The organism is Halomicrobium sp. HM KBTZ05, from assembly GCF_041530035.1.
Classification (GTDB): Archaea; Halobacteriota; Halobacteria; order Halobacteriales; family Haloarculaceae; genus Halomicrobium.
Genome location: NZ_CP168057.1, coordinates 1,491,237 through 1,939,504, shown reverse-complemented (window position 1 = coordinate 1,939,504; position 448,268 = coordinate 1,491,237). Strand labels below are relative to the sequence as shown.

Sequence of the window (448,268 nt, the reverse complement as noted above, 5' to 3'; positions counted from 1 at the left end):
TGACCGAGATGATCGCGACCGAGGCGACGACCATCCCGAACACGAGGGCGAACCCGAGCACCTCACTGACAGCGCGATCAGTCATTGCGCACCCCCAGAGCGTTGCCGTCGTAGCCGACGACGACCGTTCCGCCGTCGGCCGACGAGTTGCTGAGTGCCGTCCTGTTCTGGACGCCTACCGTGACACGAACCTCGGGACTGCTCGACCGCAGGCGGATCGTCGGCGACGGCGTCGCCACGAGTTCGAGCCGGTAGGTCGTGCCCGTGATTCGGGCGGGGAACTGCTGCTCGATCCGCACCGTCGCATCGGCCGGATCGTCACTGGCTCTGACGAGCCTGTCCGCGCGTGCGATGTCTGCCGACACCTGCTGGCCGATCACCTGCAGCTCGGACCTGACGACCTGTCGCTGGCGGTCCTCGACGAAGCTGCCGGACGCGACGAGCAGCCCGGTCACCAGCATGGTCGCGATCGCGAGACTGAGCACGTAGCTGAACGTCGAGGAGACGGCGCGATCGTTCACGTCGGCTCACCCGGTGCGACCCGGATCGTCGTCTCGTAGCGCAACTTCGCCCCGTCGTAGCGGTACGTGACGTTCGCGGCGTAGATGGCGGGCGTCGCGTACGGATCGTCGCCGGTCGACGACGACGGCAGGTTCCCGTTGCTGGTGGCGTCCTCGCCGACGATCAGCGAGTAGTTGCCCGTCACCTCGTCGCCCTCCTCGTAGGCGATCTCGTAGGGCTCCGACACGCCCTCGCCGAACGACAGTGCCGGACACGGTGTCCCGTCGACGAGCCCCGCCGTCAGATCGACGTGGAAGTAGTCGACCCCGTCGTCGACCGCGCAGACCCCCTGTCGCCCGGCACCGTCCTCGACGCCGATCTTGTACGTCCCGTCGGCGCTGTCGTGGGTGACGTTCATGGTCCAGGTCGCGCCCGCGCTGTCCGCGATCCGCACACGGAACTGGTCGGCCGGGCCGCCGAAGTTGCCCGTTCGGTTGACGCCGCTCACGTTCATCCTGTAGGCGCGTGTCTCCGCGACCCCGTGGGCGACGCGCCAGTCGACACTCGTCGCGCCACCCTCGCTCGCGTTTTCGAACGAGGAGCCGCCGGGTGCATCGTCCCTGATTCTGGTTCCGTTCTCGATGTCGGTCGGTCCCGCGACGCTGACCACCTTCCCGCCCGAGGCGTGGTGTTCTCCCGACAGCGCCGAGAGCGTCGAGACGCTCTCGTCGAGGCTCGTCGCCAGCGTCGTCGTGTCGCTGGCGTTGTGCGTGTTCGCGTACTCGATCGCGTGGCCGGTCGACTGCTCGACCGACTGGCGCACCAGCAACGCGTCGTCGCTGCCCGCCGTTTCGCCGCGACTGGCGAGGTTCTCCGTGAAGATCGCCGAGTTGACGACCAGCGCCAGCATGACGAACGTGACCGCCATCACGAAGGCCGCCACCAGAATGACCTGTGCGCGGTCGTCGCCCAGCGAGCGACAGCGGCGACCGAGGTGGCTCAGATCCGCCACGCGACCACCTCCACGCGGACCACGTTGTACACCGACGTGCCGACCTGCTGGACGGGATAGCGACTCGCCGAACCGACGGTCACCGACTCGTTGGCGGTCTCGTCCGGTCCCATCAGCGGATCGTCCGGCCTGAGCGTCACGGTCCGTGCGGCCGACACCGCGTTGTCGCTCGGCCGACCGCGGTAGATCATCCGCCGGGTGGCGATCCCGCCGCTCTGCCTGCGGTACCGGAGGTAGACGTTGTACGAGATGCTGCGCTCGTCGAGCGTCCGCTCCAAGATCCGCCCGAAGGTCGTGTCCGGCGGCTCGTTCGTGTAGAACCCGATGTCGGGCGCGCCGTGGAACCGGCCGTCAGTGTCGTTCCAGTAGCGGACGCTCGTCGAGAGCGCGCCCTGGTCGGCCGCCGTCGCGAGCACGCCCTGCGTGACCGAACGCTGCTGGTTCTCGATGTGCTGGCTCGACGTACTGGCCGACAGCGGCGTCACCGCCGTCATCTGCATCGCGAAGACGACGCTGCTCAACAGCAGTAGCCCCGCGATCACCGCTTCGAGCGTGTGGGCCTGCCCGCGTTCCGGACTCACCACAGTACGACCTCCAGCGTGACGACCTCGCGATGCAGCGACACCACTCGACGCGCGGTCACCGACTCGTCCACGTCGGCCGTCGTCGGCTCGCCCGCCTGGAGAGACACGTCGCCACTCTCGCAGTCGCTCTGGTCCCGCAGCGCCGCGGCGTCTGCGTCCCAGCACAGCGGACTCGCCCCCTCGCGGGCCGTCGTCCCGTTTCGCGTCACCGTGACGTTGACCCGCTGGCGGTCGTCTAGCCCCAGCCGCTCGTTCGTCGTCTCGCCCGCGAAGTGACAGCCACTCTCCGAGCGATTGTCGAAAAACGCCGCCGTACACGTGGCGTTCAGGACCTTCGGACGCTTTGCGCTGCCCAGCGTCGCCCGCGAGAGATCGTCGGCCACTCTGTCGACGGCGACGGTCTCCTCCTGTGCCCCTGCGGTGAACGGCTCGACTACGCCGGGCACGAACAGGAAGACGAACAACACGACGGCGAGGAAGAGACTCATGCCGAACGCGAAATCCAACGTCGTCTGTCCGCGTGTGTGACCCCGCATACTGTGACCCGAAACCGCGCTGACTCTGGTGGAGGGAGGCTGTTGCTCGCCTTATCTATTGTGGCCGAACAGTCAAAATAGAGACACGATGTGCTCGACGACGGCGGACGACACCGTGACCCACGGTCCGATCCCTTCGATGGGTTTAAGAAAACCCACCCGGTACGAAACGATGCGAGGGCTCGTAGATCAGTGGTAGATCATCCCCCTGGCACGGGGAAGGCCCCGGGTTCAAATCCCGGCGAGTCCATGATTCTTGCGCTGCGAGCAAACTCGCGAGCAGCGCGAATCGTCGCCGATGCCCGGATTTGAACCCCTGGAAGTCGCAGCGCCGAGCGCAGCGATACGACCGTCTTCCTCTGGTTCAAATCCCGGCGAGTCCACTCCCTTTCTCTCTGTTCGCCTAGCCGCTGATTCGCCGCACATTGCGAAGCTAGGGGCATCGATCTGCATCGCAATTGTATTTCCGATGTGGCATCTGGCCTACGCCACTGACTGGTTGAGCGTACGGCTCTAGCTACTACACACGAGCTACCCCTGCGACAAGTTTGACGTGGGTAACTTCTAATTGAGCGACAATCGAAGCTAAATTCGCACACTCACTATCCGGTGGGTTTTTGGTCTCTATAGTATAATAAGGGGTTAGCGATTACTGGGTAAACATGTGGGGTCAACATAATCTGGACGAACGTGGTGTCTCGAATCTCGTTGGCGTTATCCTGCTGGTGGCTATCTCGATAACTGGGGCAGTATTGCTCCTCTCTGCAGGGCAAACGACGATTCAGGACACCCAAAACCAGCAGAACGCCGAAGTGGTATCGGATATGTTTAAGCAGGTTGATTCGATGTTTCAGTCGATACCACGTAACGAGAGCAACGCGGGGTCGCGGTCAGTCGAAGTTCCACAGAGTGTCCGTGGATCCGTTGAAACGAACAACGACACGACCTATCGGATACGGCTGAATGGGAGTCCTGCCTGTGATTCAGGCGTGCGAGCACTGGGATCGATGCAATATGAAGATGATGACGGGACGTTAGTCGGTTACGAAGGTGGTGGCGTTTGGGAGTCTACAGAGGGTGGTACTGTGATGGAGTCTCCACCGGCACTCACGTATAGAGACGGGAGTCTCAATGTCCGTTTCCAGCGGGTCGCTGGCAACATTAGTGACTCCAACGAAATCACTGCACAGGTCAACAGTACTGAGGAACGCATGATCAACGACGAACTGTCGTTGTTGTTGTATACGAACCTCACGCCATCAAATGTCAGTAGCGACTCATCGTATAGCCTAACCTGTGCTCCTGCACAAGTAGAGAACGCTACCGTATTCATCAACGACAGCAAGTTCGCTGGCGGATGGGTACGCTACGCTGAGGATACGTTCAACGACAAGCGTGTCAGTGTAGAGCCCAGCGGTTCAGTGAGTCCAGGGGAGAATGTCTCTATCACGTTTGAACTCGGCGACGTGTCGCTACCCGAATTTTCTACCCGCAACGTGACTGCAAAACGATACAGCAATACCGGTCCGCTTCTCGTTAACGGAACTGTCGAAAATGAAGGCGGACTGGACGGCGAGCAGGAAGTAACGTTCACCTTCGAAGACGCCGGAGGGTCTGAGATCATACGGACCACAAAGACTGTCTCTCTCAATGGTGGTGAATCAGATCGGGTGAAGTTCAAGGTCCCTAACAGTAAGATGAGTTCGAGTGTTCCGTCCGGGACATACGACGCAACAATCGCGACAGAAAACGACTCTGATTCGAAGACACTCCAATTCACTGGGGGGAGTCAGGTACCCGACTTCCACATTGATTCTGTCTCAGCGCCGTCGGAGGGACAGATCGGTGACGATCTAACAGTTGATGTCACAGTCGAGAACCAAGGCGGTATGACCGGGACGCGAACTATCAGTTACGAGTTCGGAGGCTCGACTAAAAACACAAGCAAATTGACACTCCATCCCGGCCAAACGAAGACGTTGACGTACTCCCTCTCTACGACTGCAGACGGAAGCTACAGCTGGGTTGTCCGGACTGACGGATCTGTCGAGCAGGGAACTATCTTTGTGGGGACTGGTCCAACGTTCACGATCCACGACACCGAAGCGCCGAAGAATGCGCCCTCTGGGAATAAATTCTGGCTCAACGCTACGATCAACAACACCGGCCAGTTGGACGGCACACGGGATATCAATCTAACTATTAGAAACGACACTAACGGCAACGTCGTCACAGATGTTGACCAGCAAGTCAGTGTTCGGGGGACGATCGCAGACAGTGGTGATACGGCGACAGTCAATGCATCGGGGAGAATTACCACAGCGGGGACATACGAGTACAAAATCGACACGGGAGATACGGTCCAAACCGGCGGATTCACCGTTGGGCCGTCACGGTATCCGAATTTCATCGTTACATCTGTACGATTCTCGGATGACCCGGTAGTGAAGGGCGAACAGGTGTCTATCGAAGCTGACGTGAAGAACACTGGGAAAGTAGACGACACACAACCGATCGAAATATCTACCGAGCGTGATATCTTGGCGGCGCCGAATCGACACATCGATCCTGGAACTGCAACGACAGTTAGCACTACTATCGATGTACAGTCGCCGACATTCGTTCTCGGCGAGGCTAACAAAATTACTGTCCAAACAGACAACAACACCGTCTCTCAGAATCTGGATGTCTTGGCTGAAGAACCGATCAGCGAAAGCGAGGACGGAAAAATAATTGCTAACGAGCGGCTCGATGTCAGCGTCAGGTTGCTCGGGGCAGAACTGGAAGGGAAACAGCGAGACTGGTGTGACCCGAGCTATCGTTCGTGTCTCGGCAGTTTCAGAGTCAACGGAGGACATCAGCGTTTCGGTATCATAAACGATCCCGTCGAAATGTCTCTCTTAATCAACAGTGTGACTGAGACCGAACTCTGGCGCTCACTCCCGGGCAATGGTGACATCAATCATCCTGAGGCAGAGCAGGAACTACTTGACGGGATGAATCCGTACAACCAGACGACCACTCTGGAGGAAGACGACCGGGCAATTGTGACTGCAACGTCGTACTACTGTGACTATTACCAGTACACAGATGTGAGATTCCCGGATCTCATTGATTTTGGTAATAGTAATCAGGACGCTGTTGGTAAAGAGTGTGCTAGACGTGGTGGCTCACGTCTCACGATCGACGGTGATAGCGAAGACGAGAGGGTAGTTCTCAGAAAGGATGGTGAGAGCATTCGTGGGGGCGAAGATTTCCAGCCACAGGCTGATGACTACCAGCGCAACGTCAAACAAATGCTGCAAGGTCGGCTAAACGAAACTGGTCATCTTGATCTTGCACCCGGTGAGCGGGTCCTGATCTACGAACTGTCTGACAGGGACGCGACAATCGACCAGGCCAGCCAGCCCGGAGATCCAGACTACAACGACGCCATCGTCCTGTTCAAAGTGCTATCGAAGAACCGGACAATCTCACCGCCACCGTCCTACGAGATCACTGATCTCGACGCACCCGCCAGCGTTCGACGCGGTGAGCACGAGACGATCACTGCAACCATCAACAACACTGGTGGACAAGAAGGAGAGACAGGCATCGACTTTACGTTTGACGGGACGACCGTCGAGACGAAATCGACCGGGTCACTCGAACCCGGAGAGGAGACAACTGTGACTTTCGATCTCCCGACAGGATCGACCGGCACGTTCGGCTATACCGTAGCTGTCGAAAACGAACCTGACGAGAACCGCGCGGGGCAACTGACTGTCGGTTCGCCGCCGTCGCCCTACTTCCAGGTCTCTGAATTTGCGCCTGACACGACGGCTGTCGAACGTGGTGAACCAGTCACTGTTGATGCGACGATCGACAATGTTGGTGCCGTGAGTGATAGCCAGACTGTCGAACTCCGCAACGTGACTGGCAGTAACGACACGGTTGTCGACAGTGCTGGCAGCGTGTCTCTATCGGGCAACAGCGACACCACGCTCTCCTTCGATCTATCGACTCATACCAACGGCACACTCGCGTACACGATCTCGACCGAAGACGACCGTGCTATTCCACAGCAAGTCTACGTAAACGAATCACATGTGAAAATCAACCAGACTGAGGTTGGACTGACGGCCTATAACGAGAGTGAACTCATCGAGCGCAAGTCTGTGCCACGGTTGAGCGTCAAACTCAACAACCACGGTGGACTGGGCAGCGAACGTGATGTCACTCTCCAGATCACGAATCGATCTGACGGAACTACGACCTCTGCGAGTGAGACCGTGACAATTGGTGAAGGAGAAATCAAACCACCATATCCCGGCTACGCTACCTTTGATACCTCTTCTCTGGGAGTCTCCGAAGGATATTACCGGTACCATGTGACAGTCGAGGACGATGGTAACACCGTCGATTCGTGGACGGGTGAGTTGTTCGTCCACGAGGACGGAACTGTCGACCAGTCTTCTGACTCTGACTCGCCAGTCAACGTCGACTCGGGCCAGATCGAGATCGGTAACTGAAACCTTCACCTCTCGCCACATATACGAAGTCTGGCGGGTATATTTCACCTCTTCGGTGCGGTGTTCAGAGATGCGAGACCTGTTCTGGTTGCTGACACCGAAAGAACGAGTGTAGCGTGGCGACGGCGTCGCCGACTGATAGCCGGTCGGCCATTTCAGGAACTCCGAGGATGTCTAGACACAGCACAAGCGCCGTTCGAACGGAAGGGGAACGGAGCCCCCTCCGCGGCAAGCACGCGGAGCGCGCGCGTGTTTCGAGACTATCGTCATCATGAAAGCCCGACGGCTCCTTCGGCCGACAGCGGTCCGCGGGACCTCAACGGTCGTGTTTAGTTAAGCGTGAAAAGTGAGGCGGGAGAACTTCTTGGTGCTCTATGCCAGAAATCACCCGCCTCAGTGGGAGTAGAGAGTGGATTGATTTGGATTTTATGGAGCGTGAGCGGACACCCGAACCGGCGATGGCGCTGGGTATTCAGTCCCATCTTGCGGGACTCTCGCTGTCGAATACCGTCGATTTGCTCGAAGCACTGGGTGTCCAACGCAGTCGGAAGGCGATCCACGATTGGGTTCAGAAAGCCGATCTACAGCCAGACTCTGGCCGATCTCCGAATCAAGTTGCGGTGGATGAAACAGTGATTCGGATCAACGACGAGCAATTTTGGCTGTACGCCGCCGCAGATCCCGCCACAAACGATCTGCTTCACGTTCGTCTCTTTTCGACTACCACGACTTCCCTCACCGAAATCTTCCTGCGCGAACTTCGGCAGAAACATGATGTCGAAACTGCCGAATTTCTCGTTGATGGCGCTCAACACCTCCAAACTGCGCTACAACGAGCAGGACTGCGATTTCAAATATCTCGCCACGGAAATCGGAATGCTGTCGAACGGATTTTCCGAGAACTGAAGCGCCGAACCTCGTCGTTTTCGAACTGCTTCAGTCACGTCGAACCGGAGACAGCCGAAAATTGGCTCCAAGCCTTCGCCAGCTGGCACAATGCTCCAAACTAAACACGACCACCTCAACTGTACGAGGACTTTTGATTGCGCAATCACTCTTAACTCCGCTTCTTCTCTGAACACGATCTTCTTCGGATAGTTCCGCAAATTGTCTCTCACTCAGATTAGTTCCGACAAAGCAGTGTCTCCGTTCACGGAATCGTCTGAACCAATGCCGATTCCGAGAGATCTATCCGAAGTTGACTGCTTCCGCCTCAGTTTACCGTCGTCTCGACGATTGTATTATGGACGACCACTCGTTCGATTCCATCACACGTGTAGCGACCGTCTGTGCCGCTCCACTTTGTAAGCTCTGACTCGAACAGTCGGTTCCAAGCGTCGGGGTACTCCGTGCTACGGACATTGATGGTCACGTTCTTGGTGTTCTTGTTGGGACGAAGCGGCGTGATTGACTCGCGGTTCTGTGTGACCGTTCGAACCATTACGGGACCATCGCTGCTCTGACTCACTTGTCCGCGGACTTCGATGAGCGATGCATGAGCTGTGTCGCTTCCACAGCGGAACGCCGGCGTTCCCGTGATTATCGTGCCCCTCGATTCTTTTCGGAACGTCGCACCAGTAGTGTAGATCAATTGTGTGTCACTGTCAGTCCGACGAACGAAACTTCCGACCGGAACAGTTTCATTAGTGTAGCTATCGTCGTCGTATCCGATTTCGACGCGTATCTTCGAGTCGGTGGTCTGAAGTCGATCACCGCCCAGCTCTAATCGTTGGACATGCCGGGGGGAACCGTCGTTTTGAATTTCTCTAACACCCATCGCGAAGTCGCTCATCGACCGTTCTGCCGTATTTGCCTGTGCACTGTCACGGATGTTTTCAACGGCGTCGATACCGTAAAGGCCAGTAAACCCGACTGACGTAATGATAATGGTAAATACCAGTGTAAACGCCAGTGTGTCGGACACAGCTCGATCAGTCCCACTCATGACTATGGATCCCTCAATTCGATGCACGATTCTGAGACGTCGAAAGCGATGGTGATCTCGCCGCCGTCGACGGTACTCTCACATATACTGGTCTGGTTCTCAAAGCGGTAGAGTACAGTCAACTCGGACTCTCCGGTCGCGTTGAGGTACAGAGTTGACTTTGGTGAGCTCGGTTCTAGAATCACGTCGTAGGTCCGTCCCCCAATCCTTGTTGGATGGCCCGTCGTATATGCCACGTCCGCGTCGAGGCTATCAGTGTTGAACTGATCCATTTTGACGAGTTCGCTCGTGACAGCTCCGCCGATGTTTTCTAGCCCATTCTCTACCACGTACGAACGCTGATCGTCCAGTAACCCTCCGGCACCTACGAGTAGGCCAGTGATCAGGATAGCTGAGATACTGATTGTCAATGCATGCGTGACTGCTGGGGTCACTGCACGATTGTCCATCATGATCCCATATCCCTTGCGGCAAAGGTTCGGTTGTATGCTATCGAGGGACTGCGGTACTGGTAGTCGATACCGGGATAGAGGATTCGTTCGTCGGGGGTGCCTACAAAGTTACCTGCCTTTACAGAGCCGCCGACGACACCAATCTCGTATCCTCCATCGTCTACTCTGTTTCCTTTGTTGAATTTGATCGTGTACGGTCCGTCGAACACATCAGTAAACGAGGTGAACGAACAGCTACCAGTTCCAGTGACTAAATTCAGATCGATGTCGCTACTATCTGACTTCGTGCAAACTGAATTCGTTGACGACGGTGTTTCGACGACGATATCGATATCGTCAGGCCCTGGTCCTGCAACTGGCACTCCGTTGAGTCGGAGTTTCCACTCGTCACCAGCAGCATTGCTAACAACAACTTCGAACGACTCTCCACCAGTCTTGACTGACGATTCGTTGAGCCAGAAACGTGAGACTCTATCCGCGTCGGTAACGAGGTCCCAATCGGGCCGTCTGGGATTTGTTTGTTTCCGATACTCTCCGCTTGACTGCGTCACCACGGTCTCGTTGATCGACGCCGCTCCGTTGACGGTGACGTTCGTGTATGTCGCGCCTCCTGTGGCAGTCATATTGTACGAGTAATTCTGGTAGGTCGAAACGTTCTTTCGAAATGCCTCCAAGAACTCCGAGTCATCAGTTCCGGCACGCACTCTGGTCGCTAGCCCCCCGAGAGCTGCCCGCGTCTCCGCTTCTGTCTGTGCGGCTCGGTCGATTGCATCGGTTTGGGAGTCCGATGCCGTCGAGTCGGCGTACTGGAGATCGTTCAGTTGGATGACGACACCGACGACGACGACCGAAAAGAGGATTGCTCCAATGAGTAGGAGTTGGCCACGATTGGCTACCATACGACTATTCGCACCTCCACAATGTTGTACAGCGGGGACTCCGTGTCGACATCTGGGATCTTGAACGCTCCTTCTCCGATCTCATATCCTGGTGTCGTACAGCCATCACCGAACTGAATCTGCTGATCGTCGTAGAGGGTAATTCGCTGGGTCGCGACGGCAGTACTCCGTCCCGGTGCAGCGAGTGCCTGATTCTCGCTGGTAGAGATGACACGCTCTGTGCGATCGTCGACGGACCTGTTCCAGTAAGTTAAGTAAATGTTGTAATTCCGGTTTTGTCTGTCGAAGGTATGATTAAGCATCCGCTCGAACCGTGCGTTCTCGTCACTGTTGACCGCACCGTCGACGACACTCTTGTCTGCTCCCCAACAGCGGATAACCTGGGACAGCGCACCCGTTTCGGCTCCAACGGTGAGTACGTCCTCGCTCTGGGTGGCGAGTTGTTCAGAGACCCTATCTTCTGAGCTTTGTAACTGTCCAGTATCCACTGCTTGGAGTCCGATCAAAACAGCAGTCACAACGACGATGGCCCCGATCGTCCCCTCCAGCGTATATGCCTGTCCTCTGTCCATGATTACCAGACCCTGACGACCAGTAGACAGTTGCTCGAACAGATCGTGTTCTCGTCTTCGAGGGTGACTGCTCTGGCCGTACTAGCTGCCTCCTCCTGATTCTGGTACGCTTCTCCCCACGTCAGATCGTCTGACACTCCGGTGGCTGGGCTCTGGGTACCGTCTGCAAGCGAGTCGCTGCCGACGATCGTAACGTTGACCGAGAAGTTGACGCGCCGCTCTGTGGCTACGTCGAGACCGGCAGCCGCACGTAACCCGTCCAGTGTGTCGGTATCTGCATTCAACGATTGTTCTATGCCGTCAGATGAGTCGAATCGTAAGACGTTGTCTCTGTGTTCGACGCTGTAGTTCTCGACTACGTAGGACGCGACTCGATCTGCAGACTCCTGTGTGTCTCCGCTGACCGGTCGGTCGTAGGTCGTCACGACGCTGCTCTGGACGAAGCCGAATGTCGCAATAATTGTCACTAACAGCACAGCCACTCCGACTGCGAAGTCTTGGGGTGTCTGTCCGCGGTCGTTCGCCGGCTTATAGTTTCGTATTGACAATCTTACTTCCCCCGAGTATACCTGCACTCTCTCGTATTGTCACGAAATCGTCTAATTCACAACTGCCACTCGTCGTAGCCGTCCCACCCGACGAATACCATCCAAGATGGTCCGTGATCCCCGGGCAGTGGTGTTCTACAGTGTTTGACATTTTCTATCCTCGATATACGAAAGTGATCGGTGTCACGCGCGCCCCAGACGATGCGACTGGATTAGTTCAGAATTTACCTCGGGGGCCATTAGTGTTTTGCTACTGTAGGGATGTAAAACAGTACGACATACTCAATCACCAGCTGTAGGTGCAGGTCGCTATCCCACCGCGATCCAGGTGATCAGTGCGATCGTCGGCAGGATCACCGCGAACTTCACTCCCGAGATGATGTTCACGTCCCGGATGTACCCCGCGATGAACGACGAGAGGAGCGCCTGCAGCGTGACGGCGTGGAAGAACAGCAGCGAGAGCAGGTCCGTGTCGACGTTGCCCCCGAAGCTCTGCCCGGTCGCACCACTGCCGCCCGCACTGGCCGCGCTCTCGGACAGTCCCGCCATCACGTCGAGGAACTGCGTCTTCAGCAGTGCCATCACGCCCAGCAGCGTCAGGTACGTCATGAGGATGATGACGACCTGCATCCGGGTCCGGGCGATCCGCTCGCGGTCGATGTCGTCCTGATTCTCCGAGGCCTGTGCGGCCGTCGAGAGCACGTTCTGGATCTGGCTGGACGCTTCCTGTGCCTCGCTGATGAGCTTGACCGTCCGGGCGAGTCGCGGGACGTGGTACTTGTTGTTGAACTCTCTGAGGGCGTCTTTGAGGCTGGTACCGTAGTTGACCTTCGCGTGCATGATCTCGAACTCCTCCGAGAGCTTGCCTCCCGATGTCGTCGAGACTACCTGCACGGACTCCAGCAGCGTCATCCCCGTGTCGTTCGCGCTGGCGAGTTTCCGGAGGTTCTCCGAGAGACTGCCGATGATCGTCTTGCGCGAGCGGACGTTCCACTCGTAGAAGATCGCCAGCGGGAGCAGATTGATGTACAGTGGCACGTACACCCAGAAGAACGTCCCGAGCACTGGTCGTGCGATCATCCCGTCGAGACTCATCGGCGCGAGATCGAACACGACGACGAGGAGCAACGCGACGATCGTCACGGGGACCGTCACGCCCAGCACGAACAGCGGGTGATCACGGAAGAACAGATCCGGGCGCTTGAGCACCTGCATGAACTCGTAGGTCCCTTCGCGGCTCTTGATGCGGTCGAAGATCGTGTACTGGCCGGTGTAGTTCTCGACCAGTCCGAGGTTCAGAAAGCCCAGTCCGTCGTCGACGACGAAGTCGTCGTCCTTGCCGTCGGGCCGCAAGTAGCCGTCGCCGACCTCGTCTCGGGTCACCGTCGAGACGAGCACGAGGAAGCCGGCACCGGTCAGCGGGATCAGCCCGTAGACCGTGCCATAGAGGAGCCGATTCTGCGCGTCGCCCATCATCGACATGATGACGAGGATGATGATGAGCAAGAGCGGAAACAGCGACAGGGTCATGTACATCTCCCCGAACAGCTCGAGGGTGTCCAGCATCTTCTGCTGTTCCTGCTTCGCGGTCCGCATGTGCTTGTCCTTCTGGTCTTCGAGGAAGGAGGTCATGTCCCCGCCGGAGTTGATGATCGAGAGCATGTCGGTCAGGAACTGCGAGAGCTCGTCCGAGGGCGTCTCGAGTGCCTGATTGCGGATCGCGGTCCGGTAGTCAGTGTCGAAGTACTCCGTCTCCAGTACGATCGACTGGAACTCCTTTGCACACTCTCCGTAGGTGTCGTCGGCCTTCGCCATCGCCTGGAGGATCTCCAGTTGGTTGAGCCCCCCGACAGACAGCGCGTACATGAACGAGATCGAGTCCGACAGCAGGACGTTGACCTCTCGCTCGCGTGCGTTGGCCCGGAAGTACGGGATCGAGACCAGCGATCCGAAGCCGATACCGAAACCGATGACACCGAACACCAGCCCGGTGATCAGGATCAGCGCCGGGATCTTGATCACGTCGAGCACGGCCGAGACTCCCTCTGGCACTGGAATTCCGATGAACGTCGGTGCCTCGGCTCCCGTCCCGCCCAGCAGGAAGGTGACGCCGAGGTAGCCGATCAGCGTGCCCACGAGCCACAGCGCCAGTCCCGAGATGACGCCGATCGCCAGCGCGCGTGCGAGGAACATCTCGACGTTGTCGGCCATTCGGGCCTGTGCGAGTTTCTTCTCGACGTTCCTGACGAAGTCGCCGTCCTCGTTGAACAGCCACTGGAAGAGGGGGTAGAACGTGTCCCCGAGCGCCCCACCCGAGAGCTGTTGCTGGCCGCGCGTGTCGAGGCTCATTCGCCTTCGGCCTCCGCGCCGGCTTTGGGTACGAACTGTCCGAAGTCCACCTCCTCGTCGTCCGTCTGTTCGCTGTCCTCGTCGCCGCTCATCAGCGCCGAGACGATGTCCGGCGTCTCACGCTCCTGGAACTTCTCGAACAGCGGACCGGCGTTGTCGAGGATGTCGGCGGTCTCGTCGAGCATCTCCGGTGGTGCCTCGGGTCTGGGGACCATCTCCTCTTTGGCTTCGTCGATGTCGATCTTGACCGACTCCATCTCTCGGAGGTCCTCCAGCGAACTCTCCAGGTCGTCGTTGGCGATCAGCGTGAGGATCGTTCCGGGATCGTTGATGAACGCCTGGATCGTCGCCGCCACCTGCGTGTACGTGTTGAGCCCGTTCTCGATGAGGTGGGCCAGCACGACCTTGCGCTTGAACAGCTCCTCGTCGAGTTTCTCCTGGGTCCACCCGCGGTCGAACTTGATCTCTTCGAGGGTGTTGGAGTTGCCCATCTGGATGTACTCGTCGGTCTCGGCGCGCCACTCGTAGACGTCTCGAACGTTGATCTCGTCGTTCTCGGCGGAGTACTCGTTGATCTCGGTCAGCGTCTTGTTTCGGCGGACCTTGTTGCCGTCGACGCGGGTCTGGGTCTGGATCGAAACGAGGTCCAGCGCGGTAAACAGCGTCTTCGAGACGTTGATCGGATCGGTAGTGAACCGCTTGATGACCTCGCCGACGGAGTCGGCGTGGAAGGTGGTGTAGGTTGTGTGGCCCGTCGACATGACCTGAAAGAGGACACGCCCTTCCTCGCCGCGGATCTCGCCCATGACGATGTAGTCCGGGCGCTGGCGGAGCGCGGCCTCCAGCAGATCGAACTCGTCGACGTCGCCCTTGTCGTCGTCGCCGAAAGAGGGTCGGGTGACGCTGGCGACCCAGTTGCGCTGGGGCAGTTCGACCTCGCGGGTGTCCTCGATGGAGACGATCTTCGAGTTCGACGGGATAAAGAGTGAGACGGCGTTCAGGCTGGTCGTCTTCCCCGACGCGGTCCCGCCAGCGAAGATGAGGCTCTTGTTGTTCTCGATACAGAGCCAGAGAAACGCCATCTCGTCGAGCGAGAAGGTGTTCCAGTTGATGAGGTCGATCGGCGTGAAGGGAACGTCCTTGAACTGCCGGATGGTGTAGTTCGTCCCGTGATCTGAGACTTCTCGCCCGAGCGTCAGCTGCGCGCGCGAACCGTCCGGCAGGGTCGCGTCGACCTGGGGCTGGCGCTTCGAGATGCCCTTGCCCGAGCGCTGGGCGAGCTTGACGACGAAGTCGTCGAGGCTCTCGCGACCGTGCTCGACGTTCGAGATGATCTGTTCGTAGTCGGTGTGGTAGACGAACACGCGCGAGTCGTAGCCGTCACAGGAGATGTCCTCGACGTTGATGTCGTGTTTCACCGGGTCGATCTTCTGGTAGCCGATGAAGTCCCGCTTGAGGACGTACAGCAGCTTCTCGACCTGGTACTCGGAGAGCTGCTCGGGATCGTCTTCGAGGACGGCCGGCTCGGGTCGGGCACTGATGCCGTCGAGCTGGCCGGTCCCGACCGCCTGGTCCTCGACCTCCATGCCCAGGAACTCTTTGAACTGATCGAGCACGCCGAGTTCGGCGCTGCCCACGGGGCCGCTGTACAGATCGTAGCGATTCAGCAGCTGCTCGGCCTCTCGCTGGATCACGTCGGCCCGGTCGGCCTCCGATCCCTGGACGATCACGTCGTCCTCTGAGTACTTGATTGCGGTCTTCAGCTTGTTCGAGAGGAACCCCTTGAGGTCGTCCTCGATCTCGTTGTGGTAGGGCTCGATGACGTAGTACTTCTTCTCGTTTTCCTTCCGAGAGTGGAAGATGATCACGCAGGCGTAGGGCTTGTTGACCCAGTAGCGCTCGATCTCGCTGAAGTGCGTCTTCTTCTTCATCGGGACCGCCTTCTCCAGATCGTAGCGGTTGACGACGGTCGTGTGCCCCTCCTGTGTCGAGAAGAAGGCGTCTTCGTCCAGTTCCGGATTGACGTCGACGGTCCGCTGTTCGACGAGGTTGTCCAGCAAGTCGGCGGCCCCGCTGGCTTCGGACAGCCGGTGCTCGACTTCCTCGGGCTCGAAGCCGAGATGCTCGGCGGGGTCGAACGGGATCTTCTCGCCGTCGCCGTCCGTGGGCGGCGTACTGTCTTCCTCGTAGTAGTACTCTTGCTTGAAGTGTTCCCACGTGTAGACCCCCTTCGTGACCGGCGTCGCCTCCGGGTCGACGTAGGCGTCGAAGGGCTGTTTCAGCGTCTTGGCGTTGCTCGCGGCATCTGTCAGTACCGATTCGATGTCGTTCGGGTCGAATCCCAAGTACTGACTTCGATCGAACCGACCACCGCTGTGGTGGTCTCGCCGAAGATCTTCCCAGGTGTACTCACCGACCACGGCCGGCGGATCCTCGGTCACCTCCCCCCGAGTGACTTCGGATCCGCTCCCCCCCGTGTCATCAATTGCCATTGTGTTTCCTCTGCCCCTACCGGTGAAAAAGCTTTACGGCATCGATGGTGGTCGCTGATACTCGGCCCGCCGTCGCCACCGCGATGCCAGCGGCCCGATCGCGGGAGCGCTACTGGTCGGCGAGGAACGACTCGATTCGGTCCATCGCCGTCTTCAGGTCCGACATCCCGGTCGCGTACGACACGCGGAGGTGACCGTCCCCGCCCACGCCGAAGGCAGAGCCCGGCACGACGGCGACCTGTTCGGCTTCGAGCAACGCCTCGGCGAACGCGTCGGCGTCGTCCCAGGGACACTCCGGGAACGCGTAGAACGCGCCCTTGGCCGTAAAGCAGTCCAGTCCCATCTCGTCGAACCGCGAGAGGACGAACTGTCGGCGGCGGTCGTACTGCTCGCGCATCTCCCGGAGTTCGTTCTCGCAGTTGTCCAGCGCCTCGATCGCCGCGTACTGTGGCGTCGTCGGGGCCGACAGCATCGTGTACTGGTGGACCCGGTTCATCGCCGCGATCGCCTCGGGCGGGGCCAGCGCGTATCCGAGGCGCAGGCCGGTCATCGCGTACGCCTTCGAGAAGCCGTTGAACACGACCGTCCGCTCGCGCATCCCCGGGAGGGTGGCGATCGACGTGTGGTCGTGCTCGTAGGACAGCTCCGAGTAGATCTCGTCGGCGAACACGAGCAGGTCGTGTTCCCGAGCGAACTCGGCGACCGGGCGCAGTTCCTCTGCCGTCATCGTCGCTCCGGTAGGGTTGTTCGGATAGCAGAAGATCAGCGCATCGGCCTCGGCCGCGCCGCTGTCTTCCAGGACCTCGCGGGTGAGCTTGAAGTCGTCCTCGACGCGCGTGGGCACGTCGATCACGTCGGCACCGGCGAAGGTGACCCCTGGTTTGTAGGAGACGTAGCAGGGCTGGGCCACGGCGACCTGATCGCCGGGGTTCAGCAGTGCGCGAAAGGCCAGGTCGACGCCCTCGCTGGCCCCGGTCGTCACGAGGATCTCCTCGTCGGGGTCGTAGTCGAGGTCGTACCGCTCGGCCACGTCGTCGGCGATTCGCTCGCGCAGCTCTCGCTTGCCGCGGTTGGCGGTGTAGGAGGTCTTGCCCTGTTCGAGCGAGGCGATCGCGGCCTCGCGGGCGCTCCACGGCGTCGAGAAGTCCGGCTCGCCGACGCCGAGCGAGATGATGTCGTCCATCTCTTCGGCCAGCTCGAAGAACCGCCGGATTCCGGAGGGCGGCACTTGATCGACGCGGTCGGCTGGCTCGAACGTCATGGCGAGATCGAGAGCCGATCGTCGTCGTTGCCGTCGCCGAACTCGATGCCCTGTTCCTTGTACGACTCCATGATGTAGTGTGTCACGGTCTGGGTGATCTCGGGGATCGGCGCGATCTTGTCGCTGACGAAGTGTGACACCTCGCTCATCGAGTCGCCTTCCACCTCCATGTCGAAGTCGTAGTCCCCGCTGATCAGCCGTAGCGACTTCACCTGCGGGAACTTGGCGATCCGCTCGGCGATGTCGATGTAGCTGGTCTCGCGGTCCAGTGTGACGTTCAGTTCGACGGTGGCACGCACGGGCTCGTCGCCCTCCTCGACGGCCTCCCAGTCGACGACCGCCGTGTACCCCTTGACGACGCCCTCGGATTCGAGTTCGTCGACGATACGCTCGACCTCCGGCTCGGTCAGGCCGGTCTGGCGGGCGATGTCCGCGTTCGACTGGCGGGCGTTCTCGCGCAGGACCGCCAGCACGTCCTTCCGATTGCTCATACGTATACCCGCGCTGGGGTCGACTAAAGCGTTGCTACACCGTGGTGGGTCGACACACACGCTCGGACACGTTTATCTTATTCCAGACCGACGACCGGATATGGACGGCCCCGACAGCGACGACACCGCGTGGCACGTCGTCGCGGAGCACGACGACGCTGCGGCACTGATAGACACGCTCCTCGAACTCGACCCCGATGCGTCGTTCACGAAGACAGAATTGAGCGATCGGGCGGACGTACCGCTCAAGTCGCTGTACCTCAACGGAACGCTGGACGCGATCACGGAACTCGGCCTGCTGGAGAAACGCGAGCGCGACGGCGAAGAGCCGCTGTACTCGGTCGCCGCCGACAGCGACGCCTTCGCGGCGGCCCGGTCGTTCGGCAACGTCACTCGGGCGGCGGCGTCGACGGAACCGTAGCGACTGGCGCATCGGGACGCTGGCGAGGTTTCTTACGCGGTCCCGACAAACCCTCGGTGAGATGGTCGCACTCGATTCGGAGGACGACGTTCTCCAGCGTGGCGACGAGGCACCGGCCTTCGAACTGCCAGGGACGGACGGCGAGACCTACACCCTCGACGCGTTCGCCGACCGCGAGGCGCTGCTCGTCGTGTTCACCTGCAACCACTGTCCGTACGCACAGGCGAAGTTCGACGAGCTGAACCGCCTCGCGGCGGAGTACGACGAGGTCGCCGTCGTCGGGATCAGCGCCAACGATCCCGAGGAGTACCCCGACGACTCCTTCGAGAAGATGCAGGAACTCGTCGACGACGGGACCGTCGACTACGACGCATACCTCTTCGACGAGTCCCAGGAGACGGCGGCGGCCTACGGCGCTCGCTGTACGCCCGATCCGTACCTCTTTGCCGACGACGGGGGGACCTTCCGGCTGGCCTACCACGGTCGTCTCGACGACGCGACGAACCCCGACGACGAGCCCACCCAGCGCGAGATGCAGGCTCACATCGAGACGCTGCTGGCCGGCGAGGAGATCACGGCCGAAGCGAAGCCGTCGCGTGGCTGTTCGATCAAGTGGAAGCCGGGCAACGAACCCGACTACTGGGACGCGTAGCTCGGATCGTCCAGCGCCCTTTTCTCCCGCCCAGTCGAACGACGGGCATGACCGAAACTGCACTCGGAGCGATCCGACCGCTCGTCGGGATGGTCCACCTGCCGGCACTGCCCGGCGCGCCCGGCTTCGAGGACCGCGAGACGGTCCGGGAACACGCGCTGGCAGACGCTCGTACGCTCGCCGACGTGGGCGTCGACGCGCTGATCGTCGAGAACTTCGGCGACGCGCCGTTCTACCCCGACGACGTACCGCCCCACGTCGTCGCCGAGATGACGGCGGTGACGCGTGCGATCACCGACGCCGTCGACTGCCCCGTCGGCGTCAACGTCCTGCGAAACGACGCCACGGCAGCGGTCTCGGTCGCCGCGGCGGCCAGTGCCGACTTCGTCCGCGTGAACGTCCACACCGGCGCACGCCTGACCGACCAGGGTATCGTCGAGGGGCGCGCCCACGAGACGGTCCGCCTGCGCGAGCGCATCCACGCAGACGTCTCCATCCTCGCCGACGTGGCGGTCAAACACTCGGCCCCGCTGGCAGCACGTGGCGTCGCCGAGATCGTCGCCGACACGATCGAGCGCGGTCACGCCGACGGGGTCGTCGTCTCGGGGACTGCGACCGGGAGCGAGGCCGACGCGCCGGACGTGGAGGCCGTCGCCACGGCTCGGGACGCCGTCGACCCGACCGTGCCGGTGTTCGTCGGCAGCGGCGTGACGAGCGAGACGGCCGCTTCGCTGCTCGACACCGCCGACGGGTTGATCGTCGGGACAGCGCTCAAAGCCGGTGGCACAGTCGAGAACCCGGTCGATCCCGACCGTGTGGCGGAACTCGTGGCGGCGGTCCGCTGAGCGGTCCCACGGGTCACTCGAATCGGTCTGTTCCGTGGTCAGCCGGAACCGGTAGCGGACCTTTTTACCGTCGCTGTCGAACGTCGACACATGTCCGAGGACCCGCTGCCCGATGTGACCGAGGAGTTTGCGCGAACGCTGGCACCCGGCCGCGACGACGTGATCCGTACGATGGACGAGCGCGCCGACCGCGAGGGCTTTCCCACCGTCGGCCCGGCCGTCGGCGGGTGGCTCCGGCTACTCGCTCGCGCCGTCGACGCGGAGCGCGTCTTCGAGTTCGGCTCTGGCTACGGCTACTCGGCGTACTGGGTCGCGTCGGCGATCCCGGCGGACGGCGAGATCGTCCTGACAGAGATCGACGCCGACGAACTGGACGACGCGCGTGAGAACCTCGCGGCCGGCGGGTTCGAGGACCGAGCACGCTTCGAACACGGCGACGCAATCGAGACCGTCGACGCGTACGACGGCCCCTTCGACCTCGTGTTGATCGACAACGAGAAGGACCGCTACGCCGAGGCCTTCGAGGCCGTTCGCGAGAAGATCCCGGTCGGTGGCATCGTCGCCGCCGACAACGCGATCGAGGCCGGCCCGCTCGACTTCGAGGACGTGCGCGCACTCCTGGCGGGCGACGCCGTCGACGCGACCGCGTCGAGCCACGGGATCGCCGACTACCTGGCGACGGTCCGAGACGACCCCAACTTCGAGACCAGTCTGCTCCCGCTGGGCGAAGGAGTGGCCGTCTCGATCCGGGTCTGATCGGACGGCGGTCGTCCGCGCTTCGGTTCGTCCCCGTCCGGTCACGGATTCGTTCCCCAATTCTCGTCTCCGAAAATGAGGGTGCATAGCTTATGTGTGAGGGCAGGTAACCCCTGTCCAACGATCGACCACTCATGAGCCTGATGATCGATATCCGGAAGCTGGGGCTGTTCAACAAGATGGCGAAGGAGGGCGGTAACACCGTCGCGAACCACCTGAGCCAGATGACCGGGATGGAGACGGAGATGGAGATCACCAAGATCAACTTCATCGACATCCCCGACATCAAGACCCACATCGGCGACGAGCGCCAGATCGGGATCTCGATCCGGATGCTCGAACCCCCACACGGCTACATTCTCTTCCTGTTCAACGCGGAGAACGCGAAGAAGCTGGCCAGCGGGATGATCGGCGACATGGGCGAGACCAGCGACGCCACCGACGGCTTCACCGACATGGAACGGTCTGCGATCCAGGAGATCGGCAACATCATGACCAGTGGCTTCATCGACGGCTGGGCGAACGTCCTGGAGACGACCATCGACATCTCGACGCCGAACTTCACCTTCGGCCCCGGTAGCGGGATGGTCGACGAACTCGTCGGCGACCGCGAGACCGACATGGCGCTGATGTTCGACTCCCGCGTTCACGCCCTGGAGTCAGACATCAACGTCAAGGTGTACACCTTCCCGGAACTCGAAGAGCTGGTCGAACTGATGCAGGAGATCGAAGTCTAGGGCGTAAACCTCACTATCGTTTGCCGGTGTTCCACGAGCTATTTGGGAACGCGGCCCGTGATACTGTACATGGATCTCCTAGAAGAGACAGTCGTTCCCGAAGCAGCTCGGGACATCAAGCAGGAAGCCCGCGAGTTCGCAGCCGAACACATCGAACCGAACGCCGCAGAGTACTACGAGCGCGGCGAGTACCCGGTCGACATCCTGGAGCAGGGGATGGAGGCCGGGCTGGTCGCACAGGACATCGGCGAGGAGTACGGCGGGCGCGGGCTCTCCCTCCAGCAGGTCCTCGCGATGGCCGAGGAGTTCTACAAGGCCGACGCCGGCATCGCCCTGACCCTGCAGCTCGCGAGCTTCGGCGCGGAGATGCTCGAAGACCACGGCAACGAGGAACAGAAAGAGGAGTACCTCCGTCCGGTCGCGGAGAACGAACAGCTCACCGGCCTGGCCGTCTCGGAGCCCGAGACCGGGAGCGACATGGCCGGGATGCAGACGACGGCGGAGAAAGACGGCGACGAGTACGTCCTCAACGGCGAGAAGTACTGGATCGGCAACGGCGTCGAAGCCGACTGGGTCACCGTCTACGCGAAGACCGGCGACGACCCCAACAACCGCTACGGCAACTACTCGCTGTTTATCGTCCCGACCGACACCGACGGCTACGACGCCGAGCACATCCCGGAGAAGATGGGCTTCCGTGCGTCCAAACAGGCCCACATCGTCTTCGACGACTGCCGAGTTCCCGAGGAGAACGTCATCGGCCACGAGGGCGCTGGCTTCTACATGCTCGCGGAGTTCTTCAACCACGGGCGCGTGATCGTCGCCGGCCACGGCCTCGGGCTGGCCGCGGCCGCCATCGAGGAGGGGTGGGACTTTGTCCACGACCGCGAGGCCTTCGGCAAGTCCGTCGACGAGTTCCAGGCGGTTCAGCACAAGCTCGCAGACATGCGCATGGAGTTCGAGTCCGCCCGAGCGCTCACGTGGCGCGCGGCCGACAAGGTGGCTAACCAGGAGAACGCGGGATTCTGGGCGGCCATGGCCAAGACGAAGGCGACCGAAGTGTCGACCCAGTGTGCCGAGAAGGGGATGCAGCTCCACGGCGGCCGTTCGGTCCTGACCGAGAACCGGATCTCTCGTGTCTACCGCGACGTGCGCATCCCGGTCATCTACGAGGGCGCGAACGACATCCAGCGCAACCTCATCTACAGCCAGACGCCCCAGTAGCGCGTCGCGTTTTCGAGCCCCAGTTTTCGTTTTTCGGCCGTCCGCTCACTGCTCGACGTAACCGTACGTCGAGCGCAGGTGTTCGAGGATCCAGTCGACGGTGTCCGCGTCGTACGTCCAGAAGCCGTAGAACTCTCGCGGAGCCCGTTCCTCTGCCAGCAGCGCGCACTTCTGGCCGTCGTCGCCACCGCCGTCGAAGACGACGAACCACGATTCTTCGATCTCGGTCGCACGCTCGATGTGGAGCGTGAAGTTGTCGGTCTCGGGGGGCTCCTCGTCGGGTGCGGCGTAGGCGTGTACGTCTACCGCGCCGTCGCCCAGTTGCTCGTACCTGTCGAGTTCCCCGGCCAGCGTCGATACCGTCTGGAAGCCAGCGTGTAGCGAGCCACGACCGACGCGGAACGCACGGTCTTCGATCTCTCTGGTCGCGGCCATCATCTGTCCGATGCTCCAGGACGTGAACATCGTCTCGTCGAGTTCGTCGAGGATCGGACGGTACGGGCTCTGCTCGACGCCGATGGGCCGGTCGTTTCGGGCGAGTCGATCGGTGAACTGTTCGAGGCTGGCCGCCGCGATCACCCCGTCCTCGTCACTGAGAGTGACGAACTCTCCCGGCCGTCCACTGACCGTCTCCTCGGCCGTGACGGCGACGTTTCGGTCGGAAAACTGCTTTCGAAGATCGGCGGCCGCGTCATCTCCGGCGTTGAACACGATGAGTCGTTTCTCGTGGTCTTCGACCCCGGCGATGAGTTCCGAAAGCGACATTGAGTCTATGGTTGTAACGGTCCGGGTCGGCTTAGGGGTTGTGCCTCGTCTCCGTCTGCCCGTTGTTCATGGTATTCCGTGTGCTAGCCGACCACTTGACATGTCGAAAACGGCCATTTGAGTGGTATCTGCGTGACGTTCATGATTAATGGGGTGCGACGTAGTGGAAAATCTTTAGTCACGGCCCTCCAACGGTGGATATACGGCTTCCCAACTGGGGCCGATGATTTCAAATGACAGATAACGAACTAATCTGGCGAATCGCTGGCGGTTCCGGTGACGGGATCGACTCGACGAGCCAAAACTTCGCAAAGGCCCTGATGCGCTCGGGACTTGACGTTTTTACGCATCGTCACTATCCCTCGCGCATCCGGGGCGGCCACACGTTCGTAGAGGTACGCGCGAGCGACGAAGACGTACGCTCGCGTGGTGACGGCTACAACTTCCTCCTCGCCCTCGGTGACTCCTTCGCACGGAACCCACAGGACGAAGCCTACTACGGCGACGAGGAAGTCAAGCCGCTCTCGGAGAATCTCCACGATCTCCGAGAGGGCGGCGTCATCGTCTACGACGAGGGACTCCTCGACGAGGACGCCATCGCCGAGTTGAACCTCGAAGCGCGTGCCGAGGAGAACGACTGGCACGTCTACCCGATGAACCTCCGCGAGATGGCCCGCGAACACGGTCGCGAGGTCATGCGCAACACCGCTGGCGTCGCCGTCACGGCGGCGCTGCTGGGTACGGACCCGGCCTTCTTCGAGGAGCTCATGCGAGAGAACATGTCGGGCGACATCCTCGAAGACAACCTCTCGGTGCTCGAAGACGCCTACGAGCGAGCCGAGGAACTCGAACACACCCACGACCTCACCATGCCGGAAGCGGCGGACCACGACGACGAGCAGGTCCTCCTCTCTGGGTCGAACGCCATCGCCTACGGTGCGCTCGACGAGGGCTGTCGCTTCATCGCGGGCTACCCCATGACGCCGTGGACCGACGTGTTCACGATCATGTCCCAGCACCTGCCGAAGTTCGGCGGGATCTCCGAGCAGGTCGAAGACGAGATCGCCGCGGCGGCGCTGGCACTCGGTGCCAGCCACGCTGGCGTCAAGTCGATGTCCGGCTCTTCCGGTGGTGGGTTCGCCCTCATGAGCGAGCCGCTGGGCCTCGCCGAGATGACCGAGACGCCGGTCGTGCTCGTCGAAGCGATGCGCGCCGGCCCCTCGACCGGGATGCCGACCAAGCCCGAGCAGGCCGACCTCGAACACGTCCTGTACACGAGTCAGGGCGACTCGGCTCGCGTCGTCTTCGCACCCGCAAACATCCGGGAGTGCTACGACCAGACGCGAGCGGCCTTCCGGATCGCCTACGAGTACCAGATCCCGTCGATCGTGATCTACGACCAGAAGCTCCAGGGCGAGCTTCGCAACGTCGACGAGAGCTTCTTCGACCGCGAGCCAAACGCCGACCCCGGTTCCGTGCTCACCGAAGAGGAGATCGCCGACGCGGCCCACCACGCTTCGGGCAAGTTCCAGCGCTTCCAGCACGAACCGGAGGACGGCTCCAACGTGAGCCCGCGCTCGGTTCCCGGCCAGAAAGACGGCCGCTACCTCGCGACCGGCAACGAACACAATCCGTCGGGCCACATCAGCGAGGACCCCGACAACCGGATCGCACAGATGAACCGTCGGCTGGACAAGCTCGACGACATCCGTGCTGACCTGGACGAGAACACGTCCCACCAGACCTACCACGGTCCGGAGGACGCCGACTACGGCATCCTCGTGTGGGGCAGCCACCAGGACACCGTCTTCGAGGCCGTCGACCGTCTCAACGACGACGGCCACTCGGTGAAGGCACTCGGCGTCTCCGATATGGCTCCCTACCCCGTCGAAGAGGTCTCGGCGTGGCTCGAATCCGTCGACGAGGCACTCGTCGTCGAGATGAACGCCAGCGCACAGTTCCGCGGCCTCACGCAGAAAGAGATCGGCCGCTTCGGTCCGAAGCTCTCCAGTCTGCTGAAGTACAACGGGAACCCGTTCGAACCGGCAGAGATCGTCGAGGGCTTCGAGACCAGCATCAACGGCGAGGATCTCGCCGCGAGCAACATGAAGTACCTCCCAGCGGCAGGTGACTAAGCTATGAGTGCATTCTCAGCAATCGGCGACGAACGCGAGGTTGACCGCGACGAGTTTACGCCCGGCATCGAACCACAGGCGACGTGGTGTCCCGGCTGTGGCGACTTCGGCGTCCTGAAGGCGCTCAAGCAGGCCATGCCGGAAGTCGGCCGCAACCCCGACGAGGTCGCGCTGTTTACCGGTATCGGCTGTTCGGGCAAGCTCAACAGCTACTTCAACAGCTACGGCTTCCACACCATCCACGGGCGCTCGCTGCCCGTCGCACGTGCGGCGAAGCTCGCGAACCCCGACGTCGAGGTCATCGCGGCCGGCGGTGACGGCGACGGCTACGGGATCGGCGGGAACCACTTCATGCACACCGCCCGCGAGAACCACGATATGACGTATATCGTGTTCAACAACGAGATCTTCGGCCTCACCAAGGGCCAGACATCGCCGACCTCCCCGAAGGGCCACAAGTCAAAGACCCAGCCCTCGGGCTCGGCGAAGTCCCCGATCCGCCCGCTCAGCCTCGCGCTGACCTCCGGTGCAACCTATGTCGCCCGGACCGCGGCGGTCAACCCCAACCAGGCAAAGGAGATCATCGCGGAAGCGATCGAACACGACGGCTTCGCACACATCGACTTCCTCACCCAGTGTCCGACCTGGAACAAGGACGCGAAGCACTACGTCCCGTACACGGACATCCAGCAGTCCGACGACTACGACTTCGACACCTCGAACCGCGAGGAAGCCCAGAAGATGATGTTCGAGACGGAGAACAAACTCTACGAGGGCGAAGTCCTGACCGGACGCTACTACGTCGACGACGAGAGTCCGTCCTACCAGGAGGAGAAGCAGGCCACCGGTGAGATGCCCGAAGAACCGCTCGCAGAGCGGTACTTCGACGAGGACTACGAGTGGGAGCGCACTGCCGACTCCCTGCTCGACCACCACAAGTAACGCCGCTCGGCGGGACTGCATCCTCGTTTGTGGATTCGGAAGGTATTTTTTCGTCCGTAGCAAAGAAACGTCTATGAGCGTCGATTCTACGGAGCGCCGCATTCTCTCTGTCCTGGAGGACGATGCACAGGCATCGTACGCGGAGATCGCCGAACGGGCGGACGTTTCGAAACCGACCGTTCGCAAGTACATCAACAAACTCGAAGACGAGGGCGTCATCGTCGGCTACTCCGCCGACGTGAACCCCAAGAAGCTGTCGAGCCAGTCGATCGCACTGGTCGGGATGGACGTCGCGAGCGACTGCTACGTCGAGGTGACTCGCGCACTCTCTGCGATCGACGCCGTCGAGTCGCTGTACACCTCCAGTGGCGACCACATGCTCATGGCGGAAGTGCGGGCCGCCGACGGTGGCGAAGTCGGCGAGATCATCGAAGACGAGATCCTCTCGACGGAGGGTGTCACGGCGGCACACCCCTCCTTTCTCCAGGAGCGGCTCAAGTAAGTGGTTTTTAGACGCTCCATCGCTCACTCTCGCGTATGACTTCTCGCCTGGTGTTGGGGGCGGGGCCGCTCGTCCGGTCACTGCTCGACGAACTCGCAGCTGGCCGTGGCGAGGTGACGGTCCTCACCGAGGACGAACACCGGGTCGACACGCTCCGTACGGACGCGGTCTCGGTGCAGTTGGCGGATCCGGCCGACCGCTCGGTGCTGTCGTCGCTGGGCTGGACGCCGGAGACGGTGTTCGTCGCCGTCGGCGACGCCAAACGCAACGCGGCCGTCGCGCAGGCGGTGCGATCCGTCTTCCCGTCGGCGATGCTCGTCGCCTACAGCGGGCTGGAGACCGATCCGGCGGTCGACGAGGCCCTCGAACGCGCCGCCGACCGGGTCGTCGATCCCGGTGCGGCGATCACCGACCACCTCATGGAACGCGTCGGCGAGGCCGGTCTGCGGACCCGACAGCTCCAGCGCGTGTTGCGCGACGTGGACGGCACGCTGGCGGTCGTCATGCACGACAACCCGGACCCCGACGCCATCGCGAGCGGGGTCGCGCTGTCGCGGCTGGCACAGGCCGTCGGCTGTGAGACGGAACTGTGTTACTACGGCGAGATCACCCACCAGGAGAACAGGGCGTTCGTGAATCTGCTGGAGTTCGATCTCCAGACCCTCGACGCCGACGCGGATCTCGACGCGTACGACGGCTTCGCGCTGGTCGATCACTCCCGTCCCGGGGTCAACGACCAGCTCCCGCCCGAGACGCCCATCGACATCGTCGTCGATCACCACCCGCCGCGTGCGCCCGTCGAGGCGCGATTCGTCGACCTCCGGAGCGACGTGGGTGCCACCAGTACGCTGCTCGCCGACTATCTCCGCCGATTCGACTCGCTCGTCGAAGAGGCGGTCGCGACGGGACTCCTCTTTGGCATCAGCGTCGACACGCGCGAGTTTCGACGCGAGGTGTCGGTCGACGACTTCGAGGCCGCGGCCTACCTGCTGCCACACGCCGACCTCGACATCCTTCAGCGTATCGAGGACCCGAGCATGAGCGCCGACACGCTCGATACGATCGGACACGCGATCGCGAACCGCCAGCGGGAGGGATCGGTGCTGCTGAGCTGCGTTGGCGAGCTCCCGGATCGGGACGCACTCGCACAGGCCGCCGACCGACTGCTCGATCTTCAGGGGATCAACTCGACGCTGGTCTACGGCGTCAAGGACGGTACGATATACGCGTCGGCGCGCGCTCGCGGCACCGAGATCGACCTCGGCGAAGTGCTCCGCGAGGCGTTCGGCCAGATCGGTAGTGCGGGGGGCCACGCTGACATGGCCGGTGCACAGATCACGCTGGGCGTCCTCGAATCCATCGAGGACCGGGACGAGTCGCTCCACGAGGTCGTCCGTGCCGTCGTCGACGACCGGTTCCTCGACGCGGTCCAGGCCCGTCCCAACCACCTCCTGAGCCCGGTGTACACCGCGTCGCGCTACGGGGCCACCGACGAGTATCTCGACAGCGAGGACGGCGAGGAGTGACGGACCGTCGGGGCCTTTTTCTCCCGTGGTCTCGTCCCCGAACTCATGGAAGCGGACGGCGAACCACGCGTCCGGGAGTACATGACCAGCGACGTGGCCACGGTCTCGCCCGACGACACGGTCGAAGCGGTCGCCCGTCGAATCGCCGAGAGCGACGAGTACAGCGGTTTTCCGGTGTGTGAAGGGCGTCGTGTCGAGGGCTTCGTCAGCGCCCGAGACCTGTTGCTGGCCGAGGACCACGAGCCGATGTTTCGCGTGATGAGCGACGACATCCTCGTCGCCCACCCGGAGATGGGCGTTCAGGACGCGGGACGGGTCATCCTCCGGTCTGGCATCCAGAAGCTCCCGGTCGTCGACGACGCGGGCCACCTCGTCGGCATCATCTCGAACGCTGACGTGATTCGTTCGCACATCGAGCGCGCGACGCCGAACAAGGTCGACAAGCTCACCCGGACCCTGGAGTCGATCCACGACGTGTCCGCGCGGGACGAACGGCGCGAGGTCGTCATCGACGAGCTGGTACCGACACAGGGGACCGTCTACGCGGACGAACTGGAGGGACGGACCTACGAACTCAAACGCGGACTCGCCGAGCCGCTCGTGGTCATCGACAACGGGGGGCTTCAGCCGCCCGATCAGGCGACCGTCACCGAGTTCGCCGACGGCGAGGGCTCGGAGCAGACCCGTGAGCTGTTGCTTGCCGACGGCCACCACCGCGTGAAAGCGGCCGAACAGCTGGGAATCGAAGAGATGGACGCCTACGTGATCGTGCTGGACGACCCGGTCGACCTCGGGATGGCACGCACCGCCGACGACGCGGACCTCACTTCGATCAGCGACATCGAGGTGGTCGACTACGCGCGCCACCCCCTCGTCGAGACGACCGAACGCCTCCAGGGCGAAGACGAGTAGGACCCCCCTCGGCGCGTACAAAACTTATTGTCACACGAAGTCAACGAATACAGTATGTACGACGAGGCCGACCTGGCAGCCATCCGGGAGGCGAAAGCCGACTGGGAGGCCGAGACGCTCGATCCGGTACTGGACGCCTACGGCGAGCGAGCCGAGCGGTTCGCCACCGTCTCGAATCGCGCGGTCGACAGGCTGTACACGCCGGCCGACGTTGCCGACCTCGACTACGAGCGTGATCTCGGGTTCCCCGGCGAAGAGCCCTACACCCGCGGCGTCTATCCGACGATGTACCGTGGCCGCCAGTGGACGATGCGCCAGTTCGCCGGCTTCGGCACGGCTCGGGAGACCAACGAGCGATTTCAGTACCTGATCGACGAGGGCCAGACGGGACTCTCGACGGCCTTCGACATGCCCACGCTGATGGGGATCGACTCGGACGACCGCATGGCCGAGGGCGAGGTCGGCAAGGAGGGCGTCGCCGTCGACACGCTCCGGGACGTGGAGATCCTCTTCGACGGGATCGACCTCGCCGAGATCTCGACGAGTTTCACCATCAACCCCAGCGCGCCCGTCATCTACGCGATGTACGTCGCGCTCGCGGACCGCCGCGGCGTCGACCGCACGGAGCTTCGGGGCACTCTCCAGAACGACATGTTCAAGGAGTTCATCGCACAGAAAGAGTGGGTCGTTCCCCCGGAGCCGTCGCTGCGGCTCGTGACCGACGTGATCGAGTTCGCCACCGAGGAGACGCCGTCGTTCAAGCCGGTCTCGGTCTCGGGCTATCACATCCGCGAGGCCGGATCGACCGCCACGCAGGAACTGGCCTTCACGCTCGCCGACGGCTTCGCCTACGTCGAGGACTGTCTCGATCGAGGCCTGGACGTGGACACGTTCGCCCCGCAACTGTCCTTCTTCTTCAACGCGCACAACTCGATCTTCGAGGAGGTCGCGAAGTTCCGGGCCGCACGGCGGATCTACGCGCGGGTCATGGACGAGTGGTACGACGCGAGCGAGCCGGCCGCCAAGCAACTGAAGTTCCACACCCAGACCGCCGGCCAGTCACTGACCGCCCAGCAGCCGCTGAACAACGTCGTCAGAGTGACCATCCAGGCGCTGGCCGGCGTCCTCGGCGGGACCCAGAGCCTGCACACGAACAGCTTCGACGAGGCACTCGCTCTGCCCAGCGAGAAGGCGGTTCGGGTGGCCCTGCGAACCCAGCAGATCATCGCAGAGGAGTCCGGTGCGGCCGATATCGTGGACCCGCTGGGTGGGAGCTTCGCCGTCGAGACGCTGACAGACGAGATCGAGGCCGACGCGATGGCGTACATCGAACACGTCAGGGACGAACTGGGCGACGGCTCCATGCGAGCGGGCGTCCTCGCGGGGATCGAAGACGGCTACTTCCAGCGGGAGATACAGGACGCCGCCTACGAGTACCAGGAACGCGTCGAGGACGGCGAGGAGACCGTCGTCGGCGTCAACGCCTACGCGGTCGAGGAAGAGACCGAGCCCGACCTCCTGCAGGTCGAAGACCGCGTGCAAGAACAGCAACGCGAGCGCCTCGCAGACGTACGGGCCGAACGCGACGACGAGGCCGTGACGGCGGCACTCGCCGGTGTCAGAGAGGCGGCCGTCGGCGGCGAGAACGTGATGCCCGCGATCGTCGAGGCCGTCAAAGTCGAGGCGACGATGGGCGAGATCATGGGCGTCTTCGAGGACGAGTACGGGAGCTACCGGGAGACGATCGGGGCTGCGTGACGCGGTCGACTGCCACCCGGAAAACTCATTCGTTGCCGATAGGTCGTCGGTGACATGAAGTCCGCTGGCGCACTCGCGACCGGTATCGACACCCTCCGCCGACAGCCCCAGATCGTCGCGATCCTCTTCGCGTTCTCGCTGCTGAGCACCGGCCTCTCTGCTGCCCAGTTCGTCAACCCACTGCTCGCGTATCCCGCGACCGGCGTCGTCTATCTCCTACTGCCCTTCCTCGTCGGCGGGCTCGTCGCCTACGTGGCGGCGTCGATGACGGAGACCCCGTCGTTCGGTCAGTTCTTCGCGGCTGGCCGGGACCACTACGTCGGCCTCCTCCTGGGCGGACTCCTCCTCGGTGTCGTCACGCTCGTTCTCTACGTTCTCGTCGCGATCGTCTTCTTCGTGGCAGTGGTTCTGGTGTTCGGGTTCGCGCTCAACACCGGGCTGGGGACCGCGACGCTTCTGGTGGTCGCGCTCCTCTCGCTGGTCGGTTTCCTCGTCGTCCTGGTCCCGTGGTTCCTCTCGCAGTTTTTCCCCGCCGCGATGGTGCTCGACGGCGACGGAGTGGCCGACTCGTTCCGCCGGAGCCTCTCGCTCGTTCGCTCGAACGTCGTCTCGGTGCTCGGTTTCGACCTGCTGGCGTTCGTGATCGGTCTGTTCGCACAGCTCCCGACGGCGTTCCTGTTCTACACCAGCTTCGACTCGATGGCGATGGACGCCGGGTCCAACACCGGGATGGTCTCGATCTTCGACTACATGTCGACCACCGAGGCCGGGCTCTTTCTCGGTTCGAGTCTCGTGATCAGCACGACCGTCGGCTCGGTCATGTACACGTACTACGTCGCCTACTACCGTGAGATCGGCGACGCGTCGGCGGCGGCGACCGCCACGACCAAGCTGTAACGGCACTCGACACTCTCGTCTTTGCTCTCCAGTGACCGTTCGCCTCCACTGGACCGACACCGGCTTTTGACCGAAGATACCGTCGGTTGTGCCGCAGGTGTTTCAGAGTGGTAAGGTGAATGGCTTCGCGGTCCCTGCCTGCCATTCGTTTGTCTCTGGGAAACGAGATGCCAGTATCTATACAGATCATGTCGCTTGGAATAACTTAATACGGTTCCACTGTGAGCACCAGCATGAGGTATATTTAATCATGCCAGATGAGGGACCCGAACTCGAGGCACGCCTGACGGAGCAAGAGTACTTCCGTCCGCCGACCGACTTCGTCGGCCAGGCCAACGTCACCGATCCGGAGATCCACGAACGGTTCGACGAGAACTACCCGGAGGCGTTCGAGGAGTACGCCGAACTCCTCGACTGGGACGAACACTGGGACGAGGTGCTCGACGACTCCAATCCGCCGTTCTACGAGTGGTTCACCGGTGGGAAGCTCAACGCGTCACACAACTGTATCGACCGCCATCTCGACGAGCGCAAGAACCAGGCGGCGATCATCTGGGAGGGGACCGACGCCGACGAGAGCGAGACGATCACCTATCAGGACCTGTACAACCGGGTCAACGCGATGGCCGCCTCGCTGCAGGACGTGGGCGTCCGCGAGGACGACGTGGTCACCTGTCATCTCCCGATGCTCCCCGCGCTGCCGGTGACGATGCTCGCCTGTGCCCGCATCGGCGCACCACACTCGGAGGTGTTCGCCGGCTTCTCGGCCCAGGCGCTGGCCGACCGGATCGACTCCGCCGACAGCGACGTGGTCGTCACCTGTGACGGCTACTACCGACGCGGCGAGTTCCTCAACCACAAGGAAAAGTGCGACGAGGCGCTGGACGCCGCCGAGTCCGACGTGGACACCGTCCTGCTGTGGACGCGCGAAGACGAACTCCACCCCGACGTCGAGATCGGCGAGGACGACCCGTACGTGCTTGTCGACGACCTGCTTGCCGACAACGAGCGAGCGCGCGTCGACCCGGTCTCGCGTGACGCCGAAGATCCGCTCTTCCTGATGTACACCTCCGGGACGACGGGCCAGCCGAAGGGCTGTCAGCACCGCACCGGCGGCTATCTCTCCTACGTGACGGCCACCTCGAAGAACGTCCTCGACATCAAACCCGAGGACACCTACTGGTGTGCCGCCGACATCGGCTGGATCACGGGCCACAGCTACATCGTCTACGGACCCCTCTCGCTGGGGACCACCAGCGTGATGTACGAGGACACGCCCGACCATCCCCATAAGGGCCGCATCTGGGAGATTGCCGAGCGCTACGACGTGGACATCTTCCACACCTCGCCGACCGCCGTCCGGATGTTCATGAAGTGGGGCGAAGAGTACGTCCAGGACTACGACTTCGACTTCCGGCACATGACGACGGTCGGCGAACCGATCCAGCCGGAAGCGTGGCTGTGGTACTACAAGTACATCGGCGGCGAGGACGCGGCCATCGTCGACACCTGGTGGCAGACCGAGACCGGCGGCCACCTGATCACGAACCTGCCCGCGCTCGACGACATGAAGCCCGGCTCCGCCGGCAAGGCGGTCCCCGGGATCCAGCCGGCCATCTACGACGACAACGGCGATCCCATCGAACCCGCGTCGGGGCGTGCCGGCAACCTCGTCATCGAGAAACCGTGGCCCGGTATGCTCCAGACGGTGTACGGCAACGACGAGCGCTTCATCGAGGAGTACTGGCAGGACTTCTCTGACACCGACTCCGACGATCCCGAGGACTGGGTGTACAAAGCCGGCGACGGCGCGGTCCACGGACAGGACGGCTACTATCGGGTCCTCGGCCGCCTCGACGACGTGATGAACGTCGCGGGCCACCGTCTCGGAACGATGGAGCTGGAGTCGGCCGTCGCCGAGGTCGAGGACGTGGCCGAGGCTGCCGTCGCCTCCCGCGAGGACGCCGAGAAGGGAGAGGTACCGGACGTGTACGTCGTCCTCCGAGACGGCGTCGAACCGAGCGAAGCGGTCCGTGACCGGATCGTCTCGGCCGTCGAAGACGAGATCGGGAAGTTCGCCCGCCCGGCCAACGTCATCTTCTGTGGCGACTTGCCAAAGACTCGCTCCGGGAAGATCATGCGCCGGATCCTCGAAAACATCTCCAACGGCGAGGAACTCGGTAACACGACGACGCTGCGTGACCCGAGTGTCCCCGAGGAGATTCGCGACCAGGTCCAGGGCGACTGATCGCCCGACCGCCTACTCGTTTCTGGCGTCGTCGTCGAAGTTGTTCGCGACGTACACCACCAGCGCCAGCAATACGCCCAGCCCGGTCCCGATCGTCACCATCCCGAAGACGGCGACGCCGACCGGCGTCGGCGGCAGCGCGACGACGCCGAACAGCTCCGGTTCGAGCGTCTCGTCGGTCGCCCAGGCGAGTACGTACCCCATCACGCCGGTCAGCGCCACGATGATCAGGTAGAGTCTGACGACGAGTCGATCGCCACGCAGCGTGCCACTCACGCTTGCCTCTCGGGAGCGAGTCGATTAGCCTTTTTCGCTCCAGTGCCAAGGGCCGCTATGGCCGAAAAAGACCTCCTCTTTCTCGTGCTCGCCGGGATCGCGTCGCTGATGTTCGTCACCGGGATCATTCTCATCTCGGGCGGCGTGTAGACGACCGGCGAATCGAAAAGACGACCGCTCGAACTACCGTTCGTCCGACTGCTCGCTGGGCTGTCCGCCGTCGGCCATCACGGCCTCGTCTTCCTCGCCGCCGTCGGCGAGAGCGGTCTCACGCTGTTCTTTGAACCAGCTGAACTCGTTGCCCAGCATATCGTTCTCTTCGAGGTTCCACGGGTCGTGGCTCTGGACGCGGCGACCTTCGAGCCAGGAGGTCACGACGTTCCAGACGAACAGCAGCTGTCCGACCAGCAGGATGAACGCGCCCACGGTCGCCAGCTGGTGGAACGTCGTCACCTGTGCGAGCGGCGCGAAGGCACCGTCGAAGTTGTAGGTCGCGTAGCGCCGTGGCATGCCGAGGTAGCCAAGCGCCAGCATCGCGAAGAAGGTGACGTTCGTGCCGATCATCGAGAGCCAGAAGTGTGCTTTCCCGAGGGTGCGCTGGTACATCCGCCCGGAGACGATCGGGAACCAGTAGTAGATGCCGGCGAAGACGGCGAAGCCGATCGCACCCATCACGATGTAGTGGAAGTGACCGACCACGTAGTAGGTGTCGTGGAGCACGAGGTCGACGGGGATCGACGCCAGGAAGACGCCGGTGACACCGCCGATGATGAAGTTCGAGACGAAGCCGATACAGAACAGCATCGGCGTCGTCAGGCGAAGCTGGCCGTTCCACATCGTCGTGATCCAGTTGAACGTCTTGACGGCGCTGGGGATCGCGATGGCCAACGAGACCGCCATGAACGAGGCACGCAGCCGCGGGTCCATCCCGGTCGAGAACATGTGGTGGGCCCAGACACCGAAAGAGAGCACGCCGATCGCCAGCGTCGAGTAGACGACGAACTTGAAGCCGAACAGCTTCCGGCCCGAGAACTTCGGGAGGATGTAGCTGACCAGTCCCATCGGCGGGAGCACGAGGATGTACACCTCGGGGTGGCCGAAGAACCAGAACAGGTGTTGCCACAGCATCGTCCCGCCGTTGCCGGTGGCGAAGAACGTCGTCGCGAGATTCCGGTCCAGCAGGAGCATGATCATCGCGCTGCCAAGCAGCGGGAAGGCAAAGAGGATCAGCCCCGACTGGGTGAGGACCGTCCAGCTGAAGATGTCGAGGTTGGCCCAGTTCACGCCGTCACCGCGCTCGGTGAAGATGGTCGCGATGAAGTTGATCGCACCCATCGTCGCCGCGACCCCAGAGAGGTGTAGGCCCAGCAACATCAGGTCGACGCCGGGGTTGGCCTGTTCGGCCGACAGCGGCGTGTACATCGTCCAGGCCGTCTGTGCGGGCTCGATCTCGTTGCCCGTCAACGGCGCGGTGAAGAACCCGGCCCAGATCAGGAGTGCGGCCGGCGGGAGCAACCAGAACGCGATCGCGTTGATCCGGGGAAACGCCATGTCGTCGGCCCCGATCAACAGCGGGACGAAGTAGTTCGCGAACGCCGCCAGGATCGGCGTCCCGAACAGGAACAGCATCGTGATCCCGTGGCTCGTCAGGATCGAGTTGTAGTAGCTGTTCCCGACGATGACGCCGCCGGGCAGCGTCAGCTGCACCCGGATCAGCACCGCCATGATGCCACCGACGGCGAAGGCGATCACGGCGTAGACGCCGTAGAGGATCCCGATGTCTTTGTGGTCGACCGTCGTGAGCCACCGCACGAGCCCACCCGGTTTCTCTGCGTGTCCGTGTCCCGTCGCCTCGCCGTACCCCCCGCCGCTCGCGAGGGGTGTGTACGACCGCCAGTCCTCGGCTCGCGCGAGGGCCCCGACGATCACGACGAGGAGAACGGCCATGAGTCCGGTCAGTACTAACTGCTCTCCTGCCATGGGTGTGCCTCAGGTTTGGGGCATAATGAAAGGGTCGGTTCAACTTGAAAGGGCGACCGAACGCATTCGGAGTCGTCCGACGAGTCCGCCGGGGTCGGCACTCGTATCGGCGGCTGTCACCGCCCCAGACAATGCGCCGTTCCGGGCGGCGTCGGTCGTCACAGACGGACCGCTACGGTAGCTATCGAACGTCACTGCACATCCAATCACACGACGACAGTGCGATAAGTATCTCGATCGTCTCGATCGCTACTGTCGGAGTGACGCTACTGACGGGACGAGAACGGAGACGGCGCTATTCTGCGGACTCTTCGGTCTGCTGTTCGGCCCCTTCGATCGCTTTGCCCGTGTAGTACGAGAGAATCGCCAGCCCGACGAACATCGAGCCGACCAGCGCGAACTGCATCGTACTGAACACCGGATCGACGCCGAACGCCGGGACGACGGCGAAGGCCGCGATGAAAAAGAGGAGGATCCCCAGTGGGATCGCGTTGACGGTCAGATCCAGGAGCGTCTCTTTCTCGAAACCGAGCAGTGACATACCTGGTCGTTAGCGAACGGCGACTAATAGCTCTTTGATTTTCTGTCGGTCAGACCGTCGTCTGCTCGGCGACCGAGGCGACGCTCCCGGCCGCCGCGAGGATCACGCCGGCAGCCACGATAGCGACGCTGCGCGAGAGGAGCCCGTCCCGTCCGAAGTTCTCCAGCGTGACCGTCGCCAGTGGGACCTGCCAGACGACGAGTCCGAGTCCGATGACGGCGAGAACGCCACCGAAGCCGAGCAGCGTCGGCCACGGGCGGGACGTGTACCCCGACTCCGTCAGGATGCCGGCGATACTGCCACCGAACAACACCAGTCCGAACACTGCGACGGTAAACAGGCCCAGAAAGACCCCGACCTCCGAGACGACCAGTCCCAGAGCGACGAACAGCGGCCACGGGCTCGCTCGACCGTACTGATCGCTCAATCCCTGCTCCTCGTTCATACGCGCGCTTGCGGGCGAGGAAACATAGTCCCGTCGGAGTCGTCGTGCCAGACCGGGCGCAAAGTATTTGTCCCGCATGCGGCTTGTGGGTTATAATGAGTACACGCACGGTCGAGCAGATCGACTCGTGGGACACCGTGCCCTTCTCGGGTGGGTACGAGGGGCTCCACGAGCTGGCCGACTCGGAGTTTTCCGGCGTCGTCGTCGCCGGTCCGTCTCGGCTGTTCATGCTCAACGGCAACGTCGTCGGAATCCTCGACGGAGCGATCGAGGACTTCGAGGACGCCAGTGGGACCGCACGGAAGGCACCGCATCCCGGACTGCCGTTGCTGGCGGTCATGCAAGAGCGCTCCGACGAGGTCAGAGCGAAGTACTACACGGAGGACACGCCCATCGCCGAGGTCGACCAGACCCTCTCCAGTGGCGGCTTCACCGGCTTCGTCGAACTCTCGGAGAACGTCCTCTCGGGCGACTACTACCAGATCTACCACCAGGGGCGCTCGATGAGCGTCGCCTGGGTCGGCAACAGCGACCAGCTCGTGACCGAAGACGAGGCCTTCGAGCAGGCCAACGACGAAGTCGGGATCTACGAGGTCCGGCCGGTCGACATCGAGATCGTCGACGTGCCCGAACCGACGACACCCGAGCCGGCGTCGAGCGAGGAGACGGCCGGTGTCTCCGGCGAAGCGCCGGCCGACGAGCCGCCAGCGGACGAACCTACCTCCGAGCCGACTGCGTCTCCCGATCTTGACACCGCCGACGAGCCGGCAGCGCCGGGCGACGCCGCGCCAGCGGACGCCACTACAGGCGACGCCGGTGGGGAGCCGGCGGGACACGGTGGGAACGCCCGATCGGATCCCGTTGCGAAGACGGGGACGGAGACGACGCGGCGGCGCGAAGCGGACGCCGACGCTCGCGAGCAGACCGAATCGCGTACTTCAGAGCCGTCCTCGCCGACCGACGAACGGACGGACGCGGCTCCGGACTCGGCCGCGCCGTCCTCCGAGTCCCGAACGCCCGAGCAGTCGTCGCCGGACCGAACGCCCGAGCAGTCGTCGCCGGACCGAACGCCCGAGCAGTCGTCGCCGGACCGAACGCCGACCTCGGAGTCGCCCGACGGCCAACAACGTCCCCGTGACCGACGCCAGAGCGACCAGACGCCGGCCGGCGACAGATCCGAGGAGCCGACGCGACGCGAACAGGAGCCCCGGAACCAGCCCGCGACCGACCGGCCCGCGGGTGAGAACGCGACACGCACGTCCAGCGAACCCGTCGATCCCCAGCCGACCGACGGCGTCTCGGCGGACCCCGAGGCGGGCAGGCAGTCCGAACCGGCGGACCAGTCCGCGAGCGGTGCTGGCGTCGCTCCCGCGCCCAACGATCCGTCGGCCGCGGGTGCCGGCGACCTCGAAACCCGCTCGATCCCGTCGCTCGATCCGTCTCACTCTGGCACCGCGAGCGCAGCGACGGCAGCCGACGAGCCATCGAATCCGGCCCCGTCGGCCGGAGCGAACGGCGGTGTCGAGAGCGATCCGGAGCCCGAGCGCCGCCAGTCACGGCATCCCGGCGCACCGGCCGACCAGCAGTCGGCGACGGCTGAGTCGGAGCCGGACCGAAAGCGCGAACCCGAGCGCTCCGCCGAGGCGACCGAGCGCCGCCAGTCCCAGCCCAGAGACGAGCCCGAACGCCAGTCGAGGGGACGGGCCGACCAGCAGTCGACAGACGCTCCCGATCGCCAGCCCGCCCAGCCGACGAGCGAACCAGAACCCGAGCCGACGGACACGACGGAGCCCCACGCGGAGCGCGTCGCGGAGCTCGAAGCGGCTCTCGAAGAGACCGAGGCCGAGCGCGACCAGCTCCAATCCGAACTCGACACGCTCGCGAGCGAGCGGGACCGTCTCCAGTCCGAACTCGAAGAGGCTCGCACGGAGATCGAACGGCTCGAACAGCGGGTCGAAGAGCTGTCGGTCGAAGACGACGACGTGCCGGCCGCGGAGACGCGGCTGAGCCAGCGAGAGGCCATCGACCAGACGAACCTCTTCGTTCGCTACAACTCGAAGGGCGACGCGACGCTCGCGGCCGTCCACTCCGGGAACGCCGACCGATCTGCGGTCGACGACAACCTCCGACTGGAGTTTCACACGCAGTTCGACGCGGGGACGGCGGCGGTCGGCGACACGGAGTTCGAGACGTTCCTGCCCGAGAGCATCCAGTACCGCTTCGTCGACTGGCTCGTCAGGAACCTCCTCTACGAGATCCGCGACACCGGCAACCCCGAAGCGATGTCGGAGCTGTTCGACGCGCTGCCACAGATCGACAGGGCGGAACTCAACGGACAGATCGCCGTCGAGTACACGGAAGACGGCGAGCAACACCGGTCCCAGGAGCAGTTCGACGTGGTCGTGCGCGATCGGATGGGGAATCCGCTGATCGTCGCCAACATCAACGACTCCCGCGATCCGGCGACCGACGACATGATGACCGACCTGATCACGCGGGCCGAACGGGTCGGATCCTCGAACGAGTCACTGGCCGGTGCCTTCCTCGTCACCGAGAGCTTCTTCGAACCGCCTGCGCTCGAAACGGCCGAAGAGGCGACTTCCAGCGGACTGTTGAGCCGCGACAAGCGAAAGAGCTTCGTCAATCTCTCGCGCAAGGACGGCTATCACCTCTGTCTGGTCGAGGCGCGCAACCAGGAGTTCCACCTCGCGGTCCCGGAACTGTAACTGACGGATCGAACGGCGATTCGATCCGGAGAACTGAACGCGGCGGTCCGATCCCCACCCGACTGGAGCGTCAGCCTTCGATCTCGGCGGCGTCTTCGATCTTCATGCCTTCGAGCTTGTCGATGATCTCGTCGACTTTCTCGTCGAGGTCGTCGACGAACTCGGCGGTCTGTTCGGTCGTGATGGCACCCTGGCTCGACGGCTCGATGAGGTTCTCCTCTTCGAGGACGCGCAGCGAGTACCGAACCTTGTGGTGCGGGTAGCCCGTCTCGTTGGACATCTTCACGATACCGATCGGTTCGTTCTCGATGACCATCCGCAGAACCTGCAGATGACGCTCCAGCATATCTACTTCCTTCTCAAGCCTGTCTATCATGGCAATTGTTAACTTGTGTTTGCAGGATTTAAAAGTTGCTGTCGTGGGGGGCTGTTTGCCGGTATATTTCGCCGATCTCCCCCTGCTGGCAGCGAGCTATCTTAGCGTACAGCGAATGTGTGCATAAAGCTGTCGTGGTGCGTGCGCACAGTCTCGTCGCGCGCGGTACCGTAATCTGTATACCCCGGTGGCTGAAAGTCGAGATTGATGACCGTAACCATCGTCGGCTCGCAGCTCGGCGACGAAGGGAAGGGCGGGATCGTCGACGTCTACGGCGACGCGGCGGACGTCGTCGTCCGCTATCAGGGCGGCGACAACGCCGGCCACACCGTCGTCGACGGCGGCGAGGAGTACAAGCTCTCTCTCGTTCCGAGCGGAGCCATTCGCGGGAAGATCGGCGTTCTCGGGAACGGGTGTGTCGTCAACCCCGAGACGCTGTTCGACGAACTCGACGCGCTGCGCGAGCGCGGGATCGAACCCGACGTTCGCGTCGCCGCTCGTGCTCACGTTATTTTCCCCTACCACCGCGTTCTCGACGGAATCGAAGAAGACGCAAAGAGCGAGGAAGGCGATCTCGAAGCGGCGACGACCGGCCGCGGTATCGGTCCGACCTACGAGGACAAGGCGGGTCGGCGGGGCGTTCGCGTCGGCGACCTGCTCGATCCCGAGACGCTTCGGGCCCGACTGGAGTACGTCGTCCCCCAGAAGCGTGCCCTCGCAGCGGACGTGTTCGGCATCGAGACCGACGAGGCCTTCGAGGTCGAGCCGCTGTTCGAGCAGTACCGCGAGTACGGCCGCCGACTCGAAGCGGAAGGCATGGTCGTCAACGTCGGCTCGTTCCTCGACGACGCCATCGACGGCGGCCAGAACGTCATGCTCGAAGGCGCACAGGGCACCTCGATCGACATCGACCACGGGATCTATCCCTACGTCACCTCCTCGAACCCGACGGCCGGCGGGGCCTGTACCGGGACCGGCCTGGGTCCGACCACGGTCGGCCAGGGCGAAGTCATCGGGATCGTGAAAGCCTACCTCTCACGCGTCGGCACCGGCCCGCTCCCGACGGAGCTGGCCGGCGTCGAGGGCCACACCCCCGGCTACGAGGCCAGCGAGTCGCCGGATCTCTCGGCGGACATCGACCAGCCCCAGAGCGAAGAGGAACTGGCACACTACATCCGCGAGGTGGGTGGCGAGTACGGCACCGTCACCGGCCGCGCGCGCCGCGTCGGCTGGCTCGACATGCCCATGCTCCGTCACGCCGCGCGGGCCTCCGGGTTCACCGGGATCGTCGTCAACCACGTCGACACGCTCGCGGGACTGGACGAGATCCGGGTCGGCCACTCCTACACGCTCGACGGCGACGAACTGCTCTCGATGCCCCCGACGACCGAACGGTGGGGCGAGTGTGCGGTCAACTACCGGACCTTCGAGGGGTGGGACGAGCAGGACTGGGCCGCGGTCGCCGACGAGGGCTACGACGCGCTCCCGGAGACGGCCCGGACCTACCTGGAGTACGTCAGCGACGAACTCGACGTTCCGATCTACGCGGTCGGCGTCGGTCCCGGCCGCGAGGAGACGATCGTCTGCGAACGACCGTTCTAGACCGTCGACACCCGGCACGTTTTTCACAGCGCCGACCGGAGACGGGTGTATGAAGGAGGATCTGATGGACATCATCTGCTGTCCGCTCGACAAGCACGAGCTCGACCTCGAAGTCGACGAGCGCGACGACGAGGAAGTGCTCGCCGGCTCGCTGGTCTGTACGGAGTGTGGCGAGAGCTACCCGATCGAAGACGGGATCCCGAATCTCCTCCCGCCGGACATGCGCGAGGACGCGCCGGCCTGATGGCTGTCACTACATGAACCTTTTTCTGCCGGCGTCGCCCACTCTCTGGCGTGCCTGATACGTTACCCGTGCACGTCAACAGGGCGTCGTTGCACTCGCTCGAAGTCGCCGACCGCTTCGAGACCGACGACTCCTTCGAGATCCTGTTGGTCAACCACGGCGAGCCGACCCACGTTCACCTGCACCTGGACGACGCCCTCTCGGAACTGGCCTCGATCGAAGCGCCGAACCACCACGTCGAGCGCGAGTCCGAGCGGCAGGTTCGGGTCACAGTCCACAGCCACGGCTCGACGTTCGGCAAGCTCAAGATCGCTACCAGCTACGGGGCCGAGACTCGCTACGTCGATGTCGACATCGACGAGCCAATCGAGACCGAGGAGCCGGTCCAGGTCGACGAGTCGCTGTCCAAGCCCCAGCCCCGGTCGGACGGACGCGACGACACGACCGGCGTGAGAGCCGTTCCGTGGCCGCTGCTGGCTCTCGGGCTCGTCGCCGTCGCGCTGGCGCTGGCGGTCGCAGCCTGGGTCGGTGGGACGGCCGCCTGGCTCGGGGCGTTCGTCGTCCTCGCGGCCGTCGCCGTCGCGACCGCGCTCGCAGTCGGCGAGTGACGATCACTCCGCATCGGTTTCGACGCCACAGAGGTTCCCCTCGTCGTCGAACAGCTTCGCCCGCAGGAATCGTGTCCGGTAGCGATTGGCTCCGTCGTACACGTCGGCCTCTCTGATCGCTTCGGTCTCGCCGTCGGCCACCGCCTCGACGATCCGCTCGACCTGTTCTTTCTCGCTCGGGGTGAGCTCGAACTCGTAGGTCTGGGACTGTTCGCCTTCTAGCTTCGTCCAGCGGCGCGCGGCCGAAATCACCAGCGAGCACGGTTCGCGACACGGGAACTCGCCGTCACCGCCGTCGACGTCGAGTTCGGTCTCGTCGTCGTACTCCCACTCCCGACGCTTCAGACACTGCGAGTCGTCACAGCAGGCCTCGGCGACCCAGTTGACGTGTTCGTACCCTTCGCCGCGGTCCCAGGTCTGGACCACGCCGTAGATCCCGCTCTGGCGCTCCATCGTCTCGCGCCAGTGGTTGACGTCGAGGTCGCCGGTCCGCTCGCGGTGCCAGTTGGCCACCGTCGCGGGGTAGACGAACTCGACGGTCTGGACGAGATCGGCAGGACCGAGATCGACGAACTGCCAGCCGGTCTGCAGTGTCGGAGCCGTCTTCAGCGGACGGTACTTGCCGTCGTCGTCGTGCTTGACGAGCGTTCGAGCGTCGAGCGGGTCGTCGTGGCGTTCGAGCGTCGCGTCCGTGGCCGTGTCGTCGACGTGACGGATGTCGTAGCGCCGACTGCCGTCGTCGACGCGGGCCGTGATCTGTAGCTGTCCCCAGCTCTCGGTCACTCCGTCTGCGAGCGCGTCGTAGCGTTCGGGCACCGTGCGTTCTTCGGCCCCCTCGATCCACCGGAGGAACGCCCAGCGGTCTTCTTTCTGAGGAGCGCTCGTGTGCCAGAAATACCAGTTCGAGACGTACGCAGGGTACTCTGTCGCGACGCGGCGGAGGTCCTCGTCGGTCTCGACCGTGTGGCTGTCGCCGTCGACCGCGACGACGTAACCGCCGTCGTCCGGTTCCACGACGAGTCCGTCGAACGCGATGCCGTCGGCTGCCGTCGTCACCAGTGCGTCCAAGTGGGCACCCTGCATGGTCGACCGGAAGGATTCTGTCGAGAAAAGTGGGGCGGTTCAGTGGGGCGTCTCGCCCTCATACTGCCGGCTGTAACTTCGTGAAGATCTTCGCCACCCCAGGGTGGCGAAATCGTTCACAGATGTACAGCCGGTAGTATCAGTACTCGGGGATCAGTCGCCGCTGGCCTCTGCCCCGCCGGTCTCGGATTTCACCCGCTGGATCGCGTCGCCCACGTCCGCGCCCGCGTCGGCGGCCCGTTCGAGCAACACGTCGGCCATCAGGGGCTCTGTCCCGACGGCACCGGAGTACCAGATGTCGTGGCCGTCGACCGTCGTGGGCACGTCGTAGCCGGTCCGGTAGTCGTCGGTCAACCCCATGTCCTCGGGGATGTCCTCCTCGGTGTGGTAGCCGTCGGCGACGAACAGCGGGACGACGACGATGTCGTCGCTCTCGAAGTACTCCGTCACGTCGTCGATCTCGGGGTCCTCGTCCATGAACAGCGCCTGCACCTCGTCGAAGCGGTCGCGCTCCCCGATGCGGTCGGCGTGGTACTCGATGGCCTTCGCGGAGTTCTCGTTGCGCTCCGTGCCGTGACCGACGACCGCGAGCCCGAAGCCGTCGCCGACATCCGGGTCGCCGGTGACCGACTGGGCTCGCTGGACGATCACGTCGCTCATCGCGTCGTGGGTCCCGGCGGGACCACAGTAGTGGATCGTCTGCCCGGTGTCTTCGGCCGTCAGCGTCGCCGTGTCGGCGCTGGTACCGTCCGAGTCCCACAGCGCCGGGTCCCACTCGTCGAGGCGGAACTCGCGGGGGATCACCTGCTCGGTGAAGTACCCCTCACTGATGAAGAGCGGCACGAGATAGACCTCGTCGGCGTCGACGGTCCGCAGCACTTCCCTGAAGTGTGGCTCCTCCTTCCAGAAGCTTTCGCGGACCTCGTCGAAGGCGCTCACCGCGCGGATCGTGTCCGCGTGGTCGAACGTCGGCGTCGATGACCCGGCGCTGAGGTGCGATCCGTGGGCCGCGATGACGAGCGCTTGCATGACCAGTTGTTGGGGAGAGACGTTCTTAGGGGCTTCGTTGCCGGAACCAGTGACGCTTTTCCGGGGCCGACGGAACGGTCCGCCATGGCATCACTCGCAGCGCGAACGCGAGAGGCCGTCCGTGCGAGACCGTTCCTCTACGACGCGCTCCGGGCCGGCGTGGTCAACTACACCGCCGCCGCCCGCTGGCTGCCCGTCGAGGGCGAGACCGACGCCGTCGCGACGGCACTGCGTCGCTACGCCGAGGAACTGGACGGCGACGTCGGCCCCGAAGCCGACGCGCGCGTCGAGATGCGCAGCGGTCTCGGCCGGGCCGACGACGGGGACGCTCTGATCACGGTCGCCGACGCGGCGTACGCCCCCGACAGTGGCTCGCTGACTGGACTCGTCGTCGCCGGCCTCACCGGCGTCGACACGTTCGAGCGGGTGCTCGGCGCGCTCAGAGCCGAGGGGATCGGCGTCGACGCCGCGGGATTCGCCGAGGAGACGGCACTGGTAGTGGTCGGTCGCCGTGACGGCCCCGACGCGGTGCGGGCCGTCGAGGCGACGCTGGACGCGTGAGCCTGGCCGCACATCCGACGCTTTGAAATCGCCGCCTCGTCTGGTACTCGACGATGACGCTTCGCGTGACCAACACGCTCACCGGCGAGCGAGAGGCGTTCGAGCCACAGGACCCCGACTCCGTCTTGCTCTACTACTGTGGCCTGACGACCTCCGATCCCGCTCATCTGGGACACGCCCGCGGGTGGGTCCACGTCGACGTGATGCATCGCTGGCTGGCGCACCTGGGCTACGACGTGCGTCACGTCGAGAACTTCACCGACATCAACGAGAAGATCGTCGCCCGCGTGGGCGAGGACGGCGAGAGCGAGGCCGACGTGGCCCGCCACTACGTCCAGTCGGTGATCGACGACATGCGCGCGCTCAACCTCCGACGCGCGGAGGTGTACCCGCGCGTCTCCGAACACGTCCCCGAGATCGTCGCAATGGTCGAGACGCTAATCGAGAAGGGTTACGCCTACGAGGCAAACGGCTCGGTGTACTTCGACGTGACGACCTTCGAGGAGTACGGGAAGCTCTCGAACCAGCAACTCGACGAGATCGAGGCCCAGGGCGACCCGGACGAGCAAACCGAGAAGCGAAACCCCGCGGACTTCGCGCTGTGGAAGGCCGGCGGCGTCGATCCGGCGGCGATCGAAGAACACCAGAACGAGGGGGCGTCGCCCCCCGAAGCGGCCTGCGAGACCGCCCAGACCTGGGACGCCCCGTGGAGCGAGGGCCGACCCGGCTGGCACATCGAGTGCTCGGCGATGAGTACGACCCACCTCGGAGAGACCATCGACATCCACGTCGGCGGTCAGGACCTCGTCTTCCCGCACCACGAAAACGAGATCGCACAGAGCGAGGCCGCGACCGGCCAGCAGTTCGCGCGCCACTGGCTTCACGTCCGCCTCTTGGAGACGAAAGGCGAGAAGATGTCCTCGTCGCTGGGCAACTTCTTCACGGTCGAGGCGGCCGTCGACGAGTACGGGACGGACGTGGTCCGGACGTTCCTGCTGTCGACGGCCTACCACAACAGCGCCGTCTACAGCGAGGCGACGATCGACGAGGCAATCGAGCGCTGGGAGACGCTCGAACGAGGCTACGAACGGGCCGTACAGGCGTGTGACGACGCAGACGCGTACGCGACGGTCGAAGACGACACGCTCCGGACGGCCGTCACCACCGCCCGCGAGCACTTCGAGACGGCGATGAACGACGACTTCAACACCCGCGAGGCGCTCGCGGCGCTGACGGAACTTGTCGGTGCCGTCAACGTCCACGTCGACGAGCGGTCGTCGTTCGACTACCGGGCGCTGCGTGCGGCCGTCGAAACGATCGAGGAACTGGGCGGTGGCGTCCTCGGGCTCTCGTTCGGTGGCTCCGAGGGCGGCGACGTGTCGATCGCCGAGGATCTCGTCGAACTCCTGCTGGACGTACGCGAGGCCGAGCGAGCCGCCGGCAACTACGAGCGGGCGGACGAACTCCGAGACGAGATCGAGTCCCTCGGTGTCGAAGTACAGGACACCGACGACGGCCCGACCTACCGACTCGGATAGCTAGCCACCTGCGAGCGTGTCCGTCCGCTCACCACCGCCAGCGCCTCGGTGACCAGCGAGAACGCTTTTGTCGATCGCTGCTGTGGACCGTCGTATGAGATCGTCAGCGGGGACCCGCTCGCACGCCACCTCTGCCCGGTCCGAGGGAATCTTCGTCGACAAGAACCCTCGCTCGTCCGACTCTCGGGGAGGGTCCGTGCCGTGATCGACGCGTTCGTCTTCGGCGACGACGGGATCAGCCGGTACGACGAACTCGCGGCGGCACGCGACGCCGAGGGCACGACCTGGGTCCACGCACCCGAGGTCACCGACGCGGAGCTGGACGCCATCGCCGAGACGTTCGCCATCCACCCGCTCACCGTCGAGGACCTCCGGAACGGCGTTCGCGCCAAGACGGAGACGTTCCCGGAGTACACCTTCGTCTTGCTGAAGACGATCACGCTGGCCGGCGGTGCGACGACGTTCGCCGAAGAGCTCTCGACGACGCCGATCGGACTGTTCGTCGGCCACGACTGGGTGGTCTCGGTCTCGCCGGGTGCTGCGTCGCCCGTCGACCGGGTCCGACACGCGGTCGAACGTGAGGACGAGCGACTGCTCCAGCACGGAGCCGACTTCACCGCCTACCGCGTCATCGAAGTCGTCGTCGACGACTACTTCGAGGTGCTGGACCGCGTCGAGGACCTCATCGAGGCGATCGAAGACGAAGTGATCGATTCGCCCGACCGGGAGACGCTCGAACGGATCAACGCGGTTCGGCGCGACCTGCTCTCCTTCCGGAAACAGGTCTGGCCGGCCCGAGAGGCCGTCGGCGTCCTCGCGCGCGGCGATCCCGCACAGGTCCAGCCACAGACCGAGAAGTACTTTCGGGACGTGTACGACCACCTCGTCCAACTCGCGGACCTCACCGAGACGTATCGGGACCTCGTCTCGGGCGCACGAGACATCTACCTCAACGCGCTCTCGCAGTCGACCAACGAGGTGATGAAGACGCTGACCGTCGTCGCGACGATCTTCATCCCGCTGACGTTCGTCGCTGGCGTCTACGGGATGAACTTCGATCCGGCCGCGAGCCCCTACAACATGCCCGAACTGGGGTGGGCCTACGGCTACCCGGCGGTCCTCGTCGTGATGGCGCTGATCGGCGTCGTGATGCTGGCGTACTTTCGCCGACAGGGCTACTTATAACGCCAGGGGGACGAGCAGGACGCCCATCAGATTCGCCCGCCGTGCGCCACAGCGGGCCGGGACGAGCCCGATCACGGTGCCGGCAGCCAGCGACGCTACGCCGATCGGACCGGCGAACAACCATCCGAGGCCGACGAGCGAGACCAACACGGCGACGGCGAGTCGCGTCGTATCCAGCGTCCCCACGACGGCGAGGTAGCGATCGCCCACCAGCGGGACCAGCACGAACCCGGCGGTCGCGGCGACGGTCACGCTGACGAGCAGGAGGCCGAGGGCCAGAGGCGCGTCGGTCTGCTCGAAGGCGACGAGCACACCCGTCCGTGGCGTTTCGAGGGCGACGAGTGCGAACAGCGCGAAGACCGCGGTCGCCGTGTTGACGCCGCTGGTCGCGACCACGAACTCTCTGGGTCCCGACCCCGACAGCGCGGCGAGGGCACCGGTCGCAGCGATCGCCGCCGTCACGCCGGGGACGTAGCCGACGATCGCTCCGGCGACGGTCCCAGTCAGTGCGACGACGCCGATCGACCGCCGGGAGAGTGCCACGGTCGCGTCGTCCTGTGGGGGCACGCCGTCGCCGCCGATGCTCTCGATCAGCACCGGCGCGCCGAACAGCCCCGCGAACAGCGGCATCAACATGCTCCCGACCGCGACCGGACCGTCCGGTTCGATCGGCAGTATGACGACACCGAGGACACCGCTGCCGACCAGCGCGACGCCGGCACCGATCCGCGGCCAGCGTCCGCGCTCGGTGACCACCAGGGCCACCCCGACGAGGGCGAGCAGCGGGCCGAGATGTGTGCGGACTGTCGGGTACAGGCGCGTCATCGCCAGCGTGATCGGGACCGCCAGCGGGACGGCCAGCGCCACCGCGAGCCCGCTGCCAAGCGCCGACAGCCGGAGCGCTTCCCGTCCCCGACCGGCGATCACGAGGCGGTGGCTCGGGAGCGCGCTCGCGGCCATCGCCGGATCGGGCACGCCAAGCGCCATCGCCGGCACCACGTCGAGGAAGGTGTGGGTCGTCCCGGCGGCCAGCATCGCCGCACCGACGAGCCGTGGCGGTCCCGGGACCGCAGGCGCGACGGTCGCCAGCCCAAGCGCGAACGTGTTGGCGTGGATGCCCGGCACGAGCCCGCTGATCGTTCCCAGCGCGATCCCACCGGCGATCGCCGCCAGTGTCGCCACTGTCAGCTCTGGGTCGACGACGAACTGTACCGGTCCGGTCACTGCGACGGGCTGGTCCCGCCCTCGCAGATAAACCTGTGGCGTCGCTACCCGACCAATCACGGACGCAGCGCTGCCGCTCTCGGATCTGTGTCGAAAGAATCGAAGTGTTGGTGCTGTGGCCGAATTAGCCGAACAGCTCGCCGAGGCCTTCGCCGCCGTCGCCCTCGTCTTCGTCGTCGTCGCCGGCTTCTTCCTCTGTGGCCTCTTCTTCTGCGGCCTCTTCCTCGGCACCAGCGTCTTCCTCGGCACCGCCCTCGGCGGCCGGCGCGGCAGCGCCGCCGGCTGCGACGGGTGCGGCGGCGGCCTCGTCGACGGCCTCGTCGATGTCGACGTCCTCGAGTGCGGCGACGAGCGCCTTCACGCGGGACTCTTCGACGTCGACGCCAGCGGCGTCGAGCACGTCAGTGAGGTTGTCTTCGTTGATCTCTGCGCCCGATTCGTTCAGGATGAGTGCAGCGTAAACGTATTCCATTGTTGTAATTAGAACATTGCTCCGAGTGCGTCACCAGCGTCCTCGTCGTCGTCATCGTCGTCGTCCTCGGCCGCTTCGGCCTCGGCGTCGTCGCTGGTGTCCTCGGTTTCAGTGTCAGCTTCGTCTTCGTCGGTCGATGCTTCTGTGGCTGCCGGCTGGGCGTCGACGCCCTGGAGTCCCTCCGGCAGCGCTTCTTCGTCGTCGATCTGGGCAGCGATCGCACGGACCTGTGCGTCGGCCTTGCTGACCAGCTCCGGCACGACCTCGGGGTCCTCGATCGACGCGAACACCGCGAGGCTCTTGGCGTCGCCGCGTGCGTTCTGTAGCAGCGTCGACGCGTTCTGCGTGGTCGGGTACTCGGCGTTGACCGAGAGGTTCCACCCGGCCGACGCGGCGGCCTTGATGTCTGCCTCGTACTGCTCGACGTCGAGTTCGAGCTCCTCGGGTTCGAACAGCACGCCGTCGGCGAAGACGGCACGCAGGTCGAGCCCGACTTCCTTGGGCTCGATCCCGAGTTCGCCGAGGACGTTCTCGAGGTCCGTCGAGACTTCCTCGCCCGCTTCCAGCACGGTCGAGTCTTCGACGACCTTGATCGAACCGCCGTCGATGCGCGCGTTGGCACCGACGTTCTGGAGTTCGCCGACGAACGGCCCCGGATCCACGCCCGTGTCTCCCTCGGGGATGACGATGTCGTTGGGCGCGACCTCGCCCGCGCTGATCGGCGCGGGCGTCTTCGAGGCTTCCAGTTCCTTGTACAGCCCGAAGGGGTTGTCGTTCGTCCCGATCAGACCGACCTGACCGGAGACGTAGTCGCCGAGCTGTTCGAGGCCGGCGTCGACCTCGTCGAGTGCACGCTCCAGCAGCGTGTTGCGCGAGACGCGCAGTTCTGCGGTCCCGTGCAGACCACGGCGCATGTCCTGGAGCTGGCGCGAGGGGATGCCGGTGATCGCGACGACCCCGATGCTGTCGTAGGACTCGATCATCTCGACGATCGAGTCGACTTCTTCGCGCTTCCACTCGGGGATCGTCTCGGTCTTTCGTTCTGCTTCGGCGCTCATGTTAGGCCACCTCCACCGCGGGGCCCATCGTGGTCTTGACGTAGACCGAGTCGATGTTCATCGGCCCCTTCTCCAGGTCGGCGTGCAGGCGGCGCAGGATGACGTCGATGTTGTCGCCGATCTCCTCGGCGGACATGTCCTCTGCACCCACGCGGGTGTGGAAGGTTCGGCGGTCACCACTGCGGATCTGCACGGACTTGCGCATTCGGTCGACCATCTCGACGACGTCGTCGTCGGGACTGATCGGGTCCGGCATCTTCCCGCGTGGACCGAGGACGGTCCCGAGGTAGCGACCGATGTCTTGCATCAGCGCTTCCTCTGCGAGGAAGAAGTCGGTATCGTCGGCGAGATCTTTCGCTGCATCGTCGTCGTCGCCCAGCTCGGCCAGCTCGTCGCTGGACATGACCTGGTCGGCAACGTCTTCGGCTCGCAGAGCGGTCTCCCCCTCGGCGAACACGACGATGCTCGTCTCCTGGCCGGTACCGGCAGGAAGGACGATGCTCTCGTCGATACGGTTCGACGGATCGTTCAAATCAAGGTCGCGCAGGTTGACGGCGAGGTCGACTGTCTCGGTAAAGTTCCGAGGGTCGGCCTCTTCGAGTGCGCGAGAGACTGCGTTCTCTATATCCTGGTCTGCCATTGTTCACCTCCGTAGTACGCCCAACGGGCTTCTACGGGTCAGTGAAACAGGGCGTACTGTCGTAGACAGTACAGTCGCCTGTCTCACCCGGTACGAAGCCGATGCGACACTTAAAGCCGTCGAACCACGGTAGCGACGGCACTGTCGTCGGTCTCCGTGTCACCCAGCTGTCGCTCATACTGCCGGCTGTACATCTGTGAACGATTTCGCCACCCGGGGTGGCGAAGCTCTTCACGAAGTCACAGCCGACGGTATGAGGATCGGCAAAAGCGCCGAAAACCGGCGTCGGTGGCCCAGTCAGGCCTCGGCGGCGTCCAGCAGGACGTCGTCGTACTCGCCGGCGTCGACCTTCTCCTTGAAGTCGCGGGGGTTCTCGCCCTCGATGGTGACACCCAGCGTGACGCAGGTGCCGACGACTTCCTTCGCGGCGTTTTTCGTGTCGTACGCGAGCAGGTCGGTCTGCTTTTGCTCGGCGATTTGCTTGATCTGGTCGACCGAGAGATCGGCGACGAACTCCTCGTGGGGTTCGCCAGATCCGGTGTCGAAGCCAGCTTCGTCCTTGATGAGCTCGGCCGTCGGCGGGACGCCGACCTCGATCTCGAAGGAGCCGTCGTCGTCGTAGTCGACGGTGACGGGCACTTCGGTGCCGTCGAAGGCCGCGGTCTGGTCGTTGATCTCCTGGACGACTGCCTGCACGTCGACGGGGGTCGGCCCCAGCTCCGGACCGAGGGGCGGGCCAGGGTTGGCCTCGCCGCCCGGAACGAGCACTTCGATAGTTCCAGCCATGTTAGGTTGGACCTGCCCAGCAGTTTTAAGGATTGCTTTTCGACGACGCCGCGTGGGAGTGAACCACACCGCTCTTGTCGGTGTCGGAGAATCGCGCCGGTCACGACGGTCGAGACGGTGTGTCCCGGCGTCGCAGATATCAAACAGCGACGGTCGACGGCGTCAGGCGAGGTTGATGCCGTTCATCGCCAGGAAGTCCGAGGCCGCCTTGATCTCCACTGGCGAACCGATGATGCGGACCTGTGTTCCCTCCTCGCGTACCGTCAGAGTAAACTCGCGTTCGAGGTCTTCGCGGATGCCGTCCAGGGCAGCGGCTGGCAGGAGGATCTGCGTGCTGTCGCGAAACCGGTCGGCACTTGCCATTATCGGATGTGGTGTCGGACGAGGTATTAGTGTATCGAAGTACTCGCATCGCCGAGAATTCGATGTTCGTCCGTTCTCTCGTCTAATACTCCCGGATATTTCTGATCGGCAGCTGTCGGCGCTGTGACACCGTTCTGGACGCCGTTCACTGCTGGTAAACGGTGCTGGGCGGCGGGGGGTTACTCGACCATTCGACTGCCGCCCGGCGGGAGGAACTCCTGGATCAGGTCCGGACTGGCAACCTTGCGGACGAACGATTCGTCTTCGAACCGCTCTTTGAACTCTCGGTACAGTCGCTTCGCGATGTCGTTCTGTGCGTACTGGCCGGGTTCGATCTCGATACTGGTCGCTACGCGGTCTTCGATGGCCGATCGCGGGCCGCCGAGAACGCCGGTCCAGTCCTCACAGGAGATTCCGACGGCCACGTCGACTTCGAGGTCCCGGAAGTACGTCCGGTCGCCTCGAATCGCGAAACCGCCTTTCTCCAGGTACTCGCCGCTCTCCGGGGTCTTCGACACCTGGTCGGGATCGACCATGTACGCGTCACCGGCGTACTTGCCGCCCTTCCACACCGACGAGTACGCCACTGCGAACGTCGCTGCTTCGCGCTTGTCCTGGTCCGGGATGTCCACGTCGCGGCTGGACTCGCTGGGACCGGTCGCCTTCAGGACGGTCACGGGACCGCCGTGGGCCTGCGCGTGGAAGAACTTGTCTCCGCGGTCGAGGTACTTCTTGACCAGTTCCTCGTTCTGGTCGGCGTTGCGGCCGCCGATCACGAGGAAGTCGTTCGAGGTGCGGAACCACCGGAAGCGATCGTACCACGGCTCCTGTCTCCGGACGGGAATCGACGCTCGCGAGAGCCAGTCGACGTCGTCTGACTCCTCCGTCTGTTCCTGGGTCTCCGTCGTGTCCTCGGCTTCCCAGTTCTCGCGGCGTCGCTCGACGGCTTCGAGATCCTCTCGCGTGTCTTCGATCGCGGCCTGTGCGCCCTCTTTCTTCTCCTCGATGCGCTTTGCCGCCTGGTAGAGCTGGTCGGCGTTCTTCTCGACGCCCATCGTCGCGTCGATCGTCACGCGCACGTCGTCGATCGACAGGGCCACCGTTCCCTCACTGCCGTCGAGACCCTCGACGGCCTCGGCCGCGTCGATGCCCTGCTCTTTGCCCTCCTCGAAGGTCGCCTCGATCTCGTCCCACGGCGTGTCCTGGGCTCGCGCGCCCTGAATCGTCGAGAGGATCTCGTCGACGAGGTCGTAGCGGGCGTACAGCAACTCTGCCTTCTCGCGCTCGGCCTCGGCGTCGGCCTCGAAGTCCTCGATCGCGCTCTGCTGTTGCTGGATGATGCGCTCGTACTTCTCGATCTCGCTCTCGAAGTCCGGCCGGTCGACGCCCGCGTCGGCGATCTCCTCGGCCGTGTCCTCACGTTCGACCTCGTAGAAGTACTCGTCCAGCGCCTCGGTGAAGGTCTCGAAGGCACGGCTCTCTACGTCGTCGTACTCTTCGAGGGGGATCGGCGTCACGTCCACGCGACGCTCGATCTCCTCGCCCTCGATCTCTTCGTACTCGTAGTAGACGCGCGGATCGAGGTCGCCGCTCCGGAGGCGCTCTTTCAGCTCGGCGATCACCTCGTAGAGCCGCTCGAACTCCGCTTCGTCGGTGTCTTCGATGGCCTGGTTGTACGGAATCCCGGCCCGGGTACACAGCTCCTCGCCGTAGAGCCCCCCGAAGTTCAGCTGGGTCGCGAGCGTCCGCACCACGTCGGCGTCGGACTGGCGCATCCGCTCCAGAAACGTCTCGTAGTCGACGGTCAGCGGATTGAACCGCGCCGACGGGAACTCGTACTGGCTGCCCGGCGCGACGGTGCGTGACTTGAGCCGGACCGTCTCCAGGCAGTCGACGACCTCGCCGTGTTCGTCGAGCACCGCGACGTTGCCGTCGCCAAACAGCTCCGCGACGACCGTGGTGGAGGCGTCGGGACGGTCGAACTCGAACTCCATGATCCGGTCGAACTCGAACTGGCGCACGTCGGCCAGCTCGCCGCCCGCGATCCGATTGCGAAGCATCATCGCGAAGTTGGGCGGTCGGCCCGGCGCGTCGGGGACGTGGTCGGCGTCGACGACGTGGGCGCGCTTGTTCTCGCCGACCTCGATCAGCAGCTCCACCCGGCCGCGGTCGAAGTCCCGCATCTTGAGCCGCAGGAGGTCGTCCTCGTAGAGGTACGCCTTGTCGAGCTTGGCCCCCTCGTAGCCGCCCAACTCCCGTTCGAGGGCGGCGAGGTCGACGCTCGTCAGCTCCCGCTTGTGGTCCATGTCGGGTGGTGCAGGCCGGGACGCAAAACCGCTTCGCTACAGGTGCTCGCCGATTCGCTCGCCGGTTCTCAGGCCGTTCCGGACGGTAGCGTGGAGCCGCGCCTCGCCCGCGACCCAGTCCCCGGCCACAAAGAGGTCGTGCGCTGGTGCCGTCTCCAGGGTGTCCGCCGCAACGCCGTCGTCCGGCAGCGCGTACCGCCAGTGCTGGTGGTCGGTCCAGTCGGGCTCGGCCAGTCGGTCGTCGTCCAGTAGCGTCGCCGTCGCGTCTGCGATCGCGTCGGTCAGCGTGGCGGCGTCGTCACGGTAGTGGGTGACCGACCAGTCCGGTGCCATCTGGACCAACAGGAGCGTCTCGCCGTCTGGGACGTGCCCCGCCTTGCACTCTTCGCGGCCGACCCAGCCCACGTCGTGGTCCTCGGTTTCGCTGACCAGTCCGTAGTACGGGCGGTCAAGTTCGAAATCGTAGTGCAACAGACCGGCGACGACGGTGCGATAGGGGACGGAGGCGGCGGCCTGCCTGAGCCGCCGTCGGTCGGCGTGTCGCCACTCCGACTGACCCAGCAGGTCCGCGGTCTGTGGACCCGGTGGCGTCAGGAGCGTGGCGTCGAACGGGCCGTAGGTTCCGCCGTCGGCGTCGGTGACACGCCAGCCCGCCTCACTTCGCGCCAGTGACTCGACGCGCGTGTGCCGGTGGACCGTCGCGTCGCCGGCCGCGAACAGCCGCTTCGCGAGCTGGGTGATCCCTTGCTCGTAGGTCCACCGCGTCGTCTGTTCGTCGCGATCCTCGCTCACCTGTTCCGCGGATCGCGTCGGCGCATCGCGTATCGCCCCGTCAGAATCGAACCCCCACACGGGCTCGTCGATCTCGGTGAGTCCGTCGGTCGGGAGTTCCTCGGTGACCAGTTCGGCCACGCGGTCGTCGTCGGCAGTCAGGTAGTTGGCACCGTACTCGTAGACACAACCGTCGCGCCGCCGGGTCGCGGCACGGCCGCAGACGCCGCCGCTCTTCTCGAAGACGGTCACGTCCACGGGGTGTTCCCGGAGCGCGTACGCCGCCGCCGCACCGGCCGCCCCCGCACCGACGACCGCGACTGATCGTTGCATAGACAGATCTCCACACGGACAGTACAAAAACCCGCTCGTTCGATCGGTCAGAGCGTCGCGGCGAGTGCGCCCAGTACGTCGTCACCGTCGCGGACGAACGGCGTCCCGTGGGCCATCGCCGCCACCTCGAAGGCGGGTGCCCGCGCGGCGAACTCCCTGACGGACGCCCGGACCCGATCCATGTCGTAGGAGTCGAACCAGATCGGCGTCGTCATCGCACCGCCCTCCTCCCAGACGAGGTCGCCGAGCAGCGCCACGCCGCAGTCGTGGACGTACACCGTGTGTCCCGGGTTGTGTCCCGGTGTTGCGTAGCTGGCGAACTGACCGACGGCTTCGCCGTCGTCGACCGGCCGCAGGTCGATCCCGTCGGGGAGCGGACAGAGCGTCCGGGCGGCGCGGTGGAACAGCCCCTTGTGGTTGTTCGACGGCGGCGGTGCGCCGTTCTCGACCAGCTCGTAGTCGGCTCGCCCGAGGAAGACCGGGCCGGTAAACTCCGGTTGCAGCCGTTCGAGCCCGCCGACGTGGTCCAGATCGTAGTGGGTCAACAGGACGCGGTCGAGATCGCCGGGCTCGCAACCGACGGCTGCGAGTTCGTCTCTGATCGAGGGCTCGTTCCAGAACAGGCCGGTGTCACACAGCGTCACCGCCTCGCCGTCGGTGCCGTCCATCTCCCGCTCGTCGAGGAGAAACGCGTTCGACGCCAGCGGCGGCAGTAGTCCCAGATCGAGCTCCCAGACCCCGTCGATCAACCTCCGTGCCATTGCCGACCGTACGCCGGCCCCACGCTAATGAGTGTCGCCCGATTTCACAGTCGCTTGCTGACGTACGGGCCACTCCCATCTTTTTCCACGTCGGGTTTCCTCACTCGCTGGGCTCGTTGCGGGAACCCTCGTGCAAAAACATGGGTGAAAAAGCCGGACTCACTCCGTTCGTCCGGTCACAGTCGCTTGCTGACGTACGGGCCGTCTTGCTTGTAGTCGAGCTTCTCGCGGTAGTACTGCCGGACGCCGATACCGGAGATGACCGCGAGCTTGTCGTAGCCGGCGTCGGCCGCCAGTTCCTCTGCCGTCGCGAGCAGTCGGCGACCGTATCCCTCGTGCTGGTGTTGGTCGTCCTCGCTGGCGCTCCCGAGGCCGACCTGGCTGCCGTAGACGTGGAGTTCACGCACGAGCGCGGCGTTTTGCAGTTCGCGCCGAACCGGATCGTTCGGGAACCGGAGGCGACAGAAGCCCACGAGCAGGTCCTTGTCGGGATCCTCGAAGCTGATGAAGTGTTCGGTCCCGCCGGCAGCCTCGTAGGTCATGACGTCCTTCTCGATCCGTTCGGGGTCCTCGTCGTTCATCCCGACCTCGCGACAGCGGATGCAGTCGCAGGTCCAGCCGTGCTCGTCCATGCGCTGTCGGGCGAGCTGTCTGAGATTCGACTTCCAGACGCCGCCCTCGATGAAGTCCGCGGGGATGTCACGCTGGACGCGCTGGAGGCGGGTGTACTTCGGGATCATCGACTTGATCTCGGCGACGAGTTCCGCGGCCTCGTCGTTGTCCAGGGGATCGAACTCGTCTTTGCGCCACCAGTCGTAGGTGACGGTTCCCTCCACGACCAGCGTCGGGTAGATCTTGAGGTAGTCCGGTCGCCACTTGCTGTCCTCGAAGATGCGCCGGAAGTCCTCCAGACACATCTCCTTGGACATGCCGGGCTGGCCGGGCATCATGTGGAAGCCGACCTTGAACGCCGAGTCTCGCAGCCGGCGGTTCGCGTCGACGCTGGCCTGGACGCCGTGGCCGCGGTGCATCTCCCGGTTGATCCGCTCGTAGGTGGTCTGGACGCCGACCTCCACCTTCGTCCCGCCCAGCCGGAGCATCCGGTCGATCTGCTCGGGATCGCACCAGTCGGGCTTCGTCTCGAACGTCGTGGCGACGTTTCGCACGTCGGCGGTCTCGTTCTCCGCGATCACGTCCTCAAGGTAGCGAAAGTCGTACTCGTCAGGGTCCTGCGCGAAGCTCTCGCCCTCTGCGGGCGCTGGCTGGGCCTCGGTGTCGAAGTCGTTCATCGCTTCGATGGCGCGCTTGACGAACCACTCCTGGTAGTCGTGGCTCCGTGCGGTCATCGTCCCGCCCATCAGGATCAGTTCGGCCTTGTCGACGGGGTGGCCGATCTCGCGCAACTGGTTCAGCCGCAGGGTGACCTGTCCGTAGGGGTCGTAGTCGTTCTGGACGCCGCGGGCGGCCGCGGGCTCGTGGCCGGTGTAAGACTGCGAAGACGAGAACTCAGAATCGGGACCACCGGGACAGTAGAGACACTTCCCGTGTGGGCACCGGTGGGGCGAGGTCATCACCGCGATCGGCGAGACCCCCGAGGCGGTCCGCACCGGCTTGCGCTGGAGCACTTCCTCCAGCTCTTCGCGTCGTTCCAGCGGCGCGTAGTCGAGGATCTCCGAGTTCTTCGGGACCTTCGGTGCGGAGTACTTCGAACAGACCTCCATCTTGGCGCTCTCCACGTCCTCGCGCTCCAGTTCGCCCGCGAGGATGCGGTCGACCAGCTCTGCACAGACCTGCTCGAACGCCTCGGACTCGGTGGGATCGCCCGTCTCGGTGCTCATTGCCGTTGTCACAGTTCGTTCGCTCGCGCGAATAAGCGTGTCGCTACTCCTCCCGCCGGCCGTCGCCGTCCTCGTCGTCCCAGTACGGCACCTCGGCGTCGAGATCGAGGTACTTCGAGAGTCGGCGCTCGCTCTTCTGGCCGCCGGGTGGCGAGCCCGCGAACACGCCGACCGCGTCGTTGTCCGGGTAGACCGTGATGTCGGGCTCGTTCATCGTCGACATCGCGAGATACCGGAGCCCGTCCGGCCCGGCTTCGAGTTCGTGCTGGCCGGCTTCGCTCCGGGGAAAGACCGCGAAGTCGCCCGCTTCGAGGTCGCGTTCCTCGCGGTCGCTCCCGAGCCACAGTGTCCCGTCGCCGTCGAGGACGAAGATCGCCTCCTCGTTTCCCTCGTGGTAGTGGGCGGGCCAGCCGCGCTTGCCCGGCTCGATCTCGTAGAGGCTACAGCCCAGTTCGCTGGCGGCGCTGGCTCGCGTGAAGCGCTTGCCCCTGAACGAGCGAGTCCCGTGATCGTACTCCTCCCAGTCGAGGGCGTCCGTATCGAGGACCTGATCGTCCATACGTGGCGTTCGCCGATCGACTGCAAGAGCGTTCTGGTGGTCCGTCGACGACTACCGGGGCGGTAAGAGATTGACAGTCGCGTCTGGGTCGGCCCTGTAGAGTCGCCAGCTGTAGATGGCCAGTGCCATGCTCAGGAGGGATGCTCCGACGACGACGGCACTCACGAGTGTCTGATCGAATCTGGCCGGCAGCGACCCCGGTTCGCTCGCTGTGTTCGTCAGACTCGCGACTACTGCAAGCCAGACACCGGCGACGAGCGGGAGCTTCCAGCGCCGGATCGCCCCTCGCCAGCGAACGACGGCGAGCACGAGCGCGGGGAGCAACAGTGTCGCCGACACGAGCACAGCTTCTGGTGCGGGGAGGGCCATAGCTGGGGGATTTCGTCGACGGCACAAAGAGGCTGTGTCTGCTCGACCGCCGCTGTCGTGATGGTCGAGCCGTCAGAACCGCTCGCCGACGACGGCCAGCGTCGCGTCGATCACGGCGTCGCGCTCGCCCGAGAGGAATCGGATCGACTGCTCGCGGGCGCTGCGTGTCCGGACGGCGGCTTCCGGTGCGGCCTCGTCGATCGCGTCGGCCAGATCGTGTACGTCGACCGTCTCGTCGGCCCGCACGAACAGGGTGTCGTCGGCGACGCCGACGAGTGCGTCCGTCTCGCTGTCGGCCTGCCGGAACAGCTCGTCGAGCAGGATCGTCGACGGCGGGAAGTCGTAGCGGTGCGTGAAGGCGTCGGTGTCGAGGACGGCGACGGTCGTCCCGCCGATCTCCTCGTGTTCGATGTTGGCCGTCGCGGTGTCGACCTCCGTCGCGAGCTTCTCGCGGAACTGCTCGGCGACGTTGCCGGCGAGCCCGGTCACGTCGTCCTCGTCGTCACCGAACAGCAGGTCCTTGATCAGCTCGCGCTTGTCCTCGTAGGACTGGTAGTACGCTTCCAGCGCGACCGCGTCGCGAAGCTCCGTCACCGAGGCTTCGTCGTAGCCCGCCTCGGCCGCGGCGTCGAGGTAGGACGCTGGCGTCTCGTCCCAGAAGCTGACTGCCGGCAGGTGGACGAGATCGTCCTGTACGTGCTCGTTGACGTGGGCGGCGACGTTGGCCGCCAGCGCCGTCGCCGTCGTCGGCGACGCACCGGCCAGCGACGGGCTGACGAGCGTGTCGACCGAGTCGGCGATCGCTTCGTCGGCGACGGCGTCGTCGATCACGACGCGGGGTGCGCCGTACACGTCGAGCAGATCGAAGCCGTCGAGGCTCTCGCGGGTCCCACCGGCGGCGACGAAGACGAAAAGCGGGAGCTTCTCGTCGTGGCGCTCCCGGTTTTCGAGCATGTTCGTCACGTCCTTGGTGGCGTCTTGCATGTCGTAGACGCCGCCTTCCAGCGGTCGGCGATCGAAGTAGTGGTACTGCGCGTCGGCTCGGCGGTGCTCGTCGGCGACCAGCGGGAGCGTCGCCCGTTCGAGGGCTACGCCAGCGACGTAGCCGTCGGCAGTCGCGGAGTGGCGGACGATCACCGGGCGGTCGGTGATGACCGCGCGTCGGATCGCCGTCGCGGCGTCGACGAGATCGTCGGCCAGTGCCTCGATCGTCGGGTCCTCGGCGAGCGCGTCGACGGCGGCGGGCCGGGCGCGGTCGTCGAGCGCGTCGGCCATCCGGTCTACGACGGTCTGGCGTTCGTCGCCGTCGAGCGCGACGAGTGTCTCGGTCTCGACCTGAATCTCGCCGCGGCGACGGCGCACGTCGCCGTCCAGTCGGACGATGTCCTCTTCGACGATGTCGGGGTAGGCGCGGACGCCCGCCTCGACGAAGGCCGCACAGTCGACGGTCCCGGTCTCGTCTCGGAGCTCGAACACCGTCGGCCCGCTGGTCTGGCGAACGTCGACGATCTCGCCTTCGAGGCGAACGTCGTCGCCTTCGTGGTCGTCCAGGCTGTCGACCGTCACGACGGGGTGGTCTCGCTGCTGGTCGACTGCATCGTCACTCTCGGCGTCGGCCGACGTGTCGTCGCTCTCGGCCGTCGCCGTACTGCCCTGTCCGACGACGCTGGCGCTTCGTTCGACGCGCTCGCTGTCGTCGGCCTGGCTGATCTTCGCCGCGTCGGCGTCGGTCGTCGTTTCGGCGGTGTCGGCCGACGGTTCGGCGTCACTCGTCGCTTCGACGGTCTGGTCGTCGGGCGAGGAGTCTGTGTCGGTCGTCGCTTCGACGGCTTGCTCGTCGGGCGACGGTTTGGAGTCGGCGTCCGCCGCCGGCTCCTCACGCCCGTTTCCCGACTCGTCCTCCGCGACGTTTTCGGCGAGTCGCGCCGTGTCGAACTCGGGATCGTCGATCAGCGTGCCGCGGAACTCTCGCTCGGCCTGTCGGATCGACCAGCCGAGGTCGATGTTGCCGTTGTCTCGGACGTTTTTCACCTTCACGAAGACGGTGTCGCCCGGCTCCCAGTCCAGCGAGTCGAGTCGCTGATCCAGCTCGCTGCGGTGGAGCAGCCCGGTCACGCGATCGCCGATGTCGACGAAGACGCCGAACTCGGCGAAGCCGTCGACGGAGCCGCGGTAGTATCGATTGGTCGTCAGTTGATTCGGATGGTCGCCTCGGAATTCGAACAGGACGTCCTCCTCGTGGAGGTCACAGATGTGACCGTCGACGGAGGTGCCACAGATGATACACGAACCCATTGACCGGTGAAAGCATTTCGGCACTAAAACGGTTGTCGAAATCCTCGTCGCTCGCCGACCGGCCGGGCGGGGCCTGCCGTCGGTCGGTTCCGTCCCGCTACTCGTAGATCTGGCTCTCCGATTCGAGCATCTCGACGCCACGAGCGACCTCGCTTGCCTGCTCGGGCGCGAGGGCGATCTCGAACTGGCTGCCGTCGTCGTCCTCGAAGGCGAGCTTGACGCGCTCGTCGCCGAACTCCCGTACGTCGATGCCTTCGACATCGTACAGCTTCGCGGTCGCGGTCCGGTTCGAGGGGCCGACGTGTTTGAGTGCGCCGTCTTTGAGTTCGAACATGAAGTCGTCGAGGTCGAGCGTGAGCATATTCGAGGAGCCGGCCGGCAGCCACCTAAACTGTTCGACGTGGCCGGGCGCTACAGCAACGCATTGGCCGCTGCGAACGTGCGAAAGCCGTAGCCAAAGAGGACGGCCGCGGGAACGGCGCTGACGACGAGGGCACGCGGGAGCGAGAGGTTGTGGATCGTCCCCATTCCGTAGACGTACAGCCCGGTACCCCAGAGACCACAGGCGATCCGCACCTCCGGGATCGGGAGCCCGGCGAACACACACGGAGCGGTCGCGTAGGCGATCACCTGCACGGTCTCGCTGATGCCGCCCCGATCCGGTGCCAGCGGTGCCAACAGGAGCGTCTGGGCGGCCGCCGTGAGGTGGAGCACCGCGGGCGCGACGAAGACGACGATGGCGACCAGCGCCAGCAGCGCCATCAGTGGTTCCAGATCACCGATCACCGGGTAGTCGTACGGCCCGAGCGACAGCTGTCCGCGCTGGGCGAGTTCGACGACCGCGAACCGCGACGCCTCCTCGACGAGGACGACGACGGCGATGAAGACGAGTGCCGGTGCCTGATCGCCGGGTGCGATCCCCGCCTGGAAGAACCGCTGCGGTCGCAAGAGTATCTCGACCCACGCGCGCAGGAGTGCGATCGGGCCGCGGTCGCGCCCGCCCGTCGGGTTCTCGACCCACTGTGTCACGTGTCGTCGTAGGTCCAGCGAGCGTTAGTCAGTTTCCTTTCCCGACGGTCACAGTCGCTCCCACGCTGCCCGGAGTGCGTCTCGCGGACTCTCTCGGAAGCGCCCAAGCGCGGGGAGGAGGTCGTGCTTGAGGCCGTGGAGCGCGACGCCAGCCAGCCCGATGCCCAGCGTGGCACCAGCGAACAGAAAGGAGAGCAGTACCACGGGACCGTCGACCGGCGCGGGCACGGTCCCCGGAGGGACCGCCGCGAACAGGGCTCCGGGGATCCCGACGGCGATACCCAGCTTCAGCGACTGCGTGGAGCGCCGACGTAGCCGGTCTCGATCGCCCGCTCTGGCGGTGGCGTCGCCGCCCCCGACTGCCTCGTCGACGTCGAGCGCCGCCAGTGTCCGTTCGTTCGTCTCGATGTCCGCGACGCGGCCCCGCGAACGACCGACCACTGTCTCCCGTTCGATGTCGTGGAGGAGTCGGAGGCGCTCGGTCACGAGTGACAACTCCCCGAGCATCTGTTCGACGGTCTCGTCGTCGTACTGGTCGAACGCGAGTTCGAACTGCTCGTCCGGATAGTCGACCAGGTACCCGAAATCGTCGAGCCCGGCGGCGACGCGTTCGCGAATCTGTCGCTGATCGCGGCGGCGCTTGGCGTCCGACAGTCCGCGAAAGTCACTTGCGATGCGCTCTCGCTGTGTCTTCGTGAGCAGGGCGGCCGGTTTCTCTGGCAAGACGGGCGAATTTATTGCTGACGCGCTCTTAATCGTGTCGACATTCGAGGGACGGGCCCGAACAGATCGCCTGCTGTGGACCGCTTCGAGGTCGGTGTACGACCGTATACGCGGTCGACGAACGCCAGTGTACACTCGTCCACCTCCCGATTCGGAAATAAACGGAGCTCCCCGTTCTTGTGCCCCCTCGTGGTACGAGGTGGTGATGGCTGACGACGGCCCACGACCTCCGCGCCCGGAGGACGGCACTCTAGCGCATCGCACCCGAACACACGAGCGACGTCGCCTCGCCGTTGGTGAGCTGGGGGGAGACGCGTGAGCGTCTTCCCCGAGCGGTTGCCGTCGTCGGCCATCGGCGACACGCCGCTGGCGGTCGCTTCGGCCCTCCTCCTCGCTGTTTGCGGCTGGATCGCTGGCTTCGGCGGCGTCGCGGCGTTTCAGCTCTCGGGTTCGTTGTTCGGCGTCGCGGAGACGGACGCCTTCACGGTTCTGGGCTCCGGTGTCCAGATCGGTTTCGCCGTCGTCGCCGTCGCGTACCTGTGGCGTGTCGAGGACCGGCACCGGTACGTTCGGTTCCGGATTCCGACGATCCGAGACCTCGGCTGGATCGCCGCCTTGCCGCTCGGTCTCTGGGCGACCTCGGCGCTCCTGGGTGTCGTCTTGCCGGCGCTCGGTCTCTCGGTCCCGACTCACGAGACCAGCAGGACCGTCGCGCTGCTCTTCGACCGCCCGGCGCTCTGGATCGTCGCGCTCCTCGGACTGTACGCTGTCGCGGCCCCCGCAGAGGAACTCCTCTTCAGAGGCGTCGTGCAGGGGCGCGTGCGCCCACACCTCGGGACGGCCGGTGTCGTCCTCGTCAGTGCCACGGCGTTCGCCCTCATGCACGGCGTCTTCGCCGTCTTCTCGACCGGCAGCGTGGTGTACTCGGTCGTCTCGACGGGTGCCGGCGGTCTGCTCTGGGGGTACGCCTACGAGCGGACGGAAAACCTCGCCGTGACGGCCCTGAACCACGCGATGATGTGGACGATTCCGTTCGAATCAGTGTTCTCGATCTTCTGACACACGGCTGTCAGTGCATGGATCGACTCGCCGCCCGAGGCGGCGAACACCGGGAGTGACGAACGGCGGTATCAGTCGTCCGCGCCGACGTTCTCGCAGCTCTCGATACTCTGGGGATCGGGCTCGATGCCGGCGTACTGGACGGCCTCGCGGCCGAGGGTCTCGATGCGCTCGCGCACCTGTTCGTCGACGAGTCGCCCGTCCTCGAAGGCACTGGCCGCGCGGGGCACCGCTGCCTGGTGCGGGATCACCCAGCAGTCCAGCGACCGCCCGACCGACCGGAGGTGCTCCAGGGCCGTCACGGGGAAACTCCCCCCGGCGACACACAGGAGGCCGACGGTCTTGTTCTCGAACTCGTCGAAGCCACAGTAGTCCAGCGCGTTCTTCAGCGGCGTCGAGAACGAACCGTGGTAGACCGGCGTTCCCAGCAGGATCGAGTCCGCCGCCCGGATCTGCTCGCGGAACGCCGCTGCGTCGCCAGCGTCCTCGGCGTCGGGGTCGAACACGGGGAGGTCCCACTCGCGGAGGTCGAGCAACTCGGTGTCACCACCGGCCGCCGCTGCGGCTGCCAGTGCGACTCGGAGGCTCTGTCGGGTGTAACTGCCCTCGCGGAGACTGCCACAGATGCCGACGACCGTCGTTCGCGTCATATCGGCCCAAACGACTGGGGGTCATTTATGTGTACGCTTCGTCCGACCGCTCTGGTGCAGTAGGGCCGTCAGCGACCGCTCTAGATGAGGTCCTCAGGGTCGTGAACGTCGGCCATCCGCCGGGCTTCTGTCGCGTATCGCTCTCGCAGATCCGCGTCGTCGACGGTCCCGAGATTCCCCGGCTCGGCGTCGACGGCCGCGGTCGTATCTCGGATGTCTCCGAACGAGGTCAGCGCCCGCTCCTTGCGGAAGTACCGCTCGCCGTCGGGCGTCGCGTACGTGAGGATGATGAGGTTCTGCTCGTCGTCGGAGTAGGTCCGTTCGACCAGCCAGACGCGGACAGTGTCTGCTTGGACAGTCATACGTGAACGTTGGCCACGGACGTGCAAGTACCACCGGGTGCGTTCTCACTCGCTGAGACCGACCACCAGCGACTCGTCGCCGTCCTCGACGCTGACGAGGCCGTCGTCCGCGAGGTCCTCGACGAGCCCACGGAGCCACTCGCGGCCGTACTCACCGTCCGGGGAGTAGTCGACACGGACGCGCGGCCCGAGTTCGTCGAGCGCGAGCTCGTCGTACTCGCCGAGGACGTTGACGACGCGGCCGCGCATCTGTCGGCGGCTCCCCTCGAAACCGGGCTGGGTCGGCACGTCCGGAGCGGTGAAGTCGCCGGTGTCGTAGGCCACACACCACTTGCGCCACGGGCAGCCGGCAGCGTCGCAGGCCGGGGTCTTCTCGCAGGCGACGCCGCCGAGTTCCATGATCGCGTTGTTCCAGACCCGCGACCGTCCGTCGGGCATGAGCGCCCCCGCGACTTCCTCGAACGCCGCGTCGTCATCGGGCACGTCGAACGCGCGGTGGAGGACGCGCTTGACGTTCGTGTCGACGACGGCGTCGCCCGCGTTGAACGCGAACGAGGCGACCGCGTTGGCGGTGTAGGGGCCGACGCCGTGGAGTTCCTGCAGTTCGTCGGGGGTCTCGGGGAAAGAGCCGTCCCAGTCGTCGAGGACCTGATTGGCCGCGGTGTGGAGGTACTTCGCCCGGTTGTTGTACCCCAGCGAGTGGGCCGTCCAGAACGCGACCACGTCGGACTGGTCGGCGGCCGCCAGCGCCTCGGCGTCGGGCCACCGATCGAGGAACTCGCGCCAGGCGTCGACGACGCGGCCCAGCTGTGTCTGCTGGCTCATCACTTCCGAGACGAGGATCTCGTAGGCGTCGTCGGTCTCGCGCCAGGGAAAAGACCGGTGGTCGGCCTCGTACCACTCGACCAGGGCCCGCTGGACGGCGTCGCGGTTCTCGGGGACTGCGCCCGGCAGCTCCGTCATTACCGCGGCGTTACGAGCGACGGCGCTTGTGCGTGACGGTCCACACCCGGCCGCCGGAGGCCGAAAGAGGTTTTCCCGCGCTGGACCACCGCCCCAACATGACGCTGGACGATCTCTCCGACGACGTACAGGCCCAGTACTCCGAGCTTGGCGCGGAACTCGCCGTCTCGCTGGACCGCGAGACGCGCAACGAACTGGCGATGCTGACCAGCGCACTGGACCCCGACGATCCCGACGAACTCGTCCGCCGCGCGGTCCACATGCTCTTTCAGAACGCCGTCGAGACCGGCAACCTCGACTTTCACCTCCGCTCTGGCTACGACTGTACCTACGACGAGTACCTCTCCGGGATGACCTTCGACGAGATGACTGGCGCGGACCAGTTCCCACAGGCCCAGGAGAAAGACGACCGGCGCTACCAGTTCTAGGGGCGGCCGCGAAACGGGACGTTCACTCGACGAGCGGCGCTGCACCGGCCCACAGCCGCTGGAAGTGGCGCTCGAACTCCTCGACGATCTCCGAGTCCGTGATGCCGAGGACGCCGATTCGATCGTCGGCGGCGACCGGGTGCGGGATGTCGATTGTCGTCCCGATCCCGTCGACGACGTCGAAGGACAGTCCCACGTCGGGCAGCGTCCTGACGGCCACGTCGCCGGACTGGTCGGCGATCAGCCGGTCGAACGTCTCGGGCAGCGTCAGCGCCACCTTCTCGCTGACGAGGAGCTGCACCGTCAGATCCGCGCTCGCGCCCTCGAAGAAGGCCTCCCACTCTCTCTGGAGCGTCTCCCACGTCGCGTTCTCGTAGGGGGTCCCGACGATGCCGTGGACGAACTCCTCGGCGGTGCGCGTGTGTTCTTGCAGCGCCGTCTGCATCTCCTCGCTGCCCAGCGAGCCCAGCCAGAAGCTGCTCTCTGTCGGTGGCGTCGGGAGCACGTTCGTGCGGACCGCCGCCGCTCGCTCCCGGTAGTGTCGCCACTCCTCTCGCAGCTCGTGTGCCCGCTCGGCCAGCAGCCTGTCGACGACGGCCTCCGGCTCGACGGCGACGTACTGCTTCGGATCACTCGACTGGAGGCGGACCACCTTCCGGGCTTCGAGGCCGTTGAGCACGTCGTAGATGCGACCTTTCGGAACGCCGCTGGCCTCGGAGAGCTCGGTCGCCGTCGCCGCACCCGTCAGTAACAGTGTCCGATACACCTTCTCCTCGTAGCTCGACAGGCCGAGCGCACCCAGCTCCGTCATGCACCCTCGTTGCGAGCCGGTCCGTAAATATGTACCCCGTCTGGTGGTTCTCGGGAGGCTGTGTCACGGCCACCCATCGCTGCTCGGGATCGACGCCGGTCCGTCGTGGGTGCCGTCGCACCGCCCACGGGATGGCTGATTACGGCGACGCTGGTGGTGGAGCATCTGGGCCGTCGGTGTGCGAACTAAGCACTGAGGATTGCACGATAGAGGGCGCTTCCAGATCAGTATGTCCGCAGAGTTGGAATAATCCCAATCACACCAACGAAAAACCCTGCGAGGAGTAAGAAGAATGAACCGTCCCCTGCGAAGACGCCAATTATAGTCAATTGGAGGGCAAAGAGTACGAGTGCGATCCCTCTAAGAGCAGTGAGGATGTCGAGCCAGACCGAATTATTTTCATCCACAGTGGGCTGTACCTTTTACGTATAAATTAATCTTGGTATCAAACCTAAATCGCAATCGAAATTCTGTTTTGGCTCGTTCGTTTTTTACTCTGTCCCGACCACTCGCGGATAGCTGATACGAGATCGGGACGACGGTACGACACGCTGGTCCGTCCGGAAGGTCCTGACGGGACCGAGAGCGACGGCCGCGAGACACGACGGGAAACGCGTCGCAAGTCCCGACCAGTTCCAACAGTTGCATGTCGGTGGGTTCCCCAGCCGGCGGTATGCATCCGTACGTCCTGCTCGGTGGTGCGATCGTCTCCGAACTCGTCGGCACGACTGCCCTGAAGCTCTCAGACGGCTTTTCGCGGCCGTTGCCCAGCCTCGGGGTCGTCGTCGGCTACGGCGTCGCCTTCTACCTCGTCTCGCTGACGCTCGAAGAGTTGCCCATCGGCGTCGTCTACGGGACGTGGGCGGCGCTGGGGATCGTCGGTGTCGCAGCGATCGGCGTCGTCGTCTTCGACGAGCCCATCGACGCCGTGGGAATCGTCGGGATTCTCCTCATCGTCGGCGGCGTCTACTGTGTCAACGTCCTGTCCCAGATGGCTGCCCACTGATGGCGCGAGCCGGCGGCGGGACAACGAACTGGAAGTGGGAGCGTGTTTCGACATCTTTTCTACGTCGTTGGCGTATCCACGGACAGATTCGTGAGTTCGCTATGGCGCTTCACTACTGTCTGTCCGCCGACGTATCGCCGACGCACCGTCCCCGTCGACACGGTCGCCTGACCCAGAGCCATGAGTGACAACTACGACGTGGTCGTCGCCGGTGCAGGCCCAGCGGGGGCACAGTGTGCGCGAGACCTCGCCGACCGCGGGTACGACGTGGTCGTACTGGAGACCGAGACTGCGGCGGAGTTCCCCGCCCGGAGCGACAAATCCACGGGCGGGACGTTCGCGTCGATGATGACGGCCTTCGGGATCCCGGACGACGTGGTGATGCACGCGACCGACGCCGTCGTACTGGAGTCCCCGAGCGACCACTTCGTCCAGGACCAGCCGGGTTTCGTGCTGGACTTCCCGGCGTTCAAGCAGTTCCTCGTTGACGACGGCCGGGCGAAGGGTGCCGAGTATCGGTTCGACGCTCGCGTCCGGGACCCGATCGTCGAAGAGGGGTCGGTCGTCGGCGTCCGGTACAACGGCGACGAGACGGTTTACGGTGACATCGTCGTCGACGCGACGGGGCCGGCGGCACCGCTGGCCAAGGAGCTGGGCGTCGTCGATCTCGAACGCCGGAACCACGCCATCGGCATCGAGTACCAGTTCGAGGGCGTCGAACTGGACCACCCCGACTACGCCGATCTGACCGACGCGATGATGCTCCGGCTGGACCACGACTTCGCTCCCGGCGGCTACTCGTGGATCTTCCACACCGGCGGCGACACGGCCAAGGTCGGCGTCTGCTACATCCAGAACGAGCGATACCGGGAACACGCCAGCGACGAACGGACCGTCGACGGCTACCTCGAACACTGGCTCGACAGCGACCCGCGCTTTGCCGAGGCCAGCCGAGTCGAGTCGACCCAGGTCCGTGGCTCTGCACACGTCCAGCCGCCGGGATCGATGAGTACCGACTCGTTCGTGGCGATCGGCGACACGGTCCCCTCCGTCGATCCCGTGTGGGGCGAGGGGATCGACAAGGGGATGCGCTCGGCACGCGCGGCGGCGATGACCGCCGACCGCTGTCTCACCGGTGGCGTAGATACGTCCCGCGAAGCGATGGCGGTCTACGACGATCTCTGGCACGAACGCGTGGCTCCCAGACAGGAGCGTCGCCTGTTCATGACGCGACTGCTGTATCTCGTGCCCAACGAGCGATACGACCGGCTCATGCGGGACCTGAACGCCCTGGACCGCGAGACGCTCTCGAAGGTCAACGAGGGCAGCAGACGGCACATCCTCGGACTCCTCTCGCCGAGCGATCTCTCCTACCTCTGGCGGTACGTCCGCGAGTTCACGCTGCCCGTCTAGACCACATGGCGCGTTCGACGCGTGTCGAATCAGGCGACCGCGTCGACTGCATCCGCGAGCAGCCCGGAGCCAAGCTCGATCTCTCGGCGCGTCGAGTCCAGCGGCGGGAGCAGGCGCAGCGTCTTCCGACCGCAGCCAAGCGTCAACAGCCCGCGCTGCATGGCGGCCTCGATGACCGCTTGCCGCCGTTCCTTGCTGTCGAACTCGACAGCGAGCAAGAGCCCCTCGCCGCGCACGTCTTCCACGGCCGCCGACTGGGCCGTCGCGTCGCGGAACCGCTCGACGAACGCCCGCCCTCGCTCGACAGCGTTGTCGAGCAGATCGTACTCCTCGATGGCGTCGATGGTGAGCGCGCCCTGGGCGCACGCGAGCACGTCCCCGGCTCCCCACGTCGAAGAGAGGCGACCCTTCTCGTCGGGGAACACGTCCGCACTGGCGATGGTCGCGCCGACACGGAGCGCCTTCGCGCTGGCGATCACGTCCGGATCGAACGGGTAGTGGTCCGAGCCCCACCACTCGCCCGTGCGCCCCAGACCGGTCTGGACCTCGTCGACGACGATCGGTACGCCGTGTCGCTCGGCGATGTCGGCGACTTCCGTCGCGAAGGCGTCGCTGGGGAACCGGTACCCTCCCTCGCCCTGGATCGGTTCGAAGATGATATACGACACGTCGTCGGGATCGACGTGGCCGGTCTCGGGGTCGAGCATCCGCCCCAGCACCGAGCCGTCGCCCGTGAAGAAGCCACAGTCACAGCTCTCGGGCGTGCAGTGGCGGTCGTCACAGAAGGGAGCGTCGTGGACCGTCGCGATCTCGGGGAACTGCCTGCGGTACACCGCCTTCGAGCGGTTGAGCGAGAGCGCTCCCAGCGTTCGACCGTGGAAGGCACCTTCGAAGGTGATCGCGTACTTGCCCCGGCGGTGGTCGTAGCTGATCTTGATGGCGTTCTCGACCGCCTCGGCACCGCTGTTCGAGAGGAAGACGGTGTCCATCCCGTAGTGACTGGAGATGTTCGTCAGGCGATCCATCAGCCCGGCCGCGCCGGGGAGATCGGAGCCGGTGCCGGTCGCGTAGAAGTCCTGTCCCGCGATCTTCGTGGGTTCGACGAGGTCGAACGCCGACAGCGGATCGAGCACTTTGGGGTTGTTGTACCCCAGTGGCATCGCGCCGACGTGGCCGGTCCAGTCCATCAGGACGTTGCCGTCCACGTCGGTACAGAAGGGGCCGATCGCCGGTGCGTCGCGGTCCCAGACGAACTCGTAGACGTAGGTGCTGGGGGCTGCGTGCTCGTGGTGGTACTCGACCCACTCGCTGGCGCGTTCGCCGGGGAGATCCTCGACCGTCGGCTCGACGCTGTCACGATCCATGCTACCGAACTACACGCCCACTCGTGATAAAAGACACCGCCGGATGGGTGGCACCCGACGGACGACCGTCTCAGACGATCACCGCGATCGTCACCGCGGTCGCGCCGGCCAGCAGCGCGAGGCTCCAGAGCGCCACTCTGACGGCGAAGCGACGGTCCGGGCTCGCGATCGTCAGGCCGGCTTTCACGGCGATGCTGGCGGCCGTCGCCAGCAAGATGGCGATCGTCGCAGTGTTCGAGTCGACGGCACCACCCCGGTAGAGCAACACCGCCGAGGTGGTGCCTGCGCCGCTGGAGACCAGCCCCGACAGCAACGCGGTCAGGTACAGGCCGCCGGTACCGAACTGGGCTCTCGCGACCGTGCTGGCCACCAGCACGACGAGGAAGATGCCGCCGAACACGAGCGCGTTACGGAGCGAGAACGGACTGTCGAGTTCCATCTCGACCGACTCCGTCCAGTCGGCGGTGTAGGCCGCGACGGCGACGCTCCCGACCGCGACGGCACCGAGCGGGACGATCGACTGATAGAGGATTCCTCGCTCGAACGTGAACGCGATCGCGATGACGAGATTCCGCAGCGCCATGGCGGCGTCGGCCAGCAGGATCGCCGCCAGGGCGTAGCTCGCGGCGGCCGGCCGCTGGCGGACGTGGTCGAGCATGGTCCCGACGACGGCCGTCGAGGAGGCCAGCCCGCCGAAGAAGCCGGTCACTGCGATGCCACGTCCGCCGTAGGTCTGGACGATCGCGTAGTTCGCGATGCCGATGCCCGCGACGGTGACGACGAGCAGCCACGCGACGCGCAACTCCAGTTCCAGCGAGAGCTCCGCGACCGAGACCGGGATCGGAGCGGCGGGCAACAGCGGGTAGACCACGAACGCCAGGATTGCGAACTCCGTCGCAGACCGCAACTCGGCGCGGCTGAGCCCCCCGGCGAAGCTGTGGAGTTCGCGTTTGAGCACCAGCAAGAGCGACGAGAGGATCGCGACGGTCACGCCTTCGAGGATGTACGACTGCATCACGAGCGCGCCGACGCCGTAGGCGACCAGCATCGAGACGGAGGTCGTCAGGGACAGTCCCGCCGCTTCGTCTCTGAACCCCTCCGCCGCCAGCAACACGCCCTGGACGATGACGAGCAGGCCGCCGACGACGAGCAGGCTGTCGACCTCGACGAGCGTGAAGACGGCACCGAGCAGGCTGACGAGGGCGAACGTGCGGATCCCGGCGGACTTCTGGGACCACTCTCGTTCGATGCCCAGGAACATCCCGAGGGCCGCCGCGAGGACGATGCGTCCCACCTCGTCGCCGACCGGACTCAGTCCGACTGTCGTCAGCGCGGTCACAGTTACTGTTTCACACGCCTGGCATAAATCTCCGCCGTCGGTCCGTGTTTCGGATCCACCCCCGACCTTTTTTTCGGGGTCCATCGAACACGGTGCCATGGTCGAGTTCGAGTTCGACGTCGACTGGCCACGAACCGCGTGGGTCGCCCTGGGGTTCGTGCTCGCCGCCGCCCTCGTCTTCGTCGCCTATCGCTTCGTCGGGACCTTCGTCTTCGGACTGTTCGTCTACTACGCGACCCGGCGGCTCTACCGTCGAGTCCGGCGACGGATCGACCAGTCGTCGGTCGCCGCGGGCGTCTCGCTGGTCGGGATGGTGCTTCCGGTGCTCCTGTTGCTTGCCTACACGCTCGTGATCGCTCTCCAGCAACTGAACCGCTTCGCCGACGAGATCGACGGTACCGAGTCCGGGAGCCAGATCGACGACCTGCTGGAGATGGCCGAGCCGTACCTGAATCTGACTGTGTTGAGCGATCCGACCGCGCTGCTGGACAACGTCGGCGGCGTCGGGACGATCACGACGACGCTCGAATCGGCGCTTGGCTACCTCGGGGTCGTCGGCACGGGACTCTTACACCTGTTCGTGATGCTCGCGCTCGCGTTCTACCTGCTCCGGGACGACCGCCGGTTCGCGGGCTGGGCCGGCCACTTGACGGCAGAGCGCACCGTCTTCGAGGAGTTCGTCGCTGCCGTCGACGAGAGCTTCGACAAGGTGTTCTACGGCAACATCCTGAACGCGATGATCACGGGACTGGTCGGTGGCATCGTGTACACGCTGCTCAACCAGATCGCGCCCCCGTCGGTCGCTATTCCGTACGCGGCACTGGTGGGCGTGCTCGCCGGTGGAGCGAGTCTGATCCCCATCGTCGGCATGAAGCTAGTCTACGTCCCGATGGCGGCGTATCTCGCCGTCCTGGCGGGGACCAGCGGTGAGGGGTGGTGGTTCGTCGTCGCCTTCGCCGCGGTCAGTTTCGTCGTCGTCGACGTGATCCCGGACCTCCTCGTGCGGCCCTACGTCTCGGGCGGAGAACTCCACACCGGTGCGCTGATGTTCGCCTACATCCTCGGCCCGCTCATCTGGGGGTGGTACGGTATCTTCCTCGGTCCGATCGTGCTGGTGTTGGTCACGCACTTCGCACGGATCGTCCTGCCGGAACTGGTGACTGACGAACCGATTCGCGCCAGAGAAGTCGATCCGGCCGTGTTGACCGACGATACCGACGGCGCGGACGCCGTCGACGGTGAGAGAGACGCCGACGGGGGGACACCAAGCGGGGCCTGACGCTGTTACGGACTCGCCGGTGACGAATGCCGCCACCCGACGGTAGCCAGTCGAGTGATACTGTCAGCTGTCACTTCGTGAAGAGCTTCGCCACCTCGGGGTGGCGAAATCATTCACAGATGTACAGCCGGTCGTATGAGACAGTGACAGACAGCGGTCAGCGTCGTTACGTTACGTCCACGTACTCGTCTTCCCAGTCTCGCCGTGCCTCGATCTCTCGTCGGCCGCGTCGCGTGAGACTGTAGTAGTTCGTCCTCCGGTCGCGCTGCCCTTTCTCCACGAGTCCCTTGTCGACGAGCGTATCGAGATTCGGATACAGCCTGCCGTGGTGAATCTCTTTCTCGTAGTAATCTTCGAGTTCCTCCTTGATCGCCAGCCCGTGTGGCTCCTCTTTCCCGGCGATGACGTACAGGAGGTCTCGCTGGAATCCTGTCAGGTCGTACATCGGTAAAGTCTATCACGTATTTATTGTCGGAATCTAATAAGTATATCGGATCCGACTCGACGTTTTCGCTTCGCTTCGAAATCACGCGCTCGTGGCGACCTCTCGCCAGATCCGCCGGTGTCAGATGAGTGCGAAGGAATAGTTGTTGCACTGACGATATCGCGATCTGTCGACGTATCTCAGATACATCATACCCCACCGTTGAACGGCGGCGTTCACGGTGCTGTCGCTCGACCGTCTCGCGTCCGTTCGCCGAGCGATAGCGTCGCGACTACCGAGTTTCGAAACGAAAGTGGAAAGCGAATCAGGCGGAAGGCCCGATTCGCTTGCCGCCCTGAATTGGTCCCCGCTGACGCTTCGGCCCTCCAAAGCGAAGCGTCACTTGGTCGTGGGTCGTTGAGTAACTTAAACCTGTCGCCAGCCGCCAGATCAGGTCGCTGTACTGACCACTACCACGAGCTACATGTGTTCTTCTTCGAGGACCCAGCCGAGTGCGCGCCGATAGTGCGTCAGCATCATCCGCACGCGATCGTGGTTCATCTCCTCGCTGTCCAGCTGTTCACAGAGGAACTCGTACTGCTCTCTGATCGCTGCTTGCTCGCGCATACCGATCGTTCGACCCGGCGACGGAAGGAACTTGAGGCTGCCACGCCGACAGTGAGCCATGAAGGTTCGAGGCCACCGCGAGTGCAAGGCGTGTGGCAGCCGCTGGTCGTACTACGAGACGGCCAGCGTGGAGTGTCCGGACTGCGGGAGTCTCCGGAGCGTCGGCGTCGACGACCGCACGCGCCACACGAATGCCCCCGTCGAGTACGATCTGACGCCGGTGCGCGGGTCGATCGACGAGCAACCGCTCGAAGAGATCGCCACGGACGCCGCCGAGCGGTCGTCGGAGTACGTCCGTCGGCGCGGCTTCGTCGACGGCGGATCGCTGCTCGTCCTCGACGAGACCTTCGTGGCCGCGACCGAACTCCGCCACGTCGCCAGCGAGATCGCACGCACGCTCCAGCCGACCGACGCCCAGGAGCTGTACTTCTTCACGCTACTCAGGGGTGCCGACGAGGGCGAGCGGCCGGATCCCCGAGAGGTGCCGTCGGAACTGCGTCCGTCCTACGGCCTGGCGATGATGGCCGCCGTCGAGGCCTACCAGCGTGATCTGCGCGCGTACCTCGACGACGAGCCCGACCCACAGGCCCGGTCGCTGTCCGGTCGCATCCGAGACCACCGCAAACGGATCGAGGCCCTCGACGGCGACGTGGACCCGAAAGACGCCGACCGGCTCGTCCACGCCGCGCGGGACCTCGGACAGTACCTCGCGGCCGGCGACGAGAGCGCGCTCGTGACGGCCGACAACTGGCTCAACGGCGTCGAACAGTAGCTTACCGCAGTTCGTCGATCACGTCGCGGTCGACGGTCGCGGCGGGCACCTCGTCGTGCCACGCGGCGGCGGTGACAGACGCCCGCGCCGGCTCCGGCTCGCCGGCCGCTATCTCGCCGTCGTAGATCTCGAATGCGAGCGAGGCCTCGCGGTCCCCGTCGGTCAGGGTCACGTCGTTGACGGCCACCAGCCGTCCGACGGTCAGCTCCAGCCCGGTCGTCGCCGCGACGGCGTCGCGGAGGGCGGCCTCCCGTGACTGGTCACCGCCGACTTCGCCACCCGGGAGGCTCCAGCGCCCGTCTTCACAGACCAGGAGGACGCGTCCGTCGGCGTCCGTCAGGAGGGCCGCGACGGCACACTCGTAGCCGCCGTCGAGCCGTGACTTGGCGTGGTTGAACGCGTCGGGGTCCAGACGCTGGGTCGACTCGAACCGCGCCACGTCCTCGCCCACGTCGTCCGCGTGTCCCTCGGCCATCTCAGGGGAGGTCCACGTCGACGCCGTGTTGCTGGGCCGTCGCCTTCACGGTGTTGTACAGCAACATCGCACGCGTCATGGGGCCGACGCCGCCGGGGACCGGCGTGATCGCGCTCGCCTTCGCTTTGGCGCTCTCGAAGTCCACGTCGCCGACCAGCTCGTACCCCTTCTCGTTGTCGACGTCCACGCGGTTGACGCCCACGTCGATCACGGTCGTCCCCTCGGTGAGCATCTCGCCGTCGATCAGTTCCGGCACGCCCGCCGCGGCGATCACGATGTCCGCCTCGCGGGTCTTGGCCGCCATGTCGTCGGTCCGGGAGTGACACACCGTCACCGTGGCGTTGCCGCCCTCGTCTTTCTGGAGCAGGAGGTTCGCCATCGGCTTGCCGACGATCTCCGAGCGGCCGACGACGACGGCGTCTTTGCCCTCGGTATCGACGCCGGCAGCATCGAGGAGCTTCTGGATGCCGTGGGGCGTACACGGCTTGAAGCGTGCGTTCCCGGCCACGAGGCGACCGACGTTCTCCGGGTGGAAGCCGTCCACGTCCTTGGCGGGGTCGATGTTCCGCAGGACCGTTCGATCGTCCACGTGGTCCGGGACCGGCATCTGGACGAGAACGCCGTTGACGGCCTCGTCGTCGTTGAGTTCGTCGATCGTGTCGTACAGCTCCTGGGCGTCGGCGTCGGGCGAGATCTCGATGTCCAGGGCCTCGATGCCGACCTCCTCGCAGTCGTCTTGCTTCATCGAGACGTAGGTCTCGCTGGCGGGGTCGTCGCTCATCAGCACCGTCGCCAGCGCGGGCGTGACGCCCGCGTCCTCCAGCGTCGCGATCGCGTCGCCGAGGCCGTCCCGGATCTCCTGGGCGACCTCGTTGCCGTCGATAATTTCGGTCATCACCTGATGGGGGTGGCCCGCGAAACAAAAGCCCTCCCATGACAGTGTCGACACATTCGGTTCGTCGTCGCTGTCCCTCGGTCACCGCCGATCGGCTTCGGCAATCTACGGACGGGTTTCGAAACCCGGACCGGTAGCCGGTCTGCTCACGCGACCGGGATCTCGACGAGCGATAGCCCGCCGTCGATCGCATCGCGGAGCGCGTCACGGATCTCCGTCGCCGACTCCGGCCGGTACCCCTCGATCCCGAAGCTCTCGGCGAGCGTCTGGAACTCCGGGTTCGTCAGTTCCGTCCCGAACGACTCGCCGGTGTGTGCCTGCTGTTGCTGGGAGATGAGGCCGTAGTCGTCGTCGACGAACAGCAAGATCGTGTACTCACAGCCGAACCGCGTCGCGGTCTCGATCTCGGCGGCGTTCATCATGAATCCGCCGTCTCCACAGGCCGCGACGACGTTCGAGTCCACGGCGAGATCCGCTGCGAGGCCCCCGGGGACCGCGATACCCATCGAGGCGAAGCCGTTCGAGACGATGCAGGTGTTTGGCTCGTAGGTCGGGAAGTTCTGTGCGATGGCCATCTTGTGGCTCCCCACGTCCGAGACGAGTACGTCCTCGGACGCCATCTCGGAGCGCAACACCGGCAGCACGGAACGGACGGTGAAAGGAGGCTCGCCGACGGGCTCGTCGTCCACGTCGGCGACGATCTGCTCGCGGAGGTCGTCGTACCAGTCACGCTCGAACGACGGGTGTCCTGCCCGACACCAGTCGGTGAGGTGACCGAGTGTCTCTCCCACGTCGGCGACGATCTCCACGTCGGGACCGTAGGCCTCGTACACCTCTGCGGGTTCGCTGTCGACGTGGACGAGCGGCGTCGTCCCCGGATACCAGTCGCCGGGATCGTGCTCCGCGATGTCGTAGCCCAGCGTGAGCACGAGGTCCGCGGCTTCGATCGCTCGTGCCGGCTCCCCGTTCGACCCCGAATCGAGCGTCATCAGCGAGCGGTCGTCGTCGTCCGACACCGCCCCCTTGCCCATGTACGTCGAGACCACGGGGGCGTCCGTGGCGTCGACGAACTCGCGCAACTGCTCGCTGGCGTCCGTCCGTACGACGCCGTTCCCGACCAGGAGAATCGGCCGCTCGGACTCGGCGAGCAACGTCTCCGCCCGGTCGAGGCTGTCGGGGGCGGGTGCCCCGATCGGGATCCGCTCGCCCGCGGCCATCGGTTCCGTCTCCGTCTGTCCGCCAGCGACGTCCTCGGGCAACTCCATGTGGGTCGCGCCGGGCTTCTCGTGCTCTGCGACCTTGAAGGCCTTCCGTACCGACTCGTGGACGATCTCCGAACTGTCGAGTTGGGTGTTCCACTTCGTCACCGACGCGAACGTCTGGAGCACGTCGATCGCCTGATGGCTCTCCTGGTGGAGCCGCTCCAGGCCGCCCTGGCCGGTGATCGCGACGAGCGGACTCTTGTCGAGGTGGGCGTCCGCGACGCCTGTCAGGAGATTCGTCGCGCCCGGACCGAGCGTCGAGAGGCAGACGCCCGCGTCGCCGGTGAGTCGACCGTGTACGTCGGCCATGAACGCCGCGCCCTGCTCGTGGCGCACCGGGACGAACGTGACCGTCGACTCCCGGAGCGAGAAGAGCAGGTCCTCCAGTTCCTCGCCCGGGAGTCCGAACACGTGTTCGACGCCCTCCCGTTCGAGACTCGCGACCAGCAGATCAGAGACCTGCATCACGCCACCCACACCGTCTTTCGGTTGACGAACTCGTGGATACCGGCCGCCGCGAGTTCCCGGCCGTACCCCGAGTCCTTGATGCCGCCGAAGGGCACCCGCGGGTCGGACGTGACGAGCTCGTTGACGTACACACAGCCCGCGTCGATCCGTCGGGCAACCCGTTCGCCGCGTCCGCGGTCCTCGGTCCAGACACTCGCTCCCAGCCCGAAGTCGGTGTCGTTGGCCAGCTCGACGGCCGCCGTCTCGTCGGCGACCTCGTACACCGCTGCGACGGGGCCGAACGTCTCCTCGCTGTCGACCGGACTCCCCTCCGGTACGTCGGTCAGAATCGTCGGCGGGTAGTACGTCCCCTGGTCGGCCTCGTCGTCCAGTGGTTCGCCGCCAGTCACGACGGTCGCACCCGCCTCGACACTCGCCTCGACCTGTTCGTGGAGGTCGTCGAGGAGGCCCGAGCGCGCTTGCGGTCCGACATCCGTCTGTTCGTCCATCGGATCACCGACGACGAGGGACTCGATCTCCTCGGTAAAAGCGTCGAGGAACTCGTCGTACACGTCCGCGTGGATCACGAAGCGCTTGGCGGCGATACAGGACTGCCCGCCGTTCTGGTTGCGTGCCCAGGCACCGACCTCCGCCGCCGACTCCACGTCCGCGTCGTCGAGGACGACGAAGGGATCGCTCCCACCCAGTTCGAGGACGCTCTTCTTCAGGTTCTCGCCGGCCGTCGCCGCGACGGCCCGCCCGGCTGGCCCGCTGCCGGTCAGCGTCACAGCGCGAACGCGGTCGTCCGCGACGACGCCCTCGACTCGCTCGGACGGGAGCAACAGCGACTGGAAGACCCCCTCCGGATAGCCGGCCTCGCGGAACACCTCCTCGATGGCACGAGCACACCCCGGGACGTTCGAAGCGTGCTTGAGCAGGCCGACGTTACCGACCGTCAGAGACGGCGCGGCGAAGCGAAACACCTGCCAGAAGGGGAAGTTCCAGGGCATGACCGCCAGTACCGGCCCGAGTGGTTCGTACACGGTCTTGGCGGACGTTCCGGCCGGACTCGGGTGGTGTTCGGACTGGAGGTACGCGCTGGCGTGTTCGGCGTAGTGGTCACAGCCCCGCGCGCACTTCTCGACCTCGCTGACGGCCTGCTCGATGGGTTTGCCCATCTCTTCGGTGATCGTCTCCGCGTACTGGCGCGTGTTCGCTCGCAGCACGTCGGCCGCGGCTTCGAGGAGACGCTCGCGGCGCTGGATCGAGCGCTCGCGCCACTCGTCGAAGGCGTCTGCTGCCCGCTCCAGCGCCGCGTCCGTGTCCTGTTCTGTGTGCTGGTCGTAGCTGTCGACGACCTCGCCGGTCGCGGGGTTGCTCGCGTCCATGGTACTGGCGGTGTCTCTCGGAGACGGATAGTTAGCGGTCGAATACCCAGTCTTCGACCGCTGGCACCGTCGCCCACACGACGTGCCATACGGTGCGATCCGAACAAAGGAACACTTACCGGCTCCGTTCTGGCTCTTGAGAGCGTGTCCGTCGGGTCGTCAGCGTGGCCTCCGCGGTCCCGTCGCTCACGTCGAATCGATTTCGTCGCCGGCTTCCCCCTCGGAGTCTGACTGTGGCTCGGTCTCGCCGGACAGCTCGTCGACGTCGGCACCTGTCTCCTCAGCGATCGCGGGCTCCGGGGCGATCGGCTCGCCGTGGAGCAGTTCGGGGAGCACGATCCGGACCGTCTCCAGTAGCAGGACGAACACGATCGGCAGGAGGAAGAAACCGTACCAACCGAGGAGGATCGGGCCGAGGACGTACGCGAACAGGAGGAGCATCGAGTTCAGCTTTCGTCCCGAGATGTACGGCTGGACGAACGATTGCGGGAGGATATCCAGCACGAGGAAGTAGACGGCGAGCACGCCACCGACGAAGACGAAGCTGACGGTGTCCTGCTGTGCCGCCCTGACCGCGAGGTACGCGACGACCGGGAGGTAGACGATCTTGCCGACGACGATCGGGACGAGGCTGGTGACACCCGTCAGGACGCCGAGCGTGAACACCATCGGGACCTGCAATCCGGCGGGGGCAACGAGGTTCGTCGCCGCGTACGTCGCGGTCGCGACGACGGACATCACGAGGACGAACAGGAAGTTGCCGAAGAAGACCGACTCCATGTCGGTGTCGACGGCGAGTGCGTAGGCGTACACCGTCGTCTCTCGCCCGCCGCCGACCGTCGCGAGGGTCTCTGCGAGCGACTCGTCGTACACCAGCAGCGCGTACGAGAGTGTGATGGCGAGCGCGACGAGCACGACCGTCCCGAAGACCGCGTCGACCGCCTGCAACCCCTGCTGGATGGCCGACCCGGACAGGAGTGCGGTGAGTTGCTCCACCGAGGGCGGGTCGCCGAGTATCGATAGCGGATCGAGCTCACTCGAACCGCGCGCGCCCAGTCCGAGTCGCTCGGCGATCATCGAGGCGACGCTCTCGTCGAGGAGCCGGCGGCTCTGCTGGACCAGGCGCAGCGTCGCGTAGAGCACGAGTACCAGAATCGGAACCAGGACGGTCAGCACCGTCAGTGCAGCCGCCAGCTGTTCGGACTCGGTCACCGCCTCGAAGCGGTGACAGATCGGCCGCGTCGCGTAGTAGCCAAAGAGGCCGAGGACGAGTATGCCGACGAACGAGTGGGCGATAAACAGCGCAGCCCCTGCGAGGACGACCACGTAGAGCCACCAGAACAGTTCGCTGCGGCTGGGCGCGGTCATCGGTATCCCTCGATCATATCGGGACGAGTCGATCCCGTCGGTCGACCGGCGTGAGCAGGTACGCGAGGACGACGTGTCCGAGCACCATCACGGCGAAGAACCCGGAGTTGATCCACGCCGCGTTGTACCAGACGAGGTCGACGGTCCACGGTAGCTCGAAGAACGGCCAGAACGGCTCGATCGGCGTCGAGATGTCCGGTGCCGAGAGCACGTCCGCGAACACGTGGCTGAGCCCACCGGTCAGGAATGCGACGAACGAGAACCGGAACACGCGAGACGCGTCGAAACGTCTGTGGCCGATCCACTCGTCGATGCGGCGGCGAAACAGTCCGGTGACGATCGCGGCACCGACGAGGCTCGCGACCGTGACGAAGACGACCGTATGTGTCACTCCGTGGTGGTGTACCTCGGCGGGAAACAGCCGCACGAGCCACAGGTCGATGTCCGGAAGGAGCGCCGCGACTGCTGCCAGGGCGATAAAGGCGACACTGGCCCTGTCGGTCCAGCGGAACCACGCCGGAACTGCGAACAGGAGTCCGAACGCGAGGTGCCCCGTGATATCTACCATCGTCTCACCTCGTACCGGCGACCGACACATAGCGAAACGGCCTGCGCTCGCAAGCCGCTGGTCGTCGTCCCGGAGACCGGTGGATTCGCGACGCCGGTCACTGTGCTGGGTTCGCTCGAACCACAACGACGGCCTCGCCGCCGATGATCGTTTCACCCCCTCCGCGACGGTCGTTCGCAGGCGATACTGATCGTCAGTCACTGCTACGCTGGACACGCCGTCGCCGAAACTGGCCTCACCTGTGTCCCGTGTTGCACTGCTCGCGCACGCTTCGCTCCGCGCTCGCAAAAACGAGACCCTTCGCTACGCTCAGGCTCTCGCTCGCATTACAGAGGGCCGCTCCCTTCGGTCGCGCCCCTCGCCTTACTCGTAAACCAGCCCTTCGCTCTCCTCGCCGTAGAGGTCGAACTCGTCGGTGAGTTCGTCGACGCGCTCACTGACCTCGGCGATCACGTCCTCGTCGTCGGGTGCGTCGACGACCTCGTAGATGAGGTCCGCCACTTCCTCGCAGGCTTCTTCGTCGAAGCCACGCGTCGTGAGGCCAGGGGTGCCGGCGCGAATGCCCGAGGGGTTGAACGCCGAGCGCGTCTCGCCGGGGACGGTGTTAGCGTTGAGGACGATGCCGGCTTCTTCGAGGGCCTCCTCGACCTCTTTGCCGGTCGTGTCCGGATGGGACGGTCGGAGGTCGATCAGGACGAGGTGGTTGTCCGTGCCGTCGGAGACCAGATCGAGGCCGTGCTCTTGCAGACGGTCGCCCAGTGCCTTCGCGTTGTCGACGGTCGCCTGTGCGTACTCCTCGAACTCCGGTTCGAGCGCTTCGCCGAAGCCGACCGCTTTGCCGGCGACGTTGTGCATCAGGGGGCCGCCCTGCATGCCGGGGAACACCGCCGAATCGATGTCGTCGGCGTACGCTTCGTCGCACATGATGATGCCGCCACGCCCGGCGCGGATCGTCTTGTGCGTCGATCCGGTGACGAAGTCGGCGACGCCGACCGGCGAGGGGTGAACCCCGGCGGCGACGAGGCCGGTGATGTGTGCGATGTCCGCGAGGTGGTAGGCGTCGGCGGCGTCGGCAGCTTCCTGGATGCGCTCCCACTCGACGGTACGGGGGTACGCGGAGTAGCCCGAGACGATGATGTCGGGATCGTACTCCTCGGCCTGTGCCTTGAGTTCGTCGTAGTCGAGGCGACCGGTCTCGGCGTCGACCTCGTACTGCTCGACCTCGTAGACCTGGCCGGCGAAGTTCGCGGGGTGGCCGTGCGAGAGGTGGCCGCCGTGGGTCAGGTCCAGCGAGAGGATCTTGTCGCCGGGATCGAGCACCGCGAGGTAGACGCCCATGTTGGCCTGGGAACCGGAGTGTGGCTGGACGTTGACGTGGTCGGCACCGTACAGCTCCTGGGCCCGTTCGATCGCGAGTTCCTCGATCTCGTCGGCGGGTTCACAGCCGCCGTAGTAGCGTTCGCCAGGGTATCCCTCGGCGTACTTGTTCGTCAGCGCCGAGCCCTGCGCTTCGAGGACGGCCTCGCTGACGTGGTTCTCCGAGGCGATCATGGCGAGCGTGTCGTTCTGCCGGTCGACCTCGTCCGTCAGCGCGGCGGCGACGTCGGGATCGGCCGACTCCAGATGGTCGAAGTGCATACTCGAACCGTACGGTCCGGCCGTCAATAATCTACCTTTCCGGGGCGCACCTGTGGGCCGTTCACACACTGGTAGCGTATGCGACACTCTGGCACGCGACCAGCAACCATTATGTAGGCGAGGCACACATACCATGCTGTATGTCTACCTGGGGGGTGACATACGCCGGAGACCGGTCGGCCGAGTCGGACGCTTCGGGGGGATTCGAAGGGACCGATCCGGCCGGACTTCCAGCGTTGTGTGCCCAGCTGAATCGACTGAGCGAGGCGTCGTCGTCTGCGATTCCGAGAGATATCGACGAGTGCTTCGAGGGCGAGGCCGATCGGCTCTCGATCCCGTGTTCCGACGTGACGGTGACGGCACTCGATCTCGACGCCCAGTACCGCGTGACGACCCCGACGGAACTCCCCGACGGCGAGTACCTCCTCAGGTGCCGCAGTCGATCGGGGGCGTCGGCCCACGGGCCGACGAGCTACCTCCGGTTTCCGGGACCTGCGTCGGTCAAGCCGGCCGGCGACGAGTTCGTCGTCTCGTTCTGGGAGCCCACGACGGTGACCGTCGGCGGCTCGTCTGGCAACCGGGCCGGACCGGGTCGAATCACGATCGAACCGACGCCGTCCGGGCTCGCCACTGGACTGACCCACCTGGCGGCCGCCCACCACACGACCGCTCCCGTCAGGTCCCACCCGAGCTTCAGGGCACACCCGCCCTTGCTGGAGCTGGGATCGGAGACGAGCGTTCCGTCGGCCGTCGCCGCCGAGACGCCGGACACCGGAATCGAGTTCCTGGTCCCGCCCGAACTGGATCGACTGTTCGTCGCCGCGCCGCTCGCGTACTACCTCGGGGCGACCGTCGAGGTAACCGACTGCGACGCGCCCGTGTTACGGGCCGACGAACCCTCGATTCGGTACGAGTTCGACGATCTCCCCGGCTTCCAACATCAGTGTGCGCAGCTCCTTCGGCGGGCCTTCTTCCTCGACTGTCAGGCTCGTCGGGTCGCGCCCGATCGGGCGTCAAGCGACGGGCTCGAACAGCTCCCGATCGATCTGGACTCGCTGTGCCAGCTCGGCCCCGCGGCCCGTCTCGAACAGTGTCTCTCGCTGTCCGAGCGAAATCTGGACGCGCTGTTGCCCGACTGGCACCTGTCGACGTACGCCAAACCGACGCCGGGCCGGATCACGTGTCTCCCCTTCCTGCTGGACAGACTCAGCCTCGTCTATCTCCCGCGCGCGACCGAGCTCGACCGGGACGAACTGCTCGAACAGACCCTCTCGGACGCCTACACCGCACGCGGCGAGACCGCCACGTCGGGCGTGCTCAAACCGGAGCTACAGGCCGGGCAGCTCCACGCGTGGCTCGCGCCGGGAACGCCGATCCACGCGTTCAAGCCGGTTCCGAAAGCGTACCACAACCGCGGCAAGTACCGGCATCGCAGCAACGACCAGCTCCAGGTCGGCGTCGTCCTCAACGACGACGCGATGTGCGAGGAACACCAGATCGTCTCCGACATCTACGAGGAGCGTGCCGCCGATCTCCCGATCGACGTGACGATCCAGTCACGGCTCGACCGCGCCGAACTGGCGGCCACGTTCGAGGCGAAAAACGACTTCGTCCACTACATCGGGCACTGTGAGGACGGCGGCCTGCGGTGTACGGACGGCACGCTCGACGTAGCCGAGATCGAGGAGTCGAACACGCAGACGTTCTTCCTCAACGCCTGTGGCTCCTACGACCAGGGGCTCTCGCTGGTCGAGCGCGGCTCGATCGCGGGCGGTGTCACCTTCAAGAAAGTGCTCGACCAGCAGGCCGCGAAGGTCGGGACCGCGTTCGCGCGGCTGCTCGTCCACGGCTTCAGCATCGAGCGAGCGCTCCAGCTCGCCCGTCGGCGGATCATGATGGGGAAAGACTACGCCGTCGTCGGCGACGGGACGTACGCGCTCTTGCCGAGCCCCAAACAGCCCGCGGTCGTCAAGATCGCCGACGCGGGAGAGCGCTACACCGTCAGCTGCGAGATGTTGACGGCTCAGTCCAACGGGGACCGGTACGACCTCCCCTTCGACGGCAGAGAGATTCTCAACGGCGACACGCTGGAGAAGACCGTGACCGGGGCGGAGCTGCGCGAGGTCCTCGCCGCCAAGTCCCTGCCCGTGATCTACGACGGCGACTTCCACTGGTCGGAGGAACTGGTCGACGAACTCTGATCGCCCACGGGGAGGCTCCGCGCTCGGGCGTTCGTCGCTCGCCCGCCGACGTGCCCGCTCCGTCTGTCATTGTCCCCCAACCGGTACCGGCAACAATTATGTCTTGACGGCGCGGCAGTATTATCTCTGCAGACGAATTCAAGCGAAGTCGGCCAGTAAAATTAAATATGACAAAATCGTAGTAGTCTAACAGAAGCATGCGTTCGAACCTACTCGAAGACGACGTAAGAACTGTTCTGTCCGAAGCACTGGACAGTGAAGACAGTTCGCTCACAGTTGTTAATCCCTCTAGAGAAACGCTTTCGGAACTCGTCTCGGTGCTGGACGAACACGAGGATCCGCCCGCCGTCCGCCTGCTCGCGGAGAACCGCGCCCTGAAAGACGAGATGGGCGACTTCATCGTCGCGAGCACGGCCGCGGACCTGATCGAGGCCGACGTGCTGGAGCTGAAGATCCTCGACGACGTTCCGAACCACTCGCTGCTGATCGGCTCCGAGAGCGTCGTGTCGCTCATCGACGCCGGTGACGCGGTCGCCGGACTCACGTCCGACGAGGACGCGTTCCTCGACGACATCTCGTCGTTCTACGACGACGAGTGGGACCGTGCCGACAGCTACTCGCTGCGGACGCCAGCGATGTCCCGCGTCATGGACACGCTGGAGTCCGACATCGGTCCCGAGACGGCCGCAGACTTCGAGGGCGTGCTCGCCTCGCTCCAGACCGCACGCGGCGACGGCGACGGGCTCGACGAGGTGACGATCAGTCTGCTGGTCGCCGCCAAGAACGGCGAGTTGCTCTACGACATCAGCAAGTGGGGCGAGGACATCGGCCTGGCGAGCAAGGCGACGTTCTCCCGCACCAAGACGACCCTCGAAGACATGGGCCTGATCGACACGGAGAAGGTGCCCATCGACGTGGGCCGGCCGCGGCTCCGGCTGATGCTTGGCGACGAGCGACTCCAGTCGGTCGACAGTGACGAGCTCGCGAGCGTCGCGCAGGGCATTATCGCCTCCTAGGCTTTTTTACCCCGACTACTGTTACTCGTCGGCATGGGTACGGTAGTGGACGTTGTGGGGAGTGGACCGGCGACGGAGAGCCTCCTCGCGACACTCGAGGACCTCGACGTGGGTATCGACCACCGGGAAGCGCCTGCCGTCGACAGCGCCGACTTCGCGGTCGTCGTCGGCGAGACCGGAGCGGCGACGTTCGAGACCGCCAGCGAGCAGGCCCTCGACGGCGGGACGCCGTGGATCGCGGTCGAGATCGGCGGTATCGGCGGCCAGCCGACGGTCCCGGCGTCGATCGCCGGCTTCGATCCCGATCGGGAGTGCTACGACTGCCTCCGTGGTCGCGTCGAAGCCAACACGACGGCGGCCGCCGACGGCGTCGACGAACCCGGCCCGGCGACGCGCCGTGTCGCCGGTGCCGTCGCCGGAGCGGCCGTCGCCGACTACCTCGCAGACGAACCCGGAGCGGCCGGGTCGTCGGTGCTGGGGCACGTCGTCGAGCTACCTCGTCAGAAACGTCGCTTCTTCCCGCTGCCGGGCTGTTCGTGTGGCGGCGAGCGCGACACGACGATCGACCGCACTCACGCCACGGTCGACACCGAACAGGCGCTCGAACGCGCCGAACGAGCGCTGGACGACCGCGTGGGGATCGTCCAGCAGGTCGGCGAGGCGGAGTCGTTCCCGGCACCGTACTATCTCGCACAGCTCACCGACACGTCCGGGTTCAGCGATGTCACGGCCCCGCGACAGGCCGCCGGCGTCGCGGCCGACTGGGACGGGGCGTTCATGAAGGCGCTGGGCGAGTCCTACGAGCGCTACGCTGCCGGCGTGTACACGGCCGCGGAGACGACGACCGCCACGGCGGCGTCGCTGGACGACGCGGTCGCGCCCGAGGCTTTCGTCGCGCCCGAGGACACCGACGCGGACGCGACGACCGAACTCGACTGGATCAGTGCCCAGAACCTCGCGACCGACGAGTCGGCGCTGGTGCCCGCAGAACTCGTCTTTCACCCGCCTACCGAGTCCCGCGTCCGTCCGCCCCTGACGACCGGGCTGGGTCTGGGATCGTCGGGCTGTGAGGCACTGTTGGCCGGGCTCTACGAGGTGATCGAACGGGACGCGGCGATGCTGTCGTGGTACTCGACGTTCGAGCCGCTGGGGCTGACCGTCGACGACGACGTGTTCGGGACGCTGTACGAGCGCGCCGCCTCGGAGGGACTGACGGTGACGCCGCTGTTGCTGACACAGGACGTGGACGTGCCGGTCGTCGCCGTCGCCGTCCACCGGGACGAGTGGCCCAGCTTCGCCATCGGATCGGCGGCGGATCTCGACCCCGAGCAGGCCGCTCTCGGCGCGCTCGAAGAGGCGCTCCAGAACTGGATGGAGCTTCGGAGCATGGGCCCCGAACAGGCCGCGGAGGCGAGTGGCGCGATCGGTGAGTACGCCGACAAGCCAGAGCGAGCCGTCGACCTGCTGGCGTACGACCAGACCATCCCGGCCGAGGCGGTCGGGCCAGACGCCGTCGACGACGGCGAGGCCGAACTGGACGCCCTCGTCGCAGCGCTCTCGGAGGTCGGGCTGACGCCGTACGCGACGCGGACGACGACGCGGGATCTGGACGAACTCGGCTTCGAGGGCGTCCGCGTGCTGGTGCCAGAGGCCCAGCCGCTGTTCCTCGGCGACGCCTTCTTCGGCGAGCGCGCGGCGACGGTCCCGACCGAACTCGGCTTCGAGCCGCGACTCGATCGCCCACACCACCCGTTCCCCTAGACACGCACCGACGGGTGTCGATCGCGTGGCCCGGTCGTCGTCGGTCTGTCGAATCTCCGTTTGACCGTCCCGTACTTTATTGACCCCCTCGTCCGGATGTCAGAATATGCCCTCCCGCAGATTCGCCGCCGTCGTCGGCCTCGTCCTCCTCGCGTCGACCACACTCGCAGTCGCTCCCGCGGTCGGTGCGCCGCCGCCTCGTCCGCTCTGTGACGCCTGTGGCGAGACGTTCGCCGAGACCGCGGGCGCACACGGTGTCGAGGCGACCGTCGTCGAGAGTACCGCGACCGTGCGGGTCGCCGAGAACGGGACGGCGACCTGGACCGTGCGAAACACGCTCCGAGAGCCCGCGGCCGAGCGGCTCCGGGCCAACGAGAGCCTGCGGACGGCGATCGCCGATCGGGCGATGTGGGACGTGACGCTTCTGGGCTCGAACGTCTCGTCGGACGGCGTTCTGACGCTTCGCTACCGTGACCCGGAGTTCTCCGAGCCCGCTGTCGGCGGGACGCTCCGCTCGGGTGCGTTCACCGAACGCTACGGCTACCGCTCTCTGGACGGGCTCGGTGCCGACCGTCTCACCGTCGTCGCGCCCGACGGGATGACGGTCGAACGGACCGTCCCAGGCGCGACCGTCTCGCCCGACCGCACGCGCATGACCCTGACCGACCTCGACCGCTACGGAATCGTCACGTTCTCCCAGCAGGGTGACGCTCTCGGGGCCGTGTGGAGCTCGCTCGCGATCCTGACGATGCTCGGCCCGGTGGTCGCGTTGAACGTCGCGGTCCTCGTCGGACTCCCGACGGCGCTTTTCGGCTGTCTCGTGGCCGCACTCTGTGGTGCCGTCTCGTGGCTCGATTTCGACTTCGGAGCGTCGACCGAGCAGGTGGCCACGGCTCTCGGTGGACTCGGCGTCGTCGGCGTGCTGGCGACGGTAGCCACAGCGCCGGTCTCGTTGCTCGGGACGGCGGACGTTCCGATCGTCGGCGCTGGGGTCGGCCTCGCCGCCGTCGGTGCCGCGCTGTCGGTCCCCGCCGTCCGCGATCGGCTGTCCTATCGGACCGTCCTCGCTCTCGCGGGCGCGGGACTCGTGACTGCCGTCGGTACGGCCGTCGTCGTGCTGCCGGTGTTCCAGCAGTCCGGTCTCCTTCGGGCCCAGCGCGTCTTCCTGGGTCTGTTCGCCGCGCTGTTCGCGTTCCTGCCGGCGGGGTACGCGCTGGGCCGTCGACGCCGTCGGCTCGCCGTCGCGACGGCCTGTGTAGCCTTCGGTCTCGTGCTCTTCCAGCAGGGCATCCCGCTCGGACCGCTGGGGCTCGGCATGCTGGTCGCGGTGTTGAACGGGATCTACGGGATCGCCGTGGTCGTCTGCGGGATTCCGCTGTTGCTCGCGGGTCGGGCGATCGGCCGGGCCGACGGCCGGGCCTAGATCCCGAAGGTGACGCGCAGCATGTCCCGCGTTCCCGGACCCAGACCGACGGCCGTCACGGCGACCAGCAAGAGGAGCGCGTAGCGCTGGCTCTCTTCGACGAACTCCTCGGTAAAGAGCCACAGCACGAGCGACGCGACGAGCATCTTGACGACGAGGAAGGGCCACGACGTGCCGATCGTCGCCGACAGCGACGCCGGCTGGACCGCCTCGGTCACGTCGACGATGATCCGGTTTGCCGGGTGCTTGGCGAAGTACTCACCGGGAATCCCGAGCGCGTCGAGCCAGTCGCCCGTGATCACGTTCGCGATCCCGTCGATCGCGTGGCCCCAGAGCACGAAGAAGCCGATGTACGCCGTCGCGTCGGTCAGCTCCGGCCAGGCGACTTCGATCGCCTTCCAGTTGACGTACGCGAGCGCGATCGCACCGACGACGACGATGGTCACCATCTGGGGGTACAGCGTGACGTACTCTCTGGTGACCGACAGCCAGAGGAGATAGAGGAGGTTCGCCGCGAGCAGGCCCCAGCCGACGACGCCCAGAGCGCGGTTGCCGTGGTCGATCCGTCCATCCCGTTCCAGTCGGCGCACGGCGACGAGCGATCCGAGCGTCAGCACGAACAGCGTGAAGTAGATGACCGGACTGACCAGCAGGGAGTTCAGCGGGTACGAGATCGCCGGGTCGACGCCGGCCCTGACGGCGGCGTCGGTCGCGTCCTCGACCACCCGGAGCGAGCCCCCCAGCAGCATGAACGGAACCAGCGGGTAGTACAGGTCGATGTCGGTGACGAGCTCGTAGCGCTGCAAGAAGAGGTAGACGCCGACCAGCATGTACACCAGCACGAGCATGTAGCCGACCTCCGAGACGATCGTGTACCCCGGCTCGGCGTAGACCGCCCTCCCGGTGGCCTGGGCCTGCGCACAGGCGTCGGCGCTGAACACTAACTCCACGGTACTGCCCTCCCGCAACGCACAGCGGGCCGCCTGCGCGTCGGCCGCGACTGGCCCCCAGAAGTACTGCCAGACGAATCGGTCCCAGACCGTCTGCGTGGCCACCAGCGCGGCCCCGGAGAAGAGTCCGACCAGCCCAACCAACGAGGCGACCCAGAGCCGGAGCGGGTCGCGGCCGTCGAGTCTCGATTCCAGTCGAGCCACTGCGTCCATGCATGTCTCGCCGTGAGGTGGGCGTTTTAGCGTTCCGGTCCTGTGTCTGCTTCTCACCCACGCGTCGCGTTCCAGCGACGGTCTCATACTGCCGGCTGTCACTTCGTGAGGATCTTCGCCACCCCGGGGTGGCGAAATCGATCACAGATTTCCAGCCGGTCGTATCAGTCGGCGCTTTTCCCGCGGACCTGTGCGACGGCGTCGAGCACGGCTCCGTGATCGGTACCGTTCGACGCCACCAGCCCCTCGCTGTCTGGGGTCCAGCGGTCGCCGTCGACGTCCGTGACGGTCCCGCCGGCCGCACGGACCATGTGGACACCGGCCACGGTGTCCCAGGCGTTCGCAGACTGCGTACAGACCGCAGCGTCGAACCCGCCGTCGGCCAGCAGCGACAGGGTCGCCTGGAACGAGCCCAGCCGTCGCACGTCGCCCAGTTCCTCGTCGGCGATTCGACACAGGTCGCCGAACGCGGTCGCGTCCTCCCAGCGGTTGACGACGGCGACCAGGAACGCGTCGGTGTCGGTCTCCTCGCTGACCCGCATCGACTTGCCGTCCCGCGTCACGCTCTCGGGCCCCGCCGCGTAGAGGTCGCCCATCGCCGGGAGGTAGTTCGCCGAGCCGACCGGTTCGCCGTCGACAAGCGCCGTGACGCTGGTCGCCCACGTCCGATTCCCGCGGACGAAGTTCGTCGTGCCGTCGATCGGGTCGACGATCCAGGCCGGGCCGGACTCGGGCACGCTCTCGACCAGCGTCGCTTCGGCCGCGTCGCTCTCGGGTCCGGCGAGCTGGGGGCTGTCCTCCTCACAGACGAACTGGTCGCCGGAGAACTCCTCTCGGATCGTCGCGACGACCTGCTGTTGGGCCTCTCTGTCGGCTATCGTCACCAGATCGGTCTTGTCGGCCTTGGTCTCGACTTCGAAGGACCCGCGGAACCGCTCGCGAGCGACGACGCCGCCGGCACGCGCTGCGCGCTCGGCGATCGCCGCTCGGTGGTGGGCGTCTGTCATGTCGTGGGATCGGTCGTCCCGACAAATAGCGTCACCGCTTCCGACCGCCCCGTCGACGCTACTCCTCTGGGGCTTCGTCGGCGGCTGCGAGGATCGACTCCGCGATGTCACGGGCCTCTTCGGGCGTGTACAGGACCTGATTCCCGAGGGACTGTTCGATGCGGACGTACCCGTCGTCTGTCTCGATGGAGAAGAACGCCGTGTTCTCCAGCGGTGTCACGTCCAGACCGGTTGGCTCGCGCTGATCCGTGGCCATGTGACAGTATACCACTCCGGCGGGCTTAAACCTACGCCATGGTGAAACGAACGCTTGACACAGTGGGTTTCTTCGCCGCCGTTGCCTGTGGCGATATCCCCGTCTCGCGCGTCTTCCAAGCAGTCGTTCACTTCGTTCACGACGACGCTGGGAGCGGCTCTTGCGTCCGCCGCCGTTTCCAGGCGTGGCTACTCGAAGCGTCTCGGTAGAAGTTTGCGAGGGAAGATCGCTCCGTTCGCGGGTCGCGCGTTGCGCTCCCCGCTCACAACGAGGGCGTCCGTGGGGACGCCCTCGCAGATCTTCCTGCACCGGTCGGTCGTTGCCGGCTCGACGCGCTCCCATCGGGACACCGATGGGAGACGCGCGAACGTGACAACGACCGCTCGCTGTTTGCGAGGGGCCGCGTGGGCCCGTGTCCGACCGTTCTCACGTGTCGGGCGACCGTCGTCGCCCGACGGCGATATCGGTCGACCAGTGCGAGGGAAGGGATTTGAACCACGGGAAGACCGTCGGCCTCACTGCGTTCGGCCGCTGGGACTTCCCTGATTCAAACCCTTCCGGGTGCATTCCGCGCCGACACGTGTCGTGTCGCCGCGTCATGCGAGGGAAGGGATTTGAACCCTTGGACCCCTACGGGAGCGGATCTTGAGTCCGCCGCCGTTTCCAGGCTTGGCTACCCTCGCACGCTTGCGTTCGGGTTCAGTGTGGGGAAGTATATATGCAGTACGGAACGATGCTGTCGCGTCCAAACTGTTTTGTCCGGTCGACTGGAGACGCCGGATATGCCCTCCGAGATCGAGTACTGTCCGTTCTGCGGGGTGCGGCTGGCGAACGAGGAGTCACTCGACGACCACTGTGGGGACGCCGAGGAGTGTGCGAACGCCCGCGACCGCTGGCAGTCGAGCGGGTCGCTCCTCGCGAGCCAGCGACAGCGTGCCCTGGGCTGGGTCGTCGCAGGCGCGATCGTGCTCTACGCAGTCGTTCAGGCATCGATCCTGCTCGGGATCGTCGCGAGCGTCGTCGTCCTCGTCGTCGCCCACGTCGACTGGACGGCGCTCGCGTAGCGTCCGCCGTCGAGCGGAGGGATTACCTCCCTGCCACTCCAGGACTCGGTATGGACGATCACACCCGTGATCACGATGTCGCCCCGCCGATTTCCGGGAACCCGACGGGCTGGGACCAGGATCGTCGCGCGTCGAACGGGTGGGAACACGGCACTCTCCGCGGGGCCGTGGTCCACGGCGTTCGGCTCTACAACGCCGGGGAGTTTCACGAGGCCCACGACTGTTTCGAAGCGGAGTGGTACAACTACGGACAGGGGACCACGGAGAGCGCGTTCCTCCACGGAATGGTGCAGGTCGCCGCAGGTGCGTACAAGCACTTCGACTTCGAGAACGACGACGGGATGCGGAGCCTCTTTCGGACCGCCTTGCAGTATCTCCAGGGGACGCCCCCGGACTACTACGGCGTCGACGTCCTCGACGTGCGGACGGTGTTGACCGACGCCCTGGACGATCCGACGGCCCTGCACGGCTGGCAGATCGGGCTGGACGACGAGTGTCCGACCGCGCGCGAGCGGGACTTCGAGTACGCCGCGTCCCTGGAGTAGGGGCCGGCGAGCGTGTAATATTTCTCCGTGGAGCCGCTGCATGCTGCTGTGTACGTCGAACAACTGGGCGACGGCGATCCCGAGGTCGCCGTCGTGGGTGGGATCCACGGTGACGAACCCTGCGGTGTCCACGCGGTCGAGACACTCCTCGAAGCGTCGCCGACCGTCGAGCGACCGGTCGCGTTCGTGATCGCCAACGAGGCGGCGATCGAGCGCGGCCAGCGCTACGTCGACACCGACCTGAACCGATCGTTCCCCGGCTCGCCGGACGGCTCCCGCGAGGAGCGACTGGCGGCCAGGCTGGTCGAGGAGATCGGGGACTGTACGACGCTGGCGCTGCACTCGACGCGGTCCTACGGCGGGATGTTCGCGCTCGTAGATACGATCGACGACCTCGCCCGGAGCGTCTGCCCGCGCCTCCCGATCGACGCCGTGATCGAGACGGACGGCTCGAACGAGGGGCGGATCTTCGACGGGATTCCGGCGACGATCGAGGTCGAGTGTGGCTATCAGGGCTCCGAGCAGGCGGCCGACAACGCCGTCGTGCTGACGCGGGCCTTCCTCCAGGCGGTCGGTGTGCTGCCAGCGGCGTCACGCACCGAACCCAGAGACGTACCGGTGTACGAACTCGGCGACCCGATCCCGAAGGCGATGGGCGAGGTCTACGAGGTGTACGCGGACAACTTCGAGGAGGTCGGTGCCGGCGAGGCGTTCGCCGCCACCGACGGCGACCCCCTCGTCGCCGACGAGCCGTTCCACCCGGTGTTGCTCTCGCCGGACGGCTACGAGGACGTGTTCGGCTACACGGCAGAGCGGACCGGCAGTCTCCGGAGTGACGACTGATACGACCGGCTGGAAATCTGTGATCGATTTCGCCACCCCGGGGTGGCGAAGATCGTCACGAAGTGACAGCCGGCAGTGTGAGACGGCGTCGTGTCGCCGTTTGCCCGGTCGACAGAACGACGGCAGATCCGCGTCGACGGGCGTGACTGTCAGCGGCCGCTGCGCTCTTCGGGCGGTGCCAGCTCGACGAGCGTGAGGTCGCGATCCAGTCCGCAGTAGTCGTGGGGGGGATCGCCGACGATTTCGTCGATGCGGTACTCTTCGTCGAAGGACGCTCCCGCCGGCTCGCAGTACTCGTGGCTCGGACAGCCGGTGTAGGGACACGGCCCCTCCAGCGTGGCGCTACTCCCGGCGTAGGCTCCTTTCGCGCTGACGTTGGCTTTGATCGGTGCGGGTTCGACCTCGACGGCCTTGACGCCGCTGTCGTGGACGGCACAGTCGAGGACCTGTCCCGACTCGCGAACGTCCGTGATCCGGTAGCGCACGCCTTCGGTGAGGTTGAGGCACTGGTCGCGATAGGGACAGCCGTCACAGCCGCTTGCCTCGCCGCGATAGACGAACTCCTCGCCGGCCGTCGCGAGGCGGGAGCCGATCAGCGTCACGGTAGTCATGGTCGTTCGTTCTCGGGGCAGACCACTATAGGTGTCGACTGGGTCGCGGGCCACATATTTACGTACCGAACGGCCCTACGTCGGGTAGTGACCTATCTGCGGCGATACCTCGACGGCGAGCCGACCGTCCTCGTCGTCGGGTTCGACGACCCGCCACAGGTGGCCCAAGTGGTCCCGGAATACGAACTGGCGTTCGTGGCCGACCGCGAGGCGGCGCTCGCGGCGCTCGACGAGGGCGTCGTCTGCCTGCTCGCGCGCGACTCGCTCCCCGACGGGACCGGCGACGATCTCGCGACCGACGTGTTCGAGGTCACCGACGACGTTTCCGTCCTGATCGCCCCCACGGCCGGCGGGGCCGACCGCGCCGGTGCGGTCGGTCTCACTGGTGCCCGCTACGTCCCGCCGTCGGCTTCTCGGGGCCAGTTCGCGACGGCACTGGCCAGTGGTGCCGAGTCGGGCGAGCGCAGGCGAAGCGAGTCGCTGCTGGCGGACGCGTTCGAGCAACTGCTCTCGACACGGAGTGAGACGATCTACGTCAAGGACGCGGACGGACGTTACCTCGCCGTCTCGAACGCCGACGAGCGCGATCGCTCGCTGTTGGGCAACACCGACGCACAGCTGGCACGCGAAGGCGACGCCGACGCGCCACTGCTCGAACGCCGTCATCGGAACGCGCTCACGGTCGCCGAGAGCGGCGAACCGATCCTCGGAGCCGTCGAGCGGTTCGGTCAGGGCGAGGGAGCCGCCTGGCTCGAACGGACGATCTACCCCTGGCGGGTGGACGGTTCGATCGTCGGTGTCGTCGGCATCGAACGGTCCGTCACGGAGCGCCACGAGACCCGAGCCGCGCTGCAGACCCGGATCGACCGGCTGGAACGGTTCACCAGCTACGTCAGTCAGGAACTGCGGTCGCCGCTACAGGTCGTCGACGCCTATCTCGACCTCGCCTGGGCCGGCGACGAGGTGGCCTTCGACCGTCTGGCGGAGGCAACAGACCGGATGGCCGAACTCGTCGACGCCCTCGAACGACTCGTCGACGGTCAGCAGGTCGACATCGAGCGCACGCAGACGGCCCGGATCGCGGCGATCGCTCGGGACGTGTGGACGGTCGTGGGCGATCGTCGAGGCTCGCTGTCGGTGGCGCTCTCGGACGACGCTGTCGTCAATGCACCCGAATCGACGATCAGGCCGCTCCTCGAAGCGTTCTTCGAGACGGCCGTCGCCGCGAACGACCGCTCCGACGGCGGCCGGGAGAGCCGATCCGTCGAGGTGTCTCTCGGTGCGCTCGACGACGGTTTCTACGTCGAGCACACCCACGCCGACGCCGCTGGCGACGACCCCGAGCCGGTGTCGCCGAGCGTCCGGTCGACGGTCGAAGCACAGGGGTGGACGCTCGGCGTCTCCCGCACAGACGGCGTCGCGCGCTACGAGGTTCGCAACTGTATGCTGGTCACCCAGCGCCCCCAGGTCCCCGAACTGCGGGGGGACCGCACGCTCGACGGCTCGGCCACCGTCGGGAGCGACCAGTTCGAGGGCCGTGTCGCCGTCGACAGCGACCGCTGGACCCTCTCCAGCGGGCGCAGTTCCCACGAGGGGCAGCGAAGCGAGTTCGCGTACGCGGCCGTCGACGGTCCGGTCGAGATGACGGCTCGGCTCCGTCGGCTGGACGAGGGCGGTCCGGACGGCACCGCCGGCCTCACGATCCGGTCGTCGCTGTCGACGGACGCTGTCTCTGGTTCCGTCGGGCGGACGGCCGGAGGCGGAACCGAGGTCCGCTGGCAGACGGCGGCGACCACGGCCGAAACGAGCCAGCGATTGGACGCGGTCGTCGGGCAGCACGACTGGTTTCGCCTCACCTTCGACGGCGACCGGGTCACGGTCTCGGTGTCGGTCGACGGCCGGTCCTGGCAGCCGGTCGACCAGCGCACGCTCGAACTGTCCGGGCGAGCCTACGTCGGACTGATCGTCTCGGACACTGCATCCCAGCGTCGCTGTACTGCGGTGTTCGACGACGTCTCGGTGCGAGTAACCGACGACGGGCGCTGATTCTTTCGGTCCGTACGTTTATTTTACTCAGCGTGTAACTCCAGCTATGACGCTCTCCCGTCGGTCGTTCGGACAGACACCGACGATCCTCGCCGTCGAACCCGCCGACTCCGACGCCCTGGACCCGCTGAGCGATCTCGACCGGTTCGCCGTTCGATCGGTCACAGAGCCGCTCACGGCCGACCAGATCGACGCCGGTGTCGTCTGTGTGGTCGCCGCCGAATCCGGGCGTTCGAGCGTCGACCCCAGAGCGGTCTCGACCGCCGACGGCGTCCCCTGGATCACCGTCTCCGAGACCTACGACGCCGACGAGGCGGCCGCGACCGCTGCCGCAGGCGGTATCTACCTCCACCGCTCGACGATATCGCGTGCGTCGTTCGTCGAGACGGTCCGGGACGTGGCTCGTCGGGGCGAAGCCAACTCCGCGACCCGCCTCCAGACTGACGCCTTCGAGCAGTTGCTCGACGCTCACGACGGATCGCCCTTCGTCAAGAACCGCGCCGGACAGTACGTCGCGGCCGCTGGCGACGGCGAGCTGGACCCGGAACTGCTGTACGGCCGCACCGACGCGGACCTCGCGAGCGAGCGCGACGGCGCGTCCCACGTGTCCGAACGCGCCCACGACCGAACGCAGTCGGTCCTCGACACCGGGGAACCGATCGTCGGAGCCGTCGAACAACACGACACCGGCGAATCTGCTCGCTGGATCGAGCGCACGATCCTCCCCTGGACGGACGGGGCAGGCGAACTGCGCGGCGTCGTGGGCTGGGCGCGCGACGTGTCCGAGTGGGAGCGCGAGCGCCGGGAGATGCAGCGCCGGATCGACCAGCTCGAACGCTTCACCGGCTTCGTAACCCACGACCTGCGGTCGCCCCTCCAGGTCGCCGACGGCTATCTCGAACTGGCCCGAGCGGGCGACCAGGCGGCCCTCGACCGCGTGGAGAACGCCAACCGCCGGATGCAGGAACTCATCAGCGACTTCGAGACCCTGGTCGGCGGCGCACACGACGGCGACCCACACTACACGCGACTGGCCGACATGGCCCGTGACGTGTGGGCGGTCGTCGCACGGGAGTCGTCGACGCTGCGGATCGATCTCCTCGACGAGACGATCGTCAACGCCGAACGGTCCGCGCTGCGTCCGATCCTGGAGAACCTCTTCACCAACGCGATCGATCACGGGGGATCGGACGTGACCGTCTGGCTGGGTGCGCTGGCGGACGGCTTCTACGTCGCAGACGACGGTCCCGGTATCCCGGAGGCAGAGCGCGCCAAGGTGTTCGAAGCCGGCTTCACGACAGCCGAGGACGGCACGGGCACGGGGCTGGCGATCGTCGCCGACGCCGCCGACCGACTGAACTGGGAGGTCGGCGTCGAGGCCAGCCGAGCCGGCGGCGCGAAGATCGCACTCCGGAACTGCATGATGGCGACCGATCCGTCACGCCACGCGCCGGCCGACGCGACCTACGACCTCACGGACGCTCGCGACGTCGGCAGCGTGGCCCTCGCGGGGAGCGTGAGCGAGGACGGCGACGAGTGGGTCGTGACCGGTGGCGGTGGCGACGGCGAGCGCGGCGGGTTCTACTACGTCTACACGAGCGTCGCCGGGCCGATCAGCGTCCGTGCCCGCCTCGCCGACTTCGAAGCGGCCGGACACGACAGCGAGGCCGGACTGACCGTCAGGGACGACGCCGGTGACGGCGCGCCGTACGGCTCCGTCGGCCGAACGCCGGACGACGAAGTGGAGACCTGCTGGCGACAGACGCGGAGTGCGACGCCGATCAGCCAGCGTCTCGGTTCGGGCGTGGCAGACGCTCGCTGGCTCCGTCTGGATCGCATCGACGACAGCCTCACCTGTTACGTCTCCCGCGACGGCCGGGGCTGGCGGACGATCGACCAGCGCCCGCTCTCGTTGTCCGACCCGATCACGCTGGGGCTGGCGGTCCACAGCGGGGTCGCTCGGGATCGGGCGACGGCAGCGTTCGACAACGTCTCGATCCGCCGGATCGCTCCCGACGAGTGGTGACGCCGCCGTCTCCCCGTTTCGTCCGGACGGGGCGTCGTCGAACTGTTCGACGCTGCCCCGACGGACGGCTGCGGTCGCTTCGCCGGTTACCGCGCGGCGATGATCACTCGTCTGTCGGGCCGACCACTTCGTCGAGCGCCCGAAAGTACTCGTCGCGGGGCACCTGATACTCGTCTCTGTAGTCGATCCGGCCGGCGTCGAAGTCGTCTGCGAGCGACACTGCGGCGTCGATCGCCGCCGCCCGATCGTCGTACCGATCGGTGCCACAGTCGACGTCGGGTTCGAGGTACAGCGTGACGAACCAGTCGTGGCCGACGCGTTCGCCACCGGGGCGACGGCCCCGTTTGCCACGCGTCACGTAGATCGTCGGCAGACACGCCGCCGGCAACGACCCTCCGTCGAACACGTCCGGCCGGTACGCGAGCACGATCCGCCCTCGCTCCTCGTTCCAGCGTTCCCAGGCCGGGTTCAGCGCGTCGAGTCCCATGCTCGGTCGACGGCCGCCCCGGAGAAAGGTCCGACGATCGCTCGTCGGGTGACGAGCGTGGCGGTGATTCCCGAGCGTCCCAGACGACCCACGAGGGTCGACCTACTTACGTAATCGTACTTTCTCGATGACAAATATTGGAATTAATGGCGACTCTGGTGGCGATCGAGACAAGGATTATATGTCTGTATCACCCATACGTTAAATAGTATCGGAAACGGTTCGATCAGCGATATGGTACCAATGCCCAGAACGGCGGTGTTCGTTTCGGTCATTGGTACGCATACACATGGCACGAAAAAACAACAGACGCCCGGACCGCCGGTCCGAGCGTTCCAGTACTGTTGACCCGAACGGTTCCCGAGACACCGGTTCCGGCACGGCTGACGGCGTCGTCAGCGTTCGACCACACGCTGTGATAGTATGACAGGCACCAAAGAATCACTCGAGGAGCTGAGCAGAGAGTACCAGGATTCCATTCCGGCGGATCTCCGGACGACTCACTCGTTCGACTGGTACCTCGACGAGCTGTACGACCACCCCACGATCGCTCGCAACGCCCACCAGCGCGTCGCCGACATGTTCGACTACTACGGCACCGAGTACGACGAAGATGCCGGCGTCGTCGAGTACAAGCTCGCCTCCGAAGACCCGATCAACGACGGCGAGAACACCTTCTACGGACGTGTCGTCCACGAGGCGATGCACGAGTTCGTCAACAAGGTCAAGTCGGGGGCACGCGGGCTGGGGCCAGAGAAGCGCATCAAGCTGTTGCTGGGACCGGTCGGCTCCGGAAAGTCCGACTTCGACCGGCAGATCCGACGGTACTTCGAGGACTACACGCTCCGGGACGACGGCCGGATGTACACGTTCCGGTGGACGAACCTCTGTGACGTGATCGACGATCAGGACCCGGCCGACGACGTGGTCCGATCGCCGATGAACCAGGACCCGATCGTCCTGCTGCCACAGAAACAGCGCGACCGCGTCATCGAGGACATCAACGAGGAGCTGGACGCTCCCTACACGATCCGCAACGAGCAGTCGCTCGATCCGGCCAGCGAGTTCTACATGGATCGGTTGCTCGCCCACTACGACGACGACCTCGAATCGGTCCTGGACAACCACGTCGAGATCGTCCGCTTCATCGCCGACGAGAACCAGCGCCAGGGGATCGAGACGTTCGAACCCAAGGACAAGAAAAACCAGGACGAGACCGAGCTGACCGGCGACGTGAACTACTCGAAGATCGCGATCTACGGCGAGAGCGACCCGCGGGCCTTCGACTACTCCGGGGCGTTCTGCAACGCCAACCGCGGTATCTTCTCCGGCGAGGAGCTGTTGAAGCTCCAGCGAGAGTTCCTCTATGACTTCCTGCACGCGACCCAGGAACAGACGATCAAGCCAAAGAACAACCCTCGCATCGACATCGACCAGGTGATCGTCGGCCGGACGAACATGCCCGAGTACCGGGACAAGAAGGGCGACGAGAAGATGGAGGCGTTCAACGACCGGACCAAGCGCATCGACTTCCCGTACGTGCTGGGCTACGAGGACGAGGCAAGGATCTACCGGAAGATGCTGCGCAACGCCGACCTTCCGGACATCCAGGTCGAACCCCACACTCTGGAGATGGCCGGTCTGTTCGGTGTCCTCACCCGGATCGAGGAACCGGACTCAGAGACCGTCGACATGCTCCAGAAGGCCAAAGCCTACAACGGCGAGATCGGCGAGGCCGAGGACGTGGACGTGAAGAAACTGCGCGAGGAGGCCGCCGAGACGGCCGACATCGGCGAGGGGATGGACGGCGTCTCGCCGCGGTTCATCGGCGACGAGATCGCCGAGGCGATCATGGATTCGATGCACCGCAGCCGGCAGTTCCTCTCGCCGCTGACGACGTTCAATCACCTCGAAGGAAATCTGGAGAACCACGGATCGATCCCCGAAGAGGAGTTCTCGACGTACTACCGCTACCTCGAACTCGTCCGCGAGGAGTACAAGCAGCGAGCGATCGAGGACGTGCGCCACGCGCTGGCCTACGACATCGACGAGATCCAGCGCCAGGGCGAGAAGTACATGGACCACGTCATGGCCTACATCGACGACGACACCGTCGAGGACGATCTCACCGGCCGCGAGCAAGAGCCAGACGAGCAGTTCCTGCGCGGCGTCGAGGAGAAACTCGACCTGCCAGAAGACCGCAAGGACGACTTCCGCCAGGAAGTGAGCAACTGGGTCTCGCGGCGCGCACGCGAAGGGGATACGTTCAACCCACAGGACAATGACCGCCTGCGTCGCGCCCTGGAGCGCAAGCTCTGGGAGGACAAGAAACACAACATCAACTTCTCCGCGCTGGTCTCCAGCGGCGAGATGGACGACGACGAGCGCAACGAGTGGATCGACGCGCTGATCGAGCAGGGCTACTCCGAGGAAGGGGCCAAGGAGGTGCTGGAGTTCGCCGGTGCGGAGGTCGCCAAAAGCGAGATGGAAGAGTGATGAGCGGCGAGGACTACATCGGTCGGGCCAACGAGGCACTCGACAGCACCTACGAGGAGCCCGTGAGCCTCGCGGCCTTCCTCGATCGACTGTTCGAACGGCCTGCACTGGCCTCCCACGCCTCGAAGTACCTGCTCGACGCCATCGAGGACGCCGGCACCCGAACCGTCATCGAAGAGGGCGAGCGAAAGGATCGCTATCGGTTCTTCGACGATCCCCACAACGACGGCGAGCACGCCATCCTGGGCAACACCGAGGTGTTGAACAAGCTCGTCGACGACCTGCGATCGATCGCGGCGGGCCGGGGCAAAGACGAGAAGATCATCTGGCTCGAAGGCCCGACGGCCACCGGGAAATCGGAGCTCAAACGCTGTCTCATCAACGGGCTCCGCGAGTACTCCCGAACCGACGAGGGGCGGCGCTACACCGTCGAGTGGAACGTCGCCGGAGCCGGCGGGAGCGACCGGACGCTCACCTACGGCGACGACCCCGTGGCCGACGAGGACGACTGGTACGAGAGCCCGGTCCAGGTCAATCCGCTCACGGTGTTCCCACAGGACGTGCGTCGCGATCTCCTCGCGGCGCTCAACGAGCGCCTCGACGACCACGTCACGCTGCGCTTGGAGGGCGACCTCGATCCGTTCTCGCGAGAGGCCTACGAGTTCCTCGAAGAGCAGTACCGCCGCGAGGGGGTCGAGGACCTCTTCTCTGCGGTCACGAGCCCGGAACATCTCCGGGTGAAGAACTTCGTCGTCGACGTGGGCGACGGCATCGGCGTCCTCCACTCCGAAGACGAGGGCTCGCCCAAGGAGCGACTCGTCGGCTCGTGGATGCACGGAATGCTGCGAGAACTGGACTCTCGCGGGCGCAAGAACCCGCAGGCGTTCTCCTACGACGGCGTGCTCTCGCAGGGCAACGGCCTGCTGACTATCGTCGAGGACGCGGCCCAGCACGCGGACCTGCTCCAGAAACTGCTGAACGTCCCCGACGAGGGCCACGTCAAACTGGACAAGGGCATCGGGATGGACATCGACACGCAGCTGATCATCATCTCGAACCCCGACCTCGAAGCCCAGCTCAATCAGCACGCCGACCGCGAGGGACAGGACCCGCTGAAGGCACTCAAGCGCCGCCTCGACAAACACGAGTTCACGTACCTGACGAACCTCTCGCTGGAGGCAGAGCTCCTCCGTCGCGAACTCACCAACGAGACGACGGTGTGGCAGGCCGACTCCTGGGAGGAACTGGAGACGTGGATCCAGGAACCACTCACGGTCGCCGTCCGGGACAGTGCGAACGACGTGACCGACGTGGAGCTGGCTCCCCACACCCTCGAAGCGGCGGCGATGTACGCGATCGTCTCCAGACTCGACGCGACGGACCTGCCGGGCGGACTCGACCTCGTCGACAAGGCGTTGCTGTTCGACCGTGGCTACCTCCGGGAGGGCGACGACCGGATCGCGGCCGAGGAGTTCGACTTCTCCGACGCCGCCGCCGACGGTGAGGGCGGGATCCCCGTGACGTTCACGCGGGACGTGATCGCGGACCTACTGCACGAACCACAGGACCGCCACCACGCCGAGTTACCGGTCGAACGGGTTCTCATGCCGCGAGACGTGCTCAACCGGATGGCCGAACAGCTCGACAGCGCCCCGGTGTTCTCGCCGACCGAGGCCAGCGAGTTCGAGGAGCGCGTGGTGCCGGTCAAGAACCACGTCTTCGCCGAACAGGAACGGGACGTGCTCGATGCGATCATGCGAGACAAGCGCGTCGACGAGTCGACCGTCGAGGAGTACGTCGAACACGTCTACGCCTGGGAGTCCGACGAGCAAATCGAGAACGAACGCGGCGAGTACGAGGAGCCGGACCCGCTGAAGATGAAGGTGTTCGAGATCGAGCACCTCGGCCGCTTCGCGGAGGACAACTACGACGGCAACGAGCCCGACGACGCCGTCAGGTCGTTCCGGACCGAGAAGATCATCACGGCGCTGAACCGCCACGCCTGGCAGTCCCGCGACGAGACGTTCCGCGTCGGCGACGTGAACCCCAAGGAGATCCCCGTCATCCAGACGGTGCTCGGGAGCCACGACTGGGCCGACGTACGGCGGGCCTACGAGGACTTCGACCCGCGCCAGTGGGACAACCCACCGAGCGGGACCGAGACGGCCGATCTGAAGGAGACGACGATCGAGAACATGCGCGACCTCTTCGACTACAGCGCGGCGTCGGCGGAGCTGACGAGTCGCCACGTCATGAGCCAGGTGAGTTACAAATGGGACTGAGAGACGACCTCGAACGGTACCGCGAAGTCGGCGAGCAACGCCGGCAGGACCTCGCCGAGTTCATCCAGTACGGCGACCTCGGCCAGAGCCGCCAGGACTCGGTGAAGATCCCGATCAAGATCGTCGATCTCCCCGAGTTCGAGTACGACCAGCGAGACATGGGCGGCGTCGGTCAGGGCCAGGACGGCCAGCCCCAGCCCGGTGATCCGGTAGGCCAGCCCCAGCCAGACGACGACGGCGACGAGGACGGCGAGCCCGGCGAGGACGGCGGCGACCACGAGTACTACGAGATGGATCCCGAGGAGTTCGCCCAGGAACTGGACGAGCAACTCGGACTCGATCTCGAACCGAAGGGCAAGCAGGTGATCGAGGAGGTCGAGGGCGACTTCACCGACATCACCAGGTCTGGCCCCTCCTCGACGCTGGACTTCGAGCGGCTGTTCAAACAGGGGCTCAAGCGAAAGCTCGCGATGGACTTCGACGAGGCGTTCGTCCGCGAGGCGCTGAAAGTCGACGGCTGGGGGCCAGCGACCGTCTTCGAGTGGGCCCGCGAGCAACACATCCCCGTCTCGAAGGCCTGGATCGAGGAGGCCTACGCCGAGTTGCCGGCCGACGAGAAGACGGTCTGGGACAGCATCGACGAGATGACCGACGCGGTCGACCGGGAGAGTACCGCCAACCGGATCCGACGGGAGGGCGTCGACCAGATCCCGTTCCGGCGGGAAGACGAGCGATACCGCTACCCGGAGATCGAGGAGGAGCGCGAGAAGAACGTCGTCGTCGTCAACATCCGGGACGTGTCCGGGTCGATGCGCCAGAAGAAACGAGAACTGGTCGAGCGGACCTTCACGCCGCTGGACTGGTACCTCCAGGGCAAGTACGACCACGCCGAGTTCGTCTACATCGCCCACGACGCCGACGCCTGGGAGGTCGATCGCGACGAGTTCTTCGGCATCCGCTCTGGCGGCGGCACTCGCATCTCCAGCGCCTACGAAGTGGCGCTCGACCGTCTCGAAGAAGCCTATCCCTGGAGCGACTGGAACCGCTACGTGTTCGCAGCCGGCGACTCGGAGAACTCCTCGAACGACACCGAGGAACACGTCATCCCACTGATGGAGGAGATCCCGGCGAACCTCCACGCCTACGTCGAGACCCAGCCGTCGGGCAACGCGATCAACGCGACCCACGCCGAGGAAGTGGAGCGTCACTTCCGCGGGACCGACGACGTGGCCGTGGCCTACGTCTCCAGCCCGGAGGACGTGACCGACGCGATCTACGAGATCCTGAGTACGGAGGACGAATCATGAGTACCGACGACCACATCCGCAAACAGCGCGTCGCCGCCGAACTCGAAACGTCAGTCGACGAGGCGGCGAATCTGGCGAAGAAACTCGGTTTGACCCCCTACCCCGTCAACTACTGGATCGTCGACTACGACGAGATGAACGAGCTGATCGCCTACGGGGGGTTCCAGCAGCGGTACCCACACTGGCGGTGGGGAATGGCCTACGACCGCCAGCAAAAGCAGGGACAGTTCCTCGGCGGGAAGGCCTTCGAGATCGTCAACAACGACAACCCTGCCCACGCCTTCCTCCAGGAGTCCAACGAGCTGGCCGACCAGAAGGCCGTCATCACCCACGTCGAGGCGCACGCCGACTTCTTCGCGAACAACGACTGGTTCGGACTGTTCGCAGACGATCCCGAGGCCGCGGCGATGCTGGGACGCCACGCCGAGACGATCGAGGAATACATGCAAGACCCCGAGATCGACCGCGCCGAGGTCGAGAAGTGGATCGACCACGTCCTCTGTCTGGAAGACAACATCGACCAGCACCAGCCCTACGCGCCCGTCGACGGCGAGGATCGGCCCGACGAGGAGGATCTGGCGGAAGTAGCCGACCAGCTCGGCGATCTCGAACTCTCCGAGGAAGTCCGCCGCCAGGTGTTCACCGAGGAGTGGCTCGACGCCCAGCGCGAGGACGACGAGCCGATCACGTTCCCCGAAGAGCCACAGAAAGACGTCCTCGCGTTCCTCCAGACCCACGGGATGCAGTACGACGCCGACGGCGAGAAGGCCGTCGAGATGGCGGACTGGCAGTCGGACGTACTGGAGATGCTCCGCCGGGAGGCCTACTACTTCGCTCCCCAGAAGATGACGAAGGTGATGAACGAGGGATGGGCGAGCTATTGGGAGTCTGTCATGATGGCGGGAGAGCAGTTCGCCAGCGCCGACGAGTTCGTCCTCTACGCCGACCACATGTCGAAAGTCCTCGGGTCGGGCGGGCTCAACCCCTACAAGCTCGGCCTCGAACTGTGGACGTACCTCGAAAACAGCGAGAACCGTCGGGAAGTCGTCGAGCGACTGCTCCGCGTCGAGGACGTGACCTGGCGGAACTTCCACGACGTGATCGACTTCGAGCGGGTCCAGGACCTGATCGCGCCCGATCCAGCGGTGACCGACGTGCCCGCCAGCCTCGACGACCTCGACCCCGACGATCCGCGGGTCGACGCCGACGCGCTCGCTCGCGCCCGCGACGGCGAGATCGACGTCGAGACCTACCCGTGGAAGGTCCTGACCGAAGCGGGGATGGCCGAACGCCACTACTCGCTGGTCAAGCCACAGTACCGCGGGTTCGTCTCGCGCATCAGCCAGTCAGAGCTGGAGCGCATCTCGCGGTACATGTTCGACGACGCCCGGTACGAGAGCGTGGCCGACGCCCTCGCGGACGTCGACTACGCTCGGGGCTGGGAGCGGATGCGCGAGGTTCGCGAGAGCCACAACGACGTGACCTTCCTCGACGAGTTCCTCACCCAGGAGTTCGTCGACGAACACGACTACTTCACCTACGAGTACACCCACTCCTCGGGTGACTTCCGTGCGACCTCGACGGCCGCCGAAGACGTGAAAAAGAAGCTGATGTTGCAGTTCACCAACTTCGGCAAGCCGACGATCACCGTCGCCGACGGCAACTACCGCAACCGCAACGAACTCCTCTTGACCCACCAGTACAACGGCGTCCTACTGGACCTCGAACAGGCCACGGAGACGCTAAAACGCGTCTTCGAACTCTGGGGACGGCCGGTCAATCTCCTGACCATCGACAAGGAGTTCGACGAACACGACGTGGAGGTCGCGCGGCGACGCGACCAGGAACCCGAGCCCGAGGAGATCGGCAAGCGCCTGCGATACGACGGCGAGGAGGTCACGATGCAGGAGGTCGACTGGTCCGAGGTCGAACACCTAGACGCCGACGACATCGACTACGACACCAAGCCCGACGAGTGGCTGTCGTAGCGGTCCGGGTCACGACGAGTCTCCGCGAGATCGTCCTTCTTCGTGCAGTTTTCCACCAGTTCGGCCGACCGGACACCTACGCTGTTATCCATTGGTACCAGGCCGCTAGCGGCCGTTGGCTGTGGTATGAGTACCGTTCTCGTCTGGTTCCGCCGTGATCTGCGCTGTCACGACAACGCGACGCTGCGACGTGCCGTCGCCGAGGCCGACACCGTCGTGCCGCTGTACTGTCTCCCGGACCGACTGACCGGCGAGGGGATGTTCGGGCTCGAAAAGGTCGGCCCCCATCGGGCGCAGTTCCTGATCGAGAGCCTCGCGGACCTGCGCGAGTCGTTGCGGGACCGGGACGGCGAACTGTACGTTCGCAGCGGCGACCCCGGAACGGTCGTCCCCGAGGCCGCCGCGGAGTTCGACGCCGACGCGGTCTACTGGCAGGCGCTTCCGGGTCCCGAAGAGCGAGCCGAAGCGGGCAGCGTTCGGGCGGGGCTGGCCGACGCCGGGATCGGCTTCGAGACGTTCTGGACGCACACGCTGTACCACCGCGAGGATCTCCCCAGGCCGCCAGACGAGATCGAGGACACCTTCACGCCGTGGAAGGACCGAACCGAAGCGAAGGCGACCGTCCGACCGCCCAAACCGGCCCCGGAGTGGGTACACGCCCCCGACGGCGGCCGTCGCGCCACCAGCGGTGCCGACGATCTCCCCACGCTCGCGGAGTTCGGCTTCGACGAGGACGAGGCGGCAGTCGACGACCGCGGCGTTCTCGACTGGACCGGCGGCGAGACGGCGGGGCTGGATCGAGTCGCGACGTACGTCTGGGAGCGCGACTGCCTGCGGGAGTACCGCGAGACGCGCAACGGGCTCGTGGGTGCCGACTACTCCTCGAAGTTCTCGCCGTGGCTCTCCCTTGGCTGTCTCTCGCCACGCCGGATCCACCGCGAGGTCGAGCAGTACGAGACCGACCGGGTGGCCAACGACTCGACGTACTGGCTCGTCTTCGAACTGACCTGGCGGGACTTCTTCCAGTACCAGCTCGCGAAGTACGGTGCGAAGTGGTTCCTGCCCGGCGGCATCCGTGAGCGGGACGACATTCGCTGGCGGCGCGACCGCGAGCAGTTCGAGCGCTGGACGCGTGGCGAGACGGGGATTCCGTTCGTCGACGCCAACGTGCGCGAGCTGAACGCGACGGGCTACATGAGCAATCGCGGTCGCCAGAACGTCGCCTCGTTTCTCTCGAACAACCTCCGGATCGACTGGCGGCTCGGGGCGGCCTACTTCGAGTCGCGGCTGGTCGACTACGACGTGGCCTCGAACTGGTGTAACTGGGCGTATCAGTCACAGGTCGGCAACGACTCGCGAGACAACTACTTCGAGATCGTCGGGCAGGCGACACACTACGACCCCGAGGGGGCGTACGTCACTCGCTGGTGTCCAGAACTGTCGGCACTCCCACCAGAGTACGTCCACGAGCCCTGGACGATGAGCGAGCGCGAGCAGGCCCACCACGGCGTCGAACTGGGAATCGACTACCCCGCGCCGATGATCGACCTCGAAGCGTCGTACGAGAAGCTCCGGTGACGGCCGCCGTCGAGCCAACTCGAACTGACAGTGTTTGATGGATCGTCGTCGCTCCTGACCGGATCAACTGCCCCAATCGTGCGACCGACCGGGCAAGCGGCGACACTCCTCGGTCTCATACTGCCGGCTGTACCTTCGTGACGAGCTTCGCCACCCCGGGGTGGCGAAATCGGTCACAGATGTACAGCCGGTCGTCTCAGTCGTCCATCGTGACGGGCTCTTCGTAGATCTCCGAGAGGCGGTCCTCGAAGGCCTTCCTGATGTTGCGGCGCTTCTTCTTCATCGACGGCGTCAGGAGGTCGTTCTCTGCAGTCCACTCTCTGGGTACCAGCACGAACTTCTTGATCGTCTCGACTTTCTCTAAGTCCTCGTTGACCTCGTCGACGGCCTCCTGGATCCACTCGTGGACGCGGTCGTCGTCACACATCTCGGCCTCGCTGTCGGGCAGGTCGATCCCCTCGCGGTCGGCCCACCGACGCAACTGCTCGAAGTTCGGGACGAACATCGCCGCGACGAACTTCTGGTCGTCGCCGACGACCATCGCCTGTGCGACGCGGTCGCTGGTCGAGAAGGCGTCCTCGATCGGCTGGGGAGCGACGTTCTTGCCCGTCGAGAGGACAATCACCTCCTTGAGCCGGTCGTGGTAGATCAGGAAGTCGTCCTCGGTCTGCTCGACGATGTCGCCGGTGTGGAACCAGCCGTCGGGCTCGAAAGACTGGGCGGTCTCTTTCTCTCGGTTCCAGTAGCCGTCGGCGACGTTCGGTCCCCGGACCAGCAACTCGCCCACGTCCCGGCTGGTCTCGAAGTCGTCCTGATCGACGACGTGGGTGTCGAGCTTGACTTCCTCGTCGACGACGGGAACGCCCATCGTCCCTGGTCGCACGTCTTCGGGCGGGTTGACGCTGACGACCGGGGCGGTCTCGGTGAGACCGTACCCCTCGACGATCGTGAGGTCCATCCCGAGGAACGTCTCGCACAGCTCCTTCGAGAGGCTGCCGCCGCCACTGACCATGAACTCGATGTTGCCCCCGAGGTTCTCCTTGAGCTGGCTGTAGACAAGTCGGTCGCTGATGCCGTGTTTCAGGCGCAAGAGCGGCCCGGGATCGTCGGTCCGGGCCCACTCTCTGGCCACGTCGGTCGACCACTCGAAGATGCGCTCTTTGATCGGCGACTCGCTGGCCTGATCGCGCATCCGGTCGAAGATCCGCTCGTAGACGCGGGGGACGCTCGCACCGGTGTCGGGCCTGATCAGCTTGATGTCGTCGGCGAGCGTGTCGGGGTCCTCGACGTAGCCGACCGTCGCACCCGCGGCGAACATCACGAAGTGGCCGGCGAGCCGTTCGAAGACGTGTGCGAGCGGCAGGAAGGAGATCGAAGTGGTGCCCGGTGAGAGCGTCGGATGGTCCGGGTCCTTGTCGGGGCGGGGGGCGAGTCGCTTGTACACCTGGTTGACGTTCGAGCGGAAGTTTCTGTGGGTGAGCTTGACGCCCTTCGGCTGGCCGGTCGTCCCGGACGTGTAGATGAGGCTCGCGAGGTCCGACGGAGAGCGCTCTTCGAGCCAGGACTGGTAGCGGGCGTCGTCGTAGGCCTCGGCACCGATCTCGTGGAGCTCGCCCAGCGTGTACACGTCGTCGCGGTCGGTGTCGTACTCGTCGATGGTGACGATAAAGGAGAGGTCGAGTCGGTCTTCGACTTCGAGGAGCCGATCGAGCAGCGCCTCGTTCTCGACGACGACGGCGTCTGCGCCGGGATCGCTCAGGAGGTACTTGACCTGACGTGGGGAGGACTCGGTGTAGACCGTCGTGACGATGCCGCCGGCCGCCAGTGCCGCGAAGTCGGACAGCGCCCACTCCATACGCGTACTGGAAAAGAGGCCCACGCGCGTGTCGTGGTCGACGCCGAGTTCGCGAAAGCCCGCCGCGAGGTTGTGGACCATCGACTGCATCTCGTCGTAGGTGATCGAGGCGTACTCTCCGTCCGGAGCAGCCGGCATCACTGTGGGTGTCAGCGAGCGGTCGTAGGTGCCGCCCTTGTACAACTGGGCGGCCCTGTCCGAGTTTCGCTGTGCGGTGGCCTCGAACAGCTCCGGGATCGTCGTGTCGGCGACGACCTCGTCCGAGTACTCTCGCTCCGCTTCACGCCACGACGGCACCGTTCTTGACCCAGCCATGAGACACAAATACACGGTCGACCGTGATATAAATAGGGGCGTATAACTGCCTCAGCGTTCCCGCTCGTTCCCGTTGCTCGGCGTTTACTGTCGCCTCTCCGAAAGGCCCAGCTGCTCGCCCGCGACCGACGGGACCGACCGCGCCTTTTAACGCGGCGGCCCTGCAAACACGCTTCATGACTGACGGGTGGTTCGCCGGGCTCGATCCCGACGACGACGAGGCAGCGGTCGCCGCGATCCGCGAGGACAGCGCCGACGAACCGGCCGAGTGGCCGCGGCTGGCCGTCGACGCTGGATTCGCCGAGGACACCGACGAGTACTACGACCGCCTGCGCGCCGCGACGACGGCGGCCGCGGAGCAGGCCGTCCAGGAGCGAGAGGGTGCCGACGACCGCCAGCTCGTCCACGCCGTGCGGTCGATGGCCGACTGCGAACGGACGGCAAACGAGCTGGCAGAGCGGGTCGCCGAGTGGGGCGAGAGCCGCTCGGCCGACGCTGGCAGTGGCGTCGAGTACGCCCGCGAGTTGGCCCGGGGAGACCCCGAAGATCCAGCCGGTGAGAGGGTGCAGTCGCTCGCCCAGCGGGTGGTCGATCTCGACGAGGAAGCCGACCGTCTCAGAGCGTACATCGACCGGACGGCTCCCGAGGTCGCGCCGAACCTGGCGGCACTGGCCGGGCCCGTCCTGGCCGCTCGGCTCGTCTCGCTGGCCGGCGGGCTCGAATCGCTCGCGAAAAAGCCCAGTGGGACGGTGCAGGTCCTGGGTGCCGAAGACGCACTGTTCGCGCACCTCCGTGGGTCGGCCCCCTCGCCGAAACACGGGATCATCTTCACTCACGAGGCGGTTCGGGGGACCCACCCGGACCACCGCGGGTCGGCCGCCCGCGCGCTCGCGGGCAAGCTCACCATCGCCGCACGGATCGACCACTACAGCGGCGACCTGCGCCCGTCCCTCCAGGCGGAACTCGACGAGCGCATCGAGACGATCCAGTCCCGAACGGGAGGTGACGGGGCGTGACGCTCCCGGACGGCGTTGAGCGCCACGACTTCGACGGCGAGACGGGACTGGCGACGCGGGGCGAGCCGGTGTACGGCGAGGCGACCGACGGTGCGTGGCGACGGTGGGACCCCGACCGCTCGAAGCTCGGGGCGATGCTCGCACTCGGGATGGAGACCGGTCTGACCGGCGGCGAGACGGTGCTCTACCTCGGTGCCGCTGCCGGGACGACCGTCAGCCACGTCGCGGACTTCGCCGGGCCGACCTACGCCGTCGAGTTCGCGCCACGGCCGGTCAGGGATCTGCTCGACGCGGCGGCACCGCGACCGAACCTCTTCCCGCTGCTGAAAGACGCTCGCGAGCCGGATTCCTACGCCCACGTCGTCGAACCGGTCGACGTGCTCGTCCAGGACGTGGCGACGCGCGGCCAGGCACTCGTCGCCAACCGCAACGCACGCTTCCTCCGTCCGGACGGACGGCTCTTGCTGTCGATCAAAGCTCGCAGCGAGGACGTGACCGCCGATCCAGCGGCCGTCTTCGAGGACGTACTGGGGACGCTCGAAGAGTGCTACGAGATCGAGGCCAGCGAGTCGCTGACACCGCACCACGACGATCACCTCGGCGTCGTCGCCCGCCCTCGGCGTGACGGAACGTTTTAACGCCCGGCAACCGACACTGTGACCGATGGAGGAGACGGGTTCCGCCGCCGCGTTCGACCGGATGGGCACGCTCGGGATCGAAGAGGAGTTCTACGTCGTCGACGAGTACGGCCGGCCGACCGCAGGGTCGGACGAGCTGGTCTACGAGAGCGACCCGCCGACGATCCTCGACGGACGGCTCGATCACGAACTGTTCAAGACCGTCGTCGAGACCCAGACGCCGACACTCGACGGGCTCGGTGACGCACGATCGGCTCTGGAAGACGTTCGCAACGCATTGATCGATCACGCCGAGGCCAACGGCTTCCAGATCGCGGCGGCCGGACTCCACCCGCTCGCGAAGTGGCGCGAACTCGAACACGCTCAGAAACCCCGCTACCGCTCCCAGCTGGATCGCATCCAGTACCCACAACACCGCAACACGACGGCGGGGCTGCACGTCCACGTCGGCGTCGACGACGCGGACAAGGCCGTCTGGATCGCCAACGAACTCCGCTGGCACCTCCCGCTCGTGCTCGCGCTGTCCGCGAACTCGCCGTACTGGAACGGCTACGACACCGGGCTCGCGTCCGCTCGTGCGAAGGTCTTCGAGGGGCTCCCGAACACGGGCATGCCGACCGCGTTCGAGTCGTACGCGGCCTACGAGCAGTTCGAGCGCCGGATGGTCGAGACCGACAGTATCCGCGACCGGGGAGAACTGTGGTTCGACGTGCGACCACACTCCGGGCACGGCACCGTCGAAGTCCGGACGCCGGACGGCCAGCGGAACCCCGAGTACGTGCTCGCCTTCGTCGAGTACGTCCACGCGCTGGTCGCGTCCCTGGCCGACCAGTTCGAAGACGGTGCCTCGGGAACCGACACCCGGCGAGAGTATCTGGACGAGAACAAGTGGCGAGCGATGCGCCACGGCCACGACGCCTCGCTGCTCACCCGAACGGGGTCGACGGCTCCGCTGGGAGAACTGGTCGACCGGGAGTGTGACCGACTCGGCATCGACGGTCTCCGGACGCTCTACGACCGCGAGAGCGGCGCGAACCGCCAGCGCCGCCTCCGAAAGCAAAGCGTCGCCACTCTCGCAGACGATCTCGTTTTGCAAAAGAACGCGTAATTGGGTACTACCCCCACTCCACGTCACTTCGAACCCGTTGCGGGCATCCCGGTGCCGGCCGGGTCACCACGCCGGCCGAACGTCCACCTGCGGTGTACCATCCCATGCCACACCGCTACCGCTACATTGTGGGGTATATGCTAAATAGTTTCCGAGACATCTCGTCCGCGATAATGGCGGGGGGTATCAGCCATTCTTTAAGTGATATCCGTACAAAAGATATTTTGACCTTCCAGAAAGGACCCAAGCTTTTAGTGCGCTGGCGACTTCCGTCCTTCTAGAAACGACATGACGACAGACGACACATCCGACGATCACGAGGACACGGACGACGACTTCGGCGAGGACCCGTTCGACGACGATCCCTTCGACGAGGAACTGGACGACGACGTGGACGTGCGCGAACGGCTGGAAGAGGAGGCCGACCGCGCCGTCGAGTCCTTCGACGAGGGGATCGTCGACCTGCTGTCGTGGGTGCTGGACACGGAGACTCGGGCACGGATCTACGTCCACCTCCGGCAGCGCCCCGACAGCACGAGCGACGAGATCGCAGAGGGGACCGGACTGTACCCGAGCACCGTCCGAGAAGCGCTCGCGGAACTCCACGAGGAGGGGAAGGTCACCCGCCAGAAACGCGAGAGCGACGGCGCGGGGAACAACCCCTACGAGTACGCCGCGATGGCACCCAGCGACCTCGTGACGGACGTGGTCGACGAGGTCCAGTCGGAGCTCAACACCGTGTTCAACCTCGACGACTACCTGGGCGGGCGCGACGACGACACCGAGGACGCCGAGACCGACCCGGTCACCATCAGCGTCAGCGACGAGGCCGACGACGAGACCCCTGACGACGAGACGGCCGACAGCGACGACGAAACGGCCGCTGACGACGACGAGTAGCCACCTCGTCTCGTACTGCCGGAGTCGAAGCCCCTAAATCGAGAGCCCTTCTGCCACGTTGTATGAAGGTCGCGCTGGGTGGGACGTTCGATCCGATTCACGATGGTCACCGCGCGCTGTTCGAGCGTGCGTTCGAACTGGGCGACGTGACGGTCGGGCTGACCAGCGATGATCTCGCGCCCGAGCTTCGGGACGAAGACCGCTACGTCCGTTCTTTCGAGGAGCGCCGCCAGGACCTCGAGGAGGAACTCGCCGACTTCGCCGCGGAGTACGACCGCGAGTACGACGTTCGGGAGCTGACGGAACCGACCGGCATCGCCACCGAACCCCAGTTCGACGTACTGATCGTCTCTCCCGAGACCGAGACCGGTGGCAAGCGGATCAACGAGATCCGGAGCGAGCGTGGCCACGACACGCTCGACATCGAAGTCGTCCCACACGTCTACGCCGACGACGACGAGGTGATTTCGAGCACGCGGATCGTCCGCGGCGAGATCGACCAGCACGGCAACGTCACGCCCGACCGGGACGGTCGCCCGGAACGGGCCTGATGCTGCCGGCGTGCGATTCTGTGTCCGACCGAATCTTCACAGACGAGATTCCGAGGGCACGATCACCAGTCCGGGGCGTCCAGCCCGGCGTCTTCGAGCAGTCCTTTCCACCGCTGTTGAATCGTCAGCCGAGACACGTCCGCCGCGTCGGCGACGACACGCTGTGACCGCTCCTGTCCGCTGACCAGCGCACCGACGTAGAGGCTCGCCGCCATCACCGCACGCTTGGAGCGCTCCTCTTCGACCGGCATCGACGAGAGAAACAGATCGACCGCTCGGGACCGTGCCGTCCCCTCCAGGTCGAGTCGATCTGCCGTCGCTTCGAGATTCTCCAGCCACTCCTCGTGTTCCCGCCGGTCGCTCGCGCGGTACATACACCGGCGTTGGCCCCGATCGAACTTAAACGCTCGTCGGTGCCTCGGTTCAATTGTTACTATACTATATCCGTCACCCGACCGACGATCCACTATGTCGACGGTCAGCCAGCTCTGGACCGCACCCGACGCGGGCGAACCGATGGAATCGCACGACACGCTCGATGCAGTCGCCGACAGCGGTCTCCGCGGCGACCGGTACTTCACCGGCACCGGCCACTACGCGCCCTACGACGTGTGTCAGGTGACCCTGGTCTCCCGCGAGGCACTGACACACATTCGCGAGGCGTTCGACATCGACTTGCTCGACGGCCGTCACCGACGCAACGTCGTCGTCGACGGCGTCGACGTGGGCGAACTCCTCGACACGCAGTTCCGGATCGGCGACGCCGTCTTCGAAGGGACCCGACGCCGGCCGCCCTGTGCCCACGTCGAAAAGGTAGCCGACGAGGCAGGCGTCGCGCGTGCTCTGGGCGACGAACGCGGCGGTATCTGTGCGGACGTTGTCGAGTCCGGAGCCATCGCCGTCGGCGACGATCTCACCGTCGTCGAACGGCTCGACGACCCGGACTCGCTGGCCGACGCCATCCGGGACCGCGCCGGAGAGCGTTAAGTACTTGAAGCGGTCGGGAATAGCCACTCTTGAGCGCGGGTAGCCAAGCACGGAAAAGGCGTAGCGCTTAGGACGCTATCCCGTAGGGGTCCGCCGGTTCAAATCCGGTCCCGCGCATGAGCGAACGCAGTGAGCGAAGAGCAGGACTGATCTGAACCCTGGAAGCAACGGGCAGCGAACGGCTGTGAGCGAGCATTTCTTCCGCCGGTTCAAATCCGGTCCCGCGCATGAGCGAACGCAGTGAGCGAAGAGCAGGACTGATCTGAACCCTGGAAGCAACGGGCAGCGAACGGCTGTGAGCGAGCATTTCTTCCGCCGGTTCAAATCCGGTCCCGCGCATGAGCGAACGCAGTGAGCGAAGAGCAGGACTGATCTGAACCCTGGAAGCAACGCGCAGCGAGCGGCTGTGAGCGAGCATTTCTTCCGCCGGTTCAAATCCGGTCCCGCGCACTGACCGAATTTTTCGAGCGAGCAAACGAAGGAGAGAGCGGGCCGGATTCGAACTCCAGAAGACGAACGGAGAGGTGACTCGCCTCGTTCTCGGTTCGAAGCTACGGCCGCGGTTCCGGAACCGGGAACCGGAACTCGAAGACAGTGCCCTCTTCGCCGGTCTTCGAGAGGGCGACGGAGCCGTCGTAGCTGTCCGTGATCTCGCTGACCAGATAGAGCCCCAGTCCGTGGTCGCTCACCTGTGGTCGGTCGAACAGCGTCGCCAGTTTGTGTTCTGGAATCCCGTCGCCGTTGTCTTCGATCGTGACGACGACGGAGTCGTCGACGCTCTCGATGTCGACCACGATCTGCAACGATGGGGTCTCGTTGTGCTCGACCGCGTTTCTGAAGATGTTGGCGAAGATACGCCCCGCCAACTCGTCGGCCCGGACGTAGTAGTCTTCCTGGCATCGCAGCTCGACGTCGATGTCTGGACGTTGATCGCGCACCTTCTGGATCTCGTTTCGGACGACGTTCGTGAGGTTCGTCTCCGTCAGTTCTCGGCTGTCTTCGATCGTACTGAGTAGCGCACGTACTTCCTGGATGACGGTCGTTATCTCTTCGCCTTGCCTGTGGACGCGTTCGATCCTCTCGTCGTCGGGATCGATGGGTTCCGCGGCGTCCATCAACACCGACGTGTTCCCGGTGATCACCTGCGCAGAGTTGAGTACCTCGTGGCGCAAAATACCGTTCATCTGGTCGATCAGGTCTCGCTGTTTTTTCATGTGTTCCGCGCGAAGCGACTCGCGTTCTGCAGTCAGTGTGCTGACGACCACCCGAACCTGTGCGATCCCGACAACGAGGCCGATGCCGAAACCGACCGCGAGCGACCAGCGGATCCAACTCACGAGTATCCAGGTACTCTCTGTCGAGATCGAGGCCATGAGGACGACGTTGAACACGAGAAAACAGATCCCACCGGTCAGCCAGTACAGCTTGATCGTCGAGCACTGCTCGGTCGAAAATTCGCGCCGCCGTGACCACCGCGATCCGTAGATCATTCCGAGACAGGACGGGACGACTGTGAGGATGCCGACAATATACTTCGGCGTGAGCAGTACCGGCGAATCCAGTGCGTAGAGGGACACTGGCTCGACTGTCGTCCACACCAACAGCAGAAGTGCTGTGAGGCTAATCACATCGACGGCGTTAGAACGCGGCTTCGTCCCCAGATACCTCTCTATCACGTCCATCTATCTATCAGTGAGTCACAAAAGAGTCGTAGATGTTATCGATCGAAATAACAGCCCGGTCGACGACTCACGCCAAGGCCAGCCACCGGTTGGATGAACTATCGAAACGAGATAATACCTCTCGATTCGGACAGTGTATTTGCGCGCCACCGCACACAGCTATCGCACGGGGAGACTGGCCTCCTGCTCTCTGCGAGTTCAGGGTTTGTGTGTGAAGATGACGACGTTGCCGTCGTCGATGGTCGTACAGAGGTCGAGATCCATGTCCAGATTGAGCGACGTGAACTCGTTCTTGCAGACGACCATGTCGTCGAACGGCTCTTCGCAGGCCGGGCACGCGACGGCGGTCGTGTTCTGGTACGATGAGATCGCGTCGTTGTCTTCACGGGGGGTCAGCGACGCGACGAGTTCCTCGAAGTCCTCCATACTGATGCGGGCGGTGGCCGCGACAATAAATTGTGGGGCGAACCGACTCGGCCGTAACCGACGCGTTCAAGTCCGACTGCGCCGGGAACTGTTGCAATGAGTACAGACGGTGGCACGCGACTGGTCCTCGTCGCTGGTTCGACACGGACGGCCGAGATCGACGGTATCTCTGCGGCCGGGGCCGACGAATCGCTGCTGGCACACACACCCGCTGCCGACGCCGAGATCGTGCGCTACGGCGATGTCGTGCGAGCGCCAGCGGTCCCTCAGAGCCCGACCGGCTGTCTCACGCCCGCCGTCGTCACGCGTGCGGTCGTCGAGTTACTGGACCTGGACGTGACCGTCGTCGACGGCGGGCTCGCCGAGCCGAGCGGTGCGCCGACGGTGACGGTCGGCGCGAGGCCGGGCCGAGACGTTCGCGAGCAGGACCCGGTGCCGTCGGCACCGGGCGCGTTCGAGGCGGCCCGGCAGTTCGGCCGCTCGCTGCCCGCCGACGAGGTCGTGATCGGCGAGACGATTCCGGGGGGGACGACGACGGCACTCGGCGTCCTGCGGGCGCTTGGCGAGCGCGGCGTGGTCTCTTCGTCGCTTCCAGAGAACCCGATCGATCAGAAGGAGTCCGTCGTCGAGGAGGGACTGACCGCGAGTGCGCTGGAGCCCGGCGCGGCGGCCGACCAGCCAAAGCGGGCTGTCCGCCGGATGGGCGATCCGGTACTGGCCGTCGCCGCGGGGGTCGCGATCGGGGCGATCGAGACCGGGCGAGCGGTGACGCTGGCCGGCGGGACCCAGCTGGCGACCGTGGGCGCGCTCTTGCGCCACGCCGGCATCGAGGGGCCGCTGTCGCTCGCGACCACGTCTTTCGTCGACGGCGATCCCTCGGCCGACGTTCGCGGACTGGCAGCGGATCTCGACCTCGACCTGACGGTGACCGATCCGGCGTTCGATCGGGCAGACCACGTCGCGATGGAGCGGTTCGTCGCGGGCGAGGCCAAGGAGGGCGTCGGGATGGGCGGTGCGCTGGCGCTGGCCGATCGGGCCGAACTCGATCCGTCGGTGGTTCGAGATCGGGTCGCTGCGATCGCCGACGACCTCGCGTTCGAGCCCTGACGGCGGACAGCCATCTGACGTGCGTCTGACGGCCAGCAAACCTTTTTGACGCACCCCAGTAAAAGAGAAACGATGAGCGCGTTGCGCGAGTTCCTCGACGACATCGTCGCCGACACCGACGCGGTGTTTCTGTTCTCTCCGAGCGCGTCGCTGTACCAGTCGTTCGAGGACGACGACACCGAAGTCGTGGTGATCGCTCCGGAAAACACGGTCGACGCGGAGACGTTCGTCGAGTTGCCCCTGGAGTTCACCGACATGGCCGACCGGATTCGCTTCGGTGTCGAAGGTGCGCTCGAACAGGAGTACGTCGAGGAGGACGCCGACGTGGTCTGTATCGGAGACGTGTTCGCCGACACGCCGGACTCGATCGTTCGCGTCCAGGTCGCCGAGTTTTCGCCCTCCGGGGTCTACGGGCTGTTCGTCAACTCCCGGGCGGAGCCGTCGGTCATCAACGACGTACTGGACGTGGCCGTCGAACTCGGGAAGAAAGGACAGAAGGGCAAGCCGGTGGGCGCGCTGTTCGTCGTCGGCGACGCCGGGAAGGTGATGAACAAGTCCCGCCCGCTGTCGTACAATCCCTTCGAGAAGTCCCACGTCCACGTCGGCGATCCGATCGTCAACGTGATGCTCAAGGAGTTCTCCCGGCTCGACGGGGCCTTCGTCATCTCTGATGGTGGCAAGATCGTCTCGGCCTACCGGTACCTCGAACCGTCCGCCGAGGGCGTCGACATTCCGAAAGGACTGGGCGCTCGCCACATGGCAGCCGGTGCGGTCACCCGAGACACCAACGCCATCGCGATCGTCCTCTCGGAGAGTGACGGACTCGTCCGGGCGTTCAAGAGCGGTGAGTTGATACTCGAGGTCGATCCGGAGGAGTACTGATGCAGCTCGACTGGCCGGCGATCGTCCGCAGTCTGTTCTCGCGTGAGGCCGTGACGGCGGTCGCGATCAGTATCCTCGTTCTCGGGGTGTTGCTGGCATATCTCGCGTGGCGGTACATGCACTACTTCCTCAGCGACGCCGGCATCGACGAGGCCGTCGAGGGGACGGCGTTCGAGCGGACGGCCCAGCGGTTCGGAACGTCGACCGTCGGGCTGATCGCCACCCTCGTCGGCATCTCGCTCTACATCGCCGCGATGATGCTCGCAGGGGCCGTCTCACAGCGGTTCCGGGACGTGTCGCTGTGGTCTCCGTTCGTCGCCTACCTGCCGAACCTCTTCGTGGCGCTGTTTGCCCTCATGATCGGGCTCATCGCCGGAGACAAGGCGAAGCTCTCGGTCAGCGAGAAGTTCCGGAGCATCAAGCTGCCGGAGGCGGAACTGCTCCCCGAACTGGTCAAGTACAGCATCATCTTTCTGGCCGGACTCGTCGCGCTCGGCCAGCTCGGGGTCGCGACGGAGGCACTGTTAATCGTGCTCGCCGCCTACGCGTTCGGTCTCGTGTTCCTCGGCGGACTGGCGTTCAAACAGCTGCTGTCGGCCGGGGCTGCGGGCGTGTATCTCGTTCTCAGCCAGCCGTACAGCATCGGCGACGAGGTCCGCATCCAGGGCCAGCGTGGCATCGTCCAGGAGGTCGACATCTTCGTCACTCACATCGAGAGCGAGGGCGAAGAGTACGTCGTCCCCAACGATCAGGTGTTCGCTGGCGGGATCGTCCGGATCCGCGACTAGTCGTTCTCCGACCGGCCCAGCAGGTCTCGCAGTTGTTCTCTGTCGACCGTCCCCGACTGTGTCCTGGGCAGTGCATCGACCAGCGTGACGGTCTTCGGGACGGCGAAGTCCGCGAGATCGTCCGCGACTGCCTCGATCACCGCAGGGGCCGTGAGTTCGTCCGTCGCGGGGACCACCGCTGCGGCCACGCGCTGGCCCCACTCCTCGTCCGGAACGCCGACGACCGCCGCGGTTTCGACGGCCGACAGTCGCTCGATGGTGCGTGCGACGCGTGCCGGCCGGACGTTCTCGCCGCCGGTCACGATCATGTCGTCGACGCGGCCGACGACGAAACAGCGGCCGTCGTCGTCGCGGTAGCCCAGATCTCCCGTCCGGAACCCCCACTCGTCGAAGGCGTCTGCCGTCTGGCTCTCGTCGAGGTAGCCCGGCGTCACCGTCGGTCCCGAGACGACCAGTTCGCCCACTTCGCCGGGCTGGCACGGATCGCCGTCGTTCAGGACGGCGACAGACGTGCCGTCGAGGGGGCGTCCGACGGTCTCGGGCTGTTCGAAGGCCGCTGCCGGCGTCGCGGTCGTGATCTGTGACGCCGTCTCCGTCGTTCCGTAGGTGGGGTACACCGGCACCTCGGCGTCCCTGCAACGCTCGATCAGCGCCGGCCGTGCGGGAGCCCCGCCGAGCAGGACGAACCGGAGCCCGTCGGCCGGCCGCCACCCCTCGTCGAGGAGCCGCGTGAGCATCGTCGGGACCAGCGAGACGCCGGTGATCGACGCCGCCGAGAGGACGCGTGCGGTCTCGCTCGGGTCGAACGACCGCTGTAGCACTGTCGTGGTGCCGTACAGCGTCGAGCGGACGAGTGGGGCCAGCCCGCCCATGTGGTACATCGGCAGACAGACGAGCCAGCGGTCGCTCGCCGAGACGCCGAGTCGGTGGGCCGAGCCGACGGCGCTGGCGACGAGGTTCCCCCGCGTCAGCCGGACCCCCTTCGGTGCGCCGGTCGTCCCGGAGGTAAAGAGGACGAGCCGATCGGTACTGGCGTCGGCTTCGGCGGGCGGCCCGGCGGGCTCGGTCGGTTCGAGGCGTGCCACGTCCTCGGACGACGGTTCCGCGATCGAACAGACGGTGGCATCCGAGGGAGCGACCGCACGGGCCGTCGACTCGGTGGCGGGCGAACAGAGCACCGCGTCGACACCTGCCGTGGTGGCCTGGCGCGCGACGGTCTCGGTCGCCTCGCGGACGTTCAGCGCCACTGCGACACCGTTCTGGCGGGCGATCGCGAACAGCGTCGTCGCGAACGCCGGTCCCGTCGGGAGCACGAGCCCGATCCGGGGCGCTGGCTCGTCGACGAGCGCCGCCAGCCCGCCACGCCACGCCTCGACTCGGCTGTCGAACTCCGCGTAGGTCCATGTGTCCCCGCCGTCCGTGTCGATCAGCGCCGTCGCGTCGGGGGTCGCCCTGGCACGCTCGCGCAACAGGTCGTTCGACTGTCTGGGGAGCGGGTTCTCGACTGGCCACTCCTCGGGACCGGGTAGTCTCACCATCCGACCTCCTCGGGATCGATGCCGAGACCGTCGCCCTCGGGAACGGCGATGCGGCCGTCGCTCACCGGGGCCGGATCGTCCGTCAGGTCGTCCGCGAGCGCGTCGGCGGTCGCGAGCCCGCAGGGTTCGACGGCCGGAATCGCGGCCGCGACGTGGACCGCGGCCGCCCGTGCGACGGCGGCGTCGATCGTCGTCGTCACTATCGGCTCGATACCCGACTCTCGGGCCCGCATCGCGATCGTGTGGGCGTTGCCGGGGCCGCCAAGTACCATCGGCTTGAGGATCACGGCGTCGACGTCGGTGGCCAACACCGCTGCGGCCGTGTGCTCGCAAAAGCCCTCGTCGATGGCAACGCCGACGGTCTCGTTCCCGAGGGCTGCGTGGCCGTCGAGATCGGTGGCCGGCAGCGGTTGCTCGACGTAGGCGACGCCCAGCGGGGCGAACGCCTCGAACGCCCGGCGGGCGCTGTCTCGGTCCCACGCGCCGTTGGCGTCGACTCTGATCGTCACGTCGTCTCCGACGGCAGCACGGACCGCCCGCACGCGCTCGACGTCGTCCGCGACCGAGCGCACGCCGGCTTTCAGCTTCAGGCAGTCGAACCCGTCGTCGACCGCCGCTCTGGCCGCCCGCGTCGTCTCCTCGACGCTCCCGTCGCCGACCGTCGCGTTCACCGGCACCGAACCGGTCCCGGCGTCCGGATCGAACCAGCGGGCGAGGGACACGCCGTCGGCGCGGGCGTCGGCGTCGAGCAACGCCGTCGCGATGCCGTGGCGCGCCGCCGGCACCGTCGCCGCGTCCAGTTCCAGCAGCGCCGCGCTGTGGCCACGCTCCGCGTAGGTCTCTAGGGCCGTCGTCAGCGCCGCCTCGCAGTCGTCGAGCGACTCCGTCCAGCCGGGCAACGGCGTCGCCTCGCCGACGCCGACCGTCCCGCGGTGCTCGAATCCGACGACGAATCCCTCCCGGGACTCGATCCGGCCGTGAGCAGTCGACAGCGGCGTCGTCAGCGGGAGTGTGAATCGGTTCAGTGTCATGCTGTCAGTGCGAGGCCGAGGGCGAACAGTACCGAGTGGACGAACACCGTCTGGCCGACCCGTTCGAGGGCCGGGTTGAGCGCCTCACCGTCGGTGCGACGCAGGACCGTCTTCGACACGGAGACCGCGAGCGGCAGCGAGAGCAGCGGGGCCAGCACCGGGAGGCCGAACGCGTCGTCGAGAGCGAAGCCGATCGGGACGACGTAGGCCATCCCTACGAGCGCCAGGAACTCCAGTCGGCTGAAGCGGTAGCCGAACATGACTGCGAGCGTTCGCTTGCCGGCCTCGGCGTCGGTCTCGCGGTCGCGGACGTTGTTCACGACGAGGATCGCCGTCGAGAGGCCCGCGGCGGGGAGGCTGGCCACCACCGCCGTCGCGAGGCCGACCTCGGGGGGGAGCCACGTCGGGAACAGACCGACATCGCTGGTGGCCACCGCCTGGACGTAGTAGGTGCCGGTGACGGCCACGACGCCGAAGTAGACGAACACGAACAGATCGCCCAGTCCCCGATAGCCGTAGGGGTAGGGGCCGCCGGTGTAGAGGATCCCGGCGGCGATGCTCGTCAGGCCGACGACGAGGATCGGCACGCCACCGACCGCGACGAGGTAGACGCCGACGACCACCGCGAGTCCGTACGTGGCGGCCATCGCGTACTTGACCTGCCGGGCGGGGATGAGACCGCCCGCGGTCACGCGCGTAAATCCCTCTCGATCGTCCGTATCTGCGCCGTTGACCGCGTCGTAGTAGTCGTTCGCGAAGTTCGTCCCGATCTGGAGGAGCAGCGCCCCCGCCAGCGCTGCCAGCCACGGAAGCGACGCGAACACGCCGTCGTGGAGTGCCAGTCCGGCCCCGACGATCACGGGTGCCGAACCGGCCGGCAACGTCTGCGGGCGGGCGGCCATCACCCAGGCTCTCCGTTTGGACACGTCCGCCGTCGCCGTACTCATTGCTCCGTACTCGGGCTGGGAGGCCCAAAGCGACTGCGGTTCGATCGGGTCGGGAGCGCCACGGCTGGGGGGTGGCTTCGCGGCGCGACACGCCCTCGTGACACGGATGTCACCCGGTAACTGCAATGTCGCCAAATCGATATATACGGCACCGCCGTAGCTGGTAACGTGATGAAAGTAGCTAACTTCACGAAACGTCGAGACAGGGTGGTCGCATGATCCCGCTTCAGTCGGAACTCTTCGCCAGCGCCGGCAGTGGCGAGCTGTTCTTGCTCGCACGCCTCCTCTTTGGCGGCGTCCTCGCGTTCATGGGCGTGAACCACTTCACGAACACGGCAGACATGGTCGGTTACGCCCAGTTCAAGGGCCTGCCGGCCCCGAAGCTCTCGGTCGTCGGTTCGGGCGGCCTGCTTCTGTTCGCGGGGGCGGGGATCGCCGTCGGGGCGTTCCCGGTGGTCTCGGGCTTCGCGCTCGGGCTGTTCTTGCTGCTGTCGGGCGTCACGATGCACGACTTCTGGTCGATGGACGACCCCGAAGAACGGCAAAACGAGATGACGAGCTTCCTGAAGAACCTGTTCGGTGCCGGCGGCGCGTTCGCGTTCGCGGCCCTCGGTGCGGTCGCCTGGCCCTACAGCGTCGGGCTGGCGCTGTTCTAGATCGCCGACCCGCGTCGGGCGGCGAAATTTCACAGATTTCAGCCGACAGTATCAGTAGTGCCAGGGGTAGTCGTCGAAGTCCGGGTCCCGCCCCTCGTTGAACGCGTCCCGTCCCTCCTGGGCTTCGTCGGTCATGTACGCCAGCCGCGTCGCCTCACCGGCGAACACCTGCTGGCCGACCATCCCGTCGTCGGTCGCGTTGAAGCCGTACTTCAGCATCCGCATCGCCGTCGGTGACTTGCCGTTCATCCGCTCGGCCCACTCCAGTGCCGTCGCCTCCAGTTCCTCGTGAGGGACGGCCTCGTTGACCATCCCCATATCGGCCGCCTCGGCGGCGTCGTAGGTCTTCCCGAGGAAGAAGACCTCTCGGGCCTTCTTCTGGCCGACCTGCTTGGCGAGGTACGCCGAGCCGAAGCCACCGTCGAAACTCCCCACGTCGGGATCCGTCTGGAGGAACTTCGCGTGCTCGGCGCTGGCGATGGTCATGTCACAGACGACGTGCAGCGAGTGGCCGCCGCCGACCGCCCACCCCGGCACGACGGCGACGACGGGCTTGGGGATGTGGCGAATCTGGCGCTGCACTTCGAGGATGTGGAGTCGGCCGACGTTGTCGGGGGCGTCCTCGCGAAACTCGTCGAGCGAGGGCTCTTCGGACGCGATATTTTCGTCCGCATCGTCTCGCGGGTCGGTCCCCTCCCCGTTCGACCGTTCCGAGTCGCGTGGCGACTCGCTGTACTCGTAGCCCGACTCTCCCCGAATCGACTGATCCCCACCGGAACAGAACGCCCAGCCGCCGTCCTTCTCCGAGGGACCGTTGCCCGTCAGGAGCACACAGCCCACGTCGGTCAGGCGCTTTGCGTGATCCAGCGCCGTCGAGAGTTCGTCGACGGTCTCCGGGCGGAAGGCATTGCGGACCTCGGGGCGGTCGAAGGCGATCCGGACCGCGCCGGTCTCTCTGGCGCGGTGATAGGTGATGTCCGAGAAGTCGTAGCGGTCGATCTCCACCCACGCGTCGGGGTCGAACAGCTCCGAAACCATGGCCGAGAGTGGGGCAGGGCCGCGCAAAAAGATACTGACCCGGCCCTGGACGAACGTCACCGATTACGGTGCCACACCAACGGTCAAGAGTGTCCCCCAGGTCCGATACCGGTCGACCATCGCCGCTCGCGTCTCCCACTCCTCGGTCGGGAATGCTTCCGCGGGTGGGATCTCGATTTCTTCGTCCGGGATCGTGTCCTGCGTGGCGACGTGCAGGCCGGCCTCGCGGAACAGCGACCGGTACTCCGCACGACTCCAAAGCGACATCGGAGCGTCGATCCGGTCTCGCCAGCGGTGTGATTGCTCGGACTCCTCGTAGAAGTTCACCGCACAGAAGAAGGTCCCTCCGGGCCGAAGGACTCGTCGGATCTCTTCGAGGACGGAAATCGGCTGCCTGGCGAAGAAGAACGTCTCCATACTCCAGACGTGATCGACGCTGTCGGCGGCGAGAGGCAACTGGTGGCAATCGCCTCCCGCAAAGTCGAGCGCGCCGGTGTCCGTGTGATCGCTCGCCGCCGAGGCCATCTCTCGACTCACGTCGAGACCGATGCCGCGGTCGATGGCTTTCGTTTCGTGCAACGCTCGCAGCGCGTACCCGGACCCCGTCCCGAGGTCGAGCACCGTGTCCCCGGCCTCGACAGGCATCCGGGCGAGCGCCCGCTTTGCCGTGTGCCAGTGGTGGTCTTCCATCTCACGCTCCCGCCCCGATGTCGCCCACTCGTCGAACTGATTGCTCGTCGACATTACCTGCAGCTATCACTCTCGACTACAAGTAGGTATCGACTCCACGACATTTGGGCCCGGGTCACTCCACTACGGATCGTCGAACACCGCTGAGCTTTGCTCAGCGAGCCCGACGAAGCTCGCTACGCTTCGTCGAACGAGTCGAATCGGAGACTCGCCGGTTCGATCCGACTACTCGGCCGGATCGAACGCCGACAGACTCGCTGCGCTCGCCTGTCGGGCTTGATGAAGCGTCACTCCGTTATGCTTCATCAAACAGCGTCTCGCCGTCGACCATGTGTTCCTCGACGGCGTCCATGTCCAGCGTGAGGCCGAGGCCGGGCGCTTCGGGGATCTCGATGTAGCCGTTTTCGATGACCGATTCTTCGACCAGGTCCTCCCACCAGCCCAGCTCGTAGCTGTGGTACTCGACGGCCAGCGCGTTCGGGATGGCGGTGCCCACGTGGGCGCTCGCCATCGTCGCGATCGGGGAGGAGACGTTGTGCATCGCGACGGGGATGTAGTACTGGTTGGCCACGTCGGCGATCTTCTGGGTCTCGCGCATGCCGCCGACCTTCGGGAGGTCGGGCGCGATGATGTCGACGGCCTGGTTCTCGATCAGTCGGCGTTCCTCGGTGACTCGATAGCGGTTCTCACCGACGGTGATCGGCGTCTTCGTGGACTTGGTGACCTCTTCCTGCACTTCGAGGTTCTCCGGCGGGACGGGGTCTTCGAGCCACCACACGTCGTACTCCTCGATGGCGTCGGCCAGTCGCTTCCCGGAGCCACCGGAGAACGTCCAGTGGCAGTCGAAGGCCACGTCGGCCTCGTCTTTGACTTCCTCCGTGACCTTCTCGACGATCTCGGCCTTGTGGCGGATCTCGCCCGGCCGGAGGTGGCGGTTCGCGCGGTCTTTCTCTAGGCCGCTTGGCACGTCGAGGTCGAACTTCAGGGCGTCGTACCCGAGTTCGTCGACGACGCGGCGGGCCTCGTCGGCACAGGCGTCCGGGTCCGCCTCTTCCTCGGTGTGACAGTCACAGTAGACGCGCACCTCGTCGCGGTACTTGCCACCGAGCAGCTGGTAGGCCGGCACTTCGAGGATCTTGCCGGCGAGATCGTGCAGCGCGATCTCGATCCCCGCGATCGCGGTCACGGTGATCCCCTCGACGGAGCCCTCGCCGGACATCTTCTGGACGAGGTGCTCGTAGAGTCGGTCGATGTCCAGCGGATTTTCGCCGATGACGAACGGCTTCATCCGTTCGATGAGTTCCGGCACGCCGGCTCCCCAGTAGGCCTCACCGGTGCCGACGACGCCCGCGTCGGTGTAGATACGTACGAGCGTCCACGGGAAGTTGCCGTCGACCATCGTCGTCTGAACGTCCGTGATCTCGACGTCGCGGCCGCCGCCGCGTTTGGCGGTGACACCCATCGTCTCGGCGGACAGCTCTCGCATCGTGTACTCCGCGTTCGGGTCGTGCAGATCCGCGTAATCGATGTCGTTTCCCATGTCCGAACGTTCCGACTAACCCCTAAAAAGATATTCCATCCAGTGTTCCAGCGTCCACGCCGACGGTCGGCAGAATTATCAGCGCCTGAAATGGGACCATACATCACTTTATACCCGACGCAGTATGTGACACAAGACCATGTGTCGGGCCGAGAGAACTCTCCCGAAAACGTGTCACTCATGATAAATGAACTCACTTCGAAACGGGGTGTCGGACTCGCCGTCGGCGGACAGTTCTGTCACGCACTGTATCAGATACTCCTCGCCGCCGTCGCACCGAGCGGTCTGTACGTCCCGCTGGCGGTGCTGGGCGTCGTCGCTGCCGGTGGGGCTGGCGTCTACTCCGTCCGGCGACTGTCCGGACGGCTGCACGATCTGACCGACGAGGTCGAGGCTCTCAGGGCCGAGACGGAGACGATCGAATCACGCCGGTCGACGCTCGAAGCGGAGCTTCAGTCGATCCGAGACGAACTCGAAACGGCCCGGTCTTCGCTTCCAGAGACCGCGGGCGAGGCGGCCGCCGCGCCCGACGGCGGCGTCGCCGCACAGAACGCCGCGACGATCGAAGAACTGGACGACTACATCGCGCAGAGCTGCGAGATTCTCGACGCCGCCAGCGAGGGCCGACTGGGACGGAGGATGGCCACCGACACGCCGTCGGACGCGCTGAACGAACTCGGCACGGAGTACAACGAGATGGCCGCGACGTTCGAGCAGACGATCCGTGCCGGCGGTGACTTCGCCGGGGACGTCGCGGGCTCCAGCGAGCAGGTCACCGCAGCGACGCAGGCGGTCAAGGACGCGAGCAGCAACGTCGCGGAGTCGGTCCAGGAGATCGCCGACGTATTCTACGAACAACACGAGCAGATCTCACAGATCAGCGACGAGATGGGCGAGATGTCGGCCACGATCGAGGAGATCGCGGCCTCCTCGAACGAGGTCGCCGAGATGGCCGACAAGACCGAAAAACGCACCGTCGAGGGGATCGAGTCCGGCCGCGAGGCCCGGGAAGCGATGGACGAGACCTCGGAGCGAACCGAAGACGTGGTCGAGTCGATCGAGGAGCTCAACGACCAGATGGACGAGGTCGGCCAGATCGTCGACCTCATCGACGACATCGCCGAGCAGACCAACATCCTCGCACTGAACGCCTCCATCGAGGCCGCACACGCCTCTTCGGGAGCGAACAACAACGGCTTCGGCGTCGTCGCAGACGAGGTCAAGTCCCTGGCCGAACAGACCAAAGACGCGACCAACCAGATCGAGAGCCTGATGGACGAGATTCAGGACCAGACCGAGCAGGCGGCCGACGAGATCCAGGCGATGCAGGGCTCCGTCGAGAAGGGCCGGACGACCGTCGAGGAGAACCTCGAATCGCTGGAGTCGATCATGGAGCACGTCCAGCGGACCTCCAGCGGCGTCAAGGAGATCAGCGACGCGTCCGACGACCAGGCCGCCAGCTCGGAGGAGGTCGCGTCCATCGCCGACGACGCCGCCGAAACGTCCCGCGAGAACGTCGAAGAGGCCGAACACGTCGCCGCCGTCGCCGAAGAGCAGAACCTCGCGCTCGGCGAGATGTACGTCAACGTCAAGATGCTCTCCATGCGCTCTCAGCAGCTCTCGACGCTGTTCGACCGCTACTCCATCGAGGAGTGACGCCGGCCGCGTGACCCGTCGCCAGGGTTTTATTACAACGACCATTGTAAACTCGTTCATGGACGTAGGTGTACTCACCGTCCCGCTGGGTGACCAGTCTCTCGAAGACGCGCTCTCCTATCTCGACGGCATCGGCGTCGACGCCGTCGAACTCGGCTGTGGTGGCTTCCCCGGCGACGACCACCTGCCGCGCGATCAGTACCTCGACGACGAGGACGCACAGGCCGAGCTACACGCCCTGCTCGACGAGTACGAGATGCGAGTCAGCGCGCTCGCGACGCACAACAACCCGCTGCACCCGGACGACGAGCGCGCAGCCCGCGCCGACACCGAACTCCGCGAGGCGATCACGCTGGCCGACCAGCTCGGGGTCGACGCCGTGACGTGTTTCTCCGGGCTGCCGGCGGGGAGCGACGCCGGCACGGTCCCCAACTGGATCACCGCGCCGTGGCCGAACGAACACGCCGAGGCCCTGGAGTACCAGTGGGAACTGGCCGTCGACTACTGGTCCGAGCTGGCCGAGCACGCGGCCGACCACGACGTGCAGGTCGCTATCGAGATGCACCCCAACATGCTCGTCTACGAGCCCCACGGGCTGCTGGACCTGCGCGAGATGACCAACGAGTACGTCGGCGCGAACTTCGACCCCTCGCACCTGTACTGGCAGGACATCTCGATCACGGACGCGATCCGACTGCTGGGCGAACGCGACGCCATCCACCACTTCCACGCGAAGGACACGAAAGTCTACGAGGAGCGGGCCCGCACGCGGGGCGTACTCGATACGACCGCCTACACCGACGAACTGGAGCGCTCGTGGCTGTTCCGCTCGGTCGGCTACGGCCACGGGGAAGAGCACTGGCGTGACGTGGTCTCGACGCTCCGGATGGTGGGATACGACGGCGCGCTCTCGATCGAACACGAGGACTCGCTGACCTCCGCCACCGAGGGCCTGGAGAAGGCCGTCGACCTCCTCGACGACGTGATCTTCGAGACGACGCCCGGCCAGGCACACTGGGTGTAGCTCGCCGAAGTCTCTCGTGTCGCTGGGAACCGCTGGACCGTTCTTTCCAGCGGCACGCTTATTGTAGCACTCTGTGAACGCCGTCCCAGGTGATACGATGGAGTTCGAACTCACACACCGCCCGTCCTACACGCACGTCGTCGTCGAACTCGGCAGCGGCGAGACGATCCTCGCCGAGCCCGGAGCGATGACGACCCACTCCTCCAACATTTCGATGGACACGACGACGAGCAACGAGGGGCTGCTCAGCTCCGCGAAGTCGATGCTCGGTGGCGAATCCTTCTTCGCCAACGAGTTCACCGCCACGGATGGCTCCGGCATGGTCACGCTCGCCCCGCCCACGCCCGGCGACGTGATGCAGTACGAACTGTCCGACGAGACCATCTACGCGGTCGACGGCGCGTGGCTGGCTTCCGAGCCGTCGATCTCGATCGAGACCGAGTTCGGCGGCCTCAAGTCGATGCTCGCCGGGGCCAGCATCACGCCCCTGACCCTCGAAGGCACCGGGACCGTCTTCGTCGAGGCATTCGGCGGCCTCGAATCGATCGAGCTCGGGGCCGGCGAGAGCTACCACGTCGACAACGAGAACGTCGTCGCCTGGGACGGCTCGGTCGACTTCGACGCGCGGCGTCCCGGCGGGATGAAGTCGACGTTGCTCAGCGGCGAGGGGCTCGTCTTCGAGTTCACCGGACCGGGCACGGTCTGGTACCAGACCCGCGGGCTCAACGCCTTCGCCTCGGCAGTCGCGGAGCTGCTCCCCGGCGGTGACAGCGGCGGGGCCACCAGCGACGGCGGCGTCGACGTCGACGACTTCCTGTAGCGCCCGTCGTCGCCCTCTGGTGTGGCTCCGAGGACAAGAACTATACTGGCCAGGGAGCGAACCCCGAGTGTGACACTCGACATCGGTATTCTTGGCTATCGGTTCATGGGCAAGGCCCACTCGAACGCGCTCGACCGCCTGCCCATGTTCTTCGAGGACGCACCGCAGACGAACCGCGACGTGCTGGTGGGCCGCGACGAGGCGGCGCTCGCCGACGCCGCCGACACGCTCGGTTTCGATCGGACCGCGACGGACTGGCGCGAGGTGGTCGACGAGGTCGACGTGTTCTACAACCTCGGACCGAACCACGTCCACGCCGAGCCCTCGATCGCGGCACTGGAAGCGGGCACGCCGGTCTTCTGTGAGAAACCCCTCGCGCCCACGCTCGCCGCGGCCGAAACGATGGCCGACGCCGCGGCGGGCGTCACCGCCGGGACGGCGTTCAACTACCGCTTCGTGCCGGCACTCCGGTACGCGCGCAATCTGATCGACGACGGCGAACTCGGCGAGATCCACCACTTCCGCGGACGCTACCTCCAGGACTGGCTCGTCGATCCCGAGGCCCCCTGGAGCTGGCGCAACGACGAGGGGATGGCCGGCAGCGGCGCGCTGGGCGACCTGGGCGCGCACACGGTCGACCTCGCGCACTTCCTGCTCGGCGACACCGCGGGCGACATCGAACGGCTCAGCGGCCACCTCCGGACGTTCGTCGACGAGCGCCCGGTCGAAGGGAGTGGTGACACTCGTGAAGTCACCGTCGACGACGCCTACAGCGCCCAGGTCGAGTTCGAGTCGGGCGCGATGGGCACGCTCGAGGGGTCGCGCTTCTCGAACGGGCACAAGAACGACCACACGATCGAGATCGAGGGGTCGGCTGGGAGTCTGCGGTTCTCCCTCGAACGCCTCAACGAACTGGAGCTCAAGCGCGCTGACAACCGCGGCTTCGAGACGATACTGGTGACCGACGCCGACGATCCATACGTCGACCACTGGTGGCCGCCCGGTCACGTCCTCGGCTGGGAACACACCTTCGTCCACGAGAACTACGAGTTCCTCACCGCCGTCCGGGACGGCACCGACTACGAACCGAGCTTCGAGGACGGGCTCCGCGCCCAGCGGGTCCTCGACGCGATCGAGCGCAGCGACGAGCGCGGCGAGTGGGTGAGCGTCGCATGACCGACGTGACCGTCGCGCCGCTGCTCGATCGGCTGGACGACTACCTCGAACGGGAGGGACTCGAAGCGGTCTGGTTCGCACGGCCCAACTCCTTCGCGTGGCTCACCGGCGGCGGGAACAACATCGTCGACCGGGCGACCGACATCGGGATCGCCGCGGTCGGCTACGACGGCGACGAGCGGACCGTCGTGACCAACAACATCGAGGGCCAGCGGCTGATCGACGAGGAGGTCGGTGACGTGCCCGTCGAGACCGTCGAGTGGTACGAGGACGGTGTCGCCGACGCGATCCGTGCACACAGCCCGCAGCCCGCGGCCGCCGACTTCGACGTCGAGGGGTTCGACACCGTCGAAGCGCGTGATCTGCGACAGCCCCTGACGGCCGACCAGATCGAGCAGTACCGTTCGCTGGCCGTCGACGCGACGAGGGCGTTCGAGGGCGTCCTGCGCGACGCCACCGCTGACGCGACCGAACGGGAGATCACGGCCGACATCCACCGCGAGCTCGAAGCCGAGGGGATCTGGGCACCGGTCGTCCTCGTCGGCGGGAGCGAGCGCGCGCCCGCGTATCGACACTACACGTCGACAGAGACGGAACTCGGCGACTACGCGCTGGCGAGCATCACGGCGATGCGGGACGGACTCTTCGTCAGTACCTCCCGGACGATCGCCTTCGACGCCCCAGAGTGGCTGGCCGAACGGACCGACGACGCCGCCCGCGTCGAGACCACGGCGCTGGCGGCGACCCGGCGCGTCGGCCGCGAGGGAGGGACTGCCGGCGACGTGTTCGCGGCCGTCCAGGACGCCTACGCCCAACTCGGCTGGTCCGGCGAGTGGAAGAACCACCACCAGGGCGGTGCGGCCGGCTTCGCCGGTCGCGAGTGGATCGCGACGCCGACCCACGACGCGCCGGTGTTCCTGCCGATGGCGTACTCGTGGAATCCGACGGTCCAGGGGGCAAAGAGCGAGGACACGCATCTGGTCACCGACGAGCGCGTCGAGCCCATCTCGGTGACCGGAGAGTGGCCTCGGACGACGGTCTCGGCCGTCGGGGCCGACCTGACTCTCGACCGCCACGACGTACTCCACCTGTAGCACCCGGCCGAGATTTGTTTACAACTGCTGTTGTATCTCTTGCAAAGGTCTAAGTAGGCACTCTCTAGTGGTGCTCGTATGGCACAGGAACGCACCTGGTGGAAGGAGGCGGTCGTCTACCAGATCTACCCCCGCAGCTTCTACGACGCGGACGGCGACGGGATCGGTGATCTGCAAGGTATCATCGAGAAACTGGACTACGTCGCCGATCTCGGCGTCGACGTCATCTGGCTCAACCCGGTCTACGACTCGCCCCAGCGTGACAACGGCTACGACATCAGCGACTATCGGTCGATCGACGAGACGTTCGGCGACATGGACACCTGGCGTCGACTGCTGGACGAGATCCACGCCCGCGACATGCGCCTCGTGATGGATCTCGTGGTCAACCACACGTCGGTCGACCACGAGTGGTTCCAGCGATCGCGACGCGGCGATCCGGAGTACGAGGATTTCTACCACTGGCGAGACACCGACGACGGCCAGCCGCCGAACAACTGGGACTCCTTTTTCGGCGGGTCGGCGTGGGAACACGACGCGGTCCGGGACGAGCAGTACCTCCACCTCTACGATACGAGCCAGCCGGACCTGAACTGGGCCAACGAAGACGTTCGCGAAGCCGTCTACGAGATCGTCGACTGGTGGTTCCAGCAGGGGATCGACGGCTTCCGCATGGACGTGATCAACCTCCTCTCGAAGGCCGCGGGGCTCCCGGACGGCGACCCCGACAGCGAGTGGGTCGGCTCCGAGCACTTCGTCGACGGACCCGAACTGCTCGACTACCTCGTGGAACTCGAAGAGCGCGTCCTGTCGAACTACGACGGGCTGACCGTCGGCGAGATGCCCCAGTTGACCGTCGAGCAGGCACGGACCTACGCGGGGGCCGACGGCCCGCTGGACCTGGCCTTTCACTTCCAGCACACGAAACTCGACTACGGGGACGACGGGCGCTGGTCGGTCGGCGAGTGGGACTTAACCGAGCTCAAGGCGATCACGGACCGCTGGCAGACCGAACTCGCCGACGACGGCTGGAACGCGCTCTACTGGGAGAACCACGACCAGCCCCGCGTCGTCTCTCGCTACGGCGACCCCGACGAGTACCGCCGGGAGTCGGCGACGATGCTTGGGACGTTCGTGCTCACGCTCCGGGGCACGCCGTTCGTCTATCAGGGCCAGGAGCTGGGGATGACGAACGCGCCGTTTCCGACGATCGAGGACCTCCGTGACGTCGACGCGATCAACCACGCCCGCGAGCTGATGGCAGAGCGCGACTGCGAGTACGACGCGGTCAGGTCGATCGTCGAGTACCGCACCCGCGACAACGCGCGGACGCCGATGCAGTGGGCCGACGACGACCACGCGGGCTTTACCGACGGCGAGCCCTGGATCGACGCCAACCCCAACTACCCCACGGTCAACGTCGAACGCGAGCGAGCCGATCCCGACTCGGTGCTGTCGTACTACCGAGAGCTGATCGACCTGCGCTCGTCGACGCCGACGCTGATCTACGGCGAGTTCCGCGATCTGCTACCGGACGACCGACAGGTGTACGCCTACGAGCGACGCCACGAGGACGACCGCGTCGTCGTCGTGCTGAACACGTCCGGGTCCGCGGCGTCCGTCGAACTCCCGGTCGGGGTACCCGAAGCGTGTCTCCTCTCGAACTACGACGGGTCTCCGACGGACCTCTCGGATGTCACCTTCCGGCCCTACGAAGCGGCCGTCTACCGCGTCTAGTCCTCGGAGCCGACCCGGATGACCTGCAGCAGCGAGTACACCGGGACGCCGTTCACGTCGCCGAGTCCCTGCTTGTCGGCCAGAACGACACAGGCGACGGGGTTCCCGCCCTGATTCCGGATCGCCTCGATCGTCTCCGTCATCGTCGTCCCGGAGGTGATCGTGTCGTCGACGACGTAGCAGTCCCGACCGCGAATCTGGGCGAAGTTCCGGGAGAACGAGCCGTCGAGCGACTGGTCGCTGTCGTCGTCCCACTGGTGCTTGCTGGGTGCGTACGTCCCCAGGTCGGCGTCGAGTTCGCGGGCGACAGTCGTCGCCAGGGGCGCGCCCGCCTTCTCGATCCCCATCACGAGGTCGACCGCTTCGCCCTGCTTGAGCAGGAGGTCGGCCATCGCGGAGCCGACCGCGGCGAGACGGCTGCTGTCCCTGCCGATCGTGCTCCAGTCGACGTGGATGTCGTACGGGCCGCCGTTGGGCTCGCTCGTCGAGTCGGTCCCGCTCCCGCTCTGCTCGACGAGCCAGCTCGCGGTCTCCCGAGAGACGTTCAGCTCGTCGGCGATCTCGCCCTTCGAAAGGCCGTGCTCTGCCAGATCTGCCGCACTCTCGATCAGATCGTCGATGTTCTTCATGGTGGTCCATCTGACCGGGAGGGATTAATACCCAGGGGGATCTCGACGACCCCGGACTCCCCACGTCCGACGACGGTCACCGCAGCGACGGCTCCGATCGTCAGACTTTTGCAACACCTGCTGTTAATCGGGAACGGCTGGGTACACAGACCGTCGTTCTCCCCCCGAACGACGGAGGCAGACACCCTTTCCCCCACTACATCTGCCGTTACCCCCCACACCAAACCCGGCCACCGTTCTGTAGTAGCCACCGTGGATCGGTGGCCGCCGCCGGCACGCTGTCGTGCGGTCTGGGGCCACGGTCCACACTATCGCTCGCCGCACACGGACAGCTGCCGGTCAGCGGGACCGCTGTGTCACTCTGGGTCGGGGAGCCGCAGGAACCGCTGCTCACACTCCGGGCAGACGAGCGTCTCGCGCGGTTTCTCGCGCGGATTCGTGTATCCGCCACAGCAGGACACCTCCGACGATCGATCGAAGGCGCTCCCACAGGCCGGACAGTCGGTGAGGAACTCCCGGAGTGGTCTGGCCATCGCGAGGCGGTCCGCGGGATCGTCGACGTGTGGTTCGAGCGCGCTGACGGCACCGAGTTCGGCGATCGCGACGTGGCGAGCGACGAGTGCAGTCTGTCCGCCGACGGCGAGCCACTCCTGTCCGTCCTGCTCGACCGGCCGTGCCGACGGCACGCTCGGTACCGACGCCAGTTCGTCTGCCAGGTCGTCGAGCGACTGGGACGCGAGCCGGTCCATCTCGGTGTGCCAGCGCCGCTCGAAGTCGGGATCGAGATACACGCGCTCTTCGTCGGCGTCGAGCAGACCGGCCCGTCGGAGTTGCCCGAGCAATCGATCCCCGTCTCGGGACCGGTCCGCGATCGATCCCGGCTCGTTGGTGTCGTGGAACCACGTCGTCGGGATCGGTGACGCCGCGACCAGTCGGGGCGCGAACTGCGGGGTGTAGGGGACGAGATACCCCCGGAGCCAGATCACGACGAGTCCGACGACGAGGACGGCGGCCCCCGCGAAGGGCTGTCCGAGCACGACCACGACGTTGACGGCGAGCCACAGCATCGCGACGTTGACCAGCGTACACGGGACACAGCGCCGCGAGCCGGTGTGTGCCGGATTCCGGAGCGCGCCGAGGACACTCATGGAGTCGTCGACGGCTGCCAGTGGCTTCAGCGTTGTCGAAGTCGACGTTGCCCGCCGCCACCAATATTTTTAACAACTGGTGTGGTTAGTAGTTGCATGGCCAACCAGTCGCTCGCGGCCGACGGACCCATCGACGGCGAGCAGCGACAGTCGGCGTCAGTCCGCCGGCCGCTCGCGGGCTCACCGCCGAACGGGGTGTCAGTCACGGGAACGGATGCCGTACAGAACAACGAACATATAACTCATCCTCCGGAAGCGCCAGTCAAACGATGAAAGACGACGATCTCATCGACGTTCTCGAAGACGCGGGTCTGTCTCCGTATCAGGCGGAGGCCTACGTGACCCTGCTCGAACTCGGGAGCGCCTCGGCGACCGACATCGCGGACGCGTGTGACGTGCCCGATCCGCGGATCTACGACGTGCTCCGTGACCTCGAGTCCAAGGGGTACATCGAGACGTACCAGCAGGACAGTCTCACGGCACGCGCCCACGACCCGGAGACGGTACTGGACGACCTCCGGTCCCGATCCAGCGAGTACCTCTCGGCGGCCGAAGAGATCGAGGACCGCTGGAACCAGCCCGCCGTCGCCGAACACGAGGTGAGCATCGTCAAGCGGTTCGAGACGGTGATGAACCGCGCCCGCGAGATCATCGACAACGCCGAGAAACAGATCCAGATCGCGGTCGACGTCGACCAGTTTCACTCGCTGAAGGACGCGCTCGGGGACGCACGCGACCGCGGCGTCCACGTCAAACTCAGCCTCTGTACCCGCGAGGGCGATCGACTCCCCTCTGAGGAAGCACTCGCGAGCGTCTGTACCGAAGCCCGCCACCGAGACACGCCTTCCCCGTTCCTCGTGCTCGTGGACCGACGGTGGACCTGCTTTGCGCCCCACAGCCAGTCCGTCAACGAGTACGGTGTCCTCGTCAGCGATCGGACCCACACGTACGTGTTCCACTGGTTCTTCCTCACCTGCCTCTGGGAGATCTGGGACACCATCTACACGCTCCGGACGCCGGAGACGCCGACGACGTACGTCGACCTCCGTCACTGCGTCCGCGACGTGGATCCGCTGCTGGAGGAGGGCGCGACGATCGTCGCGACCGTCGAGGGATACGAGACGGACACCCACGAGACCGTCACCCTCCACGGTCGGATCACGCGCGTCCGGTACACGGGCGAGACCGCCGGCCGCGACCAGCAACTCCCGCTGTCACAGCTCGCGGGTCGGGTGAGCATCACGCTCGAAACCGACGACGGACCAGTCGAAGTCGGCGGGTGGGGGGCCGTGATCGAGGAAGTCGAGGCCTCGGAGATCACGATCGAAGACGTTCGCTACGACTGATACTACCGGCTGTAAATCTGTGACCCATCTCGCTGGGTCGCACATCGCTCGACACAGCGGCGGCCGACAGTGTGAGATGCACGCCGTCGTTGTTTTCTGACGACCCTATTGGCAGTAACGCAGGGTGTCATAGAACTATTCACGTGGAATAGTTTTCAGGCGAGATGTATCGAATCAGCCCCTAAGTAGGGTTGCGTATCGAGCACCTGATTCATCCGCACCAGTCGTGAACTCAACCACCATGTAAACTGCCGTGTTGAATAGATACTGAGTCACGGTTAGAGTGGTTCACAGAGCGGTTCTATGTTGGAGACAGCGAACATCAGGACAATCTCACGGAACTGTCGATACCACCCGAGCGCTCGCACGGCATCGCCGAGCGAGCGCTTTGTTGTCGAATACGAAGTCTCGGCCATCCAGCGCTGAGAGTAGCCTTTTGACCGGATGAGTGCGTTGTGTCCTTGCGTCAGTGGTCTGGATCCACGCTGTAAGATGAGTGGTTCGACACCGAGTGTGTAGAACTCGTATTTCGTGATCCAGTTGTGGAGGGCCTTGTCAGCTGCGACGGACAGCAGGTCGTCCGCGTTCCGGCGGACGACCTGCGGCCCGGTTTTCGTATCGTGTTTCCACCGGGCCGAAATATGTACGTCAAGGACGGCAAGCGACTCTCTATCGGTTAGTGTCGTCACTTTCAGCGTTTGCACGTTACTTCCCGACCGCTGGCGGTAGTACGATGAGGCAGCGCGGCGGTCGAAGAACGTACTGTCGAGTGCGGCGTGGCCAGACTGCGGGTGCTGCTGCGCAGAAATGCGCAGCAGCGCCCGCCAGACCCACATTTCCAGCCGGTCGAATGATTTGTAGATCGTCGTGTAATCTGGCAGATCGTCCCGATCAAGGTTGAGGGCATCACGGATCTCCGCCATGTACTCCAACCGGTTCGGCGTTTCACGGTAGCTGTGGCCGTCTTCGAGCCGATAACAGTGCAAGACGACGTGGATCCAGCGGGCGAACCCGCCGCTGGCGGGCTCGCCCGCGTGCTTCCCCAACGCTTGTTTAGCCAGGTGCCGACACTGCTCAATGAAGTCGAGGAGATCGATCTCCATACCAAGCTCGATTTCCTCGGCTTCGCCCTTCTAATCCGTGATGTCAGCGATTAAATCGCTATTCAACACAGCAATGTAAACCACCTATGAAAATCCAACATGTGAAGCTGACCATTCTCTGACACCGCCGTTGACAGTTTACGCGGGATCGGGTCTTCACACGACAGGGAACCCAGCAAAGAACTCGTTAAGAGATCTCATCAATATTGGTCCGTCCTCGTCCTCAATCCCTGTACACACATTTGGAATGATCCCCTGATTAACCCATTTCTTTTCACCGATAAATACATCAGATGCATAGATGGCGTACGCGCAAATCTCCAGATCTACATAATCCTGTGTTTCGATATTCTCATTTGGCTGAATCTGCTTTGCGTGCTCCACAGTAAGCTGCCTTCTCACGTAGCCGAGTTTTGAGGCATCGCTTAATTCGACCCGCACCTGATCATCCTCCCGTTCGATATACCGCCAGAACGCAGCCATCTTCAAATAATTCTCCCCGCCTTCATTGTGGATGTCACTAAGTGCGCGTGACAAGGCCGGGAACTCGTTATCAGGATCCTGCTCCATCGAACGAAATAAGAATCTCAGTGTTTTTGCCGCCCCGAAGTCCAACGTGTCTTCCTTGAGGGTGTTGCGGATTTCGGGCGGAGAGATTAGCAAAGGGTCGTCCGAGTAAAGGTATTCGTCGGAATTATAGTCTTCAACAACAACGTATGTGTCGGTGATTTCGGCTATAATATCGCTTAGTCTGTCTTGCTGATTCCCCTTGGCAAGATCGACGAAATTCGGTCGAGTGAATAAAACATTGAATCCGTGTTTTCGCTTTGACTGCTTGAATTTAGAAAGGATGTGCTGGTTTTCCTTGAGGGCGATCCAGTGGTTAGTATCCAGGATCACATCCAACATTTGAATTCATGTTCCTGTTTGGGGGTTATTAGTTTTTGCAGGGGTGTCAAACAACCGAGCGTCGTTTAGTGTTTAATTCCTACCAACTTCCCACTATTTTGGTTGTCGTCCGCTTCCTCTTTAAGATTCCATGCTGGTGGGCGATATCTGTATGCTCTGTACTGACCGGGACGTGAGTTCCCTGTACTTAGCGATTCAACGAGAGCGTAGCAGCAGTATGAGAACTGTTCTATGACACCCTTGTAGTAGGCCAAACAGTGGGCCGGAGTCCATCAGCGTATGTAGGTTGTCAGTAAGATTTGAGTAGTGTTAGCTGCTGGGTGTGAATATGACTAACAGTGGGGATGGTGAGAAACTCTTGATGAGGACAGATGGTCAGGAACTTGCTCCGCTGAGAGGAACCGATTCGCTAATGAGTACATTAGATTCCACTCCACAATACAGTATACTAGAAATTGAATTTACTGTCATAGATGAGCGTAGCGGATTTATCTCCAGTCTTCTTAACGGTTCTGGGAAATCCTATCCGGATAAAAATCTGAGTGCGCAAATCATGGCAATTAAAGATCATATTGTGGTAAAGGATTTCGAAAGCCCATATCACACAAGGACGCAGGATGGGGAGTGGTTGCTGAAAGCTAACAATGAATGGATTAAGCCAATATTTGAAATAACGACTCTCAAGTTAGATGACTCTATGTACCGGTACACTGGAGACTGTCTTGAACAGGTTTCAGATTCCCCCGAATCTGAATCTCAAAATTCGACTGTCGAAACGAACACAACCGCCCGCGCGTCACAGTCAAATAATAACGAACAGGAAATAACAGAACGACCAAGCGATTCTGCCGTGCGTCTGCAAACAGAGTCTGTTCCCGATAAAATTCCTGCTAAACCGTCTGCCTCTGTCGAGTACGGAACCGTAACAGACGAGGAACCTATCGGTAGTGGTGGAAACGCGGACGTGACAAAGGCACGGCTCCCGACGCCTGACGGCGATGTTGCGGTGGCCATCAAAGAGCCCCGAATGGCTGGCACGCTGCATACAGAGGCGATCGAGCGCCTGCTTGAAGAGGCCAAAACCTGGGACAAACTGGACGATCACGACTACATCGTTGGCGTAGTCGATTATGGTAGCAAACCATTGCCGTGGATCGCGATGGAGTACATGGATGCTGGCCACCTCGGTGATAGATGTGGCGACCTGGAAACATCTCAGGCCCTCTGGACGGCTATCAGCGTTACGGAGGGTGTCTACCATGCCCATCGGCGAGGGATAGCTCATCTTGATCTGAAACCCGAAAATGTCCTGTTCCGGTCTGTTACGGATGCGTGGGACGTTCCAAAAGTTGCAGACTGGGGTCTGTCGAAGCACCTACTTGACCACTCCCAGAGTGTCGAGGGGCTATCTCCCCAGTATGCTGCTCCTGAGCAGTTCGACGAGGATTTTGGTTCGACAGATGATATCACCGACATTTACCAACTCGGTGCTGTTTTCTATGAGCTATTCACCGGTCATCCGCCCTTTGAGGGGAAACCGGCCAAGGCGATGCACAAAGTGTTACACGAACAGCCCACGCCACCAAGCCAACTCGCCAATGTCCCTGCAGGATTGGATGAAATATTGCACACAGCGTTGGCCAAAGAAAAATCTGATAGGTATGACGATATTGTCTACCTTCGCGACGATCTTCAGGACTTGCTTGTTAATCGGTGAATTACTGCTGTATCCGGTGTCCTCCGGCGTGTCGGGTGACTTCAATAAAAATCAGTCGTGCAAACTATCTGCAAGGTTTCCTGTCTGGGATCGCGACCACTACCGCGAGATCCACGAACGACCACAGCAGACCCAACGACTGGCGGCGTTCACGTCCCTGGCAGTAGTATATCTCGCGATGCTCCAACTGTCGGCGTCGGTCGGTTTTCCAGCGACCGGGGCAGTCATTGCGACACTCTTGGCCGTAGTCTATCTGTACCGCAACGACATACCGTCGTTTCTGAAAGAAGATCTGTAGCTACTCGTCATAGCGTGTCATAGAATACGTCTCACACCCTCTACGTCGTGATTCTAATCATTCATCTCACGCCTAAGTGAGCGAGACACTGCATTTCACAATCCATTTCAGACGGAGCTGTTCGAAATCTTCTGGTTGGGAACTATTGTATGACAGGCTCAGTAACGCCGTGAAATATTCGCCTCCCCGGAGTATCGGAATCGTTCACAGATGGTCAGCCGACAGTACGACCGCCGTCACGAGAGACACTCGGGACATCGCTTCGACGCTGGAACCGTCGTTTCACCGATCGCTGGCCCGGTACGCTCTCGTTACCGACCGTTTTCACCCCCTGTTAACGACTGAGAGAAACTAACAATTAGTTTCGCGTGTAACGTCTCTGTTCGCCGCGGTAGGCCGGTTGTTTATAAATGGTGGCCGGATAGCAGCTGCCTTCTTCGATATCATAACAAAAAATATGTGGTATAGGGGGTGTGTATAATCTCTGTTTACAACAGGTGTGGTTAACTTTCGGCAACGCTTAAGTAGGATGGCTGCAACTCAACGAAAGACGATGTCAAATAACCACTCAGACGACGACGGACAGCGAAGCAGTGTCTCTCGACGACGGTTCGTCGCAGCCAGCGGTGCATCGGGCGTCGCGGCGACACTGGCCGGCTGCGCTGATCTGGTCGGTGGCGGCGACGGTGGCAGCGACGGCGGTGACGGCGGCGACGGTACCGGAACGACGACGGGCGACGGCGGGAGCGACGGCGCGACGACGATTCAGTGGGGTATCGGGCCGACTGCCGTCCAGACGGCCGGCGAGGAGATGAAGACGGCGCTCCACGAGGCCGGTGGTCTCAGAGACGACATCGAGATCGAGTGGGTCCCGAGCGCCTCGGACACGGGCGAGGTCCGGTCGAACTACAACCGCATCCTCAACGCGGACCAGAGCGATCCCGACATCTTCCAGATGGACAACGGCTGGGTGAACATCTTCATCCAGCGCGGACTGATCCAGAACCTCTCGGAGACGCTCCCGGAGGACCTCCTCTCGGACATCAACGAGAACTACTTCAGCGGGTTCACCGACACGGCCCGAGAGCCGTCGTCGGGCGACCTCTACGGTGTGCCGCTGTTCCCCGACTTCCCGACGATGCAGTACCGCAAGGACCTCGTCGAACAGGCGGGCTACGACCCGGAAAGTGAGAACTGGGCGACCGAGCCGATGACGTGGGAGGAGTGGTCCCACGTCGTCGCCGACGTGAAGGACAACGCCGACGCCGAGTACGGCTTTACGACCCAGTGGGACATCTACGAGGGCACCGCCTGCTGTACGTTCAACGAGGTCATGTCCTCGTGGGGCGGCGCGTACTTCGGCGGCCGCGAGAACCTCTTCGGTCCGGTCGGCGAGCGGCCGATCACGGTCGACGAGCCCGAGGTTCACAACGCGCTCAACATGATGCGGAAGTTCGTCCACGACGAGGAGTTCGACGGCACCTTCGCAGACTACGCCGGCAACATCGCGCCGACGGACATCCTCGGCTGGATCGAGGAGCCCTCTCGCTCGCCCTTCGCCGAGGGCGACGCCGTGTTCCACCGCAACTGGCCGTACTCGCTCGCGCTGACCGGCCGGAACCCCGAAGAGACCGACGACCCCGCACTCGGCGAGGACCTGGGTGCGATGCCGATCCCCTACGCCGTCTCCGAGAGCGAGGCCGCCCAGCCCGGAACCGGTGGCACGACCTCGGCGCTCGGTGGCTGGCACCTCACGTTCAACCCCAACAGCGACAACCTCGACGTCATCGACGAGGTCGTCTCCGCCGTCATGGAGCCGGACTTCGCCCTCGAACTGTTCCGACTGCAGGGGTGGCTCCCGCCCCGTCCCGAACTGTTCAACTCCGACGAGGCCCGGAACGTCGCACCGGTCGGACGCTACATGGACACGCTCCAGGTGGCCGGTGAGAACGCGATGGCACGGCCGGTCACGCCGGTCTGGAGCCAGCAGTCCAGCGACATCGCTCAGTCGGCCAACAGGGTCGTCGGTCAGGAGACCTCGGCCGAGGACGCGATGGCTTCGCTGACCTCCAGTCTCGAAGCCACCGAACAGAACTGAACCCAGCGCCTAGCTTTACAACTCTGGTATGTCATCACTAAACATGGATGGGTTGTCGATATGAGAGGTGACCGCCCGTGAGTACCGAGACGGCGGGTGGTGAACGCGAATCACGCCGCTCGGGGCCACTGGTTCGTGTCACCCGCTGGATGGAGAACCTCAGCGACACCACCTACGCGTACCTGCTCTTGACGCCCGTGTTCGTGTTGTTGGGGAGCATCGCTATCTACCCCCTCCTGCGGACCTTCGAGATGTCGCTGTTCGCGCAGACGTTTACCGGACTCGGCGAGTTCGTCGGCCCGGGGAACTACGTCGACCTGTTCACCGGGAACATGGATCGGTACCTCCCCGGACAGCCGACGTTCCTGCCCCAGAGCTTCGGCATTCAGGGTCTCGTGACGAGCGCGCTGACGATGACGCTGCTCTTCGCGTTCGTGAGCGTATTCTTCGAGACGATCATCGGCATGGGGCAGGCGCTGATCCTCGACCAGGACTTCTACGGTCGCCGCTGGATCCGTGCTGCGATCATCATCCCGTGGGCGGTACCGGTCGTCATCCAGGGGATGATGTTCTACCTGATGTTCCAGCCCAGCATCGGATTCCTGACGCCGCCACTGGCAGACCTCGGCCTGCTCGCACCCACGAACACGCTCAACGACCCGGCCAGTGCGACGTTCGTCATCATCGTCGCCGACATCTGGAAGACCTCGGCGTTCATGGCGCTGCTGATCCTCGCCGGCCTCCAGAGCATCGACCGTGGCCTCTACGACGTGGCGAAAGTCGCCGGGGCCTCGAAGTGGCAGCAGTTCAAACACATCACCTTCCCGCTGATCCTGCCGACCATCGCCGTCGCGGTGTTGTTCCGGTCGGTCGCGGCCATGCGGGTGTACGGGATCATCGACATCGTCTCCAGCTGTACCGTCGTGCCCTCGCTGTCCTGTATGGTCGTCGAGTCCTTCTTCTCGGGCTTCAACGCGGCCGCCGGGACCATCGCGTTCACGACGGCGGCGATCATCGGGCTGGTCGTGATGTCGCTGATCCTCTGGCAGGGAGAGGAGGCGATCTAACATGGCGACGATAGACGACACCGACGAGCCGGACGGACCGCTCAACCGCTGGGTCCAGCGGGCGATCGAAGACCCGGAACGCGTCTACCGGGCGCTGTTCTACACCGCGATGATCTTCTTCATGGTCACCACGCTGTTTCCCTTCTACTGGCTGCTGGTGCTGGCGGTGACGCCCAACAGCGAGATCATCGGCGGCGGTTTCATCCCCGAAATCGAGCTGTTCGGGGCGACGGTTCCGTTCCCGCTGCCGGTCCCGCAGGGGTTCAATCCGGGCGCGTTCGTCGACGTGTTCAGAGAGATTCCGTTTCACCTGTACATGCTGAACAGCTTCGCGCTGGCGGTGACGACGACGATCATCGTGCTCGTCGTCGCCAGTCTGGCGGGCTACGTCTTCGGCCGCCTGGAGTTCCCGGGCCGGGCAGTGCTGATGCTCGCGATCCTCGCGATCAGCTACTTCCCGCCCGCCGCATTCGTCGTCCCGCTGTACGACGTCTTCGCCGGCAACGCCGTGAACATCCCCTTCACGGACGTGGCGCTGTTCCAGTCGATCGAACTACTGAACACGCCAGGATCGATGGTGCTTCCCTTCAGCGCCCTGTTCATGCCCCTGTCGATCTTCATTCTGACGACGTTCTACGGCCAGATTCCGGACGGACTGGAGGACGCGGCCCGCGTCGAAGGGACGACTCGACTCGGCGCGCTGTTCCGGGTCATCATGCCGCTGTCGGCCCCCGGCGTGGCGACCGCAGCGGTCCTGACGTTCATCTCGGTGTACAACGAGTACTTCTTCAGTTCGATCATGGCGACCTCCCCACAGGCCGGGAACTGGTCGCCCCTGGTCGGCGGGATCCTCAGCTACCAGACCCAGTACACCACCTCGTTCAACCTGATGGCGGCGGCGAGCGTCGTGGGCGTGCTCCCGATGCTCGTCCTCGTCGTCGTCGCGCAGGAACGCATCGTCAGCGGACTAACCTCGGGAGCACTCAAGGAGTAATCATGGCAAGCCTCAAACTCGAACACGTCACGAAACGCTACGAAGACGTCACGGCAGTCGACGACATGAACCTCGACATCGAAGACGGGGAGTTCGTCTGTCTCGTCGGCCCCTCGGGCTGTGGGAAGTCGACGACGATGGAGACGATCGCCGGTCTCACCATTCCGACCGAGGGGAAGGTGTACATCGGCGACAGAGACGTGACGAACCTGCCGCCCAAGGACCGTGGGATCGCGATGGTGTTCCAGAACATCGCGCTCTTTCCCCACATGGACGTGTACGACAACATCAGCTTCGGCCTGCGTCTCAGAGACTTCCCCAAAGAGGAGATCGATCGCCGCGTCGAGCGGGCCGCCGACATCGTGCAACTGGAGGGGATGCTCGAACGGATGCCCGACGAGATGTCCGGCGGGCAGCGCCAGCGCGTCGCGATCGCGCGTGCGATCGTCCGGGAGCCCGACGTGTTCCTGATGGACGAACCGCTGGCGAACCTCGACGCCAAGCTCCGGGTCCACATGCGGACGGAACTCCAGCGACTCCACAAGGAACTGGACACGACGATCATCTACGTCACCCACGACCAGGCCGAGGCGATGACGATGTCCGACCGCATCGCCGTCCTCGACACCGGGGAACTCCAGCAGATCGATCCCCCGCTGGTCTGTTACAACGAGCCGACGAACCTCTTCGTCGCGGGCTTTATCGGCTCGCCGTCGATGAACTTCGTCAACGGGAGCGTCGGGGCCGACGCGATCGAGACGCCGAACTTCTCGATCGAGTTCGATCCCGCTCGCGTCGACGGGCTGGCACCGGGCGACGACGTGACCGTCGGCGTCCGGCCCGAAGACGTGTACCCGGTGCCCGAGGCCGACGACGTCGCCCACCCCACCGCCGCGATTCAGGCACGTTCGGACGTGCTGGAGCCGATGGGCGACGAGATCTTCGCGTACCTCCTGCTTGGCGACGGCGAGACCTCGATGTCACAGGAGGCCGCGACGGACGATCAGTTGCTCATGAGCATCGAACCGGACTCAGATATACGGGAGGACGAGGCGGTTAGCGTCGTGCTCGACCGGCGAAAGATCCACCTGTTCGACGACGCGACCGGCGACGCCATCGCCCACGGAATCGTCGACGTGACGGGCGACGGATCGGCGGGCACACGCGCGGAGAGTGACGACTGACCATGGTCGCCGACACCGCCGCGCTGGTGTACTGGAGCGGGATGGTCGCCCTGTTTTTCTTCTGGGTCTACGGCATCGTGTCGTTCGCCTTCGACCTGCGCAACAAGATCGTGCCGGGCATCCTCCAGTACCGACGCGGTCGCCGCAAGCGCAAAGCCGAACGGGAACGAGAACAGGAGCGAGAGGAAAAGGAACAACAGCTGTACTGAATAATTCCCGAGCGTTTTTATCCCCGTCCCACGGAGGCACGGACAGAGAATGACTGACATAGAAGACGTTCGACTCGGATTCGTCGGACTCGGCAACATCGCACACCTCCACGCGGACCAGGTACTCGACGTCGGGGGGACGGTGGCCGCCGGCACCGACATCGACGAGGAGGCTCGCGACGAGTTCGCGGCGGCCTACGACGCCGACGTGTACGAGGACGAGGACGCGATGTACGAGCACGTCGACGCCGTCGTCGTCTCGACGCCCAACACGTTCCACGAGGAGTACGTGACCAGCGCGCTCGAAGCGGGACTCTCCGTGCTCGTCGAGAAGCCACTCGCACACTCTCTGGAGAGTGCTGAGCGGATCGCGGACGTGGCGGCCGACGCCGAGGGCTTTTGCATGGTCGGGTTCCACAATCGCTTCCGAGGGCCGGTCCAGGTTCTCGACCAGTACCGCCAGGACGGCGAACTCGGTGACGTCTCTCACGTCGAAGCGAACTACATCCGCCGACGCGGCGTCCCCGGCCGTGGCAGCTGGTTCACCCGAAAGGAGGTCTCCGGCGGCGGCGCAGTCATCGACATCGGGACCCACGCCATCGACGTGGCGCTGTACCTGATGGGCTTCCCGGAGATCGAGGAGGTCTCGGCCCAGACCCGCGCGCAGTTCGGTCCGGACGACGACTACACGTATCTGAACATGTGGGGCTACGACGAGGGTGCCGGCGGCTTCGACGTGGACGACTCCGCCACGGCGTTCGTCCGCTGTGCGAACGGCAAGACGATCTCGCTCGAAGTCGCGTGGGCGAGCAACCGCTACCCGAGTCAGGAGCTCGTCGTTCGGGGCGACGGCGGCGGCGCGCACCTCGATATGGCCGACGACTCTCTGACCGTGCTCGATACGGCCGCCGACGGCGCGGCCCACCACCGTGACACCGAGATCGAGACCGCAGACCAGGAGGCCCACGGGCTCGAACAGGAGTACTTCCTCGAACACGTCGCCAGCGGAGACACCCCGGCGATGAACACGATCGAGGAGGGGCTGACCGTCCAGCGCGTGATGGACGCGATCTATCGGTCCAGCGAGGCCGGCAAAGCGGTCTCGGTGGAGTAACTCTCCTCTAATTGCGGTCCGTTCCGGAGGGCGACCCGCGCTGCCAGCAGCCACAGCGCCGTCTGTCGGCACGAAAGGCGCAAATTACGCCAGACAGCGCGAGAGAGGAAGACTTAATCCCCGGTACTCACATCTTCCGACCACGTATGAAAGCTGTCGCAATCCGTCGCGGGAGCGACGAGCCAGAACTGATCGAGAAGCCACGGCCGGAGCCAAAACACGGCGAAGCGCTGGTTCGGACGCTCCGAGTCGGTGTCGACGGCACCGACCACGAGGTGCTGAGTGGTTCCCACGGCGGGTTCCCCGAGGGCGAGGACCACATGGTGCTGGGCCACGAGGCCGTCGGGGTCGTCGAGGATCCCAACGGCACCGGCCTCGACGAGGGCCAGTACGTCGTTCCGACGGTCCGGCGCAAGCCAAACGGCGAGACCAACGAGTACTTCCGTCGCAACGAGCCGGACATGGCCCCCGACGGCGAGTACTTCGAGCGCGGGATCGTCGGCGAGCACGGCTACATGTCCGAGTACTTCACCAGTCCCGCAGACTTCCTGATCCCCATCGAGGAGGAGATCGCGCCGTACGGCATCTTCGTCGAGCCGCTGTCGAACACGGAGAAGGCCCTCGAACACGCCCGCGCGACTCGCTCCGCGTTCGACTGGTACCCCGAGTCGGCCGCCGTGCTGGGCAACGGTCCGCTCGGTCTGTTGACGCTGTGGCAGCTCACCCAGGAGTTCGACCGTGCCTACTGTCTCGGTCGACGCGACCGGCCCGACCCGACCCTGGAGTTCATCGACGAGGTCGGCGCGACGTACATCGACTCCCGCGAGACCCCGGTCGACGAGATCCCCGACGAGTACGAGGGGATGGACTTCATCTACGAGGCGACCGGCTACGCGCCCCACGCGTTCGAGACCGTCGAGGCGCTCGCGCCCAACGGCGTCGGCGCGCTACTCGGCATCCCCAGTTCCTGGGACTTCGAGATCGACGGCGGCTCGCTGCACAACGACATCGTCCTCCACAACAAGTGTCTGTTCGGCTCGGTCAACGCCGGCATCCGACACTTCGCGGAGGGGGCGGCAGTCGTCGAGGCGATGCCCGACGACCTGCTCGATCACCTCGTGACGACGGTCACCGATCCGGAGAACGTCGAGCCGGCCTTCGAGGACGGCGACGACCAGATCAAGGCGATCGTCGAGTTCGAATCCCCCTGACACTGCCGGCTATCACTGTTGCAAGCTATTCGCGACCACGGCGAAACTTTTCACAGACGGACAGCCGGCAATGTGAGACGGATCGCTGTCGGAGTGATCGCGGGTCCGGAAACGTAGCTGTCGGAAGACTTAGTTGGCGCGTCGGTCAACCGATTCGTATGCCCCGCGACGACCTCCGGGACGCACTGGAGCAGGTCATCACCGTCTTCGATCTCGGTGAGTACGAGGTTACGGCCTACCTCGCGGTGCTGGAACACGGCGAGCTCTCCGCGTCGGAGCTGTCCGAGCACACGGACATCCCACAGCCACGGGTCTACGACACCGTCCGCAGTCTCAGCGACGTCGGCCTCGTCGAGCTGAAAGACAGCCGACCGATGACGGTGCTCGCGATCGATCCACGGGAGGCTTTCGACGACGTGCAGTCTTCGCTGGACTCCCTCGTGGACGACCTCTCGCGGCGCTACACCGCGCCGACGCGCAAACCCGAGGCGGTCTCGCTGGTGAAGTCGCGCCCGACGATACTGCGCTATCTCGAAGACATCATCACTGCCGCCGAGTACGAGCTGATGCTGTCGTTGACCCCGCGGCTGCTCGACCGGTTCGAGGACGCGCTCCGGTCGGTCCACGACGAGGGCGTCGCCATCGAGATCGTCGTCTCGCCGGCCGCCAAAGCACCGCCTGCCGGCGAATTCGACTACCGGGGCCTCGCCACGACCGTCAAAGGCCGTCGCGGGATCACGACGCCGGTCGTCGCCGTCGCCGACGGCAACTACTCGATGTACGCCACCCGAGAGAGCGTGCGCGGGAACAACGACCGCTACGGCGTCATCTTCAACCGCTCCGAGCTTGGCTTTCTCGTCTCGGGCTTTCTCAACACGGTGCTGTGGACGACCGCCGAGACGATCGTCGGCAACGGCGAGGACCTGTCGTTTCCCCGGCGCTACGGGACGATCCGACGGTGTATCTCCGATCTGCAGGCCCTCGACGGCGAGTTCTACGCGGCCATCGAGGGACGGGACGTCGAGAGCGGCGATCCGCGCGTCGTCGAGGGCCGGATCGTCGAGGCCGAGTTCGGCCGCAACCGCGAGGTCGCGACCCTGACGGTCGAAGGCGAGGACGGACGCGTCGCCGTCGGGGATCGCGTGGCGGCCTACGAGGACATCGAGGCGTTCACCATCAGTGTCGGCCGCGACGAGCCGCCGACGACGTAGCGAGGCGACGTGTGTTACCACCTCGCGTTTTCTTTTGGGTAACCTAAAACTCAAGTACGTCCGGCAGAGACCCCTATCTAATGAGCCAACAGACGGTTTCAGAAGGGGAGGATGGGTTCACCTTCGACGACCTGACGGTCGTCATGGGGACGTACAACGAGGCCGAAGCGATCGGGACGGTCCTCTCTGACATCGACGCCGAGACGGACGGCCGCGCGAACGTGATCTGTGTCGACGGGTCGAGCGACCGCACGCCGGAGATCGCCCGCGACCACGGTGCCCGCGTCATCGAACAGGAGCCACAGGGGTACGGTGTCGCCGTCCGCGAGGCGGTGCTGGCCGCCGACCGGCCCGTGGTCGTCACGACCGACTGTGACGACACCTATCCGATGGATCGACTCGGCGACTTCCTCGAACTGATCAACGACGGCGCGGACGTGGTCAGCGGCGACCGGCTCTACCACGGTGCCGATCCGATGCCGGCGTTCAATCGCTTCGGGAACCACGCCTTCGCCGTCCTGGCGAGCGTGCTGATGGGCGAGCGCGTCCACGACACGACGACGGGCATGCGAGCCTACCGCCGCGAGGTCGTCCAGAAGATCGAGTGGACAGAGAACACCGGCCTCTCGGCAGAGCTGTTGATCCGCCCGCTGATGCGGGGCTACGACGTGCGCGAAGCGCCCATCGCCTACGCCGAGCGGGCCGGCGAGACGAAGCTCGACCCGCTCTCGGGCGGTGCAGCCATCGCGAAGTCCATCGTCAAAGTCTGCGTCCAAGAGCAGTTCCGCTGATCACCGGTCGGGCGGCTGTCGGTAGCTCTCCGTCCCGCCGGGGTGGCCCTGCGGATTTTCCAGGCCCACGAGCTTGCCGCCGGTCGGCGACGAGTACAGCGCGTACTGGAGTTCGTTGACCAGGTAGTACCGGACTCGCTCTTCCGGCCGTCCGTCTGGGTCCGGATCCGCGGTGTCGACGCTGAACTCCCGGAGCAACTCGTCTCTCCCTGCCTGATCGAGCGCTGCGAAGGACTGCTCTTCCCACGTCTGGGCGTAGGATTCCAGTTCGTCCAGCGCCGTCGCCACGCCACGCCCGTACGCCGGCCGGTCGGTGACTTTCCCGACGACGTACCGCTCGACGAACGCGTCGACGTTGTCGACGGCCTCGGGATAGATCGTGTCTGCGAGCGCGAGCAGCGTCTCTCGCTGTCGCTCGGACAGCCCCGGCTGCTCGTCGTCTCGGCGGAGCCGATCCCAGGTCAACGCGCTCCCGGCGGCGACGCCGCCAACGGCGAGCGCGATCACCGCGTCGCGTCGTGTGAGTTCGTAGTCGGTCATGGTGTCGTCAGCGTCGTCTCGATCGAGACGCCGTCCTCGTGGCTGCCGGGGACGTACGCCGCTTCGCCGCCACAGAGTCGCCCGTCCCGACAGACCTCCGCGTACGGCGTCAGGACGCGGACGCGTCCGTCGGCGGTCTCGACGGGCACTTCGAACCGGTAAGTGAAACCCGCTCCGGTGCCGTAGTCGACGAACGCCGACAGGACGAGTCGCTCGCGGTCCGCGAGGGGGACGACCGTCCGGTCGAGCCCCTCGCCGGTCAGTGCCGCCCGCTCCCCGTCGAGGGCCAACTGGAGCGACAGCAACTCACGGCCGGCCACGTCGGCGGTCGTGTAGCCGCTCCCGTTCTCGCTGGCCAGCCGAATCGACACCCGCTGTGCGAACTGTGGCACTCCGAGCGTCGTCTCCTGACGCACCGTCTCGCCGCTGGCGTGCGCGACGCGCTGGAGTCGCGGCTCGACGGTCGCGCCGGTCGTGGGTGACCACGGCCCGCGGTAGGTGTACCGATAGATCTCCCGGTCCGGGAACGCGTCGACGACGGCGAACTGCCGCTCGTCGAGCGCGTACACCGTCCCGTCGTCGTAGCTCGGGTCGTTTCGCAGGGCCTGGAAGGGATGGCCCAGCCAGTCGCCGTACGGCGTCGGCAAGAAGACGAGCCCGTCGTCGAGCGACCGCTCCTCGAACGGTTCGTACGCCTGCTCGTAGCGGTCGGTGACGGCCGCGTTGTCCGACATCGGCTCCGCGACCATGGCGACGCCCAGACCGGCACAGAGCGTCGCGGAGAGGACGAGCGCCGCGGTGACGTGTCGGGCGCTCGCCCAGGAGCGACGCTGCACCGTCTGGCGGAGCCGATCCCACGCGACGGTCAGCCCGACCGCGCCGAAGACGGCCGTCGGCAAGAGGAGGTCGACGTGGTAGTACGTCCCGAGCGTGTGGACCAGTCCGTCGCCGGCCCGATCCAGTTCGCCGAGCGTATTCAGCGTGCCCCAGAAGAAGAGGTTCCCGACGGGGACCGTCAGGGCGATCCCGGCGACGGTCGCCTGTCGCGGCGTCAGTCCCCGCCTGATCGCCGTCGCGAAGCCGAGGACGGCCGCCAGCGTCCCCAGCGCACCGGCGACGACCCACCTGGTCGCGTACACCCACAGCGCCTCGGCGTTCGAGCGCAGCGCCAGCGCGGGCGTGTACTCCCGGCTGTAGCCGGCGATCTCTCGGACGCCGAAGCCAGGTCCGTCCATGGGGGCGAAGACCTGGTAGGGAAAGCGCAGCGGATCGCCGGTCACCACCGCGTTGTAGCCAAGCGCCACGGCGACGCCGACGATCCCCAGCGCCGCCGTCAGGCCCTGTCGCACGAGTGGCTCGCGCTCCAGTTCCCGCAGCGTCCACAGCGCGTGGGCGATAAACGGCGCGGCGAACAGGACCGCGGTGTAGGGGCGCGCGAAGAAGGCGATCCCGATTGCCGCTCCCGCCGCGACCGCGCTCGCCCGACTCCCGGTCCGGTCGGCGTGGAGGTACGCCGCCGCGAACCCGAGGTTCCAGAGCGTCGTCGGGACGTACGGTAGGAACACGGACGCGTCGACGAGAAAGAGCGGCGAGCCCAGCAGCAACCCCCCGGCCAGCAGTCCCCGCCGACGGTCGAACAGTTCCGTGCCGACCCGAACCGTCAGCGCGACGACAGCGCCGGCCACGAACGCGAGCGCGACGCGGGCGCTGCCCAGAAGGGTCCCGACCGCGAACATCGCGGCCGGCACGGGCGAGTACTTGGGGTACAGCCGGCCGTCGCCGGCCTCGACGAAGAACCACGGTCGGAACGCGTCGGTGACGGGCGGATCGAGGAACAGCCGTCCATCCAGCAACATGGCCGCCTGCTGGAGGTAGACGGCCTCGTCGTGGTTGGTCGTGTGGTAGGGAAACACCTGCGTCGCCAGCGCGTAGACGACGATCCCCGCCGTCACCGCCAGCCCCGCGACCGCGAGCCGGTGGCGGCGGCGCGTCATTCGGTCGGGTACCAGGCCAGCGGGTGATCGGCCGTCAGGTCGATCTCGACCGGTTCGCCCGGTTCGAACGACTCGCTGTGGTTGTGCAGACAGTGGACCACGTCGCCGCTGTGGAGCTTCACCCGGTAGACGAAGGAGGGGCCGTTGTACTGGCGCTGCGTGACGTAGCCGTCGGCGGTCGACTCCGCCGTCGGGATCGCCCGCAGGTCGTCGGGCCGGACGAGCACGTCGACGGTCGCGCCGTTGTACGCCTCGACGGGGCCGTTGAGCCGCGCCGTCCTGAACGTCCCCATCCCGGTCTCGATGTCGTCGCCGGCCACACGGGCAGAGAGGAAACTCGCCTGCCCGAGGAAGCTCGCGACGAAGCGCGACTCGGGATTCTCGAAGACCTCGGCGGGATCGCCCACCTGCTCGATCGTACCGTCGTTCATGATCGCGACCCGGTCGGAGATCGAGAGGGCTTCCTCCTGGTCGTGCGTGACCGAGATCGCGGTCACACCGGCTCGCTTGAGGATCTTCCGGACCTCCTCGCGCATCTCGACACGGAGGCGCACGTCGAGATTCGAGAACGGCTCGTCGAGCAGCAACACGTCGGGTTCGGGCGCGAGCGAACGCGCCAGCGCGACCCGCTGTTGCTGGCCGCCGGAGAGCTTGCTGGGCATCTTCTCGCGGTGGTCGGTGAGATCGACGAGTTCCAGCAGCTCCGTGACCCGCTCGTCCGCCTCGTGGCTGTCGGCGTCCCGGAGCCCGAAGGCGATGTTCTCCGCGACGTTCAGGTGCGGGAAGAGCGCGTAGTCCTGGAAGACGATCCCGACGTTTCGCTCCTCGGGCTTGCGGAAGGTCGATCCGTCGGCGACGGCCCGATCCTCGATCTGGATCGAACCACCCGATGGACGTTCGAGGCCGGCGATCATGCGCAGCGTCGTCGTCTTCCCACAGCCCGAGGGGCCGAGCAGTGTCAGTAGCTCGCCGTCGTTGACCGACAGCGAGAGGTCGTCGACCGCCGTCTCCGCGCCGTACTCGCGGGTGATCCCGTCGAGTTCGAGGACGGTCGCGGACGGATCGTCGACCGCCGATTCGACCGAGTCGAACGCTGCTGTCGTGTTGCGTGTGTCTATGTCAGGCTCCATTCTGTTGTTCCCTCCCGAGGATGACGAGCATCGACAGTCCGGACACGACGACGAGTACGAGCGCCGGGACCGCGGCCTGCCCGTAGTAGCCGGACTCCTGGACCCGCCAGATGTACGTGACGAAGGTCTCGAAGCCCAGCGGCCGCAACATGAGCGTCGCCGGCAGCTCTTTCATCGTCGTCAGGAAGACCAGCGCGCCGCCGGCCGCGATACCGGGCGCGACCAGGGGCAAGACGACCTTCCGGAAGGCCGTCAGCGGCGGGTATCCCAGCGACCGAGCGGCCTCGACGTAGCTGGGATCGACCTGTAACAGCGACGACTTCGTCGTCCCCACCGCCTGTGGCATGAACCGGACGACGTAGGCGAACACGAGCAGGAACACCGTGTTGTAGACGAAGGGGACGTACTTGAGGCTGAGGAAGACCAGCGCGAGGCCCAGCACGACGCCGGGGACCGCGTAGCCGACGTAGCTCAGTCGGTCCGGCAGCGAGCTGACCCGCGAGTCGCCACGGGCCGCAAGGTACGCAAGCGGGAGCGCGACGACGACGCTGACCGCCGCCGCTGCGGCCGCGACGGTCAGCGAGTTCCAGGCAAAGCCCAGCTCGAAGGGCCGGCCAGCCCCTGAGTAGCCGACGCCGCCCCTGACGAGCCACTGGAGGAGAATCGCGATCGGCAGCGCGAGTCCGAGCGTCGCGACCGCGCCACAGAACAGCGTCGCCGGGAGCTTCCAGACGCCGAGTTTGATCTCGCCGGGGCGGCGCGCGCCGCGACTGACGTACGCGCCGTCTCGACCGGCCTCGATCCGCGACTCGATGGCGAGGACGACGACCGCCATGGCGAGCAACAGCCACGAGAGCACGGCAGCGTAGTCGATCCGGCGCGCCCCGAACTCGTTGAAGATCATCCGGGTGAACACGTCGTACTTCATGATCGACGGCGTCCCGAAGTCGCCCAGCGTGTAGAGGGCCACGAGCAGCCCGCCGCCAGCGATTCCCGGCAGGATCTGGGGCAGCGTGACGCGCTTGAACGCCTCCCAGCGCGTGTGGTTGAGCGACCGTGCAGCCTCGACGATCGTCCCGTCGAACGACAGCAGGGCGGCGCGGGTCGTCAGGAAGATGTAGGGGTACGTAAACAGCGTCAACACCAGCGTCGCGCCCGGGAGCCCGTAGATCGCCGGGATCCGTTCGACGCCAAGCGGCGCGAGCAGGTTCGAGAGGTGGCCCTGCGGGCCAAAGGCCGAGACGAACGCGAACGCGCCGATGTAGCTGGGGACGACCAGCGGCAACGCGCTCGTGACCGTCCAGAACCGGCGGAAGGGGAGGTCCGTCTGGACGGTCAAAATCGCCAGTGGCACTCCGACGAGCGCGGACAACAGGGTCACGCTGCCCACCAGCACGATCGTGTTCGCCGTCACCTCGATCGTCGTCTGGCTGGTGAGCAACTCGATCGCACGCGCGGTGTCCATCTTGCCGGCCCGGAGGACGAGCCAGGCGAGCGGCGAGAGCACGAGGAGCGTGATCGCGACGGCGACGCCGGAGAGCACCCTGGAGGCGGAGCGTTCGGTGGTCGCTCCCTGGGTCTGCTCGGCGACGCGGTCGCGATCTCCGGTGGCCATCAGAGGACGCCGACCTCACGCAGCATGTCGACGGTCCCGCCCAGATCCGACAGCTCGCCCAGATCGATGTCCGGCGGGTTCAGCTCGTCGATCGTCGGGAGACCGCCGACCGGCTCGACGCCCGAGATCATCGGATAGGCGTACGTCCGGGTGGCGAAGAACTCCTGGGCCTCCGCCGAGAGGACGTGTCGGAGGAAGTTCTCCGCGAGTTCCTTGTTCTCGGTGCCGTCGAGGATCTGGGCACCGGAGACGTTGACCAGCGCACCGGCGTCGCCCTCGGTGAACGCGAGGTCGATCGGGGCCGAGGAGCGGTCGCTCTGGACCCGCAGCGAGTAGTAGTGGTTCGCGAAACCGGCCGAGATTTCGCCGTCGGCCACGCGGTTCGAGACGGCGAACTCGTTGTCGTAGGTCGTCACTCCGAGGTCCTGCATGGACTGGAGCCACTGGCGGGTCGTCTCGTCGTCCTCGATGACACGCATGGCGGTCACGAACGACTGGAAGGCGCTGTAACTGGGTGCCCAGCCGAAGGAGTCTCCGAAGGCGCTCGTCTCGGGGAACTCCGCGACCGTACTCGGCACGTCACTGGCCGAGAGTTCGTTCGTGTTGTACGGGATCGCGCGGGCGCGGCCGGCGAAGCCGACCCAGCGGCCCTCGCTGTCCTTGAAGGCGTCGCGAACCGGATCGGTCACTTCGCTGGACATCGACGCGGCGTTTCCGTCCTGTGCGACCGATCCGAGTGCCCCGGCGTCGACGGCCATGAACACGTCGGCGGGCGTCGAACCGGCGTTGTTCTCGACACTGATTCGGTTCGCGAGGTTGCTGGCCGAGTCCTGTTGACTGCTGACGGTAAAGTCGGGATAGATCTGTTCGAGGAGATCCACCAGATCGAGGTAGAGGCCGCTCTCGCCACCGCCGAGGAACATCGTCAGTTCGCCCGAGAGGTCCGGGAGGTCGTCGATGCTGGTCCCCTCCGGGGCGGAGCGCTGTTCGACGAGTGGGCCCGAGCCGCGGAAGTCACCCACAGACAGCTCGCTTCCGCTCGTCTCGCCGCCCCCACCAGGGAGCATGTCCGTACACCCGGCGAGCGCGCTGGCGGCGAGCGTGCTGCTCGCGGCCAAGAAACCGCGTCGTGACGACGGACGCGTGCGATCTCGATCCGATCGATCGTCGTCGTCGGCGTTGTGTTCCATCATTGGATTTAGGCCCTCCTAAACAACTTATACCTTTCTAATCGTCCGCCGGTACGGCGGTCGGTTCGTCGCTGAGGCTGCCCGGGTCGATCTCGTCGAGACAGCTCAGCCAGTCGAGCATGTACTCGCCACAGTAGTTCAGGAACGGGCCGTTCTCCCAGTCGTCGAAGTCGCCCTCGGCGAGGGCCTGGGCCATCGCCCGGAAGACACCGGCGTAGCTCTCGGCGTCGTCGCCCGCGTCGTCGACGATCTCCCAGACGTGTTCGTTCAGTTCGAGGCCGTGGACCTCGTTGGTGAGGTCCGAGAACGTCGAGCGGGGAGCCTTGTTGTGTTCACAGAGGGGATCGCCGTTGTACACCTGCTTGCCGAGCACGTCGGCGGCCCGTTTGAGGAAGAGTCCGCTCCAGATGTCGTCGAAGCGACCCACGTCCCAGCGGTTGTCGTCCATGGGCAACTGGTAGAAGGCGGGGATCACTTCCCGGCGGAAGGCGAGGTTCATCGAGCAGACAGTGAGGTACTGGCCCGGTGCGGCGACGAAGTCCGTCCCGTAGTCCTCGCTGGTCGTGCGCGTCTGGGCCTGGCCCTGGAGATCGCCGTCCATCAGGATACGGACCGCGTCGAGATCGGGGACGTTCGTCCAGAGACCCTGTGAGGCGACGACCTCGTCGACGTGGGCGGTCTCGGTCTCGACGGTCTCGTCCATGGCGGCGTAGGGGTAGCCACGCGGGTAGAGGTCGTGGTCGGACTGGTAGAGGACGTTGACCCACTCTTCGTCCGAGCGGACCTGCTCGATCTCGCCGTCGTGGTCGAGGTTCCGCATGTGGGTGCCAAAGAAGTCCACGTCGTCGTGGGGGAGCGTGTCGTCGTCGATGAACACGCCGTACTCGAAGTCGTTGGCCCACATGTACAGCAGGCCGAAGGAGGTCTGTGCGTGACTGGCCTCGGGAATCAGGTGGTCGTACTCGCTCACGCCCTGCCGTTCGAACCACTCGGTGCGGCGCGAGCCGTCGAACACTTCGCCGTCGACGCCCAGATCGTCGATCAGCGCGGCCATCTCGTCGGTGTCACAGAAGTCCTCCGTCACGAGAACGAAGGACAGACGGTCGGTGTCGAACCCGTGTCGACGCGCGTTCTCGACGTACGCCTCGATGCACTCGTACTCCCTGATCGTCGGTACGACGACGCAGATGTCGGTCATTGGTTGCCCACATCTCTTTAGGCAACCCTAAAATACCTGTCGTTGTCGTCTATCGCCCACGAAAGATGTCTTCGGAATAATTTGCCAGTCGGTAATGAATGTATATAGTAAATATAGGCTGAATAAGGAGAACTATTATTTGCTTGCCCGCGGCGTGTTCCAGTACCATGAACAGACGAACTACTGGGGGCGATCGCGGCCAGCCATGAATCTCGATGGCCAGACCTGCGTCGTGACCGGGTCGTCGCGCGGGATCGGACGCGGTATCGCCAAAGACCTGGCCGCCCACGGGGGCGACGTCGTGGTGAACTATCGTTCGTCGGAAGACGAAGCCAGAGCCGTCGTCGAGGAGATCGAAGACGACGGCGGCACCGCGATGGCCGCACAGGCCGACATCTCCGAGCAGGACGACGTGGAATCGATGGTCGCGGCGGTACACGACACGTTCGGGTCGGTAGACGTACTCGTCAACAACGCCGGGGTCACCATCGACAAGAAGTTCGAGAACATGACCCGCGAGGACTGGGAGACGGTCATCGACGTGAACCTCGGCGGCGTCTTCAACTGCACGAACGCCTTCTACGAGGACATCGAGCAGTCCGAGGCCGGGCGACTGATCAACATCTCCTCGGTCGTCGGCCAGCAGGGCAACTACGGGCAGGCCAACTACGCGACGACGAAGTCCGGTCTGTTCGGGTTCACGCGCACGCTCGCGCTCGAACTCGCCGACACCGGCTCGACGGCCAACTGCATCGCACCGGGGTTCGTCGCCACGGACATGCTCGAAGAGGTTCCAGAGCGTGTGCAGGAGAAGATTCTGCGAGAGATCCCGCTGAATCGGTTCGCCACGGTCGAGGACATCTCGGGGATCGTCCGGTTCGTCGCCAGCGAAGAGTCGAGCTACATGACCGGGCAGGTGCTGGGCGTCAACGGCGGTATGGAGTGGTAACATGAGTGAGCACGACACAGATTCGGACGGCCAAGCGGAGACCGACGACGCGGTCTCTGACCCTATCGAGGAGCTTCGGGAACGCAAACGCGAAGCACAACTCGGCGGCGGCGAGGATCGCATCCAGGCCCAGCACGACAAGGGGAAGATGACTGCCCGCGAACGGATCGACTTCCTCGTCGACGACGGAACGTTCAACGAGATCGACCCCTTCGTCGAACACCGGTCGACGAACTTCGGGATGGAAGAAAAGCAGTTCGCGGGCGACGCCGTCGTGACGGGCTACGGCGAGGTCGACGGGCGGAAGGTCTTCCTGTTCGCCCACGACTTCACCGTCCTCGGTGGCTCCGTCGGCGAGGTCGTCGCCGACAAGATCTGCAAGGTGATGGACAAGGCCATCGAGAACGGCGTGCCCGTCATCGGGCTGAACGACTCCGGCGGCGCGCGCATCCAGGAAGGGGTCGACTCGCTCGTCGGCTTCGCCAAGATCTTCCAGCGCAACACGGAGGCCTCGGGACTGATCCCGCAGATCTCGGCGATCATGGGGCCGTGTGCCGGCGGCGCGACCTACTCGCCCGCACTGACGGACTTTACCTTCATGGTCGAGGACACCAGCCACATGTTCATCACGGGGCCGGACGTGATCGAGACGGTCACCGGTGAACAGGTCTCCAAGGGCGAACTCGGCGGTGCGGGCTCACACGCCTCGAAGTCCGGCGTCGCCCACTTCGCCTACCCGAGCGAGGAGGCCGCACTGGAGAACATCCGGCGGCTCCTCTCGTATCTCCCACAGAACAACATGGAGGACCCGCCGCGGGTCAAACCGTGGGACGAACCGGACCGCGAGGTGCCGGAGGTCACCGACATCGTCCCCGACGCCCCGCGCAAGCCCTACGACATGACGAAGGTCATCGGGAGCATCGTCGACGAGGACTCGTTCTTCGAGGTCCACGAGAACTGGGCGCGCAACGTCGTCGTCGGCTTCGCCCGGATGGACGGGCGCTCGGTCGGGATCGTCGCCAACCAGCCCCGGGTCAGCGCCGGGACGCTGGACATCGACGCTTCCGAGAAGGCCGCCCGGTTCATCCGGATGTGTGACTCGTTCAACGTCCCGATCGTCTCGCTGGTCGACGTGCCGGGCTTCATGCCCGGGACCGACCAGGAGCACAACGGGATCATCCGCCGCGGGGCGAAGCTCATCTACGCCTACGCCGAGGCGACGGTGCCGCTGCTGTCCGTGGTCGTCAGGAAGGCATACGGCGGGGCCTACATCGTCATGTCCTCGAAGTTCCTCGGTTCGGACGTGAACTACGCCTGGCCGGGCTCTGAGATGGCGGTGCTCGGACCGCGCGGCGCGGTCAACATCCTCTATCGCAACGAGATCGCCGAGGCCGACGATCCCGACGCCCGCCGGCAGGCGCTCATGGACGAGTTCCGCGAGGAGTTCGCTCACCCCTACGGGCCGGCCAAGCGGGGCTACCTCGACGACGTGATCGAACCGAAGGACACCCGCAAACGACTGATCGACGACCTCGACCTGCTGGAACGGAAACGCGAGGAGTCGCCGCCGAAAGACCACGGCAACATCCCACTGTAACGATGTCGTCACTCGAATCAACCGACGACGAAGAAGCGGTCGAGGACGCCGACGAGACGACGGTGACCGTCACTGCCGGCGACCGGGAACTGGACGTGTCGCTCCCGGACGACGCCTCGCCGTCCGAGGCCGCGGCCATCGCCTCGGCGATCAGTGCTCACGTCACGGATCGCCAGCGCGCTGGGGCCGCCGCGGCAGCGGCCGCGAGTGACTCCGAGCCCGAGTACGCCAACGAGTGGGTACTCGAAGGGCGTCTCGAACGCTTCGGCAAGCGCCGCCGCCCACAGCGAGTCGAGCGAGGCGACGAGTGGAAGGCGGCCGGTCGGTCGTTCTATCGGTAGGCGCTACTCCGCGCCGTTCATCTCTCGGAGCACTTCGAGGTCGCGGGTGGTCTTCGCGAACTCCGCGGTGGGATTGTACGCGTCACAGTGGTCACACTGGAACCGCTCTCCCGACGCCGGAAGCTCGGAGAGGCGCTGTTCCCACTCGGTCGTGCAGTCGGGACACTGGAGCTGTATCCAGGCTTCCTGCATGTGTTCGTGTGCCAGTGGCACACTCATATACTTTGTCCGGGCTCTCGACCGCCGGGAACGCGGGCCACAACGACACCTAGAGTGACAGGTCAGGGCAAAGACAACTGGAACCACAACGAACACAATACCCCCGCGAGTCCCCACCCACATGGGAGTCGCCGTAATCGAAGCGTCGATGACGAAGTTCGGCCAGCGCGACGCCTGGCTCCGCGATCTACTCGCGGAGGCGGGCGAGGCGTGTCTGTCCAACGCACCCATCGACAACGACGACGTGGAGCATCTGTACGTCTCGAACATGTCCAGCGGGGAGTTCGAGGGGCAGACGGGCGTGATGAACTGGCTGGCCCACGATCTCGGCCTGCTGCCGGCCTACAGCGAGCGGGTCGATCAGACGTCTTCCTCCGGCGGTGCGGGGATCTACGAGGCCTGGCAGTCAATCGCCTCCGGCGCGAGTGAGATGACGCTGCTGGTCGGCGGCGAGAAGATGACCCACAAGACGACGCCGGAAGCGACCGACATCATCGCCTCGATCACCCATCCCGACGAGTACAAACACGGCGTCACGCTGCCGTCTTTCGCCGGCCTGACCGCTCGCCACTATCTCGAACGGTTCGACGCCCCCCGCGAATCGCTGGCGAAAGTCGCCGTGAAGAACCATCACAACGGCGTCGACAACCCCAACGCGCAGTTCCAGAAAGAGATCACGATGGAGACGGCCCTGGAGTCGCCGATCGTCGCCGACCCGCTGCGCCTGTACGACTTCTGTCCGATCACGGACGGCAGCGCCGCGATGCTCTTTACCACCGAGGAGCGGGCGGCCGAGTTGACCGACGACTACGCCGTCGTCTCGGGGATCGGCGGCGCGACGGACACCCACGTCGTCCACGAGCGGACGGATCCGACGGTGATGGGCGGGGTCGTCGAGTCGAGCGACCAGGCCTACGAGATGGCCGGCCTGGGTCCCGACGACCTCGACGTGGCCGAACTCCACGACATGTTCACGATCTTGGAGTTCCTCCAGCTGGAGGGGATCGGCGTCGCCGAGCAGGGCGAAGCCTGGGAACTCGCGATGGACGGGTACACGGACAGAGACGGCGAACTGCCGATCAACACTTCCGGCGGACTGAAGTCCAAGGGCCACCCGCTCGGCGCGAGCGGGGTCGCTCAGGGCGTCGAGATCTACGAACAGCTCGTCGGCGAGGCCGGGCCTCGACAGGTCGAGGCCGACGTGGGACTGGCCTGTAACGTCGGTGGCTTCGGGAACTGTGTCATCACCACGATCATGGAGGCCGCAGAATGACTGCTGTTGGACACGCACACCTCGGAGGCTCGTATCGCGCGCGACAACGTCACACTCGGTCACAGGGAGGTGACCTCGCGTGACCTTCGACGCACACCGCTGTGAGAACGGTCACGTGACCTATCCCGGCCACACGTTCTGTCCGGAGTGTGGCGAGAAACAGACCGAGACGATCGACCTCTCGGAGCGCCGCGGCGAGGTCGTCACCTGGACTCACTCGACGGCGACGCCGCCGGGCGTGCGCGAACCGAACACGCTGGCGATCGTCGAGTTCGACGTGGCAGACACCGTCGTCCGCGCGCTCGGCCAGGTCACGACCGAGGACGTCGAAACCGGCGACGTGGTCGAACCGGTGTACGTCGAGGAACTGCGTGATCCCGAGATCGGGATCAAGGAACCGGAGAGTCAGGACTGGGACGGGTATCGGTTCCGACCAGTCCAGTGAGGCGTCTCGCCGTCGAACAACTGGTCGGAAGCGGCTCAGTTCCGACCAGTCCAGTGAGACGTCTCAGTCCGCCGTGACGGTCGTCCGTCGAACCGGTTCGTCGGTGGACTGTTCGACCAGTCGGTCCAGACAGTCCGCGACGGATTCGGTCTCGGAACCCGCCGCGTGCGGTGCGACGGTCCGGAGGTCGCCGTCCTCGTAGAGTGCGAGACAGATCGCGGGAAAGACCAACTCGGTGCGCTTCTCGCCGGTCTCCATCGAGTAGCACTCTCGGGTGTCGAAAAACGGCGTCAGCCGGGCACCGTTGGACCGGGCCCAGTCGCTGAACTCGTTGTACCGACGCCGCTGTTCGGGCGCGTCCGCCCCGTCGACCGGCAGTCGCTTGTCCCACGACGTTACGCTGTAGCCGTCGAGCAGCCCCTCCGACGTGAGCCGCTCCAGTCGCGCGATGGTCCGCTGGCTGCTCTGGGTCGCCGGTGTCGGGAGGGCCTCCCGAACGAATAGCCTCGCCCGAACTCCCCCCGGCCGCTCTGTCGTGGGCATGGTGTCTCTCCGTAGTAGCCCACGAATAATAAATCATTATGTTTTTTAGAGTATATTCATTCGTGGCGCTACGAGAACGAGTGCAGTACGGCGGATGGGCCTTACAGCTGGTAAATTCTGGCGTTCGAGCGTTTCCAGTCGATTCGGTGGTTACGACGATTCGTCGTCGTCCGAATCAGTCTGGTCGGTCACGTCGTCTTTCAGCGACCGTAGTTCCGCGTCCACGTCGACGGGCACGTCTCCGTTCTCGTCGCCGTCCTCTGATTCGGCTGTCGTGGCCGAGTCCGCCGAGCTATCGCCGGCCTGCTCCTCGATGCGGGACTCGATGTCCGCTCGCAGGCGACGCGCTTCGGTCAGGAGTTCGCGCGCCTCGTCGTCCGTGGGCTGGCCCTCGACGGCGTCCTGGAGGTCCGCGAGCGCGCCGTCGAGCTTCGAGAGCGTGGTCGCGCTGAGGCGCTCGGCGCGGGCTCGCACGTCGCTCCCCTCCGAGTCCGCAGTCGGTGCTCGACCGTCCGCCATCCGTAGCGCCCGCTGGAGGAGCTTCAGGGCCTCGATGTTGGTCCGCAACAGGAGGATCGTCGCGGGAATGGCGACGTCGCTGGTCAACCGCATCAGTTCGCGGGGCGTCGGCGGACGCAGCCGGTCGTCGTCGTCCCGTGGCTCGAACTCGGTTTCGAGCCGCTGTAACGTCGTGACGAGTTCGCCGACCAGGGACGCCAGATCGTCGTCGGAGCTGCTCATACGCGCTCTTGCAGTGTGAGATATAAAAACCCAGCCGCGGTCAGATTAGGCGAACCAAAATCCTTTTAGCTTTAGGCATACCTAAGCTCCGGTAATGGCACCCGTCTCGGAACGCGAACAAGATTCAGACGACGCTCGGACAGAACCGTCGGTCAGCGCCCATCAGAGTTCCCCCGACAGAACGGTCTTCACAGAAGACGGAAACTCCGACGCCTGGATCGCGACCGACCTCACGGTCGAACCCTGGGAGTAACGCGGCTCTTCTCCCCGCTACTCGATACCGTCAGTTGCCACGCTACTGCATCGCGTGCTCGGTGACGAGCGTGTCGTCTTCGAGGTAGTGCTCGATGTGGTGGGCGTCTTCTTCGGTCTCGACCAGGATCTCGCGGAGGATCTGTGCCGTCGCGTGGTCGCCGAGGTTGGTCGCCAGCTCGACGTGATCACGTAGCGACTCGATGATCTCGCCGTACATCTCGAGGTCGTTGGCCAGCGAGGTCCGGATGTCGTACACGTCCTCGTCTTCGGATTCGACCGGCGCGTGGTCAGCCAGTGCGGCCGGTCCGGCGACGGGCGTCCCACCGAGTGCCTGGGCGCGCTCGGCGAGTTCGTCGGCCGCTACTTCGGCGTTTTCGGCGGCGTCGCCCAGGAACAGGTGGAGGTCACGGAACTCCGCCCCCTCGACGTTCCAGTGGTGCTTCTTGAGCTGGTGATAGAGGACGTAGGTCGCCGCCAGGTCGCTGTTCAGCGCGTCGATGATCTGCTCGGACTTGTCTCGCTCGAGGCGAAGCTCGTTGTCACCGACGGTGCCAAACTCCTGCTGGACGGACGTTTGTTTGCTCATGGCAACTACGACTACTACCGGACGGCACTTAAAACCTTCGCGATTCCAGAAACGATTTTTTTCTTTTGGCAAACCTAATTCTCGAATCCTGCACAACGTGGCAACTAGATGTAGTGTTTTCCACGCTCTGTGGGAGCCGATCAGCCGAGACGACCTGCTGTCCGATCGGGAACGACGGTCCCAGAAAGTCGACCGCCGGCAATGTCGGGTCGCGACCTACAGCGTGCGGTCGAGCGCCACGTACGCGACACCGTCCGGTGGCGTCGACGACACGTCACTCGCGGTCGAGACGGTCCGGCGGTGTACGTCGACGACGGCACCGAGCATCGCATCGCTGACGCCGAGTGCGTCCCCGAACTCGTCCCACACGGTCGCCGGCACTCGCAGGTAGTAGACCTCGGCCGTGCGCTCGATCAGCGGGTCCTCGTACTGCTTGCGCCACTCGTAGACGAGGTTCTCGACGCCGGGCAACTCCTCGACTGCCGCCTGGTGGTCGGCGAGTCGCTCGGTCAACGCTGCTGGATCGACCGCGAACTCGCTGGCCGATCGCTCGACGTCGGTGGTGTCGAACAGGTCGCTGTCGGCGGACTCCATCGCGCGAGGTTCGCACTCGATGCATAAAAGTCTCAACAATCGACGGGCCGTTCTCACCGCCCGAGACACCGCCAGCAGAATTATCCCGTCACGCAGGGAAGGTCGAACTGCATGGGACGCCTCTCAACGTTGTTCTCGCCCGACCGAGTCGCCGTCGTCGGTGCGACAGACTCCGACGGTGCAGTCGGTCGCGCGATCACGGAAAACTTGCAGGCGTCGTTCACGGGTGATATCGTCGCGGTAAACCCGTACAAGGAGAGCGTGCTGGGTCTGCCCTGCCACGACACCGTGGCCGACGTCGAGGCAGACATCGACGTGGCGGTGATCGTCGTCCCACCCGACGTCGCCGTCGACTCGATCCGCGAGGCCGGCGAGGCCGGGATCGAGAACGTCGTCGTCATCACCGCCGGCTTCGGCGAAACCGGTACGGAGGGTGCAGCACGCGAGAAAGACCTCAGAGAGACGGCCGCCGAGTACGACCTCAACCTCGTCGGCCCGAACAGCCTCGGCATCATGAGCACGCCGACGGGGCTCAACGCCACGTTCGGCAACGAGATGGCAACGAGTGGCGGTATCTCGTTCATGAGCCAGTCTGGCGCGTTCGTCACGGCCGTCCTGGACTGGGCCGCCGAACGCGACGTGGGATTCAAAGACATCGTCTCGCTTGGCAACAAGGCGATCCTCGACGAACGGGACTTCATCGACGAGTGGGGTGCAGACCCCGACACCGACGTGATCCTCGGCTACCTCGAAGACATCGAGGACGGCGCGGGCTTCGTCCAGACCGCCCGCGAGGTCACACAGGAGACGCCGATCGTGCTCGTCAAGTCCGGCCGGACCGACGCCGGTGCCAGCGCCGCCGCCTCTCACACCGGCGCGATGGCCGGCTCGGAAGCGGCCTACGAGGCGGGTCTCGAACAGTCCGGCGCGATCCGGGTCGAGACCGTCCAGGAGCTGTTCGACTACGCACAGATCCTCGCCGACCAGCCCCTCCCGGAGGGGAAGGAAGTCGCGATCGTCACGAACGCGGGCGGACCCGGCGTGATGACTACCGATGCCGTCGGCGACAGCGGCCTCGAACTGGCCGACCTCACCGACGACACCGTCGAGCGCCTCGCCGAGACGATGCCCGACGAGGCCAACATCTACAACCCCGTCGACATCATCGGCGACGCACCGGCGGCCCGATTCGAGGCGGCCCTGGAGACCGTCATGGCCGACGACAACGTCGCCATGGCGGTCGTCGTCGCCTGTCCGACAGCAGTCCTCTCGTTCGAGGAGCTGGCGGAAGTCGTCGTCGACTGCCAGCAGGAGTACGACATTCCCGTCGCGACCACGCTGATGGGCGGCCAGAGCGTCGGTCCCGCTGCCTCGACGTTGACCGAGTCCGGCATTCCGAACTACTTCGACCCGGCGCGGGCCGTCGACAGCCTCGACGCGCTGGCCCGCTACGACGACATCCAGTCCCGTGAGTACACCGACCCCGAGACCTTCGACGTGGACCGCGAGCGGGTCCGGAGCATCCTGTCGTCGGCCGCGGACCGAAACCAGAACCGCCTCGGCGTCGAGGCCATGGACTTGCTCGACGCCTACGGGATTCCGACGCCGGAGGGCGAGGTCGTCGACTCCCCGTCGGAGGCCCAGTCGGTCGCGGAATCGATCGGCGACGAGGTCGTCATGAAGATCGTGAGTCCGGACATCCTCCACAAGTCCGACATCGGTGGCGTCGAGGTCGGCGTCTCACCGGAGGACGTGTGGGACACCTACGAGGACCTCGTCGTGCGAGCGCGCAACTACCAGCAGGACGCGACGATCCTCGGCGTCCAGGTCCAGGAGATGCTGGACGTCGACGCGGGCACCGAGACGATCCTCGGGGTGAACCGAGATCCCCAGTTCGGCCCGCTGGTCCTGTTCGGACTCGGCGGCATCTTCGTCGAAGTACTCGAAGACACGACGCTCCGGGTCGCGCCGGTCTCGGAGCCCGACGCCCGCTCGATGCTCGACGACATCGAGTCGGCCCCGCTGTTGCGGGGCGCACGCGGTCGCGATCCGGTCGACGAGGACGCGCTCGTCGAGACGATCCAGCGCCTCTCACAGCTCGTCACGGACTTCCCAGCGATCGTCGAACTGGACATCAACCCGCTCGTCGCGACCAACGACGGCGTCGCGGCGATCGACCTGCGGCTGACCCTCGATCAGGAGGAACTATGAACACGCTACTGGTCACCTCGACGAACGACGGCATCGGCAAGACGGCGATCACCCTCGCGCTCGCTCGGCGCGCACAGCAGGCGGGCTACGACGTGGGGTACATGAAACCGAAGGGCACGCGGCTCCAGAGTGCGGTCGGCAAGACCCGCGACGAGGACCCGATGCTCGCGCGCGAACTGCTCGATCTCGACGCGGAGATGCACGAGATGGAGCCGATCGTCTACTCCCCGACGTTCATTCAGGAGGCGATCCGCGGGCGCGAAGATCCCGACGAACTGCGCGAGCGGGTCGTCGACAGCTTCGAGGATCTGGCCGAGGACAAAGACCTGATGATCGTCGAGGGGAGCGGCGACCTCTCGACGGGGAGCATCGTCGACCTCGACGACGTGGACATCGCCGAGGCCCTCGACGCCCGCATGTTGCTGGTCACGGGGTACGACTCCGTGGCGACGACCGACGCGGTGCTTGGCAGCGCACAGACGGCCGGCGACCGGCTGGAAGGCGTCGTCTTCAACGGCGTCGCCGACGCCAAGATGGACGACCTCAACGACGACGTGATCCCGTTCCTCGACGGGCGGGACGTTCCGGTGTTCGGCGCGCTCCCGACGGTCCCGGAGCTGTCGGGCGTCACCGTCGAGGAACTCGCCCGGAGCCTGGGCTGTAACGTCCTGACGCCGGATATCGACCTCGACAAACACGTCGAGCGGTTCACCGTCGGCGCGATGGGCGGCAGCAGTGCGCTCGACCAGTTCCGGCGGACACGGGACGCGGTCATGATCACCGGCGGCGACCGCTCGGAGGTCCAGACGGCCGCACTGGAGTCTGCGGGCATCAAGGCGCTGTTGCTGACCGGCGGCTTCCGACCGGCCAGTGCCGTCCTCGGTCGCGCACAGGAAGAGGGCGTCCCGATCTTGCTCGTCCAGTCGGACACCCGGACGACGATCGATCGCGTCGAGGACGTTCTCCACGCGGGACGTACCCGAACCGGAGACACCGTCGACCGAATGGGCGAACTGCTCGCCGAAGGCGTCGACGTTGAACGGCTGCTCTCGGTCGATCTCTGAGCGAGCCTCGCTGGACCACTCCGCAGACGACTGGTCGGCGGTCCGCTGGCAGCACTCTCAGTCGCCGCCACTTTCGACGCCGCGAAATCGCTCGGGGAGCGCCGACGCCACGGCGTCGACGAGCGCCTCGCCGTCTGCCACGTCGACCGGCGGCAGCGTCGCCACCGGCACGTCGTTGGCCGTCTCGATCTCGCGTGGATTCGTCCGCTCGGCGACGGTCGCGCCCTCGTACTCGTTCAGGACGACCCCGCGAACGGAGACGCCCCGGCGACGCAGCGCCTCGACGGTCAGTGCCGTGTGATTCAGCGTCCCCAGCCCGGAGCGGGCGACGACCAGCGTCGGCAGGTCGAGGTCGCCGACGAGATCGACGACCTCGTGGGTCGCCGTCAGCGGGACCCGAAGTCCGCCGATCCCCTCGACGACGGTCGCCTCGCTGTCCTCGACGGCCGCGCGACAGCCGGCCAGCAGACGGTCGTAGGAGAGTTCGACGCCCGCCTCGCGGGCCGCAACGGCGGGGGCCAGCGCCGGGCCGAGTCGTTCCAGACAGGTCGCGGCCGCGGCGTCGCCACAGACGCGCTCGACGAAGCGCGCGTCGTCGTCCGCCGGGACACCGGTCTGGCAGGGCTTGACCGCGGTCGCGTCGATTCCGTCCCGGCGGAGCCACCCCGTGATGCCGGCCGTGAGGACCGTCTTGCCGACGCCGGTGTCGGTCCCGACCACGAACAGGCTCACAGCAGCTCACACTCCGTGCCGGCACGCGCGAGGGCGTCGAGACAGCGCTCGATCGCCACCTCGTCGTGGGTTGCCATCGGCGCGACCCGGAGCCGCGACCGGCCAGCCGGGACGGTCGGCGGCCTGATCGCCGGTGCGACGATGCCCCGCTCGCGGACGGCCGCCGCGAGTGCCATCGCGTCGTCTCGGTCCCCGACGACCACGGGGAGGATGTGCGTGTCGCCCAGCACCTCGAACCTGGCGGCTTCGAGGCCGTCCCGGAGCCGTTCGACGTTGTCCCAGAGTCGCTCCCGCCGAGACCCCTCGCGGGCGATCCGGAGCGCCTCGCGTGCCGCTCCGGCGGCCGGCGGTGCGAGTCCGGTCGAGAAGACGAACGTCCGGGCCTCGTTGAGCAGGAACTCGATCAGCGTCTCCGCACCGGCGACGTACCCGCCCTGTGCGGCCAGTGCCTTCGAGAGGGTCCCGAGCTGTACGTCGACCCGGTCGCTCACGCCCTGTGCCTGGACGACACCGCCACCGTCGGTACCGACGACGCCGGTCGCGTGGGCTTCGTCGACCATCACCCACGCGCCGTGGCGCTCGGCCACGTCACAGATGTCGGACAGCGGCGCGCGGTCGCCGTCCATGGAGAACACGCTGTCGGTGAGGACGAGCCACGACTCGTCGTCGGCGTCGCCGCTTCGGGCGTCCATCCGCCGCGCGAGATCCGCGGGATCACAGTGGTCGTAGACCACCGTCTCGCCGGCCCCGATCCGACAGCCGTCGACGATGCTGGCGTGGTTCAGCTCGTCGGAGAACACCACGTCCGGCGCGAGCGCGTCGATCACACCGACGTTTGCAGCGTAGCCAGACGAAAACGCGAGCGCGCGCTCCGTTCCCTTGCAGTCTGCGAGGTCGCGCTCCAGGGCTCGATGGAGCGTCGTATCCCCCGTGACGAGCCGCGACGCGCCGGCACCGGTACCGATCGACCGTGCCGCGGCCTCGGCCGCTCGCTGGACCCGGCCGTCGTCGGCCAGCCCGAGGTAGTTGTTCGCGGCGAAGACCAGCTCCGGCTCGCCGAAGTCGGCGGCGTCACCGCCCGGATCGTCGGCCAGCCGGGTCCGGCCGGCGACCGATTCGGCGGGGTTCAGGTGGCGTCGCAGGCCGCGCTCCTCGCGCTGTTCGAGCCGTCGCCCGAGCGAAAAGCCGTGTGTCATCAGAACGTCGGCATCAGTTCTGCCGGCCCGTAGACGCCGTAGTCGCCCGCGCGATTTCGCAACACGGCGGCCTTCAGGTAGCCGATCGCGGGGCCGTTGACGTTGGCTTCCATGCTCGTCGCGTCGTCGAGCTGGAAGGTGTTGGTCCCCGTCTCGCCGTCGAAGGTCCTGCCGGTCACGCTGACGGTCGTCGTCGTCGGCTTCTCGTCCTGTCGCACGTCGAGAATCCCGCCGACGGTCACGTCCTCGGCGTCACAGACGCCGGCCCGCTCCAGCAACACGTCGTCGGCGTGTTCCATGTCGTCGAACTCCAGGCGACCGTCGTGCTCGTCGATCAGCGCCTCGATCTCCGCCTCGCTCATCTCGCGGGCCGACTCGATGTCGTAGCCGTCGAGGTGGGCGATGTCCTCTCGCACGGTGCCGCGGTTGTCCTCGTAGCCCGACTTCAGGCCGACGCCCCACCAGATCTCGACGGACTCGATCTCGACGAACGACTGAGCGGCGAGCGCCGCCGCTCCGGTGAGCAGCCCCGGCGTCGCACCGGCCCCACAGACGAACGTGATGCCGGCGTCGACGAGTCGCTCCTCGCGGTCTTCCAGCATCCCGATCACGCGCGAGCGTTTGAGCACGTCGATCAGGACGCCCTCGTAGTCGGCGTCTGCGAAGCGCTGGGCGACCCGAGGGATGAAGTCGTGCTCCAGGTTGGGCAGCGCCATCAGGACCGCGTCGATCTCGTCGGCTTCGGCGATCACGTCGTCGATCGGCGTCTCCGTCTCTCGGCCCTGGTCGCTGGCGACGATGCCGGCCTGCTCGCCGTGCTGTTTGACGCCGCCGGCCGCCGCGCCGCCGTCTGATCGCAGATCAGACGAGCCGTCGGTCGCGTCGGGGTCGTCGGCCGGGCCGCTCGCGATGTTGCCCTCGGTGGCGTCGAGCAGTTCCTCCACGTCGAGCCCGTCGTGGTCGATGGCGACCCCGTTGCGATCACACGCCGCGACGGGCGTGAGACCGTCTCGGTGGGTCGCGACTTCGAGCGTTCGTCTGCCGATACCACCCGTTCCGAGTACTGCGAATCGAATGTCGTCCATGGTGTCAGTCTCCGGATTCTGCTTCGCTGGTCGCCGTCCCGGCCGCCGTCTCGACGACGGCGTCGGGATCTGTTGCGTCGCCGTCTCGCTCCTTGACCGCCGCCGGGTCGAACTCGTTTTCGGCCATGTTCGGCTCCAGTCCCGCTCGCTCGACGGTCTCGATGTCGTCACCGGGCGACTGGCCGTCCGTCGTCAGGTAGTCGCCGGTGAGCATCCCGTCGGCACCCGCCTCGAACGGGAGGTGCTGTTCGTCCTCGTCGAGGTTGACCTCCCGGCCGCCGGTGAGTCGGACCCGTGCCTCGGGGTGGAGGAATCGGTACACTGCGATCGTCTTGACGATCTCCTCGGTCGTGATGTCGGCCGTCCCGTTCAGCTTCTCGGAGAGGGGCGTCCCGGCGACCGGATTGAGGATGTTGACCGGGAGCGAGGACACGCCGATGTCCTGGAGGGCGACCGCCGCGTCGACGCGATCCGCCGGGGACTCGCCCATCCCCAGAATCACGCCGGCACAGAGGTCCATGCCTGCCTCCTTGGCGACTTCCAGGGTCGCGACCCGATCCTCGAAGCTGTGGGAGTCGACGATCTCGGGGAAGAAGCGCGGCGAGGTCTCGATGTTGTGATTGTAGTGGTTGAGTCCTTCGTCGGCCAGGATGGCCGCTTCTTCCTCCGTGAGGATGCCGAGACTCGCGTCGACCTCTACGGCCGTCTCGTCGCGGACGAGCCTGATAGCTCGCAACACCTCGCGCCACTCCTCGGGTCGGTGCTCTTTCGAGACCCCCTTCTCGGCGACGACGATCCCGAAGCGCTGGGCACCGTCGCGTTCGGCGCGCTTGGCCGCGGCGAGGATCTCCTCGGGATCGAGGAAGCCGTAGTTCTCGATCCCGGTGTCGAAGTGGACCGACTGGGCACAGAAGCCACAGTCCTCGGCGCAGTTGCCGGCCTTCGCGTTCACGATCGAGCAGGCGTCGACGGTCCCGTCACCGAACTGTGACCGGACGTAGTCGGCCCCCGCTGCGAGTTCGCCGACGGGCTGGGCCAGCAGCGCGAGCCCGTCGCGGCGATCCAACTGTTCGCCGTCGATCACGCGGGCGACAGCGTCGTCGATCGTTCGGTTACCTGTCTCGTAAACCACATGCTAGGTGGCAGTTGACGGAACCTTATAGGTTCGGGTCGCGGGAGGGCGACCGTCGCCCCGAGCAGTCGGTCACGGACCGCCGCCGAGAGGGTCGTCCACCCGCCGCAGTGTCTCGGAACGATGGGAAATCGAGAAAACCGCTACGGCGATCTGTCTCATACTGTCGGCTGTCCGTCTGTCACGAATTTGGGACCCCGTGGTCGCAAATATCTCGAACCGGTGACAGCCGGCAGTATCAGTCGTCGTCGCCGACGACGGTGGGTCGCCCCTCGTGGTGGTGCAGTTCGGCGTCGCTGTCGTGGGTGCCGACGGGCGGTCGGTTCACCGACGCGGCCGCCGACCCTTCGAGGTCGGTCTCGTCGGCGATCGACGCCATCTCGTCGCCCTCCCGTGCGTCCTGATCGATCCGCATCGAGCAGAACTCGACGCCACACATCGAACAGAAGCGGGCGTCCTTGTAGTTGTCACCCGGCAACGTCTGGTCGTGGTACTCCTTGGCGCGCTCGGGGTCGAGCGCGAGTTCGAACTGTTCGGACCAGTCGAAGGCGTAGCGGGCCTCGGAGAGAGCGTCGTCCCAGTCGCTGGCTCCGTCGCGGCCGTTGGCAACGTCGGCGGCGTGTGCGGCGATCCGGTATGCGGCGAGCCCCTCTCGCACGTCCTCCCGTTCGGGCAGGCCGAGGTGTTCTTTCGGCGTGACGTAACACAGCATCGCCGCGCCCGCGCGTCCGGCCTCCGTCGCGCCGATCGCGCTGGTGATGTGGTCGTAACCCGGCGCGATGTCGGTCACCAGCGGGCCGAGGACGTAGAACGGCGCGCCGTCACAGACCTCCTGTTGGCGCTCGACGTTGTCCGCGACCTCGTCCATCGGGACGTGGCCCGGTCCCTCGACCATCACCTGGACGCCCTCGTCCCACGCTTTGCGGGTCAGCTCACCCAGGGTGTCCAGCTCTGCGAACTGTGCCTCGTCGCTCGCGTCGGCGATACAGCCGGGCCGCAGGCCGTCGCCGAGACTGAAGGTCACGTCGTGTTCGCGGAAGATCTCGCAGATCTCCTCGTACTTCGTGTACAGGGGATTCTGCATCCCGTTCTCCTCCATCCACTTGGCCATGATCGACCCGCCGCGAGAGACGATCCCGGTCTTGCGGCCGTCGGTCAGCGGGAGGTGCTCCATCAGCACGCCCGCGTGGATCGTCATGTAGTCGACCCCCTGCTCGGCCTGCTTCTCGATCACGTCCAGCAGGAGCTCGTGGGTGATCTCCTCGGGGCTGCCGGCGCGCTTGACGGCCTCGTAGATGGGGACCGTTCCGACGGGAACGGGCGAGTGGTCGACGTTGGCCTCGCGGATCTCGTCTAAGTTCGCGCCCGTCGAGAGGTCCATCACCGTGTCCGCGCCGTAGTGGACCGCGGTGTGGAGCTTCTCCAGTTCGCCGTCGAGATCGCTCGTCTCCTCGCTGTTGCCGATGTTGGCGTTGACCTTCGTCGAGAACTCCCGGCCGATGATCATCGGGTCGAGCGTCTCGTGGCCGACGTTGGCCGGAATCACGGCCTGCCCGTCCGCGACCTGCTGGCGGACGAACTCGGCGTCGACGTTCTCGCGCTCTGCGATCCGTTCCATCGCCGGTGTGATCTCTCCGTCGCTGGCACGCTGGAGCTGCGTCGTCATGGATAAGCTAGTTATATCACTGGATTATAAATCTTGCCAGTCTCGTCAGTACGGGTCGTCGCCGAGACGAGAACGAACGCTGGCCGCCGTTAGCGATCGCCCGGCCGACCAACCACTTCGACGAACTCCTCGCCGTCAAGTTCGCTCACCAGGGCGGGCTTTCGGGTCATGTAGTCGGACCCCTCCGAGACGGCGAAGCGCTCGGCCACGGCGGGGTCGAGATAGTACCCACCGGGACCGTCCGGGCGGTCGCGGTACTCGCTCAACTTGATCGGATCGCGCTCGAAGAGCCCACCGGGTGTGCGACCGTCGAGCAACACCAGCCGCTTGTCGTCGTAGAAGGGGACGCCGTCCGTCGCTCGCTTCGCGTGGGCGTTCTCGGGGTGGCGTGCGAGCTTCTCGCGTTTCATGTCGATCGGGTCGTCGGGTTCGATCACGGTACGCGTCTCGACGGTGAAGTAGCCGACGAGATAGCGATGTTTGCGCTCTGATCCCTCCTCGACGAGCGAGGTGTAGAACGCCACCACGTCGCCTTCGCCGAGGCGCGAGAGCCGCGAGACGTACTGCCCGAACCCCTCGCGGTGCTCGCCGTAGGTCATCGCCTCGAAGTTGGGGTCGCGGTGCAGCGGCCAGTCTGGGACGGCCTCGTCACGCACCGTCTCTGCGCTCCCGTCCTCGGGATAGGTGTCGAGTCGGTTCGTCAGGTCGGCCCCAGTCCGGTCGTCGTACCGCAGGTCCCACGATCCGAACGTCTCCGGTTCGTCGGTGTCGGGCGTCTTCTCCGGGATCGGGACGTACTCGAAGCGGCCGTCCGGGTACAGCGGCCCGTGTGCGTTGACGTTGCTGTCGTCGGCTCCGACGCCGGCAAAGACGACTGTCATCGTCGACACTGGGCGACGAGTCGGCAAAGGAACTCCGGTGGTCGACTACGCGATGTCTCGGGACGTGTCGATGCTGACCTGTTCGACCAGATCGAGCTTGATCACGTCCGAGGGGGCGCGGCCGCCGCGGAACTTCGGAATCGCCAGCCTGTTCTCGACTTCGTCGCCGGAGACGGTGGTGTCGAGCTGGAAGACGACGTCCGCGAAGTGCTCCGTCGTGTCTCGCAACGACGCGACCTCGCGGCCGTCCAGACAGTGGAGGATGGCGATGCTGCCCGTGTTGACGATGTGTGTCTGCAGGTCGTTCATGAAGGCACGGAACCGGGAGTGTGGTTCCTGGGCCTCCAGCACGTCGAGCGGGTCGACGATCAGGTTCGAGGTCTCCGGGAGCGCACTGACCAGTTTGCCCGCGTTGTCCAGCGGCGCTTCGCCCGAGATGTGTCGCACCGTCGGGTCGCCGGTCTCTGCCGGGGTCTGCTCGATACTCGCCTGCACCGCGGTGGCCGTCCGGTCCAGCGAGAGCCAGAGCGTCCCCCGCGTCGCGGTCAACTCGTACAGAAACAGCTCTGCCTGGCTCGCTGGATCCGCCGTCAGGGCTACGATGCTCCCCTCCGGGATTCCCCCATCCAGTTTGCGGTCGAGAACGTCGATCCCCGTCCGCAGACGATTCACCATGCCACTGTGAGACACGTCCCGACACGGATTAAATATTCCGTTCGGCCACCTCGTCGACGACGCGGTCGTACCGCGCAGCCACGGTCCCGTCGGTCAGCGGTGCTGTCACGTCCGGCACGTGGGTAAGCGTCTGGCAGCCAAGCAGCGGTTCCGGCTCGATCCGGCCCGCGCTCCGGGTCACCACCGCACCGAGAACGCGGGTCCCCAGCGTGCGAGCCATGGCCGCGGTCTTCGCTGCGTCTTCGAGACTCTCCGGCGTGGCCGTCGAGACGACGACGACCGCGTCGGCCGCGCGCAACGCGGTCGCCACGACCGGCGACGCGCCGGCTGGCGTATCGACGACGACTGGCCGCGGCGTCGCGGCCAACTGCTCTAGGGTCGCTTCGAGTGCCCCGACGCCGCCACGACCTGCCGGCAGCACCTCGACGCCGGGCAACTCCACGGCCGAGTGCGTGACTTCGTCGAGGGACGCTCCGTCTTCGTAGGCACCGATACCCGGCCGTGGGCACGCTCCCGCGACGAGGTGCAGGTCCGGCATGTCACAGTCGCCGTCGACGGCGATCGGAGCACGCCCCTCGCCCGCCAGCCCGCGAGCGAGACACGCCGTCGTCGTGGTCTTTCCCGACCCGCCCTTACCGCCTGCGATCGCGAGCATGGCGGGGACTGTCTCGTCATCCGTCTTGAACGCTCGGGACGGTTCGGGAGATTCAAGGCCGTCGCGGCCACGGTACCTATCGATGCGCCAGGACCACATCATCAGCGCCAAACAGCTCTCCCGCCAGGACATCGAGGCGGTGCTGGACCGCGCTGCCGAGATCGCGGCGGATCCGTCGGCCTACGCGGACCGACACGAGGGGTCCCTGCTCGGCCTCCTCTTTTTCGAACCCAGTACTCGGACGAAGATGAGCTTCACAGCGGCGATGAAACGCCTCGGCGGCGACATCGTCGACATGGGCACGGTCGAGTCCTCCAGCGTCAAGAAAGGCGAGTCGCTGGCAGACACCGTCCGCGTCGTCGAGGGCTACGCCGACGCGCTCGTCTTGCGCCACCCCAGCGAGGGCGCGGCCCAGATGGCCAGCGAGTTCGTCGACGCGCCGCTGATCAACGCGGGCGACGGTGCCGGCCAGCACCCGACACAGACGCTCCTTGATCTGTACACGATCCGCGAGAACGCTGGCTTCGACGACCTCTCGATCGGAATCATGGGCGACCTGAAGTACGGCCGCACCGTCCACTCGCTGGCCCACGCCCTGACCGTCTTCGACGCTCGCCAGCACTTCGTCAGCCCCGAGAGCCTGCAACTGCCCCGGTCGGTGCGGTACGACCTCCACGAGTCCGGCGCGGAGGTCCGCGAGCACACCGACCTCGACGACGTGCTGTCGGAACTGGACGTCCTCTACGTCACTCGGATCCAGAAAGAGCGGTTCCCCGACGAGAGCGAGTACCACGAGGTCGCCGGGGAGTACCAGATCGACGCGGCGACGATCCGCGAGCACAACGAGGATCTGACGGTCATGCACCCGCTCCCGCGGGTCGACGAGATCGCTCACGACGTGGACGAACTCGACGGCGCACAGTACTTCCAGCAGGCACACAACGGCGTCCCCGTCCGGATGGCGCTACTGGACATGGTTCTGGAGGAGTCACAATGAGCGACGACCCCGAACTCCGCGTGAGCAAGATCCGCAACGGCACCGTGATCGACCACATTCCCGGCGGCCAGGCGCTGAACGTGCTGGCGATCATCGGCATCGACGGCACCAGCGGCGAGGAGGTCTCGGTCGCGATGAACATCCCCTCGGACCGCCTGGGCAAGAAAGACATCGTGAAAGTCGAGGGCCGTGAACTCTCACAGAACGAGGTCGACGTGCTGTCGCTGATCGCACCCGCCGCGACGATCAACATCGTCCGGAACTTCGACGTGGCCGAGAAACACCGCGTCGAACGCCCCAGCCGCGTCCAGGGCGTCCTGGAGTGTCCGAACCGCAACTGCATCACGACCGAGTCCGAGCCCGTCGACTCGGCGTTCGAGGTGCTCGACGACGGCGTCCGCTGTGAGTACTGCGATACGATCATCCGCGAGGACATCGCCGCCCACATTCTCGTGAGTTAGCACCGTCGCGGTACCCGCGTCCGCCTGCGGTCGAATACCTCCAACTTATTTGCGACACCCTCCACAGTCGTCGGTATGAACTCGCTTCCGGTCGACGGTGTGGCCCCGCTCGCGGTCGGCGGGGCCGCGGTGCTCGCTCTGGCGCTCGTCGCGATCTGGTGGCGTCGACGCGGCGCGTCCGACAGACGCCAGTCGAAACGCGCCCACGACGCGGCCCAGCAGCGCGATCCACCCGTCGAGATCGGCGAATCCTACGACTTCGGGATCACCGACTTCAGCACGCACCACTCCGGCGAGAAGGTCGCCGTCGGCAAGGTCGAGGGGTTCGTCCTCTTCGTCGAGGACATCCCGTCTGGACTTTCCGAAGGCGACGTGATCCGGGCGAAGGTGCTGTCGTTCAACAAGGGCAAGACCTCCGCCGACGCGACGTTCGTCGAACGACGCTGATACCGCTGGCTGATTTTCGATGTCAGAGATATACGCGATACTGATTACGCGACAGCGACGCAACTGGTGAGGGTGAAAAAACGGGAGAAGTTGCGGGAGCGATTTACTCGTCTGCTGCGCCTTCGATCTCGTCCATGATCTCGTCGGCGTCACACCCACCTTTTTCAGCGTCGGGATTCGCTCGCTGCGTCTGCTCACGGGCGCGGAGCGCCCGTTCGCACGGTATGCGGGACCTTCGGTCCCGCACTACTCGCGAACCACTCCTCGAAAAACGTGGGCGAAAAAGGCTGAACCTCGTTACACTCGGTTCAGTGAAACCGCGCCAGAGGCGCGGTACGCTTACTCGTCGGCTGCGCCTTCGATCTCGTCCATGATCTCGTCGGCGTCGACGTCTGCGTCTTCGAGCGCGTCCTCGATGTCAGCGCCGCCAGCGCCGCCCATGCCGCCCATCATGCCGGGCATGCCCATGCCGCCACCGCCGAGCTCTTCCTGCACGATGATGCGGTCGATGTCGAGCAGCTGGGTGAGCTGCTGGGCGATCTGCTGTTTGCCCATCATCCACTGCTGGTTCATCGTCAGCTGGGGCGTCGCCTCGATGTAGAGCGTGTCCTTCTCGACCTCGACGGTCTCGGTCTCGGGTTCGGCGTCCTCGTCGTCCTCGTCGGACTCGACGAGCTGCTCTTCCTCGACGGTCTCGGTCTCGAACCACACGTCGAGCTCCATGTCGAGCATCATCGAGAGGATGCCCTGGGCCTGCTCTTCGCGGTCATCGACCTCGCTGAGGACCTCGTAGTCGTACTCGATGCCCTCGCCGGCCAGCGGGTGGTTGAAGTCGACGCGTGCGCGGCCGCCGATGATCGTCTCGACGTGGCCGTGCTCGCCGTCGACGTCGACGTGTGCGCCGGGGTAGCGGTCGTCTTCCGGGATCTTGTCGGCCGCGACGGTACGGACCTCGCTCTCGTCGTACTCGCCGAAGGCCTCGGTCGCGGGGACGGTGACGGTGCCGGAGTGTCCGACTTCCTCACCGTAGACGTCCTCTTCGACGGCCTCGAACAGGTGGCCCTGGCCGAGGACGATCGTTCGCGGTGCGAACTCCTGGTCCTCGCCGACGCCTTCCTCTTCTGCGACTTCCGGGTCTGTCGTGTCGACGAGGTCGCCGCCCTCGACGGTGCGTGCGGTGTAGGCCATCTCGACGAAGTCGCCCTCTTCGAAGCCCTGGGCTTCCTCTTCATCGGCCGCTGATTCTTCTGCGTCCTGCTCTTCGAGTTCTTCGTCCGCGTCGGCCTCGGATTCGTTACTCATACCCTATCGGTCTGGCGTTGCACTCTTAAGAACAACGTTTCGGCTGCGCGACCGGGGCCGACGGGCCCCGATATCGCGCTCGCTCCCGTCGTTCTCGAATGCATTTTATCCCCTGACGGTCAGTTTCGGGGTATGTACGAGGTCGAACTCAAGGTCGAGACCGATCACGAGCCCGTGCGCGAGCGGCTCGACGCGCTCGGGGCGGCGTTCCTGGGCACCGTCGAACAGGCGGACACCTACTACGACGCCCCCCACAGAGAGTTCGCTGAAACCGACGAGGCGCTGCGGGTGCGTCGCGAGACCGTCGACGGCGAGTCCTCGGCGGTGATGACCTACAAGGGCCCCAAAGTCGACGCGGGGTCGAAGACCCGCGAGGAGATCGAGACCGCCGTCGGCGACGGTGACGACGCGGCGGCGATCTTCGAGTCGGTCGGGTTCGAGGCCGCGGCGACGGTTCGCAAAGAGCGCGATCGGTACCGGCTCGACGGCTACACGGTCACGCTCGACTCGGTCGCGGGCGCGGGCTCGTTCGTCGAGGTCGAGACCGAGGCCGAGGAGATCGACGCCGCGCGCGAGGGCGCGGCCGACCTCATGCGCGACCTCGGACTGGATCCCGACGACCAGATCCGGACCTCGTACCTCGGGCTGTTACTCGACGACGCCGACGCTGATGCGAGAGAGTAATCATATCCGAGGATTTGGTTTCCGCAAGTTATAGAACCGGGGCCATCGAACGCAGTACCAATGACAGATCGGAACATCCACGTGCAGCCGTCTTCTGGGCTGGCAGTCGAGGAACAGGGCGTCGAGATCGTCGAGCGAAAGGGGATCGGTCATCCCGACTCGATCTGTGACGGCGTCGCGGAGACGGTCTCGCGGGCCCTCGCACAGACGTACCTCGACCGCTTCGGAACGGTCCTGCACTACAACACCGACGAGAGCCAGCTCGTCGCCGGGACCGCCGCTCCGGCCTTCGGCGGCGGCGAGGTGCTGGAACCGATCTATCTGCTGATCGTCGGACGGGCGACCAAGACCTACGAGGGCGAGCGCATTCCCGCGGAGACGATCGCGCTCGAAGCGGCGCGGGACTACCTGGAAGCGAACTTCCCGTATCTGGACGTCGGCACCGACATCGTCGTCGACGTTCGTCTCGGCGAGGGCAGCGGCGACCTCCAGGACGTGTTCGGCGACGAGGGGTCCGTACCGATGGCCAACGACACGAGCTACGGCGTCGGGCACGCACCGCTGTCGGAAACTGAACAGATCGTCAAAGCCACCGAGCAACGGCTCAACGGCGAGTACTCGGTCGACCACCCGGAAATCGGGCAGGACGTGAAAGTGATGGGCAAGCGCGAGGGCGACCACATCGACGTGACCGTCGCCGCGGCGATGGTGGATCGACACATCGAGGACCTCGAAGCGTACAAGGACGCCGTCGCCAGCGTCCGCCGGTACGTCGAAGACCTCGCCACGGAGTTCACCGACCGAGCGGTGACGGTCCACGTCAACACCGCCGACGACTACGACGAGGGGTCGATCTACCTGACGACGACCGGCACCTCCGCCGAGCAGGGCGACGACGGCTCCGTCGGCCGCGGCAACCGCGCGAACGGCCTCATCACTCCGAACCGACCGATGAGCATGGAGGCTACCTCCGGCAAGAATCCGGTCAACCACATCGGAAAGATCTACAACCTCCTCTCGACGGAGATCGCAAAGAGCGTCGTCGACGAGGTCGACGGCATCGAACAGCTCCAGATCCGACTGCTCTCTCAGATCGGCTCGCCGATCGACCAGCCCCACGTCGCCGACGCCGAACTCGTCACCGAGGACGGCGTCACCGTCGCGGACATCGAGGACGAGGTCGAGGCCGCGATCGACGACGAGCTGGCCGACGTGACCAACGTCACCCGGCGCGTCGTCGACGGTGAACTCTCGACGTTCTAAGCGAGAGCCAAAGCGACCATCGGGAGCGCGGCTCTCGGAAATTACGAGCGGGAGAGAGCGGAGGGAATGACACGCGAGCAGCGAGAGCCAAAGCGACCATCGGGAGCGCGGCTCTCGGAAATTGCGAGGCGCGGAGCGACCGGCCTCGAACCGACGCGGGGAACGGAGTGACCCGGGGAGTGCGATCTGATACGGACGGTTGTAGCGATCTACCGGTGAGTGTCGCCACGGGGTAGACGCTCACCGGTACGTAACGACAACGCTCCGTATGAGGCGACATTCCTTTATCCCGGATCGGTCAAGCATCGGTATGCACCCGCCGGGAGCCGACATCGTCCTCGTTCGCCACGGCGAGATCGGGACCAAGAGCGAACAGGTACGCCGATCGATGGAGGAGCGACTGGCGACGAACCTCTCGGCGTTGCTCGCGGATCGCGGCGTCGACGGCTCCGTCGAGCGCGAACGGACGCGGCTGTTCGTCCACACCGACGAGCCCAGCGCCGCCGTCGAGGCCGCGACAGACACCTTCGGCGTCGTCTCTGCGAGCGCCGCCGTCCGCACCGAGCCGACGCTCGATGCCATCTGTGAGGGGCTGGCAGAGATCGCACGCGAGCGATTCGACGGTGGCACCTTCGCGGTCGACGCTCGCCGGGCCGGCCAGCAGTCTGCCCACGACTTCTCCAGCGAGGACATCGAGTCCGACGGCGGCGCTGCCGTGTGGGCCGCGATCGAAGCGGCGGGCGGCGATCCGGCAGTCGACCTCGACGAGCCGGACCTGACGTTCCACGTCGAGTGTCGTCGGGAGGTCGCGTACCTGTTTCTCGACAAGCAGGCGGGTCCCGGCGGGCTCCCCGTCGGGACCCAGGAACCCGTCGTCGTCTTGCTCTCCGGAGGGATCGACTCTCCCGTCGCGGCCTGGAAGCTGCTCAAGCGCGGCTGTCCCGTCGTGCCGGTGTACGTCGACCTCGGAGGGTACGGCGGCCCGGACCACCGCGCGCGAGCCCTCTCGACCGTCGAGACGCTCGCCAGCTACGTCCCGAACTTCGACCTCTCGGTGCGAATCGCCGACGGTGGGGATGTCGTGGAACGGCTCTCAGCGGAGTTGGACGCACGGCGGATGCTCGCCCTGCGGCGGTTCATGCTCGCCGTCGGAGCCCGGATCGCCGAGCGTACCGACGCCGTCGGCGTGGCGACCGGCGAGGCGATCGGACAGAAGTCGAGCCAGACGAGCGCCAACCTCGCGGTGACGGACGCGGCGGTCGACTGTCCAGTCTTCCGGCCGAACCTGACCGCCGACAAGGCCGATATCACGCAGCTAGCCCGCGAGATCGGAACCTTCGAGGCGTCGACGATCCCGACCGGCTGTAACCGCGTCGCGCCGTCGCTGCCCGAGACGAACGCCGACCTGCACGCCCTCCGCGAGCGCGAACCTGACGACCTGTTCGAGCGTGCGAGGGCCGTCGCCGAGCGTGCCGAGGTCGTCGCCCGCGACCGCTGAGAGCGAAACCACTATCCCCGGCGACCGTCTCGGACAGCACGATGGCGCGAGTGTGTCTCGTCGGCTCCGAGGACTGCAACCTCCGGTACGAACTGCTCTCGCGCGAGACCGCACGGGAAGCGCTGGCGACCTACGACATTCGCGAGCCGTTCGCCAACGCCCTGGCCGTCGAGACCGTCAGCCTGGGGGCCGCGGTGGCGCTTTGCAACGACCTCAACTGGTATCTCGTTCGCTTCACCGACGCCGCGATGGTGCTCGAACCGTCGGTCAGCGAGACGGAGTGGCTCTCGCGGTCGCTGGCGACGGCGATGCGCGACGACGCCGTCGACGAGGACGAACGCGACCGGTTCCTGAAGGTGTACGGCGTCGAAGAGTCCGAGGACGACGACGCCGAACCCCGACTCGTCGAGCCGATGCTGGTGACGCGGACCGGCGATTCGATCCCGGAGTACGATCTGCGTGCGGTCGACGAGACGGTCGTCGTCAGGGTGTCGAGAGACGAGTTCGGTGCCTGATACTGCCGGCTGTAACTTCGTGAAGATCTTCGCCACCCCGGGGTGGCGAAATCGTTCACAGATTTACAGCCGGTAGTATGAGACTGCCGACGACCGTCAGCGGACCCACTCGTTGATCTGGAGCAGCGACCGCTCTCCGTCGAGGGCGACGTACCACGCGTCGTCGTTCGGGTGGGGGAGCTGTTCGGCCTCGGACAGGCGCTCCTGGAGCGCCGACAGCGCCGTCGACGCCGGGGCGCACTCCTCGTAGCGGCCGTCGATCGCGGCGGTGAGGATCGACCGTTGCGCTTCGGGCAGGTCGTCGAGCGCGACGAGATACCGCTCGGCGGCGAACGAACGGAGCGCGGACTCGTCTGTGGCGACCCGTTCGAGGGTGTACTCGAAGGTTCGCCGCTCTTTGGTCTCCTCGGAGTCGCCGGCTACGTCGACGCGCATCGTCCGGTCTCGCCACCGGACCCAGGTCCGATTCCCGACGAGCCGCGAGTCCGTCCCGCCGTCGGGGTAGGGTGCCGGGAACGCTCGAATCGAGAGCTGTCGCTGCGGGAGCCCGTCTCCATCACCCTCTGATTCGGGGTTCAGTACTGCCGATTCGAGCGCGGCCCGGTCAGGTTCGGGTAGCTCTCCGAAGTGGACGACCGTCGCGCCCTCGGGCGCGGTCTGTCCCGCTTCCCAGGACACGTCCATCTCGTAGGCCGGAATCGCGTCGACGGCGACGATCTCGGACGCCGTCCGGTAGAACGCGCCGTCGTGGCGTACGATCACGCCGTCGCGCAGCGGTCTGGAGCCGTCGGTCGTGTACGCCGCAGGCCCGTCGCTGGCTGCCCGTTCGACGATCGATCGCTCCGTCTCGTTCAGGCTGACCGGGAGGTCGTCGGCCGGTGCGTACGGCCCGGTCGTGAGGACGATGCCCGACGTACAGTCGGCCGTCTCGGACTCGTTCGGGCTCGAAGTCGGCGAGCGCTGATCCGGGCGGTCGCTCTCCGGATCGGTCCCGACACAGCCGGCCGCGAGCAGCGAGGCGCTGGCTGCGAGGACGCGGCGGCGAGATCGTTGCATACCCGTCTCTGCCGGCCGTACTGATAAACTCCTTGTGGAGGCTCAAAACGCGGTCGAGGCGACTTCTGACGGTGCTATCCTGGCTATCGAACTTCGATGCACACCCGATCGCACTGCTGTGCGATCGATGTGTCTATCGTTGCAATCGGTACGCTACTCGTCGAACATCCCCGTCGACATGTAGCGCTCGCCGCTGTCCCAGTAGACGGTCACGACGAGCGGGTCCGCGACGCCCTCGTCGAGCAACTCGGCGGCCTTCTCTCTGGCGGCGAGATTCGACGCCCCGGAGGACTGGCCCACGAGGATTCCCTCCTCGCGGGCCAGACGGCGACACTCGGCTTCGGCGTCGGCGAGTTCGACCGTCGTCACCGAATCGAGCAGGTCCACGTCGAGGTTCGGGCTGACGAACCCCGGTCCCATCCCCTGGAAGCTGTCCTCGCCGGTCCCGGGCTCTTGCCCCGAGAGGACGGCGTTGTCGGCCGGTTCGACGCCGACGATGTCCACGTCCGGGAACGCCTCGCGGAGCCGCCGGCCGACGCCGGTGACAGTTCCGCCCGTGCCGATGCCGGCGACGAGGGCGTCGACGGTCCGGTCGCCGACCTGTTCGACGATCTCCGTGCCCGTCGTCTCGTAGTGTGCCCGCGGGTTGGCCTCGTTCTCGAACTGCCGGAGCTGGACGTACCCCTCCTCGGCTTCGAGTTCGTCGGCCCGGTCTTTCGCGGCGGAGATGTCGCCGTCGACGAGCTCGATCTCCGCGCCGTAGGCGTTCATTATCTGGCGGCGCTCGGGCGACTTCGAGCCCGGCATCACGAGGCACACGTCGTACCCCTTGGCCGCGCCGGCCATCGCGAGTCCGATCCCCGTGTTGCCACTCGTCGGTTCGACGAGTGCGTCGCCGTCGCTCAGTTCGCCGGCTTCCTCGGCGGCCTCGATCATGAACCGCGCCGGGCGGTCCTTCGCGGAGCCGCCGGGGTTGAACGACTCGACCTTGGCTGCGACCGTCGCGCCCTCGGGTGCCGCGACCGAGACGAGCGGCGACCCCAGCGTCTCCAGGATTGTCTCGTTCATTACCGCCATCTTGAGGGTCCCCGGTTAAAACCCTCCCCGTCACCAGCATGGCGTGCCGTTACCGGTGACGACCGAGAGAGCGCGAGCGTTAAGCGACTCCAGGCGCTACTCCGGGGTATGCCACTGACAACGATGGAGCCCAACCCCGTCTGGTCGGAGGGGGCCTACGAGGACACCGTCGACGTACTTGCCGAGCACCGCGACGAACTGGTCTACAAGGTCTGGGGCGGCGACTGGTGCAAGGACTGCCGCTCGCAACTGCCCGACTTCGGCGCGGCGTTAGACGCCGCCGAGGTCCCCGAAGCGAACGTCGTCCACCACGAGACCGAGAAGGAAGACGACGGCTCGAAGACCGGTCCCGGCGTCGAGGAGTACGGGATCGAGTACATCCCGACCGTGGTCGTGGAGCGCGTGCCGGAAGGCACGGACAGCGCGAGCGGCGGCGAGGAGATCGCCCGCTTCGTCGAGGACGCGGACGTACCGATCGCCGTCTCTCTCGCAGAGGAGATCCAGGCGGTACTCGACTGATACTGCCGGCTGTCACTGTTTCGAGACACTCGCGACCCCGTGGTCGCGAAATTCACTCGTCGCTCCGGCTCTGGTGCCACCAGTAGAGCACGCCGACACCGGCGAGCGCGGCGACACCGACGGCAACCAGCACACTGGCGAGGGGCCACTGGCCGAGGACGAGGCCGTACAGCGCGCCGAGGCTGACGGCGGCGAGCCCGAACTGTGAAAGCACCAGCGCGGCGACGAACGCCCAGAACGTCCCCCGCGAGACGTCACCGACTGTCGCCGCCGTCACCTCCGGCGACGCCTCGTCTTCGGTCAGCAGTGAGAACGGGTCGAGCACGCTACGCACCGCTCGAACGCGGCCACGCCGACGGACGCCACACGGCGACGGTGCGTCGTCTCACGCCTGCTCTGTCGCCCAGTCGAGCGCGTCTCGCAGGTGGTGTTGTGGCGGCGAACACGTGAACTGTCGGCAGGCGTAGACGGTCGCCTCGCCGTCCCGTTCCGTCCGGTCGGCCCAGATCGGCGGGACCTCCTCCAGCCCCAGCACGTCGAGCCACGCGTCGAGATCGTCGTCGCTGGGCGGCCGCCACGCGAGCAGCCGGTCCGGGAGGTACGTCTCGGCCAGCGTCGTTCGCCACTCTGCCGGGACCTCGTCGGCGACCAGCGTGAGTTCGAGATCGCCCCGACGATAGCGGTCGGCCGCGACGACCAGCGAGGCGTGTTGCATCGGGTTCGCCTCGATCTTGTTGGCGTGTGTCTCCAGGACGCCCGCCGCGATCGTCTCGAAGCGGTCGTGCGGGACGAACGCCGACAGCGAGAGCAGCGCCTGGACCGCGACGCCGCTGCTGGACGGCGTCGACTGGTCGGTGAGCTCCTGTGGGCGAGCCACCAGCGACTCGCCGCTGGTCGGTGTGAAGTACAGCGTGGCGTCCGTCTCGTCCCAGAACTCTCGCTCGATGGCGCGGGCCAGCGACAGCGCGAACGCGAGGTGTTCGACTTCGCCGGTCGCCTCGAACAGCGTCAGCGCGCCCCGAGCGAGGAAGGCGTAGTCTTCGAGGTAGCCGTCGATGGCCACGTCGCCGTCCTTGTACCGGCGGGCGAGCCGTTGCTCGCTCTCGTCCCAGAGGTGTTCGCGGACGAACGCGAGGGCGTCGGCAGCCGGTTCCGGGTCGACGTCGTCGAGGACCATCGCGCCCTCGGCCAGCGCCGTGATCATCAGTCCGTTCCAGCCCGCGAGCACCTTCTCGTCGCGTGCGGGGCGGGGGCGCTTCTCACGGGCTTCGAAGACCTGCTCGCGTGCGCTCGCCAGGTTACGCTCGACCTCGCTCGCTTCGAGCCCGCTGGACTCGCTCAGGGCCTCGATGGAGGCGTCGACGGTCAGCACCGTCTTGCCCTCGAAGTTGCCCGACTCGGTGATCCCGAAGCGGTCACACAGCAGGTCGGCCGCCGTCTCGTCGTCGACGGCCGCGCGGATCTCATCGGGGGTCCAGACGAAGTACGCGCCCTCTTCGGGCTCGGCGTCCGCGTCATCGCGACGGCTGGCGGGCGGCACGCTCTGTGCGTCGAGCGTGCTGAAGAAGCCACCGTCCTCGTGTGTGAGTTCGCGCTCGACGAAGGTGAACGTCTCGCGTGCGATCTCGGCGTACCGCTCGTCGCCGGTGAGCTGGTAGCCAGCGAGGTACGCTCGCGGAAGCGTCGCGTTGTCGTAGAGCATCTTCTCGAAGTGGGGAACGACCCACTCCCGGTCCGTACAGTAGCGGTGGAAGCCGCCGCCGACGTGGTCGAAGAGCCCGCCGTCGCCCATCGCATCGAGCGTCTCGGTGACGACCGCGCGCACGTCGTCGCGGTCCGAACGGGCGACCTCGCGCATGAGGTAGTGGAGTCGCCCCGGCTGTGGGAACTTCGGGCCGTTCCCCCAGCCGCCGTGTTCGCGGTCCGCGGCCCGAATCGCGGCGTCGACAGCCGCCTGCAGCGCCTCGTCGTCGGGCACGTCGCCCGGCTGTCCCACGTCGCCCACGTCGCCCTCGATGGCGTCGGTCCACTGCCGGGCACGGTTGTACATCTCCTCGCGTTGCTCCGAATCGGACCACGAGCCCGCGATGTCTTCGAGCAGCTGGCCGAACGCCGGCATCCCGCGGCGCTCCTCTGGCGGGAAGTAGGTCCCCACGTAGAACGGTTCGCCCTCGGGAGTGAGCCACGCCGACAGCGGCCAGCCACCGCGGCCGGTCACCTGCTGGCAGATGCTCATGTAGATGGCGTCGAGGTCCGGGCGCTCCTCGCGGTCGACCTTGATCGGGACGAAGTGTTCGTTGAGTAGCGCCGCCGTCTCGGGGTCGGAGAAGCTCTCGTCTTCCATGACGTGACACCAGTGACACGCCGAGTACCCGATCGAGAGGAAGATCGGCGCGTCGTGTTCGCTGGCGGCTTCGAGTGCCTGTTCGTCCCACGGCTGCCAGTTGACGGGGTTGTCCGCGTGCTGGCGGAGATAGGGACTCTCCGCCTCGTCGAGGCGGTTCCGGTCCGTCGGGCCCGAGTCGCTGCTCATAGCCGACCGTCCGGGTGGCAGACGGGAAAGCCTGTCCGTCTCAGCGATCGCCGACCGACGTTCCAGTTCGGTCCGGGTGGTCGTCAGATACCTTCGGACGGCTAGCGATACCGACGAGACGGTGCGATCGACGGCCGACTACCTTCGTCTGGAGTCGGGGAACTGACCGGTTAGTGGCGGACTTCTCGGCCGTACACGACTCATTACGAAATCGATACGCCGAGAGGTGTCGCTACCGATGAGCCCAACAGACGACGCGACCGACGAGAACGGCGTCGACCGCCGACGCGTGCTGAAGACGATCGGGGCGGCGACTGCGGGTCTGCTCGCCGCCAGCGGCACTGCAGCGGCACACGAGACCCAGTTCGAGGGCTGTGATCGCGTCTGTACGGGGACGGACGGGAGCTTCGCCGTCGTCGCCGTCGACGGGACCTTCACCTGTCGCCCGATGACGGCGACGAGCGGCGTCGACGTGCCCTGGAGCTGGCAGAGCTACTGTTACGAGGCGTCGGCCGACGAGACGATCGTCGGGCTGCTGGAAGAGAACGTCGTTCGGGGCGGAACTACCGATTCGAACGGCTCGTGTAGCCTCTGTATCAACCCCAACGACTGCGCCGTGGCGGCCTACGACAGCGTCGACGACATCGTCGCGGCCCTGGACCAGAACGACGCCTGTGGCGTGTGCGCCGGACACGTCGAGGCAGGGAGCGACTGTACGACGTACGCGGTCGACGGCGGCGGCGGGGACGGCTCGGACGGCGACGACACCGGCAGTGGTACCGACGGCGACGGCGGCGACGGTGGCGAAGGGAGTGACGGCTCGGACGGCGACGGCGGAGACGGTGGCGAAGGGAGTGACGGCTCGGACGGCGACGGCGGAGACGGTGGCGAAGGGAGTGACGGGACAGACGGCGGCGGCGATCCAGACGACGGTAGTGAGACGGGGGACGACAGCTCGGACGGAGACGACCCAGACGACGGTGATGTGGACGATGGCGACGGCGAAGACGGCGATGATGCGGGCGATAGCGACGAGGACGACGAAGACGACGAAAACGACGGCGGCGATGACGACTACGATACGAACGAGCACTACGCGGACGACCGAGAGCTCTGGCGCAGCGACCTCGCGGACGACGGCTCGGACGACGGGCCGGCGTGGGAGTGTGAGAACACGACCGAGAACCCGACCGCGATGGAGTTGTGGTACGATCGAGACGACACGCCGGTCGATCCCGCGGACAGAGAACGCTGCGGATCGGGGACCGACGACGACGGCCTGCTGACGGCGATGCAGCGGTGGCTCGCTCGTGACGACACGCCCGACAGCCTGGACTGATACTGCCGGCTGTCACTGTCGCAAGATATTCGCGACCACGGTGTCGCAACGTTCGGTACAGACGGACAGCCGGCAGTATGAGACGGAGTCTCGTCGGTCCGCACCGATCGATCGTACGACGACGATCACAGGTGTGTACGGGAAGACGGCCGTGAGACGGACTGAACGGCCGCCGACGCGAGGGGAAAGGCAAGGTTTAGGCCCCTCCCAGTCGCCCTCACAGGTATGACAGAGACCGTGGTGCTGATCGGTGGCGGGGGCCGCGAGCACGCGATCGCCCGCTCGCTGGCCGACTCGGATGCCCGACTGTACGCGTGTGCCGGCAACAGGAATCCCGGAATCGCGGCGCTGGCCGACGGGTTCGAGACGCTCGACACGACGAACCCGACGGCGGTCCGGACCTATGCCAACGAGGTCGACGCGACGCTCGCGGTGATCGGCCCCGAGAACGCACTCGAAGCCGGCGTCGCCGACGCGCTCGACGAGGCGGGCGTGTACACGTTCGGTCCCCAGCAGGACGCGGCCCGCATCGAGACGGACAAGGCCTTCCAGCGGCGGTTCATGCGGGAACACGACATTCCGGGCTGTCCCGACTTCGAGACGTTCGACGACATGGCTGCCGCCTGCGAGTTCATCGACGACTACGACGGCGACCTCGCGGTCAAGCCGGCCGGGCTCACCGGCGGCAAGGGCGTCCGAGTCATCGGCGATCAGGTCACCGCCGAGGAGGCAAAAGCGCACCTCCGGAGTGCGGACTACGACCGCGTCGTCCTCGAAGAGCGCCTCGTCGGCGAGGAGTTCACCGTCCAGGCGTTCGTCGCCAACGGCCAGCTCCGTGTCACACCCGCCGTACAGGACCACAAGCGCGCCTACGAGGGCGACGAAGGACCCAACACCGGCGGCATGGGCAGCTACTCCGACGCCGGCCTGGAGCTGCCCTTCATGTCGGAAGACGACTACATGGAGGCCGTCGACGTGCTCCGGGCGGTCGTCGACGCGCTGGACGACTACAAGGGCGTCCTGTACGGTCAGTTCATGCTCACCGCCGACGGGATCACGGTCGTCGAGTTCAACGCTCGCTTCGGCGATCCCGAGGCGATGAACACGCTGCCGGTGTTGAACACCGACTTCCTCGACGTGCTGACGGCGGCCCGCGAGGACGAACCCCTGCCACAGCTCTCTTTCGCTCCGCAGGCGACGGTCTGTAAGTACGCCGTCCCCGAGGGCTACCCGACCGAGCCGGCCGCTGGCGCGAAGGTGACGATCGACGAGGACAGCGCCGGTGACGCGCTCCTGTTCTACGCCAGCGTCGACGAGCGCGACGACGGCATCTACACGACGACCTCCCGGTCGTTCGCCGTCGTCGGCCTGGCGGAGACGATCACCGAGGCCGAGGAGATCGCGGAGGCGGCTCTCGACGCTGCCGGCGAGGACGGGCTCCGGATGCGCCACGACATCGGCAAGCCCGACCTCGTCCAGCAGCGGATCGATCACATGGACGAACTGCGCGGCGAGTAACGCGGGCCGAGATCGAGCGGACCGGCCTCGACGACGCGGGTTTTTAGACGGCTCCTGACGAACGGTCGGTCGTGACTGGGCCACGACGACACGACCGCCTCGACCGGACGGCAACACCGGGACCGCACAACTCCCTGCACCACTGGCCGTCGGCCAAGCACCCACTCAGGCTGGTGGTGAACTTCCTCGTCGTCTGGACCCTCCGATACTCTCCGAGCCTCGCGCTCAAGCGGTGGCTGCTCCGTCGGCTCGGTGCGACGGTCGGCGAGGGCGTCTCGCTGGCGCTGACGGCCACCCCGGACGTGTTCTGGCCCGAGCTGCTGACGATCGAGGACCACGCGGTCGTCGGCTACGACGCCACGCTGCTGTGTCACGAGTTCCTCCGAGACGAGTATCGGACCGGCGAGGTCGTCGTCGGCGAGGGCGCGATGATCGGCGCGGGAGCGATCGTCCTCCCCGGCGTCGAGATCGGTCACGACGCCAAGGTCGGTGCCAACGCCGTCGTCACGGCAGACGTGCCGCCGGAGACGACAGTCGTCGGTGCGCCGGCCGAGCCGGTCGGCGAGGACGACACCGACAGCACCCTTTAGCCCTCGGGGACCATACGCTCGGTCGTGTGTACGCTCGTCTTCGCCTGGCAGGTCTTCGAACAGCCACTCGTCGTCGCCGCCAACCGTGACGAACGGCTCGACCGGGAGTCGAACCCTCCTGCCGTCCACGACTGGCGCACACGCGTCGTCGCACCGACCGACGCGGAAGCTGGCGGCACGTGGATCGGCTACAACGAGCACGGCGTCTTCGTCGCGATCACGAACCGCTGGACGGACGCCGACCTCGCGGGCGAGCGCTCTCGGGGCCTGCTCGTGCGCGACGCGCTGGGCGAGCGATCCGCGGAGGACGCCGCTCGGCTCGTCGAGCGCGCCGTCGACGCCGACGAGTACCAGGGGTTCAACCTCGTCGTCGCCGACGCGTCGGCGGCCGTCTACACCGAGTGGGACGGGACGCTCTCGGTTCGCACGCTGAGCCCCGGCGTCCACGTGGTCGTCAACGTCGGTGCCGACGGCGACTACCGGATGCCCGACGATCGACGGGCGGCGGCACAGCGTCAGGCCGACAGCGCCGGCCGACTCGTCCAGACCCTCCAGCCAGAGCCAGACGAGAACGGGGGCTCGTGGCTCGACCGCGCAGCCGAGACGATCGCGGACCACGACTACGGCGTCTGCGTCCACGGTGAGGGGTTCGGCACCCGCTCGTCGTCGCTCGTCGTCCTCGGGGACGAGCGGTGGTTCCGCTACGCCGACGGACCGCCCTGTGAGACTGCGTATCGTCCGGTCGAAGGTCAGGTTTAAGCGGCCGACCCTCCCATAACGGAGTATATGAGCATGGCAGCCATCGAGGAGGAGCTCTCGGACGACGAGCGTGCCGGCCTGGAACTCATCAGAGAGTCCGGTGGCATCCACCAGAGCGACTTCTGGAAGGAACTGGACGTGTCTTCGCGCAAGGGGAGTCGGATCGTCGACTCGCTGGCGGACAAGGAACTGATCCAGCGCGAGGAGACCATCTACGAGGGACACAACACGTACCACCTCACGCCGGCACCCAGAGACCTGGACTTCTCGCTGCTGATGGCCGGCGACCAGCTCTCGCCGTTCATCGGCGACGAGGAGGTCGACGCCCGGAGCGACGCCTTCTCGCAGTGGGTCATGAGCCTCGCGTACAACGAGTAGCGCCGCTTCTCGAACGGCAAAACGCAGAACGGACTGTTCGAAGCGCTAGTCTTCGAGCGCGTCGGCGATCCGGTCGAGCGTGCGGCGCACGTCGTGGACCTCGTCGCGCAGCTTTCGGACTTCGCGGGTCAGCTCTTCGTTGTCGCCGCTCTCTTCTTCTCGGCCGCCCGGTCCCATGCCGCCGGCACCGCCGGGGCCGCCGGGACCGCCGCCCATCATGCCGCCCATCATCTGTGCGAAGGGGTTCCCGCCGCCACCGCCGCCGCCCATGCCGGGCGGGCCGCCGCCACCGCCCATCATCTCTTCCATGCGCTCCTCGCGGCTCATCTCGCCGTCCTCGCCCTCGCGCTCTTCGGCTCGTTCCTGACGGATCTCCTCGACGCGCTCTCGGAAGGACTTCTCCTCGTCCTCGCCCGCGTCCGAGGGTTCGTCTGCTGGCGATTCGTTCTCCTCGGCGTCGTCTTCTGCCATGGGCGGCCGTTGGCGTGCGGGTCGGAAAAGGGTTGTCGTCTACGTGATGCGACGGACGAGCACCGACAGGCCCAGCGCGCTGGCCAGCAGGATGACGAGATTGAAGATCGCCTGGAACAGCGGCCGATAGTCCGGCGTGACGAAGTTCCGGATCGCGTTCGAGGTCGCGAAGTAGAACTGCAGTGTCGCGATCAGGGCCACGAGTATCAGGATGCCGAAGGCGGCCCACTGGAGCGCGTCGATGACGCGCTGTCCGGTGTCGGACTCCGCCGTCTCGTCGGTGTCGTCGGGACTCTGCGTCGTCTCGAACCCCTCGTCGTGCTGTGCCTCGGTCGCGCCGCCGATGTCGTCGTCAGTCATTGATCTGTCTCCGTGCGGTCAGCAGTGCGGTTGCGAGCAGTGCCACGAGCGCGAGCCCGACGCCGAAGCCGGGACCGCCGCCGGTGGTCGTTCGGGTCTCCTCCGCCCGACCGCCGTCTCCTCCGCTGGTGCTCTCGTCGTCGAAGTCGCCGGTGTCGAACTCGACCGCTCGGCGCGTCTCGTTGGCCTCGACGACGCGGGTCGGGTCGAGGTTGGCGACGCCGATCGCGGTGTCGATCACGACCCCGTCACGCAGCAGGATTGCGTCGATGTAGTAGTTGTAGCCGTCGGGGACCGTCAGCGTCGTGCCGGGCTCGACGGTCCGGCCCGGACGGATCGAGCCGACCTCCTGGCGGGACTGTGCGGCGACGAGGTTCGACTCGGCCTGGCGAGCCCGGAGCCGCAGCGTCACGTCGCCGGCTTCGGTGTCGCCGTCGTTGGTCAGTGCGGCCGTCACCGACAGCTCCGAGCGGTTGTCGCTCGTCGTCGTCGGGTCGACGGCGATCGTCGGAATCTCAGCCGGGGAGTTCTCGTAGCGCTCGAACGCCACCGTCGAGTCAGCGTAGTCGGGCGTCAGTGCCTGGACGCCGCTGATCGTCCGCGTGCCGCGGGCGACGCGGTCGCCGTCCTCGTAGACGATCGTCTCGATGCGGTAGCCGCCCTGGCGCTCGACCGAGAGGTCGGTCAGCACCGAGACCGATCGATCGCCAGTCACGTTGCCGACGGACTCGTAGACCTGATCTTCCAGCAGGCCCGACTCGGCGTCGATCGCGCGGACTTCGAGCGTGACGTTTCTCGCCGGCCCGCCGCTGTGGACGAGCCGGGTGTCGAGCTGGAGGTTTGCCGTCCGACCGGGCACCGAGGTGACGTTGATCGTCGAGTCCTCGGTCTGGAGGTGGAGGTAGCTCGGCCGGACGTTCTCGTCGTCGGGCTCGTCGAGCACCCCGGGAACCGCGAGCGGTGTGGCGAGCATGGCGACGACGAGAACGACCATGCCGCCGGTGAGTATCGTTTCGCGTTGCACGTCCGAGATCCCTCCACGGAGTCATAAATGTTTTCTGACTAACCGAGGCGGTATGCAATTCGATTTGTGGGGGCAAAATTCATTGCCTCTCAGTGAGAGTCCAACAGTATGAATCAGCGAGCTGCCCTCTCGGTCGTCCTCTCGATCGTCGGCCTCGCGGCCGTCGTCGTCGGCATCCACCAGGAGTTGCTGCAGTTCCGACCGATGTACGACGCGACCGTCGAAACCGGCTGGGGCGGCCCGGTCAGCCACGAGGAGCGCCTGCTCTCGCGTGTCGCCGTCGTCGGCGTTCTCGGCGTCGTCGCCTCCCTCCGGTGGCGGCGGGCCGCGTTCGGAGCGGTCGCCGCGAGCGCCGTCGTGTTCTTCTACGTGGCGAGAGCGGTCGGCCACTACGTCGCCGAAGGGTCGCTGTACACCGGCGTCTCGGTGGCTGGCGGCGACGCCGGACGCTTCGTGCTGGGTGCCGAACCGTACTGGCTCGTCCTGGGAGCCGCCTGCCTCCTCGCGGGAGGCGTGGTCCGTCTCTACACGGGACGAAACAGGACCGCGAACACCACCGTCCCAGCGGACGCCGACGCCAGCATCAGCTGAACGCGCCGAGGTTGGCCTGGAGTTGCCGATCGACGCTGTCCTCGCTGAGCTCGTAGCCCACGGTGTCCCGGAGGTCGACGGCGTAGGTCCCGCCGCTGTTCTCGACGACGAGGAGACGGCCTTGCGACCCGACGACGGTGCCAGACAGCAGCGTCTCGGCGATCGGACGGTCCGTCAGGCCCAGCCCGTACTCGAACTCGAACGTCTCGATGGGCTCGAACTCGTCGAGCAGCGTCCGCCAGGCGGGCTCTTCGACCGATCGGTGTAGCCCCTCGATCTTCGTTGGCACGCGGACGCTGTCGCCCACCGTCGCGGCGATCTCGGCCTCGATCTGGCGAGCGACGCGTCCGTTCGCGACGGTCCGGAGGTGGGCCGCCCGGTCGGCCCCCTGTTCTCGCAGTCGCCGTTCGAGCCGCCACGAGCGGGTGACGCCGACTTTGAACGTCGCCGGAGCGAAAGCGGCCAGGTAGACGGCGTGTTCCTCGTGACAGCTCTCCAGTGGCATCGCACAGTCCCCGCGACACCGCGCACACGGCCAGCGATCGGTGTGTCTGTCACAGTGGGGTGCCGTCGGATTCTCGCAAGCGACGTGCGTTCCCTCGTCGATCGTGCCCGCACAGTGGCGCTCGCCGAGCGAGTACGACACCTGCTGGCCGGGCTCCAGTGGCTCCGTTCGAACGGCCCCGTCGGTCCCGAGCAGGAGCGCAGCCGACTCGTCGACGCGAGCGCGATAGCCGACGACTTGCACGGCGGCGGCTACGGGATGGCGGGCAAAATACCCGTGGGATCGTCGCCGTCTCCCGACGCCCGCGTCGATGCCGCCCCCGCTCTCGGCGCGGATTCTACAGCACACAGACCGCGAAACTAAAGTGCGCGAACCCCGATTGCCGACTATGGACGATCTCTCTCCGACGCGGCGCTCGCTGTTGCTGGCCGGCGGTGCAGCGGCTGCCTCGCTCGCGGGCTGTCTCGACTCCTCGAGTGGTGGCTCCGAGCAACCGGACGGAACGGCGACGGTGACGGCCGGTTCGCTCTCGACGCCGGTCGCGGGCGATCCCGAGGCCGACGTGACGGTCGCCGTCTACGAGGACTTCGCCTGTCCGCACTGTGCAACGTTCAACCAGGAAGTCTACCCAGACATCCGCTCGGAGTACGTCGAGAGCGGGGCGATCCGGTACGAACACCACGACTTCCCCCTGCCGGTCGACCAGAACGTCTCTCTGGAGGCTCCGAACGCGGCCCGAGCGGTACAGGACGGCGTCGGCGACGAGGCGTTCTTCGAGTACGCCGACCTCCTGTTCGAGAACCAGGGCTCGCTGGGGCCGGACCGCTACGCGTCGCTGGCTCGGGAGGTCGACGCGGACCCGTCGACGGTGAAGACCGCAGCGGTCGAACAGGCCTACGAGGCGACCATCGAGGCCGATCGCGAGGGCGGCATCGACGCGGGAGTCGACCGGACGCCGACGGCGCTGGTCAACGGCGAGAGGGTCGAAGCCAGCTACGAGGCACTCAGCACTGCGATCGACGCGGCCCAGTCCGACAGCACTTAACGGCCGACGCCCCTCCCCTCGGGTATGCAAGGCGAACCCGAGGTCGCCGTCCTCCGACTCGGCCACCGTCCCGGCCGGGACGAACGGATGACGACCCACGTCGGACTCACGGCCCGGGCCCTGGGTGCGGATCGGCTCGTCCTCGCGAACGCGGGCGCGAGCCGGCAGGACACCGTCCAGGACATCACCGACCGTTTCGGCGGCCCCTTCGAGGTCGAGGTCACCGAGCAACCGAACCGCTTCCTGAAAGACTGGTCGGGCTCGATCGCCCACCTCACCATGTACGGCCTCCCGGTCCAGGAGGTCGAAGGCGAGATCCGCGCGGCCCACCGGAGCGAGCCGCTGCTGCTGGTCGTGGGCGCGGAGAAGGTCGGCTTCGAGGTGTACGAGCGGGCCGACTGGAACGTCGGCGTGACGAACCAGCCCCACTCAGAGGTCGCCGGGCTGGCGGTCTTCCTCGATCGACTCTTCGAGGGGCGCGAACTCGACCGCGAGTGGGAAGACGCGGACCGCGTCGTCCAGCCCCGGCCCGAGGGAAAGCGCGTCGTCCCGGCCGAGGAAGCCGCCGAGACAGCCGACGACGGATAGCTGCGGCCGCTCTCACTCGCTGGCTTCGACGTTGACGTTGTCCCACTGAGTGACGCTGCGACCTGTCGGTGCCGCCCACTCGACGGCGTTCGCGAGCACGTCCTGAATCGTCTCGTCGTGGTAGATCGGGTGCGTCTCGTGGCCCGGTCGGAAGTAGAAGATCCGGCCGCTGCCGCGGCGATAGCAGACGCCGGATCGGAACACCTCGCCGCCCTCGAACCAGGAGCTGAGGACGTGTTCGTCGGGCTGTGGGATCCCGAACGGCTCGCCGTAGGTCTCGGCCTCGGGGACGACGATCGGTGTCTCGATGCCGTCGAGGATCGCGTGGTCGGGATCGATCGCCCAGAGACGCTCACGCTCGCCGGCCTCTCGCCAGTTCAGGGTACAGGGGGTCCCCAGCAGTCGCCGGAAGGGCTTCGAGAAGTGCGCGGAGTGGAGCACGAGCAGGCCGAGCCCGTCGTTGACCGCGTTACAGACCCGCTCGACCACGTCGTCTGCGACCTCGTCGTGGGCGGCGTGACCCCACCAGAGCAACACGTCGGTGTCGTCGAGCACCGACTCGGTGAGGCCGTGCTCCGGCTCCTGCAGGGTCGCCGTTCGCGTCTCGTGGCCGCGCTCGGCCAGCGCGTCGGCGATCGTCTCGTGGATGCCGTCGGGGTAGATCTCCGCGACGGCGTCGTCCTCACGTTCGTGTACGTACTCGTTCCAGACAGTGACGGCGACCATGCGTGTCCTCGGTCGGGACGTGTGCAAAAGTCTGCCGGCCCGTCACGGCCGAACTGTCGCCGAGACTGCTCGCTACGCGGACTCGCCGTCGGACAACTGGAGAGAGTCGTTCCCGTAGACCCGCTCGACGAAGAGCAGCGCGACCAGCGCGAGAATGATGATCGCGTACGACCCGGCGGCCAACACGGCGTCCTCCAGCGTGGCGTACTCTCCCGTCCGGAAGATGATGGCTTTCCGAACCATCGCTATGACACCGGTGTAAATGACCAGCCTGACGACTCTCCGGGTGTCGTTCTGTTCGACGTACGCGAGCACCGTCTGGTACACTTCGACGATGATCAACAAGAGGAGTCCGGTGTCGATGAACCTGATGACGACGAGCGGATCGGTGATCCTGCCCGATCGCACGGCATCGAGTATCTCCAGAATCAGGTCGAACACTCCGACCGCAAAGAGCAGGGCAAAGACCGTCGCGGCAGCGAGTTCGACCCCGTGGACGAACCGACCCACGACGCGGGAGTATCGCTCACCCAGCGACGCCGAAGACTCACTCTCGACCGGGGCAGACGAGTTCTGGTCGGGCGAGGGCTGTTCGTCGCCGCTCATTCGTCCAGCCCCGTCTTCCGAGGGCCGTTGTCAAGCATATACCGTTTCGTATGTTCCTTGGACACATATACCATTTGTCGCGACGATCGACGCCGACAACCGATCCTCCACTGCTGGCTCGGTTGCCGTGTCTGCTTTTCGACTCCGGGTGTCGTACGGGAAAGCTAAAACTTAACCGGACGACGGCCCGAAGAGCATACAATGGCTTTTGAGGACCTCCTGGAGGATCCTGTGATACAGAAATACCTCCACGAACTCGTCGGACCGAAAGGGATGCCGGTCGCCGCCGCGCCGCCGGACGGCGAAGTGACCGACGAAGAACTCGCCGAAGAGCTGGGACTGGAGCTCAACGACGTGCGCCGGGCGCTGTTCATTCTCTACGAGAACGACCTGGCGTCGTATCGACGACTCCGAGACGAGGACTCGGGGTGGCTCACCTACCTCTGGACGTTCAAGTACGAGAACATCCCCGAGAAGCTCGAAGAGGAGATGCACCGCCTGCTCGACGCGCTCGAAGACCGCGAGTCCTACGAGCGAGACAACGAGTTCTACCTCTGTGAGCGCTGTGGCATCCGCTTCGAGTTCGACGAGGCGATGGAGTTCGGTTTCCAGTGTCCCGAGTGTGGTGACCAGGTCGAATCGATGGAGAACACGCGACTCGTCGACGCCATGGACGAGCGGATCGCGAAGCTCCGCGACGAACTCAACGTCGACCACGAACGAGAGGACGCCGAAGCCTGATGGTCGTACTCGCAACGAAGCTGTACGTCGACGGCGACGCTCGCCAGCGTGCGCTCGACTCGCTGACCTCGCTCGTGGGGAACGAACTCGCGGATCTGGACGTGGAGTACGACGTGGGGATCCGTGACGACGACTTCCCGAGCGTCACGATCTCGGGGCCAGACGAGACGATCGCCCGGAACCTCCTGGGCGAGGAGTTCGGCGAGATCGTCCCGACCCTCGAAGCCGGCGAGACCTACGTCGGCACGCTCGACTCCTGGGACGACGACGGGTTCGTCCTCGACGTGGGCCACGGCGACTCCGTCCGGCTCCCGGCCGACTCGATCGGACTGGGCCGGGGGAGTCCCGAACAGCTCCGGACCCGCTTCGGACTGGTCCAGCACCTCCCGCTGGAGTTCGTCAACGACGATCCGCCACGCCTCAGCGACGCCGCCCAGGACGAACTGTACGAGTGGACCCGAGGACAGGGCCGCGTCAACGTCAACAGCGCGACCCGGGCAGAGGTTCGGGCGACCGTCAACCGCGCCGGTCACGCCCAGGACATCATCACCGTCGAGCGCGTCGGCCTGCTCGAACAGAGCATCGTCTGCCGTGACGAGACCGATCCGCCGGGGCTGCTGTCCAGCATCGGCCAGTACCTGCCCTCGGAGCTGCTCTGTATCGTCCCATGAGGCGTCGGGGTCTCGTGCTCGCTGCGGTGCTCGCACTCGTCGCCCTGAGTGGCTGCACCTCGCTTCTCGGGCCGGGCGAACCGGACCCCCAGCAGCTCAACGAATCCGCCGACTACGACTGGGATTCGAGCGTCAACGCCTCCATCACCCTCGAAAAGAACGCCTCCGTCCACGTGTACGGTACCGAGAACCGCTCGGAGCTCCAGGTGTACAAGCGCGACGCGCTGGGCCAGGAGAGCCATCTCGAAATCAGGGCGCTCCAGTACCGATACCCGAACGGGACCGTCGTCACCGCCGATCACTCGGCGCTGTCGGTGACCCAGACCCGCGAGCGGACCATCCTCGACGTGCCCAACGAGACCGCCGGACAGGTCGCGTTCACCGCGCCGCGACAGGGCAAACGCTACTCGACGCCGGTGTTCGTCGAGGGAGCGACGAACTTCACCCTCCCGCCGGGGGCCCGCGTCGGCGTCCCGCTGCTCTCGCAGGTGAACCCACCGGCCGGCGAGCGATCGGTGACGGACAATCGGATGACGCTGACCTACGAGAACGTGACCGCCCAGACGATCCGCGTGCGGTACTACCTCCAGCGTGACCTGCTGATCTTCGGCTCGGTCTTCGGGGGTGGGATCGTCCTGGCGATCGGCGGGAGCGTCTACTACTGGCGACAGATCCAGTCGCTGAAACGAAAGCGCGAGGAGACGGCCATCGACATCGACACGGACGGCGACGACTTCGGCGACGACGGGCCGCCGCCGGGCATGCGGTAGTCGCGACGACGAGAGGCTTTTACTCGGTGACGACCAACGCCGCGACATGCACGTCGCGCTGGTCACGGTCGGCGACGAACTACTCGCTGGCGACACCGTCAACACGAACGCCGCGTGGCTCGGCCGCCAGCTCGCCGACCGCGGGGTGTCGGTCGAACGGACGACGGTCGTCCCGGATCGGCTGGCGGACATCGCCCGCGTCGTCAACGAGTACCACGCCGAGTACGACGCCGTCGTCGTCACCGGCGGGCTCGGACCGACACACGACGACAAGACGATCGAGGGCGTCGCCGCCGCCTTCGGCCGTGACGTGGTCGAGAGCGAGGAAGCGCTGTCGTGGCTGGAAGAACACGGCGGCTACGAGCGTGCCGATCTCACCGACGGCACCGGCCACGTCCCCGAAGGGGCGCGTGTGCTGCCCAACCACGAGGGCGTCGCGCCGGGCTGTGTCGTCGAGAACTGCTACGTCCTGCCGGGTGTCCCCGCAGAGATGAAACGGATGTTCGAGGAGATCGAGGACGCGTTCGACGGCGAAGGGCGACACGTCACCGTCGTCGAGACCGACGAACCCGAGAGTGCGCTGCTGGATCGCCTCGCCGCGGTCCAGGAGCGGTTCCCGGTGAAAGTCGGGAGCTATCCGGGCGAGCGTGTCAGCGTCAAGTTCGAAGGGACCGATCGGGAACTCGTCCAGGAAGCGGCGGCGTGGTTCGAAGCGCGGGTCGAGTCCGCCGACGACTAGCGCCCGAGGAACTTGAGCCAGAGCGCCGTCGCGACGATCCCACCGATCGTGACGAGGTAGCCGGCCGCGTCGATGATCCCGGGCTGTACGGTTTCTTGCAGCGGAACGAACATACGACTACGTCCATCGCCCTCCGGCTTCAAAGATTCGTTCCCGGGTGGCTTTTGCGAGTGGCGACCGAACGCGTGGTATGCGCCGAATCGGTGTCGTCGTCAACCCCATCGCCGGGATGGGTGGGCGGGTCGGACTCAAAGGGACGGACGGCAAAGTCGAAACGGCTCGCGAGCGGGGAGCCGAGCCCCGCGCACCCGAGCGTGGGGCCACCGCGCTGGCCGCACTCCGGGAGTACGGCGACGAGATCGAGGTGCTCACCTGGGGCGAGCCGATGGGTGCCGAGGCGGTTCGGGACGCGGGATTCGACCCCGTCGTGCTCGGGGAGCCAGCGAGCGAGGAGACGACGAGCGAGGAGACGCGGGCCGCCGTGCGTGCCTTCCGCGAGCACGGGGTCGATCTCGTGTTCTTCGTGGGCGGTGACGGTACTGCCGTCGACGTAGCCGAGGAACTCGGCGAGGAGACGCCGATGCTCGGCGTGCCGGCCGGCGTCAAGGTGTACTCCTCGGTCTTCGGCGTCTCGCCGCGTGCGGCCGGCCGGATCGCAGCCCGCTTTACCGACACCGAACGGGCAGAGGTCAACGACATCGACGAGGACGAGTACCGTCGGGGCGAGGTCGTCACCGAACTCCGGGCCGTCGTCCGCGTCCCACAGGCAGACGAGCGCCAGTCCGCGAAGCAACTCGGCGGCGGCACCGTCGAGACGCTGGCCGAGGCCGTCGCCGAGGAGGCACGGCCGGGAGTCACCTACGTCCTCGGACCGGGCAGCACCGTCGGCGCGATCAAGTCGGCGCTGGGGTTCGACGGCACGACCCTGGGCGTCGACGTGTGGCGGGACGGGGAGGTTCTCGTCAGGGACGGCGGCGAGGCGGAGATCGTCGACGCGCTCGGCGAGGACAACGTCGTGATCGTCTCGCCCATCGGCGGACAGGGGTTCGTCTTCGGCCGAGGGAACCAGCAGCTGTCACCGGCCGTCATCGAACGCTGTGAGATCGAGGTCGTCGCCTCGCGGGCCAAGCTCGACGACATCGGCGTGTTGCGCGTCGACACCGGCGATCCAGCACTGGACGAGCAGTTGCGCGGCTGGCTCCGGGTGCGCGTCGGGGCCTTCGAACGCCGTCTCGTCGAGGTCGCCTGACGCCGCGACGACCGGTGGATGTTCGTCCACCGATTCCCGGCAAAGAGATTCAATATTATTATTCGCAGAATGTATTCGCCCGTATAGACAACATTAAGGTGAGCTGGGACAAGTAAAGGACATATGGAAACCCGAAAGGTACAGCGGTTGGGGCCTTCGACGCTCGCGATGACGTTGCCGGCGGAGTGGGCCAGCGCCCACGACGTGGAGAAAGGCGACGAAGTGTCGCTGCGAATCAGCGGTAACGGTGCTCTCACAGTGTTGCCCGAATCGGTGCAGGCAGAGGAGTCCGAGGCGATCATCTACGCCGCCGACCTCGACGCCGACGCCGTCGAGCGAGCGATCGTCGCCCAGTACGTGCTGGGCCGCCGGATCATCCACATCGACGCTGGCGAGGGCGAGACGCTCCCCTCGGAACACATCAACGCCGTCTACAACGCCGAGACCCAGCTGATGGGGCTGGGCGTCATCGAGGAACGACCGGAACGCATCGCCATCCGGTGCTCGGTCGACCCCGAAGACTTCACGCTGAACAACCTCCTCGAACGGCTCGAATCGACCGGCAGCACCATGCGAAACGAGGCCGTCAAGTCACTGGCCCACGGCAACCCCGACCTCGCACAGCGCGCACTCAACCGGGAACGCCAGGCCAACAAGATCTTCGTGCTGCTCCTTCGCCTCATCTTCACCTCCTACCAGAACCCCAATCTGGCGCGGGCGGTCGGGCTCGACGACGGCTTCCCGCTGATCGGCTACCGATCGATCGCGAAGAACCTGGAGCTGACTGCCGACAACGCCGAGGACATCGCCGAGATCGCCCTGGAGTCCGACGATCACACCCTCACGGTCGAGTCGTCGACGATGCGTCGGATCCGGGATTTCACCGATCAGGTCAACGAGATCACCGAGAAGGCGGTGACCGCCACCGTCGAGCGCGACTACGACACCGCGATCGAGGTCCGCGAGACCTACGCCGAGATCGGCGACCGGGAGACCGAGATTCTGGACGATCTCCCGGAGATGGGCAACGAGTCGCTCCTGCAGGTGCGGGAAGTCCTCGTGAGTCTCCAGCAGACCGCCGAGTACGCCGTCCGAAACGCCGAGATCGCGACGAACCTCGCGCTCAACGAGGAGTCCGAACACACCGAGATCAAGTAACCGTCCGTCAGCGCACGCCGTCGTCGGTCTCGGGACGCTCGCTCCGCATGAATTAAGTGGCCACTCGGGATAGCAGTTCGTATGGCAACAACGTCGTCGAAGACGGACATGAGCGTCGGACTGGGGCTGCTCTTCTCGATTGTGGCGGTCGTCGCTTCGGTCGCGACAGGGGTCTTCGGCTACTCGTACGCGCTGGAACACGCCCGTGCAGTGCAGGTCAACGGCGGGATCGCCTTCGGCGTCGCGATGCTGGCTGCGGGCCTGGCGATCGTGGCGATCCACGCGTTCGACGACTGATCGGCTGGCCGACGAGTCGTCGTTCGGACTCCCTTTTGTTCCCACCTCCTGCCCGTCTACTCCGGTTCGATAGCTCGGAAAGGAACGGTTAAGACTTCGAAGACCTTACTTCGAGGCATGGGAGAGATCAGCGAGGAAGACCGGCAGATCCTCGACTACCTGAGGGACAGCGTCTCCCGCGGGCAGAGCTACTTCCGCGCGAAGAACATCGCCGAGCAGCTCGGTCTCTCGTCGAAGCAGGTCGGTGCCCGGTTGCCACGACTCGCAGAGGAGGCCGACGAAGTCGACATCGAGAAGTGGGGCCGATCCCGCTCGACGACGTGGCGCGTCACGCTGAGCTAGTCGTGGCGGTCTTCGCCGTCTTTTTGACCACGTACCCCTGACGACATCGTATGACTGTCCGGGTCGAGCGGACGATGACGGTACCGGCGTCGCCCGAGCGAGTCTGGGAGTTCATCGCGGACCCGGACCGGCGCGCCGCGCCGATCAGCGTCATCGAGCGCTGGGAGACACACGACGACGGCTCGGCCACGTGGCACCTCGCGCTCCCGATCCCGCTGATCGACAGCACGGTCGCCGTCGAGACCAGCGACGACGAACGGCGCGCGCCCGACTACGTCAGCTTCACCGGCCGATCGAAGGTGATGTCGGTGCGAGGCGAGCACGAACTGGAAGCGATCGACCGAGACGACGGGAGCGTGGCGACGCGACTGACGAACCGGTTCGTCGTCGACGGTCGAATCCCGGGCGTCGAACGGTTCTTCAAGCGCAACTTCGACGCCGAGCTAGAGAACCTCGAACGCGCGCTGCTGGCAGACGTCGAGGACCGACCATGAAAATCGCGCTCGCACAGCACCGCGTCGAAGCAGGCACCGTCGAGGGGAACGTCGAGCGAGCGACGGCGATGATCGAACGAGCCGCCGACCGCGGTGCGGCGCTCGTCGCGTTGCCGGAGCTGTTCGCCACTGGTTACTTCGCCTTCGACGCCTACGCCCGAACGGCCGAGTCCCTGACCGGGCCGACGCTCACGCGACTGCGGGAGACGGCGATCGACCACGACGTCGCACTCCTCGCGGGGTCGATCGTCGAGGATCTGGCCGCCAGCCACGAGGCCGGCATCGAGACGCCGGCCACGGCGGGCTACGCCAACACGTCGGTGCTGTTCGACAGCGACGGACAGCGCCGCAGTGTGTACCGCAAACACCACCTGTTTGGCTACGGCTCGGCCGAACAGGACTTACTGGAGCCGGGCGAGCGCCTCCAGACCGCCGACGTCGGAGGCTTTACCGTCGGCGTCACGACCTGCTACGACCTCCGCTTTCCGGAGCTCTACCGGGAACTGGCCGACCGCGGGGTCACGCTCGTGCTCGTCCCGAGCGCGTGGCCCTACCCCCGCGTCGAGCACTGGTCGGTCCTGCCGAAGGCACGCGCCGTCGAGAACCTCACGTACGTCGCGGCGGTAAACGGCGTCGGCACGTTCGACGACGAGGCGCTGCTCGGTCGCTCGACGGTGTACGATCCGTGGGGGACGCCGATCGCGTCGACGGGCGACGAGCCGGCACTCGTCACCGCCGACCTCGATCCGGATCGGGTCGCCGCCGTCCGCGAGTCGTTCCCGGCGCTCGACGACCGTCGTCAACCCTGATCTTTATACGTGCTCGGTCGAGAGTACCACATGCCGGCACGGCGCTTTTCACGTCTTTGCCGGCGAACTAGCTCGGCTCGCTCGACTCGCTGCTCGGCCACGGTGGCGATCGCCCAAGGCTGTCCGGACAGCCTTCCTCGGCGTCCTTCCATCGTGTTGGGTCTCCAGCCCTTTTGACGCTCGCAACCGTCCTCTCTCGTCTTCGGAGCGTCGCTCACACCGGCGAGAGCCGCACGATCGGTGCCGCCTCGGCGTCGACCGCCACGTAGAGGTGCCCCTCGTCGACGCCCTCGGCCACGTCCCTGATTCGCCATCCGCGTCCCGACAGCAGCTGTTCGGCCTCGGTCACGTCGGTGCCGTCGACGGTGAAGCGAGCGAGAGACTGCGAGGCCAGCCCGCCGACGAACAGGTCGCCGTCCCAGTCCGGGAACGCCGCGCCGGTGTAGAACGTCATCCCGCTGGGTGGGAACCCACCGCTCCCGCAGGGCCAGGAGTAGACCGGCCCGACCACGTCGTCGCGGTCCGCGTGTGCGACGCCGATGGGATCGCCCGACCCGTATGTACAGCCTTCGTCGGCGACGGGCCACCCGTAGTTGCCCCCACGCCGGAGGACGTTGATCTCGTCGCCGTCCTGTTCGCCGAACTCGCTCTGCCAGATCGCGCCGGTGTCGGGATGGACGGCCATGCCCTGGGCGTTGCGGTGGCCGTAGCTGTAGATGGCGTCGGCGGCCGCCGGCTCGTCGACGAACGGATTGTCGTCCGGGATCGAGCCGTCGGGTTCGAGACGCAGCGTCACACCGAGTTCCGTCGTCAGGTCCTGGGCGACGTGGTCGGGGCCGAAGTCCTTGAACTGTCGATCGCCGACCGTCTGGTAGACCGTGCCGTCCCGGCCGAAAGCGACCCGAGAGCCGAAGTGACCGTTCGACTCGACGAACGGCTCGGCGACGTGGAGCCGCTCGAACGCTTCGAGCGAGCCACTGTCGACGTTCAGCCGCCCGCGACCCAGCGCCGTCGTCGACTCGCCGCCGCCGTTCGCGCTGGCGTAGGTCAGGTACACCCACGGCGTCTCCTCGAACTCGGGGTGGAGTTCGCTGTCGAGCAAGCCACCCTGCCCCCGAGCGTGGACCGACGGCACGCCGCTGACCGTCGTTTGCTCTCCCTCGGGCAACGACACCAGCGAGAGCCGACCGGGCCGTTCGGTCACGAGCAACTGTTCCCCGCCGGGCAGCGGTGTGACGCTCCACGGAGCCGTAAGCGAGTCGGCGACCCGTTCGACGGCGACCCCCGCGTCGTCGCCGGTCGTCGTCGCTCGATCGGCCGACCGGCCCGTACAGCCCGCGGCGAGGCCGGCTGCGATCGTGGCCAGCACCGAGCGACGCCGCGTGACCGCTGTCGTCTCGTCGGTCATACTGCCACTTCGTGCCCCACACTCACAAAGGCCCCGTCGACGCGCTCCCGCGGTCGAACTCTCTCGGAGCACACGCCGTCGCTACTCGCGGCACACACCGCTCGCTGGGTGCATCACTCCTCCTCGCAGTGAACCACTGGTCGGCGATCAAACGCCTCCCAGCGTCGTTCACTCCTCGGTCCGTATATCCGCCGACAACCCCTGTGCCATCTCGATCTCCTTCGAGTTGTTGAGCGTCCAGGCCGTCCGTTCGGTGACCGCCTCGATCACTTCGCGGGCGTGTGGCGAGCCGCTGCCGGACTTCTTGACGCCGCCGAACGGGAGGTGGACCTCCGCGCCGATACACGGGAGGTTGCCGTAGGCCAGTCCGAGGTCGGCGTTGTCTCGGAAGTAGTTGATCTGCCGGTAGTCCTCGGCGATGATCGCACCGGCGAGGCCGTACGGCGTCGCGTTGACCATCTCGACCGCGCGTTCGACCCCGCCGGAGTACTCCAGCAGGGCGACGTGGGGGCCGAACACCTCCTCGGTGAGACAGCGCAGTTCCGGATCGTACTCCATCTCGTAGACGAAGGGTCCGACCCAGTTGCCCTCCTCGCGGCCGTCGGGAATCGCGTCAGGAGCCAGCTCTTCCCGGTCGACGAGTACCGTCGCCCCCTCCTGTCGGGCCAGTTCGTTGTACTCGGCGAACTTCTCGACTTGCTCTTGGTCGACGACCGGGCCCATGAACGTCGACTCGTCGAGGGGGTCCCCGACCGTCACGTCTTCAGCGAGGTCGACGAAGCGGCGCTTGAACTCGTCGTACACGTCCTCGTGGACGATCAGGCGCTCCGCGGAGACACAGCGCTGGCCGGTCGTCTTGAACGAGGACATCACCGCCGAGTGGACCGCAACATCCAGGTCTGCGGTGTCGGTGACGACGACCGCGTTCTTGCCGCCCATCTCGCAACACGCGCTCCGGCCAGGCTGGCCGCCGATCTTGCCCGCCACCTCGTGGCCGACCGCCGCGGAGCCGGTAAAGAGGACGGTGTCGACGCGGTCGTCCTCGACGATGGCGTTGCCGGCGTCGCCGTACCCCTGAACGAGGTTGAACACGCCGTCGGGGATCCCCGCATCGTCGAACATCTCCGCGACGATCTGGGCACACCACGGGGTCTGTTCGGCGGGCTTCCAGACGACGGTGTTGCCCTCGACGAGCGCGACCGCCATGTGCCAGAACGGGATGGCGACGGGGAAGTTCCAGGGCGTGATACAGCCGACGACGCCGCGGGGCTTGCGCCGCATGTAGGCGTCCTTGCTCGCGACCTCGCTCGGAACGACGTCGCCGTGGGGGTGGCGGGCGTTGCCCGCGGCCCACTCGACCATGTGGTAAGCTTCGACCACGTCGGCTCGGCCCTCGGAGAGTTCCTTCCCGCACTCTCTGCTGACGACGGTCCCGAGTTCGTCGGTGCGATCTCGGAGCTCGTGGAAGATCTCCCAGAGGTGTTCTGCGCGATCGATGTAAGAGAGGGCTTGCCACTCGTCGGCGGCGGCCTCGGCGGCGGCGACGGCGCTGGATACGTCGTCGCTCGTTCCGCGCTGGAACTCGGCCAGCACCTCGCCGGTCGCGGGCTCGCGGCTCTCGAATGTCGTCGTACTGTCGCCGTCTGTCCACTCACCGTCGATGTAGTGGCTGCCGGGGACCTCACTGTCTCGAGTCATGTGAGCGTGTGAACTTGACCCCCGGTAGACAAAAATCTATGTCACGAATCTGCACCGACACCGTCCCCTCTCACACCCGGACTGGGGTCCTGTGGACGGTTTCGCCACTTGGTTCGCGACTATCGGAGCCCGGTTTCGATCACTCTGTCGACGAGTGATCGTCCGTATTAGTTCACGCGTCTCCGCGGCGCTCGTACAGTCGATTCGTCGCCGTCAGACCGATTCGAGCGCGGCCTCGAAGTCGGCCGTCTCGACGACGACCGATTCGGCGCTGGCTGCAACGTCGTCGGGATCGATGTCGTCGGCGACCGCCCGGATCGCCCGCATCGAGGCTTCCCGGACGAGTGCCTCGATCTGGGCTCCCGAGTACCCCTCCGTCTGGGCCGCCAGCCCGTCGAGATCGACGCCGTCGCCGAGGGGCTTGTCGGCGGTGTGGACCGCCAGGATCTCGCGACGCGCGTCGCGGTCCGGGTTCGGCACTTCGATGTGCTGCTCGAACCGACCCGGCCGCAAGAGCGCGTCGTCCAGCGTCTCGCGGCGGTTCGTCGCCGCCAGGACGACGAGGTTGGGGTTCTCCGTGATCCCGTCGAGCTCGGTCAGCAGCTGGGAGACGACGCGCTCGGAGACCTCGTTGCTCTCCCCGCGCTGGCCTGCGATGGCGTCGATCTCGTCGAGGAAGACGATGCTCGGGGCAGTCTGACGGGCTCGCTCGAACACCTCTCTGACCGACTCCTCGGACTCGCCGACGTAGCGATCAAGCAGTTCGGGGCCGTTGACGTGGATGAAGTTGACGCCGCTCTCTCCGGCGATCGCGCGGGCCAGCAGGGTCTTGCCGGTCCCCGGCGGCCCGTAGAGGAGCACGCCGCTGGGCGGATCCGTGTCGGTCGCCGAGAAGAGCGGCCCGTAGGCGAGTGGCCACTCGACGGCCTCCGTGAGCCGCTCTTTCACGTCGTCGAGCCCGCCGACATCGTCGAACGAGACCGACGGCGACTCGGCGACGTACTCTCGCATCGCCGAGGGTTCGACGGCCGCCATCGCCGTCTCGAAGTCGGCCCGGTTCACGTCGGGGTCTTCGCTCTCTCGTCGCAGCGCCGTCATCGCGGCCTCCGTGGTCAGCGTCGCCAGGTCCGCGCCGACGAAACCGTGGGTCTGGCTCGCCACGTCGTCGAGTTCGACGTCGTCGTCGATCGGCATCTCGCGGGTGTGGACGTCGAGGATCTCTCGACGACCGGGCTCGTCCGGTACGCCGACCTCGATCTCGCGGTCGAAGCGCCCGCCCCGCCGGAGAGCGTCGTCGATCGTGTCGACGCGGTTGGTCGCGCCGATGACGACGACTCGGCCGCGGTCTTCCAGCCCGTCCATCAGCGTGAGCAGCTGGGCAACGACGCGGTTCTCCATGTCGGCGTCCTCGTCGCGAGAGCCCGCAATCGAGTCGATCTCGTCGATAAAGAGGATCGACGGTGCGTTGTCCTCGGCGCGCTCGAAGGCCTCTCGCAGCCGCTCCTCGGATTCGCCCTTGTACTTGGAGACGATCTCGGGGCCGGAGATGGTGTCGAAGTACGCGTCGACCTCGTTGGCGACGGCCCGAGCGATCAGGGTCTTCCCGGTGCCGGGCGGCCCGTGGAGCAAGACGCCACTGGGCGGGTCGATTCCGAGCCGGTGGAACCGCTCGGGCTCGGAGAGTGGCATCTCGATCATCTCGCGGATCTGGTCGAGTTCTTCGTCGAGACCGCCGATGTCCTCGTAGTTCACGTCGATGTCGGCCGTCTCGGTCGCCTCGTCCTCGGACGGTGGATTCACCGACGACGCGGTCGCCGACTCCTCGCGGTCGCCACTGTGGGGCAACACTGTGACGCGCGTGTCGTCGGCGACGCGCACGGAGCCCTCCGGCGAGGTCGAGCGCACGAGGAACGTCCCCAGCCCCTCGACGTGGACCTGCTCGTCTCGCTGGACGAGCCGGTCGACGAGCCGGTCACGGACGGCGTGTTCGTAGGACTCGCTGCCGGGGAGGGGCTTTGCCGGCTGGACGGTGATCGTCGTCGCGTCGTCGACGCTCGCGTTCGAGATCGTCACGGTGTCGCCGATGTTGACACCGGCGTTGGCCCGCGTGTCCGCGTCGATCCTCACGAACGCGCCGTCGTCGTCGCTGGCCGGCCAGACCTTGACGACGGTCTTCCTGTCGCCGCCGACGATGATCGGGTCGCCGCTGAGAACGTTCAGTTCGTCCCGGACCGAGTCCGGCAGCCGAGCGATGCCACGCCCCGCGTCGCGCTTGTTGGCCCCTTCGACTTCGAGTTCGATCCCGCCAGACGGGTGACCATTCATGCGCTCGGGTAGAGGACCGACGGTCTTGATACCGTCGCCTGGTGGCTGGGCGGTCACGGTGTCCATCGACGGCGATCCGGCGGTCGTCTGTCGAGCGTGGCCCGGAGAAACGCCTATATCGGTGGCGTGTGGAACATGTGTCATGGTCTCTCAAACCGAGCGTGACGAGATGACCTGGTACGAGTGCGAGCACTGCGGGCTCATGTTCGACGACGAGAGCGACGCCGACCAGCACGAACGCAACTGCGACTCGGAAGAACCGTCCTACATCCAGTAGACGACCCGTCGATCGACCGCTGCGACGGTCGAAGCGGCGCGTTTGTGCGGCCACGACCGCTTCGCGACCCAGCGGCTGCGAGTAGCTCGAAACGGGACGCCGGGGATCACTCGCCGCCGACGATCTCGTAGCTCCGTTCGCCCATCTCGTCTTCGACGAACACGAAGACGCGCCCGCGGGCCGTTTCGGGGTCGGCCTCGACTTCGACGCGCATCGACGTGTCCCTGATCGTCACGCCGGGGAACACCTCTTCTTGCTCGCCCGTGTCGAGCATGATCCGGCCCACGCCGGTCTCTTCGAGGATGTCGTCGTGGGTGTTGAGATCGTTGACGTACAGCAACACGCCCTCGGTCTCGTTGGGGTCGGTCACGAGGACGTGGACCTCTTTCGCCGGTGCTGCCACGACGCTGTCCTCGACTCGCTCGGGGACGCCGTGGTAGAACACCTCTCGGCCGTCGGTGTACTCGACCACGACGCCGTCTTCCGTGAGTTCGACCGACAGCGTCTCCGGGGCTACGTCGTTGCGGGCACTCATTGACGACGGTTCGCCTCGGATCGGCAAAAGCGCCGCGTTCCACTGGCGACTACCAGACCGCCACAGGTAAATACGGTCGTGTGGGACAGTGAGACGATGCAGGGGAAGGCTGCGGCCCCAGCCGCCGGGACAGTGCTGAACGCGCTCGCCACCCACCGCGGGTCGGCGTTCGCCATCGACGAGTACACCCACGCGACCGTCGATCTGTTCACCGAGGCAGAGATCAACGACGACGAGGAGGCGATCGTCGGGGAGATCGCTGGCGCACCGGAGGCCGACACCCGCCTGATCGAGACCTGCGTCGAGTACGTCCTCGACGCTCACGGCGAACCCGAGGTGGCCGGTGCCGTCGTCCGAACCGAGAGCGACGTGCCGATGGCGTCCGGTCTCAAGAGCAGCTCGGCGGCCGCCAACGCGACCGTCATGGCGACGCTGGACGCGCTCGACCGGACCGATCGGATGACGCGAGAGGACATGGCCCGCCTCGGCGTGATGGCGGCACGGGACGTGGGCGTCACGGCCACCGGCGCGTTCGACGACGCCTCCGCCTCGATGCTGGGGGGCGTCACCGTCACGGACAACGACGCCGACGAGCTACTGGCACGCGACGAGATCGACTGGGACGTGCTCGTCTACACGCCCCCAGAGCAGGCTTTCAGCGCCGACGCGGACGTACGCCGCTGCGAGCACGTCGCGCCGATGGCCCGGCTGGTCGAGGAGCTCGCGCTCGACGGCGACTACGAACGAGCGATGACGGTCAACGGACTGGCCTTCTGTGCGGCCCTCGACTTCGACTCGGAGCCGCTGATCGAGGCGATGCGACAGGTCGAGGGCGTCTCGCTTTCTGGCACCGGCCCGTCCTACGTCGCCGTCGGCCCACGGCCCGCACTCGAACAGGTCCAGGTCTACTGGGACCGACGCGACGGCAACACCTGGCTGACGACGACCCAAACGGAGGGAACCCACACACTATGAGCACGAATCCAGAGGACATGAGTCTCGACGAACTGCGCACAGAGATCCAGACGATCGACCGCGAGATCGTCGAGAAGATCGCACAGCGGACCTACGTCGCCGACACGATCGCCGAGGTCAAAGCCGAGAAGGGGTTGCCCACGACGGACGAAGACCAGGAACAGTCCGTGATGGACCGAGCCGGCGAGAACGCCGAACGGTTCGACGTGGACGCCAACCTCGTGAAAGCGATCTTCCGACTGCTGATCGAACTGAACAAGGTCGAGCAGCGGGAGAGTCGGTGAGTGAGTGAACGGGGTTAGACGCGCTCTAACCACATATTTTACAGTTGCGAGTGGCCAGACGATTCGATCAATTGCAGAATCAAACACTGCTACGAGTTTCCCGCTTCCTCATACTACCGGCTGTCACTTCGTGAAGATCTTCACCACCCCGGGGTGGCGAAATCGGTCACAGATTTACAACCGGTAGTATCAGCAGACACTCTGTCCCTTCGTCAGTTGGCTCCAGTGGGACTCGTTCGACCTCGATCTCCTCGTAGTCTTTCTCAGACGAGAGTACGTCCGTCCCCCCGCGTCTCCGCAGTCGCCGCGTGGAACGCGTCGAGCGGCGTCATGCCCTCGTCGTAGTAGTTGACCGCTTTCAGCACGACCTGTTTCTCTTCTTCGTTTCGCACGGGGACGAGTTCGAGCAGGTTCGCTACCAGTGGGGCGTAGTCGAACTCGTAGCGTTCCCGGGCGAGGAGGAGTTCCAGATACGAGAACGCCGACGTTTCGACATCGTTCTCGACGAGGGGGTCCTCTGCGGAGTTCTGTAACCAATCGGAATCTTTGGCGAGTGCGAGCAGGAAATCCGTCTCGACGTACACCGTCATCTGTCGCCGCTGACCCCCTCAGCTTTGTCTCTCGCCGCTTCCTCGATGTCCTCCTGGATCGCCTCGGTGGATGCATCGCGCAGTTCGCCTGCCGCTTCGCGGACTGCAGCGAGTGGGTCGTCCGCGACCGGGATCAATTCGATTCTGTCCTCGTACATGACGATGTGATACTTCTGGCCGTACTTCTCGCGCACCTCCTTCGGGATGTACAGCCGCCCCTGTGCGTCCGTCTCTGCTGACATGACTGGTAGTACGATACCATCAACAAAGAATCTTACCACCAGAAGGGTGTTGGTGGATTCTTGGGCAATTTCAACAGCTACACACTGTCCCCAAATCGTTGAAGGAGGTCGAACAGGGAGAGTCGATACCACCGGACTACTTTACTCTCCTGTCCGTTCGTCGGCAGACTCGACGTCGACGTCGAGACCGTCGTCCTCGACCGCAAGTGTGACGCGCGTGACGGCCAGCGCGAACTGCGTGGGATGGTTGCTCGACCCGTCGACGCTCACTTCCGTATCGACGATGCCCGCCCGGTAGAGTCGTCGCAGTCGACGATACACCGTCGGCTGTGACACGTCGGTGGTCTCGGCGATCTCCTGGGCCTCCATCGGCTCGTCGGCGATCGCGTCCAGTACGTCGAACGTGTAGGGATCGCCGACCAGTTCGAGCAGGTCCTGTCCGTCGGGGACCGTCGGGCGAGTTCCATCGTCCGTCTCCTCGGCGTGTCGGCCAGACAGCGGGCAATCGGTAGCGGGGAAATTACTCATCGATGTATCCGGGCGCGCGTGCGCCCCGATTCGGTGTTGCTCCGAACGCGTATTCATGTCTATCACGATACTATTTGAACTATCGATACTATCGTAACTATTTGTACGACGCGAGCGAAGGCACACGTACCAGAGATGCAAGGCTCGGATTCGCTCCGTTCTGTCGAGGAGGTACACATCGCACCGCTGGGCTACGAGTACGACCGCATCGGCGATCCGGTCGTCGAGTACGGGGTCGACACGCTCCACCTGTTGACCGACAGCGAGCTGGAGACGACTGCGTACCACGAACGCCTGGAGCAGGAACTCACCGATCACGGCGTTGTCCTGGAGTACCACGAGACCGACCTCGACGACGTGTACGACGTACTGGGGCGGATCACGACGCTCATCGACGGCCACCAGGGAGACATCGTCCGGGTGAACGTCTCCAGCGGTCCGAAGCTCGCGACCGTCGGCGCTGCACTGGCGTGCATGGCGACAGACGCGAGTGGCTACCACGTTCGGACGGCAGAACACCTCCACCCGGTGGCCGAGACGCCACAGACCGGCGAGACGATCATGGCCGAGCAGCTCCCGTCGTATCCCCTGGAGACGCCGACGACGGACCAGGTTCGAATACTGAACTACGTCGACGAGCACGATACCGCTGCCCACACGCCGAACAAGAGCGAGCTCATCGACTTCGCCGAGCGGGAGGGACTGGCATTCATCAGCGAGTCGGACCCGGCCAACGACAAAGCGAAGTTCGCACTGCTGAACAACCGGATCGTCGAGCCACTCCTCGAAGACGGCTACGTCTCCGTCGAGTCGGTCGGACGGACTAAACGGATCTCGCTGACGGAGACGGGAGGGAACGCGTTACGGGCGTTCCGGCACAAGCTGCCCGCCGAGTCGGACGGCGAGTGAGCGCGGGCCGGTCTCGTCGCTGGTCGCGTCGCTGGAATGCCCCGTGAGAGCGAACGGTCAGATCCGTCGCCGAAATCGGGATCAGGCGTCGAGCGAGTCGACGCCCGCGGTGACGGCCGCCTCGAACTGAGCCGTCGAGAACGTCGATATCGGTACTGGCGGCTCCGGGTCGTCCTCGGGCTGGCGCAGCTGTTTGCGCCACCACTGTACGTCGTGCCACTCTCCGGCAGTGTACCCGACGTTCTCGTACGTTCCGACCGGTTCGAACCCCATCTCCCGGTGGAACGCGACGCTCGCCCGATTCGGCAGTGTCACACCGGCGTACCCGTTGTAGAACCCCTGCTCGCCCAGCACGGCGAACAGCGACTCGTAGAGACCGGTCGCGATCCCGGCACGACGGTGGCCGTCGTCGACGTAGATCGAGAGCTCGACGCTCCACTGGTAGGCCGTTCGGTTCCGGTGGTCGCTGGCGTACGCGAAGCCGACCACTCGGTCCTCGCGTTCACACACCAGCCACGGGTACGTTTCGAGGGTCGAACGGAGACGCTCTCTCATCTCCTCGTCGGATGGTGGCGTCTCCTCGAAGGAGACCGCCGAGTCACGGACGTACGGCGCGTAGATGTCCGCACACGCGGCCGCGTCGTCTGGGCGAGCGCGTCGGATAGTGCTCATCGAGTCGCTCTATCGACCGTGGCCGCTTAAATTGCCACAGATCGGCTGCTCTGCGTCACCGGAGCGCAGCCAGTTCCTCGCGGATCGCGTCTCGTTTCAGGAGCAGGAAGCCGACGAGGACGACGAGGAAGCCGGTCACGGTCGTGGCGTCGATCGTCTCTTCGAGCAGGAGCCAGCCCGTGACCGCGGCGAAGACCGGCGTCGCGTACGAGACGAGGTTGATCTGGATGGCTCCGAGTCGGTCGAGCAGGCGAAAGTAGACGAAGTAGCCGATCACGCTGGCGAACACGGCGAGGTAGACGATCGCGACGACCGACTCCGCCGTCAGGGTCATCCCGCCCAGGGACTCGTTCGGGAGCGCCCGGCTGATGGCGTGTAAGAGGACGGCACCGACACCGTTCGACCAGGCGACGAGCCCCTCCGTCCCGAGCCCGCTGTCGACCCGCTGGAGGAGGACGCTCCCGAGGGCGATCGACAGCGCGGCCAACAGGACGAACCCGGACGCGACGAGTTCGGCACTGAGCCCGCCCGTCACGTCCGGACGCGTGACCAGCACGACGCCGACGAAACCGAGCACCAGTCCGGCCGTCCCGACGGTCGACAGTCGCTCGTTCGGGAGTAGCGCCCGCGAGAACGCCGTCGCGAGGATTGGATTCGTCGCGATCAGGATGGCCGCGACCGCGCTGGTCACGTCCTGCTCGCCGACGAACAGGAAGGCGTTGTACAGCGCGATCACGAGCGTGGCGCTGATCGCGACGGCGACCCAGTCCGCTCGGGAGCGGGGCAGCCAGTCGTCGGTCGCGACGGCCGCGTAGGCGAGCATGAGGACGCCCGCGAGGTCGTAGCGAATCGCCGCGAACAACACCGGCGGCAGGTCTTCGAGCCCCGCCTTGATCGCGACGAAGGAGGTCCCCCAGAGCATCGCCAGCAGGACGAACAGGAGCGTCTCTCGGCGTGTGCTCATCGTGGTGGCACTGTTCTCACGAGCGGTCGTAGGTCTCGGCGAGTCCGTCCAGTGCCTCGTGGTGCTCGGTCGTGTGTGGGGCCGTCAGCGGCGAGACGCTGACCTTGCCGTCGACGACGGCCCGTCGGTCGGTGCCCTCCGGATCGGGGATGTCGCCCTCGGCCATCCGCTCCCAGATCCGGTCGTGGAGGGTCACGGTCTCGCCGTTTCGCTCGGCCCCCATCTGGTAGACGCGGGACGGTTCGGTGATCGCCATCTCCGCGGGACCCCGGTCGGCGACCGGCGCGTTCACGTTGAGGTAGTCACACTGTTCGAAGACGCCCGCGCCCATCGAGTGGGCGGCGAGATAGCTCGCGGCCCGGGTGGCTTCGCCGTAGCTGTCGTAGTTCTCCTCGACCTCGGAGAAGGCCGCGTCCTCGCGGACCGGGATGTACATCGAGACGGCGATCGCGGGCACGTCGAAGAAAGTCGCCTCGACGGCGGCACTGACGGTTCCCGACCGCCCGAGGACGTAGGCCCCGAGGTTCGCGCCGCGGTTGCAGCCGGCGACGACGAGGTCCGTTTCGGGGACCAGCGACTCGATGCCGGCGACGACGCAGTCGGTCGGCGTGCCCTCGACGGCGTAGCCCAGTTCGTGCTGGTGGACCGGGACTTCGTGTGAGATCGCGCGCCCGACTGCGCTCTGATCGCTCTTCGGTGCCACTGCCGTCACCGATCCCACCTCGGTCAGTGCGTCGTACAGCGCCCGGAAACCGACGCTGTCGATCCCGTCGTCGTTGGTCAGGAGGATCGACGGCTCGTCGTTCATACGTTCCGTCGGGCCGAGAGCGGGAAAAACACTCCGGCGGCGGCAGCCGCTCGGTCGATCGGTTACGCCGGCACGCGGTCGACGACGGTCTCGCCGTCGACGACGACGTTGTACGCGCCCTCGTCGTCGTTCCAGAGCACCAGCGCGTTCTCGAAGAGGAGGAGGTCGCCGTAGGCCGCCCCGCGGAGGTCCTCGTTGAGGATCGACTCCTCGGTGAGGACGGCGAAGTGGTCCGTCGACTGGCTCCCGTCGCCGATCAGGTAGAGAGGGTTGCCCGCCTCGGTGAGGTCGCCGCTCAGCTTCACGCCCAGCAGGTTGATCCGGTCGGTGACGTAGGAGTCGGCCTCGGCCATCTTCGCGACCTGCGAGCGGTTTCCGCGCGCGTCGATGGCGGTCCGTCCGTCGGTTCGCAGGATCGAGTAGGCGTACTGTACGTCCACGTTGACGAACTCTCCGGGCTGGTGGTCCGGACCGCTCGCACCCTCGTCCAGCCGGCGCTGGAAGGGCGGCACGTCGATGTCGGGCCGCACGTCGAACGACCACGACTCGCTGGTCGGAGACTCGTGGGCCCAGAGCCGGACTGTCGGGCTGTACACCGTCGCCGGCCCGTCGTCGGCGACGGCCCGCTCGATCTCGCGGAGTCCGATCGCGGTGTTCCTGTCTGCCGGTTCGATCGCCGCCAGCGATCCCGCCGGAGCCAGCCAGTCGAGCGCGCGTTCGACGACGGACGCCGGCTCGTCGAGTTCGTTCAGGACGTTAGCACAGACCACCAGATCGAACTGGTCGTCGGGCTCGAACGACTCCACGGTCGTCCGGTGGGTCGTCGTCTGGACGCTCGCGGGCGTCGTTTCGAGCATCGCCCCCAGCACGTCCGCCGCTGCGCTCGGCTCGACGGCGTGGTAGTCGACGAGACACTCCTCGCCCAGCAGGTCGAGCAGCCCCAGCGCCGGGCCGCCGACGCCGGCACCCACGTCCAGGACCCGAATCTGCCTGTCGAGGAGCCCGTCGCTCAGGAGGTCGGCGATCACGTACTGCGTGACGGCGTAGTAGTCGGGCAGGTGGTAGATCGCGTACGCCAGCGCCGTCAGGTCGTCGTACTCGACGGGCTGTTGCTGGAGGTACCGCTCTTTGATCGCCCGGATGCGCTCGCGGAGCCGGTCGCCGGTCTCGCCGTCGGGCCAGCCGACGCCCTCGCGTTCGACGAGCAGGTCCTCAAGTCGGCGGACGTGCTCGGGCGGCAGCGCGTCGACCCCCTCGAAGGCCGGTGACGGCGGTTCGTCGCCGATCGGTTCGAAAGTCCCGTCCTCGCGTTCGACCAGCCCCAGATCGAACGCCTCCTCTCGGAGGACCCGTCGAACCACGGCTGGGTGGGGCTGACCGTCGACGTATTCACAGATCTCCTCGGGATCGATCGGGCGGACCTGGCGGAGGTACTTCGCGTTCGAGCGGATCGAATCTCTCGTCTCGTCGTTCATTGTAGGCTCTCGTACAGTTCGGTGAACGTCTCGTCGTCGGCCCGCGCGATCTGTCGTGCGGCGGCCGCCACGTCGTCGGCTCCCTCGAACGCCGCCTGGATGTCGGCGTAGACCCGCGGTTCGCCGTCGGTCATCTGCTCGACGAGGTCGAACAGCGCCTCGGAGATCGGCGTCTGGAAGGTCTCGGGTACGTCCTCGGCCGCGAGCGCGAACGCCAGCACCGCCGTGTGGGCGCGTGCTTGCACCGTCTCCATCGCCTCGTCGTGCTCGGCCGGCGTCGTCGCGACCAGCTCGTTGCCACGCGTTCGCAGTCGTTCACGGATCGTCTCGCCGACCGGCCCGTCGGCGTCGGTCACCACCGCGAGGTTGCCGGGCGCGTTCTCGGGCGCGAACAGCGGGTGGAGACTGACGCGTTCGATCTCGGGGGCGTGTGCTCGCATCGCGTCGATCGGATCGCGCATACTCCCGGTCACGTCACAGATCGCCCGGTCCGCGCGATCGGCGTACTCCCCGATCACGCTCGCCGCCGCCGGGAGCGGGACGGCGACACAGACGAGGTCGAAGCGCTCTTCGACGGGCGGTGTCAGCGCGCGACCGTCGAGCGCGTCGGCCGCCGCCGTCGCCGCGGTCTCGTCGGCGTCGACGAACGCGATCTCGTCGTCGGCCGTCGCGACGCTGTCAGCGAACCACCGTCCCATCGCTCCCGCGCCGACGACGAGGACTCTCATTGGCACGGGGTAGCCAACGACCGCTCAAAAGCAGTTCGGTCCGCCACATCGCCGGACGCGTCGATCAGCTGTCCGGGCTGTAGTTGGGCGCTTCGTCCGTGATCATCACGTCGTGGGGATGACTCTCCTGCTGGCCAGCCGCGGAGACGCGGACGAACTCCGAGCGTTCCTTGAACTCCGGAATCGTCTCCGCGCCGACGTAGCCCATGCCAGAGCGCATCCCGCCGACGAGCTGGTGGAGTTCCGACTGGAGCGAGCCCTTGTACGGCGTCGCGGCCTCGACGCCCTCTGGGACGTACTCTTCGTCCTCTTCCTCTTCTTTCAGGTAGCGCTCGCCGCCGCCCTCGTTCATCGCGCCGACCGATCCCATGCCACGGTACTGCTTGTACTTCTTGCCGTTCATCGTGATGACGCGGCCGGGGGCCTCGTCGGTGCCTGCGAAGTAGGAACCGAGCATCACTGCGTCCGCACCGGCGGCGATCGCCTTGATCGCGTCCCCGGAGTAGCGGATGCCGCCGTCGGCGATCACCGGCACGTCGTGCTGGCTGGCCACGTCGGCGACCTGCGAGACGGCGGTAATCTGGGGCATGCCCGCACCGGTGACGACGCGGGTCGTACAGATCGATCCCGGACCGATGCCGACCTTGACGCCGTCGGCGAAGTCGACGACCTCCTGGGCGGCTTCGCGGGTCCCGATGTTGCCCACGACCACGTCCGCGTCGACTTCCGCCTCGATCTCGCGGGCGCTGTCGATGACGTTGCGGTTGTGCGCGTGGGCACAGTCGATGAAGAGCACGTCGACACCGGCTTCGTCTGCGGCGCGCGCACGATCGAGTTCGAACGGGCCGACCGCCGCCCCGGCGACCAGTGCGCCCTCGTCGTCGCGAGCGGCCTGGTCGTACTCGCGGCGCTGGAGGATGCCCTGCATCGTCACGAGACCGATGAGTCGATCCCCGTTCTCGACGATCGGGACGCGTTCGATCTTGTGCTCGTACATCAGCTCCAGGGCCTCGCGTGCGGTCACGTCTTCGGGTGCCGTGACGACCTCGTCGGTCATCGCCTCGCTGACGAGGTCTTCCTCGCCGACTTCGAGGTAGGGGCGGATGTCGGTGGCGGAGATGATCCCCAGCACCTCGTCGTCGTCGCCGACGACCGGCGCGCCCGAGACGCCGCGTCGGTCCATCATTTCGTCGACTTCGCGGACGGTCTGATCGGGCGAGGCCGTGACCACGTCGCGGATGATCAGCTCGTCGGCGCGCTTGATGCGCTCGATCTCGTCGACCATCGTCTCGACGTCCATGTTGCGGTGGAGGACGCCGAGGCCACCGTGTCGGGCCATCGCGATGCCCATATCGCCCTCGGTGACCGTGTCCATCGCCGCCGAGAGCACCGGAACGTTCAGTTCGACGTTCGTCGAGACGCGTGTGGCCGTGTCGGCCTCGTCCGGCTCGACGCGGGACTCTTTGGGCCGTAGCAGTACGTCGTCGAACGTCAGGGCTTCCGGAACGCGGAGCTTCTCCGAGAAGGGTTCGGACTCGTTCGCCATGTCAAGGGTGGCAGACGGGCGCTGAAAAACGTTCCGAGATTTTCTCCCGAGTGCCTACCGATGTCACACGCAGACGGCGCGACGAGGGCCACACGGCACTCTAAAAATGGAAACTATCGCGTGTGAAATGTGGACAATCTCCATTCAGACCACGACATCTCCTGCCGTCCGTTGTGTATGAGTCGCAATCTCACACAACGTTTATCCGCTGACAAAAGATAATGATGAACATGAACTGTGCTGTGTCTCCCAGCGCTGGTTCCGTTCGCCGACAGACCGCCGACTCCGTGGCTGTCACAAACTGGTTTATGGGAGACACAGCTTTTCAGGGGTTCTCGAAGGGGTGGAATATGTGGTCCCCGAAGGGAGGGAATATGCCGTCTCGGCCGTCGGCAGTACCGTCCCCACGCAGCGAGTACCCGACGCCCACGGGTGAGGGCAGACTGTAGCACGAAATGAGTAGCTCCCAACATCCGGTCGCGCTCGCGCTGGAGCGACGCGTCGGTGGTGCCACCCGCCTGCTCGCGACGGTCATGCTGCTCCCGCTGCTGGACGGCGTCTTCGCCGCCGTCGTCCTCGCTGGTGGACTCGCGTCGGTGACCGGCATCATCGAGGTCGGCCTGCTGGTCTTCGGTGGCTCTGCGACCCTCGCCGTGATCCTCGCCGAGATGGAAGGCTCTCCCAGAGAAGTCGCCACCCCGATCCTCGCGGTCGGTGCGATCGTGATCGCCGGCTCCGTCGTCGTCGCCGCCCTCGCGCCGACGATCCAGACGGTCCTCGATCCCGTCGTCTTCGAGCGCTTCGCGGCGATCATCATCCTCGCCATCGCCGGCCGGACCGCCAGCGCGAAGATCGGCGACTGGCTCCCGCGTCCGTCGATGATCCTGCTCATCGGCTTCGTCGCCAGCGTCAACGCCTCCGGCTTCTCGCTGGAGATCCAGACCGATCCCGAACTCATGCTCAGAGCCGCCGCCGCTGCCGGCGTCGGCGTCGGGTTCGCACTCACCGCCGCCGTCGGCGCGCCGTGGCTCCGCAACGCCGTCGACATCGACCGCTTCCGCTTCGGAAGTGCCGTCGCACTGGGCGTGTTGCCGATCAGCATCCTCACGTCGGTCGAGGCTCCGGTCTCACTGGCCGTCCTCGCGGTCACGACGCTGCTCTCGCTGGACCCACAGCGCGCTCGCGAACGCGACGAACACTACGAGCCCGACGCCGTCGACGTGACCGCCGCCTTCGCCGACGGCGGCGCGTCCCAGGGCGTCGACCACGACACCACTGACGCCAGCTCCCACCCGACCGTCGACGACGACGACGACCGCGCGCCCTGGCTCTGACCGCGCTCGGCGCGATACGAAGTGACAACCCTTAGGTTGCTCAGCGCCCCCGTTGTTGCTATGGCTGACAACCGCGTCGTGCAGGGCCGCATGGTCACACCCGAGTCGCTCGCCGAGCTGATCGAAGACGACGACGTCATGGACGCCGAAGCGATCGATGACGCCGACCGCTCGTGTCCCGACTGCGGAGGAGACGTGCTCTCGGTCGGCTACATGCCCGGTATCACGGAGTTCGTCACCGGCTACAAGTGTCAGGACTGCGACTGGAGCGACACCGACCGCGACGACTAACCTCCGGACGCAACCGTAACCCCTTTCATACAGGTGGGCTTACGCCGGAGTGCGGGGTCGTGGCCTAGTCCGGGAAGGCGGCTGACTCCAGAGGCAACGTGCCCGGTGACGACACTCCAGGGTTGATATACTGAGCGGCCGACTGATCATCGGCTCGCGTTGATGACCCTCTGGAGTTCCGAGGCACACACCGGAGATATCAGCCGATCGGGGGTTCAAATCCCTCCGACCCCATACCGACCTTTAATTTAACGCATGGTTTTAACAATCAAGAGCGGCCGCTCTCGGGGTGGTCCGCGTGAGCACCTTCCCCGCTCACGAACTGCCGCGAGACGCCGTCCACTGCGAGTTCTGCGGCCAGACGATCGAGTCTGAGCCACAGGACTGTCCCGCCCTCGACGACGGGAGGTGTCAGCCATGACGTCGCCGACGGCGGACTCCGCATGCTACCACGTCGCCGACTTCCGGATCTGTCCTATCGACTCGTCCCGACGCCGCAACCGCGACCTCTGCGAGCTGTGCTTCCCAGACGACGAGGTCCCTGACCACGTCACCCACTTCGTCTTCTCAGGCCAGGGGAAGTACCTCCATCGGTCTCCCGACCAGGGCGGCGAAGCCGAAGGGACCGACGCTCACAGCAGTCCCGACTCCTACTCTCAGGTCACCTCGATCCTGAAAGACGAGGACGTGACGACCTGGGAAGACGCCCGCCGCGTCGCGGGAGGTGAGTCGTGATGTCCTGGCCAATCGAAATCGACGGCCAGACGTTCGACCCGATCCCCACGTCGTGGATTTCACACCCCGACGCCGCGGATCGGCGCGCCGGGTCGCCGCGGATCTACGCCGTCAGTGCGACGACCGACTACAACGGCAAGCGGCTTCAGATCCGTTACGCCCACCCCACCGAGCCGTACGTGCTGGTCTACACCACCGGTGCCTACGCGATCGACAACGGTGGCGTCGTCCCCGCCGGCCTCGTCGAGCGCGGCAGCCACTGGCCCCGCTCGATCGTCCCGCGCACTGATCCGACCGACATCGTCCGCGAGCCAGAACGCGAGCACATGATCGAGGTCTGGGGCGACCGCGTCGACGCGATCCCGTCACCAGACACGACAGCCGATCGCCAGCTCGTCGCCGACGGAGGTGACTCCGATGCCCAGTGAGCAATCCGAGAGTGGGACTGAGAAGTCAGTTATTTACCGTCTCAGAGTTCGGCTCAGTGTCGTCTTGCAGCTTGGGCTGGAGCTTAAACGCTCCAAAGCCAGTCCCCACGGCGAAGGAGATGATGGCTGTCGCGACGATCCAGATCAGGTTGGGGTGTTCGAGACCGATGTGCAGGGGTACACTCATACGAATCACCTCTCGGTTCGACAAATAGCTGCTTATAAATTGGGAAATCTCGTGCTGGATGGGAGCCACTGCTGGAGTCACCGCTCACTACACGCGGGAGGTGAGCGGGATGTCTGAAGGTGATACTGACCGATTCCAGATCCTCCATGCGTTCGCGGATCACTCCGTGGAGTCGGAGGTTTTGGCGACCATCAGAACCATCACGCGGTGGACTCGTGACCCTCAACTATTTTCTGGTACGCTCAGACGACGCACCAGAAATGCCAGCGATGCACTGACCGCCGTCAGGCCACCGACGACGTATCCCGAGAGGCTGATTAATGTCCCCCATCCACGGGTAGCGTGCGCAATTTGTGCTAACAACAACATACAGAAACCAAGTTGGAACACGATAACGAGCGATAGATCAGTACTTGAACTGCCGTGCTTGCTGGAGGACATTAATACTGGCTTCAGGATTGTCGAACAAACCACCACTGATATTTGCTCAATACACACGGCCACAGATCGGGAGGGATCACAGTGAGTCTCGACGCCTCACTGGCACCGAACAAGAAGGCCGGGATCGGCGTCGAGATCGCGATCACGACTGACCACGTCCCTGCACTCCAGCTCGTCCCCGACGAAGTCGCCGAACACTACGACGCCGTCGCGACGACGCTCGTTACACCGACGGCCGACATCCCGTTCGTCGCCCTCTGTCTCCTGGAGCGTGGCACACAGGTCGAGATCAAGAGCACGATCGTCACCTACGCCGATGGTCGCCGGGGCCGGTTCAAAATCCGGCGAAGCCAGCACGAGACGCTCCTGGAGATCGCTGGCGTCTACCTCTTCGCAGTCTGCCGGGATCTTCCCGATCGGCCGCCGGTCGCGCTCAAAGTCGTTCCAGCGACGACCGTCGACGAGGTGATCCACAGCTGGATCGACTCCAGCGGGACGCGCTCGGACTACGCACAGGTCTCCTGGGGGAGTGTCTTCGACGCCACAGAGGTCGATCGCTGACCATGCCGTCCGAGAATCAGGGCGGTTCCCAGCGGCAGCGCCAGCGTTTCGAGCGCATCCAGAACGACATCGGCGAAGATCCAGCGCGGTGGCTCGACTGGGAGTTCGTCCGTCACCCGAGTCGTCGCAACATCGCGCTGGATCTCATCGACAGCATCGATTCGATCGAGCGCATTCGTGCCTGGAAGGCAGTCGAGCGGGCGCTCGCTGTCGAACACGGTCGCGAGCCTCGATCGAAGATCATGCAGCGTCTCGACCAGCGCGAACAGTGGCTGACGCTGCACGGCGAACGACCCGACCGACTCGACGAGCGCGCGGAGCCTCGTGATCTCCCGCCGGTCGAGACAGAGTTTCCCGATCGCGATGATGTCGACGAGGCTGCTGATCGGGCCACCTTCCACGCTGAGCGGATTTTCGGCCCGCTTCGGGAGCGCTACCCACATCTGTTCGACGACGGTGACAACGCTGCCGAGAGCACCGAGACAGCCGTCGCAGCCGACGGAGGTGACGACGCGTGACCCAAGTCGCTCCTCGAAACCACGAGGCCGAGTGCTGGCTCTACTACGGGCCGGTCGACCAGGGAGACAGTGAGAGCGTCGACTACGACGGCCTCGATCCATACTGGGCACTGTCGGATCTGCTCATCAACGAGTTCGACGGCTACCACGAGATGGATACTGAGATCGACGGCGAACCCGTCACGATTCGGTTCACCTACTCGAAGTCCGGGTTTACGCCGCGACCGACCGATGCTGTTGCCGGAGATCGGCTCTACGAACTCGAAATCAACATCCAGGGCAGCAACGAGCGCAAGTGCGACTACAACCTCTCTCCACGGCACCCGAACATGCGTAACTCCGAAGGCGAACCCACGACGACGGCGTTCGATCACACCGATCCCGATGAGGGGTTGTCAGTCCACTGCCAGCCGTCGAACATGCGTCTCGACGAGGTCCCTGAATTCCTCACGCGAGCCGTCTTCGAGCTTGCCGATGATGCTGATCTCGGTCTCTATCACGGCTACTTCGACGCGCCGTTCGGTGGACGAGTGAGCGCGCTGGAGCGGTACGTTCGGATCACGCGATCGATGAACGAGAAGCTCATCGGGACCGGCGGAGTGATGGATCGCCTCGCGATGCTGTTGTCCGACACTGCCGGTACGAAAGGGATGCACAAGTGGGACAACGAGGACGAACGCGGCCATCACCACGTGATCCGCCACGGTTCTGCCAGCGCCTCTCAGCTCGTCTCTCAGCACCGCCTCGGCGGGCAACTCAAGAGCTACTTACCAGAGCATCCTGAGGAGTTCGAGCCCGACGATCCCCTGTACCACCCGAAGGTCGGTACGAAGTTCGTCGGTGGTCGCACCGACGGCGGCTCCGTCGACTGGGCGGATCGCCACGATGTCGTCCAGGAACTTGACGAGCGACTACTGTCGATTCTCACGTGGGCGGACATTCCGACCGCGGCCGGTGGGACGACGTTTGTCGCCGACGATCACTTCTACGCACACGCCGCTGCGGATCCGGTTCCGATCCACTCGGACCCGCTTCCCCAGCTGGAAGCCCAGCAGGAGCACCTCCTGTTGACCTGCCTTCGTGACATGACGCCGGCCGACGAGGACATCGTCGAGACGCTGACGGCCGACGGCGGGACCCACGCTCGCGATCTCTCCGACGAGACTGGGTTGTCGCTCTCGACGATCTACCGCTGTCTCGATCGGATGGACGGCGTCCTCACCAGCGACAACGGCCACGTTCGCTTCGTGACCGACCGGCTTCGTCGCGAGGTCCGCGCGATCGTGGAGTCTATCGACCACCAGCTCGAGACCGCCGCCGATCGCGTCGCCGAGATCGTCGACCAGGACGTGCGCCAGTCCGCCTCCGCTGCCTTCGATCGCTGGCTCTCGAAGTACGGTGCTGAGTTCGAACCGCCCGAATCAGAGGGTGAACGGCCTGTCGTCCGGATCGACACCGTCCTTTCCCGGTTCAAATACACCGATCGGCCGATGTTCGATGATGTCCTCGACGAGATGGGGACCGCGTGGAAGCGTGACGGTCGATCGATCGACCAGCTCGCCGACGCAATCGTCGAGGTCTCCGTCGACGGCACCCGAGAGCAGCACCGGGCCGCGACCCTCTGGTAGAGCCCGACAGATGAGTGGCAACGCTGTCGTTCGCGTCCTTCTTTTATAAGTCGATCCGCGCAGCACCCTGTTAACCCCTGTTTCGAGTCGAGTCTTCGACCGGCCAGCGCCGCCTATCGTCGCCGGTCAGCGCGTTTCGCGTGCCCGACCAGCGGGACGCACCCCTTAGGACGTGTGCCTAAGGGCACATCCGGTCCAAAAATACACACCCAGCCCCCGCCCCCGCACCGCTAACTCCAGATGAACCAGTCGAAATGAAGGGGTCTAAAAACTCAGCCACTGCACCGCTACCGAACGAAGCACTCGAAACGATGTCTGTGAATACTGTCGCGGCAAAGCGAGTGTCGACGACTCTGTTGCTGTCAGAGCCGCTTTCAGTTGGTTATTCTGCCGGCGATACGACTGACTGCGGTAGTGAGTCGGTCCCGGTATCGATACGCGACGATGAGCGCCCCGCCAGCGAGGACGACGAGTCCCCCGGTCGATCCACCGCCCTCGCTGCCGGCTGCACCAGTCGGCCCGCCGAGGAAGCCACTGGACTCGAACGTCTCGAACGGGACAGTCCCGTTGAACGCCGACCCGTTGGCAAACTCTCCGGAGTAGCGTAGTCTCGCATCCTCGGAGAGTTCGGTCCCGTTCGTGGAGATGATCTCGTCGAGTTCTCCCTCGTAGTACTCACGCGGCTCCTCGAATTCCTGCGTGTCGTTGTAGACCGGATCGTCGGTCTCGTTGATGATCGTGTAGTTCACTTCCGTCACCGGCTCTGGCGATCGGACGACGACTTCCTGTCCGTCGGACTCGTCCTCCAGCTCTTCGAAGCGAACCTGCAGGCGTTCCGGAATGGTGGGTGTCGGCGTCGGCGTCGTCTGGTTCTCCCTCGCGCCGACGACGAGCGTTTCCCTCGGCTGACTCCTGTTTGCCTCGAAGCCAACCCGCTCGTAGTACGCCAGCCCATCGATGACCGTGAGGTTGTACCGCTGGCCATCCTGTAGCCGTACGAACGCGCTGTCGTTGTGATTGAACGTCGTCGTACTGGGTGGCGAGGGCCGCCAGACGATGAGCTTCGGATCGTCGCTGAACCGGCGATCGGTCGTCTGGTCGTCGAGGACGAACCGCTGTTCGTAGGTACCACTCTCGTAGAGTGTGAAATCGACGCCGCTGGCCGAACTCCCTCCAACCGTCATCGAACGGGACGCATCCGCGTAGCCAGACTTCGAGACCGACAGCGTGTATTCACCAGGCGAGAGCTGGAGTGAGTATGCTCCAGATGCGTCCGTTTTCGTCGACTGGCCAGACGTGGCACTGATCGTCGCGTTTTCGAGTGGGTCGCCGTCATCATCGGTTACTGTCCCAGAGACGGTCGATGGGATCGTCGCAGTGCCGGCAGAGACGGTGTATGCCCTGATTCTCACTGCGTTTCGCTCCCACACCTGTGAACCAGCATCGCCGTCGACGCGGACGATGTAGCCATCAATGTCGCTGGCATACACATCCCCAGACGATCCGGACGACACGTCTCTAAGCCATCCTGAGTGGGTATACGTCCAGATTCGAGACGGACCACTTGGATCGATCTTGTGGACTTCGCTGTCCTCGGCGGCCGATAACAGATTGCCGCTGTCGGTCACCTCCAACCCGTTCACGTCGTTCGAGTGGCCGTTATACTCCCAGACTTTCGACCCGCTGCTGGGATCGAGCTTCCGAATGTAGCCCTTGTAGGAGCCGTAATACACTGCATTCCCACTGTCGACTGCCATCGACAACACTTGGTTGGAATCTCCTGTGTACGTCCACTCGTTAGTGCCGTCCGGATTGACCTTGTGTACTTCGCCAGAGCCGCCCGCCACGTAGATGTGGCCCGAGGCTGCTGTTTCGACGGCTTCTACCGTCGAACCGTAACTGTACGTCCAGACGGTCGATCCGTCACTGGGATCGATCTTGTGCAGTTCGTCGTCCTGTGAGCCGGAATATACGTAGCCGTCAGGACCGATGTCGATAGCACGAACTCTGTACTCGTGGCCGGTATAGTTCCACATCTTCGTTCCGTCAGTCACATCGACCTTGTGGACTTCATCGGCAAACGTCGCATACACGGCACCATCGCCAATTTCAGAGTCTCTCACCGAACCAAGGTTGTTGGGTCTGCTATAGGTCCATTTCACCGTTTCGTTGTTTGCGGTAATCAGTTTGAGATTACCATCGCCTCCGCCAGTAATGACGACGGGAGTGCCGTCGTCGGCTGCCGCCGCTGTTCCGACACTACCGGAGAGTGGGCCGACCGGAACGCCAGCGAGGACGATCAGCACCGCAGCCACGACCGTGCCGCACTGACGGATGAGCCGCTGCCAGCCACTCGTGTCATATCGTTCGTTCAACCACGATCCAGCTGCTATCGAGTCGGTGTGTGAGTCGGACATCTCAGTGAATCCCTTCTGCAATCCAGTTCCCTGCCTGTTCGACCAGTGAGCCGCCTGCGAGGTCGACGATCCCGAGATGGGCTCCAGCAGCCAGCACGATCGACAAGATGCCGATGATGACCGACGCAATGCGTGCCCAGCGAGCCAGTACGACCAGTACGCCAGCCGCTTCCCGCAGGTAGTAGAGAGCAACTGCCGTCGACGCCAGCCCAGTAACGAGGACGCCCTCGATGCCGAGCAGCGGCGCGATCAAATCGGCGAGCCACTGCACCAGTTCGTAGACGACCATCACGCGACCGCGCCTCCGCAGTACTGCACGCGCTCACACGGGGGTCCCCCCTCGACTCCTATCTGAAGCACGCGCGCGTGTGTAGCGGGCAGCTCGATCGGCTCGACGGCACCGTATCGACCGGATCTCAGATTCGAACCATACCGCCGAATTCGCTCATAATTGGCGCGTTTTTCTGAGCGAACCAACCGGTCGTCAAACACCGCTGACCGCCTCCTGCCAGTTGCGGAAGTCGATACTGACCTCCGCATCGAGTTTGGCCTGTGCCTTCAGATTCGGCCACTTGACGGGCGCGAAGTGCGGTGCCTTCCAGATGATGCCCTCGCCAGCGTCCATGTCTGACGTGAGATCGGAGTTCAGCGGGCAGGAGCGATCACCAGGCAGCGAGCGACCGATCGGCGGTTTGTTGCCGTTCATCGTCAGCCGCCAGCGGATCTTCTGCCGACCGAACTGGTGAACCTCGGAGAGTGCGTGTGCCTGATACCCGAAGCTCACCCGCTTCTTACGAGCGTCAGCGTACTTGTTTCGGAACCAGCGGAGCTTGTCGTAGTGGTCGTGGACGCCCTTCTCGGCGTCGGGGTCGAAGATGTTTCCGGCCTCGTCGAAGTTGATGAACGTCGGATGCGGGAACACGTCGCCGGAGATGCGGTGGGCGACGAACGCGAACCACCACTGATCGGCATCCGTCGGCTGATCCGGGCCGTCTTCGTCGGGAGGCGTCACCTGTCGGTAGTTGAAGTAATTGAACTTCGACACCTCTCGACATCCTCGATGCAGCGGGTCCGGAAACACGACGTAGAACTGGCCGGGCACGAGCTGGCCGACGAGATCTTGGATCGACTCGTACCGGATCACGTCGCGGGCGATCTCCTCGGGGCGGACGGTGAACTCGTTGACGGCGACGTTCTCCGGAACGATCCGGACCTGTGTGTCCATTCCCTCCGGTATCGCAAGCGTTGCAAACGGGGCGAACGCGAGCCATTCGGTGCGTTCGTTGGTTCCAGACTCGTCGACGGATTCGGCCCAGAGGCACGTCTCGTTGTTGACCTCCATCCGCCAGAGCACCTGTGAGAGAGCGAGTGTCGACTTCCCGCCACCGGGCTCGCCGTGGACGAACAGATCCGTGCCTTTCACCGCTCGAATGTCTTGGACCCGATCGGCATCGTCGGCGATCCACTCCAGCGTCTTCGCGCGGTAGCGAGGGTAGCGCTCCAGTGCCTCGTGGCTTGGATTCGGATCGCGGAAGTCGTAGTCGACCTTGCCGACGAGCTTACGGAGGAGTTCGAGATCGCGCTCGTCTGTGTGAACGATCGCGTCCACGAACGCTCGCGGGAACTTCGCGACCGCCGCGTCGTTGCGGTCTGCCTGGGCGAGGTACTTGTGCAGCGGCGGGACTGCAAAGTGCCGGTGGAGCGCTTCGCCGTCGTTGTGGTTTGGCGCTTCCGGATCGCCGAGAGCCTGACACGATTTCTCGTGTGGCTCCGTGACCGCTCGGAGTTGCTCTCGAATCTGTGCCTGTGTGTCTGCCTTGGGTTCGATGAGACTACTCATTGAATCACCAGTCCGGTGGCTCCGTGTCGTTGTGCTGGCCGTTCTCTGGCATCTCGCCGGCATCGCCACTCAGAGCGCGAACTCCGGCTCGGAACTTCGGGAGCACGTGATGAGCTGCGAAGAGCCGTCGAGCCCGCTCATGTTCCGGTTGCGCGCCGGTCAGAACCTCGACGGTCGGTTCCTCCTCGTAGGCGCGCTTCGTCCACTCACGGCCCAGTTCGCCGTGTGTTGCGAGCAGGAGGTCGTCTCCCCAGTCGAGGATCGCTGACCGGCTCTCGAACCCGTCCAGGAGCGACGCCAGCGCACGCTCTTGCCACTCGTCCAGCTCGCTCATTGCTGGCCGCATGGCGAGGTAGGACTGGCGTGTCGGATCGTGCTCGGACTCATCCTCGGCTTCGCTGACGTATTCAGTTGCCTCGTGGCGAAGCCGGCGGAAGGCGTCGACGTGGGCCGGCTGAAAGTAGTTCGCCAGCAGCCGCTCGCGTAGCTTCTCGGCCACGTCCTCGTCGAGACTTCGCATCTTGCCCCGACGGGCACACGGTCGAACCATCGCGGCGACGAGAAGCCCCTGTGTGCCCCGAAACTGGCGAGCGAAGTCCCAGTAGACGCGTGCGTCGACACGGCCCAGCGTCCGCATCGTCATCTCCTGTAACCACGTCAGCACGCGATCCTCGTCACGTAGCCCGCCGGTGAGCAGTTCGTCGAACCGCTCTCGGACGTTGTTCGAGAGAGTGACCAGCGCCGGCCGGAACGCGTGAGGGCGCTCGCTTTCAGACATCACTGTCACCACCGTCGGCGGTCGCTGGGGGGTTCTCTCGGCGGCTCTCGGTCAGATCCTCGTCGTCACCGTCGCCGTCACGCATCGCGGCCGGAACGTCTTCGTCGGGATCGAGGATCTCCTCGACGAGCGTGCGGTCGTGATCGGACACTTTCTCGTCGACATCGCGCTGTTTCCGGACCCGCTCGCGGTCGAGTTGCTCTTTGACCTCCGAGAGGTGTTTCGCGTCGTCGACATCTTCCGCGTACTTGACCATCGTGCCGAAGGCCGACCGGAGATGCACCGGGGCGGGCTTGACGGCGGCCTTCCCGTCAACAGGGTGGGCAGCCCAGACCAGCAGGCCGACGCTCGTGACGGTCGCGACCGTCAGGAAGCCCGCAACGCCGAGCGCGACAGACGCGACAGCCAGTGTGATGGCACCAGCGATCGCCAGCCACTCGCCAGCGTGTTCACGATCGAGCGGTGGCCAGTCGAGCCGCCAGCCTTCTGGCTCGTAGTACAGGAGCTTCGCACTCTCTGGATCGACGAGGTAGAGTTCGTCCCACTTCGAGTCGTCCTGCATCGGGACGCGCGTTCGGAGTTGGTCGACGTTCGCGAGGCGAGCACTCTTGCCGAACACGCGAGCGAGGAACGGGAACAGCCCCGGCTTGACGACCGAAACGCCGTGGTTCGTCCGGACGATCTTCTCCTCGCGAGCTTCCGCGTCGACTACGTCGTAGGCGTCGTCGCCCGTCGGCGACTCCGCGTGTTCCAGCGTCGGTCGTAGGAACAGGGCGGCCGAGATGTTCCGTGTGTACGTCTCCAGCATCACGATGCCGATGACCGCGACGACGTACAGCGCCAACACGAACTGGGCGTTGACGACGAGATTCGCGAGGTTCTCGTAGAACAGCAGGCCACCCAGCCCGGTGAGGATCGAGAGGGCCAGGAACCAGGGACCATAGCCGTACTGCGGGCCAATCCCTGCCTCGTCGAGTGCCCGCTTGCACGCCCAGCCGACGGCGAACCCGCCGATGAGGATCCAGACGAGGAAGTCGACGATGACGCTTGAGAGATAGTCTCCAGCGCTGTCGATGTCCACCGATTGGGTGGTCGCGATACTCCGGTGGCCGAAGTTAGCCCATCGCGCGTACTCTTTGCCCTCGATCCACATCGTCACCCGCACTTCGTCGTCGTGCTGCCGGAGCGGGACCTTCACTGTCGGCCGTCCGCGCTCGAAAGTGACGTTGTGTGTGACGTGGGTGACGTTCCGGGCGACCGGAACTGTCGTCGTCGTGTTTCCCTGCTGGACGACCTTCTGGTCTCTCTCCCAGTAGGCGACGTGTACAGTCTCCTGCTGGTCTTCGTAGACCCACGTCCGGAGGTAGACGGCGTTCCGACCGACCGTGTGGCCAGGCGGAAGGTACTCGCCGGAGTCCGACGAACCCACGTCGGCAAAGGGGTTGTTCGCCGGCCAGTAGACGACCCAGAAGAACTGATCCTCGCCCATCCGAACGCTCGGTGGCGAGTTGCTCATCCGTGGACCAGTGTCTGTGAGATCGTCGAGGGTGAGATCGTCACCGCTGGCAGTGGCGTTGCTCGTCGCGTTGGTGGTCGTCTCTGCGGACTGAGCCCCGACCAGCCCGATCACGGGGGCAGTGGCCAGCAGGGCAACCAGCGCCAGCAGCGCGATGGACGTGCGGGTCATCGCGTGGTGGGCTCCTCCAGTTCCCGCGCTCGCTTGTCGACCCGATTCAGCGCGACCAGTAATCCGAGCAGCGCCATCACGGCGAGCCCGGCGAGGACGTAGTCGCCGGTCCTCGCTGCGACTCCGCTCATGTAGGCGACCGATCCGAGACCGACGAAGCTGGCGAGTGCCTCCGGTGCGATCGTCGGACGGGCCAGCGTCCGGAACGAGTACGGCTCAGTCATCGGCCACCTCTGTGGTCAGTCCGATGTCGTCTCTGGCGTCGTCGATGGCGACACGGCGATCTCGGTCAGCGGTCGCACAGTCACCCGAGCAGTACGTCCACTCGGCCGTCTGGCGTTGGAGGACGACAGACAGCGGGCCGAGAGTAGCCCGCCGTGGTGTGGCCGATGCGTGGCACTCGATATACTCGTCGACACCGCCACGGCTGGACTGGGCGCGAATGTACGCACCGCAATGGTCACACGTGCTTTCGATCTCTGGCCCGCCGTCGAGGTAGGCAACACCGAATCCGAAGACGAGGCCAACGCCAGCGACGGCCAGTGGATCAACCCAGGGACCACCCCGGACGACGGTCTTGAGGAGGTCGTTCGCGGCGTAACCGAGCGCGCCGATCGCGAGAGCGATGCCGAACCACCCGATCGGCGAGAGATCCGACAGTCGGACCCGATCGACCGACACGAGGCTATTCGACAAGGTCGTCCACCTCCACGAACAGCAGGATCGCGCCGACGATCATCACCGCGAGACCGACGAACTGGGACGAACTGAGCGAGACGACTCCCGAAAGTGCGCCTGCTCCCAGACCGGTGATACCGAGGTTCGAGACGGCGAAGGGGTGACCGACGACGAACTCGAAGCCCGCGGCAAGTAGGTCGCCGAGCTGGATGAGCCCCGTCGAGACAGCGGCCCCGAGACCCATCGCGACAGCCATCGTCCACTGCGTTGTCCGGTCCCACGCTACCTCGAAGTCGTCCGACCGAGCGTAGGCGACGGCGTAGCGGCCGACGAACACCAGCGCGAGGACGCCAAAGAGCGCGCCAGCGCCGGCAAGCAAATCGAGGCTCCCGAACGGCATCACGGCACACCTCCCGCGTGGCGGTGAGTAGTACACCCTCTCGGTGAGGGGTCTCGGTACGGCCGTGTCGATGGGTACTGTGTGTGTCTCATCTGTTTTCGAGGTACTCCTGGGTCCGCTCGTAGAGCCGGTCGATCTGGACAGCGACGAAGACACTCGCCGCTGCGATCAGCAACCTCGTGCCGAGGTCGCCGTAGCCCAGTTCCGGCAGCAGCGTCGACGAACTGGTCGCGACTGCCGGGAACCAGTAGCTCGACGTGGCGACGATGAGGCCCCAGATGGGCTCGAACCACGCGAACCCGAACTGGCCAAGCGTACCGATGCCGACCGCCAAGCCGGTGAGCGGATGCCAGATGAAGTTCTTGAGTCGTTGCATGGCTATCTCAGTCCGAGGAGATCGATGACGCTGCTACCGACCGGCAACTCTCCAAGCAGTGCGATACCGACCCGATAGATCAGGAACAACGTCACCGCGCCGGCACCGATGACGAGTATCGGCGCGGCTGGGCCGGCACTGGCCGCGAGCGTAACGACGATCTGGTTCAGTGCGGCCCGTGCGCTCAGTACGTTCAAGCCGGCCACTCCGAACGCCTGCCCGAGTGCTCGCTGTGCGAACGTCAGTGACGCAACGAGGTAGTCGAACGCGCCGAGGACGGCACTCGTGACCGTCGAGACGATGTTCAGAATCCCGTTCAGAACGTAGAACGAGATGATGCTGAACACGAACCTGACCGGGTTCCGCAGGAACCGAAACAGCGTCCCCAGTGTCGATTGGATGCCGTTGCTCCGGAGAAACTGGACGAGCGGTCCCAGCGTTTCGACGATCGTGCGGAGAGTGACGCCGTCCCGGCCGCCGTTAGCGGACACGGCTGACCACCTCCGCGATGATGTACGTCGTCACGAGAACGATCCCCAGCGCGACTATATAGCCGGCTGGGCCGCTCTGGCGGACAAAGTCGCCGGCACTCGCGAAGGCTGCCTGGACGACTTCCGGTGCGAGTATTCGCACGTCGACGAACCGGCCGAGGAAGTCTGCCAGCCCCGACAGCAGCGAGATGGGCAGATCCGCGAGGCCGAGGATGACACTCACGACGCCAGTGAAGACCGCGCTGGCGACGGTCCCGACTCCGACTTCGGCGATGCGACCGAAGTCGAGACGGTAGCCGTCCGCACGAAAGAACTGTCGCCAGTCAACCACGGACGGTCACCCCCGTGACGTGGCCGCTACGATCGGATTCGGGACCGGGCATCGTGCTACTGATCGTCCTCCTCTGGCCCGCCAAAGCCCGGTGTCGGGATGTCGAACGGGAGTCCTGGAAAGAAATTGCCCGTGTCTTCCTCGCTCAGGTACGCCGAGATCGCGTAGACCGCCAGCAACACAGAGCCGACGCCCAACGCGAACGACAGCGGCCCGAGGTTGAACATCCCGTCGGGACCGATGGAGACGGCGGTGCCCAGCGCTCCGGCGTTGATGATGGTCGCCGCCCCGCCGAACGTGGCTCCGATGAGATCGCCCACTTCGCTCGTGAGCGAGCCGACCGGGACGATGATCACGTCGGCAATAGTCAGCACACCGCTGGAGAGGGCTGTCCCGCCAGCCAGCAGGACAGCACCGATCCCCTGGAAGACGACGCCTGCGAGGGAGTCGGCTCTGGCTGCTCGATCGAACAGACGGCGAACACGAGAGCCGCCCGCACCGGAAGCGGACACGGCTACGACCCTCCGGCGTAGCGTCGCAGTCCGACTGCACCCAGGACCGCTCCGACGACGCTGATGGCTTTCCCGAACAGCGACGAGAAGAACCCGTCGCCACTCGTACCGGTCGGCCCCATCGCACTCGTGTCCTGGAGAGTGTCGACCTCCTCGTTCTGATAGAGGATGACGAAGTGAACGCGCTGATTCGTGTCGGCCGAGACAGTCGCCAGCTCGTGTGTCGTGCCCTGCGAGTTCAACGAACTCCCGTAGCTGGTGTACTCGGAGTCCGAGACGTTGCCGAACTCCGTGCCGCTATCGGTGTCGGAAGCGACCTCGGCGACCTGATATCGTTCACCGGGAAGCCCCTGCTCGAACTCCAGCGTGAGTGTTCCGTGCGAGAGGTCGATCGGCGAAGGGACCTGCAGGTCCGCGTAGAGTTCGAGCTTCTGTGGATAGCTGTACTCGTCGGCCGACGTGACGTTGATCGAGTACTCCGACTCGTCGGTGAGATCGGCGAACTCGTATCGCACGTCGTAGACGTGCAGATCCTTCAGAACCGCGCTGTCGAACTCGCTCCCGAGGGTATCGAGACCGGTGATGTCGGCGGTGCCACCCTCGTAGTAGTCGGTGACAACGGTCTGTTCGAGTTCGCCGTCGCTGTCGGTGTCGCGCTCGATTTCGGCGAGATCGTACTCAGACTTCTTGTCCAGATCGAGACCGGCGACAGTGACCGTCACGTCGTTGTCGATAGCGACAATCTCGACCTTCTGAATGGCGTCAAAGCTCCCGTCACCGGAGCCAGCCAGTGGGAGGTTGCTCAGGCGCTCCTGGAGGACGTAGCCGTTGCCGGTACTGTTGGCGATGATGTCCGAGGCGTCGGCGTTCTCCGAGCCGTTGATCTCGGCGTAGCGGTAGTCACCGTCTCCGTCGACAGCACGCAGTTCGGCCGTGCCCGAGAGCGTCTCGACGTTCAGTACGGTCGAGAGGACGCGCTTGTTGGGGTCGTTCGTGATACTGACGTTCTCGGAGAGCGTCGCCGTCGCGGTCTCTCCGGAGGCAGCCGAAGCAGCGAACTCCAGTTTCTCGACGCCGTCGGCGTCAGCGTCGGCGACGCTCATCGACGACGATCCACCAGAGGAGGTCGTCCAGTCGGTGGCGACGGTCCAGTTGGCTTCGTTGTCGACTTCGCCGGAGACGCGGGGGAACTGCGTGTACACGTCGGCGTCGATCTTGTCGAAGCGGACACCGACGGGCGTGTCCTGTGACTGGTTCACCGTCGCCGGAAGCGTGGCGACCTCACCGGAGTCGTCGTAGTACTCCAGCGGGCCGTCCATCTCGTCCATGTCGTGACTGGTGACGACCAGCTCGTCTTCGACGATAGTCGGGTTGGGCGTCTTCTCCGAGGTGAAGTTCAGGCCGGGCTGGGCGGCGGCCGCCGAGCCGGCGATGGGCGATGCCACGAGCGTCAGGGTCAGGAAAATCGCGAGTATCGTGTTTCTCATTCGTTCTGTGAGCGGTTTCGGTCGCTACCCGTGGTTTCGGCGCGAAAACGGAGGTTGCACACAGTGTCGTCGAGCCGGGAGACGACTCCAGCGGCTTCGATGGGTCTCACGCGCTTCCTCCTGGGGCAGGTTTGTCGACGAGATCGCGGCTCGCGCCGCCGGCTTCTCGACGGGACCGCACGCGCCGCTGCTCGTCGACGTTGTGCCAGTCGATTCGCCAGTTTCGACTGGGCCGTTCTGGCCCGTCAGCCGGCGGTTCGTCGCCGCCGGCAGCGTCGTATCGCATGGGTAGGGGTACTATCCGCGACGCTTGGTCGCGGATACCCGCGCCATCCGGAGCCGTGGATAAAGCATCAAATAAAATAGCTATGCGGTAGCTGAGCAACGGCTACGTGTCTTCTACGGAATAGCTATTAATCCGCTACATACGGTGGCAATGCTTTTTGATCCCCACGTCACACATTTAGCTGTCTATGGGCCGTAAACCATGCTCGCGGACGGTGACCGATCTCGGGGGAAGCGTCGGGGTCAGTATCCCGAAAGGGCTCGCTGACGCGTTCGAAATCGAACAGGGCGACGAGGTCCTGATCGAGTGGGACATCGACGACGGCAAAATGATCACGCGTCTCGACTGAGAGTCACTTTTCCCGGCACATCTCCCGAAAACCTATCACATCAGTAGTCACATCCACAACTACCGCCTCGCCGGACCTGCTCGGCGGTCGTCACTGTAGGATGTGACATCCGCGAGCATGGAAACCGACCGGGCCACGAAAGAGACGTTGCGGGGCGACCCTTTCCGTGTGCTGGACTGTTCTACGGAGATTTAGAAGTATCGGCGATCACAGTTCTGCGAACGCCTCGTCGATCACGTCCTCGCTCGGCGCGTTGAGGTAGGGCTCGATCGCGGCGAAGCTGTCCCAGCCGCCGACGGCCATCACGACGCGCGGGTTCATCTGCTGGTCGACCAGGAGGCGCTGGGCGAAGCGCCGCCGGAGGTCGTGCGTCGAGACCTTCTCGAAGTCGTCGTCGCCAGTCTGGTCAGCTGCACGCTCGGCGGTCCGACGGACCACCGCGCGGACGCCGGGCTGGGACAGGTCGACGAACGGGTCTTTCGGCGCGATGTTGTGCTCGTTCTGGTAGCGCTGGAGATCACGCTCGACGCTGTCCGGGAGGTAGGCGTCGCGAGGCTTCCCGCCGTTCCCGCTCGTGTCCTTCCCGGCCTCGACCCGAAGGCGGTACTGGCCGCTCTCGGTCTGCTTCACGTCGACGGGACGGACCTGCGGGATCTCGAAGGCGCGTAGGCCGACGAACGCACCGAGCTGGATGATCAGGTCGTCGCGCTGGCTATTCGTCGCTCGCCGGAGGTCCTCGATCTCGCCGTCGGTCAGCCAGACCTTGTGTTCGTTCCCCTCCGTCGCTTCGATTCGCATACCGATTTCTTCGCAAGTCGTTACTAAAGTGATTCCGAACGGTGGGATCGGTCCCGATACACCCCGCGTACCGAGTGAAAATCCCGGCGTCTGTTACGACTTGTGCAACAAGTCGTCTTTCGCCCGCTCCACTTCTGATGTTCTCTCTTTTTGCTCTACTTTCACTTTCACTCTGGACGTGGCGACCACCTATTTACCAACTCGTTCATGCCACGAATATGGAAGAAAATAACCGAGAGATGTTTCGTCAACTCCGATCGAAAGCCGTCGATCGGTACGAGAGTGGGCGATGGGATCGAGACGCCGCGATTGACCTGCTACGGCACGCTCACATGACGTACCGTATCGAAGCACCCGACGACCAGATCGTTCGCGGCTATCGCGACCATCAGGACATCAAATACTGTCCGTTCTGTGGCTCCGGTGCTATCGAATTTTACGGGTGGCTACCCCACGATGACGAACCCGACAGGCCGACCGAGCGACTCTTCGACTGCGATAACTGTGGGGGGTTCAGCGTCGATGGCGATGTCGTGGGGGCCGAACGCAACGTCGCCTTGCCGCGGGAACTGTGTGAATCGTCTGACCAGTGGTACGCCAACGAATGAGCCATGATCACGAACGCCAAGGTCTTCCGACCGGAGTATCCGCCGCGGGACCTGTACCATCGCGAGGGACAACTCGATCACCTCTCGTCGGTTCTCGACCCGACGAGGGTCGGTCGCCCCGAGGATGTCTGTATCTTCGGCCCCAGTGGCGCGGGAAAGACGACGATCGCGAAATACACGCTCGGCCAGTTAGAGAAGGAGGCGTTGAATTTGCGATGGGCGTACGTCAACTGCATGGCCGACAACACACCTGCTGCAGTCCTCTTCGAGATCATCCGAGAGACCGGTCTCGGTGCCGACCTCAAGCGCGAAGGGACGGCGTCGTCGGAGGCCGTACGCCGACTCCGAGAGTGTGACGACCACATCATCGTAGTCCTCGACGAGGTCGGATCGATCGACGATCAGCCGTTGCTCGCCCTCTGGAACGTGCCGAACGTCTCGCTCATCTGCATCACAATCGACGAAGACAAGTGGTTCACAGAGCTCAGTACGAAGACGAAATCACGGATGCAGAGCGCTGAAACTGTCCGAATGGACAAGTACAGACACACCGAACTCGTCGACATCATCGACGGCCGCGTTGAACACGGACTGGTCGGCTCGCGGCTCGCCGACGGGGTTATCGACTACATCGCGGACCTCGCGGCCGGCGATGCTCGTCATGCAATCGCACTTCTTCGTCAGGCCGCTCTGCACGTCGAACGCAACGAGAGCAACCAGCTCACCAAACCAGTCGTGGATGCAGTCGCCGACGACGCCGCAAGTGAAATCCGCGATCGAAATATCCGGTCACTCGGTTCGCACCATCGTCTCTTGCTCCGAATCATCCGCGATGCCGACGGGATCGACAGCGGGACGCTCCACGCCCGCTACGAAGACCGCGCCCAGTCGCCGAAGGCACGGTCGACCCGCCGACGGTATCTGCGGAGCCTCTGCCAGTCGGATCTGATCGAACGCGATGGGAGTACACAGGACAGCCGATACCGACCGCTCTGTTGATCGCGAAGCCTGCCGATTCGGTCACATTCGGTCACTGTTCGGTCACCTCGCATCGGCCATTTCAGCGCCGAATAGTGCCGAATCGCTCGAAATAGCCAGCTATCGTGGCGATTCGGTCACCCGCCCGCCGCAGCCCTTTTACCATCGGTCTAGTCGATTCAAACATGTCGCGCTCACAGCGGCCAGATCAGACGACCCGTCGACGAGTCGGCGACGAAGATGTCCGCGTTCGTCTCTGGCGATCCGACCCAGAGTTCGCCGCTCGGATCGAGATTGACGCCGAAGAGCCGTGGGTGTTCGGTGTCGACGCTGAGGGGATCGCTACGCCACTGACGACGGCAGCGGCCACCGATACTGTCTGCGATCCAGACATCCCGGGATGGGTGACGGAGATCCTCGTCGGGCTCGGCGTGGTCGACATTCAGACGCGAGGTGATGCTTGACGATGGTCGACGCTGTCTTCCCCTTCCCAGGTGGCAAGAGCCGACTCGCGTCGTGGATTCTCGACCAGGTCCCACAACACGAGTGTTTCGTCGAGGTGTTTGGCGGCGCTGCCGGTGTCCTGGTGAACAAAAACCCCGACACGAGCACTGTGGAGGTGTACAACGACCTCGACGAGGATCTCGTACACTTCTTCGAGGTGCTCCGTCAGCAGCCCGACGAACTGGTGCAATGGCTCTCATCTGTGCCGTACTCGCGGGCAATTCACTCCGAGTGGGCCGAAGCGTACTACCAGGGCTACCGCCCGAAAGAGGACGTCAAGCGGGCCGGCCAGTTCTTCTATCTCCGCTACGCGCAGTGGGGCGGAGCTTACGACGGACAAAACGGCTTCGCAACGAGCAAGGTATCGAATCGGGCGCTCAGCTTTGCGAACAAGATCGATCGGCTCCGGGAGTTTGCCGACCGGTTCGAGGATGTCGTCGTCGAGAACCTTCACTGGCAGGCACTGGTCGAAAAGTACGACAGCGACGAGACGGTGTTCTACTTCGACCCGCCCTACGTCGGGACCGAAGACTACTACCCCACCAGCGAGATCGTCCACGAGGAACTGGTTGGGATGCTCAGTGACCTCGATGGCTACGGGATCTGCTCGTATCAGGAGCTCCCCGAGGGTAGTTCGGATTTGAGAGTGCTGGCCCGTGACAGCAAGAACTACATCAACAGTGGGACAAGCGGCTCGGCAAACGAGACGCGCGAGCGGTTACTGTGAACTTCGATCCGGTCGACCAGTGAGTCTCGACGGTTGTGGCTGTGTTTTGCGGCAACAGTGCGAAAGTGCCGGATCGACACGGTGTTATCGTTGCGTATAGGGTGCTGGGACACAACATTCTCTTCTCTTGCAGGACCTTCTTTGCATTTAGAGAGGCTAAATTCATTTACCTCGCGAAAATAGGGACAGTACGTGCATGAGAGATAGCGAACTCGAAGACTCCGCACCCGGTGATCTCATCTCCTACGGGCGGGAGTCGTACTACAGGCCAGATCCACTCCCACCCTCGCGGGATCTCGTATTGGATTCGGAGTTCTACGACCTGCTGGCCGATGCCACGTTCTGGCTCGGCAAGCTGAGCGGCGTCAGCCTCGAACTCGACTTCCCGCCTGTCCTCTACACATCACTCCTCCGGAAGGAAGCGATGGAATCAGCTGAGATCGAAGGCGCTGATGTCGACTATAATGCCCTCTACAGCCTCGAAACGCGAATTCTCGATGAGACGGACGGCGACACGCCGATCGAAGCTTCGACGAGCAGCGCGGAAACGAAGGACACACGCGAAGTCCTCAACTACGAACAGGCGGTCGAGGACGGGATCGATTCGCTCGATAGCGGCGAGACAATCTCCGTTTCGCTGCTGCACGGACTGCACGAGGCACTCCTCACGGACGTTCCAGACGACCGCGTTGAAACCGACACCATCGGTGCTTACAAGACAGTGCCGAATCATCTCGGCGACTTCCTTCCACCGGTTCCGAGCGAGGTCGACGGCCTCATGGACGCTCTCCTCACCTACTATCAGACCGGTGGGAGCTATCACCCACTCGTCGACATCGCCCTGTTCCACTACCAGTTCGAAACGATCCACCCGTACGGTGACGGGAACGGACGGCTCGGCCGCCTCCTCATCACGCTCCAGCTGTACGACACTGGGCTACTCGAACGGCCGAACCTCTACCTCAGTGAGTACTTCAATCGGAACAAAGCCACGTACGTCGATCGGATGGAGGCGGTTCGGACCCGCGGCGACTGGGAGCGCTGGCTGTCGTTTTTCATCGAGGGTGTCGCCCGGCAAGCCGAGGAATCGGTCGACCGAACGCTGGCACTGGACCGGCTTCGACGGCGTTACGACGACGAGTACGGCGGCGTCCAGTACGCGAAAAACCGGCTCGCGTGCTCGCTCTTCGAACACCCCTACGTGACGACGAAGACGGTCGCAAAGCGGCTCGACATCGAGCGGTCGACGGCCTATCGCGCGATCGATACTCTCCAAGACGAGGGTGTCTTGGAGGAGGTAACGGGGCAACAGCGCAACAAGGAGTACCGCGCCCGGGAGATCTTCGAGATTCTCGAACGGCCGCCACAGACGTACTGATACTGCTGGCTGTCACTGCTTCAAGATATTCGCGATACGGAGTCGCGAAATGCTTCACAGACGGACAGCCGGCGGTATGAATTATACTGGAAATTGAACGATGTACACACCGGTCGCACTGCTGTCGTGCGATCGGATGTGCATTGACGTTCAATGGCTGCGACAGTGAAGAACAGCCACATCCAGACGGAAACTGCCGCGCGTTTCACTTTCACTTTCACTCCGCGGCCGTGGCTCGCCTCTTTTACCCACCAGTTCCATGGGACGACTGCGATGCAAAGGCACGCGATAGCAGTCGATCGGGAGACGGGGAATCGACCGAAAACGTGTGTACACGACGACCAGTGGACCTCGATCGTCGTCAAACAGCAGCCGACGGGGCGCTGGCTCGCTTCCCAGGATGGCATCCCGGTCGAGGGCCGCGGGGCGTGTGCCAGCGAAGCAGTGGCGGATTTCTGTGAATCCTTGCGACATGGCCCAGCTATCTGAGATTCCCGCGCTGATCGAAGACGGGTGGATCATGCGGTGCCCGAAGGGTCACGCCGATATCCGGGACAAGCAAGGGCCGACCGTGTACTGCCAGAGCTGTGGTTCGGGATATGACTACGAGGAACTCGTAGACACTCGGACGTAACGGGTGACGTTGTTCGCTGTCGTTCACTCGTGATCGAGGGCGACGACGACACCGATATCCAGTTGCCGAGCCTGGTCAAGGTCACGACCGCGGTTTTCTTTTTCTCCTCAGCGCGAATTGTTTCTGAAGTATGCTTCTCTGTCGTCGTGACATCTCACACCCCTCCTCATGTATCAGTTTAGCCGCGAATGAAGCTGGAACCTCGTTCAACCAGTCGACGGACCGACGGATATTCGAGAAGAACGATACCAGCGATGAGCGCTACGGGAGCAAAGCTGGGGTCAATCTCAACGGTGAAATACTTCGATGCTCCCATGAGGAGCAAGAACATCCCCATCACAAGCCGAAACTGCATTTTTCGGGACTCGTAGAGTGCGAACTCGACGGCCGCTCGAATTGCCTCACTGTCGGCGTCTGCACCAGATTGCTCTTTCAACTCCTCAACTTTCTCCTCGTCGATTCGGGCGCTGTACGTTGGTGGCATGTGATTGTCCACTGGCGGATGGTACTTATATCACATAGGTCCTTCAGTAGCTGAAATTGCTCTTTTCGCCTGTAAACGCTCTTCTCCGTCGTGTTTACACCTAAACTGTCTAGTCGACTTATACCGACACCAATCTGAAAGCTACGCATGCCCGATCGAAATCACCGCTGTATCAACACCAGCTCCGTCAACGAGATTGCTCAGTATCCGAAGGCGGTTCCCCTGGTCGGAGTGGAGGGACGCCGAGATGACTGAGCCGGTTTTGCTACAGCTCGAATTCGTCTTTTCAGTCTGGATCGAAGAGCTCCCGGATATCGTCCTGCAACATCTGACGCCGTTAGCACTCGTTACGCTGGGGTACTTTGTCGAGAAGCACTACGTGAGTCGAACGGCAGTCTTCGCCAATGCCCTCGCGATCAACGTGCATGTTCGTGATGTCGTCAGTCCACATCAACTGGTTGTCCTGTACGCGAACCTTGGACTGATCATGGCTGCTGTGGGGATGTACACCTACATCGAGAAGAATTCGCTCGGGAGTGATTACTATCTTCTCGCACAGGGCTACGGTTCACCTGTCGTGGCATGTGTTATTCTCCTGTTCTGAGAGTGTTTCAGCTGATTTGTGGCACTCTACTCATCAAGACGGTCGGTTTTATCTCCCTGATCGTTCTGCGGGCTAGAAATGACCGGCATCGTGATCTTCACCGCGGGGCGGGAGGACGCGTATCAGGACTACTGTCGCTCGGTACAGGAGGGCTACGAACCCGAGGAACTCGCCGACTTTCTGCCAGAGGACTTCACGGCACGAGCGAGCGACGACGAGCCAGTCCGGGTCTGGGGAACCTCGGTCGCCGACAAGTGGCGGAAAGTCTCACGGGGGGATATCGTACTGGTGTACCGCGACGGCGGTTTCATCGCCCAGGCGCGAGTCCTGTCGAAGCGCGACGATCTGGCGCTCGCCGAGCACCTGTACGACCTCGACGGCAATCCGTGGGATCTGGACAACCCCTGGCAGTACCTGACCTTCTTCACCGACTTCGAGGAGATCGACGTCGACGTAGCGCCGTTCAACGAGCTGGTCGATGTCGATCGCTTCGTCAAATCGCGGAAACGCTGAGGTAGATAATCAAGCATAATCTAATCCAGTACCTATCTGGACTGATGGCCATCTCAACCACACACAGTACTATCAGTCTCTAATCCTTCAATCAGTCCTCAAGAACTGGTCCATAGCCTCTTCAAGTATCTCTTGATGCTTACGTACTGTTTTTCTAGTGTCCTCGCTGTGATCAGCGAGTTTAATTTTATCAATCATTCTGTTCAGATGTTCAATTTTTTGCTTAGCTCTGTTGTATGGTCTCTCTCTGAATTTCCTTTCTTCATCGCTCAATATTTGACAAATACCATCGGGTTCATCTATAGCTATAGTCTTGGATTCAACAGAAAGGCCTTCTCCATCCTCAAAATTCAGATACGGTTTAAATTTCTGTATGAGGTCCTTTTCAGCTTGAACATCTTGATCTGTTTCCCACCACTCTATTCTGTCTATATCCCATATATCAAGCCTGCCATAGCTTACGACGCTGGAATCTTGCCTAATGAAGTGTTGACGCAAGCGACTTCTGAGGTTACTACTTCGGCCAACATAGGCAATATCACCGTCTAAATCAATGAGTCGATACACTCCGGAAGTGGTTGGAACATCTTTTAAATCATCCATCACGGTCAATCACTTGTTTCAGTAAATCATATGCGGGATGTTTTCTTAGGACATCACCACACTCAAGACATTTTGTAAAGAGACTACCGTTCTTATCCCAGTATTCTGATCTCATTGATACAGTTTCATTTACCGAAGTAAAGTGACCACTCTCGTAGTGACAATGATGGAATTCTGCACCTCCACATTCGGGACAGGGATCGTTCATATCTGTCCAATCATCTCGTTTGATACCTTCTATTTGAAATGATTGGTTCTCTGACTCAACCTGAAATTTTGTCACTACTGTTCACCTCTTGCAAGAGATATTTTGACAGACTCTGGTTAAGCGTTGTGGCTAATCGACCTATTCAGGGGGCTCAAACAACATCTCGAGACACTTCATCACCGAAGATTCATGGGTGCAGTAATTTGTGGTATCCTGATGAAGATCGTTCAGCTGGAAGCGGCCAGATTCGAAGTATATCGCTTTGTTCGATACCACGGCAACCTCTGGGATGCTCTTGACATAGTATACATTCATGGTCTCTTCGTACAGGTCGATGTGGCGATGATCAGAATCGTCTGCCTCCACACAGATGCCGAAATCCGTACTTGGGTACAGGGAAGGAAGTTTGTGGAAGTACTCGCGGTTTGCCCTGTGTTTAGCATGGTTGTCGACTTCGACCTTCTCTATATCATTCATTGCGAGCACAATAATATTTATTCCATCATCAGCTAAACGCCCACCAATATGTGTACCGACCTTCGTCATCGGAAACTGCTTGCAGTCGAGACCTACCATTGGAGGAAGAGCACCTCCTCGGTCTGATTGTCCAATCGTGCCCAATGTGTTCCTCGTCTAGTAATCTCTTCCAATTCATTGTCTTGGGGCTCTCGATCAATGAGATACTCGCCTATATGCTCAAGCAGACAGTAACTCAACGCCTCATGTTGAGGAACATCACCGATTGTGTGGTCGAGTTGTAGGTTGATCTCGCAGCTATCGATGTCCTGTGGCACGAACAGGGAATGTATGAGTTCCTCCCCAACCTCCTCAAAGATCGATGCATAGTTCGTCGCGATTTGATCTGGAATCTCGGTCGTTCCCGCTGGGCTCAGGTCTAGCTTTCCTTCAACACCTGCCTTTGCTAGCTCATGTTTGAGCGAATAGAGGTCGTCCTCACAGCCAACCTCTGTTGCCTCGATTCGCTCAAGCGTTGAGGCGACCTCCTCGGCGATTCGTCGCTGTGATGGGGGATAAGTGATGTCGAGCGACTCTTGTACAATGCCTTCAATGTTGTCGAGTGCCTCCTCTCGCACCGCTTCCTCTCCCGTTTCAAGTGCGCCTACGTCAATCTGGTCCCTGAACTTCTCACTGACTGTGCTTGATGCCCACAGACGTTCGTTCAGTACCTGGGGATTGTGGAGGGCTCGATAGAGAGAATCAAGCACCACGCTTGGTCTTTCTTCCAGATACTCGAAGAACAGGTCAACGATTCCTTGCCCACCTTCCGTCTGCTCGAACACGTTTACCCTATTAGAGTCCTCATCGTATCCGTACAGAAGGAGTGAGGATGATATTCCAGCAACATCCGAAATTAGCACTGTAAGGAGATGGGCCGTTGTCGTGCATATCGACTCTCGACCTGATATCTGATCGAAAGACCTGTAATCACCAGCAGCTGCCGAAACATCTGCGGGCATCAGACGTGCATTCAGGTTCTCAAGATCGCCCTCAGCGATGTCCTTGAGCCATGTGATCACTGCCTCAAGATCCCAGTTCACCGACCGAGTGTCCAACCGATATCCTAATTTGGGAACCGAACTATCATACCGAATCGTGTATCCATCGCGTGATTGGTCTGGATAGTACTCCGGATCTGCTGTACTACCAGCCTGTTTCATCGGAGTGACGTCCAAACTGACACCTTCAAGCCATGCATCAGCGGTCACATCTGCTAGTGTAAGATAGCCAGATGCGGAATGTCTCGCGCTGGAACTTGACTCGATTCCAGTCTTGATGTTCGCCTCTGCGAAGAGCTTCGCCGGTGTGTAATCACCGTCCCCACTCTGGTCATCGATGTCAGTCTTGATACAATAGGAAGTCTCGTCAAATGGATAGACGCTTTGTGCCTTCTCTCCGGACAAATCCTTTATTTCGTTCAAAGACAATCGGGTTGGTTGTCGAATGAAATCTCCCCGACTATCACCACTAATACCGGACATATCGAGTTCGGGGAGATCCGCGTCTCCCGAGTTGTTCACATCCGGTTGGAAGACATGACAGACACCGACCCCTTCGCGGTGTTCCGCTTTGAATGGAACGAACTGGGAAAGAATCGCTGTGATTGATTTCTCATTTCGCTGTCGTTTGGTGCTGGCCCCTTCACTCGGCCGCTCTAAGGTAAAATACTTACCAGCATCGTTGAAGTAATTCGGCGGAATGTACCAGATTTTTCCGTGTCCCTCTTCTTGGAGCTGATCGGTCGTCGTAGATCCATCAACGAGGTCCGAATTTAGTTGGAACTCAGAGGAGTTATTATTTATCTGTAAGCAACGGTCGTAGTAGTAAGCTGCTCTGAAGAGACTCTTAATTGAAGATAGCTGTCCATGGTTCGCGACATATGCACTCTGATATTCCTCGATTTCGTCAAGAGCTTGTTCCAGATAGTAAAGAAAGCGTCTCCGACGTGGAAGTTCACCGAGTGGCCCCTCCTTCATTAATTTGACAACAATGTCTGCCGCATCTTCAACTGACTCTGCTTTTGATTTCGGATAGTCACCTTCGTCAAATTTCCTCTTATTTGCCATCAGAGTCGCACTCACGCTATCTGCTGCGTCAACGAACTGTTCATCAAGCGTCGTCGGATCATCTGCCCCGATAATTTTCTGAAGCTTCTCCCGAGCGTCGGCTTCCAAATCCTCGGTACCGAATGCCTCCGGCGGTACCATATCGAGGAGCTCAAGTGACTGGTTAGCCATCTTCCGGATGAACTGAGCGATTGCGTCCTCCCGAAGTAGAATCTGGTCTGCGTCCGCGTCCAAGAACACATTAAGTTCCTGAATTTCTTTATTAATCTCCTCAATGGCTTCTTGGACCTGAGTGCGGATCCGATTTGGTTTCTGACCGTCTTGAAGGAGCGTTTGCATTCGCACTGAGATGTCAACAAGCTTGTCAAGCTCGGTTCGAGGATAGAGAAGGAACCGGGCGAAATTATCCCACCCCAACCGATGCATAAAGTAATTCTCGATGAATTCGCTTGCCTTCTCGTCCTCTGCCCAGTTCCCATGGATTTCGTTCTGGAACTGCTCCAGATCATCATAATACTCTCTGAATCGATTATGCATCCATGTAATGATGTGATTCTCTGTTCGCAGGGGGGTTGTCACATCAGAATCAACAAACCGATCGGCTCGATAGTGGAAGTTTCCGTCGCCAGCGAAATCGGAAAGATGTGTGAATACGTGCCCAGATCCACCTTTCTCTCTCGCCGCTCGACCAGCGCGCTGCCTGAATGTCGTGATATTCTCTGGTGCTCTATACTGCGAGACGAAATGAAGATTGTCGATGTCCACCCCTACTTCAAGGAAATTCGTGCTATGGATGATATCGGCGTTGTCGATTGCATCGACACTCTTGTCGGCGTCGGAGTACATCGGGAGCGGGTTCTTCAGCTCTCTCGCGTCATCTTGGAACTGGTGGCCGGTCGCCGACGCGAGTTGCTCCCAGCTGCCTTCAAATTCGCCAAGGTGATATTGCCATAGTTCCCTGTCCTTATCGGCGTTACTGAATTGACTGGCAAGACGATGGATTTGACTTTTACTCTGGATGAACGACAGGAGCTTTCGCCGTTCACCCGTCTCCGCATCCAACTTGAGCAGGGTGGCGTCCTCTGGCCAGTCGGTATCATTTCCAGGGTGTGCCTGCTGAAGCAGTGACCGCCCAATCATCATCGCATGTTGCAGGTACTGCGATGCGACCCCAATATTTCGATCGCGGTCGGTCAGCATGAAATAGTAGTGAAGCGCATCATCGATCTCGTCATCAATGTCGTCCTCGTACGGATCCAACAATTCGACAGACTCAGGTGCTGCAGTCAATGAATCAAATCGATCGGTATCTGCCCCATTGAACCCGAATAACTTTCGAGCGAACGATTTGGGATTTTCTACAGTAGCACTTGCCCCAACATATACCGCATTTTTGTCCCGTCGCTGCCGTATGCTGCGGACGATTTCAGCGACGTGACTACCGCGCAGACCCTGATATTGGTGAATTTCATCGAAGATAAAATAGTCAGCATCTAAGGTAATATCATAATGAGGTTTACTAGAAAGTATTTCGAGCGATTCCAAGGTTGTCAATAGAATGTCTGGAGTGTCGTTATCATCATCCTTGATAGCGTTCCGATGCAATACTAACTCGTTATCCAAGAACCTGATTCCACCCGAGCCCGCATCGCTAGCACCAGGTTCGTATGTAACGTACCCTGGATCGGCTCTTGGGACAGTACGGCGTTCTACGTACAACGTCGACTTCTCATGTTCCCAGTGGCTAGCCACTTTCACTTCGCCAGGAGTTCCTTTAGTGTCTACGAAGCTCCTCCCATCCGAGACCACGTCTGACTTTGAGTATGGCTGTTTCCCCATCCAAGCTCCCACCGATATTTCACGATCAGTCTCAATTTTGTCGGTACTATTGTTCTTATACACTGCCCGCAGAATGCGCCCTAACTGATCTTTCAGGAGTGCTCGGCTGGGATACACGATAATCGCTCGACTTCCGCCTTGGAACGCCACATTATGATAGACGGGTCCGAGAAAGGCAGCAGTCTTTCCAAATCCCGTCGGAGCGCTGATGACTGCTGCTCTGTCTTCTGAGATGGAATCGTCACGGACATCACTCAGGTGACTATTTAAAACCTGCCAGCTTTCCAATTGAAACCGCGAGGCGGAATTTTCATACTCGAAGAACTGCAATATCTCTTTCGCAGTTTCTGTGGCAAGCCTGTCCGGAAATTCCTGTAGTTCTCGGAACTGAGGTCTGTCACGTTCCTCTCGTACGTACCGAAGCGACCCAGTCGTGTAGTGGCTTGGATCGTCCCTTTGTGAGTAATTGAAAAGGCGTTTGTTCTTAACAGTCGCTCTTAGAATCTCCCTCACATCTGTAGGGAGGTTTAAATTATCAAAGGAGGAGTTGTAATCGAAATGTCGCACTTTGAGCGCTAGTTGCCATGTGGTGTAATAAAACTATACAAACAAGTTGTCTACTGACACCAGCCTTTCTGTTGTCTTGTCCCACTCCAAATCTCTGATTAACCTCCTGAGCTGTCGTTGACTAGAACATCATCAAGGTAGCCGGCCGGATTGTCCCTAAATTCTTCATATGGGCGGCCAGCAGTAAGGGCCTCATTTAATGTCTGATCGTCATCTGGTGGTATGATATAATCGAACACGGGTTCGCTTCCATGGTACCCTGCAGGATTCCCATGCTCAATACGTATTTTGAGCCGGTAGTGGTTTTCCAGCGAACTTGTATTTCCCTCGGCATTAGTTGAATCAGTTAGCTCTGTCATGGCACTTGTGAAGCCATATGTATGGGGATTCTGTGTCCGCCAGATGGTCAGACGAGACCAATACTGCGACAAAGAATCTGGCCATATACTGATATTGGTGTTCAGGAGGAATGGGATATGATACTCTTTGCTCTCTTTTGGACCAATTTTGCTACCATAGATTTGATTCCAAGTAGCACCTTCAACGTCCTCATCACTCTCTGGAGCTGTCAACCGTATCCAAGCTGATGCTGATGTCGGAATTTTTTCACGCAACCAGTGTCTGAGTAGTCCAAGTTTGCTGTCCATACCTTCAATTTTCACAGGCGCAATGGTGATTTTTCCTTTCATGGTTGTCGCGCTCCCGTCACCATAGTTGCTCAATTTGATTACGATGCCTGGGTTTGAAGCCCTATCTACACTTGATGGAACGCGATATCGGTTTGTATGGAGTATCGGACGCTGCTCAAGACGAGAAAGCGCAACCTGCTTTCGATATACAGTATAAATAAGTACGGAAACAAGGAGTGAAGCCACGCCTACGAACACCTCTGCAGTCTTCGGGTTCATTCCGGCAACTACCCGCAGGATCTGAGAGAACAATTCTGAAATCATATGTCCGACTGAGTGCCAACTGCAAAGAAACTAACTCTCCGAAAAGGTCTAGGTGGAGAATAACTTCTAGATCTCAGTTGACGGCATCGTTTCATCCAATTGCGACGCGACTGGGAGGATCCTCACGGACCCTCTACTATCTCCTTCATAGGCAATCTGATTCTGATCGAAATTAATATTGATAGCATAGCTCAGATATCCAATTCGCTCTTGTTCTCGAAGCTGATCACGATCACCCAACTCCCAACAGATAATGAGATCTACAGATTGAATTGGAATCATTGCATCGAAGAACTCATTCAGATTTTCTACAATCGCGGTATTGTACAAACTACCATGTGTATCACTGAGAATTGCCTCAATATCTTCGTTCGGTCGGAAATCTTCGACTTGATACTCCCCTTGTTTGCTGGCTCGTTCCAATCCGAAGAGAATCTCTGCATCGTTGGACGGCTGATACCGCTCGCGACTGGTGACCTTTGAACGGCGCTCTTCCAGTGATGCCAATTGTGCTTGAGCTTTTCTGTCAAGTTCTCCCTTATGGCGGGTCTGAAGGTAGGTTTGGACCCACTGGGTCTGGCTCACTTTCGAGATATAATGGTCAACCTCCTTTTCAATAGCCTGATAAAGATTACTCTGCTTGTTCCGTATCTTCCCGCGGTTAGCAGATAGTTGTATGTCCTGACAATTCACGACGAACATAAAATGAGTGAATTCACAATCTGCCGAGATGGCCTCGTTTAGACGCTCAACCTTGATATGATCTTTAGCAAGCCAGACACCAAACTGTGCAGAGTGACGGCCATATGTGGGAAGTTGGTTCCGTGCCTCTTTGCCACCGACCATCCCCACAATCTCGAGTTCGGTAACACCATCCTCATACGGCACCTCAATACGACGTGGGGGGAACACTTTACACATAGACTCCGCCGGGAAGTCACCATCGCCTGGATCAAGTTGCTCATCGGGGAATTCGAACTCATTGTCTAGTGTCAGATTTGGCTGTGTGTCATCGATTTCTGAGTCTAGGTCGACAGTAATATCCATGTTCCTAAACGATGCATCCGGAAAGTAATGTGCCGTTGAACCAGCAATTGTCTTCCACCTCAGATAATGCTCAACCCGTTTATACGTCAATCGCTCCGGTTCGAATCCCTGTCCAGATCTGAACCCACTGATCGTTATTGTTGTTCCGCGCCGATTCTCCGGTGCATCAGTCTCGGTCACCTCATATTCGGGTAATTCCCCATTGTTGAGCTTCTCCCACGGGCGTTCCATCACTGCGTCCAACGTCTTACTGTCTTTGCTTGTGTTGACTCGGATGCGGTCACTCTTATAGAATATCTTCGTTCCGTGCCCTTTGTAGCCGATTGAATCTGTCTTTCGTGAGTTTCCAAGATCGAAGAATGATTCCAAATCAAGATAGTCCATCCCGTGACCGTTGTCATCGATGATGATATCCGAGCCAGTTGGAGTTGACCTGATGTTGATTGTTACATTTGTCGCTCCGGCGTCGTAGGCGTTTGAGAGGGATTCGCGAACAAGCTCAAGAGGATCCTCAAAGTCCCGAGAGATTTCTAGGAACTCGTTCACTTCATTTACCTTCGGTGTCTGCTTGTCTGTCATCAGAAATATCCTCCGAGATGTTCTTCGACCACCTGATGGGCCTGCCGACGTAATCTCCGATTCCGACCGACGCTATCCTCAATGTACTGAACGAGTCCGTCAGTTCCAGGCTGTTCTATTGCATCTCGAATGTTCACGAGTTCACGCTGCTGGACGTACTGATTGTGGACTGCAAGAGGACCAATTCGATCTTTGTCGTACTCAACGTCGCCACGAATCCGAGACCTGAACTCCGGCGACGAGCAGATTGGGCAGGGACATTCCGTAAGATCAACGTCCTGCACTGGCTTCTTCTGAGCGAGCGACTTGTAGTACTTCCCGTTCACCGCACCGTGGATGTATGACGATGAATCAAACGTATCGGCACCAACTGCCACCAAGAGAGGGATCGCGCTACTCGAGATGCCCAGAACATGTAGGGGAAGGGACTCTAGGCCGTATTCTGCCATAACTTCGCGGCAGTCTCGGACAGCTCGAATCAGATCTCCTTTGTTGTCCTTTTTAGGAACCAAACTTCCGAGTGCAATGCCGTCGAACGCATTTTCGATATCGATGGTCCCGAATGTCTCTGTCAGCACCGACATGAAGGTTTCCAGCTGGGAGTAGTAGAATCCGTGCACGCTGAGGTATTTTGCCCCGTCGAAATCCGAATCTTCCGCAAGCTCAAGGAACTCCACAGCGTTCTCCGCAGTATCACGTGCCTTCTCACGCCGTTCCGCGTCTGAATCTGACTCAAGGATAGGATAGTCCAAGTTGATTAGGATATCACCACCCAACTGCTTCTGCATTTTGAATACACGTTCTTGATCAAGCTCGATCTCAAAGTCGCTGCCATCCAGCCCTCCTTTGGTCAGATTCTTATAGCCACCTGAGTCAGTAAATAGGATACCATCGAAGCCGTGGAACTCTGGCCGCTGATGAATCGTTTCATCTAGATAGTCCTCCAACCGCTTTTTCGAGATCCCGTAATCGGTGAGCGACCCGACAGACATCATTGCGCCGGGGAATGCATCGGAACACGAGAGACCACACATTCGTTCTGCACCGTTTATTAGCTCCTTGATTGAACGATGGGCGCTACCACCATAGACGCTGTTGGAAGTTCCGCCACCATAGAAGTTGATAACAGGAAATAAGTTCGGAGTTTCCATACTACGACCAGCTACTGTGAGTGTGCCAGCACGCGCATTTGAAGCCTCGTGCGTGATCTCGAAAGTCGTTTCAGAGAGTGAACTGTTCCGTGACATTTCAGATCCCAAACTCCGTCGTCTCATCTCCTCTGATGATACTTTTCAATGTGTGACCACGATCGCCAAGACCACCAGATAGTCGAGTGACATTTGCTTCAACATTGTCTTCGAACCCTTCAATAGCGCGTTCGTACTTCTGGCCCAGATTGACGATCACGTAATTGTAATCACCAGTACGTACTCGTTGAGTTAATTCACTGCAGATTTCTGCCTGTAGCTCCTCGGCACGAGCATCGGTCATCTCTCTGTCGTAGGAGCTGATCATTTCATCTTTTGTGAGCAACCCGTACTCGGCTGATAGGATGCAGATGTCGAGACCATCACGAAACTTACCCTCTCTTATCGCCTTCTTTATAATTCGGTAGTAGTATCCATCGTAGAGATTCAAGGCAGGAACCGGCTCAGACACCTCATTCTTGCGTTTGGAGCAACCCTGAAGTAGCAGACCGTTCATGGTCTTCACTTCGGCCGACGAAACTTAAGACCACCGGGAACACTCAACGAATATGTTTGATACTCGACCGCGATACTGTCGATAAATCTCTTTGCGTGTTCAAACGGTATGAAGAGGTTCCAGACTACCGGCGAGAACTATCTACGCCTATTGGATCTCGGATGATGGCCATCTCCCTGATCGAAGTCCCAGTGTGGGAGATGCATTGATTTAGTTCTCGGGATCAGGCCCTTCTCGAAGATCGGCCCTGTCCTATAGAAAACCCGGTCAGGCTTGAGCTTCGGATCTGCTACACCGTCGCGGTCACGTGCTCATATTCCCCCTGCGACGGCGTCTTTCGCAACGTCAACCCGGTCAGCGCCGACTCCCGCAGCACTTCCAGCGGCACACCTTCCACGTCCCGCAGCACGGCGTCGAGCGTCCACCGGTCGTACTGACTCGCGGCCGGCGCGGGTCAGGCGTTCGGCTCGGGCTCGTCTCGAAGATCAGCTTCACCCTGTAGATACTGCTCACCCTTCTCGGTGATCGCGTAATATCTTCCCTCTCCGGGGAGGACTCGCACGAGTCCGGCGCTTTCCAGCTTAGGGAGACGCCGTGTTATAGTCTTATACGAGATCTCGATATTCCGGTCCTCGAAATTGTTGGCAATACCCTGGTAGTTCAAGCCGGCACCAGTGTCCTCCAAAAATTCGAGGATGACATCATCACTTCCAGTCATCCAGCTTGCTCGGTGCCGAGACATGGATTCAAACCCGAAGAGCCAGCTAAAACCGTCTTCGGTGTCGTTCATAGAGTCCTCGAAGTAAGACACAGTGTCTAATCTTTACCCCAAGAACTAATTAGTATGGGAAATCATTTGGACACTGAGGTCGGCGCGATGCCTCTCGGGGCTACGACTTTCCTGAAAACGGGGGTCGATGCCCGTGTCACCAGCACAGGCATCGCGTTGGCCGCACCAACGCATGCAAACCGACGCACTCCAGGGACTTAGTAGGTCCCAACGGACCGACGCACAGTCTTCGACCGCCGGCCAGTGCCCCGTCTGCGGGACCCGGCTCGACGGGATCGCCTGCGACGGGCCGACCGGCTACACGGCCGACCCCTGCGGCCACTCGCTCGGCCAGCTGACCGTCAGCGCACTCGCGCGTGATTCTCCATGACTACGAACCCGACGCAGCGACAGTCGCACCGCCCGCGCATTCAGCCACCGATTCGATCACGGCCATAACGACGCACAAGTGTCGACAACACCTTGTGTGCGCCATCGACTGCGAGACCGCATTCAATCATCCAATCAGAGATTCTACCAACGCTCTTCCAGGAGATTGTCTGTCTCCGATCTGGCGAATAAAAATCCCGCCTCAGCCCACTCGTCTATTCAGAGTCAAGCTGTGGCTTGTGCTCTCCGCTCGACCCCTCTAATCGGCTTGTGTGCTGAAGACCTTCCCGTTCGACATACACATCTACGTCTTCAGCCAGTTCTTCGAGTTCGGTCATGAGTTCAGTCTCATGGGTCCGAAGGTTCTCTTGCATTTCAGGAGTGAGCTGTTCTTCAAGCAGATCCGTATATGCGACACGGTATTCAAACGGCGCATCGCGGATGAGGACAGATTGCGCACCCTCGATGACATCGCGATGTTCCTGGACACTGCGATCAGTCCAGCCTTTCAGTTGCCAGATGAACCCGTCTTCGACCGGGAGTTCCTCACGATCTGATTCGACGACTTGGTTGTGCCACCGCTTGACCTGGTTCACGACCTCTCTTCGGAATGTCCAATCCAGTTCTTCTAAACCACCAGTATCGACAGCTACGAACACGTCACCGGAGAAAACGACACTCATGTTCGCGAAGATGTCTGTCCGGGTCTCTTTTTCTCCTTCTCTCGTGCGTTCACTGACTTCGCCGGTCAGAAGCACACGGATGACATCCTGCTGGATAATGGGGAACGTATCTGTACTTTTTCGGGTGTATCCGTAGATCCCGCCCCCAATACCTGCAAGTCCGAGTACCGTCCAGATGACGCCCGCTCCACTGATTCCCAGCAGAAGCATCACAATACCAACTACGAGACCTGTTGCGCCATGAGGCCCATATGGACGGTACTCTAGCTCACCGTCACCAACCTCTAACCACTCCGAATCGGCCCTGAGCCTCCCTTTGACGGTGCCGGTCTTTGCGCCGACATCTTCACTCTCAATCGAGAGGTCCGACCCCTGAGTGCCCTGAGTCTGGTACTTAAACCCGCGTGGGTCCTGAATTTCTTCCACAGCCCGCTTGAGTTTCCGATAGAAGGACCGCGGGTTAATCCCACTATAATCACCCTCAACGAATTTGGTAGCCTTGCGGAGATCCTGTCGAGTAAAATCCCCTATGTCACCTTCTTCTTGCTCCGTCATTTACGTATCAGACTGTTTGAGAGGGGTAAAAAATGTTAGGTTGAAATTATCATATACTGACTGATGTCACCAGTATTGTCCAGCTGCATCCAGTCGTCATAAATCCTATCTAATGGTTCACCGTCCAATCTAACTGGACTTTATACCGTCGCGTCCACGTGCTCGTATTCCCCCTGCGATGGCGTCTTTCGCAACGTCAACCCGGCCAGCGCCAGCTCCCGTAGCACCTCGGGCGGCACGCCCTCCACGTCCCGAAGCACGGCGTCGAGCGTCCACCGGTCGTACAGACTCGCAGCGGGCGTAACCGTGTTGACGGCGACGGTTGGAACTGTACTCGGATCGCTTCGGCCGCACGCTCCACTCGCTTTCGATCCTTCACAGTGCAACTCATGCGCTGATCACCCGCACAAGCGAGACACCAACGTGTGGGGCCAGTCTTCCAGCAACGTTTGCTGGCTGTATCCACACCATACAAAGCCGTGCATCCAGTCAAGAGAACCGTTCAGGTAGACGAATTCGTTACCGGAAGAAACCTGCAATTGTTTCCAAAATGGCGGTCCAGAACACCGAACCCAGACCTCCAGCAATGAACACAGGAAGAGACTCTGTTGTCAGCGGGACACCCCCAACGAACAACAGCAGGAGCGTAATTGGTCCGAGTAAGAATGCTCCTTGAATCGTCATCGAACCACCTCCTCTACTGCACCAACAATAGCAGAGGAGAGAATCCCAACAACGCCGAGTATTGCCGTAAGTATACTCAGGAGGAGAACCCACGCGATAGGTGTTTGTGACACAGGCAGGGCACTCGCAGTTTGAAATGCGACGTAGGAGACGATCATGAGGGCAAGGGCACCGAGTGTAATGTCGCCGAAGAAGCTGTGGCCTTGATAGAAGCAATCTCCAATCCGAGTATCGAGAAGATAGTGTTCGTATGGTGTTTCGAGATACTTTTGATCTGGTAGCTTTCCATCTTCGTCCCGTATCTCATTCAGGACTTGCTCCTCTTCGCTTGTGAGCAGCTGGGCATCCGGTGGAACCATCCAGTTTGTCCCCCCGTGATTCAGATGGTACATCTTGCTCGGATTATCAGCGTAGGGATTGAACGGGCGCTGACGGACGCGATCATCCAGTTCAAGTTCCTCCAATCTGGTCTCGATCGTCGGTCTGGAAGTGTCGTATGGGAGGCGTTCCTCAAGTGTCGAAAGAGTCACCCACGGTGGCTCTCCGTCCCTCATCGTCTCCAAAATGATCTCACGCTGCGTTTCTTCGCTTGGAAGATCCTCTTTGGACCGATTACCGTCGTGTTCTGAGTCTTCTGATTGGCTCATACGTAACGTCTCGGTCAGTAAGATAATATAAAGTGAGAACCGTTCAGAGATTTGCAGCTGTCGAAAATCGATTTGGAAACTTCAAAACGGGGCTGAAGGCCATCAAAATCTCCGACAACATTCGCCAACGCTTCTCTTCACCTTGGAAAGGTCTACAGAATATCTAAGTCATCATCTGTCTCAATGTCGTCCGCCCACTCCTGAGCAGCACGCTGAAGCAACATCTTCCGTTCGGTTGTGTTCAGAATTCGAGATTCAAGCGTCTCAATCGCGTCTTTTACTTCCTGTTCTTCTTGCGCCACGTAGTAGCCGTTTCCACCACCGATGATCGGAATTCGCTCACGGAGCATCACGTCACGGACGCACTCTCGTGTTTGCGGAAAAGAGCCGACGGTATCCAGTTCGACTTGTTCGTTGATCTCTCGTGAAGAGATCTCGTTTCCTTTCCCCTTGTGTTCCAACAGTAGTGCTTTGACCCGCTCGTATTCTTCTTCAGTATACCCCATACGAACAAACATACATCTGTCGGTTATAAATATCTAGCAAAAATCAGACAGACAATTCAGAAGTGCGCTTGATCTACCGCGTCTGGTAGTAGTGTGAACCGAGTTCGTGGCGGAGCAACTGGGCCAGATATTCGTTGTCGTCAGCTTCGGCCGCGGCGATCGCTTCACAGAGTGCTTCGTCAACCTCGGCCGCTGACTCGGAATCATATTCCCGGCTATCCGGGACTTCCGTTTCGACAGGTTCGTCAACACGATGGGCCTGGCCTCGTAGTGACATAGCTGTAGTTCCTATCCGAAACCACTAGAAATTTTTGATTGTTGTCAGACATTCATTGTGCGGCCGCCTAGGCGACTGAAATGGCAATTTTGACTTGGTGGAACTCGTCAGGCGTCTGGCTCCGACTCGTCCCGCAGATCGGCCTCACCCTGTAGATACTGCTCACCTTTCTCGGTGATCGCGTAATATTTCCCTTTGCCCGGGATCGGTTCGATCAATCCTGAATCTTAGGAATTCTCCGGTTCAGAGTGTGTCGGAGACACCTACATCGCGGTATCGTTTATCGGTCACGGAGAGTTATCCATAGATCCAGACGTATCGATGTTCAACATATACTGTAGACGGACTATCCTAATCTGTTTAAATTTACGCTCCAATTGCTTAAGAGATAGTTTGTCTTCTTTTTTCTTTATTTCTCGGTAAGATTGTCTCCCCTCAACGACAGCTATCGTAGCTTTCAAGAATAACGCGAAGGCTTCCGAGATATCGTCATCAGTATGAGTATATATTCCTCTTCCATTGCTACAGATATCCCTCAGATCTTGCTGTGAGGCGTTTCCGATTCCTGCAATCGCAAAATAGCACCCGTTACTTGGTTTGAAACCCAGCTCATCGATCGTCTCCTGAACCTCACTGAGTGAGTGTGAACTTTTATTCTCTTTTCCGTCTGTGAAGGTCAGGAGCAAAGCCGGAATTGGGGCCTTGCCTGACAGCTGTGCGTGACGAAGTGCCTTCATAGACTCAATGATGGAGTCATTGAGTGCTGTCTTGCCCCCACTCGAAAGTGCCGAAATTTCGGATTTTACTTTACTTGGGTCCTTCCGGGCAGCGCCGACGGAATACGAAGAATCGAATTCAGAGACGGCACCGAAATGTGCGTCTTCTCGGTGAAGCTTTTCAACGAATTCTTTGGAATTGTCTTTTACAATGCTCAGCTTGCTTGGTCCCGAGGACCCGAAGAGCAACCCCATGTATCATTTGAAAATCACCTTCTAATTAATTGTTCCGGGAGGTTTCTGGGATGTATTCTAGCATTAATAGGATGCTAGAACACAATCGTACAACAAATTTATTAATCATATTCTAATTATATTTCCATGCTGTTTGGTGAGCGGAATGGCGTAGAATAGGGTAGAAAAAGGCTACAAACATGGTACAATGGGATTCGACGCTATCTTAGAGACGATCGGTGAGGAGGTTATTGGCAACCTCTGCGGGCTCCCACCAGGGACCCTGACAGCAGCAAAAGCAGCTGGGCTGCTTGCTGCCAGCAGCTCCACATCATCCACAAATAACACGACATCAAAGACCGTGAAAAATAACTCTAGGGGCCTCAGCCAGAAAGAGAAAAAAGTCGCCAAAATCGCAGTAGCACGTCTTACGCAACAGATTGAACGAGATCATCGAGGAATCCCACGGAAAGTTGCGGTGCGATCAGCGATGAACGTCCTCGTTGCCAACGAACGGCTGTATAAATCGTCTGTGGCGAAGAGAAACTTTCTGGTCGCTCTCAAAGGAGGTCGGCGTGAACGAAGGGCCATGATGATGAAAACGCTGAAAGACGCACGTCGGTATCTCTGAGAACCTTCGAATTCACACTTCTTCTGAAATGGCCTAACCGTTAATTTGGGCCTTCTTGCAATCGCTGACTGACTTCGGCAACCTCATCGTCACCAAGATCTTCGTCGAGATACCGTTGACCAAGCTCGGTGATTGAATAGTAGGTGTCGTCCTCCTTTTCCAGGACACCCGCGTAGGTAAGAACCTTGAGCCGTCGATACAGTGTAGCTTCAGCTACGTCAGTATCGTACCGCGTTCGAAGATTATAGCGGATACTCGTGGCTCGAAGTGCAAGCCCAGATTCGTTCAAGATCTCCAAAATAGGGCGATCTGCGTCCCTCATTCCGTGAACTGGGCGCATATGGCCCGAATGACACAAAGGAGCGGTTTAATGTCTGTGTTGACCCATCCAGAAGACAGTTTTAGCAACCACATGAATGAGTGTTATAACTACCAAAGAAATAAGTACTGCTACTACACACGTGATAGTTGTAGCTATCATGGCGTCGAAGGCGTCAGAAACCGACGACGCCCGCGGTCAGGTCGCGGACGCCGTGAAAGCTGCACTGCAACGCATGCAAACCGACACACTCCAGGGACTTAGTAGGTCCCAAGCGACCGACGCACAGTCTCCGACCGGCCAGTGCCCCGTCTGCGGGACCCCGCTCGACGGCATCGCCTGCGACGGGCCGGCGGGATACGCCGCCGAGCCCTGCGGCCACGCGCTCGGCCAGCTGACCATCAGCGCACTCACGCGTGATTCTGCATGACGACGACCACCACCCGCCGAGAGTCGCACCGCCCGCCGACCACCGCCTTCAGTCACGACCGGACCGCCCGACAGGACCGCATTCGTTCAGATTCGGTCACGATTCGGTCACTGTCTGAAGCGCCGACGAGGGCCGACAGGAGGCCCGCAGCGGCGGACCGGGATCGACACACCGCCGTTCGGTCACGCGCCCGCCGCAGCCTTTCAAGCCCAGTCGTTCAGGCTTCGGGTATGCACGGAGGCCGACGATGACGACGTGGTTCGACCGCACGGGGTTCCAGCGCGATCTACTGCACGCCGTCGCCGCCCTGGAAGCCGCCGACGAGCTGCCCTACGGCCTCGCGCTCAAGGAGTGGCTGGGCGAGCGCTACAGCGACCCCGTGAACCACAGCCGACTGTACCAGAACCTCGACCGGCTCGAAGCGGCGGGCCTGATCGAGACCGAGGCCGTCGACGACCGGACGAACGCCTATCGGCTGACCGACGCGGGCTGCGACGCGTTCGAGGCTCACGTCGAGAGCGTGGCGACAATCTGCGGGCGCGAGGCCGACGCTGCGCCGCAGGCCCGCGCCGACGGAGGCGATGGCCGATGAGCGACCAGGACGAGAGCGAGCAGCTCGACGACGAACTCCGGCAGGCTGTGGAGGAGCAGGCCGAGTCGGCCGTTCGCGCAGTGGAAGAACACATCCGACGCGTTACTGCTGACGTCGATTCCGAGGAGGAACCCTCAGAATGACGATTCAGTCGTCGTCGCGCATCCCGTCGATGTCGGCTCTACCCCCGGGCTGCAAGACGACCGGCCCGTCTTCGAAGCTGCTGACCATGACCTGCTCGCCGAGTTCGATCCCCGATCGCTCGACCGCAGCCTGTGGGATCGTCACCACGATGGATGCGCCGTCTTCGCGTACTTTCCGCGTCTCGTGTATCTCGGTCTGTGAGTCGTCTGACATCGGTTCGTCTGTGTGCCGTTCTGGTATTTCAAAGATAGCCACGCGACCGCCCGAAGCGATCGCCGAGCGCCGGGAGGTGCTGCGATGACCTTCGAGTGGCCGCCCGCGCTCCAGCGCACTCCCACCACGGACCGCGAGCGGAACAACGCTTTCCGCGTGAGCCTGGCGAAGGCTTTCGACGAGCTGGAGACCGAACTGGAGCGGGTCGGCGTCGACGACCACCGCTACGGCTTCGCCGCGCCCCAGCGCAAGCGCGACCAGCGCCCGTACGCGGACTCGAACCCGGACGATCCCGGCTTCGTCCTCCGGTGGACTATGGACGGCGACCAGTTCGCGATCGCCTGCGACCGCTACCAGCAGTTCCGGAGCAACGTCCGAGCAGTCGGGCTCTACCTCCGGGAGAAGCGCAAGATGGAGCAGCGCCCGGTCGTCACCGGCGAGAGCGAGTTCGCCAACGCCCGCCTCCCCAGCGGCGACGAGACAGTGGTGGCTCAGCGACCGGCCCACGACGTGCTCGGCGTCGACCGCGACGCTGACCCCGAGGCGGTCGAGCAGGCCTACCGCGAACGGGTCAAGGAGGCCCACCCCGACCACGGCGGCAGTGAGGAGGACCTCCAGCGGGTCCGCCAGGCGAAGGAGGTGCTGCTCGATGGCGAGTGAACGTCACGGGACCGTCAGCCCCGACGGCGACGGATAGCACAGCGCACCGACGCGATGCGGTGGACTCACTGGTGGTAAATCCGGGTTCGATTCCCGGAGGGTCCGTCGACAGCGGGCGCGCCTCTGCTTGGTACCCAGACCGCGCCTGCTGTCACAAATAGAGACCCATGTTGATACACACAGACCGCCGTTTTGGTTGTTTTGGCACAGCCGGAGGTGTCGGAGGATGAGCGACGGACCCGACGACCTGCCGGTCGACCGCGCCGTCGACCGATTCCTCCGCAAGCGACAGACGGATTCGACGGATCGGACGCTCCGGTCCTACGAGAGTCGACTCCAGCCGTTCATCGAGTGGTGTGAGGCCAACGAGATCGAGACGCTGAACGACCTGACGGCCTGGCAGATCGACGAGTACGACCTCGTGCTCCGGGAGCAAGATCACGCGCCGACGACGATCAAGGGACACCTCTCGACGCTCCGGGTGTTCCTGAAGTACGCGGCCAACGTCGGCATCGTCGACCACGAACTCCCGGAAGCGATCGACGTTCCGACGCTCGACCGCAACGAGGAGCAAAGCGAGGAGCTCCTGTCGGCCGAGGATGCGACCAGTGCGCTGGCGTTCTTTCGAGACTCCAAGCGCTACTTCGGCGTCTCGATGCACGCCTTCCTCGAAGTCGCCTGGCACACTGGCGCGCGGATGGGCGGCCTTCGCGCCCTCGACCTGGAGGACTACGACGAGGACGACCAGTCGCTGTACTTCCGGCATCGGCCGTCGTCGGACACGCCGCTGAAAAACAAGGCCGAGGGCGAGCGCCTCGTCGGCATCGCCGACCCGGTCTGCGAGGCGCTGGACACCTACATCGTCCGCGAACGCGCCGACAAGCGCGACGAGTACGGCCGCGAGCCGCTGTTCTGTGGCCGCCAGGGTCGCCCGTCGTTCACGACGTTGCGCTCCTGGTCCTACAGAGCGACCCAGCCGTGTCTCTGGACCGAGTGTCCGCACGGCCGCCGCCGATCCTCCTGTGAGTGGACCGAACGACGTCACGCTTCGAAGTGTCCCTCGTCGCGATCCCCCCACCGGGTCAGGACCGGCTCGATCACCTGGCAGCTCAACCGTGGCCTCAGCATCGAGATCGTCGCCGAGCGCGTCAACGCGACGCCGTCGGTGATTCGCCAGTACTACGACCAGGCGACGGCGGAGGAAGAGTTCGAAAAACGACGCCGCGCAGCCGAAACTGCGCTCGACATCGACAGACACTCAGACCAATGAAACTCAGCAATATCAGCAACCTAGAAACCGCAGGATGGGGACCGGAAAACGCCACCCAGTGTGAGCCCTCCGACCCCATTCCGTCGTTCAAGTTTTCTAAAGGTAGCAGCCATATAGCTGCGGCTTTCGCAAGCTTCAGAACGGACGAAAACCACAGTCAGATCTCTGTCGAGTCGGGAGATCGTCGATGACTGGAGAGCCTCGGCTCACCCCCGACGAGCCCCGATCCTCGTGACGAGTTCGTTCGAGCGTCGCGTCTCCTGAAGACGACCGACGACGAAGGCCGACACGCGCAGGTCAGATATCCCCAGCTGGGGGTGGATCCCGCCGCCGACGTGACCGGTCGCCCCCGCTGTCGCCTGGTCTACATCAAGTCGCTGGAGTTCACGGAGCAGGGCTATCCCCACCTGCACGTCCTGTTTTTCGACGTACCCACCCGCGACTCAGACGGCCTCCCGTGGCTCTGCGACAAACAGGAGATCTCGGCGAAGTGGTCCGACTACGGACAGGGCCGGATCGTCGACACCCACCCGCTCGTCTATCGTGACGACCTGGACGCCAACTTCGACACCGACGAAGGCTTCGTCGACTGGTACCGCTTCGGCGATCACGACCACACCGACGAGTGGGTTCGCGAGCGAACGCGAGCGCACGAGCTGATCGAGTTCGACGACGAACAGTCGACAGAGTCGACAGCTGGCGCGTACCTCGGGAAGTACCTGAGCGCGACGTTCGGCTCGCTGCTCGACGCCACCGAATCGTTCGAGGAACCGGACGACGACGAGCATGAGGCGTTCGCCGACAAGGCGGCGACGTGGAAGCTCGCACTCTACTGGGTGACGAACCGGCGCTTCTGGTCCTGCTCGAAGCCGATCACCGAGGGCATCGACCCGAACGACCACACGCAAGACCCCGACGTTCGGCAGATGTCCGGTGGTGTTCGCTGGACTCTGTGCAGGCTGCCAGCGAGCGAGAGATTCGGGACGCTCTCGCTCGGCGGCAGTGGGACGACCTCGACGCTGCCGTAGAGCGAGCGATTTCTGATGTCGAACAGCCGCAGGTACGTTCAACGCTGCCCGAGGAAGTGAGGTTTCAGTGTATCGTCGACTATATTGGTGCGTACGCACACTGGAATTTGCCTGCTACTTGTCTAGGACCACGTTAGCTAATTATTTGGGCCTGGGTTTGCGTATGTGTCTGCTTGAGCGAAGGTACTAAATGTAGACCATTCGATCAAGAACTCATGTCTGAGGATTCCCCAGCAAGAGCTGATAGAGTTCCAGGTTTTGTTTACTTAGATATGGATCGTGTGCGGTCGATATCCTCTCGGCTGGATGAAGGATATGTGAAACAACAAGTTGAAGAAAGAGAAGAGTCAGAAGAAGTTGCTGGATCTATTTACGGCAATATAAAAGCTCAGATATTTGGGAGCTTCGGTCCAAGTGCTGAGACTGGTGCAGAAGTTAGTGCTGGCTTCGCATCAGGGCAGAGATTTCAACAAAATAAGGCCCTTCATCATTACTACTATGATATTTTAGAGGACTGGTTAGAAGGATTTGAGGGCGATTGGTTCCATGACGTTGATGATATGGCAAACGAAACTGGGGGCAAATCAGCGGTTCCCTCACGTTTCAAAAATGAGGTTGATGAAGGGGATATCATCCGCGTTTCTGGTAATGTGAATCTCTTAGACTTCCGATCTGGCGTAGAACTCATGGAGGGATTCTTTGATGCGATAGATCTTCTAGAAGAGGTTCAAACGACTGCAATCAGGGAAGCTCTTCGAGGAAATGAGTTAGAAAATATTGATATAGATGAATTCGGGTTTGCATTTGATGAGTTTGAATCTATTGAACCCCTCTTTGAGATGTTCACGGAAGTAATGCCTGATGAGTACACTGAAATGGTGGCAGCGGAGTGTCAGCCATTCACCGATATTGATTCGTTTCTTTTTTGGGCGTTAATTGATAGAGATAAATTAGAGCGATCTCCTGTAGAGCTGTTGTCTAAGTACCAATCAAATGATGTTCCTAATTGCACTATGATAGCGAGAGTTGATACTATTACTCAAGAGTCTGTATCAGGAGCCACTGATACTGATGAAATTCGGCCAGACGGCAACGACGATGATGATGTCGAGTTTGGAAAAATATTGCATCTGGCTGATGACTTGGCTACAAATTTTGGGTTTAAAGTAGAGTACCCTGAGATTGCAGTATCTCCAATAGCTATCTATAGGTAGTAGAACTAGATCCGCTATTTTATCATTTGAACTCCTCTAAGTGGCTAATACACTTTCACTCCGGCTATATCGGTAGCTAAGTATCTCCCTCTAGTTTTCTCGACTGCATGGCAGCCCAACAGACGCCATCCTTCGACGATCTCGAACCGGTCGACACGAACACGCAGGACGACGAGTACGATAGCGAGTGGATCGAACTCGACCAGGGCGAGGACGTGGTCGGCATTCGCCACACGGAGTAGACGGCTGTCTTCGAGCCGGAGGACGCCGAATCTCGTCGAGGTGACTGCTGACGCCGACGAGGCGCGGGTCACTCGCTGGTCGGCTCCGCGTCGTCGGCTCCGACGACTGTCTCGTCGGGCAGATTCACGTCGGGCGTCCGACCGAGCGTCAGCAGTCGTTCGGTGAGAGTCAGTTCGTCGGGACTCGGCGTCGGCTTCTCGATCTGTTCGTACTCGACGGCGACGCCGTCCTCGGTGGGGGCGATTCTGACCGCACAGAGCTGATAGGAGGGGTAGAACACCGGCGGGAGCAGGCCGATGACGCCGTCCCGGCGGTGGAGGCGTTTGAGCCACGTGCCGGTGTTGACGACGAGGCCGCCGTCGACGCTCTGGACGGAGGGGCGGTGGGTGTGGCCGTAACAGAAGATGGTCGTCGCCGGCTGCTCGTCGAAGACGGTCCGGGCGGCCGCGGCATAGGGTGCCTCTGCGTCGACGGTCAGGCCCGTTTCGAAGACGCCAAAGCGGTCGATGGTCTTTCTGATGTCGCGCCGGAGCAGGGACAGTGGAATCGCGACGAGCAACAGGACACCGGCGACGGCGGTGTTGATCGCGAGCAAGAACCACACTGCGGTCCCGATGGTTCCGAACTGGCCGAGGAACGTGGTCGTGGCGTCGACGGGGAGCGACCAGATGTTCAGGAGGTCCAGGCCGGCCAGGACGGCCAGGACGGCGCTGACGTTGAACAGCAACAGGAACGGAATCAGTGCGTACCGCAGTACCGGATTCATCTCGCGGTAGAAGTACTTCGAGAGCATCCAGACCGGCACGCGCTCCGTGGGCGTGACCGCCTGGACGTCCTTGAGCCAGTTGTACTTCCCACGGTTCGAGAGCTGGCCGGCCCGACTCGTCACGAGCGTGTTGTAGTAGTAGCCAAGCGGCGTCACGTGTGGGTCGCCCCAGTTGTCGATGTGGTTGTTCGGATCCTGCTGGTGGCCGTGCTCGAAGTGGATCGCGTGGTCGCCGACCGGACGAGTGATCGACTGGGACTGGACGAGATCGACGTTGTACTCGGCGAAGCGCTCGACGTAGGCGTCGTAGGCGGCGAGTTCGTGGTCGTGGTTGCCGGGGACGAGCGTGATGGGGATCTGGTCGCCGGTCGCGCGCAGTTGTGCGAACAGCTCCGGGTAGGTCGATTCGAGCACGTCGAACTTCGCCATCCCCTCGACGGTGGTGAACTCCCAGAGACCGAACGCGTCGCCGTTGATGACCAGCGCAGCGTTCTCGTCGCTCCGTTCCAGTCGTTGCAGGAAGGCGAGCAGTTCGTCGAGAAAGTCGACCTCCTCTAGTTGCTCGTCGCCGCCGATGTGGAGGTCGCTGATCACGTAGTAGACGCGGTCGTCGTCGCCGGACATTGCACTATGGTGTCGGGGCCACCACAAAAGGCGTTGCTCTCGATTGGTGAGACCGCCGGCCGTCCGGCTGCTGTCCGTCACCGTCGAGATCGGTCGTCTCGGGGCAGTGACAGCCGTCGATGTCAGTGCCGACCCGTACTGGTCACGTCGATGCCGACACCGGATTCTCGAACGGAGACGCTGACGCTGGTACCGAAGTACTCGAACTGGAGTTGGCTGCCCGCCTCGGCAGTGGTCACGAAGTCGTCGATCGCTTCCGGATCGAGCGCGTCGTAGAGTGGTGGGAGTTCGGTTCGGGGTACGTCCCGCGTGTGTGCGACAGTCTTGATGATCCGATCGCTCGGTGTCAGCGGCTCGCCGTCCGTCTGTAGCATTGTTCTCGTCGCAGGGCTACGCGGTAGCGTGTGAAAAGTGACGCTCATTCTGATAGTGTAGTCGTTATCTATTCTTGGTTGCCAGAACGGGACGGAGTACGCGCAGCCAGCCGATCAGGCGGCTGCTTCGACGGCGGCCAGCACGTCGTCGTAGTCGGGTTCGTTGGTGGGGTCGTCGGCGACCCAGCTGTAGGTGACTGTGCCGTCGTCGTCGAGCACGAACACCGCGCGGTTGGCGATGCCGTGGAGGCCGAGGTCCTCGATGTCCATCTCCAGGTCGTAGGCGCGGATCGCCTCGCCGCTCATGTCGCTGACGAGGTCGAACTCGATGCCGTGTTCCTCCCGGAACGCACCCTGTGAGAACGGCGAGTCGGCGCTGACACCCAGCAGTGTCGCGCCGGCCGCTTCGAAGTCCGCGAGGTGGTTCTGGAGCGCGACCATCTCGTTGGAACACGGCGGCGTGAACGCGCCGGGGAAGAAAGCCAGGACGATCGGACCGTCGCCGACGTGGTCCGAGAGGTCGAACGGTTCGTGATCGCTCGTTCCGACAGTCGCCGTGAACATCGGGGCGGAGTCTCCTTGGGATACCATCGCCCGAGGGTACACACGGTGCGGTTGTAAAACCGACCCCAAACGGACGGGCAGTGTTTAGTGAACTGATTTTGGGTAGCAATGCATCGAAAGCCCTCGACACGTTCGGCGGCGTCTCGCCCTTTCATCCACCAGGCTCGTGGACGGTGCTACCAGCTACGTCCTGGCGGATGAAAGGGCGAGCGCCGTTCCGGGAACCCGGACCCTGCAAGCACCGACTGGAGCGCAGCAGTGGTCCCGGGACTGGAACGACGCGAGGGCTTTCGGTGCAGTAACGGCCGCATTCGATTCACTAAATACGACCAACGGACGCCGCGTCGTCGCCGGTCGTAGCAGCTCTCGTGGTCACTGGTCGGTCGCGGTCTCCAGTAGCGTCTCGCGCTCCTCGAAGAAGGCGGGCGCGTCGGCGTCGGCCTCCAGTTCCAGCACTCGTGTGATCGCCTCGGTCGCGTCGCTCTCTGCCTGGAGGGACGCTGCGAGGTCGACGTAGGCTGCTGCGAGTGTGCCGATCTCGTCGAGGCGCTCCTGCTTGTCGGCGACCGTCGACTGCTTGGCCTCCAGTTCCGCGACGGTCGTCTCGTCGACGGCCTCGCCGGGGCCGGCCGGCTGGTCTGGACTGTCTGCCTGTTCCCGACCGGACGCGAGTCGATCGCGGACGGCGGCGGCCTCCGTGTCGATCTCGTCGAGGAGGTCGTCGATCTCCGCAGAGAGTCGCTCCGACTGGCCCGAGAGGAGGCGCGCCTGTGTGTGACAGTAGTCTACGACGGCCTCGACTGACTGCTCACGGTCGTCCATACTGGAAGTTCGCGATCGAGCGGGAAGGTCGTTCCGTCACGAGTCCGGCCGCTCAGAACGTGAAGTCGTCGCCGCTGCCCTCGTCGCGGGCTGCGGGGTCGGTCTGGTCGTTCATGTTCTGATCGAAGAGGTTCTCACCGGGTTCTTCGGTCTCTTCCTCGGCGGGTCCGTACGCGGACAGGCCCATCGTCAGCAGTTCCTCGTAGGCCTGTTCGCGGTTGAGGTACTCGCCGGACTCGACGAGCCGGTCGATCTCGGAGACGATCCGGTCGGGGAGGTCGACGCTTGTCTTGGCCATGTTCACCCCTCTGTGAGGTACCACCGTCAACGTTACGCTCCCCGTAAGGGCGCTGCCGACACGAACATTGAAGTGTGTGTAGTGTTAACATGGGTGTAGCGCCAGGGAGCAACCGGCGGGAACCACCGTCGAGGCAAACTGGTCGTGGCACTGCACCACAACGTCGAACGCGGCGACCGTGGCTCCGGTCCCACCACGAACGCACACCAGCGGAGTCCACGGTTGCCCCCTTCACTGGCAGGACCGACCCCCCTGCCTCGCACCGTTTCGCTTTTTTGCGCGAACGTTAAGGGCTCGGGCTCACGTAGCCTCCGCTATGGACGGGGCTCGGTTGCCGGGCACGTCGACAGACGACGGCGACCGCATCGTCGCCCACGTCGACATGGACTGCTTCTACGCGGCCTGTGAGCGCCGCCGCGAGCCGGCTCTGGAGGGCGAACCAGTCGTCGTCGGCATGGGCTTTGAGCCCGGAGAGACACACGGTGCCGTCGCGACGGCCAGCTACGAGGCCCGCGAGTACGGCGTCGACAGCGCGATGGCGATCTCGGCGGCCCTCGAACGGCTCCCGCGAAAGGTCGACGCCGTCGAAGACCCGGCCCTGGATGTCGCCGACGCCGGCTTCTACCGCCCGGTCGACATGGAGTACTACGAGTCGGTCAGCGACGCGGTCCGGACGATCCTCCACGACCGCGCGCCGGTCGTCAGAGAGGTGAGCATCGACGAAGCGTATCTCGACGTGACCGACGTGACAGAGTGGGACACCGTCGAGCAGTGGGCGGCGCGACTGAAAGACGAGATCCGATCGACCGTCGGCGTCCCGGCCAGTGTCGGCGTCGCCCCGACGATGAGCGCCGCCAAAGTCGCGAGCGACCGCGACAAGCCCGACGGGCTCGTCGTGGTCGAACCGGGAGATGTCCGGGAGTTCTTCGCAGACCTCCCGGTCGAGGACGTTCACGGCGTCGGCCCAGTCACGGCCGAGGAACTGGGCGAGCTCGGGATCGAGACGGCCGGGGAACTGGCGAGCGAAGAACCGGACGTGCTCGAAGCGCGCTTCGGTGAGCGCGGGCTGGAGATCTACCGCTACGCACGCGGCGAGGACGACCGCGAGGTCACGCCGCGCGGGCGGCCAAAGAGCCTCTCGCGGGAGTCTGCCTTCACCGAGGCGACGGACGACCACGAGCAACTGGCCGACCGCGTCCGCTCGCTCGCGGCGTCGGTCGCGGATCGGGCCACGAGCAAGGACGCGCTGTACCGGACGATCGGCATCAAGGTGGTGACGCCGCCGTTCGACGTCAACACCCGCGCCCGCTCGCTTCCGGGACCGGTCGACGAGCCCGATCTGGTCGAATCCGTCGCGCTGGACCTGCTGGACGAGTTCGAGGGCCAGCGGGTCAGGAAGGTCGGCGTCCGCGTCTCGAACCTCTCCTTTACCGCGGGTCGACAGGCGAGTCTCGAGGGCTTCGACGGAACTGACGACGATGGCGAGAGCGTCGAGCCGACGACGGAGGTCGACGACGGAGCCGCCGAACGGGCTTCGGACGGACAAGTGACGCTGACTGGTGCTCCCTGGGCCGGCGACGAAGCGGCCGACGACGACGCCACGGCACGCTCTCTGGAAGGCCAGACGACGATCGACGACTTTCGCGGGTGATACTGCCGGCTGTAACTTCGTGAAGATCTTCGCCACCCCGGGGTGGCGAAATCGGTCACAGATTTACAGCCGGTAGTATGAGCCTCGGCGTCCCCAGCGACGGCACACGGACGCCCACCTCGCTGCTCGTCGCCCGCCCGCTCGACTGCGCGTGACGGGCGTCTGACGGAGAGTTATGAGGCGGTGGAAACTGGTAGTGGACAACTGAACCATGGCCGAGACGGAACACATCACTGTCGCGACGACCAGCGCCGGTGTCGGCGGAACTGACGAACCGGGCCGTTCCGTCGACCTCCCGGTCGTCGAACTCCTCACCGGCCGGGGGTTCGTCACGGGCAAGTCCGGCTCCGGGAAGTCCAACACGGCGTCGGTCATCGCCGAGAAGCTGCTGGACAACGGCTTCGGACTGCTGATCGTCGACATCGACGGAGAGTACTACGGCCTCAAAGAGGAGTACGAGATCCTCCACGTCGGCGGCGACGAGGAGTGTGACATCCAGGTCACCGTCGAACACGCCGAGAAGATCGCCTCGCTCGCGCTCGAACAGAACGTTCCGATCATCCTCGACATCTCGTCGTTCCTCGACCAGGAGGAGGCCGAGGACCTCCTCACCGAAGTCGCTCGGCACCTCTTTGCCAAGGCCAAGAAGCAAAAACAGCCGTTCCTCATGCTCGTCGAGGAGTGCCACGAGTGGATCCCGGAGAAGGGATCGGTCAACGAGGTCGGGCAGATGCTCATCAAGATCGGCAAGCGCGGGCGCAAACACGGCCTCGGAATGGTGGGGATCTCCCAGCGGCCGGCCGACGTGAAGAAAGACTACATCACGCAGTGTGACTGGCTGGTCTGGCACCGGCTGACCTGGAACAACGACACCAAAGTCGTCGGTCGGATCATCGACTCGGAGTACGCCGACGCCGTCGAGGATCTGGACAACGGCGAGGCGTTCCTGATGACCGACTGGGCCGAGACAATCCGCCGGGTCCAGTTCCACCGCAAGCAGACCTTCGACGCGGGCGCGACGCCGGGTCTGGACGACTTCGAACGGCCCGAGCTGAAGTCCGTCAGCGACGACCTCGTCAGCGAACTGGAGACCATCAGCGAGGAGAAAGAACAGACCCAGGGACGGATCAAGGACCTCCGGGAGGAACTGGACAAGAAGAACTCCCGGATCGCAGAGCTGGAGAAGGAACTTCAGGACGCCCGCGACATGACCCGCATGGCCGAGCAATTCACCGAGGCGTTGCTCGACCACGTCGAGGGGTACAACCCCGGCCGCACGCAGAAGGAGAAAGAGCGGACCCGACAGGCACAGCTCCGGGGTGCGCTCGACGACGGTGGGGAGGCCGACGACGAATCGAGTGAGGCCGAACCGACGGAGGGCGAATCGACCGACGACCAGTCCGCGGGATCGGACGGCCCGGACGGCCCGGACGGCGAGCCGACCGACGAATCCGAGCCCCCATCGGCCGCGGACGAACCGGCGGACTCCGCTGACGAACCCGCCGATAGCTCGGACGAGCCCGCCGACACGCCGGACGAAGGCGCTGTGACCCCAGACACGGACGAACCCGCCCCCGACGGGACCTCTGGTGGCGGGTTCGGCGACGCCTTCGGCTCGTTCGCCGACGGTGGCCCCGCCATTTCCGGCGGCGAGCCGGCGGGCGGCGCTGGCGATGGCGCGACCGACGCCACCGACGACGCTGGCGACGAACCGGACGGGCTCGACCTCGACTTCGAACCGGCGGCCTCGGGGAACGCCGACGGCGGTGCCGAAGTCGCGTTCGCGGACGCGACGGCCGAGGAGGACGAGTCCGGCGACGCTGACGACCGGCGGGAGTCCCCGGCCGACGAGGGACCCAACTCACAGCCGCGGTTCGTGGTCGACCTGCGAACCGAACTCGAAGAGATGGACGAGAAGACCAGACGGATGTTGCAGTACTACGTCGAGCAGGGCGCGGACACGCCGCTGAACGCGCACTTCTCTGCGGGCGGGAGCGGTGATCGGACGAGCGCCTACGCGCACAACCGCGAGCTCCGGCTGGCCGGGTTCGTCGAACACGTCGGCCGCGGGCGGTACGCGCCGCGGCTGAAAGCCCTCGTCCGAGAGCGTGCTCCGGACGAGCCGTCGGCGACCGCGGTCGTCGACGCCGTCACGGAGCTTCGAAGCACGATCGGAACGGCGTGAACGGCGGGCTCTCGCCCCGAAGTTCCACATCTGCCGACCCGTCGAGACGGTGACGTTACTTCAGCGGTGCGACCAGATCCTCCAGCGCGGCACGCGGATCGTCGGCCTTGGCGACGCCGCTCGCGAGCAGGACGCCGCTCGCGCCGAGTTCGCCGGCCGACACCACGTCTTCGCCGGTCGAGATGCCAGCGCCACAGAGCACGTCGACGCTCTCGTCGACCGACGCCGCGGCCGAGACCGCGTCCGTGACGATGTCCGGGTCAGCCTTGCTGACCGGCGTCCCGGTCCCGATCAGGGCGGGCGGTTCGACGGCGACGGCGTCCGGCCCCAGCGCCGCCGCGGCGGCGATCTGTTCGGGGTTGTTGGCACAGACGATCGTCTCCAGGTCCGCGCGCTCGGCGGCGTCCAGCGAGCCGTCGACGTCGGCGAGCTTCAGTCGGTTCTCGGAGTGGTTCAACAGCGTCCCGGTCGCACCGGCGTCGGCCGCGGCCTCCGCGAGCGTGGAGCCGGTGTGGCTGCCGTGCTCGACGGGACTGACGTGCTGGGCCCACGTCTCGACACCGGTCTCGGCGACGGCGTCGAGGTGGGCCGCCTGGGGGGCGACGGCGACGCGAACGCCGGTCTCGTCGCTCACGTCGGCGGCGGCGGTCGCGACTTCGATCGGATCACACGGGTACGCTTTGAGGTTTACCAGAACGAACATACAGAGGCCACCGGACGCCGGGATCATATGCGTTGCGTGACGGCCCCGCGCTCGCCGGTCCCAGTATCGTTAATACGAACAAGCGGGTACCCACTGCTACGAGCGTGAGTGATCTGGTGCCAGACGAACCGACGGTGTTGGTCGTGGAAGACGAGCCCCAGCTGGCGGATCTCTACGCGGAGTACGTCGACGACTCGTACACGGTCCTGACGGCCTACAGCGGCGAAGCGGCGATCGAACAGCTCGACGAGGCCATCGACGTCGTGTTGCTCGACCGGCGGATGCCGGTCTGCTCGGGCAACGAGGTGCTCGCCGCCATCGAAGACCACCCACTGGACTGTCGGGTCGCGATGGTGACCGCCGTCGACCCCGACTTCGACATCATCGAACTCGGCGTCGACGACTACCTCGTCAAACCGGTCACCCAGGACGAGATCCGGGAGGTCGTCGATCGACTGTTCAAGATCTCGGAGTACAACGATCAGCTCACGGAGCTCACCGGAAAGAAGCTCAAGCGCAACGTCCTCCAGGTCGAGAAGCCACCGCGCGAACTCGAAGCCAGCGAACGGTTCCAGCAGCTCGAAGCCGAGATCAGAGAACTCGAAGCGACGGTCGAGACGATCGCAGACGACCTCGACGTCGAGGAACGCGACCTGCGACTCTAGTCCTTTCGCTTGACCACGTCGCCGAGCGTGTACTCGCCACTCGACGAGCCCCCACTCCACTCCTCGTCGGCGTCGGTGCCGCCGGCACTCAGCGAGATGTCGAGCTCGCGTTCGAGCGTCGTCTGGACGTCGTCGCTGGGCAGCGTGTCGCCGTGTTCGAGCTTGCGGATCAGACTCGCCTTCAGATTGAGCTCACCGGCCAGCTCCTCTTGAGTGAGGCCGCGTTCTTCGCGGGCCTCGCGGATTCGCTGGTCGTAGTCCTGTGCCAGCTCGTCCATCTCGTCGAACATGTCGTGTCGGGGGCGGCTGCTGGAGCTGCTGGAACTGCTGGAGCTGCTCCCGGAGCTGCCAGACGAAGAACTGCTCGTCGAGTACTTCGTCGAGGTCGAGGAGCTGTCCTCCGTCGTGACCTCGGTCCCGAAGTCGGTACATTCGTCGCAGACGTCGAGCTCGGCACCCTCGATCTTCACTCGATTCGGAGAAGCGACGTCCTTCCCGCACATCTCACACTGAACCATACGCACGGCTTCGATGTGGCGAGGCATAAATGGTGTGGCACCGGGTCACGGCTCGTCGTGCCTCCCAGTCCCGAGTAGCGTTCCCCGTCGAGACGGACCGTGTCGTCGGTCAGTCCAGCGCCCGCATCGCGTAGTAGAACCGCTGGAGCGCCGTCAGGTGGCCCACGACCGCGAAGACGACCAGCAGCCAGCCGACGACGGTGAGCCCCTGGAAGGGCTGGGTGAGGACGGCCGCGACCGCGCCCGCGACGCCGATCAGCGCCAGTCGATCCGCGCGCCCGAGCAGGCCGCCGTACACCCGATCGAGGTCGACCGCCTGGGCCTGTGTGCCGAGGTAGGAGGTCATCAGGACGCCGGTGACGGCCGCCAGTCCGAGGTCGTACCGACCGATTCCGGCCGCGAGGCCGACCAGCATGACGATGTCGGCGTACCGGTCGAGCACGTGATCCAGCAGGTCACCGCCGGAGGAGGCGACCGACAGCTCTCGGGCCAGGGCGCCGTCGACGAGGTCGAGCCAGCCGTTGGCGAACACCAGCACGGCACCGACGGCGTACAGCAGGGGCCGATCGCCCGCCAGGAAGAACGCGCCGCCGGCTGCGGCCGCGAGGGCGAACGCGACGACGCTGACGCCGTTGGGACTCACGCCCAGCCGCTTTGCGACCGTCACGAAGGGGCCAAGCGCCCGGTCGGCGAGTGGGCGGAACTGATCCAGCGTCATAGCCACTCGACGAACGAGACGGTGCCGGCACTCGGCTCGCGCTCACCGGCGACGACGGCCTCGATCTCTTCGGCGACCGCCGCTCTCGATCGCTCTGTCGTGTCGATCTCGTAGACGGCGTCGGTGCCGTGGGCCTCGACGGCCTCGGTGAGGATCACGTCGAGGGCCTCGCTCTCCGCGTTCTCGGCGATCGAGGCGTCGCTCTCGTCCCGGTCGGCGAGGCGGTCCTCGATCGTCGCCGGGTGTGCCCGCAACACGATCACGCGATCCGCGTCGAAGTGGTGGGCGAGGTGAGACTCGACGAGCACGTCGTCGCGGCCGTCGAGCCACGACTCGATCGCCTCGAAGTCGGCCACGACGCTGTCGCGGTCCTCGTCGACGCCGTCGGCCAGCCCCTCGCGCTTGATCGCGTCGTTGAGGTGGATCACGTCGAGGTCGGTCGTCAGTCGCTCGGTCGCCGTCGTCTTCCCGGTGCCCGGCGTCCCGGTGACCGCGACGCGCATCAGTCGAGCACCCCGTTGACGACCTCGACGGCCGTCTTCGCGTCCTCGCGCGTGCCACAGGTGATCCGGACGCACTCGGGCAGGCCGAAGCTACCACAGTCTCGGACGATGACGCCGTCGCGCTGGGCCGCGTCGGCGACGGCCTCGGCGTCGCCCACCTCCGCGAGCACGAAGTTCCCCCCGCTCTCCCAGGTCCGTGCGTCGAGGTGCTCGTGGTAGTACTCGCGGGCCCACCGCGCGGTCTCGACGGTCTTCTCGACGTGTTCGTCGTCGTCCAGTGCGGCCAGTCCCGCCCGACAGGCCAGTTCGCTGGCCGCGAACGGCGTGTTGATGCGCGCGTAGGCGTCGGCCCACTCCTCGGGGACGAAGCCGTAGCCGAGGCGAACACCGGCGAGTCCGTACGCCTTCGAGAAGGTCCGCAGGACGGCCACGTCGTCGCGCTCGTCGACGAGTGCGCGCGCGCTGGTCGCGTCGGTGAACTCGCCGTAGGCCTCGTCGACGAGGACGAGCGTCTCCTCGTCGGTCCGGTCGGCGATCTCGGCCACGTCGTCGTTTCCGATCTCCGTCCCGGTCGGATTGTGGGGGCTGGTGAGATAGACGATCCGCTCGCCGTCGTAGGCTTCGAGCACCGTCTCGGCCGTCTGCTCGAAGTCGTCGGCCTTCGAGAGGGTGTACTCTCGGATCGTGCCGTGGTGGAACCGCGCGCTCATCGGGTAGTAGGCAAACCCCGGCGCGGGGACGAGGACCGCGTCGCCCGGCTCCAGCATCGCGCGAGCGAAGTAGTCGAGGACGCCGTCGCCGCCGTTGCCCAGCCAGACCTGTTCCGGGGCGAGCCCCCAGCGGTCGGCGAGGCGATCGACGAGGTCCGCGTGGGAGGCCTTCGGGTACGAGTGCATCTGTTCGGCCGACGACCGGATCGCCTCGACGGCGGCCGGACTCGGACCGTACATGTTCTCGTTCGACGCGAGCTTCACGAGATCGTCCGGGTCCACGTCGAGTTCCCGAGCGACCTCTTCGATCCCTCGCCCGGCACGGTAGACGCCGTGGGCCGAGAGGTCCCGTGGTTGCATGGTCGATGCAAGCGGACGGGAGGGCTTAAGCGTGCTCACTGTGGGCGGTGTGGCGCGATTACAGTCGTTGATAGCGCGGGGGAAAACAATATGATACGGGCACTGTTCCTGTGAATCGATGCCGTTACTCATCGACGTTCGGAAGCTGTCGATCATCAACCAGCTGATAAAGAGCGGGGCCGAGAACGTCACGGCCTCGCTGGAGACGCTGGCCGGCGTCGAAGCGACCGTCGAGATCAAGAGCCTCTCGTTCGTCGAACCGTCGGACATCCCCGCCGAGATGGGTGACGGCGAGATTTACGGGGCTCGCGTCAGGCTCACCGAGCCGCCCTACGGCGTCTTCCTGATGACATTCTCCCCGGCGACGGCGGCCGAGGTCGCCAGTCTGCTCACGAACACGTCGACGGAAGACGGCTTCAATCAGCTCCACGAGAGCGCGCTCTCGGAGATGTGTAACGTCCTCACCTCGGGGTTCATCGACGGCATCGCGAACACGCTGGAGACGACGATCGACTTCGCCACGCCACAGCTGGAACGGGATCAGGCGACGGCGATCGCCGACGACGCGTTGACCCACGTCAGGCGCGACTCGATGTCGATCGTCCTGGACTCGATCGTCGACATCGCCGACTCCGACGTGGCGTTCAAGCTCCGGATCTTCCTCGTTCCGGACCCGGGCTCGTTCGTCCACGTGATCGACCAGCTGGAGCTCGACCGGTCGACGAGCGAGCCGACGCGGTCGAAGGCCCACGAGGTCGAGGAGCTCGACATGACAGCCGACGAGTCGGTCGACTTCGGCGAGTAATCCCCACTGTTTGATTACGGTCGAGTCCCGACGGCAATCCATGAGCGAGCTACTGGCTGGTATCTACGCCGTCCACATGACGTTCGCCGCTCTGTGGACGGGGAGTGTCGTGTTCGTCGCAATCGCCGTCCTGCCGACCGCGATGGACGGCGAGGGATCGCCCGAGCCGCTGTCGGCGATGATCGGGAAACTGAAGCTCATCTCGCGGACGAGTGCCCTCTTGCTCTTCCTCACTGGCGGCCACCTCGCGGCGACCCAGTACGGGGCCAGCGGTCTCACGGGGACGTTCCGTGGCTACCTCGTCATCGCGATGCTGGTCCTCTGGTTCGTGCTGGCCGGCCTCGTCGAGGTCGGATCGAGCAAGCTCACGGACGGGTTCGACCAGCAGAAGCTCAGAGAGCCGGCGCGGAACGCCCGACCGTTCTTCCTGGGGGCGACGGTCGTCGCCGTCCTCCTGTTGCTCGACGCGGGCATCATCCTCGGTATCTGATCACAGCCGTTCGTCGAGTGCGTCGCCACACCGAAGCGCCAGCGCCGCGATCGTCAGCGTCGGGTTCATCGAGCCCGCGCTCGGGAACACGCTCGACGACGCGATCCAGCAGTTGTCCAGGTCGTGAGTCCGGAGGTCGGGGTCGACGACGCTCGCTGCGGGGTCGGTCCCCATCCGCGTCGTCCCCATGTGGTGGGCAGCGGGACCGGTCGAGTCTGGCCCCGCCGTCCAGCCGATGTCGACGCCAAGCTCCGAGAGGACGGCGTGTTGAATGCGGTTCGCCCGCTCGATCGTTCGGAGCACGCGCTCGCCCCACGACCAGTGGATCTCCGGGACCGGGTTGCCGTGATCGTCGGTCGTCGACGAGTCGAGCGTGATCCGGTTCTCGGCCCGCGGGGGCTGGCCGACGAGCCCCCCCATCGCGACGTGGTTCCCGTAGCCCGCCCGGAGGTCGTCGAGCAGGTCGTCACCCCACGTCTCGGCGTCCAGCGCCATCTCGACCGGCGACGGGCCGGCGTAGTTGAGAAACTCCAGTTTGATCGGCGACAGTGGCTCCTCCGCCTGGGCGACGACCACGTCGCCGTCTCTGGTGACCGCCTGTCCGGGCTCGTCGTAGAACTGGTGGCTCTCGCTGGTGAGGAAGCCGACGTGGTTCTGGCGGGTCGGCTCGTCGATCGTCCCGCCGGCCCCGGCAAAGAGGTGTTCCATGAAGTACCGGCCGACCGCGCCAGAACTGTTCGCCAGTCCGTCGGGATGATCGGGCGAGCGAGACAACAGGAGGAGCCGCGGAATCTCGATCCCGCCGGCCGCCAGCACGAACTGACGAGCCCGCTGGCGGTGTTCGGTTCCGTCCGGCGTCGCGTACACCGCGGCCGCGATCCGTTCGGCGTCGTCGCCGGTCTCCAGTCGCTGGACCGGCGCGCGGTCGACGACTCGGGCACCCGCGCGCTCGGCCTTCTCGACGTGGGTGTCTGCGCTGTACTTCGCGCCGGAGGGACAGACTGGCTGACAGGTCCCGTAGCCGACGCAGGCCGATCTGTCGTCGTAGGGCTCGCTGTTGCGAGCGTTGGGTACGCTGTGGGTCGTGATACCGAGCCGCTCGCAGGCGGGTGCAAACAGCGAGTCGCTGTACGACGGCTCGAACGCCGACATGGGGAACGGTGTTCGCCGTGGCGGTCCGAAGGGGTTGTCCGAGGCCCCCGCGACGCCCAGCGCCGACTCCGCCTCGGCGTAGTAGGGCCGAAGCTCCTCGTAGTCGATCGGCCAGGCCGGATCGTCGTTCGGGTGGTCCCCGGCGAAGTCTGTCGGATGGAGCCGCGGGACCATCCCCTGCCAGTGGAGCGTCGATCCGCCGACGCCCTTGACGCGGTTGGCGTTCAGCGGGTAGAACTGTTCGCCCCCCGTCGAGTACTCGTCGCGCTCGCCGCCCATCTCCCAGATCGACAGGTCGTCGTGAGCCGGTCGGATCGAGCGCTCCATCTGCTCGGGCCGTGCGTCGAAGTCGAACCGCGGCCCCGCTTCCAGTACGACCACGTCGTGGCCGGCGCTGGCGAGCCGATGGGCCACGAGCGCGCCGGCCGGCCCCGCACCGACGACGCACACGTCCTGTCTGGGTGATGGCGTGCGCGACTGCACGCGCGAGAATTAGGCAATCCTAAACTTATGGGTTGTCATCCGGACCAACACCACTCTCCACGGCGATGGGCACGGTCGTCGACGCCAACGACACGTTCTGTGACCACTGGAAACGGCGAACGGTGCACTAAGAAATCCCGCCGTTCCGGTCAGGGAATCCGCACGCTGTGTTTGAGCGTGCCGACGCCCTCGATCTCGATCTCGACGTTGTCGCCGTCGGCCAGCGGGCCGACACCCTCCGGCGTCCCGGTCGCGATCACGTCGCCGGGCTCTAACGTCATGTAGGCCGTGATCTCCTCGATGAGCTCCGGGATCGAAAAGATGAGGTGCTCGATCGAAGAAGACTGTTTGGTCTCGCCGTTGACGCGCGTCTCGATCGTCGCGTCGTCGGGGACGTGTTCCGGCGTCGCGACGAGGGGGCCGATGGGACACGCGTTGTCGAAGGCTTTCCCGCGAACCCAGTTTTGTTCTCTCTCCTGGTCGTCGCGGTTCGAGAGGTCGTTGACGCAGGTGTAGCCCGCGATCACGTCCTCGGCGTTGCGCTGGCTGACGTTCTTGCACTGCTCGCCGATGACCACGCCCAGCTCTGCCTCGTAGTCGATCCGGTCTTTGTCCGCCAGCAGCGTCACCGTCTTGTCGTGGCTCGCGACGGTGTTGGGCGGTTTCAGAAAGAGGAGCGGTCGATCCGGCACGTCGTTGTCCATCTCGTCGGCGTGCTCCGCGTAGTTGCGGCCCACACAGACGATCTTCGTGGGCTCGCAGGGCGGGAGTACGTCGACTTCTTCCGGGGCGTAGGATTCGTCGCCGAAGGCGATGCGGCCGTAGGGGCCGGCCGCCGCCGTGACGACCGGTTCACCGTCTTCGACGGTCCACCGCCCACCACGGACGTTCCCCGCAGAGTCGCGAAATCGAACACGCTTCATACGGCCGGCAACACGGCCGGTACTGATAAGCGTTTACACGGGCATTCGAGGGCCGTCGTGCGGTACGACGGTTGCCTAGGCCCCTCTCGTCAGTCGTCTCTGTCGGCGGGCGAAACGACCGCACGCCGGAGCAGTCGGCCCACACTGTCGGCCGTCCATCTGTGACCGATTTCGCCGCCCAAGACGGGGGATCACTCCACGTCGATGGGATCTTCGATGTCGCCAGTGATCGACTCCAGCAGGTCGGTGACGGTCACCATGCCGACGACCTCGCCGTTTTCGATGACCAGCGCGAGTTCCTGGTTCTCGGCCTGGAACTGGTCGATCGCGTCGCTGACGTCCACGTCCGGCGAGAGAGTCACCGGCGGAGCTGCGAGCGCTTCGAAGTCGACGGTTCCCTCGGTCAGTTCCTCGCGGTGGCGTGCGAACACCGGGAAGTAGAGGATGCCACGGAAGTCGGTCAGCTCCCCTCCGACCAGCGGGTACCGGGTGTGCGGGTTCTCGGCCATCCGCCGGAAGTTCTCCGCCGTGTCGACCGCCGTCGACAGCGCGACGATCTCGTCGGTCGAGACCATCACGTCACGAACGGGCTGTTCGCCGATCTGGAGTGCGTTCATCACCTCGGTGCGACGCTCCTCGCTGAGGTCGCCCTCGTCCAGGACCGACCCGAGCTTGTTTCGGAGGTCCGCTCGCGACTCGATGACGTCTTGCTCGGTTTCGAGCCACGCGCCGGTCATCTCGATACCGAACAGCTTCAGCGTCCACTTGGCGACTCCGTCGCCGAGCGTGATCAGCGGCGAGATCAGGTGATTGAACCAGTACAGCGGCCTCGCACCGTAGCGACACACCATCCGGGACCGCTCGACCCCGAGGTACGTCGGCGTCTGCTCGCCGTGGGTCAGGTGGAGCAGGTTGATGATCAGGAACGCGAGGATGGCACCCGAGCCGACCGTCGCGAGCACGGTGTTCTTGAACAGCGGTTCGAACAGCGCTGCCAGCGCCGGCTCGGCGACGATCCCGACGGCGATGCTCGAAGCCGTGATCCCGACCTGACAGGTGGTGAGATAGATTTCGAGGTTCTGGGTCATCTCCCACGCGCGTTCGAGCGCGGCGTCGCCGTCGCCGACGAACTCGGACTCGGAGAACTGGCGAGCCCGCGTCAGCGCGAACTCGATCGCGACGAAGAAGCCGTTCGCGAGTATCAGCGCGACACCAGCGACCAGTCTGACGCCGATCTCTGGAGGATTCATCGCCGATCCGTTCTGGCCGACGCCTGTTATACCTCATGGATCGAAAACCACCGCAAAGTGTTTGTTCCAGAGTTCCCTAATTTCCCATTGTGAAATTGTCGCGTCGGCTACGGGACTCGCTCGCCGGGAAGCTCCCGGCCGCGCCCGTGCTCGTCGTGACGGGGATCCTGTGGTTCGGCGGCGCAGTCTGGAACTTTCAGGGAGAAGTCACGACGCTCGAAAGTGCCGCGTTACCGGTCGTAACGTTCGTGCTGACGGGTGGATTCTCGATCGGCGTCGTCTTCGTCGGCTACCGGCTCTCCCAGAGCCAGTTCACACCCGAACAGCGGTGGTCGATCGTCGGCTGGACCGTCGGCGGACTGGGGATCACGGTGTTGTTGCACACCGCGACGCTGGCGATCCGCGCCGCAGAGGGGCGACCGATTGGCGAGCCCCAGTTCCCGCTGCTCGTCGCTGGAGGCGTGGGCGCACTCGCGGGCTACGGGATCGGTGAGTTGCTGGTCGACGTACGCCGGTCGGCCGCTCAGGCCGAACAGGCCCGAGACGGCATGGCGTTCGCAAACAGCCTCCTGCGCCACGACGTTCGCAACGCTCTGCAGGTAATTCTCGGACAGGTCGACGTGTTGACGGCCACCGACGACGAGCGAGCGACCGAGGCCGCGAACCGAATCGAGAGCCAGGTCGAGGCGCTGTACGATCTCACGGCCAACGCCGAGGCCGTCACGGGCGTCTTGACGGGCGAGGCGACCCTGGAACCCAGAAACGTCGTCGAAGACATCGAGACGAGCGTCGCGACCGTCACCGAATCGTTTCCCGACGCCACCGTCGAGACCGCACTGCACGACGAGCTGGTCGTCCGGGGCACCGACGCGCTCAGGCCGGTCTTCGCGAACATTCTCGACAACGCTATCGAACACACGGGTCCGGAACCGACCGTTCGCGTGACGACCGAGACGGCCGACGGCGTCGCCCGTGTTCGATTCGCCGACGACGGCCGAGGCATTCCCGAAGCCCAGCGCTCCCAGATCTTCGAACGCGGCGTCACGACCGACGGAGGGAGCAACGGGCTCGGACTCCACATCGTCTCGACGCTGGTCGAACGCTCCGACGGCTCGATCTACGTCGAGGACAGCGATCTCGGCGGGGCGGCGTTCGTCGTCGAGTTACCGATCGCGGAGTGATACTGCTGGGCGGGGCTTCTCGTCCGAGACGGCGACGTTCGCGACCGACGGGTGTGTCCCGGCCGGACGACCAGCGTCGGAGGGAAGCGTTTTGCCCGTCCAGAAACTGCAGGCGGACATGAGCGACCCCACTGTGACCGTCCTCTCGGGCGACGCCGACCTCGAACCCGCCTTCGACGTTCGCCGCGACGTGTTCGTCGACGAGCAGGGCGTCGACGAGGCAATCGAGATCGACGGCAAAGATCCAGATGCGACTCACGTCCTCGCCGAGGTCGACGGCGTCCCGGTCGCTACCGCACGGCTACGAGTGATCGACGACGGCGTCGGCAAGGTCGAGCGCGTCGCGGTTCGTGGCCCTCACCGCGAGTCCGGCGTCGGTCGCCAGGTCATGCATCGGATCGAGCAACTCGCGATCGACGACGGGCTCGACCGCCTGGAACTGCACTCCCAGACCCGTGTCGAAGGGTTCTACGAACGACTGGGCTACGAGACGGTCAGCGACGAGTTCGACGAAGCGGGCATTCCCCACGTCGAGATGCGAAAGGACCTGTGAACGCGACGATCCCCGAAGGCCGCCCGTGATCGGTTCCGTCGCTCACACTCGTTCGCGACGCGCTCGGCTTCTCATACTGCCGGCTGTAACTTCGTGAGGATCTTCGCCACCCCGGGGTGGCGAAATCGGTCACAGATTTACAGCCGGTAGTATCACGTTCGTTCGCAACAGCAAAGCGGGCCGGAAGGGATTTGAACCTCGGTCAGAGCGAAGCTCTTCCCTGCTTCAAATCCATCCGCGAAGCTCTTGGCTTCTCACGTTCGTTCGAAACACAAGAAGCGGGCCGGAAGGGATTTGAACCCTCGACCGACGGCTTAAGAGGCCGTCGCTCTGCCAGACTGAGCTACCGGCCCAGTGCATTCGAACGTTAGCGGGGCGAGTAAAATAGGTTTCCTTTCGACGCCGCCGTGCAGGGGTTCCACATCCCGCCGCCACCGGAGACAGTTGATATAAGAGGCTTCGATCCGACTCGTATACACACAAATGAGTACAGCCAGCGGGATCACCATGGCCTCTATGTCGAAGTACGCTATTCTCGGGTGTGGGAGCGTGGGCCATGCCGTTGCGGAGGAACTGGTCGACGAGGGCAAGGACGTGCTGATCCTCGACCGCGACGAGGGACGGGTCGAAGCACTGCGCGACCAGGACCTCAACGCCCAGGTGGGCGACATCGCGGACGAAGAAATCAGCCAGACGCTGAGCGACAGAGACGTCGTGTTGATCCTCTCGTCCGACGTCGAAGCTAACGCCGCTGCGGTCCGGAACATCCGGGCCGACGACGGCGAGCAGTTCATCGTCGCCCGGGCCGACGACCCGGTCTCGGCTGACGACCTCAGCGAGGTCGGGGCGGACGTGGTGATCAACCCCTCGACCGTGATCGCCGACTCGGCGATGCGGGCTCTCGAAACGGGCGAACTGGAGTACAAGGCGAGCCAGCTCGCCGAGGTCATCGAGGACACCGACCAGCGGATGGCGATCCTCATCCACCGCTCGCCGGATCCGGACTCGATCGCCAGTGCGGCGGCGCTGCGGACGATCGCCCAGAGTCTCGACGTGGAGGCGGACATCATCTACGAGGGCGAGATCGGCCACCAGGAGAACCGGGCGTTCGTCAACCTGCTCGGGATCGACCTGGTCTCGCGCGACGACGTCGACCTCGACGACTACGATACGTTCGCGCTCGTCGACACCGCCAAAGGCGGCGACCCGACGGTCGAACAGGTCGATCTCATCATCGACCACTACGAGCACGACCACGCGCACGACGCGACCTTCGAGGACATTCGACCCAACGTCTCCGCGACCTCGACGATCCTGACGAAGTACATCCAGGAACTGGAACTGAGTCTCCAGCAGGAGGTCGCGACGGCGCTGCTCTACGGGATTCGGGCGGAGACGCTCGACTTCAAGCGCGATACGACGCCGGCAGATCTCACGGCGGCGGCGTACCTCTATCCGTTCGCCGACCACGACACGCTCGAACAGGTCGAGTCGCCGTCGATGTCCCCGGAGACGCTGGACGTGCTCGCGGAGGCGATCCGCAACCGCGAGGTCAAGGGCTCGCATCTGGTCTCGAACGCGGGGTTCATCCGCGATCGCGACGCTCTGTCACAGGCGGCCCAGCACCTCCTCAACCTCGAAGGGATCACGACGACGGCGGTGTTCGCGATCGCCGACGACACGATCTACCTGGCGGCACGTTCCAAGGACATCCGGATGAACATCGGCAAGGTACTCGACGACGCGTTCGGCGAGATCGGCGACACCGCGGGCCACTCGACGGACGCCAGCGTCGAGATTCCGCTGGGCATCTTCACCGGCATCGAGACCAGCGAGGACAACCGCGACACGCTGCTGGCACTCACCGAAGAAGCCGTCCGGAGCAAACTGTTCGAAGGGATGGGCGTCGACAGCGAGAGTTCGAACGGGAACTGACGGGCGTCTGGTGGCGGTCGCCGCGTCGATTCTCTAGGCGGTAACTTCGTCTTCTTCCTCTTCGTCGGCGGGTTCGTTGCCCGCTTGGAGTCGCTCGACGATGTCGTTGACCACGACGACGTCGCCGACGGCCTGGACCCAGCGGTAGGGGACGATGACGCCGCGCGCCTGGTTTGCCTTCGCCGAGAACAGTTCGCGGTTCAGTTCGTGCAGCGCGAGTCCGGTCACGCTCTGGCGGTCGAGGTCGAGCCGGATGTCTTCGACTTCACCGACGAAGACGCCGGTGTTCGTGTACACCTCGCGACCCACGAGCGTCGTGATTTCCTGGGGAACGCTATCCCGATCCATATGGCTCCGGAGGGTGGCCGGCACCTTAATTGTTGGTAGGTGTCTGACGCGGCGGCCACACGACCGCCTGTCGTCGGCCACTCGTCTGATCCCCTCGCGGGCGAACACCTCACCGCGCGTCGACGACGCGGTCGACGCTGCGCGCGAAGCTGTCGGCCAGCTGGTCGTCGAGCGCGTCGCCGGTGATCGTGTAGACGCCCCGGAGAGTCCGGTCGCGGGCCGCCGTGGTGACGTGATCGAAGAAGCGACACACTCGGTCCTGATGGGCGTACATCGCCAGTACGTCGAGCGCGTCGAACAGGACCCACCCGTGACCGGCGTCGAGCGCACCGAGCGCGCTCGTGAATCGCATACTGAGGCCGGTCAGATCGTCCGGGACGATCGGCTCGCTCGTCCACAGCGGTCCGTCGTATTCGGGCTCGGAACCGGTGACCGGCACCAGCCCGACCCTCTCGACGGCCAGGCCGCGTTCTCGAAGCCGGCGTTCGACGGTCGCCGGTGGCGTCGACGAGACGAGCACGACGTTGCCCGTGACGCCCCTCGGCAACAGCGAGAGCGACCGCTGCATCGACGGCATCGAGACCAGTACTTGCGTTCCGGGCTCGACGCGGAGTCGCCGGTCGTCGAGTCCCTGTGTGTCGTTTTCGCTGCGCACGTCGTGTCACCACCGACCGCACTGCCGGCACAGGCCGCCGGGCCTGCACCACCCCGAGGGGACCCAGCCCTCGTTTCTGGTCGTTGATTCGTCCCGACGCTTAAGTGTATTCCGCCCCCGTTCTCGCCGCCCCCAAACAGTATCGGTCACTGAGACCAAACACCGGTGTATGCCGTCGACAGTCGTACACATGGCGGTCGCGGGCCTCATCGGAGCGGCACTGCTCGGGACGGCGTTCGACCGGCGGTCGGTGCTGATCCTCTTCGGGGCAATGATCGCCGCGGATCTGGACTCGTTCGTCGGTCTGGTCTCGGTCGTGGGCCATCGGACGGCGTTTCACACGCTGCTGGTCCCGATCACGGCGGCCGTCGTCCTGCTGGTCGATCTCCGCCGAGGTGGGGGATCGTGGGTACGGCGGCGCTGGGGCCCTCGTGGCGTGCGCATCACCTGGGTGACGATCGTGGCGTACGCCGGTGCGGCGATCGGGCTGGATCTGTTCTCCGCCGGTGGAGCGAACCCGTTCTGGCCGCTCCACGACCAGTTCTACGTGATCGACGGGAAGATAGAACTCTCCAGTCGGCGGGGAATCGTCCAGACGTTCGTCGATCTCGGTTCCGAGCGGGGCGGCGACGCGAGCAGTAGCGAGACGGTCGCTCGGGGGACTTCTCGGGACGTCAACGTGAGCACGGGCATCGACCCGAACCCGGACGGCGGCGACACGGCCGAGCCCGTCGACCGTGTGTTCCCCGTCGTGCGGTCGGGGTGGCAACTCCTCGTGCTCGTCGTGGGAACGACCGTCACCGCCGCGCGGTTCTACGTCGACCAGACAGTCCCAGCGGAGTGACTACTCGGGGTCCGGGACGGCGGCCGGCGTGTCGGGGACGTGATCGACGCCGTCGACGAGGTCGCGCGCGCTGGCGGTGTCTTTCAGCCCGGTCCCGGTGACGACGAGCGTGGCGCTGTCTCCTGGGGCGACGACCCCCGCCTCGACCGCGGATTCGAGGCCCGCGAGCGTCGCGGCGCTCGCGGGCTCGGCGTAGATGCCCTCGGTCTGGCCCAGCGTGCGCTCGGCGTCCAGAATCTCTCGATCGGAGACGACGACGGTGGCTCCGCCGCTGTCTTCGAGCGCGCGACACGCCTTCTGTGCGTTGTGTGGGTGGCCCACGTCGATGCTGTCGGCCTGCGTCTCGCCGCCGGCCCGTGCCCGCTCGCCGGTAAAGCGGTCGTGGATGGCGGTTGCGCCCTCGGCCTGTACGCCCAGCAAGCGCGGACACTCCTCGACGATGCCCAACTCCGCGAACTCGCGGAACCCCTTCCAGGTCGCCGCCAGCCCGCAGCCGTTGCCCATCGGATAGACGATCCAGTCGGGCACCGAGGCTCGGCTCTGCTCGGCCAGTTCGTGGCCGACGGTCCGGAGTCCCTCGACGGCGTAGGGGTTGACTGCGGCGCTGCAGTCGTACCACTCGCGGTTCGCTGCGACGCGGCGACACAGCGAGAAGGCGTCGTCGTAGTCGCCGTCGACGGCGTACACGTCGGCACCGTAGACGAGCGGCTGGACGGCCTTGCCCTCGGGCACGTCTGCCGGGACGAAGATACAGCACTTCAGGCCCGTCCGGGCGGCGTACCCCGCCAGCGACGCCGCGGCGTTGCCCGTCGACGCACAGGTCAGTACCGACTCGTCGCCGGCCAGTGCGCGACTCGTCAGGACGGCGCTGGCCCGGTCTTTGATCGATCCCGTCGGATTGCCGCGTTCGTCTTTGAGCCGGACGGTGACGCCGAGTTCCCGCGAGAGCGTCGGCGCGTCGAGCAGCGGCGTTCCGCCCGCGCCGAGATCGACCGCGTGCCCGTCCGTCGGCAACAGCGGGGCGTACTTCCAGAGGTCGTCGATCCCTTCTCCGACGCCGTCCGCGACCGCCTCGCGAGCACCGGACTGGTCGTACTGCACGTCGAGGATGCCGCCGACCCCGTCGTGGTCCGGACAGACGAGTCGCTCGTCTGCCGGGACGAACACGCGGCCACAGTCGATGCATTCGAGTGCGATAGTGGGGTTCACGGTACCAGCGACGCTGAATCTGCGTTCGTGGATTGGTTCCCTGCGACGCGTATATGCCTTCTGGGATTCCGCGGTCCCCGCCGCGTTCCGGACCGTTGATGTACCCCCTCGCACACGTCCCGGTATGGGTCTCGCAGTGCGACGACGACTCGGGGTCGCCGACACCGTGACGCTGGTCAACGCCGTGATCGGGTTCGCCGCCGCGGTCGTCGCCTACAGCGATCCGGCGCTGGCGGCGCGACTGATCCTGCTGGCCGCGATCGCCGACGCGCTCGACGGGATCGTCGCCCGCTTCGCCGGGAACACGGAGGTCGGACCGCTGCTGGATTCGATCACCGACGTGGTCTCGTTCGGTGCGACGCCGGCACTGTTCGTCCACGGCGTCGCCCGCGAGGCCTACGGCCCGCTGGGCGAGACGGACACGCTGTTTCGCCTCGGGCTCGTCGTCCTCGCGTCGTCGTTCGTCGTCTTCTCGGTCGTCCGAACCGCGTTCTACACCGTCTACGTCGACGAGGGCGAACAGCGGCCGGGCATCCAGAACACGCTGGCAGCGACGATTCTCGCGGCGGCCTACCTCGCTGGCGTCGCTCCCGTGCCGGTGTTGCTGGCCGGAACGGTCGTCCTCTCGGTGCTCATGATCGCGCCGGTGGGCTACCCCAAACTCCGCGCTCGGGACGCGCTGGTCCTGGGACTCGTCCAGGCGGGTGCGATCGTCGATCCCGGCGCTTTCCAGCGGGTGTTCCCTCGCGTCCTGCTGGTCGCCGCCGTGGCGTACCTCTCGCTCGCACCCCGCTACTACTGGGGAGAGTGACGCCGTCGTTCGCACTGCGTCGGGCCGTCGGAGTGATCGATTCGACGCGGTGATGGGGAAAGATTTTACCGCCGGACATCGAACAGACGAGCGATGTCGAAGAAAGCCGTACTTCTGGTTGCAGCAGCCGCCCTGGCCCTCGTCTACTTCGTCAAGAAGTAACTGACGGGTGTCCGAATCGCACGTCAACCGTCGTCCCACCCGGTCTCTGCTCCGACCGGCGGGCGTTCCTTTTCCGAAGTCACTTACCCGGTCCAGGTCGTAGCGACGGACATGTACGGCGTCGTCACCAGGAACGAGGAGGAACTGTCGTGGTCCGAGTTCGACCGCGGATTCTACGAGGTCAAAGACGTGACCGGCCGTGCGGCCGAGCCGGTCGCCGACGCCGTGAACATGGTGTCGTGTTTCGGCGACAACGCCGCCGAGGAGTCGCCGGAGCTGCTGCCGGTCGACGACGAGGGCAACGAGGCGACGCGGGACCGACCGTACTTCGACTGGTCGTACGTCTGTCCCACCCACGACCGATATCGGGAGGGGCTGCTGGAACTGATCGAGGACGCCGCCGCCGAGAGCGAGGATCTGCGTCTGGACGACGTCGGCTTTCCCCGCGACGAGTACTGCCACTGTGATCGGTGTGAACGTCGCTTCGAAGCCAGCGACTACGACGAGTGGGCCGAGTGGCGCGACAGCGTCATCACCTCGTTCGTCGCCGACGCCCGCGAGCGCGTCCCCGGCGACCTGTATCTCACGCTCTACCCCGATCCGTACCCCGGCCACCTCTCGCGGCGGGCCGGAATCGACGTCGAGGCGCTCGAAGCCTACGTCGACGAGTTCGTCGTGCCCGTCTACGACATGGCCTACACGACGACCTACTGGCTCGAAATTATCGCCCAGGGGTTCGTCGACCGGCTCTCGACGCCGTTCAGTCTCGAACTGTACGCCGTCGACGTGGACATCGACGACCTCCTGAAAGCGGCGGAGGTCGCAAGCGAGTACGGAGAGAGCGTGCTCTTTGGCTACGACGCGAGCAACGCCCGGGCGACGCTGCGCCGACTCGACGCCGACGAGCGCGACGGGAAGTCGTTCGGTCCGGACAGCTAGGCCTGTTTCTCGCGCCACTCACGCAACTGCTCCCGGTCTCGCGTGTCCTCGGGCAGTTCGTCGAACCACCCGGCGTCGGAGATCTCGCCGTCGGGGTCGTCGACGGTCAACTCCGTCTCCACTGCGCGACCCTGGAACATCGGGAGGACGCCCCAGGTGTCGTACTCCGCACAGTGGAACTCGGCGCGTGCGAGAATCGCGAGCCCCTCGTCGGTCGCCTCGATGCCGGCTTCCTCGCGTAGTTCGCGGCTGGCAGCCTCGCGGAACGACTCCGTTCCGTCGACCTGTCCGCCCGGCAGCACCCACATGTCCACGTCGTCGTGGCGCACGAGCAGCACCTCTCCGGCGTCGTTCGTGACGACGGTGTGGACTCCGTAGGGCAGTCCGTTCTCGCGGGTCCGTTCGGCGACGGTCTTGAACCGCGGTCGCGAGACAGTCCGGTGGCGCGAGAAGGTGCTGTAGTCCTCGTAGTTCGAGGCGAACTGGTGGCGGGTCTGCTCGGCCTGCTGGCGGGCCTGGTCTGCCAGGTACCACAGATTGTCGACGGCCGTCATACCCGTCTGTGACAGGGACGGCCGCGACAATCGCTCTCCGATCCTGACCCACGTGTCCGAGCCCGATCCGACGCCGGCAGTGTCGACGGCGGGCACCGTGGAGACGGGTCCGTGGCCCGAGAGCGCCACGAACGACGACGAGTGGCGAACGCGATCATGCCCGCCAATAGAGCGGGTACTGTCATAAGTGTTCGAGGGCGAAGGGAAAATCAGTCCCTTTTTGCGGGCCGGTCGACTACGGCGAGGTATGGCATTCGAAGAAGACGACACTGTCGTGTTGCACGACAAGCACAGCGAGTACGACGGCGAGGAAGGGACGATCACGCAGGTCGTCGAGACGATGTTCGGTGACGCGAACTACACGATCTCGTTCGAGGACGGCCAGGAGCAGGGCATCCCCGAGGACTCGCTCGAAGCGGTCGAGGAGTAGGCCGGGATGTCGTCGGTCCCGTTTCACTACGTCGACCTGCGGGCGTTCGCCTACGCGACCGAAGACGAAAAGCGGGTCGCAGAGGCGCTACAGACGTATCTCCCCGAGGAGACCGAACTGGAGCGGGCCGAGTCGGAAGGCCACTACGGCGACCGAATCGTCGTCCTCTCGGCGCGGGTCGAGAACGCGGACGACATCCGCCACGTCCTCACGCAGGTCGCGGCGGTCGACGACCTCGAAGCGGTGCTCGAAGAGCTGGACGACCGCGTCGACGACAACTGTTCGTTCTTCCTCACCTTCGACAAACAGGCGGCGTTCGGGAACAGCGTCGAGCGAGGCGACGGGATCACGCTGCGCGCGAAGGTCGAAGCCTACCCCGCCAAACGCGAGACGGCCATCGAGAACGCTCAGGACGCCCTCTCGGAGCTGTGATGTACGCGGCCGTCCACGCCCGTCCGGACGGGCAGAGTACGGTCGCCAGGATGGCCCAGACGGCCAGCCAGTATGGCTACGACGGGATCGTCGTCAGGAACCACGGCGACTGCGCGGCGACGTTCGACGCCGAGGCGATCGCCGACGAGTACGACGTGGCCGTCGTCGAGGGGATCGAGGTCCGGGCGTCTGATCCGTCCCGGGCCAGCGGTCTCGTCGGGAACCACCGGTCGTCCAAGACCATCGTCGCGGTCCACGGCGATTCCGTCGCGATCAACCGTTTCGCCGTCGAGCAGCCCACCGTCGACGTCCTCGCCCATCCGACGCGGGGCGACGGCGACGTGAACCACGTACTGGCGAAGGCCGCCGCCGACAACGGTGTTCGCCTCGAATTCTCGCTGCACGACGTGCTCCACGAGACCGGTGGGACGCGGGTCCGTCACATCCAGTCGCTGCGGAAACTGCGCGAACTCGTCGAACACTACGACGTTCCCTACGTCGTCAGCGGGGACCCACACAGTCACCTCCAACTCAGAGCGCCGCGGGACCTGATCGCGCTGGGCGAGACCATCGGCTTTTCGCCGGACCAGATCGAGACGGGACTCAGAGAGTGGGCCGCGTTGATCGAACGGAACCGCCGCCGACAGTCGGACGCGTTCGTCGAACCCGGTGTCTGGCTCGACGACGAGTGAGCCACTGGGCCTCGTCGAGATCTGGAGACGGCAACCGCCCCTCCGAACGCGACTGTACGACAGCAACCGAATAGGTCGACACGCCGCCAGCCTTCCCGCTCTCGGACGGCGATGCGGATTGATACAGGGTCGTTGCGGTGGATTTATGATGTATGGTTGTTTTCCTAACACTCATGGGGGAGACTGTCAAGTCGTTCGACGCGTACGTCCTCTCGGGCGTCGCAGCGGTACTGGGTACAGGGTTCGTCGTCGGTGCGATGCTGGCGTTGCTGGGTGGTACCGAGACGACAGCAGCGATGGTACTGGCCGACTCGGTGCCGGTCGGGACGGCGGTCGGCGTCTTGCTGTTGTTGACCACGGGCGCGTTCGTTTCGGGCCAGCGCTGGGCTCGCTATCTCGGCTTTCTCGCGTTCGTCGCCGTCGTCCTGTTCGGGTTCCCGTCGCTGTCGAGTCCGTCGGTGATCCCGGTGGTACACACGTCTCTGTCGGTGCTCGCGGCGGTGTACCTCCTCTTCCGGAATCCGATCTCGAAGGCAGAGCGCTCGCAGGTCGACGAGTCCACGAGCGCGAGCAAAGTCGGCTCGACGATCCGGTGACGGCCGGGGTCCAGCGGGGCGAGATTTCGACAGTGTATTTGGGCCTGCCGACCAACGACGCCCATGAAACGATCGATCGACGAACACGCCGACCGATTCTCCGACCACGCCGCCGACTACGACGAGAGCCAGGACTCCGAGGAGTACCGCGAGTGTGCCGACCTCGTCGTTCGCCACGCTGCCCCCTCGGCCGACGACGTGGTGCTCGACCTCGGCACCGGAACCGGTGCGATCGCGCTGCCGCTGGCTGACGCGGCAGCCCAAGTCGTGGGTCGGGACATCAGCGAGGGAATGCTCGAACAGGCACGGACGAAGGCCACGGAGCGTGGCATCGACAACGTCTCCTTCGGCGAAGGACGATTCCGGGAGCCCTCGGTCGAGGGAGAAGTCGACATCGTCACCTCGAACTTCGCCATGCACCACCTCGACGACGAGGCAAAGCGCGAGGCCATCGACGCCATCGCGGCGCTCGAACCGCGGCGGTTCGTCCTCGGTGACGTGATGTTCTTCGACGAGCCCGACCCGTCGATCCCCTTTTACGATCCGTCGGTCGACGATCCGGCCACCGTCGGCGTCCTCGCGGACGCGTTCACCGACGCCGGCTTCGCACTGACGGCCGTCGAGATGGTCCACGGACAGGTGGGCGTCCTCGTCGGCGAGCGAGTGCCCGACGCCGAGGCCGTCGACCAGTCCTGACGGATGAAACACCTCCCCAAACACCTACAGCCCCGGTGGCGCTACCTCGGGGTCGAAATCGAGAGCTGGCCCGACGCCGACTTCGGTCGCCGCGCCCTCCAGCGGGAACTCTGGTACGCCGCACAGAACCTCGTGGGCGACGCCGGCAGTGCCGACCTCGATCTCACCGTGCTCCGGTTCGCGTTCGAGGACGGCCTGGGGAGCGCGCTCGTCCGGACGCGGCGCGGCCGGACCGACAGCGCACGTGCCGTGATCGCCTCGCTGTCGACGATCGACGACGACCCGGTCGGCGTCCGGGTCCGTGGCACGAGCGGCACCGTCCGTGCGTGTGAGGAAAAATATATACGACGCGCATCGGAATCGTCCGCACAGAGACAGGTCGCGTTCGACGGCGACGAGCGGACGGCAGTCGTCCGTGACGGCCGTGTCGACGTTGCCACCGACGACGGATTTTCGGGCGCGACCGACCTCGATCTCCAGTAACTATGCAGGGACAAAACCAACAGCAGGCCTACGACCGCGGCAGCACCATCTTCTCGCCCGACGGGCGACTCTACCAGGTCGAGTACGCGCGCGAAGCAGTCAAGCGCGGCACCGCGAGCATCGGCGTCAGGACCAGCGGTGGCGTCGTGCTCGCCGTCGACAAGCGGATCCGCTCGCCGCTCATGGAGCGATCGTCGGTCGAGAAGATCCACAAGGCCGACGACCACATCGGGATCGCCAGCGCCGGCCACGTCGCGGACGCCCGCCAGCTGATCGATCTCGCCCGGCGACGGGCACAGATCAACCAACTCCGCTACGAGGAACGGATCGGCGTGGAGACGCTGACCAAGGAGATCACCGACCACATCCAGCGATACACGCAGGTCGGTGGCGCGCGTCCGTTCGGCGTCGCGCTGATCATCGCCGGGGTCGCCGACGGCGAACCCAGGCTGTACGAGACCGACCCCTCGGGAACGCCCTACGAGTGGAAGGCGCTCGCGGTCGGTGCCGACAGGGCCGACACGCGGGCCTACCTCGAAGAACACTACTCGGAGACGCTGGCCCTCGACGGCGCGATCGGACTCGCTCTCGAAACACTGGCCTCGGTCAACGACGACGCGCTCGCACCCGAAGCGGTCGGTCTCGCGACGGTCGACGCCGAGACCGAACAGTTCCGCACGCTCTCGGACGAGGAGACGGAGACACACCTCACCGAGCGAGACCTCCTCGCCGACGACGAGGACCTCGAAGAGTAACCTACCACCGCGTCCGCAGTCGGTTTTCGCTGCCGTCGTGGAAAGGTCTTTGAACCGGGCCCCAGTAGCGTCGGGTATGATATCACTTGACGAAGCGGTGACGGCGAGACTCGAATCCCACGGCCAGCGGTTCGAAGTGCTCGTCGACCCCGACGCCGCGCTGGCGATCAAACGCGACGAGTTCGACGGAGAACTCGAAGACGTCATCGCCGCCGAGGACGTGTTCGAGGACGCCTCTCGTGGCGACCGTCCGCCGGAAAACTCCCTGACAGAGGTGTTCGACACGACGGAGCCACTGGAGATCATCCCGGAGGTGATCAAGCAGGGGGAGATCCAGATCACGGCCGATCAGCGCCGCGAGATGCAAGAACAGAAACACCGACAGCTGATCCAGCAGATCACACGCAACGCCGTCAACCCCCAGATGGACGACGCACCGCACCCGCCGGACCGCATCGAGTCGGCCCTCGAAGAGACGGACTTCAGGGTCGATCCGATGGAGCCCGTCGACAATCAGGTCGACGACGCGCTGGACGCGCTCCGACCGGTAATCCCGATCCGGTTCGACGAGGTGACCGTCGCGGTCCAGGTCCCCGCGGACTACGCCGGTGCCGCCCAGTCTCGCATCCGGCAGTTCGGCGACCTCGAACGCGAAGAGTGGCAGGCAGACGGCTCCTGGATCGGCGTCATCACCTTCCCTGCGGGGATGCAAAACGAGTTCTACGACGTGGTCAACGAGCACACGAGCGGCGAGGCCGAGACCCAGATCGTCAAGGACGAAGACGAAATCTCGATTCGGTGAGCGACCCAGGAGTGTCTTTCGTGGTCGCACCGACCGAGATCCCAGCCGGAGAGTAGCCCGTCGCTCTCGGACGAGTGTCGGGTCAGACCGCAATTACTCGACTGCGGCGAGAATGATTCGTACCCGCGCTATCCTTTCCGGAAGCCCACGAGGAAGCCGCCGGTGAAGCCGGCGCTCACGGGCAGGGCCGAGAGGAGGCTCATGACCCATCCCGGCGGCTGTGCGCCCGCCGTCTCACCGGCCGCAGACGAGACGTTTCCAGCGGTGCCGCTGATGGCGCTCCAGTTCACTTCGAGGATGCCACGGGTCTCCAGGAACTTGAACAGTGCCAGCTCGATACCGACGAGGATCGCGATGAGCTTCGCGACCTTCTTGGCCGCGAAGCCGATGACGCCCCCGATCACGGCACCGCCGCCGACTTCGAGGCCGACCTGCTGGAGGCCGGGAAGCTCTAGCTGCAACGGCAACTCTATCATATCCGTACTCTCACCGTGATCCGTTAAGGGTCTTGTGCCCTCAGGATCGGCCGGCCGAATCGAAGTAAGCAGCGGCTACTGCCCGTCGGAACGGCACGCTGGCTGCCCGATACCGTCGATAGCCGTCGCTGTGGCTGCTGTGGCCGGCGGATCGTGTGAGTACCCCGCAGACTAAATAATCGGGCGACGTAGGAAGCGACGAGTGACGGCTAGTACCACAGCGGAGCGAGCGGTCATCGCCAAGCGCGTCGACTCGGGCACTGCAGACACCGAGGAGATCACCGACCTCGCGAGAGCCGCCGGCTACGAGGCCGTCGGCGAGGTGACACAGACGCGGACGGAAGATCCCGCCTACCACCTCGGAGAGGGGAAGGTCACACGCCTCGCGAACGTCGTCGCCCGCGAGGGCGCGACGGCCGTGATATTCGACAACGAGCTGGGACCCTACCAGACGTACAACATCGGCAACGAGCTTCCCGACGGCGTCCAGGTCGTCGACCGCTTCCGGCTCATCCTGGAGATCTTCGGCCAGCGCGCCCAGACACGCAAGGCACAGCTCCAGGTCGAACTGGCAGAACTGCGCTACGAGCTGCCCCGGGCCGAGGCGAAGGCTAGCCTCGCCAAGCGCGACGAGCGACCCGGGTTCATGGGGCTTGGCGAGTACGACGAGAGCCGCGAAGAGGACATCAAAAAGCAGATTTCGCGGATACGCGACGAGCTGGCGTCCATCGAGGAGACCGAGCAACACCGCCGCGAACAGCGCCGCGAGTCCGGTTTCGACCTCGTCGCGCTGGCGGGCTACACGAACGCCGGCAAGTCGACGCTGTTGCGTCGCGTGGCCGACGACGTCGACGTCGACGAGAACGAGGAGCTACACCCAGATCTCGATCCGACCGCCGAGAGCGAAGACCGGCTGTTCACGACTCTCGGGACGACGACCCGCCGTGCAGACATGGACCAACGGGACGTGCTGGTGACCGACACCGTCGGCTTCATCTCGGATCTCCCCCACTGGCTCGTCGAGTCGTTCAAGTCGACGCTGGACGCCGTCTATCGCGCCGACCTGGTGTTGCTCGTCGTCGACGTGAGCGAACCCATCGAGGAGATCCGCGAGAAGCTGGTCACGAGCCACGACACGCTGTACGAGCGCAACGAAGCGCCGATCGTCACCGTCCTCAACAAGACGGACACGGTCGACGACGCGGAGATCGAGCGCAAACGCGCGGCGCTCTCGGGACTGGCTCCCAACCCCATCGCCGTCAGCGCGAAAGAGGGCGCAAACGTCGACGCGTTGCTCGACCGGATCCACGACGAACTGCCGGACTACGAGCGCGAACGCCTCGTCTTGCCGATGACCGACGAGACGATGAGTCTCGTCTCCTGGATTCACGACCACGCACAGGTCGACAACGTCGACTACGGCGATCAGGTGATCGTCGAGTTCGAGGGCCGGCCGGCCGTCGTCGAGCAGTCACGCGCCAAGGCCGGCGAACTCGTCGAAGCGTCGGCCTAGGTCGGAACGCTACTGTTCTCCCTGCCAGAGCGCCCGTGGGAGCGCCGCGACCAGGTCCGTCGCCACGAGTCCGTTGCCCTGCTCGTCGGCGACGAGGTCGCCTGCTCGCCCGGTGACGTACGCGCCGATCGCCGCGGCGTCGTGTCCCCCACACGTCGCGGCCAGCGCGCCGACCACGCCAGCGAGCACGTCGCCGCTGCCGCCGACGGTCATGCCGGGGTTGCCGGTGCGGTTGACGCGGGTGCGCGTTCCGTCGGAGACGATGTCGTAGGCACCCTTGACCAGCATCGTCTGACCGATCTGTGCGGCGAAGTCGGCGACGCGCTCCGCGCGCTCGCGCCACTCGTCTGCCGTCTCGCCGCCCATCGTCCGGAGCTCGCCCTGGTGGGGTGTACAGATCAGGTCCGCCGCCGTCTCGACCTCCGGAACGACCGACAGCGCGTCGGCGTCGACGACGGCGCGACTGTCGTACCGTTCGAGGAAGTCCGCGGCCGCGTCGAGTGTCGGCTCCGCGTCACCGAGCCCCGGCCCGAGGACGACCGCGTCGCTGGCGTCTGCGAGGGCGATCAGTTCGTCGACGTGTGACGGCGCGAGTGTCGCGCCGTCCAGCGGTCTGACGATGAGGTTCTCGCTGTAGCCCTGTACCGCGTCGGCGACGCCGCGGGGACAGGCGACCCTGACGAGGTCGCCGCCGGCTCGCAGCGCCGCCTGTGCCGCCAGTGCCGGTGCGCCCGTGTACGGGCCGCCGCCGACGACGAGCACCTCGCCGTTGTCGCCCTTGTGGCTCGTCGGATCGCGGTCGAGCCGACGCAGGTCGCCCCGCTCGACGAACAGCTCGGCGGTGTCGGGGATACCGATGTCCGCGACGGTGACGGTCGCATCGAGCTCGTCCAGCCCGGGCTTCGTGTCGTGGAACGTGACGACCCGGTCGGCCTCGACGGCACCTTCCGCCAGCGAGCCGGTGTCGCCGTCCATCCCCGAGGGCACGTCGACGGAGACGACAGTGCTCTCGCTGTCGTTTATGCGCGTGGCCGCCGTCGCCGCCGGCTCGCGGAGCGAGCCGCTGATCCCCGTTCCGAGCATCGCGTCGACGATCACGTCGGGGTCGTCGAGCGCGAACTGGCTGGCGTCCCGGACCTGCTCGGTCTCGTAGTCGGCGCGTCGAAGCGCCGTCCAGTTCTGACGTGCGATCTCCGTCGTGATCGTCTCGGGCCGCCCCAGCAGCGAGACGTGCAGGTCGTATGCGTCGAGAAACCGGGCCGCGACGAACGCGTCGCCGCCGTTGTTCCCACGGCCGGCGACGATCCGCACCGACGCACCCTCGTCTGCGATCCCTTCGACCACCCGAGCCACCGCGTTCCCCGAAGACTCCATGAGCTGTTTTCGAGGGACGCCCAGCGCGGCCGCGTTCTCGTCGACGACTGCCATCTCCGAACCGGTGATCATGGCTGGGTCTTGGCGCGCGACCACCCTAACGGTGGGGGACGCCGTCGGCGTCGACACACCAGCCGCGCCTTCGCGGTCTCGTCGTTGCCACCTCGAAGGCGCGAGATCAGCGCCGAATCTCGAAGCCCTCGATCCCCGCCGGCTCCTCGTACTCGACCTCGACGCCGTCGACGCGGGCCCTGGAACTGCCCTCGTGACACCACTCGACCATCGACTCGACGGCCGACGCAGGTCCCTCGAAAACTGCTTCGACGCGGCCGTCGTCGAGATTCTTCACCCAGCCGTCGACGCCCGCCTCGCCCGCGGTCTCGCGGGTGTTGGCGCGGTAGAAGACGCCCTGTACCTTGCCGCTGACGAACACGTGTGCGCGTGTGCGGTCGGACATGGTCGAGTGTGATTACGCCGAGGCCCAAGAGCGTGTTCACGCCTGGTCGCCGCCGCTTCGGAGGTAGTGAAAGACGTACGTCTGCGCGTAGCCGGCGTACTCGCCGCCGAGGGCCTCGCGGATTGCCCGCGAGGTGTCTGCGTAGTTGCCCCGATCGGCAGCCGGGAAGTACTCCTCGATGGTCGTCTTGATCCAGGTGTCCAGCGGGACCGCTTCGAGGAAATCGAGCGAGAACAGTAACACGCAGTCGGCGACCTTGTCTCCGACGCCGACGAACTGGGTGAGGTGGTCGCGAGCGTCCTCGTAGGCCATCTCGCGGGCTGCTTTCGGGTCTGCCTTGCCCTCGGCGACCATCGTCGCGGTCCGCAGGACGTACGGCGCGCGGTAGCCCAGCCCGAGGTCCCGCAGCGCCTCCTCTGTCGTCGCTGCCAGCTGTTCCGGCGTCGGGTACGCGTGGTAGGTCTCGCCGTCGAACGTGACCGGATCGCCGTACGTCTCGCGCAGCGCCTGTTGCATCCCGTGGATGCGACCCACGCGCATCTGTGCCGAGCAGATGAAGGAGATCAGCGAGCCGAACGGCGGATCGCGGACGAGACGCATCCCCCAGTACTCGTCGTACGCGTCCTGGACGACGGCGTCGTCGGGTACCGTCGAACGGATCGCTTCGAGGTCGTCGTCCAGCCGGAGCAGCCGCCGGAGGTGTGGCGTCGCGTCGATGTCGCTCTCCCATTCGAGGTTGCCGTCTCGCTGTCGAACCCTGATCACGTGGGCTCGGCCGTCGACCCTGACGGTCGTCCAGTACCACGCCGAGCCGCCGTGTACGCCGTCCTGCTCGTACATCCGACCGTCAGAGCGGTCCCAGAGGTACGACTGGCCGCTCTCGACCGTCGACTGGAGGTCGACGCCACCGGACAGGCTCGCGGTCGCTATCTGGCCCCGTTGCATCGACTCGTCGTCGGGGCTTGGGCGGTTTCTAGTTTTCGAGAGCGTGACGGGCTAACCTTCTTAATACTGGCAGTCGAATCGACATGTATGGATTGTCGAGTTGTCGTCGAGGCCGCTGTGCCCGTCTACGACGTGGAAACCCCAGACGAGGCGGTCCGGATCGCGATCTCGAAGACCGGCGAGATGCTCAATCCGGACCTCAACTACGTCGAGATCAACATGGGCGAACGACAGTGTCCTCACTGTGGCGACGAACTCGAACCCGCCTTCATCGCTGCCGACGAGAGTCTGGTCGCGCTCGAACTGGAGATGACCGTCTTCAACGTCGAGCGCGACGAACACGCCGCCCGGATCGCTCGCAAGGAGATCGGCCAGCGCCTCGAGAACATCCCGCTGGAAGTGTTACAGATCGAAGCGATCGAGGAGACGGACGACTCCGACGCCGAGGACCCAGCGGAAACGACCGACGACGGAGGCAACGACGCTGAATCCGATACTGGCGAGACGGGCGCGGAGTCGGATTCGGACGACGTGTTGCCCGAGTTCGACGAGTTAATGAACGAATAACGTCGGTATCTCTCACGCGACAGCGCACTATCCGTCGATTTTGTAGATGACGGCGACTGGTGACTGAGAGCGAAGTTCAGTCGGCAGCAGCAGAAACGGGTTCTTTCTCTTCGGCGTTCATCTCGGAGGTAATACCCTTCGCGAGGGCAAATACAGCGGCCTTGTGGTCCGTCTTCGACTTGTGGATCGAGGTCGGCTGGACACCGAGATCGACGTACTTGTCGTGTTCTACTGTGTCCCCTGTTTCTTGTTCGTAGTGGTTCTGTACCTGTGCAAGCAGGCCGTGGAGATGGATGAGTTCCTGCTTCTTCATAGTCACCCACACCTAGAAACCGAAGGGTTATAGTACTACTCTGAGTGTGGTTAACACACACCTTTCAATTACGATCCCGAAGTAGACGGATTGTACTCCGCTCTCGCCGAAACGAATACGGTGTCTACTGTCTCTTGACCGCTGTGTAGTCACTGTCTACGCTCTGTGCAGGCGGAGCGTGAAAGATTTTTGGTCGCCGCTGTGCTGGGTGACAGTATGGACTACGACGAGATGCTCGACCAGGCGATCGAGGAGACGCCGGAGATCGAGGGCGACGGCGAACGGTTCGAAATTCCCGACCCGGACCTCCGCCAGGAGGGGAACGCGACGGTGTTCGAGAACTTCCAGTCGGTCTGTGATCGGCTCTCGCGAGCGGACGAACACGTGATGCAGTTCCTCCAGAACGAGGTCGGGACGAGTGGCCACATCGACGAGAGTGGCCGGGCCAGGCTCACTGGTGAGTTCCGGGAGCGACGCATCGCCGACGCGCTTGACGCCTACGCCGACGCCTACGTGCTGTGCCCGGAGTGTGGGCTCCCCGATACGAAGCTCAAGGACGAGCAGGGCGCGACGGTACTGCGATGTGAAGCCTGCGGCGCGCAGTCACCGGCCGGGCCGTAGCTACTGTAGTCCCTTCAGCGTCTCCAGGTCTCTGTCGGTTCTGGTGTACTCCGCGAGTCGCCGACTGGCGTGACAGTTCGGACAGTGGTACGTGGCGTCGTGTTTCGGGAGCGCGGTCGGCGTCGACTCCCAGTCTTTCTTGCACTCGGGACAGAGCAGTCGAACGTAGGCCTCCTCCATGGTTGTGAATAACACGCAATGGACGCCGAAAAAGGTTCGTGTACCAGCAGCGAGCGCAGCCGACTCGGCGAGCGAGGGGTTACGCCGGGAGGCCGTCGACGTCGAGCAGTTCCTTGTAGCGGTTGCGGATCGTGACCTCTGAGATGTCCGCGACGCCGCTGACCTCGCTCTGTGTGACCTTCTCGTTGGTCAGCAGGGCCGCTGCGTACACGGCCGCGGCCGCGATTCCGACCGGGGACTTCCCGCTGAGGATGCCACCGTCACGAGCCGCTTCGATCAGTTCGCGTGCGCGTCGCTCGGTCTCGTCCGACAGCGACAGCTCGCTGCAAAAGCGCGGGACGTAGCTCTCGGGCTTGGCCGGGGCGACTTCCAGGCCCAGCTCCCGGATGATGTAGCGGTAGGTCCGGGTGAGCTCCATCCGCTCGACGCGGGAGACGTGGGTCATCTCGTCGAGTGACCGGGGGTTGTTCGCCTGACGGGCGGCGGCGTACAGCGCCGACGTGGCGACGCCCTCGATAGAGCGGCCGGGCAGCAGGTCCTCGTCGAGCGCGCGGCGATAGATGACGCTTGCGGTCTCACGGACGTTCTTGGGGAGTCCGAGCGCCGAGGCCATGCGGTCGATCTCGCCAAGCGCCTGCTTGAGGTTGCGCTCCTTGGAGTCGCGGGTGCGGAACCGCTCGTTCCAGGTACGCAGGCGCTGCATCTTCTGGCGCTGGGAGCTCGACAGGGAGTTGCCGTATGCGTCCTTGTCCTGCCAGCCGATGTTGGTCGACAGCCCCTTGTCGTGCATCATCTTTGTCGTCGGCGCGCCGACGCGGGACTTGCTGTCTTTCTCGCTGGCGTCGAACGCGCGCCACTCGGGACCGTGGTCGATCTCGTCTTCCTCGACGACCAGTCCACACTCCTCACAGACGGTCTCACCGTGTTCGGAGTCGAGCTGTGTGTGACCGCCACACTCGGGACAAACGTCTTCCTCGACGTCCGCCTCCTCTCGCTCGATCTCTGCGCTGGTCTGCTGTTCGCCGCTGTTGGTTCGGGTATGTATCTCGCTCATAGTGGATGCCTCGATTGCTGAGGGCACAAACCTTAAAAAACAGGCTGCGACCTTCTTAACAAGTAGTTAGTTAGAAAAGTATATAAATCTTTTGGTAGCGGAAGCGGCGATTCGCAAGACTGCACCGTGCTGTCAGTTGTCATGGGTGTGTGGAGCGTCGACACGAGACGGTGATTCGAGCGGTCGCTTTCCCGCGGTGGCAACCCGGTAGTGACCGCCTAGACGGTAAAGAGGTGGCCCTCGGTCGGCACGTCGAACAGTCCGATTCGCGCCCCGGCGTCGAGCCACGCGTGGCCGTAAGAGAACGACGCCAGCGCGTTGACCGGGTCGTCGTCCGCCCGGAAGTGTCGGCCGTCTTCGAGATACGACGCCGCCATCTCTGCACACTCGACGGCCGCGTCGTGCATCGGCGTCCCCTCCGGTGGCGCGATCTCGGCCGCCGCGACGGCCTCTGCGAGCAGTCCCTCGTATCGATCGGTCTTCTCCCGTAGCTCCGCAGCCATACCCGGTACAGACCGGCGAGTGGCTAAGCGGTTTCGTCCGATGGGCGCGGGCCAGACACGACAGCGCAACCTACAAAGCCCGCCACGAAGTAAGGAAAGTAATGACTGAAGACGTCGTCGAACACCGGAGACTCATCATCGCTGGGACGGGTATCGCGGGGCTCACCGCCGCCATCTACGCCGCCCGCTCGAACAACGATCCCCTCGTCTTCGAGGGAGACGAACCCGGCGGACAGCTCACGCTCACCACGGACGTTGCGAACTATCCGGGCTTCCCGGAGGGGATCAGCGGCCCCGACCTGGTCAACGACATGAAAGAGCAGGCCCAGCAGTTCGGTGCCGAACTCGACCACGGAATCGTCGAGAACGTCGACGCGAGCGATCGCCCGTTCCGTGTCGAACTCGCCAACGGCGACGCCTACACCGCCGACGCCGTCATCGCTGCCTCCGGAGCGAGCGCGCGCACGCTCGGCGTCCCCGGCGAGGACGAACTGATGGGCTACGGCGTCTCGACGTGTGCGACCTGTGACGGGGCGTTCTTCCGCGACGAGGACATGCTCGTGGTCGGCGGCGGCGACGCCGCCATGGAGGAGGCCACCTTCCTGACGAAGTTCGCGGACACCGTCTACCTCGCACACCGCCGCGAGGAGTTCCGCGCGGAGGACTACTGGATCGACCGCGTCCAGGAACAGGTCGAGGACGGCGACATCGAGATCATGCGCAACACGGAACTCCTGGAGATCCACGGCTCGGCCGAAGACGGCGTCGATCACGTCACGCTGGCCCGCAACGACGAGGGGTACCCCTCGGAGGCGCTCGACGACCCCGACACCGAGCAGTTCGACTTCGACGTGGGCGCGGTCTTCCTCGCGATCGGCCACACGCCCAACACCGGCTACCTCGAAGACACCGGCGTCGAACTGGACGAAGCCGGGTACCTCCAGACCGAGTCTGGCGTCGGCGACGGCGAGACCGCCACCGCCGTCGAGGGGCTGTTCGGTGCCGGCGACGTGGTCGACCACCACTACCAGCAGGCCGTCACCGCCGCGGGAATGGGCTGTAAGGCCGCTATCGACGCCGACGAGTACCTCGAATCGCTCCCCGAAGCGTCCCAGGCAGCCGAGACGGCCCCGCAGGCAGACGATTGAGGAGCCGGATACCGCCTTCTCGCGGTGTGCTCGCCGACCCGCAGTCCCTTTACGTAGCGGCGGCCAACGAGCAGTCATGACAGACGACACTGTCACCGTGACACTCGAAGCAGGCGAAGAACGCGACGAACTGACCGTCCCGACCGCGCTCGTGGACATGCTCCGAGAAGGCGAGGAGTCCGACCCGGAAGTCGTCGGCGACATCGCGATGTTCGGCATGGCCCAGCGGATCCACGGTGCGGTCCACCACGGGCAGGGCGAACCCGACGCCGAGATCGCGTCCGTCAACGAGACGGCGATGGAGCTGTTCGAAGAGCGCTTCGGCGCGACGTTCTCCGAGCTGACCGGCCACGACCACTGATTGCGATCTCTCTTTCCGAGGCGACGGCTCCCGTACTGTCGGCTGTAAGATAACGGTCCATCGACACGCTCACGCCGCGTCGGTGACCGTCCACGAGAGGAGGACGCCGTCGTCTACCCGCTCGACGCCGTCGAGCGAGAGCGCCGGAAACTCGTCGACGAATCCCTCGCCGTCTGCCAGCGTCGGGGCGTCCCGTCCGCCGATCACCGTCGAGCCGACGAACACCGAGAGCTCGTCGACCAGTCCCGCCTCGAACAGCGAGAAGATCAGCTCGCCCCCGCCCTCGACCATCAGCTGGTCGATGCCGTCGCCCTCTAGCTTGGCGAGTGCGGTGACCAGATCGACGCGGTCCTCGCCGGCTGCGATGACGGTCGCGCCCGCTTCTTCCATCTGCGTGACGAAGTCCGTCGGTGCCGCCTGGCTGACCAGCAGGTATGTGAGTGCTGCCCCGTCGAGGACGCGTGCGTCCGGCGGGGTCCTGATCTGCGAGTCGGCGACGACTCGCGCGGGATTGGCGGGCTCGCCACGTTCCTCGCGGGCCCGCTGGCGCTCGGGGTCGTCGAGTGTGAGCGACGGATCGTCGGCCAGCACCGTCCCGACCCCGACCATGACCGCGTCGCTCTCGGCGCGCAGCTCGTCGACCCGGTCGAAGTCCCGCGTTCCCGAGATCTCGATCTGTTCGCGGCGGCGCGTCGACAGCTTCCCGTCGGCGCTCATGGCGGCGTTGACGACCACGTGCATGATCGTCAGGAGGGAACTGGCGCAAAAACCGGTTACGAAACGCTATGCTTCGGACTCGCGCTTGCCGTCGGCCAGTAGCTTCCGGGCGTCGATGGCCTTCTTGCCGTGGGCGCTCGTCCGGAGCCTGACCGCCGGCCCGTCGAGCCAGAGTTCGCGCACGTCGACGACGATCTCGGACGACCAGCTCTTGATCCGACCCTCGCCGTGGCTATCGATTTCGATAAAGGTGCGCGGCGTTCGCTGGCGACCCATCGTCCACTCCGTGTCCCCCAGCTCCATCGTCTCCGCTTCGAGCGCTTCCCACTCGAAGATCACGACGTGTTGCTCGCGTGGCTGATCCGACCGCTCGTGGTCGACTCGCGTTCGGGTCTCGTAGTCGACGCCGAAGTGCGCGGCCCACAGCTCCAGATACTCGAAGTCGAACTTCTTCTTGCCCTCTCCCTCGCCGTCCCTGTTCGTCCAGACGACGTGGGCGTCCGAGGGCTTCTTCCCGAATGCGCCGCCCATGTCATCGACCCCGCTGGCGCTGTCGTTCACGTCCGTCACCGAGCGAACGCGGGCCGACCAGTCCCGCGCTCGATCGCCGTCGACGCACCGAGCTGTCGCCCGTGATACTGTCGGCTCTCACCGTTTCGAGAGACTCGTGACCCCGTCCCGAGGTTCGTAACAGACGGACGGCCGGCAGTGTGACCCCGCACTGTGGCATACGCGTGAAGTACCGTTATCTCGAATAAAAACGTGCTGGCCATACGTCAACGGGAGAATACGTACACGTTCGTCTCCGCTCGGTCGCGGTGTCGGCCCACCACCGAACGCTTTTCATCGCTGCCGCCGAACCACGGCCCGATGACACTCGACGAGCATGCCGAGGAACTCGCCTCCGACCTCGGTGTCGACAAAGAGGAGGTCAAAGAGGATCTGGCGAATCTCGTGAACTACTCCGTCCCGATGGACGAGGCAAAGCAGAGCCTCAGACGCAAGTACGGGGACGGCAGCGAGGGCGGGGCGACGCCATCGAGCAAAGACATCGCCGACATTTCGGCGAGCGACTCGAACGTCACCGTCACGGCCCGAGTGCTGACCGTCGGTCAGCGGTCGATCCAGTACCAGGGCGACGAACAGGCGATCTTCGAGGGCGAACTCGCCGACGAGACCGGGACGATCTCGTACACGGCCTGGGAGGACTTCGGACTGGCTGCCGGCGACACGATCACCGCGGGCAACGCGGGCGTCCGCGAGTGGGACGGCCGACCCGAGCTGAACCTCGGCGAGAGCACGAGCATCGAGCGATCCGACGACCCGCTGGACGTGCCCTACGAGATCGGCGGCGACGCCGAACTCGCCACGCTCGCGCCGGGCGACCGCGGGATCAACGTCGAGGTGCAGGTCCTGGAGGTCGAGGAGAAGACGATCGACGGCCGCAACGGCGAGACCAACATCCTCAGCGGCGTCTTCGGCGACGAGAGCACCCGGCTCCCCTTTACCGACTGGGACCCACACGCCGAGATCGAAGCCGACGCGTCGATCCGCATCGAAGACGTGTTCGTCCGGGAGTTCCGGGGCGCGCCGTCGATCAACGTCTCGGAGTTCTCGACGGTGACGCCGCTGGACCGAACGGTCTCGGCGACCGAGAACGCACAGCAGATGCCGATTCGCGAGGCCGTCGACTCCGGCGGACTCTTCGACGTCGAGCTGACCGGCAACATCATCGAAGTCCGGGACGGCTCCGGACTGATCGAGCGGTGTCCGGAGTGTGGCCGCGTCGTCCAGAACGGCCAGTGCCGGAGCCACGGCACGGTCGACGCCGTCGACGACCTGCGGACGAAGGCGATCCTCGACGACGGCAGCGCCACCGTGACGGTCGTGCTCGACGACGAACTGACCGCCGAGGTGTACGGGGGTGACCTCGCGGACGCGACAGAGCACGCGCGCGACGCGATGGACAAGGAGGTCGTCGCCGAGCGGATCGCCGACCGCATCGTCGGCCTGGAGTACGTCGTCCGTGGCTCGCTGTCGGTCGACGAGTACGGTGCGAACCTCGACGCGACCAGCTTCGAGGAGAGTGACGACGACCCGGCAGAACGTGCTCGGACGCTGCTCGCGGAGGTCGAGCCATGAGCACCGACGAGGACCAGGGCGGCGCAGGCCGGCGCGAGGTCGCCTATCGCCTCTTTGCCGCCGAGTTCGACGACGCGGACTTCTCGTACTCCGAGAGCGACGAGGAGCGTGCGCCCAACTACGTCGTCACGCCGACCGGCGCACGCGTGAACAGAGTGTTCCTGGTGGGCGTGCTGACCGAGGTCGAGACGGTCAGCGAAGACTACCTCCGGGCCCGCGTCGTCGACCCCTCGGGTCCGTTCGTCGTCTACGCCGGCCAGTACCAGCCCGAGGCGCTTGCCTTCCTGGAGAGTGCCGACCCGCCGACGTTCGTGGCGGTCACGGGCAAGGCTCGGACCTACCAGCCCGACGACAGCGATCAGGTGTACACCTCGGTTCGGCCCGAGTCGATCAGCGAGGTCGACGCGGCGACGCGGGACCGCTGGGTCGTCCAGACGGCCGAGCAGACGATCGACCGCGTGGCACGCGCCGCAGAGGGCAAACACGCCGACCTGACCGACGACGACCTGCGGGCGGCGCTCGTCGACCACGGCGTCGACGAGGGGGTGGCCGCTGGCATCCCCATCGCACTGGAACGGTACGGAACGACCGGCGACTACCTCGCGGCAGTGCGGGACCTCGCGACCGACGCCGCCCGCGTCGTCGCCGGCCAGCGAGACGAGGTCGAGCCACTGACCGTCCGACCGGGACAGGGCAGCGACGATCGACTCGCCGGCCTCGTCGAGCGACCGATCGAACACTCGGCCGACGACGAAGGGGCTGAGACGGTCGCCGAAGAACCGGTCGAAACAGACCGACCGGACGAGGGGGCCGACGACCAGCGTGCGGGAACCGCGGAAGCGACGACGGGCCAGCAGCCGAGCGGTTCGGACGCCCCCTCGATCGACGACGAGTCCGCGGGCGAGACGACCGAGAGCGTCGGCGACGTGGCCGACGAAGAACCGTCCGGAGCCGACTCGACGGACGAGACAGTGGAAGCGTCCCCAGGCGAGACGGTAGAAGCGTCGCCGGACGAAACGGTGTCCCCGGGCGAGACGACAGAACCGTCGCCGGACGAGATCGACGCGACGAGCGACGAGCCCACCGACGAGTCAGCGTCAGACCGCGAGACGGCGGCCACCGATCCGTCCGCTACGTCGGAGACAGAGTCGACGGACGACGACCTCGGGGAGTTCGACCCCGAGTTCGAACTCGACGAGAGCGAACGCGAGGAGATCGAGTCCGAGTACGGCACGGAGTTCCAGAGCGGGACCGAGGTCGACGAGCCCGGAGCGGCCGACATCGACACGCCCGATCCCGAGGCCGTCGACGCCGAGAGCACCACGGCAGCCGACGCGGAGCCGTCGTCCGACGCCGAGCCGAGTGAGGGCGAAGCCGCCCGAAGCGCCGACTCGACCGACGAGGACGACGCGACCGACGTGGATCTCGAAGACGCGGTGATGGACGTGATGGACGATCTGGACGACGGGGACGGCGCAGCCCGGACGGCGGTCGTCGACGCCGTCGTCGATCGGACCGGCGGCGATCCCGACGCCGTCGAGGACGCCATCCAGGACGCACTGATGGGCGGGCGCTGCTACGAGCCCGACGACGGTCTGTTGAAACCGATCTGATGGGCGTCGAACCGGTTCCAGACCGCCCCGCTGCGGTCGCAGCCACCGGCGAGGAGCGCTGTCTCGTCGTCGCGGACTACCACGCCGGTATCGAGCGGGGACTGCGCCGCGAGGGCGTCGAACTGGCGAGCGACGCCGACGTGCGACGTGACCGGCTCCTCGATCTGCTCGCCGAAACCGCGCCCGACCGACTGGTCGTCCTCGGCGATCTCGTGCACTCGATCGGCGATCCGGCAGGGGCCGAACGCGAGGAGGTGACGGCGCTCCTCGACGCGGTCGAGGTCCCGGTGACCGTCGTTCGCGGGAACCACGACGGCGGGATCGACGAACTCTGTGCGGACGCGGCGACGCCCGTGACGGTCACACTCAGCGACGGCGTCAGGATCGGTTCGGTCGGGTTCGCACACGGCCACACCTGGCCGAGCCGAGCAGTGCTCGGGGCCGACGTGGTCTGTGTCGGCCACGAACACCCGGTCGTCCGTCTCGAAGACGAGGTCGGCGGCCGGCGGGTCGAGCGCGCGTGGCTCCGCGGGCGCGTCGACCCCGCGCCGTTCGAGAGCCAGTTCGACGGCGCACTGGGTATCGACGCCGATCTCGTCGTGTGCCCGGCGTTCAACGACCGCTCCGGGGGCACGTGGGTCAACGTCGCCGGCCAGGAGTTTCTCTCTCCGTTCCTCCCGGCGGGACTGGCCGACGGACAGGCCTACCTCCTCGACGGAACGCGTCTCGGTCGGTACCGCTCGATTTGAAGGCCGTAGTCGGATCGTACCGGCCGGTAGTAGGCGTATAACAACGAGGGTAGCGCCGGGCTGTCCACCATGGGCGCGGTATCGTCGGACCACACGCTGGGGCGCTGTCCGGACTGTCAGACCGAAATCCCGCTCGGGCTGGTCATCATCGAGTACGAGACCGACGCCGGACGAGAGTCCTACGCCGAGTGTCCGGGCTGTCGGGAAGTGGTCCACCCGGTCTAGAACCACGTCGCGATCGTCGTGAGGACGAACAGCGACGCACCGACCACGACGACCCACAGCAGCGGCCCGCTCTCGGTCGGCGCACCGGATTCCTCGGGATTCGAGAACCCCGCCAGAGCGGTGAGCAGGACCAGCGCGCCGACGCCACCGGTGATCCAGTCGATCGTCGTGAGACCGGTGGACGCGGCGAGTGCGGTGTCGACGACCGAGACGACGCCGAACGCCGTCAACGAGACGAGATAGAGGACGCGAGCGTTCATACAGTCGTTCGGGCGAGCGCGAACATATGGTTGGCGTCCCGCGCGGGAGCGATTACTGTGTACCCGACGGCCTTGAGATAGGCAGCCGTCGTATAAATTTCTGGGAGAATTTCGCATACATTCACCCATCTGTCCACCAGTATTTCACATTTGATAATATCTGCGGAACCCATTTATAGCAAAACTAGCTTCTTTTGGACCATGCGTACTAGACGTAACGTGCTCAAAACGGCCGTCGGTACCGCGGCGGTTGGCCTCTCTTCGGGCTGCTTGGGTACTCTCAGCGGCAGTGACCAGACTGTCTCGTTCGGGGCCGTGTATCCTCTCAGTGGACCCCTGGAACAGGTGGGGACACACGGCAAGCGGGCGACCGAGCAGGCGGTTCGAGACATCAACGCGGCAGGTGGCATCAACGGACAACAGGTCGAACTGACGGCGATCGACAGCGAGGCGACCGTCGAGACCGCAGTCGAAGGATACCGCGAGTTCGCCGAGAGCGGCGGCGTCGGACTCGTCGGCGGACTCGTCAGTGACGTGTCGATCGCACTCTCACAGGAAGTCGCCGACGACGAGATCATGGAGGTCAGTCCGGCCAGTACGGCACCGCAACTGACGACGGCCGGGCGGGCCGACGATCGGAAGTACTTCGGGCGGACCGTTCCCAGCGACGGGCTCCAGGCGGCGGCGATGGCGAAAGTCGTCGACGACTCGCTGTATGTCGGTGCCGACTCCGTCGCGCTGTTGAGCATCGACAACTCGTTCGGTGCCGGACTCGCGGAGGCACAGCGGTCGCTGCTCGACGCCGAGATCGTCGCCGACGTGCGCTACGACTCTGGTGCCGATTCGTTCGCCGGGACGCTGGATACCGTCTTCGAGAAAGACCCGGACGCGGTCGCCTTTACGAGCGTTTCTGGACAGGAAGCGGGGATTCTCGACGCGTACAGCCAGCGAGACGAAGACGTTCCGTGGGTGTTCTCCGCGGGCATGTTCGGCGGCGACGTTCCGTCGTACTACGAGGGGTTCTACAGCGCGTCGCTGTCCTCGTCCCGGACGGACGCGTACTTCGATCTGGTGCGCCGACTCTCGGACATCGACTCACTCGCGGCGTTCGCCGCCAACGGCTACGACGCGATGTTCCTGATGGCCGCCGCCGCACAGCAGGCGGGCGAGACGACCGGCCCGGCGATCGCGGACACGATCCAGTCGGTCTCTGGCGGGACGGGACACACCGTCTCGGTCGGCGACTTCGACAAAGTGCGCTCGCTGACGGACGCGGGACGCGAGCTGAACTATCAGGGCGCGTCGGGCGGCGTCGACCTGACCGAGAATCTCGAACCGCTGAGTTCGTACCTCATCCAGCAGGTCGATGGCGGCGTCGTCGAGTCCCTCGAACTGCTCCAGCGGAGTTTCTTCGAATCGGAGGGCCAGCGATGAGCTGGGGGAGCAAGCGGCTCGTCAGCTCGATCGAGCGGTCTCTTCCCGACGTGATCAGACGACGATACGCCGCGAAGTTCGGCGTCCTGTTGCTCGGCGTCGTCCTCGTCCTCGCGGCCGGTGGGGGGCTCGTCATTCTGGAGACCGAGTCGCTCGTCGAGAGCCAGACCGAAGACCAGATCCGCGGCGTCGCCGAGTCACAGGCCGCGTCGATATCCGAGTGGTCCTCGACCAAGCAGTCGACGGCGTCGTTCCTCGCCGACTCGCTGTCGGATCGATCGGGCGAGAGCGCAGTCGACAATCAGCGATGGCTCGAACAGAAGCTCATCGGGCTCCCCGGTGACGTGCGCTCGCTCCACTACGTCGACGCCGCGGAGGGGTCCGTCGTCGCGAGCACCGACGACGGCCTCCAGGGCACGTCACTGGCCGCCGTCGAAGCGCCGTGGACCGACGGCAGCGGCGCGATCGTCGCCACGGGGCCGACCTCGACCTCCGAGCCGTACGAGAGCGGTAGCGAGCCGGTCATCGCGTTCGTCCAGCCCGTGCCCGGAAACGACCAGTACGTGGTGCTGACCGCGTCGCTCGAAGCGCGATCCCACGAGTTCACCTCGCCGTTCGCCACCGGCGACGTGAAGGTCGTCAGCCAGGACGGGCGGATCGTCCTGGACAACCGAAAGGGATCGCTCCTCGAACAGTACGAGACGACCGACGGCTCGACGGAGACGGCCGTCGAGTCGGCACTCGGCGGTGAAACCGGGTACAGGCAGGTCTCGGCCCGAACCGGCATGGACGAGGGTCAGTACGTCATGGCGTACACGCCGATCACCGGCACGGAGTGGGTCCTCCTCTATCACGTGCCCGCGAACCGCGCGTTCGCGCTCCAGTCGGCCGTCTCCGAGAACATCGGACTCCTGCTTGCGCTTGCGGTCGGCGCGCTGTTCGTCGTGGGTGCGACGATCGGCCGAGGGACCGCCCGTTCGCTCGCCCACGTGGCCGAGAGCGCGGAGGACATCGCTGCGGGCGACATCAACAGCTCGATCCCCGAGACCGACCGCATCGACGAGATGGGACAGCTGTACGACGCCTTCGCCGCGATGCAGTCGTACCTGACGACCGCCGCCGACCAGGCCGGCGCGATCTCGGAGAAGCGGTTCGACGACCCCGCGCTCGACGAGGAGATCCCCGGCGAGTTCGGCGCGGCGCTGGAGAAGATGAGCGTCGACATCCAGGAGCTGATCGCCAACATCGAGGAGGCCAAAGACGAGGCAGAGTCCGCACAGGCGGAGGCCGAGTCGATGGCGACCGCCCTCGAAGCGAAGGCCGAACAGTTCAGCGACGTGATGGACAGTGCCGCGGCCGGCGACCTCACCCAGCGGATGGACACCGACAGTGACTACGACGCGATGGTCGACATCGCGGAGAGCTTCAACGAGATGGTCTCGGAGCTCGAACGGACCGTCGTCCGCATCGAGGAGTTCGCTGGCACCGTCGACTCCTCGACGGAGTCGATCTCCGCGAGCGCACAGGAGGTCAAGTCCGCGAGCGAACAGGTCAGTCGGTCCGTCCAGCAGATCGCGGAGGGCGCAGACCGTCAGAACGACCACATCCAGCAGGTCAGCGGGGAGATGACGGATCTCTCGGCGACCGTCGAGGAGATCACGTCCTCGACCGACGAGGTCGCCTCGAAGTCCCAGCGCGCCGCCGAAACCGGCGCTGAGGGACGCGAATACGGGCAGCTGGCCGCAGACGAGATCGAAGCGATCGACGAGACGGCGACCGAGGCCGTCGAGCAGGTCGAGTCCCTCGCCTCGGAGATGGAGCGGATCGGCGAGGTCGTTACGCTGATCGACGACATCGCCGACCAGACGAACATGCTGGCGCTGAACGCCTCCATCGAGGCCAACCGAGCCGGCGAAGCCGGCGAAGGGTTCGCGGTCGTGGCCCGCGAGATCAAGGCACTGGCAGAGGAGACCCAGGACGCGACCAACGACATCGCGTCGCTGATCGAGAACATCCAGTCTCGGACGGACGACACCGTCGACGACATCCGCGAGATGGGCGACCGCGTCGACAACGGCAAGGAGACCGTCGAAAACGCCACGGAGGCCCTCTCGGAGATCGTCACGCAGGTCGAAGACGCCAACTCCGGGATCCAGGCGATCAGTGACGCGACCGACGAACAGGCGGCCTCCATGGAGGAGGTCGTCTCGATGGCCGAGGAGGTCGGCTCGATCAGCGAGGAGACCTCTTCCGAGTCGGAGAACGTCGCGGCGTCGGCCGAGGAACAGGCCGCGTCGATCTCGGAAGTCACGAGCAGCATCCAGTCGCTGTCGAGCCAGGCGAGTGACCTGAAGGAACTCGTCAACCAGTTCGACACCGACGCCGAAAGCACCACCGGCGAAGTGTCGGCCGCGTCGGACGACTGAACGGTCCGCACCCGAGTCGGGCCGTTGTGGACCGGCGCTGTCCGCATCTTTAACCTCGTCCAGCCGTTAGCAGTGGCGATGAGTGAGACGGGCGCTGACGCGTTCACTGCACTCGGCGGGTCGGTCCGTTCGGCGCTGTCCGAGCGGGGCTTTACGACGCCGACGGAGCCCCAGCGAAAGGCGATTCCGCCGCTGGCGGCGGGCCACGACGCGCTCGTCGTCGCGCCGACGGGGACCGGGAAGACGGAGACGGCTATGCTCCCCGTCTTCGACGCGCTGGCCGACGAGGACCGCTTCGGCATCGGGGCGCTGTACATCACGCCCCTCCGGGCGCTGAACCGCGACATGCGCGAGCGACTCGACTGGTGGGGCGACACGCTCGACCTCGAGATCGACGTGCGCCACGGCGACACGACCGACTACCAGCGACAGCAGCAGGCCGACGATCCACCCGACGTGCTCGTGACGACGCCGGAGACGCTCCAGGCGATGTTGACCGGCTCGAAGCTCCGGACCGCACTGGAAGCCGTCGAGCACGTCGTCGTCGACGAAGTCCACGAACTCGCGGCCGCCAAGCGCGGCGCACAGCTGACCGTCGGGCTGGAACGGCTGCGCGAGGTGTCGGGCCCCGTCCAGCGGATCGGGCTCTCGGCGACCGTCGGCGATCCCGAGGCCGTCGGACGCTTTCTCACCGGCGACCGTGGCTGTCGGATCGTCGAGGTCGACGTCGGGAGCCGTCTGGACGTGTCCGTGGTCCGGCCGACAGTCACCGACGCCGACGAGCGGCTGGCCAGCGAACTCGTCACCGACCCCGAGGTCGCCAGCCACGTCCGCCGGATCGACGAACTGATCGCGGCCCACGACTCCGTCCTGGTGTTCGTCAACACGCGCCAGACAGCAGAGGCGCTGGGCTCGCGGTTCAAAGAACTCGGCACGAACCTCGGGGTCCATCACGGCTCACTGGCCAAGGAGACGCGGATCGACGTGGAAGACCGCTTCAAAGAGGGCGATCTCGACGCCCTGCTCTGTACCTCGTCCATGGAGCTCGGGATCGACGTCGGCCACGTCGACCACGTCGTCCAGTACGGCAGTCCCCGACAGGTCGCTCGCCTCCTCCAGCGCGTCGGCCGCGCAGGCCACCGCCGGGACCTGCTGTCTTCGGGGACCGTCGTCACCACCCACCCCGACGACACGCTGGAGGCGCTGGCGATCACGCGACAGGCTCTCGACGGCGAGGTCGAACCCGCCGAGATCCACGACGGCAGCCTCGACACCGTGGCCAATCAGGTACCCGGCATCGTCATGGACGTCGGCGAGATCCGCGCCATGGAAGCCTACGAGATCGTCACGCGGGCCTATCCCTTCCGGGATCTGACCGTCGACGAGTTCCGGGAGGTGGTCCGCGAACTCGGTGAGAACCGCGTCATCTGGATCGACGAGGACGACGACCGACTGGAGAAGCGACGGGGGACCTGGCAGTACTTCTATCAGAACCTCTCGATGATCCCCGACGAGGCGACCTACGACGTCGAAGACGTGGCCTCGGGCGACCAGATCGGCACGCTCGACGAGCAGTTCGTCGTCAACTTCGCGAACCCCGGCGAGGTGTTCATCCAGCGCGGGGAGATGTGGCGGATCACGAACGTCGACGAGGACGAGGAAGTCGTCACGGTCTCGCCGATCGAGGACCCGGCCGGCGAGGTGCCGTCGTGGGTCGGCCAGGAGATTCCGGTCCCACAGGCGGTCGCCCGCGAGGTCGGCGAACTCCGACGCGTCGCCGGCAGACAGCTTCAGGACGGCGCTGGGGCCGACGCCGTGGCGCGTGACCTCACACGGCGCTACGAGGGCGATCCGGCCACCGTCGAGAGCGGGCTCGAACAGCTCCGAGACCACGAGGCTCCCATCCCCGACGACGAGACGATCGTCGTCGAGATGCACGGCCGTGAGGTCGTCGTCAACGCCTGTCTGGGCCACCAGGTCAACGAGACGCTCGGCCGACTGCTCTCGTCGCTGGTGGGCCAGCGAGCCGGCGCGACCGTCGCGATGGAGGTCGATCCCTACCGGATCGAACTCGAACTGCCCAGCGGCGTCAGCGGCGGCGACGTGATCGACGTGCTGGAGACGACCGATCCCGAGCACGTCCGCCACATCATCGAGCTGAGCCTGAAAAACGCCGACGCCCTGAAGTTCAAGCTCGCACAGGTCGCGGCGAAGTTCGGCACGCTCAAGCGCTGGCAGGGCTCCGGATCGGGCCGGTTCGGGCGTGACCGACTGCTGGCCGCCCTCGAAGACACGCCGATCTACGACGAGGCCGTCCGCGAGGTGTTCCACGAGGACCTGGCCGTGGAAGCGACCCAGACCGTCCTGTCGGCGATTCAGTCCGGCTCGATCGCCGTCGAGACCGTCGGCGACCGCACGCCGATCGGCCTCGGCGGCCGTTCCTCGGGTCGGGAACTGCTCTCGCCGGAACACGCCGACGCCAGCGTCATCCAGACCGTCAGGGAGCGCATCCAGAACGACCGGGTGCTCCTGTTCTGTCTCCACTGCCGGGACTGGCGGCGCAAGCAGCAGGTCGGTCGCGTCCGGGACCAGCCCGACTGTCCCGACTGTGGGTCGACGCGCATCGCCGCACTCAATCCGTGGGCCGAGGAGGTGATCTCGGCGGTGAGAGCCGCGGACAAAGACGAGGAACAGGAGAAGATGACCGAACGGGCCTACCGGTCGGCGTCGCTGGTCCAGAGCCACGGCAAGCAGGCGGTGATCGCGCTGGCCGCACGCGGTGTCGGCCCCCACAACGCCGCTCGCATCATCAACAAACTCCGCGAGGACGAAAACGAGTTCTACCGGGACATCCTCCAGCAGGAACGCGAGTACGCACGGACGCAGTCGTTCTGGTGAGGGCACTTCCAGACCCGATCTGATCGGTGGCTGGAGATTGGGTAGATTTTTGTTCGTCAGTTGATCACGATGGATCATGCCAGAGACTGCGGTATCGGAATCCAGAGCGCTCCTCGAACGGTCGCCCGACGAGCGCGAGGCACTCGATATCGGCGACGACGAAGTCGTCGACGCTCTGTTCTCGGTGATCGAGCACGGGAGTCAGGCCGAGAAAGTAATCTCTGACTGTACGCTACCGGCACTAAACCTCGACTTCAGAACGATCGAGAGCGACAACAACCATCCGGTCGTCTTCAGGAACTGTACGTTCGAAGGGGCGGTTAGCGCTGTCGACGCCGACGTGACCGTGCCGATCAGCTTCGAGAACAGTGACATCGGCGGTCTCGAACTCTCTGGAGCCCGCTTCGAGTTCGATCTATCACTGTCCGAGTCGACCGTGAGCGGTGACGTAGACGCCTTCGAAGCGCGGTTCGACGACCAGTTCGACGTGACGGGATCGACGTTTACTGGCCCCGTTACACTACAGGAAGCACACTTCGGCAACGATGCGGACTTCGAACGGGCCAGCTTCGAAGAGTCGGTCTCGTTCGAAACCGCCTCGTTCAGTGGTGCGTCGAACGAACTCGGAGACAATGCCAGTTTCGAGGATGCGACCTTCGAGGGGGAGGTCGACTTCCGTCAGGCAGCGTTTACGTACGCAGACTTTGCAGACGTATCCGTCGCCGGTCGTGTCAGATTCGAAGAGACGACGTTTACCGGCGACGTGGCGTTTACCCGTGCGACCTTCCAGAGCGAAGCGGACTTCGACGAGGTCGATTTCGGTGGCGATGTCGACTTCGAGTCGGTCACTTTCCAGGGCACTGCGGTGTTTCGCGGAGCGGAGTTCGAGGGCGGTGCCCGTTCACTCGAAGAAGACGCGACGTTCTCGCAAGCGGTGTTCGACGACGAACTGAACGCCTGTGACGCGCACTTTCGAGACGGGCTGTTCGACGGTATCACGGTGAACGGCCGTGCGACGTTCGAGGGTATCCGCTTCGACGGCGACGCTTCCTTCGAAGCTGCGACGTTCGCCGACGAGGTCGACTTCGACGAGGCCCGGTTTTACGGCGACGTGAGCTTCGAGCAGGTGTCGTTCGACGGCGTCGCCATATTTCGCGGAGCGGAGTTTCGCGGTGCCGACAACCACCTCGAAGAGGACGCCTCGTTCGACGCAGCGACCTTCGGCGCGCGGGCGGGTTTCGAGGACGCCGTCTTCAGCTCCGGATCGTTCGTCGACACCCGCTTCGCTGCCGAGACCACCTTCCGTGGTGCAAAGTTCGATCGCGCCGTCTTCCACGTCGTTCCGATCACGAACGAAAGCTACGTCGACTTCACCCGCGCGATCATCAAGGACGGAGAGATCCGTCAGCCAGAGGGAGGCTGGGTTCGTTACGATCTGACGAACGCGAGTCTGGGCTCCGTGTCGTTGCGTGCAACCACCGAGAGCGACCACCGACAGCTCCTCGACTACTTCCGTTTCTGCAACACGGAGTTCAACGAGTTCGACGGCTACCACTTCGACTTCTCGGCTCACACGGACTACCTGGATCGAAACGACTGGTCGCTCCACGAGTTCGACGAGAACTTCGCCGACGTGACGTTCGCGCTGCCGATGACCCCCGAGAACGTCGAGCGTACCTATCTCAAAGCCAAGACGGCAGCCTCCAGTGCTGGCCAGATGAAGGCTGCTGGCGAGTTCCGGGTCAGACGCCAGCAGTTCGCCCGGAAGAAGTACGTCGGCATCGCCAGAGACGGGACGACCGATCTCGTGACGCGGGCGAAAAACGCCAGTCGCGCGGTGGAGAACGCGTTCCTCGGCGTCACCTGCGGTCACGGAATGCGATTGGGGCGGATCGTCGCGGTCTTCGCGCTCTTCCCGTTGTTCCCAGCGATGCTGTACGCCTTCGGTGGATCAGCGTTCTCGACGACGATCCCGCCGATTTCTGGTGCCCCCGGTCTGTTCTCTCCCGAGGGACTGTCGATCCTCTATCGGAATGTCCACTTTAGCTACATCACGTTTCTCACTATCGGCTACGGTTACATCGGCCCGGAGGGTGCGGCCGCGAGAGCGATGGCCGGGATGGAAGTGTACGTCAACGTCATCCTCTCGGGGCTGGTGTTGTACTGTCTGATCAAACGCTCAGAGATATAGGGCCCCCGGAGTGCGCTACGGGAAAAGACCTTTTCGAGTCCTCGCCGAACGCTCGATCATGACGGAACGAGTGAGCGGAGAAGACGTGATCGTCGAACACGCAACCGAGGATGTCGTCGTCGAGTCGGCCGAAGATGTACACGTAGACGCCGGTCGCATCGAGGGGAAACTGGTCATCAAGTCGGCCCAGGACGTGATCGTCGAGAACAGCAGTGAGGTCCACGTCGAACAATCCGAAGACGTGACTCTCGATTCCGGAACGGTAGAAGGCGACGTCAACGTCGACAACGCACAGGACGTGTCCGAGGACGACAGTTTCCTCTGAAGATGGGCGGGAACTCCGAGCTACGGGTCGTCGGCACGCGCAAATCCCGGTCACTGGGGGAAGTAGGAGGCACGATCTCCGTCGAGAGCGAGCGCGGATCGGTCGAGTTCACTGCGACCGACGACGTCGTCCTGACTGTCGGCGGCGAACGGAACTCGGTCACGGCACACGGAAGCGGTAGCACCGTCCGTCTCAGTATCGACGGCGACCGAAACAGTGTCTCGATCGCCCGGTCGCTCGACCTGGAGATCCACGACGACGAAGGCGTGGCGAACTCGATCGATCGTCACGGCGAGGAACAGAGCGGCCCCGAACTCGTGCGAACCGACCGAGCGGAGGCCTACGCGGATCTCGGGTTGTTCGACTATACGATGGTGTCCTACCAGACCAACGCCACCGAGCGAGAGTTCTGTCACAACTGCGGCCGCGACGCCGAGACGATCGTCCGACGACACGAAGAGACGGTACTCGCCGTGTTCGGGTTCACCGTCACGCTCGGGGAACGAACGGGGTCGGACGAGTGTCCCGAGTGTACACCCCACGTCCCCGACGAAGACGTGGAACTCACCGAAGCAGAGCGACGCGAGATCTTCCGCTGATCATCCCGTTTCGGGCCGTCCCCCGAGTCGCTCGAACAGGGTTTCGGTAAAGACGGCACAGTCGTGTTCCGGATACGTGTGCCACGTCTCGTAGCCACTGTCGACCGCGTCGACGGCGGTTACTGCACGGTCCGAAAAGTCGTAGCGTAGATCGAACGATCGCGTGGTCGGGAAGCGCTCGATCGGGTCGACGCGGATCTCCGTCGTACACGCGACCCGTTCAGTTTCGTACGAGACGCAGCGAGCGTCTCGTCGGCGAAGGTCGATCGTTCGACTCCCAGTGACGGTTCGCTCGTCGCAGGACGCGATCTCTGCGAACCCGAGCGACTGGGCACGAACGCAGTGAGAGCTACCGATGACGGCAGCGGCGAAATCGACGCCGTCGACGGTCACTGTCGTCTCCTCGTAGACGTTCAGCCGGTCCGGATCTGTGAGTTCGTGTCCAAAGTGAAGCAGTTCGTGGTTCATACGTAGCCGATGACGATGTCGTAGTTGGGATCGAAGATGCTGTTTGGCTCGACACCCCGATATCGATCGATCGCGCGCCACTCTCGGCGTTCGTAGGCAGACTGCACTCGTTCCGTTCGAGCGTTTCGTGCTGTTTCGAGTGTCAGTTTCTCGCTCGGGCTCGGGGAGAGCAAGTAGAACTGTTCTCCACGCTCTAACTGTCCGTCCCGATCAAAGTCGCCGTATGTGCTGTAGTCGACGTAGCCACGAAAGCCGGCCTCGCGGACAGTGTTGGCGTAGGCCATGTGGTGGTTCGCAAACTTGTGCCGGGAGTACACCCACGTCGCCACCATCCCGTCGTCGGTCACGTGTTGTCGTAACTGCGTGTAAAATTCCGTCGAGTACAGCGGTAGTGCGTCGTCGGAACGCGCACCTGGCAGGTCCAGCAAGATCAGGTCGTACTGTCGATCTGTCGAGCGGAGGTACGTTCGAGCGTCTGCGACGTGTGTCGTCAGTCGGTCGTACTCGTAGGCGTCGTTGTGGTACTGCTCGAAGAACGGGTGGTCTCTCGTGTAGTTCATGAACTCCCCGTCGATGTCGACGTGGTCGACGGTGACACCGTACTCTCGGAGGTGATCAACGGCGATCCAGTCACCGCCACCGATCAACAGGACGCGTGTCTCGGACCCGTTCTCGAACTGGGACATCGGCACGTCGACCAGTCCCTCGTGGTAAGAATCGACCCACCGGTCACAGAGCTGGACGGCCATATCGAGCCGTAAACACGTATCAGTGCCAGGCACGTCAGTGAGCTGTCGCTCGTACAGAACGGCGTCCTGATACTTGGTGGTGTGGCGTTCGGTCACGTCGACCGACGCCGTGCCGGGCGGATACTCGCTCTCGATCGCCCCCTCGACGTAGAAGTCGGTCAACGAGTCCTCGACCTGCTGCTCGTTGGCCAGCACGCCGGCGTACGTGCCGGTAAGGAGGAGACCGACCAGCAGCAGTGCCTTGCTGCTCTCGGTGAAACGTACTGCGAACGACAGTGCCGCGACGGCGTTGAGCAGGCCCAGAACGACGATCGCGGTGATCAAACCCATCGACGGGTAGAGGAAGAGTGCGTAGACCACCGTCCCGACGAGGCTTCCGAAGTAGTCGACGCCCAGCACCTCGCTGAACGCCGAGCGCTCGCTGGTCACCATCGAGGACAGGAACGGAATCTCCAGTCCAGAAAGCACGCCGACTGCGATAATCGGCAGGTGAGAGGCGACGAGGACAGCGGTGTCTTTCGCCGGAAAGCGAACGTCTGGAACGCTGTTGAGCAGGATCATCACCAGTAGCCCCAGCGGTCCGACGACGGCCAGCAGTACCTCGATCCTGAAGAAGTTCGTCTCCGCTTCGCCGACGTAGTTGTACAGGAAGGCACCGACCCCCAGCGAGAACAGGTACAGGCCGATCGTGATCGAGTATCGTAGGACTGTTCCGCCAAAGAGGACTCGCAGCATCTCCGAGTAGATCAGTTCGTAGACGATGCTACAGAAGGCAACGACCAGCGTCAGGCCGAGCAGGAGCGCTCGATCGGACCGCAGTGACGAACGGAAGTGTGAGAGCACGCGTTACAGGCGCGGTGAAACTTTCCACGGGTTCTCGATCTGGTAGCCCGTCCCCTCTTCGGTGACCTCGAAGTCGATCGCTTCCCAGCCGAAGTCGTGTGTTCCCTGGTCGGCTTCGAGTTTGGACCCGACACGGAACCATCCGGGGCGAACGTTCTCGTAGGTCAGGGTCTGTTTGCTGGGATCGGACCAGGTTTCGTCCCAGTCGACGGGACCCGGTCCTGGTGGATCGTCGGAGTACTGATCGTCGGACCCGAGATACGCGAGCCCCACTCGCTGGTGAGCGGCCTGGTACTGCTCGATCTCGTCACGGTGGTCTTCGCGCCACTCGTCGTCGTCGTCGTCTCCATGGTAGATCGCCCGACCGTGATGGCCGTGCGGTGCCGCCGCGTATCCCCCGGCACCGCGTCCCGTCGCACCGCCACCTCGTCCACCGCCTTTCTGTCCTCGTGCCGTCCCGACTATCGAGCGTCCACTGCCCGCGATGTCGAGACTCGCTTCCACATCTGCTCGTGACTCGACAACTGGCTCCTCGACCAGCGGTACTTCTAACGTCCCGGAGCTGACTCGCAGCTCGTCGAAGACGTCCGATTCTCTGGGAGGGGTCGACGTGGAGCCGCTACAGCCTGCGAGGGAACCAATTCCGGCGAGGCCAAAGACACTCGCGCGGACGAACGATCGTCGGCGCATATTTCACGCACTATCTGTTTGGGACAATGAAAGTTGCGAAAGCAACGCACCACGCGAAAAGCGGTGGTGGCGGCCGGCAGACGGTGGGACCTGCTCGGCAGAAACGACTAAACCCGGCCCCCGACAGGGGACACACATGCGACTGGAGGAATACTGGGGTATCGGTCCGAAGACGAGCGCGCTGCTCTCGTCGGAGCTTGGGGTCGATCGTGCGGTTGCGGCCATCGAATCTGCCGACACCCGCGAACTGACGAAGGCGGGGCTCTCTCGGGGCCGAGCGACGCGAATCCTCAGACGGGCGACGGGGGCCGAGGCGATGGATCTGCTGGCGACCCGCGACACCCGCGACGTGTACAAGGCGCTGCTGGACCTCGCCGAAGAGCACGCGGTCACGGAGCACGCGGCCGACCGAATCCGAGTGCTGACGCCGCTGCCGGACCGGGCGGCGATGGAAGAGCGACTCTCGTCCGTCCTCGACGCGCGCGACGCGTGGGCCAGCACCGACGAGGCGACGCGCGACGACGTGCTGGCGGCGTTCGACCGCTACGACAGCGTCGACGGGGGCGAGCTGTCTGCCGTCCGGACGGCGCTTGCGCTACAGGAGACCGGCGTCGACGACGGGGTGTTCGAGCCGATCGCGACGCTGGAGGGCGACCGACTCGACGACGCGGCTCGTGCGCTGGCCGGGTTGCGGGGCGACGGCGACCGGGTCGGCGACGGTGCCGACGACCAGCTCGACGGACTGCGAGACCAGCTCGGACAGGTGGAGGATCTCGTTGCGACCTCGCCGGAGGTCGTCGAGGAACTCCAGTCCGAGGCCCGCCGGCCCGACGAGTTTCGGGACGCGCTCACTCGCTACCTGACCAGCGAGACCGGCGTCGACGCCGCACGCGTTCGGGACGCGGTTCCGCAGGAGGCCGCCGACGCACGGGACTTCGTCGAGAGCGCGCTCCGGTCGCTCGCCGGCGATCTCCGCAGTGCGGTAGACGAACGCGAAGCGACCGTCGCCGCGACTCTGGAGGAGGATCTCGCGGCCGCCCGCGAGACCGTCGACGCGGCCGTCGAGGCGGTCGACGACGCGGCGCTGTACGTCTCGCTGGCACGCTTCGCGCTGGCGTACGACCTCACCCGTCCGACGTTCGTCGCGGACCGGGAGACCATCGCCGTCCGTGGCGCGCGCAACCTCGCGCTGCAGGACGCCGGCGACGACGTACAGCCGGTGACCTACGCCGTCGGCGACCACGACCTGCCCGCGGGCCGGGAGCCCCCGACCGGTGACCGGGTCGCCGTCCTGACCGGCGCGAACTCGGGCGGGAAGACGACGCTGCTGGAGACGCTGTGTCAGGTGCAGCTGCTGGCCCAGATGGGGCTGCCCGTGCCGGCCGACGACGCCGAAGTGGGACTCGTCGACGCGATCGTCTTCCACCGCCGTCACGCGTCGTTCAACGCGGGCGTTCTGGAGTCGACGCTCCGATCCGTGGTCCCGCCGCTGACCGACGCCGGACGAACGCTGATGCTGGTCGACGAGTTCGAGGCGATCACGGAACCGGGCAGCGCCGCCAACCTCCTGCACGGACTGGTGACACTGACCGTCGAGCGCGACGCGCTCGGCGTGTTCGTCACGCACCTCGCGGACGACCTGGAGCCACTCCCCGAGGCCGCACGGACCGACGGGATCTTCGCCGAGGGGCTGTCGCCGGACCTCGATCTCGAAGTCGACTACCAGCCGCGTTTCGAGACGGTCGGCAAGTCGACGCCGGAGTTCATCGTCTCTCGACTGGTCGCCAACGCCGCCGATCCGGTCGAACGCACCGGCTTCGAGACGCTGGCACAGGCCGTCGGCGAGGAGGCGGTCCAGCGGACTCTCTCCGACGCCCGCTGGTCCGAGGGCGACAGCGACGACTGACACTGTCGTCGTCGTTGTTTTATCCGCCATCTCAGGTTCGACGACGATCGACACAGCGGGATATTGACAAGGCAGGGGGCACAACTGTCGGTGATGGCAATCCAAAAGCTGCTGCCGGTAACGTACGCGTGGCTCGTCGTTCAGGGACTGCTGGCGTCGCTCCTGCCCAAGCAGGCGATCGAGCTGAACTCGCGCCTGACGCTCTCGGGGTTCGAAAATCCCGGTGACCTGGAGCCCAAGGCCTGGTACGTCAGAGCGACTCGCGTCGCCGGCGTCGGCATGCTGACCGCCGGCCTCGCCGGTCTGCTGTCGGTGTCTCAGCTGGAGGACGACGACGCCGAGACTGCGGAGTCCACCGAGTCCGCCGACCCGATCGAAGTCGACATCGAACCGGACGACTGAGGCGGAGTATCGTCTGTCCCGGATCGATCGACGCCGCCGCGCGACCGGGCAAACGACGACAACCGTCCGGCTCGTACTGCCGGCTGTCCGTCTGTAACGAATGTTGCGACCCCGTGGTCACAAATATCTCGAAACAGTGACAGCCGGCAGTATCAGGCGTCGTCCGCCAGGACCAGTCCGTCGACGGCGACGACGCCGAAGCCGTCTTCGAGTTTTGCTTCGAGGACCGACGCGGGATCCGTCCCGTCGACCGTCGCGGTCACCGCCACGTTCACGTCGACGCGGATGTCGGTCCAGGTCGGGTCGACGCCAGTGACACGGTCGATCGTCACCGCGTCGACGGCGTCGACACCGGCGAGTACCGCCGCGGCACCGGTTTCGAGGTCTCCGGACTCACCGCGCGGGACGCGCAGTGAGACGCTGGCCGTTGCATCGACCGTGGGTGTCGCTGTCAGCGACATAGCACTTCGCCGCGAGTCGAACGCGGAGCGGCCGAGGGCCGCCTGGTACCGACCAGCGAAGCGGTGATCCATCCGACGGCGTCGAGCGCCAGCGATGCCTCTGTCTGGCACCTGCGGTCGTCGACGCCGAACTGCCGGGCACCACGGCGGTGCCACCACGACGCGGCGTCGTGAATTTGAGCGTCTCACCGGGGGTCGAACCCGCCCGTCAGACCGAACGGTGGTCGACGGGAGTCCAGCACTGTGAGACGAGAGCGCGGGTCACGGACAGACGGGACGCCGCCCGTCGTGACCGTGGGGAGTCCAGAACCGTGGCCCGCGCCGGTCGCCTACGCGGCGATCGATGCGGGCCGACGATCCCAGGTGTCCACGCGAGCGCCCAGCGCCACCGGAATAGGGGACCGCAGTGCCCGGATCGCTGCCCCGGGATTTGCGGCGGACTCGCAGCCGGCGAGGCGTGCGAGCGTGGTGGTTGTGAGCGGATTGAGCATTTGGAACACCGTGGGTCGTCGTTCGTGTCACTTCCTACAGGAGGATATATATTAAATCTTTATTACGGATGGCAGGACGTACCACGGGTTGTGGTACCGCATCTAACGGTACGGAGAGACGGTTGATACTGAGGGTATATAAATAAGTGGGGCGTTCCCGGTGGTTGAAAAGCCGCTGTCCGACTTATGTGTCGGAGACGCTACGGTCGATACATGGCACGAGACGCTCGACACGGAGACTGGGCGACGATCACGAGAGCCGCGTTCGTAGTCGGGGGTGGTGTTCGATGACCGACGCCGACGTGACCCGCCGACGCCTGCTGCAGGGTGCGGCCGGGCTCACCGTCGCGGCTGCCGCCCGTCCCGCAGTCGCGCAGTCCGACGGGCCGGAGTTCGGGGGCTGGTTCGACAACGTGGGCAACTACGACGGCGTGGTCGACGAGACCGGTAGCGGCGAAGTGACGGTCTCTGTCGGCGCAGACGCCAACGGCGGTGCCTTCGGGTTCGGCCCCGCAGCCGTCGAGGTCTCGCCGGGAACGACGGTCGTCTGGGAGTGGACCGGGAGCGGCGGCTCACACAACGTCGTCGCCGAAGACGGCACGTTCGAGAGCGAACTCACGAAAGAGAGCGGCCACACCTTCGAGTACACGTTCGAGGAGACGGGCACCTACAAGTACGCCTGTACGCCTCACCGCTCGATGGGGATGAAGGGTGCCGTCGTGGTCAGCGAGGGCGGCAGCTCTGGGACCGAGACGGCCCAGAGCGAGGAGAGCGGCGGATCGGAGCCGGAGTTCGGGGGCTGGTTCGACAACGTGGGCAACTACGACGGCGTGGTCGACGAGACCGGCAGCGACGAAGTGACGGTCTCTGTCGGTGCAGACGCCAACGGCGGTGCCTTCGGGTTCGATCCGGCGGCCGTCGAGGTCTCGCCGGGAACGACGGTCGTCTGGGAGTGGACCGGGAGCGGCGGCTCACACAACGTCGTCGCGGAAGACGGTACCTTCGAGAGCGAACTCACGAAAGAGAGCGGTCACACCTTCGAGTACACGTTCGAGGAAGCGGGCACCTACGAGTACGCCTGTACGCCCCACCGCTCGATGGGGATGAAGGGTGCCGTCGTCGTCTCGGAAGCCAGTTCCGGTGCCAGCGGTGACGGGGGCGGCGAAAGCGGCGGTGGCTCCGGTGGCTCGGGTGTCGACCCGTTCTCACCGGGTGCCAGCGCGCTCGGCATCTCGCTGCTGATCGCGTTCCTCTCCCCGCTCGGACTGGCCGCGTTCCTCCGACGACGCGGGGCTGACGAGCCAGGCTCGGGCGGTCGCCCACGCGCTGGCGACTGATCGCACGACCGGGCGGGCGTGGCCCCAGCGGCCAGCAGCCACCGTTATCTGCTTCCCGCTCGACGCTCGCGTATGAAGCAGTACGACAGACTCTACCGACTCTACGACGACTTCGATACGGCGTCGTTGCGTGCCTATCAGGAGTTCGTCGACCTCTTTCCGCCGGTCGATTCGCGGGTCGCACTGGACCACTGGCAGGACGCCAGCGACGAACTGGACGAGCGAAAGCGCGAGATCCGGGAGGCGTACCCGACGACTGGCGAACGCTACGCGGCGATCGCGGCGTACCTCGAACGAGATCAGGCCTTTACGGCGCTGGATCTGGCGACCGAGTACGGCCGGCCGATCAACGCGCTCGTGCTCGACGTCGACGAGACGCTGCGCAGTGCCGGGACGACCGACAACGAGATCCCCCGAGAGACGCTCCACCTCCTCGATCTCCTCCACGAGGACGGCATTCCGATCGTCGTCTGTACCGGACAGACCCTGGAGAACGTCAAGGGATTTCTCATCCAGGGGCTCGGCAACGCCTTCGTCCACTCGGGTGACGTGAGCATCGTCTACGAGTCGGGCAACGGCGTGTTCACGCCCCGCCACGGCAGCCAGACCAAGCGGCTGCTGTACGAATCGCTGGACGAATCGATCACGAACGTCTTCGACACCGTGCGTTCGCGGATCCTCGCCGACGCCCCCGACGCCGTCGCACGAGGCTGTCACCTCCAGGGCAACGAGTTCAACGTCACGCTGAAGCCAAACGCCGAGAACGGCACCCGCAAGGCGGTCGAGATCATCGACGACGGCCTGCTGTACCTGCTCGATCTCCTCGGCGAGACGGTCGCGAGCGAGGTCGACGCCGACGTGGACGAGCCCGGCGAGTGGGCGCGGGCGTACTACGCGTCCGATCCCGAGATCCGCGCGGTCATCGAAGACGCGGGCGAGGGGCAGGAAGCCAGTCCCGACGAGACGCCGCCTGCCCTCCGGTCGCTGTTCGACCGCATCGACGTGGGGTACTACGAGGGTGACGCCGCGGAGATCGTCAGCCTCGAACTCGACAAGCCGACCGGGGTCCGGGCCGCCTTCGACGTACTCGACATCGACGACCCGTTCGCGCTCGTGATGGGCGACAGCAAGAGCGACCTGCGGGTCATGGAGTGGCTCGAACGAGACGACGCCGGCATCGCCGCCGCGCCGGAACACGCCTCGCGGGACGTGCTCGATCACGTCGTCCGGACGAACGAACTCCTCTTCGACGAGGGCGACGCCGCTGCGGTGCTGGCGGTCGTCTACGGCCTGAACCGACTCGTCACGAGCGCCGACGAGACGGACGCGTGAGCGCGGCGACAGCCGCCCGAACGGTCAGGACTGGGAGTGTGCGGCCTCGACGTGTGCCAGTGCCTCCTCGGGCGTCATCCCGCGGACGCCACAGGAACACGAGCGCAGTTCCGGATCGGTGAGTTCGTCGACTTCGACCGTCCGAGCGCGCTGGAGCCCCTCGTCTGGGTCGTAGTCGTAGTAGAGCCGGTAGTTCACCTGCGTGACGCCCTCGATGCGATGGTCGGCGTCGGGATCGGGATTCTCGATCGCGTCCTCGTGTTCGGCCTGCATCTCCGCTTGCCACTGTTCGAGCGTCGCCTCCGGATCGCGGTCGTCGGTCATACCTCGTCCTCGCCGCGACGCCTGAAAAATCTCCGGCCCGTGTCCTCGTTCGCGATCAGGGCTCGACGAGCACTTTGATCGCGTCGCGTTCGTCCATCGCCCGGTAGCCCGCGGCGATCTCCTCTAGCGAGACGGTCTCGGTGAAGATCGGCGACGGATCGAGCGTCCCGCCGAGCACGTCTTCGAGTAGCTCGTCGGCGTACGCTCGCACCGGCGCGACGCCGCCCCGGAGAGCGACGTTGTCTCCGAACATATCGAAGATGGGCACACCGGCGTCGTCGACGCCGTGGGGGACACCAACGTAGCCGACGGTACCGCCCGGCCGACAGACCTCGACGGCCTGCTCCATCGCGCTGGCGGCACCCACGCATTCGAGCACGTGCTCGGCACCGCCGTAGGTCAGTTCGCGCACCCGATCGACGACGTCGGTGCCGTCGCCGCCGAGCACCGTCTCGGTCGCCCCGAACTCGGCGGCCAGCTCCAGCCGATCGGGGTGGTGTCCGACGGCGACGATCCGGGACGCTCCCAGTCGTTGCGCCGCCAGGACACCACAGAGCCCGACCGCACCGTCCCCGACGACCACGCAGGTGTCGCCCGCGTCGACGCCCGCACTGACCGCCGCGTGGTGGCCCGTCCCCATCACGTCGGTCAGCGGGAGCACGGATTCGAGCACGTCCTCGTCGTCGGCGTACCGATCCGGGACGCGGACCAGCGTCCCGTCGGCGTGGGGCGAGCGGACGTACTCGCCCTGCGCGCCGCCGTTGTCCCCGCCCCAGCTGTCGCCGTTGACACAGGAGGTGTGGAGTCCGCGACGGCAGTACTCGCAGTAGCCACAGCTGACGACGAAGGGCGCGAACACGCGATCACCCGGCCGAACGCTGTCGACGTCGTCGCCGACGGCCTCGACGATCCCCATCGGCTCGTGACCGACGCGTGAACCCGCCTCGCGGTCGCTCTCGCCGCGGTAGAACCAGAGGTCCGAGCCACAGACCGCGGTGTGTGTCACGCGGACGATGGCGTCGCCGGGGGCTTCGATCTCCGGCCGCGGTACGTCCTCGACGCTGATCTCGCCTGGTCCGTCGTAGATGGCAGCACGCATGTGTACTCGCACGGCGACGAGGCCCTAAAGTGGGACGCCTACGCGCCCCCGCACCTGGCTGCGAGGGCCACCTTTCGTCTCGCATCTTTCTCCGTCGCTTCGTTCCGCAGAAGAGTGTTCTTCACCGATACGTTTCGACGGCGACGCCCGGAATGTTCTCGAAGTGGCTGTCGCCAGCGAGCACCGGTTCGTCACGCTCCAGCGCCGTCGCCGCGATCGTGGCATCCCCCTTTCCGATTCCAGGCCCCTCGTCCTCGTCTGCCTCCGCCATGCGTTCCCCGAGAAGGCGTCCCGCGCGACGGGCAATGCTCGGGGTCGTGTCCACCACCGGGTAAGAATCGAGTACGGCTTCCACCGCTCGATGCTCCTGGCGAGTGTTCGCTGCCTTCCCGACGCCGATATAGAGCTCCAAAACGGTCGTCGACGGGATTACTAACGGGACGCTCTCGGCTTCGAGTTCCCGTTCTTTCCTAACGGCGGCGTCAACGTCGTCGATGACATCTAGAACAAAACTCGTATCGACGATCATTCGAAGCGCTCCGCGACCTCTCGAACTTCGTTGCGGTCATCTCGGTCGGCAGCATCGATCGCAGCACGCATCTCACTGACTTGCTCGTCGTCGAAGACATCGCGCAGGTCACGGAGCGAGTGGCCACCGATGAGCCGCTCGACCGCGTCGCTGAACGACTCGTCGTCGCGCTTGCTCGCTTTGATACGCTCGTACACGTCGTCTTCGAGTCGTACCTGATGGGACATCCTTGTTGACAGTGTTGACGTTCAACGGGAATGAAGATTCTGATCGGATGGGTGACAATCCCGACGAAAAGCGCTCTCGACGCCGAGGAGGCTATCCGAAACGGGCCGGCTGCACACTGCTCCAAACGAAACACGATCGGACGAAAACTACAAGACGGGCGGTTCTGTGGATGCTCCGTCAGGGATTCGAACCCGATGCCAGACCTCCCGAAGATCGGTCTGCCGTGATTCGAGTCTGTGTCTGTCGCGTTCGCTCCTCACGTACGTTCGTCGCAGAATGCTCCGTCAGGGATTCGAACCCTGGTCCTTGCCGTGAGAGGGCAAGATGATTGGCCGGACTACACCAACGGAGCGCACCTCAACGTATCGGGGAGATACGTATAATGGTTGCGTTTTGGCACCGCCCTGTGTGGGTTACGCATGCAAGCACGCCCCCTCACCGTCACTCTTCGTCGTCGAACGGCGAGCCGGCGGCGTCGGGTTCGTGGCCGGCGAGACTGATGATGTTCTCGCGGCCGACGCGGAGCTTGCTGATCTCGCCGTCCTCCTCCATGTCCGAGAGGAGCATGCTGACTTTGGACTTCGACCAGTCGGTCTCCTCGACGATGTTGACCTGCTTCATGCGCCCGCCGTTCGATTCGAGGAGCTTGACGACGCGGTCGCTGTCCGAGAGCAGTTCCTCGTCGGGGATCGGCGTCTGGCTGTCCGTCGCCGAAGCGGCTGTCTCCGACGTGGTGTCGGTGTCGCTGGCGGTGCTCGCGGTGTCGCCGGGCAGCGAGACCGAACCGTTTCGGTACGCGATCGCGCTGCCGACGCCGAGCACCAGGATGACGGCCCCGACGATCCAGACCATCGGGTTGTCGGTCCCGCTCGGGAGCGGTGCCGTCGTCTGCGGGCTCTGCGTGTCGTCCTCGGCACCAGAACCGCCAGCGGCGGTCGTCGCGGCAGAACGCGGTTCGAGTTCGAGGTACGGTCGCTGCTGTGCGAATTGCTGTTCGCCCTCCCAGGTGACGCTCTGGCTCTGTGTCAGCGAGTCGGGCTGGGTCTGTGAGGTCGGCGCGGGGTCGACAGTGGTGAACTGGAGCCCCTCACCGCTGACGAACACGATCGACTGGTCCGGCCCGATGTAGAAGTTCTCGCCGAACACGTCGCCGACGACGACCCGCTCTCCGTCGGTCCGGGCGAAGTGCGTCCAGGTGAACGCCAGTGCGATCGTCCCGCGGTCGTCGAAACTCGCCGTGACGTTCGTGTAGGCGTCGCGATCGAACGACGTCGCTGCCATCGGCCGGCCGGTGGCGTTGCGGCCGATCGCAGTCAGGGTCTCGGAGCGACTGACGAAGTTCCGGTACAGGTCCGTCTCCTCGCTCTCGAAGCGCTCGGCGAAGTCCCGAAACTGCCGCTTCTCGGAGTCGTTGGCCAACCGACGGTGGTGCTGGATCGACCAGCGCGCAGAGCCGTTCTCGGTGACCGTGATCTCGAACGTCGTCTGGTCGAATCCGTCGGGCTGGACCAACAGGCCACTCGACCTCGTCTCCTGGGCAGTCGTGACGGCGGCCCCGCTCACGAGCGCGGCCACGAGCAGACACCCGAGGAGGACCTGACGATGCATCTGTCATATACCACCTGAGGACAGAATAAAAACGCTGTGTTGCGCCGAACGCTCGCCCCGACGAGAGCGGAGATTCCGGTCTCGTACGGATGAGCCCCTTCGTGTGGGTGTTCGCTACCTTGCGACGGCAAACCGGTCACAGAACGGAGGGTCAGTCCGCGAGCGCGTCTGCGAGCCGCTCGACGGGATGTGACGGTGATTCGTGCCCGCGTCGATCACCGAGCTGCGTGCGACAGGACGCCCCCGGTGCGACGACGGCGTCGCCGTCGCTGTCCGCGATCTGATCGAAGAGAATCCGTCCGATCGCCTGGCTCATCGAGTAGTGTTCGGCCTCGTAGCCGAAGCTGCCGGCCATCCCACAGCAGCCCGAATCCAGCGGGTCGACGGCGTAGCCCGCCCGCCTGAGGACGCCGACGGCGTGGTGGTCTCGCGAGACGGCTTTCTGGTGGCAGTGGCCGTGGTAGGTCAGCGTCTCCTCGCCACCGGTCCAGTCGACGCGCTCGTCGAGGCGGAACCGATCGAGGTACTCACAGAGACCGTACGCGTTGTCGGCGACGGGGGCGGCGTCCGAACCCAGGAGGTCACGGTAGTCCGACTGGAACATCACGGCGTCGGACGGCTCGACGAGAACCACGTCCCACCCGTCGGCCACGCGGCCCTCCAGCGCGTCGACGTTCGTCCGTGCGCGCTCGCGAGCCACGTCGACGAAGCCCTTCGAGTGGGCGGCGCGGCCGCTGCTGGTCGCGTCGTCCGGGACGGCGACGTGTACGGCGGCGGCTTCGAGGACGCGGACGGCCGCACGGAGCACGTCGGGGTTGCTGTAGTTGTTGTACGTATCGGGGACCAGCAGCGCCCGGCGCTGTGCGTCCTCTGGGTCAACGGCGGGGCCGCGCTGGGCGAACCAGTCCTCGAAGGACTCGCGCCGGAAGGTCGGGAGCGATCGTTCGCTCGCGATCCCGACCAGCCGCTCGGCCAGTACGTCACTGCCGGGTGCCCTGGCCAGCCAGTTCGACAGCGGTGCGAGTCGACTCCCCCAGGCGCTGAGGGTCTCGACGTGCGCGAACAGCTTCGACCGGAGGCTCGCACCGTGTTCCTGGTGGGAGGCGTGTTCGACCTCGGTCTTGAGCTTGGCCATGTCGACCTCGCTGGGGCAGTCTTTCGCACACCCCTTGCAGCCGATACAGAGGTCCATGATCTCGTCGACGAACGTCTCGTCTGTCGGATCTGCCGGGAGGTCGCCGCTCATCGCCTGGCGGAAGGCGTTGGCTCGCCCCCGCGTCGCGGTCGACTCCTCGCCCGCGGCCCGATAGGTCGGACACATGACGCCGCCGGTCGTCTCCTGAGGCCCGCGACAGCCCCCACAGCCGTGACACAGCTCGACCATCCCCTGGAACCCGTTCTCGTTGTCCCACTCCATGGCCGGCTCGAACGACATCTCGAACTCGTAGTCGGGATCGAACCGCAGGTCGTCGGTCATGTCGACGGCGCGGGCCCGCGCGGGGACGCCCTCGGGAATCGTCTCGTCGGCCGCGTAGCCACACACCTGTCCGGGGTTCAACAGCCACTCCGGGTCGAAGGCCGCTTTCAGCTCTCGGAACACTTCCCACACGTCCTGTCCGTACAGCTTTCGGTTCCACTGGGTGCGCGCACGCCCGTCGCCGTGCTCGCCCGAGACGCTGCCGCCGTAGGTCGTGACGAGGTCGGTCGCGCCGTCCGCGATGGCTGCCATCTGCTCGACCCCCTCGACCGTCTTCGTGTTCACCAGGGGTCGGATGTGGAGACAGCCAGGACCGGCGTGGGCGTAGAAGCTCGCGAACGTGTCGTTGTCGGCCAGCAGCTCCTGGAACTCGGCGACGTAGTCCGCGAGGTTCTCCGGCGGGACGGCGGTGTCCTCGATGAAGCTGATGTGTTTCGCGTCCGAGGTCCGCCCGAGGAGAATCGGGAGCCCGCTCTTGCGGAGCTTCCAGAACCGCTTTCGTTCGCTCTCCTCGTGGGCCTCCTGTCCGTGAAACGCCTCTCGTGGCGCGTCGGTCAGCGAGTCGGCCCCGCTCTGTGCGACGCCGTCGGTACCGACGCTCCCGACCCGATCCGCGAGGAGATCCGCGACCCGCTCTTTGCCCTGCGGGTCGTTCTCGGCGTAGAACTCGACGAGCAACACCGCGCCGGTGTCCGCCGGGAGGAGCTGGTCGACCAGGTCGCCGAACTCCTCGGTGTCGGCGGCCAGCTCCAGCAACACGTCGTCGAGGACTTCGACCGCCGCGGGATCGTGTTCGAGGATCGCCGGCACGTCGGCCATCGCGTCGATGAGGTCGTGATAGGAGAGCAGCGCCAGCGACTTCGTCTCGGGGACCGGCTCCAGCGAGACCGTCGCTTCGGTCACGATGGCCAGGGTCCCCTCGCTGCCCGCGAGCAGCCGTGCGACGTTGACCGATCCGTCTTCGGCCTCCGAGAGGAGGCGATCGAGATTGTAGCCGGAGACGTTTCGCTTGAGGTCGGGAAACGCCGCGGTGACCGCCTCGTGCTCGTCGTCGACGAGCCGTGCGATCGCCCCGTATATCTGACCTTCGAGCCCGTCCCGGTCGGCCCGCGATCGCAGCTCGTCGAGCGTGACCTCGCCGAACGTCGTCACGGTCCCGTCCGCGAGGACGGCCTCGCAGTCCTCGATGTACGCGTCGGTCTTGCCGTACTTCAGGGAGTGTGCGCCCGTGGAGTTGTTGCCGATCGCGCCCCCGAGGACGCTCTTGTCGCCCCACGCCGGATCGGGGGCGAACTTCAGGTCGTGGTCGGCGAGCCTGTCGTTCAACGCCCCGAGGGTGACGCCGACCTGTGCGCGTGCCGTGCGTCCCGCCGGATCGACCGACTGGATCGCGTCCATGTGGCGCGAGCAGTCGACGACGACTGCCTCGTTGACCGCCTGTCCCGCGAGGCTCGTCCCACCGCCTCGCGGCAGGACCGGCGTTCCCCGCTCGGCGCAGTAGTCGACGACCGCTGCCACGTCGGCCGTCGAGGTCGGATAGACGACGCCGATCGGTACCACCTCGTAGGCGCTCGCGTCGGTCGCGTACAACTGTCGCGTGTACTCGTCGAACCGGACCGCCCCGTCGATGCGGTCTTCGAGGGCGGCGACGAACGCGGGGCGCTCGACGGAACCCCCCTCGTAGTCGTAGTCCGCCCGATCGTCGGTAGCCGGGTCCGGCCCACCCCGATCGTGTCGTGTTCCCATATCGGATTCTTCGACCGGACCCCGATTAAAGCACCGGGCCACCGCTCTCGCTGTCGGCTGTCAGCCCGCTCTCTGCTCTCCGGACGGGAACCGAACGGCCGCGACAATCAGAGTTCTTTCCACTCGGAGGGCTGGCTCGTGAGACCCATGACGCGGGCCTGACGGGTGCCGTCCTCCTCGCGGAACTCGATGAGGCCGTCGAACGCCTGCTTGATGACCTGGAGGGTCTGGTCGTCGTGTGCGCCGGAGTCGATCGTGAACACGCCGACGTAGCCCGCCGAGTCCAGCCGCGACGAGAGGATGTGACAGAGCTTGAACACGGTCTTCTTGTCCGTGTACGTCAGCATCGTCGACAGGGAGACCAGCGCGAGCCGTCCCTGGTCGCGCCCGCTCTTGTGGAGCCCCTCCAGTGCTTTCGTGATGCCGATACCGATGCCGGTCAGGTCGCCCGGTGAGTTCACGTGATGGATGTACGCGCCGCTCTGTGCGGCCTCACCCCCGCTGTTGTCGCCGCGGCAGTCGACGACTCCGAGCTGGGAGTCGTCCATCTCGGGTACGTCCGTTCGGAACTCGTCGACGACCGAGCTCGCCTGATCGTTCGTCGTCACGACGACCGCCCCCTCGCCGTTACCCACCCCATCTTTGAGGATATCCATCGCGAGGGCCTCTTTGCCACTCATCGCAGGTCCCGCGACGAGTAGGCTCGTCCCCGGACGAACCGAGTCCAGCGCGTCGAAGTCGAGTACGGTTGACAGGTCGTACATATTCTCTGACAGTTTATTCGTCTTCACCATTACTGAGCCCACGCAACGTTGCGATAAAGTCGGCGTCGTCGCCGATACCACCGAGTGATTCCGAGAGTTCGGATTTTAGTTCTCCGATCTCCTCCTTAAGTTCATCGTATTCGTCGCTCTCTTCCAGTTCCGCGCTGCTCTTGCTCGCTTCGAGCGTCGCTTGCTTCTCGACCAGCGAGTAGTACTCCTGCAGGAGAGTGTCGTACTCCGAGCGTTCGAGCAGGTTCTCCACTGTCTCGTGGAGCTGTTCGCTCCGGATCGGCTTCGAGAGATACGCGTCGAATCCCATCTCCAGAATGTCGAAGTCCGGTTCGACCGCCGTCACCATCGAGACGCGACAGCCGAGATCACGTTCCCGGATCCGCTCCAGTACCTCGTCGCCCGAGAGTCCCGGCATCATACGGTCGAGTAACACGACATCGACGCTGTCGTCGAGTAGGTCGAGCCCTTCGTCACCGTCGTGGGCCATCCGGACTTCGTAGCCGTTTCGGAGCCATAGCTTGTATGTTTCCGCGACGTCCGGTTCGTCCTCGACGATGAGCACGACGGGGCGATCCGATTCAGACATCTATTCTCTACACGTGGTTACTTTTTCATCATACATAGCCCTGTGGGTCTGTCAGCGCGCCGAATCAGCGGCCAGTACGTCAGTTCGGTCCCACTGTGTGGCGGCCATCCTGCGTCCCGATCGAGCCCTCGCGTCTCCGAACAGTGCCTTCTGACGAGACAGACCAGCACACACAAGCCCGTCGGGCCCGACCTCGATCGTATGATCCGAAACCTTGCACCGTCGAGCGGGGTCTTTACCAGCAACGTCTTTCTCGTCGAGGGCGAGACGACGACGCTGGTCGACGTGGGCAACGACTTCGACGTGGTTTCCGAGGTGCGAGCCGTCGTCGACGAGGTCGATCAGGTCGTCCTGACACACACCCACCGCGATCACGTCGGCACCCTCGACGCGGTCCGGGACGCGTTCGACGCGCCGGTCTGTGGCTACGAAGACGGCTTCGACGGCGTCGACCGGGCGATCGCCGACGAGGCGACCCGACAGATCGGCGACGAGGAGTACGTTGCGCTCCACACGCCGGGTCACAAGGACGACCACCTCTGTCTCTACGCGGCCGAGGCGGGCGTGCTCTTCGCCGGTGATCTCGTGTTTGCCAACGGGAGTTTCGGGCGGACGGACCTCGAAGAGGGCGACCGATCGCGACTCGTCGAGAGCATCGACTGCCTCCTCGATCTCGTCGACGAGGACCTCGCCGAGATGCACGCTGGTCACGGTCCCAGCGTCACGGACGACCCGTACGGCAACATCGAACTGGCGAGGCAGGCCGCGCGGTTCTGATACTGCCGGCCCCGGCAGTCGAACACGCTCTGTCAGGCCAGCCCGTAGTAGCCCGGCTCGTCGTCGGCACTCGGCTCGGCGAAGACGAACGCGTCGGCGTGTTTGATGAGCCACGGAATAGCCCAGTCCATCAGGACGTTCTCGGTCTCGACGTCGAGTTCCGCTTCGGCTTCCAGCCCCTGGAGGAGGCGACCGATCTCGTAGATCGTGTACATCTCGTCGTCGTCCAGTACCTCCTCTGGCTCGCGAAACTCCAGCGGGCGGAGATCGTCGAAGTCGTCTTTCGGTTGTGGCATGGGCGCTGGTTCCGCGCCGCCGTGCGTAAAGCCCTCGAAAGCGATACGCTGTGGTCGACGGCGAGTGTCGCCACTGATCGACGATATCGAAAGAAAGTGCGAAGCTCGGGAGCCCGCCGTCGGGCGACGTTACTCGAAGTGACCGACTGCGGTCTCGTACTGCGATGCGACCTCGTCCCAGTCGACGACCTCGAAGAAGGCGTCGACGAAGCTGCCGCGGTCCGGGCCGTAGTCGTAGTAGTACGAGTGCTCCCAGACGTCCAGCGCCATGATGGGGTGAGAGCCCCAGAGTGCGCCCTGGTCGTGCTTGTCGACCGTGACGTTGCGGAGCTGTTTGGCGACCGGGTCGTAGACGAGCAGCGCCCAGCCACCGGCGGCCGAGGCGGCTGCCTCGAACTCGCCTTTCCAGCCCTCGTAGGAACCGAAGTCCGCTTCGATCCGGTCACGGAGTTCGCCCGACGGCTCGCCGCCGCCGTTGGGGGACATGTTGTCCCAGAACAACGTGTGGAGATAGTGTCCACTGCCGTTGTGGGTGACGTTGCCCAGCGCACCGGCGCTAGATCCGAACTCACCCGACTCGCGGTTCTCCGCGAGGGTCTCCTCGGCGGCCGCGAGGCCGTTGACGTACCCCTGATGGTGGGTGTCGTGGTGCCAGGTGAGTACCTGCTCTGAGATGTGGGGCTCCAGCGCGTCGTAGTCGTACGGAAGTGGCGGCAGTTCCGGATCTGAGTGTTCGGACATGATAAATCTCCTCCATCTTTTGGGTCGGGCGGACGCCTGTTAAACGTTTAGGAGACGCACGATACCACACCGCACGCACGTGCCGACCGCCTGCTGGCCGTTCTCGGCCGGTAATTCGGGTCCCGACGCCGAGACCGTCGGCGACCCGCCGTTGGGCCTAACTCTCGCCGCGAGCAGTCTCGAACATCTCCAGGGCCTGGTCGCGTCGCTCGCTGTGGTCGACGATGGGATCGGGGTACTCCGGGGCGGCGTTGCGACGCTGGGTCGGGCTGAGATCGGGCCACTCGTGGATCACCGACGGTTCGGCGTCGCGCAGCTCGGGCACGTACGTCTTGATGTACTCCGCGTCGGGGTCGTAGCGCTCGCCCTGCGTCATCGGGTTGAAGATCCGGAAGTACGGCTGTGCGTCGGTGCCCGTCGAGGCCGCCCACTGCCACCCGCCGTTGTCGTTCGCGGTGTCGTGGTCCACCAGACGCTGTTTGAACCACTCGTATCCCGCTCGCCAGTCGATCAGCAGGTCCTTGGTGAGAAAGGAGGCGACGATCATCCGGACCCGGTTGTGCATGAACGCCTCCTGGCGGAGCTGGCGCATCCCGGCGTCGACGATCGGGTACCCCGTTTCGCCGTCCTTCCAGGCCTGGAGCGCCTCGGGGTCGTCGCGCCACTGGAGCGGCCGCTCGTAGGACTTGTAGTTGTCCGTGACGACCGACCGGTTGGCAAAGAGGACCTGCGTGTAGAACTCTCGCCAGGCCAACTGCGACTGGAACTCCTCGACGGATTCGCGCCGTTCTTCGTCGTTGGCCGCTTCCGCCGCGCTCGCAGTCCGTTCGTACACCTCTCTGATACCGATCGTCCCGAACTTGAGATGTGCGGAGAGCCGCGACGTACAGTCGTCTGCGGGGTAGTCCCGGCGATCCTCGTACCGATAGATGTCGTCCTCGCAGAACGCGTCGAGGAGATCGCGGGCCGGTTCCGTCCCAGCCGGAGGGAGCTCTGCCTGTGGTTCCTCGAAGCCCAGATCGTCGATCGACGGCAGGGGGTCACCGGACACGTCGGCCAGTTCGTCCGGGCTGGGTGCGTCGTAGGGCTCGTCTTTCTCTCGGTCGTGCCACTTCCGCCCGAAGTAGGTAAACACCGAGTACGGATCGCCGTCGTTGGTCGTGATCTCGCCGGGGCGATGGAGGACCGAATCGGTGACCGCCTCGCGTTCGACGCCCGCGTCGTCGAGGGCCTGTCGGACGGCGATGTCGCGCTCGATGCCGAGCCCGGAGTAGGCTTCGCCCCAGGTCACGCCGTCGGCTCCGAACGCCTCGGCCAGCCGCGGGATCTCGGCCGTCGGATCGCCGCGAGCGATCACGAGATCGCTCCCGCGGTCACGGTACTGTGCCCGCAGCGAGTCGAGGGCGTCCAGCATGAACGCCACACGGGGCGGTGCGGCGTGGTCGAGGACGGCGTCGTCGAAGACGAACACCGGGACGACCGGGCTGTCGGCCGTCGCCGCGGCCAGGCCGGCGTTGTCGGTCGTCCGGAGATCGCGTCGATGCCAGTGGATTCGCATACGAGATTATCGGCCTGGCCCCTTCTCAAAGGCACCCCTACTCTGTTGGTGGCGACCTGACCAACGCTTTTGGTCGTCCTGGCCGTCGGTGCGGGACATGACCGGAGATCAGGTCCGCGTCGAGATCGCAGACGAGGTCGCAACGATCACGCTGAACCGCCCCGAGGCACGGAACGCGCTCTCCGCGGAGGCCGCAGACGAACTCGCTGCGGAGATCGAGACCGCCGAAGACAGCGGGGCACGGTGTGTCGTCCTCCAGAGCGAGGGCGCGGCCTTCTGTGCCGGCGGGGACGTGGACGCGATGCTGGAGAGCATCGACCGGGACGTGCCGCCGGCAGAGCGCGTCGAGGTCGTCGTCGGCGCGGTCAATCGCGCGATCAAGCGCGTCTACGACTGCCGGCTCCCGACCGTGGCGAAGATCGACGGTCCCGCCTTCGGGGCGGGTGCGGGGCTGGCGATCGCCTGTGACCTGCAACTCGCGAGCCCGGCGGCGAAGATCAGCTTCGGGTTCCGCCGCGTCGGGCTCGCGGTCGACTCGGGCGTTTCCTACCTCCTCCCGCGGCTCGTCGGGCTCAACACGGCCAAGGAGCTGATCTTCACGGGCGAGCTGGTCGACGCCGACCGCGCCCGCGATCTCGGGCTCGTGACCCGCGTGTTCGAGGCGTCGTCGTTCGACGAGGGCGTCGAGAACATCGTCGAGACGATCGCGACGGGGCCGACGGCCGCACTGACGGCCTCGAAGCGACTGGTGAACCATCAGCCCGACTCCTTCGACGCCGCGACGGCGCGGGAAGCGAACGCGCAGGGCGTCGCCTTCTCGACCGCGGACCACGAGGAGGGCGCGCGAGCCTTCGTCGAGAGTCGCGAACCAGAGTTCGAGGGGCGCTGATACCGCCGACTTCCCGAATTCGTCAACGCTTATGTAGAGTGGGGTTTACGACACGACCAATGGCCGACAAGGCGACGTTTCGACTCGCGCTCGATCGGGAGAGCCGATCGGGACGCTACTACCGCAACGCCGTCGAACGACACTGGGACCCCGCGGCGATCGACCTCGACGACGACCGCGAGCCACTCGTCGAAGCACACCCCGCGACCTTCGACCACCTGCGCTCGACCGTCGCGAAGTTCGGTGCCGGCGAGCGCGCCGTCACGGAAGATCTCGCTCCGCTCTCGGTCGTACTCGACGACGCCGCCGACCAGGTGTATCTCAGCACGCAGCTGTACGAAGAGGCGCGCCACCTCGATTTCTTCGAGCGATACTGGACGGCGGTGATCAACCCGGTCGAGCGCGAGCGCGACCTGCCGGTGAGTTCGCCGACCGAGGACCGGTGGGTCAACGACGCGTACGACGAACTGCTCGCCCGCACGGACGCGGCGATGCACCGACTGCTCGACGACGACACGCCCGAGCACCGCGCGATCGCGCTGTGTCACTACCATCTGACCATCGAGGGCATTCTGGCACAGACGGCCTACTGGGGGCTCCAGCAGAGCTACGGTCCCTCAGAGCCAGCCCTTCCGACGCTGCCGGGCTTTACCACCGGACTGGAACGCATCCGGAGCGACGAGGGCCGCCACGTCGGGTTCGGGATGAGCAAACTCCGCGAACTCGTCGCGGACGGCGTCGATCCACAGCTGCTACACGACACCGTCACCGAACTCCTGGGACTGGTCCAGCAGACGACGACCGACGGACTGGGCGACGGCAGCGAGGAGACGCCGGGCCCCTCCGCCGACGACCTGCAGAACTACGCGATCGAGAAACACACCGAGCGGATGGCACAGATCACGTCTCCCGAGACCGACCTGCCGGACGTGGACACGCTCGTGACTCTCGATTCACCGTGATCCGTGCCGACGACAGCGCGCGCCGAGAGATGCCAACTTCCAAGACCATAACACCGGAATGTGGGATATGAACGCGGACGAATCACCAGACTGGGAGTTCAAGGAACGCGACGTGTTGATCCTCAGAGAGCTGGCCGACGATCCGGAGCTCTCCTCGCGAGACCTGGCCGACATCCTCGAAGCGGACCACGACATCTCGGTGTCACACGTCACCGTCAGCGAATCGATCCGCAAGATGCGCCAGGAGGGGGTCTTCCGCGACACGATCGTCCCCAACGAGGAGTACTTCAACTTCGCGCTGTTCGAGTTCAAGTTCAACCCAGAGCACTTCGAGGACGGCTGGCGCGAGGCTATGACGACGATCCGCGACGACAGACACACGATGTTCTACTTCCTCTCGGACGGGGAGTACCAGTGGAAGTCGGTGATGATGTTCCCGAGCCGGAAAGCGGAGTCACGCTGGATCCACGAGTTCTACAAGGACCACGGACACGTCGTCCAGAACATCCGCAACTCCGTGATACACAACGTCTTGAAGTTCCAGACAGATCCCGAGATATTCACGGAACTCGAACAGGACGGCACTTAGAGCTTGCTCTCGGCGTCTTCCGCGAGTTCCTTCATCCGCTTGCCCACGCGGCCGGCGTCGGAGAACTCGTCTTCGCTCATCGCGGTCGCCAGCGAGTTGCCCAGCACGAAGACGGCGTGTTTGTGTTCGCTCTTGGACTTGTGTACGTCCGAGGGGCGCACGTCGAGCTCGCCGTAGGCGTCGAACAGCTCGGGGTCGACGCTGTCCATCTCGTCGCGGAAGAAACGCATGATCAGCACCATCTGTTCGTGAAGCTCGAGAAGCTCGTCTTTGTGCATCTTGCCACTAGTAGGTGGTGCCAATAGTATAAGAATTGCTTGTGAACAGCTACCAGTGGTGGTTCGTCTGCTGAGCGCCGCTCGCTAGAAGACGTACTCGTCGTCGTGACCCATCATCCCGTCGTCCTCGAACCCCCCGGGGTCGTCCTCGTCGTCCATGGGCCCGCTGGTCTTGTAGGCTTTCAACCCGGTCGAGAGGAGATCCTCGATCGCTTCCTCGCGGGTGAGGAACTCGCCTTCTTCGACGAGCTGGGCGATCTGCATCTCGAGATGTTCCGGGATCGTTATCTCTACCTGTGGCATCGGAACGTACGGTGGTTCGATAGATCCCCTTATAAATCTGGCGGGGCGAGTTACCGAACGCGAGAACAATACTGTGGCTTCCGACGACATCGGTTTTCGATATCGAAATATTTCTGTTGAATGCAGAAAACGACGACGCTCGGCCACGCGGCGGCCAGTCGCCGGCCGATCGATCAGGAACTACCGACCACTTCGTGACGATAGTCACGCTGAAGCGTCCCCCGTCCGTAGGTCGCGCCATGTGTGGAACGGGTCGTCGGGACCGACGCTGGCAGCCGAGCGAGGGTGACCGGCAGTGACCGAGCCAAACGAGAACACGCTCTGGGGACGGGTCATCGTCGAAGAACTCGTCGCGAACGGGATCGACGCGGTCTGTGTCGCACCCGGCAGTCGCTCGACACCGCTGACCGTCGCGGTCGCACAGCACCCCGAGATGCGCGTCTACTCTCACCTCGACGAGCGGTCGGCGGCCTACTTCGCGCTCGGTCGGGCACGGCGGACCGGGACGCCGACGCCGCTGATCTGTACCTCCGGCACGGCGGCGGCGAACTTCCACCCGGCGGTGATCGAGGCCGACCAGTCCCGTGTGCCGATGGTCCTGTTGACCGCCGACCGGCCCCGAGAACTGCAAGACAGCGGCGCGAACCAGACGATCGACCAGGAGAAGCTCTACGGCGACGCCGTCCGTCAGTACCGCTCGCTCCCAGAGCCCGCACCGGAGCCGCGTCGGCTCCGATCTCTTCGGACCACTCTCTCTCGGGCCGTCGCGACTGCGACCGACACGCCTGCGGGTCCGGTCCACCTGAACGTGCCGGTCTCGAAGCCGCTCGAACCGACGCCGGTCGAGGGCGCGGTTCCGGACGATCTCCCGGAGCGCGCTCCGGTGGGTGCGAACGGCCGGGACGGGCCGATGGTCCGAACGACCCGCGGCGACCGGACGCTCTCGGCGTCGGAACTGTCCGCGCTCGCCGACCGACTCGACAGAGAGCGGGGCCTGATCGTCGCTGGTCCGTCGAACGGACCCACGCCCGACCGAGACGCGCTGGCAGCGCTCGTCGACGCCACGGGCTTTCCGGTGCTCGCCGATCCGCTGTCGGGGCATCGCTTCGGTTCCCACGTCGTCGACCGGCCCATCTGTGGGGGGTACGACTCGTATCTCGACGCCGGGGAGTGGCCCGACCCGGATGCCGTCCTCCGGTTCGGGGCCTCGCCGACCTCGAAGACGCTGCGTCACTGGCTGCGCGACGCCGACGCCGCCCAGTTCGTGGTCGATCCGGCCGGCCAGTGGCGCGAAGCGACGTTCACCGCGACCGATCTCGTCGTGGCCGATCCGACGGGGCTGGCGACGGGGCTGGCCGAGCGACTCGACCGACCGGCCACGGCCTGGACCGAGCGGTTCGAGACCGCAGAGGCCCGCTACTGGGACCTCGCCGAGCGCGCACACGACGAGCAGTTCTTCGAGGGGACGGTCGCCGCGACGGTCGCCAGCGCCGTCCCGGATCCGACGACGGTGATGGTCTCGAACAGTATGCCGGTTCGGGATCTGGATCGGTTCGGACGGCCCCGAGCGGCCGACGTGACCGTCCTGGGCAACCGCGGGGCCAGCGGGATCGACGGGATCACCTCGACGGGGCTCGGTGCGGGCAGCGCGACCGACGACCCGCTAGTCGTGCTCACCGGCGATCTGGCCTACTACCACGACATGAACGGCCTGCTCGCGGTCGGGCGCTGTGACGTGGACGCGACGGTCGTCCTCGTGAACAACGACGGCGGCGGCATCTTCCACGAACTCCCCATCGAGTCCTTCGAGCCGCCCTTTACCGACCAGTTCCGGACGCCCCACGGGCTGGACTTCGAGCCGACGGGCGCGCTGTACGACCTCGAATACGGCCGCGTCGAGGATCGTGGTGCCCTCGCCGACGCCGTGGCGTCCTCGGCCGGTGCGTCCGGCACGCAGATCGTCGAGTGTCGGTTCGACAGCGAGCGGAGCCATCGGTACCGGGATCGGGTCCACGAGCGCGTTCGCGAATCGCTGTAGGGCGCTATCGACCAACGATCGAACGGGTCAAAAGCGAGAAGCCAAACGGCAGCCAGACGCTCCCGAGCGCGACGATGCCCACGAGCCCGGTCACCGGGACGCCCAACGCGACGAGTGCGAGGGGCACCAGGAGACTCCAGGTGCCAAAGACCAGGATGCCCACCGACGGCTGGGACTGGAGGTAACCGATCAACAGCAGGGCACACAGGCCGACGGTGGCGTTGACCACCAGATGGAAGGGTGGAAACACCGTGGTCGCCACCATGATCGGATAGAGGACGAACGTCAGCGCGGCGAGTGAGAGCGGTGTGTCGGCCACGAACGCCCGCAGCGAGTGGCCGCTCGAACCCACGTCGTGTCTGACGTTGTACGTCGCCTGACGGCTCGCGGTCCCCGTCTCGTAGATCCGTTCGCGCTGGCGGCTGTCACGGGTCGAGGTACCCGTCGGCCGAGTCCGTCCCGTCGACGCGCCACTGCCGGTCGAGGTGCCCGCCGTCGTCTGTCCGGCCGCAGTCGCCCCCGTCCCCGCGTCGCGTGCGCCTCGCACGCGCTCGCTGGCCGTTCGCTCCCGGCGTCGTCGCTCCGAAGGACCCGCGTTCGTGCCCGCGGCAGTCGACTCGCTGGGACCCTCCGTCTCGCCGTCTGCCCAGCCGGCTTCGCGGGCCGCACGGGCCGCCGCGCCGCGGGCGTCGTGGTGGTGATCGCTCCCCGCCGTGTCCGCGCCGACGTACGCCTCGTGTCCGAGTCGATCGTAGCGGGCGCGCTCGTCGTCGTCGGTCAGCACGTTGCGGGCCTCGATCACGCGCTGGGTGGCCTCGTCGGCGTCGGCGTCGTCGTTGTGGTCTGGATGAGTCTCTTTCAGTCGCTCGCGATAGGCGTCCTCGATGTCGCTCGTGGTGGCATCTGGATCGACCCCGAGCACGTCGTAGAACGTCTCTGTCATCGAGCGAACACGCTTGGGGGATATCGTCGTGTGGTGATATTAACAGTTGTGTCGCGCCGAGCCCACGCTACAGCGTCACGCGCTCGCCGGTCCGGGCGGACTCGACGGCCGCGCGGATCACGCGCATGTCGACGACGCCGTACTCGCCGTCGGCGAGCGGTTCGGTGTCGGCCAGGAGGTGGGTGCTGAAGTAGTCGAACTCCGCTTGCATCTGCTGGGCCTCGCCCATCTCCGGGAGGTCGTAGGTCGTGTCGATCCCGCTGCGAGAGACGGTGAGCCCGGAGGGCTTCAGGAAGGCCGGCTCCAGCACGAGCTGGCCCTCCGTGCCGGTGACCCGCAAGAATCCGTCCTCGTAGCTGTTCTGACTGGCCGAGATCGACGCCAGCACGTCGTCCTCGTAGACGATCGTCGCCGCGGCGCGCTCGTCCGGCACGTCCTCGAACCCCTCGCTGCCCGAGTACATCGCCGACTGGACCGCTACCGGGTCCCGGTCGAGGACGAACCGCGTCGTGTTGATCGGATAGACGCCCAGATCTGTGATCGACGCGCCCTGACCGGCGAGGTCGGGGTTCAGCCGCCACTGGTCGCGGTCGGGAATCATCTCCAGCAGGCGCTGGGACATGTGGCCGTGGACGTGGGTCGGGTCGCCGACGAACCCGTCGGCCACCAGCTCGCGCATCCGGCGGACGGCGGGATCCGTGTGCATCCGATAGGCCACCATCAGCGTCACGTCCTCGGCGGCCTCGGCCATCGCCTCGGCGCGCTCGACGCTGGCTTCCATCGGCTTCTCACAGAGCACGTCCTTGCCGTAGCTCGCCGCGGCCTCGACGTAGGGCAGGTGCAGCGCGTTCGGCGTCGCGACGTAGACCGCGTCGTACTGGTCCGTGCCGGCACCGTCGGTGAACTCGTCGTAGGTCAGCGCCGTCTCGACGCCGTCGAACTCCTCGGCGAAGGACTCTGCCTTTTCCGCCGAGGAACTGACGACGGTCGTCGTCTCGCAGTGCTCGGACTGCTGGGTCGCGGGGACGGCGTAGTCACGCGTCCACCACCCCAGACCGACCATCGCGAAGCGGACGGTTCCGCTCACGTCGGTCTCCCAGTCGCGCCCCATGAAGTCGTCGAAATACTCGGCGAATGCCATGCGAGTAGGGTCGCCCGCGAGCGAGATAAGTGTGACCTCGACAGCCAGCGTGTGGCTCTACCACGCTCGCGGCCCCGACACTTTTTGCGCGGCCGGCTGTCGTGTATCGTATGTCCCCCAGCCTTCGGTCGGTCGCCCGGATCGTGGCCGCCCTGTTCAGTTCGGTCGTGTTGCTCGCACCGCTGACGTTCGCTCTCCTCGTCGGCGGGGCCGTGACGGTGTTCGATCTCCTCGGCATCGGGGCTCCGGAGCCGCTGGCACTCGTCGGGCCGTTCGTCGCCGGAGCGGTGGCGCTGTGGCTCGCCGTCGAGAGCGCGCTGGTCCAGCTGTACGGCCTCGGGGTGCTCGACCGCGGGCGGCCGATCCAGCGGCGGCTCCGGTACCTCGCGATCGGTGTCACCGTCGTCGCGAGCGTCGTCGCCATCGGTCGCTTCCTCGCGATGACGGTCCCCTGGGCGATCGAGACCGGATCGACGACCGTGCTGGTGCTCGCTGGCGCGCTGGTGCTCGCCGTCGTCGGGACACTCTACCGGACGGTCGCGGCCGCCAGGATCGGGTACGCGCGGGTCTCCCGACCGCGGACGGACGAGCCCCGAGAGTAGCGCGGTCATACTGCCGGCTGTACGTCTGGAAAGCATATTGCGAACCGGTGGTCGCGAACGTCTCGAAACAGTGACAGCCGGCAGTATCAGGCGCGCCACTCCAGCACCGTCGCCGCCCACGTGTAGCCCGTCCCGGCGGCGAGAAAGAGGACCACGTCTCCGTCGTCGAGCCACCCGCGGTTCCTGGCCTCGTGGGTCGCGAGCACCTGGTCGACGCTCTGGACGTGGCCGTACTCCTCCAGGTACAGCTGGTCGCGCTCGCCGAGCCCGAACTGGTCACAGAGGTGGTCGTGGAACGACCGCTTCATGTGGGTGATGGCAGCGAAGTCGACGGCGGCGCGGTCGTAGCCCGAGGCGTCGAGGGCGTCGTCGGCCACCGCGAGGAAGTTCGGCAGACTCACCTCGGCGAGCCGCGCTTTCATCGACTCGTGGTCCGGGACGCGCAGGGAGTGGCGACCCTCCTCGACGGTCGTTTTCGAGGGAGGCTGGACGGTTCCACCCGCCGGGACGATCACGTCGCGCGAGAAGCTCCCGTCCGTGATCGCGGCGCTCTCCCGAACCGTCGCGAGGGCGCGCTCTCCGGCGTCCCGTTCGAGGACCATCGCGCTCGCTCCGCTCCCGAAGTTGAACATGAAGGAGGTGTCCGGGTCGTCGTAGTCGACGAGGTCCTCTTCGCGGCTCGCGGCGACCAGCAGCGCGCGGTCGATCGCTCCGGCCGCGAGCTGTGCGGTCGCCTCTCGGATCGCGATCGGCGCGCCGGCACAGAGCGCGTAGCTCTCGCTGGCGTAGGCGTCGCTCGCGCCCAGCCGCTGGGCCACGTCCGCGGCGAGGCTCCAGACGACGTGGTCTTTCAGCTCGCTCCCGTGGTAGCTGACCAGATCGAGGGCCGCGGCGTCGACGCCAGCGTCGTCCAGCGCCCGCCGTCCCGCCTCGACACAGAGGTCGCTGGGCTGCTCGTCGTGCGCGACGCGCTTCTCGCTGACGCCCATCTTCTCGACGACGACCGACTCGGGGATGCCCGAGCGTTCGGCGATCGTCGCGCCGGAGATCGTCGCTTCGGGCAGTTCGACGGCCAGACCGGTCAGGTGGACCGTCATCGGTCACCCCACAGCCGTTCCGGGAGGCTCCGGGCGACGGGTCCGCCCAGCCGCGAGCGGACCGTGCCGACGATGCCGTCGGGGACGTACAGCACGAACAGGACGAAGACGATCCCGACGTAGAGGCTCGCGTGGCCGTTCAGCGCGGCCGTGATGAACCCCTCGACCGTGAGCCCGCCGACGAGTTCGGTCGTCAGGAACGCCTCGGAAAGCGTCTGTTCCAGATACGGGAGCAGACCGCCGCCCTGACCCCGCTTCGAGAGGAACTCCCGGACGGTCTCGTCGAACAGGTGGCCCCAGAGCGGGCCGGCGAGGGTCCCGAACCCGCCGATGATGCTGGCCAGCAGCGCGTCGCCGCTGGTCAGGAAGTAGAACCCGGACTCGGGGGTCACGGAGCGTTTGAACCCCGCGAGCAGCCCCCCGGCGATGCCGCCGAAGAAGCCGCTGATCGCGAACGCGCCCAGCTTGTAGCGGAAGGTGTCGTAGCCGATGGCCTCGGCGCGTTCCTCGTTCTCGCGGATCGCGACCATGACCCGGCCAAAGGGCGAGTGGAGGATCCGCTGCATCGCCGCGAAGCACAGGAGGACGACGATCCCCACGGCGTAGAACGAGACCGTCGTCGTCCCGAGGGTGTGGCCCGCGAGCGCCAGCGTGTCGCCGGTCAGCGTGCCCAGCGCGACGGTCAACTGATCGACGTAGGGCACCCCGAGCTCGAAGCCGCGGGCTCCGCTCAGCGCGATCCCGTCGCGGGGGTTCGAGCCGACGTAGTCCCAGTCCCGGACGAAGACGTAGAGTACCTGTGCGAAGCCGAGCGTGATCATCGCGAAGTAGACCCCGGTCAGTCTGAACGAGACCAGACCGATCACCACCGCGAGCACCGTCGCGAGGACCGCGCCGACGACGAGTGCCACCAGGAACGGCGTCTCGGGACCCAGCAGTGGGACCTTCCCGTTGGCGATCAGGAGGACGGTGTAGGCCCCGGTGCCGTAGAACGCCGCGTGGCCGAAAGAGAGGTAGCCGGTGTAGCCGCTGACGAAGTCGAACGACATCGCGAACAGCGAGAAGTACAGCACGGCGACCATCGTCTCCATCCGAGGGAGGACGGTGACGGCCACCTCGCCCAGTGGCGACTGGGTGAGGAGGTGATAGATCGCGGGGTAACACGCCAACAGCCCGACGACGACGAGATACACCTGGTGGCGCTCGACGGACTCGATCGGCCAGCTGGCCCGGACACGCCGTCGGATGGAGGTGCTGGCGCTAATGGCCCCCCACCTCCTCGACGCCGTAGATTCCCTGTGGACGGACGATCAGCGCCACGACGAGGATCATGAAGATGGCGACCTCCGGGAGCCAGGTCCACTCGACGACGACGTTCTGGAACCACCAGGTCGTCGTCGCGTCGACGAGGCCGACGATCAGCCCGCCCACGACCGTCCCCCGGAACGTGCCGAGCCCGCCGATGATGACGACGACGAACGCCGGCAACAGCGACTCGGCCGCGAGCGGGACGCTCGCTCCCCAGACCGGGTCCCACATCAGGAGGGTCCCGGCGACGCCCGCGACGCCCGCCCCCAGCGCGAAGACGACGGTGAAGACGCGCCGAACGTCGATACCGAGCGCCTCGGCCATCTCGCTGTCCTCGCTCCCGGCCCTGATGAACAGGCCGTATCGCGTGCGCGTGAGGAATCCCCAGATAGCAGCGACCGTCAGTGCGCCGAGGACGATCTCGAACAGCGCGAGTCCGCGCACGGAGACCGGTCCGAGCGACTGGGACGTTTCCAGAAAGGCAGGGATCGTCCCGAGCGCGGCCTGCCACTCCGCGAGGGGCTGGAGGCCGTAGAAGCCGACGACGATCCGGGCCAGTTCTTCGAGCACGAGGGTCACGCCGAAGGTCAGCAGGATCTGGTAGATCGGCGGCCGATCGTACAGCGGCCGGATCAGGCTCACCTCGATGGAGCCACCCAGTGCCGACAGCAGGCCGAAGACGACCGCCATCGCCACGAAAAACAGCGCCAGCCGAGCCCACGGGCCCGTTCCCTGTGCCACCGTCAGGACCATGACGAGGCCGCCGAGGTACGCGCCGATCATCGTCAGCGCACCGTGGGCGAAGTTCAGCACGCCCAGCAGCCCGAAGATCAGCGTCAGCCCGGCCGCGATCATGACGTAGATCGCCGCCTTCGAGAGCCCCCGGAGGACGACCTCCGCGAACGTGCCCGGCCGGACGAACTCGGCGAGACCGTCGACGAAGCCCACCTGCAAGAGAGTCTGCTGGGCCAGTTCGAGCGCGAGCGTCATGCCGACAGGTACCTCCTGAGCCGGTCGTCGTCGGCCGACACCGCGTCGGCGTCGCCCTCGTCGACCACCCGTCCGTTGTCGAGGACGTAGAAGCGATCTGCCAGATCCAGCGCCAGCGGGAGGTTCTGCTCGACCAGCAGCATCGTCGTCTCGCTGGCGGCCGCGGCCAGTGCGTCGGCCACGTCCGCGACGATCTGGGGGGCGAGCCCCTCGCTGGGTTCGTCCACCAGCAGGAGGTCGTTGTCCCCGACCAGTCCGCGCCCGAGTGCGAGCATCTGCTGTTGGCCCCCCGAGAGCGTCCCGGCCGCCTGATCGCGGCGCTGTTCGAGGATCGGGAACGTCTCGAAGGCGATCGACAGCGCCTCGGCCACGTCGTCGCCGTCGGGCACCGACACGCGGAGGTTCTCCGCGACGCTCAGCTGCGAGAAGATCCGCCGGTCTTCGGGGATCCACCCGACGCCCATCTCCGCGACCTCGTGTGTCCGGCGGCCGACGAGGTCGGTCCCGTCGTAGGTGACACTCCCCGACCGCGGGGGTGTCAACTGGAGGATCGAGCGCAGCGTCGTCGTCTTCCCGACGCCGTTGCGACCCATCAGTGCGACCACGTCGCCGCGCTCGACCGACAGGGAGACGCCTTCGAGCACGTGGCTCTCGCCGTAGTACGTCTCGATGTCGGCCACATCGAGCAGGGCCACGCTACGCGACCCCCTCGGGCTCGCCCGGTTCGTCGCCGTCTTCGGTCAGGTCCCCGGTCTCGTAGCCGCCGAGATAGGCCTCCTGGACGGCCGGATCGGCCCGAACGGCGTCCGGTTCGCCGTCGGCGATCACCGACCCCTGGTTCAGGACGACCACGCGGTCCGAGACCTCCATCACGATGTCCATGTTGTGCTCGACGAGCAGGACCGCGTGGTCCCGGGCCACGTCCTCGATGAGCGCGACGACGTCGTCGACGCTCTCGGAGCTGACACCGGCGTTCGGTTCGTCGAGCAAGAGCACGTCCGGGTCGCCGGCCAGTGCGATCGCCACTTCGAGCTGTCGGCCCGCTCCGTGGCTGAGGTTCTGTGCGAGATCGTCGGCCCGCTCGGACAGCCCGACCCGTTCGAGGATATCGCGAGCCGCGGCCAGATCCGCCTCGTAGGCGTCGCTGGTCCGCCAGAACGTCGCCGCGTGGTCGCTGTGGGCCTGTACGGCGACCCTGACGTTTTCGAGTACCGTCGAGGTCGGGAAGACGTTCGTGATCTGGTACGAGCGGTGGACGCCGAGGCTCGCGATCTCGGCCGGCGGCGTCGCCGTCACGTCCACCCAGTCGCCGTCGTGGCGGAACTCGATCCGTCCGTCTGTCGGCTCCAGTGCGCCCGTCAGCAGGTCGAAGAACGTCGTCTTGCCCGCGCCGTTGGGGCCGATCAGCGAGCACAGCTCCGACCCGAGGTCGAAGTCGACGCCGTCGACCGCCGTGATACCGCCGAACCGCTTCGTGAGTCCCCGCGTCCTGAGCATGTTACAACGAGCAGTTCATGTCGTCGCTGTCTGCCGGAATCGTTACCTGGTCGCCGGAGATCCGGGCCAGGGGGTCGCCGGGCTGGATGAGCGAGTCCCAGCTGTCGGCCCACTGGTCCTGTGTCGGAACGGGGTTGGCGACGGTCATCTCCGAACGGGCCTGGTTGTTGTACTCCTGGAAGGTGTAGCCGTTCTCGCCTTTTGGTGTGTCGGTGACGGTCATCCCCTTGAGCGCGCCCGTGATGTCGTCTGGATCCGTCGAGCCGCCCTCGGTGACGGCCTGGTGGATCGCCGACGCGCCCGTGAACGTGCCTGCGGTAAAGAGGTCGGGAACGACGCCGTAGGCGTTCGTGTACGACTCGACGAAGGCGTCGTTGATCGGGTTGTCGTACTGGTTCCAGTGATAGCGGGTCGTGAACGGTCCCAGTCCCGCGCCCTCGATTTTCTCCTCTGTGAGCGGGTCGCCGAGCACGCGCTGCATCGTCTGGCCGACGACGGCGTTCGTGATCCGGGTGGCGAACCCGCCGAAGGCGCGATAGGAGTAGTCGCCCGAGAGGAAGGCGCTGAACAGGTTCGGGAGCGTCGCGACGGTGAACCCGCCGACGATCCCCTCCGCGCCCGCGTCTTCTGCGTTCTCCAGCAGCCCGTCCCACTCCGAGTACCCCTGGTTGACGAACCGCTCGCCGACGATCTCGATGCCCTCGGACTCCAGCACCGATCGGTAGTTGTTGACGACGGCCCGACCGAAGCTGTAGTCCGCACCGAACAGGTACACCTTCGATACGTCGGTCTCGGTGGCGACGTACCGGCCGCCAGAGCGGGCGTCCATCGCCGTGTTCTCGCTGGCACGGTACACCAGATCGCCGCAGGTCTCGCTCTCGGCGGTGATCCCCGCCGACGCCGCCGGCCCGACCATCATCGGGACCGACGACGCCTTCACGACGTTGGTGATGACACGCGAGGCCGCACCCGAGGACGAACAGCCAAAGAGCATGTCGACGCCCTCGTTGCTCACCAGATCCGTCGCGGCCGACTGCGCGCCGTCGGCGGTGAACTCCGTGTCGCGGACGATCAGCTCGTACTCCACGTCGCCGGCCGAGACTGTCGTCGTCCCGGTGCCTACGTCGGTGGGCGGATCGGCGTCGGCCTTGTACGCGAGCCCGGAGAGCAGTCCCCAGAGGCCCTGCTGGCCGTAGTATGCCAGGTCCCCCGAGAGCGGCTGGAGGACACCGATCGAGAGCCGTTGCGAACTCGACTGTGTCGTCGACGTGTCTTGCATGTTTGTCTCCGTGTCGCCGCCGTCGCCACTCGCCTCCGTGTCGCCGTCACCACCGTCGCCGGTACAGCCAGCGAGCGCGACGACGCCCGCACCACCGAGCGATCGGATCGCACGCCGTCTCGTGACAGTCAGGTCCATAACGAATAATGACTAGCTCCACAGCCACAAAGCCACGAAGGTTTACATGTTAACGAGGGCAGGCGCTACTCGATGTCGTCCAGCGCCGTGACGACGCGGTGGATCATCTTCCGTTGCCCCCGACGGAGATTCTTCGAGACCGCCGGCTTGGACACGCCGAACTCGTCGGCCAGGCTCCCGAGGGTGGCGTCGCGCGGCGTCTCGAAGTAGCCACTGGAGACGGCGGCTTCCAGGGTCTCGCGTTCGGTGTCCGAGAGGTCCTGGCACCCCTCGATCAGCGTCATCGCCGCACCGGCGTTTTGCACCAGATCACCCATCTCCGGGAGGGAGGTGTCGGTGCGCTCGACGACCTCGTACTCGTTGTTCCGGTCGAGCTCCGAGAGGGCGCTGTCGGCCTCGCTACTCGCGTCGAATCCGACGTGCCAGACCTCGCTCCCGTCCTCGATGTAGAAGGGGCCGGTGACGTAGCCGTCGTTGCTCCTGATCGTCGCCATCGCGTCGGTCTCGGCGATGACCGTCCTGATCTGGGCGACGTTGTCGCGCCGCGCTACGAGCGAGCAGTCGTTCATGTTCCCGTGGTCGCGCAGCGTTTCGAGCCCCACGGAGAGCTCCTCTCGGTCGGCCCCCTCCACGACCATTCGCGTCTCTAGCTCCTGCGTTCGCCGATCGAAGTCCCAGTGGACGGCCGAAAAGGTGAGAGCGTGATCTGCCGTCGTATCGATGAACGGACAGTCGTACTGCTCTACGTCCATTGATAGTTCGATCATGCGACGACCTTCCGCCCTATACCTCACGCTAGATAGTGATAAACAATTCCGCCCTCGAAGGTAGTAGGGAGTTGTTACTGTGCTGATACCGTCGCCAGACCCTACTGTCGCCCGCCACAGTCTCACGACAGTCGCCGCCCAGGCGTGGCGACACTCGTCACAGACAGTATCAGGACCCGTACTCGTCAGCGACCGCGTCGCGGTCGATCTTGTCGGGACCGCTGCGGGGGAGCGAAGCGACGAAGACGAGATCTCTCGGTCGTTTGTACCGTGCGAGTCGGCCGTCCAGAAACGACGTGAGCTCTTCGAGCGTGAGCGAGTCGTCGCCGACGACGACGGCTCGGCCGACCTCGCCCCACTGGTCGTCCTCGACGGGCACGACGACCACGTCGTCGACCTTCGGATGGGCGGAGACGGCGTCCTCGACCGCTGCGGGGAAGACGTTCTCGCCCCCACTGACGTACATGTTCTTCTTGCGGCCCTCGATGCTGACGTAGCCGTCGTCGTCGATCCGCGCGAGGTCGCCGGTAGCGAGCCAGCCGTCTTCCCGGAAGGTTGCGGCGGTCGCTTCGGGCCGGTGCCAGTACTCCGTCGCGGCGTGGGGCGACCGGAGGTGGAGTTCGCCGACTTCGCCGCGAGGGAGTTCCGTGCCGGTGTCGTCGACGATCCGCACGTCGACGTGGACGTTCGGGACACCGACGGTGTCGGCCTTCTCGCTGGGCCAGTCGTCGGGCATCGCGAAGTTGTTGGGGCCACACTCGGTCAGCCCGTACCCCTGTGAGAGGTCGACGCCGCGGTCCCACCACGCCGACAGCACCGATTCTCGACAGGGGCCGCCGCCGGACTTGGCGAGTCGCAGCGTCGAGAGGTCGGTTTCGGCCCACCGTTCGTGGTCGACCATCATCCGCAACACCGCCGGGACGGCCACGAGGAGCGTGGCCGACCGCGCCTCGATCAGTTCGAGCACCTCGCCGGGATCGAACTCTCGGGCGAGGACGACGGTCCCGCCCATGTGAAAGACCGGCACCGTCAACACGTTCCACCCGCCGGTGTGGAACATCGGGAACGTCAGCGGCGTCACGTCGTCCGGCCGCAGCCCCCAGGCGGTGACGGTGTTGGTCGCGTTCCAGACGATCGCCTCGTGGCTGAGGACGGTCTCTTTGGGGGTCCCCGTCGAGCCGCCGGTGTGCAAGAACAGGTGTGGGGCTGCCGGCTCCAGCGTCGGCCCGTCGTAGGGGGATCGGTCGGCCGGCAGCGATTCGTCGAGGCGGTCCCAGGTCGTCTCGCCGGCCGTCGCCAGCGAGCGCACCGGACAGTCGATGTCGGCGTCGGCGAGGGCCTCGGCCGCGTCGTCGGCGAACGGCTCCTCGACGACGAGCAGCGACGGGGCCACGTCGTCGAGCAGCGTCCCGAGTTCCGGCGGTGCCAGGCGATGGGAGAGGGGCGCGAGCACGCCGCCGGTCTTGCCCGTCGCGAAGAACAGATCGACGAACTCGGGACGGTTTCGTGAGAGCACGGCGACGCGGCCGCCTGCGTCGGGATCTGCCCCGCCCTCGCGGGTCACGCCGTGATCGGCCAGCAAGCGCGCACAGCCGTTGGCGCGGCGGTCGAGTTCCGCGTATGTGTACTCCGTGCCGCTGGTCGCGTCGACCAGTCCGACCCGGTCGGGCGACAGCGCCCGCCTGCGTGCGCTCCAGTCACCCACCCACCGCTGGGGCCCGTGCTCAGACATCGTCGAGGAACGACTGGAGGTGTTCGTTGACGGTGTCGGCCTGTTCGATGAAACAGAGGTGCGAACCGCCGTCGACGGCTACCAGGCGACTGTCGGGAATCGCTTCGTCGAGCAGCGTCGCGTTCTCGAAGGGGATCACCTCGTCGGCGGTGCCGTGGACGATCAGCGTCGGCAGGTCGATCGCCCCGAGCCTGTCGCTCTCGTCGAAACCGACCGCGGCGGCGCTCTGCCACTCGTAGGCCTCCTCGGAGGGGTCGGTCTCCAGTCGCCACTCGACGATGCGGTCGACCACGTCGGACCGTTCGTCCCAGAACTCGTCTGTCACGGCCGGGCGCATCTTGTGTCGGATCGTCGCCGCCTCGTCGTACTCCTCGGGGACGTTCAACATCCGCTGCTGGGTGTCCGCCGGAATCGGGACCGCCGCCTCGCCGCCCGGCGTCGTCGCGATCAGCGTCAGCGAGTCGGCCCGATCGTAGTCGAGGACGTACTGCTGGGCGATCATGCCGCCAAGGCTCGCACCCACGACGTGGGCCGTCTCGACGCCAGCGTCGTCGAGCACGGCCTCGAAGTCGCCCGCCATCTGCTCGGTGGTGTACGGCCCCGGCGGCTCGTCGGAGTCGCCCGTGCCACGGTTGTCCCAGACCAGCGTCTCGTAGGACTCCGAGAGCGCCTCGCGCTGCCAGCGCCACATCCAGGTGCCGTAGCTCAGCCCCTCGACGAACGCGACCGTGTCGGCGTCTGCGGCTCCCGAGCGTTCGTAGGCGAGCGTTACACCGTCGTGCGTGGCAGTCGGCATAGTTTCACTTGGTCGTGATATCCCATCAACATTGACGTTCACGTGTGAACCCTGGCTCTCCACACCGGCGGCCGCCGCGACTGTTCCGTTCGACGGAACGCCCGCTGGCGGTCGATCTGGGATCGAGCCACGACGTTCCGTGGCAAGGCAATCATAAACAATGGACGAATGCTTACAGTGGGACGACAGGCATTTTGACTTTCGCTAGAGTTTTAGGACTCCCCCGAGTCTCCACTGGTATGAATTTGCACGCCAGGGAAATAAACGAGGACGTGCGCGAGCTGGGGGAGCTCCTCGGGGAAGTGATCGAGGCACAGACATCCACCGAAGGGTTCGAGACCGTCGAGAACATCCGGACGTCGTCGATCGACTACCGCCGCGGCGACGCCGACGACCGCGACGACGTCGAACGGACGCTCGACCGTCTCTCGCCGGACATGCAGGACATCGTCGCCCGTGCTTTTACTACCTACTTCGAACTGATCAACCTCGCAGAGGAGCGCCAGCGGGTCCGCGAGATCCGCGAGGGGAGCCAGGAGGGCGTGCTCGAAGACAGCGTCACCGACGCCGTCGAGAAGCTCTCCGATCGGGGAGCAGACCCAGAGACCCTCGAACAGGTCCTCGACGACGTGCTCATCGAGCCGACGTTTACCGCCCACCCGACCGAGGCACGACGCAAGACCGTCAAGGCCAAGCTCCGGTCGGTCGCCAACGACCTCGAAGTGCTCGACGAGGTCCGGCTCACGGACAGCGAACAGGACGACATCGAAGACGACCTCGCCGCTGAGGTCACGAGCCTCTGGCAGACGCCACAGGTCCGCGACCGACGCCCGGAAGTGACCGACGAGGCGCTCAACGTCCAGTGGTACATCGAGAACGTCCTCTTCGAAGTGATCGACGAGGTCTACGACGAACTCGAAGACGCCATCGACGAGGAGTACGACGGCGAGGTCGACGTGCCAAAGCTCTACGAGTTCCGCTCGTGGGCCGGCTCCGACCGTGACGGCAACCCCTTCGTCACGCCCGAGATCACCGAGGAGACCCTGGAGCGCCAGCGCGACGTCGTGCTCCCGCTCTACCGGGACCGCCTCAAGGAGCTGTCGGGCGTGCTGAGCCAGGACGCCAGCAACATCGACACGACCGACGCCTTCGACGAGCGACTCGAAGAACACAAGGAAGCGCTGCCCGGCGTCGCCAGCGAGGCCGAGGAACGCTACCCCGACGAGCCGTACCGCCAGAAGCTGAAGCTGATGCGCGAAGGCGTGCTCCGGGTGGGCGACGTTCGCTCCGGAGGCTACTCCGATTCGAGCGACCTGCTGGCAGACCTCCGCGCCATCGCCGACGACCTCCGTGCCAACGACGCCGACGTGATCGCCGAGGCCCACGTCGATCCGCTGATCCGCAAGGTCGACACGTTCGGCTTCACGCTGGCCGGACTGGACATGCGGGACCACCGCAAGATGCACACCGACGCCATCGCGGAGACCGTCGACCGCGAGGGCATCGACTACGCCGACATGGACGAAGACGAGCGCGTCGAGTTCCTCACCGAGGCCATCCTGCAGGACGGCCAGATCGTCGACATGGAAGACGTCGACGGCCTCTCGGACGACTCGGCCCGCGTCATCCGACGGTTCCGCAAGCTGGCCGACTGGCAGCGCGAGTTCGGCGTCGACGCCATCGACACCTACGCGATCAGCTGGTGTGAGGAAGCGAGCCACGTGCTGGAAGTGCTCTTCCTGGGCGACCAGGCGGGTATCGTCGACCTGCCGGGCTACTGCGGGCTCGACATCGTCCCCCTGCTGGAGTCGAAGTACGCGCTCGACGGCGCGCGACGCATCATGGGCACGCTGTTCGAGAACGACGCCTACGAGGCGGCACTGGCGGCCCGCAACGGCGTCCAGGAGATCATGCTGGGCTACTCCGACTCCAACAAGGAGAACGGCTACCTCGCCGCCAACTGGTCGCTGTACCGCAACCAGAAGCGGCTGGCGGCGATCACCGACGACTTCGACGTGGAGATGCGGCTGTTCCACGGCCGTGGCGGTTCGATCTCGCGGGGCGGCGGCCCGATGAACGACGCGATGCTGGCCCTGCCCAACGAGACCGTGACGGGCCAGATCAAGTTCACCGAGCAGGGCGAGGCCATCGCCGAGAAGTACGCCAACGAGGCCATCGCAGAGCGCAACCTCGAACAGATGCTCAACGCACAGGTTCGCTCTCGGTACAACGCCCTCGAAGAGCCCGTCGAAGAGATCCCCGAGGCCTGGGAAGAGGCCATGGAGACCGCCTCTGAGGCGGCCCGCCAGAAGTACGAGTCGCTCCTGCAGACGGAGGGATTCGTCGACTTCTTCGAGCAGGCGACGCCGATCTCGGTGATCGAGAACCTCAACATGGGCTCTCGTCCCGCCTCCCGGTCGGGCGACCGCAGCGTCGAGGACCTGCGAGCGATCCCGTGGGTGTTCTCCTGGACGCAGGCCCGCTGTATCATCCCCGGCTGGTACTCGATCGCGACGGGGCTACAGGCGTATCTCGACGACGGCGGCGACGTGGAGACTCTCCAGGAGATGTACGAGGAGTGGCCGTTCTTCCAGACCAAACTGGACAACGCGTCCCTCGCGCTGGCCCGGACGGACTTCGACATCGCCGAGGAGTACGCCGCGCTGGCCGACGACGACCTCCGAGAACGGATCTTCCCCGACATCCGCCAGGAGTACGAGGACACCGTCGACATCGTCACGGAGATCACCGGCCGTGACAGCCTCCTCAAGCGCGAGTGGCTCGAACAGAACCTCGACCGCCGGAACCCCTACGTCGACCCGCTCAACCTCCTGCAGGTGCGCCTGCTCGCACAGAGCCACCTCACGGAGACCGAGCGCCGGACGCTGCGCCTGACCGTTCAGGGGATCGCCGCCGGCATGAAAAACACCGGATAACGCCTCCCGGTCGACCGGTCGGGGTGCCGTGATACTACCGGCTGTAAATCTGTGACCGATTTCGCCACCCCAGGGTGGCGAAGATCCTCACGACGTTACAGCCGGCAGTATGAGACAGTCGCCGACCGAGACCGCTTTCGACGGAACTTCCGGCTCGGAAACTCTCGTTCTGTTTTTATACTCGACCCCAGCCACCAGTGGGTATGGCTCTTCACACTGGCCGCGAGATCGATCGTGGCATCGGCCGACCGCCCTCCAGCTCTATCGTCCTGCCGACGGTGACGCCGTCGTCAGTCTCCCACGTCGAGCGGAGGGACCGGTGACGATGCGACTCGAACTCGACGGGATCGAGAAGCGGTACGGCGACGAACACGCGCTTCGGGACGTGGACCTCGTGCTCGAACCCGGCGTCGTCGGGCTGCTCGGCCCCAACGGTGCCGGCAAGTCCACGCTCATGCGGATCGTCACGACCGTGCTCCAGCCGACCGACGGACAGGTCCGCTGGAACGGGACCGACGTGCGCGAGGAGCCACGCGCGATCAGGGACTCGGTCGGCTACCTCCCCCAGTCGTTCGGCGTGTATCCGAGTCTGACGGCTCGGGAGTTCCTCCGCTATCTGGCGGCGATACGGGGCGTCTCGAAGGTCGGCGAGCGCATCGACGACCTCCTCGCGCTCGTCAACCTCGAAGCGGCGGCCGATCGTCGCCTGGGCGGATTCTCGGGGGGCATGCGCCAGCGCGTGGGGATCGCCCAGGCGCTGCTCGCGGACCCGGACCTGCTCGTCGTCGACGAACCGACCGTCGGACTCGATCCGACAGAGCGCGTCCGCTTCCGGAACGTCCTCGCCGAACTCGCCGAGGATCGGATCGTGGTGCTCTCGACGCACATCGTCTCGGACGTGGAGGTGACCGCGAGCGACATCGTCCTCCTCAACGACGGACGCGTGCTGGCCCACGAGTCCCCGGCCGCGCTGCTCGACGAGGTCGCGGGTTCGGTCTGGGAGTGGACCGTCGGCGACGACGACCTCGCCGCGGTCAAACGCGAGTACACGATCAGCGGGACGGCCCGGCGCAGCGACGGCGTCGCGGTCCGGGTCGTCTCGGCGTCGCGGCCGACGCCGGCAGCCGAGCCCGCGGAACCGACCCTCGAAGACGCGTACCTCGACGCGATCGGACGATGACCGGGCCACTCAGACCGGTTCTCGCCGTGGCACTGGCGGACTTCAGAGAGCGGTCGCGCTCGACGACGTTCCTCGTCGTGCCGCTGCTGGTCGCGTACTTCGTGAAGATCGTCACCGTCGACTCGACGCTGGTGGTCGGCACCGACTACACCGGCCGCCCGACGATCGCCTGGCTCGCCGGGATGACGACCGTCATCGGGACGACGGTGCTCGTCCTCTTCGGGTTCTCCCTCGTGAAAGACAGCATCGGCAGAGACCTGGAGACGGGGGTGAGCGAACTGATCGCGCCCTCGTCGCTGTCGAACGGCCAGTACCTCCTGGGGAAGTGGCTGAGCAACGTCGCCGTCCTCGCGTTCGGGACCCTGGTCCTGCTCGCTTCGACCGGCGTCGCCGCCCTCTTCGTCGGCGTGGGCGCGTTCGACCCCTGGGCGTTGGTCTCGCCGTTCCTCCTGATCACGCTCCCGGCCGTGGCCGCCGTCGCGGCGGTCGCGGTCTGTTTCGAGACGATCGGACCGCTCCGTGGCACCGCCGGCACCGTGATCTACTTCCTGCTCGCGCTGACCGCCATCGTGGCCGGGATCGCACCGGACCCCCCGCTGGATCTCGTCGGACTCGCGGTCGTCCGCGACAGCATGGCCCAGTCGATCGCGGCCCAGTATCCCGCCTTCGACGGGTCGGTCTTCGGCTTCACGTACACGGACGATCCGGGCGGTCTCGCCGAGTTCACGTGGGCGGGAATCGCCTGGACCGGGGCGCGGCTCGTGACCCGTCTCCCGGTACTCGCCGTCGCGTGTGGATTCCTCGGTGTGGCCCGGCTCGCGTTCGACCGGTTCGACGACTCGACGCGTTGGTCGTTCCTGTCTCGCTCGGAGTCTGATCGAGGGACTGCGGACGACGAGGTGGAACCGCCGACGGCAGACGACCCCTCGACGACAGAGGATCCGTCGGTCGACGTCGACCTCGCACCCGTCAGCCGCGACGGTGGCTCGACCGGTCCCGTCTTGCTGGCCGAGCTCCGGATGGCGCTTCGCGGCTATCCGCGGTGGTGGTACGTAGCGGCCGCGCTGGCCGTCCTCGCGACTGCCGTCGCGCCGATCGGTGTCGTCCGCACGCTCGTCGTCCCGCTCGCGCTCTTGCTCCCGCTCTCGGCGTGGTCGGCACTCGGGACGCGCGAACGGCGACACCGCACGACAGAGCTGGTGTTCGTCGGCAGCAGACCGACCCAGCTGCTGGGCGCGACCTACGCGTCCGGCGTCGCGATCGGGCTGTTGGTGTCCGTGCCCGCAGCTGTCCGGTTCGCCCTCTCCGGGATGGACGGCGCGCTCGTGGGGTGGCTCGCGGCCGTCCTGTCGCTGCCGGCGATCGCGCTCGCGCTGGGCGTCTGGACCGGGCGGTCCAAGAGCTTCGAGATCGCCTATCTGACGGCGTGGTACCTCGGTCCCGTGAACGGACTCGGCGCGCTCGATTACGTCGCTGCCCGGCCGTCGACGGCGTCGGCGGGGATTCCAGTCGTCTACCTGGCACTCACAGTCGTCGCGCTCGGCGCGGCACTCGTGGGCCGGCGACGACAGTAGCTCCCCATCACTGTTCCCACGGACGCGGGTGAGCGTTCGGACGTATCATTTTCTGAACCATCGCGGCGTTCGTCACACGACGTGAAGTGTAAGAATTAATCTACGTTTGGCCGTCCGTGGTGGTGTTGGCGCACCGTCTGTATCAGCCACGACATCGCTCCTCGGTCGGTCTCAGCGCCCCGCCTCGTCGCTTCGAAGCGGCCACCGAACGCTTTTGTACGATGGCATAGATGTCACGGGCATGGCGATAGAGACAGTCATGCTGGCACTCGGACACACCGACAGCGAACGCATCGACGAACTCACCGAGACGGTCATCGACATCGCCGGAGCCACCGGCGCGTCGGTGGTCCTGTCGCACGTGTTCACCCCAGAAGAGTACGACAACGCGACCGAACGACTCGACTTCAGCGATCCGGCCGACGCGGACGTCGACGAGGTGACGAGCCGACTCTCGATCGTCCGTGACGTCAAAGAGTCCCTGGAGGACGCGAAGATCGACTACCGGATCACCGGTCGAATCGGCGAACACGGCGCACGGATCGTCGACCTCGCGACCGAGGAAGGGGCCGATCACCTGATCGTCGGCGGCCGCCGTCGGTCACCGACCGGCAAGGCCGTGTTCGGATCGACGGCCCAGCACGTCCTGCTCGAATCGCCGTGCCCGGTCACCTTCGTCCGCGGCGATCACTGATACCGGCGGCTCTCCGCTCTCACTCGACCAGCGCCGCCGCGACCAGCTCGATCGGGTGGCGGATGTCGTAGCCGGTGCCGTGCTCCATCTGCATCGAGCAGGTGGGGCACTCGGTCATGCCGGTGGTGCTCTCGACGTCCTCCATGTGGTCGAACATCTCCTCACCGATGGCCATCGACTTCTCGTACTTCTCGTCTTTCCAGCCGTAGGTGCCGGAGATGCCCGAACAGGAGTCGCCCACGTCCTCGACTGCGACGCCGTCGAGATCGCGGAACAGCTCGACGGCCTGCCGTTCGAGCCCCTGGTTGCGGGCGTGACACGGCGCGTGATAGGCGAACTCTTCGGCGAGTTCGTCCCCGATCTCGGCGTCCTGGAGGGCACCGCGCACGTCCTCGTGGATCCGGAGGTACTCGATGGACTCGAACGTGTTCTCGGCCACGTCTTCGATGCCGTCGATGTCGAACAGCTCGGGATACTCCTGTCGCAGCGCCAGCGAGCACGACGTACAGGAGGCGATGGCGTCGTATCCCTCCTCGACCAGATCGGCCATCGAGGAGACGTTGACCTCGGCGTGGCGGCGGGCGTCGTCGAGCATCCCGTTGGCGAACATCGGCGTCCCCGAGCAGCCCTGTTCGGGCACGACGATCTCGTAGCCGAAGTGCTCGTACACTCGAACGAGGGCCCGCGCGACCTCGGGGGTGTTGTACTCGGAGTAACAGCCGTGGAAGTACGCGACCTTCTTGTCGGCGTCGAGGGGTTCGCCGCGGCGTTCGCGGGCCTCGCGAGCGCGCTCGCGGGAACCGGCAGCGCCGCCCTGAGCGGCCCACCACTCGGAGAACGTCTCCGTCGCGAAGGCCGGGAACTCCCGCTCGCTCGTGACACCGAGAGTCTTCTCCATGACCCAGCGGGCGGGCCCGAAGTTCATCGCGACGTTGGCGATCCGGGGGACCTTGCTCGCCAGCCACGCGGACGTGCGGTAGTTGGCGAGGATCCGGTTGCGCCAGTACTCCGTCGAGAGCTTGCTCATCTGCTCGTCGACGTACTCGCCGCGGGCCTCGTTGTGCATCTGGCTGAGCGGGACCCCCGAGGGGCAGGCGTCGTCACAGCGCATGCAGTTCGAGCAGTCCATGATGGAGTCGTCGATGGCGAACTCGTCGCCGTCGTCGGTCTGCTTGAGCCGCCACTGCTCTGGTCCCTGGAACTTCGGTCCCGGGAACTCGTCGTCGACTTCCGCGACCGGGCAGTTGGTGTCGCAGGTGCTACACTTCGTACAGGAGTCCGCGCCGGGTCGCAGGTCCATCGTCTCCTCGTCAGGGAACACCTGGACCGGCTCGAACTCCTCGCCCGTGTTCGGTTCTGTCGGTTCGAACGACTCCTCCGTCGGTGTATCAGCTGAATCACTCATGTCAGATCCTCCGTCGCCGCTCGCCCGGCCGCGTAGCCGGTCGCGATCGAGACGCCGCTGCCGGACTTCTCGGCCGCGAAGTCGTAGCCGCCGATCGTCGCCCCAGCCGCTCTGAGGTTCTCGAACTCCACGCTTCCGCTGGCCCCACGTGGCCGCAAGTCGCTCCCGACGTCGACGCCGAAGCGCGCGAAGGCGTGGTCGTCGAAGACGCCGTCTTCGAACCAGTCGTATCGGTCTCCCGGATGCGGGACGTGACAGTCGAAGATCGGCTCTCGCACGCCCTCGCGGTCGCTCTCGACGCCCTTGCTGACCAGCCCGCCCGTCGCGAGGACGTACTGGTCGGCGCTGTAGGGGACCCGAGAGCCGTTGCGTTCGACGACCACGCGTTCGATCCGGTCCTCGCCCTCGTAGTCGACGACGGGATTGCCGACCTCGTAGCGCGCCCCGGACCGGTCGAGTGCATCGAAGAGGCGGTCTTCGAGTCGGAGTCCCGGCAGCGAGGGCGGTCCCATCGGGACTTCGAAGACGGCCACTCCGAGCTCCTCGGCCAGTGTCGCCCTGACGGCGTCGGTGTGATCGTCGCCCAGCACCGCGGGGAAGCCGACGCGTTCGTGGCCGTCGAGGTGGGAGGCGACCCGCTGGGCGAGCGCGCTCCGGGTGTCGACCTTCCGGCCGTCGACCGCGACGGGACTGTTCTGGTCGAGCAGCTTCGCGTACCGAGTGACCTTGGCGTCGGCCTGGAGGTCTCCGGGGAACGTGATCGTCACGCCGTCGGCCGAGAACGGCGCGCCCGCGGCCTCGACGTGACTCGCGGCGAGCGGTGCGTCGAAGTCGACCAGCCGCTCGAAGCCGACCAGGAGCGTGTCCCGGTCGTCGCTTGCGACGCCCTCGGCGGCTCCGGCGGGGTAGCGGGCGGTCGGCTTGACCGTCCCGCCGTGGGTCGGCAGTAGTGCGTTTGTCTCCGTGTGGTCGCCGTGGTAGCCGTCGACGGTCTCGTCGAACAGCGCCATCGCGTCCCGAACCGTCTCGACGCCCACGATCCGGTAGGGGTGGTCCTCGTGGAGCTCCGGAATCGCGTCGTACGGATCGACGACGACCTCGTCGCCGACGTACCCGAGCACGTCGATCAGTCCGGAGGCCTGCCGGAGCGAGCTCTGCTTGTAGGAGACCAGGCGCACGTCCGCACCCGCGCGGGCGGCCGCGATCGCGCTCGTCACGCCCGCGAGCCCGCCGCCGACGACCAGCACTTCCGAGTCAATCGCCATCTGCGGCCTCCCCGACGGTGTCCGACCCCAGGCGACGATCCGAGCCCGGTCCGCTGTCGAAGGCGGCGAAGTCGACGGGATGGGTCGCCGGATCGTGGTCGCGGTTCTGCGTCGTCGCGTGCAGTGCGTAGTTGATCATCGCCTGCTGGAGCTGGTTCCCCCAGAGCGCGTGGCGCTGTCCCTTCCACCGTTCCTGTAGCAGGTCGTCCCAGGAGTCTCGAACCGTCGCCTCGTCGAACTCGGGGTGGAGCTCGCCGGCCAGGCGATGGATGCAGAAACCGCCCTGACAGTTGCCCATCGACGCTCGGGTCCGGATGCGGGTCCCGTTGAGGTCCGCGCCGGCCTGTGAGATCGCGTCCTGTACTTCCGCGCGCGTGACGCCCTCGCAGTTACACAGCACCGGGTTCGGCTCGCCGGTGCCGAGCACCTCCTCGGCCCGCGATCCCAGTCGCTCGACGCTGCGCCGGCCGATCGGCGAGCGCAGGCCGAACTCGTCCATGTAGTCTCGCAGCACCGAGAACTCCTCGCTGCCGGGCAGGGGCACGTCCGCAGTCCGGCAGTCGGCGTCCATCCCGAACTTGGCGACGACGTGGTCGGCGATCTCCTCGCCCATCATCCGGTAGGTCGTGAACTTCCCGCCGACGATGGTCGTCATCCCCGGCAGACCGTCGCGTTCCTCGTGGTCGAGCAAGAAGTAGTCTCGCGTGATGTCGGTCGGGTCTTCGCTGCCCACTTCCGGCGGTTCGTACAGCGGGCGCACGCCCCAGAACGACCGGATCGAGCGCGCGTCGGCGAGCATCGGCACCAGTTCCGAGAGCGTCTCGATCATCTGGTCGACCTCCCACTGCTCTTCCGGGTAGTCCTCCGGGTCCTCGACCTCCTCGTCGGTCGTCCCCAGTATCGCCGTCGTCTCGTGGGGGACGATGATGTCCGCGTCGCCCTTGGGCCGACAGCGGTTGATGACGGTGTCGACCTGCCGGACGTTCATGATCGTCATGACGCCCTTCGAGGGCCGGACGGCCACGTCGAGGTCGGCCATGTCGCCGATCCGGCCGGCCCACGCGCCCGTCGCGTTGACGACGTGGTCGGCCCGGATCGTCTCTCGGCCCGACTGGACGCCGTGGACGCGCTCGCCGGACTTGGCCCCGTGTTCGACCTCGACGCCGACGATCTCGCCGCTCTCGACGAGCAGATCGGTGACCTTCGAGTGGGTCTCGATGCGGGCACCGTGTTCCTGTGCGCTGGCGGCGTTGGCGACGACGAGCCGGAACGGGTCGACCGCGCCGTCGGGGACGGAGATCGCCTTGTCGACGTCCGTCGCGAGGTGGGGCTCGCGTTCGCGTGCGCGTTCGCCCGAGATCACCTCTGCGGGGATGTCGCAGTCGGTACACCCCTGTAGTTTCTCTTCGAAGTACGATTCGGAGTCTTCCGGACGCTTGACGAACATGCCACCGGTCATCTCGACGCAGTGGCTCGCGATGTCGCGTAACACGCGATTCTCTTCGATACACTCGCGTGCGCTCTTCTGGTCGGAGACTGCGTACCGGCCGCCGCTGTGGAGCAGTCCGTGCATGCGCCCCGTCGTGCCGTGTGTGAGATTCCCCTGCTCGACGAGGGTCACGTCGGCCCCGCGCATCGCGAGGTCTCGCGCGACGCCCGCGCCGGTCGAGCCACCTCCGACGACGACGATTCGTGGTGTCGATGCCATCTATATTCGGAGTCGTTAGGTCGCCACCCACTTTACTTCACCGACGAACGGACACCGACAGTAAAACTAGTGATCGTTAACACGATTTCGGCGCGTCGTGCGGACGATGCTCGCCGACGCCGACTGTCTCGCTGGCTCTCGGCGCTGCTGATCGGGATACGTCTCCTGCAAACCGGGCGGTACCACCGCTTTAGACGCCGACGTACTATCTTTATCTACCTTATACATCTACCAATAACTATTATATACGTACGGTATGGACCTGCTACGTATCGTATGTTCATCACGACCAGGAGGCGCGTTATCGATGTTTGACTGGCGATCGACGAACTCGACCGAAGCGGAGACGCGCTCGGACGGCGGCGAGGCGGTCGAAGACGACGAACAGGCACGAACGAGACAAGAACTCGAACGGCAACTCTCCGAGGCACGCGCGCAGCGTGACGAAGCGATCGAGGACCGCGAACGGATTCAGGAGACTCTGACAGCGGAACGCGAACGAGCGGAGACACTGGAGCGTGCGATCGAGGATCTGACTTCGGTGGTCGCGGCCAACGCCGAGGGAGATCTGACGGCGACGCCCGGCGACGCCGACGTAGCAGTGGTCTCGGAACTGTACAGTGCCTACCGGGATCTCATCGCCGAGTGGCGCGACACCGTCGAGACGGTCTCGGTGTTCGGCGAGCAGGTGGCGTCGTCGACCGAGCAGGTCGACGAGCGTCTCGACTCCGTGAAAGGTGCGAGCCGCGAGGTGAGCGAGGCGGTCGACGGCATCTCGTCGGGCTCCCATCGACAGAGCGAGCGGATCAACGACATCGCCGACGAGATGGAGGCCCTCTCGGCGACGATCGAGGAGATCGCAGCGTCGGCCAACGAGGTCGCGACGGCGACCGGCGACGCCGCGGCCCAGGGCGATCAGGCCCGGTCCTCGGCGACGGAGGCCAGATCCGAACTCGAACAGCTCGCGGCGCGCTCCTCGGAAACCGTCGAGCAGATCGAGCGGCTCAACGACCTCCTGACCGAGATCGAAGACATCGTCGAGTTCATCACCGACGTGGCCGACCAGACCAACGTTCTCGCGCTGAACGCGAACATCGAGGCCGCCCGCGTGGGCGAGGACGGCGAGGGCTTCGGTGTCGTGGCCAGCGAGGTCAAAGAGCTGGCCAGCGAGACGAAGCGAGCGACCGCAGAGATCGAAGAGTCGATCGACCGAGTCCACGAACAGGCCGAGGCGACCGTCGAGACCGTCCACGAGACGAGCGAGAGCGTCGACCGGACACACGACACCGTCGAATCGGTGACCGACGGTCTCGAACGCGTCGTCGAGCAGGTCGAGGAGATCGACACGAGCATCCAGGAGATCGACGAGGCCACTGACAGTCAGGCAGCGTCCACCCAGGAGATCGTCTCGATGGTCAACGCCGTCGGCGACATCAGTGACGACACCGCCTCCGACGCCGAGGTCGCGGCGACGGCAGCTAGGACACAGACGACCGAGCTTGCCGAGGTGTCGACGCGCGTCTCGACGCTGGCCGAGCGGGCCGGCACGCTCGAATCGACGTTCGACGACTACGAACTCGCCGACGAGACCGCGGACGAAGACGCGACCGTCGTGGAGTTCTGGCACGCGATGGGCGGCGAGAAGGGGCTGTTGCTGGAGGAACTGGCCCGCGAGTTCGAGGCCCAGACCGACGGCATCCAGCTCTCGTTGTCGTCGAAGGGGAGCTATCGTGGAACCCTCGACGCGGCACTGACGGCGGCCGAGAACGGATCGCCACCGGCGATCGCCCAGATCTTCGAGATCGGGACCACGCGAGCGCGCGACAGCGGCCAGTTCGTGCCGGTCGAACAACTGCTCTCCCGAGAACACGTCGATTCGCTCCTCGACCCGGTAGCGAACTACTACCGGTTCGACGGGACGTTGCACTCGCTCCCGTTCAACGCCTCGAATCCGGTCCTGGTGTACAACCGCGACGCGTTCGAGCGCGCGGGACTCGATCCCGACCGGCCGCCCGAGACGCTCTCGGCGGTGCGGGACGCCTCGGAACGCCTCGTCGACGCTGGCGTCTCCGAGTACGGCATCACGTTCGCGAACTACTCGTGGTTCGTCGAACAGTGGTTCGCGGAAGCGAACGAGCCGCTGGTCGACAACGACAACGGACGCGCCGGACGACCGACGACGGCGAACCTCGGGAGTCAGTTCGGCCAGTCGCTGTTCGAGTGGTGGCGCGACATGTCCGAATCGGGGTATCACTACGACCCCGGCATCGAGGCGCGAGGCGCTGCCAGAACCGCGTTCCACGACGGAGACGCCGCGATGCTCATCGGATCGACCTCCTCGCTGACGGGGATCGAGTCGGGCGCGACGTTCCCGGTCGGAACGGGACGATTCCCGGTGCTCGACGACAGGACGGGCGTGCTGGTCGGCGGCGCGTCGCTGTGGGTCGGTGCCGACCACTCGACGGCCGTCCACGACGCGGTCGGCGAGTTCCTGACCTGGCTCACCCAGCCCGAACAACAGCAGCGCTGGCACCGCGAGACCGGCTACTTCCCGGTTCACGAAGGGGCGATTCCGGAACTGCGGGCGGCGGGGTGGTTCGAGGAGAACACCCACTACGCGACGGCACTGGACCAGCTGATGGAAACGACCGACACGATCGGGACCCGCGGAGCGCAGATCGGCCCGTTCGACACGGTTCGGACGATCATCGAGGAGGGCGTCGAACGGCTGTACACCGCAGACTCGACGGCCGAGACGCTGGAATCGATCGACGAGCAGATCGCGGCGACGCTGGACTCGTACCAGTAGCGGTCGTTTCTGCGGATGATTTACTGACGGTTCGACAGCGCCAGTAACATTTATAATGATTGCCTATGTTGTTTATCGATAGAGCGGAACAGCAGATAAAGTTTCGCCCCACGGAGTACACAACGATGTCAGACACATACGTCGGTGCGATCGATCAGGGAACGACCGGTACCCGCTTCATGGTGTTCGACCACAGCGGCAGCGTCGTCGCCAACTCGTACGAACAGCACGAACAGATCTATCCGGAGCCCGGTTGGGTCGAACACGATCCGACCGAGATCTGGGAGAACACGAAGGCCGTCGTCACTGCTGGCCTCGACGCCGCCGACCTCGATGCCACCCAGCTCGAAGCGATCGGGATCACGAACCAGCGAGAGACCACGATCGTGTGGGACAGAGAGACCGGGCGGCCGATCCACAACGCGCTGGTGTGGCAGGACCGACGGACGACCGACCGCGTCGAGGAACTGGAAGAAGCGGGCAAGATCGAGATGATCCGCGAGAAGACCGGGCTGGAGGCCGACGCCTACTTCTCGGCGACCAAGACCGAGTGGATCCTCGACAACGCCGAACCCCTCAAGCTAGAGAGTGCCCGCACGCGAGACCTCCGTGAGCGTGCCCGCGACGGCGAACTCCTCATGGGGACGATCGACTCGTGGCTGATCTACAACCTCACGGGCAACCACATCACCGACGTGACCAACGCCTCTCGGACGATGCTCTACGACATCGAGGGGCTGTCGTGGGACGCGGAACTCCTCGAAGAGTTCGGCGTTCCCGAAGCGATGCTCCCCGAGGTGCGTCCGTCCTCCGACGAAGCGACCTACGGGACCACCGACCCCGACGGCTTCCTCGGTGCCGAGGTCCCCGTCGCCGGTGCCCTGGGCGACCAGCAGGCCGCCCTGTTTGGTCAAACCTGCTTCGATGCCGGCGACGCGAAGAACACCTACGGCACGGGCTCGTTCTACCTCATGAACACCGGCGAGGAGGCCGTCGAGTCCGATCACGGACTCCTCACCACGATCGGCTTCCAGATGTCCGGCGAACCCGTCCAGTACGCACTGGAGGGGTCGATCTTCATCACGGGCGCGGCGATCGAGTGGCTCGAAGACGTCGACCTCATCAAGAACGCCGCACAGACCGCAGAGCTCGCCCGCTCGGTCGATTCGACCGACGGCGTGTACATGGTGCCGGCCTTCACCGGGCTCGGCGCACCACACTGGGACGGGCGCGCACGCGGGACGATCGTCGGGATGACTCGCGGCACCCGGAAAGAGCACATCGTCCGTGCGACCCTCGAATCCATCGCGTACCAGACCCGAGACATCGCCGAGGCGATGGAGGCAGACTCCGGCGTCGAGACGACGACGCTGCGCGTCGACGGTGGGGCCGTCAAGAACAACTTCCTCTGTCAGCTCCAGTCCGACATCATCCAGACGGAGATCTCTCGGCCGGAAGTCGACGAGACGACCGCGCTCGGCTCGGCTTACGCCGCCGGCCTCGCCGTCGGCTACTGGGACACGATCGACGAACTGCGGGACAACTGGCAGGTCGACCGCAACTTCGAGCCCGAGATGGCACCGGAGCAGGCAAACAAGATGTACGGACGCTGGGACGACGCCGTCGAACGCTCGCGGGACTGGGCACAGGAGGAATAACGAATGCTCGAGGTCCTCCTGCAACTGCCGATCATCGACATCACCGCCGAGCGCTTCGCCACCCTGCTCATCGCGGCACTGGCCGGCGGTGCGTTCGGTGCCGCCCTGGGTGCGCTGCCGTCGTTCATCTTCACGGGGTTCGTCGTGTTCCTCGGCGAGGGGATCGCGATTCTCCAGCGAGAGATCGGCAGTCTCCCGGACGTTCCGGACGGCGAGTTGGCCACGGGTATCACCGGCGTCATCGGCTTCGGGATGGTCACCGGCCCGCACGTCGCCTTCGCTGGCGGCGTCGCCGCTGCGGCCTACGCCGGCAAGAAGTACCCCGAGATGGAGCCGGCCGGCTGGGACTACCACTTCGGGAAGAACATCTCCTTCGCTCACGGCACCAAGCCAGACGTGCTGGCGGTCGGGGCAGTGTTCGGTGCCCTCGGGATGATCATCACCCGCGTCATGGGCGGGATCGGCTTCCCGACCGACAACATCGCGCTGTCTGTCGTCGCGACGGCGTTCATCGCTCGCCTCGTCTTTGGCTACCCGCTGGTCGGCAAGGTGGCCGGATCGAGCCTGCTCGACATGTCGCCGTTCGAGCGCGAAGAACCGCGCCGGATGGCCGACGGCGGCGAAGTTCCGGCCGAGCACGAAGGGCGACTGGCGACCGAGCCGTGGCTCCCCCACCAGTACAAGTGGTCGGGCGTCACCGTGATCGGGCTGGTCACCGGCGTCCTGGCGGGCTACATCTGGCTGGAGACCGGGAGCGTCTTCCTCAGCTACGGTATCTCGGCGGCGAGCCTGCTCTTCCTCGCCCTCGGGATCGAGAAGATTCCCGTCACACACCACATGACGCTGGTCGGTGCCGTCGGTGCGGTCCTCGCGGCCGACGTGATCGCGAGCCCGCCGGTGATCCTGCTGGTAGCGGCCCTGTTCGGCGCGATCAGTGCGCTCCTGGGCGAGGTGACCCAGCGACTGTTCTACTCGCACTCGGGCACCCACGTCGACCCACCCGCGATGGCGATCGCGATCGCGATGCTGGCGGTCGGCGTCCTCTACCTGGCGAACGTCCTCCCGAACGCCGGCTACCTCGGACTCTGATCGCCACATCGACAGGAGAGATGGCACAGCTATCCACCCGGTTCGGCCGACGCGCTCGTCGTCCGACCGACGGGGACGACTGGATACCGGACAACCCGGGTCCTTTTAATAGTGTAGACGATATCACTCACAACGCCTCCCAGGATCGCTCATGGATATCGACGCGAGAATAAAACGACGACAGCGCCGGGGCGGTGGCCCCCGACTGATTCAGGACTACGAATCGCTGTCCCCGGTCGCACACATCGACGATCCGTCGGACCGAGGCCCCGTCTTCGAGCGACTGCTCGATCACCTCGATCCGGTGTTCGACGGCCGCTTACCGCCCAACGCCTACGTGTCGGGGCCGTTCGGCTCCGGGAAGTCGGCGATCGTGACGGCACTGTTCTCGCGGCTCGGACGACTCTCGACCGAACAGCGGTCGGTCATCCACACGAGTACCCGCGCGGCAGCGCCGCCCTCTCCGGAGTTCGTCTATGTCGATCTGCGTGAGACGACGAGTCGGTTCGCGTTCTACCACCGTGTGCTCGACGGACTCGTCGACGACCGGGTTCCCGAACACGGGATCAGCACCTCGGAGCTTCGCCGTCGGCTCCACGAGATGCTCGGAGCCGCGAGCATCGGCGTCGTGATCGCCGTCGATCACGTCGGTGAACAGGGCAGCACCGACGCCGAGGCGCTGATCGACCTCTTCGCGGGGCTGCCCAGCAACGTGAGCTGGCTGGCGATCGGACGAGACGACCCCGAAGAGACACTGTTGACCGAGTACACGGCGACGACGATCCCAGTCGAGCCGTACCGTCGACAGATGCTCGTCGACGTGTTGATGACGCGTGCATCGGACGGACTCGCTCCCCAGGCGCTGAGCCACGAACAGGCCCGTACGATCGCCGAGTGGGCAGACGGCAACGCACACGACGCGCTGGCGGCGCTGTTTATCGCGGCCGACGACGCGAGTCAACGGGAGGGGACGCGCGTCGGCCAGGACGACGTCGAGGCCGCAATCGAGCAGATCCCACGGCCCTCGGTGTCGCTGGCGAGAGTGCTCGCGCTGCCAGACAACAAACAGCGCGTCCTGCGAGAAGTCGTCGAACTCGATTCGGCCGATCGAGAGTCCGTCACCGCGACCACGGAGGCGATCGCCGCGAAAGCGACCGTCGACCTCTCGCCGGGAACGGTCAAGCGGTACCTCTACGAGATGGCCGAAGGCGGAATCGTCGAACGCGTCCAGTCCGGCCTCGAAAGCGGGAAGGGGCGACCGCCCAGCCGCGTGGAACTGCGCTTTCCACCGGCGGCGTTTCGCCGCCTCTACGATCTGGAACGGGGCTGACCGCCTCGGCGATTACCGCTCGCCGGTGCCGTCGGTGATCGCCGAGGCGAGCGCGCCCATGACGACGATGTCTTCGCCCAGCGTCGTGAGCTTCACGTCCGGGATGTTTCCGAACACCATCTCCGAGAGTTCGTCTCTGATCGGGTCGAGGACGGCGTCGGGGTTGTTCAGCGCCACTGCGCCACCGACGTAGACCACGAGCGGGGCGTACGCCTGGACGACGTTTGCGATCCCGATGGCGTTGAGGTGGCCGACCTGCCCGATGACGTACTGTGCGAAGTCGTCGCCGTCCCGCGCACGGTCGAACACGTCCGCCGCGTCGAAGTCGCCGCTCTCGATCGGGAGCGCCGTCTCCATCCCGTCTTCCGTGTGGAGCTGCATCGCGTACTTCGGGATGTTGTTGCCCGAACAGTACGCCTCCCAGTGGCCGTCCGAGCCACAGCCACACGTCATCACGCCGGCCGGGTCGAGAGTCATGTGCCCGACCTCACCGGCGTTGCCGTCCCAGCCGTCGACGACGTTGCCGTCGACGGCGACGCCGGCACCGATCCCCGAGGAGATCGTCAGGTACACCATATCGTCGGGGTTCCGGTCAGAGAAGAAGCGTTCGCCGATCACCCCGGCGTTGGTGTCGTTGTGCAGGTACACGCGTTCCGAGTCGATCAGGTTGCCGACGGGGCCGGTCAGCGGGATCCGACCGATCGAATCCGGGAGGTTCGCGGGTCCCTCGACGATCCCCTCGGCGAGATCCAGTGGTCCGATCGATCCGATACCGGCGGCGACGACGGAACTTGGCGATACGTCGGCGTCGTCACAGGCGTTGCGGAGACAGTCGAGGATCGCCTCGGTGACGGCGATCCCGTTCGGCCCTCGCGGTGTGGCCTGCGTATCTGACCCGAGTTCGCGGGCGGACTCGTCGCCGACGACAACGCGGATGTTCGTCGCGCCGAGATCCACCCCTGCGTATGCGGCCATGATATTGGATGGGTGAACCCTTCGATACTTAACTGCACATATTCACACCGCCGGCTGTCTCTCTGTGACGCATTTTCCCGTCGTGGGTGGACAATACGGTAAAGCAGTGACGGCCAGCGATCTCACTGCCGGCTCGTGTCGCTACGAGCGGTCGTCTTCGGTGGTGTCCTCGTAGACGATGCCACGCTCTGCGTCGAGCGTGACCTGCGTTCCGTCCGCCAGGTCCGGGAGTTCGGCGTTGGCGATCATCGGGATCGAGAGCTCGCGCGCGACGATCGCAACGTAGCCCGTCGTCCCGTCGTGGGCGTCGACGATGCCGCCGATCCGTTCGACCTCGCCGTCGAACTCGCCGTCGAAGTCCGCGGCGATCGAGATCACCGCACCGTCGGGCACGTCGGAGAGGTCGCCGTCGGGCACGTGATAGACCGGCCCCGACACCAGCCCGTCGACGACCGAGCGGCCGTTGGCGATCCGTTCGGCCGCGACGTGGACCTTCAGGAGGTTCGCCGTGTTCATCCCTTCGAGTTCGGTCATCATCCCGGAGAGGACGACGACGGTGTCGCCGCCGTCCGCTGCCTCCGTGTCCAGGGCCGCCTGCACGGCGTTCTGGATGATCGCGTCCGCACCCTGGGTCGTGTACTCCGTCGAGACGGGGATGATCCCCCACGAGAGGGCGAGCTGTCGCCGCACCTCGTCGCTGGGCGTCGAGGCGACAATCGGAATCGACGGTCGGTACTTGGCCGACTTGAGGGCGGTGTAGCCGGATTCGGAGGCAGCGACGACTGCCGAAGCCCCGATGTCCCGAGCGAGGAACCGGGCGGACCGCGCCAGCGCGTCCGTTCGCGTCTCGCCCGCGGCCGGGACCTGTTGCTCGCGATTCTGGTCGTACTCGGGGGCCGACTCGACGTCGCGAACGATGCGGTCCATCGTCTCGACGACGCGGACCGGATTGTCGCCGATCGCGGTCTCGCCCGACAGCATCACCGCGTCGGTGCCGTCGAGGACGGCGTTGGCCACGTCGGAGGCCTCCGCGCGGGTCGGCCGGCGCTCGTGGATCATCGAGTCGAGCATCTCCGTCGCCGTGATGACCGGCACGCCTGCTTCCTGGCACTTGCGGATGATGCGCTTCTGGAAGATCGGCACGTCTTCGAGCGGGCACTCGACGCCGAGGTCTCCACGCGCGACCATCACGCCGTATGCGGCGTCGACGATCGAATCGAGGTTCTCGACCGCGCCGGCCCGCTCGATCTTGGCGATGATCGGGATGTCGATGCCGCGCTCTTCCATCTCGGCCTCGATCTCGTAGATGTCTTCGCCCGAGCGGACGAACGAGGCGGCCACGAAGTCGGGCTCTTTCTCCGCGGCGACGTCGAGTTCTCGCCGGTCGTTGTCCGTGACGGCGGGCAAGTCCAGCTCGACGCCGGGGACGTTGACGCCCTTGCGGGCACCGAGTTCACCGCCGTTCTCGACGGTCGCGTAGACGGAGTCGCCGTCGACGCGGTCAACCGTCGTCTCGATCCGACCGTCGTCGAGCAACACGCGATCGCCCGGCTGGACGGACGTGATCGACAGCGAGAGGCCGACGCGCTCTGGCGTCGCCTCGTCTGACTGGACGAACTCGACCGTCGAGCCCTCGTCCAACTGGATCGGCTCGCGGATCGGAGCCGTTCGCACCTCTGGACCCGGCATGTCGAGCATCGACGCGACCGGCCGCTCCGTGGTCGCGTCGACCTCTCGGATCCGGTCGATCATCTCGCGGCGGTGCTCTGGCGTGCCGTGGCTGGCGTTGAGCCGTGCCACGGACATGCCGGCCTCGGCGAGACCGCGAATCTGCTCGACCGACTCCGTCGCCGGTCCCAGCGTACAGACGATCTTCGCGCTACGCATCGGGTCGTCCTCCGTCGATTGCAGAGAGCTTCCGAACAACCATACGAGAGCGTACCCGGTCAGGGGATAAGAAGGTTATCGACCAGTCGAATACTGCAGCCTCGACGCCGTGGGTCACCGAGAGATGTCCGCGGTTCCGCCCTCGATGACGGCCGCCACCTCCTCCGGCGTCACGACGGCGATGTCGCCGGGGATCGACCGCTTGAGCGCGGCAGTGCCGGCGGCGTACTCCAGCGAGGTTTCGACGCTCTCGCCCGCGACGTACTGCGAGAGGAAGCCGCCCACGAAGGAATCGCCGGTGCCGACGGGGTGGGCGCTCGTCGCCTCGAACGTCGGCTGTTCGTGGATCGTCCCGTCGGCGACGGCCAGTGCCGGCTCGGACCCGCGCGTGAGGATCGTCACTTCGAAGTCGAACTCCTCGGCCAGTCCCCGGGCGATCGACGCCGCCTCGCCCGTGCGCCCGAGCACGTTCTCGGCGTCTCGCTGGGCGACGATCAACACGTCGACGTGGGGGAACAGCTCCGTGAGCGTCTCACGGGCGTCGTCGGGCTCCCAGAGCTTCGACCGGTAGTTCACGTCGAAGCTCGTCAGCGTGTCGGCGTCGGCAGCCGCTTCGAGCAGCGTCTGTGTCGTCGCCGCCAGGGTCTCGGACAGTGCTGGGGTGATACCCGTGGTGTGAAACGCCGACGCCGAGCGGATTCGATCGACCGGGAGCTCGTCCGGCGTCGCCGTCGTCACCGCCGCGTCGGCCCGGTCGTAGATGACGTTGTTCCCGCGTGGGGACTCTCCCGATTCGAGGTAGTAGGTCCCCTGTCGCCCCTCGTCGCTCCAGACGATGTCGGTCTCGACACCGTGGCTCGCGAGCTCGCCGGTGACCCGCCGGCCGACCGGGGAGTCAGGGAGCTTCGACACCCACGTCGCGTCCAGGCCCAGCCGCTGTGTGGCGACTGCGACGTTGCTCTCTGCACCCGCGGCGCGAACGACGTACTGGTCTGCGGTTTCGATCCGTTCGTCGCCCGGCGGCGACAGCCGGAGCATGGTTTCTCCGAAGGTAACGAGATCCGTCATATAGGAGCGTCAACTCGCCCCCGGTATAAAATCCGCCGGATTCCCGAGTCGGGGGCCGACACTGTGACACACTCCAAAGGCTTTTGTATTCAAATAATACACACAAACCTATGCGAAACAGCGACGTGTCGCCAGCGGATGGCACAACGACGGGCGTGCCCGTTCGCGGCGAACAAGCTCTCACTGGTGGTGGGACACGATGAGCGACACAGAGTCGTCTTCCGAAGGCATCGTCCAGAAGATCACGCCAAACTTCATCAGGCGGAGCTTCGCGCTGAAGTTCGGGCTCGTCCTGCTGGTGATGGGGCTGTCGGTCGGCATCATCGGGTTCGCGGCGACCGAAGAGGTCCGGACCCAGACACAGGACAACGTCGAAGAACAGTTCCAGAACACGGCCGTCCAGCAGAGTGACATCGTCGAGCAGTGGGTCACACAGAACAAGCTGTCGACGAAGCTCATCTCGAATCAGGATCAGTGGGGTGACGACGAGACGGATCTCGAACTCGCTCTCGAAAACGAGCTGTCACGGCTGCCGGCCGACGCCAGGAACGTCCACCTGCTGGAGACGACGCCGTCGGGGTCGTCCGTCGTCGCCAGTACGAGCCTCCGTGCGGACTCGTCGGCGCTGTCGGCGAACCTCCGGTGGACGTCCGAGATGGAGCGCAGCGACGCCAGCCAGGTGCTCGTCTCTGACGTCTACCGCGACAGCCAGGACAGTGCATCGACGATCGGATTCGCCAGCCCGGTGCCGGCCTCCCAGAACCGCATCCTGGTCGTCGAGTACCGACTCGACGAACTCGCCGATTCGATCAATCCGGCCGAAGACGAGTCCGCGCGATTCACACAGGTCGTGGACAGCCACCGAACGGTCGTCGTCGACCAGGCCTACGCCGGCAACAGCGACCGAGAGGGGATGACGCTGTCGACGTACCCCGTCCAGCAGACGGTCGACGACGCGAACGCGCTGCGGGGCACACAAGAGAGCGCCAGCGTCAAGACGGCGATGGCACCCAACGGCGACCTCGGACTGAACGAGGAGTACACCGTCGGCTACGCGCCGGTCTCTGGAACTGACTGGGTCGTCCTGACCCACGCACCGTCCTCGACGGTGTTTGGCTTCGTCGAGGACGTGCAGCTGTACGGCCTGATCGCGACGGCCAGCCTTGTCGTCTTCATCGGCGGCATCGGTGCGGCCCTCGGCTGGAGCACCTCGTCGTCGATCGATACGCTCACCCGGAAGACCGAAGAGATGCGGGAGGGCAACCTCGACGTCGAACTGGACACGTCACGGATCGACAACATCGGCCAGCTGTACGACGGCTTCGCCGACATGCGTGACGCACTCAGAGAACAGATCGACGAAGCCGAGCGCGCACGCAAGGAAGCGGAAGTTTCGCGCGCGGAAGCCATGGAGATGAGCAACTACCTTCAGGAGAAAGCCACCGATTTCTCCGTCGCCATGGAGCAGACCGCGGGCGGGGACATGACCACGCGAATGGAGCAGGACGGGGAGAACGAAGCGATGGACACCATCGCGAGCGAGTTCAACGCCATGATCGAGGAGTTGGAGAAGACGACCGGCCAGCTCAAGAGCTTCTCCGACGAGGTCGCGGAATCCGGTGACGTGGTGTTGCAAAGCGCCGAGTCCGTCCGTGACGCCTCCGAGCAGGTCGCCGAGTCCATTCAGAAGATCTCCGACGACGCCTACGAGCAGAAAGACCAGCTACAGACGATCTCCGAGGATCTCGACGAACTGGTCGAGACGCTCGAAGCCCTCGAAGCAGAGCAGCAAGCGGTCGACCTCGGTGACTCGCTCACCCAGTTCCGCGCCGTCGCGACCCAACTGCAGGAGGCTGCAGACACCAGCGAGCAGATGATGTCCGAGTCCGAGACCGTCGCCGGTGCCGCCGAGGAACAGGCCGCCGAACTCAACGAAGTGTCCTCGCGTGCCGAACAGCTGAAACGGTACGCTCGACCGCTCGGGGACATCCTCGACCGCTTCGAGACGGAAGCCGAACACGAGTTCGTCTTCTCCGGCGGACCGTCACAGACGACGCGCACGCAAGAAGAGAGCGAAGACTGACGACGCGGTTCCGGATTCTCCCGATCCGTCGTTTCGGTGCTGCCGTCGGGACCAGCACTTCTCGGCCTGACTGATACGCTGTCGTGTTCTATCGCTGGCTTCGTCTCCCTCGTGAGACGGGCGGGCTGGGACGACGCCGCGAATCGTGCGTCTCGAACTTCGGCACCATCGCCACTCTCGCCGTCTACGAGCGTCGGCGACGTTCTGAACTGGTCGCTCGACTCGCTGCTGGACTGACGTGCCTCTGAGACGTACTGTTCACTGGCGTTCGAACCCTCATTGCGTATAGCACTATGCAATTTATTTGTTCCACTGTGGCCACCTCCGACGGGCGGAAGTGACAAAAAACACCCACGCACAGCGACCGAAAGCGAGCAACGAGGGGAAAACGCCAGCGCCAGCATGACATCCACGGCCCGCTGCCGGGCAGTACCCGACGAGGACGGTCAGAAGCCGTCGAGAGGCCAGCGATAGGATCGCCCGCACCGATCGCCGCGGTACTGATGTGGCGTCGAGATCCGTCGCCAACTGCCACGCTGTAACGACGATCGACTGTGCCAGACAGCGGTGTCCAAATAGGGGCTGACCGAAGCAACTGGAAAGCACCGCAAGCCCACGCTGGGTGGACCCTCACGGTGTCGCCGGCCGATTGAACCGCGGCCCTTGCAAGAATCTCGCCGATACCTGTACGCGGCCGCAGCGCCGTTCGAACGGGCTGAGGAGCGGAGTCCTGGTGCAAGCACGCAGAGCGTGGTTCGAGAGGGCCGACGGCTCTTCCCCTCGACAGCGAGTCGCCGGACCGCAAGCGCGAGGGCGTCGGCGTCTACGAGTCGGCAGAGACCGCGGCTTCTCTGAACACGACCTTCCGGACTGCCGGTACATTCGTTATCCCGCCGCCTGTCGCTCGAACACTGGCTTCGCGGGCTTCGCCCGAACGCCCGTCGAGAACGCTCACTTCGATCGAGCCCCGCTACAAACCACACACCGACCATGACGACAGACACGCCTTCTCCGGAGGTCGAATCGATCGTCGACTACGAGCGCCTCGCTGCGGACGATACGATTCCGTATCACGAGCAGCGAGATGTCGTCGACGCGGCAGTCGTCGAACAGGTGAGAGACCTTCCAGACCTCGCTTGCGTGGGCATCACGAACCCAGCGGGCGAGCTGCTTCTCCGACGGCAGACAGACACCTGCTCGTGGAAGCTCCCCGTCGAGAACGTGGCACCGGACGAGGAGTTCACGACTGCGATCGTCGATCACGTTCGGGCGACGATCGGCTTCGAGATCGGGCTGACGGCGATCGAAGGCATCTGGCAGGTCACCGAAACGGACGACGGCGAACAGACCGCGACTCGGGGATTCGTCACCGTCCGCGGCGTCCCCCTCTCGGGAGAGTACGACCTCACCGCCGTGGAACCCACTGGTGAGTCGGTCCACGCGGCCGAGTGGTTCGACGAACTGCCCGCGGACGTCGACGCAGTTCCGGGCACTGACGTATGCTTGGACTGAGTGGCGGCGTCGAAGCGCGTCCGTCTCTCGGGACTGCTACCGTCGGCCGCAACACTGTGAACGGCTGGACGGCCACGAGGCCGAGATGACTGCCGACGGATACAGTCGGTGTGGACTCCCGGCTGTCGAGTGTCGCCGCGACGGGCAGCCGTCCAGTTTTCCATTCGGTCGTCGCTTACTTCGGACACAGAGAACGCTCAGAGCCGTGAGCGATCGGCACCGTAAGAAACCTCGTCCGACGCGACCGGTCGTGCAAGAGACACCTGCGTCGCAGAGTCTCCCCTCAGTCGCGGTGCTCCGACCGACGACAGTCGGCACCGTCCACAGCGAGCGGCCGCTGCTGACCAGATCGACTGGCGCTGTCGACGGATTGTGTTGCTACTGAGAGGGGAGTATTTATTTGTGTATATGATCTCCACCGGGATCTGAGGTCATATACACAAATAACATACCTCAAGACGGCCGTTATGGGATGTCAGTACCACAGATAAGGTCATTTATCTGTGGGTGTGAGTTAGATTGATGTGGCTGGGAAGTGATGAGACCGACATGGCACGTGACGGCGACGTCGACACCTCCCGAGCGAGGATTCAGTCCTACGTTCCGACCTACCAGAAACAGGAGTGGCAGGCACACGCCGACGAACTCGACATGAGCCTCAGCGAGTTCGTCAGATCGATGGTACAGGCCGGGAGGCGTGGTTTTACCGTCGACTCGGTCGAAGACGGGTCGTCGACAGTGGAGAAATCCGGTGAAGGGGAACAATCGGACGCTGACCCCCAGGGTCAGCGTCTGGAAGACCGGGTTCTCTCGACCCTCGCCGACGGCGACAGCTACGAGTGGGACGAACTGGTCGCCGCAGTGACCGACGACATCGAAGCGCAACTGGACGAGACGCTACAGGAACTGCAAGCGCGCGACGAGATCAGATACAGCGGGCGCGAGGGAGGGTACGTCAAGAAATGAGCTCCGATACCGACGCCGTCGACGCGAGCGAGGACCCGGTGGGCTACTTCTTGGACGATATGACCTACCACGGGAAGACGGATCGGACGCGGGAGTACTACGAGCGCGTGCTCCGGGAGTTCGAGTCCTTCCTCGACAGCGGAGCCCGGCCGGTAGGACTGGGCGAAGCGACCCACCGGGACTGCATGGCGTACGTCCACGGGCTCAGAGACGAGCAGAGCGACTCGACCGTCGCGACGTACGCCTCCTACTTGCATCGGTTCTACGCGTACATGAACCAGGTCGGAACCTTCGAGGAGAACCCGATGGCGCTGGTGATGGAGGAGATGGACGAGACGATCGACACCGACCCCCAGCGCCGAGAGATCCCGATCCCGGCGATGCGGTCGTTCGTCCAAGACATCGACCACCCCATGGAGCGAGCGGTCGTCGTCACCCTGTTGAAGACCGGGATGCGTGCGGGCGAACTGTGCAACCTCGACGTTCGTGACCTGCATCTGTCCGAGTGTACGGTCACGGCGGGGACTGCGATTCGACCACAACTCGAAGAGCGCCCCGACTCGCTGTTCGTCTCGGCCGAGCCGGCGCGTGGCGCGGTCGTCAACGGCGAAGAGCGGACGGCCTCGAACAAGCGAAAGCGGGACACGACGATCCCCGTCGACGCGGAGTTGGGCGACGTACTCGAACGATGGTTGGCCGTCCGCCCGGATCCGAGATCGACCGCAGAGCCGCTGTTCACGTCGACGAGCGGAGACTGGGGGAAGCGACTCACGCCGGATATGGTCCACCACGTCGTCGAACGCCACGCACGCGACCGCGGCTGGTACCAGGACGGCGGCGACGCGGCCCAGAACGTGACGCCTCACTACTTCAGACACTTCTTCACGACACACCTCCGCGATCGAACGGGTGATCGGGGGATCGTGAAGTACCTGCGCGGCGACGTAGCCCAGGACGTGATCGATACGTACACCCACGAGTGGGGCGACCGCGTTCGCACCGTCTACGACGAACACGTGTACGATATTTGTTAACACTTATTACCATTTTGTCGGCGACGCGGCGGCAGCTCGTAGACACGTAAACTGTATGCCGCTATATCAATGGTTGCGGTACAGATCGCACTCACAGGTGGGGAAACTGCCGGAGTGCGAGAGCACGAGGAGAAGAGAGCGATCGCGTGTCGGCGTCATACTTCCGGCTTCCGTCTGTGAAGAATTTCGCGACCCGTGGTCGCGATCGTGAAACAGTGACAGCCGGCAGTATCAGTCGAACCCGGCGAACTCCGAGCGGTCGACCGCGTCGATTGCACCGGCGAATCGCTCGACGGCGGGCTTGTCCCGACGATCCGGCGTTGTGAGTACGCGGACCCGCTGTCGGCCCAGCGAGACGAAATCGAGTTCGAGCGCCGTCGCAGTCGCGCGAAGTCCGAGGCCGGCGTCGGCGTCTCCGGCGGCGACTGCGCGTGCCGGGCTCTCGTCGCCGCTGGTCGTCAGGTCGTACCCAGAGATGTCGGCCGTCAGTTCGCTTCGAGTGACCTCGCGTTCGTCTGCGAGGGCGTCGAGATGGGCGTCGAAGCTGGTACGCAACCCGAATCCAGTCGCGAGATTGACCATCGATCCGTCGCCGTCGATCAGCGACGGGACGCCCTCGATTCCGTCGGGATTGCCCGTGGGGACGACGAGTCCCCACTCGCGAGTCCAGCCGCCCAACTCGACGGCGTCCGCCGACTCTCCAGTCGGGCCAGCGGCGACCACCACGTCGGGGATACCCGCACGCAGTCGCCGCAGTGCCTCGTGCGTCCCGACCGGGAGAAAGCGGGGGTTGTCCAGCCCGTCGAGGAGCTGGGAAACCACGGGATCGGAGTCGCCGGCACACAGCACCGACGGAGGCCGAACGTCGGGCGAGAACAGCTCTACCGTGACGGTTTCGCCCGCGTCGAGGAAGGCCGTGTCGGCGGGCACGGTCACGGTTCCGTCCGCGTCGACGAGACTCGTCGTCGCGCCGCTACCCTTGTCGACCGGGTAGACGAGCAGGTCGCCGTCGCCGTTCTCGACGAGGCCAGCAGCCAGCAGCCGGCGGCGACCCTCCTCGGAGCGCTCCCGGACGACCATCTCGCCGGTGACGGTCGCGGTGGCGGGTTCGGGGAGGCCCGCAGCGTCGCGGATCTGCGGTGCGACGAACGTCCGGAAGATCGTCAGCGCAGAGACCGGATAGCCCGGCAGGCCCACGTACGCCGCGTCGTCGAGTTCACCGACCAGCATCGGCTTCCCCGGCTTGATCGCGGTCCCGTGCAGGAGGAGCGTCCCCTGGGCTTCGACGACGCTGTAGATCACGTCGACGGCGCTGGCGCTCGTCGATCCCGACGAGAGGACGAGATCACACTCCGTCGCGGCCCGCCGGAGCAGTCGCTCCATGGCCTCGTAATCGTCGCCGACGTGGGGGTACAGCTCCGGCGCGCCGCCGGCCTCCGCGACGGCCGCGGCGATCGTGTAGCTGTTCACGTCGTAGATCTGTCCGGCCTGGCTCTGGAGGGGTTCGCCCGGACGGACGAGTTCGTCGCCCGTCGAGAGGATACCGACCGTCGGCTTCGCCCGGACCGGCACCTCGTCGACGCCGAGCGCGGAGAGGAGTCCGATCTCGCGGGGAGTGAGCCGCGTTCCGGGGCCGAGCGCTCGGGTCCCTGCCGCGATGTCTGCCCCCGAGAGCATGACGTTCTGGCCGGGCGTGACTGCGGTTCTGATCTCGACGCCCTCGTCGGTCGTCGTCGTCCGCTCGACGATCACGACCGCGTCGGCACCGTCGGGCATCACCGCGCCGGTCGAGACCTCGACCGCCGTTCCGGGTTCGACCGAGACCGTCGGTCGCTCACCGGCGTGGACCGCGCCGGCCAGCGAGAGCGTCACCGGGCTCGCCTCGTCGGCGTCGAAGGTGTCCTCGGCCCGGACCGCGTACCCGTCCATGCTCGCCCGATCGAACCCCGGCACGTCCAGCGTCGCGTCGATGCGCTCGTCGAGGACGCGCCCGCGAGCTTCGTCGAGGGGGACCGTCTCGGCCCCGGGATCGATGTCGAGGCCGTCGACGACCTCGTGTGCGCGCTCGGGCGTCGCGAGGTCACGGAACTCCTTGCGGTCGCTCACGGCGACCACTCCCAGTCCTCGACGGCGACGGTCCGACCCGCGTCGTACCCCTCGCTGTCTTCTGGAACGACGACCCAGCCGTCCGCCAGCGCGACACTGGAGAGGACGCCGGCACCGCTCGCTCTGGTCGGTGTCGCCGTCTGCTCGTCGCCCTCGCCATCCAGCCGGACCCGGACGAACGAGCGCGTCCCGATCTCGCTGGCGACCTTTCGCTCCAGTCGGGCCTCCGTCACCGGTGGCTCGCGCTCGGGGAGGTGTGCGAGCGTCTTGAGGGCCGGCCGGAGCAACTGGACGGCGTTGACGATCGTCGCCACCGGGTAGCCCGGCAACACGAGGATCGGCGTCTCCTCGACGCGGCCGACGGCGACCGGGTGGCCGGGCTTGAGCGCGACGCCGTGGACGGAGACGGACCCGAGATCGTCGACGACCGCCGGCAAGAGATCCCGCTCGCCGACCGAGGAGCCGCCGGTCGTCACGATCAGGTCGTGGTCGAGGTCTCGCTCGATTGCCCTCTGAAGCGCTGCCTCGTCGTCGGTGACCACGTCGCGGTACGTCGGTTCCCCTCCCCACCGCCGGACGTACTGAGCGACGGTCTGGCCGTTCGTCTCGACGACTTCGCCCGGTTCCGGATCGGACTGGACGAGTTCCTCGCCCGTCGGGACGACGCTGACCCGCGGGCGCTCGAACACCTCGACGGTCTCGACCCCGAGTGCCTTCAGCAGTCCCAGATCGGAGGGCCGGAGCTGGTGGCCGGGATCGAACAGGTGCTGGCCTTCCGCGACGTCGTCACCGACCGGCCCGACGTTCTGGCCGCTGGCGACGGCGTCGAACACCTCGATCCACCCGTCGTCGGCCTCGACCTGCTCGACCCGTACGACCGCGTCGGCACCCTCTGGCAGTTCGCTTCCGGTGTGGACGCGGCGGGCGGCGTTCGGACCGACCGACTCCGATCGCTCCAGTCGGACCGGCGATCGGCGGGTCGCTCCGAACGTGTCCTCGGCCCGGACGGCGAAGCCGTCCATCGCCGCGCGCGGATAGTGTGGCACCGGCCGCCGAGCCGTGTGTTCACTCGCGAGTGCCCGGCCGTCGGCGTCCACGATCGGCACCGCCTCCGTTCGAGACACCGGCGACAGCGAGTCGAGCAGCCGCTCGCGGGCCGGCCCGAGCCGCGTCCGCTCTCTGAATCCGACGCCCCGAGGGTCGTCTGTCATACTCGAACACAGGCCGCCGGAGGGCAAAAAGCTACGACTTCGCGAGTCCGTTCGCACGGCGTTCGGCCGGACGCCGTGCGCTCGACCGGGCAAACGGCGACACGCATCCGGATCAGTCCTCGGTGTAGGCGTAGGGGGCACGGTCGCCCTCCTCGTCGCGGTACTGCTCGTTGGGTTCCCAGCCGTCCTCGGTCTCGACCATGTACTCGCCGTAGTAGGGGACGCGGCTGGCCACGGTCGCCCGGAACGCCTCGCGCATGCGAGACTTCGTCTCGCCGATCGACCGGAGGTCGTCGTTGCGGTTCAGACAGCCCTTCAGGTAGCCGTCGTGAGTGAGTCGCACCCGGTGGCAGTTCGCACAGAACGTCTCGTTGCCCACCGGGTCGACGATCTCGACCATCCCCTCGCGATCGCCGTCGTCGCTCGCGACGAAGTACCGCCGCCGGTCGTGCATCTGGCGGTGCTCGATCCGGTCGGCCTCGTCGGACAGCCAGTCGTGGACGCGATCGATGTCGATCGCCCACTCCGGGTGGCCGGCCAGCTCGGGCATGTACTCGATGAGCTGGAGGCGAAGTCCCTCGTTCTCGACGACGTGATCGACCATCTCCGGGACGTATCCCGCCGTCGGCTCGAACACGACCATGTTGATCTTCACCGGGGCGAGTCCCGCGTCGACCGCCGCCTCGACGCCCTCCAGCACTCGGTCGTACGCGCCGCTCTGAGTGAGTTCGGCGAACGCCTCCCGGTCGAGCGCGTCCTGGGAGATGTTGACCCGTTCGAGTCCGGCGTCGACGAGTTCGGTCGCTCGCCCGGGCAGGTAGGTCCCGTTCGTCGTCAGCGACACCGTCATCTCGTCGGGCGTCCGTGCGACGATCTCCGCGAGGTCCTCTCTGAGTAGCGGTTCCCCGCCGGTGAACTTCACCGAGTCGACGCCGAAGTCGGCGGCCACTTCGAGGAAGTCGACGACCCGATCCGTCGAGAGTTCGTCGTCCTGGGCCGCCAGTGGCCCGCGCGTGTCGCCCAACCCCTCGTTGTGGCAGTAGACGCAATCGAAGTTACACCGATCGGTCAGCGAGACGCGGACGCCCGAGACCTCGCGACCGAACTCGTCTGACAGCATTCGAGTTGAGACAAGGCGTTCGAGACTGATAAGTGACGTTGGTCACCGGTACGGGATCGTTCCCGACCGGTGGGAATCCCACCGGCGGCGTCGTACTGTCGGCTGTCCGTCCGTGAGAGCCAACAGTCTCAGTCCGAACCCGCAAGCGTCGACAGCAGATCGACGACGTACTCGACCTCGTCGTCGACGATCGTGTGGCCCATTCCCTCGTAGAGTCGCGTCTCGACGGTGGCTCCGAGGCGCTCGAACACGTCCGCGGACTCGGTGACGCGAGTCTCCGGAATGTGCGGGTCGGAGTCGCTACAGCCGAAGAAGGCCGGCGTCCCGTCGAGTTCTCCGTCGTGGTCGAAGTCCATCCCGAGCGGTCCGATGAGTCCGCCGCTGAAGGCGACGAGTCCACCGTACGCGCGGGGGTTCCGGGCGACGTACTCGCTGGCGAGACAGGCACCCTGGGAGAACCCCATCAGGACGATCTGCTCGTGGTCGAGGCCGGCTTCGAGGGCGCGTTCAATTGTGTCTGCGACGACGCCCAGTGCGGCGGTGAGATGGGGCTCGTTGCTCTCGATCGGGTCGATGAAGCGGTTCGGGTACCAGCTCCCGCGCTGTGCCTGCGGTGCGAGATACGCGACGCCGTCGACGTCGATCTCGTCTGCGAGCTGGAGGAACCCCTCGGCTCTGGCCCCGCGGCCGTGGATCATCACGACGGCGACGCTGGCGTCGTCCAGCGGAGTGCCCGCGGTGTGGACCGGCTGATCGGCGTGTGGCTCACTCATCTGTCGGCCCCGGCTGTCCGTGTCGGCGTGATGCTGTGTCGTGACATGGTGGTGGTGCCGTCGCGGTGACGGACGTACGACGACGTAGGTCGCCGAGGGCCAAAGGTCTGTGCTGACACCGATGTCACCGCAGGGCCGCTACTGGAGCGCCAGGACGGACTCGTCGGGCGCAGTGAACAGCTCCTTGACCCGATCGACGCCGTCGCCGACCTCCGAGCGGTTCTCCAGCAGGACGGTCTCGCTGGGGAACAACTGTTCTCCTAGTTCGAGCCCGTGGTCGCGGGCGGTCGAACCGGTCACAGTGAGGTAGACGCCCAGCCCGGCCTCGGCGATGGCGGCCTCCTCTTCCTGTCCGTTCTCGGGGTAGACGAACTCGATGTCTCGCAGGGCGTCCGTGCCGATGACGGCCTCGACCAGTCGCTCGTAGCGCGGCGAGATACAGAGTTCGCCCTCGTAGGCCGAGAGAAACTCGCGAGAGAGATCGTAGGGGAGCGACTCGCGCACCGCCGGGGTTCCGAGCAGCGTGTGATACACCGTATCGCCCATCCCGGTGACGACGCGAACGTCCGTGTCGACCGGATCGATCCGCTCGTTGATGGCCGCGATCTCGGTCAGGGGGTCGTCTCGCAGCTGTACGACCTCTTCGAGAACGAGATCGGCACTGTCAAAGCCCAGCGCGAACTCGTGTTTGCGCAGCGACCGGAACGGCTCCTCTCGACCGACCAGACGCAGGTCGATCCCGTCGATCGGGACCGTCAGACTGTCGAAGACGACGCGTCGGGGCATCCCCTCGCGGTCGTCTCGCAGGAGCGTGTACTCGGGTCTGGTCGGGTCGTCGAGGTCGCTGTACGCCGCGAGACGATCGTACACCGGCGCGTCGGGTGTGGCGTCGTCCTTGGTGATGGCCTTCTCGTAGCGCAGCGTCGAGATCACGTCGTCGGCGATCTCGGTGAACGCTGCCGTCGTCGCCAGCCGTTCGAGCACGGCCTCCAGCGGGCGACCCTTGCGTGGAACGGCCACGCTGATCGTCGTCATTACGATGGCACAGACGATGGGGGAGTAAAACGAGTCCGGTTTCACACCGGCGTGTGTCTCCGTGTCGAGAGGTTCGCCGCTCCGGAGTGGGCGAAACGGATGCAGCCAGTCGCGTCAGTCGCCGCCGCCACCGATGACCGACGAGAGCTGTTCGCGCCACTCTTTGAGCTCGGCGATCTCCTCGTCGATCTCTTCGATCTGGCTCTCCACGCCGGCGTCGGCCATCTCCTCGCGGATCTCTTCGAGGTCGTCCTGGACGCCTTCGAGGGTCGACTCCAGCTCCGATACGTCGTCTGTCACGTCGTCGACGCTCTCGTCGATCTGCTCGACGCCGTCGGCGAGTCCGTCGATCTGAGCGCCGTTCTCGGCGGCCGTCGACTTGACCGACGCCAGTTCGGACTCGAACTCCTCGACTTCGGAACGGAACTGCTCGACCTCGGACTCGAACTCGTCGATGAGCTGTTCGCCCGTGCCGTTCTCGTCGAGGAACTCTTCGAGTGCGTCGGTGTACGCGACGACGTCGGAGACGTCTTGCTGGAGCTTGTCGATCCGGGCCGTCACGGAGCCGTCGTCACTCGCGAGGTCGAAGGCCTTCCGGAGAATCTGGACGTCTTCCTTCCGGACTTCGTTGTTCCGGAGTTCGTTCGCCATCGCGGCGACGAGGCTCCCGCCCTCGACTTCGACGCTGCTTGCGGTCCCGTTGTTGGCCGCCTGCTGGGCCGATTCCGCGTCCTCGGCTGCCTCCTCGGCGTCGCCGTCTGTCTCTTCGGGAGCGCGTTCGGTGGCACCGCGCTGGTGACCCTCGTTGTTCGGGTCCTTCAGATCGAGAGTCTCGATGTCCTCGTCGTCGGACTCTTCGAGTCCCGGAACGCTGTCGGCGTCGCCGCTGATCACGTCTTTGACGGCGTCGGACCCTTCGCCGACCAGTTCGCCCCCGTCGTCTTCCAGCGGTGGGTCGATGCGGTCGATCCGGGGTTCGGTGAGGAACTGCTCGACGTTGTCGGTGCCGGTCGCACGGATACCGTACACCGTCGTGTACTCCGAGTCCGCTTCGAGTTCACGCTCGAACGCGATCTCGTCGTCGTCGATCGTCCAGAACTCGCTCCCGTACTCCGGGTGAAAGCCCAGATCCTCGACTGCCACGTCCTCCGGAACCACGTCGGTCAGCCGCACAGTCACCGGTTCGGTCCGACTGGACGCGAACTTGAACGCGATGGCAGGCACCGGGAACTCGTCGGCCTCGTACCGTTTGGTGACGGTCACCCCATCGGAGGCCACAGTAATCTCCTCGTACGCCTGAGAGTCACTCATGTCTCGAATAGCGTCGAGCGAGAATATTAAAGATACGTATTGCCTAGCTTATTACTTCTGTGAGCTGGCAATTTACCCCAGGTCGATCCGATCGCCGATCTCGACGATGTCGAGGGTCGCCGGAGCGGGGAAGCTGTTGACGTGGTTGTGCAGCACCGTCGGCTCCGTCGTCATGCCCTTCCACATGTCCCAGTGGGTCGGGACGAGCGTCTCAAGCTGGAGTTCGTTCGCGGCTTCGACGATCATGTTCTCGTCGTTGTACCACTTCGTGCGTTCGGGTTCGCGGGTCTCCTTGTCGGGGATCATCCCGACGGTACCGAACGCGAGGACGCCCACGTCGATGTCGTAGGACTCGCCGACCGGCTCGAACGCGCCGGGCCGTGCGTCGCCGCCGTGGAAGAAGGTTCCAGCGTCGTGTTCGAAGACGTACGAGACGGGGTGGTCGGCGTCGGGGTCGTTGGCGGGTTCGACGTGGACGGTGAGATCACCGACCTCGAAGGTGTCCCCTTCACCGATCTCGCGGAGCTGTTCGTCGTCGACGTCCCACGCTTCGGTCCAGTTTTCGTCCGAGACCACGTCGTGGCTCGCGTCGGTGCCGTAGAACGTGGCTCCCGTCTCGGCGAGAATCGGTGCCTGGCTCGGGCCGTGCGTGTGGTCCGTGTGTTCGTGGGTCGCGAGGACCGCGTCCGCCTCGCGCACGTCGTCGGGATCGAACGGGACCGGGATCATCCGGACCGTCCGCGGCGGATCGCCGATACCGAGATACGGATCGACGTAGACGACCGCGCCGCCGCTGGACTTGAGCACGAAACCGTTACAGCCCAGATACCAGATCGCGAGTCCGTCGGGATCCGCGTCTTCGACCGCGCGAACGAGCCAGTCGCCCCAGTCGGAGTCGACAGTCATGGTTGCACGTGTCGCGAGCGGCCGCTAAGTCCTTGCGGAAGCGGGCGACGGCCTAGAGCGAGACGGCGGACTTGCCCGAGAGGGACTCGGGCACGACGACCGTGGCGGTGGTCTCGCCGCCGGCCTGGGTAGTCAGCCTGATCTCGGCGGACGATCCCTCGGTGAGGTCGCCGCTGACGAGCTTCCCGTTCAGGTCGTCTTCCTCTTCGCTGCTGGGAACCGAGTCGGTCTGGAACCTGATGATCGCCCGGTCGGCCTGGTCGTTGAGGGCGTTGCTGTTCGAGATCGAGCCGTCGTCGTCCTGCAGCGTCGACGTGATGAATCCGGCGTCACCGCTCGATCCGCCCGATCCCTCGGCCGCCGTGTAGCTGAGGACGTTGTAGCTGCCGCCCGACGAGACCCACTGGGCGGTCGTCGTCGACAGGTCCACGTTGCCCGAGCCCGGCGCTCGCTTGACGGTCACGTCGACCGTCGTCACCTCGAAGCCCTCGCCGTCTTTCACGATGTCAGTCCCGGCGATGTCGACGACCTGGAGGCGGTTGGTCACCTGCTGGCTGCTCTGTTGGCCGCTCTGTTCTGCGTTCGTCTGGAGAAAGCCCGCGGTGTTGATCAGTACGCCCGCCGCGATCGCCGCGACGAGGACCATCGCGATGAACACGATCAGCGTCCCGATCCCGACCTGACCGCGGTCACTCGCTCGCTCACGTTGCCCACTCTGTTGCATCTGAATAGTACTCGCTCCGCTTGTCTAACGGTGGCCACTACTCGGTAATAAGACTACGCGCCGAATTATCAGGTTCTGTATTCGGGAACTGTAGCGGGTTTTCAGACGCCTCGAACTCACCTGCGACACAGGAAGTAGCTGATCGAGACAGCTTCGACGAACGCCGACGGCAGCGGATTTCGCGACCTATTTCAGACACTGATAGCTCGAATGGCGGCGGACTCCCGACGACGACACCGGGGTCCAGCCGACGATACTGGCGGCCTGCCGACGCCCTACTGGCCGGCCGACGGTCGGCGATATCAAACCGAGGATAGCCCGCAGCTCATACTACCGGCTGTAAATCTGTGAGCGATTTCGCCACCCCGGGGTGGCGAAGATCCTCACGAAGTTACAGCCGGCAGTATCAGTCTTCGCAGCAGCCGCCGGCCTTCTCGCCGAAGTCGACGACGAGCTGCTCGGAGACGACTTCGTTGAGTTCCTGGAGGCGCAGTTCGAGTTCGCTTTGCAGTTCGAGGTACTCGCTCATCACCGGCAGGTCGTGGAGCTCCTCCTGTGCGGCCTGGAGCTCTCTGAGCGCTTCCTGGTCGGCCTGTCCGGTCTGGCGTGCGAGCATGAACTCCTCGCGGATGGACTCGAACTCCTCGATCTTCTCCTGGGCCTGTTCGTCGTTCTCGACGGCCGCTTTGGCTTCGGCGAAGCGCTGGTACACGGGTAGCTGTGTGATCGCGTCGCCGAACTCGGCGGCGATCTCTTCGACGTGGCTGTCGACGGCCGGATCGGAGGTCTCGGACTCGATACTCATCTCTCCGTCCTTGGTGCTGGCCGCCTAAAGAGTTGCCGAACCGCCACCGGGGGAGCAGGCTTTTCAGGGTAGAGCGGCAAGTCAGTGTATGGCATTGACACTCGTCGGTGGCGCGATGCTCGCCGTTCTGGCCTTCGGATTCGTCGCGTTCGGTGACCGGATCGCAGATCGACTGGCGTCGGTCGACGACGCTACACAGGAGCTTCTCCTGGACGAGTCCTGATACTGCCGGCTGTCGGTCTATCGCACGTCTCGCCACCACGAGTAGCTCCGCGACGAACAGCGGGTCGGCCACAGCGGAGACAGTGTCCGCACGGCCGGCGACACCGTCTGGAAGCGTGCTTGTTATACGCGCCGAGGCGCTATCCCGGTCCAATGAGTCAGGACCGCAGCGAGGGGGACCTCCGGGCGACTGGGCTCGCTCTCAAGCACGACCGCGAGTGGGACTACGAACTCGACCGCATCGTCGAGGAGGTCGCCGACCGCGACGCAGAGACCGTCGGACTCCAGTTCCCGGAAGGGCTGAAGCGCCGCGGACCGGCCGTCGCCGACGACCTCCGGGACGAACTCCCAGACGACACGCAGGTGATGATCTCGGGCCAGCCCTGTTACGGGGCCTGTGACCTGGACACGTACCTGATGCGCCGGACCGACGTGTTCGTTCACTTCGGCCACTCCCCGATGAAGGAGTCGGACAAGATCATCTACGTGCCGCTGTTCTCGAACGTCGACGTGTTCCCGATCATGGAGCAGGCCCTCGAATCGGAGCTTCCCGCTCCCGACGAGGACCCCGAAGTCGGGCTCGTGACGACGGCCCAGCACATGAACAAGTTCGACGAGATGCGCAGCTGGCTCGAAGAACGCGACTACGAGGTCCACACCCGCAAGGGCGACGAGCGACTGACCCACGAGGGACAGGTGCTCGGATGCAACTACGCCAGCGCCGAGGTCGACGCCGACCAGATCCTCTACGTCGGCGGTGGAAAGTTCCACCCGCTCGGGCTGGCGATGGAACACCCCGACAAGAAGGTCGTCATCGCCGACCCGGTCAACAACGCCGTCCACGTCGCCGACACGGAGAAGTTCATGAAACAGCGGTACGCCTCGGTCCACAAGGCGATGGACGCCGAGCGATGGGGCGTCATCTTCTGTACGAAGATCGGACAGGGTCGCTGGGACCAGGCGACCGAGATCGTCGAGAACAACGACGACGCCTACCTCATCACGATGGACGAGGTGACGCCGGACCGCCTGACGAACTTCGGGATGGACGCCTACGTCAACACGGGCTGTCCGCGGATCACGACCGACGACGGCCCGCAGTTCAAGAAGCCGATGCTGACGCCCCAGGAGTACCGCATCGCCATCGGCGAGGAGGACCTGGAGGAACTCGCCTTCGACACCTTCCACGGCACCTGGTGACGTCGTCGACTGCCCGTGACGACCGTCGCGGCTTTTTGCCACGAGTCCGCGCACGACAGTGACGGCTGTGGTGGCGAGCCCTCGACCGCCAGAGGATTGAAGCGGTGTCGTGCCCACTAGCTGGCATGGACTCCGAGGGCGGTGACGAGACAGCCGACGCGTCGACGCGTCACCTCGAAGCGCTACAGGACCTCACGTCGGCGATGGCCGACGGGGACGGGGCCGTCGAAGAGCGCATCGAGCGCGTCCTCGAAGTCGGCTGCCAGCACCTCGGGTACCCGAGCGGATACCTCTCGGCAGTCACCGGCGACGAGTACGAGATCGCCGTCGCGGCCGGCGAAAGCGCGGCCGACGCCGTCGGCGACACGTCGCCACTCGCCGAGACGTACTGCCGACACACGCTGTCTGACGGGGGTCTGTACACGATCCTCGATGTCGGTGAGAGCGCGCCGGACGATCCGGCCTACGACAGGTGGGGTCTGGAGACGTACGTCGGCGTCCCGATCGAGGTCGACAGCGAGACTTATGGGACGCTCTGTTTCGGGGACTCGTCGGACCCGAGATCGACGCTGGATCCCTGGCAGGGAGTGCTCCTCGATACGCTTCGACAGTGGGTCGAGTCGGAACTGGAACGCGAGCAGATCGCGTCGCTGCGGGATCGCAACGAGCGACTCCTCGAAGCGACGTTCGACTCCCCGAACGTCTTCGTCGGGATTCTCGACCCGGACGGAACGTTGCTGCGTGCAAACGAGACGGCGCTCTCTTTCGCCGGGGTCGACATCGACGACGTGCGTGGCCGCCCCTTCCCGGAGACGCCCTGGTGGAACCACGACGACGAACAGCAGGCGCAGTGTCGCGACGCGATCGAGCGAGCCGAGGGCGGCGAGACCGTCGAGTTCGAGGGAACACACGTCGGGGCCGACGGCTCTCGCATCAAGACGGCCGTCACGGTCCGGCCGGTGTACGACGACGGAGCCGTCTCGGAGATCGTCGCGGAGGGGCTGGACATCACCGACCTGCAAAACAGGAAAGAACAGATGGACTTCTTCAACGGGATCCTCCGACACGACATTCTCAACGGGATGAACGTCGTCCGGGCGCGGGCCGAGCGGCTCGAATCCGAGCTCGACGGAGAGCTCAACGACCACGCACAGACGATCCTGGAGTGGAGCGACGACATCGTCGAGCTGACCCAGAAGGTCCGCTCGGTGCTGTCGACGCTGTCCGAAGACGGTCTGACAGACCCGGAACCGGTCGATCTGCGAGCGATGCTCGAAGCGGCGGCGACTCGGCCGACGAGCGCGGACCAGCACTGCTCGGTGTCGATCGACGTGCCGGCCGTGACCGTCGCTGGCGACGACCTCCTCGACGACGTGTTCGCCAACGTCCTTCTCAACGCCGTCGAGCACACCGAATCGTCGCCGTCGATCGAGGTGACCGCGACCGAGAGCGCGGAGACGGTGCAGGTCCGCATCGCGGACGACGGCCCTGGAATCCCGCCCGAACGGCGACCGTCGGTGTTCGAACGCGGTGCCCGGCGAAGCGGGTCGAGTGGCACCGGGTTCGGGCTGTACTTCGTGGACGTGATGGTCGACTCCTACGGCGGCTCGGTCTGGATCGAAGAGAGCGACCGAGGTGGGACCGCCGTCGTGATCGAGTTGCCCCGTGCCGAATAGCTCACCAGTATATATTTGAGTCCACGCGCTGGACAGGCCAACAATGGCCGACCGAGACGACGTGTGCGTTCTCGTCCCGACGTACAACGAGGCAGCGACGATCGGCGACGTCGTCGCCTCGTTCGTCGGACAGGGGTTCGAGCACGTACTCGTGATCGACGGCGGTTCCGACGACGGCACGCGCGAACTCGCCGCCGAGGCCGGTGCGAGAGTCGTCGAACAATCCGGCACCGGCGAGGGCTCCGGAAAGGGCCAGGCCGTCCGTGAAGCGCTCGACCGCTACGTCGAACAGCCCTACGTCCTCATGCTCGACGGCGACGCCACCTACCGGCCCGACGAGGCCGACCGACTGCTGGAGCCGCTGTTCGACGGGCGCGCAGAGCACGTCATCGGGAACCGCTTTGCAGACATGGAGCCCGGCGCGATGACCCGACTGAACCAGATCGGCAACGGGATCATCAACACGGCGTTCTCGGTGATCCACGGCCGGGATCTGACGGACATCCTCTCGGGCTATCGCGCGTTCACCCTGGAGTCGGTCAGGCAGTTCGACCTGACCGCCGACGGGTTCGGGATCGAGACGGAGATGGCCGTCGAGTGCGTCAAACAGGGGGTCTCGACGACGGTCGTGCCGATCACCTACCAGACCCGCCCGAACGACTCGGAGACGAATCTGGACCCGTTCAGCGACGGTGCGGTGATCATTCTGACGCTGTACCGGATGGCAAAGACGAACAATCCCCTGTTCTACTTCGGGAGCGTCGGCGTGGTGAGCGCACTGTCCGGGGTCGTGCTGGCGATCTACGTCGCCTACGAGTGGTTCGTCGTCGGCGTCTCCCACGAGGTGATCGCGCTCGTCGCCGCCTCGGGGCTGCTCTTTGGCATCCAGTTGCTCATGTTCGGCGTGCTCTCGGACATGATCGTCGCGCTGAACCGCGAACAGACCCGGCGACTGAGCGAGATCGCACGCCAGGTCGGCGACGAGTCGACCGCCGCCGACGACACGGAGCCGAGCACGAAGGAAGAATCGGACGGCGAGCGGGCCAGTTCGACTGGCCGCCCCTAGAAGGGGACCAGTGCCCGAAGCTGCGAGAGGAGACTGTTGCTCGTGGCTTCGCGTCGGGCCTCGAACACCGGGTGGAGGGTGTTGAGCAGTTCCTGCTCGTTCTCGAAGGTCGTCTTCGGGACCTGTTCGAGCGCCTCCGCGACCGTGATCGAGTGGCCCGTGGCGTCGAAGGGCACATCGCGGTGCCCGATCTCGGCCCGGAGCGTCTGTTTGTCGGTCGGATACTCGATATCGGCGTCGCTCAGTGTTCCGTCGAGCGCGGCGATACCGAACTCGATCGCGTCCGGTTCGTCGCCGTCGTCGTCAGCCGGTGGCCGGACTCCCATCGAGTCAACAGTGGTACTTGCAGGTGGAAAAAGCTACGCTGTCGGGCCGCTCTCGTGTCACACGGTTTATCGTCGCCACGAGGGAGACGGTCACCGAGAAACCGCGACGAGAATCCGTCTCACTGCGTCTCGATCTCCGGCGTCGCGACGGCGTCGTCGAGCCACTCGTCGGCCCAGTCGCCGATCTCCTCGAACACCGGCGCGAGCGCCTCGCCCTTCTCGGTCAGCGTGTAGTAGGTCGCGACCGGCGCGGCCTCTTCGACCCGCCGGTCGACGAAGGAACGGTCCTGCAGGTCGTCGAGGACCCGCGAGAGGGTGCGGGAACTGGTGCCGGTCTCTCGCTTGAGTTCGTTGAACCGTTGTTCGCCGTCGAGCAGTTCGTACAGCACCGCCAGCCGCCACTTCGATCCGATCAGGTCGAACGATTCGACGACCTGGCAGGTCTCGTCTGGCTCCGGGGAAAACGTGGATGACATCGTTGGCTCTCACGCTTCCGTTGTCGCCAGCGAGATATATAGGTTCGGTTCCGAACCAGGTAACAGAGTGATACCCGATTTCTGATTGCTACCGGTCGCCGCCAACGATAAGCCACAGCCCTCCCATGGTCGGGACATGCTACCGGGCCCGATGGATGCGGTTCCGTCGTGGCTGCCCCTCAGGACGCTTGCCGTCCTCCTCGCCGCCGTGGTCTCGCTGGGGGTCGCACTCGTCGCCAGCGATCGCACGGCTCGGCGACTCGGCGCGCTCCGTCGGCGTCTGCTGCTCGGCGTTCCGTGGGGCACCGTGCTCACGATCGGCGCGGTCGCGCTCGTCTATCTGTTCGTCCAGGGTGGCATCGAAGACCCCAGAGATCCGCTGGTGATCCCGTTCCGATCGTGGTCGTATCGCTACCCGCTGGGCATGGTGACGGCCGCGTTCACACATTCCAGTCTCGGCCACGTGACGGGCAACCTCGTGGCGACGGCGGCTTTCGGCTCCGTCGCCGAGTACGCCTGGGGCCACTACCCCCGAAAGCGAGGCGCTCACTCGTTCGGATCGGCGCTGACGAACCCGTTCGTCCGAATCCTGATCGTCCCCGCTGGGGCACTCGTCGTCGGGCTGTTCACGTCGCTGTTCGCACTGGGACCCGTCGTCGGGTTCTCTGGGGTCGTCTTCGCCATCGCGGGCTTCGCACTCGTCCAGCGCCCGCTGACGGCACTGCTTGCCCTGCTGGCCGATCAGGTCCTCGGATTCCTCGTCGTCGCGGTCCAGACTCCGCGCGTCGTCGCCGTCCCGCGTCCCCGCGTCATCACACCGTGGTGGGCCAGCATCGCGATCCAGGGCCACGCTATCGGGATCTTCGCCGGCATCTTGCTCGGGTTCGGACTGCTGTACTACCGGGACCGCTGGCCCGACCCGACGCGGCTGTGGTTCGGGCTCCTCGTGTTCGCGGAGTTTCAGGGACTGTGGGCGCTGTACGTCCCGGAAGGCAACGGCCGCTTCGTCCTGTTTCGGTGGCTCGGCGCGGCGGTCGTCTTCGTGCTGACGGCCGTCGTCGTCGTGGGTACCTGGGACGCCGACGAGCGGGCCGGCTCGCGGCTGGACTGGATCGTCGAGCGCCGACTCCCCGAATCGACGGCGGGAGTCCACACGGTCGGACTGGCCGTCGTCGTCGTCCTCTTGGTCGGGCTGAGCGGCGCGGCGATCCCGTACAACGTCGCGCCGATCGGCGACTCGCCGGCCCCACAGCCGACGGTCGAAGTCCGGGACTACACCGTCAGCTACGGCGAGGACGTGCCCGACGGCTACGTGCGGAGCGTCTCCCTGCCGTTCGTCGACGATCCGACGGCGATCAACACCAGCGGCGTCGTCGTCACGAGCCAGCGACGCCACGTCTGGCAGACGGTCGTCCTCGAATCCCAGCTCCAGAACCGCGGTTTCGCGACCGTCGACGTCGGCGGCGTCGGCTGGCGACGGAACGTCCACGTCAACCGCACGGGCTGGCGACCGGCCGGCAACGACAGCGTCTACAAGGTGTACCTCAGGCCGGCCGGCGACGAGCGGACGCTCGGCTACACGAGCGAGTCGCGCCGAGCCGACCCGGTCGTCGCCGGCCGGAACGTCACGCTGGTCCCGACCGACGAGGGGTTCGCCTTCGCGGTGTCCAGAGAGGGCCGTACGCTCGCCACCGCGTCGGTGCCTGGCCGGAACCGGACGACCGCCGCTGGAGGGCTCACCTTCCGGCGCAACGGCTCACAGGTGTTCGCGAGCGGCGAGGGGACGCGCGTCACGATTGCGACCCGCGAGGCGGCGTAGAACGGCGACTACCACTCGATTCGGTACACTTCCGCGGTGACAGCTCGCGACTCGTCCTCGTGGTGGTCGAACTGGCGCGGGATCTCGAACTCCGTCTGGTAGGAGTCGGTGACGGTGCCGCCGTTGTCGGCCGCGAACGAGCCGACGAACTCCTGGCTGCCCTCGTTGTGGATGGAGTACGAAACGTCCGCGATCGCGGCCGTCGTCTCCAGGAACGCCCGGTCGGCGTGTTCGTTGCCCGACTGGGCACCGAACGGCGGGTTCATCACGACCGTCGTCCCGTCCCGATCCGGGCGCAGTGGCGCGTTCTCGGCGTCGCCCCGGACCCAGGAGACCGACGTGGCCGACGCGACCTTCCGCTCGTTGTCCCGAGCGGTCCGTAGCGGTGCCGGATCGACGTCGAGCCCGACGGTTCGCTCGGGGCCGCGCAGCGCCGCGCCCAGCGTCAGCATCCCGGTCCCACAGCCCAGGTCGACGATCGTGCGATCCTCGATGTCCCCCCGGAGGTCGGCGAGGTGGATCAGGTGGGCCGCAAGCTCCGGCGGCGTCCGATACTGTTCGAGCGGGGCTCGCGGATCGTCGAATCCCGCCACCACGCCGAGTTGCTGGGCCAGCGCTCGCTTGGTCGACATTGCCGGCTACTACTGGGGAGACGTTCAAAAGGTTAGTGACTGGTCGGATGGTCCCGGCGCGATCCCGTCATTGCACCGTCGGCTTGCCTCGTGCGTGTTTGATCCAGCGGTCCATCTGTTGGTTGAGACACCAGAACAGGACGACCATCATGGCGGCAAACGCCAGCAGGACCACGACCGCGAGCGCGACGGGGTTCCGAGCCGGCAATCCCAGGAGCAGTATCAGCGACGCGACGAGCACCATCTCCAGTGCACAGCGGAGCCCGGCAAACAGGAACGGTGGATGCGGGACCGACGAGAGTTCGCCGCCTGATTCAGACATGGCTACGGGTACGGTAAACCGCTACCTCAAGCTTGTGTCCGTTTCGTCGACAGGTCTGGGACTCGCGGCGGCTCCGGTCGGCCGTTGTCTCCATCGGCCAGAGCGTGAAACGTCGTCTGGCCGTGGGTTTATTCGACCGCCGCCGATAGTACGCCCATGGACGATCAGCAGACGCGTCGTGGCGTGTTGGGTTCGATGGCGGCGGCCGTCGGTGTCGGCGTCGCGGGCTGTCAGGCCCCCACACTGGACACGGCCGCCGGTGCCGAAGAGCAATCGGCCAGCGACGGCTACAACGCCGTCTACGAGCAGGTGGTCGACTCCGTCGCGACGGTCCGTACGTACACCGAGAACAGCCGCGGCGGGCAGGGGAGTGCGTTCGTCTACAGCGACGACTACCTCGTGACCAACGAACACGTCGTCGGCGACGCCGACGAGATCTACGTCCGCTACCGCGAGTCGGGCTGGATCGAGTCCGCCGTCGTCGCCGTCGACGCCTACAGCGATCTGGCCGTCATCGAGGTCACGGACAAACCGGCGAGTGCCACGCCGCTGCCCTTCGTCGAGGCCGACCCCGGCGTCGGAACGGAGGTGGTCGCCATCGGCAACCCCTTCGGGCTCTCGGGCTCCGTCTCGGCCGGGATCGTCAGCGGCGTCGACCGGACGCTCCCGGCGGCGAACGGCTTCTCGATCCCCGACGCCGTCCAGACAGATGCGGCGGTCAATCCGGGCAACAGCGGCGGCCCGCTGGTCACGCTCGACGGGACGGTCGTCGGCGTCATCAACTCCGGCGGGGGCGACAACATCGGCTTCGCGATCTCGGCGGCCCTCACCCGCAGGGTCGTCCCGTCGCTGATCGACGCCGGGGCCTACGACCACTCGTACCTCGGCGTCCGGCTGACCGATCTGACGCCGCCGATCGTCGAGGCCAACGACCTCCAGACGGCCGAAGGCGTCTACATCGACGAGGTCGTCACGGACGGACCCGCCGAGGGCGTCCTGGAGCCGTCGGACGGCGAAGACGTCGTCAACGGCGTCAGAGTCGGCGTCGGCGGCGACGTGGTCGTGGCGATGGACGAGACCCCGACCCCGTCCCGCCAACACCTCTCCTCGTTTCTCGCACTGGAGACGACGCCGGGGGACACGATCGCCGTCGACGTACTCCGTGAAGGGTCCCGAGAGACGGTCGATCTCACGCTGGGCGAGCGACCAGATATATAGTCGTACGGATTCTCGTCGATCGTTCCCGAATCGACTCCACGACTGCGTACGGTCGGCCTGGCGAACGGCGATAAGAACCCGCCTCAGTCGAGGCAAACGGCGATAAGAACCCGTCTCAGTCGAGGCGTTCGGCGGCGTCCCGATCGACCAGCGGCGCGGCGTTTTGCTCGGGGAGCGTGACCACGTCGTCGGTCGAGAGGTCGTACTCGCGCTGATCGATCCCGAAGATCTCGCCGACCTCGTCCGTGATCCGGACCGTCGCGCGCTCGATCGTCGGCGTCGCCGGCTCGTCGCCGGTGTCGGGCGCGTCCGGCGCGGTCGGCCCCGCGTCGTCGGACGGGGGCGACGGTACCGTACCGCCGTCGGAGGCCGGCGACTGCTCGCCGGCCAGGGGGTCGTCCCGGCTGGCTCCGCCTTCTGGCGGTCCGTCCGGCGGCGCGTCGGGCGGCAGGTCGACGCTCTCGTCGCTGCCCATCAGGTCGGCCGCTTCGATCGTCGTCGGCTCGTCGCTCGACGGGGGATCGGCGGGCGGCTCGGGTTCCGGTTCCGCCCCGGCGTCGTCGGGCTCGGACGACACCTCGTCTGTGGGGCTCTCGTCGACTCCCGCGTCCTCGACTGCGTCGGGCGTCACGTCGCCAGCGAGCACGTCGAGGACGTGATCGCGGTTGCTCTCGATGGCGCTGACCAGCGTCTCGAAGAGGTCCCGTTCCTCGCGGGTCAGCCCCTCTTCTTCGGCCGGCATGTCGGCGGCGGCCAGCGACGCCATCTTGACGATCTTGCCGACGCGGCGCTCGTAGATCGCTTCGACCGTCGACTCCGCGGTGTTGATGTCGTCGGTCAGGCGGTTGACCTCCGGGGCGTCGAAGGGATCGTCGGCCCGGTCGGCCACGCTGTCGCGCTCCTCGCGGAGCTGCTGGATGAACTCCCCCGCGTCGGCGTAGAACGACTCCCGCAGCTGCTGGAGGCTGTCGGTCTGGCGCTCGCGGGACTGGACTGACTGGAGTTCGTCGAGATTCATTCTGGGCCTTTCTCGGCACGGCCGCGGGCCATCGCGAAGACGCCCACGTGCTCTGGGTAGGTTCCAATGCCCGGTTCCAATGTAAAGCTGTCGCCACCGAGTTCGACCGGGCCGCCGTCAGTGACTTCGATCGTGATGTCGTGGCCGCGGAAGGTCTCCGGGACGGCGTCGACCAGCGGATCGAAGTCGTCGATGGCGTCGCGCTCGATGCGCTGCACTTCGAGGCCGCTGCCGCCGTGGAGGCTGCCCGGCAGGCGGATCAGGCGGTTCGTGTCCGTCGTCACCGGCTCGTCGATCGGCGCGTTGTCCATCGCGACGACCTCGGTCATCAGCGGCTTGGCGATCTGGAAGAAGGCCGGATGCACGTCGATGTTGCCGGCCGCGAGCTGATCGTAGTTCTTGCGGGCGGCGCTGAGTGCCGCCGTCGCCTTCCCCTCGCCGATCCCCTCGTACTCTCTGAGGCGCTCGATCGCCGCCTCCTCGTCGCGTTCCAGCAGGTCGTCGACGACGCTCATCACGTGGCGGTGAGCCCGCCGACTCCACCCGCCCTCGGTCGAGAGCGTCCGCTTCTGTGCCGGCGAGGACCGCCCCGCCGTTCCGGCCACGGCCTCCTCGTCGACGAGCTGTTCGAACTCCAGCCCGATCCCGCGGACGTAGTCGACGATCTCGCGGCGCGCGTCCCGTTCGAGCTGCTGGATGCCAGCGTCACGGACGTGGACGTGGTACCCCCGGCCGCCGGAGAAGACGACGGTCAGGTCCTCGAAGCCGAAGTCGTTCTCCAGGAAGTCGAGCAGTCGGAGCAACGCTTCCTTGCACTTTGCGAGCATCTGTGCGTAGCTGTCTTCGCCGAGTTCGACGGCGGGCAGGTGATCGGCGTCGAGGTCGAACACCAGATCGGACGACCGCCACTCCTTGGCGCTCATCGAGGAGGCACTGGGGTCGCGGTACCGGCCTGCGGAGAAGTAGACGTGTTTGGGCCGCTTGCGCTGGAGGAACTCCCCCAGCTCGCCCAGATCCAGCAGCGAGCGGTGTCGGACCATCGTCTCGCCCGGCCCGTCGGTCCAGGGGATGAACCCCCACTCGCGCTCGTTGGCGTCCGGCGGCGGCGTGAACTCGCTGCGGCGATAGTGGTCGCCGAAGCGTCCCCGGAGGTACGCCTGCGTCCGCTCTTCCATCTGAACACGTCTTTGCGGACGGCCATCAAAGGAGTTGCGTTCGGTCTGCCGGTGGTGTCACCCACGCAGGAGATTCGAGAGCTTCTCTCGGATCGAAGCGTCGCCGAGCTTGAGGTAGTAGGCGTCACCGCCGTCCTCGTAGTAGTTGTCGATCTCGCGTCGGCGCTCGAACCCGAGGTGTTCGTAGAACGAGATCGCCGCCTGATTGGTCGCGCGTGCGTGACAGGTGACGCTTCCGTAGTCCTCCGAGACGCGGGCGATGAGTCGCTTGCCGAACCCGTGGCCGCGGTACTCCTCGTCGACGGCCAGAAAGAGGATGTAGCCGTCACTGCGGACGGCCGCGAAGCCGATGAGCCGATTTCGGGAGCCGTCGACGTAGAGATAGACCCGAGACCGGCGGTAGGCGTCGCTGAAGAACCCGTGTCGCTGTCTGAGGACGCCGTCACGCTCCCGGATCCGCTCTTTGAGCTCCCAGGCGGCATCGACGTGATCGTCGTTCCCGCGATCGACGATCCGCGATTCGACGTTGACGCTCACTGTCCCCAATAGCCCCCAGGAAAGTATAATTTTACCGGTCGGGTTTTTGACACCGGGACCACAGGACTCGGCCAGACTGTCGGGGTCAAGGTTAGGCGTCGCCGGCCCTAACAGCCCGTATGACGTTCTCGAAGGTCCCCCGTCTGGCACTCGCGCTGGTCGCGCTCGCAGCCATCGCTCGACCGGCCGCCGCGCACGTCGACTACGTGACCGATCCGACCGGTGATACGATCGACGCGATCGCGTTCGTTCGCGAGACACTCGCGGACCCGATCAACGCAGTGCTGTTCGTCGGTAGCGGTGCGATCGGGGTCGTCGGGCTGGCGCTGTACCTGCGCTACCGTCCGCGTGTCGTCGATATCGAGATTCTCCGCGCCAAGCTCGCGACCTACGAGGACCTGATCCCGTGGATGTTGCGCCTGAGCCTGGGGCTGCCCCTCGTCGGTGCGGGCTTTCAGGGGTACCTGTTCGCACCGACGGTGTCGTTCGATCCCGCCGCGAATCCGCTCGTGCGTGTCGTACTGATCGGTATCGGGTTCTGCCTGCTCTTCGGCCTCGGCACGCGAATCATGACCGTCCTCGGGATGGGACTGTACGTGCTGGCACTGGCCATCAGTCCCGACGCGCTGCTGGCATTGGAGTACGTCCCCGGCTTCGTCGCGCTGTTCGTCCTCGGCGGCGGCCGCCCCAGCGCCGACGACATCCTGCTGGACATCGCCTCGACGGAGGGATCGATCTACAGGCGCATCGACCGGTTCCACCTGCTGAAAGTCTGGCTCGACGAGGTGACGGCCCCCTACCGCCGGTACGTCCCGACGGTGCTTCGGGTCGGGCTGGGCGTCTCCTTCGTCTTCCTCGGCGTCACGCAGAAACTCGGCGACCCGGCGCGGTCGCTCGCGGTGGTCGAGAAGTACGACCTCACCGCCGTCGTCCCGGTCGATCCCGGCCTCTGGGTGCTGGGTGCTGGCGTGCTGGAAGCCGCCGTCGGGCTCGCGCTGATCGTCGGCCTGCTGACGCGGGCCAGCGCCGGGGTCGCCTTCCTGCTCTTTACGGCGACGCTGTTCGGCCTGCCGGACGATCCCGTGCTGGCACACGTCACGCTGTTCGGGATGGCGTCGGCACTGGTGACGCTGGGGAGCGGCCCGCTGTCGCTGGACCGGCTGCTCGGCGAGGAGCCAGCGGGCGACGCGGACGCGGTGTCGGCGACGGATTAGCGTTGGGTCCGGGAGAGAGTCATTGCTCCGACGGCCACTCGTCGAGCGTGGTCCGGTTGCCCTCGTAGACGTACTGCACCACGATCTCCGTCGAGGAGGTGACCGGCGTGCCGAAGGCGTTGTTCTCGCTGAGCTGGACGATGTCGCCCGGACCGACGGTCGTCGTCTCGTTCGTCCCCGCCGCTGCCGCCCAGGTCGTGTCCTGGTCGGCACCGACGAAGTGGATCTTTCCGGCTTCGAGTTCGTCGCCGCGGTCGTGGGTCACGATGAGCGTGTTGCTCTGCTCGATGTGATCGTAGGTGAAGTTCGCCGACGGCGGGCCGGTCTCCTGGCTGTCTACGATGAGGACGTTCAGTCCGACCGAGGCGGTCACGACGACGGTGATGCCGACCAGAATCGCGACGCTCGTGCTCTCCGAGATCGCTCGCTCGTCCAGGGACGACCCGATCGACACCATAGTCAGTGGATGGTGCGTGTCCGCAGTTAAATATGATTCGGCGATGGGGAAAGCCCTTGGTGGCGGGGGTCCGAGCCACGAGCATGATCGACGAGACCGTCGAGGAGATTTCCGAGATGCAGACCCACAGCTCCTCCGTCGTCGCCGTGAAAGCGGCGAGAGCGCTGTCGGCGCTCGCCGACCGCGAGTTCCCGACCACCGAGGAGTACGTCCGGGCGCTGGAGCGAAACAGCAGCGCACTTCGACGCGCGAACCCGTCGCACGCGTCGTTGCACACGACCCAGCGGGCGATCGTCGAACGCGTCTCCGGGGCGGCCCTCGACAGCGTCGCGGACGCGAAAGCCGAGACCGACGCCGCGATTCAGGCCGTCGTCGAGCAGGTCGAGACCGGCAAAGAACGGGCCGCAAAGCGGTGTGGCGACCGCCTCGATCCGACTGCGACGATCCTCACGCACGACTACTCCTCGACCGTGATCGAGAGTATCGAGCGTGCGATCGAGACCGCCGACGGAGAAGTCGACATGACGGTGTACGTCACGGAGGCACGCCCCCGGTATCTCGGTCGCAAGCTGGCTCGATCGATGGCGGGGATCGACGGCGTCGACGTGCGTCTAATCGTCGACAGCGCCGCCGGCCACTATCTCTCGGAGTGTGACCGCGTGCTCGTGGGCATGGACTGCATCGTCGACGACACGCTGTACAACCGCATCGGGACGTACCCGATCGCGGCGGCCGCCGCCGATCAGGGCGTTCCGGTGACCGTCGTCGGATCGGAGTCGAAGCTGATCGACGGCGGCTTCGCGTTCGAAAACGAGTTCCGTTCGGTCTCGGAGGTGATGCGAGAGCCGGCGGAAGGGTTCTCGATCGAGAACCCGGCCTACGACGCGACGCCGACGCGTCTCCTCGACAGCGTCGTCACGGACGAACGCGTCGTAGAATACGACGAGTGAGACCGGCGGCCGTCTGTTCGCCGAGGGCGTCACCACTCGGGGCGGCGAGATCGGTCACGGTCGCCGGTGGCAGTCAGTGAACTCCGGTTTCATACTGCCGGCTGTAACTTCGTGAAGATCTTCGCGACCGCAGGGTCGCAACATTCGTTACAGACGGACAGCCGGCAGTACGAGACGCCCGGCGAAACGAGGCGGACTACCGCGTCGCGACCGTCGAACGGCAGTCGGGACAGACGAGTTCGCGCTCGTCGGCTGTGGCGTGGACGATCCACTTCTCGTCGGCGGAACTCTCGAACTCGCAGGTCGGACAGAAGAGCAACGACTTCCGGCGACCGGTCGTCGGTGGCGGTGCCTCTGCACTCGCTGCAGTGCAGCGTGAATCGATACTGGTCATCGACTGTGACTAGCTGGTGGACGGTCAAATACCTGTCGGCTAATTGTTTAATTGTTCCTGTAGTACGGTATCGTGGCGCGATAACGACTGTCGTGGTCGGGCGCTACGCAACCCTTTTATCCGGAGACGCGGATTGGACGAGCATGACGACCGGTGGTGTCTCGGGGGCCCAGAGCGGGACGGCGACGCCGACGCCGACAGCGTCGCCGACCGGGACGCTCGAATCGCCGGTGCCCTACGAGATGTTTCCGGGCGTGCCCGACTGGATACTGGATCTGGGTGCGGTGGTCGTGGTCCTCGTGGTGGCGTACTTCGCGTCACGGCTCGTCGTACTCGTGTTCGGTCGACGCATCGCGCGGCGGTTCCAGCGCCCGAGTCTGACTCGGACCGCGATCAGGGGAATCCGGGGCGCGGTGTTCTTGATCGCTCTCCTGTCGATACTCCGCATCTACGGGCTCAAGCTGAGCGACATCTCGCTGTCGGTCGCCGTGTTCTCTGCCGTGGTCGGTGTGGTGATCGCACCGGTCGTCGGTTCGATCGTCAGCGGCGTCTTCCTGCTGGCGGACCAGCCCTACGAGATCGGCGACATGATCGAACTCTCCGACACCGATACGCGGGGCTTCGTCGAGGACATCACGCTCCGATACACGAAGATATTCACACTCGACAACACTTTCATCGTCATCCCGAACGGGACGATCCGGGAGCGAGACGTGGTCAACTACTCCGCAGAGGACCCCCGAACGCGCCTGCGACTCGACATCACGGTGACCTACGAGGGTGACCTCGACGAGGCCAGGCAGATCGTCGAACGGTCGGCTCGAAACGTCGACGCCGTCATCGAGGGCGGGCCGGACATCCGCGTCGGCGCGGCCAGATACCCCGCCCCGCCGACGTGTTACATCAACAGCTTCGCCGACCACGGCGTCCAGCTCACGCTGCGATACTGGGTCAAAGAGCCCTACAAGCTGCTCGCGACCCGCTCGAAGGTCCAGACGAACGTCTGGGCCGCGCTGGAAGACGCCGACGTGGAGATCGCATACCCCCACTCGCATCTGCACTTCGACGACACCAGCGGCCAGATGCGGGTCGCGATGGAGGAGGGAGCGCCCGACGCCCCGTCACCCGACCCCGACCGCGACGGCCCACCGTGACGGCGACGACGATCCACACGAGAAGTCGTTAAAAAGGCAGGCCGAATACATTCGCGCTCGTTCCTCGGCGACAGGAAGTGCGGTGTCGGTTTATATTTGTCAGCTACCCAGGCGCGAGTATGGACAGACGTGGCACTGCACACCCAGTATCTGTGCCTGCTGGTGGCTCTGAGGAGAGACTAGCACAGCCACCGGCTGCACGTGTACAGCACGTCCATCGGACGGGCGCAACGAGAGGAGTGGCGAGGGGACGATGAGGCGCAACACGATCCTGATCGTCCTGTTGATCGCCGCGGTGTTGCTCCCGATGTGGTACGTCTCGCTCCACGGAGAGCCGCCGTCGGAGGAGATCGCGATCGACGAGAGTGTCACCGACATCCGTCCCCTCGACGGCTTCGTCGACACGCCGAACAAGCTCTCGCCCAGTCAGGTCGGCGTGATCGTCTGGGTCGGACTGTTCGGACTGCTGGGGGCGCTGACCGCGGTCCACCGGTTCATGAACGACGCCGTGCGGCCCCCGGACGACGCCGAGGCGGTCGCGGACGGCGGGACGGTGTCGTTACCGTGGCTCGAAACCGACGAGCGCTGGATCGTCGAGTACCACGACGCGACCGACGCCATCGAGGGGCTGGTCGCGATGGGCGGGCTGACCGTCCTCGCGATCGTGTTCGCCGCGCTGTTTACCGGCGAGTACCTGACGCTAGCTCGAACGCAGTACTTCGGCGTCTACGCCGCCGGGATGTTCCTCTCGCTGGCGCTGTCGACGGTCGCCTACTACGCCTGGTTCATGCCACACATCGAAGTCGCAGAACACAGGGGGCACGAATGATGGACTACCCGAAACCGGACGACGACGGAGACGACGAACAGTGTCCGTGTGCTGGGAGCGCGAGCCAGCCGAGCATCTTCACCGACGACCGCGCACAGCTCCAGCGGCGCGACTTCGCGAAGGTGCTCGCGACGACCGGCGGACTGACCGCCGTCGCGAGCCTCGCCGCGCCGCTTGCCGGCCTGACGCAGGTGTTCGAGCGCGGATACAGCGGCCCGATCTACTCAGACGGGATCAACCTCGTCGACGGAGACGGCGAGCGAGTCACCGAGAGCACACTGTCGGCCGGCGAGCAGATGACGGTGTTTCCCGAGCCGCGACCGGGGATCGAGGACGCTCCGACGCTGCTGGTACGCTTCTCGGAGGACGACTACGGCGGCGACACGAACATGGCCTTCACCGTCGACGGCTACGCCGCTTACTCGAAAGTCTGTACGCACGCGGGCTGTATGGTATCGAACCGAGAGGGGAACACGCTCGTCTGCCCGTGTCACTTCGGGAAGTTCGATCCGCTCTCGGGTGCCACAGTGACCGACGGGCCGCCGGGTCGAGCGCTGCCACAGCTCCCGATCACGATGACCAGCGAGGGGGAGCTCGTCGCGACCGGAGACTTCGAAGGGACCGTCGGTCCCGGAGGTGAATGATGTCCCGAGCGAAGCAGGTCTACGACTGGTTCGACAGCCGACTCGACCTGAAGAACGGCCAGACGTTCCTCGGGAAGGCGTTCCCGGCCGAGGACTCGTTCCTGCTGGGGGAGGTCGCGGTCTTCTGCTTCCTCCTGTTGATCCTGACCGGCGTGTTCCTCGGCTTCTTCTACGAGCCGTCGACCAGCGCCGTCCAGTACGACGGCAGCGTCGCCCAGTTCCAGGGCGAGGAGATGCCCGAAGCGTTCGTCTCGGTGCTACACATCACCTACACCGTCCCGTTCGGGATGTTCATCCGACGGCTCCACCACTGGGCGGCCCACCTCTTCGTGGCCTCGATCGGGCTCCACATGCTCCGGGTGTTCTTCACCGGGGCCTACCGCAACCCGCGGGAACCGAACTGGGTCGTCGGCACCGGGCTGGCGGTGCTCGCGATGGGGGCGGCCTACACCGGCTACGCGCTGCCGTTCGACGAGTTCGCCGCGACGGCGACGGGGATCGGGTACAATCTCACGGTCTCGGTGCCGTTGATCGGTGACTTCCTCGGGGAGATCATCTTCGGTGGCGAGTTCCCCACGAGCGCGACGATCCCGCGGCTGTACTTCCTGCACGTGCTCGTGATCCCGCTGCTCATCCTGGGTGGACTGGCCCTGCACATGTTCATCCTGATCCGCCAGAAACACACCGAGGCACCCCGCGAAGACGACGTCGAGACCGGCCGCGAGGCGATCGACCGGGAGAACGACGACGTGATCGTCGGGCTCCCGGCGGTCCCCAACCAGGCCGCGGTGTCGGCGGTCGTGTTCTTCCTGACGGCCGCGACGCTGTCGCTGCTGGCCGGCCTGCTGCCGGTCCACAACGTCGCCGAGTACGGCCCCAACGACCCCGCAGCCACGCCGGAGCTCATCATGCCGGACTGGTTCCTGATGTGGGTCTACGGCTTCCTGAAGCTGCTGCCGGGCATCGCCGTCGACCTCGGTCCGGTCCACATCAACAGCGAGTTCCTCGGCGGGATCGTGCTGCCCGGTCTCGTCTTCGCGGCGATCCTGGCCTGGCCGTTCGTCGACCGGACGCCGGAGGTTCACTTCACCGCCGACCCGCTCGACCGGCCCTGGCAGACCGCCGTCGGCGTCGCGGCGGTGGCGTTCGTCATGATCGCCTCGATCGCGGGGATGAACAACATCCTCGCGAACCAGGTGCTGGACGTCTCGACCAGCGTCGTCAATCCGATCCTCGCGGCCGCACTGTTGCTCGTGCCGACGCTGTTCGGGATCGTCACGTACCTGCTGTTGCGCGACGGCGATCCCGCGACGCCCCCGGAGACGGACGGCGAAGACGTCGCGGCCGACGGCGGACCAGCGAGTTCGTCCGACGCGGCCGATGGGGGTGGCGACAATGACTGACGTTGCCGCCCTCTCGGAGCGACAGTATCGACTGCTGGACACGGCGAGCAAACTGCTCGGGCTCGGACTCGTCGCGCTGGGCCTCGAATCCGGTGGCTCGACGCCGACCGGGTTCGCGCTCGCCGCCGTCGGCGCTCTCTGTGCGACGCTTACGGTGTTTCTGACTCATGAGTGAACACGACATCGACGACGACCGGTGGATGGACAGCTCCGGAATTACTCGACGCGACTTCGTTCGCGGCCTCGGAGCCGCCTCGATCGTCGGCGCGACCGGCCTGTCGTTCGCCGACGAGGAGATGGACGGGCTGCAGGCGGTCGACGACCCGATCGGCTCGTACCCCTACCGCGAGTGGGAGGACCTCTACCGCGAGGAGTGGGACTGGGACTCCGTCGCCCGCTCGACCCACAGCGTCAACTGCACCGGCTCCTGCTCGTGGAACGTCTACGTCAAGGACGGGCAGGTCTGGCGCGAGGAACAGGCCGGCGACTACCCCGTGATCGACGAGGACCTCCCAGATCCGAACCCGCGGGGCTGCCAGAAAGGAGCCTGCTACACGGACTACGTCAACGCCGACCAGCGCGTGCTCCACCCGCTGCGCCGCACGGGCGAACGCGGCGAGGGCCAGTGGGAACGCATCTCCTGGGACGAGGCACTGACCGAGATCGCAGACCACGTCATCGACGAGGTGCAGGCGGGCCGGTACGACGCCATCTCCGGGTTCACCCCGATCCCGGCGATGAGCCCGGTCTCGTTCGCGTCGGGCAGTCGCCTCGTGAACCTGCTCGGCGGCGTCTCCCACAGCTTCTACGACTGGTACTCCGACCTGCCACCGGGCCAGCCGATCACGTGGGGGACCCAGACGGACAACGCCGAGTCCGCCGACTGGCACAACGCGGACTACATCATCGCCTGGGGATCGAACATCAACGTCACCCGCATCCCCGACGCGAAGTACTTCCTCGACGCCGGCTACGAGGGGGCGAAACGCGTCGGGATCTTCACCGACTACTCCCAGACCGCGATCCACACCGACGAGTGGCTCGCGCCGGAGGGCGGCACCGACACGGCCCTCGCGCTCGGGATGGCCCAGACGATCGTCGACGAGGAGCTGTACGACGAGGCCCACCTCAAAGAACAGACCGACATGCCGCTGCTCGTGCGAGAAGACACCGGGAAGTTCCTCCGGGCGGGCGAGGTCGGTCTCGCGGCGGACGCCGACGATCCCGACAAGGTGTTCGTGATGGTCGACGAGGACGGGAAGCTCCGCCGCGCCCCCGGCTCGCTCGGTGAACGCGACGGTCAGCACGACCCCGAGGCGAGCATCGAACTCGACTTCGAGCCGCAGCTGGGCGTCGAGCGGAGCGTCGAGACCGACGACGGCGAGGTGGCGGTCCGGTCGGTCTGGGAAAACCTCCGCGAGGAACTGTCCCAGTACACGCCCGAGTTCGTCCACGAGGAGACCGGCGTCGGCGAGAACACCTACCAGCGCGTCGCCCGCGAGTTCGCCGACGCCGACGCGGCCAAGATCATCCACGGCAAGGGGGTCAACGACTGGTACCACAACGACCTGGGGAACCGAGCGATCCAGTTGCTCGTGACCCTGACCGGGAACCTCGGGGAACCCGGCACCGGGCTGGATCACTACGTCGGCCAGGAGAAGATCTGGACGTTCCACGGCTGGAAGACGCTCTCCTTCCCGACCGGCAGCGTGCGGGGCGTGCCGACGACGCTGTGGACCTACTTCCACGCCGGCATCCTCGACAACACCGATCCCGACACCGCCGAGAAGATCCGCGAGTCCATCGACGAGGGCTGGATGCCGGTGTACCCCGAGGAGCGCGAGGACGGGTCCCGGCCGGACCCCTCGACGATGTTCGTCTGGCGTGGCAACTACTTCAATCAGGCAAAGGGCAACGTCGCCGTCGAGGAACAGCTCTGGCCGAAACTCGACCTCGTCGTCGACATCAACTTCCGGATGGACTCGACGGCGATGTACGCCGACATCGTCCTGCCGGCGGCGAGCCACTACGAGAAGCACGACCTGAACATGACCGACATGCACACGTACGTGCACCCGTTCACGCCCGCCGTCGAGCCGCTGGGCGAGGCAAAATCAGACTGGGAGATCTTCCGCCTGCTGGCCGAGAAGATCCAGGAACGGGCCCAGGAACGGGGAGTCGAACCGGTCGAGGACCGATCCTTCGACCGCGAGATCGACCTGACGACGATCTACGACGACTACGTGCGCGACTGGGAGACTGACGAGGAGGGTGCGCTCGAAGACGGCCGCGCGGCCTCGGAGTTCGTCCTCGAACACAGCGAGGAGTCGAACCCCGCGGACAGCGACGAGCAGATCACGTTCGCCGACACCGTCGAGCAGCCCCAGCGTCTCGAAGCGGCGGGAGACCACTGGACCTCCGACATCGAGGACGGGGAGCCATACGTCCCCTGGCAGGACTACGTCCAGGACAAACAGCCCTGGCCCACCTTCACCGGCCGCCAGCAGTACTACGTCGACCACGACTGGTTCCTCGAACTCGGCGAGGAGCTACCGACCCACAAGGAGGGGCCACAGGACACCGGCGGCGACTACCCCCTCTCCTACAACACGCCCCACAGCCGCTGGTCGATCCACTCGACGTGGCGCGAGAACACGAAGATGCTCCGGCTCCAGCGGGGCGAACCGACGGTCTCCCTCAACCCCGAGGACGCGAGCGAGCGCGGGATCGAGGACGGCGACACCGTCGAGGTGTACAACGACATGGGCAGCGTCGAGGTACAGGCCAAGATCTACCCGTCCAGTGACCCCGGCACGGTCCGACACTTCTTCTCGTGGGAGAAGTTCCAGTACCCGGGCCGAGACAACTTCAACACGCTCGTCCCGATGTACATGAAGCCCACACAGCTGGTCCAGTACCCCGAGGACACCGGAGAGCACCTCTACTTCTTCCCGAACTACTGGGGGCCGACGGGCGTCAACAGCGACGTGAACGTGGACGTTCGCCCGGCGGGAGGTGACAGCCAATGAGTTCGAACACCCAGAACGACGACGGAGACGAGGACACTCGCATCACCGTCGCCGACGGCGTCGACCACCAGGTCGCAATGGTGATGGACCTCAACAAGTGCATCGGCTGCCAGACGTGTACGATCGCCTGCAAGAGCCTCTGGACGGAGGACGGGGGCAGCGAGTACATGTACTGGAACAACGTCGAGACCAAGCCCGGCGAAGGCTACCCGCGAGGCTGGGAGGACTCCGGCGGCGGCTGGCAGTCCGAGGACCACTCCGAGCGCCAGACCGGCGAGATCCCCGACCGCGAGGACTACGGCCGGGCCTGGGAGTTCAACCACGAGGAGATCATGTACGAGGGCAGCGACGAGCCGCTGCGCCCCCGCGACGGCGCGGAGTGGGGGCCCAACTGGGACGAGGACGAGGGAGCCGGCGAGTACCCCAACAGCTACTACTTCTACCTCCCGCGGATCTGCAACCACTGTACCCACCCCTCCTGTGTCGAGGCCTGCCCGCGGTCGGCGCTGTACAAGCGCGAGGAGGACGGCATCGTCCTCGTCGACCAGGATCGCTGTCGGGGCTACCGCTACTGCGTCGAGGGGTGTCCCTACAAGAAGGTGTACTACAACACCGTCTCGAAGAAGTCCGAGAAGTGCATCTTCTGTTACCCCCGCATCGAGGGCGAGGGACCGGACGGCGAGACGTTCGCGCCCGCCTGCGCCGAGGAGTGTCCCCCGCAGCTCCGGCTGGTGGGCTTTCTCGACGACGAAGACGGACCCATCTACAAGCTCGTCGAGGAGTACGAGGTCGCGCTCCCGCTGCATCCGGAGTTCCAGACCCAGCCCAACGTCTACTACATCCCGCCGTTCGCCCCGCCCCAGCACACCGACGAGGGCGAGTCGGTCGACGTGGACCGCATCCCGCGCCAGTACCTGCGAGAGCTGTTCGGCGACCGCGTCGACCAGGCACTGGACACGATCGAACGAGAGCGCCAGCGGGCGAGACAGGGCGCTGACAGCGAACTCATGGAGATCCTTCAGGACAAGAATCCGGCCGAACAGTACCGTCTGGAGGTGTTCGAAGATGACTGACGGAGCGCAGCGACGGCAGTCATCTTCGAGCTCGGGAGAGCTCGCTCTCCCGGTGTTCGAAAGACGAGCGAAGCGAGTCTTTCGGCGGTCGACGATACGTAGCGAAGTGAGCAATCCTCAGGCTCGGCAGAGCTTCGCTCTTGAGGTGTTCGAAGATGACTGACGGAGCGCAGCGACGTGCCCTCGCCGCGGCGGCGCTCGTGGCGACGCTGGTGGTCGTCTCGACGGTCGCGACGCCGCTGGCGAGCGCACGGCCGGCCCACGAGATCCCCGTCGTCGAGAGTCCCGACGGTCCACTCGACGGACCCGACGCCGACGGCTGGGCGGCGGTGCCCGCCAGTGACGTGCCCCTGACCAGCGCGCCGTCGAGCGTGCCACACGCCGACGACACCACGATCGAAGCGGTGAACGTACAGGCGGCGACGACCGACGACCGGCTCTACCTCCGTCTGGAGTGGCACGACCGGACCAGAGACGAGAGCGCCAGCGACGTGCGGGCGTTCGCCGACGCCGTCGCCGTGCAGTTCCCGGCCAACCGCAGCGCCCGGCCGCCCATCGCGATGGGCGGGCCAGACAACAGGGTCAACGTCTGGTACTGGTCCGGCGACACCGGCACCCAGGAGCTACTGGCGGGCGGTGCCGGCTCGACGACGCCGTTCGAGGAGCCGGCGATCGACGCGACGGCCACCCACGAGGGGACCGGCGAGAACGCCACCTGGACGGTCGTCTACTCGCGGCCCCTCGACGCGACCAGCGAGAACCGGACCGCGATCAGCGACGACGGCGACCTCGACGTCGCCTTCGCGGTCTGGAACGGCTCCAACGGCGAGCGTGCGGGACAGAAGGCGGTTAGCGAGTGGTACTACTTCCCGATGAGCGGTGGGCCGGGCGGACCGCCCTACCAGACGCTGCTGTGGACGCTGGCCGGGATCGCGGTCGTCGCGGTGACGGCCGTTACCGCGTTCGGCGTCTACCGAACGGGAGGGGGCCAGAGCTGATGGCGACCACCACCGACTCTCCCGACGATCTCGACGTGGACGCAGCGGCCCGAGCGACGCTGTTCCGGACCCTGGCACACGCCTTCCGGCATCCCGACGAGGCGTTCCACGAGGCCGCCACAGAGGGGACGCTCGACGCCGACATCGAGGCGTGTGTCGCACAGACGACGCTCGACGTGGCGGCCCCCGACTGTACGACCGACGACGACTACGAGACCCTGGCGGCCCGATACAACGACATCTTCGAGCTGGGGTACAGCGAGTACACGGACCGGACCGACGGCTCGCTCGACGCACGGGGACCGCCGGTGCCGCTGTACGAGTCGAAGTACCGGCCGGATCGGTCCTGGAACGACGTGAACCTCGATCTGGCGCGGGCCTACGACTACTACGGGCTCGCCATCGATCAGGACGATCGAGACAACCACGACGCGCTGGCCTACGAGCTGGAGTTCGCGGCGTTTCTCGCCCGCCGGGAGGCCGCCGTCGACGAGAGCGCAGCGGCCGCCCGGCTGGACTTTCACGACCGCCATCTCGGGCACCTCGCGGCCGGCGTCGCCGATCGCCTCGCCGACGAACCCGGAACCGGCGTGTACGGCCGTCTCGGGCAGTTCATGGAGCGTGTCGTCCGCGCGGACCGAAACGACCTGGCGGCACGGCTGGAGGGAGCATGACCGCGAGCAAGATCGAGCGGGCCGCCGTCGCGCGTACGGTCCCGGTCCGTCGGCGAACGGTCGCACTCGTCGTGACCACTGTCGTCGCGCTCGCAGTCGGCGCGCGGTTCGTCTCGGCGATCCTCGTCAACGCACCGGCGGCACCGGCGACGCTCCCACGGGAGCCGATCGCGGGTGCGACCACGGGACTGGCCGCACTGGCGGCGCTGTGGCTCGGCGCGAGCGGGGACGATCCCGTCGCGGGCGTCGGTCTCCTCTTCGTCGGCGTGTTCGGACTGCTCGCGGCCGCCGTCGGCCTCGCCACGCCCGCTGCCGTCGCCGTCGCCACGGGGACCGGCGTCGTCGCGGTCGGCTTCCGCCGTCGACTCACCGTCTGGACGGGCGCGGCGACCGCGTTGCTCGTCGCGGCCGTCGCAGTGGGACTCGCGGCCGGCTTCGGCTGGCCCGGACTCAGACCGCTCGGTTCGACGCTCGCACTGCTCGGGATCGCCGCGACGCCACTGTACGCTGGTGCTGGCCCGCGTGCAGTCGGAGTCGGCGCGGGTGCGTTCGCCGTCGTGGTGGCCGTCGGCCTCGCGAATCCCTTCGTCGCGGGCGCGACCACCCTCGTCGGCAGCGGCGTCGTGGGCACGTCGCTGGTCGTCGTCGGGCTGGCCGTCGCTGGCGCGGTGACGGCGGCGAGCGTGGCGCTCCGAGAGCGGCGCTTCGCCCTGCTCGTCGGCGTCGCGTTGCTCGCCTTCGCTGGCGTGCCGGCGACGCTCTCACGAGCCGTCCCGTTCGCGCTCGGAATCGCGACCCTGCTCTCGCTGGAGGTGGAGCGATGACCGACGACGAGTTCGAGCAACACCGCGAAGCGGAGCCGGACCCCCAGCTCGATCCCGAACGAAGCCCCGGACGCCACGCCGACATCGGCGCGCTCGAAGACATCGAAGTGAGCCGCGACGACGTTACCATCGGCGAGGCGACGCCAGCCGAGCTGGCGGCCGCCGACACCGAACCGGTGGAGGGCGACGATCCCAGCGAACTCCTGGCCGATCTGGAAGCCGACAGCGCGATCGACCGGCGGCGGGCCGCGCTCGCGCTGAAAGACCGAGCGACGAGCGAGACGATCGTCGCGGGGCTGGCCTACGCCGCGACCAACGACCCGGACGACGACGTGCGCCAGTTCGCCGTCGAGGCGCTGACCGTCCACGGGACCGACGCCGGCTCGGGGACGGAGACCGGCGAAGCGGCCGCAGCGGTCGCGGTCGAACTGCTCGACGATCCCGACCCGTGGGTCCGCTCGGAGGCCGTCGTGGCGCTCGACAACCTCGACCGCGACGCCCACGAGTCCGACCTCGAAGCGGCGGTGTCCGACGACCACCACGCCGTCCGCCGGAACGCGGCCATCTCGCTGTTCAAGCTCCGGGGCGAGGCGATGGCCGACCTGTTGCTCGAACAGAGCCGCGACGACAGCGAGCGCGTCCGCGAGTGGGCCGCACACATGCTCGGCGGCGTCGACGAGGACCGGGCCCGCGACCGCCTGCGGGAGCTGACGGACGATCCCGCGACGGTGGTCCGCCAGACGGCCGAACGCGCCCTGGAGGTCGAGCCGAGCCGCTTCCGCCGCCAGTTCGGCGGTGCGCTGGAAAACGACAGTCGCCTGTTGCCCGGCGAGGATCGCCTCAACAGGATGCCGGATCTCTAAGATGACAGATACGAACACAGACACTCTGACCGATCGCGTCGAAGCGGCGTTGCGTGCGGTGCGCGACCCACAGGCCGACCTCTCCGTGTTCGAGGCCGGCTTCGTCGAGAACGTCGTCGTCGAGGACGGCGACGTGACCATCGAAACTGACATGACCGCGCTGGACGGCGACACGGCGAACCAGGTCGTCCAGGCCATGTTACGCGCCGTCGACGACGTGGCCGGCGTCGAAGGCGTCCACGTCGAGCGGACGACACCCTCCAGCGACGACCGGGCGAGCGTCCGCGAGTTCGACCGCGTGATCGCTGTCGCCAGCGCGAAGGGCGGCGTCGGCAAGTCGACGACGACGACCTACCTCGCCTGTGCGCTGGCGGCCGACGACGACGTGGCGCTGTTCGACGCCGACATCCACGGCCCGAACGTGCCGGAACTGCTCGACGTGAGCGGGCCGGTCCAGTCCAGCGAGGAGGGCGATCCCCTCCCCGTGTCGGTCGGCGGACTGGACGTGATGAGCGTCGGCCTGATGGAGTCGGGCGCGCCACTGGCCTGGCGCGGCGCGATGGCCCACGACGCGCTGGACGACCTCTTTACGAACACCGCGTGGCGCAACGACGACGTGCTCGTGATCGATCTCCCGCCGGGGACCGGCGACGTGGTGCTGACGACGCTCCAGGAGGTCCCCGTCGACGGCGTCGTCGTCGTCACCACGCCGTTCCACGCCAGCGTCAGCGACACGAGCCGAACCGTCGAACTGTTCCGAGACAACGACGTGCCCGTGCTCGGGACCGTCGTCAACATGGCCGAGTACGTCTGTGACTGCTGTGGCGAGTCGAACGACCTCTTCCGAGAGGAAGCGGTCGGGGACCTCGATGCGGCCGTCCTCGCCGAACTCCCCTTCACCCACGACCTGCAAGGGACGCCGACGCCCGGCGACGTACCAGCGCCCGTGGCCGACCTCGCCAGCGCGGTCGACGCCGCGATCGCGACCGCCGACGAGGTCGACGTACCGGACGCTGCCGTCGACATCCGCGGCCTCGCGCCGGACGAACGGAAAGCGCGCGTCCGCGAACGATTCACCGCGCTCGACGGCGGCGAGCCGTTCGTCCTCGTCAGTGACCGGGACCCGACGCCGGTCGGGAACTTCCTCGGCCGCCTGGCCGACGCTCCACGGGCGGCGTTCGATCCCTTCGAAGTGCGCCGAGCGACCCCCGACGACTGGGTACTGGAGACGATCAGGCCCCCAGCGGAGGATAGTAGCCACTGAAAGTCGATGCGCACCCGATCGCACGACAGCAGTGCGATCGGTGTGTCGATCGTTTCAATTGTTACTGTAGCTGCCGCTGGCGAGAAATCAGTTCGGCGGCGAAACGAAGCGGAGGGCTCAGTCGGCGGTCATCTCGGCGCGGTCGGCGGCGTCGGTGGCCATGGGCGTGACGAGCTTGTAGGCACCCCAGACGGCCAGCACGAGCAGCGCGGCGATGACGATCCCGGTTCGCAGCGTCGGGTCGAGCAGCGGCGTCGCGATCACTTCGCCGGCGTCGTTGGTCAGCGGGGCCGGGCTGTAGGGTTTGCCTGCCAGCAGCTCCAGCACGCCCATGACGACGATGCCCAGCACGAACAGGGCACCGCTCAGTCCCAGCGCGATACGGTCGACGGTCGTTGTGGTGTCAGTCATTGTGTGTCACCTCGTTAGCCGAGGATGTAGCGTAGTTTCGGGTGGCGTTTGACCAGCTTCGTCTGCTCGACGATGGCGTCGAGCCCGTAGTACCGGCCCGCGCCCAGCACGAGCACGGTCACGAACAACAGCAGCCCCATCAGGTCGCTGTTGACCAGTCCGTGGCCGAACTCGGCGTTGCCGATCCAGAACAGGGTCATGAAGGTGACCCCGCCGATGGACGCCAGCCGCGTCAGCAGGCCCGCCATCAGCGCCAGCCCGATCAGCGTCTCGAACAGCGGCACGCCGGGCGCGATCAACCACGCCAGGTTGTTCCCCATCCAGACCGGGATCGGTCCCAGGGCCGTGCCCGTCATCTCCTGCATGTACATCGGTCCGTAGCTGTAGGCCAGCCCGTCCTCGATGAGCTTCGTCACGCCCGCGTGGAAGAACCACCAGCCCGTGATGACCCGCAGCAGGGCCAGCCAGTAGCTCGTCAGCGGCCCGTCTAACTCGAGCTCGAAGTTCGTCGCCAGGGGGTTTGCCGTGTTGGTTGCCATAATCTCTCCCTCACATGTACGTGTTGGCGGTGATACGGGATATAAGAGGACGCGTGTTCCCAGCGGGTGAAAACCGCTCTCAGATTCCGAGAGCGAGTGAGAGCAGTCGGTGTGACTGACGATCCCTCAGGTGTGTGGGATATGACACATGTCGAATCTCTCGGTGTACGACCGACGGACGACGAATCGATTCGAGCGTTCCTGCAGAGTCGTGGCGTCGGCGTCCTCGGGCCGATCGAGCGAGTGCCAGAGCGTGAGCGGGACAGTATCGACGACGACCTGTCCGACGGGTGGCGGCCGGCGGTGCTCGAGGCGGCAGTGTCCGACGGCGGGACCGCCGTGTATCGACTCGACATCGAACGACAGGATGGTTTCGAGCAGAGTGGTCTCCCCCCGGGAGACGCCAACGAGTAGCGACTCCTCGCGGGGTCGCCGTTGTCCGGCGACGCCGGGGCGCGCCGTCGTGTCTAGCTGGAGACCAGTATCGATTGTAATATCTGGATCTCGTGCGAAAACCACGAAGAGTGTGATTAAATCGACTCTATATGATGTTTTCAAAAATTGAGAACGACCCGGTCCTTTGACCTTCGTCGTCGTCGATGTCTCGCACACCTATGCTCTCGACGTTCGTCGGTTGGTACAAGCGCCAGATACGCAGGTCATTGACACTCGTCGGCGTAGACAAGTCTCTGGAACGAAAGATCCTCGCTGCCGTCGCGATTCAGTTCGGTGTCTCGCTGACGCTCGTCGTCGTCTCGCTGTTTCTCTCGGGGATCGCGCAGTTCGCGCTGACGATCGCCCTGTTGCTCGGTGCGGTGCTCGTCTTCGTGAACACGATCTTCATCACGAGAGAGGACATCGTCGACCCGATCACGACGCTGGCGGACCGCGCGGACGCGATCGCCAGCGGGACCGTCGACATCGACGTCCCGGACAGCGACCAGCCCGACGAGATCGGAACGCTCGTGTCCTCGTTCTCACGCGTGCACGGCTACTTCGACACCGTCTCCCGGCAAGCAGACGCCCTCGCTCGTCAGGAGTTCGACGCGGCCGCACTGGACGAAGAAGTGCCCGGACAGATGGGCGAGTCGCTCGATCGCATGGCGGACAATCTGGAGCAGTACACCGACGAGCTCCAGCAGATGACCGACCGGCTCGAACGGCGGTCGGAGAATCTCCAGCAGCTCGTCGAGACGTTCGGAGCGGCGGCCGAGCGAGCAGAGGCCGGAGATCTGACGGCGCGAATCGACGCCGACGAGATCGACGGCGACGAGGCGCTGTTCGACGAGGTCGTCACCAACTACAACGACCTGATCGCGAACCTCGACCAGACGGTCGGTGACGTGACCGACTTCGCCGCGTCGGTCGCGACGGCCAGTGATCGCGTCGACGAGAACATGAACGAGGTCGACAGGGCCAGCGAAGAGATCGCGGCGTCCGTCGACGAGATCTCGACCGGCGCGACCAGACAGACCGAGCGCCACGAGGACGTGGCACGAGAGATGAGCAAGCTCTCGGCGACCGTCGAAGAGATCGCAGCGACGGCAGACGAGGCCGCACAGACGGCGAGAGACGCCGCAGAGCGTGGCGAGAACGGCCGCGAAGACGCGATCGAGGCGCTGGACGAACTCGACGAACTGGAGTCGAAGATCGACCACATCGCGACCGCAGTGGCGGACCTCGGAGAGCAGATCGCCGCGGTCGAGGAGATCGTCGACGTGATCACCGAGATCGCCGAGCAGACGAACATGCTGGCACTGAACGCCTCGATCGAGGCCGCGCGGGCCGACGGCACCGGGGACGGATTCGCAGTGGTCGCCGACGAGGTGAAGGCCCTGGCCGAGGAAACGCGCGCGTCGGCCGACGAGATCGCCACGCTGGTCGAGTCGGTGAGCGAAGAAGCCGACGAGACGGTCACCGAGGTCAGAGCGATGGACGAACAGGTCGCGAGTTCGACGACGACGATCGCGGCAGCACTCCGAGACTTCGAGGAACTCGTCACCGTCGTCGGCGAAGTCGACGACTCGATGCAGGAGATCTCCGACGCGACCGGCGAGCAGGCGAAGACGACCGAAGAGGTCGCGAAGGTGGTCGACGATCTGACCGCTGTGAGCGAGCAGACCCGCGACGAGGCCGAGCAGGCTTCAGCGGCGGCCCAGCAACAGACCGAGACCGTCGAGACCGTCTCGGAAGATATCGGGACCGTCGCGGACCGCGCCGACGAGTTGCTCGGGATGTTGCGCTCGTTCGAGACGGAGACGACGGCTCAACAGTCCGGCAGCGCACGCTCTCCCGCGGTCCCGGACGGTGGCCGTCCCGAAGCAGCGACGGAGGACTGTCCTCCGACGGAGAACGGCGAGAAGCCCGCGAATCGATAGCCCGGCGAATCACTCGATCGGTGCGGTGACGATCTCGCAGTCGAGTTCGTGTCGTAGGAAGTCTCCCACGTCGGTCTCGTCGGTGAGCCGCCGGACCATCGAGCGCCAGCGACCGGCCTGTTTGCGTCCGATCACGACGAGGTCCGCGTCCAGGCTGACGACCTCTTCGAGGATGGTCTCCTCGACGAGGAGGCCAGACGCGACGGCGTATCGGGTCCGTGGCAGTCGCCCGAACTCCGACTGGACGGCGTCGCGCAACTCCGCTCGCGTGACGCGGCGACCGTTCTGGTAGAGGTTGACGTGCAGGACCGTCAGGTCGGCGTCGCGTTCCTCGGCGACGCGAATCGCCGTCTCCAGGGTCGTTCGCGAGTGCCCGGACAGCGGGTACCTGACCGGGACGACGACGAGAGTCATGTCGTGGTGGATAGCACGCTCGCTCGTACAAGTGTTGTGCTCTGCTGTGGAGTGGTGTCGCCGTCGCTCGGTCGACCCACCGGAAGACAACGTCTATACCCGTGCCGCGCCCACCTCTCCCTATGGAACGACACGACAGTCCGGACGGCCAGGCGCTGTTCGTGAACCGGTCGGAATCGGAGATCGGTTCGAAGGGGCCGTTCTACGTGGTGTACAGCGACGACGAGGGGACGACGCGCTGGGGATACTTCTGTTCGAACTGCGAGAGCGTCGACAACGCGATGGACGCGATGGGGCGAGTGCAGTGCAACGAGTGTGCCAACGTTCGCAAGCCCGACCAGTGGGACGCTGCCCACGAGTGAGCGGCTGACCACAGACAGCCGACGACCGACTATTGTCGGATATCCGGACGGTCAAAATACTTAAGACATGTGCCGTGGTATCGGTTGTCAGATGGCGGCCGTAACCACCTCGCTGGCCGATCAGGCTTCGTCGATTTTCGCAGACCTCGGGTACTCAGTGTCGCGTACAGACGGCGAACTACGAGCGGAGCGCAAGTGGCGCGTCGTCCGCGTCACGTGTTCCGAACCCTCGACGATCCCGACAGACGGGCGTCACCGGTGTTTCGTCACCGAGATGGAGGACGCGGTGACCACCTATCGCCGGCTCTCCGTGGAGAGCCCGTCGTACGACTGGGCCGTCCTCGGCGTCGACGACGACGGCGAGTACGCGGTGTATCGTCCCTCCACCTGAGACGGACGGTCGTCGATCCGTCTCAGATCCCTCTCAGACACACCACACAGCGTGGCGTCGGCCGGATGACGCCTACGACTGTCCGTCCGAGCCTCGACGGGGACAACTGCGCGCCCGGTACGACGAGCGGCCGGTTCCGAGAGACGTGCTACCACGGGCGCGAGACACTTATACGCGCTCACGGTCAAACACAGCGTATGTTCGTGGGTCACGGCGTCGCGGCGTTCGCGCTGGTCGGAGCCGTGGCGCTGTCTCGCGGGATCGAGAACCACCGGGCGCTCCAGCTGGCGATCGTCGCCGGCCTGTTCGCGACGCTCCCGGATATCGACATCCTCTACGGGCCGCTGGGACTGCTCAACGGCGTCTCCGGTGTGTTCGACGCGACCGACGCGTTCTGGTCGACGGGGAACGTCGTCCATCGCGGTCCGACCCACTCGCTGGTGTTCGGGACGAGCGCGGCGGCCGCGTTCTCGCTGTGGCGTCGGTCGAGCGCGGGCCGCGTCGTCGCTGCCACCGTGCTGGCCGGGCTGGCAGTCCTCGCGACCGCGACGGCCGGCTCGGTGGCCGGTGCGGTCACGGTGCTGTTCGGCGTCGGTGGTCTCGTGATCACCCAGTTCGCCGCTCGCCGGGGGCTGTCGTCGGGTGCCGTTCTCGCGACGGCGCTCGTGGGGCTCGTCACACACCCGTTCGGGGACCTGTTCACCGGCGAGCCCCCAACCTTCCTGTACCCGCTGGACGTACCGATCGTCACGGAGCGGGTCGCGCTCGCGGCCGACCCGACCCTGCACCTGCTCGGGGCCTTCGGAATCGAGCTTGCGACCCTCTGGCTCGGGCTCCTCGTCTACCTGCGCCTGACCGGTCGCGGGAGTCGACCACAGATCGACCGCAAAGCCGTCCTCGGGCTCTCGTATGCCGGTGCGGCGGTCGCGCTGCCGGCCCCGACGCTGGAAGCGTCGTACCAGTTCGTGTTCACCGTCCTGGCGTTCGGAGTGCTCGGAGCCACCCAGCGTCAACTGTTCGGCAGACAGCTCCGGGCGGTCGACTGGCCCAGAGCGTGCGCGACGGGACTGGCCGCGGTGACGGCGGCCGCGCTCTCGTATCTGATCGTCTACCTCGCGGTGCTGTGATCGGTCGACACTGTTTCAACCGCGGACGACATGGGGGCCAACATGAGTAGCGACATCGGGCGGCTCCTCCGCCACCAGCGAACGAACGCCGTCCTCTCGTGGCTGTTGATCGGGTTGCTCGTGATCGCGATCGCGACGAGCATCTGGCGTGATCGGCTCTGGTGGGCGGCCTTCGCGCTGGCCGTCGTCGCGCTGGCGGTACTGCCACCCGTCCGCTTTCGGAGCTGGCAGACCACCCTCCCGTGGGAAGTGACCGGTCTCGCCGCCCTCCCGGTGCTCGGGCGGGCCTACGCGACGGTGCCGGTGACCGGCCAGGTCGCGACGTACCTCTCCGTCGCGGCGATCTCGCTGGTCGTCGTCGTGGAACTGCACCTCTTTACCCCGGTCCGGATGACGGACGGCTTCGCCGTCGCCTTCGTCGTCGTCACGACGCTGGCGATGGCGGGCGTCTGGGCCGTCTTCCGGTGGTCGGCAGACATCCTGTTGGAGACGACGCTGCTGTTGAAGCCCGGCGTTCCCGAGGCAGAGATCGAACACGCGCTGATGGTCGAGTTCGTCGCCTCGACGGTCGCCGGTGTCGCCGCCGGGCTGATCTTCGCGTTCTACGTGCGCCGGCAGGTCGAGGCGACCGAGCGCCTTCCGACAGAGGTGTCGCGATGAAACTCAGAGACCGCATCGGCGTCTCGGCGTCGGCACAGCGACGGCTCACACGCCTCATGCAGCTGTCGCTGATCGGGATGCTCTTTATCGGGATCGAACGCGGTTCGACCGGGATCATCGTCAACACCGGCATCGGGCTGCTGGTCGCCCAGCTGCCGGCCGTCCTCGAACGGGACTACGAGATTCCGCTCGACGCCGGACTGACGCTGTGGATCACCGGTGCCGTCTGGCTCCACGCGCTGGGCACGGTCGGCTTGCCCGGCGCAGAGGCGAACTTCTACGCGACGATCTGGTGGTGGGATCACCTCACGCACGCCCTCTCGTCGTCGATCGTCGCCGCGGCGGGGTACACGACGGTGCGATCGCTCGACCAGCACAGCGACGGGATCCACATTCCGCCCCGGTTCATGTTCGTGTTCATCCTCCTGTTCGTGCTCGCGTTCGGCGTCCTCTGGGAGGTCATCGAGTTCGGCGTCAGCACGGCCGCCGCGAGTGTGGGCAGTGCCCCCGTTCTCACGCAGTACGGACTGGGTGACACGATGCTGGATCTCGTCTTCGACACGATCGGTGCCGTCGTCGTCGCAGTGTGGGGAACGGCGTACCTCACCGACGTGGTCGGCATCCTCTCGGAGACGCTGGACACGCGATCGACCTGACACTGCGGTAGTGTTCAAACAAGCCGCTTCATCTTCCGACTCGTAGACACCGAAAGCCCTCGTGATCCCCCACGACACCGGGTGGTCCCGGCCTTTATCACTGGTGGCTGTGAACGATGAACATGGTCTTCAAAAAGATCACGCTGATCGGAACCAGTGCCGAGAGCTTCGACGACGCCGTCGACGACGCCGTCGGCCGCGCGGAGGCGACGCTGGACAATCTCAAGTGGGCAGAGGTCGAGGAGATGGGCGTCGAGATCGCAGGCGTCGAGGGCCGCGAATACCAGGCCGAAGTCGAGGTGGCCTTCGAGCTAGAGGAGTGACGATCAGGTCCGGAACGACTCGCCACACCCACACTCGCTCTCGACGTTGGGGTTGCGAACGTGGAACCCTTCGCCCTGCAGTCCCCCCTCGAAGTCCAGCACGGAGCCCTCGATGTAGTTGAGACTGGACTGGTCGATGAACACGCGGAGGCCGTGGTGTTCGTACACCTGGTCGTCGGGCTCGGGCTCGTGCTCGAAGCGCATGCCGTACGACAGCCCGGCACAGCCGCCCTGCTGGACGAACAGCCGAAGCCCCGCCTCGTCGACGTCCATCTGTTCGCCCTCCATGAGATCGACAGCCTCCGCGGCCGCCGGCTCGGTCACGTCGATACCTGTCCCCACGGGGTCCGCGTCTACGGTACTGCTCATACGGATACAGTTGCACCCGAACGTGTTAACAGTGACGCCGGGATCACAGCGGCTTGCGATAGACGTGTTCCTCGACCGCGGTCGGGCCGAACGTCGTCGTCTCCGTGGTGACGTACTCGAACCCCTGTCGCTCGTAGAAGCCGATGGCCCGCTCGTTGCCGGCCAGAACGGTGAGTCGGAGCGACGCCGCCGACAGCCGGCGGTCGACGGCGGCGAGCAGTTCGCTCCCGATGCCGTTGCCCCACAGCAGCGGCTCGACGTAGAGCCGCGAGAGATAGTACGTCTCGGGTGGGTCGTCCGGTTCGACGTTGACGTAGCCACGGACACGGCCGCCGCGACGTGCGACGAGGAACAGGCTGTCGGGATCGGTGATCTGCTCGCGGAGCCGTTCAGTCGCGTACCACTCTTCGACGACGGCGGCGAGCAACTGCTCGTCGAGGAGTCCGGCGTAGGCCGCGTGGAAGCTCCAGTCGGCGACCCGCTGGATCGCGGGGAGGTCCTGGATCGTCGCTCGCTCGATCGGTGTCGCGGCCGTCATCTGGGAGTGCCCTCAGGCGTCGTCGAATCGCTTGCGGACGCTCTCGGCGTGGGCTTCGAGCCCCTCGGCCTCCGCGAGCGTGGTGATCGTCGACTCGATGTCGGCCAGTGACTCCTCGGAGAGGCGCTGTACGGTCGTCGAACGCAGGAACGAGTCCACGGAGAGCCCGCCGGTGACGCGTGCGTGGCCGCCCGTCGGTAGCACGTGGTTCGGTCCGCTGGCGTAGTCACCCGCCGCCACGGCGCTGTAGGGGCCGAGAAACGCCGACCCGGCCGATGGGATGCGGTCGAGTATCGACTCGTCGTCCTCGGCGACGATCGAGAGGTGCTCTGCCGCGTACTCTTCGGCGAACAGCACCGCCTCGCTCATCGACCGCGCGAGGAAGACGCCAGAGGCCGCGTTGTCGAGGGCACCGCGGATCACGTCCGCTCGCTCGCGCGCGCTCGCCTGGCTATCGACGGCCGCCGCGACGGCCTCCGCGAGCCCTTCGTCGTCGGTCACGGCGACGACGGAGGCGTTCTCGTCGTGTTCGGCCTGGGCGACGAGGTCGGCGGCGACCAGTTCCGGATCGGCGCTCTCGTCGGCGACGATCATGATCTCGGAAGGGCCGGCCAGGAAGTCGATCGCCACGTCGCCTCGGACGATCGACTTGGCGGCGGTCACCCACCGGTTGCCCGGCCCGACGACCTTGTCGACGGCGTCGACGGACTCGGTCCCGTAGGCGAGTGCGGCGATCGCCTGCGCGCCGCCGGCCTGGTACACCACGTCCGCACCGGCGACGTGGATGGCCGCAAGCGTCACCGGGTTGATCTCCTCGGCGGGCGGGGTCGCGACGGCGACGTGTTCGACACCGGCGACCTTCGCCGGGACGACGCCCATCAGCGCGCTGGAGGGGTACGCTGCGGTTCCGCCGGGGACGTACGCACCGGCGCTCTCGATGGGACGGTATCGACGACCGAGTTCGCGCCCCTCGAAGGAGTCGCGCCAGTCGGTCGGCAACTGTGCCTCGTGGAAGGCTCGAACGTTCGCTGCGGCGTCCTCGATGGCCGACAGCGTCGCCTCGTCGATCTCCTCGACGGCGCGCTCGGCGGCGTCGGTGATGTCGACGTTGCCGACGGTGACGCCGTCGAACTCTTCGGCGAACTCCCGCAGCGCCACGTCGCCCTCTTCGCGAACCCGGTCGACGATCTCCTGCACGTCGTCGCGGACCTCGTCGACGCCAGCGTCGCGCTCGAACAGCGCGCGCCGCTCGTCCGGACCGAGGTCTCCGACGCGTCGTACGTTCATACCCGTCGTTTGGACCGCACGGAAAAACGGTTTGCCATCCACGGCCCGCCGCGAGCGGACGCCGAGCCACAACCCGAATAAACGAGCCGCTCCTACGGGCGAACGTATGACGACACTGTCCGTCGAAGGGATGTCCTGTGAGCACTGTGAACAGACCGTCGAAGAGGCTCTCGAAGCCGTCAGTGGCGTCACCGACGCCAGCGCCGATCACGAGGACGAGCGTGCCAGCGTCGAGGGCGACGCCGACGTGGCGGCCCTGGTCGAAGCAGTCGAGGAAGCGGGCTACTCGGCCCAGACGTAGGCTCGTCGCTCAACTGATCGGGAACGACCGGCCGCTCCACTCCTCGATCTGTAGTTCGTACGGCGTCACGCTCTCCGAGTCCCCCCAGACCACGGGGTTCGGTGCAGAGCGCGTCCGCTTTGCCAGTGTCGCGAAGGCCGTCTCGACGGCCTCGTAGCTGGTTTCGACCAGCTTTCCTCTGACCACGACGCTGCGCCAGGTGTCCCGCGGCTCGGTCTCTTCGAAGACGGTGACGGACACGTAGGGATGGCGCTCCAGCGCCCGGTGTTTCTCACTGTCCGTCCCGCCTTCGAGCTGGAGGGCGAAGACGTCGGCGTCCGCGTCGTAACCGAAGGCGACGGGGATGGCGTAAGGATAGCGACCGGTCTCGCCGAAGGCGAGGACGCCGATACCGTTCGCCGCGAGGACCTCGGCGATCCCTTCGTCGGTGAGTTGACGCATCGCTGTGTGCGTGATCGACCGGTTCCCTGTTGTGCGTGTTGCTCTGTTTTCATCCACCGGGAACTGGAGGGGGTGCTTTTGAGGATGCTGGGGCCAGCCCAGCGTATGCAACTGGAGTCCGAGGACGCGTTCGCCCGGTGGGACGACGAACGCTACAGCACACAGATCGATCGCTTCGACGAACAACACAAGCGGCTGTTCGGTCTGCTCAACGACCTCCACACGGCCATGGACGAGGGCCACTCACAGGACGAGATCGGTGACATCCTCCGGGAACTCGAACGGTACACCGAGTACCACTTCGGCGACGAGGAGGAGTTCATGCAGGACTGTGGCTACGCGATGGACTGTGCCGACTGTTTCTACGACCACCGCGAGATGCACGAGGAGTTCGCGTCGACGGTCAGCGACTTTCGCGAGCGTCACGAGGACGGCGAGTACGTCACGATGGAGGTCCTCACCTTCCTCCGGGACTGGCTCGACAGCCACATCGCCGCGGGTGACGAAGACCAGCGCTACAGCGAGTACTACCAGACGGAAGTCGACGAGGCCTACGAGTATACGCCCGGAACGCTCCGGCAGCGTCGCCGCTCGGAATCACCTCCCGAGACGACCCAGCCGACGACGACAGTCTCCGTCGAAGAGGTGGTGTTAGACGGCGGCGAGCTGTCCGTCCCCGCCGGCCCGATCGCGTCGTGGTTCGAACAGGTGGCGACGACACACGGGGACCGCGTGGCGACGATCGAACACGACGGCGACGAGCAGACAGAGCGGACCTTCGAGTCGCTGTACGAGCGTGCGACGACGGTCGCTGGCGGGCTCCTGGAGACGGAGCTCACGCCGGGCGATCGGCTGGCGATCGACCTCGAATCGAACGGCGAGGCGCTGCTCTTCGACCTCGCCAGCCACCTCGCCGGGCTCGTCTCCGTCCCGCTGTATCCCTCGTTCGACGACGAACAGCTGCGATCGATCGTCACGACCGCCGAGATCGACGGGTTCGCGTCGTCGAGTGACCCACCATCGGCCGTCGAGCGGGCAGTCGACGTGGTCGTCGACACGGAGCCGCTGCCGGCGTCGCCACAGCGCTCTCTGCCGGGACTGAACCGCCGCGGTACCGACCTCGCGACGATCGTCTATCCGGTTCCCGCAGACGGTGAGCCGACCGGCGTCGAGTTGACCCACCGGAACCTCCGGGCGGCGATCGCGGCACTGAGCGACGCGCTCCCACTGGATCCCGATGCGACGGGGACCGCGCTCCTGCCGTTCGCACACGTCTCCCAGCGCGTCGGGGCCTACTATCTCTGGGACGCCGGGGCCACCGTCGCGTACACCGACCATGCAAGCAGTGTCGAGGCACTGCCGGCACTGAGCCCCGACGTGCTGATCGGCGTCCCCAAGCTGTACCAGCAGCTGTACGGCGAGCTACAGGACCGAATCGGCTCCTTCGGCTGGGCCAAGCGCAAGGTCGCCGGGAGCGTCACCGGCTACGGGCGCGACGTGATCGACGGCAGCGGCACGCCGCTGAAGTACGCGGCGGCGGAACGACTGGCCTATCGGCCGCTGCGCCAGGAGTTCGGCCTCGACGACCTGACCTACGCACTGTCGAGTACCGGTCGCCTCGACGATCACCTCCTCGATTTCTTCCACGGCCTCGGTGTCCCCCTGTGTGAACTGTACGGGACCGCCGAGACGAGCGCCGTCGGGACGATCAACGGCCCCGACGACTTCGAGCGCGACAGCGTCGGTGAGGCACTGCCCGGCGTCACCGTCGGGCTCTCGGCCGACAGCGACGTCCTGATCGACGGTCCGACGGTCATGGACGGCTACTGCAACGACCCCGAGGCGACCGAGCGGGCAGTACACGACGGGTGGTTCCGTACCGACGACGGTTCGATCGACGGCAGTGATCTCGGGCTCTCGGAGTGATACTGCCGGCTGTCACTTCGTGACGAGCTTCGCCACCCCGGGGTGGCGAAATCGGTCACAGATTTACAGCCGGTAGTATGACCCACGCCTCGAAACCGGACCACAGACGTCCACGGAAACTGCAGGAGAACGAGGGAGACGCCGACTACGCGGCCGGCTCCGACGAGGTATCTGCCCCGACTTCCCGCAAGACGACGTTGACGACGACGCCGATCAGGACGACGATGCTCGCGAAGTACAGCCACGTGACGAACAGCAGGACGGCTCCGAGGATACCGTAGGCCGCGTACTGCCCGGCGTTGGCCGCGTAGACGCGAAATCCGAGCTGGAGCAGGACCCACCCGCCCGCAGCGATCACCGCGCCGGGGAGGATGTCTCGCAGCGACACGTCGACCGGCGGCAGGACGTAATAGATCGGCAGGAAGGCGAGGGTGATGACGACGACCAGCGCGACGGTCCCGAAGACGTTGACGAACGGGATTTCCCAGGGCTGGATCGAGAGCGCGAGCCCGACGAGGACCGCGGTCCCGACCGCGAGTGCGACGCCGACGACGACGACCAGTCCGTTCCGCACCTGCTGGAGGAGCGACGTGTGGACCTCGGCGGCGTACACTTCGTCGAACGCCTGATCGAGTCCGCGAAAGAGCTTCAGTCCGCTCCAGAGCAACACCAGGAAGCCGACCAGCGAGGCCGTCCCCCGCCCGGCGGTGTCGGTGAGCGCACCCGCTACGAGTTCCTGACCCGACGCCGAGAGCATCTGGCCCAGCACTGCGACGACCCGGTCGGCGAACGCCTGGCCACCGAGCGTCGAGGCGACGGCGATCGCCAGCAGCAGCAGGGGAACGATAGACACGAACGCGTAGTAAGCGATGCCCGCCGCGAGGAACGTAACGTTCCGGTCGCGAGCGAGCGTGACAACCGAACGAAGGATCGACATACGTCACGTACAGCGGGCACCCGGTTGAATGCGGCGGTGGCTCCGCGTCCATCGGGACGGGAGACTGTCTGCGGAAGGGAACTGTCGCCCGAAACACTACCGGGCGAGGTTTCACCAGCTGATCCGCACTCAAAGTACAGCAGTACATTCATTACGTGAGCACGCTAATTTCGCAGTATGCCCGTGAGTATTGACGAGTTCGAATCGGGTGACTTGCCGGAGGGGCCGAGCGTCCCCGAACAGGTGATTAGGTACCTCAACACGCACCAGGACGCGGCGTTTACTCGGTCAGAGATAGCTACTGCCATCGACGAGAACCCGAACACGGTTGGCACCGCGCTCACGCGATTGAAAGAGCGTGGTCTCGTCCGTCATCGAGGGCAGTACTGGGCACTCACCGAGGACGAACAACGGGTCGCCGCAGCGTACGATCTGCACGACGTGAGCGAACAGCTCGACGAAGCCGATGGTGGAATCGAGTCGGAGCGTTGGGACGCTGCCGCACCCGACCAGCCCCATCCAAGCGAACAGAATTCGAGCGAGGACGAGTGATCGATGGAGCCGGAACGCGGCGATGTCGTCAGGAGTACCGATCCGTTCAAACTTGGCACTGACCGCCAGCGACCGTGGCTCGTCGTGAACAACAGTTCCCACCCCTTCGCCGACGAGCAACACGTCGCGGTCGCTATCTCGACGAAGGAATACGACGACTCGCTTCGTCTCGGGGAGGGCGTCTGGGAAACGGGCGGTGTTCCACGAGAGTCGTTCGTCTCGCCGTGGGCGATCCACTCGCCCCGAAGCGAAGACCTCGTTGCGTGGCAGGGCCGAGTTACTGATGCATTCGCGGATCGCGTCGTAGACTCACTGGAGATGTATCTGCGGTAGTTCGAAAGTGTACGCCCGAAACACTAACGACCGGCATCATCCGGGGCAGTGCGCCCTGTCGACCGGCAAACCCTCGTGTCGGGCGGGTTGCGCGTAGCGCAACCGAGTGGTGAAGTGGTGCGTACCACTGAACCGGGAGGCGTGAAACGCCTCCATGTGGCGAGACGGCGTCAGCCGTCGAGTCGAATGTCGCGTGCCCGGGTTCGCCGCGCTGTCATCGTCCCGAAGGACGGGCCTCGGGCGGGGACAAAAGGCACGCAGTCGGGGATACTCCGTCGGACGGGTAAGGGGTTGCGGTCCGGCCGCGACCACGGCGGAGGGATGCAAACGGTTTACTGCCGGTGCTGGCCGGCGACCGTCGCCACGGGGGAGACGATCCCGGTAAACTGCTACACAATCCGTCTCAGACGGTGTACTCGGACTCGGCGAGCTGGACGTAGCCGCCGTCGCGGTACTGGAACTTGCGCCACTTGTAGCCGGCGACGGTCTTGAGCCCCAGCGTGCCGGCGGCCAGGGCCTGTCGCCACAGAGACCCGTCGACGGTCTGCATCGCGTTGACGGTCGCGAACACGCGGTCCCAGGTCGCGGGATCGTACCCCTCGACCAGGTCGGCGAAGGCGACGTTGCGGAGGATCTCGGATTCGAGCGCGTCCTTCCAGGCGTCGTTGTAGCGGTCGAGGGCGTCGGTCGCGGCCAGTTCTCCGGCGAGAGAGCCGGTTCGGACGGCGACGTGGTCCCCGCCCTCGTGGAAGGCGGAGGTCGCGCCCATCGCGCCGCCGACGACGGCGACGTTCGCGTCGGTCGGCGAGTCGATCGGCCGGGTCGAAGAGATCGGGTACGTCTCCGTGCCGTCGGTCTTGCCCCGATCCTCGACCAGCGGGAAGTCGTCGAGGTCGTAGTCGGGAAACTCCCGTTCGAGCAGGCGCTCGACGTAGGTGCGACCCTGCGGGATCTTGTCGTCGTCCTCCCGAAGCAGGGCCCACTCGCTGGCGTCGTAGTCGTCGATGTCCAGCCCGATCGGCATCGTGAGCCCGATCCGAGCCACGTTGTCGTCGTTCGGGAAGATCCACGGGTAGGCGGTGTGGCCGGGCATCACGCCCCACCAGAACTGGATTCGGTCCTCGGGGAACAGTTCCTCGGGCATCCGGCGGTGCTCCTGGTAGGCGATGTGGTTGGCCTCCGTCGACGGGAGCCGCTCGGAGAGCGACTCGTCCGCCGGGAGGAACTGATCGAGGACGCGACCGGTGACCGTCCGCTGGGGGCCGTCC

At 65.0% G+C, this 448,268-nt stretch carries 454 protein-coding genes, 6 tRNA genes and 2 pseudogenes (2 of these 462 cut by a window edge); 223 read left to right on the top strand and 239 right to left on the bottom strand.

Annotated elements, in window-relative coordinates; all coding sequences use genetic code 11:
• The 5 genes in view from ACAH01_RS10105 to ACAH01_RS10085 are tightly spaced (each overlapping or abutting the next) and all read right to left on the bottom strand, a layout consistent with a single transcriptional unit that may run on beyond the window.
• A protein-coding gene (locus ACAH01_RS10105) for a hypothetical protein (RefSeq protein ID WP_372479087.1) crosses the window boundary here: on the bottom strand, window positions 1-85 show its start. The gene continues 674 nt to the left of window position 1, outside the view; only the first 85 of its 759 coding nucleotides appear in the window; it begins with the start codon at window positions 83-85; its stop codon lies off the left edge, out of view.
• The gene (locus ACAH01_RS10100; protein ID WP_372479086.1) at window positions 78-521 is read right to left on the bottom strand and encodes a hypothetical protein; all 444 of its coding nucleotides are present in this window, start codon (window positions 519-521) and stop codon (window positions 78-80) included. Before ACAH01_RS10100 ends, ACAH01_RS10105 begins: the two co-directional genes overlap by 8 nt.
• Window positions 518-1,513, bottom strand: coding sequence for a hypothetical protein (locus ACAH01_RS10095; RefSeq protein ID WP_372479085.1), 996 nt, complete (start codon window positions 1,511-1,513; stop codon window positions 518-520). Before ACAH01_RS10095 ends, ACAH01_RS10100 begins: the two co-directional genes overlap by 4 nt.
• Complete coding sequence (locus ACAH01_RS10090; RefSeq protein ID WP_372479084.1) at window positions 1,501-2,094, bottom strand: hypothetical protein; 594 nt, start codon at window positions 2,092-2,094, stop codon at window positions 1,501-1,503. The genes ACAH01_RS10095 and ACAH01_RS10090 overlap by 13 nt, the downstream gene beginning before the upstream one ends.
• Window positions 2,091-2,585, bottom strand: coding sequence for a hypothetical protein (locus ACAH01_RS10085; RefSeq protein ID WP_372479082.1), 495 nt, complete (start codon window positions 2,583-2,585; stop codon window positions 2,091-2,093). The genes ACAH01_RS10090 and ACAH01_RS10085 overlap by 4 nt, the downstream gene beginning before the upstream one ends.
• Window positions 2,586-2,811: 226 nt before the next feature.
• On the opposite strand from ACAH01_RS10085, the gene ACAH01_RS10080 reads away from it, so the two are divergent.
• The 3 genes from ACAH01_RS10080 (at window position 2,812) to ACAH01_RS10070 (ending at window position 8,154) form a co-directional block, all read left to right on the top strand.
• A tRNA-Ala gene (locus ACAH01_RS10080) sits at window positions 2,812-2,883 on the top strand.
• Window positions 2,884-3,295: 412 nt separating this feature from the next.
• Window positions 3,296-7,144: a CARDB domain-containing protein gene (locus tag ACAH01_RS10075; protein WP_244257021.1), complete on the top strand. Its 3,849-nt coding sequence runs from the start codon at window positions 3,296-3,298 to the stop codon at window positions 7,142-7,144.
• Between the two features lie 374 nt (window positions 7,145-7,518).
• Complete coding sequence (locus tag ACAH01_RS10070; protein WP_372479081.1) at window positions 7,519-8,154, top strand: IS6 family transposase; 636 nt, start codon at window positions 7,519-7,521, stop codon at window positions 8,152-8,154.
• A 203-nt stretch (window positions 8,155-8,357) separates the two neighbouring features.
• Here ACAH01_RS10070 and ACAH01_RS10065 read toward each other — a convergent pair whose 3' ends face one another.
• The 9 genes from ACAH01_RS10065 to ACAH01_RS10025 form a co-directional block, all read right to left on the bottom strand.
• A complete protein-coding gene (locus ACAH01_RS10065; protein ID WP_372479080.1) occupies window positions 8,358-9,068 on the bottom strand; it encodes a hypothetical protein in 711 nt (236 codons plus the stop codon).
• A 23-nt stretch (window positions 9,069-9,091) separates the two neighbouring features.
• On the bottom strand, window positions 9,092-9,523 hold the full coding sequence (locus ACAH01_RS10060) for a hypothetical protein (protein ID WP_244257036.1): 432 nt from the start codon (window positions 9,521-9,523) through the stop codon (window positions 9,092-9,094).
• A 14-nt stretch (window positions 9,524-9,537) separates the two neighbouring features.
• Window positions 9,538-10,440, bottom strand: a complete 903-nt coding sequence (locus ACAH01_RS10055; protein WP_372479079.1) for a hypothetical protein — start codon at window positions 10,438-10,440, stop codon at window positions 9,538-9,540.
• Window positions 10,434-11,012 carry a hypothetical protein gene (locus ACAH01_RS10050; RefSeq protein ID WP_372479078.1) on the bottom strand — a complete coding sequence of 193 codons (579 nt, stop codon included), beginning with the start codon at window positions 11,010-11,012 and terminating at the stop codon, window positions 10,434-10,436. The genes ACAH01_RS10055 and ACAH01_RS10050 overlap by 7 nt, the downstream gene beginning before the upstream one ends.
• A gap of 2 nt (window positions 11,013-11,014) precedes the next feature.
• Window positions 11,015-11,437: a hypothetical protein gene (locus tag ACAH01_RS10045; protein WP_372479077.1), complete on the bottom strand. Its 423-nt coding sequence runs from the start codon at window positions 11,435-11,437 to the stop codon at window positions 11,015-11,017.
• A 432-nt stretch (window positions 11,438-11,869) separates the two neighbouring features.
• Entirely contained in the window at window positions 11,870-13,909 is a 2,040-nt protein-coding gene (locus ACAH01_RS10040) for a type II secretion system F family protein (RefSeq protein ID WP_372479076.1), read from the bottom strand.
• Window positions 13,906-16,401 carry a type II/IV secretion system ATPase subunit gene (locus ACAH01_RS10035; protein ID WP_170094142.1) on the bottom strand — a complete coding sequence of 832 codons (2,496 nt, stop codon included), beginning with the start codon at window positions 16,399-16,401 and terminating at the stop codon, window positions 13,906-13,908. Before ACAH01_RS10035 ends, ACAH01_RS10040 begins: the two co-directional genes overlap by 4 nt.
• A gap of 109 nt (window positions 16,402-16,510) precedes the next feature.
• Complete coding sequence (locus tag ACAH01_RS10030; protein ID WP_372479075.1) at window positions 16,511-17,662, bottom strand: pyridoxal phosphate-dependent aminotransferase; 1,152 nt, start codon at window positions 17,660-17,662, stop codon at window positions 16,511-16,513.
• Window positions 17,659-18,153: an Lrp/AsnC family transcriptional regulator gene (locus tag ACAH01_RS10025; protein WP_372479074.1), complete on the bottom strand. Its 495-nt coding sequence runs from the start codon at window positions 18,151-18,153 to the stop codon at window positions 17,659-17,661. The genes ACAH01_RS10030 and ACAH01_RS10025 overlap by 4 nt, the downstream gene beginning before the upstream one ends.
• A gap of 100 nt (window positions 18,154-18,253) precedes the next feature.
• On the opposite strand from ACAH01_RS10025, the gene ACAH01_RS10020 reads away from it, so the two are divergent.
• The 6 genes from ACAH01_RS10020 (at window position 18,254) to ACAH01_RS09995 (ending at window position 22,788) form a co-directional block, all read left to right on the top strand.
• The gene (locus ACAH01_RS10020; RefSeq protein WP_153553443.1) at window positions 18,254-18,574 is read left to right on the top strand and encodes a hypothetical protein; all 321 of its coding nucleotides are present in this window, start codon (window positions 18,254-18,256) and stop codon (window positions 18,572-18,574) included.
• 61 nt (window positions 18,575-18,635) lie between these two features.
• Window positions 18,636-19,226, top strand: a complete 591-nt coding sequence (locus tag ACAH01_RS10015; RefSeq protein ID WP_372479073.1) for a thioredoxin family protein — start codon at window positions 18,636-18,638, stop codon at window positions 19,224-19,226.
• Between the two features lie 47 nt (window positions 19,227-19,273).
• Window positions 19,274-20,071 (top strand): BtpA/SgcQ family protein, encoded by a 798-nt coding sequence (locus ACAH01_RS10010; RefSeq protein WP_372479072.1) that lies wholly within the window; start codon window positions 19,274-19,276, stop codon window positions 20,069-20,071.
• A gap of 90 nt (window positions 20,072-20,161) precedes the next feature.
• Window positions 20,162-20,827, top strand: a complete 666-nt coding sequence (locus ACAH01_RS10005; RefSeq protein WP_372479071.1) for an O-methyltransferase — start codon at window positions 20,162-20,164, stop codon at window positions 20,825-20,827.
• Between the two features lie 134 nt (window positions 20,828-20,961).
• On the top strand, window positions 20,962-21,564 hold the full coding sequence (locus ACAH01_RS10000; RefSeq protein WP_170094147.1) for a chemotaxis protein CheC: 603 nt from the start codon (window positions 20,962-20,964) through the stop codon (window positions 21,562-21,564).
• Between the two features lie 69 nt (window positions 21,565-21,633).
• The gene (locus tag ACAH01_RS09995) at window positions 21,634-22,788 is read left to right on the top strand and encodes an acyl-CoA dehydrogenase family protein (protein WP_372479070.1); all 1,155 of its coding nucleotides are present in this window, start codon (window positions 21,634-21,636) and stop codon (window positions 22,786-22,788) included.
• Window positions 22,789-22,833: 45 nt separating this feature from the next.
• Here ACAH01_RS09995 and ACAH01_RS09990 read toward each other — a convergent pair whose 3' ends face one another.
• Window positions 22,834-23,553, bottom strand: coding sequence for a DICT sensory domain-containing protein (locus tag ACAH01_RS09990; protein WP_372479069.1), 720 nt, complete (start codon window positions 23,551-23,553; stop codon window positions 22,834-22,836).
• 233 nt (window positions 23,554-23,786) lie between these two features.
• Here ACAH01_RS09990 and ACAH01_RS09985 point away from each other — a divergent pair, with 233 nt between their 5' ends.
• From ACAH01_RS09985 to acs (ACAH01_RS09950), 8 genes are all read left to right on the top strand, one after another.
• The gene (locus tag ACAH01_RS09985; RefSeq protein WP_372479068.1) at window positions 23,787-25,688 is read left to right on the top strand and encodes a 2-oxoacid:acceptor oxidoreductase subunit alpha; all 1,902 of its coding nucleotides are present in this window, start codon (window positions 23,787-23,789) and stop codon (window positions 25,686-25,688) included.
• 3 nt (window positions 25,689-25,691) lie between these two features.
• Entirely contained in the window at window positions 25,692-26,630 is a 939-nt protein-coding gene (locus ACAH01_RS09980; RefSeq protein ID WP_015763116.1) for a thiamine pyrophosphate-dependent enzyme, read from the top strand.
• Between the two features lie 73 nt (window positions 26,631-26,703).
• Window positions 26,704-27,132 carry an HTH-type transcriptional regulator LrpA1 gene (gene lrpA1 / locus ACAH01_RS09975; RefSeq protein ID WP_153553435.1) on the top strand — a complete coding sequence of 143 codons (429 nt, stop codon included), beginning with the start codon at window positions 26,704-26,706 and terminating at the stop codon, window positions 27,130-27,132.
• Window positions 27,133-27,167: 35 nt separating this feature from the next.
• Entirely contained in the window at window positions 27,168-28,658 is a 1,491-nt protein-coding gene (locus ACAH01_RS09970) for a DHH family phosphoesterase (RefSeq protein WP_170094152.1), read from the top strand.
• Window positions 28,659-28,703: 45 nt separating this feature from the next.
• Entirely contained in the window at window positions 28,704-29,570 is an 867-nt protein-coding gene (locus ACAH01_RS09965; protein ID WP_372479067.1) for a CBS domain-containing protein, read from the top strand.
• 54 nt (window positions 29,571-29,624) lie between these two features.
• On the top strand, window positions 29,625-31,328 hold the full coding sequence (locus tag ACAH01_RS09960) for a methylmalonyl-CoA mutase (protein WP_372479066.1): 1,704 nt from the start codon (window positions 29,625-29,627) through the stop codon (window positions 31,326-31,328).
• Window positions 31,329-31,382: 54 nt separating this feature from the next.
• Window positions 31,383-32,225 carry a hypothetical protein gene (locus ACAH01_RS09955; RefSeq protein ID WP_372479065.1) on the top strand — a complete coding sequence of 281 codons (843 nt, stop codon included), beginning with the start codon at window positions 31,383-31,385 and terminating at the stop codon, window positions 32,223-32,225.
• 250 nt (window positions 32,226-32,475) lie between these two features.
• Window positions 32,476-34,473 carry an acetate--CoA ligase gene (acs, locus tag ACAH01_RS09950; RefSeq protein ID WP_170094156.1) on the top strand — a complete coding sequence of 666 codons (1,998 nt, stop codon included), beginning with the start codon at window positions 32,476-32,478 and terminating at the stop codon, window positions 34,471-34,473.
• 12 nt (window positions 34,474-34,485) lie between these two features.
• On the opposite strand, the gene ACAH01_RS09945 is transcribed toward acs (ACAH01_RS09950), so the two are convergent.
• From ACAH01_RS09945 to ACAH01_RS09930, 4 genes are all read right to left on the bottom strand, one after another.
• Window positions 34,486-34,749, bottom strand: a complete 264-nt coding sequence (locus tag ACAH01_RS09945; protein ID WP_170094157.1) for a cox cluster protein — start codon at window positions 34,747-34,749, stop codon at window positions 34,486-34,488.
• 183 nt (window positions 34,750-34,932) lie between these two features.
• Window positions 34,933-36,729: a cytochrome c oxidase subunit I gene (locus tag ACAH01_RS09940; protein WP_372479064.1), complete on the bottom strand. Its 1,797-nt coding sequence runs from the start codon at window positions 36,727-36,729 to the stop codon at window positions 34,933-34,935.
• 295 nt (window positions 36,730-37,024) lie between these two features.
• Window positions 37,025-37,270, bottom strand: a complete 246-nt coding sequence (locus tag ACAH01_RS09935; protein ID WP_170094159.1) for a DUF6684 family protein — start codon at window positions 37,268-37,270, stop codon at window positions 37,025-37,027.
• 49 nt (window positions 37,271-37,319) lie between these two features.
• Window positions 37,320-37,715, bottom strand: coding sequence for a hypothetical protein (locus tag ACAH01_RS09930; protein WP_208627912.1), 396 nt, complete (start codon window positions 37,713-37,715; stop codon window positions 37,320-37,322).
• A gap of 95 nt (window positions 37,716-37,810) precedes the next feature.
• On the opposite strand from ACAH01_RS09930, the gene ACAH01_RS09925 reads away from it, so the two are divergent.
• Entirely contained in the window at window positions 37,811-40,441 is a 2,631-nt protein-coding gene (locus ACAH01_RS09925) for a hypothetical protein (protein ID WP_372479063.1), read from the top strand.
• Between the two features lie 70 nt (window positions 40,442-40,511).
• Here ACAH01_RS09925 and ACAH01_RS09920 read toward each other — a convergent pair whose 3' ends face one another.
• Entirely contained in the window at window positions 40,512-40,817 is a 306-nt protein-coding gene (locus ACAH01_RS09920; RefSeq protein WP_153553424.1) for a hypothetical protein, read from the bottom strand.
• A 207-nt stretch (window positions 40,818-41,024) separates the two neighbouring features.
• Between ACAH01_RS09920 and ACAH01_RS09915 the strand changes: the two genes are divergently transcribed.
• The 3 genes from ACAH01_RS09915 to ACAH01_RS09905 are packed head-to-tail and all read left to right on the top strand — an operon-like array spanning window position 41,025 to window position 43,271.
• On the top strand, window positions 41,025-42,419 hold the full coding sequence (locus ACAH01_RS09915; RefSeq protein ID WP_372479062.1) for an adenylosuccinate synthase: 1,395 nt from the start codon (window positions 41,025-41,027) through the stop codon (window positions 42,417-42,419).
• A gap of 49 nt (window positions 42,420-42,468) precedes the next feature.
• Window positions 42,469-42,663 (top strand): methytransferase partner Trm112, encoded by a 195-nt coding sequence (locus ACAH01_RS09910; RefSeq protein ID WP_049940806.1) that lies wholly within the window; start codon window positions 42,469-42,471, stop codon window positions 42,661-42,663.
• A 50-nt stretch (window positions 42,664-42,713) separates the two neighbouring features.
• A complete protein-coding gene (locus ACAH01_RS09905; RefSeq protein ID WP_372479061.1) occupies window positions 42,714-43,271 on the top strand; it encodes a hypothetical protein in 558 nt (185 codons plus the stop codon).
• A 3-nt stretch (window positions 43,272-43,274) separates the two neighbouring features.
• On the opposite strand, the gene ACAH01_RS09900 is transcribed toward ACAH01_RS09905, so the two are convergent.
• Window positions 43,275-44,354, bottom strand: coding sequence for a DR2241 family protein (locus tag ACAH01_RS09900; protein WP_372479060.1), 1,080 nt, complete (start codon window positions 44,352-44,354; stop codon window positions 43,275-43,277).
• 153 nt (window positions 44,355-44,507) lie between these two features.
• The gene (locus tag ACAH01_RS09895) at window positions 44,508-45,383 is read right to left on the bottom strand and encodes a CbiX/SirB N-terminal domain-containing protein (protein WP_153553420.1); all 876 of its coding nucleotides are present in this window, start codon (window positions 45,381-45,383) and stop codon (window positions 44,508-44,510) included.
• 84 nt (window positions 45,384-45,467) lie between these two features.
• Between ACAH01_RS09895 and ACAH01_RS09890 the strand changes: the two genes are divergently transcribed.
• From ACAH01_RS09890 to corA, 3 genes are all read left to right on the top strand, one after another.
• Window positions 45,468-45,944 (top strand): hypothetical protein, encoded by a 477-nt coding sequence (locus ACAH01_RS09890; RefSeq protein WP_372479059.1) that lies wholly within the window; start codon window positions 45,468-45,470, stop codon window positions 45,942-45,944.
• Between the two features lie 53 nt (window positions 45,945-45,997).
• A complete protein-coding gene (cysS, locus tag ACAH01_RS09885; protein WP_372479058.1) occupies window positions 45,998-47,482 on the top strand; it encodes a cysteine--tRNA ligase in 1,485 nt (494 codons plus the stop codon).
• Window positions 47,483-47,683: 201 nt separating this feature from the next.
• Entirely contained in the window at window positions 47,684-48,667 is a 984-nt protein-coding gene (gene corA, locus ACAH01_RS09880) for a magnesium/cobalt transporter CorA (RefSeq protein WP_372479057.1), read from the top strand.
• Here corA and ACAH01_RS09875 read toward each other — a convergent pair.
• From ACAH01_RS09875 to ACAH01_RS09800, 16 genes are all read right to left on the bottom strand, one after another.
• Window positions 48,662-49,891 (bottom strand): tripartite tricarboxylate transporter permease, encoded by a 1,230-nt coding sequence (locus ACAH01_RS09875; RefSeq protein WP_372479056.1) that lies wholly within the window; start codon window positions 49,889-49,891, stop codon window positions 48,662-48,664. The two genes, corA and ACAH01_RS09875, sit on opposite strands and share 6 nt — an antisense overlap.
• 124 nt (window positions 49,892-50,015) lie before the next feature.
• A complete protein-coding gene (rpl12p, locus tag ACAH01_RS09870) occupies window positions 50,016-50,363 on the bottom strand; it encodes a 50S ribosomal protein P1 (protein ID WP_372479055.1) in 348 nt (115 codons plus the stop codon).
• 8 nt (window positions 50,364-50,371) lie between these two features.
• Window positions 50,372-51,421 (bottom strand): 50S ribosomal protein L10, encoded by a 1,050-nt coding sequence (locus ACAH01_RS09865; RefSeq protein ID WP_372479054.1) that lies wholly within the window; start codon window positions 51,419-51,421, stop codon window positions 50,372-50,374.
• A gap of 1 nt (window position 51,422) precedes the next feature.
• Window positions 51,423-52,061, bottom strand: a complete 639-nt coding sequence (locus ACAH01_RS09860) for a 50S ribosomal protein L1 (protein ID WP_153553413.1) — start codon at window positions 52,059-52,061, stop codon at window positions 51,423-51,425.
• Between the two features lie 297 nt (window positions 52,062-52,358).
• Window positions 52,359-52,847 (bottom strand): 50S ribosomal protein L11, encoded by a 489-nt coding sequence (locus ACAH01_RS09855; RefSeq protein WP_153553412.1) that lies wholly within the window; start codon window positions 52,845-52,847, stop codon window positions 52,359-52,361.
• A 162-nt stretch (window positions 52,848-53,009) separates the two neighbouring features.
• The gene (locus ACAH01_RS09850; protein WP_170094171.1) at window positions 53,010-53,210 is read right to left on the bottom strand and encodes a hypothetical protein; all 201 of its coding nucleotides are present in this window, start codon (window positions 53,208-53,210) and stop codon (window positions 53,010-53,012) included.
• A gap of 179 nt (window positions 53,211-53,389) precedes the next feature.
• Window positions 53,390-55,516, bottom strand: coding sequence for a ribosome rescue protein RqcH (gene rqcH / locus ACAH01_RS09845; RefSeq protein WP_170094172.1), 2,127 nt, complete (start codon window positions 55,514-55,516; stop codon window positions 53,390-53,392).
• A 36-nt stretch (window positions 55,517-55,552) separates the two neighbouring features.
• A complete protein-coding gene (locus ACAH01_RS09840) occupies window positions 55,553-56,620 on the bottom strand; it encodes an NAD(P)/FAD-dependent oxidoreductase (protein WP_372479053.1) in 1,068 nt (355 codons plus the stop codon).
• Window positions 56,621-56,667: 47 nt separating this feature from the next.
• Complete coding sequence (locus tag ACAH01_RS09835; RefSeq protein WP_372479052.1) at window positions 56,668-57,381, bottom strand: MBL fold metallo-hydrolase; 714 nt, start codon at window positions 57,379-57,381, stop codon at window positions 56,668-56,670.
• 176 nt (window positions 57,382-57,557) lie between these two features.
• Entirely contained in the window at window positions 57,558-59,219 is a 1,662-nt protein-coding gene (locus tag ACAH01_RS09830; protein WP_372479051.1) for a tRNA uridine(34) 5-carboxymethylaminomethyl modification radical SAM/GNAT enzyme Elp3, read from the bottom strand.
• A 43-nt stretch (window positions 59,220-59,262) separates the two neighbouring features.
• Window positions 59,263-59,778, bottom strand: a complete 516-nt coding sequence (locus ACAH01_RS09825; RefSeq protein WP_372479050.1) for a cupin domain-containing protein — start codon at window positions 59,776-59,778, stop codon at window positions 59,263-59,265.
• A 51-nt stretch (window positions 59,779-59,829) separates the two neighbouring features.
• On the bottom strand, window positions 59,830-60,147 hold the full coding sequence (locus tag ACAH01_RS09820; RefSeq protein ID WP_372479049.1) for a hypothetical protein: 318 nt from the start codon (window positions 60,145-60,147) through the stop codon (window positions 59,830-59,832).
• 72 nt (window positions 60,148-60,219) lie between these two features.
• Window positions 60,220-62,442 (bottom strand): OB-fold nucleic acid binding domain-containing protein, encoded by a 2,223-nt coding sequence (locus ACAH01_RS09815; protein ID WP_372479048.1) that lies wholly within the window; start codon window positions 62,440-62,442, stop codon window positions 60,220-60,222.
• Window positions 62,443-62,539: 97 nt separating this feature from the next.
• The gene (locus tag ACAH01_RS09810; protein WP_170094178.1) at window positions 62,540-62,803 is read right to left on the bottom strand and encodes a hypothetical protein; all 264 of its coding nucleotides are present in this window, start codon (window positions 62,801-62,803) and stop codon (window positions 62,540-62,542) included.
• Between the two features lie 50 nt (window positions 62,804-62,853).
• On the bottom strand, window positions 62,854-63,471 hold the full coding sequence (locus ACAH01_RS09805; RefSeq protein ID WP_372479046.1) for a YIP1 family protein: 618 nt from the start codon (window positions 63,469-63,471) through the stop codon (window positions 62,854-62,856).
• A 48-nt stretch (window positions 63,472-63,519) separates the two neighbouring features.
• Window positions 63,520-64,194 (bottom strand): hypothetical protein, encoded by a 675-nt coding sequence (locus tag ACAH01_RS09800; RefSeq protein ID WP_372479045.1) that lies wholly within the window; start codon window positions 64,192-64,194, stop codon window positions 63,520-63,522.
• 315 nt (window positions 64,195-64,509) lie between these two features.
• Here ACAH01_RS09800 and ACAH01_RS09795 point away from each other — a divergent pair, with 315 nt between their 5' ends.
• The gene (locus tag ACAH01_RS09795; protein ID WP_372479044.1) at window positions 64,510-65,253 is read left to right on the top strand and encodes a lysostaphin resistance A-like protein; all 744 of its coding nucleotides are present in this window, start codon (window positions 64,510-64,512) and stop codon (window positions 65,251-65,253) included.
• A gap of 71 nt (window positions 65,254-65,324) precedes the next feature.
• Here ACAH01_RS09795 and ACAH01_RS09790 read toward each other — a convergent pair whose 3' ends face one another.
• The 3 genes from ACAH01_RS09790 to ACAH01_RS09780 all read right to left on the bottom strand — a co-directional run bounded on the left by ACAH01_RS09790 (window position 65,325) and on the right by ACAH01_RS09780 (window position 67,228).
• A complete protein-coding gene (locus ACAH01_RS09790) occupies window positions 65,325-65,903 on the bottom strand; it encodes an NADPH-dependent FMN reductase (RefSeq protein ID WP_372479043.1) in 579 nt (192 codons plus the stop codon).
• A gap of 80 nt (window positions 65,904-65,983) precedes the next feature.
• Window positions 65,984-66,265, bottom strand: a complete 282-nt coding sequence (locus ACAH01_RS09785; RefSeq protein ID WP_372479042.1) for a hypothetical protein — start codon at window positions 66,263-66,265, stop codon at window positions 65,984-65,986.
• Window positions 66,266-66,310: 45 nt separating this feature from the next.
• Window positions 66,311-67,228 carry an A/G-specific adenine glycosylase gene (locus ACAH01_RS09780; protein ID WP_372479041.1) on the bottom strand — a complete coding sequence of 306 codons (918 nt, stop codon included), beginning with the start codon at window positions 67,226-67,228 and terminating at the stop codon, window positions 66,311-66,313.
• Between the two features lie 98 nt (window positions 67,229-67,326).
• Between ACAH01_RS09780 and ACAH01_RS09775 the strand changes: the two genes are divergently transcribed.
• On the top strand, window positions 67,327-67,656 hold the full coding sequence (locus ACAH01_RS09775) for a hypothetical protein (RefSeq protein WP_153553395.1): 330 nt from the start codon (window positions 67,327-67,329) through the stop codon (window positions 67,654-67,656).
• Window positions 67,657-67,678: 22 nt separating this feature from the next.
• Here ACAH01_RS09775 and ACAH01_RS09770 read toward each other — a convergent pair whose 3' ends face one another.
• Entirely contained in the window at window positions 67,679-68,467 is a 789-nt protein-coding gene (locus ACAH01_RS09770; RefSeq protein ID WP_372479040.1) for a TrmB family transcriptional regulator, read from the bottom strand.
• A gap of 673 nt (window positions 68,468-69,140) precedes the next feature.
• Here ACAH01_RS09770 and ACAH01_RS09765 point away from each other — a divergent pair.
• Together ACAH01_RS09765 and ACAH01_RS09760 are read left to right on the top strand one after the other, a co-directional pair.
• Window positions 69,141-69,473: a multidrug efflux SMR transporter gene (locus tag ACAH01_RS09765; protein ID WP_170094193.1), complete on the top strand. Its 333-nt coding sequence runs from the start codon at window positions 69,141-69,143 to the stop codon at window positions 69,471-69,473.
• Window positions 69,474-69,653: 180 nt separating this feature from the next.
• Entirely contained in the window at window positions 69,654-70,886 is a 1,233-nt protein-coding gene (locus ACAH01_RS09760) for a digeranylgeranylglycerophospholipid reductase (RefSeq protein WP_208627935.1), read from the top strand.
• A gap of 29 nt (window positions 70,887-70,915) precedes the next feature.
• Here ACAH01_RS09760 and ACAH01_RS09755 read toward each other — a convergent pair whose 3' ends face one another.
• Complete coding sequence (locus tag ACAH01_RS09755) at window positions 70,916-72,250, bottom strand: aminotransferase class III-fold pyridoxal phosphate-dependent enzyme (protein WP_372479039.1); 1,335 nt, start codon at window positions 72,248-72,250, stop codon at window positions 70,916-70,918.
• A 70-nt stretch (window positions 72,251-72,320) separates the two neighbouring features.
• On the bottom strand, window positions 72,321-73,589 hold the full coding sequence (locus ACAH01_RS09750) for an MgtC/SapB family protein (protein WP_372479038.1): 1,269 nt from the start codon (window positions 73,587-73,589) through the stop codon (window positions 72,321-72,323).
• A gap of 97 nt (window positions 73,590-73,686) precedes the next feature.
• On the opposite strand from ACAH01_RS09750, the gene ACAH01_RS09745 reads away from it, so the two are divergent.
• Entirely contained in the window at window positions 73,687-74,868 is a 1,182-nt protein-coding gene (locus ACAH01_RS09745; protein WP_170094197.1) for an AI-2E family transporter, read from the top strand.
• Between the two features lie 166 nt (window positions 74,869-75,034).
• Here the strand turns inward: ACAH01_RS09745 and ACAH01_RS09740 are convergent, their stop codons facing one another.
• Both ACAH01_RS09740 and ACAH01_RS09735 read right to left on the bottom strand, forming a co-directional pair.
• Window positions 75,035-75,313 (bottom strand): PadR family transcriptional regulator, encoded by a 279-nt coding sequence (locus ACAH01_RS09740; protein ID WP_015763165.1) that lies wholly within the window; start codon window positions 75,311-75,313, stop codon window positions 75,035-75,037.
• Between the two features lie 459 nt (window positions 75,314-75,772).
• Window positions 75,773-75,919: a hypothetical protein gene (locus tag ACAH01_RS09735; RefSeq protein WP_170094198.1), complete on the bottom strand. Its 147-nt coding sequence runs from the start codon at window positions 75,917-75,919 to the stop codon at window positions 75,773-75,775.
• Window positions 75,920-75,977: 58 nt separating this feature from the next.
• Here ACAH01_RS09735 and ACAH01_RS09730 point away from each other — a divergent pair, with 58 nt between their 5' ends.
• Complete coding sequence (locus ACAH01_RS09730) at window positions 75,978-76,691, top strand: TFIIB-type zinc ribbon-containing protein (protein ID WP_170094199.1); 714 nt, start codon at window positions 75,978-75,980, stop codon at window positions 76,689-76,691.
• 1 nt (window position 76,692) lies between these two features.
• On the opposite strand, the gene ACAH01_RS09725 is transcribed toward ACAH01_RS09730, so the two are convergent.
• The 7 genes from ACAH01_RS09725 to glyA form a co-directional block, all read right to left on the bottom strand.
• Window positions 76,693-77,166: an NUDIX domain-containing protein gene (locus ACAH01_RS09725; RefSeq protein ID WP_170094200.1), complete on the bottom strand. Its 474-nt coding sequence runs from the start codon at window positions 77,164-77,166 to the stop codon at window positions 76,693-76,695.
• Window position 77,167: 1 nt separating this feature from the next.
• The gene (locus ACAH01_RS09720; protein ID WP_372479037.1) at window positions 77,168-78,061 is read right to left on the bottom strand and encodes a bifunctional methylenetetrahydrofolate dehydrogenase/methenyltetrahydrofolate cyclohydrolase; all 894 of its coding nucleotides are present in this window, start codon (window positions 78,059-78,061) and stop codon (window positions 77,168-77,170) included.
• 146 nt (window positions 78,062-78,207) lie between these two features.
• Window positions 78,208-79,788, bottom strand: coding sequence for an acetolactate synthase large subunit (locus ACAH01_RS09715; protein ID WP_372479036.1), 1,581 nt, complete (start codon window positions 79,786-79,788; stop codon window positions 78,208-78,210).
• Window positions 79,788-81,158 (bottom strand): NAD-dependent succinate-semialdehyde dehydrogenase, encoded by a 1,371-nt coding sequence (locus ACAH01_RS09710; RefSeq protein WP_372479035.1) that lies wholly within the window; start codon window positions 81,156-81,158, stop codon window positions 79,788-79,790. Before ACAH01_RS09710 ends, ACAH01_RS09715 begins: the two co-directional genes overlap by 1 nt.
• A 186-nt stretch (window positions 81,159-81,344) precedes the next feature.
• Window positions 81,345-82,526, bottom strand: coding sequence for an AI-2E family transporter (locus tag ACAH01_RS09705; protein WP_372479034.1), 1,182 nt, complete (start codon window positions 82,524-82,526; stop codon window positions 81,345-81,347).
• 13 nt (window positions 82,527-82,539) lie between these two features.
• Window positions 82,540-83,094 carry a metal-dependent hydrolase gene (locus tag ACAH01_RS09700; protein ID WP_372479033.1) on the bottom strand — a complete coding sequence of 185 codons (555 nt, stop codon included), beginning with the start codon at window positions 83,092-83,094 and terminating at the stop codon, window positions 82,540-82,542.
• A 363-nt stretch (window positions 83,095-83,457) separates the two neighbouring features.
• Window positions 83,458-84,732 carry a serine hydroxymethyltransferase gene (gene glyA / locus ACAH01_RS09695; RefSeq protein ID WP_372479032.1) on the bottom strand — a complete coding sequence of 425 codons (1,275 nt, stop codon included), beginning with the start codon at window positions 84,730-84,732 and terminating at the stop codon, window positions 83,458-83,460.
• Between the two features lie 140 nt (window positions 84,733-84,872).
• On the opposite strand from glyA, the gene ACAH01_RS09690 reads away from it, so the two are divergent.
• The 4 genes from ACAH01_RS09690 to ACAH01_RS09675 all read left to right on the top strand — a co-directional run bounded on the left by ACAH01_RS09690 (window position 84,873) and on the right by ACAH01_RS09675 (window position 91,133).
• Complete coding sequence (locus ACAH01_RS09690) at window positions 84,873-86,933, top strand: hypothetical protein (protein WP_170094203.1); 2,061 nt, start codon at window positions 84,873-84,875, stop codon at window positions 86,931-86,933.
• Window positions 86,934-87,130: 197 nt separating this feature from the next.
• Window positions 87,131-87,949 (top strand): transcriptional regulator TbsP, encoded by an 819-nt coding sequence (gene tbsP, locus ACAH01_RS09685; protein ID WP_153553382.1) that lies wholly within the window; start codon window positions 87,131-87,133, stop codon window positions 87,947-87,949.
• Between the two features lie 33 nt (window positions 87,950-87,982).
• The gene (locus ACAH01_RS09680; RefSeq protein ID WP_372479031.1) at window positions 87,983-89,710 is read left to right on the top strand and encodes a YcaO-like family protein; all 1,728 of its coding nucleotides are present in this window, start codon (window positions 87,983-87,985) and stop codon (window positions 89,708-89,710) included.
• Window positions 89,711-89,816: 106 nt separating this feature from the next.
• Complete coding sequence (locus ACAH01_RS09675) at window positions 89,817-91,133, top strand: hypothetical protein (RefSeq protein ID WP_372479030.1); 1,317 nt, start codon at window positions 89,817-89,819, stop codon at window positions 91,131-91,133.
• Here ACAH01_RS09675 and ACAH01_RS09670 read toward each other — a convergent pair.
• From ACAH01_RS09670 to ACAH01_RS09655, 4 genes are all read right to left on the bottom strand, one after another.
• On the bottom strand, window positions 91,130-92,296 hold the full coding sequence (locus ACAH01_RS09670; RefSeq protein ID WP_372479029.1) for a DUF63 family protein: 1,167 nt from the start codon (window positions 92,294-92,296) through the stop codon (window positions 91,130-91,132). The two genes, ACAH01_RS09675 and ACAH01_RS09670, sit on opposite strands and share 4 nt — an antisense overlap.
• 164 nt (window positions 92,297-92,460) lie before the next feature.
• Entirely contained in the window at window positions 92,461-93,303 is an 843-nt protein-coding gene (locus ACAH01_RS09665; protein WP_170094207.1) for an inositol monophosphatase, read from the bottom strand.
• A gap of 58 nt (window positions 93,304-93,361) precedes the next feature.
• The gene (locus ACAH01_RS09660) at window positions 93,362-93,559 is read right to left on the bottom strand and encodes a hypothetical protein (RefSeq protein ID WP_372479028.1); all 198 of its coding nucleotides are present in this window, start codon (window positions 93,557-93,559) and stop codon (window positions 93,362-93,364) included.
• A gap of 599 nt (window positions 93,560-94,158) precedes the next feature.
• Window positions 94,159-94,242: transfer RNA gene (locus ACAH01_RS09655), tRNA-Leu, on the bottom strand.
• Between the two features lie 99 nt (window positions 94,243-94,341).
• Here ACAH01_RS09655 and ACAH01_RS09650 point away from each other — a divergent pair.
• The 3 genes from ACAH01_RS09650 to ACAH01_RS09640 are packed head-to-tail and all read left to right on the top strand — an operon-like array spanning window position 94,342 to window position 96,011.
• A complete protein-coding gene (locus ACAH01_RS09650) occupies window positions 94,342-94,623 on the top strand; it encodes a DUF4187 domain-containing protein (RefSeq protein ID WP_170094208.1) in 282 nt (93 codons plus the stop codon).
• A 50-nt stretch (window positions 94,624-94,673) separates the two neighbouring features.
• Window positions 94,674-95,168, top strand: a complete 495-nt coding sequence (locus ACAH01_RS09645) for a DUF309 domain-containing protein (RefSeq protein ID WP_170094209.1) — start codon at window positions 94,674-94,676, stop codon at window positions 95,166-95,168.
• A gap of 48 nt (window positions 95,169-95,216) precedes the next feature.
• Window positions 95,217-96,011 (top strand): succinylglutamate desuccinylase/aspartoacylase family protein, encoded by a 795-nt coding sequence (locus ACAH01_RS09640; protein ID WP_208627950.1) that lies wholly within the window; start codon window positions 95,217-95,219, stop codon window positions 96,009-96,011.
• Between the two features lie 149 nt (window positions 96,012-96,160).
• On the opposite strand, the gene ACAH01_RS09635 is transcribed toward ACAH01_RS09640, so the two are convergent.
• Entirely contained in the window at window positions 96,161-96,622 is a 462-nt protein-coding gene (locus ACAH01_RS09635) for a UPF0179 family protein (protein ID WP_153553373.1), read from the bottom strand.
• Between the two features lie 87 nt (window positions 96,623-96,709).
• On the opposite strand from ACAH01_RS09635, the gene ACAH01_RS09630 reads away from it, so the two are divergent.
• The gene (locus ACAH01_RS09630; protein ID WP_372479027.1) at window positions 96,710-98,668 is read left to right on the top strand and encodes a PAS domain-containing protein; all 1,959 of its coding nucleotides are present in this window, start codon (window positions 96,710-96,712) and stop codon (window positions 98,666-98,668) included.
• Between the two features lie 46 nt (window positions 98,669-98,714).
• The gene (locus ACAH01_RS09625) at window positions 98,715-100,694 is read left to right on the top strand and encodes an ATP-binding protein (RefSeq protein WP_372479026.1); all 1,980 of its coding nucleotides are present in this window, start codon (window positions 98,715-98,717) and stop codon (window positions 100,692-100,694) included.
• A gap of 103 nt (window positions 100,695-100,797) precedes the next feature.
• On the opposite strand, the gene ACAH01_RS09620 is transcribed toward ACAH01_RS09625, so the two are convergent.
• The gene (locus ACAH01_RS09620) at window positions 100,798-101,181 is read right to left on the bottom strand and encodes a DUF5820 family protein (RefSeq protein WP_170094213.1); all 384 of its coding nucleotides are present in this window, start codon (window positions 101,179-101,181) and stop codon (window positions 100,798-100,800) included.
• A 423-nt stretch (window positions 101,182-101,604) separates the two neighbouring features.
• On the opposite strand from ACAH01_RS09620, the gene ACAH01_RS09615 reads away from it, so the two are divergent.
• From ACAH01_RS09615 to ACAH01_RS09595, 5 genes are all read left to right on the top strand, one after another.
• Window positions 101,605-103,677 (top strand): PrkA family serine protein kinase, encoded by a 2,073-nt coding sequence (locus tag ACAH01_RS09615; RefSeq protein WP_372479025.1) that lies wholly within the window; start codon window positions 101,605-101,607, stop codon window positions 103,675-103,677.
• On the top strand, window positions 103,677-105,959 hold the full coding sequence (locus ACAH01_RS09610; protein ID WP_372479024.1) for a PrkA family serine protein kinase: 2,283 nt from the start codon (window positions 103,677-103,679) through the stop codon (window positions 105,957-105,959). The genes ACAH01_RS09615 and ACAH01_RS09610 overlap by 1 nt, the downstream gene beginning before the upstream one ends.
• Window positions 105,950-107,266 (top strand): YeaH/YhbH family protein, encoded by a 1,317-nt coding sequence (locus ACAH01_RS09605; protein ID WP_170094216.1) that lies wholly within the window; start codon window positions 105,950-105,952, stop codon window positions 107,264-107,266. Before ACAH01_RS09610 ends, ACAH01_RS09605 begins: the two co-directional genes overlap by 10 nt.
• Complete coding sequence (locus ACAH01_RS09600) at window positions 107,263-109,254, top strand: SpoVR family protein (protein ID WP_372479023.1); 1,992 nt, start codon at window positions 107,263-107,265, stop codon at window positions 109,252-109,254. Before ACAH01_RS09605 ends, ACAH01_RS09600 begins: the two co-directional genes overlap by 4 nt.
• A gap of 126 nt (window positions 109,255-109,380) precedes the next feature.
• Window positions 109,381-110,832, top strand: coding sequence for a DASH family cryptochrome (locus ACAH01_RS09595; protein ID WP_372479022.1), 1,452 nt, complete (start codon window positions 109,381-109,383; stop codon window positions 110,830-110,832).
• Between the two features lie 196 nt (window positions 110,833-111,028).
• Here the strand turns inward: ACAH01_RS09595 and ACAH01_RS09590 are convergent, their stop codons facing one another.
• A complete protein-coding gene (locus ACAH01_RS09590) occupies window positions 111,029-113,002 on the bottom strand; it encodes a long-chain fatty acid--CoA ligase (protein ID WP_170094221.1) in 1,974 nt (657 codons plus the stop codon).
• Window positions 113,003-113,178: 176 nt separating this feature from the next.
• Between ACAH01_RS09590 and ACAH01_RS09585 the strand changes: the two genes are divergently transcribed.
• The 5 genes from ACAH01_RS09585 (at window position 113,179) to ACAH01_RS09565 (ending at window position 117,215) form a co-directional block, all read left to right on the top strand.
• The gene (locus ACAH01_RS09585) at window positions 113,179-114,018 is read left to right on the top strand and encodes an NOP5/NOP56 family protein (RefSeq protein WP_153553359.1); all 840 of its coding nucleotides are present in this window, start codon (window positions 113,179-113,181) and stop codon (window positions 114,016-114,018) included.
• A complete protein-coding gene (locus ACAH01_RS09580) occupies window positions 114,015-114,656 on the top strand; it encodes a fibrillarin-like rRNA/tRNA 2'-O-methyltransferase (protein ID WP_170094223.1) in 642 nt (213 codons plus the stop codon). Before ACAH01_RS09585 ends, ACAH01_RS09580 begins: the two co-directional genes overlap by 4 nt.
• A gap of 25 nt (window positions 114,657-114,681) precedes the next feature.
• Window positions 114,682-115,764, top strand: a complete 1,083-nt coding sequence (locus ACAH01_RS09575) for a glutamate--cysteine ligase (RefSeq protein ID WP_372479021.1) — start codon at window positions 114,682-114,684, stop codon at window positions 115,762-115,764.
• A 288-nt stretch (window positions 115,765-116,052) separates the two neighbouring features.
• On the top strand, window positions 116,053-116,664 hold the full coding sequence (locus ACAH01_RS09570; RefSeq protein WP_372479020.1) for a helix-turn-helix domain-containing protein: 612 nt from the start codon (window positions 116,053-116,055) through the stop codon (window positions 116,662-116,664).
• A gap of 62 nt (window positions 116,665-116,726) precedes the next feature.
• On the top strand, window positions 116,727-117,215 hold the full coding sequence (locus ACAH01_RS09565; RefSeq protein ID WP_170094226.1) for a phosphopantetheine adenylyltransferase: 489 nt from the start codon (window positions 116,727-116,729) through the stop codon (window positions 117,213-117,215).
• Between the two features lie 62 nt (window positions 117,216-117,277).
• On the opposite strand, the gene ACAH01_RS09560 is transcribed toward ACAH01_RS09565, so the two are convergent.
• Window positions 117,278-117,589 carry a cyclin gene (locus ACAH01_RS09560; RefSeq protein ID WP_018256069.1) on the bottom strand — a complete coding sequence of 104 codons (312 nt, stop codon included), beginning with the start codon at window positions 117,587-117,589 and terminating at the stop codon, window positions 117,278-117,280.
• Between the two features lie 94 nt (window positions 117,590-117,683).
• Here ACAH01_RS09560 and ACAH01_RS09555 point away from each other — a divergent pair, with 94 nt between their 5' ends.
• Together ACAH01_RS09555 and ACAH01_RS09550 are read left to right on the top strand one after the other, a co-directional pair.
• Complete coding sequence (locus ACAH01_RS09555; RefSeq protein WP_372479019.1) at window positions 117,684-118,202, top strand: MOSC domain-containing protein; 519 nt, start codon at window positions 117,684-117,686, stop codon at window positions 118,200-118,202.
• Window positions 118,203-118,235: 33 nt separating this feature from the next.
• Window positions 118,236-118,319 (top strand) — tRNA-Leu (locus ACAH01_RS09550).
• Window positions 118,320-118,753: 434 nt separating this feature from the next.
• Here ACAH01_RS09550 and ACAH01_RS09545 read toward each other — a convergent pair.
• Window positions 118,754-119,779 carry a sensor histidine kinase gene (locus ACAH01_RS09545; RefSeq protein WP_372479018.1) on the bottom strand — a complete coding sequence of 342 codons (1,026 nt, stop codon included), beginning with the start codon at window positions 119,777-119,779 and terminating at the stop codon, window positions 118,754-118,756.
• Window positions 119,780-120,082: 303 nt separating this feature from the next.
• A complete protein-coding gene (locus ACAH01_RS09540; protein ID WP_170094229.1) occupies window positions 120,083-120,310 on the bottom strand; it encodes a hypothetical protein in 228 nt (75 codons plus the stop codon).
• Window positions 120,311-120,406: 96 nt separating this feature from the next.
• Between ACAH01_RS09540 and ACAH01_RS09535 the strand changes: the two genes are divergently transcribed.
• From ACAH01_RS09535 to ACAH01_RS09525, 3 genes are all read left to right on the top strand, one after another.
• Entirely contained in the window at window positions 120,407-121,417 is a 1,011-nt protein-coding gene (locus ACAH01_RS09535; protein ID WP_372479017.1) for a nicotinate-nucleotide--dimethylbenzimidazole phosphoribosyltransferase, read from the top strand.
• Window positions 121,418-121,489: 72 nt separating this feature from the next.
• On the top strand, window positions 121,490-122,299 hold the full coding sequence (gene dacZ, locus ACAH01_RS09530) for a diadenylate cyclase DacZ (RefSeq protein WP_170094231.1): 810 nt from the start codon (window positions 121,490-121,492) through the stop codon (window positions 122,297-122,299).
• Window positions 122,299-123,087 carry a mechanosensitive ion channel domain-containing protein gene (locus ACAH01_RS09525; RefSeq protein ID WP_208627967.1) on the top strand — a complete coding sequence of 263 codons (789 nt, stop codon included), beginning with the start codon at window positions 122,299-122,301 and terminating at the stop codon, window positions 123,085-123,087. The genes dacZ and ACAH01_RS09525 overlap by 1 nt, the downstream gene beginning before the upstream one ends.
• Here the strand turns inward: ACAH01_RS09525 and ACAH01_RS09520 are convergent.
• Genes ACAH01_RS09520 through ACAH01_RS09510 form a run of 3 tightly spaced genes read right to left on the bottom strand, consistent with a single transcriptional unit; the run spans window position 123,084 to window position 126,603 of the window.
• On the bottom strand, window positions 123,084-124,625 hold the full coding sequence (locus ACAH01_RS09520) for an AMP-binding protein (protein WP_372479016.1): 1,542 nt from the start codon (window positions 124,623-124,625) through the stop codon (window positions 123,084-123,086). The two genes, ACAH01_RS09525 and ACAH01_RS09520, sit on opposite strands and share 4 nt — an antisense overlap.
• Window positions 124,619-125,656, bottom strand: coding sequence for a mandelate racemase/muconate lactonizing enzyme family protein (locus ACAH01_RS09515; protein ID WP_372479015.1), 1,038 nt, complete (start codon window positions 125,654-125,656; stop codon window positions 124,619-124,621). Before ACAH01_RS09515 ends, ACAH01_RS09520 begins: the two co-directional genes overlap by 7 nt.
• Complete coding sequence (locus tag ACAH01_RS09510) at window positions 125,653-126,603, bottom strand: 1,4-dihydroxy-2-naphthoate polyprenyltransferase (RefSeq protein WP_372479014.1); 951 nt, start codon at window positions 126,601-126,603, stop codon at window positions 125,653-125,655. Before ACAH01_RS09510 ends, ACAH01_RS09515 begins: the two co-directional genes overlap by 4 nt.
• Before the next feature lie 215 nt (window positions 126,604-126,818).
• Here ACAH01_RS09510 and ACAH01_RS09505 point away from each other — a divergent pair, with 215 nt between their 5' ends.
• Complete coding sequence (locus ACAH01_RS09505) at window positions 126,819-127,259, top strand: DoxX family protein (protein WP_208627971.1); 441 nt, start codon at window positions 126,819-126,821, stop codon at window positions 127,257-127,259.
• A 51-nt stretch (window positions 127,260-127,310) separates the two neighbouring features.
• Here the strand turns inward: ACAH01_RS09505 and ACAH01_RS09500 are convergent, their stop codons facing one another.
• From ACAH01_RS09500 to ACAH01_RS09490, 3 genes are all read right to left on the bottom strand, one after another.
• Window positions 127,311-128,297: a 1,4-dihydroxy-2-naphthoyl-CoA synthase gene (locus ACAH01_RS09500; RefSeq protein ID WP_372479013.1), complete on the bottom strand. Its 987-nt coding sequence runs from the start codon at window positions 128,295-128,297 to the stop codon at window positions 127,311-127,313.
• A 63-nt stretch (window positions 128,298-128,360) separates the two neighbouring features.
• Window positions 128,361-129,041, bottom strand: coding sequence for a class I SAM-dependent methyltransferase (locus ACAH01_RS09495; protein WP_170094238.1), 681 nt, complete (start codon window positions 129,039-129,041; stop codon window positions 128,361-128,363).
• 241 nt (window positions 129,042-129,282) lie between these two features.
• Window positions 129,283-130,527, bottom strand: a complete 1,245-nt coding sequence (locus ACAH01_RS09490) for a mandelate racemase/muconate lactonizing enzyme family protein (protein ID WP_170094239.1) — start codon at window positions 130,525-130,527, stop codon at window positions 129,283-129,285.
• 180 nt (window positions 130,528-130,707) lie between these two features.
• Between ACAH01_RS09490 and ACAH01_RS09485 the strand changes: the two genes are divergently transcribed.
• From ACAH01_RS09485 to ACAH01_RS09460, 6 genes are all read left to right on the top strand, one after another.
• Window positions 130,708-132,183 (top strand): methyl-accepting chemotaxis protein, encoded by a 1,476-nt coding sequence (locus ACAH01_RS09485; RefSeq protein WP_372479012.1) that lies wholly within the window; start codon window positions 130,708-130,710, stop codon window positions 132,181-132,183.
• A 58-nt stretch (window positions 132,184-132,241) separates the two neighbouring features.
• Entirely contained in the window at window positions 132,242-133,207 is a 966-nt protein-coding gene (locus tag ACAH01_RS09480; protein WP_372479011.1) for a sugar phosphate isomerase/epimerase family protein, read from the top strand.
• 97 nt (window positions 133,208-133,304) lie between these two features.
• Window positions 133,305-134,027 (top strand): TIGR00266 family protein, encoded by a 723-nt coding sequence (locus ACAH01_RS09475; RefSeq protein ID WP_372479010.1) that lies wholly within the window; start codon window positions 133,305-133,307, stop codon window positions 134,025-134,027.
• Between the two features lie 69 nt (window positions 134,028-134,096).
• Window positions 134,097-135,203 (top strand): Gfo/Idh/MocA family protein, encoded by a 1,107-nt coding sequence (locus ACAH01_RS09470; protein WP_372479009.1) that lies wholly within the window; start codon window positions 134,097-134,099, stop codon window positions 135,201-135,203.
• The gene (locus tag ACAH01_RS09465) at window positions 135,200-136,297 is read left to right on the top strand and encodes a M24 family metallopeptidase (RefSeq protein WP_372479008.1); all 1,098 of its coding nucleotides are present in this window, start codon (window positions 135,200-135,202) and stop codon (window positions 136,295-136,297) included. Before ACAH01_RS09470 ends, ACAH01_RS09465 begins: the two co-directional genes overlap by 4 nt.
• Window positions 136,298-136,375: 78 nt before the next feature.
• Complete coding sequence (locus ACAH01_RS09460; RefSeq protein WP_372479007.1) at window positions 136,376-138,034, top strand: alpha-glucosidase; 1,659 nt, start codon at window positions 136,376-136,378, stop codon at window positions 138,032-138,034.
• Here ACAH01_RS09460 and gfcR read toward each other — a convergent pair.
• Window positions 138,031-138,663 (bottom strand): transcriptional regulator GfcR, encoded by a 633-nt coding sequence (gene gfcR, locus ACAH01_RS09455; protein ID WP_170094246.1) that lies wholly within the window; start codon window positions 138,661-138,663, stop codon window positions 138,031-138,033. The two genes, ACAH01_RS09460 and gfcR, sit on opposite strands and share 4 nt — an antisense overlap.
• Window positions 138,664-139,019: 356 nt before the next feature.
• On the bottom strand, window positions 139,020-139,811 hold the full coding sequence (locus ACAH01_RS09450; protein WP_170094247.1) for a hypothetical protein: 792 nt from the start codon (window positions 139,809-139,811) through the stop codon (window positions 139,020-139,022).
• A 269-nt stretch (window positions 139,812-140,080) separates the two neighbouring features.
• On the opposite strand from ACAH01_RS09450, the gene ACAH01_RS09445 reads away from it, so the two are divergent.
• A complete protein-coding gene (locus ACAH01_RS09445; RefSeq protein WP_153553336.1) occupies window positions 140,081-141,157 on the top strand; it encodes a TrmB family transcriptional regulator in 1,077 nt (358 codons plus the stop codon).
• 278 nt (window positions 141,158-141,435) lie between these two features.
• Here the strand turns inward: ACAH01_RS09445 and ACAH01_RS09440 are convergent, their stop codons facing one another.
• Window positions 141,436-142,260, bottom strand: a complete 825-nt coding sequence (locus ACAH01_RS09440) for an IS5 family transposase (RefSeq protein ID WP_372479006.1) — start codon at window positions 142,258-142,260, stop codon at window positions 141,436-141,438.
• Between the two features lie 156 nt (window positions 142,261-142,416).
• Entirely contained in the window at window positions 142,417-143,169 is a 753-nt protein-coding gene (locus tag ACAH01_RS09435; protein ID WP_372479005.1) for a hypothetical protein, read from the bottom strand.
• A gap of 328 nt (window positions 143,170-143,497) precedes the next feature.
• On the opposite strand from ACAH01_RS09435, the gene ACAH01_RS09430 reads away from it, so the two are divergent.
• From ACAH01_RS09430 to ACAH01_RS09385, 10 genes are all read left to right on the top strand, one after another.
• Complete coding sequence (locus ACAH01_RS09430) at window positions 143,498-144,886, top strand: serine/threonine protein kinase (RefSeq protein WP_372479004.1); 1,389 nt, start codon at window positions 143,498-143,500, stop codon at window positions 144,884-144,886.
• 851 nt (window positions 144,887-145,737) lie between these two features.
• Window positions 145,738-147,282, top strand: a complete 1,545-nt coding sequence (locus ACAH01_RS09425; protein WP_372479002.1) for an extracellular solute-binding protein — start codon at window positions 145,738-145,740, stop codon at window positions 147,280-147,282.
• A gap of 77 nt (window positions 147,283-147,359) precedes the next feature.
• Window positions 147,360-148,349 carry a carbohydrate ABC transporter permease gene (locus ACAH01_RS09420; protein ID WP_170094249.1) on the top strand — a complete coding sequence of 330 codons (990 nt, stop codon included), beginning with the start codon at window positions 147,360-147,362 and terminating at the stop codon, window positions 148,347-148,349.
• 1 nt (window position 148,350) lies between these two features.
• Window positions 148,351-149,343 (top strand): carbohydrate ABC transporter permease, encoded by a 993-nt coding sequence (locus ACAH01_RS09415; protein ID WP_372479001.1) that lies wholly within the window; start codon window positions 148,351-148,353, stop codon window positions 149,341-149,343.
• A gap of 2 nt (window positions 149,344-149,345) precedes the next feature.
• Window positions 149,346-150,527, top strand: a complete 1,182-nt coding sequence (locus tag ACAH01_RS09410; protein WP_170094251.1) for an ABC transporter ATP-binding protein — start codon at window positions 149,346-149,348, stop codon at window positions 150,525-150,527.
• Between the two features lie 2 nt (window positions 150,528-150,529).
• Window positions 150,530-150,736, top strand: coding sequence for a hypothetical protein (locus ACAH01_RS09405; RefSeq protein WP_372478999.1), 207 nt, complete (start codon window positions 150,530-150,532; stop codon window positions 150,734-150,736).
• A gap of 49 nt (window positions 150,737-150,785) precedes the next feature.
• On the top strand, window positions 150,786-151,850 hold the full coding sequence (locus ACAH01_RS09400) for a Gfo/Idh/MocA family protein (protein WP_372478998.1): 1,065 nt from the start codon (window positions 150,786-150,788) through the stop codon (window positions 151,848-151,850).
• Window positions 151,851-151,996: 146 nt separating this feature from the next.
• A complete protein-coding gene (locus ACAH01_RS09395) occupies window positions 151,997-153,061 on the top strand; it encodes a glucose 1-dehydrogenase (RefSeq protein ID WP_170094254.1) in 1,065 nt (354 codons plus the stop codon).
• Between the two features lie 158 nt (window positions 153,062-153,219).
• Window positions 153,220-154,272, top strand: coding sequence for an HTH-type sugar sensing transcriptional regulator TrmB (gene trmB, locus ACAH01_RS09390; protein WP_170094255.1), 1,053 nt, complete (start codon window positions 153,220-153,222; stop codon window positions 154,270-154,272).
• An 80-nt stretch (window positions 154,273-154,352) separates the two neighbouring features.
• Complete coding sequence (locus ACAH01_RS09385; protein WP_372478997.1) at window positions 154,353-155,063, top strand: dolichyl-phosphate hexose transferase; 711 nt, start codon at window positions 154,353-154,355, stop codon at window positions 155,061-155,063.
• On the opposite strand, the gene ACAH01_RS09380 is transcribed toward ACAH01_RS09385, so the two are convergent.
• From ACAH01_RS09380 to ACAH01_RS09355, 6 genes are read right to left on the bottom strand one after another with little or no spacing between them, the layout of a single operon-like run.
• On the bottom strand, window positions 155,064-155,603 hold the full coding sequence (locus ACAH01_RS09380; protein ID WP_372478996.1) for a gluconate 2-dehydrogenase subunit 3 family protein: 540 nt from the start codon (window positions 155,601-155,603) through the stop codon (window positions 155,064-155,066).
• Window positions 155,600-157,597 (bottom strand): hypothetical protein, encoded by a 1,998-nt coding sequence (locus ACAH01_RS09375; protein WP_372478995.1) that lies wholly within the window; start codon window positions 157,595-157,597, stop codon window positions 155,600-155,602. Before ACAH01_RS09375 ends, ACAH01_RS09380 begins: the two co-directional genes overlap by 4 nt.
• Window positions 157,594-158,727 carry an ABC transporter ATP-binding protein gene (locus tag ACAH01_RS09370; RefSeq protein ID WP_372478994.1) on the bottom strand — a complete coding sequence of 378 codons (1,134 nt, stop codon included), beginning with the start codon at window positions 158,725-158,727 and terminating at the stop codon, window positions 157,594-157,596. The genes ACAH01_RS09375 and ACAH01_RS09370 overlap by 4 nt, the downstream gene beginning before the upstream one ends.
• Window positions 158,717-160,342, bottom strand: coding sequence for an iron ABC transporter permease (locus ACAH01_RS09365; protein WP_170094260.1), 1,626 nt, complete (start codon window positions 160,340-160,342; stop codon window positions 158,717-158,719). Before ACAH01_RS09365 ends, ACAH01_RS09370 begins: the two co-directional genes overlap by 11 nt.
• Window positions 160,342-161,535 carry an extracellular solute-binding protein gene (locus ACAH01_RS09360; protein ID WP_170094261.1) on the bottom strand — a complete coding sequence of 398 codons (1,194 nt, stop codon included), beginning with the start codon at window positions 161,533-161,535 and terminating at the stop codon, window positions 160,342-160,344. The genes ACAH01_RS09365 and ACAH01_RS09360 overlap by 1 nt, the downstream gene beginning before the upstream one ends.
• 34 nt (window positions 161,536-161,569) lie before the next feature.
• On the bottom strand, window positions 161,570-162,730 hold the full coding sequence (locus ACAH01_RS09355) for an alpha-1 4-glucan-protein synthase (RefSeq protein WP_372478993.1): 1,161 nt from the start codon (window positions 162,728-162,730) through the stop codon (window positions 161,570-161,572).
• A 205-nt stretch (window positions 162,731-162,935) separates the two neighbouring features.
• Here ACAH01_RS09355 and ACAH01_RS09350 point away from each other — a divergent pair, with 205 nt between their 5' ends.
• The 3 genes from ACAH01_RS09350 to ACAH01_RS09340 are packed head-to-tail and all read left to right on the top strand — an operon-like array spanning window position 162,936 to window position 165,617.
• The gene (locus ACAH01_RS09350; protein WP_153553319.1) at window positions 162,936-163,679 is read left to right on the top strand and encodes a beta-ketoacyl-ACP reductase; all 744 of its coding nucleotides are present in this window, start codon (window positions 162,936-162,938) and stop codon (window positions 163,677-163,679) included.
• Window position 163,680: 1 nt separating this feature from the next.
• Window positions 163,681-165,276 (top strand): acyl-CoA carboxylase subunit beta, encoded by a 1,596-nt coding sequence (locus ACAH01_RS09345; protein ID WP_170094264.1) that lies wholly within the window; start codon window positions 163,681-163,683, stop codon window positions 165,274-165,276.
• A gap of 2 nt (window positions 165,277-165,278) precedes the next feature.
• On the top strand, window positions 165,279-165,617 hold the full coding sequence (locus tag ACAH01_RS09340) for a hypothetical protein (protein ID WP_372478992.1): 339 nt from the start codon (window positions 165,279-165,281) through the stop codon (window positions 165,615-165,617).
• Window positions 165,618-165,620: 3 nt separating this feature from the next.
• Here the strand turns inward: ACAH01_RS09340 and ACAH01_RS09335 are convergent, their stop codons facing one another.
• Complete coding sequence (locus ACAH01_RS09335; protein ID WP_240936967.1) at window positions 165,621-165,836, bottom strand: hypothetical protein; 216 nt, start codon at window positions 165,834-165,836, stop codon at window positions 165,621-165,623.
• A 121-nt stretch (window positions 165,837-165,957) separates the two neighbouring features.
• Between ACAH01_RS09335 and ACAH01_RS09330 the strand changes: the two genes are divergently transcribed.
• Together ACAH01_RS09330 and ACAH01_RS09325 are read left to right on the top strand one after the other, a co-directional pair.
• Complete coding sequence (locus tag ACAH01_RS09330; protein ID WP_372478991.1) at window positions 165,958-167,109, top strand: thiolase family protein; 1,152 nt, start codon at window positions 165,958-165,960, stop codon at window positions 167,107-167,109.
• Window positions 167,110-167,188: 79 nt separating this feature from the next.
• Complete coding sequence (locus ACAH01_RS09325) at window positions 167,189-167,554, top strand: Zn-ribbon domain-containing OB-fold protein (RefSeq protein ID WP_170094267.1); 366 nt, start codon at window positions 167,189-167,191, stop codon at window positions 167,552-167,554.
• A 63-nt stretch (window positions 167,555-167,617) separates the two neighbouring features.
• On the opposite strand, the gene ACAH01_RS09320 is transcribed toward ACAH01_RS09325, so the two are convergent.
• The 4 genes from ACAH01_RS09320 to ACAH01_RS09305 form a co-directional block, all read right to left on the bottom strand.
• Window positions 167,618-168,097, bottom strand: a complete 480-nt coding sequence (locus ACAH01_RS09320; protein WP_372478990.1) for an HTH domain-containing protein — start codon at window positions 168,095-168,097, stop codon at window positions 167,618-167,620.
• Between the two features lie 150 nt (window positions 168,098-168,247).
• The gene (locus tag ACAH01_RS09315) at window positions 168,248-168,838 is read right to left on the bottom strand and encodes a hypothetical protein (protein WP_372478989.1); all 591 of its coding nucleotides are present in this window, start codon (window positions 168,836-168,838) and stop codon (window positions 168,248-168,250) included.
• A 295-nt stretch (window positions 168,839-169,133) separates the two neighbouring features.
• The gene (dpsA, locus tag ACAH01_RS09310; RefSeq protein ID WP_372478988.1) at window positions 169,134-169,679 is read right to left on the bottom strand and encodes a DNA starvation/stationary phase protection protein DpsA; all 546 of its coding nucleotides are present in this window, start codon (window positions 169,677-169,679) and stop codon (window positions 169,134-169,136) included.
• A 216-nt stretch (window positions 169,680-169,895) separates the two neighbouring features.
• Window positions 169,896-170,273, bottom strand: a complete 378-nt coding sequence (locus tag ACAH01_RS09305; protein WP_372478987.1) for a hypothetical protein — start codon at window positions 170,271-170,273, stop codon at window positions 169,896-169,898.
• Between the two features lie 111 nt (window positions 170,274-170,384).
• Between ACAH01_RS09305 and acs (ACAH01_RS09300) the strand changes: the two genes are divergently transcribed.
• Window positions 170,385-172,484 carry an acetate--CoA ligase alpha subunit gene (gene acs, locus ACAH01_RS09300; RefSeq protein ID WP_372478986.1) on the top strand — a complete coding sequence of 700 codons (2,100 nt, stop codon included), beginning with the start codon at window positions 170,385-170,387 and terminating at the stop codon, window positions 172,482-172,484.
• Window positions 172,481-173,548 carry a phosphotransacetylase family protein gene (locus ACAH01_RS09295; protein ID WP_372478985.1) on the top strand — a complete coding sequence of 356 codons (1,068 nt, stop codon included), beginning with the start codon at window positions 172,481-172,483 and terminating at the stop codon, window positions 173,546-173,548. Before acs (ACAH01_RS09300) ends, ACAH01_RS09295 begins: the two co-directional genes overlap by 4 nt.
• A 57-nt stretch (window positions 173,549-173,605) precedes the next feature.
• On the opposite strand, the gene bioD is transcribed toward ACAH01_RS09295, so the two are convergent.
• The 8 genes from bioD to ACAH01_RS09255 form a co-directional block, all read right to left on the bottom strand.
• On the bottom strand, window positions 173,606-174,280 hold the full coding sequence (gene bioD, locus ACAH01_RS09290) for a dethiobiotin synthase (RefSeq protein WP_170094274.1): 675 nt from the start codon (window positions 174,278-174,280) through the stop codon (window positions 173,606-173,608).
• Complete coding sequence (locus tag ACAH01_RS09285; protein ID WP_372478984.1) at window positions 174,277-175,476, bottom strand: aminotransferase class I/II-fold pyridoxal phosphate-dependent enzyme; 1,200 nt, start codon at window positions 175,474-175,476, stop codon at window positions 174,277-174,279. The genes bioD and ACAH01_RS09285 overlap by 4 nt, the downstream gene beginning before the upstream one ends.
• Entirely contained in the window at window positions 175,476-176,561 is a 1,086-nt protein-coding gene (locus ACAH01_RS09280) for a transcriptional regulator (RefSeq protein WP_372478983.1), read from the bottom strand. The genes ACAH01_RS09285 and ACAH01_RS09280 overlap by 1 nt, the downstream gene beginning before the upstream one ends.
• 4 nt (window positions 176,562-176,565) lie before the next feature.
• A complete protein-coding gene (gene bioB, locus ACAH01_RS09275) occupies window positions 176,566-177,693 on the bottom strand; it encodes a biotin synthase BioB (protein WP_170094277.1) in 1,128 nt (375 codons plus the stop codon).
• 238 nt (window positions 177,694-177,931) lie between these two features.
• Window positions 177,932-179,359 carry a phosphomethylpyrimidine synthase ThiC gene (gene thiC / locus ACAH01_RS09270; RefSeq protein WP_372478982.1) on the bottom strand — a complete coding sequence of 476 codons (1,428 nt, stop codon included), beginning with the start codon at window positions 179,357-179,359 and terminating at the stop codon, window positions 177,932-177,934.
• An 89-nt stretch (window positions 179,360-179,448) separates the two neighbouring features.
• Window positions 179,449-180,240 carry a hypothetical protein gene (locus ACAH01_RS09265; protein ID WP_372478981.1) on the bottom strand — a complete coding sequence of 264 codons (792 nt, stop codon included), beginning with the start codon at window positions 180,238-180,240 and terminating at the stop codon, window positions 179,449-179,451.
• Between the two features lie 45 nt (window positions 180,241-180,285).
• Complete coding sequence (locus ACAH01_RS09260) at window positions 180,286-180,915, bottom strand: transcriptional regulator (RefSeq protein WP_015763253.1); 630 nt, start codon at window positions 180,913-180,915, stop codon at window positions 180,286-180,288.
• Between the two features lie 28 nt (window positions 180,916-180,943).
• Window positions 180,944-181,570 (bottom strand): MinD/ParA family protein, encoded by a 627-nt coding sequence (locus ACAH01_RS09255; protein WP_372478980.1) that lies wholly within the window; start codon window positions 181,568-181,570, stop codon window positions 180,944-180,946.
• A gap of 82 nt (window positions 181,571-181,652) precedes the next feature.
• Between ACAH01_RS09255 and pyrB the strand changes: the two genes are divergently transcribed.
• The 3 genes from pyrB (at window position 181,653) to ACAH01_RS09240 (ending at window position 183,475) form a co-directional block, all read left to right on the top strand.
• The gene (gene pyrB / locus ACAH01_RS09250; protein ID WP_170094281.1) at window positions 181,653-182,567 is read left to right on the top strand and encodes an aspartate carbamoyltransferase; all 915 of its coding nucleotides are present in this window, start codon (window positions 181,653-181,655) and stop codon (window positions 182,565-182,567) included.
• Complete coding sequence (pyrI, locus tag ACAH01_RS09245) at window positions 182,564-183,028, top strand: aspartate carbamoyltransferase regulatory subunit (protein ID WP_153553300.1); 465 nt, start codon at window positions 182,564-182,566, stop codon at window positions 183,026-183,028. Before pyrB ends, pyrI begins: the two co-directional genes overlap by 4 nt.
• A gap of 75 nt (window positions 183,029-183,103) precedes the next feature.
• Complete coding sequence (locus tag ACAH01_RS09240) at window positions 183,104-183,475, top strand: TRAM domain-containing protein (protein WP_372478979.1); 372 nt, start codon at window positions 183,104-183,106, stop codon at window positions 183,473-183,475.
• Between the two features lie 339 nt (window positions 183,476-183,814).
• Here the strand turns inward: ACAH01_RS09240 and ACAH01_RS09235 are convergent, their stop codons facing one another.
• Entirely contained in the window at window positions 183,815-184,777 is a 963-nt protein-coding gene (locus ACAH01_RS09235) for a peptidylprolyl isomerase (RefSeq protein WP_372478978.1), read from the bottom strand.
• A 132-nt stretch (window positions 184,778-184,909) separates the two neighbouring features.
• Here ACAH01_RS09235 and cyaB point away from each other — a divergent pair, with 132 nt between their 5' ends.
• The 4 genes from cyaB to ACAH01_RS09215 all read left to right on the top strand — a co-directional run bounded on the left by cyaB (window position 184,910) and on the right by ACAH01_RS09215 (window position 188,737).
• Window positions 184,910-185,461 carry a class IV adenylate cyclase gene (gene cyaB / locus ACAH01_RS09230; RefSeq protein ID WP_372478977.1) on the top strand — a complete coding sequence of 184 codons (552 nt, stop codon included), beginning with the start codon at window positions 184,910-184,912 and terminating at the stop codon, window positions 185,459-185,461.
• A 60-nt stretch (window positions 185,462-185,521) separates the two neighbouring features.
• Window positions 185,522-186,724 carry a methionine adenosyltransferase gene (locus ACAH01_RS09225; RefSeq protein WP_372478976.1) on the top strand — a complete coding sequence of 401 codons (1,203 nt, stop codon included), beginning with the start codon at window positions 185,522-185,524 and terminating at the stop codon, window positions 186,722-186,724.
• A 310-nt stretch (window positions 186,725-187,034) separates the two neighbouring features.
• Window positions 187,035-188,222 carry a tRNA sulfurtransferase gene (locus tag ACAH01_RS09220; RefSeq protein ID WP_372478975.1) on the top strand — a complete coding sequence of 396 codons (1,188 nt, stop codon included), beginning with the start codon at window positions 187,035-187,037 and terminating at the stop codon, window positions 188,220-188,222.
• Between the two features lie 41 nt (window positions 188,223-188,263).
• Window positions 188,264-188,737, top strand: a complete 474-nt coding sequence (locus tag ACAH01_RS09215) for a DUF5804 family protein (RefSeq protein WP_372478974.1) — start codon at window positions 188,264-188,266, stop codon at window positions 188,735-188,737.
• 96 nt (window positions 188,738-188,833) lie between these two features.
• Here ACAH01_RS09215 and ACAH01_RS09210 read toward each other — a convergent pair whose 3' ends face one another.
• Entirely contained in the window at window positions 188,834-189,793 is a 960-nt protein-coding gene (locus tag ACAH01_RS09210; RefSeq protein ID WP_372478973.1) for a hypothetical protein, read from the bottom strand.
• A gap of 153 nt (window positions 189,794-189,946) precedes the next feature.
• Window positions 189,947-190,861, bottom strand: a complete 915-nt coding sequence (locus tag ACAH01_RS09205; protein ID WP_372478972.1) for a PLP-dependent cysteine synthase family protein — start codon at window positions 190,859-190,861, stop codon at window positions 189,947-189,949.
• A gap of 117 nt (window positions 190,862-190,978) precedes the next feature.
• Here ACAH01_RS09205 and ACAH01_RS09200 point away from each other — a divergent pair, with 117 nt between their 5' ends.
• Window positions 190,979-191,389 (top strand): thioredoxin family protein, encoded by a 411-nt coding sequence (locus tag ACAH01_RS09200; RefSeq protein ID WP_170094290.1) that lies wholly within the window; start codon window positions 190,979-190,981, stop codon window positions 191,387-191,389.
• Between the two features lie 52 nt (window positions 191,390-191,441).
• Here ACAH01_RS09200 and ACAH01_RS09195 read toward each other — a convergent pair whose 3' ends face one another.
• Together ACAH01_RS09195 and ACAH01_RS09190 are read right to left on the bottom strand one after the other, a co-directional pair.
• The gene (locus tag ACAH01_RS09195) at window positions 191,442-191,723 is read right to left on the bottom strand and encodes a hypothetical protein (protein WP_170094291.1); all 282 of its coding nucleotides are present in this window, start codon (window positions 191,721-191,723) and stop codon (window positions 191,442-191,444) included.
• A gap of 51 nt (window positions 191,724-191,774) precedes the next feature.
• Window positions 191,775-193,922 carry a thioredoxin domain-containing protein gene (locus tag ACAH01_RS09190; protein WP_372478971.1) on the bottom strand — a complete coding sequence of 716 codons (2,148 nt, stop codon included), beginning with the start codon at window positions 193,920-193,922 and terminating at the stop codon, window positions 191,775-191,777.
• A 238-nt stretch (window positions 193,923-194,160) separates the two neighbouring features.
• On the opposite strand from ACAH01_RS09190, the gene ACAH01_RS09185 reads away from it, so the two are divergent.
• The 5 genes from ACAH01_RS09185 to ACAH01_RS09165 all read left to right on the top strand — a co-directional run bounded on the left by ACAH01_RS09185 (window position 194,161) and on the right by ACAH01_RS09165 (window position 198,506).
• Window positions 194,161-195,261, top strand: a complete 1,101-nt coding sequence (locus ACAH01_RS09185; protein WP_372478970.1) for a hypothetical protein — start codon at window positions 194,161-194,163, stop codon at window positions 195,259-195,261.
• 225 nt (window positions 195,262-195,486) lie between these two features.
• A complete protein-coding gene (gene purD / locus ACAH01_RS09180) occupies window positions 195,487-196,779 on the top strand; it encodes a phosphoribosylamine--glycine ligase (RefSeq protein ID WP_372478969.1) in 1,293 nt (430 codons plus the stop codon).
• Between the two features lie 71 nt (window positions 196,780-196,850).
• Entirely contained in the window at window positions 196,851-197,369 is a 519-nt protein-coding gene (locus ACAH01_RS09175; protein WP_170094295.1) for a DapH/DapD/GlmU-related protein, read from the top strand.
• Window positions 197,370-197,393: 24 nt separating this feature from the next.
• A complete protein-coding gene (locus ACAH01_RS09170) occupies window positions 197,394-198,128 on the top strand; it encodes an NRDE family protein (protein ID WP_372478968.1) in 735 nt (244 codons plus the stop codon).
• 27 nt (window positions 198,129-198,155) lie between these two features.
• A complete protein-coding gene (locus tag ACAH01_RS09165) occupies window positions 198,156-198,506 on the top strand; it encodes a MarR family transcriptional regulator (protein ID WP_018258646.1) in 351 nt (116 codons plus the stop codon).
• A gap of 45 nt (window positions 198,507-198,551) precedes the next feature.
• On the opposite strand, the gene ACAH01_RS09160 is transcribed toward ACAH01_RS09165, so the two are convergent.
• The 3 genes from ACAH01_RS09160 to ACAH01_RS09150 are packed head-to-tail and all read right to left on the bottom strand — an operon-like array spanning window position 198,552 to window position 200,361.
• Window positions 198,552-198,977, bottom strand: a complete 426-nt coding sequence (locus ACAH01_RS09160; RefSeq protein WP_372478967.1) for a hypothetical protein — start codon at window positions 198,975-198,977, stop codon at window positions 198,552-198,554.
• 39 nt (window positions 198,978-199,016) lie between these two features.
• Window positions 199,017-199,337 (bottom strand): hypothetical protein, encoded by a 321-nt coding sequence (locus tag ACAH01_RS09155; protein ID WP_170094298.1) that lies wholly within the window; start codon window positions 199,335-199,337, stop codon window positions 199,017-199,019.
• Complete coding sequence (locus ACAH01_RS09150; protein ID WP_170094299.1) at window positions 199,330-200,361, bottom strand: PGF-CTERM sorting domain-containing protein; 1,032 nt, start codon at window positions 200,359-200,361, stop codon at window positions 199,330-199,332. The genes ACAH01_RS09155 and ACAH01_RS09150 overlap by 8 nt, the downstream gene beginning before the upstream one ends.
• Before the next feature lie 108 nt (window positions 200,362-200,469).
• Here ACAH01_RS09150 and ACAH01_RS09145 point away from each other — a divergent pair, with 108 nt between their 5' ends.
• The gene (locus ACAH01_RS09145) at window positions 200,470-200,952 is read left to right on the top strand and encodes a hypothetical protein (protein ID WP_170094300.1); all 483 of its coding nucleotides are present in this window, start codon (window positions 200,470-200,472) and stop codon (window positions 200,950-200,952) included.
• On the opposite strand, the gene ACAH01_RS09140 is transcribed toward ACAH01_RS09145, so the two are convergent.
• Complete coding sequence (locus ACAH01_RS09140) at window positions 200,945-201,700, bottom strand: DUF2797 domain-containing protein (protein WP_372478966.1); 756 nt, start codon at window positions 201,698-201,700, stop codon at window positions 200,945-200,947. The two genes, ACAH01_RS09145 and ACAH01_RS09140, sit on opposite strands and share 8 nt — an antisense overlap.
• 145 nt (window positions 201,701-201,845) lie before the next feature.
• On the opposite strand from ACAH01_RS09140, the gene ACAH01_RS09135 reads away from it, so the two are divergent.
• Together ACAH01_RS09135 and ACAH01_RS09130 are read left to right on the top strand one after the other, a co-directional pair.
• Complete coding sequence (locus tag ACAH01_RS09135) at window positions 201,846-202,502, top strand: thioredoxin domain-containing protein (protein ID WP_170094302.1); 657 nt, start codon at window positions 201,846-201,848, stop codon at window positions 202,500-202,502.
• Window positions 202,503-202,526: 24 nt separating this feature from the next.
• Window positions 202,527-203,090, top strand: coding sequence for a tRNA (cytidine(56)-2'-O)-methyltransferase (locus tag ACAH01_RS09130; protein WP_372478965.1), 564 nt, complete (start codon window positions 202,527-202,529; stop codon window positions 203,088-203,090).
• Window positions 203,091-203,102: 12 nt separating this feature from the next.
• Here the strand turns inward: ACAH01_RS09130 and ACAH01_RS09125 are convergent, their stop codons facing one another.
• Window positions 203,103-203,816, bottom strand: a complete 714-nt coding sequence (locus ACAH01_RS09125) for a ThuA domain-containing protein (protein ID WP_372478964.1) — start codon at window positions 203,814-203,816, stop codon at window positions 203,103-203,105.
• 72 nt (window positions 203,817-203,888) lie between these two features.
• Window positions 203,889-204,422: a phosphate-starvation-inducible PsiE family protein gene (locus tag ACAH01_RS09120; protein ID WP_372478963.1), complete on the bottom strand. Its 534-nt coding sequence runs from the start codon at window positions 204,420-204,422 to the stop codon at window positions 203,889-203,891.
• Between the two features lie 201 nt (window positions 204,423-204,623).
• Between ACAH01_RS09120 and ACAH01_RS09115 the strand changes: the two genes are divergently transcribed.
• The 10 genes from ACAH01_RS09115 to ACAH01_RS09070 all read left to right on the top strand — a co-directional run bounded on the left by ACAH01_RS09115 (window position 204,624) and on the right by ACAH01_RS09070 (window position 211,692).
• A complete protein-coding gene (locus ACAH01_RS09115) occupies window positions 204,624-205,163 on the top strand; it encodes a transcription factor (RefSeq protein ID WP_015763284.1) in 540 nt (179 codons plus the stop codon).
• Entirely contained in the window at window positions 205,163-205,834 is a 672-nt protein-coding gene (locus ACAH01_RS09110; protein ID WP_372478962.1) for a DUF2110 family protein, read from the top strand. Before ACAH01_RS09115 ends, ACAH01_RS09110 begins: the two co-directional genes overlap by 1 nt.
• A complete protein-coding gene (locus ACAH01_RS09105; RefSeq protein ID WP_372478961.1) occupies window positions 205,831-206,604 on the top strand; it encodes a DUF5803 family protein in 774 nt (257 codons plus the stop codon). The genes ACAH01_RS09110 and ACAH01_RS09105 overlap by 4 nt, the downstream gene beginning before the upstream one ends.
• Window positions 206,605-206,650: 46 nt before the next feature.
• Window positions 206,651-207,343: a molybdopterin-binding protein gene (locus tag ACAH01_RS09100; protein WP_170094308.1), complete on the top strand. Its 693-nt coding sequence runs from the start codon at window positions 206,651-206,653 to the stop codon at window positions 207,341-207,343.
• A gap of 190 nt (window positions 207,344-207,533) precedes the next feature.
• The gene (locus tag ACAH01_RS09095) at window positions 207,534-208,592 is read left to right on the top strand and encodes an ATP-NAD kinase family protein (protein WP_372478960.1); all 1,059 of its coding nucleotides are present in this window, start codon (window positions 207,534-207,536) and stop codon (window positions 208,590-208,592) included.
• A gap of 123 nt (window positions 208,593-208,715) precedes the next feature.
• Entirely contained in the window at window positions 208,716-209,750 is a 1,035-nt protein-coding gene (locus ACAH01_RS09090; protein WP_170094310.1) for a phosphate uptake regulator PhoU, read from the top strand.
• Between the two features lie 81 nt (window positions 209,751-209,831).
• Window positions 209,832-210,047, top strand: coding sequence for a hypothetical protein (locus tag ACAH01_RS09085; protein WP_223270951.1), 216 nt, complete (start codon window positions 209,832-209,834; stop codon window positions 210,045-210,047).
• Between the two features lie 117 nt (window positions 210,048-210,164).
• Window positions 210,165-210,389, top strand: coding sequence for a hypothetical protein (locus ACAH01_RS09080; RefSeq protein ID WP_018258663.1), 225 nt, complete (start codon window positions 210,165-210,167; stop codon window positions 210,387-210,389).
• Between the two features lie 50 nt (window positions 210,390-210,439).
• Window positions 210,440-210,883, top strand: a complete 444-nt coding sequence (locus tag ACAH01_RS09075; protein WP_208628036.1) for an SRPBCC family protein — start codon at window positions 210,440-210,442, stop codon at window positions 210,881-210,883.
• On the top strand, window positions 210,880-211,692 hold the full coding sequence (locus ACAH01_RS09070) for a carbon-nitrogen family hydrolase (RefSeq protein WP_208628037.1): 813 nt from the start codon (window positions 210,880-210,882) through the stop codon (window positions 211,690-211,692). The genes ACAH01_RS09075 and ACAH01_RS09070 overlap by 4 nt, the downstream gene beginning before the upstream one ends.
• Window positions 211,693-211,906: 214 nt before the next feature.
• Here the strand turns inward: ACAH01_RS09070 and ACAH01_RS09065 are convergent, their stop codons facing one another.
• The 3 genes from ACAH01_RS09065 to ACAH01_RS09055 all read right to left on the bottom strand — a co-directional run bounded on the left by ACAH01_RS09065 (window position 211,907) and on the right by ACAH01_RS09055 (window position 217,123).
• Window positions 211,907-213,100, bottom strand: a complete 1,194-nt coding sequence (locus ACAH01_RS09065; RefSeq protein WP_372478959.1) for a PQQ-dependent sugar dehydrogenase — start codon at window positions 213,098-213,100, stop codon at window positions 211,907-211,909.
• A gap of 168 nt (window positions 213,101-213,268) precedes the next feature.
• Window positions 213,269-214,798 carry an aldehyde dehydrogenase family protein gene (locus ACAH01_RS09060; protein ID WP_372478958.1) on the bottom strand — a complete coding sequence of 510 codons (1,530 nt, stop codon included), beginning with the start codon at window positions 214,796-214,798 and terminating at the stop codon, window positions 213,269-213,271.
• Between the two features lie 213 nt (window positions 214,799-215,011).
• Window positions 215,012-217,123 (bottom strand): CDC48 family AAA ATPase, encoded by a 2,112-nt coding sequence (locus ACAH01_RS09055; RefSeq protein WP_372480804.1) that lies wholly within the window; start codon window positions 217,121-217,123, stop codon window positions 215,012-215,014.
• A gap of 142 nt (window positions 217,124-217,265) precedes the next feature.
• On the opposite strand from ACAH01_RS09055, the gene ACAH01_RS09050 reads away from it, so the two are divergent.
• Window positions 217,266-217,400 (top strand): hypothetical protein, encoded by a 135-nt coding sequence (locus tag ACAH01_RS09050; protein ID WP_015763299.1) that lies wholly within the window; start codon window positions 217,266-217,268, stop codon window positions 217,398-217,400.
• A 106-nt stretch (window positions 217,401-217,506) separates the two neighbouring features.
• Here ACAH01_RS09050 and ACAH01_RS09045 read toward each other — a convergent pair whose 3' ends face one another.
• A complete protein-coding gene (locus ACAH01_RS09045) occupies window positions 217,507-217,935 on the bottom strand; it encodes a DUF5796 family protein (protein WP_170094317.1) in 429 nt (142 codons plus the stop codon).
• 96 nt (window positions 217,936-218,031) lie between these two features.
• On the opposite strand from ACAH01_RS09045, the gene ACAH01_RS09040 reads away from it, so the two are divergent.
• On the top strand, window positions 218,032-218,910 hold the full coding sequence (locus tag ACAH01_RS09040; RefSeq protein ID WP_372478957.1) for a shikimate kinase: 879 nt from the start codon (window positions 218,032-218,034) through the stop codon (window positions 218,908-218,910).
• Entirely contained in the window at window positions 218,907-219,194 is a 288-nt protein-coding gene (locus tag ACAH01_RS09035) for a chorismate mutase (RefSeq protein WP_153553262.1), read from the top strand. Before ACAH01_RS09040 ends, ACAH01_RS09035 begins: the two co-directional genes overlap by 4 nt.
• Before the next feature lie 166 nt (window positions 219,195-219,360).
• On the opposite strand, the pseudogene ACAH01_RS09030 reads toward ACAH01_RS09035, so the two are convergent.
• The 3 genes and pseudogenes from ACAH01_RS09030 to ACAH01_RS09020 form a co-directional block, all read right to left on the bottom strand.
• Window positions 219,361-219,784, bottom strand: a pseudogene (locus ACAH01_RS09030) (PIN domain-containing protein).
• Complete coding sequence (locus ACAH01_RS09025; RefSeq protein WP_372478956.1) at window positions 219,781-220,026, bottom strand: AbrB/MazE/SpoVT family DNA-binding domain-containing protein; 246 nt, start codon at window positions 220,024-220,026, stop codon at window positions 219,781-219,783. Before ACAH01_RS09025 ends, ACAH01_RS09030 begins: the two are co-directional and overlap by 4 nt.
• A 141-nt stretch (window positions 220,027-220,167) precedes the next feature.
• A complete protein-coding gene (locus ACAH01_RS09020; RefSeq protein WP_372478955.1) occupies window positions 220,168-220,554 on the bottom strand; it encodes a helix-turn-helix domain-containing protein in 387 nt (128 codons plus the stop codon).
• A 135-nt stretch (window positions 220,555-220,689) separates the two neighbouring features.
• On the opposite strand from ACAH01_RS09020, the gene ACAH01_RS09015 reads away from it, so the two are divergent.
• On the top strand, window positions 220,690-221,463 hold the full coding sequence (locus tag ACAH01_RS09015) for a DUF6293 family protein (RefSeq protein WP_372478954.1): 774 nt from the start codon (window positions 220,690-220,692) through the stop codon (window positions 221,461-221,463).
• Window positions 221,464-221,544: 81 nt separating this feature from the next.
• On the opposite strand, the gene ACAH01_RS09010 is transcribed toward ACAH01_RS09015, so the two are convergent.
• From ACAH01_RS09010 to guaB, 6 genes are all read right to left on the bottom strand, one after another.
• Window positions 221,545-222,135, bottom strand: coding sequence for an arsinothricin resistance N-acetyltransferase ArsN1 family B (locus tag ACAH01_RS09010; RefSeq protein WP_372478953.1), 591 nt, complete (start codon window positions 222,133-222,135; stop codon window positions 221,545-221,547).
• Between the two features lie 55 nt (window positions 222,136-222,190).
• Window positions 222,191-223,099, bottom strand: a complete 909-nt coding sequence (locus ACAH01_RS09005; protein WP_170094323.1) for a DMT family transporter — start codon at window positions 223,097-223,099, stop codon at window positions 222,191-222,193.
• A 16-nt stretch (window positions 223,100-223,115) separates the two neighbouring features.
• A complete protein-coding gene (gene surE, locus ACAH01_RS09000; protein WP_153553254.1) occupies window positions 223,116-223,907 on the bottom strand; it encodes a 5'/3'-nucleotidase SurE in 792 nt (263 codons plus the stop codon).
• Window positions 223,908-223,969: 62 nt separating this feature from the next.
• Window positions 223,970-225,382: a small ribosomal subunit Rsm22 family protein gene (locus tag ACAH01_RS08995; RefSeq protein WP_372478952.1), complete on the bottom strand. Its 1,413-nt coding sequence runs from the start codon at window positions 225,380-225,382 to the stop codon at window positions 223,970-223,972.
• Entirely contained in the window at window positions 225,379-226,110 is a 732-nt protein-coding gene (locus ACAH01_RS08990; RefSeq protein WP_170094326.1) for a prephenate dehydrogenase/arogenate dehydrogenase family protein, read from the bottom strand. The genes ACAH01_RS08995 and ACAH01_RS08990 overlap by 4 nt, the downstream gene beginning before the upstream one ends.
• 64 nt (window positions 226,111-226,174) lie before the next feature.
• A complete protein-coding gene (gene guaB / locus ACAH01_RS08985; RefSeq protein ID WP_372478951.1) occupies window positions 226,175-227,656 on the bottom strand; it encodes an IMP dehydrogenase in 1,482 nt (493 codons plus the stop codon).
• 455 nt (window positions 227,657-228,111) lie between these two features.
• Between guaB and ACAH01_RS08980 the strand changes: the two genes are divergently transcribed.
• From ACAH01_RS08980 to ACAH01_RS08960, 5 genes are all read left to right on the top strand, one after another.
• The gene (locus ACAH01_RS08980; protein WP_153553250.1) at window positions 228,112-228,990 is read left to right on the top strand and encodes a DUF5794 domain-containing protein; all 879 of its coding nucleotides are present in this window, start codon (window positions 228,112-228,114) and stop codon (window positions 228,988-228,990) included.
• Between the two features lie 60 nt (window positions 228,991-229,050).
• Complete coding sequence (locus ACAH01_RS08975) at window positions 229,051-229,281, top strand: DUF5795 family protein (RefSeq protein WP_170094328.1); 231 nt, start codon at window positions 229,051-229,053, stop codon at window positions 229,279-229,281.
• Window positions 229,282-229,334: 53 nt separating this feature from the next.
• Window positions 229,335-229,515: transfer RNA gene (locus ACAH01_RS08970), tRNA-Trp, on the top strand.
• Window positions 229,516-229,698: 183 nt separating this feature from the next.
• Complete coding sequence (locus ACAH01_RS08965; protein ID WP_372478950.1) at window positions 229,699-230,016, top strand: hypothetical protein; 318 nt, start codon at window positions 229,699-229,701, stop codon at window positions 230,014-230,016.
• Entirely contained in the window at window positions 230,016-230,444 is a 429-nt protein-coding gene (locus ACAH01_RS08960; protein WP_372478949.1) for a hypothetical protein, read from the top strand. Before ACAH01_RS08965 ends, ACAH01_RS08960 begins: the two co-directional genes overlap by 1 nt.
• 25 nt (window positions 230,445-230,469) lie before the next feature.
• Here ACAH01_RS08960 and ACAH01_RS08955 read toward each other — a convergent pair whose 3' ends face one another.
• Window positions 230,470-230,631: a hypothetical protein gene (locus ACAH01_RS08955; protein ID WP_208628053.1), complete on the bottom strand. Its 162-nt coding sequence runs from the start codon at window positions 230,629-230,631 to the stop codon at window positions 230,470-230,472.
• Window positions 230,632-231,153: 522 nt separating this feature from the next.
• Between ACAH01_RS08955 and ACAH01_RS08950 the strand changes: the two genes are divergently transcribed.
• Genes ACAH01_RS08950 through ACAH01_RS08940 form a run of 3 tightly spaced genes read left to right on the top strand, consistent with a single transcriptional unit; the run spans window position 231,154 to window position 233,779 of the window.
• A complete protein-coding gene (locus tag ACAH01_RS08950; protein WP_372478948.1) occupies window positions 231,154-231,633 on the top strand; it encodes a hypothetical protein in 480 nt (159 codons plus the stop codon).
• Window positions 231,634-231,635: 2 nt separating this feature from the next.
• Window positions 231,636-232,151 (top strand): hypothetical protein, encoded by a 516-nt coding sequence (locus tag ACAH01_RS08945; RefSeq protein WP_372478947.1) that lies wholly within the window; start codon window positions 231,636-231,638, stop codon window positions 232,149-232,151.
• Window positions 232,148-233,779, top strand: a complete 1,632-nt coding sequence (locus tag ACAH01_RS08940) for a winged helix-turn-helix transcriptional regulator (RefSeq protein WP_372478946.1) — start codon at window positions 232,148-232,150, stop codon at window positions 233,777-233,779. The genes ACAH01_RS08945 and ACAH01_RS08940 overlap by 4 nt, the downstream gene beginning before the upstream one ends.
• A gap of 374 nt (window positions 233,780-234,153) precedes the next feature.
• Here the strand turns inward: ACAH01_RS08940 and ACAH01_RS08935 are convergent, their stop codons facing one another.
• From ACAH01_RS08935 to ACAH01_RS08875, 13 genes are all read right to left on the bottom strand, one after another.
• Complete coding sequence (locus ACAH01_RS08935) at window positions 234,154-236,196, bottom strand: PQQ-binding-like beta-propeller repeat protein (protein ID WP_372478945.1); 2,043 nt, start codon at window positions 236,194-236,196, stop codon at window positions 234,154-234,156.
• Window position 236,197: 1 nt separating this feature from the next.
• Window positions 236,198-236,485, bottom strand: coding sequence for a hypothetical protein (locus tag ACAH01_RS08930; RefSeq protein ID WP_170094337.1), 288 nt, complete (start codon window positions 236,483-236,485; stop codon window positions 236,198-236,200).
• A gap of 195 nt (window positions 236,486-236,680) precedes the next feature.
• On the bottom strand, window positions 236,681-238,036 hold the full coding sequence (locus ACAH01_RS08925; RefSeq protein WP_170094338.1) for a hypothetical protein: 1,356 nt from the start codon (window positions 238,034-238,036) through the stop codon (window positions 236,681-236,683).
• Window positions 238,037-238,040: 4 nt separating this feature from the next.
• A complete protein-coding gene (locus tag ACAH01_RS08920; RefSeq protein WP_372478944.1) occupies window positions 238,041-238,814 on the bottom strand; it encodes a hypothetical protein in 774 nt (257 codons plus the stop codon).
• Complete coding sequence (locus ACAH01_RS08915) at window positions 238,807-240,501, bottom strand: hypothetical protein (RefSeq protein ID WP_372478943.1); 1,695 nt, start codon at window positions 240,499-240,501, stop codon at window positions 238,807-238,809. The genes ACAH01_RS08920 and ACAH01_RS08915 overlap by 8 nt, the downstream gene beginning before the upstream one ends.
• Window positions 240,498-240,725 (bottom strand): hypothetical protein, encoded by a 228-nt coding sequence (locus tag ACAH01_RS08910; protein WP_372478942.1) that lies wholly within the window; start codon window positions 240,723-240,725, stop codon window positions 240,498-240,500. The genes ACAH01_RS08915 and ACAH01_RS08910 overlap by 4 nt, the downstream gene beginning before the upstream one ends.
• A complete protein-coding gene (locus ACAH01_RS08905; protein ID WP_372478941.1) occupies window positions 240,718-241,197 on the bottom strand; it encodes a hypothetical protein in 480 nt (159 codons plus the stop codon). Before ACAH01_RS08905 ends, ACAH01_RS08910 begins: the two co-directional genes overlap by 8 nt.
• Complete coding sequence (locus tag ACAH01_RS08900) at window positions 241,187-241,579, bottom strand: hypothetical protein (protein ID WP_170094343.1); 393 nt, start codon at window positions 241,577-241,579, stop codon at window positions 241,187-241,189. Before ACAH01_RS08900 ends, ACAH01_RS08905 begins: the two co-directional genes overlap by 11 nt.
• 88 nt (window positions 241,580-241,667) lie before the next feature.
• A complete protein-coding gene (locus ACAH01_RS08895) occupies window positions 241,668-241,955 on the bottom strand; it encodes a hypothetical protein (RefSeq protein WP_208628065.1) in 288 nt (95 codons plus the stop codon).
• Window positions 241,956-241,957: 2 nt separating this feature from the next.
• Window positions 241,958-242,446 (bottom strand): hypothetical protein, encoded by a 489-nt coding sequence (locus ACAH01_RS08890; protein WP_170094345.1) that lies wholly within the window; start codon window positions 242,444-242,446, stop codon window positions 241,958-241,960.
• A complete protein-coding gene (locus ACAH01_RS08885) occupies window positions 242,436-242,777 on the bottom strand; it encodes a hypothetical protein (RefSeq protein WP_372478940.1) in 342 nt (113 codons plus the stop codon). Before ACAH01_RS08885 ends, ACAH01_RS08890 begins: the two co-directional genes overlap by 11 nt.
• Window positions 242,778-242,833: 56 nt before the next feature.
• Entirely contained in the window at window positions 242,834-243,289 is a 456-nt protein-coding gene (locus ACAH01_RS08880; RefSeq protein ID WP_170094347.1) for a hypothetical protein, read from the bottom strand.
• Between the two features lie 2 nt (window positions 243,290-243,291).
• The gene (locus tag ACAH01_RS08875) at window positions 243,292-244,734 is read right to left on the bottom strand and encodes a hypothetical protein (RefSeq protein ID WP_372478939.1); all 1,443 of its coding nucleotides are present in this window, start codon (window positions 244,732-244,734) and stop codon (window positions 243,292-243,294) included.
• Window positions 244,735-245,249: 515 nt separating this feature from the next.
• Here ACAH01_RS08875 and ACAH01_RS08870 point away from each other — a divergent pair.
• Window positions 245,250-245,411: an AbrB/MazE/SpoVT family DNA-binding domain-containing protein gene (locus ACAH01_RS08870; protein ID WP_170094349.1), complete on the top strand. Its 162-nt coding sequence runs from the start codon at window positions 245,250-245,252 to the stop codon at window positions 245,409-245,411.
• A gap of 207 nt (window positions 245,412-245,618) precedes the next feature.
• Here ACAH01_RS08870 and ACAH01_RS08865 read toward each other — a convergent pair whose 3' ends face one another.
• A complete protein-coding gene (locus ACAH01_RS08865; RefSeq protein WP_372478938.1) occupies window positions 245,619-246,209 on the bottom strand; it encodes a site-specific integrase in 591 nt (196 codons plus the stop codon).
• Window positions 246,210-246,541: 332 nt separating this feature from the next.
• Here ACAH01_RS08865 and ACAH01_RS08860 point away from each other — a divergent pair, with 332 nt between their 5' ends.
• The 5 genes from ACAH01_RS08860 to ACAH01_RS08840 all read left to right on the top strand — a co-directional run bounded on the left by ACAH01_RS08860 (window position 246,542) and on the right by ACAH01_RS08840 (window position 250,404).
• Window positions 246,542-246,817, top strand: coding sequence for a hypothetical protein (locus ACAH01_RS08860; protein ID WP_170094351.1), 276 nt, complete (start codon window positions 246,542-246,544; stop codon window positions 246,815-246,817).
• A 3-nt stretch (window positions 246,818-246,820) separates the two neighbouring features.
• Window positions 246,821-247,816 (top strand): Cdc6/Cdc18 family protein, encoded by a 996-nt coding sequence (locus ACAH01_RS08855; protein WP_170094352.1) that lies wholly within the window; start codon window positions 246,821-246,823, stop codon window positions 247,814-247,816.
• 164 nt (window positions 247,817-247,980) lie between these two features.
• Complete coding sequence (locus ACAH01_RS08850) at window positions 247,981-248,259, top strand: hypothetical protein (RefSeq protein ID WP_372478937.1); 279 nt, start codon at window positions 247,981-247,983, stop codon at window positions 248,257-248,259.
• Window positions 248,260-248,261: 2 nt separating this feature from the next.
• A complete protein-coding gene (locus ACAH01_RS08845) occupies window positions 248,262-249,026 on the top strand; it encodes a DNA adenine methylase (RefSeq protein WP_372480803.1) in 765 nt (254 codons plus the stop codon).
• Between the two features lie 196 nt (window positions 249,027-249,222).
• On the top strand, window positions 249,223-250,404 hold the full coding sequence (locus tag ACAH01_RS08840) for a Fic family protein (protein WP_372478936.1): 1,182 nt from the start codon (window positions 249,223-249,225) through the stop codon (window positions 250,402-250,404).
• Window positions 250,405-251,216: 812 nt separating this feature from the next.
• On the opposite strand, the gene ACAH01_RS08835 is transcribed toward ACAH01_RS08840, so the two are convergent.
• Window positions 251,217-251,522 carry a hypothetical protein gene (locus ACAH01_RS08835; protein WP_208628073.1) on the bottom strand — a complete coding sequence of 102 codons (306 nt, stop codon included), beginning with the start codon at window positions 251,520-251,522 and terminating at the stop codon, window positions 251,217-251,219.
• A gap of 247 nt (window positions 251,523-251,769) precedes the next feature.
• Between ACAH01_RS08835 and ACAH01_RS08830 the strand changes: the two genes are divergently transcribed.
• A complete protein-coding gene (locus tag ACAH01_RS08830) occupies window positions 251,770-252,126 on the top strand; it encodes a hypothetical protein (protein ID WP_372478935.1) in 357 nt (118 codons plus the stop codon).
• 78 nt (window positions 252,127-252,204) lie between these two features.
• Window positions 252,205-252,639: a restriction endonuclease gene (locus ACAH01_RS08825; RefSeq protein WP_372478934.1), complete on the top strand. Its 435-nt coding sequence runs from the start codon at window positions 252,205-252,207 to the stop codon at window positions 252,637-252,639.
• 87 nt (window positions 252,640-252,726) lie between these two features.
• Here ACAH01_RS08825 and ACAH01_RS08820 read toward each other — a convergent pair whose 3' ends face one another.
• The 8 genes from ACAH01_RS08820 to ACAH01_RS08785 all read right to left on the bottom strand — a co-directional run bounded on the left by ACAH01_RS08820 (window position 252,727) and on the right by ACAH01_RS08785 (window position 263,514).
• Entirely contained in the window at window positions 252,727-253,242 is a 516-nt protein-coding gene (locus ACAH01_RS08820) for a nucleotide excision repair endonuclease (protein ID WP_372480802.1), read from the bottom strand.
• 346 nt (window positions 253,243-253,588) lie between these two features.
• The gene (locus ACAH01_RS08815) at window positions 253,589-254,026 is read right to left on the bottom strand and encodes a hypothetical protein (protein ID WP_372478933.1); all 438 of its coding nucleotides are present in this window, start codon (window positions 254,024-254,026) and stop codon (window positions 253,589-253,591) included.
• Entirely contained in the window at window positions 254,020-258,441 is a 4,422-nt protein-coding gene (locus ACAH01_RS08810) for a DEAD/DEAH box helicase (RefSeq protein WP_372478932.1), read from the bottom strand. Before ACAH01_RS08810 ends, ACAH01_RS08815 begins: the two co-directional genes overlap by 7 nt.
• Window positions 258,442-258,539: 98 nt before the next feature.
• Window positions 258,540-259,394, bottom strand: coding sequence for a hypothetical protein (locus tag ACAH01_RS08805; protein ID WP_372478931.1), 855 nt, complete (start codon window positions 259,392-259,394; stop codon window positions 258,540-258,542).
• A gap of 66 nt (window positions 259,395-259,460) precedes the next feature.
• Window positions 259,461-261,020, bottom strand: coding sequence for an ATP-binding protein (locus ACAH01_RS08800; protein WP_372478930.1), 1,560 nt, complete (start codon window positions 261,018-261,020; stop codon window positions 259,461-259,463).
• Window positions 261,020-262,171 (bottom strand): tRNA-guanine transglycosylase, encoded by a 1,152-nt coding sequence (locus tag ACAH01_RS08795; protein ID WP_372478929.1) that lies wholly within the window; start codon window positions 262,169-262,171, stop codon window positions 261,020-261,022. Before ACAH01_RS08795 ends, ACAH01_RS08800 begins: the two co-directional genes overlap by 1 nt.
• 97 nt (window positions 262,172-262,268) lie before the next feature.
• Entirely contained in the window at window positions 262,269-262,724 is a 456-nt protein-coding gene (locus ACAH01_RS08790) for a DUF6884 domain-containing protein (RefSeq protein WP_372478928.1), read from the bottom strand.
• Between the two features lie 454 nt (window positions 262,725-263,178).
• Window positions 263,179-263,514, bottom strand: coding sequence for a winged-helix domain-containing protein (locus tag ACAH01_RS08785; protein ID WP_372478927.1), 336 nt, complete (start codon window positions 263,512-263,514; stop codon window positions 263,179-263,181).
• Between the two features lie 172 nt (window positions 263,515-263,686).
• On the opposite strand from ACAH01_RS08785, the gene ACAH01_RS08780 reads away from it, so the two are divergent.
• The gene (locus ACAH01_RS08780) at window positions 263,687-263,884 is read left to right on the top strand and encodes a hypothetical protein (protein WP_170094377.1); all 198 of its coding nucleotides are present in this window, start codon (window positions 263,687-263,689) and stop codon (window positions 263,882-263,884) included.
• Window positions 263,885-264,098: 214 nt separating this feature from the next.
• Here the strand turns inward: ACAH01_RS08780 and ACAH01_RS08775 are convergent, their stop codons facing one another.
• The 6 genes and pseudogenes from ACAH01_RS08775 to ACAH01_RS08750 form a co-directional block, all read right to left on the bottom strand.
• Window positions 264,099-265,121, bottom strand: coding sequence for a hypothetical protein (locus ACAH01_RS08775; RefSeq protein ID WP_372478926.1), 1,023 nt, complete (start codon window positions 265,119-265,121; stop codon window positions 264,099-264,101).
• A 140-nt stretch (window positions 265,122-265,261) separates the two neighbouring features.
• Window positions 265,262-265,512 (bottom strand): annotated as a pseudogene (locus ACAH01_RS08770) (hypothetical protein).
• 289 nt (window positions 265,513-265,801) lie between these two features.
• Window positions 265,802-266,452 (bottom strand): hypothetical protein, encoded by a 651-nt coding sequence (locus tag ACAH01_RS08765; RefSeq protein ID WP_372478925.1) that lies wholly within the window; start codon window positions 266,450-266,452, stop codon window positions 265,802-265,804.
• A gap of 152 nt (window positions 266,453-266,604) precedes the next feature.
• A complete protein-coding gene (locus tag ACAH01_RS08760) occupies window positions 266,605-266,958 on the bottom strand; it encodes a hypothetical protein (protein WP_170094364.1) in 354 nt (117 codons plus the stop codon).
• Window positions 266,959-267,031: 73 nt separating this feature from the next.
• Window positions 267,032-267,235 (bottom strand): hypothetical protein, encoded by a 204-nt coding sequence (locus ACAH01_RS08755; protein ID WP_372478924.1) that lies wholly within the window; start codon window positions 267,233-267,235, stop codon window positions 267,032-267,034.
• A gap of 287 nt (window positions 267,236-267,522) precedes the next feature.
• Window positions 267,523-268,206, bottom strand: a complete 684-nt coding sequence (locus tag ACAH01_RS08750; protein WP_372478923.1) for a VWA domain-containing protein — start codon at window positions 268,204-268,206, stop codon at window positions 267,523-267,525.
• 187 nt (window positions 268,207-268,393) lie between these two features.
• Between ACAH01_RS08750 and ACAH01_RS08745 the strand changes: the two genes are divergently transcribed.
• On the top strand, window positions 268,394-268,816 hold the full coding sequence (locus tag ACAH01_RS08745) for a hypothetical protein (protein ID WP_372478922.1): 423 nt from the start codon (window positions 268,394-268,396) through the stop codon (window positions 268,814-268,816).
• A 40-nt stretch (window positions 268,817-268,856) separates the two neighbouring features.
• On the opposite strand, the gene ACAH01_RS08740 is transcribed toward ACAH01_RS08745, so the two are convergent.
• Window positions 268,857-269,138, bottom strand: coding sequence for a winged-helix domain-containing protein (locus ACAH01_RS08740; protein WP_372478921.1), 282 nt, complete (start codon window positions 269,136-269,138; stop codon window positions 268,857-268,859).
• Between the two features lie 232 nt (window positions 269,139-269,370).
• Between ACAH01_RS08740 and ACAH01_RS08735 the strand changes: the two genes are divergently transcribed.
• The 3 genes from ACAH01_RS08735 (at window position 269,371) to ACAH01_RS08725 (ending at window position 270,300) form a co-directional block, all read left to right on the top strand.
• Window positions 269,371-269,565: a hypothetical protein gene (locus ACAH01_RS08735; RefSeq protein WP_372478920.1), complete on the top strand. Its 195-nt coding sequence runs from the start codon at window positions 269,371-269,373 to the stop codon at window positions 269,563-269,565.
• A 247-nt stretch (window positions 269,566-269,812) separates the two neighbouring features.
• The gene (locus tag ACAH01_RS08730; protein ID WP_372478919.1) at window positions 269,813-270,157 is read left to right on the top strand and encodes a PadR family transcriptional regulator; all 345 of its coding nucleotides are present in this window, start codon (window positions 269,813-269,815) and stop codon (window positions 270,155-270,157) included.
• Window positions 270,154-270,300 (top strand): hypothetical protein, encoded by a 147-nt coding sequence (locus ACAH01_RS08725; RefSeq protein WP_208628092.1) that lies wholly within the window; start codon window positions 270,154-270,156, stop codon window positions 270,298-270,300. The genes ACAH01_RS08730 and ACAH01_RS08725 overlap by 4 nt, the downstream gene beginning before the upstream one ends.
• A 4-nt stretch (window positions 270,301-270,304) precedes the next feature.
• On the opposite strand, the gene ACAH01_RS08720 is transcribed toward ACAH01_RS08725, so the two are convergent.
• Window positions 270,305-270,514 carry a hypothetical protein gene (locus tag ACAH01_RS08720; RefSeq protein WP_372478918.1) on the bottom strand — a complete coding sequence of 70 codons (210 nt, stop codon included), beginning with the start codon at window positions 270,512-270,514 and terminating at the stop codon, window positions 270,305-270,307.
• An 84-nt stretch (window positions 270,515-270,598) separates the two neighbouring features.
• Between ACAH01_RS08720 and ACAH01_RS08715 the strand changes: the two genes are divergently transcribed.
• The 5 genes from ACAH01_RS08715 (at window position 270,599) to ACAH01_RS08695 (ending at window position 274,928) form a co-directional block, all read left to right on the top strand.
• Window positions 270,599-271,174: a J domain-containing protein gene (locus tag ACAH01_RS08715; protein ID WP_372478916.1), complete on the top strand. Its 576-nt coding sequence runs from the start codon at window positions 270,599-270,601 to the stop codon at window positions 271,172-271,174.
• A gap of 226 nt (window positions 271,175-271,400) precedes the next feature.
• A complete protein-coding gene (locus ACAH01_RS08710; RefSeq protein WP_170094382.1) occupies window positions 271,401-272,444 on the top strand; it encodes a site-specific integrase in 1,044 nt (347 codons plus the stop codon).
• 335 nt (window positions 272,445-272,779) lie between these two features.
• Complete coding sequence (locus ACAH01_RS08705; RefSeq protein ID WP_372478915.1) at window positions 272,780-273,472, top strand: hypothetical protein; 693 nt, start codon at window positions 272,780-272,782, stop codon at window positions 273,470-273,472.
• Between the two features lie 215 nt (window positions 273,473-273,687).
• On the top strand, window positions 273,688-274,686 hold the full coding sequence (locus tag ACAH01_RS08700; protein ID WP_372478914.1) for a hypothetical protein: 999 nt from the start codon (window positions 273,688-273,690) through the stop codon (window positions 274,684-274,686).
• 107 nt (window positions 274,687-274,793) lie between these two features.
• Window positions 274,794-274,928 (top strand): hypothetical protein, encoded by a 135-nt coding sequence (locus tag ACAH01_RS08695; protein ID WP_372478913.1) that lies wholly within the window; start codon window positions 274,794-274,796, stop codon window positions 274,926-274,928.
• A gap of 68 nt (window positions 274,929-274,996) precedes the next feature.
• On the opposite strand, the gene ACAH01_RS08690 is transcribed toward ACAH01_RS08695, so the two are convergent.
• The 5 genes from ACAH01_RS08690 to ACAH01_RS08670 form a co-directional block, all read right to left on the bottom strand.
• Window positions 274,997-276,319 (bottom strand): metallophosphoesterase, encoded by a 1,323-nt coding sequence (locus ACAH01_RS08690; protein ID WP_170094385.1) that lies wholly within the window; start codon window positions 276,317-276,319, stop codon window positions 274,997-274,999.
• A 122-nt stretch (window positions 276,320-276,441) separates the two neighbouring features.
• A complete protein-coding gene (locus ACAH01_RS08685; RefSeq protein WP_372478912.1) occupies window positions 276,442-276,693 on the bottom strand; it encodes a HalOD1 output domain-containing protein in 252 nt (83 codons plus the stop codon).
• A gap of 114 nt (window positions 276,694-276,807) precedes the next feature.
• Window positions 276,808-277,284, bottom strand: a complete 477-nt coding sequence (locus ACAH01_RS08680; protein ID WP_170094387.1) for a redoxin domain-containing protein — start codon at window positions 277,282-277,284, stop codon at window positions 276,808-276,810.
• A 345-nt stretch (window positions 277,285-277,629) separates the two neighbouring features.
• Window positions 277,630-278,079: a hypothetical protein gene (locus ACAH01_RS08675; protein ID WP_170094388.1), complete on the bottom strand. Its 450-nt coding sequence runs from the start codon at window positions 278,077-278,079 to the stop codon at window positions 277,630-277,632.
• 52 nt (window positions 278,080-278,131) lie between these two features.
• On the bottom strand, window positions 278,132-278,377 hold the full coding sequence (locus tag ACAH01_RS08670; protein ID WP_018258868.1) for a CopG family transcriptional regulator: 246 nt from the start codon (window positions 278,375-278,377) through the stop codon (window positions 278,132-278,134).
• A 316-nt stretch (window positions 278,378-278,693) separates the two neighbouring features.
• Here ACAH01_RS08670 and dinB point away from each other — a divergent pair, with 316 nt between their 5' ends.
• Both dinB and ACAH01_RS08660 read left to right on the top strand, forming a co-directional pair.
• Window positions 278,694-280,028, top strand: a complete 1,335-nt coding sequence (gene dinB, locus ACAH01_RS08665; RefSeq protein ID WP_372478911.1) for a DNA polymerase IV — start codon at window positions 278,694-278,696, stop codon at window positions 280,026-280,028.
• A gap of 211 nt (window positions 280,029-280,239) precedes the next feature.
• Window positions 280,240-282,213 carry a helicase HerA domain-containing protein gene (locus ACAH01_RS08660; RefSeq protein WP_372478910.1) on the top strand — a complete coding sequence of 658 codons (1,974 nt, stop codon included), beginning with the start codon at window positions 280,240-280,242 and terminating at the stop codon, window positions 282,211-282,213.
• Between the two features lie 55 nt (window positions 282,214-282,268).
• Here ACAH01_RS08660 and tpiA read toward each other — a convergent pair whose 3' ends face one another.
• Window positions 282,269-282,916, bottom strand: coding sequence for a triose-phosphate isomerase (gene tpiA / locus ACAH01_RS08655; protein WP_170094391.1), 648 nt, complete (start codon window positions 282,914-282,916; stop codon window positions 282,269-282,271).
• A gap of 104 nt (window positions 282,917-283,020) precedes the next feature.
• Here tpiA and ACAH01_RS08650 point away from each other — a divergent pair, with 104 nt between their 5' ends.
• The gene (locus ACAH01_RS08650) at window positions 283,021-283,581 is read left to right on the top strand and encodes a response regulator transcription factor (protein WP_170094392.1); all 561 of its coding nucleotides are present in this window, start codon (window positions 283,021-283,023) and stop codon (window positions 283,579-283,581) included.
• Here the strand turns inward: ACAH01_RS08650 and ACAH01_RS08645 are convergent.
• The 4 genes from ACAH01_RS08645 to hisC all read right to left on the bottom strand — a co-directional run bounded on the left by ACAH01_RS08645 (window position 283,578) and on the right by hisC (window position 286,390).
• Window positions 283,578-284,099 carry a multiprotein bridging factor aMBF1 gene (locus tag ACAH01_RS08645; RefSeq protein ID WP_153553493.1) on the bottom strand — a complete coding sequence of 174 codons (522 nt, stop codon included), beginning with the start codon at window positions 284,097-284,099 and terminating at the stop codon, window positions 283,578-283,580. The genes ACAH01_RS08650 and ACAH01_RS08645 overlap by 4 nt on opposite strands.
• 109 nt (window positions 284,100-284,208) lie before the next feature.
• Entirely contained in the window at window positions 284,209-284,817 is a 609-nt protein-coding gene (locus ACAH01_RS08640; protein ID WP_153553494.1) for a CDP-alcohol phosphatidyltransferase family protein, read from the bottom strand.
• Window positions 284,814-285,320 (bottom strand): adenylate kinase family protein, encoded by a 507-nt coding sequence (locus ACAH01_RS08635; RefSeq protein WP_372478909.1) that lies wholly within the window; start codon window positions 285,318-285,320, stop codon window positions 284,814-284,816. Before ACAH01_RS08635 ends, ACAH01_RS08640 begins: the two co-directional genes overlap by 4 nt.
• Window positions 285,320-286,390, bottom strand: coding sequence for a histidinol-phosphate transaminase (gene hisC / locus ACAH01_RS08630; protein ID WP_208625727.1), 1,071 nt, complete (start codon window positions 286,388-286,390; stop codon window positions 285,320-285,322). Before hisC ends, ACAH01_RS08635 begins: the two co-directional genes overlap by 1 nt.
• Before the next feature lie 118 nt (window positions 286,391-286,508).
• Here hisC and ACAH01_RS08625 point away from each other — a divergent pair, with 118 nt between their 5' ends.
• Entirely contained in the window at window positions 286,509-287,195 is a 687-nt protein-coding gene (locus ACAH01_RS08625) for a chemotaxis protein CheC (protein ID WP_372478908.1), read from the top strand.
• 40 nt (window positions 287,196-287,235) lie between these two features.
• A complete protein-coding gene (locus ACAH01_RS08620) occupies window positions 287,236-287,685 on the top strand; it encodes a transporter (protein ID WP_372478907.1) in 450 nt (149 codons plus the stop codon).
• Here the strand turns inward: ACAH01_RS08620 and ACAH01_RS08615 are convergent, their stop codons facing one another.
• From ACAH01_RS08615 to ACAH01_RS08605, 3 genes are all read right to left on the bottom strand, one after another.
• Window positions 287,686-289,320: a GMC family oxidoreductase gene (locus ACAH01_RS08615; RefSeq protein ID WP_372478906.1), complete on the bottom strand. Its 1,635-nt coding sequence runs from the start codon at window positions 289,318-289,320 to the stop codon at window positions 287,686-287,688. It lies immediately after the preceding gene.
• Between the two features lie 149 nt (window positions 289,321-289,469).
• The gene (locus ACAH01_RS08610) at window positions 289,470-290,243 is read right to left on the bottom strand and encodes a fumarylacetoacetate hydrolase family protein (RefSeq protein WP_153553500.1); all 774 of its coding nucleotides are present in this window, start codon (window positions 290,241-290,243) and stop codon (window positions 289,470-289,472) included.
• A 191-nt stretch (window positions 290,244-290,434) separates the two neighbouring features.
• A complete protein-coding gene (locus tag ACAH01_RS08605) occupies window positions 290,435-291,493 on the bottom strand; it encodes a CNNM domain-containing protein (RefSeq protein WP_372478905.1) in 1,059 nt (352 codons plus the stop codon).
• Window positions 291,494-291,582: 89 nt separating this feature from the next.
• On the opposite strand from ACAH01_RS08605, the gene ACAH01_RS08600 reads away from it, so the two are divergent.
• Window positions 291,583-292,674, top strand: a complete 1,092-nt coding sequence (locus ACAH01_RS08600; protein WP_372478904.1) for an ATP-binding protein — start codon at window positions 291,583-291,585, stop codon at window positions 292,672-292,674.
• Window positions 292,675-292,792: 118 nt separating this feature from the next.
• Window positions 292,793-293,227, top strand: a complete 435-nt coding sequence (locus ACAH01_RS08595; protein ID WP_170094399.1) for a GNAT family N-acetyltransferase — start codon at window positions 292,793-292,795, stop codon at window positions 293,225-293,227.
• A gap of 279 nt (window positions 293,228-293,506) precedes the next feature.
• Here ACAH01_RS08595 and ACAH01_RS08590 read toward each other — a convergent pair.
• Window positions 293,507-293,580: transfer RNA gene (locus ACAH01_RS08590), tRNA-Lys, on the bottom strand.
• Window positions 293,581-293,710: 130 nt separating this feature from the next.
• Here ACAH01_RS08590 and ACAH01_RS08585 point away from each other — a divergent pair.
• The gene (locus tag ACAH01_RS08585) at window positions 293,711-295,162 is read left to right on the top strand and encodes a DHH family phosphoesterase (protein WP_372478903.1); all 1,452 of its coding nucleotides are present in this window, start codon (window positions 293,711-293,713) and stop codon (window positions 295,160-295,162) included.
• Window positions 295,163-295,195: 33 nt separating this feature from the next.
• Here the strand turns inward: ACAH01_RS08585 and ACAH01_RS08580 are convergent, their stop codons facing one another.
• Together ACAH01_RS08580 and ACAH01_RS08575 are read right to left on the bottom strand one after the other, a co-directional pair.
• Window positions 295,196-295,510: a PRC-barrel domain-containing protein gene (locus ACAH01_RS08580; RefSeq protein WP_170094401.1), complete on the bottom strand. Its 315-nt coding sequence runs from the start codon at window positions 295,508-295,510 to the stop codon at window positions 295,196-295,198.
• Between the two features lie 109 nt (window positions 295,511-295,619).
• Complete coding sequence (locus tag ACAH01_RS08575; RefSeq protein ID WP_170094402.1) at window positions 295,620-296,165, bottom strand: hypothetical protein; 546 nt, start codon at window positions 296,163-296,165, stop codon at window positions 295,620-295,622.
• Window positions 296,166-296,334: 169 nt separating this feature from the next.
• Between ACAH01_RS08575 and ACAH01_RS08570 the strand changes: the two genes are divergently transcribed.
• Window positions 296,335-297,009 carry a metal-dependent hydrolase gene (locus ACAH01_RS08570; RefSeq protein ID WP_372478902.1) on the top strand — a complete coding sequence of 225 codons (675 nt, stop codon included), beginning with the start codon at window positions 296,335-296,337 and terminating at the stop codon, window positions 297,007-297,009.
• Here ACAH01_RS08570 and thrC read toward each other — a convergent pair whose 3' ends face one another.
• Window positions 297,010-298,218: a threonine synthase gene (gene thrC / locus ACAH01_RS08565; protein ID WP_372478901.1), complete on the bottom strand. Its 1,209-nt coding sequence runs from the start codon at window positions 298,216-298,218 to the stop codon at window positions 297,010-297,012.
• A gap of 124 nt (window positions 298,219-298,342) precedes the next feature.
• Here thrC and ACAH01_RS08560 point away from each other — a divergent pair, with 124 nt between their 5' ends.
• Window positions 298,343-299,029 (top strand): protein sorting system archaetidylserine synthase, encoded by a 687-nt coding sequence (locus tag ACAH01_RS08560; protein ID WP_170094404.1) that lies wholly within the window; start codon window positions 298,343-298,345, stop codon window positions 299,027-299,029.
• A 273-nt stretch (window positions 299,030-299,302) separates the two neighbouring features.
• Entirely contained in the window at window positions 299,303-300,130 is an 828-nt protein-coding gene (locus tag ACAH01_RS08555; RefSeq protein WP_372478900.1) for a hypothetical protein, read from the top strand.
• On the opposite strand, the gene ACAH01_RS08550 is transcribed toward ACAH01_RS08555, so the two are convergent.
• Window positions 300,127-300,684 carry an NUDIX domain-containing protein gene (locus ACAH01_RS08550; RefSeq protein ID WP_372478899.1) on the bottom strand — a complete coding sequence of 186 codons (558 nt, stop codon included), beginning with the start codon at window positions 300,682-300,684 and terminating at the stop codon, window positions 300,127-300,129. The genes ACAH01_RS08555 and ACAH01_RS08550 overlap by 4 nt on opposite strands.
• A gap of 247 nt (window positions 300,685-300,931) precedes the next feature.
• Here ACAH01_RS08550 and ACAH01_RS08545 point away from each other — a divergent pair, with 247 nt between their 5' ends.
• The 8 genes from ACAH01_RS08545 (at window position 300,932) to ACAH01_RS08510 (ending at window position 305,570) form a co-directional block, all read left to right on the top strand.
• Window positions 300,932-301,114, top strand: coding sequence for a hypothetical protein (locus ACAH01_RS08545; RefSeq protein WP_015763347.1), 183 nt, complete (start codon window positions 300,932-300,934; stop codon window positions 301,112-301,114).
• A gap of 6 nt (window positions 301,115-301,120) precedes the next feature.
• The gene (locus ACAH01_RS08540) at window positions 301,121-301,546 is read left to right on the top strand and encodes an RNA-binding protein (RefSeq protein ID WP_153553510.1); all 426 of its coding nucleotides are present in this window, start codon (window positions 301,121-301,123) and stop codon (window positions 301,544-301,546) included.
• Window positions 301,546-302,238, top strand: a complete 693-nt coding sequence (locus tag ACAH01_RS08535; RefSeq protein ID WP_372478898.1) for an RNase P subunit p30 family protein — start codon at window positions 301,546-301,548, stop codon at window positions 302,236-302,238. The genes ACAH01_RS08540 and ACAH01_RS08535 overlap by 1 nt, the downstream gene beginning before the upstream one ends.
• 173 nt (window positions 302,239-302,411) lie before the next feature.
• Window positions 302,412-302,834 carry a hypothetical protein gene (locus tag ACAH01_RS08530; RefSeq protein ID WP_240936970.1) on the top strand — a complete coding sequence of 141 codons (423 nt, stop codon included), beginning with the start codon at window positions 302,412-302,414 and terminating at the stop codon, window positions 302,832-302,834.
• Window positions 302,835-302,897: 63 nt separating this feature from the next.
• Window positions 302,898-303,530, top strand: a complete 633-nt coding sequence (locus ACAH01_RS08525) for a class I SAM-dependent methyltransferase (protein WP_372478897.1) — start codon at window positions 302,898-302,900, stop codon at window positions 303,528-303,530.
• Window positions 303,531-303,533: 3 nt separating this feature from the next.
• A complete protein-coding gene (locus tag ACAH01_RS08520; protein WP_372478896.1) occupies window positions 303,534-304,013 on the top strand; it encodes an Rpp14/Pop5 family protein in 480 nt (159 codons plus the stop codon).
• A gap of 2 nt (window positions 304,014-304,015) precedes the next feature.
• Window positions 304,016-304,768 carry an archaeal proteasome endopeptidase complex subunit alpha gene (psmA, locus tag ACAH01_RS08515; RefSeq protein ID WP_372478895.1) on the top strand — a complete coding sequence of 251 codons (753 nt, stop codon included), beginning with the start codon at window positions 304,016-304,018 and terminating at the stop codon, window positions 304,766-304,768.
• 76 nt (window positions 304,769-304,844) lie between these two features.
• The gene (locus ACAH01_RS08510; protein WP_015763354.1) at window positions 304,845-305,570 is read left to right on the top strand and encodes a ribosome assembly factor SBDS; all 726 of its coding nucleotides are present in this window, start codon (window positions 304,845-304,847) and stop codon (window positions 305,568-305,570) included.
• Window positions 305,571-305,698: 128 nt separating this feature from the next.
• Here ACAH01_RS08510 and ACAH01_RS08505 read toward each other — a convergent pair whose 3' ends face one another.
• Window positions 305,699-306,046 (bottom strand): FUN14 domain-containing protein, encoded by a 348-nt coding sequence (locus tag ACAH01_RS08505; RefSeq protein ID WP_015763355.1) that lies wholly within the window; start codon window positions 306,044-306,046, stop codon window positions 305,699-305,701.
• A gap of 202 nt (window positions 306,047-306,248) precedes the next feature.
• On the opposite strand from ACAH01_RS08505, the gene hflX reads away from it, so the two are divergent.
• Window positions 306,249-307,559, top strand: coding sequence for a GTPase HflX (hflX, locus tag ACAH01_RS08500; protein WP_170094411.1), 1,311 nt, complete (start codon window positions 306,249-306,251; stop codon window positions 307,557-307,559).
• A gap of 9 nt (window positions 307,560-307,568) precedes the next feature.
• Here hflX and ACAH01_RS08495 read toward each other — a convergent pair whose 3' ends face one another.
• The 3 genes from ACAH01_RS08495 to ACAH01_RS08485 form a co-directional block, all read right to left on the bottom strand.
• On the bottom strand, window positions 307,569-309,005 hold the full coding sequence (locus ACAH01_RS08495) for an NAD(P)H-hydrate dehydratase (protein WP_372478894.1): 1,437 nt from the start codon (window positions 309,003-309,005) through the stop codon (window positions 307,569-307,571).
• Window positions 309,006-309,111: 106 nt separating this feature from the next.
• A complete protein-coding gene (locus tag ACAH01_RS08490; RefSeq protein WP_372478893.1) occupies window positions 309,112-309,390 on the bottom strand; it encodes an acylphosphatase in 279 nt (92 codons plus the stop codon).
• A gap of 36 nt (window positions 309,391-309,426) precedes the next feature.
• Window positions 309,427-310,335, bottom strand: a complete 909-nt coding sequence (locus ACAH01_RS08485) for a DNA-3-methyladenine glycosylase (RefSeq protein WP_372478892.1) — start codon at window positions 310,333-310,335, stop codon at window positions 309,427-309,429.
• Between the two features lie 87 nt (window positions 310,336-310,422).
• Here ACAH01_RS08485 and ACAH01_RS08480 point away from each other — a divergent pair, with 87 nt between their 5' ends.
• Window positions 310,423-310,902 carry a DUF555 domain-containing protein gene (locus ACAH01_RS08480; protein ID WP_372478891.1) on the top strand — a complete coding sequence of 160 codons (480 nt, stop codon included), beginning with the start codon at window positions 310,423-310,425 and terminating at the stop codon, window positions 310,900-310,902.
• Window positions 310,903-310,978: 76 nt separating this feature from the next.
• On the opposite strand, the gene ACAH01_RS08475 is transcribed toward ACAH01_RS08480, so the two are convergent.
• A complete protein-coding gene (locus tag ACAH01_RS08475) occupies window positions 310,979-311,215 on the bottom strand; it encodes a UPF0058 family protein (protein ID WP_015763361.1) in 237 nt (78 codons plus the stop codon).
• Between the two features lie 216 nt (window positions 311,216-311,431).
• Here ACAH01_RS08475 and ACAH01_RS08470 point away from each other — a divergent pair, with 216 nt between their 5' ends.
• Window positions 311,432-311,836, top strand: coding sequence for a translation initiation factor IF-2 subunit beta (locus ACAH01_RS08470; protein ID WP_170094416.1), 405 nt, complete (start codon window positions 311,432-311,434; stop codon window positions 311,834-311,836).
• Here ACAH01_RS08470 and ACAH01_RS08465 read toward each other — a convergent pair whose 3' ends face one another.
• From ACAH01_RS08465 to ACAH01_RS08455, 3 genes are all read right to left on the bottom strand, one after another.
• Window positions 311,837-312,016, bottom strand: a complete 180-nt coding sequence (locus ACAH01_RS08465) for a hypothetical protein (protein WP_015763363.1) — start codon at window positions 312,014-312,016, stop codon at window positions 311,837-311,839.
• A 79-nt stretch (window positions 312,017-312,095) separates the two neighbouring features.
• Window positions 312,096-313,070 (bottom strand): transcription initiation factor IIB family protein, encoded by a 975-nt coding sequence (locus ACAH01_RS08460; protein ID WP_372478889.1) that lies wholly within the window; start codon window positions 313,068-313,070, stop codon window positions 312,096-312,098.
• 218 nt (window positions 313,071-313,288) lie between these two features.
• Window positions 313,289-313,573, bottom strand: a complete 285-nt coding sequence (locus tag ACAH01_RS08455; RefSeq protein WP_208625746.1) for a DUF357 domain-containing protein — start codon at window positions 313,571-313,573, stop codon at window positions 313,289-313,291.
• Window positions 313,574-313,674: 101 nt separating this feature from the next.
• On the opposite strand from ACAH01_RS08455, the gene ACAH01_RS08450 reads away from it, so the two are divergent.
• Together ACAH01_RS08450 and ACAH01_RS08445 are read left to right on the top strand one after the other, a co-directional pair.
• The gene (locus tag ACAH01_RS08450) at window positions 313,675-314,721 is read left to right on the top strand and encodes an NAD(P)/FAD-dependent oxidoreductase (RefSeq protein WP_372478888.1); all 1,047 of its coding nucleotides are present in this window, start codon (window positions 313,675-313,677) and stop codon (window positions 314,719-314,721) included.
• A 76-nt stretch (window positions 314,722-314,797) separates the two neighbouring features.
• Window positions 314,798-315,082, top strand: a complete 285-nt coding sequence (locus ACAH01_RS08445; RefSeq protein ID WP_372478887.1) for a hypothetical protein — start codon at window positions 314,798-314,800, stop codon at window positions 315,080-315,082.
• 69 nt (window positions 315,083-315,151) lie between these two features.
• On the opposite strand, the gene ACAH01_RS08440 is transcribed toward ACAH01_RS08445, so the two are convergent.
• Together ACAH01_RS08440 and ACAH01_RS08435 are read right to left on the bottom strand one after the other, a co-directional pair.
• Window positions 315,152-315,823: a 2,5-diamino-6-(ribosylamino)-4(3H)-pyrimidinone 5'-phosphate reductase gene (locus tag ACAH01_RS08440; protein WP_372478886.1), complete on the bottom strand. Its 672-nt coding sequence runs from the start codon at window positions 315,821-315,823 to the stop codon at window positions 315,152-315,154.
• A 42-nt stretch (window positions 315,824-315,865) separates the two neighbouring features.
• The gene (locus ACAH01_RS08435; protein WP_208627348.1) at window positions 315,866-316,330 is read right to left on the bottom strand and encodes a hypothetical protein; all 465 of its coding nucleotides are present in this window, start codon (window positions 316,328-316,330) and stop codon (window positions 315,866-315,868) included.
• 339 nt (window positions 316,331-316,669) lie between these two features.
• On the opposite strand from ACAH01_RS08435, the gene ACAH01_RS08430 reads away from it, so the two are divergent.
• The 4 genes from ACAH01_RS08430 to ACAH01_RS08415 all read left to right on the top strand — a co-directional run bounded on the left by ACAH01_RS08430 (window position 316,670) and on the right by ACAH01_RS08415 (window position 320,528).
• Window positions 316,670-317,941, top strand: a complete 1,272-nt coding sequence (locus ACAH01_RS08430) for a Single-stranded DNA binding protein (RefSeq protein ID WP_372478885.1) — start codon at window positions 316,670-316,672, stop codon at window positions 317,939-317,941.
• A complete protein-coding gene (locus ACAH01_RS08425; RefSeq protein WP_372478884.1) occupies window positions 317,938-319,554 on the top strand; it encodes a hypothetical protein in 1,617 nt (538 codons plus the stop codon). Before ACAH01_RS08430 ends, ACAH01_RS08425 begins: the two co-directional genes overlap by 4 nt.
• Entirely contained in the window at window positions 319,554-320,303 is a 750-nt protein-coding gene (locus ACAH01_RS08420; protein WP_372478883.1) for a metallophosphoesterase, read from the top strand. The genes ACAH01_RS08425 and ACAH01_RS08420 overlap by 1 nt, the downstream gene beginning before the upstream one ends.
• Before the next feature lie 69 nt (window positions 320,304-320,372).
• Window positions 320,373-320,528, top strand: coding sequence for a hypothetical protein (locus ACAH01_RS08415; RefSeq protein ID WP_208625752.1), 156 nt, complete (start codon window positions 320,373-320,375; stop codon window positions 320,526-320,528).
• Here ACAH01_RS08415 and ACAH01_RS08410 read toward each other — a convergent pair.
• Entirely contained in the window at window positions 320,525-320,788 is a 264-nt protein-coding gene (locus tag ACAH01_RS08410) for a hypothetical protein (protein ID WP_170094425.1), read from the bottom strand. The genes ACAH01_RS08415 and ACAH01_RS08410 overlap by 4 nt on opposite strands.
• A 201-nt stretch (window positions 320,789-320,989) precedes the next feature.
• Between ACAH01_RS08410 and ACAH01_RS08405 the strand changes: the two genes are divergently transcribed.
• The 6 genes from ACAH01_RS08405 to ACAH01_RS08380 all read left to right on the top strand — a co-directional run bounded on the left by ACAH01_RS08405 (window position 320,990) and on the right by ACAH01_RS08380 (window position 330,661).
• A complete protein-coding gene (locus ACAH01_RS08405) occupies window positions 320,990-322,222 on the top strand; it encodes an ABC transporter substrate-binding protein (RefSeq protein ID WP_372478882.1) in 1,233 nt (410 codons plus the stop codon).
• Window positions 322,219-324,648, top strand: a complete 2,430-nt coding sequence (locus ACAH01_RS08400) for a methyl-accepting chemotaxis protein (protein WP_372478881.1) — start codon at window positions 322,219-322,221, stop codon at window positions 324,646-324,648. Before ACAH01_RS08405 ends, ACAH01_RS08400 begins: the two co-directional genes overlap by 4 nt.
• A gap of 78 nt (window positions 324,649-324,726) precedes the next feature.
• On the top strand, window positions 324,727-327,546 hold the full coding sequence (locus ACAH01_RS08395; RefSeq protein WP_372478880.1) for a DEAD/DEAH box helicase: 2,820 nt from the start codon (window positions 324,727-324,729) through the stop codon (window positions 327,544-327,546).
• A 76-nt stretch (window positions 327,547-327,622) separates the two neighbouring features.
• Entirely contained in the window at window positions 327,623-329,737 is a 2,115-nt protein-coding gene (locus ACAH01_RS08390) for a pentapeptide repeat-containing protein (RefSeq protein ID WP_372478879.1), read from the top strand.
• Between the two features lie 58 nt (window positions 329,738-329,795).
• On the top strand, window positions 329,796-330,062 hold the full coding sequence (locus ACAH01_RS08385) for a hypothetical protein (protein ID WP_170094430.1): 267 nt from the start codon (window positions 329,796-329,798) through the stop codon (window positions 330,060-330,062).
• A gap of 2 nt (window positions 330,063-330,064) precedes the next feature.
• Window positions 330,065-330,661, top strand: a complete 597-nt coding sequence (locus ACAH01_RS08380) for a hypothetical protein (RefSeq protein ID WP_170094431.1) — start codon at window positions 330,065-330,067, stop codon at window positions 330,659-330,661.
• On the opposite strand, the gene ACAH01_RS08375 is transcribed toward ACAH01_RS08380, so the two are convergent.
• The 3 genes from ACAH01_RS08375 to ACAH01_RS08365 are packed head-to-tail and all read right to left on the bottom strand — an operon-like array spanning window position 330,662 to window position 333,411.
• Window positions 330,662-331,129, bottom strand: a complete 468-nt coding sequence (locus tag ACAH01_RS08375; RefSeq protein WP_372478878.1) for a DUF2617 family protein — start codon at window positions 331,127-331,129, stop codon at window positions 330,662-330,664. It lies immediately after the preceding gene.
• Window positions 331,126-332,721, bottom strand: a complete 1,596-nt coding sequence (locus ACAH01_RS08370; protein ID WP_170094433.1) for a spermidine synthase — start codon at window positions 332,719-332,721, stop codon at window positions 331,126-331,128. The genes ACAH01_RS08375 and ACAH01_RS08370 overlap by 4 nt, the downstream gene beginning before the upstream one ends.
• Window positions 332,722-332,724: 3 nt before the next feature.
• A complete protein-coding gene (locus tag ACAH01_RS08365; RefSeq protein ID WP_170094434.1) occupies window positions 332,725-333,411 on the bottom strand; it encodes a hypothetical protein in 687 nt (228 codons plus the stop codon).
• A gap of 136 nt (window positions 333,412-333,547) precedes the next feature.
• Between ACAH01_RS08365 and ACAH01_RS08360 the strand changes: the two genes are divergently transcribed.
• Both ACAH01_RS08360 and ACAH01_RS08355 read left to right on the top strand, forming a co-directional pair.
• Window positions 333,548-335,317: a DNA mismatch repair protein gene (locus ACAH01_RS08360; protein WP_372478877.1), complete on the top strand. Its 1,770-nt coding sequence runs from the start codon at window positions 333,548-333,550 to the stop codon at window positions 335,315-335,317.
• Between the two features lie 93 nt (window positions 335,318-335,410).
• The gene (locus ACAH01_RS08355) at window positions 335,411-335,719 is read left to right on the top strand and encodes a hypothetical protein (protein WP_153553541.1); all 309 of its coding nucleotides are present in this window, start codon (window positions 335,411-335,413) and stop codon (window positions 335,717-335,719) included.
• A 152-nt stretch (window positions 335,720-335,871) separates the two neighbouring features.
• Here the strand turns inward: ACAH01_RS08355 and ACAH01_RS08350 are convergent, their stop codons facing one another.
• Window positions 335,872-336,180 (bottom strand): hypothetical protein, encoded by a 309-nt coding sequence (locus ACAH01_RS08350; RefSeq protein WP_170095360.1) that lies wholly within the window; start codon window positions 336,178-336,180, stop codon window positions 335,872-335,874.
• 778 nt (window positions 336,181-336,958) lie between these two features.
• Between ACAH01_RS08350 and ACAH01_RS08345 the strand changes: the two genes are divergently transcribed.
• Both ACAH01_RS08345 and ACAH01_RS08340 read left to right on the top strand, forming a co-directional pair.
• The gene (locus ACAH01_RS08345) at window positions 336,959-338,008 is read left to right on the top strand and encodes a halocyanin domain-containing protein (RefSeq protein ID WP_372478876.1); all 1,050 of its coding nucleotides are present in this window, start codon (window positions 336,959-336,961) and stop codon (window positions 338,006-338,008) included.
• A 72-nt stretch (window positions 338,009-338,080) separates the two neighbouring features.
• Window positions 338,081-339,340 (top strand): HAD family hydrolase, encoded by a 1,260-nt coding sequence (locus tag ACAH01_RS08340; protein WP_372478875.1) that lies wholly within the window; start codon window positions 338,081-338,083, stop codon window positions 339,338-339,340.
• A gap of 24 nt (window positions 339,341-339,364) precedes the next feature.
• On the opposite strand, the gene ACAH01_RS08335 is transcribed toward ACAH01_RS08340, so the two are convergent.
• From ACAH01_RS08335 to ACAH01_RS08295, 9 genes are all read right to left on the bottom strand, one after another.
• Entirely contained in the window at window positions 339,365-339,664 is a 300-nt protein-coding gene (locus tag ACAH01_RS08335) for a hypothetical protein (RefSeq protein WP_170094439.1), read from the bottom strand.
• Window positions 339,665-339,719: 55 nt separating this feature from the next.
• The gene (locus tag ACAH01_RS08330; protein ID WP_372478874.1) at window positions 339,720-340,763 is read right to left on the bottom strand and encodes a zinc-dependent alcohol dehydrogenase family protein; all 1,044 of its coding nucleotides are present in this window, start codon (window positions 340,761-340,763) and stop codon (window positions 339,720-339,722) included.
• 121 nt (window positions 340,764-340,884) lie between these two features.
• The gene (locus ACAH01_RS08325) at window positions 340,885-341,292 is read right to left on the bottom strand and encodes a PIN domain-containing protein (RefSeq protein WP_170094441.1); all 408 of its coding nucleotides are present in this window, start codon (window positions 341,290-341,292) and stop codon (window positions 340,885-340,887) included.
• The gene (locus ACAH01_RS08320) at window positions 341,289-341,519 is read right to left on the bottom strand and encodes an antitoxin VapB family protein (protein WP_170094442.1); all 231 of its coding nucleotides are present in this window, start codon (window positions 341,517-341,519) and stop codon (window positions 341,289-341,291) included. The genes ACAH01_RS08325 and ACAH01_RS08320 overlap by 4 nt, the downstream gene beginning before the upstream one ends.
• 278 nt (window positions 341,520-341,797) lie before the next feature.
• A tRNA-Glu gene (locus ACAH01_RS08315) sits at window positions 341,798-341,872 on the bottom strand.
• Window positions 341,873-341,961: 89 nt separating this feature from the next.
• On the bottom strand, window positions 341,962-343,128 hold the full coding sequence (locus tag ACAH01_RS08310) for a helix-turn-helix transcriptional regulator (RefSeq protein WP_372478872.1): 1,167 nt from the start codon (window positions 343,126-343,128) through the stop codon (window positions 341,962-341,964).
• A gap of 151 nt (window positions 343,129-343,279) precedes the next feature.
• On the bottom strand, window positions 343,280-346,351 hold the full coding sequence (locus tag ACAH01_RS08305) for an FAD-linked oxidase C-terminal domain-containing protein (RefSeq protein WP_372478871.1): 3,072 nt from the start codon (window positions 346,349-346,351) through the stop codon (window positions 343,280-343,282).
• 107 nt (window positions 346,352-346,458) lie between these two features.
• Window positions 346,459-347,115: a hypothetical protein gene (locus tag ACAH01_RS08300; RefSeq protein WP_170094445.1), complete on the bottom strand. Its 657-nt coding sequence runs from the start codon at window positions 347,113-347,115 to the stop codon at window positions 346,459-346,461.
• A 13-nt stretch (window positions 347,116-347,128) separates the two neighbouring features.
• Entirely contained in the window at window positions 347,129-347,713 is a 585-nt protein-coding gene (locus ACAH01_RS08295; protein ID WP_170094446.1) for a response regulator transcription factor, read from the bottom strand.
• Window positions 347,714-347,914: 201 nt separating this feature from the next.
• Here ACAH01_RS08295 and ACAH01_RS08290 point away from each other — a divergent pair, with 201 nt between their 5' ends.
• Window positions 347,915-348,490 (top strand): MBL fold metallo-hydrolase, encoded by a 576-nt coding sequence (locus tag ACAH01_RS08290; protein ID WP_372478870.1) that lies wholly within the window; start codon window positions 347,915-347,917, stop codon window positions 348,488-348,490.
• 32 nt (window positions 348,491-348,522) lie between these two features.
• Here the strand turns inward: ACAH01_RS08290 and ACAH01_RS08285 are convergent, their stop codons facing one another.
• From ACAH01_RS08285 to ACAH01_RS08275, 3 genes are all read right to left on the bottom strand, one after another.
• The gene (locus ACAH01_RS08285; protein WP_015763493.1) at window positions 348,523-348,786 is read right to left on the bottom strand and encodes a DUF5827 family protein; all 264 of its coding nucleotides are present in this window, start codon (window positions 348,784-348,786) and stop codon (window positions 348,523-348,525) included.
• A 129-nt stretch (window positions 348,787-348,915) separates the two neighbouring features.
• Window positions 348,916-349,527, bottom strand: a complete 612-nt coding sequence (gene sod / locus ACAH01_RS08280) for a superoxide dismutase (protein WP_015763492.1) — start codon at window positions 349,525-349,527, stop codon at window positions 348,916-348,918.
• A gap of 157 nt (window positions 349,528-349,684) precedes the next feature.
• Window positions 349,685-351,085 carry a deoxyribodipyrimidine photo-lyase gene (locus ACAH01_RS08275; RefSeq protein WP_372478869.1) on the bottom strand — a complete coding sequence of 467 codons (1,401 nt, stop codon included), beginning with the start codon at window positions 351,083-351,085 and terminating at the stop codon, window positions 349,685-349,687.
• A gap of 97 nt (window positions 351,086-351,182) precedes the next feature.
• Here ACAH01_RS08275 and ACAH01_RS08270 point away from each other — a divergent pair, with 97 nt between their 5' ends.
• The 3 genes from ACAH01_RS08270 to ACAH01_RS08260 all read left to right on the top strand — a co-directional run bounded on the left by ACAH01_RS08270 (window position 351,183) and on the right by ACAH01_RS08260 (window position 353,525).
• A complete protein-coding gene (locus ACAH01_RS08270) occupies window positions 351,183-351,974 on the top strand; it encodes an enoyl-CoA hydratase/isomerase family protein (RefSeq protein WP_372478868.1) in 792 nt (263 codons plus the stop codon).
• Between the two features lie 59 nt (window positions 351,975-352,033).
• Window positions 352,034-352,936 carry a ribonucleoside-diphosphate reductase gene (locus tag ACAH01_RS08265; protein ID WP_372478867.1) on the top strand — a complete coding sequence of 301 codons (903 nt, stop codon included), beginning with the start codon at window positions 352,034-352,036 and terminating at the stop codon, window positions 352,934-352,936.
• A gap of 67 nt (window positions 352,937-353,003) precedes the next feature.
• Entirely contained in the window at window positions 353,004-353,525 is a 522-nt protein-coding gene (locus ACAH01_RS08260; RefSeq protein ID WP_170094451.1) for an Lrp/AsnC family transcriptional regulator, read from the top strand.
• Here the strand turns inward: ACAH01_RS08260 and ACAH01_RS08255 are convergent.
• Window positions 353,522-353,803: a UPF0058 family protein gene (locus ACAH01_RS08255; protein WP_015763487.1), complete on the bottom strand. Its 282-nt coding sequence runs from the start codon at window positions 353,801-353,803 to the stop codon at window positions 353,522-353,524. The genes ACAH01_RS08260 and ACAH01_RS08255 overlap by 4 nt on opposite strands.
• A gap of 84 nt (window positions 353,804-353,887) precedes the next feature.
• Complete coding sequence (locus ACAH01_RS08250; RefSeq protein ID WP_015763486.1) at window positions 353,888-354,106, bottom strand: ribbon-helix-helix domain-containing protein; 219 nt, start codon at window positions 354,104-354,106, stop codon at window positions 353,888-353,890.
• A 295-nt stretch (window positions 354,107-354,401) separates the two neighbouring features.
• Here ACAH01_RS08250 and menD point away from each other — a divergent pair, with 295 nt between their 5' ends.
• On the top strand, window positions 354,402-356,144 hold the full coding sequence (gene menD / locus ACAH01_RS08245; protein WP_372478866.1) for a 2-succinyl-5-enolpyruvyl-6-hydroxy-3-cyclohexene-1-carboxylic-acid synthase: 1,743 nt from the start codon (window positions 354,402-354,404) through the stop codon (window positions 356,142-356,144).
• Window positions 356,145-356,148: 4 nt separating this feature from the next.
• On the opposite strand, the gene ACAH01_RS08240 is transcribed toward menD, so the two are convergent.
• Both ACAH01_RS08240 and gfo6 read right to left on the bottom strand, forming a co-directional pair.
• Window positions 356,149-357,087 carry a J domain-containing protein gene (locus ACAH01_RS08240; protein WP_372478865.1) on the bottom strand — a complete coding sequence of 313 codons (939 nt, stop codon included), beginning with the start codon at window positions 357,085-357,087 and terminating at the stop codon, window positions 356,149-356,151.
• Window positions 357,088-357,154: 67 nt separating this feature from the next.
• Window positions 357,155-358,228 carry a D-xylose 1-dehydrogenase Gfo6 gene (gene gfo6 / locus ACAH01_RS08235; protein ID WP_372478864.1) on the bottom strand — a complete coding sequence of 358 codons (1,074 nt, stop codon included), beginning with the start codon at window positions 358,226-358,228 and terminating at the stop codon, window positions 357,155-357,157.
• A 110-nt stretch (window positions 358,229-358,338) separates the two neighbouring features.
• On the opposite strand from gfo6, the gene ACAH01_RS08230 reads away from it, so the two are divergent.
• Window positions 358,339-358,830, top strand: a complete 492-nt coding sequence (locus ACAH01_RS08230; RefSeq protein WP_372478863.1) for a hypothetical protein — start codon at window positions 358,339-358,341, stop codon at window positions 358,828-358,830.
• An 86-nt stretch (window positions 358,831-358,916) separates the two neighbouring features.
• On the opposite strand, the gene ACAH01_RS08225 is transcribed toward ACAH01_RS08230, so the two are convergent.
• The 9 genes from ACAH01_RS08225 to ACAH01_RS08185 form a co-directional block, all read right to left on the bottom strand.
• Complete coding sequence (locus ACAH01_RS08225; RefSeq protein ID WP_372478861.1) at window positions 358,917-359,927, bottom strand: 3-oxoacyl-ACP synthase; 1,011 nt, start codon at window positions 359,925-359,927, stop codon at window positions 358,917-358,919.
• Window positions 359,924-361,120 (bottom strand): branched-chain amino acid ABC transporter permease, encoded by a 1,197-nt coding sequence (locus ACAH01_RS08220; RefSeq protein ID WP_372478860.1) that lies wholly within the window; start codon window positions 361,118-361,120, stop codon window positions 359,924-359,926. Before ACAH01_RS08220 ends, ACAH01_RS08225 begins: the two co-directional genes overlap by 4 nt.
• Before the next feature lie 67 nt (window positions 361,121-361,187).
• Complete coding sequence (locus ACAH01_RS08215; RefSeq protein WP_372478859.1) at window positions 361,188-362,225, bottom strand: branched-chain amino acid ABC transporter permease; 1,038 nt, start codon at window positions 362,223-362,225, stop codon at window positions 361,188-361,190.
• Window positions 362,222-362,920 (bottom strand): ABC transporter ATP-binding protein, encoded by a 699-nt coding sequence (locus ACAH01_RS08210; protein ID WP_153553563.1) that lies wholly within the window; start codon window positions 362,918-362,920, stop codon window positions 362,222-362,224. Before ACAH01_RS08210 ends, ACAH01_RS08215 begins: the two co-directional genes overlap by 4 nt.
• 1 nt (window position 362,921) lies before the next feature.
• A complete protein-coding gene (locus ACAH01_RS08205) occupies window positions 362,922-363,722 on the bottom strand; it encodes an ABC transporter ATP-binding protein (protein ID WP_170094459.1) in 801 nt (266 codons plus the stop codon).
• 1 nt (window position 363,723) lies between these two features.
• The gene (locus ACAH01_RS08200) at window positions 363,724-365,139 is read right to left on the bottom strand and encodes an ABC transporter substrate-binding protein (RefSeq protein WP_372478858.1); all 1,416 of its coding nucleotides are present in this window, start codon (window positions 365,137-365,139) and stop codon (window positions 363,724-363,726) included.
• 65 nt (window positions 365,140-365,204) lie between these two features.
• The gene (locus tag ACAH01_RS08195) at window positions 365,205-365,906 is read right to left on the bottom strand and encodes a helix-turn-helix domain-containing protein (RefSeq protein WP_170094461.1); all 702 of its coding nucleotides are present in this window, start codon (window positions 365,904-365,906) and stop codon (window positions 365,205-365,207) included.
• 169 nt (window positions 365,907-366,075) lie between these two features.
• Window positions 366,076-367,638: an AMP-binding protein gene (locus ACAH01_RS08190; protein ID WP_372478857.1), complete on the bottom strand. Its 1,563-nt coding sequence runs from the start codon at window positions 367,636-367,638 to the stop codon at window positions 366,076-366,078.
• Entirely contained in the window at window positions 367,631-368,434 is an 804-nt protein-coding gene (locus ACAH01_RS08185) for an alpha/beta fold hydrolase (RefSeq protein ID WP_372478856.1), read from the bottom strand. Before ACAH01_RS08185 ends, ACAH01_RS08190 begins: the two co-directional genes overlap by 8 nt.
• Window positions 368,435-368,673: 239 nt before the next feature.
• Here ACAH01_RS08185 and ppc point away from each other — a divergent pair, with 239 nt between their 5' ends.
• The 4 genes from ppc (at window position 368,674) to ACAH01_RS08165 (ending at window position 374,818) form a co-directional block, all read left to right on the top strand.
• Window positions 368,674-371,370, top strand: a complete 2,697-nt coding sequence (ppc, locus tag ACAH01_RS08180) for a phosphoenolpyruvate carboxylase (RefSeq protein WP_170094464.1) — start codon at window positions 368,674-368,676, stop codon at window positions 371,368-371,370.
• A 325-nt stretch (window positions 371,371-371,695) separates the two neighbouring features.
• On the top strand, window positions 371,696-372,550 hold the full coding sequence (locus tag ACAH01_RS08175; RefSeq protein WP_372478855.1) for an ABC transporter ATP-binding protein: 855 nt from the start codon (window positions 371,696-371,698) through the stop codon (window positions 372,548-372,550).
• Window positions 372,547-374,124, top strand: a complete 1,578-nt coding sequence (locus tag ACAH01_RS08170; protein ID WP_372478854.1) for an ABC transporter permease — start codon at window positions 372,547-372,549, stop codon at window positions 374,122-374,124. Before ACAH01_RS08175 ends, ACAH01_RS08170 begins: the two co-directional genes overlap by 4 nt.
• Before the next feature lie 241 nt (window positions 374,125-374,365).
• Entirely contained in the window at window positions 374,366-374,818 is a 453-nt protein-coding gene (locus ACAH01_RS08165; protein ID WP_372478853.1) for a universal stress protein, read from the top strand.
• A gap of 19 nt (window positions 374,819-374,837) precedes the next feature.
• Here ACAH01_RS08165 and ACAH01_RS08160 read toward each other — a convergent pair whose 3' ends face one another.
• From ACAH01_RS08160 to glpA, 3 genes are read right to left on the bottom strand one after another with little or no spacing between them, the layout of a single operon-like run.
• A complete protein-coding gene (locus tag ACAH01_RS08160) occupies window positions 374,838-376,223 on the bottom strand; it encodes an anaerobic glycerol-3-phosphate dehydrogenase subunit C (protein ID WP_170094468.1) in 1,386 nt (461 codons plus the stop codon).
• Window positions 376,220-377,488, bottom strand: a complete 1,269-nt coding sequence (gene glpB / locus ACAH01_RS08155; RefSeq protein WP_372478852.1) for a glycerol-3-phosphate dehydrogenase subunit GlpB — start codon at window positions 377,486-377,488, stop codon at window positions 376,220-376,222. The genes ACAH01_RS08160 and glpB overlap by 4 nt, the downstream gene beginning before the upstream one ends.
• Entirely contained in the window at window positions 377,478-379,196 is a 1,719-nt protein-coding gene (glpA, locus tag ACAH01_RS08150; RefSeq protein ID WP_170094470.1) for an anaerobic glycerol-3-phosphate dehydrogenase subunit GlpA, read from the bottom strand. Before glpA ends, glpB begins: the two co-directional genes overlap by 11 nt.
• A 307-nt stretch (window positions 379,197-379,503) precedes the next feature.
• Here glpA and ACAH01_RS08145 point away from each other — a divergent pair, with 307 nt between their 5' ends.
• From ACAH01_RS08145 to ACAH01_RS08130, 4 genes are all read left to right on the top strand, one after another.
• Complete coding sequence (locus tag ACAH01_RS08145; RefSeq protein WP_170094471.1) at window positions 379,504-382,005, top strand: extracellular solute-binding protein; 2,502 nt, start codon at window positions 379,504-379,506, stop codon at window positions 382,003-382,005.
• 125 nt (window positions 382,006-382,130) lie between these two features.
• Window positions 382,131-383,663 carry a glycerol kinase GlpK gene (glpK, locus tag ACAH01_RS08140; protein ID WP_372478851.1) on the top strand — a complete coding sequence of 511 codons (1,533 nt, stop codon included), beginning with the start codon at window positions 382,131-382,133 and terminating at the stop codon, window positions 383,661-383,663.
• Window positions 383,664-383,666: 3 nt separating this feature from the next.
• Window positions 383,667-384,752: a hypothetical protein gene (locus ACAH01_RS08135; protein WP_170094473.1), complete on the top strand. Its 1,086-nt coding sequence runs from the start codon at window positions 383,667-383,669 to the stop codon at window positions 384,750-384,752.
• A 151-nt stretch (window positions 384,753-384,903) separates the two neighbouring features.
• Window positions 384,904-386,082 carry a Cdc6/Cdc18 family protein gene (locus ACAH01_RS08130; RefSeq protein ID WP_170094474.1) on the top strand — a complete coding sequence of 393 codons (1,179 nt, stop codon included), beginning with the start codon at window positions 384,904-384,906 and terminating at the stop codon, window positions 386,080-386,082.
• A gap of 12 nt (window positions 386,083-386,094) precedes the next feature.
• On the opposite strand, the gene ACAH01_RS08125 is transcribed toward ACAH01_RS08130, so the two are convergent.
• The 3 genes from ACAH01_RS08125 to kdgK1 form a co-directional block, all read right to left on the bottom strand.
• On the bottom strand, window positions 386,095-387,057 hold the full coding sequence (locus ACAH01_RS08125) for an ROK family protein (protein ID WP_153553578.1): 963 nt from the start codon (window positions 387,055-387,057) through the stop codon (window positions 386,095-386,097).
• A 141-nt stretch (window positions 387,058-387,198) separates the two neighbouring features.
• Window positions 387,199-388,944 (bottom strand): pyruvate kinase, encoded by a 1,746-nt coding sequence (pyk, locus tag ACAH01_RS08120; RefSeq protein ID WP_372478850.1) that lies wholly within the window; start codon window positions 388,942-388,944, stop codon window positions 387,199-387,201.
• A 114-nt stretch (window positions 388,945-389,058) separates the two neighbouring features.
• Window positions 389,059-390,012 carry a bifunctional 2-dehydro-3-deoxygluconokinase/2-dehydro-3-deoxygalactonokinase gene (gene kdgK1 / locus ACAH01_RS08115; RefSeq protein WP_208625816.1) on the bottom strand — a complete coding sequence of 318 codons (954 nt, stop codon included), beginning with the start codon at window positions 390,010-390,012 and terminating at the stop codon, window positions 389,059-389,061.
• 199 nt (window positions 390,013-390,211) lie between these two features.
• Between kdgK1 and ACAH01_RS08110 the strand changes: the two genes are divergently transcribed.
• From ACAH01_RS08110 to ACAH01_RS08095, 4 genes are all read left to right on the top strand, one after another.
• A complete protein-coding gene (locus ACAH01_RS08110) occupies window positions 390,212-392,095 on the top strand; it encodes a methyl-accepting chemotaxis protein (protein ID WP_170094477.1) in 1,884 nt (627 codons plus the stop codon).
• 990 nt (window positions 392,096-393,085) lie between these two features.
• Window positions 393,086-393,607, top strand: coding sequence for a hypothetical protein (locus tag ACAH01_RS08105; RefSeq protein ID WP_372478849.1), 522 nt, complete (start codon window positions 393,086-393,088; stop codon window positions 393,605-393,607).
• A 549-nt stretch (window positions 393,608-394,156) separates the two neighbouring features.
• Window positions 394,157-394,573 (top strand): DUF5805 domain-containing protein, encoded by a 417-nt coding sequence (locus ACAH01_RS08100; RefSeq protein ID WP_153553582.1) that lies wholly within the window; start codon window positions 394,157-394,159, stop codon window positions 394,571-394,573.
• Entirely contained in the window at window positions 394,570-395,607 is a 1,038-nt protein-coding gene (locus ACAH01_RS08095; protein ID WP_170094480.1) for a tyrosine-type recombinase/integrase, read from the top strand. Before ACAH01_RS08100 ends, ACAH01_RS08095 begins: the two co-directional genes overlap by 4 nt.
• 231 nt (window positions 395,608-395,838) lie before the next feature.
• Here the strand turns inward: ACAH01_RS08095 and ACAH01_RS08090 are convergent, their stop codons facing one another.
• The 9 genes from ACAH01_RS08090 to ACAH01_RS08050 all read right to left on the bottom strand — a co-directional run bounded on the left by ACAH01_RS08090 (window position 395,839) and on the right by ACAH01_RS08050 (window position 405,598).
• A complete protein-coding gene (locus ACAH01_RS08090; protein WP_372478848.1) occupies window positions 395,839-397,713 on the bottom strand; it encodes a molybdopterin biosynthesis protein in 1,875 nt (624 codons plus the stop codon).
• Window positions 397,710-398,924, bottom strand: coding sequence for a gephyrin-like molybdotransferase Glp (gene glp / locus ACAH01_RS08085; RefSeq protein WP_372478847.1), 1,215 nt, complete (start codon window positions 398,922-398,924; stop codon window positions 397,710-397,712). Before glp ends, ACAH01_RS08090 begins: the two co-directional genes overlap by 4 nt.
• Window positions 398,925-399,036: 112 nt before the next feature.
• On the bottom strand, window positions 399,037-400,044 hold the full coding sequence (gene moaA, locus ACAH01_RS08080; protein ID WP_372478846.1) for a GTP 3',8-cyclase MoaA: 1,008 nt from the start codon (window positions 400,042-400,044) through the stop codon (window positions 399,037-399,039).
• A 128-nt stretch (window positions 400,045-400,172) separates the two neighbouring features.
• Window positions 400,173-400,817, bottom strand: a complete 645-nt coding sequence (locus tag ACAH01_RS08075) for an alpha/beta hydrolase (protein WP_170094484.1) — start codon at window positions 400,815-400,817, stop codon at window positions 400,173-400,175.
• A 138-nt stretch (window positions 400,818-400,955) separates the two neighbouring features.
• Window positions 400,956-401,852, bottom strand: coding sequence for a hypothetical protein (locus ACAH01_RS08070; protein ID WP_372478845.1), 897 nt, complete (start codon window positions 401,850-401,852; stop codon window positions 400,956-400,958).
• 114 nt (window positions 401,853-401,966) lie between these two features.
• The gene (locus ACAH01_RS08065) at window positions 401,967-403,163 is read right to left on the bottom strand and encodes a hypothetical protein (protein WP_372478844.1); all 1,197 of its coding nucleotides are present in this window, start codon (window positions 403,161-403,163) and stop codon (window positions 401,967-401,969) included.
• Between the two features lie 72 nt (window positions 403,164-403,235).
• Window positions 403,236-404,069, bottom strand: a complete 834-nt coding sequence (locus ACAH01_RS08060; RefSeq protein ID WP_372478843.1) for an MBL fold metallo-hydrolase — start codon at window positions 404,067-404,069, stop codon at window positions 403,236-403,238.
• A 52-nt stretch (window positions 404,070-404,121) separates the two neighbouring features.
• Window positions 404,122-404,793 carry an archaellin/type IV pilin N-terminal domain-containing protein gene (locus ACAH01_RS08055; protein WP_170094488.1) on the bottom strand — a complete coding sequence of 224 codons (672 nt, stop codon included), beginning with the start codon at window positions 404,791-404,793 and terminating at the stop codon, window positions 404,122-404,124.
• Window positions 404,794-405,199: 406 nt separating this feature from the next.
• The gene (locus ACAH01_RS08050) at window positions 405,200-405,598 is read right to left on the bottom strand and encodes a YlbF family regulator (protein WP_153553592.1); all 399 of its coding nucleotides are present in this window, start codon (window positions 405,596-405,598) and stop codon (window positions 405,200-405,202) included.
• An 88-nt stretch (window positions 405,599-405,686) separates the two neighbouring features.
• On the opposite strand from ACAH01_RS08050, the gene ACAH01_RS08045 reads away from it, so the two are divergent.
• From ACAH01_RS08045 to aglJ, 4 genes are all read left to right on the top strand, one after another.
• Complete coding sequence (locus ACAH01_RS08045) at window positions 405,687-405,821, top strand: hypothetical protein (protein ID WP_015763443.1); 135 nt, start codon at window positions 405,687-405,689, stop codon at window positions 405,819-405,821.
• A 152-nt stretch (window positions 405,822-405,973) separates the two neighbouring features.
• Window positions 405,974-407,020 carry a diphthamide biosynthesis enzyme Dph2 gene (dph2, locus tag ACAH01_RS08040; RefSeq protein WP_170094489.1) on the top strand — a complete coding sequence of 349 codons (1,047 nt, stop codon included), beginning with the start codon at window positions 405,974-405,976 and terminating at the stop codon, window positions 407,018-407,020.
• Window positions 407,021-407,145: 125 nt separating this feature from the next.
• A complete protein-coding gene (locus tag ACAH01_RS08035) occupies window positions 407,146-408,696 on the top strand; it encodes an ATP-binding protein (RefSeq protein ID WP_372478842.1) in 1,551 nt (516 codons plus the stop codon).
• Between the two features lie 43 nt (window positions 408,697-408,739).
• A complete protein-coding gene (gene aglJ / locus ACAH01_RS08030) occupies window positions 408,740-409,762 on the top strand; it encodes an S-layer glycoprotein N-glycosyltransferase AglJ (RefSeq protein WP_372478841.1) in 1,023 nt (340 codons plus the stop codon).
• On the opposite strand, the gene ACAH01_RS08025 is transcribed toward aglJ, so the two are convergent.
• Both ACAH01_RS08025 and ACAH01_RS08020 read right to left on the bottom strand, forming a co-directional pair.
• Window positions 409,759-410,088, bottom strand: coding sequence for a hypothetical protein (locus ACAH01_RS08025; protein ID WP_372478840.1), 330 nt, complete (start codon window positions 410,086-410,088; stop codon window positions 409,759-409,761). The genes aglJ and ACAH01_RS08025 overlap by 4 nt on opposite strands.
• 119 nt (window positions 410,089-410,207) lie before the next feature.
• On the bottom strand, window positions 410,208-410,564 hold the full coding sequence (locus tag ACAH01_RS08020) for a helix-turn-helix domain-containing protein (protein WP_153553597.1): 357 nt from the start codon (window positions 410,562-410,564) through the stop codon (window positions 410,208-410,210).
• A gap of 136 nt (window positions 410,565-410,700) precedes the next feature.
• On the opposite strand from ACAH01_RS08020, the gene ACAH01_RS08015 reads away from it, so the two are divergent.
• Window positions 410,701-412,383 (top strand): rhomboid family intramembrane serine protease, encoded by a 1,683-nt coding sequence (locus tag ACAH01_RS08015; RefSeq protein ID WP_170094493.1) that lies wholly within the window; start codon window positions 410,701-410,703, stop codon window positions 412,381-412,383.
• Between the two features lie 8 nt (window positions 412,384-412,391).
• On the opposite strand, the gene ACAH01_RS08010 is transcribed toward ACAH01_RS08015, so the two are convergent.
• Window positions 412,392-413,015, bottom strand: a complete 624-nt coding sequence (locus tag ACAH01_RS08010) for an METTL5 family protein (RefSeq protein ID WP_153553599.1) — start codon at window positions 413,013-413,015, stop codon at window positions 412,392-412,394.
• Between the two features lie 67 nt (window positions 413,016-413,082).
• Window positions 413,083-413,337 (bottom strand): hypothetical protein, encoded by a 255-nt coding sequence (locus ACAH01_RS08005; RefSeq protein ID WP_372478839.1) that lies wholly within the window; start codon window positions 413,335-413,337, stop codon window positions 413,083-413,085.
• A gap of 156 nt (window positions 413,338-413,493) precedes the next feature.
• On the opposite strand from ACAH01_RS08005, the gene ACAH01_RS08000 reads away from it, so the two are divergent.
• Window positions 413,494-414,555 (top strand): S1C family serine protease, encoded by a 1,062-nt coding sequence (locus ACAH01_RS08000; RefSeq protein WP_372478838.1) that lies wholly within the window; start codon window positions 413,494-413,496, stop codon window positions 414,553-414,555.
• Between the two features lie 115 nt (window positions 414,556-414,670).
• Here the strand turns inward: ACAH01_RS08000 and ACAH01_RS07995 are convergent, their stop codons facing one another.
• The 3 genes from ACAH01_RS07995 to ACAH01_RS07985 are packed head-to-tail and all read right to left on the bottom strand — an operon-like array spanning window position 414,671 to window position 417,285.
• Window positions 414,671-415,573 (bottom strand): hypothetical protein, encoded by a 903-nt coding sequence (locus ACAH01_RS07995; protein ID WP_372478837.1) that lies wholly within the window; start codon window positions 415,571-415,573, stop codon window positions 414,671-414,673.
• A complete protein-coding gene (gene priS / locus ACAH01_RS07990; protein WP_208625865.1) occupies window positions 415,570-416,748 on the bottom strand; it encodes a DNA primase small subunit PriS in 1,179 nt (392 codons plus the stop codon). The genes ACAH01_RS07995 and priS overlap by 4 nt, the downstream gene beginning before the upstream one ends.
• 57 nt (window positions 416,749-416,805) lie before the next feature.
• The gene (locus ACAH01_RS07985; RefSeq protein ID WP_170094498.1) at window positions 416,806-417,285 is read right to left on the bottom strand and encodes an N-acetyltransferase; all 480 of its coding nucleotides are present in this window, start codon (window positions 417,283-417,285) and stop codon (window positions 416,806-416,808) included.
• A gap of 119 nt (window positions 417,286-417,404) precedes the next feature.
• Between ACAH01_RS07985 and ACAH01_RS07980 the strand changes: the two genes are divergently transcribed.
• A complete protein-coding gene (locus ACAH01_RS07980; RefSeq protein WP_372478836.1) occupies window positions 417,405-418,499 on the top strand; it encodes a DoxX family protein in 1,095 nt (364 codons plus the stop codon).
• Between the two features lie 19 nt (window positions 418,500-418,518).
• On the opposite strand, the gene ACAH01_RS07975 is transcribed toward ACAH01_RS07980, so the two are convergent.
• Entirely contained in the window at window positions 418,519-418,956 is a 438-nt protein-coding gene (locus ACAH01_RS07975) for a type IV pilin (RefSeq protein WP_372478835.1), read from the bottom strand.
• Between the two features lie 83 nt (window positions 418,957-419,039).
• Here ACAH01_RS07975 and ACAH01_RS07970 point away from each other — a divergent pair, with 83 nt between their 5' ends.
• On the top strand, window positions 419,040-419,906 hold the full coding sequence (locus tag ACAH01_RS07970) for a translation initiation factor eIF-2B (protein WP_372480783.1): 867 nt from the start codon (window positions 419,040-419,042) through the stop codon (window positions 419,904-419,906).
• A gap of 196 nt (window positions 419,907-420,102) precedes the next feature.
• Here the strand turns inward: ACAH01_RS07970 and ACAH01_RS07965 are convergent, their stop codons facing one another.
• Window positions 420,103-420,300, bottom strand: coding sequence for a hypothetical protein (locus ACAH01_RS07965; protein ID WP_153553608.1), 198 nt, complete (start codon window positions 420,298-420,300; stop codon window positions 420,103-420,105).
• Between the two features lie 143 nt (window positions 420,301-420,443).
• Between ACAH01_RS07965 and ACAH01_RS07960 the strand changes: the two genes are divergently transcribed.
• The 12 genes from ACAH01_RS07960 to ACAH01_RS07905 all read left to right on the top strand — a co-directional run bounded on the left by ACAH01_RS07960 (window position 420,444) and on the right by ACAH01_RS07905 (window position 433,055).
• Entirely contained in the window at window positions 420,444-421,454 is a 1,011-nt protein-coding gene (locus ACAH01_RS07960; protein WP_153553609.1) for a mechanosensitive ion channel family protein, read from the top strand.
• Between the two features lie 253 nt (window positions 421,455-421,707).
• Entirely contained in the window at window positions 421,708-422,283 is a 576-nt protein-coding gene (locus ACAH01_RS07955) for a hypothetical protein (RefSeq protein WP_153553610.1), read from the top strand.
• Window positions 422,280-422,927 carry a ubiquinol-cytochrome c reductase iron-sulfur subunit gene (locus tag ACAH01_RS07950; protein ID WP_372480782.1) on the top strand — a complete coding sequence of 216 codons (648 nt, stop codon included), beginning with the start codon at window positions 422,280-422,282 and terminating at the stop codon, window positions 422,925-422,927. The genes ACAH01_RS07955 and ACAH01_RS07950 overlap by 4 nt, the downstream gene beginning before the upstream one ends.
• Entirely contained in the window at window positions 422,927-424,330 is a 1,404-nt protein-coding gene (locus ACAH01_RS07945; protein ID WP_372480781.1) for a cytochrome bc complex cytochrome b subunit, read from the top strand. Before ACAH01_RS07950 ends, ACAH01_RS07945 begins: the two co-directional genes overlap by 1 nt.
• The gene (locus ACAH01_RS07940; RefSeq protein ID WP_372480780.1) at window positions 424,323-424,505 is read left to right on the top strand and encodes a hypothetical protein; all 183 of its coding nucleotides are present in this window, start codon (window positions 424,323-424,325) and stop codon (window positions 424,503-424,505) included. Before ACAH01_RS07945 ends, ACAH01_RS07940 begins: the two co-directional genes overlap by 8 nt.
• Complete coding sequence (locus tag ACAH01_RS07935; RefSeq protein ID WP_372480779.1) at window positions 424,498-427,359, top strand: molybdopterin-dependent oxidoreductase; 2,862 nt, start codon at window positions 424,498-424,500, stop codon at window positions 427,357-427,359. The genes ACAH01_RS07940 and ACAH01_RS07935 overlap by 8 nt, the downstream gene beginning before the upstream one ends.
• On the top strand, window positions 427,356-428,432 hold the full coding sequence (locus ACAH01_RS07930) for a 4Fe-4S dicluster domain-containing protein (RefSeq protein WP_170094506.1): 1,077 nt from the start codon (window positions 427,356-427,358) through the stop codon (window positions 428,430-428,432). The genes ACAH01_RS07935 and ACAH01_RS07930 overlap by 4 nt, the downstream gene beginning before the upstream one ends.
• A 155-nt stretch (window positions 428,433-428,587) precedes the next feature.
• Window positions 428,588-429,430: an ethylbenzene dehydrogenase-related protein gene (locus tag ACAH01_RS07925; protein WP_372480778.1), complete on the top strand. Its 843-nt coding sequence runs from the start codon at window positions 428,588-428,590 to the stop codon at window positions 429,428-429,430.
• Window positions 429,430-430,104 carry a molecular chaperone TorD family protein gene (locus tag ACAH01_RS07920; protein WP_372480777.1) on the top strand — a complete coding sequence of 225 codons (675 nt, stop codon included), beginning with the start codon at window positions 429,430-429,432 and terminating at the stop codon, window positions 430,102-430,104. Before ACAH01_RS07925 ends, ACAH01_RS07920 begins: the two co-directional genes overlap by 1 nt.
• Complete coding sequence (locus tag ACAH01_RS07915) at window positions 430,101-430,928, top strand: phosphate ABC transporter permease (RefSeq protein ID WP_372480776.1); 828 nt, start codon at window positions 430,101-430,103, stop codon at window positions 430,926-430,928. The genes ACAH01_RS07920 and ACAH01_RS07915 overlap by 4 nt, the downstream gene beginning before the upstream one ends.
• The gene (locus ACAH01_RS07910; RefSeq protein ID WP_372480775.1) at window positions 430,925-431,791 is read left to right on the top strand and encodes a HEAT repeat domain-containing protein; all 867 of its coding nucleotides are present in this window, start codon (window positions 430,925-430,927) and stop codon (window positions 431,789-431,791) included. The genes ACAH01_RS07915 and ACAH01_RS07910 overlap by 4 nt, the downstream gene beginning before the upstream one ends.
• Before the next feature lies 1 nt (window position 431,792).
• Window positions 431,793-433,055, top strand: a complete 1,263-nt coding sequence (locus tag ACAH01_RS07905; RefSeq protein ID WP_372480774.1) for a P-loop NTPase — start codon at window positions 431,793-431,795, stop codon at window positions 433,053-433,055.
• Window positions 433,056-433,172: 117 nt separating this feature from the next.
• On the opposite strand, the gene ACAH01_RS07900 is transcribed toward ACAH01_RS07905, so the two are convergent.
• The gene (locus ACAH01_RS07900; protein WP_372480773.1) at window positions 433,173-433,466 is read right to left on the bottom strand and encodes a hypothetical protein; all 294 of its coding nucleotides are present in this window, start codon (window positions 433,464-433,466) and stop codon (window positions 433,173-433,175) included.
• 14 nt (window positions 433,467-433,480) lie between these two features.
• Window positions 433,481-434,005 (bottom strand): DoxX family protein, encoded by a 525-nt coding sequence (locus ACAH01_RS07895; RefSeq protein WP_170094513.1) that lies wholly within the window; start codon window positions 434,003-434,005, stop codon window positions 433,481-433,483.
• 141 nt (window positions 434,006-434,146) lie between these two features.
• On the opposite strand from ACAH01_RS07895, the gene ACAH01_RS07890 reads away from it, so the two are divergent.
• The gene (locus ACAH01_RS07890; RefSeq protein WP_372480772.1) at window positions 434,147-434,419 is read left to right on the top strand and encodes a hypothetical protein; all 273 of its coding nucleotides are present in this window, start codon (window positions 434,147-434,149) and stop codon (window positions 434,417-434,419) included.
• Between the two features lie 200 nt (window positions 434,420-434,619).
• Window positions 434,620-436,383: a methyl-accepting chemotaxis protein gene (locus ACAH01_RS07885; RefSeq protein WP_372480801.1), complete on the top strand. Its 1,764-nt coding sequence runs from the start codon at window positions 434,620-434,622 to the stop codon at window positions 436,381-436,383.
• 9 nt (window positions 436,384-436,392) lie between these two features.
• Here ACAH01_RS07885 and ACAH01_RS07880 read toward each other — a convergent pair whose 3' ends face one another.
• Complete coding sequence (locus tag ACAH01_RS07880) at window positions 436,393-436,797, bottom strand: universal stress protein (RefSeq protein WP_170094515.1); 405 nt, start codon at window positions 436,795-436,797, stop codon at window positions 436,393-436,395.
• Window positions 436,798-436,919: 122 nt separating this feature from the next.
• Between ACAH01_RS07880 and ACAH01_RS07875 the strand changes: the two genes are divergently transcribed.
• The 6 genes from ACAH01_RS07875 to ACAH01_RS07850 all read left to right on the top strand — a co-directional run bounded on the left by ACAH01_RS07875 (window position 436,920) and on the right by ACAH01_RS07850 (window position 440,316).
• The gene (locus tag ACAH01_RS07875; protein WP_153553626.1) at window positions 436,920-437,159 is read left to right on the top strand and encodes a DUF5816 domain-containing protein; all 240 of its coding nucleotides are present in this window, start codon (window positions 436,920-436,922) and stop codon (window positions 437,157-437,159) included.
• A gap of 91 nt (window positions 437,160-437,250) precedes the next feature.
• On the top strand, window positions 437,251-437,550 hold the full coding sequence (locus ACAH01_RS07870) for a hypothetical protein (protein ID WP_170094516.1): 300 nt from the start codon (window positions 437,251-437,253) through the stop codon (window positions 437,548-437,550).
• Window positions 437,551-437,747: 197 nt separating this feature from the next.
• Window positions 437,748-438,677, top strand: a complete 930-nt coding sequence (locus ACAH01_RS07865) for a metal-dependent hydrolase (protein WP_372480771.1) — start codon at window positions 437,748-437,750, stop codon at window positions 438,675-438,677.
• Between the two features lie 42 nt (window positions 438,678-438,719).
• Window positions 438,720-439,337, top strand: a complete 618-nt coding sequence (locus tag ACAH01_RS07860) for a hypothetical protein (RefSeq protein WP_372480770.1) — start codon at window positions 438,720-438,722, stop codon at window positions 439,335-439,337.
• Window positions 439,334-439,993 (top strand): hypothetical protein, encoded by a 660-nt coding sequence (locus tag ACAH01_RS07855; RefSeq protein WP_372480769.1) that lies wholly within the window; start codon window positions 439,334-439,336, stop codon window positions 439,991-439,993. Before ACAH01_RS07860 ends, ACAH01_RS07855 begins: the two co-directional genes overlap by 4 nt.
• A gap of 122 nt (window positions 439,994-440,115) precedes the next feature.
• Window positions 440,116-440,316, top strand: a complete 201-nt coding sequence (locus tag ACAH01_RS07850) for a dodecin (protein WP_015763403.1) — start codon at window positions 440,116-440,118, stop codon at window positions 440,314-440,316.
• Window positions 440,317-440,319: 3 nt separating this feature from the next.
• Here ACAH01_RS07850 and ACAH01_RS07845 read toward each other — a convergent pair whose 3' ends face one another.
• From ACAH01_RS07845 to hisD, 3 genes are read right to left on the bottom strand one after another with little or no spacing between them, the layout of a single operon-like run.
• Complete coding sequence (locus ACAH01_RS07845) at window positions 440,320-440,685, bottom strand: HesB/IscA family protein (protein WP_372480768.1); 366 nt, start codon at window positions 440,683-440,685, stop codon at window positions 440,320-440,322.
• Window positions 440,686-440,728: 43 nt separating this feature from the next.
• Window positions 440,729-441,223, bottom strand: a complete 495-nt coding sequence (locus ACAH01_RS07840) for a GNAT family N-acetyltransferase (protein WP_372480767.1) — start codon at window positions 441,221-441,223, stop codon at window positions 440,729-440,731.
• A gap of 12 nt (window positions 441,224-441,235) precedes the next feature.
• Window positions 441,236-442,510, bottom strand: a complete 1,275-nt coding sequence (hisD, locus tag ACAH01_RS07835) for a histidinol dehydrogenase (RefSeq protein WP_372480766.1) — start codon at window positions 442,508-442,510, stop codon at window positions 441,236-441,238.
• Between the two features lie 106 nt (window positions 442,511-442,616).
• Here hisD and ACAH01_RS07830 point away from each other — a divergent pair, with 106 nt between their 5' ends.
• The gene (locus ACAH01_RS07830) at window positions 442,617-442,811 is read left to right on the top strand and encodes a heavy-metal-associated domain-containing protein (protein WP_153553634.1); all 195 of its coding nucleotides are present in this window, start codon (window positions 442,617-442,619) and stop codon (window positions 442,809-442,811) included.
• Between the two features lie 9 nt (window positions 442,812-442,820).
• Here ACAH01_RS07830 and ACAH01_RS07825 read toward each other — a convergent pair whose 3' ends face one another.
• A complete protein-coding gene (locus tag ACAH01_RS07825) occupies window positions 442,821-443,252 on the bottom strand; it encodes a pyridoxamine 5'-phosphate oxidase family protein (protein WP_170094523.1) in 432 nt (143 codons plus the stop codon).
• Window positions 443,253-443,357: 105 nt separating this feature from the next.
• Between ACAH01_RS07825 and ACAH01_RS07820 the strand changes: the two genes are divergently transcribed.
• Entirely contained in the window at window positions 443,358-445,178 is a 1,821-nt protein-coding gene (locus ACAH01_RS07820) for a bacteriohemerythrin (RefSeq protein ID WP_372480765.1), read from the top strand.
• A 145-nt stretch (window positions 445,179-445,323) separates the two neighbouring features.
• On the opposite strand, the gene ACAH01_RS07815 is transcribed toward ACAH01_RS07820, so the two are convergent.
• Window positions 445,324-446,115, bottom strand: a complete 792-nt coding sequence (locus ACAH01_RS07815) for a YihY/virulence factor BrkB family protein (RefSeq protein ID WP_372480764.1) — start codon at window positions 446,113-446,115, stop codon at window positions 445,324-445,326.
• A 177-nt stretch (window positions 446,116-446,292) separates the two neighbouring features.
• Here ACAH01_RS07815 and ACAH01_RS07810 point away from each other — a divergent pair, with 177 nt between their 5' ends.
• A complete protein-coding gene (locus tag ACAH01_RS07810) occupies window positions 446,293-446,667 on the top strand; it encodes a hypothetical protein (RefSeq protein WP_372480763.1) in 375 nt (124 codons plus the stop codon).
• 3 nt (window positions 446,668-446,670) lie between these two features.
• Window positions 446,671-447,000 (top strand): hypothetical protein, encoded by a 330-nt coding sequence (locus ACAH01_RS07805; protein WP_208625933.1) that lies wholly within the window; start codon window positions 446,671-446,673, stop codon window positions 446,998-447,000.
• Between the two features lie 403 nt (window positions 447,001-447,403).
• On the opposite strand, the gene ACAH01_RS07800 is transcribed toward ACAH01_RS07805, so the two are convergent.
• Window positions 447,404-448,268 carry the 3' portion of an NAD(P)/FAD-dependent oxidoreductase gene (locus ACAH01_RS07800; protein WP_170094528.1) on the bottom strand. Its footprint extends 494 nt past the window's final position, so 865 of the gene's 1,359 nt are visible here — the last part of the coding sequence; its start codon lies beyond the right edge, outside the window; its stop codon occupies window positions 447,404-447,406.

Coding starts and splice junctions, on each gene's coding strand:
- ACAH01_RS08190 (WP_372478857.1), bottom strand. CDS start 367,638: ATGTCTGAGCACGGGCCCCAGCGGTGGGTGGGTGACTGGAGCGCACGC.
- ACAH01_RS07930 (WP_170094506.1), top strand. CDS start 427,356: ATGAGTTCGAACACCCAGAACGACGACGGAGACGAGGACACTCGCATC.
- ACAH01_RS10055 (WP_372479079.1), bottom strand. CDS start 10,440: ATGGTAGCCAATCGTGGCCAACTCCTACTCATTGGAGCAATCCTCTTT.
- ACAH01_RS09900 (WP_372479060.1), bottom strand. CDS start 44,354: ATGCAGGGTGCCCACTTGGACGCACTGGTGACGACGGCAGCCGACGGC.
- ACAH01_RS08955 (WP_208628053.1), bottom strand. CDS start 230,631: ATGAGTGTACCCCTGCACATCGGTCTCGAACACCCCAACCTGATCTGG.
- ACAH01_RS08660 (WP_372478910.1), top strand. CDS start 280,240: ATGGCCGAGACGGAACACATCACTGTCGCGACGACCAGCGCCGGTGTC.
- ACAH01_RS08275 (WP_372478869.1), bottom strand. CDS start 351,085: ATGCGAATCCACTGGCATCGACGCGATCTCCGGACGACCGACAACGCC.
- ACAH01_RS08570 (WP_372478902.1), top strand. CDS start 296,335: ATGCCGTCGACAGTCGTACACATGGCGGTCGCGGGCCTCATCGGAGCG.
- ACAH01_RS08845 (WP_372480803.1), top strand. CDS start 248,262: ATGGTCGACGCTGTCTTCCCCTTCCCAGGTGGCAAGAGCCGACTCGCG.
- ACAH01_RS10085 (WP_372479082.1), bottom strand. CDS start 2,585: ATGAGTCTCTTCCTCGCCGTCGTGTTGTTCGTCTTCCTGTTCGTGCCC.
- priS (WP_208625865.1), bottom strand. CDS start 416,748: ATGGAAGAGCGGACGCAGGCGTACCTCCGGGGACGCTTCGGCGACCAC.
- ACAH01_RS09820 (WP_372479049.1), bottom strand. CDS start 60,147: ATGGCCCTCCCCGCACCAGAAGCTGTGCTCGTGTCGGCGACACTGTTG.
- ACAH01_RS09125 (WP_372478964.1), bottom strand. CDS start 203,816: ATGGTCGCCGTCACTGTCTGGAACGAGTACGTACACGAACGTGAGGAC.
- ACAH01_RS08320 (WP_170094442.1), bottom strand. CDS start 341,519: ATGTCCCATCAGGTACGACTCGAAGACGACGTGTACGAGCGTATCAAA.
- ACAH01_RS08145 (WP_170094471.1), top strand. CDS start 379,504: ATGTTTGACTGGCGATCGACGAACTCGACCGAAGCGGAGACGCGCTCG.
- ACAH01_RS08195 (WP_170094461.1), bottom strand. CDS start 365,906: ATGATCGAACTATCAATGGACGTAGAGCAGTACGACTGTCCGTTCATC.
- ACAH01_RS08540 (WP_153553510.1), top strand. CDS start 301,121: ATGTCGTCGGTCCCGTTTCACTACGTCGACCTGCGGGCGTTCGCCTAC.
- ACAH01_RS09660 (WP_372479028.1), bottom strand. CDS start 93,559: ATGGCCACGGATCAGCGCGAGCCAACCGGTCTGGACGTGACACCGCTG.
- ACAH01_RS09765 (WP_170094193.1), top strand. CDS start 69,141: ATGCATCCGTACGTCCTGCTCGGTGGTGCGATCGTCTCCGAACTCGTC.
- ACAH01_RS10025 (WP_372479074.1), bottom strand. CDS start 18,153: ATGAGCAATCGGAAGGACGTGCTGGCGGTCCTGCGCGAGAACGCCCGC.
- ACAH01_RS07935 (WP_372480779.1), top strand. CDS start 424,498: ATGAGTGAACACGACATCGACGACGACCGGTGGATGGACAGCTCCGGA.
- ACAH01_RS09710 (WP_372479035.1), bottom strand. CDS start 81,158: ATGGACGCGAGCAACCCCGCGACCGGCGAGGTCGTCGACAGCTACGAC.
- ACAH01_RS08700 (WP_372478914.1), top strand. CDS start 273,688: ATGTCTGAGGATTCCCCAGCAAGAGCTGATAGAGTTCCAGGTTTTGTT.
- ACAH01_RS09615 (WP_372479025.1), top strand. CDS start 101,605: ATGACAGGCACCAAAGAATCACTCGAGGAGCTGAGCAGAGAGTACCAG.
- ACAH01_RS08125 (WP_153553578.1), bottom strand. CDS start 387,057: ATGGCCGCATACGCAGGGGTGGATCTCGGCGCGACGAACATCCGCGTT.
- ACAH01_RS08065 (WP_372478844.1), bottom strand. CDS start 403,163: ATGAGTGACTCTCAGGCGTACGAGGAGATTACTGTGGCCTCCGATGGG.
- ACAH01_RS09115 (WP_015763284.1), top strand. CDS start 204,624: ATGGCTTTTGAGGACCTCCTGGAGGATCCTGTGATACAGAAATACCTC.
- ACAH01_RS08975 (WP_170094328.1), top strand. CDS start 229,051: ATGGCTGACAACCGCGTCGTGCAGGGCCGCATGGTCACACCCGAGTCG.
- ACAH01_RS07965 (WP_153553608.1), bottom strand. CDS start 420,300: ATGACCAGTATCGATTCACGCTGCACTGCAGCGAGTGCAGAGGCACCG.
- ACAH01_RS08965 (WP_372478950.1), top strand. CDS start 229,699: ATGACGTCGCCGACGGCGGACTCCGCATGCTACCACGTCGCCGACTTC.
- ACAH01_RS08720 (WP_372478918.1), bottom strand. CDS start 270,514: ATGTCAGACGACTCACAGACCGAGATACACGAGACGCGGAAAGTACGC.
- ACAH01_RS09625 (WP_372479026.1), top strand. CDS start 98,715: ATGACGCTCTCCCGTCGGTCGTTCGGACAGACACCGACGATCCTCGCC.
- ACAH01_RS09535 (WP_372479017.1), top strand. CDS start 120,407: ATGAGTACAGACGGTGGCACGCGACTGGTCCTCGTCGCTGGTTCGACA.
- ACAH01_RS08465 (WP_015763363.1), bottom strand. CDS start 312,016: ATGGAGGAGGCCTACGTTCGACTGCTCTGTCCCGAGTGCAAGAAAGAC.
- ACAH01_RS08995 (WP_372478952.1), bottom strand. CDS start 225,382: ATGAACGACGAGACGAGAGATTCGATCCGCTCGAACGCGAAGTACCTC.
- ACAH01_RS09280 (WP_372478983.1), bottom strand. CDS start 176,561: ATGGACGACATTCGATTCGCAGTACTCGGAACGGGTGGTATCGGCAGA.
- ACAH01_RS08170 (WP_372478854.1), top strand. CDS start 372,547: ATGACCGGGCCACTCAGACCGGTTCTCGCCGTGGCACTGGCGGACTTC.
- ACAH01_RS09160 (WP_372478967.1), bottom strand. CDS start 198,977: ATGGCAGAAGACGACGCCGAGGAGAACGAATCGCCAGCAGACGAACCC.
- ACAH01_RS07810 (WP_372480763.1), top strand. CDS start 446,293: ATGCCCGTGAGTATTGACGAGTTCGAATCGGGTGACTTGCCGGAGGGG.
- ACAH01_RS09045 (WP_170094317.1), bottom strand. CDS start 217,935: ATGAGTGCCCGCAACGACGTAGCCCCGGAGACGCTGTCGGTCGAACTC.
- ACAH01_RS08300 (WP_170094445.1), bottom strand. CDS start 347,115: ATGTACGACCTGTCAACCGTACTCGACTTCGACGCGCTGGACTCGGTT.
- ACAH01_RS09955 (WP_372479065.1), top strand. CDS start 31,383: ATGAAGTCCGCTGGCGCACTCGCGACCGGTATCGACACCCTCCGCCGA.
- ACAH01_RS08775 (WP_372478926.1), bottom strand. CDS start 265,121: ATGACGGAGCAAGAAGAAGGTGACATAGGGGATTTTACTCGACAGGAT.
- ACAH01_RS09645 (WP_170094209.1), top strand. CDS start 94,674: ATGGACGATCACACCCGTGATCACGATGTCGCCCCGCCGATTTCCGGG.
- tpiA (WP_170094391.1), bottom strand. CDS start 282,916: ATGTTCGTTCTGGTAAACCTCAAAGCGTACCCGTGTGATCCGATCGAA.
- ACAH01_RS08000 (WP_372478838.1), top strand. CDS start 413,494: ATGGACGATCAGCAGACGCGTCGTGGCGTGTTGGGTTCGATGGCGGCG.
- ACAH01_RS08375 (WP_372478878.1), bottom strand. CDS start 331,129: ATGAACCACGAACTGCTTCACTTTGGACACGAACTCACAGATCCGGAC.
- ACAH01_RS09350 (WP_153553319.1), top strand. CDS start 162,936: ATGAATCTCGATGGCCAGACCTGCGTCGTGACCGGGTCGTCGCGCGGG.
- ACAH01_RS09385 (WP_372478997.1), top strand. CDS start 154,353: ATGAGCCAACAGACGGTTTCAGAAGGGGAGGATGGGTTCACCTTCGAC.
- ACAH01_RS08385 (WP_170094430.1), top strand. CDS start 329,796: ATGACGGAACGAGTGAGCGGAGAAGACGTGATCGTCGAACACGCAACC.
- ACAH01_RS09375 (WP_372478995.1), bottom strand. CDS start 157,597: ATGACGCGCCGCCGCCACCGGCTCGCGGTCGCGGGGCTGGCGGTGACG.
- ACAH01_RS09995 (WP_372479070.1), top strand. CDS start 21,634: ATGGATCTCCTAGAAGAGACAGTCGTTCCCGAAGCAGCTCGGGACATC.
- ACAH01_RS09445 (WP_153553336.1), top strand. CDS start 140,081: ATGAAAGACGACGATCTCATCGACGTTCTCGAAGACGCGGGTCTGTCT.
- ACAH01_RS08900 (WP_170094343.1), bottom strand. CDS start 241,579: ATGCCGTTCGGGAGCCTCGATTTGCTTGCCGGCGCTGGCGCGCTCTTT.
- ACAH01_RS08545 (WP_015763347.1), top strand. CDS start 300,932: ATGGCATTCGAAGAAGACGACACTGTCGTGTTGCACGACAAGCACAGC.
- ACAH01_RS07905 (WP_372480774.1), top strand. CDS start 431,793: ATGACAGATACGAACACAGACACTCTGACCGATCGCGTCGAAGCGGCG.
- ACAH01_RS09670 (WP_372479029.1), bottom strand. CDS start 92,296: ATGGACGCAGTGGCTCGACTGGAATCGAGACTCGACGGCCGCGACCCG.
- ACAH01_RS09415 (WP_372479001.1), top strand. CDS start 148,351: ATGGCGACGATAGACGACACCGACGAGCCGGACGGACCGCTCAACCGC.
- ACAH01_RS08910 (WP_372478942.1), bottom strand. CDS start 240,725: ATGACTGAGCCGTACTCGTTCCGGACGCTGGCCCGTCCGACGATCGCA.
- ACAH01_RS09135 (WP_170094302.1), top strand. CDS start 201,846: ATGGACGATCTCTCTCCGACGCGGCGCTCGCTGTTGCTGGCCGGCGGT.
- ACAH01_RS08935 (WP_372478945.1), bottom strand. CDS start 236,196: ATGTCCGACTCACACACCGACTCGATAGCAGCTGGATCGTGGTTGAAC.
- ACAH01_RS08225 (WP_372478861.1), bottom strand. CDS start 359,927: ATGACGGTCCACCTGACCGGTCTGGCCGTCGAACTGCCCGAAGCGACG.
- ACAH01_RS09595 (WP_372479022.1), top strand. CDS start 109,381: ATGAGTACCGTTCTCGTCTGGTTCCGCCGTGATCTGCGCTGTCACGAC.
- ACAH01_RS08445 (WP_372478887.1), top strand. CDS start 314,798: ATGACAGACGACACTGTCACCGTGACACTCGAAGCAGGCGAAGAACGC.
- ACAH01_RS07970 (WP_372480783.1), top strand. CDS start 419,040: ATGATCGACGAGACCGTCGAGGAGATTTCCGAGATGCAGACCCACAGC.
- trmB (WP_170094255.1), top strand. CDS start 153,220: ATGCCCCGCGACGACCTCCGGGACGCACTGGAGCAGGTCATCACCGTC.
- ACAH01_RS08555 (WP_372478900.1), top strand. CDS start 299,303: ATGTACGGCGTCGTCACCAGGAACGAGGAGGAACTGTCGTGGTCCGAG.
- ACAH01_RS09895 (WP_153553420.1), bottom strand. CDS start 45,383: ATGCAAGCGCTCGTCATCGCGGCCCACGGATCGCACCTCAGCGCCGGG.
- hisC (WP_208625727.1), bottom strand. CDS start 286,390: ATGCAACCACGGGACCTCTCGGCCCACGGCGTCTACCGTGCCGGGCGA.
- ACAH01_RS08785 (WP_372478927.1), bottom strand. CDS start 263,514: ATGAACGACACCGAAGACGGTTTTAGCTGGCTCTTCGGGTTTGAATCC.
- ACAH01_RS07940 (WP_372480780.1), top strand. CDS start 424,323: ATGACTGACGTTGCCGCCCTCTCGGAGCGACAGTATCGACTGCTGGAC.
- rpl12p (WP_372479055.1), bottom strand. CDS start 50,363: ATGGAATACGTTTACGCTGCACTCATCCTGAACGAATCGGGCGCAGAG.
- ACAH01_RS09220 (WP_372478975.1), top strand. CDS start 187,035: ATGCACCCGCCGGGAGCCGACATCGTCCTCGTTCGCCACGGCGAGATC.
- glyA (WP_372479032.1), bottom strand. CDS start 84,732: ATGCACTTCGACCATCTGGAGTCGGCCGATCCCGACGTCGCCGCCGCG.
- ACAH01_RS08795 (WP_372478929.1), bottom strand. CDS start 262,171: ATGGAAACTCCGAACTTATTTCCTGTTATCAACTTCTATGGTGGCGGA.
- ACAH01_RS09725 (WP_170094200.1), bottom strand. CDS start 77,166: ATGGCCGAGGGACACGCGGACGACGTGGGCGAGGACGTGGCGCGGTTC.
- ACAH01_RS08335 (WP_170094439.1), bottom strand. CDS start 339,664: ATGACCGACGACCGCGATCCGGAGGCGACGCTCGAACAGTGGCAAGCG.
- glp (WP_372478847.1), bottom strand. CDS start 398,924: ATGACAGACGACCCTCGGGGCGTCGGATTCAGAGAGCGGACGCGGCTC.
- ACAH01_RS08360 (WP_372478877.1), top strand. CDS start 333,548: ATGCGACTGGAGGAATACTGGGGTATCGGTCCGAAGACGAGCGCGCTG.
- ACAH01_RS09050 (WP_015763299.1), top strand. CDS start 217,266: ATGGTCTCTCAAACCGAGCGTGACGAGATGACCTGGTACGAGTGCGAG.
- ACAH01_RS09560 (WP_018256069.1), bottom strand. CDS start 117,589: ATGTACCGCGCGAGCGACCGGCGGGAACACGAGGAGTGGCTGGAGAAT.
- ACAH01_RS08135 (WP_170094473.1), top strand. CDS start 383,667: ATGCTCGAGGTCCTCCTGCAACTGCCGATCATCGACATCACCGCCGAG.
- ACAH01_RS09610 (WP_372479024.1), top strand. CDS start 103,677: ATGAGCGGCGAGGACTACATCGGTCGGGCCAACGAGGCACTCGACAGC.
- ACAH01_RS09585 (WP_153553359.1), top strand. CDS start 113,179: ATGACTGACGGGTGGTTCGCCGGGCTCGATCCCGACGACGACGAGGCA.
- ACAH01_RS08675 (WP_170094388.1), bottom strand. CDS start 278,079: ATGGACGACCGTGAGCAGTCAGTCGAGGCCGTCGTAGACTACTGTCAC.
- ACAH01_RS09825 (WP_372479050.1), bottom strand. CDS start 59,778: ATGGACGATCAGGTCCTCGATACGGACGCCCTCGACTGGGAGGAGTAC.
- ACAH01_RS07875 (WP_153553626.1), top strand. CDS start 436,920: ATGGAACGACACGACAGTCCGGACGGCCAGGCGCTGTTCGTGAACCGG.
- ACAH01_RS08460 (WP_372478889.1), bottom strand. CDS start 313,070: ATGAGCGAGATACATACCCGAACCAACAGCGGCGAACAGCAGACCAGC.
- kdgK1 (WP_208625816.1), bottom strand. CDS start 390,012: ATGACGGATCTCGTTACCTTCGGAGAAACCATGCTCCGGCTGTCGCCG.
- ACAH01_RS09330 (WP_372478991.1), top strand. CDS start 165,958: ATGGGAGTCGCCGTAATCGAAGCGTCGATGACGAAGTTCGGCCAGCGC.
- ACAH01_RS09260 (WP_015763253.1), bottom strand. CDS start 180,915: ATGGTGAATCGTCTGCGGACGGGGATCGACGTTCTCGACCGCAAACTG.
- ACAH01_RS08070 (WP_372478845.1), bottom strand. CDS start 401,852: ATGACGACGATCAGCGTGGCCGTTCCACGCAAGGGTCGCCCGCTGGAG.
- ACAH01_RS09025 (WP_372478956.1), bottom strand. CDS start 220,026: ATGTCAGCAGAGACGGACGCACAGGGGCGGCTGTACATCCCGAAGGAG.
- ACAH01_RS09165 (WP_018258646.1), top strand. CDS start 198,156: ATGAGCATGGCAGCCATCGAGGAGGAGCTCTCGGACGACGAGCGTGCC.
- acs (WP_372478986.1), top strand. CDS start 170,385: ATGGGACGCCTCTCAACGTTGTTCTCGCCCGACCGAGTCGCCGTCGTC.
- ACAH01_RS08960 (WP_372478949.1), top strand. CDS start 230,016: ATGTCCTGGCCAATCGAAATCGACGGCCAGACGTTCGACCCGATCCCC.
- ACAH01_RS07920 (WP_372480777.1), top strand. CDS start 429,430: ATGGCGACCACCACCGACTCTCCCGACGATCTCGACGTGGACGCAGCG.
- ACAH01_RS08310 (WP_372478872.1), bottom strand. CDS start 343,128: ATGCATCGTCAGGTCCTCCTCGGGTGTCTGCTCGTGGCCGCGCTCGTG.
- ACAH01_RS08020 (WP_153553597.1), bottom strand. CDS start 410,564: ATGTCATCCACGTTTTCCCCGGAGCCAGACGAGACCTGCCAGGTCGTC.
- ACAH01_RS08425 (WP_372478884.1), top strand. CDS start 317,938: ATGAGCACCGACGAGGACCAGGGCGGCGCAGGCCGGCGCGAGGTCGCC.
- ACAH01_RS09620 (WP_170094213.1), bottom strand. CDS start 101,181: ATGGGACTCGACGCGCTGAACCCGGCCTGGGAACGCTGGAACGAGGAG.
- ACAH01_RS09970 (WP_170094152.1), top strand. CDS start 27,168: ATGACTTCTCGCCTGGTGTTGGGGGCGGGGCCGCTCGTCCGGTCACTG.
- ACAH01_RS07980 (WP_372478836.1), top strand. CDS start 417,405: ATGACGTTCTCGAAGGTCCCCCGTCTGGCACTCGCGCTGGTCGCGCTC.
- ACAH01_RS09915 (WP_372479062.1), top strand. CDS start 41,025: ATGACCGTAACCATCGTCGGCTCGCAGCTCGGCGACGAAGGGAAGGGC.
- ACAH01_RS09990 (WP_372479069.1), bottom strand. CDS start 23,553: ATGTCGCTTTCGGAACTCATCGCCGGGGTCGAAGACCACGAGAAACGA.
- ACAH01_RS08265 (WP_372478867.1), top strand. CDS start 352,034: ATGGCCGACAAGGCGACGTTTCGACTCGCGCTCGATCGGGAGAGCCGA.
- ACAH01_RS08350 (WP_170095360.1), bottom strand. CDS start 336,180: ATGTCGCTGACAGCGACACCCACGGTCGATGCAACGGCCAGCGTCTCA.
- ACAH01_RS09960 (WP_372479066.1), top strand. CDS start 29,625: ATGTACGACGAGGCCGACCTGGCAGCCATCCGGGAGGCGAAAGCCGAC.
- ACAH01_RS08765 (WP_372478925.1), bottom strand. CDS start 266,452: ATGAGCCAATCAGAAGACTCAGAACACGACGGTAATCGGTCCAAAGAG.
- ACAH01_RS07950 (WP_372480782.1), top strand. CDS start 422,280: ATGATGGACTACCCGAAACCGGACGACGACGGAGACGACGAACAGTGT.
- rqcH (WP_170094172.1), bottom strand. CDS start 55,516: ATGGACCACAAGCGGGAGCTGACGAGCGTCGACCTCGCCGCCCTCGAA.
- ACAH01_RS08260 (WP_170094451.1), top strand. CDS start 353,004: ATGAACGCGGACGAATCACCAGACTGGGAGTTCAAGGAACGCGACGTG.
- ACAH01_RS08755 (WP_372478924.1), bottom strand. CDS start 267,235: ATGTCACTACGAGGCCAGGCCCATCGTGTTGACGAACCTGTCGAAACG.
- ACAH01_RS09075 (WP_208628036.1), top strand. CDS start 210,440: ATGACTGTCCGGGTCGAGCGGACGATGACGGTACCGGCGTCGCCCGAG.
- ACAH01_RS07820 (WP_372480765.1), top strand. CDS start 443,358: ATGCAACTGGAGTCCGAGGACGCGTTCGCCCGGTGGGACGACGAACGC.
- ACAH01_RS08380 (WP_170094431.1), top strand. CDS start 330,065: ATGGGCGGGAACTCCGAGCTACGGGTCGTCGGCACGCGCAAATCCCGG.
- ACAH01_RS09840 (WP_372479053.1), bottom strand. CDS start 56,620: ATGCAACGATCAGTCGCGGTCGTCGGTGCGGGGGCGGCCGGTGCGGCG.
- ACAH01_RS08200 (WP_372478858.1), bottom strand. CDS start 365,139: ATGGACCTGACTGTCACGAGACGGCGTGCGATCCGATCGCTCGGTGGT.
- ACAH01_RS09015 (WP_372478954.1), top strand. CDS start 220,690: ATGCAAGGCTCGGATTCGCTCCGTTCTGTCGAGGAGGTACACATCGCA.
- dacZ (WP_170094231.1), top strand. CDS start 121,490: ATGAGCGCGTTGCGCGAGTTCCTCGACGACATCGTCGCCGACACCGAC.
- ACAH01_RS08580 (WP_170094401.1), bottom strand. CDS start 295,510: ATGGATCGGGATAGCGTTCCCCAGGAAATCACGACGCTCGTGGGTCGC.
- ACAH01_RS08530 (WP_240936970.1), top strand. CDS start 302,412: ATGGGGGAGACTGTCAAGTCGTTCGACGCGTACGTCCTCTCGGGCGTC.
- ACAH01_RS09450 (WP_170094247.1), bottom strand. CDS start 139,811: ATGAGTGTCCTCGGCGCGCTCCGGAATCCGGCACACACCGGCTCGCGG.
- ACAH01_RS09600 (WP_372479023.1), top strand. CDS start 107,263: ATGAGTACCGACGACCACATCCGCAAACAGCGCGTCGCCGCCGAACTC.
- ACAH01_RS09365 (WP_170094260.1), bottom strand. CDS start 160,342: ATGGCCACCGGAGATCGCGACCGCGTCGCCGAGCAGACCCAGGGAGCG.
- cyaB (WP_372478977.1), top strand. CDS start 184,910: ATGTACGAGGTCGAACTCAAGGTCGAGACCGATCACGAGCCCGTGCGC.
- ACAH01_RS08340 (WP_372478875.1), top strand. CDS start 338,081: ATGAAGCAGTACGACAGACTCTACCGACTCTACGACGACTTCGATACG.
- psmA (WP_372478895.1), top strand. CDS start 304,016: ATGCAGGGACAAAACCAACAGCAGGCCTACGACCGCGGCAGCACCATC.
- ACAH01_RS08435 (WP_208627348.1), bottom strand. CDS start 316,330: ATGGGCGGCGCATTCGGGAAGAAGCCCTCGGACGCCCACGTCGTCTGG.
- ACAH01_RS09460 (WP_372479007.1), top strand. CDS start 136,376: ATGGCACAGGAACGCACCTGGTGGAAGGAGGCGGTCGTCTACCAGATC.
- ACAH01_RS09760 (WP_208627935.1), top strand. CDS start 69,654: ATGAGTGACAACTACGACGTGGTCGTCGCCGGTGCAGGCCCAGCGGGG.
- tbsP (WP_153553382.1), top strand. CDS start 87,131: ATGCGTTCGAACCTACTCGAAGACGACGTAAGAACTGTTCTGTCCGAA.
- ACAH01_RS08105 (WP_372478849.1), top strand. CDS start 393,086: ATGACGACAGACACGCCTTCTCCGGAGGTCGAATCGATCGTCGACTAC.
- purD (WP_372478969.1), top strand. CDS start 195,487: ATGACAGAGACCGTGGTGCTGATCGGTGGCGGGGGCCGCGAGCACGCG.
- ACAH01_RS08930 (WP_170094337.1), bottom strand. CDS start 236,485: ATGGTCGTCTACGAACTGGTGCAGTGGCTCGCCGATTTGATCGCGCCG.
- ACAH01_RS08005 (WP_372478839.1), bottom strand. CDS start 413,337: ATGTCTGAATCAGGCGGCGAACTCTCGTCGGTCCCGCATCCACCGTTC.
- pyrI (WP_153553300.1), top strand. CDS start 182,564: ATGAGCGACGACCCCGAACTCCGCGTGAGCAAGATCCGCAACGGCACC.
- ACAH01_RS09380 (WP_372478996.1), bottom strand. CDS start 155,603: ATGACCGACTACGAACTCACACGACGCGACGCGGTGATCGCGCTCGCC.
- ppc (WP_170094464.1), top strand. CDS start 368,674: ATGAATTTGCACGCCAGGGAAATAAACGAGGACGTGCGCGAGCTGGGG.
- ACAH01_RS09770 (WP_372479040.1), bottom strand. CDS start 68,467: ATGACGGAGCTGGGTGCGCTCGGCCTGTCGAGCTACGAGGAGAAGGTG.
- ACAH01_RS08270 (WP_372478868.1), top strand. CDS start 351,183: ATGACCGGAGATCAGGTCCGCGTCGAGATCGCAGACGAGGTCGCAACG.
- ACAH01_RS08680 (WP_170094387.1), bottom strand. CDS start 277,284: ATGGTATCCCAAGGAGACTCCGCCCCGATGTTCACGGCGACTGTCGGA.
- ACAH01_RS09095 (WP_372478960.1), top strand. CDS start 207,534: ATGCGCCGAATCGGTGTCGTCGTCAACCCCATCGCCGGGATGGGTGGG.
- ACAH01_RS08865 (WP_372478938.1), bottom strand. CDS start 246,209: ATGCGAATCGAAGCGACGGAGGGGAACGAACACAAGGTCTGGCTGACC.
- ACAH01_RS09495 (WP_170094238.1), bottom strand. CDS start 129,041: ATGTCGACGAGCAATCAGTTCGACGAGTGGGCGACATCGGGGCGGGAG.
- ACAH01_RS08550 (WP_372478899.1), bottom strand. CDS start 300,684: ATGACGGCCGTCGACAATCTGTGGTACCTGGCAGACCAGGCCCGCCAG.
- ACAH01_RS08730 (WP_372478919.1), top strand. CDS start 269,813: ATGACGACGTGGTTCGACCGCACGGGGTTCCAGCGCGATCTACTGCAC.
- ACAH01_RS08635 (WP_372478909.1), bottom strand. CDS start 285,320: ATGCGCGTCGCGGTCACCGGGACGCCGGGCACCGGGAAGACGACGGCG.
- ACAH01_RS08840 (WP_372478936.1), top strand. CDS start 249,223: ATGAGAGATAGCGAACTCGAAGACTCCGCACCCGGTGATCTCATCTCC.
- ACAH01_RS08605 (WP_372478905.1), bottom strand. CDS start 291,493: ATGAATCCTCCAGAGATCGGCGTCAGACTGGTCGCTGGTGTCGCGCTG.
- ACAH01_RS08780 (WP_170094377.1), top strand. CDS start 263,687: ATGCAAACCGACGCACTCCAGGGACTTAGTAGGTCCCAACGGACCGAC.
- ACAH01_RS09130 (WP_372478965.1), top strand. CDS start 202,527: ATGCAAGGCGAACCCGAGGTCGCCGTCCTCCGACTCGGCCACCGTCCC.
- ACAH01_RS08610 (WP_153553500.1), bottom strand. CDS start 290,243: ATGAAGCGTGTTCGATTTCGCGACTCTGCGGGGAACGTCCGTGGTGGG.
- ACAH01_RS07825 (WP_170094523.1), bottom strand. CDS start 443,252: ATGCGTCAACTCACCGACGAAGGGATCGCCGAGGTCCTCGCGGCGAAC.
- ACAH01_RS08505 (WP_015763355.1), bottom strand. CDS start 306,046: ATGATAGAGTTGCCGTTGCAGCTAGAGCTTCCCGGCCTCCAGCAGGTC.
- ACAH01_RS08390 (WP_372478879.1), top strand. CDS start 327,623: ATGCCAGAGACTGCGGTATCGGAATCCAGAGCGCTCCTCGAACGGTCG.
- ACAH01_RS09705 (WP_372479034.1), bottom strand. CDS start 82,526: ATGACCGCGCCCAGCCGCAGCGAACTGTTCTGGTGGCTCTACGTGGTC.
- ACAH01_RS08735 (WP_372478920.1), top strand. CDS start 269,371: ATGCAAACCGACACACTCCAGGGACTTAGTAGGTCCCAAGCGACCGAC.
- ACAH01_RS08095 (WP_170094480.1), top strand. CDS start 394,570: ATGAGCTCCGATACCGACGCCGTCGACGCGAGCGAGGACCCGGTGGGC.
- ACAH01_RS09425 (WP_372479002.1), top strand. CDS start 145,738: ATGTCAAATAACCACTCAGACGACGACGGACAGCGAAGCAGTGTCTCT.
- ACAH01_RS07960 (WP_153553609.1), top strand. CDS start 420,444: ATGACGACCGGTGGTGTCTCGGGGGCCCAGAGCGGGACGGCGACGCCG.
- ACAH01_RS08990 (WP_170094326.1), bottom strand. CDS start 226,110: ATGAGAGTCCTCGTCGTCGGCGCGGGAGCGATGGGACGGTGGTTCGCT.
- ACAH01_RS09790 (WP_372479043.1), bottom strand. CDS start 65,903: ATGACGCGAACGACGGTCGTCGGCATCTGTGGCAGTCTCCGCGAGGGC.
- ACAH01_RS09570 (WP_372479020.1), top strand. CDS start 116,053: ATGACGACAGACGACACATCCGACGATCACGAGGACACGGACGACGAC.
- ACAH01_RS09065 (WP_372478959.1), bottom strand. CDS start 213,100: ATGACCGACGAGACGACAGCGGTCACGCGGCGTCGCTCGGTGCTGGCC.
- ACAH01_RS07850 (WP_015763403.1), top strand. CDS start 440,116: ATGGTCTTCAAAAAGATCACGCTGATCGGAACCAGTGCCGAGAGCTTC.
- ACAH01_RS09315 (WP_372478989.1), bottom strand. CDS start 168,838: ATGAGCAGCTCCGACGACGATCTGGCGTCCCTGGTCGGCGAACTCGTC.
- ACAH01_RS08915 (WP_372478943.1), bottom strand. CDS start 240,501: ATGACCCGCACGTCCATCGCGCTGCTGGCGCTGGTTGCCCTGCTGGCC.
- glpB (WP_372478852.1), bottom strand. CDS start 377,488: ATGGCGATTGACTCGGAAGTGCTGGTCGTCGGCGGCGGGCTCGCGGGC.
- pyk (WP_372478850.1), bottom strand. CDS start 388,944: ATGCGTAGCGCGAAGATCGTCTGTACGCTGGGACCGGCGACGGAGTCG.
- ACAH01_RS09225 (WP_372478976.1), top strand. CDS start 185,522: ATGACAGATCGGAACATCCACGTGCAGCCGTCTTCTGGGCTGGCAGTC.
- ACAH01_RS08230 (WP_372478863.1), top strand. CDS start 358,339: ATGTCCCCCAGCCTTCGGTCGGTCGCCCGGATCGTGGCCGCCCTGTTC.
- ACAH01_RS10000 (WP_170094147.1), top strand. CDS start 20,962: ATGAGCCTGATGATCGATATCCGGAAGCTGGGGCTGTTCAACAAGATG.
- ACAH01_RS08870 (WP_170094349.1), top strand. CDS start 245,250: ATGGGCCGTAAACCATGCTCGCGGACGGTGACCGATCTCGGGGGAAGC.
- ACAH01_RS09850 (WP_170094171.1), bottom strand. CDS start 53,210: ATGGCAAGTGCCGACCGGTTTCGCGACAGCACGCAGATCCTCCTGCCA.
- ACAH01_RS09010 (WP_372478953.1), bottom strand. CDS start 222,135: ATGAGCACTATCCGACGCGCTCGCCCAGACGACGCGGCCGCGTGTGCG.
- ACAH01_RS09475 (WP_372479010.1), top strand. CDS start 133,305: ATGGAGTTCGAACTCACACACCGCCCGTCCTACACGCACGTCGTCGTC.
- ACAH01_RS08355 (WP_153553541.1), top strand. CDS start 335,411: ATGGCAATCCAAAAGCTGCTGCCGGTAACGTACGCGTGGCTCGTCGTT.
- ACAH01_RS09215 (WP_372478974.1), top strand. CDS start 188,264: ATGGCGCGAGTGTGTCTCGTCGGCTCCGAGGACTGCAACCTCCGGTAC.
- ACAH01_RS08055 (WP_170094488.1), bottom strand. CDS start 404,793: ATGCAACAGAGTGGGCAACGTGAGCGAGCGAGTGACCGCGGTCAGGTC.
- ACAH01_RS07830 (WP_153553634.1), top strand. CDS start 442,617: ATGACGACACTGTCCGTCGAAGGGATGTCCTGTGAGCACTGTGAACAG.
- ACAH01_RS08015 (WP_170094493.1), top strand. CDS start 410,701: ATGCTACCGGGCCCGATGGATGCGGTTCCGTCGTGGCTGCCCCTCAGG.
- ACAH01_RS09335 (WP_240936967.1), bottom strand. CDS start 165,836: ATGAGTGTGCCACTGGCACACGAACACATGCAGGAAGCCTGGATACAG.
- ACAH01_RS09520 (WP_372479016.1), bottom strand. CDS start 124,625: ATGGTGAGACTACCCGGTCCCGAGGAGTGGCCAGTCGAGAACCCGCTC.
- ACAH01_RS09860 (WP_153553413.1), bottom strand. CDS start 52,061: ATGGCAGACCAGGATATAGAGAACGCAGTCTCTCGCGCACTCGAAGAG.
- guaB (WP_372478951.1), bottom strand. CDS start 227,656: ATGGCGAACGAGTCCGAACCCTTCTCGGAGAAGCTCCGCGTTCCGGAA.
- ACAH01_RS08805 (WP_372478931.1), bottom strand. CDS start 259,394: ATGATTTCAGAATTGTTCTCTCAGATCCTGCGGGTAGTTGCCGGAATG.
- ACAH01_RS09145 (WP_170094300.1), top strand. CDS start 200,470: ATGAATCAGCGAGCTGCCCTCTCGGTCGTCCTCTCGATCGTCGGCCTC.
- ACAH01_RS08290 (WP_372478870.1), top strand. CDS start 347,915: ATGATCCGAAACCTTGCACCGTCGAGCGGGGTCTTTACCAGCAACGTC.
- ACAH01_RS08860 (WP_170094351.1), top strand. CDS start 246,542: ATGACGTACCGTATCGAAGCACCCGACGACCAGATCGTTCGCGGCTAT.
- ACAH01_RS08185 (WP_372478856.1), bottom strand. CDS start 368,434: ATGCCGACTGCCACGCACGACGGTGTAACGCTCGCCTACGAACGCTCG.
- ACAH01_RS10015 (WP_372479073.1), top strand. CDS start 18,636: ATGGTCGCACTCGATTCGGAGGACGACGTTCTCCAGCGTGGCGACGAG.
- ACAH01_RS07975 (WP_372478835.1), bottom strand. CDS start 418,956: ATGGTGTCGATCGGGTCGTCCCTGGACGAGCGAGCGATCTCGGAGAGC.
- ACAH01_RS09020 (WP_372478955.1), bottom strand. CDS start 220,554: ATGAGTAATTTCCCCGCTACCGATTGCCCGCTGTCTGGCCGACACGCC.
- ACAH01_RS09785 (WP_372479042.1), bottom strand. CDS start 66,265: ATGACTGTCCAAGCAGACACTGTCCGCGTCTGGCTGGTCGAACGGACC.
- ACAH01_RS08305 (WP_372478871.1), bottom strand. CDS start 346,351: ATGGGAACACGACACGATCGGGGTGGGCCGGACCCGGCTACCGACGAT.
- ACAH01_RS08760 (WP_170094364.1), bottom strand. CDS start 266,958: ATGGGGTATACTGAAGAAGAATACGAGCGGGTCAAAGCACTACTGTTG.
- ACAH01_RS08525 (WP_372478897.1), top strand. CDS start 302,898: ATGAAACGATCGATCGACGAACACGCCGACCGATTCTCCGACCACGCC.
- ACAH01_RS08045 (WP_015763443.1), top strand. CDS start 405,687: ATGGCATTGACACTCGTCGGTGGCGCGATGCTCGCCGTTCTGGCCTTC.
- ACAH01_RS07845 (WP_372480768.1), bottom strand. CDS start 440,685: ATGAGCAGTACCGTAGACGCGGACCCCGTGGGGACAGGTATCGACGTG.
- ACAH01_RS08130 (WP_170094474.1), top strand. CDS start 384,904: ATGGATATCGACGCGAGAATAAAACGACGACAGCGCCGGGGCGGTGGC.
- ACAH01_RS09295 (WP_372478985.1), top strand. CDS start 172,481: ATGAACACGCTACTGGTCACCTCGACGAACGACGGCATCGGCAAGACG.
- ACAH01_RS08725 (WP_208628092.1), top strand. CDS start 270,154: ATGAGCGACCAGGACGAGAGCGAGCAGCTCGACGACGAACTCCGGCAG.
- ACAH01_RS09060 (WP_372478958.1), bottom strand. CDS start 214,798: ATGACTCGAGACAGTGAGGTCCCCGGCAGCCACTACATCGACGGTGAG.
- ACAH01_RS09505 (WP_208627971.1), top strand. CDS start 126,819: ATGATCCCGCTTCAGTCGGAACTCTTCGCCAGCGCCGGCAGTGGCGAG.
- ACAH01_RS07945 (WP_372480781.1), top strand. CDS start 422,927: ATGTCCCGAGCGAAGCAGGTCTACGACTGGTTCGACAGCCGACTCGAC.
- ACAH01_RS09650 (WP_170094208.1), top strand. CDS start 94,342: ATGCCCTCCGAGATCGAGTACTGTCCGTTCTGCGGGGTGCGGCTGGCG.
- ACAH01_RS09120 (WP_372478963.1), bottom strand. CDS start 204,422: ATGAGCGGCGACGAACAGCCCTCGCCCGACCAGAACTCGTCTGCCCCG.
- ACAH01_RS08535 (WP_372478898.1), top strand. CDS start 301,546: ATGTACGCGGCCGTCCACGCCCGTCCGGACGGGCAGAGTACGGTCGCC.
- moaA (WP_372478846.1), bottom strand. CDS start 400,044: ATGCTGTCAGACGAGTTCGGTCGCGAGGTCTCGGGCGTCCGCGTCTCG.
- ACAH01_RS09035 (WP_153553262.1), top strand. CDS start 218,907: ATGAGCACGAATCCAGAGGACATGAGTCTCGACGAACTGCGCACAGAG.
- ACAH01_RS09070 (WP_208628037.1), top strand. CDS start 210,880: ATGAAAATCGCGCTCGCACAGCACCGCGTCGAAGCAGGCACCGTCGAG.
- ACAH01_RS08430 (WP_372478885.1), top strand. CDS start 316,670: ATGACACTCGACGAGCATGCCGAGGAACTCGCCTCCGACCTCGGTGTC.
- ACAH01_RS09090 (WP_170094310.1), top strand. CDS start 208,716: ATGGAAACCCGAAAGGTACAGCGGTTGGGGCCTTCGACGCTCGCGATG.
- ACAH01_RS09410 (WP_170094251.1), top strand. CDS start 149,346: ATGGCAAGCCTCAAACTCGAACACGTCACGAAACGCTACGAAGACGTC.
- ACAH01_RS07815 (WP_372480764.1), bottom strand. CDS start 446,115: ATGTCGATCCTTCGTTCGGTTGTCACGCTCGCTCGCGACCGGAACGTT.
- cysS (WP_372479058.1), top strand. CDS start 45,998: ATGACGCTTCGCGTGACCAACACGCTCACCGGCGAGCGAGAGGCGTTC.
- ACAH01_RS08830 (WP_372478935.1), top strand. CDS start 251,770: ATGACTGAGCCGGTTTTGCTACAGCTCGAATTCGTCTTTTCAGTCTGG.
- ACAH01_RS08560 (WP_170094404.1), top strand. CDS start 298,343: ATGGGTCTCGCAGTGCGACGACGACTCGGGGTCGCCGACACCGTGACG.
- ACAH01_RS09855 (WP_153553412.1), bottom strand. CDS start 52,847: ATGGCTGGAACTATCGAAGTGCTCGTTCCGGGCGGCGAGGCCAACCCT.
- ACAH01_RS09345 (WP_170094264.1), top strand. CDS start 163,681: ATGAGTGAGCACGACACAGATTCGGACGGCCAAGCGGAGACCGACGAC.
- ACAH01_RS09730 (WP_170094199.1), top strand. CDS start 75,978: ATGAAGGTTCGAGGCCACCGCGAGTGCAAGGCGTGTGGCAGCCGCTGG.
- ACAH01_RS10040 (WP_372479076.1), bottom strand. CDS start 13,909: ATGAGCCTCGACACGCGCGGCCAGCAACAGCTCTCGGGTGGGGCGCTC.
- ACAH01_RS09720 (WP_372479037.1), bottom strand. CDS start 78,061: ATGACCGAAATTATCGACGGCAACGAGGTCGCCCAGGAGATCCGGGAC.
- ACAH01_RS08715 (WP_372478916.1), top strand. CDS start 270,599: ATGACCTTCGAGTGGCCGCCCGCGCTCCAGCGCACTCCCACCACGGAC.
- ACAH01_RS09680 (WP_372479031.1), top strand. CDS start 87,983: ATGGGTACGGTAGTGGACGTTGTGGGGAGTGGACCGGCGACGGAGAGC.
- ACAH01_RS09485 (WP_372479012.1), top strand. CDS start 130,708: ATGATAAATGAACTCACTTCGAAACGGGGTGTCGGACTCGCCGTCGGC.
- ACAH01_RS07805 (WP_208625933.1), top strand. CDS start 446,671: ATGGAGCCGGAACGCGGCGATGTCGTCAGGAGTACCGATCCGTTCAAA.
- ACAH01_RS08815 (WP_372478933.1), bottom strand. CDS start 254,026: ATGGTAGGTCTCGACTGCAAGCAGTTTCCGATGACGAAGGTCGGTACA.
- ACAH01_RS08415 (WP_208625752.1), top strand. CDS start 320,373: ATGGGCGCGGTATCGTCGGACCACACGCTGGGGCGCTGTCCGGACTGT.
- ACAH01_RS09360 (WP_170094261.1), bottom strand. CDS start 161,535: ATGATGGAACACAACGCCGACGACGACGATCGATCGGATCGAGATCGC.
- ACAH01_RS08175 (WP_372478855.1), top strand. CDS start 371,696: ATGCGACTCGAACTCGACGGGATCGAGAAGCGGTACGGCGACGAACAC.
- ACAH01_RS09400 (WP_372478998.1), top strand. CDS start 150,786: ATGACTGACATAGAAGACGTTCGACTCGGATTCGTCGGACTCGGCAAC.
- ACAH01_RS09925 (WP_372479063.1), top strand. CDS start 37,811: ATGAGTACACGCACGGTCGAGCAGATCGACTCGTGGGACACCGTGCCC.
- ACAH01_RS08110 (WP_170094477.1), top strand. CDS start 390,212: ATGAGCGACACAGAGTCGTCTTCCGAAGGCATCGTCCAGAAGATCACG.
- ACAH01_RS09665 (WP_170094207.1), bottom strand. CDS start 93,303: ATGACAGACGCCCACCACCGAGCGGCGATCGCCGAGCGCGCAGCGCGT.
- ACAH01_RS09735 (WP_170094198.1), bottom strand. CDS start 75,919: ATGCGCGAGCAAGCAGCGATCAGAGAGCAGTACGAGTTCCTCTGTGAA.
- ACAH01_RS09890 (WP_372479059.1), top strand. CDS start 45,468: ATGGCATCACTCGCAGCGCGAACGCGAGAGGCCGTCCGTGCGAGACCG.
- ACAH01_RS09810 (WP_170094178.1), bottom strand. CDS start 62,803: ATGCTCACGCTCGACCTCGACGACTTCATGTTCGAACTCAAAGACGGC.
- ACAH01_RS08595 (WP_170094399.1), top strand. CDS start 292,793: ATGAGCGACCCCACTGTGACCGTCCTCTCGGGCGACGCCGACCTCGAA.
- ACAH01_RS09510 (WP_372479014.1), bottom strand. CDS start 126,603: ATGAGTACGGCGACGGCGGACGTGTCCAAACGGAGAGCCTGGGTGATG.
- ACAH01_RS09500 (WP_372479013.1), bottom strand. CDS start 128,297: ATGGTTTCGGAGCTGTTCGACCCCGACGCGTGGGTGGAGATCGACCGC.
- ACAH01_RS09565 (WP_170094226.1), top strand. CDS start 116,727: ATGAAGGTCGCGCTGGGTGGGACGTTCGATCCGATTCACGATGGTCAC.
- ACAH01_RS09480 (WP_372479011.1), top strand. CDS start 132,242: ATGGACGTAGGTGTACTCACCGTCCCGCTGGGTGACCAGTCTCTCGAA.
- ACAH01_RS08475 (WP_015763361.1), bottom strand. CDS start 311,215: ATGAAGAAGCAGGAACTCATCCATCTCCACGGCCTGCTTGCACAGGTA.
- ACAH01_RS09205 (WP_372478972.1), bottom strand. CDS start 190,861: ATGAACGAGACAATCCTGGAGACGCTGGGGTCGCCGCTCGTCTCGGTC.
- ACAH01_RS09515 (WP_372479015.1), bottom strand. CDS start 125,656: ATGACACTGAACCGATTCACACTCCCGCTGACGACGCCGCTGTCGACT.
- ACAH01_RS08510 (WP_015763354.1), top strand. CDS start 304,845: ATGATATCACTTGACGAAGCGGTGACGGCGAGACTCGAATCCCACGGC.
- ACAH01_RS08440 (WP_372478886.1), bottom strand. CDS start 315,823: ATGCACGTGGTCGTCAACGCCGCCATGAGCGCCGACGGGAAGCTGTCG.
- ACAH01_RS09815 (WP_372479048.1), bottom strand. CDS start 62,442: ATGGGTTCGTGTATCATCTGTGGCACCTCCGTCGACGGTCACATCTGT.
- ACAH01_RS09590 (WP_170094221.1), bottom strand. CDS start 113,002: ATGGCTGGGTCAAGAACGGTGCCGTCGTGGCGTGAAGCGGAGCGAGAG.
- ACAH01_RS09755 (WP_372479039.1), bottom strand. CDS start 72,250: ATGGATCGTGACAGCGTCGAGCCGACGGTCGAGGATCTCCCCGGCGAA.
- dpsA (WP_372478988.1), bottom strand. CDS start 169,679: ATGAGCAAACAAACGTCCGTCCAGCAGGAGTTTGGCACCGTCGGTGAC.
- ACAH01_RS08645 (WP_153553493.1), bottom strand. CDS start 284,099: ATGGTTCAGTGTGAGATGTGCGGGAAGGACGTCGCTTCTCCGAATCGA.
- aglJ (WP_372478841.1), top strand. CDS start 408,740: ATGGCCGACCGAGACGACGTGTGCGTTCTCGTCCCGACGTACAACGAG.
- ACAH01_RS09935 (WP_170094159.1), bottom strand. CDS start 37,270: ATGTCACTGCTCGGTTTCGAGAAAGAGACGCTCCTGGATCTGACCGTC.
- thiC (WP_372478982.1), bottom strand. CDS start 179,359: ATGACGACGCAGCTCCAGCGTGCCAGCGACGGAGAGATCACACCGGCG.
- ACAH01_RS09635 (WP_153553373.1), bottom strand. CDS start 96,622: ATGACTACCGTGACGCTGATCGGCTCCCGCCTCGCGACGGCCGGCGAG.
- ACAH01_RS07900 (WP_372480773.1), bottom strand. CDS start 433,466: ATGACTGACACCACAACGACCGTCGACCGTATCGCGCTGGGACTGAGC.
- ACAH01_RS09265 (WP_372478981.1), bottom strand. CDS start 180,240: ATGACAGTCGTCTTTGCCGGCGTCGGAGCCGACGACAGCAACGTCAAC.
- ACAH01_RS09255 (WP_372478980.1), bottom strand. CDS start 181,570: ATGCTCGCGATCGCAGGCGGTAAGGGCGGGTCGGGAAAGACCACGACG.
- ACAH01_RS08025 (WP_372478840.1), bottom strand. CDS start 410,088: ATGGGAGTCCGGCCACCGGCTGACGACGACGGCGACGAACCGGACGCG.
- ACAH01_RS09080 (WP_018258663.1), top strand. CDS start 210,165: ATGGGAGAGATCAGCGAGGAAGACCGGCAGATCCTCGACTACCTGAGG.
- ACAH01_RS09575 (WP_372479021.1), top strand. CDS start 114,682: ATGGAGGAGACGGGTTCCGCCGCCGCGTTCGACCGGATGGGCACGCTC.
- dinB (WP_372478911.1), top strand. CDS start 278,694: ATGGACGGGGCTCGGTTGCCGGGCACGTCGACAGACGACGGCGACCGC.
- ACAH01_RS08160 (WP_170094468.1), bottom strand. CDS start 376,223: ATGAGTGATTCAGCTGATACACCGACGGAGGAGTCGTTCGAACCGACA.
- ACAH01_RS09320 (WP_372478990.1), bottom strand. CDS start 168,097: ATGCCCACGACAGAGCGGCCGGGGGGAGTTCGGGCGAGGCTATTCGTT.
- ACAH01_RS09525 (WP_208627967.1), top strand. CDS start 122,299: ATGCAGCTCGACTGGCCGGCGATCGTCCGCAGTCTGTTCTCGCGTGAG.
- ACAH01_RS07895 (WP_170094513.1), bottom strand. CDS start 434,005: ATGGCAACCAACACGGCAAACCCCCTGGCGACGAACTTCGAGCTCGAG.
- ACAH01_RS07840 (WP_372480767.1), bottom strand. CDS start 441,223: ATGACGGCCGCGACACCGATCGAGCGAGCGACGATCCAGGACCTCCCC.
- ACAH01_RS08490 (WP_372478893.1), bottom strand. CDS start 309,390: ATGTCCGACCGCACACGCGCACACGTGTTCGTCAGCGGCAAGGTACAG.
- ACAH01_RS08835 (WP_208628073.1), bottom strand. CDS start 251,522: ATGCCACCAACGTACAGCGCCCGAATCGACGAGGAGAAAGTTGAGGAG.
- ACAH01_RS09005 (WP_170094323.1), bottom strand. CDS start 223,099: ATGAGCACACGCCGAGAGACGCTCCTGTTCGTCCTGCTGGCGATGCTC.
- ACAH01_RS08800 (WP_372478930.1), bottom strand. CDS start 261,020: ATGACAGACAAGCAGACACCGAAGGTAAATGAAGTGAACGAGTTCCTA.
- gfcR (WP_170094246.1), bottom strand. CDS start 138,663: ATGAAGAACATCGACGATCTGATCGAGAGTGCGGCAGATCTGGCAGAG.
- ACAH01_RS09440 (WP_372479006.1), bottom strand. CDS start 142,260: ATGGAGATCGATCTCCTCGACTTCATTGAGCAGTGTCGGCACCTGGCT.
- ACAH01_RS09930 (WP_208627912.1), bottom strand. CDS start 37,715: ATGAACGAGGAGCAGGGATTGAGCGATCAGTACGGTCGAGCGAGCCCG.
- ACAH01_RS09700 (WP_372479033.1), bottom strand. CDS start 83,094: ATGGTAGATATCACGGGGCACCTCGCGTTCGGACTCCTGTTCGCAGTT.
- ACAH01_RS10035 (WP_170094142.1), bottom strand. CDS start 16,401: ATGGCAATTGATGACACGGGGGGGAGCGGATCCGAAGTCACTCGGGGG.
- ACAH01_RS10050 (WP_372479078.1), bottom strand. CDS start 11,012: ATGGACAGAGGACAGGCATATACGCTGGAGGGGACGATCGGGGCCATC.
- ACAH01_RS09435 (WP_372479005.1), bottom strand. CDS start 143,169: ATGTTGGATGTGATCCTGGATACTAACCACTGGATCGCCCTCAAGGAA.
- ACAH01_RS08365 (WP_170094434.1), bottom strand. CDS start 333,411: ATGCGCCGACGATCGTTCGTCCGCGCGAGTGTCTTTGGCCTCGCCGGA.
- ACAH01_RS08325 (WP_170094441.1), bottom strand. CDS start 341,292: ATGATCGTCGATACGAGTTTTGTTCTAGATGTCATCGACGACGTTGAC.
- ACAH01_RS09405 (WP_372478999.1), top strand. CDS start 150,530: ATGGTCGCCGACACCGCCGCGCTGGTGTACTGGAGCGGGATGGTCGCC.
- ACAH01_RS09465 (WP_372479008.1), top strand. CDS start 135,200: ATGACCGACGTGACCGTCGCGCCGCTGCTCGATCGGCTGGACGACTAC.
- ACAH01_RS09980 (WP_015763116.1), top strand. CDS start 25,692: ATGAGTGCATTCTCAGCAATCGGCGACGAACGCGAGGTTGACCGCGAC.
- ACAH01_RS08050 (WP_153553592.1), bottom strand. CDS start 405,598: ATGAGTATCGAGTCCGAGACCTCCGATCCGGCCGTCGACAGCCACGTC.
- ACAH01_RS08100 (WP_153553582.1), top strand. CDS start 394,157: ATGGCACGTGACGGCGACGTCGACACCTCCCGAGCGAGGATTCAGTCC.
- ACAH01_RS08410 (WP_170094425.1), bottom strand. CDS start 320,788: ATGAACGCTCGCGTCCTCTATCTCGTCTCGTTGACGGCGTTCGGCGTC.
- ACAH01_RS09055 (WP_372480804.1), bottom strand. CDS start 217,123: ATGAATGGTCACCCGTCTGGCGGGATCGAACTCGAAGTCGAAGGGGCC.
- ACAH01_RS08405 (WP_372478882.1), top strand. CDS start 320,990: ATGCGTACTAGACGTAACGTGCTCAAAACGGCCGTCGGTACCGCGGCG.
- ACAH01_RS09540 (WP_170094229.1), bottom strand. CDS start 120,310: ATGGAGGACTTCGAGGAACTCGTCGCGTCGCTGACCCCCCGTGAAGAC.
- ACAH01_RS09605 (WP_170094216.1), top strand. CDS start 105,950: ATGGGACTGAGAGACGACCTCGAACGGTACCGCGAAGTCGGCGAGCAA.
- ACAH01_RS07870 (WP_170094516.1), top strand. CDS start 437,251: ATGGCGGCCGTAACCACCTCGCTGGCCGATCAGGCTTCGTCGATTTTC.
- gfo6 (WP_372478864.1), bottom strand. CDS start 358,228: ATGGCATTCGCCGAGTATTTCGACGACTTCATGGGGCGCGACTGGGAG.
- ACAH01_RS09185 (WP_372478970.1), top strand. CDS start 194,161: ATGAGCCCAACAGACGACGCGACCGACGAGAACGGCGTCGACCGCCGA.
- ACAH01_RS09865 (WP_372479054.1), bottom strand. CDS start 51,421: ATGAGCGCCGAAGCAGAACGAAAGACCGAGACGATCCCCGAGTGGAAG.
- ACAH01_RS08250 (WP_015763486.1), bottom strand. CDS start 354,106: ATGCCACAGGTAGAGATAACGATCCCGGAACATCTCGAGATGCAGATC.
- ACAH01_RS08945 (WP_372478947.1), top strand. CDS start 231,636: ATGCCGTCCGAGAATCAGGGCGGTTCCCAGCGGCAGCGCCAGCGTTTC.
- ACAH01_RS08285 (WP_015763493.1), bottom strand. CDS start 348,786: ATGCCACAACCGAAAGACGACTTCGACGATCTCCGCCCGCTGGAGTTT.
- ACAH01_RS07885 (WP_372480801.1), top strand. CDS start 434,620: ATGCTCTCGACGTTCGTCGGTTGGTACAAGCGCCAGATACGCAGGTCA.
- ACAH01_RS08035 (WP_372478842.1), top strand. CDS start 407,146: ATGGACTCCGAGGGCGGTGACGAGACAGCCGACGCGTCGACGCGTCAC.
- ACAH01_RS08165 (WP_372478853.1), top strand. CDS start 374,366: ATGGCGATAGAGACAGTCATGCTGGCACTCGGACACACCGACAGCGAA.
- ACAH01_RS09210 (WP_372478973.1), bottom strand. CDS start 189,793: ATGCAACGATCTCGCCGCCGCGTCCTCGCAGCCAGCGCCTCGCTGCTC.
- ACAH01_RS09920 (WP_153553424.1), bottom strand. CDS start 40,817: ATGATAGACAGGCTTGAGAAGGAAGTAGATATGCTGGAGCGTCATCTG.
- surE (WP_153553254.1), bottom strand. CDS start 223,907: ATGAACGACGAGCCGTCGATCCTCCTGACCAACGACGACGGGATCGAC.
- ACAH01_RS08395 (WP_372478880.1), top strand. CDS start 324,727: ATGAGTGAGACGGGCGCTGACGCGTTCACTGCACTCGGCGGGTCGGTC.
- ACAH01_RS09740 (WP_015763165.1), bottom strand. CDS start 75,313: ATGTACGACCTGACAGGATTCCAGCGAGACCTCCTGTACGTCATCGCC.
- ACAH01_RS09675 (WP_372479030.1), top strand. CDS start 89,817: ATGCCCTCCCGCAGATTCGCCGCCGTCGTCGGCCTCGTCCTCCTCGCG.
- ACAH01_RS09555 (WP_372479019.1), top strand. CDS start 117,684: ATGTCGACGGTCAGCCAGCTCTGGACCGCACCCGACGCGGGCGAACCG.
- ACAH01_RS08790 (WP_372478928.1), bottom strand. CDS start 262,724: ATGAACGGTCTGCTACTTCAGGGTTGCTCCAAACGCAAGAATGAGGTG.
- ACAH01_RS08670 (WP_018258868.1), bottom strand. CDS start 278,377: ATGGCCAAGACAAGCGTCGACCTCCCCGACCGGATCGTCTCCGAGATC.
- ACAH01_RS09715 (WP_372479036.1), bottom strand. CDS start 79,788: ATGCAGGTCTCTGATCTGCTGGTCGCGAGTCTCGAACGGGAGGGCGTC.
- ACAH01_RS08495 (WP_372478894.1), bottom strand. CDS start 309,005: ATGATCACCGGTTCGGAGATGGCAGTCGTCGACGAGAACGCGGCCGCG.
- ACAH01_RS09235 (WP_372478978.1), bottom strand. CDS start 184,777: ATGAGTAACGAATCCGAGGCCGACGCGGACGAAGAACTCGAAGAGCAG.
- ACAH01_RS09105 (WP_372478961.1), top strand. CDS start 205,831: ATGAGGCGTCGGGGTCTCGTGCTCGCTGCGGTGCTCGCACTCGTCGCC.
- ACAH01_RS09780 (WP_372479041.1), bottom strand. CDS start 67,228: ATGACGGAGCTGCCGGGCGCAGTCCCCGAGAACCGCGACGCCGTCCAG.
- ACAH01_RS07955 (WP_153553610.1), top strand. CDS start 421,708: ATGAGGCGCAACACGATCCTGATCGTCCTGTTGATCGCCGCGGTGTTG.
- ACAH01_RS10030 (WP_372479075.1), bottom strand. CDS start 17,662: ATGACGTTCGAGCCAGCCGACCGCGTCGATCAAGTGCCGCCCTCCGGA.
- hisD (WP_372480766.1), bottom strand. CDS start 442,510: ATGAACGTACGACGCGTCGGAGACCTCGGTCCGGACGAGCGGCGCGCG.
- ACAH01_RS08920 (WP_372478944.1), bottom strand. CDS start 238,814: ATGTCTGAAAGCGAGCGCCCTCACGCGTTCCGGCCGGCGCTGGTCACT.
- ACAH01_RS10070 (WP_372479081.1), top strand. CDS start 7,519: ATGCCAGAAATCACCCGCCTCAGTGGGAGTAGAGAGTGGATTGATTTG.
- ACAH01_RS08685 (WP_372478912.1), bottom strand. CDS start 276,693: ATGCTACAGACGGACGGCGAGCCGCTGACACCGAGCGATCGGATCATC.
- ACAH01_RS10005 (WP_372479071.1), top strand. CDS start 20,162: ATGTCCGAGGACCCGCTGCCCGATGTGACCGAGGAGTTTGCGCGAACG.
- ACAH01_RS08455 (WP_208625746.1), bottom strand. CDS start 313,573: ATGGCTGCGGAGCTACGGGAGAAGACCGATCGATACGAGGGACTGCTC.
- ACAH01_RS08060 (WP_372478843.1), bottom strand. CDS start 404,069: ATGACTGTCGACTCCGACTGGGGCGACTGGCTCGTTCGCGCGGTCGAA.
- ACAH01_RS09745 (WP_170094197.1), top strand. CDS start 73,687: ATGGTCGAGTTCGAGTTCGACGTCGACTGGCCACGAACCGCGTGGGTC.
- ACAH01_RS08480 (WP_372478891.1), top strand. CDS start 310,423: ATGGATTGTCGAGTTGTCGTCGAGGCCGCTGTGCCCGTCTACGACGTG.
- ACAH01_RS08925 (WP_170094338.1), bottom strand. CDS start 238,036: ATGAGTAGTCTCATCGAACCCAAGGCAGACACACAGGCACAGATTCGA.
- ACAH01_RS09085 (WP_223270951.1), top strand. CDS start 209,832: ATGGCAACAACGTCGTCGAAGACGGACATGAGCGTCGGACTGGGGCTG.
- ACAH01_RS10020 (WP_153553443.1), top strand. CDS start 18,254: ATGGACGGCCCCGACAGCGACGACACCGCGTGGCACGTCGTCGCGGAG.
- ACAH01_RS09155 (WP_170094298.1), bottom strand. CDS start 199,337: ATGACTGACGACGACATCGGCGGCGCGACCGAGGCACAGCACGACGAG.
- ACAH01_RS08690 (WP_170094385.1), bottom strand. CDS start 276,319: ATGTCCGGCGACGACGACCGCGTCTACTACGTGATCAGCGACCTCCAC.
- ACAH01_RS08330 (WP_372478874.1), bottom strand. CDS start 340,763: ATGCGTGCTGCCATCTACGACGGACCAGGCGAGATCAGCGTCGAGGAC.
- sod (WP_015763492.1), bottom strand. CDS start 349,527: ATGTCCGAACACTCAGATCCGGAACTGCCGCCACTTCCGTACGACTAC.
- ACAH01_RS08520 (WP_372478896.1), top strand. CDS start 303,534: ATGAAACACCTCCCCAAACACCTACAGCCCCGGTGGCGCTACCTCGGG.
- ACAH01_RS09395 (WP_170094254.1), top strand. CDS start 151,997: ATGAAAGCTGTCGCAATCCGTCGCGGGAGCGACGAGCCAGAACTGATC.
- ACAH01_RS09040 (WP_372478957.1), top strand. CDS start 218,032: ATGCAGGGGAAGGCTGCGGCCCCAGCCGCCGGGACAGTGCTGAACGCG.
- ACAH01_RS07910 (WP_372480775.1), top strand. CDS start 430,925: ATGACCGACGACGAGTTCGAGCAACACCGCGAAGCGGAGCCGGACCCC.
- glpA (WP_170094470.1), bottom strand. CDS start 379,196: ATGGCATCGACACCACGAATCGTCGTCGTCGGAGGTGGCTCGACCGGC.
- ACAH01_RS07915 (WP_372480776.1), top strand. CDS start 430,101: ATGACCGCGAGCAAGATCGAGCGGGCCGCCGTCGCGCGTACGGTCCCG.
- ACAH01_RS10010 (WP_372479072.1), top strand. CDS start 19,274: ATGACCGAAACTGCACTCGGAGCGATCCGACCGCTCGTCGGGATGGTC.
- ACAH01_RS08470 (WP_170094416.1), top strand. CDS start 311,432: ATGGACTACGACGAGATGCTCGACCAGGCGATCGAGGAGACGCCGGAG.
- ACAH01_RS09985 (WP_372479068.1), top strand. CDS start 23,787: ATGACAGATAACGAACTAATCTGGCGAATCGCTGGCGGTTCCGGTGAC.
- ACAH01_RS08625 (WP_372478908.1), top strand. CDS start 286,509: ATGCCGTTACTCATCGACGTTCGGAAGCTGTCGATCATCAACCAGCTG.
- ACAH01_RS09305 (WP_372478987.1), bottom strand. CDS start 170,273: ATGGAGTCCGCCGACAGCGACCTGTTCGACACCACCGACGTCGAGCGA.
- ACAH01_RS08215 (WP_372478859.1), bottom strand. CDS start 362,225: ATGACGCTCGCGCTCGAACTGGCCCAGCAGACTCTCTTGCAGGTGGGC.
- ACAH01_RS09240 (WP_372478979.1), top strand. CDS start 183,104: ATGAACTCGCTTCCGGTCGACGGTGTGGCCCCGCTCGCGGTCGGCGGG.
- ACAH01_RS07880 (WP_170094515.1), bottom strand. CDS start 436,797: ATGACTCTCGTCGTCGTCCCGGTCAGGTACCCGCTGTCCGGGCACTCG.
- ACAH01_RS08750 (WP_372478923.1), bottom strand. CDS start 268,206: ATGGGGTTGCTCTTCGGGTCCTCGGGACCAAGCAAGCTGAGCATTGTA.
- ACAH01_RS08585 (WP_372478903.1), top strand. CDS start 293,711: ATGAGTACAGCCAGCGGGATCACCATGGCCTCTATGTCGAAGTACGCT.
- ACAH01_RS09285 (WP_372478984.1), bottom strand. CDS start 175,476: ATGACACACGGCTTTTCGCTCGGGCGACGGCTCGAACAGCGCGAGGAG.
- ACAH01_RS08825 (WP_372478934.1), top strand. CDS start 252,205: ATGACCGGCATCGTGATCTTCACCGCGGGGCGGGAGGACGCGTATCAG.
- ACAH01_RS09200 (WP_170094290.1), top strand. CDS start 190,979: ATGCCACTGACAACGATGGAGCCCAACCCCGTCTGGTCGGAGGGGGCC.
- ACAH01_RS09100 (WP_170094308.1), top strand. CDS start 206,651: ATGCACGTCGCGCTGGTCACGGTCGGCGACGAACTACTCGCTGGCGAC.
- ACAH01_RS07855 (WP_372480769.1), top strand. CDS start 439,334: ATGAAACTCAGAGACCGCATCGGCGTCTCGGCGTCGGCACAGCGACGG.
- ACAH01_RS08710 (WP_170094382.1), top strand. CDS start 271,401: ATGAGCGACGGACCCGACGACCTGCCGGTCGACCGCGCCGTCGACCGA.
- ACAH01_RS08850 (WP_372478937.1), top strand. CDS start 247,981: ATGTCGCGCTCACAGCGGCCAGATCAGACGACCCGTCGACGAGTCGGC.
- ACAH01_RS09340 (WP_372478992.1), top strand. CDS start 165,279: ATGTCGTCACTCGAATCAACCGACGACGAAGAAGCGGTCGAGGACGCC.
- ACAH01_RS08255 (WP_015763487.1), bottom strand. CDS start 353,803: ATGCACAAAGACGAGCTTCTCGAGCTTCACGAACAGATGGTGCTGATC.
- ACAH01_RS08010 (WP_153553599.1), bottom strand. CDS start 413,015: ATGTCGACCAAGCGAGCGCTGGCCCAGCAACTCGGCGTGGTGGCGGGA.
- ACAH01_RS09965 (WP_372479067.1), top strand. CDS start 28,704: ATGGAAGCGGACGGCGAACCACGCGTCCGGGAGTACATGACCAGCGAC.
- ACAH01_RS09430 (WP_372479004.1), top strand. CDS start 143,498: ATGACTAACAGTGGGGATGGTGAGAAACTCTTGATGAGGACAGATGGT.
- ACAH01_RS08745 (WP_372478922.1), top strand. CDS start 268,394: ATGGGATTCGACGCTATCTTAGAGACGATCGGTGAGGAGGTTATTGGC.
- ACAH01_RS08740 (WP_372478921.1), bottom strand. CDS start 269,138: ATGAGGGACGCAGATCGCCCTATTTTGGAGATCTTGAACGAATCTGGG.
- ACAH01_RS09940 (WP_372479064.1), bottom strand. CDS start 36,729: ATGGCAGGAGAGCAGTTAGTACTGACCGGACTCATGGCCGTTCTCCTC.
- ACAH01_RS08640 (WP_153553494.1), bottom strand. CDS start 284,817: ATGACGCTGGATCAGTTCCGCCCACTCGCCGACCGGGCGCTTGGCCCC.
- ACAH01_RS09370 (WP_372478994.1), bottom strand. CDS start 158,727: ATGGAGCCTGACATAGACACACGCAACACGACAGCAGCGTTCGACTCG.
- ACAH01_RS08420 (WP_372478883.1), top strand. CDS start 319,554: ATGGGCGTCGAACCGGTTCCAGACCGCCCCGCTGCGGTCGCAGCCACC.
- ACAH01_RS08075 (WP_170094484.1), bottom strand. CDS start 400,817: ATGAGTGAGCCACACGCCGATCAGCCGGTCCACACCGCGGGCACTCCG.
- ACAH01_RS09910 (WP_049940806.1), top strand. CDS start 42,469: ATGAAGGAGGATCTGATGGACATCATCTGCTGTCCGCTCGACAAGCAC.
- glpK (WP_372478851.1), top strand. CDS start 382,131: ATGTCAGACACATACGTCGGTGCGATCGATCAGGGAACGACCGGTACC.
- lrpA1 (WP_153553435.1), top strand. CDS start 26,704: ATGAGCGTCGATTCTACGGAGCGCCGCATTCTCTCTGTCCTGGAGGAC.
- ACAH01_RS08450 (WP_372478888.1), top strand. CDS start 313,675: ATGACTGAAGACGTCGTCGAACACCGGAGACTCATCATCGCTGGGACG.
- ACAH01_RS07890 (WP_372480772.1), top strand. CDS start 434,147: ATGACACATGTCGAATCTCTCGGTGTACGACCGACGGACGACGAATCG.
- ACAH01_RS08980 (WP_153553250.1), top strand. CDS start 228,112: ATGAGTAGCTCCCAACATCCGGTCGCGCTCGCGCTGGAGCGACGCGTC.
- ACAH01_RS08240 (WP_372478865.1), bottom strand. CDS start 357,087: ATGACAGAGACGTTCTACGACGTGCTCGGGGTCGATCCAGATGCCACC.
- dph2 (WP_170094489.1), top strand. CDS start 405,974: ATGAGTCAGGACCGCAGCGAGGGGGACCTCCGGGCGACTGGGCTCGCT.
- ACAH01_RS09690 (WP_170094203.1), top strand. CDS start 84,873: ATGTCTACCTGGGGGGTGACATACGCCGGAGACCGGTCGGCCGAGTCG.
- ACAH01_RS08295 (WP_170094446.1), bottom strand. CDS start 347,713: ATGTCTGAATCGGATCGCCCCGTCGTGCTCATCGTCGAGGACGAACCG.
- pyrB (WP_170094281.1), top strand. CDS start 181,653: ATGCGCCAGGACCACATCATCAGCGCCAAACAGCTCTCCCGCCAGGAC.
- ACAH01_RS07860 (WP_372480770.1), top strand. CDS start 438,720: ATGAGTAGCGACATCGGGCGGCTCCTCCGCCACCAGCGAACGAACGCC.
- acs (WP_170094156.1), top strand. CDS start 32,476: ATGCCAGATGAGGGACCCGAACTCGAGGCACGCCTGACGGAGCAAGAG.
- ACAH01_RS07925 (WP_372480778.1), top strand. CDS start 428,588: ATGACTGACGGAGCGCAGCGACGTGCCCTCGCCGCGGCGGCGCTCGTG.
- ACAH01_RS07865 (WP_372480771.1), top strand. CDS start 437,748: ATGTTCGTGGGTCACGGCGTCGCGGCGTTCGCGCTGGTCGGAGCCGTG.
- ACAH01_RS08695 (WP_372478913.1), top strand. CDS start 274,794: ATGGCAGCCCAACAGACGCCATCCTTCGACGATCTCGAACCGGTCGAC.
- ACAH01_RS09355 (WP_372478993.1), bottom strand. CDS start 162,730: ATGACCGACATCTGCGTCGTCGTACCGACGATCAGGGAGTACGAGTGC.
- ACAH01_RS08345 (WP_372478876.1), top strand. CDS start 336,959: ATGACCGACGCCGACGTGACCCGCCGACGCCTGCTGCAGGGTGCGGCC.
- ACAH01_RS10075 (WP_244257021.1), top strand. CDS start 3,296: ATGTGGGGTCAACATAATCTGGACGAACGTGGTGTCTCGAATCTCGTT.
- ACAH01_RS08620 (WP_372478907.1), top strand. CDS start 287,236: ATGAGCGAGCTACTGGCTGGTATCTACGCCGTCCACATGACGTTCGCC.
- ACAH01_RS09830 (WP_372479051.1), bottom strand. CDS start 59,219: ATGAGCACCGAGACGGGCGATCCCACCGAGTCCGAGGCGTTCGAGCAG.
- ACAH01_RS08400 (WP_372478881.1), top strand. CDS start 322,219: ATGAGCTGGGGGAGCAAGCGGCTCGTCAGCTCGATCGAGCGGTCTCTT.
- ACAH01_RS09490 (WP_170094239.1), bottom strand. CDS start 130,527: ATGGGAAACGACATCGATTACGCGGATCTGCACGACCCGAACGCGGAG.
- ACAH01_RS09110 (WP_372478962.1), top strand. CDS start 205,163: ATGGTCGTACTCGCAACGAAGCTGTACGTCGACGGCGACGCTCGCCAG.
- ACAH01_RS08820 (WP_372480802.1), bottom strand. CDS start 253,242: ATGGATGATTTAAAAGATGTTCCAACCACTTCCGGAGTGTATCGACTC.
- ACAH01_RS08485 (WP_372478892.1), bottom strand. CDS start 310,335: ATGCAACGGGGCCAGATAGCGACCGCGAGCCTGTCCGGTGGCGTCGAC.
- ACAH01_RS08205 (WP_170094459.1), bottom strand. CDS start 363,722: ATGCTCAGGACGCGGGGACTCACGAAGCGGTTCGGCGGTATCACGGCG.
- ACAH01_RS07995 (WP_372478837.1), bottom strand. CDS start 415,573: ATGAATCTCGACGAACTCCAGTCAGTCCAGTCCCGCGAGCGCCAGACC.
- ACAH01_RS09775 (WP_153553395.1), top strand. CDS start 67,327: ATGACGCTGGACGATCTCTCCGACGACGTACAGGCCCAGTACTCCGAG.
- ACAH01_RS09835 (WP_372479052.1), bottom strand. CDS start 57,381: ATGGCACGGAGGTTGATCGACGGGGTCTGGGAGCTCGATCTGGGACTA.
- ACAH01_RS08895 (WP_208628065.1), bottom strand. CDS start 241,955: ATGCAACGACTCAAGAACTTCATCTGGCATCCGCTCACCGGCTTGGCG.
- ACAH01_RS08855 (WP_170094352.1), top strand. CDS start 246,821: ATGATCACGAACGCCAAGGTCTTCCGACCGGAGTATCCGCCGCGGGAC.
- ACAH01_RS09190 (WP_372478971.1), bottom strand. CDS start 193,922: ATGAGCAGCGACTCGGGCCCGACGGACCGGAACCGCCTCGACGAGGCG.